The sequence below is a fragment of the Acidovorax sp. FG27 genome (assembly GCF_040365715.1).
In the GTDB taxonomy this organism is placed as follows: domain Bacteria; phylum Pseudomonadota; class Gammaproteobacteria; order Burkholderiales; family Burkholderiaceae_C; genus Paracidovorax.
The window spans coordinates 672,379-1,124,433 of sequence record NZ_BAABVY010000009.1 but is presented as its reverse complement, the minus strand read 5'-3'; the positions used below and the strand labels follow the sequence as shown (position 1 = coordinate 1,124,433).

Here is a 452,055-nt window from a genome sequence, read left to right as displayed (position 1 = left end):
CGCCGCACCACGACATCTACTCCATCGAGGATCTGGCCCAGCTGATCCACGACCTGAAGAACGTGGCGCCGCACGCCAGCATCAGCACCAAGCTGGTGTCCGAAGTGGGCGTAGGCACCATCGCTGCCGGCGTGACCAAGTGCAAGAGCGACCACCTGGTGATCGCCGGCCACGACGGCGGCACGGGCGCATCGCCCTGGTCGTCGATCAAGCATGCCGGCGGCCCGTGGGAGATCGGCCTGGCCGAAACCCAGCAGACCCTGGTGCTGAACCGCCTCCGGGGCCGCGTGCGCGTGCAGGCCGACGGCCAGATGAAGACCGGCCGCGACGTCGCCATCGGCGCGCTGCTGGGCGCCGATGAATTCGGCTTCGCCACCGCGCCGCTGGTGGTCGAGGGCTGCATCATGATGCGCAAGTGCCACCTGAACACCTGCCCGGTGGGCGTGGCCACGCAGGACCCGGAGCTGCGCAAGAAGTTCTCGGGCAAGCCCGAGCACGTGGTGAACTACTTCTTCTTCATCGCCGAAGAAGTCCGCCAGATCATGGCGCAGCTGGGCATCGCCAGGTTCGACGACCTGATCGGCCGGGCCGACCTGCTGGACGTGCGCGCCGGCATCGCCCACTGGAAGGCCCGCGGACTGGACTTCAGCCGCCTCTTCGCCCAGCCCAACGTGCCGGCCGACGTGCCGCGTTTCCACGTCGACGTGCAGGACCACAACATCGAACACACGCTGGACCGCAAGCTGATCGAGCGCAGTCGCCCCGCCATCGACAAGGGCGAGCGCGTGCAGTTCATCGAGGTGGCCCGCAACGTGAACCGCTCCGTGGGCGCCATGCTCTCGGGCGAAGTCACCCGCGCGCACCCTGAAGGTCTGCCCGACGACAGCATCCGCATCCAGCTCGAAGGCACGGGCGGGCAGTCGTTCGGCGCCTTCCTCACGCGCGGCATCACGCTGTACCTGATCGGCGATGCCAACGACTACACCGGCAAGGGCCTGTCGGGCGGCCGGGTGGTGGTGCGCCCCAGCATCGACTTCCGCGGCGACACGGTGCGCAACACCATCGTTGGCAACACGGTGATGTACGGCGCAACCTCGGGCGAATCGTTCTTCAGTGGCGTGGCCGGCGAACGCTTCGCGGTGCGCCTCTCGGGTGCGTCCACGGTGGTGGAGGGCACGGGCGACCATGGCTGCGAATACATGACGGGCGGCACCGTTGTGGTGCTGGGCAAGACGGGCCGCAACTTCGCGGCCGGCATGAGCGGCGGCGTGGCCTATGTCTATGACGAGGACGGCCTCTTCCACACCCGCTGCAACCTGTCGATGGTGACGCTGGAGCGTGTGCTCTCTGCCGACGAGCAGGCCGCCAGCGTGCCCGGCGCCATCTGGCACCGCGGCCAGTCCGACGAAGCCCAGCTCAAGAAGATGCTGGAAGACCACAACCGCTGGACCGGCAGCAAGCGCGCGCGCGAACTGCTGGACAACTGGGCGGCATCGCGGGCCAAGTTCGTCAAGGTCTTCCCGACCGAGTACAAGCGTGCCCTGTCCGAAATCAACGAACGCAAGGCGCTCGAGGAACCCGCGACCCCACCGGTCGCCAACCCTCCGAAGAAGGAAGCCACGGCCGCCGCCAAGTAAGGCGCAGGCCCAGCCACCCCACCGCATTCACCGACATCAGGACAGACATCATGGGAAAGACCACCGGCTTCATGGAGTACGAGCGCATCGAGGAGGGCTACCGCCCGCCGTCCGAGCGCCTGAAGCACTACAAGGAATTCGTCATCGGCCTCGATGACCAGCAAGCCAAGATCCAGGGCGCGCGCTGCATGGACTGCGGCACGCCGTTCTGCAACAACGGCTGCCCGGTCAACAACATCATTCCGGACTTCAACGACCTGGTCTATCAGCAGGACTGGAAGAGCGCCATCGCCGTGCTGCACAGCACGAACAACTTCCCCGAGTTCACCGGCCGCATCTGCCCCGCGCCCTGCGAGGCCGCCTGCGTGCTGAACGTGAATGACGACCCGGTGGGCATCAAGTCCATCGAGCACGCCATCATCGACCGCGCCTGGGCCGAGGGCTGGGTCAAACCGCTGGTGCCCAAGCACAAGACCGGCAAGAAGATCGCCGTGGTGGGCTCGGGCCCCGCCGGCATGGCGGCGGCGCAGCAGCTGGCGCGCGTGGGCCACGACGTGACCCTGTTCGAGAAGAACGACCGCATCGGCGGCCTGCTGCGCTACGGCATTCCCGACTTCAAGATGGAGAAGTCGCACATCGACCGCCGTGCAGAGCAGATGGTCGCCGAGGGCGTGACCATCCGTACTGGCGTGTTCATCGGCGCGGCCAAGGACGGCCTGGGCAAGGGTTCCAAGGTCACCAACTGGGCCAAGGAAACCATCAGCCCCGAGCAGTTGCAGAAGGACTTCGACGCCGTGCTGCTAACGGGCGGCGCCGAGCAATCGCGCGACCTGCCGGTGCCCGGCCGCGACCTGGACGGCGTGCACTTCGCCATGGAATTCCTGCCCCAGCAGAACAAGGTCAACGCCGGCGACAAGCTCAAGGGCCAGCTGCGCGCAGACGGCAAGCACGTCATCGTGATCGGCGGCGGCGACACCGGCAGCGACTGCGTGGGCACCAGCAACCGCCACGGCGCGGCGAGCGTCACGCAGTTCGAGCTGATGCCCCAGCCGCCCGAGGAAGAGAACCGCCCGCTGACCTGGCCCTACTGGCCGATCAAGCTGCGCACCAGCTCCAGCCACGAAGAAGGCTGCGAGCGCGAGTTCGCCATCTCCACCAAGGAACTGCTGGGCGAGAAGGGCAAGGTCACCGGCCTGAAGACCGTGCGCGTCGAATGGAAGGACGGCAAGATGGTCGAGGTCGCCGGCTCCGAGCAGGTGCTGAAGGCCGACCTGGTGCTGCTGGCCATGGGCTTCGTGAGCCCGGTCGCCGCCGTGCTGGACGCCTTCGGCGTGGACAAGGATGCGCGTGGCAATGCCAAGGCGACGACCGACTTCGACGGCGGTTACGCCACCAACGTGCCCAAGGTGTTCGCCGCCGGCGACATCCGCCGCGGCCAGTCGCTGGTGGTCTGGGCCATCCGCGAAGGCCGCCAGGCCGCACGGGCGGTGGACGAATTCCTGATGGGCTACTCCGACCTGCCGCGTTGAGCGAATCGGCCTGCGGGCCGCTCCAGGACAAACGGCGCCGCGAGGCGCCGTTTGTCATTGCAGGCCAGGCAGTGCATGCATCCATCGGGCTTTTGCTATTAAATATATAGCGTCATGCCCTGGTGGAACAAGCGCTACAGCCCTGTTTCATTCAAATTCCAGCGTCACTTCATGGTGATGGTGGTGTTCACCCCATCAGAGCGAGCGCCTTCCTCGTACCAGCGCGCCGTCACCGTCTTGGTCTGCGTCCAGAACTGCACCGCCTGCTTGCCGTTCGGCCCCAGGTCGCCCAGCTTGGAGGCGCGCGAGCCGGTGAAGCTGAAGTAGGCCACCGGCACCGGAATCGGCACGTTGATGCCGACCTGGCCCACGTTGATGTCGTGCTGGTACTTGCGCGCCGCCCAGCCGCTGCTGGTGAAGATGGAGGTGCCGTTGCCGTTCGGGTTGCGGTTGATGAAGGCGATGGCGTCCTCCAGCGTGTCGACGCACACCACGTTGAGCACCGGGCCAAAGATCTCCTGCTGGTAGATGTCCATGGCGTCGGTCACGTCGGCGAAGACTGTGGGGCCGACGAAGTTGCCCTTCTCGTGGCCGGGCACCACGCAGTCGCGGCCGTCCAGCAGCAGGCGGGCGCCCTGGGCCTGGCCGGCGGCGATCAGGTCCACCACCCGCTGCTTGGCGCGCGGGTTGACCAGCGGGCCCAGGTCGGCGCGGCGGTCGGTGCCGGGGCCGACCTTCATGGCGCGCGACTTGTCCACCAGCTCGGGCAGCCAGTCGCGGGCCGCGCCCACCAGCACGGCCACCGAATTGGCCATGCAGCGCTGGCCCGCCGCGCCGAACGCGGAACCCAGCAGGTTGTTGAGCGCATGCTCCTTGGGCGCGTCGGGCATGACCACGCAGTGGTTCTTGGCGCCCATCATCGACTGCACGCGCTTGCCCGCCTCGCTGGCGCGGCGGTAGATGTGCGTGCCGACATGGGTGGAGCCGATGAACGACAGCGCCTTGATGTCCGGGTGGTCGCACAGCATGTCGGCCACCTCGGGCCCGCCGTGCACCACGTTCAGCACGCCGGGCGGCACGCCCGCTTCGTGCGCCAGCTCCACCAGCCGCATGGTGGAGCTCGGGTCCTGCTCGGAGGGCTTGAGCACGAAGGTGTTGCCGCAGGCGATGGCCATCGGGAACATGAAGCAGGGCAGCATCACCGGGAAGTTGAAGGCGGTGATGCCCGCGCCCACGCCCAGCGGCTGCATCAGGTTGTACACGTCCACGCCGGTGGCGGCGTTCTCGGCGATCTCGCCCAGCTGCAGCGTGGTGATCGAGCAGGCGTGCTCCACCACCTCCAGCCCGCGGCCGACTTCGCCCTCGGCGTCGGGCAGCGTCTTGCCGTGCTCGCGGGTGATGAGCTGGGCCAGCTCGGCCGTGTGCTCGCGGATCAGATTCTGCAGCCGCAGCATGACGCGCATGCGTGCGCCCAGCGACGTGCTGCGCCAGGTCTGGAAGGCCTCCTGCGCGGTGGCGACGGCCAGGTCCACTTCCTCGCGGGTGGCGAAGGGCACGCGGGCCACCACCTCCTGCGTGGCGGGGTTGGTCACGTCGCGCCACTCGGTGCTCCGCGACGGGTAGGGCTTGCCGCCGATGAAGTGGTGGATGGTGGCGGGCTGGGATGCGGATGCGGTCATGGGCTGATGCTGTCTGGAGGGAAGAGGGGATGCGTCACTGCTTCACCAGCGGGCAGCTCGACTGCGCCAGCGGTTTGAAGGCGGTGGCGGCGGGGATGGTGCTCACCGTCTTGTAGTAGTCCCAGGCGCCCTTGGACTCGTTCGGCGCCTTGACCTGGAAGAGGTACATGTCATGGATCACGCGCCCATCGGGGCGGATGCTGGCGTTGCGCATCACCGGGTCGTCGATGGGCAGCTCCCGCATCTTGCGGGCCACGGCCTTCGACTCGTCCGTCTTGGCCGCCGCCACCGACTTCAGGTAGTGCAGCACGCTCGAATACACGCCAGCCTGCACCAGGGTCGGCTTGTAGCCCTTGTGCAGCTTCTCGAAGCGGGTGGCGAAGGCGCGGGTCTTGTCGTCCATGTCCCAGTAGAAGCCTTCGGAGAACATCAGGCCCTGCGCCTGGCGCAGCCCCAGCGAATGCACGTCGGTCAGGAACATCAGCAGCGACGCCACCTTCTGGTCCTTGGTGCCGATGCCGAACTCGCGCGCCGCCTTGATGGCGTTGACCGTGTCCTGCGCGCCGTTGGCCAGGCCGATCACCTGGGCCTTGGAGTTCTGCGCCTGCAGGATGAACGAGGAGAAATCGCTCGCGTTCAGCGGATGGCGCACGCTGCCGACCACCGTGCCGCCGTTGGCCTGCACCATGGCTCTCGCGTCCTTTTCCAGCGAATGGCCGAAGGCGTAGTCCACGGTGATGAAGTACCAGCTCTTGTCGCCGTTGCGCGTCAGGGCCGCAGCGGCGCCCGAGGCCGAGGAGTAGGTGTCGAACATCCAGTGAAAGCCGTTCTCCGCGCATTCCTCGTCGGTCAGGCGCGTGGTCGCCGGGCCGCTGTAGAGGGCGATGCCGCCCTTTTCGCGCACCAGCTTCTGTACCGCCAGGGCGGCGGCGGAATTGGTGATGTCGGCGATGGCGTCCACCCCGTCGCGGTCCAGCCACTCGCGCGTCTTGGTGGCGGCGATGTCGGCCTTGTTCTGGTGATCGGCGCTCACCACGTCGATCTTCATGCCCTGGCAGTCGGCTTTCAGGCAGTCCTCCACCGCCATGCGCGCCGCCACCACCGAGCCGGCGCCGCCCATGCCGGAATAGGGGCCGGCCATGTCGGTGAGCACGCCGATCCTCACCGTGTCGCCCGAAAACTGGGCGGATGCCTGGCTGGCCGCGCCGAGCGCGAGTACCGCGCAGGCCAGCGCGTGTCTGTTCAATCGCATGGTTTGTCTCCTTGGGTCTTTTTTTGTAGGGCGGGCCAGGCGCTCGCCGTGCCCAAAACCACTGTAAGCCAGCACTTCTGCAACCAGTTAGGGCGTTTGGGCATATCGTTCTTGCAAATTTGCAATCCCTCGCCCAATCACCCTCGCCATGGCCATCGCTCACACCAACTGGGACAACCTGCGCCTCTTCCTCATGGTGGTGCGGGCCGGTTCCGCCCAGGAAGCCGCCCGCCGCCTGGAGGTCGATCACTCCACCGTCACCCGCCGCCTGCACAAGCTCGAAAAGGAACTGGGCGCGCAGCTGTTCGAGCGCACGCCGGCCGGGCTGGTGCTGACCCAGACCGGGCACCGCCTGCTGGAACATGCGGAGCAGATGGAGAACGCCATGGTGCGGGTGAGCGAAGACATCGGCGGCGAGCGGCACGCGCTGACCGGCCAGGTGCGGCTGGGCGCCACCGAGGGTTTCGGCAGCTTCTTCCTGGCGCAGCACCTGGGCGAATTCACCGCCCGGCACCCGGGCATCGAGGTCGAGCTGCTCATCGTGCCGCGCTTCATCAACCTGTCGCAGCGCGAGGCCGACCTGGCCGTGAACATCGAGCGGCCGCAGGCCAGCGGCCAGGTCTGCAGCAAGCTGTGCGACTACCGGCTGCGCCTCTATGCCAGCCGGGACTACCTGGCCCGCCACCCGCCCATAGCCCGGCCGGCCGACCTGCAGGGCCACCGCTTCGTCGGCTATGTGGAGGAACTGGTGTTCAGCAACGCGCTGCGCTACTTCGCCGAGGCCGTGCCGCAGGCGCACACCGCGCTGCGCAGCACCAGCGTGGTGGCGCAGTACCAGTGGGCCTGCGCAGGGCAGGGGCTGGCGGTGCTGCCCTGCTTCATGGCCGCGCACCAGCCGCAACTGGTGCCGGTGCTGGCCGACGTGATCGACGTGCAGCGCACCTTCTGGGTGGCCGCGCCCGCGAACCGGCGTAACCTGGCCCGGGTGCGCGCGGTGTGGGACTTTCTGCGGGACACCGTGGAGCGGCATCGCCAGCTGTTGATGGGCGGCGGCGGGGCTTGATCCGGCGTGGCGACGCGCCCGCGCCTTCGGTGGGACAATCGCGGGTTCGGCCCGGGCATGCCCGGGCGTTTTCTTTTGTCCCCAAGGATTCGTCACGCCATGAAGAAATTCGCCACCGCCGCCCTGTTCACCCTGGGCGTCGCACTCGCCGGTTGCTCCAAGCAGGAGCCCGCCGCGCCGGCTGCTGCCGCCGTCCCCGCGCCGGCCGCCATCAGCAAGATCGTGGTGGGCCTGGACGACAACTTTCCGCCCATGGGCTTTCGCGACGACAAGAACCAGCTGGTCGGCTTCGACATCGACATGGCCCGCGAGGCCGCCAGGCGCATGGGCGCGGAGGTGGACTTCAAGCCCATCGACTGGAGCGCCAAGGAGGCCGAACTGTCGGGCCAGCGCGTGGATGCGCTGTGGAATGGTCTCACCATCACCGAAGAGCGCAAGCAGAACATCGCCTTCACCGCGCCCTACATGGAAAACCACCAGATCGTCGTGGTGCCCGCGCAGTCGGCCATCAAGACGAAGGCCGACCTCGCCGGCAAGACCGTCGGCGCGCAGGACGGCTCCAGCGCCGTGGATGCGGTGAAGAAGGACGACGCGGTGTTCAAGTCGTTCAAGGCATTCAAGACCTTCGGCGACAACGTGACCGCGCTGATGGATCTCTCCACCGGCCGGCTGGACGCCGTGGTGGTCGATGAAGTGGTGGGCCGCTACTACGTCGCCAAAAAGCCGCAGGACTATGCCGTGCTGGAAGACAACTTCGGCACCGAGGACTACGGCGTCGGCGTGCGCAAGGACGACACCGCCCTGCAGGGCCGCCTGGATGCGGCGCTGGGCGAGATGAAGCAGGACGGCACGGCCGCCAGGATCGCCGAGCAGTGGTTCGGCAAGAACATCATCAAATAACTTCGGCGCATCCCCTGGGCGGCTTCTCCGCTTCCCCCTTCTCTCGCCTCGCTGCGCGATGCGGGAAGGGGGACGCAGCCGGCGCGGCGGGGCGGCCCTTGCGCGGCTGCCGCTGGTATGGGGCCGCGCTAGCGCCTGGGGCTTGGGCCCTGCCAGTCGCTGCACTGCAGACAACAGACTTCGTAGCAGATAGATGGATTACGTTCTTTCCCTTCTGGGGCCGCTGGCGCAGGGCGCGTCGGTCACCCTGAAGCTCTTTGTCATCACGCTCGCGCTGGCGGTGCCGCTGGGGCTGGTGCTCGCGCTGGCGCGCACCTCGCGCTGGCGGCTGCTGTCGGGCGTGGTCAACGGCTACATCTGGCTCATGCGCGGCACGCCGCTCATGCTGCAGATGCTGTTCATCTACTTCGCGCTGCCGTTCGTGCCGGTCATCGGCGTGCGGCTGCCGGACTTTCCGGCGGCGGTGGTGGCGTTCGCGCTCAACTACGCGGCCTACTTCGCCGAGATCTTCCGCGCCGGCATCCAGTCGGTGGACCGGGGCCAGTACGAGGCCGCCCGCGTACTGGGCATGACCTACGGCCAGACCATGCGCCGCATCGTGCTGCCGCAGATGGTGCGCCGCGTGCTGCCGCCCATGAGCAACGAGACGATCACCCTGGTCAAGGACACCTCGCTCATCTACGTGCTGGCCCTGAACGACCTGCTGCGCGCCGCGCGCGGCTTCGTGCAGCGCGACTTCACGACCACGCCGTTCATCGTGGCGGCGGCTTTCTACCTTCTCATGACCCTGGTGCTGACCTGGGGCTTCCAGCGGCTGGAGCGGCGCTATGCCAAGCACGACGAGTAACGACCCCGCTGGCGCCGCGCCGATGATCGAGGCGCGGGACCTCCACAAGGCCTTCGGGCGCACCCAGGTGCTGCAGGGCGTGTCGCTGTCGCTGCGCCGGGGAGAAGTGGTGGCCGTGATCGGCCCCTCGGGTTCCGGCAAGAGCACCTTCCTGCGCTGCCTGAACCGGCTGGAGACCATCGACCGGGGCCACGTCGCCATCGGCGGCGAGGTGCTGGCCACGACCGATGCCGAAGGCCGCTGCAGCTACGTGCCCGAGGCCGAGCTGCGCCGCATCTGCCGCAAGACCGGCATGGTGTTCCAGCACTTCAACCTGTTCCCGCACCTGACCGTGCTGCAGAACGTGATCGAGGCGCCGATGGTGGTGCAGGGCGTGCCGCGCGACGCGGCCATCGCCCGGGCCGAGGCGCTGCTGGCCAAGGTCGGCCTGGCGGAAAAGCGCAACAACTACCCGGCGCGGCTGTCGGGCGGGCAGAAGCAGCGCGTCGCCATCGCCCGGGCGCTGGCCATGGAGCCGGAGATCATGCTGTTCGACGAGCCCACCTCGGCGCTGGACCCCGAACTCACTGGCGAGGTGCTGCGCACCATGCGCGCCCTGGCGCAGGAGCACATGACCATGCTGGTGGTGACGCACGAGATGGGCTTCGCGCGCGAGGTGGCGCACACGGCGGTGTTCATGGACCAGGGCCGCATCGTCGAGTCGGGCCCGGCCGCCGCGTTGTTTGCCCAACCTCGGCACGATCGCACCCGGGGCTTTCTGCGCAGCATGCTGTGATTTGCGGTTGCAACATCGATGCGGGGTGTTTTCGATTCGAATCGGCCTCCCGCGCAGGCACATCAAGCGCGTTAAGCTATGAAAAATATAGCAATTCCAAGGGGTGAAATCTGCAAACATGCATGCATGTATGTTTAAGGTACCATCGTCCCACAGCCGCTTTTCCCGTCTGCGGAGACAATTCGCCGCGTCCCCGTTCCATCACCGCCGACTTCACCCTCGCATGCCATCCCCCACCGCCCTGGTCGAACTGCGCAACGTCACGTTCTCGTACGGAGACCGCGTGATCCTGCGCGACGTGTCGCTGGCGGTGCCGCTTGGCAAGGTCACGGCGCTGATGGGCGCCTCCGGCGGCGGCAAGACGACGGTGCTGCGCCTGATCGGCGGCCAGCAGAAGGCACAGCAGGGCGAAGTGCTGGTGGACGGGCAGGACGTCGGCCGCATGGACTCGGGTGCGCTCTATGCCGCCCGCCGGCGCATGGGCATGCTGTTCCAGTTCGGCGCGCTGTTCACCGACATGAGCGTGTTCGAGAACGTGGCCTTTCCGTTGCGCGAGCACACCGACCTACCTGAGGAGCTGATCCGCGACATCGTGCTGATGAAGCTGCACGCGGTGGGCCTGCGCGGGGCGCGGGAGCTCATGCCCAGCCAGATCTCCGGCGGCATGGCCCGCCGCGTGGCGCTGGCGCGGGCCATCGCGCTCGACCCGCAGCTCATCATGTACGACGAGCCCTTCGCCGGACTCGACCCCATCTCCCTGGGTATCGCCGCGCAGCTGATCCGCCAACTGAACGACGCCATGGGCCTGACCACGCTGGTGGTTTCGCACGACGTGGAGGAAACCTTCCGCGTGGCCGACCACGTCATCGTGCTGGGGCCGGGCACCGTCGCGGCGCAGGGCACGCCGGACGAAGTGCGCGCCAGCACCGACCCGCTGGTGCGCCAGTTCGTCAACGCCCTGCCCACCGGCCCTGTGCCCTTTCATTACCCCGGCCCGACGCTGGCCGACGACTTCGGCCCGGTGGGCGGTGTGCAGGCCGGAGGTGCGCGATGAGCTGGTGGCGTCCGTCCGACGTAGGTTTCGCCGTACGCAGCAAGCTGGCCGATCTGGGGCTGGCGACGCGTCTCTTCGTGCGGCTCGTGGCGCTGGTCGGCCCCACGCTGCGGCGGCCCGCGCTGCTGCGCGACCAGATCCATTTCCTCGGCAACTATTCGCTCTCGATCATCGCCATGTCGGGCCTGTTCGTGGGCTTCGTGCTGGCGCTGCAGGGCCACAACGTGCTGCAGCGCTACGGCTCGGCCAATGCGCTGGGGCTGGTGGTCACGCTGAGCCTGGTGCGTGAACTCGGGCCCGTGGTCACCGCGCTGCTGTTCGCCGGCCGGGCGGGCACCTCGCTCACCGCCGAGATCGGCCTGATGCGCGCCGGCGAGCAGCTGTCGGCCATGGAGATGATGGCCGTGGACCCGGTGCGCCGCATCCTCGCGCCGCGCTTCTGGGGCGGCGTGATCGCCATGCCGCTGCTGGCGGCGGTGTTCAGCGCCGTCGGCGTCATCGGCGGCTGGATCGTGGGCGTGCTGATGATCGGCGTCGACACCGGCGCCTTCTGGGGCCAGATGCAAAGCGGCGTGGACGTGTTCAAGGACGTGGGCAACGGCGTCATCAAGAGCCTGGTGTTCGGCCTGGCCGTCACCTTCATCGCCGTGTTCCAGGGCTATGTCGCCAAGCCCACGCCCGAGGGCGTGTCGCGTGCCACCACCCGCACGGTGGTGGCGGCCTCGCTCGCGGTGCTGGGGCTGGACTTCATCCTCACCGCATTGATGTTCACCCTGTGAGCGGCGCGGCTGAATCTCGCGCACCGACTCACCCGATACACAAGGAAAAATTCACATGCAGCATTCCAAGAACGATCTCTGGGTGGGCCTGTTCGTACTGCTGGGCGGTGCCGCGCTGGTCTTCTTGGCCCTGCAGTCGGCCAACCTGCTGAGCCTGAACTTCCATACCGGCTACCCCATCGTCGCCAAGTTCGACAACATCGGCGGCTTGAAGCCCCAGGCGGCGGTGCGCAGCGCCGGCGTGGTGGTCGGCCGCGTGCAGTCCATCACCTTCGACGACCAGACCTTCCGCGCCAACGTGACGCTGGACCTGGACAAGCGCTACGCCTTCCCGAAGGACAGCTCGTTCAAGATCCTCACCAGCGGCCTGCTGGGAGACCAATACATCGGCGTGGAAGCCGGTGCCGACGAAAAGAACCTGGCCGCAGGCGACGTGGTGACCGCCACGCAGTCGGCCATCGTGCTGGAAAACCTGATCGGACAGTTCCTGTACGGCAAGGCCGAAGAGGGCGCCTCGGGCGCGGGAAACAAGAAATGACAATGACAAACCACATCCACCACCTGCCGGCAGCCGCCCGGCGCGGCGCAGGCTCCGCCTCGCTGGCCATCGGCGCATTGCTGCTGGCCGGCTGCGCCACCGGCCCCGACGCCAACCCGCGCGACCCGCTCGAGCCCTACAACCGCACGATGACGCGCTTCAACGACCAGGTCGACCGCGCCGTCTTCAAGCCCGTCGCCACCGCCTACCGCGACACCGTGCCCTCGCCCGTCCGCACCGGCGTCAGCAACTTCTTCTCGAACCTGAACGACGTCTGGTCTTTCGTGAACAACGTGCTGCAGCTGAAGGGCAGCGAGGCCATGGACAGCCTCGTGCGCTTCAACGTCAACACCGTGTTCGGCCTGGGCGGCGTGCTCGACATCGCCTCGGAAATGGGCATTCCCCGCCGCCGCACCGACTTCGGCCTGACCCTGGGCAGCTACGGCGTGCCGACCGGCCCCTACCTGGTGCTGCCGCTGCTGGGCCCCTCCACCGTGCGCGACACGGTGGCGCTGCCGGTCGATGCGCGTGGCAACCTGCTGCAGGTGGTCGATCCGGTGTCGGCCCGCAACCAGCTCTACGCCCTGCGCCTGGTGGACACCCGTGCCAACCTGCTGTCGGCAGGCAATGTGCTGGAGACCGCCGCGCTGGACCGTTACACCTTCACCCGCGACGTGTACCTGCGCGTGCGCGCCCAGGAGGTCGACCCCATCGGGTTCGGCAACAGCAGCGGCGGCAGCGGCGGCAACGCCACCGGCGCGGGCGGCGGCAACGCGACCAACAACAACGACGACGGCTACGACCCGGACGCCGGCAAACTGCCGCCCGAGCCGAACTGAGCGCCGTTCGCCCCGTATCGGGGGGGCGTGTCGGCTAAGGCGCCGACACCGGCGCGGGCCGAGTCCCGTGGGCGGCACGGCGCACTGCATGTCGCTGGCGCGGCTGTTGCATCGACTTGCAACCGGGTACTCGTCCGACGCATTGCGCGCGGGCTGAAATCCCACAATGCCGCTTGAACCCATGGCAGGCGCACTCGTTGGTGCCTGCCCGACGAAAGGAATGAAAAAGATGACGATTCTGCGACGCGATCTGGGCCGCTGGGCCCTGGCACTGGCCGCTGCCACCACACTGGCGGGCCCCATGGCGGCCTGGGCGGCCGATGAAGCCCCCGACGAGCTGGTACGGCGCCTGTCCTCCGACGTGCTCGAGAAAGTGCGCGCCGACAAGTCGCTGCAGCGTGGCGACATCAACCGCGTGGTGGCCCTGGTCGACCAGACCATCCTGCCGCACGTGAATTTCCGCCGCATGACGGCCGCCGCCGCCGGCCCCGCCTGGCGCCAGGCCACGCCGCAGCAGCAGGCGCGCCTGCAGGACGAATTCAAGACCCTGCTCATCCGCACCTATTCGGGCGCACTGAACCAGGTCAGCGACCAGACCATCACCGTCAAGCCCCTGCGCATGTCGCCGGAAGACAAGGACGTGCTGGTGCGCACCGAGATCAAGGGCCGGGGCGAGCCGGTGCAGCTGGACTACCGCCTCGAGAAGACCCCGGGCGAGGGCGCGGGCTGGAAGGTCTACAACCTCAACGTGATGGGCGTGTGGCTGGTCGATACCTACCGCAGCCAGTTTGCCCAGGAGATCAATGCCAAGGGCATTGACGGCCTGATCGAGTCGCTGGCCGCGCGCAACAAGACCAACGCCGGCAAGACCAGCTGATCGGTACCGAGGCTCGCATGCTGGTGCTTCCGCCCGAACTGACCCATGCGCAGGCCACCGCGAGCCTGCGCATGCTGCTGGAAGGCCTGAAGGCCTACCGCGACCCGGCGCTGGTGGTGGACGCCACGGCGCTAACCACCTTCGATTCGTCCGCGCTGGCCGTGCTGCTCGAGTGCCGCCGCAACGCGCTCTCCGAGGGCAAGACCTTCGCCGTCAAGTCGCTGCCCCCCGCGCTGGCCACCCTGGCCGGCCTCTACGGCGTGGACGAGCTCCTGCCCGCCGCCTGAACCCCGCCCGCCCACACCCGGGCGCCCCCGCTGCGCCGCGCCGCGTGCCGGGCGGCCCGGCGCCGATGGCCCCGGGCCCACCGCTTGCACACCGAGGCCGTAAAATCGCGGGCTCCCATGCCCATGCCCGCCGTCTCCTTCCAATCCGTCTCCAAGACCTTCCACACGGCCAAGGGCCCTTTCCAGGCGCTCGATGGCGTCAGCCTTGACATCGAGGAGGGCGAGTTCTTCGGCCTGCTGGGCCCCAACGGCGCCGGCAAGACCACACTCATCAGCATCCTTGCCGGGCTGGCGCGTGCCACCGGCGGCCGCGTGCTGGTGCAGGGCAGCGACGTGCAGTCCGACTACGCCGCCGCCCGCCGCAAGCTGGGCGTGGTGCCGCAGGAGCTGGTGTTCGACCCGTTCTTCAACGTGCGCGAGGCGCTGCGCATCCAGTCCGGCTACTTCGGGGTGAAGAACAACGACGCCTGGATCGACGAGCTGCTCGAAAACCTGGGCCTGGCCGACAAGGCCACGTCCAACATGCGCCAGCTCTCGGGCGGCATGAAGCGCCGCGTGCTGGTCGCGCAGGCGCTGGTGCACAAGCCGCCCATCATCGTGCTGGACGAGCCGACGGCCGGGGTCGACGTGGAATTGCGCCAGACGCTGTGGCAGTTCGTCGCCCGCCTCAACAAGCAGGGCCACACGGTGCTGCTCACCACCCACTACCTGGAAGAGGCCGAAGCGCTCTGCAACCGCATCGCCATGCTCAAGCGCGGCGCCAGCGGCGGGCAGGTGGTGGCGCTGGCCACCACGTCCGAGCTGCTGCAGGCCGCTTCGGGCAGCGTGCTGCAGTTCAAGACCGACGTGGCGCTGCCCCCGGCGCTGGCGGTGCTGGCGCGGGTCACCGGCCGCATCGTGCAGCTGCCGGCCCAGGACGCGGCCGAGATCGAAAGCCACCTGGCCGCGCTGCGCGTGGCGGGCGTGGACGTGCACGACCTGGAGATTCGCCGCCCCGACCTGGAGGACGTGTTCCTGCAGGTGATGTCCGGCACCTCGGCCTCCAACATTCCCCTGGGCGAGGTGGCGCTATGACCGGCTGGCAGACCCTGTTCTACAAGGAGATCCTGCGGTTCTGGAAGGTGAGCTTCCAGACCGTCGCCGCGCCGGTGCTCACCGCCGTGCTCTACCTGCTGATCTTCGGCCACGTGCTCGAAGACCACGTGAAGGTCTACGACCGCATCGGCTACACCGCGTTCCTGGTGCCGGGCCTGGTGATGATGAGCATCCTGCAGAACGCCTTCGCCAACAGCTCGTCCAGCCTGGTGCAGAGCAAGATCATGGGCAGCCTCGTCTTCGTACTGCTCACGCCGCTGTCGCACTGGGGCTGGTTCGTGGCGTACGTGGGCTCGTCCATCGTGCGCGGGCTGGCTGTGGGGCTGGGGGTGTTCGTGGTTACGCTGGCGTTTGCCCGGCCCGAATTCGCCGCGCCGCTCTGGATCGTGGTGTTCGCGCTGCTGGGCGCCGCGCTGCTGGCCACGCTGGGCCTGATCGCGGGCCTCTGGGCCGACAAGTTCGACCAGATGGCGGCCTTCCAGAATTTCGTCATCGTGCCCATGACCTTCCTCTCGGGCGTCTTCTACTCCATCCAGTCGCTGCCGCCCTTCTGGCAGACCGTGAGCCATCTGAACCCGTTCTTCTACATGATCGACGGCTTCCGCTACGGCTTTTTCGGGCAGAGCGATACGTCCCCGTGGCTGAGCCTGGCCATCGTCGGCTTCGCCTGGCTGGCCGTGAGCGCGCTGGCCGTGCACCTGCTGCGCACCGGCTACAAGATCAGAAACTGAAAAACCCCATGACCGCAGACGACCTCAAGCACCTCATCGCCTCCGGCCTCGCATGCGAGCACATCGCGCTCGAAGGCGACGGCCGCCACTGGTACGCCACCATCGTGTCGTCCGAGTTCGAGGGCAAGCGCGCCATCCAGCGCCACCAGCGCGTCTACGCCACCCTGGGCACCAAGATGCACACCGACGAGGTGCACGCCCTGTCGATGAAGACCTTCACCCCCGCCGAATGGGCGGCGCAGCCGTCGAACGGCTGAGTCGGTACTCGATTCGCTATAAAAATAATAGCTATAGGCGCTTATGGGTCAAGCGCCTGGGCTGATTTTGACTCCAAGAACATCGGGCGAAACGCCATGGACAAACTCCTGATTCGCGGCGGCCGGCCGCTGCACGGCGAAGTGCTCATCTCCGGCGCCAAGAACGCGGCGCTGCCCGAACTCTGCGCCGCGCTGCTGACGGCCGAGCTGGTCACGCTGCTGAACGTGCCGCGTCTGCAGGACGTGGCCACCATGCTCACGCTGATCCGCAACATGGGCGTGGCGATCGACCGGCCCGCCGTGGCCGATTGCGACGACCGGGTGGAGAACGGCGTTTCCACCGACGTGCACATCGACGCCAGCGGCTTGAACACGCCCGAGGCGCCGTACGAGCTGGTCAAGACCATGCGCGCATCGGTGCTGGCGCTGGGGCCGCTGCTGGCGCGCTTCGGCGAGGCCACGGTGTCGCTGCCGGGCGGCTGCGCCATCGGCTCGCGCCCGGTCGACCAGCACATCAAGGGCCTCTCGGCCATGGGCGCCGAGATCGTGGTCGAGCACGGCTACATGATCGCCAAGCTGGCCGCCGGCCGCACGCGCCTGAAGGGCGCGCACATCACCACCGACATGGTCACGGTGACGGGCACCGAGAACTTCCTCATGGCCGCCACGCTGGCCGAGGGCGAGACGGTGCTGGAGAACGCCGCGCAGGAGCCCGAGATCACCGACCTGGCAGAGATGCTGATCGCCATGGGCGCGCAGATCGAAGGCCACGGCACCAGCCGCATCCGCATCCAGGGCGTGGAGCGGCTGCACGGCTGCACCCACCGCGTGGTGGCCGACCGCATCGAGGCCGGCACCTTCCTCTGCGCCGTGGCCGCCACGGGCGGCGAGGCGCTGCTGCGCCATGGCCGCGCCGACCACCTGGACGCGGTGATCGACAAGCTGCGCGAAGCCGGCGTGCAGGTGCAGGCCGAAGAGGGCGGCATCCGCGTGCGCAGCGGCGGCGCCGGCGGGCTCAAGGCCCAGGGCTTCCGCACCACCGAGTACCCGGGCTTTCCCACCGACATGCAGGCGCAGTTCATGGCGCTGAACGTGGTGGCCCAGGGCACGGCCACGGTCACCGAGACCATCTTCGAAAACCGCTTCATGCACGTGGACGAGCTGCTGCGCCTGGGCGCGCGCATCCGCACCGACGGCAAGGTCGCCGTCATCGAGGGCGCGGCGCGCCTCTCGGGCGCCACGGTGATGGCCACCGACCTGCGGGCCTCTGCCAGCCTGGTCATCGCCGGCCTGGTGGCCGACGGCGAGACCGTGGTCGACCGCATCTACCACCTGGACCGCGGCTACGACTGCATGGAAGCCAAGCTGCGCGGCCTGGGCGCCGATATCGAAAGACTTCAATGAACAGCACCATCACCCTGGCCCTGTCCAAGGGCCGCATCTTCGAGGAAACCCTGCCGCTGCTGGCCGCCGCCGGCATCGAGGTGCTGGAAGACCCGGAAAAATCCCGCAAGCTGATCCTGCCGACCAACCAGCCGCACGTGCGGGTGGTGCTGGTGCGCGCCTCCGACGTGCCGACCTATGTGCAGTACGGCGGCGCCGACCTGGGCGTAACCGGCAAGGACACGCTGATCGAGCACGGCGGCCAGGGCCTCTTCCAGCCGCTGGACCTGCGCATCGCCCGCTGCCGCGTCAGCGTGGCCGTGCGCAGCGACTTCGATTACGCGCGCGCCGTCAAGCAGGGCTCGCGCCTGAAGGTCGCCACCAAGTACACCGCCATCGCGCGCGACTTCTTCGCCGCCAAGGGCGTGCACGTGGACATGATCAAGCTCTACGGCAGCATGGAGCTGGCTCCGCTCACGGGCCTGGCCGACGCCATCGTCGATCTGGTCTCCACCGGCAACACGCTCAAGGCAAACCACCTGGTGGAAGTGGAGCGCATCATGGACATCAGCTCGCACCTGGTGGTGAACCAGGCGGCCCTGAAGCTCAAGCAGGCGCCACTGCGCAGCATCATCGATGCGTTTGCCGGGGCCATAGCGCCCGAGTGAAGACAGGCCGGGCCACGTCGTGACCACCGTTCCGCAAACCGCCGATTTCGCTGACATCGCCCGCCTGGTCGCTGCATCCCGGCAGCAGGCTGTGCAGGCGGTCAACACCTTGCTGGTCGACTTGTACTGGCAGATCGGCGAGCGCATCAGCCGCAGGATCGCAGCGGCCGAGTGGGGCGACGGCGTGGTGGACGAACTCGCCCGATACCTGGCCCGCACGCAGCCGGGGCTGCGCGGATTCACCCGGGCCAACCTGTTCCGGATGCGACAGCTGTACGAAGCCTACTCAGGCAACGAATTAGTCGCACCACTGGTGAGACAAATTCCGTGGACTCATCACCTGATCATCCTCAGCCAGGGCAAGCGTCCTGAAGAGCGTGAGTTCTACGTTCGGTTGACGGCTCGTGAGAGGTGGAGCAAGAGGGAACTGGAGCGTCAGTTCAAGGCCGCCCTTTTCGAGCGCACGGTGCTTCATCCGCTGCAAGCCTCGCCTCTTGCGATGCAAGCCCACCCGGACGTCGCCAGCATCTTCAAGGACAGCTACGTCGTCGAATTCCTCGGGCTGCCTTCCGGCCATGCCGAGGCCGACCTTCACCAGAGCCTGCTCGCCAGGCTCAAGGACTTCCTGATCGAGCTGGGCCGGGATTTCTGCTTCGTCGGCAGCGAATACCCCTTGCAGGTCGGCGGGCGGGACTTCGCGCTCGACCTGCTGTTCTTTCATCGCGGCCTCAACAGCCTAGTGGCCATCGAACTGAAGGTGGGCCGTTTCGAGCCGGAATATCTGGGCAAGCTCAACTTCTACCTCGAAGCGCTGGACCGCGATGTCAAGAAGCCCCATGAGCGTCCTGCCATCGGCGTGCTGCTGTGTGCCAGCAAGGACGACGAGGTGGTCGAATACGCCTTGAGCCGCAGCACCTCGCCCTCGCTGATCGCGGAGTACCAGACACAATTGCCCGACAAGGCGCTGCTGCGCGCGAAGCTGCACGAGTTCTATCTGCAGAACACGCAGTCCGACACCGCCGCGGATTCGAGTAAATGACTATGAAATTAATAGCTAAACCCGCATACCTGTCCACGGTCGACGCCGATTTCGAGCAGAAATTTCAGCAGCGCCTGCACTGGTCTGCCGACACCGACGCCGCCATCGAACAGCGTGTGGCCGACATCCTGGCCGACGTGCAGCAGCGCGGCGATGCGGCCGTGCTGGAATACACCCACCGTTTCGACGGCCTGCAGGCGCAAAGCATGCAGGCGCTGGAATTGACGCAGGCCGAGCTGAAAGCGGCTTTCGACGCGCTCCCCGCCGTGCAGCGCGACGCCCTGGAGGCCGCCGCGGCGCGCGTGCGCCGCTACCACGAGGCGCAGAAGCGGGCCAGCGGCGAGAGCTGGAGCTACCGCGACGAAGACGGCACGCTGCTGGGCCAGAAGGTCACGCCGCTGGACCGCGTGGGCATCTACGTGCCCGGCGGCAAGGCGGCGTATCCGTCCAGCGTGCTGATGAACGCCATTCCCGCGCACGTGGCGGGCGTGGGCGAGATCATCATGGTCGTGCCCACGCCGCAGGGCGCGAAGAACCCGCTGGTGCTGGCCGCGGCCTACGTGGCCGGCGTCACCCGCGCCTTCACCATCGGCGGCGCGCAGGCGGTGGCGGCCCTGGCCCACGGCACCGCCACGGTGCCCAAGGTGGACAAGATCACCGGCCCCGGCAACGCCTATGTGGCCAGCGCCAAGAAGCGCGTCTTCGGCACGGTGGGCATCGACATGATCGCCGGCCCCAGCGAAATCCTGGTGCTGGCCGACGGCACCACGCCGCCCGACTGGGTGGCCATGGACCTCTTCAGCCAGGCCGAGCACGACGAACTGGCGCAATCCATCTTGTTGTGCCCCGATGCGGCCTACATCGATGCCGTGCAGGAAGCCATCGACCGCCTGCTGCCCGAGATGCCCCGCGCCGAGATCATCGCCAAGAGCCTCACCGGCCGCGGCGCGCTGATCCTGACCCAGGACATGGAAGAAGCCTGCGCCATCAGCAACCGCATCGCGCCCGAGCACCTGGAAGTCTCCAGCCGCGACGCGCACCGCTGGGAGCCGCTGCTGCGCCACGCGGGCGCGATCTTCCTGGGGGCCTACACCAGCGAAAGCCTGGGCGACTACTGCGCCGGGCCCAACCACGTGCTGCCCACCAGTGGCACGGCGCGGTTCTCGTCGCCGCTGGGCGTGTACGACTTCCAGAAACGCAGCAGCCTGATCGAGGTGAGCGAGCAGGGTGCGCAGGCGCTGGGCACCATCGCCGCCGAACTGGCCTACGGCGAAGGCCTGCAGGCCCATGCGCGCGCCGCCGAGCTGCGCCTGCAGCCCGTGCCGCCGGCACGGGCCACCCCCTCGCCCGCCAAGGAGTCCGCCGCATGAACCGCCCCATCACCGCTCCCCCGGCCCTGCGGGCGCTCGACCGCATCCGCCCCGACGTGCGCGCCATGCACGCCTACGTCGTGCAGCCCGCCACCGACGCGTTGAAGATGGACGCGATGGAAAACCCGTTCGGCCTGCCCGCGCACCTGCAGGCCGCGCTCGGCCAGCGCCTGGGCGCGCTGGAGCTGAACCGCTACCCCGGCGCGCGCCAGAACGACCTGAAGGCGGCGCTGGCCGCGTATGCCGGCGCGCCCGAAGGCAGCGCGGTGCTGCTGGGCAACGGCTCCGACGAGCTCATCACCCTGCTGGCACTGGCCTGCGCGCAGCCGCATGCCGGTGGCCGGGCGAAGCTGCTCGCGCCCATGCCGGGCTTCGTGATGTACCCGATGAGCGCCCAGTTGCAGGGGCTGGATTTCGTGGGGGTGCCGCTCACGCCCGACTTCGAGCTCGACGAGGCCGCCATGCTCGCCGCCATCGCCGAGCACCGCCCCGCCATCACCTACATCGCCTATCCCAACAACCCCACCGCCACGCTGTGGGACGAGGCCGTGGTGCAGCGCGTCGTGGACGCGGTGGGCGAGCAGGGCGGCATCGTGGTGATGGACGAGGCCTACCAGCCCTTCGCCAGCCGCAGCTGGATCACCCGCATGCGCGCCGAGCCCGAACGCAACGGCCACGTGCTGCTGATGCGCACGCTCAGCAAGTTCGGCCTGGCCGGCGTGCGCCTGGGCTACCTCATCGGCCCCGAGGCGCTGGTGAACGAGATCGACAAGGTGCGCCCGCCCTACAACGTGAGCGTGCTCAACTGCGAGGCCGCGCTGTTCGCACTGGAGCATGCCGAGGTCTTCGCCGCCCAGGCCGCCGAGCTGCGCGCCGCCCGCACCCAGCTGCTGGCCGACCTGCGCGCCATGCCGGGCGTCGAACGCGTGTGGGACAGCGAGGCCAACATGGTGCTGGTGCGCGTGCCCGACGCGGCCCGTGCCTTCGCCGGCATGAAGGAGCGCAAGGTCCTGGTCAAGAACGTTTCTACAATGCACCCACTGCTGGCCGGATGCCTGCGCCTGACGGTCGGCAGCGCCACCGACAACGCCCAGATGCTGGCCGCGCTCCAGGCCTCCCTATGACTTCCTCCGCACTCGTTCCTTCCTCGCCCTCGTCCGAGGCTTCGGCCGACCGCATCGCCGAAGTGAGCCGCACCACCGCCGAGACGCGCATCAGCGTGCGCATCAACCTCGACGGCACGGGCGCGGCGCGCCTCTCGTCCGGCATCGGCTTCTTCGACCACATGCTCGACCAGATCGCCCGCCACGGGCTGATCGACCTGCAGGTGGACTGCGAGGGCGACCTGCACATCGACGGCCACCACACGGTGGAAGACGTCGGCATCACCATCGGCCAGGCGTTCGCGCGGGCCGTGGGCGACAAGAAGGGCATCCGCCGCTACGGCCATGCCTACGTGCCGCTCGATGAAGCCCTGTCGCGCGTGGTGGTCGATTTCTCGGGCCGCCCCGGGCTGCACATGGACGTGAAGTTCACCGCCGGCAGCATCGGCCAGCTCGACACGCAGCTGGTGTACGAATTCTTCCAGGGCTTCGTGAACCATGCGGGGGTGACGCTGCACATCGACAACCTGAAGGGCTTCAACGCCCACCACCAGTGCGAAACCATCTTCAAGGCCTTCGCCCGCGCCCTGCGCGCCGCGCTGGAGCGCGATCCGCGCGCGGCCGGCGTCATTCCCTCGACCAAGGGTTCTCTGTAATTTTTTGGGCCCAATCGGCCTCTGGCGCTCGTCCCATCTGCGCAGACTGCTATGAATAGTGAAGCAAAGACCGTTGCCGTCGTGGACTACGGCATGGGCAATCTGCGGTCGGTGTCGCAGGCCGTGCAGGCCGCCGCCGCCGGCACCGGCTGGACGGTCGTCGTCACCGCCCGGCCCGACGAAGTGCGCGCTGCCCAGCGCGTGGTGCTGCCGGGGCAGGGCGCCATGCCCGACTGCATGCGCGAGCTGCGCGAGTCCGGCCTACAGGAAAGCGTGCTGGAAGCCGCTGCCAGCAAGCCGCTCTTCGGCGTCTGCGTGGGCATGCAGATGCTGCTGGACCACAGCGCCGAGGGCAACACGCCCGGCCTCGGGCTGATTCCGGGCCAGGTCGTGCGGTTCGAGCTGGCCGGGCGCACGCAGGGCGACGGCAGCCGCTACAAGGTGCCGCAGATGGGCTGGAACCGGGTGCGCAAGACGCCCGTGGGCCCGTCGGGCCAGGCCCACCCGGTCTGGGGCCAGATTCCGGACGAGAGCTGGTTCTACTTCGTGCACAGTTTCCACGCCGTGCCGCGTGATGCAGCACACTCTGCGGGCGAAACCGATTACGGTGGCTGGTTCGCGGCGGCCATCGCACGCGATAATATTTTCGCCACGCAGTTCCACCCGGAAAAGAGTGCGGAGCAGGGCCTGGCGCTCTACCGCAATTTCCTGCACTGGAACCCCTGAAATCCCTCAACCCGGCCCCGGCCGATCCAGCCCGTCGCGCTTTTCTTCCATCATGCTGCTCATCCCCGCCATCGACCTCAAGGACGGTCACTGCGTGCGCCTCAAGCAAGGTGACATGGACCAATCCACCACCTTCGGCGAAGACCCGGCCGCGATGGCCCGGCGCTGGGTGGATGCCGGCGCGCGCCGCCTGCACCTGGTCGACCTGAACGGCGCCTTCGCCGGCACGCCCAAGAACTACGCCGCCATCAAGTCCATCCTCAAGGAGGTGGGCGACGACATTCCGGTGCAGCTGGGCGGCGGCATCCGCGACATGGACACCATCGAGAAGTACATCGACGGCGGCCTGCGCTACGTCATCATCGGCACGGCCGCGGTCAAGAACCCCGGCTTCCTGAAGGACGCCTGCAGCGCCTTCGGCGGCCACATCATCGTGGGCCTGGACGCCAAGGACGGCAAGGTCGCCACCGACGGCTGGAGCAAGCTCACCGGCCACGAAGTGGTCGACCTGGCCAGGAAGTTCGAGGACTGGGGTGTCGAGTCCATCATCTACACCGACATCGGCCGCGACGGCATGCTCTCGGGCATCAACATCGACGCCACCGTCAAGCTGGCGCAGGCGCTGACCATCCCGGTCATCGCCTCCGGCGGCCTGGGCAGCATGGCCGACATCGACCAGCTCTGCGCGGTGGAGAGCGAGGGCGTGGAGGGCGTGATCTGCGGCCGCGCCATCTACTCGGGTGACCTGGACTTCGCCGCCGCGCAGGCGCGGGCGGACGAGCTGGCGGGTTGACGCCCGCAGGGCCCCGTCCCTGATGGCATTCCCGAACGCCCGCACCCGCGGGCGTTTTTTCATGGCTGCGTTGCCGGCCCCGCGGTGATCGCTCAGCAGGCGGGCAGCGGCCGCCCCCGGTTCACCGCATCCACGCTCTGCAGCAGCGCCGTCCAGTAGCGGGGCAGGCTCGCCCAGGGGTTGCCGGTGCGCAGCACCGGGTCGTATTCGCCGTCGGTGAAGAACACCGGCCCGACGTTAAAGCGTGCCGTGGCCGCCGCCGCCAGGGCCTCCTGCATCGCGGCGCAGGTGGCGATGTTGTGGCCCAACACCGACACCGACGTGTTCGGCCGGCCATAGAGCCAGGCCGTGGACGTGGTGGAGCGGGGGTCGTAGGTCAGCAGCCCGGCCCGCTGGCCTTCATAGGTGACCAGCACGTCGGCCACCGCCGCATAGGCGGCATCGGGCACGGCGCCGGGGTTGCCCACCACCCGCAACGCGCTGTCCTGCGCCTTGATGTGGCGGTAGAGGCCCTGGTAGTAGCCCAGCTGGCGCGGGTCGGACGACATTTCGTCCACGAAGATGCCGCTGACGATGCTGCGGCCATAGAGGCGCAGGTAGTTGTCCACGTCGGCCTGCACGGCCGAGAGGGCCCGCGTGCCGTAGTCGCTGTGCACGTAGCCGATCACCTGGCCGCCCGCCGCCACGAACTGGCTGGCGGCGCGCATGTAGGCGGGCTCCGCGCTGGTGAACACGCCGTTGGAGGGGTTCAGGATGGCCGTGACGGCCACGCCGGGCACCGCCTGCACGCCTGCGGCGAGCTGGTCCCACGGCGAGCCCGAGGGCGAGGGGTAGAAGTACGCCGGCACCAGCACTTCGAGCGGCCGGGGCGCGGGCCGCAGATACACCGTGCGGGTCGCGGTGGCCGATTGCCCGTCGGCCGCGGTGGCCGACACGGTGAGCTGCTGGCGGCCCGGCGCGGCCTGGGTCAGCGTGGCGGTGGCGATGCCGCCCTGGGCCGTGGCGGCGGCGGCGGCCAGCGTGCCGGACGTGGCGGAGAACCGCACCGCCGTGCCGTCGCCCGCCGGCGCACCGTCGATGGTGACCTGGGCGCGCAGGGTGAGCGGGCTGCCGGCCTCGAACACCTCCTCTGCCGCCGGCGCGGTGAGCGTGACGGACACGCTGCTCGGCGCCGGTGCGGGCGGCGCGTCGGTCGCGCTGCCGCCGCCGCCTCCGCCGCACGCTGCCAGCAGCGCCCCTAGTGACAGGCCGCCGAGGCGGGTGGGAAGGCGGAAGCGGCGCAGGGGCATGGCGGGCGGCGGATGGGTGGATGAAAGAACGAGGCGGGCATCGCCCGACCCCGGTCATTGCAGCATGAAGGTCTCGTACTCCAGCCGGCTCAGTTGGCGCGACAGCAGCACCAGCCCCGTGCACAGGGTGGCCAGCGTGGCGAGCGTGAAGCCATAGCCGTAGAGCGCGGCGCCCGCATACAGCGTGAACGCCGTCAGCAGCATGTTGAGCAGGACGAACTGCAGGCACAGCAGCAGCACGATGCGGCGCTGGTCGAGGTAGAAGAACACGTTCAGGATGGCCATCAGCCCCACCTGCAGGCCGGCGCCCACCACCTGCACGTGCAGCAGCGGCAGATAGAGGCGCGAGATGCCCAGCCAGGCCAGCAGCGCCGGGCCGGCCACGAAGGTGATGAGCACCGCCAGCGCCTGGATCTTGCCGATCTCCGCCAGGCCCTGCTTGATGGAATACACCATTTCGTCACGCATGGTTTCTATGTATTCGAGCGAGCCGCCGCTGCGCACCGCGTCGTAGAACTTGTCGTAGTACTCGACGAAGTCGGTCTCGATGCGCACCAGGAACACCGCCATGCCCGGGATGATCGACAGGTAGGCCAGGAACACGGGCAGGTCGTAGATCAGCGAGGCCCGCAGCGCGCCCACGATGGGCTGGGAGGTCGGCTGGAAGTACCAGAACATGAACTTGTCGGCCCACACCCCGAAGTTGTAGAGCAGGCCGATGGCCATCAGCGACGGGTAGAGCAGCTTGCGCTCGGCGAAGTCGAAGGCGATCAGCCGGCCCTTGGGGTTGAATTCGCGCACCACCAGGATCCACATGCCCGCCAGCAGCACGTAGTTGCCCAGCACGAAGCCGCCCAGCAGCCCTTCCAGGCCCCAGGGCCGCATGAGCAGGGCGCTCGCCACGATCAGCACGTAGGCCAGCGCGAACAGGCCGACGATGGCCTTGTAGCGCTTCATGCCCGACAGCAGGATGGTCAGCACCCACACGTCGCACATCAGCGTGAAGCCGGCCAGCATCAGCATGCGGTAGAGCAGCCCCAGGTTGGGCAGCAGCAGGAAGAGGGCGAGCGTGCCCAGCAGGCCGGCGGCGGCCGTCACCACCAGCAGCAGCCCGTGCAGGTTGGGCAGGATCAGGTCGCGGCGTTTCTCAAACAGCCGGTCGGACACGAACCGGGTGAAGGCCAGCTGCACCAGCCCGGTCAGGATGAGGCTGCCCGCCACCAGGTAGGTGACCGACGTCTGGAACTGCGTGACCAGGTACGCCGGCACCACCACGCTGGCGCTGAAGATACCGATCAGCAGGATGCCGACGATGGAGAACACCCAGGGGCCGGAGCCGATCACCCCCGCATACGCATAGGCCTGCACCAGGCTGACCAGCGTGTCCTTGCGCAGCATGCGCCGCAGCTCGAATCCGATGCCGGCCATCAGCGCGCTCCCTGCGTTCTGGCGAACGCGTTTTCATACACGGCGCGGTAGCGCTCGAACATCAGCGTATCGGTGTAGTAGCGCTCCACGCGGGCCACCGCGGCGCGGCTGGCGGCATGCCAGGCGCCGTCGTCGCGCAGCAGCGACAGCGCGGCGTCGGCCAGGCGCTGCGGGTCGGCGATCGGCACCACCTGGCCCGAGGCGCCCAGGGCGCGGTCTTCCTCGTCCAGGCCTTCCACCAGCTGCCGGCACGAACCCACGTCGGTGGACACGGTGGGCACGCCGGCGGCATAGCCCTCCAGCACCACCAGCGGCAGGGCCTCGCTGATGGACGACAGCACCACCAGGCCGATGCGCGGCATCAGGTCTTCGACCCGTTGAAAGCCGAGGAAGCGCACGTGCTGCTCCAGGCCCAGGCTGCGCACCAGGTTCTCGCATTCCTGCGCGTAGGCCGGGTCTTCCTCGGTGGGGCCGGCGATCCAGCCCTCGGCCGAGGGCAGCTGGTTCACCACCCGGCGCATGGCGCGGATGAAGGTCTTGATGTCCTTGATCGGCACGACGCGGCCGATCAGGCAGAGCACGTGTGGCACTTCGGCCGGGCGCTGCGCGCGCAGCGCCGCGAAGCGCGACAGCTGGATGCCGTTCGGGATGTTGAAGGTGCGCTCCGGCGCGGCGCCATCGGCGATCTGGCGCTGCCGGTTCGCTTCGTAGAGGGCGATGATCGGGTCGGCCGATGCATAGCAGAACCGGCCCAGCCACTCGAAGAAATGGATCCACATCTGCCGGAAGTACGAGAGCTCGGTCGGGTCGCGCTGGAAGAGGTTGCGGTTGTCGCGGATCCAGTCGCTCTTGAAGAGGTCGATCTTGCGTTCCTTGGTGTAGATGCCGTGCTCCGACAGCACCAGCGGCGTGCTGCGGAACTGCTCCACCATCGCCCCCAGGCAGCCTGCGTACCCGGTGGAGGCGCAGTGCACGATGCGCACCGGAATCAGCTGCTGGGCCACCCGCGCCAGCGTCCAGAGCGGCTGGTACATGATGCGCACGGTCCAGAAATAGTCCACGAACGAGGGGTCGGTGCAGTGGGTGCGGTAGCCCTCGCAGATCAGGTCCCAGGCGCGCTCGCCGTAGAGAAAGTCCTCGAGCTGGAAGCGCCCGCCCGGCTGCATCTCGCGCACCATGGCGCGAAACGCCTCCATGCCGGCCGCGCGGTCGCCGCTCTCCATCGCCCCCAGCAGCGACCGGACCATGGCGAAGGCCGCCTCGTCGCCCCGGCGCGCCAGGGGCTGGGTGTCGCTGCTGAGGTGGTCGTAGAGGAAATGCTCCTCGTAATGCACCACGTTGGGCGGCAGCTCGTATTTGAACTTCGTGTAGTCCTGCCGGCGGCTGCCGAGGAACACGATGGCGAAGCGGTACTCCGGATATGCCCGGATGATCTGGTGGATCCAGCTGGAGACACCGCCGCTGATGTAAGGGAAGGTGCCTTCCAGCAGCAGCGCGATGTCGGCCTCGGCGGCGCGCGGGTGGGTCATGGCGTGTTCCAGTAATCGACGACCGGCTTCAGGCGCGGCAGCGCCTTCCACTGGCTGAGTTCCTGCAGCAGGGCGCGCGTGCCCTGGTAGTCGCGCCGCTCGAAGCACAGCTCGGCCTGGTAGGGCAGCACCCGGGTGGCCGGCAGGCCCAGTTCGCGGGCGCGCAGGTAGGCGGCGCCCGCCGCCTCCAGCTGGCCGGTCTCGTGCAGCAGGCGGCCGCGGCGCAGGTTCAGCTGCGGGTGATCGGGCTCGCGCGCCAGCACCATGTCGCAAAAGCGCAGCGACTCGTGGATGGCGTGTTCGCGCAGGTCGCCCTGCACCAGCTCCTGGTAGACCAGCTCCCAGTACAGGTCCGAGAGGCGGTGCGCCGACTCGGTGGTGCGCGGCCCGGCGGAGCGGCCATCGGGGCCCTCGCCTTCTTCCTCGCGTGCCAGGCGCAGGGCCTCCAGTTCGGCATCGATGGTGCGGTTGATGCGCTTTTCCAGCGTGTCGAGCATGCCGTAGGCCAGCAGGCGCAGGTCCTCGCTGGGGTCGCTGAGCACCGAGCGCAGCAGCGGCGAGGCCACCCGCCCCGAGACGTACTGCAGCGCCACCATGGCCCGCAGGCGCGTTTGCATGGGCGCGTTGCTGTTGCCCAGGAACGAGCGCATGCCGGCCTGGCGGAAGCTGCCCTGCATGCGCTGGTGCAGGTCGAACTCGGGCAGCTGCAGCGATTCGAATGCGCCGTGCGCGACCGGCGAACGGTAGATGCGCAGCATCACCACCGCCAGCACGGCGCCCACGAACCCGGCGAGGGGCACGCCGTAGCTGAAGGCCGCCAGCAGGGCCAGCACCGGCAGCCGGGGCCGGGCCTGCTCGCCCGAGAGGAACGGCAGCAGGCAGAGCGACAGCATCAGGCAGGCGAGGGCGTGCAGCAGCAGGTAGCTCGCCAGCGCCACGTCGGAGCGGCCATGCAGCAGCAGCGGCCCGCTCCAGGCGCCCATCTCCAGCGCCAGCGCCGACAGCGCGAACTTCAGATTAAGCATGGGCCAGCGCGTGCAGCCGCTGCAGCACGTCCAGGGGCGTGCCGCTGGCCAGGGGCACGATGTGCGGGAACACGCCGGCCGCCTCCAGCGGCTGCCCGCTCTTTTGCTTCGACCAGGCCTCCAGGCGGCTGATGTAGCCCTCGGCCGTGGCGGCGTCGCCCAGCGGCATCAGCATGGCCAGCACCTGGCGCTCTGGGCCGCGGATCAGCCAGCTCTCGTCCAGCTCGCGCTTGAGGCGCTCGATCTGGGCCGGAATGCCACGCTCCACGGCGCGCGGCAGGCATTCCAGCGCCACGATCACGCTGGGCACCTGGGTGGTGTCGTGGATGTGCGCCAGGCGCTGGGCCTCGAAGGCGAAATCGGGCGGGCAATCGGGCAGTGCCTCGATGATGGGGCGCGACAGCGTCTGCGTCGCCAGCCCGTCGGTGTAGTAGCCCAGCAGCAGGTTGATGGTCTGCAGGTTCTCGTCCTGCAGCGAGAAGAACGGCATGTCGTCGATCACCAGCAGGCCGTACAGGTCGCCGCCCAGGTCGAGCAGCGGCGCCGCCGCCAGGTAGCGGCTCTGCTGGCCGTGCGCCACGGCCTGGCTCACGTGGCAGAGGCGCCGCGTCTCCAGCGCCTGGCGCACCAGCGGGTCGGTGGTGTCGAGCGGGGTCGGCGCGCCGATGCGGGCCACCGCGTCCGCATCCACGTCGTCGCCGCGCACCGGGTAGAGCACGGCCGATTCGATCTGGCAGTACTGGGCCAGCAGGCGCAGCAGCACCTGGGCGCCGTCCTCGGGCGTCTGGTCGGGCGAGCCGATGCTCTGCAGCGCGGCCAGGGCGTCGCGCATCGACATGGGCCGGCCGATCAGTTCCTGCTCCAGCCGGTCGTGCGACAGGCGCAGCAGGTAGTACTGACGCACCAGGTGCTCCAGGCGCTGGTCGAGGTAGAGCTGCACGTTCTCCGCGCGGCGCGTGCGGGCCTGCCACAGGCTGGAGAATTCGCCCACCAGCAGTACCAGGATCAGGCCGCCCAGGAAGTAGGCCTGCGGGAGCGCGTCGTAGTGGCCGACGTTGATCCCCAGCCAGACCACCAGCAGGATGCAGGCGCTGCCCAGGCCCGCCAGCGGGCCGTAGCGCAGCGCGACGATGACGACAGCCAGCCACGCCCACGGAAAGCCGCCATCGATCCAGAGCGGGTCTTGCGGGTTCCAGAGCAGCCCCAGCCCCACGGCGATCAAGGGCAGCAGGGCCATCTCCAGCAGCGTGACCCAGGGGCGGGCATCGGTCACGGCCAGCTTGCCCAGCAGGTTGGCGGGCAGGTGGCTCCGGGCCGTGCCCTTCTTCTTCAGCTCGGGCATGGCCGTGCTGCCGACGGAGCGGCGGCGGGCGTCAGGGGTCATCGTCTCGGGAGCCATGGCGAACGGGCGATCAGCGGGCGCCGGCGAGGCCGGAGTCGAGCAACTGGCGGATCAGCTTCTGCGCGACGGCCGAGAGCGCCTCGCGGCTCCAGCCGCTTTTGCCGCCAGCGCCGCTCCAGAGCGTGTTGCCGGTGGCGACGTCGACGATGCGCAGGGTGACGCCGGCGGCCGGCTCGCCGTCCACGCCGACCTTGTAGCGCCACTCGTCCACGGCGCCGGTCAGCGCGTACTGGGCCTGCTGGCCGCGGGCCCAGGCCAGCACCTCTTCCTGGCGCTTGGCGTCGCCCGAATCGAACAGCGCTTCCTGCTGCGTGCTGGCGGGGTAGCGCTGCACGCGGCCGACGCCGCGCGCATGCAGCAGCGCCTCGGCGATGGCCTCGGCCCGGTTGCCGGCCAGCGGTGTCTCGGTGTGGTTGGCGAAGGGCAGCACCACCCAGGTGGCGTTGGGCTGCAGCACGGGCGGCTGGCCCCGGTCGATGGTGGAGCAGGCCGACAGCAGCAAGAGCGTGCTGCCCGCGGCGAGGGTCTGCAGGCGCTGCAGCAGGGTGCGGTGTGAAAGCATGGTGGTCCTCTCGTGGTCGCGTTAGAAATGAAGTCGGTAGCTGAATTGCAGGTCGCGCGTCAGGCCCTGGTTCTGCACGCCGGACTTGGCCAGGCCCCAGCTGAGCCGGATGTGGTCCGCCCCCAGCAGCGAGCCAGCGAAGCCCGCCCGCAGTCCGTAGCCCGGGCCGAGCTGGCTGTGCCAGGTGCGGCTGACGCTGGCATAGGGCCGGATGGCGCGCGTGTATTCCTGTTCGTAGCGCATGTTGGTCGACAGCTGCACGCCGTAGAACTGGAAGTTGTCGGGCAGGAAGTAGTCGGGCCCGATGTCGGTGATGGAGGGCGGCAGGTAGCGCCGGAAGCCCTGGTCCCCGGGCCCGAGCGAGTCCAGGTCGCGGTGGCGGTAGTCATGGGTGGACCAGAACGCGCCGAACTGCAGCAGCGGCGCCTCCTGCCGGTAGGTGTGGGTGTAGTTGAGCGAGGTGTGCCGGCCGCTGCCCAGGTCGCCGCCGGACTGCAGCTGATAGCGCTCGGCCCATTGCGAGACGACGATTTCGTCCTGCCGCGTCGCCTGGTAGCGCAGGCTCAAGCCCACGCGGTCCTTCATGCCGGCGATGCGCAGCGCCAGGCTGTCCTGGCTGGGCAGGTCGCTGCCCACGTCGAAGCGCCACGACAGGCGGTTGTCGATGCGCTGCTCGTGCTCGATGGCCAGCGGCGTGTAGGCGCGGTCGCTTTCGCGGCGGCCGGCGCGGAACAGGGTTTCGCCGTCGCGGTGGCGCCAGCGCAGTTCCGCGTCGATGCCGCGTTCCTGCGGCGGCTGGAAGACCGCGTTGTCGCGCGACGCCCAGCGGCTGGTCTGCACCAGGTTGAGGTCGAGCGACAGGCGCGGGCTCAGGGCCAGGCGCAGCACCGCCTCCGTCTGCGTCTCGCGCATGCCTGCCAGGTCCTGGTAGGTGACGGTGGCGCCCGCGTGGTCGCTGAAGGCCAGCAGGCTCTCCGTCAGCTGCAGGTGCAGCGGCTGGTCGTCGTGCTGGTCGTTCTGGGTCTCGAAGGCCGCGGTCTGCGCTTCGCGCAGGTCGTTCACCGCCCGCGCGGCGTTCACCCGGTCGTAGCGGGGCAGCCGCTCGCCGAAGTCTTCCAGCAGCTGGCCCGAGGCGGTCTTGTCGTTCTCGGCCAGCGCCAGCGTGATCTCGGCCCACAGCGGGCGGTTGGCACGGGCGCCCTGGGCGCGGGCGTACTGCTGCCAGAGAAAGCCGCGCTCGGCGCCATATTCGGCGGCGTCCTGCAGCCAGCCGATGGCCGTTTCCGCCGCCGCGTTCGACAGGTTGCCGGCCGCGTCGCGGTCGAGCCGCAGCAGCTCGCGCAGCACGTCCACCGAGGCATCGCCCGGCCGCTGCGTGATCACCAGGCGCGTGCGGGCGACGCGCCGCGTGGCGTCCAGGCCCTCCTCGGTCAGCCAACGGCGGCGCGCCTGCGCGGCCGTCATCGGCGGAGTGCCGGGCGCCCCGGGCGCGCGGGCGGCCTGCCATTCCTGCGAGAGCAGATGGCGCCGCAGCCGCCACGACCGGTCGGTCTGCTGGTTCTGGTCCAGCGCGTCCGCATAGTTCATGAGCCAGAGGAAGTTGCGCTCGTGCTGTTTCAGCCGCGGGGTCAGGTAGCGGTCCAGGGCCGTCTGCGGCAGCGACAGGGCCTGGTAGGCGGAGGCCAGCGCGTCGTGCATGGCCTCGTCGCGCGCCCAATGGCGCTCCTGCCGAGCGAGCAACTCGCGCAGGGCCACGGCGTCGTTGCCGTCGATGAAGAGCCACAGGAGCGCCTGGCGCATGGCGTCCGAGTCGGGGCCGAGGCGCAGGCCGGCTTCAAAGTAACGGCGGGCCTGGTCGGGCCGCCCTTCGTGCTGGTGATAGACGCCCACCAGGCGCAGGAATTCGGGCGATTCCGACAGGCGCGCCAGCGACCGCTCGGCGGCGCCGGGCGCGGGGTCCGCCTGGGCCAGCAGCGACCGCACGGCCTCCCAGCGGTTGCCGTTGACGTAGAGCGTCAGCGCGTTGATGAAGTGGCGCGGCTCGTCGAAGCGCTGCCAGGCCTGCGTGGACACCCGGGCGGCTTCCAGCGGCTGGTCGGTCTGCAGCAGGCGGATCAGGGCGTCGTAGTCGGAGACGGCGGCATCTTCGCTCGCCGCCAGGGCACGGTAGGCGTCGATCGCCAGCGACTGCCGCTGGCGGGCTTCCGCCAACTGGCCCGTGAGGCGCCAGTAGTCGGTGGCTTCCTCGGGCCGGGGCGGCTGCCGCCGGGCGGCCCCCAGCCACTGCAGACCCTCTTCGCCGCGCCCGTGCGTCAGCGCCAGGATGGCGGCCTGCATGGCCCGGGCGGGCGTCACCTCGGCCGGGGTCGACAGCAGCTGGCGCCACGCGGCCAGCGCCACGTCGGGCCGACCGGCGCGATCGGCGAGCTGGGCCAGCAATTCCTGCAGGCGCGCCGTGCGGGCGTGCTGCTGCAGGTAGTCGATGGCCGGCTGCGGCTCGCCAATGCGCTCGTAGGCGGCGACCAGCTCGCGCACCAGGCGCTCGTCGCCCGGCTTGCGCTGCAGCTCGTAGCGCAGCGCCTGCACCAGCGCGCCGTCGTCGAACTGACCAGGGGCCAGGCGCAGCACGGACTGCCAGGCATCGTCGCGCTGCGTCTTGCGGGCCAGATAGAGCCAGTTCTCCAGGGCGACGGCGGGGCGCTGCGTCCAGTCCGAGACGCGGGCGAGCCGTTCGCGCCAGGCCAGGTCGTCCGGGCGCTGCTGCACTGCGGCGCGGGCGACGAGCCATGCGTCTTCCTGCTTGCGGTTCTCCAGGAACACCTCGTAGCCCAGCGTGTAGATCTTGTCGTCGAAGGGCAGCAGGTCGGGGCGGGCACCGTTTTTCGCCGAATCCGCTGGCGCAGGCCCGGCCACCGGCCGCAGGGTCCAGCCGCTGCCACCTTCACCCGGGGCGCCGAGCGTGATGACTGGCGGGCGCAGCAGGTGGGCGCCGTCGTCGTATCGAGATTCAGCATCCGGCGCCGGCGCCGCCATGCGATGGGCCACGGGGCGCAGCTGCGCCATGGCGGCGTCGGGCTGGGCCAGGGCGGCCAGTGCGGCCAGCGCCTGCCCGGGCCACTGCGGCAGCAGCGCCAGCCGCAGCAGCCGGCGCACGAAGCGGTCGGCCACGTCGGGCCGCCCAGCGGCGCGCGCCAGGTTGGTCAGCATGAACAGCGTTTCGCGGTCATCCGCCAGGTTGCCCAGCTCGCGTTCGGCCAGTTGCAACGCGGCCAGCGGCTGGTTGCCCGACTGCAGTGCGCGCACACCGGTCAGGAAATACGCCTTGGCCTGCTGCGGGTCGGGCGTGATGCGGCGCGCCAGCATGTACAGCGCGGCGCAGCCCACGTAGTCGGACTGGGCCAGCGCCTCCTTGGCGGCGCGCTCGTAGAGCAGCGCGGCCTTGCGCGGGTCGGGTTCGGCCTCGGCCAGCCGGCGGTTCAGCTCGATGCCGACGGCGGGTTCGTTGAACTGCGCGGCCAGCCGCGCCAGCTGGATCTGGCGGTCGGTGGGCCACTGCTCGCGGGCAAGCGACTCCAGCTGCCCGCGCAGTTGCCCCCGCATCGCCTCGCGGCGCACCGGGTCGCTTTCCGGCGTGCGTACCCACTCCGCGTACGACAGCTCCCAGAGCACCCAGAGCGCCTCGCGCCGCAGTTCTTCATTGCCCGACTCCAGCGCGGGCTGCAGGGTGGCGCGGGCGTCGAGCGCATCGCCCTGGGCGGCCTGGCGTTGCGCCAGCAGCAGCCGCAGGCGTGGGTTCTCGGGGTCGCTGCGCAACAGGTTGTGCAGGTAGCTGACCGACAGGGCCGTGTCCGTGGTGTCGGACAGCCGCCGCTCCAGGTCCTGGCGCGGATAGAGCAGCACCAGCGCGCCGCCGACCAGCAGCGCCAGCAGCGCGATCAGCCAGCCCGGCGCCAGGATGGGGCGCTCAGCGGACCGGGCAGAGGATCTGGATGTGCGCAGCAGCATCGGGCAGGCGATAGGTCGAAGAGGGTGGTGGAACGGAAGCGCTTGCCGCAGCAGCAGCCGCCGGCATGGCGCCGCCGGCGCCCTGGGCGGGTGCCAGCGCGCGGCCGTTGGCCCGCACCTGGCAGCCACCGGCACCCGCCAGCGCGAACTCCAGCGGCCCGAAGCCTTTCAGGTCGAAGGCGGTCTGGCCGCTGGCGTTCTGCGGCGTCCAGCCGTCGATGCGGGCGTTGGCGTCCCGCAGATAGGGCTGGCGCGCCGGCTCGGCGCTGGTGGCGCTGGTGGCGGCGCCGTCCGGCGGGGTGGTCTTCAGCCATGCGCGGCCGCTGGCCAGGTGCACGTAGGGCCCCTCCACGCCGGGGGCGTAGCCGGCCACGCCCTGGCTGGCCGCCACGGCCGGCGTGCCCAGGGCGGGCGGCAGGCGCAGGGTGCGCAGCTCGCCTTCGCCGCGCACGCGCCAGCCCTCGCCGTCGCGCGCGACGGCATAGGTGTGGAAGTCGCGCACCTTGCGGATGAAATCGGACGCGAACACCGGGTGCAGCGGCTGCGCCTGGGCCCATCGGTACACCTTGTGCAGCGCGTTCAGGCCTGCGCGCTTGCTGGTCGAATAGACGTGGTAGTAGATGTCCACGGGCTTGATGCGGCGCGGCTTGTCGGTCATCTCGAAGCTCTCGATCACCCGCTCGTAGCCGTAGTAGGGTCCCCGCCACAGGTTGGTGTAGATGTTCTCGTTGGTGATGGGCGCATACACCTGCAGGCGCCCTTGCTTCTGGATGCCGTGCGCGCCGATGGCGGTGAGCGAGGGGTTGGCGCGGGTGATGGAGGTGTCGCCGCCATTGAGGTTCAGCAGCCCGGCGTCTTCGGTGATCGCCAGGGCCTCGGCGCTGGGCGCGGTGTCGCCCGACCACAGCAGGATCTTCACCGGCTTGCCCGGTGGCGCCAGCCGGCGGTTGATGTATTCGGTCGAGCCCACGATCTCGCGCCGCAGGTCCATTGTGTAGCCGGGCAGGCTCAGGTTGATGGCGGCCTCGCCCTTGTCGTCGAACACTCCGTGCTTGACGTTGCGGTCCCACAGGAAGGGGTGCGAATAGGTGTGGCTGGCCACCTCCACGTGCGGCAGCCGGAACATGCGGCGCGCGATGTCTTCCAGCGCGGGGCTCAGGTCGGGGTGCAGGCCGTTCGGCGAGATCTCGGCCTCGATGACCGACATCGTCTGCGGCACGCGGTACTTCTCGAAGATCTCGGTGAGCAGCACGCTCGCCGCGAACGGGCTGCCGGGCAGCTCGGCGCGCGAGGGAAAGCCGTCGCCGTCGACGTGCGAGAAGAACAGCCGGCGGCCGCTTTCGGTGGTCACGTCGGGCACCGGCAGCGCCGGCAGCGAGAGCGCCTGCGTGAGGAACGCGAAGGGGTCGACCACCCAGCGGAAGTACTCGGTGCCGGGCACGTCCACCAGCGCGTAGGGGTCGAGGATGAACCCGCCCCAGGGCATCAGTGCGCCCGCCACGCCCGGCTTGCCGCGCTGGTCAGTCACTTCCAGCAGGGGCTGGGCCTTGCCGGCCACGGCAGGCGCCAGGTAGACCGGGCCGAAGGGCGCGACGGGCGGCGTGGGCGCCGTCTCGAAGCCCATCATCGGGTGCTGGCGCGTGATCCGCAGCGTGCCGCGCGCGGCCTCCGGCGACGACTCGATGCCCATCCGGCCCGCGAGCGCCTCGTCCGGCACCATGCCGAAGCTGCCCATGAAGGCGACCGGCATGCCTTCATCCATGCGCGCCTGCAGCCAGCGGCTGACCGAGGGCGCCGTGCCGTCGGGAATGAAGCCGCCGAACGAGACGGCGATGCCGGCGTACCGGTCGCGCAGCACGCCCTGAGGCAGCGGCTCGCGCACGTCGGCGTAATCCACCACGTAGCCCAGGTGGTTCAGCGGCATCTGCAGGAAGCGGTGCGCGATCGAATAGTTGATCGATGGCGATTCGGCGCCGTAGTAGAGGGCCAGCACACGGCGCGGCATCAGCTCCACGCCGCCGATGCCGACCGTCTGCAGGTCGCCGTCCGAAACCCATGGAACGAAGCCCAGCGCCTTGATCTTCTCGGCCGTCTCCCGGGTGGTGGCGCGGTCGTGCGGGGCCACGTAGTCGATCGCCAGCACGGGCAGGCCGTGGGTGTCCCGCACGGCACGCAGCTGGCCCAGCAGCCAGTCGCGGTCGGCAGGCTTGACGTCTTCATAACGCTTGTCCGCCGCGTTCCAGCCTTTGAACAACGACTCGGCGGCCACCATGAAGAGCTTGTCCTTCACCCGGGGAACGATGTCGAAACCCCGGTTCTGGATCAGCCGGATGCCGGGAAAGCGGCTGTGCAGCGTCTCGATCACGCGCACCAGGCCCTGCTGCTGCGCCGCTTCGTCGAAGCGCGCAGCCAGGCGGTAGGAATCGAGCGTGTCGAGAAAAAAGCCGCGGTACCCGCGGGCCCACAGCGGCGCGACGACCTGGTCGGCGAAGAACGCGGGCCACTCGGCCGGGGTCTGGTCGATCACCTCGGAATTCCACGCGCCGTTGCGGGCCAGCTTCCAGGCGGCCGGAATCCGGGCGTAGTAGGGCCGGCTGGCCTGCACCTCGGCCACCGACACGTAGGCGAAGAGTTCGCTGCCGGTGGCCTGCCGGAATTTCACCGGGTCGTGCCCGTGGCCCGGCTCCACCACGGTGATGTCGAACACCTTGAGGTCCGCCAGGGGCGCCTGGCTGCCGTAATGCACCGCCACCGCCGGGAGGGTAGGAGCCGCGCCAGCGGAGAAGGGAGCCAGCAGGAGCAGCAGCACGGCCACCACCCAGCGCGGCAGCCAGGCGGGTGCGGCAGTGCGCGGCGGGATGGCCCCGCGCACAATGCGCGGGCGGGAGCTGAAGTCTGGCGAAGAGATCGCGGCCATCAGGTGTTGCTGCAAGGCATCGGCCCCGTCCCTGAGTCCGAAGCGAATGAAAACAATGTTGTCTGGAACATCGGTCAAATTCACCGTGTTCACAAGCACGGAGGTTTACATTTTTGGGAGTTTCCACAGTGGGTTCCACCACTGCAGTCGCATGCTAGCCCTTTGAAAAGCTCCCTTCTTCAAGGCGTTTTTAAAGGTTTTTTGGTTAACAATTTGTAGGAGTATCCCATTGATTTTGGTAACCGGCGGGGCTGGCTTCATAGGCTCTCACACCTGCGTGGCGCTGGCGGCAGCCCAGCTGCCCTTCCTGATACTTGACAATTTCTCCAACAGCCGCCCTTCGGTGCTGGGCCGGCTGGAGCAGATCCTGGGCTGGCGCCCCGTCTGCGTGGAGGCCGACATTCGCGACGGCGAGGCGGTGGCGCAGGTGCTGCGGGACCACCGCGTCGACGCGGTGCTGCACTTCGCCGCGCTCAAGGCCGTGGGCGAGTCGGTGCGCGAGCCCCTGCGCTACTACGACAACAACGTCGCCGGCACGGTGACGCTGCTGCAGGCGATGCAGGCGGCCCAGGTGCGCACGCTGGTGTTCTCGTCGTCGGCCACGGTGTATGGCGAGCCGGCCTCGCTACCCATCCGCGAGGACTTCCCGCTGTCGGCCACCAACCCCTACGGCTCGACCAAGCTGATGATGGAGCAGGTGCTGGCCGACGTGGACCGGGCCGAGCCGGGCCTGTGGCGCATCGCCCGGCTGCGCTACTTCAACCCGGTGGGCGCGCACGAGAGCGGCCTGATCGGCGAGGACCCGCGCGACGTGCCCAACAACCTGCTGCCCTACGTGGCCCAGGTGGCCGCCGGGCTGCGGCCCGCGCTGAGCGTCTACGGCGACGACTACCCCACGCCGGATGGCACGGGGGTGCGCGACTACATCCACGTGACCGACCTGGCGGAAGGCCATGTCGCCGCGCTGCGCTACCTGCAGGACCACCCCGGGCTGCTCACGGTAAACCTCGGCACCGGGCGGCCCGTGTCGGTGCTGGAGATGGTGCGCGGGTTCGAGCGCGCCAGCGGCCGGCCGGTGCCCTACCAGGTGGTGGCGCGCCGGCCGGGCGACGTGGCGCAGTGCTGGGCCGACCCGGCCCTTGCCGAGCAGTTGCTCGGCTGGCGCGCCCGCCTCGGCCTCGACCGCATGTGCGAAGACGCCTGGCGCTGGCAGGACGGCACGGCCCGCACGCTGGCCCGCCCGTCGCCCGCTGCCTGACTGCGCCCCCGGGCCCTGGCTGGTGCCGCCGGACGCCGGGGCGCGCCGACCCGGCTTCTACAATCGGCGCCATGTCCGCCGCCTTGCCCACCGCCCCGCGATCGCCTGCGCCCGCCGTACGCGAGACCACCTTCCACGGCCTGCCGGCCCTGCAGCTCGGCCTGCCTTCGGGCGACGTCGCCGTGGTGGCGCTCCAGGGCGCGCAGGTGCTGTCCTGGGTGCCGGCGGGCGCAGAGGAGCGGCTCTATCTCAGCCCCCGTGCCGTGTTCGACGGGCACTCCGCCATCCGCGGCGGCACGCCCGTGTGTTTTCCCCAGTTCAACCAGCGCGGGCCGCTGGCCAAGCATGGCTTCGTGCGCAACCTGCCCTGGCAACGGGACGAGGCCGCGACTCCGCCGGAAGCCACGGCATCCGGCGTGTCGGCCGTCCTGGTGCTGCGCGATTCCGCCCAGACCCGCGAGTGGTGGCCGCACGGCTTCACGGCCCGCCTCGTCGTCACGCTGACCGAGGGTGGCCTGCGCACCGAGCTCACCGCGCAGAACACGGGTGATTCGGCATGGGACTTCACCATGGCGCTGCACTCCTACCTGCGCATCCCCGACATCGCCCAGGCCCGGCTCGAAGGGCTGGACGGCTGCGCCCGCTGGGATGCGGTGGCCGACGTGCGCGGCACCCAGCAGGGCGCGGTGACCTTCGAGGGCGAGTACGACAGCGTGTTCACCGCGCCGGGCCACGCGCTGCAGCTGCACGGCGGCGGCGCAGGCCCGCTGCGCATCGAACAATCCTCCAGCTGCGCCAACACGGTGGTGTGGAATCCGGGCGCCGCGCTCTGCGCCCGCCTGGCCGACATGCCCGCGGACGGCTTCCGGCACATGGTCTGCGTGGAGGCGGCGGCCATCGACCAGCCCGTGACCCTGGCGCCAGGTGCGCGGTGGACCGGCTGGCAGCAGCTGCGCCTGGCCTGACCGCCGCCCCCTTGCCACGCTTCTTTTTCCAGACCCATTCAGAATTCACCATGCTCGCCAAACGCATCATTCCCTGCCTCGACGTGACCGGAGGCCGCGTGGTCAAGGGCGTCAACTTCCTGGAGCTGCGCGACGCCGGCGACCCGGTGGAGATCGCCGCCCGCTACAACGCGCAGGGCGCCGACGAACTCACCTTCCTCGACATCACCGCCACCAGCGACGCGCGCGACCTGATCCTGCCGATCATCGAGGCCGTCGCCAGCCAGGTGTTCATACCGCTCACCGTGGGCGGCGGCGTGCGCACGGTGGAAGACGTGCGGCGCCTGCTCAACGCCGGGGCCGACAAGACCAGCTTCAATTCGGCGGCCCTGTCCAACCCCGACGTGATCAACGCCGCATCGGACAAGTACGGCGCGCAGTGCATCGTCGTGGCCATCGACGCCAAGCGCCGCCAGGGCGACGACCTGGCCGCGCGCGGCGAGGGCTGGGACGTCTACAGCCACGGCGGCCGCAAGAACACCGGCCTGGACGCCGTGCAGTGGGCCACCGAGATGGCGCGGCGCGGCGCGGGCGAGATCCTGCTGACCAGCATGGACCGCGACGGCACCAAGTCCGGGTTCGACCTGCAGCTGACCCGCGCCGTGAGCGACGCCGTCGGCGTGCCGGTGATCGCGTCGGGCGGCGTTGGCAACCTCGACCACCTGGCCGACGGCGTGCAGCAGGGCGGGGCGGACGCGGTGCTGGCCGCCAGCATCTTCCATTACGGCGAGTACACCGTGGGCGAGGCCAAGGCCCGCATGGCCGAGCGCGGCGTGCCGGTGCGGCTCTGATGGCGGGTGGCGACGGGTCGTTTCCATCGAAATCGACCGCCAGCGCCCTTGCATCAAGCGCATATAGCTATAAAAAATATAGCAATCCGATGAAAAATGCTGCACTGCAGCAATTTGTGTGGACAATGACACCATGAACTGGCTCGACGAAGTGAAATGGGACGCGCAAGGCCTGGTGCCCGTGATCGCGCAGGAGGCCGCCAGCGGCGACGTGCTGATGTTCGCCTGGATGAACCGCGAGGCCCTGGCGCGCACGGCCGAGCTGGGCCGGGCGGTGTATTTCAGCCGCTCGCGGGGCCGGCTCTGGCACAAGGGCGAGGAATCGGGCCACGTGCAGACCGTGCACGAGATCCGCCTGGACTGCGACAACGACGTGGTGCTGCTCAAGGTCACGCAGCTGGGGCACGAGCCCGGCATCGCCTGCCACACCGGCCGCCACAGCTGTTTCTTCAGCGTGCTGAAGGACGGCGCCTGGACGGCGGTCGATCCGGTTTTGAAAGATCCCGAATCCATCTACAAGTGAGCGCCATGCCTTCCACTCTCTCACCGGCCGCGCCCGCCGTGGCCTCGCACGACGCGCTGGCCCGCCTGGCCGCCGTCATCGAAAGCCGCAAGCCCGCGCACGGCGGCGAGCCCGACAAGAGCTATGTCGCGCGCCTGCTGCAGAAAGGGCCCGACGCCTTCCTCAAGAAGATCGGCGAGGAAGCCACCGAAGTGGTCATGGCCGCCAAGGACGCCGACCACGGCGGCGACGCCAGCAAGATCGTCTACGAGGTGGCCGACCTCTGGTTCCACACCATGGTGGCGCTGGCCCACTATGGCTTCACCCCGGCCGACGTGGTGGCCGAACTCGAGCGCCGCGAAGGTACCAGCGGCATCGAGGAGAAGGCCTTGCGCCGCGCCGAGCAACGTGCAACCGACGAACAAGGAGCTACATGAACGACGACATCATCGACGTGGAGCCGAACCGGCGCGCCGAATCGCTGAAGACCATCGGCTGGGTCAGCTACGTGCTGCACCTGATCGTGGCCGTGGCGGCGGTGCTGCCCAGCGCCCAGCCCAGCATCGTGCTGCTGCTGATCGCGCTGGTGATCGACCTGGTCAAGCGGGACGACGCGCAGGGCACCTGGCAGGCCAGCCATTTCTCCTGGCGCATCCGCAGCGTGATCTGGGCCGGGGTGCTCTACATCGTTACGGCGCCGCTCTGGATCCTGTTCATCATCCCTGGCTGGATCGCCTGGGCCGTCATCTCGATCTGGTTCCTCTACCGCATCGTGCGCGGCATGGTGGCCATGAGCCAGAACAGGGCCGTCGGTGTCTGATGCTTCCACGCCCACCGCGCCGCGCCGGCTGAACCTGGCGCTGCAGGGGGGCGGCTCGCACGGCGCGCTCACCTGGGGCGTGCTCGACGCGCTGCTGGAAGACGGCCGTTTCGCCATCGACGGCGTGAGCGGCACCAGCGCCGGGGCGATGAACGCCGTGGCCATGGCGCACGGTTTCGCCCGCGCCGCGCACGAACACGCGGGGCCGCCGGATGCGGCGGCCGTCCACCGGGCTGGCTGCGAGCTGGCCCGTGCCACGCTCGGGCGGCTGTGGGAAGGCGTCGGCATGCTGGGCAGCCTGACGTGGGGCACGCCTCTTTCGGGCGCCAACCCGCTGATGGGCATGGTCACGCAGTGGCTGTCGCCCTACCAGACCAATCCGCTGGGCATCAACCCGCTGCGGCGGCTGCTGGAACGCGAGGTCGACTTCGACCTGCTGAGCGCGCCGGGCGCGCCCAGGGTGTTCGTCTGCGCGACCAACGTGCGCACCGGCCGCGGCGAGATCTTCTCCGGCAAACGCCTGAGCGCCGACGCGGTGATGGCGTCGGCCTGCCTGCCGCTGCTCTTCAAGGCGGTGGAAATCGACGGCGAGCATTACTGGGACGGCGGCTTCTCGGGCAACCCGGCGCTGCACCCGCTCATCTACAAGACCGAATGCGCCGACCTGCTGCTGGTGCAGATCAACCCCATCGAACACCCGACGGTGCCCGACAACGCCGGCGACATCATGGAGCGCATGAACGAGGTCACCTTCAACGCCAGCCTGCTGTCGGAGATGCGCGCCATCGAATTCGTGCGCCGGCTGCTGGCCGAGGGCAAGCTCGACGAGCGCCGCTACCGCAGCGTGCGCATGCACCGCATCGACGGCGGCGCGCTGCTGGCCGGCTACGGCGCGTCGAGCAAGTCGCGGGCCGACCTGCCGTTCGTGCGCGAGCTGTTCGCCCTGGGCCGCAAGGAGGGTCAGCGCTGGCTGGCGGCGCATGGCGACGATGTCGGCGCCCGGCCCACGGTCAACATCGCGGACAATGCCTGAGAACACGACAGAGCCTTCGCCCATGCACGATCCCGACTGCCTTTTCTGCAAGATCATCGCCGGCCAGATTCCCTCCCGCAAGGTGTATGAAGACGATGAAATCTTTGCCTTCCACGACATCCATCCCTGGGCGCCGGTGCACTTTCTCATGGTGCCCAAGGAACACATCCATTCCATGGCCGGTGTGACGGACGCTCATGCCGGCGTGCTGGGCCGCATGATGGCGCTGGCGCCCCGGCTGGCGCTGGAGCAGGGCTGCAACCCGTACCCCGCCGGCGGCTTTCGCATCGTGGTCAACACGGGCGACGAGGGCGGCCAGGAGATCCACCACCTGCACGTGCACGTCATGGGCGGGCCCCGCCCCTGGCTCAAGGGCTGAAAGCCGCCGCGGCGGGGAACGCCGAGGGCAGCAGGGGTATCACACCGCGGTCAGGTCCCCCGTCTAGAATGTTTCGCAATTCGTTAGGAGATTTTCATGGGTTCGTTTTCCATCTGGCACTGGCTGATCGTTCTGCTCATCGTGGTCATGGTGTTCGGCACCAAAAAGCTCAAGAACATGGGCTCCGACCTGGGCGGCGCCGTGAAGGGCTTCAAGGACGGCATGAAGGACGGCTCGGCCGACCCCGCCACGCCACCCGGCGCCGTGCCGCCTCCCGGCCAGGTCGGCACCACCACCCACGCAGCCGCCACGCCCGCCGACAAGACCACGATCGACGTGGAAGCCAAGCACAAGGGCTGATGGCGCCCGGTCCTGCCGCCGCGACGCGCTCCGGCGGTGTTTTCGTTTCCCGCACCGCTGAATCGTTCGTCCCATGATTGATATTGGCCTGTCCAAGATGGCGCTGATCGGCGCCGTGGCGCTGATCGTCATCGGCCCCGAGAAGCTGCCCCGCGTGGCGCGCACCGTCGGCACGCTGCTGGGCAAGGCGCAGCGCTACGTGGCCGACGTGAAGTCCGAGGTCAACCGGTCGATGGAGCTGGACGAGCTGCGCAAGATGAAGGACACGGTGGAGAGCGCCGCGCGCGACGTGCACCAGTCCGTGCAGACCAGCGCCACCGACTTCCAGAAGGACTGGGACACCTCCATCGGCGGCGGCATCGACGATGCGTCCTCGCCCGGCGTGTCCTCGGGCTCGGCCTTCGACCACGGCACGGTGGTGCCCGCCTACAAAAACCCCGGCAAGAACTGGCGGCTCAAGCGCGGTGCCACGCCCCAGTGGTACAAGGCCCGCGCTGGCGTGCGCACGAAGGCCCAGTCCGGCGCCGCGCGTGTCGCCCGCTTCCGGCCGCAGAAATTCCACTGACGACCCCTGCTGCCCCGCCGCCGCGCGTGCCCATCGCCGCGCGCCGGCAACCGCCCGCACACTGCTTTCCCCACTATGTCCGACATTCCCCATAAAGAAGACGAGCTCGCGGGCACCGAGCAGCCGTTCGTGCAGCACCTGATGGAGCTGCGCGACCGGCTGGTCAAGGCGCTGATCGCTGTCGGCATCGCCGCGGCCGTGCTGTTCTTCTATCCCGGCCCCGGCCCGCTCTACGACCTGCTGGCTGCGCCGCTGGTGGCGCACCTGCCCGCGGGCGCCACGCTGATCGCCACCTCGGTGATCTCGCCCTTCATGGTGCCGCTCAAGATCCTGCTGATGTCGGCCTTTCTGCTGGCGCTGCCGGTGGTGCTGTGGCAGGCCTGGGCCTTCGTGGCGCCGGGCCTTTACTCGCACGAGAAGAAGCTGGTGCTGCCGCTGGTGGTGTCCAGCACGCTGCTCTTCTTCATCGGTGTGGCGTTCTGCTACTTCTTCGTGTTCGGCCAGGTGTTCGCGTTCATCCAGAGCTTCGCGCCCAAGAGCATCACCGCCGCGCCGGACATCGAGGCCTATCTCAGCTTCGTCATCACCATGTTCCTGGCCTTCGGCCTCGCGTTCGAGGTGCCGATCGTCGTGATCGTGCTGGCGCGCCTGAACATCGTGACGGTGGACAAGCTCAAGAGCTTCCGCGGCTACTTCATCGTGCTGGCCTTCATCATCGCCGCCGTGGTCACGCCGCCAGATGTGGTGTCGCAACTGGCGCTGGCCGTGCCCATGTGCCTGCTGTACGAACTCGGCATCTGGGCCGCGCAGATCTTCATCCGCCACACGGCCGCACCCGAAGACGCGCAGGAGCCCAGCGCCTGAGCGGAACCCGAGCGGCCCACATCGCCGCGGGATGAACACACGATTGCCCATAAAAATAGCTGCCAGCGCTTGATGTATAAGCGCTTGCAGCTATTTTTTTGATAGCGTCAGATTGGTGGGGCGGCAGCGCAGGCAGCGCAGGCACCGCCGGCGCCGCGCCCCGTGCCCAATCAGCGCCGCTGCTGCGGGCGGGGCCGGGTGCCGGGCACCACCTGCACCTCGATGCGCGCATCGCCGCGCTGCAGGGTGAAGGGCGCGGAGGTGCCGGGCCGCAGCGCGGCCACGGCCGTCAGCAGGGCAGACACGCTGTGGGTGGGCTTGCCGTCGACTTCCACGATCACATCGCCCGGGCGCACGCCGGCCTGCGCGGCGGGGCCGGCCTGCAGTACGCCGGTGATGATCACGCCCTCGGTGGCCTTCACGCCGAAGGTGGCGGCCAGTTCGGGCGACAGCTCGTTGGGCTCCACGCCGATCCAGCCGCGCGTGACCTGGCCGTCCTTCACGATGCCGTCCAGCACCAGCTTGGCGGTGGACACGGGAATCGCGAAGCCGATGCCCATGCTGCCGCCCGAGCGCGAGTAGATCGCGGTGTTGATGCCCATCAGGTTGCCGTGCACGTCCACCAGCGCGCCGCCCGAATTGCCCGGGTTGATGGCGGCGTCGGTCTGGATGAAGTTCTCGAAGATGTTGATGCCCAACTGGCTGCGGCCCAGGGCCGAGATGATGCCGCTGGTCACCGTCTGGCCCACGCCGAAGGGGTTGCCGATGGCCAGCACCTGGTCGCCCACCGCCAGCTGGTCGGACTGGCCCAGCACGATCACGGGCAGCTTGTCCAGGTCGATCTTCAGCACCGCTAGGTCGGTGTCGGGGTCGGTGCCGATCACGCGGGCGCGGGCGCGGCGGTTGTCGGTCAGCGTGACCTCGATCTCGTCGGCGCCTTCCACCACGTGGTTGTTGGTGAGGATGTAGCCGTCGGTGCTGATGATGACACCGCTGCCCAGCCCGGTCTGCGCCTGCTGGGCGGCCTGGTCGCCGAAGAAGAACTGGAACCAGGGGTCGTTGCTGCGCGGGTTGCGCACGGCCTTGCTGGTGTTGATGCTGACCACCGCCGGGGCGGCCTTGCGCGCCGCGCCGCTGAAGCTGCCCGGGGCGGGCGGCGCATCCGGCGTGGCGGGCGCCTCGATCAGCGAGATGCCCGCGCTGCTGCGCGTGGCGCCGCCGCGGATCCAGCTCGGTTGCAGGGTAGCGACGACGAAATAGGCGGCGACGAAGACCGTCACGGCCTGGGCAAACAGCAGCCAGATGCGCTTCATGGTGGAGCAGGTGTGCAAAAAGGGATTCGAAAAGACCAGGCCGGGGGCAGCCTGCTGGGGCCCGACCGGGCCAGCCGCCCAGCATTGTCGCCGCTCGGCGGCGGCCCTGGCGTCGGCGCCGACCTTCGGTGGCAGAGGGACGTGCGGGGCCGCCCGCGCGGCGCCATCGGGGAAACCCTTAAACTGTGGCGGTCTGTAACGGTTTCGTCGTTCCCCGCGCCCCCGCTACCCGCCTGGGCCGCCGCGCTCTCGTCTCCCCACCCGGATCGTCTGCCCGAACGTGGCTGCACCCTGCGCTATCCCCGCGCACGGATGCGGCCAGGCCGTTGCTTTGTGCTTTGGTATTTTTCCGTTCGCCTCGATCCTTGCTCGTGCTGCGCCGACCGCAGCGCCGTGCAGGCGCCGCGAACCTTTCCGGACCGTTTTCCAATGACCCTGACCCCTTCCGCGCCGGCCTCAGCCGACGCTGCCACCGACTCCCATCGCCCGTTGACGCGCAGCGACTACAAGACCCTGGGGCTGTCCGCCCTGGGCGGCACGCTGGAGTTCTACGACTTCGTCATCTACGTGTTCTTCGCCGCGGTGCTGAGCGGCCTCTTCTTCCCTGCCGACATGCCCGACTGGCTGCGCCAGCTGCAGACCTTCGGCATCTTCGCCGCCGGCTACCTGGCGCGCCCCGTGGGCGGCATCGTCATCGCCCACTTCGGCGACAAGCTGGGCCGCAAGCGCATGTTCACGCTGTCGATCTTCCTGATGGCCGTGCCCACGCTGGTCATCGGCCTCTTGCCCACCTACGCCAGCATCGGCGTGGCGGCACCGCTGCTGCTTTTGGCCATGCGCGTGCTGCAGGGCGCGGCCATCGGCGGTGAAATGCCGGGCGCCTGGGTGTTCGTGGCCGAGCACGTGCCGAAGAACCGCTACGGCCTGGGCGTGGGCACGCTCACGGCCGGCATCACGGGCGGCATTTTGCTGGGCTCGCTGGTGGCGATCGCCATCAACCGCAGCTATGCACCCGCCGAGGTGCGCGACTTCGCCTGGCGCATCCCGTTCATCCTGGGCGGCGTGTTCGGCCTGGTGTCGGTGTATCTGCGCCGCTTTCTGCACGAAACGCCGGTGTTTCAGGAGCTGGCCACCCGCCGCGCCGTGGCGCGCGAGCTGCCCGTGAAGACCGTGCTGCGCGACCACAAGGGCGCGATGGTGCTGGTGGCGCTGATGACCTGGGTGCTGTCCACGGCGGTGGTCGTGGTGGTGCTGATCACGCCCAACTACCTGCAGAAGGTGTTCCAGATCCCGGCCACGCTGGCGCTGGAGGCCAACGCCGTCGCCACGCTCACGCTGACCATTGGCTGCATCGTCGTGGGCTGGGCCACGGACCGCTTCGGCACACGCCCCGTCATGCTGATCGGCTGGGGCGGGCTCACGCTGTCGAGCTACTGGTTCTACACCCAGCTGCCGGGCACGCCCGCCTCGCTGGTCTTCAACTACGGGCTGATCGGCTTCTTCGTGGGCTCGATCTCGCTGCTGCCCATCGTCGGCGTGCGTGCCTTTCCGCCGGAAGTGCGCTTCACCGGGCTTTCGTTCTCCTACAACATGGCCTATGCCGTGTTCGGCGGCATCACGCCCATTTTGATCACGCTGTGGCAGCAGCACGACGTGCTGGCCAACGCCCACTACGTGGCGGCCATGGGCGTACTGGGCTTCGCGCTGGGCTTCGTGCCGCTCGCATCGCGCGGCTGGCAGCCGGCGGCCCAGCGCGGCTGACCCGGCTGCGCTCGCGGGGCTGAGACAATCGGCGGATGACGACGACCCCCACCTCGCGAGACCAATTGCTGGGCGCCTTCGACGCCCTGCTGCAGCCCGAACGCTTCAAGGACTACGGCCCCAACGGCCTGCAGGTCGAGGGGCGCCCGGAGGTGCGGCGCATCGTGAGCGGCGTCACCGCCAGCCGGGCGCTGATCGACGCGGCCATCGCCCAGCGGGCCGATGCGATCTTCGTGCACCACGGCCTGTTCTGGCGCGGCCAGGACGGGCGCGTGACCGGTTGGATGAAGCAGCGCCTGCAGCGCCTGCTGGCCCACGACATCAACCTCTTCGCCTACCACCTGCCGCTGGACGCGCACCCGGAACTGGGCAACAACGCCCAGCTGGGCCAGCGCCTGGGCTGGCAGGCCGACCGCCAGTTTGGAGAGCAAAACCTGGGCTGCGTGGCCAGCGCCGCTTACGGCGATGGCGCGGCGCTGGCGCGGCATGTGGAGGCCGTGCTGGGCCGCAGCGTCACGCTGGTGGCGCCCGCGCCGGCCGAGGTCCGGCCCATCCGCCGCGTTGCCTGGTGCACCGGCGGCGCGCAAGGCTACTTCGAGGCGGCCATGGCGGCCGGCGCCGATGCGTTCGTCACCGGCGAGATCTCTGAACCGCAGGCGCACCTGGCACGCGAGAGCGGCGTGTCCTTCCTGGCCGCCGGCCACCATGCCACCGAGCGCTACGGCGCGCCGGCCGTGGCCGAGCGGGTGGCCGGGCAACTGGGGCTGGAGCACGTGTTCATCGACATCGACAACCCGGCCTGAAAAGCTCGATTGCTATTAAATATGTAGCAATAGGCGCTTTATTCACGGGCGCTGGAGGCCGATTTGGCATGAAAAATCACCCTGCGGGAGCCGCATGACGCAACCTTTACCCATCGCCATCACCCAGGGCGACGCGGCCGGCATCGGCCCCGAGATCATCGCCAAGGCGTTCCGCGACGCGCCCGGGCTGCTGCGCGGCTGCTTCGTGGTGGGCAGCGTGGCGGCGCTGCGGCGCGGGGCGGCATGCATCGCCCAGCCCGGCGACACGGCCTTGCCGATGGCGCGCATCGCGTCGGTGCGCGAGGCGGCGGCTGTGCCACCGCGCTGCGTGCCGGTGCTGCCGCTGCCCGGCCTGCCGGCCGAGCCGCCCGCCTGGGGCCGCATCGACGCCGCCGCCGGCCGGGCCGCCGCCGACTGCGTGGTCTGGGCCGCGCGGGCCGCACTGCGGGGCGAGGTGGCGGCGCTCGTCACCGCGCCGCTGCACAAGGAGGCGCTGGCTGCGGGTGGCATCGCCTTCCCCGGCCACACCGAATTGCTGCAGGCCGAGGCGGCGCGCCATGCGGGCGTGGCACTGGCCGAGATGCCGGTGCGCATGATGCTGGCCAGCGACGAGCTGCGCACCGTGCTGGTCAGCATCCACGTGTCGCTGCGCGACGCGCTGGATGCGGTGACCGTGGCCAACGTGCTGGGGGCGCTGCGCATCACCCACGCGGCCCTGGCCCGCAGCCTGGGCCGGGCGCCGCGCATCGGCGTCGCGGGGCTGAATCCACATGCGGGGGAGGGCGGGCTCTTCGGGCGTGAAGAAATCGACGTCATCGTGCCGGCCATCCAGGCCGCGCGCGCGGAAGGCATCGACGCGCAGGGCCCCTTCGCGCCCGATACCGTCTTCATGCGCGCCCGCAGCACGCCGCAGCGGGCGGGCGAATTCGACGTGGTGCTGGCCATGTACCACGACCAGGGGCTGATCCCGGTGAAGTACCTGGGCGTGGACAAGGGCGTGAACGTCACGCTGGGCCTGCCCCTGGTGCGCACCAGCCCCGACCACGGCACCGCCTTCGACATCGCCGGGCAGGGCGTGGCCGATGCGTCCAGCCTGATCGAGGCCGTGCGCATGGCGCGGCAACTGTCGTCGCTGCCTGCCTGACCATGAAAAAAGGGCCTGCATGGCAGGCCCTTTGCGTATCAGGACAACAGGGAAGCCGCGGCTCAGCGCGGGCGGTTCAGGCTGTCGCGGATCTCGCGCAGCAGCACGATGTCTTCGGCCGGCGCGGCAGGCGCTGCGGGCTCCGGCGCGGGGGCCTGGCGCTTGAGGCGGTTGATCTGCTTGACCATCATGAAAATGATGAAGGCCAGGATCAGGAAGTTGACGCCCACGGTAATGAAGTTGCCATACGCCAGCACGGGCACGCCGGCCTTTTTCAAGGCGTCCAGCGTATTGGCCGTGCCCGGGGGAATGGTGCCCAGCACCAAGTACAGATTCGAGAAATCGAGCCGCCCGAATACCAGTCCGACGACCGGCATGATGAGGTCGCTGACCACCGAATCGACGATCTTGCCGAAGGCCCCGCCGATGATCACGCCCACGGCCAGATCTATCACATTGCCTTTGATGGCGAACTCTTTGAATTCTTGCGCAATGCCCATTTCCCCACTCCTTTGATATAGATGAAAACACTGAAGTAACGACCGCCATGGACGGGTGTCCCCCAATGGAATAACCATATTGGCTCCGCTACAATTTTCGATGATCCCACAAGCGAAGTAGATAGAGGACCCCATGAGTGAAACTCCGATCGACTCCAGCAAACGGACCTGGCTGATCGCGTCCGGATGCGCTGGCGCGGTGGGCGGCGTGGCGACTGCCGTGCCTTTCGTCAGCACCTTCCAGCCCTCCGAACGCGCCAAGGCCGCCGGGGCCGCGGTCGAGGTCGATATCTCCGCGCTGAAGCCGGGCGAGAAGATCACCGTGGAATGGCGCGGCAAGCCGGTGTGGATCGTCAAGCGCACGCCCGAGCAGCTCGCGGCGCTGCCGGGCCTCGATGCGCAACTGGCCGACCCCAAGTCCGAGCGCAAGCCCAGCGAACTCACCCCCGAATACGCCCGCAACGAAGCGCGCTCGATCAAGCCCGAGGTGCTGGTGGCCGTGGGCATCTGCTCGCACTTGGGCTGCTCGCCCTCCGACAAGTTCGCGCCCGGCGCCCAGCCTTCGCTGCCCGACGACTGGAAGGGCGGCTTCCTCTGCCCCTGCCACGGCTCCACGTTCGACATGGCCGGCCGCGTCTTCAAGAACAAGCCCGCGCCCGACAACCTCGAAGTGCCCCCCCACATGTACCTGTCGGAGACCAAGCTCCTGATCGGTGAAGACAAGAAGGCCTGAGGAACGACCCATGGCTTACCGCGAATTCAAGGACATCTCGCCCAACGCGTCGACCGGCGCCAAGGCCGCCAACTGGCTGGAAAACCGCTTCCCCACGGCGTTCGACGCCTACCGGGTGCACATGTCGGAGTACTACGCTCCGAAGAACTTCAACTTCTGGTACATCTTCGGCTCGCTGGCCCTTCTGGTGCTGGTGATCCAGATCGTCACCGGCATCTTCCTCGTGATGCACTACAAGCCCGACGCCGCCAAGGCGTTCGAGTCGGTGGAATACATCATGCGCGACGTGCCCTGGGGCTGGCTGATCCGCTACATGCACTCCACGGGCGCCTCGGCGTTCTTCGTGGTGGTCTACCTGCACATGTTCCGCGGGCTGCTCTACGGCTCCTACCGCAAGCCGCGCGAGCTGGTCTGGATCTTCGGCTGCGCGATCTTCCTCGCGCTCATGGCCGAGGCCTTCATGGGCTACCTGCTGCCCTGGGGCCAGATGTCGTACTGGGGCGCCCAGGTGATCGTAAACCTGTTCGCGGCCATCCCCTTCATCGGCCCCGACCTGGCGCTGCTGATCCGCGGCGACTACGTGGTGGGCGACGCCACGCTCAACCGCTTCTTCAGCTTCCACGTCATCGCCGTGCCGCTGGTGCTGCTGGGCCTGGTGGTGGCGCACCTGCTGGCGCTGCACGACGTGGGCTCCAACAACCCCGACGGCATCGAGATCAAGGGTCCCAATGCCCCGAAGGACGAGCACGGCCATCCGCTGGACGGCATCCCGTTCCACCCCTACTACACGGTGCACGACATCTTCGGCGTGTGCGTGTTCCTGTTCATCTTCTCGGCCGTGATCTTCTTCGCGCCGGAGTTCGGCGGCTACTTCCTCGAATACAACAATTTCATCCCGGCCGACCCGCTCAAGACCCCTGCGCACATCGCGCCGGTCTGGTACTTCACGCCGTTCTATTCCATGCTGCGCGCCATCACCAGCGAGATGATGTATGCGCTCATCGCCTGCGTGGTGCTGGCCGTGGGGCTGGCGGTGGTGAAGGGGCGACTGCCCACGTTCGTGAAGGCGGCGCTGGCCGTGGCGGCGGCGGTGGCCATCGCCCTCATGCTGTCCATCGACGCCAAGTTCTGGGGCGTGGTGGTGATGGGCGGCGCCGTCATCATCCTGTTCTTCCTGCCCTGGCTGGACATGAGCCCGGCCCGGTCGATCCGCTATCGCCCCGACTGGCACAAATACCTCTACGGCATCTTCGTGATCAACTTCGTGGTGCTCGCCTACCTGGGCGTGCAACCGCCCTCGGTGATCGGCGAGCGTGTCTCACAGCTCGGCACGCTGTTTTATTTCGGCTTTTTCCTGCTGATGCCCTGGTGGAGCCGCCTGGGTACCCCGAAGCCCGTGCCCGACCGCGTGACTTTCACGCCGCACTGAGCGCGCGCACCGAGCCGCAAGAAAGCTGAAGCATCGCCATGAAAAAAATCCTCCTCACGCTGATCGCCGCGCTTGGCATTGCGACGGGCGCCCACGCCGCCGAAGGCGGCATCGCCTGGGACAAGGCGCCCAACCGCACCAACGACACGGCCTCGCTGCAGAACGGCGCCAAGCTGTTCGTCAACTACTGCCTCAACTGCCACTCGGCCGCCTTCATGCGCTACAACCGCCTGCAGGACATTGGCCTCACCGAGCAGCAGATCAAGGACAACCTGCTCTTCACCACCGACCGGGTGGGCGAGACCATGAAGGCGTCGATCGACCCGCGCCAGGCCAAGGACTGGTTCGGCGGCAACCCGCCCGACCTTACCGTCATCGCCCGTTCGCGCGCCGGCCACGGCGGTACGGGCGCCGACTACCTCTACACCTTCCTGCGCACCTTCTACCGCGACGACACCAAGGCCACCGGCTGGAACAACCTCGCATTCCCGAGCGTCGGCATGCCCCACGTGCTGTGGCAACTGCAGGGCGACCGCCGCCCGGTGTTCGAGGAGCAGCAGAGTCACGGCCATGCCATCCAGGTCTTCAAGGGGTGGCAGCAGGTCACGGCTGGTACCATGTCGCCCCTGCAGTACGACCAGGCGGTGGGTGATCTCGTCAACTACCTGCAGTGGATGGGCGAGCCGGCGCAAAATACGCGGGTTCGCGTGGGCGTCTGGGTGCTGATCTTCCTGGGCGTCTTCACGGTCATTGCCTGGAGGCTCAACGCAGCCTTCTGGAAAGACGTCAAGTAACCGCTAGACTCTTTGCCGCACCCCTTGGGTGCGGTTCGAGCTTTTACAGAGTGGGCGCAGTCGCGCCCACTCTTTTGATTTTTAGGAGCCTCCCACCATGATGGTGCTTTATTCGGGTACGACCTGCCCCTTCTCCCATCGCTGCCGTTTCGTTCTGTTCGAGAAGGGAATGGACTTCGAGATCCGCGATGTGGACCTGTACAACAAGCCCGAAGACATCAACGTGATGAACCCCTACGGCCAGGTGCCCATCCTGGTCGAGCGCGATCTGATCCTGTATGAGTCGAACATCATCAACGAGTACATCGACGAGCGCTTTCCGCACCCGCAACTGATGCCTGGCGACCCGGTGGACCGCGCGCGCGTTCGCCTCTTCCTGCTCAACTTCGAGAAGGAACTGTTCGTCCACGTGAACATCCTGGAGTCTCGCGCCACCAAGGGCAACGAGAAGGCGCTCGAAAAGGCCCGCGCCCACATTCGCGACCGCCTGACCCAGCTGGCCCCCGTGTTCCTGAAGAACAAGTACATGCTGGGCGAGAACTTCTCCATGCTGGACGTGGCGATCGCCCCGCTGCTGTGGCGCCTGGACTACTACGGCATCGACCTGAGCAAGAACGCCGCGCCGCTGCTGAAGTACGCCGAGCGCATCTTCTCGCGCCCCGCCTACATCGAAGCGCTCACGCCTTCGGAAAAGGTCATGCGGAAGTAACGAAAGAAAGCCTCCGCCTTTGTTCCTTCTTTTCACTTTGCCATGATGAACGCCCAGGACTCCACTTCCACGCGTCCTTACCTGATCCGGGCGCTCTACGAGTGGTGCACCGATAACGGCCTTACGCCTTACGTGGCGGTGCGTGTGGACCAATCCGTCCAGGTGCCGCGCGAGTACGTGAAGGACGGCGAGATCGTCCTCAACATCAGCTACGACGCCACGAGCGCATTGCAACTGGGCAACGATTTCATCGAGTTCAAGGCGCGTTTCGGCGGCAAGCCCCGCGACATCATGGTGCCGGTGGGGCGGGTGATCGCGATCTATGCGCGGGAGAACGGGCAGGGCATGGCCTTCCCGCCCCCGGTCGATGCGCTGGTCGAAGGCGGCGCCGGATCGGTCATGTCGTCGCTGCCTGCCACCACGGCCCCCGAGGCGGCGGAGCCTGCCACGACAGAAGGGCCCACGGCCGACCGCGTCGTGCAGCTGGTGCAGCCCGAGTCGCCGGCCACCGACGAACAGGAGCCGCCGCGCCCGCAGCCGCCCGCCGGCGGCGGTGGGCGCCCCGCGCTCAAGCGCGTGAAGTAGGCGCGCTTCTTCCCAAGCACCGGCGTGCCGAAAGGTCCGCCGGTGTTTTGTTTTGCGCTGCCGCGTGCCGGCTAGAATGCAGCCTTCGCCGATTTAGCTCAGTTGGTAGAGCACCCGCCTTGTAAGCGGTAGGTCGTCAGTTCGATTCCGACAATCGGCACCATTTCTTATCGCATTTTTTCCATCGGCCGTCCGAACGCCCCAGCCGGGGTTCAGGTTTGGATTTTCAGGCGGATGGAGTTAACCTCCCACCCCCGGCTACGCAGATGCGCCTCGAAGGCAGGCAGCAACTGCCGGATCTTGGCCGCCGCTGCGTTGCTGCGCACCAGCAGGCACCACGACGTTCCGTCGATGGGACCGGCCTGGATGGTCGGGCGCAAGGTCGGCGGAATCAGTTTTTCGATGGCCCGCAGCCGTTCGCTGGAGTCCCGCGTCAGCGCCGTCAGCATCGACAGCGTGGGCGATTCCTGAGTGGCTTGTTGCAGCGTGACGGCGTGATGTCGGCGGGGCATGGGCTGGCATGGCGCCGGCTGGCGCGGAGATTCATAGTGCATGTGATTATTACGGACGCCCGTCTGGCGCGCAGCCGGGCGATTCACCTGTCGGGCACGCGGCTGCTGCTGCTCGCGCTGCTGATGTCGCTGGTGCTGATGGCCTGTACGGCGGCGATGTACCACTGGCTGTTCATGCAGGGCGCGCGAGCGGCCTGGCCTTCGGGCATGGCCGCCCACGCCGGTGCGACGCAGGGCGACGCCGACGAGCAGAACCGCCTGATGCGCGCCAACCTCGATGCCATGGCGCGCAAGGTCGGCGAGATGCAGGCGCGGGTGATGCAGCTGGAATCGCTGGGCGACCGGGTCATGGGGCTGGCCGGCATGCCGCCCGTCAGCGCGGCCAAGCCGCCAGGGCAGGGCGGCGCGCTGGTCTCCGGCCGCCCGCTCGACCTCGCCGACCTGCAGGCGACGCTGGACGATCTCGCACGGGTGACCGACCAGCGCGTGGATCTCATGACGGTGGTGGAGTCGCGCCTCTTCGACCAGCGCATCCGCAAGCACATGGTCCCGACGCAGCAGCCCGTGCTGGACCGCCTGGCCGGCTCTTCGTTCGGCTGGCGCATCGATCCGGTGACGGGGCAGTCGGCCCTGCACACCGGGCTGGACTTTCCCGCCGAGCCCGGCACGCCCATCCTGGCGGCCGCGGGCGGCGTGGTCGTGACCCAGGAATACCACCCCGCCTACGGCAACATGGTCGAGGTGGACCACGGCAACCAGCTGGTGACCCGCTACGCGCATGCCTCCAAGACCTGGGTCAAGCGGGGGGATCTGGTGCGCCGTGGCCAGAAGATCGCGGCCGTGGGCTCCACGGGGCGCTCCACCGGTCCCCACCTGCACTTCGAGGTGCTGGTGCAGGGCGTGCCGCAGGATCCGCAAAAATTCCTGCTCGCCGGCGCGGGTGGGGCCGGCGGTGCGGCGCAGCGCGTGGCCGCCGCGGGCGTCACCACCGAGGTGCAACGCATGGGCAGGTAAAATCGCCGCTCCGGACGCCTGTCCCCTGATTTGCAATCACTTGCAAAACGGGGCCGGCGGCCCCATCTGAACCTACTTCTTCTTAGGGATTCTGGTCGCCCTGCAGCCCCAGCGGCTCGCGGTGCGGTCTGTTCGCATGGCCACCAACTTCCTCACCAAATTATTCGGCAGCCGCAATGATCGACTGCTCAAGCAATACCGCAAGACGGTTGTCCGCATCAATGTGATGGAGCCGGAGTACGAGAAGCTGAGTGACGATGCCCTGCGCGCCAAGACGCAGGAATTCAAGGATCGCGTCGCCCGCGGCGAGTCGCTGGATGACCTGCTGCCCGAGGCCTTCGCGGTGGTCCGTGAAGGGTCCAAGCGCATCATGAAGATGCGCCACTTCGACGTGCAGATGCTGGGCGGCATGGCGCTGCACTTCGGCAAGATCTCCGAAATGCGCACGGGCGAGGGCAAGACGCTGACCGCCACGCTGCCGGTGTACCTGAACGCGCTGTCGGGCAAGGGTGTCCACGTGGTGACGGTGAACGACTACCTCGCCAACCGCGATGCGCAGTGGATGGGCCGCCTCTACAACTTCCTCGGCCTGACGGTGGGCATCAACCTGCCCAACATGCCGCGCGAGGAAAAGCAGGCCGCCTACGCGGCCGACATCACCTACGGCACGAACAACGAATACGGCTTCGACTACCTGCGCGACAACATGGTCTACGAGGCGCAGGACCGCGTGCAGAAGGTGCTGAATTACGCCATCGTCGACGAGGTGGACTCCATCCTGATCGACGAGGCGCGCACGCCGCTCATCATCAGCGGCCAGGCCGAAGACCACACTCAGATGTATCTGGCGATGAACGAGGTGGTGCCGCTGCTGGTGCGCCAGGAGGGCGAGGCCGATCCCCGCACGGGCGAGGGCGTGACCAAGCCCGGCGACTTCACGCTCGACGAGAAGACCCACCAGGTCTTCCTGACCGAGCAGGGCCATGAAACCGCCGAGCGCGTGCTGGCGAGCCGCGGGTTGATCGCCGAGGGCGCGTCGCTGTACGACCCGGCCAACATCTCGCTGATGCACCACCTGTACGCGGCGCTGCGGGCCAACCACCTCTATCACCGCGACCAGCACTACGTGGTGCAGAACGGCGAGATCGTCATCGTCGATGAATTCACCGGCCGCCTGATGTCCGGCCGCCGCTGGAGCGAAGGCCTGCATCAGGCCGTGGAGGCCAAGGAAGGTGTGAACATCCAGGCCGAGAACCAGACCCTCGCCTCGATCACCTTCCAGAACTACTTCCGCCTCTACACCAAGCTGGCCGGCATGACCGGCACGGCCGACACCGAGGCGTACGAGTTCCAGGAGATCTACGGCCTGGAAACGGTGGTCATTCCCCCCAACCGCCCCAGCAAGCGCGACGACCAGCTCGACCGGGTCTACAAGACCACGCGCGAGAAGTACGAAGCGGCGATCAAGGACATCCGCGAGTGCCACGAGCGCGGCCAGCCGGTCCTGGTGGGCACCACCTCGATCGAGAACTCCGAGATCATCGACCAGCTGCTGCAGAAAGAGGGCCTGCCGCACCAGGTGCTGAACGCCAAGCAGCATGCGCGTGAAGCCGACATCGTGGCCCAGGCCGGCCGCGCCGGCATGATCACCATCGCCACCAACATGGCCGGGCGGGGGACCGACATCGTGCTGGGCGGCAACATCGAGAAGGACGTGGCGGCCATCGAGAACGACGAGACGCTGGACGCCGCCACGAAGGAAGCGCGCCTGGCCGAGCTGCGAGCGCGCTGGGCTCGCGACCACGAGCACATCCGCGAACTGGGCGGCCTGCGCATCATCGCCACCGAGCGCCACGAATCGCGCCGCATCGACAACCAGCTGCGCGGCCGCTCGGGCCGCCAGGGCGATCCGGGCTCCTCGCGCTTCTACCTGAGCCTCGACGATTCGCTGATGCGCATCTTCGCCGGCGACCGCGTCAAGTCCATCATGGACCGCCTGAAGATGCCCGACGGCGAGGCCATCGAAGCCGGCATCGTCACGCGCAGCATCGAGTCGGCCCAGCGCAAGGTGGAGGCGCGCAACTTCGACGTGCGCAAGCAGCTGCTCGAATACGACGACGTCTCCAACGACCAGCGCAAGGTCATCTACCAGCAGCGCAACGAGATCCTCGACGCGGCCGACCTGTCGGAGCTGGTGTCCGTGATGCGCGACGACTGCCTGACCGACCTGGTGCGGCAGTACGTGCCCGCCGAGTCGGTGGAAGAGCAGTGGGACCTGGCCGGCCTGGAGCGCGTGCTGAACGACGACTGGCAGATCCAGCTGCCGCTGCAAAAGGAAGTGGAGGGCGCAGAGGCCATCACCGACGAGGAAGTGCTGGAGAAGGTGCTGACGGCGGCGCGCGAGGTCTTCGAGGCCAAGCTGGCGATGATCGGCGAAGCCAACTTCACGCAGTTCGAGCGCATGGTGCTGCTGCAGAGCTTCGACACCAACTGGCGTGACCACCTGAGCGCACTGGACTACCTGCGCCAGGGCATCCACCTGCGCGGCTATGCGCAAAAGCAGCCCAAGCAGGAATACAAGCGCGAGGCGTTCGAGCTCTTCCGCCAGCTCATCGACCAGGTCAAGAACGAGGTGTCGAAGGTGCTGATGACCGTGCAGGTGCAGTCGAGCGCCCAGCTCGACCAAGCCGCCGAGGCGCTGGAAAGCCGTGGCGAGAACATCGCCAACGTCACCTACACCGCGCCCACCGAGACCGGCGAGGTCGAAACCCGGGTGGACGGCCAGACCGTGCGCGCCGGTGGCGATGCGCAGGATGGCGGCCTGCGCGTGGGCCGCAACGACCCCTGCCCCTGCGGTAGCGGCAAGAAGTACAAGCAGTGCCACGGCAAGCTGGCCTGACGTGGCGGCGGTCCGCCGAGAGCGTGTGAGCGCGCTCTCGAAGCACCGGCCGCCATGCACGCGATGCAATGCAACACACGGGCCGCGGCCCGTGTTGTCGTTTGCAGTCATCGATTTTTCCGATAATCCCCCGCTCATTCGCAAGGAATCGCACCCATGCCCGTGAATCTCTCCGCCCCCGTGGCCTCTGATCTGCACCCCGTGCCGGGCGTTCGCATCGGCGTTGCCGAAGCGGGCGTGCGCAAAGCCAACCGCAAGGACCTGACCGTCTTCCTGCTGGACGAGGGCGCCTCGGTGGCCGGCGTATTCACCAGGAACCGGTTCTGCGCCGCGCCGGTGCAGGTCTGCCGTGAACACCTGCAAGGTGCCCAGGCCATCCGTGCGATGGTCATCAACACCGGCAACGCCAATGCCGGCACCGGTGCCGACGGCCTGCTGCGCGCCCGCGCCACCTGCGCGGCCCTGGCGGAGCACCTGCAGGTGGCACCCGAGCAGGTGCTGCCGTTCTCCACCGGCGTGATCATGGAGCCGCTGCCCAGCGACCGCATCGCCGCCGGGCTGCCCGCCGCGCTGGCGGATGCGCAGCCGGACCACTGGGCGCGGGCCGCCGAAGGCATCATGACCACCGACACGCTGCCCAAGGCGTTCAGCCGTCGGGTGCAGGTGGGCGGCAAGACCGTGACCATCACCGGCATCTCCAAGGGCGCCGGCATGATCCGCCCCAACATGGCGACCATGCTGGGCTTCCTGGCCACCGATGCCGCCATTGCCCCCGAGCTGCTGCAACCCCTGGTGCGCGAACTGGCCGACCGGTCGTTCAACCGGGTGACGATAGACGGCGACACCTCCACCAACGATTCCTTCGTGCTCATCGCCACGCACCAGGCCGGCAACGCGCCGGTCGCGGCGCTGGACGGCGCCGACGGGCAGGCCCTGCGCGAGGGCCTGCTCGCGGTGGCCCAGCAGCTGGCCCAGGCCATCGTGCGCGACGGCGAGGGGGCGACCAAGTTCATCACCGTGCGCGTCGAAGGGGGCCGCACCGGCGACGAATGCCGCCAGGTGGCCTATGCCATCGCGCATTCGCCGCTGGTCAAGACCGCCTTCTTCGCCAGCGACCCGAACCTGGGCCGCATCCTGGCGGCGGTCGGGTATGCGGGCATCGACGATCTGGACCAGACGCAGATCGACCTGTTCCTGGACGACGTGCACGTGGCCGTCAAGGGCGGCCGCAACCCCGCGTACCGCGAGGAAGACGGCCAGCGCGTGATGAAGCAAAGCGAGATCACGGTCCGCGTGGTGCTCGGCCGCGGCGATGCGGCGGACACCGTCTGGACCTGCGACCTGAGCCACGACTACGTGACCATCAACGCCGACTACCGCTCCTGAGCCCTGCCGGGCGGTGGCGCCCGGCCCCGGAACCGACCGATCCAGCCTCCCCATGAACGACGCCTTCGCCCACCTGCTGCTCCGCGCCGAGCAGCTCATCTCCCGCATCGAAGCGGTGCTGCCGCAACCGCTGTCCGCCCCCGACTGGTCTGCGGGAGCCGTGGCCTGGCGCTACCGCAAGCGCAGCAGCGGCCACGGCGTGCTGGAGCCGGTGCAGCACGTGGCCGGCATGGCCCTCGCCGATCTCAAGGAAATCGATGCGCAGAAGGACAAGATCCAGCGCAACACCCAGCAGTTCGTCGAGGGCAGGCCCGCCAACAACGTGCTGCTGACCGGCGCGCGCGGCACGGGCAAGTCGTCGCTCATCAAGGCGTGCCTGAGCACCTATGCGCCGCAGGGGCTGCGGCTCATCGAGGTGGACAAGGCCGACCTGACCGACCTGCCCGACATCGTGGAAGTCGTGTCCGGACGGCCCGAGAAATTCATCGTCTACTGCGACGACCTGAGCTTCGACGAAGGCGAGGCCGGCTACAAGGCGCTCAAGTCGATCCTCGACGGGTCGATCGCGGCCTCCACGCCGAACGTGCTGGTGTATGCCACCAGCAACCGCCGGCACCTGCTGCCGGAGTACATGAAGGACAACCTCAGCTACACCCACACCGCCGACGGCGAGGTGCATCCGGGCGAGGCGGTGGAGGAAAAGATCTCCCTGTCCGAACGCTTCGGCCTCTGGGTGAGCTTCTACCCGTTCAGCCAGCAGGAATACCTGGCCATCGTCGCGCAATGGCTGGGCGCGCTCGGCGTGGGCGCCGAAGACATCGAGCGGGCGCGGCCCGAGGCGCTGGTCTGGGCACTGGAGCGCGGCTCCCGCAGCGGCCGCGTGGCCTACCAGTTCGCCAAGGACTTCGCGGGAAGGCGCGCGGATGCCTGATTCCATGCACGACGCCGCACCCGCGCCGGCCCCGCGGGAAGCGCGCAAGCACACCGAGGTCGCGGTCGGCATCCTGGTGCGGGGCGACGGGGCGCTGCTGCTGTCCACCCGTCCGCCCGGCAAGGCGTATGAAGGCTACTGGGAATTTCCCGGCGGCAAGATCGAGACGGGCGAATCCGTCGAGCAGGCGCTGCGCCGGGAGCTGATCGAGGAGCTGGGCGTCACCATCGGCCCGGCGGCCGTGTGGAAGGTCACCGAGCACGACTACCCGCACGCGCTGGTGCGCCTGCACTGGTGCAAGGTGCACGAGTGGACGGGCGAATTCGAGATGCGCGAGGGCCAGACGATGGCCTGGCAGGGCTGGCCGCTCACCGTAAGGCCGGTGTTGCCGGGGGCCTATCCGGTGCTGGAATGGCTGGCGCAGGAGCGGGGCGAGACCTTCGACCCTGCCTCCATGGAATATCAAAAATGATAGCAACAAGCGCTTGATACACAAGCGCTGGAGCCCGATCAGGCTCTGAAAATCAGGGCAGCAGGCGAGGGTCGCCGAACTCCGCGTCCTCGGGCGGCGCCTCGGTCGGCATGCGGAATTCCTCGCTGGCCCAGGCGCCCAGGTCGATCTGCTTGCAGCGCTCGCCGCAGAACGGGCGAAACCGGTTGGCGGGGCTGTAGAGGCTGGGCCCACCGCATTGCGGGCATTTCACCCATCGCTGGGCACTGTCTGCCGTGGTCGCCGCGGCAGCGGCAGCGGCAGCGGCGTTTTTCTTTTTCTTCGTATCGGACATCGTTGCAAGGAGGGCGCGCCTTCAGGCGCACAGCGTGAGCTCGAAAGCCGCGTCTTCGGTGCTGGATTGCAGGCGGCCGGCCTCGTCCTGGCGCATCAGGCGCACGGAGACGATCAGCCGGTTGCCGCTGATCTCGGGAATGAGCTGCAGGCCGGGGTCGATGCGCAGGCGCAGCAGCTGGAACGTGCGGCCCTGCGGCAGGGTCTGCTGGAACTGGCCGTGGTCGGCCGCCACCTTCTGCGGCACGCCCGAGTCGCGCAGCATCTTGAGCAGCACGAACACCGACTCGGCCAGGGGGGCGAGGTGCGAGGCCCAGCTCTCCAGGTCGTGCTGCCGCTGCTGCGGCGCGTGGTGCTGCCAGGCGTAGTAGGCCGGCAGGTCGAAGCCGCAGGTGCCGCCCGGTATGCCGACGCGGCTGCGGATGCTCATCAGCCAGTCGTTCTCGGCCAGGGCGTGCCCCGCCTTGCCATGCTGGGCATTGAGCCCGGTGAAACACCGGTCGAGCTGGGCGATGACGCTGTCGAGCACGTCCTCGGAGATCGAAGGATTGCCGCGGTAGCTGTCGAGCTGCAGCTTGTGCTTTTCCAGGTCCTTGAGCACGTCCGACTTCAGGTCCGCGCGGGCGGCGACGTCCATGATCTCAAACATGGTCACCAGGGCGTAATGGTGGTCCAGGGGGTGCGCCCGCGGGATCAGCTCGCCCAGGCGGCGAAACAGCTGCTCCAGCCGGAGGTAGGTGCGCAGTCGTTCGTTAAAGGGGTATTCGTAGAGGATCACGCTGCTGGGTTCCTGGGGGGTGCTCGGGAGGCAGGAGGCTACCGCTCGTCCTGAAGCACCAGGTCGGGTGCCGGCACGGCCCGATGCATCATAGCCCGAACCGTGTGGCGATCCGCCCTGCGTGGGTCCGCAGTTCCGCCAGGGAGATGCCGTCGTTGAAGAGCACGATGTCGGCGGCCGACCGGCGCTGCGCGCGCGAGGCTTGCGCCGCGATGATGGCCTGGGCGGCCGCCGCGTCCAGCCCGCTGCGCGCCTGCACGCGGGCGATCTGCGTGGCCTCGCTGCAGTCGACCACCACCACCGCATCCAGCACGGGGGCCCAGCGCGGCGACTCGACCAGCAGCGGGATGTCGAGCACGATGAGGCGGTGGCCCGCCTGCGTGGCGGCGAGCGTCGCCTGCGCGATGCCGTCCGCCACCAGGGGGTGGACGATGCGCTCCAGCCGCGCCTTCGCTTGCGCGTCGCCGAAGGCCTTCTCGCGCATGCGCCCCCGGTCGAGCGCCCCGCTCGGGTCGATGAATTCGTCGCCGAAGGCCTGGCGGATGGCGGCAATGGCCGAGCCGCCCGCTGAGGTCACCGCGCGCGAGCAGGCATCCGCGTCCACCAGCGCCGCGCCGCAGTGCTGCAGCATCTGGCCCACCGTGCTCTTGCCGCTGCCGATGCCGCCCGTCAGCCCGAGGTGCAGCGGTGTGCGGCGCGGCGGGATGGCCGTCACAGGCCCAGGGACCCGAGGAGGGTCTGCATCACCCGCGCCGGGCCGGCGATCATCGCCGTCAGGCCCGCGCCAGCGAGAAACGGGCCGAACGGCACGTAGAGGCCCTCGCGCAGGCTGCTTGCGAACTTCATGCCGATGCCGACCAGCGCGCCGATGACGGATGCCATCAGGATCACCGGCACCAGCGCCTCCCAGCCGAACCAGGCGCCCAGCGCCGCGAACAGCTTGAAGTCGCCATAGCCCATGCCCTCCTTGCCGGTCGCGAGCTTGAAGGCCCAGTAAACGGACCACAGCGCCAGGTAGCCGGCGGCCGCCCCGATCACCGCAGACTGCACGGGCACCTCGGTCCAGCGCAGCACGGCGGCGAGCAGGCCCGCCCACAGCAGCGGCAGGGTGATGTCGTCGGGCAGCAGCGTGGTATCCCAGTCGATGAAGGCCAATGCCACCAGCGCCGCCGAGAAGCCGCACCAGGCGGCTGCCGTCGCCGTCAAGCCCCAGCGGTGGCCGCAGAAGAGGAAAAGCGCGCCCGTCAGCAGCTCGACCGCGGGGTAGCGCGGGCTGATGCGGGTGCCGCAGCCTTTGCAGCGCCCCTTCAGGAAGAGGTAGCTGAGGACGGGAATGTTTTCATGCCACCGGATCAGGTGCCCGCAAGAAGGGCAGCGCGACCGGGGGGTCGACAGGTTGAAGCGTTCGGCGGGCGCCTCGGGCGCAGGTGGAGGCGCCGCGCCGGCCGTTGCGCCGACGCCTTCGGCCGCCCGTGCATCTTGCGCATACTGCGCCACCTCGGCCGCCCACTGCCGCTCCATCATCTGCGGCAAGCGGTGGATCACCACGTTCAGGAAGCTGCCGACGAGCAGGCCCAGCACGCCGGCGAGGCCGGCCGCCACCCAGGCTTCTTCGAGCATCAGACGACCTGGCCCAGCTTGAAGATCGGCAGGTACATCGACACGACGATGCCGCCGATCAGCGTGCCGAGGAACACGATGATGATCGGCTCCATCAGGCTGGACAGGCCCGCCACCATCTCGTCGACCTCGGCTTCGTAGAAGTCGGCGGCCTTGCCCAGCATGTGGTCGATGGAGCCGGATTCCTCGCCGATGGCGCACATCTGCAGCACCATGGAGGGGAACACGTTCGCGTTGCCCATGGCGGCGGTCAGGCTGGTGCCGGTGGAGACTTCCTGCTGGATCCGCTCCGTGGCGTCGGCATAGACCGAGTTGCCGGACGCCCCGCCCACCGAGTCGAGCGCCTCCACCAGCGGCACGCCGGCCGCGAACATGGTGGAGAGCGTGCGGGTCCAGCGCGCCACGCAGGACTTGTCGATCAGCGCGCCGAACACCGGGATGCGCAGCAGCAGCCGGTCCATCACCTTCTGCATCTTCTCGTTGCGGCGCCAGGCCTGCATGAAGAAGAAGAAGCCGCCGCCGATCACCCCGAAGATCAGCCACCACCACTGGACGAAGATCTCGCTGATGCCCATCACGAACAGCGTGGGCGCCGGCAGGTCCGCCCCGAAGGAGCTGAACACGTCCTTGAAGGCCGGAATCACGAAGATCATGATGATGGTCACCACCACGAAGGCGACGATGATCACCGAGATGGGGTACATCAACGCGGAGCGGATCTTGGACTTGATCGCCTCGGTCTTCTCCATGTACATCGCCAGGCGGTCGAGCAGCGCTTCCAGGATACCGGCAGCTTCACCGGCCTCCACCAGGTTGCAGTAGAGGCTGTCGAAGTACTTGGGGTGCTTGCGGAACGCCATGTTCAGCGACGTGCCGGTTTCCACGTCGGTGCGGATGTCGTTGAGCAGCTTGGTCACGCTCGGGTTGGTGTTGCCGCGCCCCACGATGTCGAACGATTGCAGCAGCGGCACGCCCGCCTTCATCATCGTGGCCATCTGCCGGGTGAAGAGTGCGATGTCCTTGGGCTTGATCTTCTTGCCCGAGCTCATGCGCCGCTTCTTGATCTTCGTGGGCAGCACGCCCTGGCGCCGCAGGGTGGCCTGCACCTGGTTCTCGCCCGCGGCGCGGATCTCGCCGCGTACGATCTTGCCGGAGCGGTCCTTGCCCTCCCACTCGAAGACGAAGTCCTTGATATCCCTCGATGCGGCGGTCACCATGTTGCGCACTCTCGTTGTGGGTTATTCGTTGGTCACGGCCAGGACTTCCTCGAGTGAGGTCAGCCCCATGCGCACCTTGTACAGACCCGACGCGCGCAGCGAGCGCACGCCCTCGCGCTTGGCCTGCTCGGCGATCTCGAGCGCGCTGCCGTCGCGCAGGATGATGCGTTGCGTCTCTTCCGACACGGGCATGACCTGGTAGATGCCGAGCCGCCCCTTGTAGCCGTTGTTGCACGCCGGGCAGCCCACCGGCTTGTAGGTCACCCAGGAGCCGTCGATCTCGTCTTCGCTGAAGCCGGCGTCGAGCAGGGCCTCGTGGGGAATGTCGGCCGGGGCCTTGCATTGCGGGCACAGCCGGCGGGCCAGGCGCTGCGCCGTGATGAGAATCACGCTGCTTGCGATGTTGAACGGCGCGATGCCCATGTTGCGCATGCGGGTCAGCGTGGTGGGCGCATCGTTCGTGTGCAGGGTGGACAGCACCAGGTGCCCCGTCTGCGCCGCCTTGATGGCGATGTCGGCCGTTTCGAGGTCGCGGATTTCCCCCACCATGATGATGTCCGGATCCTGCCGCAGGAACGATTTCAGCGCCGTCGCGAAGGTCAGGCCCGCCTTCTCGTTCACGTTGACCTGGTTGACGCCCGGCAGGTTGATTTCCGACGGGTCTTCCGCCGTCGCGATGTTCACCCCCGGCTTGTTCAGCAGGTTCAGGCAGGTGTAGAGCGACACCGTCTTGCCGGAGCCCGTCGGACCGGTCACCAGGATCATCCCGTAGGGCCTGCCGATGGCCTGCAGCAGGCGCTCCTTTTCCTCGGGCTCGTAGCCCAGCGCGTCGATCCCCAGCTTGGCGCTGCTGGGGTCGAGGATACGGATCACGATCTTCTCGCCGAACAGCGTGGGCAGGGTGCTGACCCGGAAGTCGATGACGCGGTCGGGCGCCACCTTCAGCTTCATGCGGCCGTCTTGCGGCAACCGCTTCTCGGAGATGTCGAGGCGCGAGATCACCTTGATGCGCGAGGCCAGCTTTTCCTTGATGGCCACGGGCGGCGAGGAGATCTCCCGCAATTCACCGTCGATGCGGAAACGCACGCGGTACTGGTGCTCGTACGGCTCGAAGTGCAGGTCCGACGCGCGCATGTTGAACGCGTCGAGCAGCATCTTGTGAAGGAACTTGACGATGGGCGCGTCTTCGACTTCGTTGGCCCCGGCATCCGCGGGCTCGGCCGCTTCCTCGGTGGGCAGGTCGTCGAATTCGAACTCCCCGCTGGAGCCCATGCCTTCCATGGCTTCCGACGTGGACTTGGTGACGGCCTCGATCAGTCGGACCAGCTTGTCGTATTCCGCGATGATCCAGTCCACGCCCATCTGCGTGGTGAACTTGATCTTCTCGGCGGCCTCCTGGTCGGTCGGGTCCGCCGTGGCCACGATGAGGCGGTTGTTGCGCTTGCTAAGGACGATGACGCGATAGGCCTGGCAGATCTTCGCGTCCAGCAGATCGCGCGGCAGGCGCAGTGGGTCGATCGCGTCAATGTCGAGCAGGGGCGCGCCGAAGACGGAAGACACCGTGTGGGCCAGATCGAGGGGCGACACGGCGCCCGAGCCCGTCAGTTCGGCGATGAAGCTGGTGCGGCTGGCCTGGGACTTCTTGAAAAGATCTTCGGCGATCTTCTGGCTGAGCTGGCCAGCGGAGATGAGCGCGCGGCCCAACCCCGGCAAAGCCATGGTGGAAGCGTCCTTGTGTGCGGAATCGACAGCAGCCATGTAACCAGGGGATTCTTTGGTGATGGAAGGGAAACCATCCTATCACCGGCACCTCGGGCCGATGCCGACGGCTTGCGCGTGCGTCTGTGATGCAACGGCGGGTCGATGGTGCTGTTGACCGACTGGTCGGGGTGAGAGGATTCGAACCTCCGGCCTCTACGTCCCGAACGTAGCGCTCTACCAGGCTAAGCTACACCCCGACAGCGGGCTAGAGTGTAGATGATTAAACGCGCCGTTCGAGCAATTGGGAGGCCAGTTCCCGCAAGGCGGCGGTGTGGGCGTTGTCCGGAAGCTGCGCGGCCGCGTCCAGCGCGAGCCGCGCCTGCGCGGCGGCGGCTTCCCGGGTCGCGTCGAGGGCCCCGGTTTCTTTCACGATGGCGATCACCGACGCCAGCTCGTCGGTGGCACCCGCTTCGATGGCGTCGCGAATCAGCTGGCGCTGCGCGTCCGAGCCGCGCTGCATGGCGATGATGAGGGGCAGGGTGACCTTGCCTTCGCGCAGATCGTCGCCCAGGTTCTTGCCCATCTCGCTGGCGTCGCCGTCGTAGTCCAGCACGTCGTCGATCACCTGGAACGCCGTGCCGAGCGCCTGGCCGTAGTCCGCGCAGGCGTCCTCGACCGCGGCGGGACTGCCCGCCAGCACGGCCGCCAGCCGGGTGCTGGCTTCGAACAGCTTCGCCGTCTTCGAGCGGATCACCTGCAGATAGCCGGCCTCGCTGAGCGATGCGTCGTGCGTGTTCATCAGCTGCTGCACCTCGCCCTCTGCGATGACGTTGGTGGCCTCCGACAGGATCTGCATGATGCGCATGTCGTCGGCATCCACCATCATCTGGAAGGCGCGCGAATGCAGGAAGTCGCCGACCAGCACGCTCGCCGGGTTGCCGAAGCTCTCGTTGGCGGTGGGGCGCCCCCGGCGCAGCGTCGACTCGTCCACCACGTCGTCATGCAGCAGGGTGGCGGTGTGGATGAATTCAATCACCGCCGCGATGTTGAAGCGCTGCGCCCCCTGGTAGCCGAGCGCGCCGCAGGCCAGCAGCAGCAGTGCCGGCCGCAGGCGCTTGCCCCCGGCGGAGATGATGTATCTCGCCACCTGGCCGACCAGCGGGACCGAGGAGTCGAGCCGTTGAGCGATCACCTCGTCCACCTGCAGCATGTCTTGTGCGATCAGTGCAAGGGAGGATGCGGTACTGGAGGAGGTGGCAGCCAAAGCGAAGGAGGGGTTCGAGGGAAACCGCGATTATAGGAAGCGCCATCCCCTGTCCGGCCCAGTCATCGAGGCAGCGGCCGCATGGCGACTGCGGGGGCCGCCCGGGGGCTGTGTGCGAGCTCCACGGCTTGCGCAAAGGGCGCTGGCGTGGTAGAGTCGGCGGCTCTGCAGAAATTCGTTTGCAGGACTCACATCGAAGAGGTTTACATGTACGCGGTCATAAAAACCGGTGGCAAGCAATATCGCGTTGCTGCTGGCGAAAAAATTAAAGTAGAACAGATTGCTGCGGACGTAGGCCAGGAGATCGTGATCGACCAGGTTCTGGCTGTCGGCAACGGCGCTGAACTGAAGGTTGGCACGCCCCTGGTGTCCGGCGCAACGGTCACGGCAACGGTCGTGGCCCACGGCAAGCACGACAAGGTGCACATCTTCAAGATGCGCCGTCGCAAGCACTATCAGAAACGCCAAGGCCATCGCCAGCAGTTCACCGAACTGCAAATCGGCGCGATCGCCGGTTAACAGGAGTCGATCTCATGGCACAGAAAAAAGGCGGCGGCTCTACGCGAAACGGGCGCGATTCCAAGCCCAAGATGCTCGGTGTGAAGGCCTTCGGCGGTGAGCTGATCAGCGCTGGTTCCATCATCGTGCGCCAACGCGGTACGCGTTTCCACCCCGGCAACAACGTCGGCGTGGGCAAGGACCACACGCTGTTCGCCCTGGTGGACGGGCACGTGTCCTTCGGCACCAAGGGTGCCATGTCCAAGCAGACGGTCAACGTGACTGCAGCCTGAGGCCTTCCTCGGCACTCACCAAAGCCCCGCACGTCGGGGCTTTGTCATTTCCAGGGCGCCGTGCGCAGGCCGCCCTGGGTGCTCCGTGCGACGGAGCTCCTGAGCCGTCCGGGCAGCAGCCGGACCGGCCTTTTGTAAACTGGATACCATGAAGTTCGTCGACGAAGCCTTTATCGACATTGCCGCCGGAGATGGCGGCAATGGCTGTGTCTCGTTCCGCCACGAGAAGTACAAGGAGTTCGGGGGCCCGAACGGGGGCGACGGCGGCCGTGGTGGCCACGTCTTCGCGGTGGCCGATCCGAACCTGAACACGCTGGTGGACTTCCGCTACTCGCGCCGGCACGAAGCCAAGCGGGGCGAACACGGCATGGGTTCCGACATGTTCGGCGCAGCGGGCGACGACATCACGCTCAAGATGCCCGTGGGCACCATCATCTCCGACGCTGAAACCGGCGAGGTGCTGTACGAGCTGCTCAACCCCGGAGATGTCATCACCATCGCCAAGGGGGGCGACGGCGGGTTCGGCAACATGCGGTTCAAGAGCGCCATCAACCGTGCGCCCCGGCAGAAGACCCCCGGCTGGCCGGGCGAGCGCAAGAGCCTGAAGCTCGAATTGAAGGTACTGGCGGACGTGGGGCTGCTCGGCATGCCGAACGCGGGTAAGTCGACCTTCATCGCCGCGGTCTCCAACGCCCGCCCCAAGATCGCCGACTACCCTTTCACCACGCTGCACCCCAACCTCGGCGTGGTGCGCGTCGCTGCCGAGCAGAGTTTCGTCATCGCCGACATTCCGGGGCTGATCGAAGGCGCCTCCGAGGGAGCGGGGCTGGGTCACCAGTTCCTGCGCCACCTGCAGCGCACCCGACTGCTGCTGCACGTGGTCGACATGGCGCCGTTCGACGACGCGGTGGACCCTGTCGCCCAGGCCAAGGCCATCGTGGAAGAGCTGAGGAAGTACGACGCCGCGCTGCATTCCAAGCCGCGCTGGCTGGTGCTGAACAAGCTCGACATGGTGCCCGCGCAGGACCGCGCGGCGCTGGTGAAGGACTTCGTCAAGCGCTTCAAATGGAAGGGGCCGGTGTTCGAGATCTCCGCCCTGACCCGCGAAGGCTGCGAGAGCCTGATCCAGGCGATCTATCAGCACGTGCGCGCCGAGCAGCAGGCGCTGGCAGCTCCCGTCGAGGTCGACCCACGGTTCGCCGGCGACGCGCCCGCCTGAGCGGCTGGCAGTGCATTTGCTATCAAAAATATAGCTGCAAGCGCTTGATTGATCGGCGCTGCAGGCCAAAAAGACCTCAAAAAAATGGTATCCAGTCTATTGCGCGACGCGCGTCGCATCGTGGTCAAGGTCGGCTCGAGCCTGGTGACGAACGAGGGCCGCGGCCTCGACGAGCAGGCCATCGGCGAATGGAGCCGGCAGCTGGCGGCCCTGGTGCGCGGCGACGGGGGCCAGCGGCGCGAAGTCATCATGGTGTCCAGCGGCGCCATCGCGGAAGGCATGAAGCGATTGGGCTGGTCGTCGCGCCCGAGCGAGATCCATGAGCTGCAGGCGGCGGCGGCCGTCGGGCAGATGGGCCTGGCGCAGATGTACGAGACCAAGCTGCGCGAACAGGGCCTGGGCAGCGCGCAGGTGCTGCTGACCCACGCCGACCTGGCGCACCGGGAGCGCTACCTGAATGCCCGCTCCACGCTGCTGGCGCTGCTGCGCCTGGGTGTGCTGCCGGTCATCAACGAAAACGACACCGTGGTCACCGACGAGATCAAGTTCGGCGACAACGACACGCTGGGCGCGCTCGTCGCCAACCTGGTCGAGGCCGATGCGCTCGTCATCCTGACGGACCAGAAGGGGCTCTACACGGCCGATCCCCGGCGCGACCCGGCGGCGCAGTTCGTGCATGAAGCCAGGGCGGGGGACCCGGCGCTGGAGGCGATGGCCGGCGGCGCGGGCTCGAGCATCGGCCGGGGCGGTATGTTCACCAAGATCATCGCCGCCAAGCGCGCCGCAGGCTCCGGCGCCTCGACCGTGATCGCCTGGGGCCGCGAGCCTGACGTGCTGATGCGGCTGGTGCAGGGCGAATCCATCGGCACGCTGCTGGTGGCGCAGACGGCCAAGCAGCAGGCGCGCAAGCAATGGATGGCCGATCACCTGCAGCTGCGCGGCTCGGTCACCGTGGACGCCGGCGCGGCGGCCAAGGTGCGCGACGAAGGCAAGAGCCTGCTGCCCATCGGCATGGTGGCGGTGGAGGGTGATTTCTCGCGGGGCGACGTGATCGCCGTGCGCGATGCCGCAGGCACGGAACTCGCGCGCGGCCTGGCCAACTACGCCAGTGCCGAGGCGCGGCTGCTCTGCCGCAAGCCTTCGTCGGAATTCGAGCGCCTGCTGGGCTACATCGCCGAGCCGGAAATGGTGCACCGCGACAACCTCGTGCTGACGGGCGCCACGCGCCGCGCAGCGCCGTCGGTGGCGGCCAGCTCGGCGGGAGTTTGAGCGCGGCGCGGAGGCAGCCCGGCGCGCGGGCTTTCCTGTGCGCTGCGGGTGGCGTACTCCCGGCCGTGCGGCCGCCTGACCGAGGCTCAGGCGGTAGGTGCGCTCGGCTTGGTGGGCGGCAGTGGGGCCAGCGCGCTCGCGTCCTCGCACTGGGGGTTCGGATCGAAGCTGGCACCCGGCGGAAGCTCCACACCCGGGCTCAGCAGCAGCGAGCCCGCGCGATGGAACGGCGCCGCGCCGCCCGCATGCAGCTCGGCGCCCTCGCGCGAGCGCATGCCGCTGCGCAGGTAGCGGTTGCGCTGCTCGTGCCGGGGCAAAAAGCGGGCCAGCTCGGTCAGCGCCATCTCGTAGACGCCGCGTTTGAATTCGACCACCACGTCCAGCGGCACCCAGTAGTCGTTCCAACGCCAGGCGTCGAACTCCGGATGGTTGGTGGCCCGCAGGTTCAAGTCCCAGTCGTGGCCGACCAGCTGCAGCAGATACCAGATCTGCTTCTGGCCCTTGTAGTGGCCCCTGGCGTCGCGCCTTATATACCGGTCAGGCACCTCGTAGCGCAACCAGTCCCGGGTGCGGGCAACCACGCGAACGTGCATCGGCTGCAGTCCCACCTCTTCGTGCAGTTCCCGGAACATCGCCTGTTCGGGCGTTTCGCCGCGATCGATGCCGCCTTGCGGGAATTGCCAGCTGTGGGTGCGAATGCGTTTGCCCCAAAATACCTGGTTTTTCTGGTTGAGCAGGATGATGCCGACGTTGGGCCGAAAACCGTCCCGGTCAAGCATAATCTAACCCCAAATTTTTAAACTGTGACCATTATGCACGGCGCCCCGTGTGCGGCAAGCGTGCCGGTCGCAGTCGCCTGAAATCGAGCCGATGAAAGCCTCCCAATTCTTCATTTCCACCCTCAAAGAGGCTCCTGCGGACGCCGAAGTGGCCAGCCACAAGCTCATGATGCGGGCCGGCCTCATCAAGAAACTGGGCGCTGGCATCTACAACTACATGCCCATGGGCCTGCGGGTGGTGCGCAAGGTGGAAGCCATCGTGCGTGAGGAAATGAACCGGGCGGGCGCGATGGAATGCGCCATGCCGGTGGTGCAGCCGGCCGAGCTCTGGCAGGAAACGGGCCGGTTCACGTCGATGGGCCCCGAGATGATGCGCGTGAAGGACCGCCATGGCCGCGATTTCGTCATGCAGCCCACCAGTGAAGAAGTGGTGACGGACATCGCCCGCCAGGAATTGCGCAGCTACAAGCAACTGCCCAAGAACCTCTACCAGATCCAGACCAAGTTCCGTGACGAGCGCCGCCCGCGCTTCGGGCTCATGCGCGGCCGCGAATTCGTCATGAAGGACGCCTACAGCTTCGACCGCGACATGGCGGGCGCGCAGGCCAGCTACCAGGTCATGGCGCAGGCCTATCGCCGCATCTTCGACCGTTTTGGCCTGACCTACCGCGCGGTGGCGGCCGACAGCGGCGCCATCGGTGGCGACCTGAGCGAGGAATTCCAGGTGATCGCGGCGACGGGCGAAGACGCCATCGTCTACTGCCCCGCCAGCGACTACGCCGCCAACATGGAAAAGGCCGAGGCCCTGGCGCCCACCGGCCCGCGCCCCGCGCCCATGCAGCAACGCACGCTCACGCCCACCCCCGGCAAGAGCACCTGCGAGAGCGTGGCCGAGCTGCTGGGCCTGCCGCTGGCCTCCACGGTCAAGTCGCTGGTGCTGGCGACCGATGAAACCAATGCCGAGGGCGAGATCGTCCGCAGCCAGGTCTGGCTGCTGCTGCTGCGCGGCGACCATGACATGAACGAGATCAAGGTCTCCAAGGTGCCTGGTCTGGACGCAGGGTTCCGGTTCGCCACGCTGGGCGAGATCGAGGCGCACTTCGGCTGCAAGCCCGGCTACCTCGGGCCGCTGGACCTGAAGCAGCCCGTCAAGCTGGTGGTGGACCGCGAGGTCGCGCTCATGGCCGACTGGGTCTGCGGCGCCAATCAGCCCGACTTCCACATCACCGGCGTGAACTGGGGCCGCGACCTGCCCGAGCCCGACGTGGTGGCCGACCTGCGCAACGTGGTCGCTGGCGACCGCTCGCCGGACGGCAAGGGCGAACTCGCCATCGAGCGCGGCATCGAGGTGGGGCACATCTTCTACCTGGGCACCAAGTACAGCCGGGCGATGAACGCCACCTTCCTGGGTGAAGACGGCAAACCCGCCTTCTTCGAGATGGGCTGCTACGGCATCGGCATCACCCGCCTGCCGGCCGCCGCCATCGAGCAGAACCACGACGAGCGCGGCATCATCTGGCCGGACGCCCTCGCGCCCTTCACCGTGGTGGTCTGCCCCATCGGCATGGACCGCAGCGCCGAGGTCAAGGCCGCGGCGGAAAAGCTCTACGCCGATCTGCAGGCCGCAGGCATCGACACGCTGCTGGACGACCGGGGCGAGCGCCCCGGCGCCATGTTCGCCGACTGGGAGCTGATCGGCGTGCCGCACCGGGTCGTCATCTCCGACCGGGGCCTGAAGGAAGGCCAACTCGAGTACCAGCACCGCCGGGACACGGCCGCCACCAAGGTCGCGTTGGCCGACGTGCTGGCGCATGTCCGGAGTCGAATCACGTTATGAAAAGCATGCTGGGGTTGAGCGGCGCCGTGAACCGCACTGCCGCGCAGGCACCCGTGGGTGCCGTATCGCGCCGCGCCTGCCTGGTTTCGCTGTCGGCCGGGCCAGCCGCCTGGCTGGGGGCGCCCGAGGCCGCCCATGCGGGTGGCCAGCTCGAAGAACCCCTGATGGATTCCGTGCGCACGGCGCTCAGCTCCGCCGTCGCCAACCAGGCGCCGCCGGAGCCCCTGTTCGCCTCGACCGAGGCGCGGCTGGCCTACCTGCGCTGGCTGGGCACCATGAGCGAGCGCCTGCGCCGCCACAAGCCCGACTGGGAAGTGCGGCGCGACTTCTTGCAGACCGTCTGGTATGAGTCCCGCCGCGCCGGGCTGGACGTGTCGCTGGTGCTGGGTCTCATCCAGGTCGAAAGCGCCTTCCGCAAGTTCGCCGTCTCCAGCGTGGGCGCACGCGGCTACATGCAGGTCATGCCGTTCTGGACCCGCGTCATCGGCGACGGCGATGCGGGCAAGCTGTTCCAGATGCAGACCAACCTGCGCTTCGGCTGCGTCATCCTGCGCCACTACCTCGACCGCGAGCGGGGCGATCTGTACATGACCCTCGGCCGCTACAACGGCAGCCGCGGCAAGCCGGCCTACCCGAACGCCGTCTTCTCGGCCCAACGCAACTACTTCTTCCAGGAGCGCCCCCCAGCGGCCGACGCGGCCTGAGAACGTGTTGACGATCTCGCAGGGGATCGCGTTGGAGCGCAATCGGGATGAGTGGATGCTGCGGATGCGCTGCATGGGCTCGTGCCCATGCAAGCAGCCGGAGCCTCCAATCGCCCGATTTCGCTCCAACCCGAAGGGCAGCGGTGTGGGCGGGTGGTCTGCGGCGTTGCGGCGCTTGTGGATAGCCGTGCTATCCACTACGCACCGCGCCTTGCACCCCACCCGCCCACACCGCTGCGCGACCCCTGGGAGATAGTCAACACGTTCTGAGGGCAGGGCGCCCGGTCAGCCGGTCGCTGCCATCACGCGGTGGCCGGGCTCCCGGCGTCGTTCTTGCCCAGCCGCGACACCATCACCTGGTCGATGCGGTAGCTGTCCACGTCAAGCACCTCGAACTTGTAGCCGCCCCAGTTGACGCTGTCGGTGCGGCGCGGCACGCGGCGCAGCATCACCATCAGGAAGCCGGCCAGCGTTTCGTACTCGTCCGCATGCGGCAGGCTGTCCAGGCCCAGCGCCCGCAGCACGTCGGCCACCGGGGTCACGCCGTCGATCAGCCAGGAGTTCTCGTCCCGCCGCACGATCTGCTCCTCGTCGGTCGGGCTGATGAGGTCGCCCATCACCGTGCTCATCACGTCGTTCAGCGTGACCACGCCCACCACCATGCTGTACTCGTTGACGATGACCGCGAAGTCTTCGTGCACCTGGCGGAACTGCTCCAGCACCTCGCCCAGCGACAGGCGGTCGGGCACCACCAGCACCTTGCGCACCAGCCCTTCGTCGGCGAGCGAAATGGGCTGGTTGTTCAGCACCCGCTGGAAAAGGTCTTTCGCATCGACATAGCCCACGACGTGGTCGAGGTCGCCTTCGCAGACCGGGTAGGTGGAAAAGGGCTCCTCGGCGATGCGCGCACGGATCACCGTGTCCGGGTCGTCCCGCAGGAAGTAGGCGATGCGGTCGCGCTGCGACATGGCGCTGCCCACGGTGCGGGTGTCCAGCTCGATCACGTTCTCGATCACCTGCTGCTCGCGCGCCGCCAGCACGCCGGCACGCGCTCCGGCTTCCATCATGGCCAGGATGTCCTCGGAAGTGACCCGGTCGTCCCGCAGCGACGACAGCCCCAGCAGCCGAAAGAGCAGGTCGGCGCTGCGGCTGTAGAGCCACACCAGCGGCCGCAGCAGCGCCATCAGCACGGTCATCGGCCGGGCCACGCGCAGCGCCAGGTGTTCCGGATTGGCCATGCCCAGGCGCTTGGGGAACAGGTCGGCGAACAGGATGAACAGGGACGTGATGCTGATGAACGATGCCAGGAAGCCGAAGGTCTGCGCCTTCTGCGGCGCCATCCAGAGTTCCATCAGGCTGGTGAAGTGCGGGCTCAAGGCGCCTTCGCCCACGATGCCGCCCAGAATGGCGACGGCGTTCTGCCCCACCTGCACCACCGTGAAATAGTCGCCCGGCTGCTCCTGGATGCGCATCACCCGGTCCGCCCGGCTGTCGCCCTCGTCGGCCATCTGGCGCAGGCGCAGGCGGCGCGAGGCGGCCAGCGAGATCTCGGCGAGGGAAAAGAAGGCGCTGGCAACGATCAGGAGACCGATGACGAGAAGGCTTTGAGAGACGGTCATGGGGGACGGTGCGGGGACGGCGAGCGGCCCGGCAGGGGCCGCGCAGTGCGTCGAAGTGTAGCGGGGACGCGTCGCCCCCGGCCCCATACCCCTGGGCCTCCCTCCGGCCCCGAACGGGCCCGGGGAAAGGCCGGCAGGGCCGTGCGGTAGCTCGTCAGCCCCGCCGCGTGCCGGCTACTGCACGAAGCCGATGCGCCCCTTGCGCGCCGTGCCGGCCGGCAGGTCGGCCACCTCGACGGCGCCGCGCCGGGCCAGGCGGGCATTGCCGAAGGCGGTCATCCAGGCGCGCCGCACCTCGCGCGGGGGCATGTGCGCCAGCGCGTCCAGCACATCTGCCTCGGGTTCCGGCTCCAGCAGGCGGCCCCAGTCGTGCGAAGAGCGGATCTCCTGGTAGAGCTGCCGGGCGATGGCGCGGGCCTGCTCCGGCGTGGGCGCCGGCACCTCGAACACGTTCATCCTGTTCAGGATGGGGTCGGGAATGCCGCGCTCGTCGTTGGCGGTGGTGATCCAGATCACCTGGCTGGCGTCGATGGCGACCTCGGCGAACTCATCGGTGAAGTTCTGCGCCGTGTCGTGCTCCAGCAGGCTGTAGAGCGCGCCCAGCGGGTCGTACTGCGCGTCGCAGGCGGCCTTGTCGATCTCGTCGATGACGATCACCGGGTTGGCGTACTCGCCTTCCACCAGCGCATCGAACACCTTGCCGGGGCGCGCGCCTTTCCATTGCGACGACGAGCCCGAGAGCAGCCAGCCGGCCGTCATGGAGCTCATCGGCACCAGGCTCATGCCCGTGCCCAGCAGCTGCGCCAGCTGGCGGGCGAAATGCGTCTTGCCGATGCCGGGCACGCCCAGCAGCAGCATGGGCGTCACCTCCAGGCCGTCGCGGCTGTCCTGCGCCAGCGCGACGTGGCGCTTCACGTCGTCGAGCACCTCGGTGAAATTGGGCAACTGCTCGTAGAGCCCCGCCATGTCGGGCACGCCTGCGGGCTTGACCTGGAAGCGCTCGGGACCGCGCTCGAGCATGCGCTCGTACACCGAGCGCAGCGGATCGTGGTCGCGTTGCCCGCCGCCGGCGTCGTGCAGGCGGCGCAGCCGGCGTTCGACCTCGGACGGCTGGAACACATTGCGCATCTGGGCCACCGGCAGGCTCAAGGGCTGCGGCTGGGGGACGAGGTGGGTCGAAGGGTTCATGTCGCGCTCCCGGTTGAAGAGGTCACGCGTTCATTCAAGCACACAACATGCCCGGGCTCAACGCTGGATAAACCCGGTCAACGGCCCCTGTTCCCGATGCGCCCTCGGCCGAAAGTGCGTAAAAAAGCCGCCCGAAGGCGGCGGGGTGCAGGGCAGGGGCCGGGTCAGCGCGGTGCGTCCAGCACCTGCTTGAGTTCGCCCGACTCGTACATCTCCATCATGATGTCCGAGCCACCGATGAATTCGCCATTCACATACAGCTGCGGGATGGTCGGCCAGTTGCTGTATTCCTTGATGCCCTGGCGGATCTCGGGGTCGTCCAGCACGTTCACGGTGGCCACGTTCTTGGTGTCCACGCCGCAGGCCTTCAGGATCTGGATGGCGCGGCCGGAGAAACCGCACATGGGAAAGCTGGCGCTGCCCTTCATGAACAGCAGGATGTTGTTGGACTTGACGAGGGTGTCGATGCGTTGCTGGGCGTCACTCATGGGGAGATCTCCTGGAGGGAAGGGGCTGCTGCGGGCACGCGGCGGCGATGCGTGATTATTTCACCGTCTGCCAGGCTCTGCGCGCGGCGGGTCGGGGCCAGGGGCAAAGGCCCGGACGTCAGCCAGGCAACCGGCCCCCCGTGCAGCGGGCGACGCCGGCCAGGTCGGCGCGGCTTTGCACCCCGGTGAAGCCGGCGGCTGCCAGCAGCGCCTGCACGGTGCCCGCCTGGTCCCAGCCGTGCTCGAGCAGCAGCCAGCCGCCGGGGGCCAGCCGCGTGGGCGCCTGGGCGGCGATGGCGCGCAGGTCGTCCAGGCCGTCCGCGCCGCTCGCCAGGGCCTGCAGAGGTTCGTGCGTCAGCGCCGCCAGATGGGGGTCGTCTGCGGCGATGTAGGGCGGGTTGCTCACGATCAGGTCGAAGGGGCCCTCGATGCCCTCCAGCCAATGGCCCCGGCGCAGCCGCACGGCCAGCCGCAGCCGCTCGGCATTGGCGCCGGCCACCTCCAGCGCGTCGGCGCTGGCGTCCACCGCGGTCACTTCGGCAGTGGGGCGCTGGTGCTTGATGGCCAGCGCGATGGCGCCGCTGCCCGTGCCCAGGTCCGCCACGCGGGGCGCGGGCAGGGGGGCGATGGCTTGCAGCGCCCAGTCCACCAGCGTTTCGGTATCGGGGCGCGGGTCGAGCACGCGGGCATCCACGGCCAGAGGCAGGCCGTAGAACTCCTTGCAGCCCGTCAGGTACGCGACCGGCTCGCCCGCGTGCCGCCGCTCGCACAGGGCGGCATAGCGCGCGCCGGCCTCTGCGGGCATCGGGTCGGTGTCGTGAGCCAGCAGCCAGGCGCGGCCCTGGGGCGTGCGGTCCAGCACGTGCAGCAGCAGCAGTTGCGCGTCGATGCGGGGCAGGCCGCCCGCCTGGGCCTGGGACAAGGCCTGCGCGAGCGTGGTGGGAGCGCCGGTGTGGGCGGGTTGGTTTGCTATCAATTAAATAGCTGCATGCGCTTGTGAATCAAGCGCTGCAGCCCGATTTGATTCAAATTCTCAGTGAAACTCGCGCTCGCGCAGCCATTTGGTGGCGATCCACTTCTCGCCCGCCTCCACCGGCGCGCCGCCGTGCAGCGTGCGGGTGTCGGGCTGGGGCCGGGCGTAGCTGAAGAACACGGCGTTGCCCCGGCGTGGGGCGACTTCCAGGTGCACGTCGGGGAAGGTGGTGCCGCCGCCCCGCTCGGGGTCGTTCAGGTAGATGACCAGCGTGGCCAGGCGCTGGCCGCCGCGCCGCAGGATGGTCGGCGTGCCCGGCTCGGCCGGGTCGAAGTAGTCGTAGTGCGGCTTGTACTCGGCCCCGGGCCGGTAGTGCAGCACCTGCAGGCCCTCGCCGTTCTCCACCGGCCAGTTCAGCAGGCGGGCGATGCGCGCCTCCAGCCGGGTGACGACCTCGTTCTCGCCGCGCTGGAAGAACATGCCGTCGCTGGTGCGGTCGTCGTTCACTTCCTCGCCGCCGGTGCGCGTCGCCACCGTGAGCGACCGCGCCATGCGCGGCTCGGCTGCGGCGATGAGCGCCTCGCATTCCTCGGGCGAGAGCAGGTTGCCGAACAGCACGATGCGCGGCTCGGCCATGCGCATCAGCACGTCCACCTGCCGGTCGCCCACGTCGATGCGGGCGGGGGATTGGGCCAGGTCGGGCTCCGGCAGGCGCTGGCCGGCGGCGGCGCCCCGGGCGGCCGCATCGGCTGCGGGCGACGGAGCGGCGGCCGGACGCGGCGCCGGCACAGCCTGCTTGAGCGCATCGCCCAGCACCTGCCCCATGGCGTAGGCGGCCACCGATTCGTCCCAGCCGGCATCCAGCATCGACTGGAACACCACCGGGCCGCTGAAACCCGCCTGCGCCTGCTCGATGAGCCAGGCACGCAGCTCCGGCGTGACGGGTTGGTGGGTGGGAGGCTGGGCTTGGAGGCTCGAACGTTTCGGCATGGCGGTGGGACGTGCGTGCTGGGGGCGGGTGGAAGGAGGCGGGGCGTCTCGCTCAGTCGCCGGTCTTGCGGCGGAACACCAGGCGGTCGGCAGCGGAAGAGGCCGCGTGGAAAGCATAGCCTTCCGCGTCAAAACCCTCGAGCTGGCGCGGGGTTGCCACCCGGTGCTCGATGGCGTAGCGCGCCATCAGGCCGCGGGCGCGCTTGGCATGGAAGCTGATGATCTTGTAGCCGCCGCCCTTGAAGTCCTCGAACACGCACTCGATCACGCGCGCCTTGAGCGTCTTCAGGTCGACCGATTTGAAATATTCCTGCGACGCCAGGTTGACCACCACGGGCGTGGCGTCGGCCTGCAGGCGGGTGTTCAGGTGCTCGGCGATGCGCGAACCCCAGAACTGGTACAGGTTGGCGCCGCCCTCGGTGGGCAGGCGCGTGCCCATCTCCAGCCGATAGGGCTGCATGCGGTCCAGCGGCCGCAGCACGCCGTAGAGCCCGCTCAGGATGCCCAGGTGCTGCTGCGCCCAGGCCAGGTCGTCGGCGCTCAACGTGCGGGCCTGCAGGCCTTCGTACACGTCGCCGTTGAAGGCCAGCACCGCCTGGCGCGAGTTGGCGGCCGTGAACCGGGGTTTCCACGCGGCATACCGGCCCACGTTCAGCGCCGCCAGCGCGTCGCTGATGTGCATGAGCGAGGCGATCTGCTGCGGCGACTGGCGGCGCAGCACCTCGATGAGCCGCGCCGAGTCGGGCACGAAGGCAGGCAGGGTGTGCGGCAGGCCGGAGGGCAGCGGGGATTCGTAGTCCAGCGACTTGGCGGGAGACAGCAGGAACAGCATGGCGGTGGATCGAAAAAGGGTGGTGCGACGAGGCGGGCGAAGGGCGTGTGGCCGGGCTGAAATGGCTGCGGCCCATGACGGGCCGCAGGTGAAGGGGTCGGGCTTCACGGGCCCTTGCGCGGCGGGTGATGCGCTGCGGCGCCCGGGGCACCGCGCAGCGTATCACCCGGCGGCTGTCACGCCGTGGGCGGCTGTTGCTGCTCGAACGGCAGCTTCAGGTCGTTCAGGTCGCGGCGGGTTTCCACCAGCACCAGCGGGCCTTCGTCCACCACCACCACCGGCGGGCGCACGCGCGGCACATGCACCGGGCGGGGTTCGGCGGCCATGGCAGCCTGTGCCGCGGCGATCTTCTCGGCGTCGGAATTCACCCATTCCAGGCCGGAGCCTTGGGCGACCTCGATCAGCGCCTGCACGGGCAGGGCAAAGCCCTCCACGCGGGGCATGGCGGTGCCGGCCTGGACCGGGGCCGCCGGGACCGATGCAGCCACGGGCGCGGCCACGAGAGTGACCACTGGTGCTGCCACGGGGGCGGGCGCGGGTGCCACGGGCGCTGGTGCCACCGGGGCTGCAGCCGCGACCGCCGGTTCCGCCGGTGCGGCCTGCGTCACGGGCGCCGGCGCTGCGGGCACGCCCACCGGGGCGGCCGGTGCGGCAGGGGCCGTGGCGACGGGCGCTTCGGCAGCCGCTGCATTGAAGTAGCTGCGACGCGGCGCGTCCTGCGTGGCTTCCGCCGCAGGCGTCTGCGGCGCGAAGGCGGCGACGCCCTCTGCTGCGGCTACTGCTGCTCCTGCGGCTCCTGCTGCTGCCGGCATGCCCGCCTCGTCGCCCGGCTGGGCGTCGCGCGGTGCGCGGTCGGCGCGGTCGCGGCGGTCGCGGCCGTAGCGGTCGCGGGACCGGCGCTCGCGGCGCTGCTCCTCGCCACCGGCGGCCGGCACCGGCACGCCGTTGGCATCGACCGGCGTGGCCGGGCTGCTCAGGTCCAGGTCGGGCAGGGCCGCCATGGGCGAGGTTTCCACGAAGTCGGCCACGGGGGCGTCTTGGTCGGCGGTCTGCGGAGCACGCTCGCGGCCTTCGCCGCCGCGCTCGCCCCGGCCACCGCGTTCACGGCCTTCGCCGTTGCGCGGAGCGCGTTCGCCCCGGCCACCGCGTTCGCCGCGCTCGCCACGTTCACGGCCTTCGCCGTTGCGCGGAGCGCGCTCGCCGCGGGCCTCGCCCGCCGCCTCGTCCAGCGGAACGGCGTTCAGGGTGCCTTGCGGCAGGCCTTCTTCCGGCAGAACCGCCGGGTTGCTGCGGGGCTCGCCCCGGTCGCGGCCACCCCGGCCGTCGCGGCGGGCTTCGCCCTCGGGGCGCTCACCCCGGCTTTCACGTCCTTCACGGCTTTCGCGGCCACCCCGGCCTTCGCCGATCTCGCGTGGCGGGCGGCTTTCGCGGGCTTCACGGCCTTCGACCGAGCGTCCATCGCGGCCTTCACTGCGGTCGCCCCGTTCACCACGGCGGCCACCACGGCCTTCGCCCAGGCCGTTCGCGGCGCCCAGGCCGGCGGCGGCATCGCGCGGGCCGTTGCGCTCGCCACGGCGGCCACGGCCTTCGCCCCGGCCCTCGCCACGGCCTTCACCGCGGCCGTCGCGGCGGCCTTCGCCGCGCGGGCCGGCGCTGCCGGCGGCAGGCACGTGAGCGGGCGTCACCACGGGCGCCGCCACCGGTGCGGGCGGCGTCCCGAAGCCGAACAGACTCTTGAGCCAGGCGAAGAAGCCTTGCTCCTGCGCGACCGGCGCTGCGTGCACCGGCGCGGCGGCCGCAGCGGGGGCGGGCGTGGCGGCCGGGCGTGCGCCCTGGGCGGGATGGGGCTGCGCGGCGCCGGCGCGGGGCGGGCGTGCCGCGCCTTCGGGGCGGGGCTCCGCCACCGGGGCGGGCGCGTCGGGCAGCACGCCCTTGATGACCGGCGTCTGCTTGTTGGTGGGCTCCTGCGAGCGGCGGGTGACGGAGGTCGGGTTTTCCACCTCTTCGGCGAGCTTGTAGCTGGCCTCGATGTGGTCCAGGCGCGGGTCGTCGTGCTTCAGGCGCTCGAGCTTGTAGTTCGGCGTCTCCAGCGTCTTGTTGGGCACCATCAGCACGGCCACGCGCTGCTTGAGTTCGATCTTGGCGATCTCGGTGCGCTTTTCGTTCAGCAGGAACGAGGCCACGTCCACCGGCACCTGGCAGTGCACGGCGGCCGTGTTGTCCTTCATCGACTCTTCCTGAATGATCCGCAGGATCTGCAGGGCCGAGCTTTCCGTGTCGCGGATGTGGCCGGAGCCGCCACAGCGCGGGCAGGGGATCGAGGACCCTTCGGAGAGCGCCGGCTTCAGGCGCTGGCGGCTCATCTCCATCAGGCCGAACTTGCTGATCGTGCCGAACTGCACGCGGGCGCGGTCCTGGCGCAGCGCGTCGCGCAGGCGGTTCTCGACCTCGCGGCGGTTCTTCGACTCTTCCATGTCGATGAAGTCGATCACGATCAGGCCGCCCAGGTCGCGCAGGCGCATCTGGCGGGCCACTTCGTCGGCCGCTTCCAGGTTGGTGCGGGTGGCGGTTTCCTCGATGTCGCCGCCCTTGATGGCGCGGGCCGAGTTCACGTCCACCGACACCAGCGCTTCGGTGTGGTCGATCACGATGGCGCCGCCCGAAGGCAGGGTCACGGTGCGGGCATAGGCGGATTCGATCTGGTGCTCGATCTGGAAGCGGCTGAACAGGGCCGCGTCGTCGCGGTAGCGCTTCACGCGGGCGGCATGCTCGGGCATGACGTGCGCCATGAACTGGTGCGCCTGCTCGTAGATGTCGTCGGTGTCGATGAGGATGTCACCGATGTCGTTGTTGAAGTAGTCGCGGATGGCGCGGATGACGAGCGACGATTCCTGGTAGATCAGGAAGGCGCCCTTGCCGCCCTTGGCAGCGCCGTCGATGGCGGTCCAGAGCTTGAGCAGGTAGTTCAGGTCCCACTGCAGTTCGGGCGCCGAGCGGCCGATGCCGGCGGTGCGCGCGATGATCGACATGCCCTTGGGGTACTCGAGCTGGTCCATCGCCTCCTTGAGCTCGGCCCGGTCCTCGCCCTCGATGCGTCGCGAGACGCCACCACCACGGGGGTTGTTGGGCATCAGCACCACGTAGCGGCCGGCCAGCGACACGAAGGTGGTCAGGGCCGCGCCCTTGTTGCCGCGCTCTTCCTTCTCGACCTGCACCAGCAGTTCCTGGCCTTCGCGGATCACGTCGTTGATGCGCGCCTGGTTGGGCGAGACGCCCTCGGCGAAGTATTGGCGCGAGATTTCCTTGAATGGCAGGAAGCCGTGGCGGTCTTCGCCGTAGTCGACGAAGCAGGCCTCCAGGGACGGCTCCACGCGGGTGACGACCGCCTTGTAGATGTTGCCCTTGCGCTGTTCGCGCCCTTCGACCTCGATCTCGTAGTCCAGCAGCTTCTGGCCGTCGACGATGGCCAGGCGCCGTTCTTCGGGCTGCGTGGCGTTGATGAGCATCCGCTTCATGATGCGATTCCTTTTCGTTGTCGTTGCGGCGCGCCCGGCAGCAGTCGTCTGTGTGACTTCAACTGCGGGCCGCGCGGGCCGCGGATTTCCAAACCAATGACGGGCTCTGGAGGAGCCGTGACTGCCTGGACTGACGTATCGAAACGAAGAGAGGAATGGCCGGATGCCCCGCCACTGCCAAGCGGCTAGCTTCGCAGACGGGGTGGTGGCGCGTGGATGGGGGCGAGCCGGGCTGCGCAGGTGATCGCTATGAAAGGTATAGCGGACAGCGCTTGCCGGACGGGCGCTGCGGGCCTGTTGCGCGCCCACGCCAGAGGCTGGCGCCTCTGCCACAGGGTCACGATCCAGGCCAGCAATGCCCACATAGTTGTCGCTTCGATCCGCCGGCGTGCGGTGCCCGTGAGGGGCGGCCTGCCGGCTTGGGGATTCCGTATTCAGTGTTTCAATTTGTCAGCCTGCCGCGCGGCGTGTGGCTGCACAGGCATCCGGCCTGCAATCCGCGCACACGACGCCCGTGGGCAATCGACCTTCCTGCGCGGCTTGTCGGGCTGGGTGGACTAAACTCCAGACAAATCAACCACTTACACAACGTAGCGCAGGTGAAACACATTATAGGGGGCAAACCGGCCGCGGCCTTTGCGCCGGCCGCCCAGCCCGCCGCCGCCCGCACCGTCGAAGTCGACGCGGAATCCGCCGGCCAGCGGCTCGATAACTTCCTGATACGTCATTTGAAAGGCGTGCCCAAGACGCACGTCTACCGCATCATCCGTAGCGGCGAGGTGCGCATCAACAAGGGGCGCGCCAGCGCCGACACCCGGGTGGAAGCGGGCGACCAGGTGCGCCTGCCGCCGGTGCGCGTGTCCGACAAGGTGGCCGAGAAGGCCGAGCGCCCGGCGCCCGCGCGGGAATTTCCGGTGCTGCTCGAAGACGACTTCCTCGTCGCCATCGACAAGCCCGCCGGCACGGCCGTGCACGGCGGCAGCGGCGTGAGCTTCGGCGTGATCGAGCAGCTGCGCCAGGCGCGCCCGCAGGCGAAATTCCTGGAGCTGGTGCACCGGCTGGACCGAGAGACCTCCGGCATCCTGCTCGTGGCCAAGCGGCGCTCCGCGCTGGTGGCGCTGCAGGACCAGTTCCGCGAGCGCGAGACCGGCAAGACCTACCTGGCCCTGGTGGCCGGCACCTGGCCCGCCAACAGGAAGGTGATCGACACGCCGCTGCACAAGTACCTTCAGGCTGACGGCGAACGGCGCGTGCGCACCACCACGGCGGACGACCCGGACGGCATGCGGTCGATCACCCTGGTCAAGGTGCGATCGGTGCTGCCGCCGCGCCCCGGCCAGGGGCTGCCCGCCATGAGCCTGCTGGAAGTGACCATCAAGACCGGCCGCACCCACCAGATCCGCGTGCACCTGGCAAGCCAGGGCCACGGCATCGTGGGTGACGACAAGTACGGCGACTTCGACCTGAACCGCCGCCTGTACAAGCTCGGCATGAAGCGCATGTTCCTGCATGCATGGCGGCTACAGTTCAACCACCCGTCCACCGCCGAGCGCGTGGAACTGCACGCCGAGCTGCCCGCCGACTTGGCCGACTACGTTTCCGGAACCCCCTGATGCCCGCCTCCCGCCCCCGCCGCTTCGACCTGATCGCCTTCGATTGGGACGGCACCCTCTACGACTCCACCGCCATCATCGTGCGCTGCATCCAGGAAGCGGTGCGCGACGTGGGCGGCACCGTGCCCACCGACCAGCAGGCCGCCTGGGTGATCGGCATGAGCCTCATGCAGGCGCTGGCCCATGCCGCGCCCGACGTGCCACCCGACAAATACACCGAGCTCGGCAACCGCTACCGTTATCACTACTTCAAGCACCAGAACGACCTGAGCCTCTTCCCCGGCGTGCTGCCCCTGCTGGACGAGCTGCGCGCCCGCGGCCACCTGCTGGCCGTGGCCACCGGCAAGAACCGGCGCGGCCTGGACGAGGCACTGCACACCGTGCAGCTGCGCGGCGTGTTCGACGGCTCCCGCACGGCGGACGAGACCGCCGGCAAGCCGCACCCGCTGATGCTGCAGGAGCTGATGGCCGAGTTCGACGTGCCGCCCGAGCGCACACTGATGATCGGCGACACCACGCACGACCTGCAGATGGCGCTGTCGGCCGGCTGCGCCAGCGTGGGCGTGACCTACGGCGCGCATTCGGCGGACGGCTTCGCCGCGCTGCGGCCGTTGTTCGTCGCGAACTCCGTGCGCGAGCTGCACGACGGCCTGCTGCAGCACGGCTGAACGCCATGGCCGAAAGCCGCATCACCGGCCCGTCGCGCTCGCCCGATCCCGCTCACGAGCCGCCGGCTTCGCACGCCGTGCTCCTGTGCGTCTCGCAGGATCTGGCCGAGGGCGGCCGCGCCGTCGCATTCGACGTGCGGTTCCACGGCCAGGCCTGCCGCGCGTTCGCCGTGCGCTTCGGCGGCGGCGTGCACGCCTACCTGAACCGCTGCACCCATGTCCCGATGGAAATGGACTACCAGGAAGGCCGCTTCTTCGACGACACCGGCCAGTGGCTGTTGTGCGCAACCCACGGTGCGGCCTACCGGCCCGACACCGGCGCCTGCGCAGGTGGCCCGTGCCGGGGCGGACTGGTCAAAATCACACTGTCAGAGAGTGCCTCCCAGGTGCACTGGCATACTTCCCCTCACCTCCAACCCGCAGAGTCCTGATCCATGACCGATCCCACCCGCAACGACCCCTCGGGTTACGGGGACAATCCACCGCCAGCGCCCGACCTGTGGGCGCAGGCTGCTCCTGAAAAGGGAGCAAGAAAAGTGGCGGCGGAACGCCCCGGCTGGGAGCGTGACGTGCTGGAGAAACTGGTCTTCGCCACGCTGGCCGAGCAGCGCTCCGCACGCCGCTGGCGCATCTTCACGCGCCTGGCGTGGCTGGTGTTCGCCATCGCCATCGCCTGGCTGCTGCTGCAGCGCGACGCGGCCACGGTCAGCAAGTCCACGCCGCACACGGCCGTGGTCGACATCAAGGGCGAGATCGCCGCGGGCGCCGAAGCCAGCGCGGAGTTCGTCGTCGCCGCCATGCGCAGCGCGTTCGAGGACTCCGGCTCGCAGGCCGTGGTGCTGCTGATCAATTCGCCGGGCGGCAGCCCTGTGCAGGCCGGCATCATCAACGACGAGATCGTGCGGCTGAAGGCCAAGTACAACAAGCCGGTCTATGCCGTGGTGGAAGAAACCTGCGCCTCGGCCGCCTACTACATCGCCTCGGCGGCCGACGAGATCTTCGTCGACAAGGCCAGCATCGTCGGCAGCATCGGCGTGCTGATGGACGGCTTCGGCTTCACCGGCACCATGGAAAAGCTGGGCGTGGAGCGCCGCCTGATCACCGCCGGCGAGAACAAGGGCTTTCTCGACCCCTTCAGCCCGCAGACGGAAAAGCAGCGTGCCTTCGCGCAGCAGATGCTCGACCAGATCCATCAGCAATTCATCGCCGTGGTCAAGGCCGGCCGGGGCGACCGCCTGAAGATCAACGACGAAACCTTCAGCGGCCTCTTCTGGACGGGCCAGCAGGCGGTGGACATGGGCCTGGCCGACAAGCTGGGCAACCTGGACTACGTCGCCCGCGAGGTGGTCAAGGCCGAGGAGGTGATCGACTACACCCGCCGCGACAACGTGGCCGAGCGGCTGGTGAAGAAGTTCGGCGCCGCGGTGGGCGAGACCGCCGTGCATGCGCTGAAGACTGCGCCTGCGATCCGCTGAGAAAGAGCATCTGGGGCCCGGGCGCCGGAGCCCGATCCCTCCCGATGAGCGTGGGGCCTGCGAGGGCCCCACGCTTTTTTTATGGCATCACACGGCCGGATTCATCATCAAAACCGCCTCTGGCGCTGATGGATCAAGCGGTTATAGCTATTATTAACATAGCAAACGCCTTGGGAAGGGGCGGGTGTTCGCATCACCGCCCGATCAGGAACACCGCCGGCGTGCGGTTGTCCGGCGCTTCGTTCTGCTGGCGCCACTGCCGCACCAGCCGGCTGTCGGTGCGCGCCGTCTGCAGCGTCAGGCCGCTGGCGATGGCCAGCCGCGTGTTCGGCTGCAGCGTCTGCAGCAGCGCCTGCCACAGGGCGGCGTTGCGATACGGCGTTTCGATGAAGAGCTGGGTCTGGCCCTGCTTGAGCGCCAGCGATTCCAGCTCGCGGATGCGGTGGGCGCGCTCGCCCCCGTCCTGCGGCAGGTAGCCCGTGAACGCGAAGCCCTGGCCGTTGAGCCCGCTGGCGGCCAGCGCCAGCAGCAGCGACACCGGGCCCACCAGCGGCACCACGCGCAGGCCCAGGTCGTGCGCGGCCCGCACCACGGAGGCGCCCGGGTCCGCCACCGCGGGCATGCCGGCTTCGCTGACCAGGCCGATGTCGTGGCCGGCCAGCGCCTCGGCCAGCAGCGGGCGCGCGTCGAACGCGACATGGCCCGCACCGCCGTGGTCGCCCTTCTTGTGGACCGCGCGTGGCAGCTCGGTGATGTGCTGCGCCTGCAGCGGGGCGGCGAGCGGGTGCACCGCGTCCACGCGTTTCAGATACGCGCGTGTGCTCTTGGCGTTCTCGCAGATCCAGCGGGTGAGGCTTGCGGCGGCGCGCAGCGTGCCGTCCGGCAGCGCGGCGGCCAGGTCGGCCTGGGTGTCGCAGCCGAAATCGAGCGGCGCGGGCACCAGGTACAGCGTGCCGCGCGGGGCGGGGTGGGGCGCGGCGCTCATGGCAGCACCAACCCGGCGGCACGCAGCAGGCGGCAGGTGCGGATCAGCGGCAGGCCGATCAGCGCGGTGGGGTCGTCGCTGTGGATGGCGTCCAGCAGCGCGATGCCCAGGCCCTCGCTCTTCGCGCTGCCGGCGCAGTCGTAGGGCTGCTCGGCGCGCAGATAGCGTTCGATCTCGGCGTCGCCCAGGTCGCGGAACCGCACTTCGACGGCAGCCAGCTCGACCTGTTCGAACCCGGTGGCCTGGCAGACCACCGCCACGGCGGTCTGGAAGACGACGGTCTGGCCGCGCATCTGCCGCAACTGGGCCGTGGCGCGCTCGTGGCTGCCGGGCTTGCCCAGCGGCTGGCCGCCCAGGTCGGCCACCTGGTCGGAGCCGATCACGATGGCCTGCGGGTGCCGGGCGGCCACCGCGTGGGCCTTGGCAAGCGCCAGGCGCAGCGCCAGGTCGCGCGGCGCCTCGCCCGGCTGGGGGGTTTCGTCCACGTCGGGCGCAGCCACGTCGAAGGCAAGGGCGAGCCGGCCCAGCAACTCGCGGCGGTAGCGCGAGGTGGAGCCGAGGATGAGCGGACGGGGCGCTGCGGGAGCGGAAGCGGGGCTGGAAACAGGGCGGGAATCGGGCATGCGGCGATTCTCTTACACTGCATGCATGACCAAGGAATACTCTCCTGACCGGCTGGATGTGAAGGCCTTCGCCCAGGCGGGCGGCCATCTGTCGCGCCAGGATTCGCTATTGAAATACGAGCGCCTGGCCAGCGAGGCGCAAGGCCTGCACCCCGATCTGCTGGTGAGTTGGGAGGCCGACGGCGACGTGCGCTCCACCCACGGCATCGAAGGCCAGGTGTGGCTGCACCTGAAGGCCCATGCCACGGTGCCGATGACCTGCCAGCGCTGCCTGGCGCCCGTGGACATTCCGCTCGAGGTGGACCGCGAGTTCCGCTTCGTGGCCGACGAGGCCACCGCCGAGGCGCTGGACGACGAGAGCGAGGAAGACCTGCTGGCGATGAGCCGCGAGTTCGCCCTGCGCGAGCTGATCGAGGACGAGCTGCTGATGGCGCTGCCCGTGGTGCCCCGGCACGAGGTGTGCCCCACGCCCGTCACCATGGCCTCGAGCGACGAAGACTTCGAGGAAGCCAGCGCGCAGAAGCCCAATCCGTTCGCGGCCCTGGCGGCTCTGCGCAACACCAAGGACGGCGGCTGACCAAGCCCCCTGGCAGTGCAAATGTCGAATCAGCTATAATCGAGGGCTTCGCGCGAATCCCCTCGTGTCTTTTTATGGGCTGGGTCGCGTTTTTACCAACCCTTCATTCAAGACTCAGGAGCCCACCATGGCTGTTCAGCAAAACAAGAAATCTCCTTCCAAGCGCGGCATGCACCGCTCGCACAACGCGCTGACCACGCCAGGTACGGCTGTCGAAGCCACCACCGGCGAAACGCACCTGCGCCACCACATCAGCCCCAACGGTTTCTACCGTGGCCGCCAGGTGCTGAAGAACAAGTCCGAAGCCTGATCCGGCTCGAGCTTCCGATCCGGCCGCTGAGGCCCGTTGCTACATCATTCGTAGCGCGGGCCTTTCTTTTTTCCGTCGTTCATTCACTCCATCGGGCCGCGTCGCGGCCCAGACAAGTCGCCCATGATCACACTGGCTGTTGACTGCATGGGGGGCGATCACGGCCCCAGCGTCACCCTCGCGGCCTGCCGCCATTTCCTCGAACAACACGCCGACGCCCGCTTGCTGCTGGTGGGCACGGCAGACGGCGTCAAGGGCCTGGTGCACGATCGCGCCTCGGCCGTCCTGGCGACCGAGGTGGTGGCCATGGACGACCCGGTCGAGGTCGCATTGCGCCGCAAGAAGGATTCGTCCATGCGCGTGGCCATCCAGCAGGTCAAGGATGGCGCCGCGCAGGCGGCCGTATCAGCGGGCAATACCGGCGCGCTGATGGCCATCGCCCGCTATCTGCTCAAGACGCTGGACGGCATCGACCGGCCCGCCATCGCCACGCAGATGCCCAACGACAAGGGTGGTGCCACCACCGTGCTGGACCTGGGCGCCAACGTGGACTGCTCGGCCCAACACCTGCTGCAGTTCGCCGTCATGGGCTCCGCGCTGGTGTCGGCATTGCAAGAGGGTGGCGAGCCTTCGGTGGGCCTGCTCAACATTGGCGAAGAAGTCATCAAGGGCAGCGAAGTCATCAAGAAAGCTGGCGAACTGCTGCGAACAGCGGGCAAAACCGGCGATCTGAATTTCTATGGCAACGTCGAAGGAAACGACATCTTCAAGGGCGTGGTGGACATCGTCGTCTGTGACGGTTTCGTGGGCAATGTGGCGCTCAAGGCCAGCGAGGGCGTGGCGTCGATGATCGTCGGCGGGTTGAAGCAGGAATTCAAGCGCAACGCCTTGACCAAACTTGCCGCCATCGTTGCCTATCCGGTGCTATCTGCGCTCATGAAGCGCATGGATCACCGGCGTTACAACGGCGCGGCACTTTTGGGGCTGCGCGGGCTGGTGTTCAAGAGCCACGGATCGGCCGACGCCATGGCCTTCGAGCAGGCTTTGAACCGGGCGTATGATGCAGCCCGCAACAACCTGCTCGACCGCGTCCGGACGCGGGTGGCGCATGCAGCGCCACTTCTGGCCCCTGCCGACACGCTGCCAGCGCCCGGGACGGCCGCGGCCACACTTTGATGAGACGTTACTCCCGTATCACAGGCACCGGCAGCTGCCTGCCTCCACGCCGTCTGTCCAACGACGATCTGGTCGCGGAACTGGCCGGGCGGGGCATCGAAACCTCCAACGAATGGATCGTGGAACGCACCGGCATCCGGGCGCGCCACTTCGCCGCGCCTGATGTCTCCAGCAGCGACCTGGCGCTCGAGGCCTCGCGCCGCGCCATCGACGCGGCCGGCCTGCAGGCCAGCGACATCGACCTCATCATCGTCGCCACGTCCACGCCGGACATGGTGTTTCCTTCCACCGCGTGCATCCTGCAGAACAAGCTGGGCGCCAATGGCTGCGCGGCTTTCGACGTGCAGGCGGTATGCAGCGGCTTCGTCTACGCGCTGGCGGTGGCCGATTCCATGATCCAGTCCGGCGCCGCCAGCCGGGCGCTGGTGGTGGGCGCGGAAGTGTTCAGCCGCATCCTCGACTTCAACGACCGCACCACCTGCGTGCTGTTCGGCGACGGCGCGGGCGCGGTGGTGCTGCAGGCGTCCGAGCAGCCGGGCATCCTGTCCAGCGACCTGCACGCCGACGGCAGTCACGTGGGCATCCTGTGCGTGCCGGGCAATGTGGCGGGCGGCCAGGTCCTGGGCGATCCGCTGCTCAAGATGGACGGCCAGGCGGTCTTCAAGCTGGCCGTGGGCGTGCTCGAGAAAGCCGCGCGCGCCACGCTGGACAAGGCGGGCCTGACCGAGGCCGACATCGACTGGCTGATTCCGCACCAGGCCAACATCCGCATCATGCAGAGCACGGCCCGCAAGCTGAAGCTGTCCATGGACAAGGTGATCGTCACGGTGGACCAGCACGGCAACACGTCGGCGGCTTCCATTCCGCTGGCGCTGGACCACGGCGTGCGTTCGGGGCAGGTCCAGCCTGGCCAGACGGTGTTGCTCGAAGGGGTGGGCGGCGGCTTCACCTGGGGTGCTGTGCTATTGAAAATGTAGCATCAAGTGCTTGAATGACGGGCGCTTGAGCCACTTTCCCTATTGAACTCTAAGTGAACATGTCGAAGTCTTTTGCATTCGTGTTTCCTGGCCAGGGCTCGCAGTCCGTGGGCATGCTGGATGGCTGGGGCGACCACCCGGCCGTCCTCCAGACGCTCCAGGAGGCCTCCGACGCCCTGGGCGAAGATGTCGCCCGGCTGATCCATGAAGGCCCCAAGGAAGCCCTGGGCCTGACCACCAACACCCAGCCGGTGATGCTCGTCGCCGCCATCGCGGCCTGGCGAGCCTGGCGGGCCGAGGGCGGGCCTGAGCCCGTCGCCCTGGCCGGGCATTCACTGGGTGAATACTCCGCGCTGGTCGCCGCCGAGGTGCTGACCCTGGCACAGGCCGCACCCCTGGTGCGCCTGCGCGCCGCCGCCATGCAGGAGGCCGTGCCCGTGGGCGTGGGCGCGATGGCCGCCATCCTGGGCATGGATGCCACGCGCGTGATCGCCGGCTGCGCCGAGGCGGCGGGCACCTTCGATCCCGCGTCCGGCGAAGTGGTCGAGGCCGTCAATTTCAACGACCCCGCCCAGACCGTCATTGCCGGCACCAAGGCCGGTGTCGACAAGGCCTGCGAGCTGCTCAAGGCCGCGGGCGCCAAGCGTGCATTGCCGCTGCCGGTGTCGGCGCCTTTCCATTCCAGCCTGATGAAGCCGGCGGCCGACAAGCTGCGGGCCGCGCTGGCCGATCTGCCGCTGGCCGCGCCCCGCATTCCGGTCGTCAACAACATCGACGTCGCGGTGCAGGGCGATGCCGACGCCATCCGCGATGCGCTCTACCGCCAGGCCTTCGGCCCGGTGCGCTGGGTGGAGTGCGTGCAGGCGCTGAAGGCTCGCGGCGTCACCCACATCGTCGAGTGCGGCCCGGGCAAGGTGCTGGCCGGCCTGACCAAGCGCATCGACCCCGAACTGGTCGGCGTACCCCTCCATGACCCGGCCACGCTGGCCGAAACCCGAGATCTCCTGACATGAGCGATTCCCAAGCATCCACTCCCCACATCGCGCTGGTGACCGGCGCCACCCGCGGCATCGGCGCGGCCATCGCGGCCGAACTGGCCGGCCGGGGCCTGCGCGTGATCGGCACGGCCACCACCGACGACGGCGCGGCCCGCATCCAGGCCGCGTTGGGCCCGCAGGGCGGCAAGGGCGTGGCGTTGAACGTCACCGACGGCGCGGCCGTCGACGCGCTGATCGACGCCATCGTCAAGGAGTACGGCGGCCTGCACGTGCTGGTCAACAACGCCGGCATCACCCGCGACACCCTGGCCATGCGCATGAAGGACGACGACTGGGACGCGGTGGTGGACACCAACCTCAAGGCCGTCTTCCGCTGCAGCCGCGCCGCCATCCGCCCGATGATGAAGCAGCGCTTCGGCCGCATCATCAGCATCACCAGCGTGGTGGGCGCCTCCGGCAATCCGGGCCAGGCCAACTACGCCGCCTCCAAGGCCGGCGTGGCCGGCATGACACGCGCGCTGGCGCGTGAGCTGGGCAGCCGCGGCATCACGGTCAACTGCGTGGCGCCGGGTTTCATCGACACCGACATGACCGCCAAACTGCCGGAAGAGCAGCAAAAGGCGCTGCTGTCGCAGATCGCCCTGGGCCACCTGGGCCGCCCGGCGGACATCGCCCATGCGGTCGCTTACCTGGCTTCTGCAGGCGCCGGCTACGTGACGGGGCAGGAATTGCACGTCAATGGCGGCATGTACATGTAATTGACGATAGTTGGCGCCGTATTTCCGTGCGGCGGGCCGCCGAGGGGACCGATCCCCGAAGCGGCTAGAATCGCGGATTCATTCACAACCCCCTGAGGGAAACCATGAGCGATATCGAAGCACGTGTCAAAAAAATCATTGCCGAACAACTCGGCGTTGAAGAGTCCCAAGTCACCAACGAAAAGGCGTTCGTCGCCGACCTGGGTGCAGACTCGCTGGACACGGTGGAACTGGTGATGGCGCTGGAAGACGAGTTCGGCATCGAGATCCCTGACGAAGACGCAGAGAAGATCACGACGGTGCAGAACGCCATCGACTACGCCAACAACAACCAAAAAGCCTGATTTCCCGCGCGATGGCGCCCGGCGGGCGCTGCGAACCCAAGAAAGTATGAACGCATGAGCCGTCGTCGCGTTGTCGTGACCGGTCTGGGTTGCGTCAGCCCCGTGGGCAACACGGTGGCCGAAGCCTGGGCCAACATCCTCGCCGGACAGTCCGGCATCGACCTCATCACCAAGTTCGACGCGTCGAACTTCGCCTGCAAGATCGCGGGAGAGGTCAAGGGGTTCGACCTGAACTCCTACATCAGCGCCAAGGACGCGCGCACGATGGACAGCTTCATCCACTACGGCATCGCCGCAGCGCAGGAAGCCGTCCAGGATGCCGGTCTGCCCACGGGCGAAGCGCTGGACGAGGAACTGGCCACCCGCATCGGCTGCATCATCGGCTCCGGCATCGGCGGGCTGCCGCTGATCGAGAACACGCATGGCGAACTGGCGAGCCGCGGGCCGCGCCGGATCACGCCCTTCTTCGTGCCGGCATCCATCATCAACATGGTGGCGGGCCACGTGTCGATGCGGTTCGGCTTCAAGGGCCCCAATCTTTCCGTCGTGACGGCCTGCACCACGGGCCTGCACTGCATCGGCGAAGCCGCGCGCAAGATCGAGTACGGCGATGCCGACGTGATCGTCGCGGGCGGCAGCGAGGCGACCGTCTCGCCGCTGGGCGTGGGCGGTTTCGCCGCCATGCGCGCCCTGTCCACCCGCAACGACGACCCGAAGACCGCATCGCGCCCCTGGGACAAGGGCCGCGACGGCTTCGTGCTGGGCGAGGGCGCGGGCGTGCTGGTGCTCGAAGAGTACGAACATGCCAAGGCGCGCGGCGCCAAGATCTATGCCGAGGTGGCTGGCTACGGCATGAGCGCCGATGCGGGCCACATGACCGCGCCCAACATGGACGGCCCCCGCCGTGCCATGCAGGCCGCCCTGCGCAACGCCGGCGTCAACGCCGAGCAGGTCGATTACCTGAACGCGCACGGCACCTCGACTCCCCTGGGCGATTTGAACGAGACCAACGCCATCAAGGCGGCGCTCGGCGACCACGCCTACAAGACGGTGGTCAGCTCCACCAAGTCGATGACCGGCCACCTGCTGGGCGGCGCCGGCGGCATCGAGAGCGTGTTCTGCGTGCTCGCCTTGCGCGACCAGAAGGCTCCGCCCACGATCAACCTGCACGAGCAGGACCCCGAGTGTGACCTGGACTACTGCGCCAATGAAGCGCGCGACATGCGGCTGGACGTGGTCGTGAAGAACAACTTCGGCTTCGGCGGCACCAACGGCACGCTGGTGTTCAAGCGCGTCTGAACGCGATTGCGGCGCTGACCTTCCGGCCACCCGGGGGCTTCGGGAGGAGCGCCGTCCCGATGGCCTTCGCCGCCGTGTCCGCCTCGCACCCCCACCACCCGCCGGCCGTGCGTTGCCCGGTGGCGCGCAGCGGCCTGCTGGGCGCGGCGCTGGCGGCCGTGGTAGCCGCCGCCGCGATGGTGATCGTGGCATGGTGGTTCTCTGGCGCGCCGGCCGGCGCGCCGGCTCCCATCGTCATCGGTCTGGTCCTCTGGTCGTCGACGGCGGCTCTCGCCACCCTGGCCTGGCTGCGCAGCCCCCGGGGCGCCATCGAATGGGATGGCGCGCAGTGGTGGTGGAGCGCGGCAGGCGCGGCCTTGCCGGTGGCCTGCCAGGCGCCGCCCACCGTGCATCTCGACATCCAGGGCTTTCTGCTGGTTTCGGCGTGCCCAGCGGGGTGCCGCCTCTGGCTGGCCCTGGAACGGCGGCAAGCGCCGCAGCAGTGGCTGGCGTTCCGACGTGCGGTATATTCGCGCGCCCGTTCGGCGGGCGACGCTGCTGCGGCGTCTCCTTCCGCCCCAGACGGCGGCCGCAGCCCTTCCTCTCATCCATGACAGCCTCCTCGCCCCCGCCCAACGGCAACGACAGCGACCTCCAACTGGTGGAGCGCACCGTGGCCGGTGACCAACGCGCCTACGAGCTGCTGGTCATCAAGTACCAGCGCCGCATCGAGCGCCTCATCGGGCGCATGGTGCGCGACGTCGACCTGGTGCAGGACATCGCCCAGGAGACCTTCATCCGCGCCTACCGTGCGCTGCACCAGTTCCGGGGCGACGCACAGTTCTACACCTGGCTCTACCGCATCGCGGTCAACACGGCCAAGAAGGCGCTCATGGAAATCAAGCGCAATCCGCTCATCACGGAGAGCGCCCTGCGCGGCGGCGACGAAGATGATGAAACTTCCCGCGTCGGCAGCGAACTAACCAGCGAGGAAACGCCCGAGACCGTGCTGGCCGCCCGCGAAATCGCCGAGGCCGTGAACGCGGCCATGGAAGCGCTGCCCGAGGACCTCCGGCAGGCCGTGACGCTGCGCGAGATCGAGGGGCTGACCTACGACGAGATCGCGGTGGCGATGAACTGCCCTATCGGCACCGTCCGCTCCCGGATCTTTCGGGCGCGCGAGGCGATTTCGGCGCGGGTCAAGCCGCTGCTGGAAAACCAGTCCGGCAAGCGGTGGTAGGCGACACGGCCCGACGGGCCGCAGCGTATGGGCAGTGGTAGCAATGCAGGTGACACCATGAATGACGATGTGAAAATGCGAGAGCAGCTCTCCGCCCTGGCGGACGGGCAGTTGCAGGACGACGAATTCGCGCAGGCCATGGCCTTCGCCGCGACGGATGCCGGGCGCGCCCATTGGCATGCCTACCATGTGGTGGGTGACGTGCTGCGCTCGTCCGAGTTGGCCTCGCCCTACCGCAGCGCGCTGCTCGACCGGGTGCGTGCCGAAATCTCACGCGATCCCAGCCCCGCCACCCGCCCCGCCATGCTGGCCTCGGGCGAGCTCACCGAGGTGGCCGACGCCGAGGCGGCCGAAGCGAAGGTCGCCAATGCGGGGGTCTTCCAGTGGAAGATGGTCGCGGGCTTCGCGTCGCTCGCCGCCGTCGCCGCCATCGGCTGGAATACCTACGCGGGCCTGCAGGGCCCGGCTGCCGCCACCCAGCTGGCCGCCGCCCCCGGCGTGGCCGCGCCGGCGGATGCCAGCATCGCCGTGGCCGACAACCAGGGCAACAACGGCGGCAGCCTGAACGGCAAGCAGATCATGATCCGCGACCCCCGCCTGGATGAATTGCTGGCCGCCCACAAGCAGTTCGGCAGCACCACCGCGCTGCAGATGCCGGCGGGCTTCCTGCGCAACGCCAATTTCGAGGCTCCGGCCCGTTGAAACGGGCCGGCCGGCCTGCACTTGAAGGGGGGCCGCTGGCACGGGGTCGGTTCATCGGCCTGCGAGACGCCTGTTTCGCAGGCCGTTTTGTCGTCCCGCCTTTGCGCCGCGCTGGGCGGGGCGGCTGATGGAGCCACCTCCACGCAGGCGCTCGATCTCGCGCTGCGCGGAACCAAATGCCGCTGGCCGCTTCCGAGAAGCACGCTATCGTTTTCATACCCGCGCCGCACAGGACGCAACAGACCCAGATGGAGAAGCCGATGATGTTCCGGATCGATTGGAAAAACCTGCAAGCCTGCACGCTGGCCGGCGTGATCGCCCTCGCTGGCGGCCTGCTTGTGCTGCCGCCCCAGACCGCCTATGCGCAGGCCGTCGCCGCTGCCCGCGGCCTGCCGGACTTCACCGACCTGGTGGACCAGGTCGGCCCCTCGGTGGTGAACATCCGCACGCTGGAGAAGGCCTCCGACCGCCCGGCGCCGGGCACCATGGACGAGGAGATGCTCGAATTCTTCCGCCGCTTCGGCGTGCCCGTGCCCAACATGCCGCGCCAGCAGGCGCCGCAGCGCCCCCGCCAGCAGGAAGAGCAGCCACGCGGCGTGGGCTCGGGCTTCATTCTCACATCCGACGGCTACGTCATGACCAACCACCATGTGGTGGAGGGCGCCGACGAGGTCATCGTCACGCTGACGGACAAGCGCGAATTCAAGGCCAGGATCGTCGGCTCCGACAAGCGCACCGACGTGGCCGTGGTCAAGATCGAGGCCACCGGCCTGCCGGCCGTCAAGGTCGGTGACGTGAACCGGCTGCGCGTGGGCGAATGGGTCATGGCCATCGGCTCGCCGTTCGGCCTCGACAACAGCGTCACCGCCGGCATCGTCAGCGCCAAGCAGCGCGACACAGGCGACTACCTGCCGTTCATCCAGACCGACGTCGCCATCAATCCCGGCAACTCCGGCGGCCCGCTGATCAACATGCGCGGTGAAGTGGTGGGCATCAACAGCCAGATCTACTCGCGCTCCGGCGGCTTCATGGGCATTTCGTTCGCCATCCCGATGGACGAGGCGATCCGCGTGAGCGAGCAACTGCGCGCCACCGGCCGGGTCAGCCGTGGGCGCATCGGCGTCCAGATCGAACCCGTGGCCAAGGATGTGGCCGAATCCATTGGCCTGGGCAAGCCGCAGGGCGCGCTGGTTCGTGGGGTGGAGGCGGGCTCCCCAGCGGACACGGCGGGTGTCGAGGCCGGCGACGTGATCACGCGCTTCGACGGCAAGGCCGTGGAGAAGGTGGCCGATCTGCCGCGCCTGGTGGGCAACACCAAGCCCGGCACGAAGAGCACCATCACGGTCTTCCGCCGTGGCGCCACCCGCGACCTGGCCATCACCATCGCCGAGGTCGAGCCCGACGACAAGCCCGTCGCCAAGGCGGCCGAGCGCGACGCGGGCAAGGCCAAGCCGTCGCCCGCGGCCCAGCAGGTGGGCCTGTCGGTCGCAGAGCTGACCGACGCCCAGAAGAAAGAGCTGAAGATCAAGGGCGGCGTGCGCGTGGTGGCCGTGGCCGAAGCGGCGGCCCGCGCCGGCCTGCGCGAGAACGACGTGATCCTGGCCATTGCCAACACCGAGATCGGCAGCGTGAAGGAGTTCGACGCGGTGCTGGCCAAGGCCGACAAGACCAAGCCCGTCAACGTGCTGTTCCGCCGGGGCGAGTGGGCGCAATACGCCCTGATCCGCCCTGCCCGATAAAAGGGAGCACCGCCCAGTGCGGTGCGATGGCGACGCCACAAGTCCCCTGGACGGGCTCGGGTTAAAGGCCCCTGCCGATGAAAAGGCAGCCGTTACATTTTCGGTCGGGTGCGTTGGGGTGAGTTCCCGCTCACTTCGACGGGCCGGCCTATGTATCGTTTTCGGTAGAATGCAAGGGCTTCCTTCCTACCTGTGGTCATAAAATCGGCTGCGCCGCTCACGATGCGGGAAGCCGTTTGTTCATGCACAGGTGATCCACAGATCGCCCACACGTTGTTCAGTAAGTTGTTGTCCGATCTGTGAATAAGTTGTTGATAAATTTCTCGTTGCACGCTGGCAACGCGCTCCTGGTGGGACGGGGTGGGGTTTCCCTGAAGTCCTTTTTGCCTACAATGAAGATCCAACTATCGCAGTTGCCAATGATTGTTGGTTCAGGGCGCGTCGCCACTTGACGCGCCCTTTTTTCTTGTGCGCGCCGTTTCAATTCAATCACTTGACGCTTTCCGTTGATGAACCACATCAGAAATTTTTCCATCATTGCGCACATCGACCATGGCAAGTCGACGCTCGCTGACCGCCTGATCCAGCGCTGCGGCGGCCTGGAGGAGCGCCAGATGGAAGCCCAGGTGCTCGACTCGATGGACATCGAGAAGGAGCGTGGGATAACCATCAAGGCCCAGACGGCGGCACTGCAGTACAAGGCAAAGGACGGCCTGGTCTACAACCTCAACCTGATCGACACGCCGGGCCACGTGGACTTCTCGTACGAAGTCTCGCGTTCGCTCTCGGCCTGCGAAGGCGCGCTGCTGGTGGTCGATGCATCGCAGGGCGTGGAAGCGCAGACGGTGGCCAACTGCTACACCGCGCTGGACCTGGGCGTGGAAGTGGTGCCCGTGCTCAACAAGATGGATCTGCCCAACGCCGATCCCGACAACGCAAAGGCTGAAGTCGAAGACGTGATCGGTATCGATGCGACCGACGCCATTCCGTGCTCCGCCAAGACCGGCATGGGCATCGACGAGATTCTCGAGGCCATCGTGGCCAAGGTGCCGGCGCCCCGTGGCCAGGCCGATGGCCCGCTGCGCGCGATGATCATCGACAGCTGGTTCGACTCGTACGTGGGCGTGGTGATGCTGGTGCGCGTGGTCGACGGCCGCCTGCTCAAGGGCGAGCGCTTCAAGATGATGGCCAGCGGTGCGGTCTACAACGCCGACACCCTGGGCGTGTTCACGCCAGCCAACGAGCCGCGCAATTCGCTCGACGCGGGGCAGGTGGGTTACATCATTGCCGGCATCAAGGAACTGCAGGCCGCCAAGGTGGGCGACACCATCACGCTGGAAAAGAAGCTGCCCAACAACGCCGGCCCCGCGGCCGAGGCGTTGCCCGGCTTCAAGGAGATCCAGCCCCAGGTGTTCGCCGGCCTCTACCCGACCGAAGCGAGCGAGTACGACTCCCTGCGCGACGCGCTCGAGAAGCTCAAGCTCAACGACGCCTCGCTGCATTACGAGCCCGAAGTCAGCCAGGCGCTGGGCTTCGGCTTTCGCTGCGGCTTCCTGGGCCTGCTGCACATGGAAATCGTGCAGGAGCGCCTGGAGCGCGAGTTCGACCAGGACCTCATCACCACGGCGCCCAGCGTGGTCTACCAGGTGGTGCGCGCCGATGGCGAGGTCATCATGGTCGAGAACCCCTCCAAGATGCCCGACCAGGGTCGGCTGGAAGAGATCCGCGAGCCCATCGTGACGGTGCATCTCTACATGCCGCAGGATTACGTGGGCCCGGTCATGACGCTGGCCAACCAGAAGCGCGGCGTGCAGATGAACATGGCCTACCACGGCCGCCAGGTCATGCTGACCTATGAGATGCCGCTCGGCGAAATCGTGCTGGACTTCTTCGACAAGCTCAAGTCCGTGTCGCGCGGCTACGCGTCGATGGACTACGAGTTCAAGGAGTACCGCGCCTCCGACGTGGTGAAGGTGGACATCCTGCTCAACGGCGAGAAGGTCGATGCGCTGTCGATCATCGTCCACCGCTCCCAGTCGCAGTACCGCGGCCGCGCCGTGGTGGCCAAGATGCGCGAGATCATCAGCCGCCAGATGTACGACGTGGCGATCCAGGCCGCCATCGGCGCCAACATCATCGCGCGCGAAACCATCAAGGCGCTGCGCAAGAACGTGCTGGCCAAGTGCTACGGCGGCGACGTGAGCCGCAAGCGCAAGCTGCTGGAAAAGCAGAAGGCCGGCAAGAAGCGCATGAAGCAGATCGGCTCCGTCGAAGTGCCGCAAGAGGCGTTCCTGGCCATCCTGCAAGTGGAAGATTGAACCCGATGCAAATCCTCACATCCCTGGTGCTGGCGGCGTTCGTCGGCTACGTGGGCGCCTGGTACCTGGGCGCCATCGAAGGCAATTTCGCACTGCTGCTGTTCCTCGCCACCGTCGTCACCGGCGCCTACTGGCTGGCCGAGCGCTTCTATTTCCTGCCCCGCCGCCGCCGGGCGGCCCAGGCCATCGACGACGCGGCGGCGCAGCGACGCACCGAGCTCGACCGCATGGGCATCGCCAAGGTCGACGTGGATGTGGAGGAGGCCAAGGGCCGCATTCTCATGCAGCCCTGGTGGCTCGACTGGACGGCCGGCTTGTTCCCGGTGATCGCCATCGTCTTCCTGCTGCGCTCGTTCCTCTTCGAGCCGTTCAAGATCCCCTCGGGCTCGATGATCCCCACCCTGCGCGTGGGCGACCTGATCCTGGTGAATAAATTCACCTACGGCATCCGGCTGCCGGTCATCAACAAGAAGATCACCGAAGGCCAGGCGCCCCAGCGCGGCGACGTGATGGTGTTCCGCTACCCGCCCCAGCCCAGCATGGACTACATCAAGCGGGTGGTGGGCGTGCCCGGCGACGAGGTGGCCTATTTGAACAAGCGGCTCACGGTGAATGGCACGCCGGTGCCCACCACCGCGCTGCCCGACTTCTTCGACGAAGACGCCATGCGCTACTTCAAGCAGTTCGAGGAGCAGGTGGGCGACCGGCGCCACGGCGTGCTGAACAACCCCGACGTGCCGGCCTTCGTACAGGGCGCCAGCGACTTCAAGTTTCGCGGCAACTGCCGCTACAGCGTCGAAGGCGTGGTCTGCAAGGTGCCCGAGGGCCACTATTTCATGATGGGCGACAACCGCGATAATTCGCTCGATTCGCGCTACTGGGGATTCGTGCCCGACGCCAACATCGTCGGCAAGGCCTTCTTCGTCTGGATGAACTTCGGCGACCTGCGCCGCATCGGCCCCTTCCAGTGAGCCGGTGGCGCTGACGCCCGCGCTGCCGCGGGGTCGGCGGGCTTGCCGACGGCGCGGAGCAGGCATCGACGGCACTTCGCCCGGGGCAGGGTTTCCGGGCGCGGCTGCCGCCTCAACGGTTCGACACAAGAAAGAGGGAAATTCGCCATGGCCATCACTTCGCACAATCGTCACCACCCACGCCGCGCGCCGGCTGCCGCAGCCCGCTCGCGCCAGCGCGGCCTGTCGTTCATCGGGCTGATCCTGACCGGTGTATTCATCGTGGCGGCCTTCGCCATCGTGGGCCAGTCGGTGCCGGTGTTCCTCGAATACCAGGCGATCCGCAAGGCCGCCGACAAGGCCGCCCGCGAGGGCAGCACGGTGCCCGAGGTGCGCGCCTCGTTCGACCGCGCCGCCGCCATCGACGACATCAAGTCCGTCAAGGGGAGCGACCTGGACGTGACCAAGCGCAACGACCGCATCGTGGTGTCGTACAGCTATTCCCGCGAGATCCCGCTGGCCGGCCCCGCCTACCTGGTGTATCGCTTCCAGGACTCCACCAAGTAATCGACCGACCACTGCCCCCCGAGTGCTTTCACCCAGTCTTTCCATGCTGCAGGACCGCCTGCAGCACGCCTTCGCCGACGCCGCGCTGCTGCAGCGCGCCGTCACGCACCGCAGCTTTTCCGCCGACCACAACGAGCGCCTCGAATTCCTGGGTGACTCGGTGCTCAATCTGGCGGTGTCCAGCCTGCTCTACCGGCAGCTGGCCGACCAGCCGGAGGGCGACCTCTCGCGGGTGCGCGCCAACCTGGTCAAGCAGGACACCCTGCACGGCCTGGCCCTGCGGCTGAAGCTGCCCGAGGTGCTGCGCCTGGGCGAGGGCGAGGCCAAGTCGGGCGGCAAGCTGCGCCCGTCCATCCTGGCCGATGCGCTGGAGGCACTGATCGGCGCGGTCTACCTGGACGCAGGCTATGCCCGCGCCGAGGCCCTGGTGAACCGGCTCTTCGAGGCCGTGGACGTCAACCCGCAGATGCAGGCCGCCGCCAAGGACCCGAAGACCGCGTTGCAGGAGTGGCTGCAGGGCCGCAAAATGAAGCTGCCCCTCTACCGCGTGGTGGGTACCGTGGGGGCGGCGCACCGCCAGACCTTCGACGTCGAGTGCGAAATTCCCGACCTGGGCCTGACCGAGCGCGGCATCGGCGGCTCGCGCCGCGCCGGCGAACAGGCGGCCGCCGCCGCGCTGCTGGCCGCCCTACAGAAAGCAAAGAAAGCATGAATTCCGAAGACGCTACCAAAAACGTAGCTGGTGGCGCTCAAGAGACGGGCGCTGCCGGCCAGAATGACCTGGAAGCGATGCTCGCTGCGGCCAAGCCGGGTGCCGGCCCCGTCACGGCCGGTGCCGCACCGGCCGTGGACGCCGCCGGCCAGCGCTGCGGGCTGATCGCCATCGTCGGCAAGCCCAACGTGGGCAAGTCCACGCTGATGAACGCGCTGGTGGGGCAGAAGATCTCCATCACCTCCCGCAAGGCGCAGACCACGCGCCACCGCATCACCGGCATCCGCACGCGCGAGGCCACGCAGTTCGTCTTCGTCGATACGCCGGGCTTCCAGACCAAGCACAGCACGGCGCTCAACAAGTCGCTCAACAAGACCGTGATGGGCGCCATCGGCGACGTGGACCTGATCCTCTTCGTGGTCGAGGCCGGCAGCTTCACGCTGGCCGACGCCAAGGTGCTGTCGCTCTTCAAGCCCGGCATTCCCACGGTGCTCATCGCCAACAAGCTGGACGAGGTGCACCGCCGCGCCGAACTGGCGCCCTGGCTCAAGGGCATGCAGGAGCGCCACCCGTTTGCCGAATTCGTGCCCATGTCGGCCAAGAACAAGGGCGACATCGAGCGCCTCTTCGGCATCTGCGCCAAGTACCTGCCCGAGCAGCCCTGGTTCTACGGCGAGGACGAGCTGACCGACCGCAGCGAGCGTTTTCTCGCCAGCGAGACGGTGCGCGAGAAGCTCTTTCGCTTCACGGGCGACGAGCTGCCCTACACCTCCACCGTCGTCATCGACAAGATGGACGAGGAGCCCAGCAAGACCCACAAGCGCTTCATCCGCGTGGCCGCCACCATCGTGGTCGAGCGCGATGGCCACAAGGCCATGGTGATCGGCGAGAAGGGCGAGCGGCTCAAGCGCATCAGTACCGAGGCGCGCCAGGAAATGGAGCGCCTGATGGACGCCAAGGTGTTCCTGGAAGTGTGGGTGAAGGTGCGCTCCGGCTGGGCCGATGACGAGGCGCGGGTGCGGTCCTTTGGGTATGAATGACTCCCCCCTGAGTCGCCTTCGGCGCCTCCGCGCAGCCGCCGGAGTCGGCAGCTCTTCGGGCACGTCCAGGCCTGCGCAGGCAGGCCCGGAGCCGCGGCCCTCAGCCCCCAGGGGGACGACGCCAGCGGCCCGGCAAAGCCGGTTCCGCGGCGTCTGCTGGCGTGGCCTGCTCCGCGGCCTTTTGAGCGGTGGAGGTGCCCGGGCTGCTGGCGATGGCCAATGTCGTGGGGCGGCGTCGATGGCCGGGTTCGCGGTTTCGCTTTGAAGCCTCTGAATACCAGTCAAATTGGCCGTTCGCGCTTGATCTGTCTGCGCAAGCAGCTATTGATTGCATAGCAAACCATGCCCGCGCGACGCATCTCCGAAGAGCCGGCCTATGTGCTGCACCGCTACGACTGGAGCGAATCCAGCCTGATCCTGGACGTGTTCACCCGCCACCACGGTCGGGTGGCGCTGGTGGCCAAGGGGGCGAAGAAGCCGACGTCCAATTTCCGGCCCGTGCTGCTGCCGCTGCAGCCGCTGCGCGTGGGCTACACGGCCGGCGGTGGGGAAGGGCAGGGCGAGGTGCATGTGCTCAAGGGCGCCGAGTGGGTGGGCGGCCATGTCATGCCGACTGGCGATGCGCTGATGTCGGGGCTGTACCTCAACGAGCTGCTGATGCGCCTGCTGGCGCGGGAAGACCCCCACCCGCCGCTCTTCGACGCCTATGCCGGCGTGGTGCGCGTGCTGGGCAGCGGCGAGCACGGCGACGCGCTGGAGCCCGTGCTGCGCAGCTTCGAGCTGCTGCTGCTGCGCGAGATCGGCCTCTTGCCCGCGCTCGATGCCGAAACCATGACGCTGGCGCCGCTGCAGCCCGCTGCCCGCTACGCGCTGGTGCCCGAGGCCGGCCTGCGCGCCGCCCAGCCGGGCGACCGGGCCACGCTGCCCGGCGCGCAGTGGCTGGCGCTGCACGGCGCGCTGGAATCGGGCGGGCCCGGCAGCTACACCACCACGCTGCGCGCCATCGCTTCGTCCGCCGTCGCGCCCATGACCTTCGAGCTCAAGCCGCAGCTGCGCACCCTGCTGCAATACCATTGCGGCAGCCCGCTGCTGCGCACGCGCCAGCTCATGATCGATCTGCAACTGCTATGAACCCGACGACCCCATCCCCCTCCCACGCCGCGCGCACGGCGCTGTCGGTGAACGTCAACAAGGTGGCGCTGGTGCGCAACACGCGGCACCTGGGCATTCCCAGCGTCACCCGCGCCGCCCGGCTGTGCCTGGAGGCCGGCGCGCAGGGCATCACCGTGCATCCGCGGCCCGACGAGCGCCACATCCGCGCCGCCGACGTGCACGAGCTGGCCGAGCTGATGCGGCAGTGGCCGGGCCGCGAATTCAACATCGAGGGCAACCCGTCGCAGAACCTGATGGAGTTCATCCGCACGGTGCGCCCGCATCAGGCCACCTTCGTGCCCGACAGCGAAGACCAGTTCACCAGCGACCATGGCTGGAGCTTTCCGCAGGATGCCGAGCGGCTGGCCCCGCTGGTCGCCGAATGCCGCGCCCTGGGCGTGCGCGTGAGCCTCTTCATGGACCCGGTGCCCGAGCAGATGGCCGCCGCCCGCGCCGTGGGGGCCGACCGGGTGGAGCTCTACACCGAACCCTATGCCGCCGCCTGGGGCACGCCCGCGCTGGCCGCCCAGCTGGCGCGCTACACCGCAGCGGCCCAGGCCGCGCTGGCCGTGGGCCTGGGCGTGAACGCCGGCCACGACCTGAACCGCGAGAACCTGCCGGCCTTCGTGCAGGGCGTGCCGGGGCTGCTGGAAGTCTCCATCGGCCATGCGCTGATCGCCGACGCCCTGGAGCTGGGGTATGCCGCCACCGTGCAGGCCTACCAGCGCTGCATCGACGAAGGCATGGCGGCCCGCTGACCGCCGTCCATCGCCGGTGGAATTTGCTATTATTTTCATAGCTATCTGCGCATGCTTGTCAAGCGCTGCAGCCTGATAGGGTACTGAAAACACATGATCTACGGCATCGGCACCGACATCTGCGACGTGCGCCGCATCCGCGCCAGCCTGGACCGCCACGGCGACCGCTTCGCCGAGAAGGTGCTGTCCCAGGCCGAGCTGGCCGTCTGGCGCCGCCGCAGCGTACGCTGGCCCGAGCGCGGCCTGCGCTACCTGGCCACCCGCTTTTCCGCCAAGGAGGCCTTCAGCAAGGCCATCGGCTTAGGGATGCGCATGCCCATGACCTGGCGCCACTGCGAGATCGCCAACCTGCCCAGCGGCAAGCCGCAGATCGTGCTGCACGGCGCGCTGAAGGACTGGTTCGAGGCGCGCGGCCTGCGCTGCCACATCACGGTCACCGACGAGACCGACTACGCCGCCAGCTTCTGCGTGGTGGAAGCGGCGGGCGGTGCGCCCACTCCCTGAAATCCTGATCGAAATGGCCCCCGGCGCTCGTCCTTCAAGCGCATGGCGCTATGAATAGAGTAGCAATATGACCATCGAGCACGCTCCCCTCATCCTCGACGTGGCCGGCACCACCCTGAATGCCGACGACCGCCGCCGCCTGGCGCACCCGCTGGCGGGCGGCGTCATCCTCTTTGCGCGCAACTGGCAGAGCCGCGCGCAACTGCTGGAGCTCACCGCCGCCATCAAGGCCGTGCGCAGCGACCTGCTGGTCTGCGTGGACCACGAAGGCGGCCGCGTGCAGCGCTTTCGCACCGATGGCTTCACCCACCTGCCGCCCATGCGCGCCTTCGGCCGCATGTGGGACGACGACGGCCAGGGCGCCCGGGCCCGGCCCGGCGAGGGCGCCCTGCGCGCCACCAACGCGGCCACCGCCGCCGGCTACGTGCTGGGCAGCGAGCTGCGCGCCTGCGGTGTCGATTTCAGCTTCGCGCCCGTGCTGGACCTCGACCACGGCGAGAGCGGCGTCATCGGCGACCGCAGCTTCCACCGCGACCCGCGCGTCGTCACCCTGCTGGCCAAGAGCCTGATGCACGGCCTGCTGCAGGCCGGCATGGCGCACTGCGGCAAGCACTTCCCGGGGCATGGCTTCGTGAAGGCCGATTCGCACACCGACGTGCCGGTGGACCGCCGCAGCCTGAAGGCGCTGCTGGCCGACGACGCGGCGCCGTACCCCCGGCTTTCCAGCACGCTCACCGCCGTCATGCCGGCCCACGTGAGCTATCCCCGGGTGGACCCGCGCCCGGCGGGCTTCTCGCGCCGCTGGCTGCAAGACATCCTGCGCGCCCAGCTGCGCTTCGACGGCGCCATCTTCAGCGACGACCTGAGCATGGAGGGCGCCCGCCGCATCGAAGGCCAGCCGGTCGGCTACACCGAGGCCACGCTGGCCGCGCTGCAGGCCGGCTGCGACCTGGTGCTGCTGTGCAACCAGAGCCTGGACGGCAGCCGCATGCTCGACGAAGTGCTGGACGGCCTGCAAGCCGCCGCCATGGACGGTTTCTGGCAGCCGAGCCCCGACAGCGAGGCCCGCCGCCTGGCCCTGCTGCCCGAGACGCTGCCCCAGCCGTGGGACGAGCTCATGCTCCAGCCCGCCTACATGGCGGCGCTGGAATGCCTGCCCTGACCGGCAGGCCATCGCCGGGTCGCTCCGCCCGTGGCGTCGGACCATCGGGTCCCGCAGGGCGGGCACCATCGCCCGCATGGCCAATGGGCCCGCATCAACCCGCGCGCGTCGGGGCTCCGTCAGGCTCGGCAGGGCCCGTCCTGCTTTCGCCAGGCGGCAGCGTCGCGCCGGCGGGTGCCGTGGCGTCCGTGGGCGCGGCCGCGGCCGGATGGGCGGGCAGGTCGTGCGCCGGCGGCAGCCCGCCTTTCCAGCGCCGCACCACGCGCTGGAACATCAGGGCATTGGGGACCTGCAGCAGCGCCGGGTGCTGCGGGTCGCTGCCGTAGTCTTCCAGCGTGGTGTAGAGCAGGTTGATGTCCACCACCCGGCCCTTGGCGCCGGGCTTTTCGGCGGTGTCCAGCACCTCGATGGAGTCGCCCAGCCGGAACGGCCCCACGGTGAAGATCAGCAGCGCGCAGAACAGGTTGGACAGCACGCTCCACGCGGCGAAGAAGGCCACCGCACCCACCGCCGCGAAGCCGGTGAAGGCCGTCCACAGCACGGTGGCCGACACGCCCAGCCGTTCCAGCACCAGCAGGATGGCACTGCCCATGATGAGCCAGCGCAGCACGCCGTTGATCGGCACCATCATCTCCAGCGGCCAGTGGTAGTGCGCGCCGGCGCGCGAGACCAGCCGGCGCAGCGCGCGCTGCAGCAGCATGGCCACCAGCACGATGAGGACGATCTGCAGGCCGGGCAGGATGATGTCCAGCCAGTCCCGCACCCAGAACGGCAGCGAATCCTTCAGCTGCGCATGCAGGGCCGACCCGGTCAATGCCCGACTCCGCCCGGCCGCTGCTCGACGGTGTCCATCTGCATCTCGAAGCTGAAGAACCGGTTGCGGCCCTGTTCCTTGGCGGCGTAGAGCGCCTGGTCGGCGCGCATCACCATCGCCTCGGCGCTGGTGCCCGCGTCCGGCAGGCAGGTGGTGATGCCGCCGGAGATCGTGAGCACCGGGCCCACCGGCGAATCGGGGTGGGGCAGGGCGCGGGTCTCGAGAACCCGGCCCAGGGCCCGAGCGAATGTCATGGCGCCGGAGCGGGGTGTGTTGGGCAGGATCAGCGCGAACTCTTCGCCGCCATAGCGCGCCGCCACGTCGCGTGGCCGCACGCACACGTCGCGCAGCAGGCGGCCGACTTCCTTCAGGCAGTGGTCGCCCTGCACGTGGCCGGCCGCGTCGTTCAGGCGCTTGAAGTGGTCCAGGTCGCAGAGCATCAGCGTGAGCGGCGTGCCCTCGCGGCGCGCGGCGATGATCTCGTTGTGCAGCACCCGGTCGAAGCCCCGGCGGTTGACCAGGCCGGTGAGCGCGTCGATCTCCACGATGGCGTTGAGTTGCTGGTTGGCGACGTGCAGTTCGTTGGTCAGCGCCACCAGGCGGCGGCGCATGTCGAGCAGCCGGCGCATGGCCCGCAGCTTGGCCACCAGCACGATGGGCTTGACGGGCTTGACGATGTAGTCGTCGCCGCCGGCCTCGATGGCGCGCCACACGTCGACCTCGTTGTCCAGGCCCGACAGGAAGATGATCGGCGTCCACCCCCCGGGTTCGGCCTCGCGCATCTGCTGCGCGATCCAGTACCCGTCCTTGCCCGGCAGGCGGATGTCGAGCAGCACCAGGTCCGGCCGGTGCTGCACGAACTGCTGGAGCGCCAGCTCCGCCGAGTCGGCCTCGTGGATGATGTGCACGTTCGCATGCCGCAACTCGCCCACCAGGGCGGCGCGCACCGAGGGCTGGTCTTCCACCACCAGCACGGTGAACCCGTCGTCCACGGGGCCGTCCGGGGTCGCGGCAGGGGTGGCGGGCGTGGAGGCCATGGCGGTCAGTGCTCTCGGCGCAGCGCGGGGAAGAGGATCACGTCGCGGATGCTGGCGCTGTCGGTGAGCAGCATCATCAGCCGGTCAATGCCGATGCCGCAGCCGCCGGCGGGCGGCATGCCGTATTCCAGCGCCCGCACGAAGTCGTGGTCGAAGTACATCGCCTCGTCGTCGCCGGAATCCTTGGCCGACACCTGCGCGTTGAAGCGGGCGGCCTGGTCTTCGGCGTCGTTCAGCTCGGAGAATCCGTTGCCGAATTCGCGGCCGGTGATGTAGAGCTCGAAGCGCTCGGTCACCTCGGGGCGCAGGTCGTTGGCGCGTGCCAGCGGGCTGATCTCGGTCGGGTGTTCCATGATGAAGGTCGGCTCCCAGAGCTTGTCCTCGACCAGTTCCTCGAAATAGAGCACCTGCAGGCCGGCCAGCGTGCGGGTGGAGAGGCGGTTCTTCTCCTCGGACAGGCCCAGCTTCTTGAGCGCGCTGGTCAGCCAGGCCGCGTCGTCCACGTGGGCGCCCGCTTCGGTGTGCTGGAAGATGGCTTCGCGGATGGTCAGGCGCTGGAAGGGCCTGGACAGGTCGACCGCGCGGCCGCCATAGTTCAGCTCCAGCGTGCCCACGGCCTTCATGGCGGCGTCGCGCACCAGCTGCTCGGTGAAGTCCATCAGGTCGCGGTAGTTCCAGTAGGCCGCGTAGAACTCCATCATGGTGAACTCGGGGTTGTGGCGCACCGACACCCCCTCGTTGCGGAAGTTGCGGTTGATCTCGAACACCCGCTCGAAGCCGCCCACCAGCAGGCGCTTCAAGTAAAGCTCCGGTGCGATGCGCAGGTACATCTCCTGGTCGAGCGCGTTGTGGTGCGTGACGAAGGGCCGCGCGTTGGCACCGCCGGGAATGGGGTGCAGCATGGGCGTCTCGACCTCCAGGAAGCCGTGCTCGACCATGAATTCGCGGATGCCCGAGACGGCCTTGCTGCGTGCGATGAAGCGGCGGCGGGCCTGGTCGTCGGTCATCAGGTCCACGTAGCGCTGGCGCACCTTCTGCTCCAGGTCGGCCATGCCGTGGAACTTGTCGGGCATGGGGCGCAGGCTCTTGGTGAGCAGGCGCAGCGTGGTCACCTTGACCGACAGCTCGCCGGTCCTGGTCTTCATCAGCGTGCCCTCGGCGCCCAGGATGTCGCCCAGGTCCCAGTGCTTGAAGGCGGCGTAGAGCTCTTCGCCCAGCGCATCGCGCGTGACGTAGATCTGCAGCCGGCCGCCGGTCGTGCCGAGCGATCCGTCCTGCAGGCTGGCGAAGCTGGCCTTGCCCATCACGCGCTTGAGCATCATGCGGCCGGCCACGCTCACCGTGACGGGGTTCGCTTCCAGCGACTCGGCGGTGGCGCCGGCGTACTGCGCCTGCAGGTCGGCCGCGCGGTGGGCGGGCTGGAAGTCGTTCGGGAAGGCCACGCCCTTGCCCTGGGCCTGGGCGTCGCGCAGGGCCTTGAGTTTCTCGCGGCGCTCCGCGATGAGCTGGTTGTCGTCAGGGGCGGCGGTGGGCGTGGAGTGTTCGGACATGGGGCAACGAAGATGCGCCGCGCACCGGAGCGGCGCGGGGCGGGAGGCCAAAACCCATGATTCTAAGTTTCCCGCAGCGCGAAGCCCTGCGTAGCCTGCCGTTGCGCGGGGGCGGGCCGGGAGTTCAGGCGGCGTCAGGACGCGATGCCGGTGCGCTCCAGCACGTCGCCCACCAGTTCCAGGCGCAGCAGCGGGTTGTCCAGCGCCATCAGCTGCTGCTTGAGCTCGGGCGGCACGGGCAGCAGTTCGCACCAGCGGTTGGCCACCCAGCCGCAGTCGGCCAGTTGGCCCGGCAGGGGCGGCGGCATGGCGAAGTCGGGGTCGCGCAGGCGCAGTTGCGCCACGACCTGGGCCAGCGCGGCAGCGGTGCGTTCCAGGTCGGGCGGCACGGCGACGGGCTGATCGGGCGCGCACTGTTCCACGTCGGCCACCCACAGGCCGTGCGGCAATTGGCTGCGCTGCAGGATGCGAAAGCGCTCGGTGCCCAGGCATTGCAGGTGGATGAGGCCGGCCTGGGGCGCCTCCAGCTGCTCGATCACGGCCAGCGTGCCCATGTCGTGGAACCGCTCCTGCGGCGCGCCCGCCCGCCTGACCTCCTCACCGCTCCTTAGCGCCACCACGCCGAAGGGCGCGCCGGCCTGCTGGCACTTGCGCACCATGTCGAGGTAGCGCACTTCGAAGACTCTCAGCGACAGCGCGCCACCGGGAAACAGCACGGTGCCGAGAGGAAACAGCGGCAACGATGACAGCGCGAGGGGTTGGGGCATGGTGGCGGCTCGGTGGGGGCAGGCCGCTATCATCCTATGGCCGCCGCGGGCCGCCCGTCGGCCGTTTGCCCGAGTCGGGCACCCGAGCGCCGCTCGCCCTTTCGCCTTCGCCTTCGCCCTGGCCTTTCGGCCCACCGCCATGCTCTACCAGATCTTTTCCCTGTTACTCGACGTCGTGGGCGGGCTGCTCACCGGGGCCTGCCTGCTGCGCCTCTACATGCAACGCCAGCGCGTGCCCTTCACCAACCCGGTCGGCCGGCTGGTCTTCGCGCTCAGCGACTGGCTGGTGATTCCGCTGCGCCGGGTGATCCCGTCCGTCGGCGGCTGGGACGTGGCCTGCCTGGTGGGCGCCTTCCTGGTGCAATTGGTGCAGTACCTGCTGCTCTGGGCGGTGATCGGACTGGGCGTGGGGGCCGGCTGGGCCTGGGTGCCGTGGTTCGCGCTCTTCGGCATGGCGCGGGTGGCGGTGTCGGGCCTGATGGGCCTCTTGATCGTCTATGCCGTGTTGTCCTGGGTGCAGACGCAGTCGCCGCTCAGCGACGTCATTGCCCGCCTGTGCGAGCCGCTGCTGCGGCCCTTGCGCCGCGTGGTGCCGCTGCTGGGCGGGGTGGACCTGTCGCCGCTGGTGGCGCTGGTGCTGCTGCAGGTGGTGATGATCGTGCTGGGGCACCTGCAGATGGCGGTGCTGATCTGATCTGGTCCGGGCTGGTCGGTCCGCTGTCGTTTCCTATGAAAAAAGCTGCTGGCGCTTGTACATCAAGCGCCAGCAGCTATTATTTTCATAGCAACCGACGATTTGGCACGGCAGTGGCCTGCGCGGCCCGCCGTGGTGGGCTCAGGCCACCGCGTCGGCGGGCAGGCGCTGCAGCATGGCCAGGCTCCGGGCCAGGGTGTCGCGCAGTTCGCGGCGGTCGCAGATGAAGTCCACCGCGCCCTTGGTCTGCAGGAACTCGGCGCGCTGGAAGCCCTCGGGCAGCTTCACGCGCACGGTCGATTCGATCACGCGCGGGCCGGCGAAGCCGATCAGCGCCTTGGGCTCGGCCACCACGATGTCGCCCACGAAGGCGAAGCCGGCCGACACGCCGCCCATGGTCGGGTCCGTGAGCACGCTGATGTAGGGCAGGCCCTTCTTCGCCAGGCGCGTCAGCGCGGCGTTGGTCTTGGCCATCTGCATCAGCGAGAGCAGGCCTTCCTGCATGCGCGCGCCGCCGGTGGCCGTGAAGCAGATGAAGGGCACCTTCTGCTCGATGGCGGCCTCCACGCCGCGCACGAACCGCTCGCCCACCACGCTGCCCATGGAGCCGCCCATGAATTCGAACTCGAAGCAGGCGACCACCACGTTGACGCTCTTGATCGCGCCGCCCATGACGATGAGCGCATCGGTCTCGCCGGTGTTCTCCAGCGCTTCCTTCAGGCGTTCGGTGTACTTGCGGCTGTCCTTGAACTTCAGCGCATCGACCGGCAGCACTTCCTGCCCGATCTCATAGCGGCCTTCCGGGTCGAGAAACGCATTGAGCCGCGCCCGCGCGCCGATGCGGTGGTGGTGGCCGCAGTGCGGGCAGACGTTCTGGTTCTGCTCCAGGTCGGTCTTGTAGAGCACCGTCTCGCAGCTCGGGCACTTGGTCCACAGACCTTCGGGCACTTGGCGCCGCTCGGTCGGATCGGTCTGCTGGATTTTGGACGGCAGGAGTTTTTCGAGCCAGGACATGGGTTTTCCTCTTCAAATGACAGCCCCGCATGCCGCTCGAACGCGGCATGCGGGGCTGGGATTATGCGTCGAGCGCCTTGCGGATGCCGCGCAGGAAGTCCACCGTCACGGCGACCACCTTCTCGTGCGGCTGGTCTTCGATCAGCTGGATGATCCGGCTGCCGATGACCACCGCGTCGGCCACGCGGCCGATGGCCTGGGCCGTCGCCGCGTCGCGGATGCCGAAGCCCACGCCCACCGGAATGTCCTCGCCCAGCTGCTGGCGGATGCGCGGCAGCATGGCCTCGACGGCGCCGGTGTCGAGCGCGCCGGAGCCCGTCACGCCCTTGAGCGACACGTAGTACACGTAGCCGCTGGCCACGCGGGCCACCTGCTGCATGCGCTCGGAGGTAGAGGTGGGGGCCAGCAGGAAGATCAGGTCCATGCCCTGCGCGCGCAGGCTGGCGGCGAAGGCCTCGCATTCCTCGGGCGGGTAGTCGACGATGAGCACGCCATCGACCCCGGCCGCCGCCGCATCGCGCACGAAGGCGCCTGCGTCGTGCCGCTGGTCGTAGCGCTCCACCGGGTTGGCATAGCCCATCAGCACCACGGGGGTGGCCTGGTTGCGCTGGCGGAAGACGCGCACGTGCTCAAGTACCTGCGCCATGCCGATGCCCAGTGCCAGGGCCTTTTCGCCGGCCTTCTGGATGACCGGGCCGTCGGCCATGGGGTCGGAGAACGGCACGCCGAGTTCGATCACGTCGGCGCCGGCCTCGACCATGCCGTGCATCAGCGCAGGCGTGATGTCGGCGAACGGGAAGCCGGCGGTGATGTAGGGAATCAGCGCCTTGCGGCCTTGCGCGCGCAGGGCGGTGAAGGTGGCCGCGATGCGGTTGCGCGGCGCGGCGGCGGCATCTGCCAGGGCCACGGCGGCGGAGGGGGTGGACACGCCGTTCATGCTGCGGGCCCTCCCTTCACGGTCAGGCCGCGCATGGAGGGGCGGTCGTAGAAGTCGGCGCCGGACAGGTCGGCCACGGTGCCGATGTCCTTGTCGCCCCGCCCGGAGAGATTCACCAGGATGGACTGGTCGGCCCGCATGGTGGGCGCGAGCTGCATGGCGTAGGCCATGGCGTGGCTGGATTCCAGCGCGGGGATGATGCCCTCGGCGCGGCACAGGTGGTGAAACGCCGCCAGCGCCTGCTGGTCGGTGATGCCGACGTATTCGGCGCGGCCGATCTCCTGCAGCCAGGCGTGTTCGGGTCCCACTCCGGGGTAGTCCAGGCCCGCGCTGATGCTGTGCGTCTCGGTGATCTGGCCGTTCTCGTCCTGCAGGATGAAGGTGCGGTTGCCGTGCAGCACGCCGCTGCTGCCGCGCTGCAGCGAGGCGGAATGCTTGCCGCTGTCGAGCCCCTCGCCGGCCGCCTCCACGCCGATCAGGCGGGTGGCCTTGAACGGAATGTAGGGGTGGAAGATGCCCATGGCGTTGCTGCCGCCGCCCACGCAGGCGACCACGGCATCGGGCTGCTGGGCGGCGATGCGCTGCTCGGCCAGCAGCGGCGGCATCTGCTCGATGCACTCGGTGCCGATCACGCTCTGGAAGTCGCGCACCATCATCGGGTAGGGATGCGGGCCCGCCACCGTGCCGATGATGTAGAACGTGTTGTCCACGTTGGCCACCCAGTCGCGCATGGCTTCGTTGAGCGCGTCCTTCAGCGTGCGGCTGCCCGATTCGACCGGCACCACCGTGGCGCCCAGCAGCTTCATGCGGTAGACGTTGGGGCTTTGGCGTTTCACGTCTTCCGCGCCCATGTACACCACGCACTCCAGGCCGTAGCGCGCGCAGATGGTGGCCGTGGCCACGCCGTGCTGGCCGGCGCCGGTCTCGGCGATGATGCGCGGCTTGCCCATGCGCTTGGCGAGCATGGCCTGGCCGATCACGTTGTTGATCTTGTGCGCGCCGGTGTGGTTCAGGTCTTCGCGCTTGAGGAAGATCTGCGCGCCGCCCAGTTCGCGGCTGGTGCGCGCCGCGTGGTAGACGGGCGACGGCCGGCCGACGAAGTGCGCCAGCTCGTAGGCGAATTCGGCCAGGAACTCGGGGTCGTGCTGGTAGCGGGCGTAGGCCTCGCGCAGCTCGTTGATGGCGTGCGTCAGCGTCTCGCTGACGAAGCTGCCGCCGTAGGAGCCGAAATGGCCCGCGGCATCGGGAAAGGAATAGGTGTCGGACATCAGAGGATCAGTGGAGCAGGAGCCGCATCGGCCGCGCGCACGGCGGCGATGAAGCGATGGATCTTGTCGGCGTCCTTGACGCCCCGGATGGGCTGGCCATCGGGGCCGTCGGCTTCGACGCCGGAGGAAACGTCAACGGCCAGCGTCTTGCAGCGCGGCCGTACCTGCCAGATGCCATCGGTCACGTTTGCAGGCGTGAGTCCACCAGACAAAACGAGGTGAGAGTCGACGCTTGGAGGCAGGAGTGACCAATTGAAAGCCTTGCCGCCGCCGCCATAGCCGTCGACATGGGCGTCGAGCAGGATGGCCTGGGCGTGAGAGTGATCGAGCGCGTATTTTACGAGGTCGAACCGCGCCGCGCCGTTGCCCAGGGGAATGCGCGCCGCCCGCAGGTAAGGCCGCACCCCGCCGCCCGTGGCCGCCAGGCAGTCCGCAGGCGATTCATCACCATGGAATTGCAGCGTAGCGCCCGGAATCAGGGCGCTTGCAGCTATGATTTTGGGAGCAGACTCGTTCACGAACAGCAGCACCGGCGTGACGAAGGGCGGCAGCCGCCGCGCCAGTTGCGCGGCCCGCTCGGGCGTGACGGCCCGGGCGCTGGGCGCATAGAGCACGAAGCCCACCGCGTCGGCGCCGGCCGCCACGGCGGCGTCCACGTCCTGCTCGCGCGTCAGCCCGCAGATCTTGACCCGCGTGCGCGCCGGCGGCGCGGAGATGGAGGACGGTGGAGAGGGAGTGGCGAAGGGCGCGGAGCCGGGTGAGGTCATGGCAGCCAATCATACGCAGCCGCATGCGAGGGCAGGCCCCATGCGGCGTCGTACGACGGCCCGATGAAATACAGCCCGTCGGGCGAGAAGGTGGGGGCAGCCGCATCCCGCGAGAGGGCGTCGCGCACGCTGCGCATCCATTCGGGCGGCTGCTTGCCCTGGCCGATCGCGATCAGGCAGCCCATGATGTTGCGGATCATGTGGTGCAGGAAGGCGTTGCCCTCGAATTCGAAGCGCCAGTAGCAGGGGCTCCAGTCGTGCGGGCCGCAGGGCGCACGCGGCGGCTGCGTGCCGTCCCGGCGCGTGATGCGGATCTGGCGCAGCGTCTTCACCGGCGACTTGGCCTGGCAGGCCGAGGCGCGGAACGAGGTGAAGTCGTGCTCGCCCAGCAGGTGTTCGGCCGCGGCACGCATGGCGTTGCCGTCGAGCGGGTGGTACACCCAGCCCACGCGGCCGGCCTCGACGCTCGGGCGCACCGGCGACTGCAGCAGCACGTAGGCATAGCGCCGCGCAATGGCGCTGCCGCGGCTGTGGAAGCTGTCCGGCACCGCCTGCGCCCATTGCACGGCGATGTCCGGCGGCAGGAAGGTGTTGGTGCCGCGCACCCACGAGGCGGGCAGGCGGTCGAGCGGCGTGTCGAAGTGCACCACCTGCATCAGCCCGTGCACGCCGGTGTCGGTGCGGCCCGCGCACACGGTGGACACCCGCTCGGTGGCGAAGCGGCTCAGCGCCGCCTCCAGCTTGTCCTGGATGGTGTTGCCAGAAACCTGGCTCTGCCAGCCGTTGTAGCCCTGGCCGTTGTAGCCGACGCCCAGCGCCATTCTCATGGCGCTGTTCCGGCAAGCGGGGCGGGAGTGCCGCGCAGCGCCATCAGCCGAGTTCGGACAGCAGGCGCTGCGCCCGCGTCTTCAGCTCGCCCGACGATTCGGCGATCACTTCCTCGATCAGGGTGCGGGCGCCTTCGCTGTCGCCGATGGCGTTGAATTCCTCGGCCAGCGCCAGCTTGGTGGCCAGCGGATCGTCGGGCAGCGCGGAGCCGGTGAAACCCGCGTCTTCCAAGGCGGGGGCCGGCTGCACGCGGGCTGGCTCGGTCGGGGTGTCGAGGTCAAGCGACAGGTCGCCCAGGTCGAAGTCCCGCGGCCCGGGCGGCTGGCCCTGCGCATCCAGCGGAGCGATGCCGGAATCGAGCATCGACAGATCGCTGGCGGCGAAGTCGGGCGCGTCGATGCTGGGCGTCGCGAGCGCGGCGGGCTGGGTGGCCGCGTCGGCCCGGGGCCAGTCGGCATCGGGCAGGTCCAGGCCCGAGAAGTCCAGCTCCGGCGTGGGCGCCTCGACCGCCGGGGTGGCGGTTTCGCGGTCCAGTTCGGGCTCGATGCGGGGCGTGGATTCCGGTTCGGGCTCGGGCGGCGACAGACGGGGCTCGTCCTCCTGCGGCGGGACGATGGACGCACCGGCGGCCCCGCCCGCCGCTGCAGCCGCGGCCATGGCGAATGCGCTGGGCGCGGCGGCAGGCGCCGCGGGCGGTGCATCGGTCAATGCGTCGTCGGGCAGGTCGAGGTCCAGGTCCAGATCCAGATCGGGCGGCAGCGACGAGGTCTGGCCGGCACGGGAATCGCCGGCGTCGGGCAAGGTGCTGGGAAAGCCGGCTGCCGCGCCTGCCGCAAGGCCCGCCGCACCGATGCCCAGGGAGGGGCGGGCGCCCGGCTGGTAGAGGGCGTTGTCGGGGTCCAGGGTGCGGCCGGTGTCGGCCACGCGCTGCCATTCGGCGCCCTGGCCGTCGGTCAGGCGCAGCACGTCCTGGGCCGCCACCTCGAACGCCTTGCGGTCCTGGCGCTTGGCATAGATGTCGGCCAGCTTGGCGTGGATGGCGACGCGGTCGGGATGGTGGCGCGCGGCTTCCTTCAGGATTTCCTCGGCCTGCAGGTCGCGGCCGTAGGCCAGGTACACGTCGGCCTCGGCCACCGGATCGACGTCGCCGCCCGTGTCGAGCTGGCTGGGCGAATAGGCCATCGACGAGCCGGTGGTCATCATGCTGTGGGCGGTGTCCACGCGCTGGCCACCGCTGGAGCCGAAGAACGAATCGGGCTGCGCGCGGCTTTCCATGAAGGAGCTGTCCACGCCCGGCGTTGCGCGGCGGCGTTGCGCGGCGCGGTAGCCCGCGTAGCCCAGCAGCGCAAGGATGAGCGCCAGGGCCACGCCGGGCAGGAGCGGCTCTTCCAGCAGGGTGGAGACGAAGCCGGGTTCTTCGGCCGCGTCCGCTGGCGGCACGGCGGCAGGCGCGGGGGCGGGGCTGGCGGGGGCTGCAGCCGGGGTCGCCGGCGCGGGGCTCGCGGCGGAGGCAGCGGTAGCGGGCGACGCGGGGGTCGAGGCGGCGGGTGTCGCAGCCGCCGCTGCCGCAGCGGTTGGCGCGCTGGCGGTGGCCTGCGCGGCGGGGGTGGGCGCCGCGACCGGCACCGCCACGCCCGGGGCCGCGGGGCTGGCCGCTGCTGCGGGCGCGGGCGCTGCCGCGGAGCCCGCCGGAGCCGACGCCGCATTGAGCTTGTTCAGCTCGGAGATGTTTTTGTTCAGCTCGGCCATGCGCGCCGCCGAATCGCTGGCCTGCTTGTCCTTGGCCAGCTGCTCCTCGGCCTTGGCGGCCTGCACGCCGCCCTTGGAGAGCGTGAGCTTGTCCGGCGCGGCCGTGGCGGGCTTGCGGTCTTCGACCTGGCTCTGTACGGAGCCGCTGGCGGAGCGGCCGGCGGCGGCCACGGCGGCGGGCGGCGCGGCGGCGGCCAGCCGGCGGCGGAACTCGTTGAAGTCACGGCTTTGCGCCGCGATGATCTGGCGCGCCTCGGCCGGCGGCGTGGTCTGCGCCTCGACCTGATCGGGCAGCTGCAGCACGGCGCCCGAGCGCAGGCGGTTCACGTTGCCGTTGACGAAGGCATCGGGGTTGGCGCGCATCATGGCGACCAGCATCTGGTCGAGCGACACGCCCGCCGGCCGGTTGGCGCTGGCGATGCGGCCCGCCGTGTCGCCGGGGCGGACGGTGACGGAGTCGGCGCCGGCGCGCGCGGCGGCCGGAGCGGGTGCCGCGACCGGCGCGGGCCGGGGCGCGGGTGCCGGCCGGGTGGAGGTGACGGCGGGCGGGGGCACCGGCGATGTGTCGGCCGGCGCCGGCCTGGCTGCCGCAGGGGCGGGCGCGGGGGCCTGGGCCAGGGCGGCGGGAGCCGGAGGCGCCGTGACCTGGGGCGACGCGGTCACGGCGGGGGCCGGGCGGCGCGTGGCGGGCGGGTCGAACAGCATGGTGTAGCTGCGCACGATGTGCCCGGAATTCCACGACGCGTCGATCACCAGGTCGACGAACGGGTCGTTGATCGGCCTGTCGCTGTTCAGGCGCAGCACCATAGATCCGTCGGCGCGCCGCTGCAGCGCGACGCGCACGCCGTTGAGCGTGGGGGTGTATTCGAAGCCCTGGGCGCGAAAGACTTCGGGCGACGCCAGCGTGGCGCGCAGCGATTCGGCTTCGGCGGGGGTGATCTGCGGCAGGTCGATCTCGGCGCGCAGGGGCTCGCCCAGCGCGGACTGCACGGTGACCCGTCCCAGGGCCAGAGCGGAAGCATCGGTGGTGTACAGGCCGGCGGACAGAACGGCTGCGGCGGCCAGGGCGGAGAGTTTCCAACGATGCATGTGAGCCATCAGCGAAGAGGTAGAGGCCTGCCTTGCGGCGCGGCGGGCAGAACATTCAGCCGGCGTGGATAGAGGTTCCAAGCCGGCGCGCAAGAAAATGTAAAAAGCACCATAGCATCAATGCTTTAGGGTGACAAGCCAGCCTGCAGGCGGCGACTGCGGGGCCCTCGGAAGGCCCTGGGCGGAGGGGGTTGGGCGTGTTGGGGCGGTACAACGCGCCTCCCCTGGTGCCACCCATCAGCGGGGGGCGAGGCCTGATCGCTTCACCCCGCCAGCCCATGAAAAACGGACCCGAAGGTCCGTAGTCATCAAGCGTCCAGCAGGATGCGCAGCATGCGGCGCAGCGGCTCCGCGGCGCCCCAGAGGAGCTGGTCGCCGATGGTGAAGGCTCCGATGTATTCCGGGCCCATCGCCAGCTCGCGGATGCGGCCGACGGGAATCGTCATGGTGCCGGTCACGGCGACGGGCGTCAGATCCTTGATGGTGGCCTCGCGCGTGTTCGGCACGACCTTCACCCACTCGTTGTCGGCGGCGATCATGGCCTCGATGTCGGCCACCGGCACTGCCTTGTTCAGCTTGAAGGTCAGCGCCTGGCTGTGGCAGCGCATGGCGCCCACGCGCACGCAGAAGCCGTCGACCGGCACGGCCTGGGTGCCGAAGCCTTCGCCCTGGCCGAGGATCTTGTTCGTCTCGGCCATGCCCTTCCATTCTTCCTTGGACATGCCGTTGCCCAGGTCCTTGTCGATCCAGGGGATCAGGCTGCCGCCCAGGGGCACGCCGAAGTTGGCCGTCTCGGCTTCGGACAGGCTGCGCTGCTTCGCGATGACCTTGCGGTCGATCTCCAGGATGGCGCTCTTCGGGTCGTCCAGCAGCGAGCGCACCTCGGCGTTCAGCGTGCCGTATTGCGTGAGCAGCTCGCGCATGTGCTGGGCGCCGCCGCCGCTGGCGGCCTGGTAGGTCTGCGTGCTCATCCACTCGACCAGGCCCGCCTTGTACAGCGCGCCCACGCCCATCAGCATGCAGCTGACGGTGCAGTTGCCGCCGATCCAGTTCTTGCCGCCCTTGGCGAGCGCATCCTTGATGACGGAGAGGTTCACCGGGTCGAGCACGATGACGGCGTCGTCCTTCATGCGCAGGGTCGACGCGGCGTCGATCCAGTGGCCGTTCCAGCCGGCGGCGCGCAGCTTGGGGAAGACTTCGCTGGTGTAGTCGCCGCCCTGGGCGGTGAGGATGATGTCGCAGCGCTTGAGCGCGTCGATGTCGAACGCATCGCGCAGCGTGGTTTCGTTCTTCGCCTGCGCGGGGGCCTTGCCGCCCGCGTTGGACGTGGAGAAGAACATCGGCTCGATCAGCGCGAAGTCGCCTTCGGCCTGCATGCGATCCATGAGAACAGAGCCGACCATGCCACGCCAGCCGACCAGACCTACCAACTTGCTCATTTTCAACACCCCTACTCAGTTTAAGAAGAAACAATGCCCGACCGGGACTGTTCCTGCCCGGCTCGTCAGGGCCAGGAGGGGCGCACGACGGAACCGGAGCTGGATCAGCCCGTAATGGTCGTGGTTTTGGTGGTGATTGCGCGCACGGTCACGGCGGCCAGGGCGGCTGCGGTGGTGTTCAGGGCGAACGGGCGGGCGGCAAACATGGGGATGGATTGTAGTGCACGCGCTGCCCATGCAGGTTGCGCATGGGCCGATGCGTGTTGTTCCAGCGCGCCACCGCCCTGCACCGGGCCCCACAAAAAAGCGGCCGCAGGGCCGCTTCGCTCAATCCAGGGGCCGCTCGGGTCAGGCCAGCGCTTTCACCACGGCATCGCCCATCTGGGCCGTGCCCACCTTGGTCGTGCCTTCGCTCCAGATGTCGGGCGTGCGCAGGCCCTGCGCCAGCACTTTCTGCACGGCAGCCTCGATGCGTTGGGCGGCGGCTTCCTGGTTCAGGCTGAAGCGCAGCATCATCGCGGCGCTGAGGATGGTGGCGAGCGGGTTGGCGACGCCTTTGCCGGCGATGTCGGGCGCGCTGCCGTGGCTGGGCTCGTACAGGCCCTGGTTCTTCGCGTTCAGGCTGGCCGAGGGCAGCATGCCGATGGAGCCGGTGAGCATGGAGGCTTCGTCCGAGAGGATGTCGCCGAACATGTTGCCGGTCACCATCACGTCGAAGGCCTTGGGCTTCTTCACCAGTTGCATGGCGGCGTTGTCGACGTACATGTGCTCCAGCTCCACGTCGGGATATTCCTTATGCACGTCGGTGACCACGTCCTTCCAGAACTGGAAGGTCTCCAGCACGTTGGCCTTGTCGACGCTGGTGACCTTCTTGCTGCGCTTGCGGGCGGCCTGGAAGGCGACGTGGGCGATGCGCTCGATCTCCGGGCGGCTGTAGCGCATGGTGTCGAAGGCTTCCTCGGCGCCGGGGAAGTGCCCGTCGGTGGCCACGCGGCGGCCGCGCGGCTGGCCGAAGTAGATGTCGCCCGTCAGCTCGCGGATGATGAGGATGTCGAGGCCCGCGATCAGCTCGGGCTTGAGGCTGGATGCGCCCACCAGCTGCTCATAGCAGATGGCGGGGCGGAAGTTGGCGAAGAGGCCCAGGTGCTTGCGCAGGCCCAGGATGGCCTGCTCGGGGCGCAGCGGGCGGTCGAGCTTGTCGTACTTCCAGTCGCCCACCGCGCCGAACAGGATGGCGTCGGACTGCTGCGCCAGCTTCAGCGTCGATTCGGGCAGCGGGTGGCCGTGGGCTTCATAGGCGGCGCCGCCGACCAGGGCGGACTCCATCTCCAGGCCGAGGTCCATGGCCTCGAGCACCTTGACGGCCTCCGCGACGATCTCGGTGCCGATGCCGTCACCCGGCAGAACTGCGATTTTCATTGGTTTGCTTCTCTTTTGATAGCTGCCTGCGCCGATGGAATGAGCACTGCAGCCTGTTTTGATAGGTAATTAGGGCGCAGGCCGCTCAGCTGGCCATGGTGTGCGCCAGCCAGGGCTTGGTCGCCAGGCGCTCGGCTTCGAAGGCCTTGATCTTCTCGGACTGGCGCAAAGTGAGGCCGATGTCGTCGAAGCCGTTGAGCAGGCAGTACTTGCGGAAGGCGTTCACCTCGAACGGGATCTCCTCGCCGACCACCTCGTCGCGGTTATGGCGCACGATGACCTGGCGCTCCAGGTCGATGGTGAGCTCGTAGCCCGGAAAGGCATGCACTTCGTCGAACAGCTGGGCCACGGTGGCCTCGGGCAGCACGATGGGCAGCAGGCCGTTCTTGAAGCAGTTGTTGAAGAAGATGTCGGCGAAGCTGGGCGCGATCACGGCGCGGAAGCCGTACTGGTCCAGCGCCCAGGGCGCGTGCTCGCGGCTCGATCCGCAGCCGAAGTTCTTGCGCGCCAGCAGTACCGAGGCGCCGGCATAGCGCGGCTGGTTCAGCACGAAGTCGGGGTTGGGCTTTCGGCTCGCCGGGTCCTGGCCGGGCTCGCCGTGGTCCAGGTAGCGCCACTCGTCGAACAGGTTCACGCCGAAGCCGGTCTTCTTGATCGACTTGAGGAACTGCTTGGGGATGATGGCGTCGGTATCGACGTTCTCGCGGTCCATGGGGGCCACGAGGCCGGTGTGGATGGTGAATTGCTGCATGGTGGGAAACGGTCGGTTCGGTGCGGTTCGGTTTACTTGGCGGCGCGCTCGATGGCGCTGCCGGCGCGCTGCACGTCCTGGCCCATGCCCTTGACGGTGTTGCAGCCCGCCAGCAGCGCCGCGAGGGCCAGCGCGAGCAGGGCGGTGAAGGTCTTCTTCATGGCGGTGTCCTCCGGGGCCGTGCCGCTCAGGCGAACTGGCGGATGTCCACGAAGTGCCCGTGCACCGCGGCCGCGGCGGCCATGGCGGGGCTGACCAGGTGGGTGCGCCCGCCCGCGCCCTGGCGGCCTTCGAAGTTGCGGTTGCTGGTGCTGGCGCAGCGCTCGCCGGGCTCCAGCCGGTCGGCGTTCATCGCCAGGCACATGGAGCAGCCGGGTTCGCGCCACTCGAAGCCCGCGGCCTTGAAGACCTGGTCCAGCCCTTCGCGCTCGGCCTGTTCCTTCACCAGGCCCGAACCCGGCACCACCATGGCCACCTTGATGTTCTTGGCCACTTTCTGGCCCAGCTTCTTCACCACGGCGGCGGCTTCGCGCATGTCCTCGATGCGGCTGTTGGTGCAGCTGCCGATGAACACCTTGTCCACGAAGATGTCGGCCAGCGGCTTGCCGGGCTCCAGCGCCATGTAGGTCAGCGCGCGCTCGATGGCGCCGCGCTTGTTGGCGTCCCTTTCCTTGTCGGGGTCGGGCACGCGGGCGTCCACGCCCAGCACCATCTCGGGCGAGGTGCCCCAGGTGACCTGCGGAACGATGTCGGCGCCGTTCAGGGTGACCACGGTGTCGAACTGCGCGTCGGCATCGGAATGCAGCGTCTTCCAGTAGGCGACGGCCTGGTCCCACTCCAGCCCCTTGGGAGAAAGCGGCCGGCCCTTGACGTAGTCGATGGTCTTGTCGTCCACCGCCACCAGGCCTGCGCGGGCGCCGGCCTCGATGGCCATGTTGCAGACCGTCATGCGGCCTTCCATGCTCAGGGCGCGGATGGCGGGGCCGGCGAACTCGATGGTGTAGCCCGTGCCGCCGGCCGTGCCGATCTTGCCGATGATGGCCAGCACGATGTCCTTGGCCGTCACGCCGGGCGCCACCTGGCCGTCCACGCGGATCAGCATGTTCTTGGCCTTCTTGGCCAGCAGCGTCTGCGTGGCCATCACGTGCTCGACCTCGCTGGTGCCGATGCCGTGCGCCAGCGCCCCGAACGCGCCGTGCGTGCTGGTGTGGCTGTCGCCGCAGACCACGGTCATGCCGGGCAGGGTGGCGCCGTTCTCCGGGCCGATCACGTGGACGATGCCCTGGCGTTTGCTCATGAACGGGAAGAAGGCGGCGGCGCCCACTTCGGCGATGTTCTTGTCCAGCGTGGTGATCTGTTCCTTGCTGATCGGGTCCTCGATGCCGTCGTAGCCGCGCTCCCAGCCGGTGGTGGGCGTGTTGTGGTCGGCCGTCGCCACGATGGAGCTGACGCGCCAGACCTTGCGGCCGGCCTGGCGGATGCCTTCGAATGCCTGCGGGCTGGTCACCTCGTGCACCAGGTGGCGGTCGATGTAGAGGATGGCCGTGCCGTCCTCTTCGGTGTGGACGACGTGCTCGTCCCAGATCTTGTCGTACAGGGTGCGTCCCATGGCGGTCTCTTTTCTTGGCGTGGGGGAAGGGTGGGAAAGGGAAAACGGGGCGGGCTACCGCCCGATCGGTGCGGATTCTAGGAGCGCGTCGGCCGGCGGCGCCGCCAGGGTCGGCAGCGCAGTCAGGTGCTCGGCCAGCAGGCGCGCGGTGACGGGCAGCGTGTCGAAGTCACGCGCCACCAGCTGCAGCTGGCGCTCGGCCCAGGGCTCATCCAGCAGCACGGACTGCAGCCGGCCCACGCCGCGCATCAGCGCGAAGGCGCGGTCGGGCAGCAGGCCCACGCCCAGGCCGTTGTCGATCATGCGGCACATGGCGTCCAGCCCGGTGACCTGGATGCGCTGGCGCAGCGGCCGGGCGGTGTGCGCGGCGGCCTGGCGCATCGCCAGGCTGATGCTGCTGCCGGCGTGCAGGCCGACGATGTCCCAGTCCAGCACGTCCTGGAAGGCCACGGCCTCGCGCCCGGCCAGCGGATGGCCCTCGGGCACCACCACCACCAGCCGGTCGCGGCGGTAGGGCCGCATCTGCAGGGCGTCGGCCGTGCCGGCGGCGGCGCCGGTGTGGCACACGCCCAGGTCGGCCGCGCCCTCCCGCACGGCGTGCAGCACGGCGGGGCTCAGGTGCTCCTGCAGGTCGATCTTGATCTGGCCGTGCAGGCGCGAGAACGCGCCGAGGTCCTCGGGCAGGAACTGCACGATGGCCGAGATGTTGGAATGCATGCGCACATGGCCGCGCACGCCGCCGGCGTATTCGCTCAGCTCGCCCTGCATGCGCTCCAGCCCGAAGAGCACGGTGCGGGCATGGTGCAGCAGGCTCTCGCCGGCCGGCGTGAGCGTGACGCCCCGGCTGTGGCGGTAGAGCAGCGCGGTATCGACGGCGGTTTCGAGGTCTGAGAGGCGCTTGCTGACCGCCGACGCGGCGATGAATTCCCGCTCGGCCGCGCGCCCGATGCTGCCCAGCTCGCACACGGCCACGAAGAGCTGCAGCGAGGTCAGGTCGATACGGCGCGCAAAACTGCGCTCGGAGCTTTTCATCGGGGAATAGGTGTTGCTGCTTCTCTTTTCGAGAAGAGGTGGACATTTTCCTTCGCAGAATCGCATACCGTCATCGTGGTTGGAGATGTCGTCCATCGCGATGGGATGGCTATTGCCCGCCGATAGGCATGGTCGTACGGACCATCCGGCAGCACCTCGTCGCCCGCTGGCGCAGGACTGAAAAAGGCATCTTGCGCTTGTACAACCTACGCATGCAGCTATGAAAACAGTAGCATCGAGGTCATCTTCCCGGTGCAGCAGGGCAAAAAAAACGCTCCGGGCCCGAAGCGCGGAGCGTTTTGCGGAGCGCGGGAGCAGGTCCGCTCAGGTGAACAGGTTCTTCAGCCGGTCGGTCCAGCTCTCGCCGCTCGGCGAATGCTTGCCGCCGCCTTTCTTCAGCGACTCGTCCAGTTCCTTGAGCAGCTTGCGCTGGTGCTCGGTCAGCTTGACCGGCGTTTCCACCGCGATGTGGCAGTACAGGTCGCCTGGATAGCTGGAGCGCACGCCCTTGATGCCCTTGCCGCGCAGGCGGAACTGCTTGCCGGCCTGCGTGCCTTCGGGAATGTCGATGGCCGCCTTGCCCGCCAGCGTGGGCACTTCGATCTCGCCGCCCAGCGCGGCGGTGATGAAGCTCACCGGCACCTGGCAGTGCAGGTCGTCGCCGTCGCGCTCGAAGATGTCGTGCTTCTTGACCCGGATCTCGATGTACAGGTCGCCTGGCGGCCCGCCGTTGGCGCCCGGTTCGCCATTGCCCGTGCTGCGGATGCGCATGCCGTCGTCGATGCCGGCGGGAATCTTCACTTCCAGCGTCTTCTGCTTCTTGACCCGGCCCTGGCCGTGGCAGGTGCCGCAGGGCTCGGGAATGATCTTGCCCGTGCCGCGGCAGTGCGGGCAGGTCTGCTGCACGCTGAAGAAGCCCTGGCGCATCTGCACCGTGCCCGAACCCTGGCAGGTGCCGCAGGTCTTGGCGCTGGTGCCCGGCTTGGCGCCGCTGCCGTGGCAGGTCTCGCACGACTCCCACGAGGGAATGCGGATCTGCGCTTCCTTGCCCTTCGCGGCTTCTTCCAGCGTGACTTCCATCGCATAGCTCAGGTCGTTGCCGCGATAGACCTGCCGGCCACCCGCGCCCCGCGCGCCGCCGCGCTGCTGGCCGAACATGTCGCTAAAGATGTCGCCGAAGGCCTCGGCGAAGCCGCCGAAACCCTCCGCGCCGGCGCCCGGGCCGCGCATGTTCGGGTCCACGCCGGCATGGCCGTACTGGTCGTAGGCCGCGCGCTTTTGCGGGTCGGAGAGCATCTCGTAGGCTTCCTTGGCCTCCTTGAACTTCTCCTCGGCCGGCTTGGCGGCATCACCCTGGTTGCGGTCCGGGTGGTGCTTCATCGCCAGCTTGCGATAAGCCTTCTTGATCTCGTCGTCCGAGGCGTTCTTGGGAACGCCCAGCACTTCGTAATAGTCTCTCTTGGACATGTCTTTTCGAGCCTCGTTGGAACAGGAACGCCGCGCTGGCCCCTGGGGGAGGGCCTGGCGCGGCGGCTAGCGGATCACGCTCGCGCGGAGATCAGCCCTTCTTCACTTCCTTCACTTCGGCGTCCACCACGTTGTCGTCGTGGGGCGCGGAGCCCGCGGACGACGATGCACCGCCGGCCGACGGGCCGCCCGCGCCGGCTTCGGCGCCACCGGCCGCAGCAGCTTGCGCTGCCTGCGATTCGGCGTACATCTTCTCGCCCAGCTTCTGGCTGGCGGTCATCAGCGCGGTCGTCTTCTCGTCGATCGCAGCCTTGTCCTCGCCCTTCAGCACGTCTTCCAGCGCCTTCACGGCTGCCTGGATCTGTTCCTTCTCGCCGGCGTCCAGCTTGTCGCCGTGCTCGGCCAGGCTCTTGGTCACGCTGTGCACGGCGGCCTCGCCCTGGTTGCGGGCCTGCACCAGTTCCAGCTTCTTCTTGTCTTCCGAAGCGTTCAGCTCGGCGTCCTTCACCATCTTCTGGATCTCCTCCTCGGAGATGCCCGAGTTGGCCTTGATGGTGATCTTGTTTTCCTTGCCGGTCGCCTTGTCCTTGGCGCCCACGTGCAGGATGCCGTTGGCGTCGATGTCGAACGACACTTCGATCTGCGGCGTGCCGCGGGCTGCGGGTGGAATGCCCTCGAGGTTGAATTCGCCCAGCAGCTTGTTGGCGCTGGCGATCTCGCGCTCGCCCTGGAACACCTTGATCGTCACGGCCGGCTGGTTGTCGTCGGCGGTCGAGAAGGTCTGCGCGAACTTCGTCGGGATCGTGGTGTTCTTGGTGATCATCTTGGTCATCACGCCGCCCAGGGTCTCGATGCCCAGCGACAGCGGCGTCACGTCCAGCAGCAGCACGTCCTTGCGGTCGCCCGACAGCACCTGGCCCTGGATGGCGGCGCCCACGGCCACGGCTTCATCGGGATTCACGTCCTTGCGGGGTTCCTTGCCGAAGAATTCCTTGACCTTCTCCTGCACCTTGGGCATGCGCGACATGCCGCCCACCAGGATGACGTCGTTGATGTCGGACACGCTGATGCCGGCATCCTTGATGGCCGTGCGGCAAGGGGCGATGGTGCGCTCGATCAGCTCGTCCACCAGGCTTTCCAGCTTGGAGCGGGTCAGCTTGATGTTCAGGTGCTTCGGACCGGAGGCGTCGGCCGTGATGTAGGGCAGGTTGATGTCGGTCTGCGAGGAGTTCGACAGCTCGATCTTGGCCTTCTCGGCGGCTTCCTTCAGGCGCTGCAGGGCCAGCACGTCCTTGGACAGGTCCACGCCTTGTTCCTTTTTGAACTCGGCGATGATGTAGTCGATGATGCGCTGGTCGAAGTCTTCGCCGCCCAGGAAGGTGTCGCCGTTGGTGGACAGCACTTCGAACTGCTTCTCGCCATCGACGTCGGCGATCTCGATGATCGACACGTCGAACGTGCCGCCGCCCAGGTCATACACGGCGATCTTGCGATCGGCCTTGTCCTGCTTGTCCAGGCCGAAGGCCAGGGCCGCGGCGGTGGGCTCGTTGATGATGCGCTTGACGTCCAGGCCGGCGATGCGGCCGGCGTCCTTGGTGGCCTGGCGCTGCGCGTCGTTGAAATACGCTGGCACGGTGATCACGGCCTCGGTCACGGGCTCGCCCAGGTAGTCCTCGGCGGTCTTCTTCATCTTGCGCAGCACTTCGGCGCTGATCTGCGGCGGGGCCAGCTTCTGGCCGCGCACTTCGACCCAGGCGTCGCCGTTGTCGGCGCGGGCGATGGCGTAGGGCATCAGGTCGATGTCCTTCTGCACTTCCTTTTCCTCGAACTTGCGGCCGATCAGGCGCTTGGCGGCGTAGATCGTGTTCTTGGGGTTGGTGACTGCCTGGCGCTTGGCCGAGGCGCCGACGAGGATCTCGCCGTCTTCCTGGTAGGCGATGATGGACGGGGTGGTGCGGGCACCTTCGCTGTTCTCGATCACGCGGGTCGTGTTGCCCTCCATGATGGCAACGCAGCTATTGGTGGTGCCCAGGTCGATGCCGATGATTTTTCCCATGTTGTTCTCCGCTTGTCTGACAAAAAATGTGGATGACCGTAACTTGTGGATAACTCGTCCGGCTTCAAGCCGGCGCATCCGAAAAATTTGAAGGCCGTTCGGGCCGGGCGGCGCGTTACTTCGGCGCCGTCACTGTCACCAGCGCGGGCCGCAGCACGCGGTCGGCGATCACATAGCCCTTTTGCAGCACGGTGACGACGGTGTTGGCTTCCTGCTCGGCCGGCACCACGCTGATCGCCTGGTGCTGGTGCGGGTCGAACTTCTCGCCGGCGGCGGGGTTGATCGCCAGCACCTTGTTGCGCTCCAGCGCGGCGGTCAGCTGGCGCAGCGTGGCGTCGGAGCCTTCGCGCAGCTGCTCGGGCGTGGCGTCCTTGATCGCCAGCGCGGCGGCCAGGCTGTCGGCCACCGGCAGCAGGCTTTCGGCAAAACTTTCGATGCCGAACTTGCGGGCTTTCGACACTTCGTCCTCGGCCCGGCGGCGGGCGTTCTCGGCCTCGGCCTTGGCGCGCAGGAACTGGTCGGCCAGGTCGGCGCTCTTGGCCTTGAGTTCGGCCAGCTCGTTCTGCAGCCGGCTCAGCTCGTCGGACGTGTGGGCCGCCATCGCGGCTTCGACTTCTTCGGGGGCGGGCTGCTGGCCCGCAGGGGCGTTGGCTGGATTGTGGTCGGACATGTCGGTGTGTTGGAAAATGAACGGTACGCGCCGGAGGTCGGTGCGACCCGGCGGATTTCAAGCGAAAAGCCGCGAACACCCGTTCGCACGAGGCGCCCGGTGCCGTCGGCCTGGCCCGTCGCGGCCCTGCAACGGGGCTGTCAGTGTACAAGCCGGAATGTCACGCGCTATAATCGCCGGCTTTGCCTTGCCACACTGCTTCAAAAGACGCAGCAGGTGGTGTCATCCAGAAGGAGTTTGCATGCGTCATTACGAAATCATTTTGTTGATCCACCCGGATCAAAGCGAACAGGTTCCAGCCATGCTGGAGCGCTACAAGGGCATGATCACCGCCGGCGGCGGCAAGGTGCACCGCGTGGAAGACTGGGGCCGCCGCCAACTGGCGTACCTCATCAACAAGCTGGCCAAGGCCCACTACCTGTGCGTGAACATCGAAGCCGACCAGGCCGTGATGGCTGAACTGGAGCATGCCTTCAAGTTCAACGACGCCGTGCTGCGCCACCTGACGGTTCAGAAGAAGAAGGCCGACACCGGCCCATCTTCGATGATGAAGACCGTCGAGCGCGAAGAAGCCCGCAAGGCCAGCCAGGCCGAATTCGCCGCGACCGAGCGCGAACAGCGCTGATCGACGGCCTTTGAGCCGGGAGGAGTGGAAAACCAAGTGGCCCTGACGGCCTGTATCGGCGAGGCGAAGCCCTTGCGTTACACGCCCGCCGGACTGCCCGCGCTGGACTTGCGGCTCGAACACGAGTCGCAGCAGCAGGAAGCAGGTACCCGGCGTGAAGTCCGGGCGGCCGTGAAAGCAGTGGCCTTCGGCGCGCTCGCGGAGCGGCTGGCCAGGCAGGCACTGGGAAGCCGCTGGAAGTTCCAGGGTTTCCTGGCCTCGCCGCGCAACGGCAAGGGGCTGGTTTTCCACATCCAGGATATTCAACAAGATTAATTTTCAAGGGGTCCGAAAATGGCCACGTTCAAGAAGTTCAACAAAGACAAGCGCCCCAAGCGCAACACCCAGTCCCTGCTGTTCAAGCGCAAGCGCTTCTGCCGCTTCACGGTCGCTGGCGTGGAAGAGATCGACTACAAGGATGTCGACACCCTGCGTGACTTCATCGCCGAAAACGGCAAGATCATCCCCGCGCGCCTGACCGGCACGCGCGCCATCTACCAGCGTCAGCTGAACACCGCCATCAAGCGCGCCCGCTTCCTGGCCCTGGTGCCTTACAGCGACCAGCACAAGATCTAAGGAGCCCGACCATGCAAATCATCCTGCTCGACAAGGTCGTGAACCTCGGCAACCTGGGCGAAATCGTCAAGGTCAAGGACGGCTACGCCCGCAACTTCCTGATCCCTTCGGGCCGCGCCCGTCGTGCCACGGAAGCCAACAAGGCTGAGTTCGAAGCCAAGCGCGCCGAACTGGAAAAGGCTGCTGCCGCCAAGCTGGCAGAAGCCGAAGTCCAAGGCGAAAAGCTCGGCGGCACGACCGTCAAGCTGACGCAGAAGGCCGGCGTGGACGGCCGCCTGTTCGGCTCCGTCACCAACCACGACATCGCCGAAGAGCTGAACAAGCAAGGCTACCAGGTCGTGAAGTCGCAAGTGCGCCTGCCCAACGGCCCGATCAAGGTCGTTGGCGACAGCACCGTGAGCGTGGCCCTGCACACCGACGTGGTGGTGGAAGTCACCGTGTCGGTCTACGGCGAAACCGCTTAAGTCAGCGAGCCCGCCGGCCACAACAACGAAGCCGCCCTCCGGGCGGCTTTTGTGCTTTATGGCCCCCTGCGCCATGCACAGCGCATCCACTGCGCGTCCCCTGCCTGTCAACGGTTTGTCCACAGGTCTGTCCCCAGCCCCGGTCCCGTGGGGCCGGTTCTCTCGCCCCGCTGAAGGAGTCCGCCGATGTCCGCCGTCATGCCCCCTCTCGACGACGAATTCATGCCCTCGTCGCTGCCCCAGTCCTCCGCCGATCGCGAAGTGGCGCAGTTGCGCGTGCCGCCGCACTCGGTCGAGGCCGAATCCAGCGTGCTGGGCGGGCTACTGCTGGACAACATGGCCTGGGACCGGGTCGGCGACCTGCTGGTCGACAGCGACTTCTACCGGCACGAACACCAGCAGATCTATGCCGCCATCGGCAAGCTGGTCAACGCCAGCAAGCCGGCCGACGTGATCACGGTGTTCGAGGAACTGCAGAGCCTGGGCAAGGCCGAGGAGGTGGGCGGCCTGGCCTACCTCAACAACCTGGCGCAGTACGTGCCGAGCGCCAGCAACATCCGGCGCTATGCGGAGATCGTGCGCGAGCGCTCGGTGCTGCGCAAGCTGGTCACGGCCAGCGACGAGATCTCCACCAATGCCTTCAACCCGATGGGCAAGACGGTGGAGCGCATCCTGGACGAGGCCGAGCAGAAGATCTTCGCCATCGGCGAGGAAGGCTCGCGCATGAAGCAGGGCTTCCAGTCGCTCGACACGCTGGTGATCGACCTGCTGGACCGCGTGCAGGAGATGGCTGACAACCCCATGGACGTGACCGGCGTGCCCACGGGTTTCGCCGATCTGGACCGCATGACGTCCGGCCTGCAGGCGGGCGACATGGTGGTGCTGGCGGCACGGCCTTCCATGGGCAAGACCTCGTTCGCGGTGAACATCGCCGAGCACGTGGCGCTGAACGAAGGCCTGCCGGTCGCCATCTTCTCGATGGAAATGGGCGCCGCCCAGCTGGCGGTGCGTATCGTTGGCTCCATCGGCCGCGTCAACCAGGGCAACCTGCGCACTGGCAAGCTGAGCGACGAAGAGTGGCCGCGCCTGACCGAAGCCATCGAGCGCCTGCGCACCGTCTCGCTGCACATCGACGAAACGCCGGGCCTTACGCCCAGCGAACTGCGCGCCAACGCCCGTCGGCTGGCGCGCCAGTGCGGCAAGCTCGGGCTGATCGTGGTCGACTACCTGCAGCTGATGAGCGGCTCGGGCGCCAGCGGCGGCGACAACCGGGCCACCGAGCTGGGCGAGATCTCGCGGGGCCTGAAGATGCTGGCCAAGGAACTGCAGTGCCCGGTGATCGCGCTGTCGCAGCTCAACCGCTCGGTCGAGCAGCGCACCGACAAGCGGCCCATGATGTCCGACCTGCGCGAGTCGGGCGCCATCGAGCAGGACGCGGACATCATCATGTTCATCTACCGCGACGACTACTACAACAAGGACAGCAAGGAGCCGAACATCGCCGAGATCATCATCGGCAAGCAGCGCAACGGCCCGACCGGCACGGTCAAGGTGTTCTTCCAGAAGAACCAGACGCGCTTCGAGAACCTGGCCATGGGCTACGGCGGCGACGACTTCTGATACGGATTCGCCTTCAACCGTCTAACGCAAGTTGGTTCGCCTCGCCGTGCTACAGCACTGTCTTCGGCTTCCCGCCTAGTTATCCGATTGAAGGCAAACCCGTATGACGTTGTTCTCAATGAAAATAGCACCTGGCGATTGGTACACAAGCGCCAGGTGCTATTGTTTTGATAGCTGCCTCTTTTCGGGCCTGTCTGGTGTGACCGCTTGGCGTATTACTGATTGAACGCCCAGACCAGCAGCCCCAGCGTGGCCGCGCCCAGCGCGCCCACGGCCCACAGCAGGCGCTGCTGGCGCACCCGCAGGGCGTCCACCGCGCGCACCAGCACCGCGTTCTGCTCGGCCAGCGATTCGATCAGCGTCGCCGAGGCGCGCTGCTCGTCCTGCAACTGCAGCAGGGCTTCGCGCATGACCGCCAGCTGATCGCCGGTGCTCACGCCCAACGCCGCCGTGGCGCCGGCAGTGCCGGGGGTGGGCGAGGGGCCTGCGGGCGCGCGCTGGGCCGAGCCCATCAGGCGGCGCGCCGCCTGCAGGATCTGCGGCGTGGCCTCGATCACCTCGTTCCACGGCACCAGCTTCAGCGCCGTCATCCATCCCACCGCCATGCTCAGAGCACCTCGCTGGCAAAGTCGGCCAGGCGCGAGCGCTCGCCGCGTGCCAGCGTGATGTGCCCGCTGTGCGGCCAGCCCTTGAAGCGGTCCACCGCGTAGGTCAGGCCGGAGGAGCCTTCGGTCAGGTAGGGCGTGTCGATCTGCGCCAGGTTGCCCATGCAGATGATCTTGGTGCCCGGGCCGGCCCGCGTGATCAGCGTCTTCATCTGCTTGGGCGTCAGGTTCTGCGCCTCGTCGATGATGACGTACTTGTTCAGGAAGGTGCGGCCGCGCATGAAGTTCATGCTCTTGATCTTGATGCGGCTTCGGATCAGCTCGTTGGTGGCGGCGCGGCCCCACTCGCCGGCGTTGCCGCCATCGCCCTTGGCCAGGAACTCGAGGTTGTCGTCCAGCGCGCCCATCCAGGGGCCCATCTTCTCTTCCTCGGTGCCGGGCAGGAAGCCGATGTCCTCGCCCACGCTCACGGTGGCGCGGGTCATGATGATCTCGGTGTAGCGGCGGTCGTCCAGCACCTGGGTGAGCCCGGCGGCCAGCGCCATCAGCGTCTTGCCGGTGCCGGCCGTGCCGGCCAGCGTGACGAAGTCCACCTCCGGGTCCATCAGCAGGTTCATGGCGAAGTTCTGCTCGCGGTTGCGCGTGTTCACGCCCCAGACCGTGTTCTTGGCCGAGCCGTAGTCCTTGAGCGTCTGCAGCACGGCGGTCTTGTCGCGGATCTCGGTGACGCGCGCGAACAGGCTGGGCTCGCCCGGCGCCTCGAAGTACACGAACTGGTTGATCATCAGCTGCGGCACGACCGGGCCGCCCACGCGGTAGTAGGTGTGCGCGCCATGCTGCCAGCTCTCCACGTTCTTGCCGGTCCTGGTCCAGAAATCGGCGGGCAGGGCCATCACGCCGGAATAGAGCAGGTCGCCGTCCTCCAGCGTCTTGTCGTTCTGGTAGTCCTCGGCATTGAGGCCCAGCGCGCGCGCCTTCACGCGCATGTTGATGTCCTTGGACACCAGCACCACTTCGCGCGGCGCGTAGCGCTGGCTCAGCGCCTCGACCACGCCCAGGATCTGGTTGTCCGCCTTGCCCTGCGGCAGGCTGGTGGGCAGCTGGTAGTCGAGCGGCTCGGTCTGAAAGTGCAGGCAGCCGCCCGCGGCGCGCTGGCCGGTCGAATCGAGGTCGATGCCGCGGCCGATGTCCGCGCCCTTCACGCCCACCAAGGCGTCCAGCGTGCGGCTGGCCTGCCGGCCGTTGCGGGCGACCTCGGTCATGCCCTTCTTGTGGCCGTCGAGTTCCTCCAGCACGATCATTGGCAGGAAGATGTCGTGCTCCTCGAAGCGGAACAGGCAGGTCGGGTCGTGCAGCAGCACGTTGGTGTCCAGCACGAACATTTTCTTCGGGCCGGTGCTGCGCTGCTTGCGCGGGCGTTCGGCGGGCTTGGCGGCCACCGTCGCGGGGGCTGCGGCCGGCTGGGCCGCTGGCGCGGCGACCACGGCAGGCGCGGGCGCTGCGGCAGGGCTGCGCGGCTTGCGCGAGCGGCTGGGCTCCGTGGGGGCCGCAGCGGGTGCAGCCTGTGGGTAGGGCGCCGGCGCTGCCGAGCGGCGAGCCGTTGCGGCCGAAGACTCGGCGGTCACGCTGGCAGCCCGGCTGGCGCTGGTCGCCTTGCTGGTGCGGGCGGCGGTCTTGCGGCCCCGCGACGGGGCTGCGGCGTCGATGTCACGTTCCGGGGTCTCAGCATCCGCCGATGGGGAAGTCTGCAGGTACGCATCCGAGGAGAGCAGCGCGGCGCGCTTGGCGGGGGCGGGGGGCAGGGGCATGGGACAGGGGCCTCGTTGAGAAGGTAGGAAAAGCGCGCGTCAGAAAGCAAAAAGCCGCCTGGAGGCCAAGGCGGCTTGTGCGGGGGAGGGAGTCGTTGCGTCGCTCAGAAGCATCGACCCATTATGCCTACTCCCGGAGACGGTCCGCGGCAACTGGCCGCAGCCGGTCAGGCGGCTTTCTTCAGCGTCTTGATGGACTTCACGGCCTTGAGCACGTCGTCCACGTGGCCGGGCACCTTCAGGCCGCGCCACTCTTCCACCAGGATGCCATCGGGGCCGACGAGGAAGGTGCTGCGCTCGATGCCCTTGACCTTCTTGCCGTACATGATCTTGTTCTTGACCACGCCGAACATGTGGCACATCTTTTCTTCGGTGTCGGCGATGAGCTCGAAGGGCAGCTCGAGCTTTTCCTTGAAGTCGTCGTGCGACTTCATGTTGTCGCGTGACACGCCGAAGACGGCGGCGCCGGCCTTCACGAAATCCTTGTACTTGTCGCGGAACTGCATGGCCTCGGTGGTGCAGCCAGGCGTGTTGTCCTTCGGGTAGAAGTACAGCACCATGACCTGCCCCAGATGGGAGGTGTTGGAGACCTTGATCCCGCCGGTCGCGTTGGCTTCAAATTCAGGGAGGGGTTTGTTGACAACGATCGCCATGGCACTTAGTCTCTCTAGAAAGAAAGTCGCTGGAAAGCCGGGGGAGCGGGTGTGTTATTGCTCTTGTAAGTGCCCCCGACCGCAACCCGGTATTTTACCCTGAAACGCACTCTTTCGCGATTCGCAGTCTGTAACCGGCTGACACGATTCGCCCTGCGTCAGGCGCTGGCCGAGCCCGCCTGCGGCGCGGTTTCCAGCAGCAGCGCCGCCGCCACGTTGCGGCCTTCTCCCGCCAGGATGTTGTAGGTGCGGCAGGCCGCCTGCGTGTCCATCGTTTCAAGGCCCATGCGGCGCGCCATCAGCGGCTGCAGCCACGCGGGCGGCGGGAAACGGTTGCGCCCGCCGCTGCCGAAGATCACCAGCTCGCAATCGAGTTCGGCCAGTTGCGCGAAGTGGGCCGGCGTCAGGTCTTCGTAGCGCGCGCAGTTCCAGTCGATGCGCACCCCGCCCGAGGTCAGCACCACGCTGTGCGTGATGCGGTCGGCGTCCACGCCGATCCAGCCGGGGCCGTAGCCGCTGATGGTCTGGGAGCTGGATCGGTCGGGTTGGAACTTCATGGATGGGTGCGTCCGGTGTGGCACGGCCCCGCGGGAGGGCCCTGGATGGGAGGGGCGCCGGCCCCGGCTCCGCCTGGGAGAACTGTGGTCAAATTATAGGTTTCGCCGGGGGCGCGCCGTGCCCCGCAGGACCGATTCCCCTCTTCCGCCAGCCTGCGCGCTGGCGTTCGCGCCGCATGAAGACCGTCCACAAATCCGCCAAGCTCCAAAACGTTCTCTACGATGTCCGCGGCCCGATCGTGGATGCGGCCAAGCAGATGGAGGACGAGGGCCAGAAGATCATCAAGCTGAACATCGGCAACATGGCGCCGTTCGGCTTCGACGCGCCGGAAGAGATCCAGCAGGACATGATCCGCAACCTGCCCGACTCGGCCGGCTATTCGGACAGCAAGGGCATCTTCGCGGCGCGCAAGGCGGTGATGCACTACTCGCAGCAGCTGGGCATCGCCGGCGTCACGCTGGACGATATCTACCTGGGCAATGGCGCCAGCGAGCTGATCGTGATGGCCACCAACGCGCTGCTCGACGACGGCGACGAGCTGCTGGTGCCCATGCCCGACTACCCGCTCTGGACGGCCGCCGTGTCGCTCTCGGGCGGCAAGCCGGTGCACTACCTGTGCGACGAGGCGGACGGCTGGCTGCCCAGCCTGGAGGACATCCGCGCCAAGATCACGCCGCGCACCCGGGGTATCGTGGTCATCAACCCCAACAACCCCACCGGCGTGCTCTATTCCAGGGAGTTGCTGAAGGGCATCGTCGCCATCGCCCGCGAGCACGGCCTGGTGCTGCTGGTGGACGAGGTGTACGACAAGGTGCTGTACGAAGACGCCGTGTTCACGGCGATGGCCAGCCTCTCGACCGACGTGCTGACGCTGACTTTCAATTCGCTCTCCAAGGCCTATCGCTCGTGCGGCTACCGCGCCGGCTGGATGATCGTCTCAGGCCCCAAGCACGACGCCCGCGACTACATCGAGGGCCTGAACATGCTGGCCAACCTGAAGCTGGGCTCCAACGTGCCCGGCCAGTGGGCCATCCAGACCGCCCTGGGCGGCTACCAGAGCATCAACGACCTGGTCAGGGAAGGCGGCCGCCTGCGGCGCCAGCGGGACCTGGCCTATGAACTCATCTCGGCGATCCCGGGCGTGAGCTGCGTGAAACCCCAGGCGGCGCTCTACATGTTCCCGCGCCTGGACCCGGCGATGTACCCCATCGCGGACGACCGGCAATTCTTCATGGAGGTGCTGCGCGCCACGCGCGTGATGCTGGTGCAGGGCTCGGGCTTCAACTTCCCGGACAACCAGCACTTCCGCATCGTGTTCCTGCCGCACGAAGGCGACCTGCGGGTGGCCATCGGCCGCCTGGCGGATTTCCTCGCCCAGTACCGGCAGCGGCACGCCAGCGCCTGACGCTCCTTTTTTGATAGCTGCATGCGCCCATCCACCAAGCGCTGCAGCCCGATTTGACTGAAATTTTGACCATGAAACCCATCCAAGTAGGCCTGCTGGGCATCGGCACCGTCGGCAGCGGCGTGTTCAACGTGCTGCAACGCAACCAGGAAGAGATCCGCCGCCGTGCCGGACGCGGCATCGAAATCACCATGGTGGCCGACCTGGACGTGGAGCGCGCGCGCGCCGCGGCCGGTGCCGACGTGCAGGTGGTGAACGACGCCCGCGCCGTCATCGCCAACCCCGACATCGACATCGTGGTCGAGCTCATCGGCGGCTACGGCATCGCCCGTGCGCTAGTGCTCGAAGCCATCGCCGCCGGCAAGCACGTGGTCACCGCCAACAAGGCGCTCTTGGCCGTGCACGGCACCGAGATCTTCGCCGCCGCCTCCGCCAAGGGCGTGATGGTCGCCTTCGAGGCCGCCGTGGCCGGCGGCATCCCGATCATCAAGGCGCTGCGGGAAGGCCTGACGGCCAACCGCATCCAGTGGATCGCCGGCATCATCAACGGCACCACCAACTTCATCCTGTCCGAGATGCGCGACAAGGGCCTGGACTTCGACGTGGTGCTGAAGGAAGCCCAGGCGCTGGGCTATGCCGAGGCCGACCCGACCTTCGACATCGAGGGCGTGGACGCCGCTCACAAAGCCACCATCATGTCGGCCATCGCGTTCGGCATTCCGGTGCAGTTCGACAAGGCCTACGTGGAAGGCATCACGAAGCTGGCCGGCGCCGACATCAAGTACGCTGAGCAACTGGGCTACCGCATCAAGCTGCTAGGGATTGCGAAGCGCCGCACCGGCGCGGGCACCGACGGCGTGGAGCTGCGCGTGCACCCCACGCTGGTGCCCGCCAAGCGCCTGATCGCAAACGTCGAAGGCGCGATGAACGCCGTGGTGGTGCAGGGCGATGCCGTGGGCACCACCCTCTACTACGGCAAGGGCGCGGGCAGCGAGCCCACGGCCAGCGCCGTGATCGCCGACCTGGTGGACATCACCCGCCTGGCCTCGGCCGACCCCGAGCACCGCGTGCCGCACCTGGCCTTCCAGCCGCACACGCTGGACCAGGCCCAGGCCCAGCTGCCCGTGCTGCCTATGAGCGAAGTCGTCACCAGCTACTACCTGCGCCTGCGCGTCGCCGACCAGGCCGGCGTGCTGGCCAAGGTCACGGGCCTGCTGGCCGGCGCCGGCATCAGCATCGACGCCGTGCTGCAGCGCGAGGCCGACGAAGTGGGCGGCGCCGACTCCGCGCAGACCGACCTCATCATCCTCACGCACGAAACCCGCGAAGGCACCATGAACGATGCCATCGCCCAGATGCAGGCCCTGCCCACCGTGCTGGCGCCCATCACCCGCATCCGCAAGGAAGAGCTGAACTGATGCTGTACCTCTCCACGCGCGGCCACCCGGACCGCAAGCATTTCTGCGACATCCTGCTCGAAGGTCTGGCGCCCGACGGCGGCCTGTACCTGCCCGAGCACTATCCGCAGATCGATGACGCCGCGCTCACCCGCCTGCGCACGGCCTACCACGAGCAGGGCTACGCCGAGCTCGCCTTCCAGATCCTCTCGCTCTACATCGACGACATTCCCGCCGCCGACCTGAAGCGCCTGTGCGAGAAGACGTACACGGCCGAAGTTTTCGGCACCGGCGAGATCGTGCCGCTGCGCCACCTCGAAGACGGCCTCTGGCTCGAAGCCCTGTCCAACGGCCCTACGCTGGCCTTCAAGGACATGGCCATGCAGCTCTTGGGCCACCTGTTCGAATACGAACTGGGCCGGCGCGGCGAGCAGCTCAACATCCTGGGCGCCACCAGCGGCGACACCGGCAGCGCGGCCGAGTACGCCATGAAGGGCAAGGCCGGCGTGCGCGTCTTCATGACCAGCCCCAGCGGCCGCATGAGCCCCTTCCAGCAGGCGCAGATGTTCAGCCTGCAGGACGAGAACATCCACAACATCGCCATCGCCGGCGTGTTCGACGACTGCCAGGACATCGTCAAGGCCGTCAGCAACGACCTGGAATTCAAGCGCCGGTACAAGATCGGCACCGTGAACTCGATCAACTGGGCGCGGCTGCTGGCGCAGGTCGTCTATTACTTCGCCGGCTACGTGCAGGCGACTGAAACGAACGACCAGAAGGTCAGCTTCACCGTGCCGTCGGGCAACTTCGGCAACGTCTGCGCCGGCCACGTGGCCCGCATGATGGGCCTGCCCATCGACCGGCTGGTGGTGGCCACCAACGAGAACGACGTGCTCGACGAGTTCTTCCGCACCGGCGTCTACCGCGTGCGCGGCAGCGCCGACACGCATGAGACGTCGAGCCCGTCGATGGACATCAGCAAGGCCAGCAACTTCGAGCGCTTCGTGTTCGACCTGCTGGGCCGCGATGCAGCGCGCACCCAAGCGCTGTTCGGCGACGCGCTGGCAAAGGACGGCCGGTTCGACCTGAGCGGCGACCCGCGCTTCGCCGAAGCCGCCACGCGCTACGGTTTTGCCAGCGGCAAGAGCACCCATGCGGACCGCCTGGCCACCATCAAGGACAACTTCACCCGCCACGGCGTCACCATCGACACCCACACCGCCGACGGCGTGAAGGTGGCGCTGCAGCAGCGCGGCGACCCGGCCGTGCCGATGATCGTGCTGGAAACCGCGCTGCCCATCAAGTTCGCCGACACCATCGTGGAAGCGCTGGGCCATGCGCCCGAGCGGCCGGCGAAGTTCGAAGGCATCGAGTCGCTCCCTAAGCGCGTGCACGTGCTGCCGGCCGATGCGGAGGCCGTGAAGGCCTACATCCGCCGCACCGTGCCGGCCTCGGAAGTCCAAGCCCATTGAGCCTGCGGCGCCCGTTCCATGGGCGCCTGCAGCTATTAATTCAGTAGCATGAAGGAATCAGGATGAAGGTGGTCGGCTTTGCCGGGTTTTCGGGCTGCGGCAAGACCACGCTGGTCGAGCAACTGATTCCCGAGCTGCGCCTGCGCGGCATGCGCGTGTCGGTGGTCAAGCACGCGCACCACAATTTCGACATCGACCATGTCGGCAAGGACACCTGGCGCCACCGCGAGGCCGGTGCCTATGAAGTCGCCGTGGCGTCGGACCGCCGCCTGGCCGTGATGCGCGAGTTCGAGCAACCCGGCGCCATCAGCGTGCATGCGCTGCTGGCCGAGCTGGACCCCGGCGTGGACTGGGTGCTGGTGGAAGGCTTCAAGGAAAGCGATCTGCCCAAGGTCGAGGTCTGGCGCGCTCCGTCGCCCGAGTACCGCGAGCGGCCCGCGCGCTATGGCGAAGACCGCCACATCGTCGCCATCGCCACCGACGCCGCGCCCGCCGACCTGCCCGAGCCCACGCGGCTGCCCGTGTTCGACGTGCGCGAGCCGCAGGCGCTGGTGGACTGGCTGCTGGCGCAGGGCCCGCGCTTCGATTACGCCCCGCCCGGGCCTTCGGCGGCCTTCGCCCCCGCCCCCATCCACCCCGCAGGAGCCCTCTGATGCGCGCCCCCTTGAAGCCCCTGGACGACGCGCTGGCCGACCTGCTGGCGCAGGCCACGCCGCTGCTGGACGTGGAACGCGTGGACACCTTCGACGCCGACGGCCGCGTACTGCGCGAGGGCGCCGCGTCGCCGCTGCAGGTGCCGCCCACCGACAACAGCTCGATGGACGGCTACGCCGTGAGGGTGGCCGACCTCGCCGGCCAGGCCGGCGCCGAGCTGCCCGTCTCGCAGCGCATTCCCGCCGGCAGCGCCGCCCAGCCGCTCGCGGCCGGCACCGCGGCGCGCATCTTCACCGGCGCGCCGGTGCCCGCCGGGGCCGACGCCATCGTCATGCAGGAAGACTGCGAGGCGCTGGCGGGCGGCGAGCGCGTGCGCGTCAACGCCGTGCCGGCGGCGGGGCAGTGGATCCGCCGCGCCGGCGAAGACATCACGCTCGGCGCGCAGGTGCTCTGCGCCGGCACGCGCCTGGGCCCGGCCGTGCTGGGGCTGGCCGCCAGCATCGGCCTGGCGCAACTGGCAGTGTCGCGCCGCCCGCGCGTGGCTCTCTTTTCCACCGGCGACGAACTCGTCATGCCCGGCGAGGTGGCGCCCGAGCACATGCCGCCCGGCGCCATCTACAACAGCAACCGGTTCTTCCTGCGCGCCATGCTGCGCCGCCTGGGCTGCGAGGTGACCGACTTCGGCATCGTGCCCGACCGGCGCGACGCCACGCTGGACGCGCTGCGCAGCGCATCCGCCGAGCACGACCTGATCCTGACCAGCGGCGGCGTGTCGGTGGGCGAGGAAGACCACATCAAGCCCGCCGTGGAGGCGCTGGGCGAGCTGCGCCTCTGGCAGATCGCCATGAAGCCGGGCAAGCCGTTTGCCTATGGCCGCATCGGGTCGGCGCACTTCATGGGGCTGCCGGGCAACCCGGTGTCCAGCTTCGTGACCTTCTCGCTGCTGGTGCGGCCTTTCCTGCTGGCGCTGCAGGGCGTGGCCGACGTGGCCCCCAAGGCGCTGAACGCCACGGCCGGCTTCGACTGGCCCCGCGCCGACAAGCGCCGCGAGTTCCTGCGCGTGCGGCTGGCTGCCGATGGGACGCTCGAGCGCTTCGGCAACCAGAGCTCGGGCGTGCTGACCTCCGCCGCCTGGGGCGACGGCGTGGTGGACAACCCGGCGGGCCAGACCATCGCCCGCGGCGACCGCGTGCGCTTTCTTCCCTTCGCCGAGCTGCTGTCATGACCACCGTACCTTCCGCCCCGATCACAGCGCCGGCCGCGCAAGCCGTGGGCCCGCTGACCGTCGAAGTGCGGTACTTCGCCTCGATCCGCGAAGCCATCGGGCGCGGCAGCGAAACCGTGCAGACCCAGGCGGCCACCCTGGGCGCGCTGCGCGCCGAACTGATCGCCCGGGGCGAGCCCTGGGCCGGCAGCCTGGCTGCGGGCCGCGCCGTGCGCATGGCGCTGAACCAGACGCTCTGCGGCGAGGACGCCACCCTGCCGCCTGGTGCCGAGGTGGCGTTCTTCCCGCCCGTCACGGGCGGTTGAGGGCTGGCGCCAGCTCTGACTTGTGCGAACTGGTCAGCTCGCGCAGCCGCTGCGCCAGGGCTGGCGATGCCTGCGTCATAGGCGCCCGCAGGGTTGCTTCCATCCACCCCTGCTGGGCCAGCAGGGCCTTGAGCGGCGCCGGGTTGGGCTCGGCAAACAAGGCCGCCATCATCGGCGCCAGCGCCTGCCAGAGCCGCTGCGCGCGCATCAGGTCGCCCTGGCCGATCGCCAGCATGCATTCCACCAGCCGCTCGGGCTGCCAGTGCGCGCTGGCGGCAATGGCGCCCACGCCGCCCAGCGCCAGGGTCGAAAAGATGTTTCCGTCTTCGCCTGCCAGCACCTGCAGCGTGCCGTCGGCGATCAGCGCCTGGGTCTTGGCCGCATCACCGCCGCAATCCTTCACGGCCTGGATGCGCTGGTGCGCCGCCAGGGCGCGCAGCGTGGCCAGCTCCAGCGTGGCGCCGGTGCGGTAGGGAATGTCATAGACGATGACCGGGCAGGCGCTGGCATCGGCAATGGCCTCGAACCACAGGCGCAGCCCCGCCTGCGACGGGCGGATGTAGTGCGGCGCGGACACCAGCCAGCCGGCCAGCGGGCGGCTCGCCAGATGGCGCACGCGCTCCAGCGCGTGGCCCAGGTGGTGGCCGGACAGGCCCATCACCACCGGCAGGCCGGCAGCGGCCTCCATCACGGTGTCCAGCACCGCGTCCTGCTCGTGCAGGTCCAGCGCGGCGGCTTCGCCGGTGGAGCCGCAAGCGACGAAGCCGGCGATGCCGGTGCCCCGCAGGCGCTGCACCAGTGCGCGCAATGCGGCGTGGTCGACGACATCGCCCGTGAACGGTGTGGCGATGGGAACCCAGAGCCCCGCGAAATCGCGGCGGGGCGTGGGGGCAGGGGTGACATGGGCGGGGTGAGACAGCGATGGCATGAACGAGCTTCCTTGGCAGTGAACGACCGATGGGAGGCCGCCCGGTGCAAGCGCGCGGATGCCGTTCAGGCAGACCCACCGGGGTGGGACAGAGACTCGAGAAGGGAAGGGGGGGCTGCCAGGCGGTTCCGTCGCTCATCCGGACGGAACCGCAGCTCCGGTCAGATGAGCTGTGGTTTCTTGGCTTTGCCAGCGCAGCGCGACGCCGCCTGGAGGGCGGTGGCGTGGCGAACGATGTGTTGCGATGGCATGGGGCGCAGTATAGCCAGGGGACGGCGAAACAGGTTCAGGACTGATCGAGAGGCGCCGGCAGCTCGGGGCAGCGCCACTCCAGCAGCTCGGCCAGGCGCAGCGTGATCCAGCGGGCCTCGCCCGCGCTCACGCCGGAATCGGCACCCGAAAGGCCCGCGTGGATGCGCAGCAGGATGTCGGCCTCCGACGGCGCCTGCACGTGATAGAGCGTTTGCGCCTGCTCCACCAGGTGGCAGGCGAGGTCTTCGCACAGCTCGTAGCGGGCGCGCACCACGTCGCTGCGCTCGGTCAGCCGCTGGCGGGCGTCGCTGTAGACCGCCATGAAGGAGGGCGGCACGAGGATCTGGTTGTCGTCGGACATGCGGGGCGGCTCCGTTGCGATCAGTCGGGCGTGAAGCGCGACTCGAAGCGCTCCATGTCCTGCGCCGATTCGAAGGTGACGAGCTGGCCCATCTTCATGTCGGCCAGGCGGCAGGCGGCGAACAGGCTGTACTTGCCGCCGAGGTCGAAGCTGGGCAGGTCGATGATGGCGTAGGGGTGGGGCACGAAGACTTCATGTTCGAACACCACGCGGTGCTGGTTGCGCGGCGACGGGAAAAGCTTGTAGCGGTCGGTGGTGATGGTCTGGGTGGCCATGGGGGGCGTTAAAGTGCGGTGCGATGGGCGAGCGGGGCGGCGCAGGCCCCGAGCGCGAAAGCGGCGGGGGATGGGGCCAGATGATGGCACGTCCCGCGCTTTCAACGCCCGGCGCCGCGCCGCGCCGCTCCCGCAACCGATCACCCGCAGACAGAGCAACACACTGACCCGCATGGCCCGCAATCCCAACGAATGGACCCAGAAGATCATGGCGCTCGTCAAGGTCGGCAACGTGGCGGGCGCCACCGCGCAGATCCGCGTGGCGCCCACCGTGGCCGACCTGAAGCGCCTGCAGGCCGCGCTGGCCGCGCCCGGCGCGCCGGCCGCCGGCCGCACGCTGCAGACCGTGGTGGCCGAGCAGATGGTGCTGCTGTCGGCCCCGCGCCTGCACCGCTCGCCATGAAGGCCGCCGCCATGCCCCGCGTCTCCATCCAGACCGCCGACTTCGACGTGGCGGCCGAGCTGGCCGCCCTGCGCGCCGCCGACGCCCGTGTGGGCGCCGTGTGCAGCTTCGTCGGCGTGGTGCGCGACCGCAGCGACGGCCAGAGCGTGGCGTCGATGGAGCTGGAGCACTATCCCGGCATGACCGAAAAATCCATCGAGGCCATGATCGACGAGGCGCTGGCGCGCTTCGACATCTTCGGCGCGCGGGTGGTCCACCGCGTGGGGCTGCTCGCGCCGCTCGACCAGATCGTGCTGGTGGCCGTCAGCTCGGCCCACCGGGGCGCGAGTTTCCAGGCCTGCGAATTCCTGATGGACTACCTCAAGACCCAGGCCCCGTTCTGGAAGAAGGAAGCCACGCCCGAGGGCGCGCGCTGGGTGGACGCGCGCGTGTCGGACGACGCGGCGCTGGCGCGCTGGGGCATTCAGGCGAAGAACGCGGCAGATGCCTAGTTTGCTATTAATTCGATAGCTGCAGGCGCAGGTGTATCAAGCGCTGAAGCCTCAAAATCCTTGAAAAAGCCGATGCTTTCGCCTCACGCCGGCTGGAACCCGCTGGCACGGATGATCCGCTCCCACGCCGCCGTGTAGGTACGCACGCGCCCCGCGAACGGGCCCTGCGGTTCGAAGGCCACGTTCAGGCCCATGGCGGTGAGCTTCTCGCGCACGTCGGGCATCGCCAGCACCTGCTGCAGCGCATTGCCGAAGCGGTCGATGACCTGCTGCGGCGTGCCGGCCGGCGCGAAGAGGCCGTAATAGGGGTAGTCGTCCAGGTGCGCGAAGCCCAGTTCGCCGAAGGTGGGCACCTGCGGCAGCAGCGGCTGGCGCCTGGCGCCGATGACGGCCACGATGCGCAGCTTGCCGGCGCGGTGCAACTCGATCATGTCGGGCACCGAGGCGATGCCCGCCGCGATCTGGTTGCCCATCATGTCGGCCGTCATGGGCGCGCTGCCGCGGTAGGGCGCGGCCTGCAGGTCCAGCTGGTAGCGCTCGGACATCAGCCGCACCAGGAATTCGGGGATGGAGCCCGGCGCAGGCACGCCGATGGTGTCCTTGCCGCCCCGCTGGGTCTTCACCCAGCGCACGTATTCGTCGACGCTCTGCGCCGGCGTGCCGCCCGAGACGGCCAGCATGTTGGAAAACGTGGCCAGGCCCGCCACCGGCGTGAAGTCGGTGGCCGGCGCGAAGCCCGGGTTGCGGATGACCTGCGGCAGGATCGAGATGGTGTGGTCGTGCGAGAGCAGCAGCGTGTGCCCGTCGGGCGCGGAAGCTTTAAGCGCCTGGGCGGCGATCTGCCCGCCCGCGCCGGCGCGGTTTTCCACCACCACGGGCGCGTGCAGCAGGTCCTTGAGCTTCTCGGCCAGCAGCCGCGCGATGGCGTCGGTACCCGCGCCGGCCGGAAAACCCACCAGCAGCCGCACCGGCGCGCCCTGGGGCTGGGCGCCCGCCCAGCCGGCGGCCGTGGCGAGGGCCGCGGCCGTGAAACTGCGGCGGGAGAGGCAGGCAAGGGACGTGGCGGCGGGCGGCATGGGCGGGCTCCGGAAAGGGATGGGGAAGCCGGCATTGTCCGACAGGCGGGGCACGGGCCGCCATGCGGGGCCGGCTTGAATCCGCCGCGGCCGTCCGCATATCCGTGGCAATTCGGAGGTTTTTCCACCATGCGACAAGACAAACTCACCACCAAGTTCCAGGAGGCCCTGGGCGACGCGCAATCGCTGGCCCTGGGCAACGACAACGCCTACATCGAACCCCAGCACCTGCTGCTGGCCATGCTGCGCCAGGACGGCGGCCCGCGTGCCCTGCTGGAGCGCGCCGGCGCCAACGTGCGCGGCCTGGAATCGGCCGCCGAGGCCTCGCTCAAGCGCCTGCCGCAGGTGCAGGGCGGCGACGGCGTGCAGGTCGGCCCCGAGCTGGGCCGGCTGCTGCAGGCCACCGAGAAGGAAGCCATCAAGCGCGGCGACCAGTTCATCGCGGGCGAATTGTTCCTGCTGGCCGTGGCCGACGCCAAGGGCGACATCGGCACGCTGGCCCGCGAGAACGGCCTCGCCCGCAAGAGCCTGGAATCGGCCATCGAGGCCGTGCGCGGCGGCCAGAAGATGGATAGCGCCGAGGCCGAGGGCCAGCGCGAGGCGCTGAAGAAGTACTGCCTGGACCTGACCGAGCGCGCCCGTTCGGGCAAGCTCGACCCGGTGATCGGCCGCGACGACGAGATCCGCCGCGCCATCCAGGTGCTGCAGCGCCGCAGCAAGAACAACCCCGTGCTGATCGGCGAGCCCGGCGTGGGCAAGACCGCCATCGTCGAAGGCCTGGCGCAGCGCATCATCGCGGGCGAGGTGCCCGAGAGTCTGAAGGGCAAGCGCGTGCTGAGCCTGGACATGGCCGCGCTGCTGGCCGGCGCCAAGTTCCGCGGCGAATTCGAGGAACGCCTGAAGGCCGTGCTGAACGAGCTGGCCAAGGACGAGGGCCAGACCATCGTCTTCATCGACGAGCTGCACACCATGGTGGGTGCCGGCAAGGCCGAGGGCGCCATGGACGCGGGCAACATGCTCAAGCCCGCGCTGGCGCGCGGCGAACTGCACTGCGTGGGCGCGACCACGCTGGACGAATACCGCAAGTACATCGAGAAGGACGCGGCGCTGGAGCGGCGCTTCCAGAAGATCCTGGTGGGCGAGCCCACGGTGGAGGCGACCATCGCCATCCTGCGCGGCCTGCAGGAACGCTACGAGCTGCACCACGGCGTGGAGATCACCGACCCGGCCATCGTGGCGGCGGCCGAGCTGTCGAACCGCTACATCACCGACCGCTTCCTGCCCGACAAGGCCATCGACCTGATCGACGAGGCGGCGGCCAAGATCAAGATCGAGATCGACTCCAAGCCCGAAGCCATCGACAAGCTCGACCGCCGGCTGATCCAGCTGCAGATCGAGCGCGAAGCGGTGAAGAAGGAAAAGGACGAGGCTTCGCAAAAGCGCCTGGGCCTGCTGGAGGACGAGATCGGCAAGCTGCAGAAGGACATCGCCGACCTGGAGGACATCTGGACCTCGGAAAAAGCCCAGGCCCAGGGCAGCCAGCATGTGCGCGAGCAGGTCGAGAAGGTGAAGCTGCAGATCGAGGACCTCAAGCGCAAGGGCGACTTCAACAAGGTGGCCGAGCTGCAGTACGGCCAGTTGCCCGACTTGGAACGCCAGCTGAAGGAAGCCCAGGCCAAGGAAGAGGGCACCGACGGCGCGGCCACGCCCAACCGGCTGCTGCGCACGCAGGTGGGCGCCGAGGAGATCGCCGAGGTGGTCAGCCGCGCCACGGGCATTCCCGTCGCCAAGATGATGCAGGGCGAAAAGGACAAGCTGCTGTTGATGGGAGACAAGCTGCACGAGCGTGTGGTTGGCCAGGACGAGGCCATCGCCGCCGTGGCCAACGCCATCCGCCGCTCGCGCTCGGGCCTGTCGGACCCGAACCGGCCCACTGGCTCGTTCCTCTTCCTGGGCCCCACGGGCGTGGGCAAGACCGAGCTGTGCAAGGCGCTGGCCGGCTTCCTGTTCGACAGCGAAGAGCACCTGGTGCGCATCGACATGAGCGAATTCATGGAGAAGCACTCCGTGGCCCGGCTGATCGGCGCGCCGCCCGGCTACGTGGGGTACGAAGAAGGCGGCTACCTGACGGAAGCGGTGCGCCGCAAGCCCTACAGCGTGCTGCTGCTCGACGAGGTGGAAAAGGCCCACCCCGACGTCTTCAACGTGCTGCTGCAAGTGCTGGACGACGGCCGCCTGACCGACGGCCAGGGCCGCACGGTGGATTTCAAGAACACGGTGATCGTGATGACGAGCAATATCGGCTCGCATCTGATCCAGGCGATGGTCGGCCAGGACTCGCAGGACATCAAGGAAGCGGTCTGGGGGGAACTCAAGAACCATTTCCGACCCGAATTCCTGAACCGGATCGACGAGACGGTGGTGTTCCATGCTCTGGACGCGAAGAACATCGAGTCGATCGCCCGCATCCAGCTGCAGTTGCTGGAGGCGCGATTGGCGAAGATGGACCTCGCGCTGCAGGTGTCGCCCGCCGCCGTGGCCGAACTGGCCAAGGTCGGGTTCGATCCGGTGTTCGGTGCGCGGCCGCTCAAGCGGGCGATCCAGCAGCGCATCGAGAATCCGCTGTCCCGGCTGCTGCTGGAGGGGCGTTTCCCGCCCAAGAGCGTGATTCCGGTCGATGTGGACCCGGTCCAGGAGCCGGGTGTTTTCAAGTTCGGTGCCGCACAGCCTGTGGAGGCGTGAGACGCTGAACCCCATGGGTGCGAGGTCCTCACGGTGCCTCGCACCCGCCAGAAAGGGGCATGTTTTGAACGATTTCGTGGCCGGCTTGATCCGGTGGACGCTGCGCTTGTTCGTGGTGGTGGTGGGGCTCGTGTTCTTCGTCTGCCTGCTGGCCATGGTGGCCGTGCTGGCGCTGGCATGGGCCTTTCGGTCGCTCTGGGCGCGGTTGACCGGGCGGCCCGTCACGCCCTGGGTGATGCGCATGGACCCGCGCGAAGGCTGGAGCACGGTCTATCGCAGCACCGCCCGCTGGACGGCGGCGCGGGGCGCGGCCGACGAGCCGGGGGCACGGGCGCGCGAGCTGCCGGGCGCGCGCGAGGTGGTGGACGTGGAGCCGCGCGAAGTGCGCTGATCCGGGCAGGGCCTGTCTGAAGCAGCGGTCTCTTACAGCCCGTTGCAGCCGCCGCCCGGCGGGTGCCAGGCCCGCTGCCTATGATGCGGAGCTATGACGCCTGCCGATATCCGCCACCAGTTCGAAGTCCAGCGCCAGGCCAGCCGTGCCCAGCCCGACGTGCCGCTGATGGTGCGCCGCGAGCGCCTGCTGCGCCTGCGCAAGCTGCTGGACGAACATGGGCCGGTACTGGCCGCGGCCGTGCAGGCCGACTTCGGCATGCGCTCACCCCGGCTGACCGAGGTGGCGGACCTGTTCATCCTGCGCGCGCAGCTCAGGCACACGCTGCGCCACCTGGCCCGCTGGACGAAGCCGAAGCGGGTGCGCACGCCGCTCATGCTGCAGCCCGCGCAGGCCTGGATCGAGCGGCAGCCGCTGGGCGTGGTGGGCGTGATCGCGCCATGGAACTACCCGGTGCAGCTGGCCCTGGCGCCCGCCATGGCCGCGCTGGCGGCAGGCAACCGCGTCATGCTCAAGCCCAGCGAGCTCGCCCCGCACACTGCGGCGCAACTGGCGGCGCTGGTCGCCCAGTTCTTCTCGCCCGACGAATTCTGCGTGGTGCAGGGCGACGCGGCGGTGGCGGCGCTGGTGGCATCGCTGCCCTTCGATCACCTCGTCTTCACCGGCTCCACCGCCATCGGCCGCAAGGTCGCGCAGGCCGCTGCGGTCAACCTGACGCCCACCACGCTGGAGCTGGGCGGCAAGTCGCCCTGCATCATCGACGCCGATTGCGACCTGGCCGACGCGGCGCTGAAGATCGCGCATGGCAAGCTGCTCAATGCCGGGCAGACCTGCATCGCGCCCGACTACGTGCTGCTGCCGCGCGGCAGCGAAGCGGCCTTCGCCGAGGCCTACCGCGCCGCGGTGGCCAAGCTGTTCCCGTACTTCGAGGGCAACCCCGACTACGCCGCCGTCATCAACGCGCGGCATCTGGCGCGGCTGCGCACCATGCTGCAGCAGGCGCAGACGCAGGGCGCCGACATCCACGTGCTGGAGCCGGTGGCGGGCTCGCCGCCGCCGCCGCCGCAGAGCATCGGCGACGGGGTGGGGCGGCAGATGCCCCCGGTGCTGGTGTTCGGCGCCACGCAGGCCATGCAGCTGATGCAGGAGGAGATCTTCGGCCCGGTGCTGCCGGTGCTGGGCTACGAGCGGCTGGACGACGTGATCACGCACATCAACGCCGGCCCCAGGCCTCTGGCGCTCTACTGGTTCGGACGCGGCGAGGCGCACCGCGACGCCGTGCTGCGCCGCACCGTGAGCGGCGGCGTGACGGTGAACGACACGCTGCTGCACGTGGCACACGACAACCTGCCCTTCGGCGGGGTGGGCGACAGCGGCTGGGGCGCCTATCACGGCGAGCCCGGCTTCCTGCGGTTCTGCCACCAGAAGTCGGTGCTGGTGCAGTCGCGCTGGTCGCTCGGCAGCGCGCTCTATCCTCCCTATGGCGCGCGGTTCGACCAAGTGATGGGGCTGCTCAGGCGCTGGGGCTGAGCGGCCACGCAGCGGCTTGCGAGGGGCGTTCCGACAGGGCTGCACAGGCCGCGCGGGGGCTCCGGCATACCGCAGCGGTTGAGGTGAAAAACCATTTGCGGCGACAATGCCGCTCTTTTCGTTTTTTCCCATCTGTTTCCGTTCCCCCATGTCCAGTATTCAGGTTCGTCCCGCTACCCTCCGCGACGCGAAAGCCATTGCCCAGATCCACACGCAATCCGCCACCGAGGCCTACCGAGGCCTGCTGCCAGACGACCAGTTGCGATCCATGTCTTCGGTCGAGAAACGCCAGGCCTACTGGCGCGAAGCCATCGAGTATTGCGAGCCCCAGGTGCAAGTGGCCGTCGACGGCGACAAGATCGTCGGCTTCGTCGGCTTCGACCGTTCCCGCGATGAGAAGTCCCGTCCCACCACCGGTGAGATCTGGGCCATTTATGCATCTCCCACGCACTGGAGCCAGGGCGTCGGCGTGGCCCTGTGGGACGCCGCGCGCGACGGCCTGCAGGAAGAAGGCTGCACCAACGTGACGGCCTGGGTGCCGCTGCGCAACGAGCGCGCCCTGCGCTTTCATGAACTCGCCGGCTTCAAGCGCGAGATGTCCACCGCCAAGACGGCCGTGGTGGGCGGCGTGAAGATCGAGGAAGTGCGCCTGAAGCGCCCGCTGAACTGATCGCGGCGCCACACGGTTCGCTCGAGGCCCGGCAGACCCGCCCCGGTGTGCCGGGCCTTTTTTCTCCCTCCCTCCCTCCACAGGCTTGGCGCATGACCCCGTCCACGATCCACTGGCAAGACGCCGCAGGCCAGGCGCAGAGCGCGCTCTGGCAGCCTGAAAGCGGCGTGCCCGCGCCCCGGCGCGTGCTGCTGGCAGACGACACGCTGGCGGCCGACAAGGCGTACCGCCTGGCCTGCGAAGGCACCGGCCTGCTCTGGGCCGGCGACTTCCACAACGCCCGGCAATTGCTGCAGGCGCTGGGCCGCCGGGCCGATGCGCCACGGGGCGGCGGCGCCAGGGCGCGTGGCCGGGGGCGGGCCGCGGTGGAGCAGGCCCCGGTCGAGCCCGCGCAGGCATTCCACCTGCATCGCCAGGCGCAGGCGCAACGGGCGCGCACGCTCTCGCAGATCCTCGTCCCGGTCGATGCCGACTACGGCATTTCTCTGCGCCGTGCGCCCGATCTGCGGGCCGCCTTCACCGAAGCCTGGGGTGCGCCCAGCGGCCAGGCGCGCGTGGTGTCGCTGCGCGAGGTGCTGGGGCTGGTCGGCGCGCACGAATGGCGCAAGAAGGGCGTGCCCATCGCGGCGCTGGGCCCCGAGGCGCGCATCCACCCGCACTACGGCGTGTTCTCGCCGGTGCGGGGCGAATACGTGGACCTGGTGGCGACCACGCCGCTGCCGGCCGGCGCGAAGGCGCTGGCCTTCGACATCGGCACTGGCACCGCCGTGCTGGCCATCGTGCTGGCGCGCCGTGGCGTGGCCCGCGTGGTGGCGACCGACCAGGACCCGCGTGCGCTGGCCTGCGCGGCCGACAACCTGCAGCGCATGGGCTTGGGGCGCAACGTGGAACTGCTGCCCGCCGACCTGTTCCCCGAAGGACGGGCGCCGCTGGTGGTCTGCAACCCGCCCTGGGTGCCGGCACGCGCCAGCGCGCCCATCGAACGGGCGGTGTACGACGAGGACAGCCGCATGCTGCGCGGCTTTCTGGCCGGCCTGGCAGGCCACCTGGCGCCGGGTGGCGAAGGCTGGCTCATCCTGTCGGACCTGGCCGAGCACCTGGGGCTGCGGCCCCGCGCCCAGCTGCTGGAGTGGATCGCGCAGGGCGGCCTGCGCGTGGTGCAGCGGCACGACGTGAAGCCGCGCCACGGCAAGGCGGCGGATGCGGCCGACCCGCTGCACGCGGCCCGCGCGGCCGAGGTGACGTCGCTCTGGCGCCTGGCTGCGGCCTGACAGGAGGTGGGGGGGTGGACCGTGGCCGATGCGCGGGCCGGGCTTCAGGCCGGCAGCAACTGCTCCATGCGCTCGCGCACCGACGCGGCGCGCTGCGCCCCGGCCATCACGGTGATCTCGTCCAGCAGCGCCTCGCCCACATCCAGCATGCTGTCGCGGTCGCGCGCGCTGCGCAGTGCGTCGCGGAAGCGCTGGGCCAGTTCGGCATGGCGGCGCGAGAACATGCGCTCGCAGATGTCGAACAGGTACATGCGCGTGCCGGCGAGCGACCGCAGCGCCTGCGAGGGTGCCGGCGCGCTGCCCGGGGCTTCGGCGCCGGCGGGCTCGGCCAGATAGCCCTGGCGCAGCAGTTCGGCGACGATATCGGCCCCCACGCCGTTGTACATGGCCTGCAGTTCCGCCAGCGGGCGGGCGTCGGCCAGCAGCAGCAGCGAGCGCTCGCGCAGGCTCAGCGTGCGGACGCCGGGCGAGAGTTCGTGGCGGGCTTTGTCGGTTTTCAGGAGCAGCGGCATGGGGCGGGGGTGGCACGGAGCGCACTGCCGGCCATTGCACACCGCCGCAATGACACGGCCATGACGGGCGCCGTGGCGGGCGCTGTGGCCTCCGAAACGTGTTTTGCTATGAAAAACATAGCTGCAGGCGCTTGATGAATGGGCGCGGGAAGGCTTTTTGATGCTTGATTTCCGTCGAAAACGCGTTGCCGCCACCCTGGCCTGCGCCGGGCAGGCCACGCCATGACCACGCTGCTGCTGGCGCCCATGGAGGGCCTGCTCGACTTCGTGCTGCGCGACGTGCTGACGCGGGTGGGCGGCGTCGACCGGTGCGTGTCCGAGTTCATCCGCGTGACGGGCACCCTGCTGCCCGACAAGGTGTTCCTGCGCTACATCCCCGAGCTGGCGAACGGCGGGCGCACGCTGGCGGGCGTGCCCGTGCGCGCGCAGCTGCTGGGCTCCGACCCGGTGAGCCTGGCCGAGAACGCCGCCCGCCTGGCCGAGCTGGGGCCGGAGGGGATCGACCTGAACTTCGGCTGCCCGGCCAAGGTGGTCAACCGCCACGGCGGCGGCGCCGCGCTGCTGCGCGAGCCCGAGCGCATCGCCGGCCTGGTGGCTGCCGTGCGCCGCGCCGTGCCGGCCCACCTGCCGGTGTCCGCCAAGATGCGCCTGGGCTATGACGACGCCAGCCGCGCCCTCGAGTGCGCCCAGGCGATGGAGGCGGGCGGCGCCTGCGAGCTGGTCGTGCATGCGCGCACCAAGGCCGACGGCTACCGGCCGCCAGCGTATTGGGAACGGATTCCGGCGATCCGGGCGGCCGTGCGCATTCCGGTCGTGGCCAACGGCGAGATCTGGACGGTGCAGGATGCGCTGCGCTGCCGCGAGGTGTCGGGCGCCGGCGCGCTGATGCTCGGGCGGGGCATCGTCGCCGACCCGGGTTTGGGGCTTGCCATCCGCGCGGCCGATGCGGGGGCCGCCGAGCCGTTCGCGCTGCCCTGGTCGGCCCTGCTGCCGCAGATCGCCCTCTTCTGGCAGCTGGTGTGCGATGGCCTGGAGCCCCGGCAGTGGGCGGGGCGGCTCAAGCAGTGGCTGAACCTGCTGCGCCGCCGCTATCCGGAGGCCGAGGCGGCCTTCCAGCACGTTCGCACGATGACCGACCAGCGCGAGATCAGCCTCTGGGTGGCGGCGCAGCAGCCGCGCTGACGACGGGCTGCAGGGCCGTCTGCCGATCTCTGTCCGTTTGGCTGCTGGTCGATCAATCAGAGCAGGTGGTCGGGCGCGAGGGGGCCCAGCAGGCGCAGCAGCATGCGCAGGCCCAGGCTGCTGCCCGGGTCGTGGGTGGCATCCTGCAGGCCGCTGCCTTCCGGGGCGCGCCATATCAGCCGTCCGGCTGGATCGCGGTCCAGCCGCCAGGCGTTGCGCCGCATGGCCGTCTCGATCTGGGCGGCCGCTTCACGCGAGAGTTCGGGGCTGCGGATGAGCAGCGCGATCTCGGTGTTCTGCAACTGCGAGCGCATGTCGAGGTTCATGGAGCCGATCACCAGCAGGCGCCCGTCGATCACCATCACCTTGGAATGCAGCATGGCGCGGGACTCGCCCGTACTGCTGCCGCCGGAGCTGCCGAAGGCCGAACCCAGGCCCGAGGGCTCGCTGCGCATCTCGTAGAGCTCGATGCCCATGTCCAGCAGTTCCTCGCGGTGGCGGGCATAGCCCACATGGGCGATGGGAGCGTCGTTGGAGGCCAGCGAGTTGGTGAGGATGCGCACCCGCACCCCGCGCGAGCGCGCCCGGGCAAAGGCGGCCTTCATGTCGTCGCCCGGCACGAAGTAGGGCGAGATGACGAGCAGCTCGGACCGGGTGGCGCCCATCAGCTGGAGCAGCCCGTCCACCACCGTGTCGCCCGAGGGGACGGTGGGCACGGCGCCCGGAGTGCCGGGGGTGGCGCCGCCCGCGGAGTCGGACGGGCGGCCCTGCGCGGTGTCGGCCGGTGGCGTGGACGCGGGGCGCGATGAGGCCAGCGGCGCGGGGGCTGCGCAAGGCCCGGTTGGGCGGGCTCCGCTCGGTGCAGCGGGCTCCGCGACCGTCGCTGCGACGGCCGGTGCGGCAGGTGCGGCTGGTCCATTCGGGGCGCTGGCCACCGCCGCGCCGGCACCGGCAGCCGCGTCGTCCAGCGGGATCTTGGTCGGCTTGTCCACCATCAGCGCGGCAGGCGCCCAGACGAAGTCGGCCCGGGCCAGGTCCATCGGCTGCTCGCGCGCGATGCGCTCGCGCTGCTCGGGCGTCGGCCCGCCCGACGCAGGACGCGGCTCGCCATCGGGCGGACGGGGGCGGCTTCCCGTGGGCGGGTCGGAAGGCGCGTTCCCTTGCGGGTTGGCCGGCCCGCTGGCCGTCGCCGCCGGCCGGGCTTCAGCCGTGCCGGACGCACCGCTGGCCTCGATGCGCGGCGCGTTGCCGCCATCGTCCTCCAGCACCTGCGCGCGGATGCGGGCCAGTTCTTCCCGCGTGATGAGCGACTGCACCGGATAGGCGCGTTCGTTGTTCCAGTAGCTGTCGAAGCTGCGCGACATCTCCCGCACGATGGGGCCGGCCGCCAGCACGTCCATGTCCACGAAGTTGCCCGCCTCGGAGTTGCCGAAATACGCATCGCCCAGGTTGCGCCCGCCGGTCACGCCCATGGCGTTGTCCGCCAGGAACAGCTTGTTGTGCATGCGCTGCTGCACGCGCGCGAAGTCGGTGAGCGACCCCCACATCCGCCCCAGCGCCGACGCCCGGGAGCCGGCGACCGGGTTGAACATGCGCATCTCGATATTGGGCTCGAATGCCATGCGCATCACCAGCGCGTTGCGGCCGGTGCTGTGGAAGTCGTCGAGCAGGATGCGCACCCGCACGCCCCTGCGGGCGGCACCCACCACGGCGCGCAGCAACCGCTCGCTGCTGGCATCGACGTGGATGGCGTAGTACTGCAGGTCGAGCGTCTTGTGGGCCTGCTGCACGAGGGCGAGGCGGCTGGTGAAGGCTTCTTCGGGGGTGTTGAGGAGGAGGAAGGCGGAGGCCGTCGGGGCCTTGGAGGCGGCCGGCCCGCTTGCCGACAGCAGCGTGCCCAGGGCCGTGGCCTCGGGGGTCTGCAGAGCCGTGGATACCGGCCGAGCCACATCCTTGGGCAAGCTGCCACAGCCAGTCGAAAGGATGGCGGCGACCACTACAGCGGCCACGCCGGAGCAAAGGCGCCGCAAACACGAAGCACAGGTAGGCATAGGAAGCCGCATCGATGAGCCAGAGAGTCTGCCGGTATACCTGGGTTCGACCGGGCTCGATGTCGGACAGGGCGCGCTCGTCAGGGTGAGCGGGCGCCCTGGACGATCAGCTCCACACACCAGTCAGTCAGCCGAGGCAGGCACGCCCGGCGATGCGCGCCACGATTCTCAGGTCGGCTCCCACCGGTTCGATGGTCTTGAACTCCAGGGTGAGGGCCTCGCTCAGGGCCTGCAGGGGGCCCCATCTGGCCAGGCCCCGCGCTCCGTCGCCCATCAGCTTGGGCGCGATGTAGAGCAGCAGCTCGTCCACCAAGCCTTCCCTGATCAAGGACCCATTGAGCTTGTGTCCTGCTTCTACGTGGAGTTCGTTGATTCCGCGTTGGCCAAGGTCCCGGAGCATGGCGGCGAGATCCACCTTTCCGTTGCTATCGGGAAGGGCGATGACCTGCGCTCCTCGCGCTTGCAGAAGCGCAGCCCGTTCGTTCTCGGCCTGCGCCGTGTAGATCAGGATGGATCGGTCTGTCACCTGCCAGAGCTTGGCTTCCGGCGGCGTCTGCAGCCGACTGTCCACGATCACCAGATGGGGCTGCCGCGGTGTCGCAACGTCTCGCACGTTCAGCAGAGGGTCGTCCTCCAGCACCGTGCCGATGCCGGTCAGCACCCCGCAGGCGCGTGCTCTCCAGGCCTGTCCGTCGACGCGGGCCGCAGGCGAGGTGATCCACTGGCTTTCGCCATTGGCGAGGGCCGTGGCGCCATCCAGGGACATGGCCGCTTTCATGCGAACCCAAGGAATACCCCGGGCCATGCGGCTGAAGAATCCGATGTTCAGCTCACGCGATTCCGTGGAGCCGGGCCCGACGAGCACGTCCACTCCCGCGGCCGCAAGGCGGGCAAACCCCTGGCCGCCTACCAGCGGATTGGGGTCGGTCAGGGAGGCCACGACCTTGCCGATCCCAGCCTCTATGAGCGCATCGCAGCAAGGCCCCGTGCGGCCCTGGTGCGAGCAGGGCTCCAGCGTGACGTATGCCGTTGCTCCCCGCACATCTCGACCCGCACCAAGTGCATCGCGCAAGGCCATGACTTCGGCATGCGGCCCGCCGGCACGTTGTGTGGAACCCTGGCCTAGGATCGTGCCGTCCCTGGAGACGAGGATGCAGCCGACGCGTGGATTGGGGTTGGAAACGAACAGCGCCCGCGATGCGAGGCCCAACGCATCCTTCATGAAGGCGTCGTCTCGGGCAGACGGACCGCCCATCACTTGGTCCAGCATTCACTCGCCAACGCACTGGTGGTGGACCCTGCAGCGCCTCTGATGCCAGCCTCTGTCAACGTGAAGTCTCCGCACCGGTCGCCCGTCTGCGGCCCGGCAGGAGCCGCCGTGAGCGTGTAGGTTCGCCCGTTGTCTGCAGCGACGCCGCCCGTGGGGGACGTGAGCGTGATCGTGTATCTGGCCGAGGGTGTGCTCTGCAGCGATGCCGGGAACACATTGGCGCTGGTCAAGGGATAGGTGCCTTGCGCCGTGGCAACCCGCTCGAGCCATTGGGCTCCCTGCAGCAGCGTCGCCCTGGCTTCGGCGCGATGTCCTCTACGTATGTATTCCTGATAGCTCGGGAAAGCGACGGCCGAAAGAATGGCCACGATCGCAACCACGATCATGACTTCGATCAGCGTAAAACCCGCGCCGGATGAATTGCGTCTTTTCATGCCTTGTCGTCCCGTCCGTTACTGCATCTGGCGCCAGCTGGGGCGCAAAGCCTGCTCCGGCAGTCGTGCCAGCGGATCGTCCCCGCTCTTGATGATCTGCTTGCCGATGGTGATGCCCTTGGCGCCTTTGGACGTGCTCATTCTCGAGACTCCCCGGTCCTGGTTGTCCGCGCTGTTGTAGATGCCGTCACCGTTCAAATCCATCACCTGTACGTTCGGCTTGCGCCCATCCATGATGTTCAGGAGCGTTCTGAACTGCTTTTCTTCCTGAGGAGAAGGCGAGCAAGTCTCTTCCTCGGAATTGCCGCCAGATGCAGGCACCTGTGTCAGCACTTCGAGCACGTTGCTGCTGTCGAAGAACTGCATGGTCTTCAACAGTCGCTCGCCAGTTTCAGGAAGATTGAAATACCAGCCTTTCTTGGCATTGGCGCCGGTGTAGGCCACCGTGTTCGAACTCATCTTCCAGAACACGCGCCCTGAACTGTTGCCGTCTCCGGTGATGGCGGTGCCGACCAGTGTCTGCGCTACGAGATTGGCGGTACCTGTGCCGACCGGACTGACGGTGATGGAGGTATCCAACGCCAGACGGGAGCTCACGAGCTTGTAGCGGGTGCCGTCGAGGATCGAATAGATGGTTTGCTTGGAGATATCCGTTCTATCGCCTTCCGTCAGGTTCTGACCCGTTCCGAAGGCCACCATCACGCCCCCCACGCCTCGATCGTTGGCCTTGACGGTGGGAGCTGCGGTGATGGGTTGGGCGCTGGAGACGCCCCCACTCTGGTAGGCAGCGGTATAGAACGGGGAGCCGGAGAACGCAACGCCCCAGTTGTCTGCGTTATCGGACAGCAGGTCGAACTTCCACATATTGCCTTTGAGATCGCCCGCGTAGACGACGTCGGGACTGCCGTCGCCATTGATGTCGACCACACGAGGAGCGGACAGCCCATTGCCCACGGCGTTGGTACCGGTCGACGCCGCGATGATCTTCTTGAGTGATCGATCGGGGCCGCTCAGGTACTGGATCAAAAGCACGGGACGCTCGTTGGTGCTGTTGTAGCCATTTCCCATGATGACCGCCCACCTTCCATTGTTCAGCTTGGCGATCTGGGTGACCTTGGCAGGATTGGCTTCGTCGACCACGGGGGTCGCGAAGATGTGGCCGAGGTCTGCCTCGTCAGAGCTGGCAGCAACGGCATCGGTTTTGCTCAGGGTCTTGTCCATCACCACCACGTTTGCACGGTCGGTCGCATTGGTGGTGAAGTTGGATGCGATGGAATCGTCGGTGGTGCCTGGTTTGGTCACATCCATCACGAAATAGCCCTTGCCGCCTGCCCCCAGGCTTCCGACCAGCAGCGTATGCCAATCGGGCGTGGTGTTGCCGACATCCACGTCACCGGTGAACGGAGATCCGTCTACGTAGTAGTGGTGGGCGTAATTGGGGTTGGTGAGCAGGGGCAGCGTCTTTATCACGCCCTTGGGGATGTAAGCGATCTTCTCAGTGCCATCGATGGCGGAGAACCCATGCAGCATTCCGTCGTTGCCCCCCACATAGACCATGGGAATGCGTGTTTTTTGGGCCGCAAGGAACGAGGTGTATCCCGGAAGGTTGAAGTTGCTGACCGCTCCCTTCACGTACCAGATGGCCGAATTGACGATGTCCCCTTGCCGCGATGCTCGCTCTCTGAATGGCCTTGCGGCCGTGTTGCCTTCCTTGGTTCGGTCACCGCGCAAGAAGTTGACGCGGTCTTCTCCTCGATTGTCGGACGAATCGAAAATCGCTTTTTGTGCCGCGCTCAGCTTGCCGACCCCGATATCCCACTCGAAGGGCACAACCGCACCCGTGGAGTCGTTCGTCGTGAGGATGACTCGAGCGCTGAGACTGGTCAGTTCGTCGAGTTTGTCTGCGGTCGTTTTCCGGTCTTTCGGTGGGTTTTGCCCACTGATGATGCCCCATGCAGGGTTGGCCGACTTGGCTCCTGTTGTCTTAGCCACGAGGTTGGAATAGACGTAGCCGTTCCATTTCTCAGCCTCGTAGCCGGAAACATATTCGGCAAGATCCGCACGGATATTGGTCGTGCCGGATCCGGCATATCCTGTAATGGGCTTGCTGTTGTCATTGACGATGCCTCCGACGATTTCATTGAAGGCATTTTTAAGATCCTCCGAGGTTCTGGCTGGATAAAATTTGCCCCGGCTGTTGATCGCCATGTGCCAGAGCTCTTCCTGTCGACCGGTTTCATTGGTGTTCAGCGGGTCTCTCCAGACCTTGTTGCCGACGATCGCTGCGGCAAAATCTCCCCCGTACATCCCTTCGGAAATGTTGAAGATCGGATTGGTGCCGTTGGATGGCCAATTGGCGGCGGAGTTGTAGCCGATCGTGTAAGTGACCATGTTCTGCCAGTTGGCAGGATTGTTTTTGGGGTTCCAGTATTCGCTGATGGTCACCGACCGCCCGCCATTGGTGAATACCTCGTCTCCCGCCTTTCTCACCAGCGGTGTCAGTCCATTCGAGATGCCGGGCTGCAGATCGGTTGCCCAATAATGAAAGGCCATGTCCGACAGTGTGGGCAGAGGATCGTTCCTGTTGCTGGGGCCCCACTTCGTTGCAAAACCCCATGGATCACTGTAAATCTTGGTCTGATCCGACGATGCGTCGTAGCTGGTACTATCAGGAAAAGTCCAATTTTGGCCGTCTGCATTGCCTATATTATTGGACTGTGTGTTGTTCCATCCACCGTCCGTCATCAAAATATGGTAGGACCGGCGGCATGTCTGAGGGGAATTATCGACAGTGCCAGGCTCCGCGTTCCAGGGGCTTGAAGCGCCAGTCGTTCGAAGATATTCCCCTGCATTGCGCATCATGGCATGCGATGGGGTTCCATTGCCGGCAACGAGTGTGTCGATCCAGCGAAAGAACTGTCCGCGCTGACTCGGTTCAGTCACCGAGGTGCCGCCCTTGAGTTCGCGCATGGTGTTCCACGACACGCCTCCACTGGCGCAATTATTGTGGCTGCTCGGAATGGTATTGCAGTTCCACATGGACTGATAGGCCAGCCGGATGCTGCCGTCTGGGAGATTGGCGGGGGCGAAGGTATCCTTCAACGCTGCCTTGAGCGCGTTGATGCCGCTGGTACCCATACTGCCGGAGTTGTCCACCGAGACAATCACGTTCGGAGGAGGCTGACGTGAAGCAGAGCCTGCCGGGTACTGGGCCAAATCCAAAGGTGCAGCAGCGACAGGTAATGCAGCTCCCATTCCTGTCACCAGGCTGCCGATCACGGTGCGTACCAGTAATTTATTTTGCATGCTGATCTCTCAATTCTTGGTCTTCTGACGGGCGTATGTCGTCTGAATCACTGCCTGGGTGCTGGGTTTCAAACCGCGTGCGATGGCCGTTATCCGGTAAACTACGTAAGGTTTCAGATTTAGAGCAAGCATCTTTGAGCCGTTGGTGACCAGGCCTGAATTGCCCGCATTCGGATCGTAAGGCATCACTTCGACCCAGTACCATGCGCCAGTGCCGGCGGCGGTTCGGTTCAATATCGCGTTACTGGATTGGCTGCTGGTGCTTCCGACCAAAGCACCTGTATATTGGCCGTATCGTGCGCCCACGTTGTTCCCGATCATCGCCTGCAGTGTGGTGGGATCGTTCCAGAAATCCTGTGGCCCCGTTCGCTTGGCGCAAATGCCGTTCAGGCAGCCTGTGGGCTGGGCTGTCAATATGGCAATCAGATCGCCCACTTCGCGGTCTTCATCCACAAACCATACTGTGTTGACGGCGTCGGGGACGCGGCAAACGCGTGGCTGGCCTGATACGGGGATGCAGGCGCTGCCATCCGCCTTGGTGCCTTGAATGTCCATCTCCGCGTCCTGGATCATTGCCTGGGCAGCTTCGAAGGCGCGTTGGTAATCCGCGTCATTGCCCACGATCAGTTCGTTGAAGAGCGCGGATCGAGAGGCCCACAGAGCCACCAGCATCGACAACATGATCAGCACGATGACGATGATCAGCGAAACGCCTTTCTGGGCCCTGCTGTGATTTTTTGGGGACATGGCTTTCAACCTGCCGTACCTTGGCTGCGTATCTGGTATGTGTTGCGAAACACCATATGCAGCCTTTTGTTGAAACTGACTGCGTTGTTGCTGCAGTCCTGGTAGGTCGAGGCGGCAGGAATATCCACGGTCTCGTCACCAAAAAGGTCGAGACACACTTCCACCGCAAAAACCCTCGCCCAGTTCGTACCTACCCCGGCCGCATTGACGCGCTGAATGGTGGGATTGCCTACGTCCGCATTGGCCTGAAGAAAATACCAGACTTGGAAGTCCTGAACGTTCCTGATGACCGGCTGAGCGGCACCGGTGCCTGCGCAGAACAATGTGCCGCTTCGCATGGCAAATTGGCTTTGCACGACGGTTGCGGTACCTTGTTCCCCTAAGCAGTTTCTGAACAGAGAGGCTTGGGTGGACGAAGGGAAAGTGGCTTCCTGATAATTTTGGTAGGCAACGGAGAACTTGAATTGCGTGGCGGTGGGGCTATCGAGGCCCGTGACGGTACTGTTCGCCTTGTCGAAGCTGGTTTCGAACGCCACCACCTCCTGGGGTGAGATCGTGGTAGGTGCTGCTTGAGTCGCCGCGAGATTGAGCCGTATCGAACCTGCCTGGCGGAGTTGCTGTCCTATCAGGCGAAATGCATAGGCGGCCTGCTGCTGCATCTGGGTGGCGTCGGAAATGGTCCCCGAAGCGCCTCGTGACACGACGAGCGCGCCCATGGCCACTGCGACGGTCAGAAGGCCGATGGTGATGCCCACCATCAGCTCGATCAGCGTGATACCGCGCTGGGCGCTGCTTCTGAGCGACTGCGAATACAAAAAGCGACCGGGTTTCATTGCGGACAGAAAAAGTTGGGGTCGGCGGAACCCGACAACAGGTACGGAAGGCATCGATTGGCCAGCGGGATGTACTGCAAATGGCAGATTCGGTTAGCGGGGCATGACACATTGCTCGCGCCCGTCACGGTAAAAGGCTGCTTGTATGCCGCCGTGTCGGCGGCAGAATCGGTCGCACGTACTTTCTCGTTCTCTCTCCAACTGACCATGACGCCCAGCTGCCTGCGATTGCCGGTATCGGTCTCATCTGCAGCGAAGAAAACCGCGGCGTCCCCCAATGGCAGGGTGGATTGCACCAGGCGCTTCCACGCTCCACGGTCATAGGCCGCAAGATTCGCTGCGGTGCAGCCGGTGGCGCAACTGGTGCTGGCAGGCGTGTCACCAAAAGCGGTGATGTAGTTGGCGTTGACGGAGGCGGTGCTGGCACTGGGATTCAACCTGACACGCTCGCTGAGATTGTCGATCAGTCTGATGGCCTGGGCCCGACTGTTACTGGTTTGCGTCTCTACCAAAGTGCGCATCTGAATGCCGACAATGCCGAGGATGCCAAGTGCCATGACCACAATCGCGATCAGCGATTCAATGAGCGTCATGCCAGCTTGGCCTCGAGCCGTCCTAATTAACATGTGACATCCCCTTCCAGCCTGTTGATTCGACCCCCCGAAGAAATGCAGAGTGTCGTCACATAGGGAGATGCGACTCCTGCTGGAGATGGGGCGATAGTGAAACCAATTGCGTTCAGGCCTCCCGCTTTACCCCAGCGATCGACCATGTAATACGCTGTGTCAGCCTTGTTAACGAAGAACAACGACTTGAGTGGAGGGGATTTCTGAAGAATCACATCTGTTGCTGCATTGAACGTATTGTTGCCATTAACATCTAAATATACGAACCAGCCACAGCCCCAATCTGCGACGTCGGTGGATGTTGGGCAGTCCTGTGCGGTCAATGGGTTTTTCTGAACCACAATATTGCCTCCACGCTTGATCGCTTCCGTACGGGCAAGATACATGGTCGACGTGAAATTGTCGGCAGCGTCCCGGATTCGCCATTTCTCGATAATGGGTCGAAAACTCGGGGCGGCCAAGGCGGTGAGGATGGCGATGATGGCGATGACCACCATCAACTCGATGGCTGTGAAGCCCCGAGCGGTTCTGGGTCGACAGATGGTGTTTGATCGAGACATGGGTCGAAAGCTGGTTTGCGAAATGCTATCGCGGGCGGTGTTAGGGGGCCAGTTGCGGTGGACCAGCGGCCACACTCGTCAGATGAGTGGGCGGGCGGCTGCCTCGGCTGGTGCATTTCGGTGAGAATCGCCGCCATGGGCCGGCTCCCCAGCCCCCGGTCCTGCCTTCTGCGCTTCTCGAGTTCACCCATGCAAATTTATCGATCTTCCTTGCTGCGCTTCACGTCTCAAGGCCTGGCCGAATTCGATCCTGACGGCCTGCTTGCACTTCAGCTGGACCCGCATGGCCGATGGCGCGTGGAAGCCGCTGGCTCATGGCAGTCGCTGGCACCGCGCTTCGCAGGCGTGCCGGTGACGCACTGGCCGGACCGCATCATCGCCCCCGGCTTCATCGACATGCACATCCACTTCCCCCAGACGGATGTGATCGGCTCGCCAGCGGAAGGCCTGCTCCCCTGGCTGGAGAACTACACCTTCCCCCACGAGTCCCGCTTTGCCGACCCGGCCTATGCCGCCGAGGTGGCGACAGTGTTCCTGGACGAGTTGCAGCGCCACGGCGTCACCACGGCGCTGACGTTCGCCACCTCGCATCCGGCATCGGTAGATGCGCTCATGGGCGAGGCGCTCCAGCGCGGCCAGCGGCTGATCGCGGGCAAGGTGTTGCAGGACCGCCATTCGCCCGATGGCGTGCGCGACGAAACGGAGCAGTCGCTCATCGACACGGAAGCGCTCATCCAGCGCTGGCATGGGCGCGGCCGGCTGGGTTACGCGATCACACCGCGTTTCGCGCCCAGCTGCAGTGAGGCGCAGTTGCGCGGTGCGGGCGAGCTGGCTGCTCGGTATCCCGATGTGTGGATCCAGTCGCACGTGGCGGAAAACCTCGATGAAGTGCAGTGGGCACGCGAGCTGTTCCCTGCGGCGCGCAGCTATCTCTCCATCTATGACGACTTCGGCTTGATGCGTAAGCGGGCCGTCTATGCCCATTGCATCCACTTCGACGACGCGGACCGTGCGCTGATGCGTGACACCGGGACGGCCGCGGCGGTGAGTCCCACCAGCAATCTCTTTCTTGGCAGCGGCTTCTTCGATTACGAGGGCGCGCGGCGCATCGGTTTCCACCACGGGCTGGCGAGCGACGTGGGCGGCGGCACCAGCTTCAGTCCGTTCCACACCATGCTCGCGGCTTATTACGTCGGTCGCGAGGGGCAGACCAAGCCCGGGCTCAGTCTCAGTCCGCAGGAATTGTGGTGGCGGCACACGGGTGGCGCGGCCGAAGCCCTGGGGCTTGGCGGGGTCGTGGGCACGCTGCAATCGGGGACTGAGGCCGATTTCGTAGTGCTCGACCCCAAGGCGACGCCACTCCTGGCGCGCAAGACATCGCAGGCGAGCAGTCTCGACGAACTGCTGTTCGCGCTGATCGTGCTGGGGGACGACCGCGTCATCGAGCGCACGGTGACGGCAGGAAGCGGCGCATAGGGCTGATCCACGCCCGCGCCATACAGGCGGCGCGCTCCGCCTTGCAGTGAGCCCCGGTCTGCTCCCGATACTTTCAGCTCAACCCGAACAGAGGCTCCCTAGAATGCGGGACAGGAGTGACGCAATGAGCATCAAGAGCGACAAGTGGATCCGCCGGATGGCGGAACAAAACGGAATGATCGAGCCGTTCGAGCCCGGCCAGATCCGGGAACAAGATGGGCGCAAGATCATCAGCTACGGCACCAGCAGCTATGGCTACGATATTCGGTGCGCGCCGGAATTCAAGGTTTTCACGAACATCCACAGCACGGTGGTGGACCCGAAGAATTTCGACGAGAAGAGCTTCGTCGATTTCCACGGCGACAGCTGCATCATCCCGCCCAACAGTTTTGCGCTGGCACGCACCGTCGAGTACTTCCGCATCCCGCGCAACGTGCTCACGATTTGCTTGGGCAAGAGCACGTATGCCCGCTGCGGCATCATCGTCAACGTGACGCCCTTCGAGCCAGAGTGGGAAGGGTATGTGACGCTGGAGTTCAGCAACACCACGCCACTACCCGCTCGTATTTATGCCGGCGAGGGTTGTGCCCAGGTCCTGTTTTTCGAAAGCGACGAGGTCTGCGAGGTGAGCTACAAGGACCGGGGCGGAAAATACCAGGGCCAGGTCGGCGTCACCCTGCCCAAGGCATGACCGCTGCCGAACGACAGCGTCACGCTTGAGGCCAAGTCCTACGGCACACGCCTCGATTTTCGCAGGGCCCGGCTCGGATGGTAGTCATAGCATTTTGATACATCGATGCCATTGCAGTCTCGCTCGTCAATACAGTGATGGCCGAGGTGGCTTCGATACCCGTTGAATCGACTGCTCCAGAGGACGCCATCATGCTTGCTTTTCATCCGTCCAACTCAATCACTGCCCGCCGCGATGCCGACGCCGACGCCATGGCGGCGGCCCAGGCCAACACTGGGCTCAATGGCGCACGTTGCGGAATGGCTTACTGGCCGGCGCGTTCCATGGATGCATTTTTGCTCCGCATGGCGGCGCATGGACGCTGTGTGAGCGCGGCCATGATGCTGGGTGACCGCCGATATGCGGTGGAGCAGCTGGAGCACGCTTGGAGCCTTCCGGAAGATGTGACGCTGCAGGCACTGGCGGACGAGTTGGCGCCCTATTTCGCGGGGCGCTCGCCATTCGCCCGGGCGACTCGCAATTGAACCGCCAACGGTAGTTTTGACTTGCGACTTGGTCTTTCCTGTCATGCCGTTCGATGAGCGCCCATCGTAGGGCCATACGATGGCCGGAATTACCACATTTCGCGTCGCAAGGTTCGATATTCGTTGGATGCCCGTCCTGTCACAGGACGGGCATTTTTGTTTTCAAGGGCCTTGCACCGCACGAATCGAAATGCAGCGCGGTGATGTCGGCTTCCGAGTCAGTCCTACAAGCTGCTCAGTCGACTGCTTCAACCGTCGCTCCGGGGCGGCTTCTAGCATCCATGCACCACTTTTATTTCTAGAGAGCAACAGCGATGCCCACCATTCACCTGCATCCCAGCCAACGTCCTCACGACGAACCCGTCTCGTCCATGAAGTCCTGGGTCATTGGAATAGGCGCGGTGGTCATCGCCATCCAGCTGGCGGCAGTGGGCATGGTCGTCAGCGGGCAGGTAGAGCAGGCCTCGGCACGGCAGGCCGCGCAGCCGGTGCAGGTCAGTTCGACTGCCGACCTGCACCCCACCAACCTGGCGCGATGAGTCGGCGGCCGGTGCGCGTTTACGCTGTGGCACCACTGTCTCGCGGCCGGCAACTTCAATGCCATCGGTTCATCAACTCTTGCCGGCGGCGTGCATGACACGGTGAGTTCGGTGGCGGTGCGATTTAACATCCGCGGCCTGTACATGGTGCGCCGCAGGCGCGAGGGAGAGTGGGCATGAAATGGGAAGGCAACCGCGAGTCCGACAACGTCGAGGATCGCCGTGGCGCGGGCGGAGGCGGTGGGTTCCCCGTCTTCGGCGGGCGCGGCATCGGCATCGGCACCATCGTCATCGCCTTGGTGGGTGGGTGGATCTTCGGCATCAATCCGCTCACCCTGCTGGGCATGCTGAGCGGTGGCGGGGCACCGGCGCAAGTCCAGCAGGCGCCGGCCCAGCGCCCTCCCGCCGACGACAGCATGGCACGGTTCGTCTCCACGGTGCTGGCCGATACGGAAGACGTCTGGGGCGAGCTCTTTGCCAAGGGGGGGAGCCAGTACGCGCAGCCTCGGCTCGTGTTGTTCGACGGCCGCACGCCCACCGCCTGCGGCACAGGTCAGGCCGCGATGGGCCCCTTTTACTGCCCGGCCGATCAAAAGGTCTATATCGATTTGAGTTTCTACCGGACCCTCAAGACCCAGCTCGGTGCGCCCGGTGATTTCGCGCAGGCCTATGTCGTAGCACACGAGGTCGGGCACCATGTCCAGAACCTGCTGGGCATCAGCGCCAAGGTGGACCAGATGCGTGGACGCGTCAGCCAGACCGAATACAACCAGCTGTCGGTACGGCTGGAGCTGCAGGCCGACTGCTTCGCCGGCGTCTGGGCCCACCATGCTCAGAACGCGCGGCACATCCTGGAGCAGGGCGACGTGGAGGAAGCCATGAATGCGGCCGCGAAGATCGGCGACGATGCGCTGCAGCGCGCCAGCGGCGGTGCGGTGGTGCCCGACAGCTTCACCCACGGCTCCAGCGCGCAGCGGCAGCGGTGGTTCCAGAATGGCCTGCAAAACGGCAGCGTCAAGGGCTGCGATACCTTCTCGGCCCGGTCTCTGTGAGCAAGCCTTTTTCGCCGCAGATTCTTCGGAATCAGCGTCCAAATGGCCTCTGGCGCCCGTCCCTGTTGGGTATGTTGCTACTAAAAGCGTAGCATTTTTGCAACGCAGGCTTGGCGCCCACGCTTGCCGTGAGGGCGCTTCACATCGAAAAAATGGCCTTGTCGCGCCCTGGTGCGACAATAGAAGGCTCAAATGACAAGTTCCTTTTCCAATCTATCGCTGGCCGAGCCGCTGGCGCGTGCCGTGGCCGACATGGGCTACGAGTCCATGACGCCGATCCAGGCGCAGGCCATTCCCGTCGTGCTCACCGGCAAGGACGTGATGGGCGCCGCCCAGACGGGCACCGGCAAGACGGCCGCCTTCTCCCTGCCGCTGCTGCAGCGGCTGATGAAGCACGAAAACAGCTCCACCTCTCCCGCGCGGCACCCCGTGCGCGCCCTGGTGCTTCTGCCCACCCGCGAGCTGGCCGATCAGGTCGCTCAGCAGATCGCCCTCTACGCCAAGCACACCAAGCTGCGCAGCACCGTGGTGTTCGGCGGCATGGACATGAAGCCGCAGACCCTCGAGCTGAAAAAAGGCGTCGAGGTGCTGGTGGCCACGCCAGGCCGGCTGCTCGATCACATCGAGGCCAAGAACGCCGTGCTGAACCAGGTCGAGTACGTGGTGCTCGACGAGGCCGACCGCATGCTCGACATCGGCTTCCTGCCCGATCTGCAGCGCATCCTGTCGTACCTGCCCAAGCAACGCACCACGCTGCTGTTCTCGGCCACTTTCTCGCCCGAGATCAAGCGCCTGGCCAGCAGCTACCTGCAGGACCCTATCACCATCGAGGTCGCCCGGCCGAACGAAACCGCTTCGACGGTGGAGCAGCGCTTCTATTCCGCCTCCGACGACGACAAGCGGCGTGCCATCCACAAGGTGCTGAAGGACCGGGGCGTTCGCCAGGCCTTCATCTTCGTGAACAGCAAGCTCGGCTGCGCCCGCCTGGCGCGGTCGCTGGAGCGCGAGGGTTTGAAGACCGCCGCGCTGCATGGCGACAAGAGCCAGGACGAGCGCCTGAAGGCGCTGGAAGCCTTCAAGAAGGGCGAGGTCGATCTGCTGGTCTGCACCGACGTCGCTGCCCGCGGCCTCGACATCAAGGACGTGCCGGCGGTCTTCAACTTCGACGTTCCGTTCAACGCGGAGGACTACGTGCACCGCATCGGCCGCACCGGCCGCGCCGGTGCTTCGGGGCTCGCGGTGACGCTGGTGTCCAGCAGCGATGCGCGCCTGGTGGGCGACATCGAGAAACTGATCAAGAAGAAGATCGACCTGGAGCCGATCGAATTCGAGGCGGAGCGCCCCTCCGGCCGGTTCAACGATGGCCGCCGCGCCTGGCGCGAGGAGGAGCAGGCCGCCGCCAGCGGTGGCCGCGAGCGCCGCGAGTCGCGTACCTATCGCCAGTCCGCTGCGCCGCGCGACCCGTTCTTCGACAAGCCCTACCAGCCGACCAACGCGGGCGAAGGCGCGCCGGGCTGGGAGGCCGCCGCCAAGGCACAGCCCGCACGCAGCGGGATTTCCGCGAACATCAAGCCCCGCCGCAAGGTGGCTGCGCTGTTCAAGGCGCCGGTGCCGGGCGCGGTCGAGCCAGTGGCTCCAGCGCTGCAGACCGAAGCCTCCGAGCCCTCGTCCTGAACGGCTGAGGCCGGCGCCCCGCTTGCCGGCCCGCCTGCTGCCGGCCAGTCCGCCGATTCGCGCCGCGCTGAGGCTCGGGCTCGACGGCTGCTTTCCCCGCTTCGGCAAGCGCAGGGGCGCTCGTTCTTCATGGGGCCGGCGTCAGGCTCAACCCGGTGTCTGCGCTGCCTCGCAGTCCACATGCAGGTGCTCCCGCTCGGCCAGCGTCGCGCCAAACCTGACGGCGCTGAGGCACCCACCCCAGACGCAGCCGGTGTCCAGCCCCAGCAGCCGGGGGCGGTTCAGCCATCCCAGGGTGGACCAGTGTCCGAATGCGATCAACGTGCCCTCGGTACGCCTTCCGGACGCCTCGAACCAGGGCACCAGGCCCTCTGGCGGCTCCGCAGCCGATTCGGTGCTGTCGAAATCCATGGTTCCATCCGGGGTGCAGAACCGCAGTCGCGTGAGGGCATTCACGATGACGCGCAGGCGGTCGGGGCCCTGCAGGTCGTCACTCCACCGGGCGGGCGTGTTGCCGTACATGCTCCGCAGAAAGTCCGGCCACTGCGGACTGCACAGCACCGACTGCACCTCACCTGCATAGGCGAGCGCGTCCTGCGCCGTCCACTGCGGCAGCACGCCGGCATGCACCATCAGCAGCGATTCACCCGCCAGCGTGCAGGTGCGCGCCAGCGGTTGCCGGCGCAGCCAGTCGAGCAGGCCGTCCCGGTCGGGCGCCTGCAGGACATCCGCCAGCGTATCCCTGCGCGACGGTGCGCGTACCCCGTGCGCGGCCGCCAGCAGGTGCAGGTCGTGGTTGCCGAGCAGGGCGCGTGCGCTGTCGCCCCATTGCATGCAGCGACGCAGCACCGCGGCCGACGCTGGTCCCCGGTTCACCAGGTCGCCCAGCAGATAAAGCGTGTCCCGGCTGGGCGAAAAGCCCATTCGGTCCACCAGTCTTTGCAGTGCGCCATCGCAGCCCTGCACGTCGCCAATACAGTAAATCGCCATCGGATATCCACTTGCTCATCGAAGTGGGGCATTTTGCGCGAGGGGCGTCGCTGCGTGGTGGGCGGGGATGCATTTCGGGAATCGGACGCAGGCGAGTGCTTGCCGTGCGGCCGTTTCGCGGTCCATGCGTCAGTGGCGCTCGCCCTGGCGGCCATCGATCACCGGGATGCTGAAACGCAAATACCGGGAACGGGAAGGCAGGCGAGGGAAACCGATGGCCGGTGCATTCGTGGGTTTATCCCGCAGGCCGTGTGAGACGCGGCGCGTTTCTTTCTCCAACGTCTGCCCTGCAGTGGCGCGACCCGGCAGCGTTTCTCCACTTTTTATCGCGGATTTTCCACGGCGTCCTGGCCAACGAGGTATTGAGAGACGAAAACATTCCTATAATGCGGCCTTCATTCATTTGTGTCGCACATCACACCATGACCACCAGCTATAAAGATCTGCTCAAGCAACGCGAAGCCCTGGAGCAACAAATCAGCGAGGCCCGCCGCCGTGAATTGTCCGACGCGGTCGCCCAGGTGCGCAGCTTGATCGCTGAATATGGCTTGACGGCGCAAGACGTGTTTCCTTCGGGCCGCTCATCCACCCGTGCATCCACCAGCGGCACGAAGGTCGCTCCCAAATACCGCAATCCCGCCACGGGCCAGACCTGGACCGGCCGGGGCAAGGCTCCGAAGTGGATCCAGAACGAAAGCCGCGAGAAATTCGCCATCTGATGAAAATGGCATGAATGGAAGGTCGGGTGATTCCTATGGCCCTCCCGCCTTCGATCGTGCCATGCACGCTTGCGTGCTGAAAAAAGGAGAACCCGCCTACCCGGCGGGTTTTTTTTGGCCTCGTCGACGGTACCCCCGCCCGCGAATGCAGGGCGCGGCGCGCACTGACAGCAGGCAGCGTGTATTCGTTTCACAATGGGACGCGGTGTTTCGTCGCTGCGGCGCCGCTGTAAGGTCTGGACGCGCGGGAGCGCAGGCATGAGCGGGCCGACTGCTGTGACGGTTCGACCCCTGCGGTCCGCCGTTCCATGCGCAACAGCAGGCTCCAGCAGCACAGGGGAGCCGGCCGGCCGTTCGAAATGGCGTTCAAAACTGCGAAAGCCGGTTTCGAAAGCACCCGCGACACCGCGAATTTCATTTGTCCACAGGAGCCTCCATGCCCACGAGTCCTTCATTCACGCACCCGTTTTCTTCGACGTTGCAATCATTTACCACGGCAGGGGGCAGACAGGGCCAGTTCTATTCGCTGCCGGCCCTGGCGGAGCAGTTCCCATCGGTGGCTCGGCTGCCCGTGTCGCTTCGCATCGTGCTGGAATCGGTATTGCGCAACTGCGATGGCCGCAAGGTGACGGCCGAGCATGTGCATCAGCTGGCGCACTGGCAGCCGAATGCGGCACGTACCGAAGAGATTCCCTTCGTCGTTTCTCGGGTGGTACTGCAGGATTTCACCGGCGTTCCCTTGCTGGCCGATTTGGCCGCGATGCGCAGCGCGGCCCAGCGGCTTGGAAAGAACCCCAAGAAGATCGAGCCGCTCGTTCCGGTGGATCTGGTGGTGGACCATTCGGTCATGGTCGACTATTACGGCACCAAGAAGGCGCTCGATCTGAATATGAAGCTCGAGTTCCAGCGCAACCGTGAACGTTACGAATTCATGAAATGGGGCATGCAGGCTTTCGCGACCTTCGGCGTGGTGCCGCCCGGATTCGGCATCGTCCATCAGGTCAACCTCGAATATCTGGCCCGGGGGGTGCATAAAACCCGGGACGGCATCCATTACCCTGACACGCTGGTCGGCACCGACAGCCATACCACCATGATCAACGGTATCGGCGTGGTGGCGTGGGGCGTGGGCGGTATCGAGGCCGAGGCGGCCATGCTGGGCCAGCCGGTCTATTTCCTGACCCCGGACGTCGTCGGTTTCGAATTGACAGGGCGGCTGCGCGAAGGCGTCACTGCCACCGACCTGGTGCTGACGGTGACCGAGATCCTGCGCCGCCACAAGGTGGTCGGCAAGTTCGTCGAATTCTTCGGCGAGGGCACGCGCACGCTGTCGCTGCCCGACCGGGCGACCATCGGCAACATGGCGCCGGAGTATGGCGCAACCATGGGTTTCTTCCCGGTCGACGAAAAGACCATCGACTATTTCAAGGGCACCGGGCGCACCCGCGCCGAGATCGAAGCCTTCGAGGGCTATTTCAGGGCGCAAGGCCTCTTCGGCGTGCCCCAGGCCGGCGACATCGACTACTCGCAGGTGGTCCGCCTGGACCTCGGCGACGTCACGCCAAGCCTGGCCGGCCCCAAGCGCCCGCAGGACCGGATCGAGCTGGGGCAGGTCGCCAGCCAGTTCGCCGCGCTCTTCTCGCAGCCCGCCGCCGAGAACGGATTCAACCGCCCGGCCGAGCTGTTGCACACCCGGCACCACATCCACCGCCGGGGCGAAGAAGCCCGGCCGCGCCCGCCGCAGGAAAAGCCGGCGCCAGAGGGCGGACCGCGCTTCCTGGTGGAGATGGAGCAGAACAAGCCCAAGCTCGCGGTCCAGCGGTCGCAGGCTGACGCGAAGCTGCCGGTGAAGGGGGCGGACACGACCATCGGCAATGGCGACGTGCTGATCGCCGCCATCACCAGTTGCACCAATACGTCCAACCCCAGCGTGCTGCTGGCCGCGGGCCTGCTGGCCAAGAAGGCCGTCGAGGCGGGCCTGAAGGTGCAGCCGCACATCAAGACGTCGCTCGCGCCCGGTTCGCGCATTGTCACCGAGTACCTGACCGAGACCGGGCTGATGCCTTACCTGGAAAAGCTCGGATTCGCCCTGGCAGGCTACGGCTGCACCACCTGCATCGGCAATGCCGGCGACCTGGCGCCGGAACTGAACGAGGCCATCACCGGCAACGACCTGGTGTGCGCGGCCGTGCTGTCGGGCAATCGCAACTTCGAGGCGCGCATCCATCCCAACATCAAGGCCAACTTCCTGGCCAGCCCGCCGCTGGTGGTGGCCTATGCCATCGCGGGCACGGTGCTGCGCGACCTGATGACCGAGCCGGTCGGGCGGGGCCGGGGCGGGCGCGAGGTGTACCTGGGCGACATCTGGCCGTCCAGCGACGAAGTGCAGGAACTGATGAAATACGCCATGAACGGCAAGGCGTTCAAGGCGAACTATGCCAAGGTCAAGACCGAGCCCGGCGCCCTCTGGAACAACATCCTGGGCGTCACGGGCGACACTTATGTCTGGCCCGCCAGCACCTATATCGCCGAGCCGCCGTTCTTTGCTCAGTTTGCTATCGATCCGATAGCAGAAGGCCCTGATGGATCAAGCGCGGGAGGCCAAAAGGTTGGTGAAACCGTGCAGGGCGCGCGCATCATGGCGCTGTTCGGCGACTCGATCACCACCGACCACATCTCCCCGGCCGGGTCCATCAAGGAAACGTCTCCGGCCGGCCAGTGGCTGCTGCAGCACGGCGTGCTGAAGGCCGACTTCAACAGCTACGGTGCGCGGCGCGGCAACCACGACGTGATGATGCGCGGCACCTTCGCCAACGTGCGCATCAAGAACCTGATGATTCCGCCTCTGCCGGACGGATCGCGCGAGGAGGGCGGCGTTACCCTGTTCCAGAACGAGGGGCCGCTGCAGGGCAGCAAGATGTTCATCTTCGATGCCGCCATGCAGTACATCGCGCATGAAACGCCCACGGTGATCTTCGCCGGCGAGGAATACGGCACCGGCTCCAGCCGCGACTGGGCGGCCAAGGGCACGCAGCTGCTGGGGATCAAGGCGGTCGTCGCACGCAGCTTCGAGCGCATCCACCGGTCGAACCTGGTGGGCATGGGCGTGCTGCCGCTGCAGTTCCGTGGCGACGACTCCTGGCAGTCGCTCGGCCTGCGGGGCGACGAAGTGATCGATGTGCTGCCCGATGCGGCGCTGACGCCACAAAGCGATGCCCGGTTGGTCATCCACCGCGCCGACGGGTCCCGCCGGGAAGTGGTGGTCACCCTGCGCATCGACACGCCCATCGAGGTCGATTACTACCGCGCCGGCGGCATCCTGCCCTACGTGCTGCGCCAGCTGTTGAGCTGACGCGGTTGCGTCGCCGCGGGGCGCCGATCATCCGGCCCCGCGGCCGATAGCCGGAGGCTTACGGTCGGGGCCGGCCACACGTTTTTGTCGATAGACGGTCGTGCATGAGCGTCTATACACTTGTGTCGACATGTATTCGCCGGCCCGCATCGTCCCCGCATGAGTGAACCGCCCCACCGGCCACCCGCTCCGTTGCCGCCGCGGCTGTCCGTCTCGCATTGGCTCCGGGCACCGGCGGTGACCGTGGTGGTCATCGTCTGCGCGCTGGCCTTCCTGCTGGCGAACATGCTCCGGCTCCCGTTGTGGGGCGCCGGCGGCCTGGCGGGCCTGGAGCTCTTTTTCGACCTGGTCGTGGTGCTGCTGGGGTTCATGTCGGTGGCCCTGTCGCTGCACACGCTCGAGCTGGAGCCGGACCGGCGGGTCCATCTGCTGGCCGCAGGGATCGCCGTGGCGGCAGTCGCCAATTTTCTCCATGCGATGCTGCTGCAGGCGTTCGCCGCCTCGCCAGCGCCGGCTGGCCAGCAGGACATGTCGGCCTTCTACGAGCTGTGCGCCCGGCTGGTGGAAGGCCTGGCGTGGTCGATGTATGCCTTCGGCCTGCGCATGCGCGGGCGGGGCACGCTCTGGGCGGCAGGGGCGTGCGTGCTGGCCCTGGTCCTGGCGTGGCTGGGGGCAGGGGCGCTGCCCGCCCGCCTCGCATTGGCTTCTGGCCCGAGCCACGGCCTGGGCCTGCAGTGGCTGAGCACGGCGTGCCTGGTGGTGGCGGCGCTCATGCTCTGGCGCGGGCGCCAGCTGCCCGGCGCGGGCCGCGACCGGGAGCTGGCCTGGTCGGCCGCCGTGCTGGGGCTGGCCCAGCTCGTGGCCCTGCTGCCTTCCAGCAACTGGCCGCAGGCGGCGGAGCTGGTGTCCCATGGCCTGCGCGTGCTGGCCTATGCGCTGCTGTTCCAGGCCATGTACACCTCGGGCATTCGCCAGCCCTTCCTGCGTGCCCGCGAGATCGAGGCCCAGCTGCGCGACAGCGAGATGCGGCTGCACCTGCTGGGCCGCAATCTGCCCGACAGCGTGACCTACCAGTTGCTGCGCGACCACGACGGCCAGCGCCGCTTCGTCTACATGGGCGAGGCGGTGGAGCGCCTGGTGGGCGTGCGCGCCGAGGATGCGCTGCGCGACCCGGCCCTGCTCTACGACCGCATCCGGGCGAGCGACCGCGTGCTGAACGACCGGGTGGAGGAGCAATCCTTCCAGTCGATGCGGGTGAGCGACAACGTGGTGCGGGTGGTGCGCACGGACGGGCAGGTGCGCTGGATCCGCATGAGTTCGTCGCCGCGCGCGCTGCCCGACGGCCGGGTCATCTGGGACGGCGTGGCGACGGACGTGACCGAGCAGCGGGAACACGAACGGCTCGCCCGCCGTCGCGGTGCGCAGCTCGACGGGCTCTTGCGCAACCTGCCCGGCGGGGTGGCCCGCATCGGCGCCGACCTGCGGCTGCTCTACGTGAACCCCTTGCAGGCGCAGTGGCTCGGCACCGACGTCGGCGCGCTCGAAGGGCAACTGCTGGGCGACGTGCTGCCCCCGGTGGTGCTGGCCCAGGCCATGCCGCACCTGCAGCGCGCGCTGGCGGGGCACACGGCGGTGTTCGAAAACCGCATCGACTATGCCGACGGGCCGCAGTTCCGCCACACCACTTTCGCGCCGGAATTCGGCCTCGACGGCGGCGTGGTGGCGGTGGTCAGTTTTGCCTACGACCTCACCGCCCAGCGCCGCCTGGCCTCCGAGCTGGAGCAGCAGAGGGGCCGCCTGGCCGTGCTGGTCAACTCGATCCCCGACATGGTGTCGCTCAAGGATGCAGGCGGCCGCTACCTGCTGACCAATCCGGCCTTCGAGCGCTGGGTCGGCCGGCCCGAGCGCGAGATCGTCGGCCAGACCGACGACGCCCTATGGCCGCCCGCCGAGGCGCTCCGCATGCGCGAGCTGGACGCGCGGGCCATGGCGGCGTGGCACCCGCTCGTGGTCGAGGAAGAGCTCACGCTGGCCGAAGGCGGCACCTGCTGCTTCGAAACCATCAAGACTCCCATCCGCGACGCACAGGGCCGCGTCACCGGCCTGCTGGGCGTGTGCCGCGACATCACCGACCGCAAGCGCGCCGAGCAGGAGATCGAGCGGCTGGCCTTCTACGACGCGCTCACCAGCCTGCCCAACCGCCGCCTGCTGCTCGACCGGCTGCAGCGGGCCACGGCCGCGTCCCAGCGCCATGGCCGGCCCGGCGCGCTGCTGTTCATCGACCTCGACAATTTCAAGGACCTCAACGACACCCTGGGCCACGACATGGGCGACCGCCTGCTCGCGCAGGTCGCGCAGCGGCTGGTGCGCTGCGTGGGCGCGACCGACACGGTGGCCCGCTTCGGCGGCGACGAGTTCGTCGTCATGCTGGAGGATCTCGACGCCTCGACCACCGAAGCCGCGGCGCAGGCCGAGCAACTGGCCGACCGGCTGCTGGCCTGCCTGAACGAGCCGTTCGCGCTGGGGGCCCAGCAGCACTTCAGCACGCCCAGCATCGGCATCACCTTGTTCGGCGACCAGCCCTGCAGCGTGGACGAACTGCTCAAGCGTGCCGATCTGGCCATGTACCAGGCCAAGGCCGCCGGGCGCAACACGCAGCGGTTCTTCGACCCGAACATGCAGGCCCACGCCAATGCCCGCTCGCACCTGGAGGCCGACCTGCGCCAGGGCCTGGCGCGGGGCGAGCTGTGCGTGCACTACCAGCCCATCGTGGACGGCCGCACGCGCATCTGCGGCGCCGAGGCGCTGGTGCGCTGGCCCCACCCCGAACGCGGGATGATCAGCCCGGTCGATTTCATTCCGCTGGCCGAGCAGACCGGGCTGATCCTGCCGCTGGGCCGGTTCGTGCTCAAGTCCGCGTGCGAGCAGCTGGTGCGCTGGTCGCGCCATGCCGATACGCGCCATCTCACCGTCTCGGTCAACGTCAGCGCGCGGCAGTTCCGCCAGCCCGGCTTCGTGGGCGAGGTGCTGGACGTGCTGCGCGATACCGGCGCCGAGCCGCGCCGCCTCAAGCTCGAGTTGACCGAGAGCATGCTGCTGGGCGACATCGAGGACACCATCGGCCGCATGAGCCAGCTCCAGAGCGAGGGCGTCGGCTTTTCGCTGGACGACTTCGGCACCGGCTATTCGTCGCTCAGCTACCTCAAGCGCCTGCCGCTCGACCAGGTCAAGATCGACCAGGGCTTCGTGCGCGACGTGCTGACCGATCCCAACGACGCCGCCATCGTGCGCACCATCCTGGCCCTGGCCGACAGCCTGGACCTGAACGTGGTGGCCGAGGGGGTGGAGACCACAGGGCAGCTGTCGTTCCTGAAACTGCACGGCTGCAACGGCTTCCAGGGCTATCTCTTCGGCCGCCCCGGGCCCGCCGACGCGCTGGAGGCGGCCATGTCGGCGTCCCATTGAACGGCCCCACGCCAGCGGTTTGACGCAGCGCGGGTGCGCGCTCGACGGGCGCCCGCACAATCGCGGCATGCAGCAGAACAAACAGGTGGTGTTGATCGCCGGCGGCGGGATCGGCGGTCTGGCGGCGGCCATCGCGGCTTCACGCGCCGGCTGTGCCGTGCGGCTCTTCGAGCGGGCGCCCGCCTTCGCCGAGGTCGGCGCCGGGCTGCAACTGGGTCCGAACGGCGTGCGGCGGCTGCGCGACTGGGGCCTGGAGCGCGCGCTGCAGGCCGTCGCGGCCTTCCCCGAACGCCTGCAGGTGCGCAGCGCGGTGACCGGCGCCGAACTGGCCGCCATGCCGCTCGGCGCCGACATCGCCCGGCGCTACGGTGCCGCCTACGCCACCCTGCACCGGGCCGACCTGCACGGGCTGCTGCTCGGGGCGGCGCAGTCGCAGGGTGATCTGCAAACGCATCTGGCCGATGCCGTGGCCCGGCACCGGCAGAGCGACGGGCAGGTCACCGTCACGCTCACGAGCGGCGCCACCGCGGCGGGCGACGTGCTGATCGGCGCCGACGGCCTGCGCAGCGTGACGCGGGCGCAGTTGCTGGGCGAGCAGGCCGCCCGCGCCTCGGGGCATCTCGCCTATCGTGCCATGGTCCGGCAGGCCGACCTGCCCGCTGCGCTGCGCACGGCGCAGGTCACCGCGTGGCTGGGGCCGCGGCTGCACGTGGTGCAGTACCCCGTGCGCCGGGGCGAGTGGATGAACATAGTGGCGATCCGCCATGGCACCCCGCCCGCCGACCTGGACGGGTGGGACCATGCCGCCAACGCCGCCGACCTGGAATCCGCCCTGTCGGGCACCTGCGCGCCCTTGCAGGACACGGTGCGCGCCGTGCCACGGGCCGGCTCAGGCTGGCGCCTCTGGCCGCTGTCCGACCGCCCGCCGGTGCGCGGCCCGCTCGATCTGGCCCGAGGCCGGGTGGCCCTGCTGGGCGACGCGGCGCACCCCATGCGGCCCTATCTCGCCCAGGGCGCGGGCATGGCCATCGAGGACGCGGCGGCCCTGCAAGCCGCTCTGGAGGCGGCGGGCACGCCCATGGCGGACCGGCTGCGCCACTACGCCAGCCAACGCTGGCAGCGGGTGGCCCGGGTGCAGGCGCGCGCGCAGCGCAACGGCCGCATCTTCCATGCCGTGGGGCCGGTGCGTTGGGGGCGCGACTTGGCGCTGCGCTGGGGTGGCGCGCGGCTGCTGGATCTGCCCTGGCTATATGGCGGATGAGCCCGCACGCTGAAGCAGCCGGTTCGAAGGCGGGTGTTTTAAGTTGGCCCCCACCGACAACCCACGCGCGGTGCCGGGGCTGCAAGCCTGGAGCCTCGCCATGCTGGCGGGCCTGATGCTGGTACTGGCCACGGTACTGCGCCGCAAGGTGGGCTGATCGGGGCCGTCGAGCGGCTGGGCGCGGTAAAGGCACCGCTGCGCCGCGCTCCCGGTGGCCGCACATGGCGGCCCACTGCACCGGGTTTGCGATGAAGGTCCTGGCTGGCGCCCTTGCAAGGGCGCCAGGCTCACATGGCCTTGAACAGGTGGGCGTACAGCCGGCTCACCGCCAGCCGCTCGGGGCGGGCGTGCAACTGCAGGTGCAGCCGCCCGGATTCATCGCGCAGCGCGGCGGCCACCGCGTCGGCCCGCACCACGGTTCCCCGGTGGACTTGCCAGAACTGTTGCGCATCCAGCTGCGCGGCCAGCTCCTTCAGGGGGGTGCGCACCAGGTATTCACGCGAAGCCGTGAGCACGCGCACGTACTTGTCGGCCGCCTCGAAGTAAATCACATCGCGCACCGGCACCAGATGGATCTGGGTGCCCACACCGGCCTGCAGCATCTGCAGCGGCTCGCCCACGCGGTGGGGCGCGGCGGCCGCCCCGGCTGACGCCAGAGGCAGGGCGGTGAGCGCCCGCAACTGCGCCAGTACCGCCTCCAGCGCGCCCGATTCGGCGCGGGTGTCCGGTCCGGCGCTGCGGCCGGGCTCGGCGCCCGGCGCCATGGCCGCGGCAGCCGGTGGCAGGGCACCCCGCAGCCGTTGCACCGTGCGCAGCAGGCGCTGAGGTTGTATGGGCTTCAGCACGTAGTCGATAGCCTGCGCTTCGAAAGCCTGCACCGCGTACTGGTCGTAGGCGGTCACGAAGACCAGGGCGGGAAAGGGCGCACCTTCGGGCCATGCGTCGGCCAAGGCATGGGCCGCGTCCAGCCCGTCCTGGCCCGGCATGCGGATGTCGAAGAACAGCACGTCGGGTCGCCGCGCCAGCGCCTCGCGCACGGCGGAATGGCCGTCGCCGACGCTCGCCACCACCTGCAGCTCGGGCCAGGCGCTCGCCAGTTCCTGGCGCAGCGCCTCGGCCAGCAGGGGTTCGTCCTCTGCGATCAGCGCACGGGGTGGTCGAGCTGGCATGGCGGCAGGTCCTGTGATGGCGGTGGGGTCTGTGGTTTCAAGGGAAATACGACGGTAGCGCTTGTCCCGCCTGCACTGGGTGCTATCAATTGGATAGTGGCGTGCGTTCCGTAGAGCGTCGCCAGGCGCTCGCGCACCTGCACCAGGCCGAACGCGCCGCCCTCGGCGGTCGGCGTGCCCGCGGCTGGCGCCGTCCAGCCCGGCGGCAGGCCGGCGCCATCGTCCTGCACGGTCAGCTCCAGCCGCTGCGGCAGATCGGCGGTGGCGTCGATCAGCCGGGCGCGCACGGTGATGCGGCCACCCGCCAGCACCGGCTCCAGCCCGTGGCGGATGGCGTTTTCCACCAGCGGCTGCAGCAGCAGCGGCGGCACCGGCACGGCCTGCAGCGCGGCGGGCAGATCGAGTGTGAAAGCCAGGCGAGGGCCCATGCGCACGGCCATCAGCTCCAGGTAGTCGCCCAGCCGGGCGAACTCATCGGCCAGCGGATGCAGGGTGACGCGGGAGGCGCCGAGCGTGGCCCGCAGGTAGTCGATGAGGTGGTCCAGCATCGCCTGGGCGCGCCGGGGGTCGCTGGCCACCAGCACCCGCAGATTGGCCAGCGTGTTGAACAGCATGTGCGGCTCCAGTTGCGACTGCAGCAGCGCCAGCCGGGCTTCGGCGGCGTCGCGCTGCGCCTGGGCCACGCTGGCGATGAGGAACCGCGCCTTGCCCTGGCTGTAGAAGAAGAAGGACAGGGCCACGCTGGCGAGGAGGGTGATGACCAGCGGAGAGCTCAGCATCAGCGGGGAGGCGAAGTGGGTCAGATGCAGCGGGCGGCCGCTGTACCAGCTGCCCACCGCCATGCCGACGCAGTACCCGAACACGGAGCCGGCGCCCACCAGCAGCCAGCCTTGCAGCCCGCGCCCGCCGCCGGGCCAGGGAATGGCGCGGCGGCGCGAGAACCACAGCCGCGAGAGGTCGATGCTGAGCCAGCTGCACAGGCCGATGGACAGCGAATAGACCAGGTTCTCATCCAGCCGCGCGTGGCCTACCAAGGTCAGGCCCGTGGCGATGAGCACGGAGCAGGCCACCACGAGCGCGCCATGGCGCAGGAGTTCGGATCGGGTTTGCGGCTGCATGGGGTGCTTGGGGTCGAAGGGGGAATGGGTGGGTAGCGGCGACGGAGGGTGGCGAGCCCGCGGCCCTGATTGTGCGGGGCCGGCGAAGTGAGCGAATCGGCAGGTCTACAGGACCGGTCTAAAGGTCGGCGGGCGGGCCGCGTCATCGTTGCACGATCGAACGCATGTCTCGCCACGCAGCCGCGCCGGGCCGTCCGGTGGCACCCAGCGCCAGGCTCCAGAGCCGGATCGCCCGTGCCAGGAAGCAACCGGTGCCCACGCCATAGGCGGCGGCCACGGCCAGCACGAAGCCGGCGCCGTGCCGGGCGCCCAGCGCCGTTTCCAGCCCCACGGCATATTTCAGGCCGAACAGCGCCAGGATCAGCAGCAGTGGCGCGGTGCTGCCCGGCAGATGGAAGCGCCGCGCCGCGCGTTCATACCGCGTGCCGGCCGGTGCATCGGGGCGAAGCCACCGCAGCAGGCCGCTGGTGGCGGCGGCCAGGGCCAGCCACATTGCCAGCGGCAACCAGATCATGCCGCCAGCGCGCCCGACCGACACCACCCCCCAGGCGCCAAGCCCGGCCATGGCCAGCGGCAGCGCCACCGAACGCACCAGGCCCACGCTGCGCGGCCGCAGTTGTGACAGTCCCCAGGCCACCAGTGCGGCCAGCAGCAGCCACACCCACCCGGGCGTGGCACGGAGGGCGGCCGCCAACGCCTGGGGGCGGTGCATGACGAGATCGAGCAGCATGGCGATGAATCCTTTGCAAGCCCCTGAACGGTGGGGCGCCAGCGCACTGTCCGCCGCGGCCGGCGCGCTCGCCATCGCCGTGAGACGAATCCGCCGGGCGGCGGCGCGAACCGCGGCGCAGCGGTGCCAGCGGTGGCAGCGGTGCAAGTGGTGCCAGTGGCGCGTGGGGCGATGAATGCGGCTCGCACACGGCGCCGTCACGCCCTGCGCACATAATTCCGGGCTTTGGAACTGATGCAGAGATCTCCGTGGACATTGTTTTGCTGCTGAAGGCCGCCGTCATGGGCGTGGTCGAAGGCTTGACCGAGTTTCTTCCCGTGTCCTCGACGGGCCACCTCATCCTCGCCGGCGCGCTGCTCGGCTTCGACGACGACAAGGCCAAGGTCTTCGACATCGCCATCCAGACGGGCGCGATCTTCGCGGTGATCCTCGTCTACTGGCAGAAGATCCGCGCCACGCTGGTCGCGCTGCCCACGCAGCGGCAGGCGCAGCGCTTCGCGCTCAACGTGCTGATTGGCTTCCTGCCGGCGGTGGTGCTGGCGCTGCTGGTGGGCAAGGCCATCAAGGCCCATCTGTTCACGCCCACGGTGGTGGCCAGCACGTTCATCATCGGCGGCTTCATCATCCTCTGGGCCGAAAAGCGCCCGCGCACCGCCATCCGCGTGGAGTCGGTGGACGACATGACCCCGCTCGACGCGCTCAAGGTGGGCCTGGTGCAGTGCCTCGCCATGGTGCCCGGCACCAGCCGCAGCGGCGCCACCATCATCGGCGGCATGCTGCTGGGCCTCTCGCGCAAGGCCGCGACCGACTTTTCGTTCTTCCTGGCCATCCCCACGCTGATCGGCGCGGGGGTCTACAGCCTCGTCAAGGAACGCCATCTGCTTGCCTGGTCCGATGCGCCCATGTTCCTCACCGGCCTGGTATTCGCCTTTGTCAGCGCGCTGGTCTGCGTGCGCTGGCTGCTGCGCTACATCAGCACGCACAGCTTCGTGCCGTTCGCCTACTACCGCATCGTGTTCGGCGTGATCGTGCTGTGGACGGCCTGGAGCGGGGCGGTGGCCTGGGTGGACTGACCTCCCGGGCAAGGGGGGGCGCGGGCAGCCGCCGTCAGGGCCTTGCGCTCGCCGCACGTCCTGCGGCGTCAGCTCGACGACAGCGCCAGGTCGCCCGTGTTGCGGCGCACGCAAAACCGGCCGCTCTGCTTGCCGTGGTACATCGCGGCGTCGGCCAGCTTGATGAGCGTGGCCGCGTCGTGCGCGTCGGTCGGCGCCAGCGCATAGCCGATGGTCAGGCCCACCCGGATCTCGTGCGTGCCCACGGCAAAAGGCTGGCGGAAGGCGCCCAGCAGCTTGTGGCCCAGCTCGTGCGCCTGCTCGGGGTCGGGCAGTTCCCCAGCCATCACCACGAACTCGTCGCCACCGATGCGTGCCACGGTGTCAGCATGGCGCAGGTGCTCGCGCAGCCGCGCCGTCACCGCGACCAGCAACTGGTCGCCCACGTCGTGGCCATACTGGTCGTTCACCGGCTTGAAGCCGTCCAGATCGAGCACGTACACCGCCAGCAGCCCGCCCGCGCGCGACTTGGGCAGCGCGGCATGCAGGGCGATGTCGAGGCCGCGCCGGTTGGGCAGATCGGTCAGCGGGTCGCTGTGCGCGAGCGAGCGCATGGCGTCGCGTTCGTGCTGGGCGCGCGCGGCTTCGTGCCGAAGCTCCGCCGTGCGCAACCCCAGCATGCGCATGAAAAGCAGCATGTCGACGGCCGAGCTGAGCTGAAAGAGGTGCATCGTCCAGCCATTGGCCGGTAGCCGGCCTTGCACCAGCAGGCCCAGGGCGATGGCGCCGAGCAGGTAGATGCCCCAGGCGGTGAGCAGCGTGCCGCCCAGCGGGTCGCGCCGGGCCACCAGCCGCAGCGCGGCCGGCACGCTGATGATGGAGGGCAGCGGACCAAGCACGCTCAGCACCATCATCGCCCCGCGCGTGGTGAGGATGTCCAGCAGAAAGGCCACCCCGCAGGCGGCCGTGGCGCAGGCCCCCGCCCGCATGATGCGCAGGATGCGCGAACCCGGCTGCAGCTGCTGGAGCACATGGCCCATGAAGAGAAACGACGCGGTGGCGGCCGCACTGCTGAGCAGCACGCCGATGTGCTGCTCCATCCACAGATGGCCGGGCCACAGAAACTGTCCGCCCACGCCGAAGAACTGCAGCGAGAAGCCGGCACTGCCCGTCACCAGCACCGCGTAGTAGCCGAACAGGCGCTGGCGCAGCGTGATCCACTGCGCGAGGCTGTAGACGATCAGGCAGGCCGCCAGTCCGGCGAACAGGCCTTGCAGCATCTGCTCGCGCAGGGCCAGCGGATGGAGCAGGTGCTTCTCGCCGATGGTGATGGGCGCGATCATGCCGCCGCCGGTGCGCAGGCGGATGAAGAGTTCGTGGTCTGCCCCGGGGGCGACATCCAGGTCCAGCGCCGGCGTGCGCCAGTGCAGTGTCCGCCCCGCCAGCGGCTGCAGGTTGCCCAGCGCGGCATGCTGGCGCACGCTGCCGTCGCGCACCAGATAGACGTCGATCTCGTGCAGCAGGGGATAGTCGATGTTGACCGTCCGTGACACCGGGCTGCCTGCAGGCCCCGCCGGCACGCGCAGGACCAGGCGCAGCCAGACCGCATCGGTGCGCACCCCGAGCGAGCCGGCGGGCCTGGTGACGGCGCCGAAGGCCCCGAGCTCGCGCATCACGTCATTCACGGTCAGTTCCCGCGTCGGGTCGGACCGCATCGAGAGATAGGGCCAGGCGCTGGTCGGCGCGGCACCGGGCGGCAGCTCCAGCACCGGCTGGGCCAGCGCGCCGGGGCCGCAGAACAATGCCCACAGGAGCGCCAGCATCCACCCGATCCGCCCCGCCCGTGACGCGCCGGCCGCCCATGGCGCCGATCCGGCTTGAAGGCTGGGCCGGGCACCGGCGGTGGGTGCGGCGGGGAAGACGCTACGAAGCGGCGACGGCATGGCAGGGTGGGGCGAGGCGAAGCGGGGCGGGGCGGAACCGATCGGCTGGATGGTCGGTCTGTCGGTCAGCGAGGCATGCCGGAGGCAGCGGCCGGCGCGCCGCCGGTTCCGTGCGTGCCCGCCGACAACCAGGATCCGGTGGTCGTCAATCGGTCCTCGAGGCGATTGAGCCACCGGGGGGCTCGCGGGTCATCGCTCCAGCCCGCCACGCACCGTCCCAGCTGGTGCAGCACCTGGGCGGGCAGCTTGAGCGGACGGGTCTGGTCCATCAGCATCTTGACCAGCAGGTGGTAGCCCAGCACCCGCGTGAAGCTGCGCGACAGGGAGAACTGCGGCCAGACCCAGCGCGCCACGGTGTCCACCAGGCGGCACGCGCCGAGCAGCGCCCAGAACAGCAGCCACGAAGGCCAGGGCGCACGCTGCCGGTTCAGCGCCAGCTCGGCGGACGTGGCCCGGCCGCACAGGTAGCGCGTCATCAGGCGAGGGAATGGGCGCGCGATGCGCCACGGAATGGCCTGCTCCATGGTCGTCATCAAGGCGGCGGCCAGGGCGGGCCGGGCGTCCGGCTGCGTCACCTGGGCGCGTCCGCGGGCCTGCAGGCGCTCCAGCAGGTCGGCGGCCTCGTCCATGGTGTGGGCCATCAGCGAATTGTCGATGCCCAGCACGTGGCCGACCACGTTCCAGGCGTGCAGGTAGGCCTCTTCGTCGGCCGCCGTGAAGGCCAGCCCCAGGCGGCGCAGGCTGCGCAGAAAGACGTAGCCGAAGGTGAGCAGCGTGTACGCCAGTTCGGCCTGGTTGCAGGGCAGGCCGTCGCGCCCCACGTGCCAGCCGTGGGTGTAGAGCGTCTGGTAGAGGCTTGCATCGGCAGGCCGCTCGAGCGGCGGCACCTCGCCCACGGGCCGCCCCGGCACGGGCGCGCCGCGCAGGATCAGGTGGCGGATGGTGGCGTGGATCAGCCGCACCTTCAGCACCTGGGCCACGCCGGCGCCGTCCGCCCGCGTCAGGCCGCCGTGCATCATCACCGGGAAGATCATGGCCGCGGTGGAGCGGATGCGGTGCTCGGTGTGCTGCTCGAGCTCGCCCGCCACGTGCAGCACGCTGGCCAGATCGGGAATCACGTAACACTCCGGCAGGCTGGAGCAAAACAGCAGCACGCACGACAGCGCGCCGTGGTCCATGAAGAGCGCCTCGGCCCGCTCCACCCGTTCCGCGTCGGCCCAGGACGGAAGCGCGTGGCCCGCCTGGAGGTACGACTGCAGCGCCTGGGCGATGTCCGGCGGCGTACCCGCGGGCGCCTGCCAGCCGGCGAGCGAGGCGTTGTCGGTCCAGGTGGCGAAGAGCTGGTTGACGCAGGCGATGCGCTCCCAGGGCGCGCCCGACGGGTCGCTGCCTGCCGACTGCGGCGCCAGGATGCGGGCGATGGTGTCGTCCGCGAGCGGATCGGCCTGCCAGGGCTGGGCGTCCAGCAGCGCATCGGTGATGCGGGCAGCGGCGGCCTGCCGCGTCATGCGGCGCCTCCGCCCAGGGCACGGGCCGCGCACGGAGCGGAGCGCTGGCCCGGGGCGATGCGCCCCGTGGGCAGGAGGCACGCCCGGACAGGCAGCACGAAGGCGAGGGCGGGCATCGCGAAGGCGGTCATCGGCGTATCACACTGTAACGATGATGCAGTGTAGAGGATGCGCCGGCCAGGCAGAGGCGACTGCGGCCTGCAAGCCGCTCACCATCGGCGTGTGTCCCGCCGCGCCGGCGGCTTCAGCGTCAGCTTCGCGCGGCGCCGTCCCGCGACACCGCCGCCAGGTTCAGCAGCGCGGCCTCGATGGCGGCAGCCGTGACGATGGGCTGCTCCATGGGAAAGAGGTGGCTGCCATCCACCAGCGCGATGCGGCCCTGGGTGATGCGGCGGGTCATCGCCATGCCGACCTGGCGCATCTCCTGCGATGCCAGCCCGCCGATGAAGGCGGCCGGGCAGCGCAGCGGGTGGCTGCGCAGCAGGCGGTCCAGGTCGTGCGGGATGGTGTTGTAGATCGCGGTCTCCACCGCCCGGTCGAACGCCAGCAGGCGCTGGCCGTCCTCGTCGCGCAGCGCGTGAGTGACGTAGTCGCGCAGCACCTGTTCGTCCCACTGGGCGAAGGCCTTCTTGCGGCGGAAATGCTCGAACGCCTCGTCGCTGCTGGCCCAGCTGTTGCGCCGCGCCCGGCTGATCTTGCCCGGCGACACCGAACCCACGAGCTGCGTGCGCTTGGCGACCTGGAGCGCGCTGGCGCGCCAGCCGCTCAGCAGCGGGGAATCGAGCAGCACCACCGCCCGCGCCAGGTGCGGGTGGCGCGCCGCCGCCATCACGCTGAGAAAGCCGCCCAGCGAATGCCCGACCAGGAAGGCGGGCTCGCCCGTGCGCTGCTGCTCGCCCTCGGCAAAGTCGGCCAGCTGCTGCACCAGGCGCGGCCAGTTGTTGGTGACGGGGTAGCGCTCGTCGTGGCCGAACTGCTCCACGGCGCTGACCTCGAACCCGCGCCGGCGCAGCTCGGCGAAGAGCACGCGGTAGGTGCTGGCCGGGAAGCTGTTGGCGTGCGAGAAGACGATGCGGGGCATGTGGCGTGCGGGGCTGTGCGGCGCGGTGCGCGGCACCGGCTGGGCCGGGTCAGAAGGTGTGAATGAATCCGGCGCGCCCGAGCGGGCTGCACAAACGCGTACCGTCAAGGCGCAAAGCGCAGCCATGGCTTGGGCTATGGCGAGCATTTGCAACGCCGAGGGGGCGTGTTTTTGCGGTGCGAGCGGGCATGGCGGGTTCTTTCATACCTTCTCAGATCAGCTTGTCGCGCGGATTGGTGATCTTGCGGATCGGCCGGCTGCGCGTGGGGTCCACGCAGATCGGCACCTCGGTGGCGCCGCCGGCCCATTCCGGGTCCTCGATGCTGTCGAACACCTCGCGCAGCTTCTGCCCCCAGCTGTTGTGCAGCATGCGGAAATAGGGGTTGTTCTCGTCAATACAAACGATCTTGTCCGTGGCAAAGCGGCCTTCTTCATACACCACCAGGTCCAGCGGCAGCCCGACCGAGAGGTTGGACTTGAGCGTGCTGTCCATCGACACCAGCGCGCACTTGGCGGCTTCGTCCAACGGGGTCTCGGGCGTCAGCACGCGGTCGAGTACCGGCTTGCCGTATTTGGATTCACCGACCTGGAAATACGGCGTTTCGGAGGTCGCCTCGATGAAGTTGCCCGCCGAGTAGACCTGGAAGAGGCGCATGCCCTCGCCCTGGATCTGCCCGCCCAGCACCAGCGAGACGTTGAAGTCCACCCCCGCGCGCTTGAGCGCCAGGCCGTCGCGGTCGTGCACCCGGCGCACGGCCGCGCCGAGCACGCGGGCCACGTCGAACATGCTGGTGGCGTTCCAGAGGGTGATCGGCTCGCCGTCCTCCTCGGGGCTGGCGATCTGTTCGACCTGCAGGATCTCGCGCACCGATTGCGAGATACTGAGGTTGCCCGCCGACAGCAGCACCATGAAGCGGTCGCCGGTCTTCTCGTAGATCATCATCTTGCGGAAGGAGCTGATCTGGTCCAGGCCAGCATTGGTGCGGGAGTCGGAGAGGAACACCAGTCCGGCGTTGAGTTTGATGGCGACGCAGTACGTCATGGATGGGTGCGGTCCGAGCAAAAGACGCAAGTGTAGGGCGTGTGATCCGGCCGCAGGGGGGCCGGTCTCGCGGCGGCGCTGGCATTTGGAACATGTTGACGGTCTCGGCGCTGGTGATCGCCGCCGCCTCGCGGTGCATGGCGCGGCGGCGAATGCGCACGGAATCGGTGCATTTTGTGTACAAAAACGTGGCGCTATTGCATGCAAAACATGGCACGCCGTTTGCGTAGGTGTCGCCCATGCAAGCGAAATCACTCCATCCGGTTCCTGCCGCCATCGAAGTCGTTGCGCTCACCAAGCGGTATGCGCGGGGCAAGCCCGCGGTGGACAGCATCGACCTGCGCATCGAAAGCGGCAGCTACTGCTGCCTGCTGGGCCCCTCCGGCTGCGGCAAGAGCACCACGCTGCGCATGATCGCCGGGCATGAAACGGTGAGCAGCGGGGACGTGCTGCTGGACAACCGCAACATCACCGAGTTGCCCGCGGCGGCGCGCGGCACGGCCATGATGTTCCAGAGCTTCGCGCTGTTCCCGCACCTCTCCGCGCTCGACAACGTGGCCTTCAGCCTGAAGATGAAGGGCGTGCCCCAGGCCGAGCGCCGCGCCCGGGCCGCCGCGCTGCTCGAGCGCGTGGCCATGGGCCACCTGATGGAGCGCAAGCCGGCCGAGCTGTCTGGCGGGCAGCAGCAGCGGGTGGCGCTGGCCCGCGCGCTCATCACGCAGCCGCGCGTGCTGCTGCTGGACGAACCCCTCTCCGCGCTCGACCCGTTCCTGCGCATCCAGATGCGCGCCGAGCTGCGGCGCTGGCAGAAGGAGCTGGGCCTGACGTTCATCCACGTCACGCATTCCCAGGAGGAAGCCATGGCGCTGGCGGACACGATGGTGGTGATGAACCACGGCGTGATCGAGCAGGTGGGCTCGCCGTACGAGGTCTACAACCGGCCCGCCAACGAATTCGTGGCCCGCTTCATGGGCGGGCACAACGTGATCGACACGCCGCAGGGCAAGGTGGGCGTGCGCAACGACCAGCTGGGCGTGCTGCCCGAGGGCGCAGTGCCGCCCGAAGGCTCCATGCACATGTCCGCCGTGGTGACCGACGTCGAGTACCAGGGGCCGTACGTGCTGCTGGGCCTGCAGCGCGCCGGGGCCTCCCTCTCCGCCCACGCCACGGCGGAGTATTCCGTGATGGTGCCCGAATCGGTGCATCTGCAGCAGCCCTGCGAGGTGGGCCAGCCGGTGCTGCTGCACTGGCCCCCGGCCCGGGCGCATCCGCTGCAGGCCGCGGCCTGACCGCCTGCGCCACCATTGCCTCGGCTTCCCGGCCGTCCTGTTTCTCCCCGGCTTCGCAAGAAGTTTTCTCTCCTCCCGTTCGCTTTCTTCCAAGGAGTTTTCACCATGTCCGATGTGATCGCAGATTCCGCCGCCCTCCACGTTTGCGGCATGCAGCGCCGCTCCCTGCTCAAGGGCACGGCGGGCATCCTGGCCGCCGGCGTCTTTCCGGCCGTCCACGCGCAGGAAAAGATCGTGCTGCGCTACCTGGGCACGGCCGTGAACCAGGACAAGGCGATCGCCGAGAAGTTCAAGGCCGATACCGGCATCGAGATCCAGTACGTGGCGGTCACCACCGACGACGTGACCAAGCGCGCCGTCACCGCGCCCAACAGCTTCGATCTGATCGACACCGAGTACTTCTCGCTCAAGAAGATCGTGCCCACGGGCAACCTCAAGGGCATCGACAGCAAGCGCATCAAGAACGCCGACAAGATCACGCCCCTCTTCACCAAGGGCGAAGTGGGCGGCAAGGCCGTGGGCGACCAGGGCACGGCGCCCAAGAAGGTGATCTACCTCGAGGGCGAGAAGAGCAAGGTCTTCGCCAAGAGCCCGACGCAGTTCATGAGCCTGATTCCCACCGTCTACAACGCGGACACGCTCGGCATCCGGCCCGACCTCATCAAGCGCCCGATCGATTCGTGGGCCGAGCTGCTGAATCCCGAATTCAAGGGCAAGGCGGCGATCCTGAACATTCCTTCCATCGGCATCATGGACGCGGCGATGGTGGTCGAGGCCATGGGCCTCTACAAGTACCCCGACAAGGGCAACATGACCAAGAAGGAAATCGACCTCACCATCAAGACGCTGATCGAGGCCAAGCGCGCCGGCCAGTTCCGCGCGCTGTGGAAGGACTTCAACGAGTCGGTCAACCTGATGGCCTCCGGCGAGGTGGTCATCCAGTCGATGTGGAGCCCCGCCGTCACCGCCGTGCGCACCAAGGGCGTGGCCTGCAACTTCCAGCCGCTCAAGGAAGGCTACCGCGCCTGGGCCGCGGGCTTCGGGCTGCCCGCCACGCTCTCGGGCCGCAAGCTGGACGGGGCCTACGAATTCATCAACTGGTTCCTCGACGGCTGGGCCGGTGCCTACCTCAACCGCCAGGGCTACTACAGCGCCGTGCTGGAGACCGCCAAGGCCAAGATGGAGCCCTACGAATGGGCGTACTGGATGGAAGGCAAGCCCGCCACCCAGGACATCAAGAGCCCGGGCGGCGAGGTGCTGGCCAAGGCCGGCGCGGTGCGCGACGGCGGCAGCTACGAAGCGCGCATGGGCGGCATCGCCTGCTGGAACGCGGTGATGGACGAGAGCAACTACATGGTCCAGAAATGGAATGAGTTCGTGGCGGCCTGACCGATGCCGCCGGGCGGCGTTCGCCGCTGCCCGGCGGCATGCCGCCCGCATCTCCTGCCGCGTTCCCCTTGCACGCCTTCTTCACGCCATGAGCTCACCTTCGACCGCCCCACCCGCCGCTGCCGCAGTCCCCGGTCGCCGCATCGCCGCCTGGTGGCAGGCCGCGCCGTTCACCGCGGTCTTCGTGCTGTTCTTCCTGATTCCCCTGGCGCTGATCGCCATGGTCAGCTTCTGGGACTTCAACGAATACGAGCTGCTGCCCGGCTTCACGTTCAAGAACTACGTGGCGATCTTCGATGGCTGCGCCAACCTGGCCGATGCGTGCACCACGCTGCGCACCTACTACTCCACCCTCAAGTTCAGCCTGCTGGTGTGGCTCATCACGCTGGTGCTGGGCTTCGCGGTGGCGTATTTCCTCGCCTTCCACGTGCGCTCGGCCGGCATGCAGACGCTGCTCTTCGTACTGTGCACCGTGCCGTTCTGGACGTCCAACGTCATCCGCATGATTTCGTGGGTGCCGCTGCTGGGCCGCAACGGGCTGGTGAACCAGACCCTCATGGAGCTGCACCTGGTCGAGCAGCCCATCGAATGGCTGCTGTTTTCCGACTTCTCCGTGGTGCTGGCCTTCGTGCATCTCTACACCATGTTCATGATCGTGCCCATCTTCAACAGCATGATGCGCATCGACCGCAGCCTGCTGGAGGCGGCGAGCGACTCCGGCGCCTCCGGCTGGCAGACGCTGTGGAACGTGATCGTGCCGCTGTCGCGTACCGGCATCCTCATCGGTTCGATCTTCGTCATCACCATCGTGATGGGCGACTTCGTCACCATCGGCGTCATGGGCGGGCAGCAGATCGCCTCGGTGGGCAAGATCATCCAGGTCCAGACCTCGTACCTGCAGTTCCCGCTGGCGGCGGCCAATGCGGTGATCCTGCTGGCCATCGTGCTCATGATCATCTGGGGCCTGACCCGGCTGGTCGACATCCGCAAGGAGCTCTGAGATGCGCACCCGCGAACCCCGCCCTCTCGGCTTCTGGCTGCTGGCCATCGTCTTCGCCCTGTTCGTGTTCTTCATGTACGGGCCCATGCTCGTCATCTTCGTGCTGAGCTTCCAGGGGCCCGAGGGCGGGCTCACCTTTCCCATGCGCGGCGTGTCGCTGCACTGGTTCCGCAAGCTGGCCGAAGGATTGGGCGTGGTCGACATCGGCGCCGCACTGCTGCGCTCGCTGGGCCTGGGGCTGGCGGTAATGGCGTGCACCGTGGTGCTGTCGGTGCTGGCCGGGCTGGCGTTCCGCAAGAAGCTGCGCGGCGGGAACCTGCTCTTCTTCGTGGTGGTGGCCAGCCTCATCATGCCGTCGATCATCGTGTCGCTGGGCATCGGGCTGGAGTTCCGTCTGCTGGACTCCGCCATCAAGGCCCTGCTGGGTGCCGTGGGCATGGAAAGCGCGCTGGAGGGCTACGGCACCTCGCTGGGTCTCTTCACCTCGGCCCTGGGCGCGCATCTGACCTGGACGCTGCCGTTCGGCCTGCTCATCATGTTCGCGGTGTTCAACCGCTTCAACCCCGCCTACGAAGAGGCCGCCCGCGACCTGGGCGCCACGCCGTGGCAGGGCTTCGTACACGTGGTGCTGCCGCTCATCGCGCCCTCGGTGGTGGGCATCGGCATGTTCGGCTTCACGCTCAGCTGGGACGAGATCGCCCGCACCTCGCAGGCCATCGGCGACGTCAACACGCTGCCGCTGGAACTGCAGGGCCTGACCAGCACGGTGACCACGCCGGCGATCTACGCCCTGGGCACGGTGACCACGCTGGTGTCGTTCGTGGTGATGGCTTGCGCGCTGGCCTGGGTGCGGGTGCTGGGCCGCAGGCGCGAGGGCCGGGCCGCATGACGGCCGAAGGCGCAACCCCCCGGGCGGCGAAGCCCCCGCAGCGGCGCACGCGGGCCCAGGCCACCGCGGCCGGCAGCGCCCGCCCCGCCAACGTGCCGAGCGAGGGCGACATGTACGACCGCCTCGTCTCCGCCATCCTCGACCACCGGCTGCCGCCGGGCACCAAGCTGGTGGAAGACAAGCTGGCCACCGCGTTCGGCGTGTCGCGTACCCGGGTGCGGCCGGTGCTGGTGCGCCTGGCCAGCGAACGGGTGGTCACGCTCACGCCGCACCGGGGCGCCGTCATCGCCGAGCCCACCCTGCAGGAGGCCCGCGAGGTGTTCGAGGCCCGCCGCCTGATCGAGCCCCGCGTGGTGGCGCTCTTCATCGGCGCGGCCAGCGAGGCCGACATCGCCCGGCTGCGCCGCTGCATCGAAGACGAAGAGGCGGCGCGGGAGGCCGGGGACATGCGCCGGGCCATCCGGCTCTCGGGCGACTTCCACCTGCACATCGCCCAGGCGGCGCGGCACGAGACGCTCGCCCGCATCCTGCGCGAGCTGGTGTCGCGTACCTCGCTCGTGCTCATGACCTACAGCCCCAGCCATGCCCGCGCGCGCAGCGACGCCACGGCCTGCGGCTGCCGCGAGCACCGGGCCCTGCTCGACGCCATCTACCTGCGCGACGCGCCCGAGGCCGCCCGCCGCATGCTCGACCACCTGCAGCGGCTCGAGGCGCTGATAGAGGTGGCCCCGCCGCCGCCCGATGCGCCGGACCTGGCCAGCCTGCTCGGGCCGGCTGCCTGACCCGCATCCGCCCCATGAAGCCCACCGCCATGCGCCAGCTGCTCGTCATCAACCCCAACACCTCCGCCAGCGTCAGCGCGCTGCTGCAGCACCACGTGCAGGCGGCGGCCGGCGCGCAGGTGGCGGTGCGCACCGTCACCGCCCGTTTCGGCGCGCCCTACATCGCCTGCGAGGCGAGCTACGCGGTGGCCTCGCACGCCGCGCTCGACGCCTGGGCCGCCACGCGGGCGCCAGCCGGCGCGCCGGCGCCTGATGCCGTGTTGATCGGCTGCTTCGGCGACCCGGGCCTGATGGCGCTGCGCGAAAGTTGCCCGGTGCCGGTCACCGGGCTGGCCGAGGCCTCGTTCATCGAGGCCGCCCGCCACGGCCGGTTCGCCATCGTCACCGGCGGCGAACGGTGGGGGCCCATGCTGCAGCGCCTGGCCCAGGCGTTGGGGCACGCTCCGGCGCTGGCGGGCATCCGCACCGTCGCGCCGACCGGGGCCGAGCTGGCGGCGGACCCTGCGGCCGCGCGGGCCCTGCTGGGCGAGGCCTGCCGCGCCGCGGCGGACGAGCTGGGCGCGCAGGCCGTCGTGCTGGGCGGTGCAGGCCTGGCCGGCATGGCCGCGGCCGTGCAGGGCGAGGTCGGCGTGCCGGTGATCGACAGCGTGATCGCGGGTACCCGGTGGGCGCTGCGCTGCGGCGCAGAGCCCGCCGCAGGCCCGAGCCCCATCGGCGCGGTGGCGTGGCAGGGCGTGTCGCCGGAGCTGGCGGCGCTGGGCCGCCGTGAACCCGGTGTGCTATCTATTTGATAGCTGCTCGCGCAGGTGCGACGGGCGCCGGCGGGTCAAAAGGCTTGAAAACCCGAGGAGTTGCGACGCTCACGCCATGCCCTGCGCCAGCCGCTTGAGCTGGTAGAGCGCATCCAGCGCCTCGCGCGGGCTCAACGCGTCGGGGTGGATGGCGTCCAGCGCGGCCTCCACGGCGCTCAGGCCCGCGGCCGGGTCGTCGGGCGGCAGCGCGAACAGGTCCACCTGCGCCTGGCCCTCGCCGGCCCGCTCTTCCAGCGCGGCCAGCGTGTGCCGCGCATGGTTGAGCACCGGCGCGGGCACGCCCGCCAGCTTGGCGACGTGGATGCCGTAGCTGCGGCTGGCCGGGCCGGGCTGGATCTCGTGCAGGAAGGCGATCGATGCGCCCGTCTCCGTCGCGCCCACGTGCACGTTGATGGCGTGCTGGTGGCGCGCCGACAGCTCGGTCAGCTCGAAGTAGTGGGTGGCGAAGAGCGTGAAGGCCTTCGTGCGGTCGTGCAGGTGGGTGGCGATGCCGCTGGCCAGCGCCAGCCCGTCGAAAGTGCTGGTGCCGCGGCCGATCTCGTCCATCAGCACCAGGCTGTGCGGCGTGGCGGCGTGCAGGATCTGCGCGGCCTCGGTCATCTCCAGCATGAAGGTCGATTGCGCGTTCGCCAGGTCGTCGGCCGCGCCGATGCGGGTGTGGATGGCGTCTATGGGCCCCAGCCGGCAAGCCGTGGCCGGCACGTGGCTGCCCATGCTGGCCAGCAGCACGATCAGCGCCACCTGCCGCATGTAGGTCGACTTGCCGCCCATGTTCGGGCCGGTGATGACCTGCATGCGCGTGTTGGCATTGAGCCGCGTGTGGTTGGGAATGAAGGCGCCCGAGGACGTCTCGGCCAGGCGCGCCTCCACCACCGGGTGGCGGCCGGCCTCGATGTCGATGCAGGGCTCGTTCACGAACTGCGGGGCGCACCAGTTCAGCGTGAGCGAGCGCTCGGCCAGCGTGCACAGCACGTCCAGCGTGGCCAGCGCCTGGGCCAGGCGGGCGAGGGCGGGCACGTGCGGCTGCAGCTGGTCGAGCACCTGTTCGTAGAGCCACTTCTCGCGCGCCAGGCCGCGCTCCTGCGCCGACAGTGCCTTGTCCTCGAAGGCCTTCAGCTCCGGCGTGATGAAGCGCTCGGCGTTCTTCAGCGTCTGGCGGCGGCGGTAGTCGTCCGGCACGCGGGCCACGTGGCTGCTGGTGACCTCGATGTAGAAGCCGTGCACCTTGTTGAACTGCACCCGCAGGTTGGCGATGCCGGTGCGGGCGCGCTCGCGGGTCTCCAGGTCCAGCAGGAAGTCGTCGCAGTGGGTCTGGATGCCGCGCAGCTCGTCCAGCTCGGCGTCGAACCCGGCCGCGATCACGCCGCCGTCACGCACCAGCGCCGCCGGCTCTTCGTGGATCGCGGTGCGCAGCAGCGTGCTGCAGTCGACCGGCGGCTGCAACTGCTCGAAAATCTGGGCCAAAAACGGCTCCGGCGCTTGATGTGATTGCGCGAGCAGCTCTGCTTTTTGTAGCGTCTTGCACAGGCCGACCAGCTCGCGGGGCCGCACCTGCCGCAGCGCGATGCGGGCGGTGATGCGCTCCACGTCGCTCACGCCGCGCAACTCGGCGCGCAGCACGCTCCAGGGGCCGGCGCCCGAGCCGTTGCCGCGCAGCGCCGCCGTGGCCGCCAGGCGCTGGCGGGCGTCGGTGCGGTCGCGGCGCGGCTCCAGCAGCCAGCTTTTCAGCAGGCGGCTGCCCATGCCGGTCATGCAGGTGTCCAGCAGCGAAAAGAGCGTGGGCGCGTCTTCGCCGCGCAGCGTGCGCACCAGCTCCAGGTTGCGGCGCGTGGCCAGGGGCAGGGCGATGAGCTCGTCATTGCGCTGCACCCGCACGCTCTGCACGTGCGTGAGCGCGCGGCCCTGGGTGTGCTCGGCGTACGACAGCAGCGCGGCCGCCGCCGCATGCGCATGGCCCAGCGCCTCGGCGTTCCAGGCAGCCAGGCTGGAGGCCTGCAGGTGCTCCAGCAGCTTGCGCTCGCCGAGAGCGCCGTCGAACTGCCAGTCCGGCCGCAGGCTCAAGGGGCAGGCCAGGGCGCCGCTCTGGCGCAGCGCCTGCAGCTGCTGCTCGAAGCGCTCGCTCACCCCGGCGCTGTAGATCAACTCGCTGGGCGCCACGCGGGCCAGCCAGGCGCCGACCTCGTCGTGGCTGCATTCGGCCAGGTGCACCACGCCCTGCGTCACCGACAGCCAGGCCAGGCCGCAGCGCGCCCGCGCCCCCTGGTGCACGGCCAACAGCATCGACTCGGCCTTGTCGGACAGCAGTTCGCTGTCCGTCAGCGTGCCGGGCGTGACGACCCGCACCACCTTGCGCTCGACCGGGCCCTTGGCGGCGCCCACTTCGCCCACCTGCTCGCAAATGGCGACCGACTCGCCCATCTTGATGAGCCGGCCCAGGTAGGTCTCCAGCGCATGGAAGGGCACGCCGGCCATCACCACCGGCTGCCCGGCCGACTGGCCGCGCTGGGTGAGCGTGATGTCGAGCAACCGCGCGGCCTTTTCGGCGTCTTCGTAGAACAGCTCGTAGAAGTCGCCCATGCGGTAGAGCAGCAGCGTGTCGGGGTGCTGCGCCTTCAGGCCCAGGTACTGGGCCATCATGGGGGTGTGGGCGGGAGAGGCGGGCATTTCCATGGGGTCAGATCACTTGCGGTGGCCAGGTCCGTCCGGCGGGGGCGGGCGCTGGCGCGCGGCGCACGGTGCGCCTGAAGGGTCGACATTGTGCATGGGCGGCCCCGGCCCTCTATCGTCGGCATGCTCCTACCCGCCGCACCGCGCCGCTGCCCGCAGCTTTGGCCAGAACCCGCTGGCGGAGTCGGCCGCCGGCGGGGCTGCAGCGCAGCGGGCCGTGAGCCCGGCTTCCGATGCTGGATCTGAACGGAGGTTTCATCCATGGACCCACATGACCACGAAGACCCGCGCCGCCACTGGCCGGAGCGGGATCAGGACGCAGGCCGTTCCGGCCGCCAGGCCGAGCAGTGGAGCCGCCCGGGCGGCGACGGCCACCGCAGCACGCCGCAGGGCGGCCAGGAGCATGGCTTCCGGCGCTCGTCACGCCAGCACGACTACACGGCCGAGCACCACCAGGGCGGCGGCGACTACGGCAGCGGCGCCGACAACGAGCCGACGCTGTACGGCTCCGGTGCCTCTCGCGCCGGCTACGGCGGCTATGGGGGCGGGGGCTCGCGTGGCTACGGCGGCACGGGCGGGCAGGCAGCCAATGGTGGCTACAGCGGCCCGGGCGGCGGCGCGCGCGGGCTGGGCCCGCCGAGCGGCAGCGGCTACGGCGGCTATGAAGGCCGGCACCGCATGCAGGAGGGCCAGTGGCAGGGCCGGTCGGAGCCCGAGTGGGACGGCCGGTGGGGCAACGCGGAGCGATCGCAGCAGGGCGACGACTATCTGCGCGAGGCGGCCGAATCGGGTTACGGCCGCGGCGGTGGTCAGCCGCGAAACGGTCACGCCGGCGATGAGCGCGGCGCCAGCGGGCGCAATGCGCGCTCGGGCGGCCACCCCGACCCGGACTATCAGCGGTGGCGCGAGGAACAATTGCGCCGGCTGGACAGCGATTACGAAAGCTGGCGCAGCGAGCGTTACCAGAAGTTCTCGGAAGACTTCGACGCCTGGCGCAGCCAGCGGGCCCAGGCCGGCGCAAGCCCCGCGCCCGCCCCCTCGGCCACGCCGCAGGCCGGCGCGGACGGGAAGGAGCCGCCGGACAAGCCCTGACGGGCGGGGAATGACACCTCCGGAGGCCGGCCCCACAAGGCCCGGCTCCCTGGTGGGCCGGGCGGCTCAGGCCGCTGGGATCGGCCGCTTGTTCAGATAGGCCGGCAACACGCGGGCCACCTTCTGCAGTAGCGCGTACTCCTCGTCCGGCAGGGGGTGGCGTTCGGTGTCGAAATGGCAGAGCGTGCCGTAGAGCTCGCCGTGGTTGTCCAGCAGCGGCAGGCCATGGTAAGAGCCCATGACCCCCTGGTACTTGTGGCCGTCCAGCCGGCGGTCGCCGGCGGTGTCGTCGCAGGTGAAGCCGCCGTCGCGCATGACGAACTGGCAGAAGCTGTCGTGCAGCGGCACCGTCTCCAGGAAGTCGGGCGTGACCACCCCTTCCTTGTCGAACAGGTGCACGTTGCGCAGTACCGCTCCGTCCAGCCGGTAGACGGCCGTGTAGCGGTGGGGAACCCGGGCGTTCAGGAAGGCCAGCCCGGCCGGGCCGGTGGCTTCCAGCAGCGCCTTGTAGGCGTCGAGAGCCTCACGCATCGGATCGGAAAGCGCGCGCATGGGTGGTTTGGTTTTTGTCAGCAGAAGTTGCAGAGTGTAGCGACCCGCTCGGGGGCCGCGCTGCCGCCGTCGCCGCCGGCCCGCGCGCGGGCCGTGCTCAGGCCGCGGTCACGCGGTTCTTGCCGGCGCGCTTGGCCAGGTACATGCCCTGGTCGGCGCGGCGCAGGGCCTCTTCGCTGGTCTCTTCCCGCCCCAACTGCGCCACACCGGCACTGAAGGTGATAAGCACTTTCTCCTGCCCGCGCAGGAAAAAGCGGGTGGTGAGTTCGCGCTGCAGCCGGGTCATGGCCTCCACGCCCTGGGGCAGGGCGGTGTCGGGCAGCACCAGCACGAATTCCTCGCCGCCGTAGCGCGCCAGCATGTCCTGCGGGCGCATCACCTCGCGGGCCACCTGGGCCAGGTGGACCAATGCCTGGTCGCCGCTGGCATGACCCAGCCGGTCGTTGATGGCCTTGAAGTTGTCCAGGTCCAGCAGCGCCACGCACAGCGGAGCCTCGTTGCGCCGGGCGCGGGCGACCTCGCGTTCCATGACCTCGTCGAGCCCCTTGCGGTTGAGCGAGCCGGTGAGCGGGTCGTGGCGTGCCTGCGTGCTGGCTTCGTCCAGCGCCTTCTGCAGCGCGGTGATCTGCGTGTGCCGCAGCTCGGAGCGTTCACGCAGCTGGTGCAGCTCGTCGCGAGCGACTCGGCTGTTCAGCGCCATGGCCCGGGTGGCGGACATGACCTGCTCCAGCACCGGGGTGATCTCCTGCAGGTGCGTGGCCTGCCCGATGCGCTCGGCGCACTGCTCCAGCGTGTCGTGGTACGAGCTGCTCGACTGGTCCATCTGCGCCAGCCGCTCGACGAAAGCGGCCAGCAGTTCCTTCATCTGGTCCTGCGCCTGCAAAAGGCGGGTCTTGGCCTCGGTCTGCTTGAAGATCACGTCCTTGAGCCGGCGCTGCACGTCGTCGAGCCGGCGCAGGCTCAGGGGCGGCGTGGATGCCGCCATGAGCGCCTCGACCTGGCCGTGCAGCCAGCGGTCGTCCATGCTGAGCGCGGCGATGTTCTCGAACACCATCTGCAGCAGTGCCAGCAGGCTGGAGCGGATCGCCGCCTGGTCTTCGGCGGCGAACGACAGGCGGTAGCTGAAATTGTTCAGCATGAGCTGCAGGGTGGAGGAGGGCGGCGCCGGCTGCTTCAGGAACTGCACCAGTTGCGCAGCCAGTTCATGCACCCGGCTGTCGTCCTCGCCCAGGGCGGGCATCAGGGTGTCGATCAGCCGCACCAGCTGCTCGGCCAGTTCGGTGGGCAGCGCGCCGGACGGGGCCTGGCCGGCCGGGCCGTCGGCCTCCCGCACGGCCACGGGTGCGGGCGCGGCGCCCAGGCCCAGGTTGGCGTAGCCCACCAGCACGCCCTGCAGCGCGCCCCAGTCGTTGGCCGCGACGGCGTTCTCGAACAGGCCCAGCAGGCGCTTCTGCGCGGGGGTCTGCCCAGGCAGCACCCGCCCGATCTGGCGCAGGGGACCTTCGGGAAACGCCGGCGCGCTGCGGGTGCCGGCGATCTCGTCGTAGAGCGCCTGGTAGTTGTCAGGGGTGGGGGCCAGCCTGCGGGATGCAAGCAGCTTCAGCGTCTCGCGGGCGATTTCGGAAGGGTTACGGTCTGCCATGCGAGGCGCCACCATCGGGTCAAGAAGGCTGCGAGTTTGACAGACGCCAGAGGCATTGAACAGGCAGTGCGGCCCCGCCGGAGCCACCCGGGCCGGCATTCGGCCGAAAGCGGTATCCGGGTCAGTTCACCATCACCAGCTTGCCCATCACGCCGCGCGACCCCATGTGGGCGTAGGCGGCCTTCAGTTGCGACATGGGCATGGTGCGGTCGATGACCGGCTTGACCTTGCCCTGGGCATACCACTGCGCCAGCTCGGCCATCATGGCCGCGTTCTGACGGGGCTCGCGCTTGGCGAAGTCGCCCCAGAAAACGCCCACCAGCGAGGCGCCCTTGAGCAGCGGCAGGTTCAGCGGCAGCGCGGGAATGGGGCCCGCCGCGAAGCCGACCACCAGGTAGCGTCCGCGCCAGGCGATGGAGCGGAAGGCCGGCTCGGTGTATTCGCCGCCCACCGGGTCGTAGATCACGTCGGGGCCACGGCCCTCCGTGAGCGCCTTGATGGCCTCGCGCAGGTTTTCCTGGCCGTAGTTGATGACCGCGTCGGCACCGACCGAGAGGCAGAGCGCGCATTTTTCTTCGGTGGAGGCGGCGGCGATCACCCGGGCGCCCTGCGCCTTGGCGATCTGGATGGCTGCGGTGCCCACACCCCCGGCGGCGCCCAGCACCAGCACGGTTTCGCCCGCCTTCAGCTGGGCCCGGTCGATCAGCGCATGGTGCGACGTGGCGTAGATCATGATGAACGCGGCCGCATCGACGTGCGAGAAGCCCTCCGGCAGCGGCATGCAGAGCGCGGCCGGCGCGATCACATGCGTGGCGAAACCGCCCGTGCCGCTCAGGCAGGCCACGTTCTGGCCAGGGCGCAGGTGGGTGACGCCTTCGCCCACCGCCTGCACCACGCCGGCGTATTCCGAGCCGGGCACGAAGGGCAGGGGCGGCTTCATCTGGTATTTGTTCTGGACGATGAGCAGATCGGGAAAGTTCAGGCTCGCAGCCTTGATCTCGATCAGCACTTCGCCGGCTTTCGGCGCCGGGGTGGGCTGCTCGGTCCAGGTGAGCGCGTCTACGCCGGTGGGGTCGGTGCAAAGCCAAGCGTGCATGGAGGTCTCCGTTCTTCGGTGCGCCGCATCATAGGTGCGGGGTGGGGTGGCCGTTGTCCCTGGAGCGACGGCGCAGGGGGCCACTCCGAGCGGCGCGGCCGGCGTAGGGCGACGCCTACAATCCGCCGAACGCAGCCAGACCGACCATGAAGATCCTCATTTCCAACGACGATGGTTTCCAGGCGCCCGGCATCGTGGCGCTGCATGAAGCGCTCCAATCCATCGCGGACGTGGAAGTGGTGGCGCCGGAGCACAACAACAGCGCCAAGTCCAACGCGCTGACCCTGCACTCGCCGCTCTACGTCCAGCGCGCGGCCAACGGTTTCCGGTACGTGAACGGTACGCCGGCCGATTGCGTGCACATCGCGCTTACCGGCCTGCTCGGTTACCGGCCCGACCTGGTGGTCTCGGGCATCAACAACGGCGCGAACATGGGCGACGACACCATCTATTCGGGCACGGTGGGCGCGGCCATGGAGGGCTACCTCTTCGGCATCCCGGCCATCGCTTTCTCGCAGGTGGACAAGGGCTGGGGCGAGATCGAGGCGGCGGCCAGCAAGGCGCGCGAGATCGTGCAGCAGATGCAGCAGCAGCGCCTGGTGGGCGAGGCGCCCTGGCTGCTCAACATCAACATTCCGAACCTGCCGCTCGAGGTGCTCCGGCCGATCAAGCTCTGCCGACTGGGGCGGCGGCATGCGGCCGAGCGGGTGATCGAGCAGCAAAGCCCGCGCGGCGAGACGATGTACTGGATCGGCAGCGCGGGCGCCGCCAAGGACGACGCCGAAGGCACGGACTTCCATGCCACCGCGCAGGGGCACGTCGCCATGACGCCGCTCAAGGTCGACCTGACCGACCACGAAGGCCTGGGCTACTGGGCGCAGACCGCGGCGCGCCTGGTGCCCGAGGGCGAGGGCGGCCCGCAGGTCGCGGAGCGCGTGGTCCCATGACGCAGCAGCGCAGGCCCGGCTTTCCGGCGCGGCTCCAGGCGCAGCCCGCCGCCGTCCCGGCCCGGCCGGCGGGCGCCGGCCTTCGCCCGCCCGCCCAGGCGCCCTTGGCGCCGCAAGGGCTGGGGCTGGATTCCGCGGCGGTGCGCGCACGCATGGTGCAGCGGCTGGCGGCCTCGGGCATCCAGTCGCTCGCCGTGCTGGCTGCCATGGGCGCGGTGGAGCGGCACCGTTTCGTGGACAGCGCGCTCGTCAACCAGGCGTATGAAGACACCAGTCTGCCGATCGGGCTGGGGCAGACCATCTCCAAGCCGAGCGTCGTCGCGCGCATGGTGGAGCTGTTGCTCGGCGCGGAGGCGCTGCGCAGCGGCAGCGGGCCGGGCCGGGTGCTGGAAATCGGCACCGGCTGCGGCTACCAGGCCGCCGTGCTCGCCCGGCTGGCGCGCGAGGTGTATACCGTGGAGCGGCTGCGTGCGTTGCACGAGAAGGCGCGCGACAACCTGCGCCCGCTGCGGCTGGCCAACGTGCATCTGCTGCTGGGCGACGGCATGCTGGGCTATGCCAAGGGCGCGCCGTATGCCGCCATCGTCTCGGCGGCGGGTGGCGAGCTGCTGCCGCAGCACTGGTGCGACCAGCTGGCGGTGGGCGGACGGCTGGTGGCGCCGACCGTCGGCAACAACGGCCAGCAGGTGCTGCTCGTGGTCGACAAGACAGCACACGGGCTTCAGCAGAGCGTTTTGGAGGCCGTTCATTTTGTCCCCCTAAAATCGGGGATTGCCTGAAGGGATTGCTTATGTTGGTATCGCGTGGTCTTGTTGCTTGGGGTTCTATCGCGCTCGCTGGCTTGGTGCTGGCCGGTTGCGGCACCCGCGTCAACAGGGCTCCGGTCGAAGATCGCGGCACGGCCGCCGGGGCGATCTCGTCGTCCCCGGTCCCAGCAGTGGCTGCGGCCAAGCCGCTGCCCGGCGCCGAGAACGCCGGCAAGGCGGGCTACTACACCGTGAAGCCGGGCGACACGCTCATCCGCATCGGGCTGGAGCATGGCCAGACGTGGAAGGACATCGCCCGCTGGAACGGGCTGGACAACGCCAATCTGATCGAGGTGGGCCAGGTGCTGCGCGTCGCGCCGCCGGGCGCTCCGGCGTCGGCCAGCAGCGCCGTGGCTGCCGACACCGGCGTGGTGACGCGCCCGGTGACGGCGTCGGCCCTGCCTCCCGCGCCGGCCGCCAGCGCGGCCAAGCCGGGGGCATCGGCCACCTCGCCCGCCGCCGCGGCTCCGGCTGCGACGCCGCCTGCTGCCGCCGGCAACGAAGACGACATGCCCTTCATCTGGCCTTCTTCCGGCCCGCTGCTGGCGGGCTTCGACGAGGCGCGCAACAAGGGTTATGACATCGGCGGCAAGGCCGGCGACCCGGTGCTGGCGGCGGCCGACGGCCGGGTGGTGTATGCCGGCGCGGGCTTGCGCGGCTACGGCAACCTGGTCATTCTCAAGCACAACAACACCTACCTGACCGCCTACGCCCACAACCAGACGTTGCTGGTCAAGGAAGACCAGAACGTGAAGCGCGGCCAGAAGATCGCCGAGATGGGCAGCACCGACACCGATCGGGTCAAACTGCACTTCGAGATCCGCCGGCAGGGCAAGCCGGTCGATCCGGTGCGTTACCTGCCTTCCCGTTGAGCGGCGACGGCGCGCCTGCGGACGCGGGCTGGCAGCCCGACGACGGGGACGGCGCGGGGCCTCTGGCAGGGGGTGCGGCGGCTGCGTCGGCTGCCCCGGGAGACGCGGAGGACGCGGAAGGCGAGCTGAGGCAACTGGTCGTCGGCGCCGGGCACCACGGCGCCCGGCTGGACAAGGCGCTGGCCGATCTGGTGCCGGAGCTGTCCCGCAGCTATCTGCAGCAGCTGCTGGCGCAAGGGCTGGTGCGATGGGGCGACGCCACCGCGTCCAAGCCGTCGGCCAAGGTGAAGGCCGGCGACCGCATCACCGTGGAGATCCGCCCAACCGAGCAGAGCCAGGCCTTCAGGCCGGAAGCCATGCCGCTTGACGTGGTGTACGAAGACGATCAGCTGCTCGTCATCAACAAGCCCGCCGGCCTGGTGGTGCACCCGGCGCCCGGCAACTGGAGCGGCACGCTCCTCAACGGCCTGCTGGCGCGCGATACCCGCGCCAGCCTTGTGCCTCGGGCGGGCATCGTGCACCGGCTCGACAAGGACACCAGCGGCCTGATGGTGGTGGCGCGCGAGCGGGCCACCATGGACGCCCTGGTGCGCATGATCGCCGCCCGCGAGGTGTCGCGGCAGTACCTTGCCATCGCCATGGGCCGCTGGCGGCACGCCGACCACCGCCGCGTGGATGCGCCGATCGGCCGCGACCCGCGCAATCGCTTGAGGATGGCGGTGGTGGACCTGGGCCTGAACGCCGGCAAACCGGCCCGCACCGACATCGACGTGCTGGCCGCGGGGCCGGAAGCCAGCCTGGTGCGGTGCACGCTGCACACCGGCCGCACCCACCAGATCCGCGTGCACATGGCCTCGCTTCAGCACCCCTTGGTGGCCGACGCTCTCTACGGCGGCGTTCCGGCCGCCGGGCTGTCGCGCCAAGCCCTCCATGCGTTCCGCCTGGCCTTCGCCCACCCGGTCACGGGTGTGCCCATGGAGTGGAAGGCGCCCTTGCCGGCGGACATGCAGGCGGCCGTCGAGTTCTGGGGCCTGCGCTACAATCCGGCTTAAGTCCGCACACGCTTGTGCCGACACCCTCTCGCGCAGCATGGCGTCTTGCCCATCGCTGTACACGCGCCTTCTCTTTCTTGCTCCCTGTCGTGCTGCCGCTTGCTGTGACGCCGCGGGCTCGCTCGCATCTTCCTCGGGACTGCTGAACATCATGAATACGGTGGAAGCCAAAAGGGTTCTGGAAACCGCGCTGATCTGTGCCCCGCAGCCGGTGACGGTGCGGGAGTTGCGCGGACTGTTCGACGATGCCCTGGGGGCCGACACGCTCAAGCACATCCTGCTCGAGCTGCAGCAGGACTGGGCGCAGAGCGGTGTGGAGCTGGTTCAGGTAGCCTCGGGCTGGCGGTTCCAGAGCCGTCCGGAAATGCGCGAGTACCTCGACCGCCTGCACCCCGAGAAGCCGCCGCGCTACACGCGCGCCGCGCTGGAGACGCTGGCCATCATCGCGTACCGCCAGCCGGTGACGCGGGGTGACATCGAAGACGTGCGCGGCGTCACGGTCAACAGTTTGATCATCAAGCAGCTGGAGGACCGGGGCTGGGTGGAGGTCATCGGACACCGCGAAACGGTGGGCCGGCCTGCGCTGTTCGCCACCACCCGGCAGTTCCTGGACGATCTGGGGCTGCAGTCGCTCGATCAACTGCCGGTGCTGGACGACCCGGTCGTGCAAGCCAGCATGTTCGACACGTTGGGCCTGGCGGAGGGCGAAGGCGCCGAGGCCGCAGAGTCCGCCACGAACGGCGAGCCCGAGGCCGACGCCCAGGCGGAGGCGGAGGTGGAAGCCGGCGCCGTGCCGAACGATGCGGATGCATCGACAACAATTCCGTTGGATGGGGCCCCAGGGTCGCAGACGACTGCTACAGGAAACAAAGATGAATGACTCCCACCAGGACGAGCCGGCAGCCGGCGCCGAGGCCGCCCCGGACGAGGGCGCTGCGCAGCGCAAGCCGCGCAGCGATGCCGCCCGCGGCAGTCGCACTGCCCCAGGCAGCCGTGCGCCCGGCGGCGCGGGGAGCGCTGCCCAGCGCCCGGCCAAGGCGCCCGGCCGGGCGGCCGTCCCGGCGCAGGCCGATGGCTACGGCTTTGCCGACGTGGTGTCCGGCAAGCTGGACGAGGACGAGGCCGCGCAGGAGGTGACGCCTGCCAAACGGGTGCTGCAGCCCCAGGTGGAAACCCCCAAGCTGCACAAGGTGCTGGCGCAGGCGGGGCTCGGCTCCCGGCTGGAGATGGAGCAGCTCATCCTGGAAGGTCGCATCTCGGTCAACAACGAGCCGGCCCACGTGGGGCAGCGCATCCAGCATGGCGACCAGATCCGGGTCAACGGCAAGCCGATCCGCTACCGCATCGATCCGCCGCCGGCGCGGGTGATCGCCTATCACAAGCCCGCTGGCGAGGTCGTCACCCATGACGACCCGCAGAACCGTCCCACGGTGTTCCGCAAGCTGCCGCGACTGATGCAGGGCAAGTGGCAATCCGTCGGCCGGCTGGACCTGAACACCGAGGGCCTGCTGCTGTTCACCAGCTCGGGCGAACTCGCCAACCAGCTGATGCATCCGCGCTTCGGGCTGGAGCGCGAATATGCCGTGCGCGTGCTCGGCGCCTTGAGCAACGAGGAAAAGCAGCGGCTGCTGGACGGCGTGCAGCTGGAAGACGGCTTCGCGGCTTTCGGCTCGATCGAGGACGGCGGTGGCGAAGGCTCCAACTGCTGGTATCGCGTGACCATCTCCGAGGGCCGCAACCGGGAGGTCCGCCGCATGATGGAAGCGGTGGGGCACGCGGTCAGCCGGCTCATCCGGATCCGCTACGGCGCGATGATGCTGCCACGCGGCTTGAAGCGAGGCGCCTGGCTGGAGCTCGACGAGCGCGACATCCGCGCATTGGCCAACGCGGCCGGCCCCGGCCGCGCCCGGGCGGTGGAGGGCGCTGCCGAAGGGGCGGCCCCTGCCGAACGCGCCAAGCCCCGTGGCCCCCGAGCCCCGCAGGCACGAGGCGCCGGGCCGGGTGGCAAGGCCGGCGGGGCACCCGGCGGCCGCGCACCTCGGTCGCGCCGCGACGAGGGTGCCGCCCCGGGCGGGCGCTCGGCGGGCAAGCCGGCGCAGCCCGATCCGATGAAAACCTCGGTGGGCTACATCGGCAGCGACAGCCTGCTGCGCCAGCGCCAGGAACAGAAGCGCGGGAATGGCGGCCCCGGACCCCGCCGCAGGGGCCGCTAGGGTTACCAGCGCCGCGATAGAATGGAAAGCTTTGTCCCCAGGGCAAAAGTCAACGCAACCTTACTCATCAGGATAGAACAATGGCAATCGAACGCACCCTCTCCATCATCAAGCCCGACGCAGTCGCCAAGAACGTCATCGGCCAAATCTATGCGCGCTTCGAAGCCGCCGGCCTGAAGGTCGTCGCTGCTCGCATGGCCCATCTGTCGCGCCGTGAAGCCGAGCAGTTCTACGCCGTGCACAAGGAGCGTCCCTTCTTCAAGGATCTGGTCGACTTCATGATCTCCGGCCCGGTGATGATCCAGGCGCTGGAAGGCGAGAACGCCATCCTGAAGAACCGTGAACTGATGGGCGCCACCGACCCCAAGAAGGCCGAGGCTGGCACGATCCGCGCCGATTTCGCCGACAGCATCGACGCCAACGCCGTGCACGGTTCCGACGCCCCTGAAACGGCCCAAGTCGAAATCGCTTTCTTCTTCCCCGGCCTGAACATCTACTCGCGTTGATGCGGTACGGTCGCACGCGCCTGCGCTCTCTCCGGCTCCGCTGCCGGGTCGCCACGCCGTGTGCAACCGCTGCAGGTCTCGCAACGCCTGAATGACGCCATGACCACCAACCTGCTCGATTTCGATCTGGACGGGCTGGCCGCTTTTTGCGAGCGGCTGGGTGAGAAGCGCTTTCGGGCGACCCAACTCTTTCGCTGGATCCATCAACGTGGCGCGCATGAATTCGACGCCATGAGCGATCTGGCCAAGTCGCTGCGCGAAAAGCTCAAGGGCGTCGCGGTAGTGACCGGTTTGCGTGTCATCAGCGAACATGTATCGGCGGACGGAACGGTCAAGTGGCTGTTCGACGTCGGCGACGGCAATGCGGTCGAGACGGTCTTCATTCCTGAGGACGACCGGGGCACGCTGTGCGTGTCGTCCCAGGCAGGGTGTGCCGTGGGGTGCCGCTTCTGTTCCACCGGGCACCAGGGTTTCAGCCGCAATCTCACGACGGGCGAAATCGTGGCCCAGCTCTGGTTCGCCGAGCATGCGCTGCGAACCCGGCTGGGCACCTCGGAACGCGTCATCTCCAACGTGGTGATGATGGGCATGGGTGAGCCGCTGCAGAACTATGCGGCGCTGGTGCCGGCCTTGCGGGTGATGCTCGACGACCATGGCTATGGCCTCTCGCGGCGCCGGGTCACCGTTTCCACCTCGGGCGTCGTGCCGATGATGGACCGGCTCGCCCAGGATTGCCCGGTCGCACTGGCCGTGTCGCTGCATGCGCCCAATGATGCGCTGCGCGACAATCTGGTGCCCCTGAATCGCAAGTACCCGATCGCCGAGTTGCTGGAGACCTGCAATCGGTACCTCGAACACGCACCGCGCGATTTCATCACCTTTGAATACTGCATGCTGGACGGCGTCAACGACCAGCCTGAACACGCGCAGCAGTTGATAGACCTCGTGCGCAAGCACGCCAGCCGCGGCGTGTGGTGCAAGTTCAACCTGATTCCCTTCAATCCCTTTCCGGCCTCCGGCCTGCACCGCTCTTCCCCTCATCAAGTGTCGGTTTTTGCCAAGTTGCTGAGCGAGGCGGGTATCGTCACGACCGTGCGCAAGACGCGCGGCGACGATATCGATGCGGCTTGCGGCCAGCTGGCTGGAGATGTGAAAGATCGCACGCGCGCGTCAGAGCGCATGGCCAAGCAGCGTGTGATCGCGCTCAAGCCAGTGACCTGAACGGCGGGCATGCATCACATCAAGGGGGCACACATGGCGAATCCTGGAACCCATTGGCAGCAGCGATGGGTGCTCACCCTGGCTGTGGCCTGCGCTTCCGTGGGGATGGGCGGCGGATGCACCACCACCACGACCCCCGCCGCCAATGCGTCCTACGCCGCGGAGCCGGTGGTCACGCCTTCCGACGAATCGGAAGTGCGGCGGCGCGCACGTATCCGCCTGGAGCTCGCCGCCAACTACTTCCAGATGGGGCAGACCACCGTAGCGCTGGACGAGGTTAAGCAGTCGATCGCCCATGACCCGACGTTTGCCGATGCCCATCACCTGATGGCGCTGATCTACATGCGGCTCGGGAACCAGGTCCAGGCGGAAGAGAGCCTGCGCCGCGCCCAGGCGCTGCGTCCGGGCGATCCGGACATCATGCACAACTTCGGCTGGCTGCAGTGTCAGCGTCAGCGTTATGCGGAGAGCATGCAGTGGTTCGACCGCGCGCTGGCGACGCCCACATACGCCTCGCGCAGCAAGACCTTGATGTCGCAAGGCGTGTGTCTGGAGCGCTCTGGCGATCTGGCCGCCGCGGAGCAGGTGTTGGCGCGCGCGTATGAACTGGATGCCGGCAACCCGGTCATCGGTTACGGCCTGGCTTCGCTGAAATTTCGAAGAGGTGATGTGAAGCAGGCACAGTTCTACGTGCGGCGGGTGAACAATGGCGAATTTGCGAGCGCCGAGTCGCTGTGGCTGGGGATCAAGGTCGAGCGTGCCTTGAAGGACACCATTGCCATGCGGCAGCTGGGCGAGCAACTGCGCAAGCGGTTCCCCGATTCCCGGGAACTGCTGGCTTATGAACGAGGCGCGTTCGATGAGTGAGATGCTTGAGACGGAAATGATGGACGCGGGATCGCCCGCGGCGGTGACGGCCGGCAGTCTGCTGCGTGACGCGAGGCAGGCGGCCGGAGTGCATATCGCTGCCTTGGCCGTGGCGCTGAAGGTGTCGGCGCCCAAGCTGGAGGCACTGGAGGCCGATCGCCACGAGGTCTTTCCGGACGTGGTGTTCGTGCGCGCGCTGGCCTCCAGCGTGTGCCGCACGCTGAACATCGACCCCGCGCCGGTACTCGCACTGCTGCCGCAGGGTGCCGCCCCGCGGCTCACTGCGGATCGGGGCATCAACGCTTCCTACAAGGACAGCACCACTCGCGCATCGAGCGGCGCAGGAGCGGCGGTCCCCCGTTCGGTCGTCGCGGTGGTGCTCGTGTTGCTGCTGGGCGCGCTGGCGATGGTGTTCGTTCCCAAGGCGCTGGACAACAGCTCCGCGACGACTGAAGCGGTGAGTTCGTCATCGGCCCCGGGCTCCGTGGCCGAACCGGTGTCCCACGGCGCGTCCACGGCCGCGCCGCTCCCCTCGCCGGAGGCGGATCGCAGTGCGCCGGCCGCAGTGCCTGCCCCTGCGCCAGCAGCGGCCGTGGCTGCTGCGTCCCCCGCGGCGCCGGCGAGCCAGGCGGCGCCGAATACCGCTGCAGTCGCTTCCGAGGTGCTGGTCATCGCGGCGAAGGCCACATCCTGGGTGCAGGTGCGCAGCCTGGGTGGCGGCGGCACGACCCAAAAGACCCTGAATGCCGGTGACCGCCTGGTGGCGCCCGGCAGCCCGCCGTGGGCTGTCGTCATCGGCAAGGCAGACGCCACCACCGTGCTGGTGCGCGGCCAGCCGCTGGACATCGCCAGTTCCACGCGCGAGAACGTGGCCCGTTTTGAGGTGAAGTAATTGAGCTACGAAACATCGACCGGCCCTGTTCCGATGGCGGCGCCCCTGGTACGCACTTCGCGGCAGGCGCGTGTGGTGTGGGGTTCCCGCGTGGTCACCGTGGGGGGAGGCGCGCCGGTCCGCATCCAGTCCATGACCAACACCGATACGGTGGACGCCATCGGCACCGCTATCCAGGTGAAGGAACTCGCGCAGGCGGGGTCCGAGTTCGTGCGTATCACGGTCAACACGCCGGAGGCCGCCGCCGCGGTGCCCTACATCCGCGAGCAACTGGATCGCATGGGCGAAACGGTCCCTCTGGTGGGTGACTTCCATTACAACGGCCATCGCCTGCTGACCGAGTATCCGGATTGCGCCCAGGCGCTGTCGAAGTACCGGATCAACCCCGGCAACGTCGGCAAGGGCGACAAGCGGGACCGACAGTTCGGCCAGATGATCGATGCAGCCATGCGCTGGAACAAGGCCATTCGCATCGGCGTGAACTGGGGCAGCCTGGACCAGGAGCTGCTGGCGCAACTCATGGACGTCAACAGCCAGCGGGCGCAGCCCTGGGATCCCCGGCAGGTCATGTACGAGGCGCTCATCACCTCGGCCATCGAATCGGCCCGCCGTGCCGAGGCCATGGGCCTGGATGGCAACCAGATCATCCTGTCGTGCAAGGTGAGTGGCGTGCAGGATCTGATTTCGGTCTACCGAGAACTGGCCCGCCGCTGCGACTACGCGCTCCACCTGGGGCTGACCGAAGCGGGCATGGGCACCAAGGGCACGGTCGCTTCCACGGCGGCGCTGGCCGTGCTGCTGCAAGAAGGCATCGGCGACACGATCCGCGTATCGCTGACTCCGCAGCCCGGTGAGGCGCGAACGCAGGAAGTGGTCGTCGCGGCCGAGATCCTGCAGGCGCTCGGCATGCGTTCCTTCGTGCCCAGCGTCACCGCTTGCCCTGGCTGCGGCCGAACGACCAGCACCACGTTCCAGGAGCTCGCAAAGCAGATCGACGACCACCTGCGGTCGCAAATGCCCGTGTGGCGCGTGCGTTACCCCGGGGTGGAAAAGATAAAGGTCGCCGTCATGGGCTGTATCGTGAACGGCCCCGGGGAGAGCAAGCACGCCGACATCGGCATCAGCCTGCCCGGCACCGGCGAGGCGCCCGCCGCTCCGGTCTTCATCGATGGCGAGAAGGTGCTCACGCTGCGCGGCGACAACATCGCTGCAGAGTTCCATGACATCGTCGATCAGTACATCGCCCGCCGCTTCGGACAGAGCCAGCCAGCAGCGACGGCCGATTGAACTGCGGATTCCCGCGAGTCCGCCAAGCGGGGCCGGAGCCCCCACACATTCCAAGAACACCGTGAACCAGAATTTGAATACACCGCAACGGGCGCAGAAGCTGACGGCCGTGAAGGGCATGAACGACATCCGGCCTCCCGAGTCCGCGCGCTGGGAATGGCTGGAGGCCAAGGTACGCGCCCTCATGGACCGCTACGCCTACCGGAACCTGCGCACGCCCATCGTGGAGCCGACTGCGCTGTTCGTGCGCGGACTGGGGGAGGTCACCGACATCGTCGAGAAGGAAATGTATTCCTTTGAAGACCGGCTCAACGGAGAGCAGCTCACGCTGCGCCCCGAGTCGACGGCAGGCGTGGTGCGCGCCGTGGTCGAGCACGCCATGCTGTATGACGGTGGCAAGCGCCTCTACTACATGGGGCCCATGTTCCGTCACGAGCGGCCGCAGCGCGGGCGCTATCGACAGTTCCACCAGATCGGTGCCGAGGCGCTTGGATTCGCGGGCGCCGAGGCCGACGCGGAATTGATCCTGCTGGCCGATGCGCTGTGGAAGGAGCTCGGGCTGACGGACGTGCGGCTCGAACTCAACAGCCTGGGGCAGCCGCAGGAGCGAAAGGCCCACCGCGCCGCGCTGATCAGCTACCTCGAGGCGCATGTCGACCAACTCGACGAAGAAGCGCGCAGGCGGCTGCACAGCAATCCGCTGAGAATCCTGGACACGAAGAACCCTGCCTTGCAGACCCTCGTGGAGGGGGCGCCCAAGCTGCTGGACTACCTGGGCGAAGACTCTCTGCGCCATTTCGAGACGGTCAAGGCCATCCTCGATGCCAACGGCGTCGCCTGGCGCATCAATCCCCGTCTGGTGCGGGGCATGGATTACTACAACCTCACCGTGTTCGAGTTCGTGACCGACCGATTGGGCTCGCAAGGCACGATCTGCGGCGGCGGACGCTATGACTACCTGATCGAGCAGGTGGGCGGCAAAGCTGCCCCGGCGGTCGGCTGGGCCCTGGGTGTCGAGCGCGTGCTGGAGCTGGTGAAGGAGGCGGGGAAGGACATCCCCGATCTGGCGGCAGACGCCTATGCCGTCGTCACCGACACGGCCTTCCTGCCCCGTGTGATGGGGGCGCTGCAAAAGCTGCGGGCGGCGGGCGTGAGCGTGCAGATGCACGCCTCCGCGGGCGACTCCATGGGCAGCATGAAGTCCCAGTTCAAAAAGGCGGATGCGAGCGGAGCCCGCTATGCCTTGGTGTTCGGCGCCGACGAAATGGCGCGGGACGCAGTGCTGGTGAAATCCCTGCGTGACGGCTCCGGGCACCAGGTGGAGCGCTCTCTGGCGGACCTGTCCGAGTGGGCCGCCACCCTACAATCTTCCCGCTGACATACACGGACCATCATGGCAAACCATTTCGATCTCGAAGAGCAAGAGCAGCTCGACCAACTGAAGCATTTCTGGAACACCTGGGGCACGCTCATCAGCGGTGTGCTCATCGTCGTGTTCGGTGGTCTGGCCGCCTGGAATGGCTACCAGTACTGGCAAAACCGCCAGGCGGCGCAGGCCTCCGCGCTGTCCGATGCGATGGAGGCGGCTGTGAGCGCCTCGGACACAGACCGCATCGAGCAGGTCTTGAACGACATCAAGTCACGCTACTCGGGCACCGTGCAGGCCAGCCAGGCAGGCCTGCTCGCTGCGAAGGCGTTGGCGGACGCGGGCAAGCCGGAAGCGGCGGTCGCGGCGCTGAGCTGGATGCCCCAGGGCGCGGTCGATGACGGATACAAGGCGTTGGCCCGGCTCCGCCTGGCGACCCTCTTCATCGAGGAAAAGGCCTACGACAAGGCGCTTGCACAACTGTCTGGCTCCGTGCCGGTCGGCTTCGAAGCTGCATTTGCAGACCGGCGAGGCGATGTCCTGGCACTGCAGGACAAGAAGAAGGAAGCCATTGCGGAGTATCTGAGCGCTTACAAGGCTTTCGAGGAGCGCGTGGAATACCGCCGGTTGGTGGAGGCCAAGCTGAACGCGCTCGGCGCCCAGGTGCCCTCGCAGGTGGTGGCTTCCGCGGCTCCAGCGGGAGGTGCCCAATGATGTCTGCCCTGATCGGCCGGTCGCGGCCCGCCGCCTGCGGATGGATTCTTGCGAGCTCGGCCATGCTGCTCACGGGCTGCTCCCTCTGGGGCGGTCCTTCTAAACCGAAGCCGGCAGAATTGGGGCCAAATGTTCCAGTGCTGCCGGTGCGCCAGGCCTGGACGGCCAGGATCGGCCCCACCACCGGGTTGCCGCTGGAAGTGCTGGTGCAGGGCAACACGGTCACGCTGGCCTCTGCAGATGGCTCCATTGCCGCGATCGATGCCCGAACCGGCGGTGACGTCTGGCGGGCTTCGCTGGGCCAGCCGCTGTCGGCCGGCGTAGGTGGCGATGGCAAGTGGACTGCCGTCGTCACGCAGAAAAACGATGTGGTCGTGCTCGCGGGCGACCGGGAGCTCTGGCGCCAGCCGCTGCAGGCGCAGTCGTACACACCACCGCTGGTCGCTGGCAACCGCGTCTTCGTACTTTCCGCCGACCGATCCGTGTCCGCGTTCGACGCGGCCACCGGACAGAAGCTATGGAACCAGCAGCGCCCTGGCGAGCCACTCACGCTGCGCCAACGTGGCGTGCTGATGGCGGTGGGCGATACGCTGGTGGCCGGACTGTCTGGCCGACTGGTGGGTTTCAACCCGGATTCCGGCGTGGTGCGCTGGGAGGCGCCGTTGGCCAGTCCACGTGGCACCAACGACGTGGAGCGCCTGGTCGAGATCGTGGGGCCCGTCAGTCGCCGCGGTGCCGAAGTGTGCGCCCGCGCTTTCCAGGCGACGGTCGGGTGCGTGGACGCAGCCCGTGGCACCGTCGAGTGGACGCAGCCTGCCAATGGCGCAACGGGCGTCCAGGGCGACGACAGCTTCGTCTTCGGTACTGAAAGCAATGGCACCGTTTCAGCCTGGAAGCGCCAGGACGGCGCCAAGGCGTGGTCTTCGGACCGCCTTCTGTACCGCCAGCTGACCGCGCCGCTGGCGCTGGGCCGCTCGGTCATCGTGGCCGACGAATCCGGTCTGGTTCACCTGCTTTCCCGCGAAGACGGCAGCCCGTTGAATCGTCTTTCCACCGACACGTCGGGCATTTCGGTCGCCCCGGTGGCTTCTGCCGACACCCTGGTGGTCGTTACCCGCAATGGCGGCATCTACGGCTTCCGTCCGGATTGACAGGGCCTGCAGTCCATGAAACCAGTCATCGCCCTCGTCGGGCGGCCCAATGTGGGCAAATCGACGCTGTTCAATCGGTTGACCAAGTCGCGGGACGCCATCGTGGCGGACTTCGCGGGCCTGACCCGCGACCGTCACTACGGCAACGGCAAGCAGGGCAAGCACGAGTACATCGTGATCGACACCGGCGGCTTCGAGCCCGATGCCTCCACCGGCATCTACCGCGAGATGGCCAAGCAAACGCAGCAAGCGGTTGCGGAAGCCGACGTGGTGGTCTTCGTGGTGGATGCGCGAGCCGGCGTTTCTGCGCAAGACCACGATATCGCGAAGTACCTCCGGCGCCTGGGCAAGCCGTGCGTGCTGGTCGGCAACAAGGCGGAAGGCATGCTGGAGGGCGTGCAACTGGCCGAGTTCTATGAGCTGGGGTTGGGCGAGGTCCACCCGGTATCGGCCGCTCACGGTCAGGGGATTCGTACGCTGGTGGATACCGCGCTGGCGACGTTGCACTGGCCCGAGGCCGACGACGAGGCCGCGGACGAGGATTCCACCACGGTGCGTCTGGCAGTGGCAGGCCGTCCGAACGTGGGCAAGTCGACCCTGATCAACACGTGGCTTGGAGAAGAGCGCCTGGTCGCTTTCGACATGCCCGGCACCACGCGGGACGCCATCTCGGTACCGTTCGAGCGCCAGGGCCAGAAGTTCGAGCTGATCGATACGGCCGGTCTGCGCCGCAAGGGCCGGGTGTTCGAAGCGATCGAGAAGTTCTCGGTCGTCAAGACCCTGCAGGCGATCGAGTCCGCGAACGTGGTGCTGTTGCTGCTGGATGCGACCCAGGGCGTGACCGACCAGGATGCCCACATCGCCGGCTACATCCTGGAAAGTGGCCGCGCCGTGGTGCTGGCCGTCAACAAGTGGGATGCCGTGGACGAGTACGAGCGGCAGATGCTGGAGCGCTCCATCGAGACGCGGCTGTCGTTTCTCAAGTTCGCCGCCATGCATTTCATCTCGGCGAAGAAGCGCCAGGGCCTGGGGCCGGTGTGGGCGTCGATCGTCCAGGCGCACAAGGCTGCCACCTGCAAGATGTCCACGCCAGTGTTGACGCGGTTGCTGCTGGAGGCCGTGCAGTTCCAGAGCCCCAAGCGCTCGGGAATGTTCCGGCCCAAATTGCGTTACGCCCACCAGGGGGGCATGAATCCGCCAGTCATCGTCATTCACGGAAACTCCCTCGAGCACGTGACCGACGCGTACAAGCGCTTCCTCGAAGGCCGGTTCCGCAAGGAGTTCAATCTGGTGGGCACACCCTTGCGCATCGAGATGAAGACCTCGCACAACCCCTTCGCCGACGAAGGCGCCGGGACGGATCGGCGCTAAGGCCTTTCGATCCGTGCGGCCTCGGCCGTGTGGTAAGGTGTGCCTTTACAACAACATTCCTTGAACACGGAGAATATCGTGAGCAATAAAGGCCAACTTCTTCAAGACCCGTTTCTGAACGCGCTGCGCCGCGAGCATGTTCCGGTGTCTATCTACCTGGTCAACGGCATCAAGCTGCAGGGGCAGATCGAGTCCTTCGATCAATACGTGGTGCTGCTGCGTAACACCGTGACCCAGATGGTCTACAAGCACGCCATTTCCACCATCGTTCCTGGCCGTGCCGTCAATTTCACGACGGCCGAGTCCAGCGACTCTGCCGAGACCGGCCCGTCGGCCTGATCCTCCGGTCTTTCTTCTGTCCGCCGGTTGGTGGACCCGTCACTGCCTAACGCCTTGAGTTCTTCAGACAAACCTGCTGCCCCGGTGACGCCCGTGGTGTTGGTCGGGGTGGATTTCGGTCTGCCCCATTTCGATGGCGAGCTGGAGGAGCTGGGGCTGCTGGCCGAAACGGCGGGCCTCTCGCCGGTCGCGCGTCTCGTGTGCAAGCGCAAGGCGCCCGATGCGGCACTGTTCGTCGGTTCCGGCAAGGCGGAGGAAATCCGTGTGCTGGCGCAGATGCATAGCGCGGTCGAGGTGCTGTTCGATCAGGCCTTGAGCCCGGCCCAGCAGCGCAACCTGGAGCGGGTGCTCAATCTTCCGGTCAGCGACCGCACCTTCCTCATCCTCGAGATTTTCGCGCAACGGGCTCGCAGCCATGAAGGCAAGCTGCAGGTCGAGCTGGCCAAGCTCCAGTACCTGAGTACCCGGCTGGTCCGGCGCTGGTCGCACTTGGAGCGGCAGCGAGGTGGCATCGGTGCCCGCGGCGGTCCCGGTGAAACCCAGATCGAGCTGGACCGCCGGATGATCGGCGACGCGATCAAGCGCACGAGAGAGCGGTTGGTCAAGGTGAAGCGCCAGCGCTCCACGCAGAGAAGGCAGCGCGATCGCCGGGACACGTTCAATGTCTCATTGGTGGGATACACCAACGCTGGCAAATCCACGCTGTTCAATGCGCTCGTCAAGGCGCGCGCCTATGCGGCAGACCAGCTTTTCGCCACGCTGGACACCACGACCAGGCAGCTGTACCTGGCCGACGCGGGTCGCTCGATATCGCTGTCCGACACGGTGGGCTTCATCCGCGACCTGCCCCACGGTCTGGTGGATGCGTTCCAGGCGACGCTGCAGGAGGCCATCGATGCCGATCTGCTGTTGCACGTCGTCGATGCATCGAATCCTTCTTTTCCCGAGCAGATATCCCAAGTCCAGCGGGTGCTCGCGGAAATCGGTGCGCAGCATATTCCCCAACTGCTGATCTTCAACAAGCTGGATGCCATGGCGCCCGAGGCCCGGCCCACCTGCGCGCAGGACGTGCTCGAGATGGACGGGGAGTTCGTTCCCCGCATCTTCCTCAGTGCCCAGTCGGGTGAAGGTTTGCAGCTGCTGCGCCAGCAACTCGCCGCCGAGGTGTTGAAGGTCCACGACGAGATGACCCCTGACCTTGCTGCTGAATTGAAGAGGGAAGAGGGCTGAGATTAGGCACAATGCCCGCTTGCTCCATGTCTTAAGAAAACGAGAGATTTCCCGCATGAACCTGCATAGCCGCGCCTTGCGCTGGGCCATCTTGCCCCAGCGAATTAGGGGAATGTTGAATTTGAATGACCCGCGGTGGGGCCGAGGCGACGACAAGCAGGAGGGTGCGGATCGGCCCGATGCCGACCCGCCGACGCCGCTGCGTCCGCAAGGGCAGCGGGGACGCGAACAGAACAATGCCGGCCAGCCGCCGGATCTCGACGAGCTGTGGCGCGATCTGAATCGCAAGCTCGGTGGGCTGTTCGGGGGCAAGAACGGTGGCGGTCGGGGCCCCGCCGGAGGTGGGGGTGGCGGCTTCCAGCCGGACATGAAAAACGCAGGGCTGGGTGTCGGTCTGATTGCCGGCGTGGCTCTGCTGATCTGGTTGGGTACCGGGTTCTTCATCGTGCAGGAAGGCCAGCAGGCCGTCATCACGCAGTTTGGCAAGTACAAGAGCACCGTCAATGCCGGTTTCAACTGGCGGCTGCCCTATCCGATCCAGCGCCATGAATTGGTATTCGTGACCCAGATCCGCTCGGCGGATGTCGGGCGCGATACGGTCATCAAGAGCACGGGGCTGCGCGAGTCCGCAATGCTGACCGAAGACGAGAACATCGTCGAGATCAAGTTCGCAGTCCAGTACCGCTTGAGCGATGCGCGGGCCTGGCTGTTTGAGAGTCGCAACCCTGCCGATGCGGTGGTGCAGGCCGCGGAAACCGCGGTCCGCGAAGTCGTCGGCAAGATGCGCATGGACACTGCCCTCGCCGAGGAACGCGACCAGATCGCGCCTCGGGTTAGGGCATTGATGCAGGTCATCCTCGATCGCTACAAGGTGGGCGTGGAAGTCGTCGGGATCAACCTCCAGCAGGGTGGCGTGCGTCCTCCGGAGCAGGTCCAGGCGGCTTTCGATGATGTGCTGAAGGCCGGCCAGGAGCGTGAGCGTGCCAAGAACGAAGCGCAGGCCTATGCCAACGACGTGATTCCTCGCGCCGTGGGCTCCGCGTCTCGCTTGACCGAGGAAGCTGGAGCGTACAAGGCCCGCATCGTCGCGCAGGCGCAAGGCGATGCCCAACGGTTCAGCTCCGTGCTCGCGGAGTATCAGAAGGCGCCCCAGGTCACGCGGGATCGCATGTACCTGGAGTCCATGCAGCAGATCTATACCAACGTCACCAAGGTTCTTGTGGATTCTCGGCAGGGTTCGAATCTGCTGTACCTGCCGCTCGACCGGATCATGCAGAGCGTGGCGCAGACGGGGCCTGCCAGCGCGGCCGCGTCGCTGGAAACGCCCCCCGCGACCACATCCGGAATGACCCCGGCGAGTCCGCCGTCCACTTTTCAAAATGATGCGCGTGCGCGTGACACCAGTCGTACGCGTGACCGCGATTCGCGCTAGGAGAGAGTTGTGAACCGAGTCGGATTTATCGCCTCCACGTTGCTGGTGGTGCTTGCCTTGCTGAGTTCCATGCTCTTCGTGGTGGACCAGCGCCAGTTTGGCGTGGTTTATGCGCTGGGTCAGATCAAGGAAGTGATCACCGAGCCTGGTCTCAATTTCAAGTTGCCGCCGCCTTTTCAGAACGTGCGCTACATCGACAAGCGTCTGCTGACGCTGGACAGCTCCGATACGGAGTCGATGCTGACTGCTGAAAAGCAGCGCGTGGTCATCGATTGGTACGTCCGGTGGCGCATCTCCGATCCTTCGGAGTACATCCGCAACGTAGGCCTGGATGAGAACGCGGGTGCCATCCAGCTCAACCGGGTGGTGCGCAACGCATTCCAGGAAGAGGTGAACCGTCGCACCGTCAAGGAACTGCTGTCAGCTCGGCGTGAGGAGCTGATGGCAGAGGTCAAACGGGAGGTGCTGGAAGCCGTGCGCGGCGCCAAGCCCTGGGGGGTGGACGTGGTCGACGTGCGTATCACGCGTGTCGACTATGTCGAGGCGATCACCGAATCGGTGTACCGGCGCATGGAGGCCGAGCGCAAGCGCGTCGCCAACGAGTTGCGCTCCACCGGCGCCGCGGAGGGTGAGAAGATTCGAGCGGACGCCGACAGGCAACGTGAGATCACCATCGCCAATGCCTACCGCGACGCTCAGAAGATCAAGGGTGAGGGCGATGCCGAGGCGGCCCGCATTTATGCCGACGCTTTCGGCCGCGATCCCCAGTTCGCGCAGTTCTATCGCAGCCTGGAAGCCTACAAGTCCAGCTTCAACAAGAAGAGCGACGTGATAGTCGTCGATCCGTCGTCGTCGGAGTTCTTCAAGGCTTACCGCGGCGCTCCCCCCGCCGCATCCCGTCCCTGATAGCGGTCTTGCCGAACGCGCGGTGTATCAGGCCTGAGATGAGCCTGGTGCACCGGCGATGTTCCGCCAATTTATTCCTGTCCGCTATGGCGAGCGCGGCGCCGGGTGCAACGCGCCCCTCTGGACAATAAGGCCTGGCGCTTGCGCATTGTTGCGGATTGCCCAGGGCCACGGATCCACGTGATTTCCACCGTTGCCCGGTAGAATCACGTTTTTAACAGCCTTCCCTTTTCTCATGTCCGCTTGGGTCCTGCCGGATCACATTGCTGATGTGCTGCCCTCCGAGGCGCGGCATATCGAAGAATTGCGCCGAGGGTTGCTCGACAAGGCACGTAGCTACGGCTATGAGCTGGTCATGCCGCCTCTGCTGGAGCATCTCGAATCCCTGCTCACCGGTGCGGGGCAGGCACTGGAACTTCAAACGTTCAAGTTGGTGGATCAACTGTCCGGGCGCTCGCTGGGGTTGCGTGCCGACACCACCCAGCAGGCGGCGCGCATCGATGCACATCTGTTGAATCGCCGTGGAGTCAGCCGCCTTTGCTACTGTGGCCCTGTCCTCCACACGAGGCCCGACAAGCCGCATGCGACCCGCGAACCACTGCAGTTTGGCGCTGAAATCTACGGCCATGCCGGCATCGAGGCAGAGGTCGAAAGCGCGCTTCTCGCGTTGGAGTGCCTCGCCGTGGCGCAGGTGAACGATGTGAGTGTGGATCTGGCCGATGTGCGGATTCTTCGCTGTCTGTTGGCGGGGGCCGGTCTGGACCAGGATCACGTGCAATCCATTCAGCATGCCCTGGCCACCAAGGATGAGAGTGCTCTGCGCGAGTCTACGAACGGATTGCCACGGCCGACTGCAGAGCATCTCCTGACGCTGCTGCAGTTGTATGGAGATCTCGGCGTGCTGCACGAGGCCGATAAGACTTTGGGTGCGGTGCCTGGCGTCTCCGAGGTGCTGAACGACCTTCGGGCACTGGCATCGAGGCTCCAGCATCCGCGGGTCACCATCGACCTGGCGGACCTGCGCGGATACGCCTACTACAGCGGAGTGCGATTCGCTATGTACGCGCCTGGCGCCAGCGATGCGCTCGTGCGGGGCGGTCGGTACGACGAAGTGGGTGCGGTGTTCGGCCGGAACCGGCCGGCAGCGGGTTTCAGCCTCGACATCAAGCAGCTGGTAAGTGTGATCTCGCCACGCCCTCTCAAGGCGGCCATTCGCGCGCCTTGGGGGCGGGGCGTTGGCACTGACGAGGTCATTGCCGAATTGCGGCGGCAGGGTGAAACAGTGGTCTGTGTACTGCCGGGCCACGAGAGCGAAGTCGACGAGTTCCAGTGCGATAGGGAACTCCATCAAGTGGATGGACGTTGGACCGTCCGGTCTGTCCAGTTGTCTGAAAATTGAATTGGGTAAGAAATGAAAGCAAGCAAAGGTCGTAACGTCGTCGTGGTGGGCACCCAGTGGGGCGACGAAGGCAAGGGCAAACTGGTCGATTGGCTCACGGAAAGTGCGAAAGGTGTCGTCAGGTTCCAGGGTGGCCACAACGCTGGCCATACCCTCGTCATCAACGGCGTCAAGACCGCCTTGCACCTGATTCCCAGCGGCATCATGCGCGCTGGCGTGAAGTGCTATATCGGCAACGGTGTTGTACTGTCCGCCGCGAAGTTGTTCGAAGAAATCGAGGGCCTGGAGCGGGCCGGTGTGGAAGTGCGTTCACGCTTGCGCGTGAGCGAAGCGTGCCCCTTGATCCTGCCTTTCCACGCTGCCCTGGATGTGGCGCGGGAAGCCGCCCGTGAACATGGTGGCACCGAAAAGATCGGAACGACGGGGCGTGGTATCGGGCCAGCCTACGAGGACAAGGTCGCGCGCCGAGCCCTGCGGGTGCAGGATCTGAAGTATCCCGAGCGATTCGCGTCGAAGCTGCGCGAGCTGCTGGAGTTGCACAACCACGTGCTGCGATCTTTCCTCCACTCCGGCGATTTTGTTTTCCCGGCCGCTCTGCAGCCTTATCTTCAGGATGGACAGGTCGTATTCGAGGCTGTCTACGAAGAAGCGATGCGCCATGCCCAGCTGCTTTTGCCCATGATGGCCGACGTGTCGCGTGAACTGAACGAGGCCCACGCGGCAGGCGACAACCTGTTGTTCGAAGGTGCCCAGGGCACGTTGCTGGACGTGGATCATGGCACCTACCCATACGTCACCTCCAGCAATTGCGTCGCCGGCAACGCGGCAGCAGGTGCAGGAGTGGGCCCGGGCATGCTTCACTACGTGCTGGGCATCACCAAGGCGTACTGCACACGCGTCGGGGGCGGTCCTTTCCCGACCGAGCTGGATTGGGAAGCACCCGGCACTCCGGGTTACCACATGAGCACGGTCGGTGCGGAAAAGGGTGTCACGACGGGCCGGAGCCGCCGTTGCGGCTGGTTCGACGCTGCACTTTTGAAGCGAAGCGCTCAGGTGAATGGCTTGAGCGGCTTGTGCATCACCAAGCTCGACGTGCTGGACGGGCTGAAGGAACTGCAGCTCTGCGTTGGCTACCAACTCGACGGTGAGCGCATCGACTTGCTGCCGATGGGCGCGGACGAGATCGCACGCTGCACCCCGGTTTACGAAACGATGGACGGTTGGACTGAGTCCACCGTGGGCGTGACCAGCTATGAGAAGCTGCCCGAAGCAGCGCGCAAATATCTGGAGCGCATCCAGCAAACGACGGGTGTGCCCATCGCCATGATCTCCACCAGCCCCGACAGAGATCACACCATCCTCCTGGACAACCCCTACGCAGCGCACTGATGTCTCCCGACTTCGGTGTCGTGCGCTTGGCTTAATTACTTGGGACCTACTATGTTGACGGAAGACGGCAAGCACCTGTACGTGAGCTATGACGAGTACCACAGCCTCATAGAGAAGCTGGCGCTGAAGGTGCATCAGTCCGGCTGGGAATTCGACACGATCCTGTGTCTCGCAAGAGGTGGTCTGCGCCCTGGAGACATCCTGAGCCGCATCTTCGACAAGCCGCTCGCCATCATGTCCACGAGTTCGTATCGTGCCGAAGCGGGCACCGTGCAAGGCCATCTCGATCTGGCCCGCTTCATCACGACGCCCAAGGGCGAGATTGCCGGACGCGTATTGTTGGTGGACGACCTGGCGGACTCAGGCCATACCTTGAATGCTGTGATCTCCATGCTCAAGACCAACTACGCGCCGATCACGGAACTGCGCAGCGCGGTGATCTGGACGAAGGGATTGTCAACGTTCACGCCCGACTATTCCGTCGAGTTCCTGCCCAGCAATCCCTGGATCCACCAGCCATTTGAAGGGTACGACAGCCTCAGCCCTGCCAAGTTGCTGGAAAAGTGGCGAGTCTGACCTACAAGAAGTTTGGATGTTTGCGCGCTGCCCTGAATTCTGATGTACACTTGTTCTCTCGGCGCTGCAGAGGTTCTTTGGAAGTTCGGTGGTGCTGGCGGAAAAGATTTCGGTTTTGAGTTGCGACGGGTTGAAAAACCGGTGTAGAATTCAAGGCTTCGCTGATGAGGCGGGTTGCTGGAGACGGCGGACTGCTCGGAAGGCGAAAAGAAAAAAGTTTGACGGTTCTTTAAAAACTGTGCTAGAATTTGAGGCTCTGCTGATTGCAGCGGAGTTGGAGAGAAAAGAAAGCGATTTCTGATCTTTCGGTTCATTAAAAATATACAGCCGATAAGCGTGGGCGTTTGATGGCGAGTGCCAAGTTCTTTGGAACTAGTGCTTAGCACTACAAACGCTCATGAGATAAGAAGTGAAGTTCACTTCAATTCTTTTTTATGAGTTGCTCGCAAGAGCGAAAAAATCAAGATCGAACTGTAGAGTTTGATCCTGGCTCAGATTGAACGCTGGCGGCATGCCTTACACATGCAAGTCGAACGGTAACAGGTCTTCGGATGCTGACGAGTGGCGAACGGGTGAGTAATACATCGGAACGTGCCCGAGAGTGGGGGATAACGGAGCGAAAGCTTTGCTAATACCGCATACGATCTACGGATGAAAGCAGGGGACCGCAAGGCCTTGCGCTCATGGAGCGGCCGATGGCAGATTAGGTAGTTGGTGGGATAAAAGCTTACCAAGCCGACGATCTGTAGCTGGTCTGAGAGGACGACCAGCCACACTGGGACTGAGACACGGCCCAGACTCCTACGGGAGGCAGCAGTGGGGAATTTTGGACAATGGGCGCAAGCCTGATCCAGCCATGCCGCGTGCAGGATGAAGGCCTTCGGGTTGTAAACTGCTTTTGTACGGAACGAAAAGCCTCGGGCTAATATCCTGGGGTCATGACGGTACCGTAAGAATAAGCACCGGCTAACTACGTGCCAGCAGCCGCGGTAATACGTAGGGTGCAAGCGTTAATCGGAATTACTGGGCGTAAAGCGTGCGCAGGCGGTAATGTAAGACAGATGTGAAATCCCCGGGCTCAACCTGGGAACTGCATTTGTGACTGCATTGCTGGAGTACGGCAGAGGGGGATGGAATTCCGCGTGTAGCAGTGAAATGCGTAGATATGCGGAGGAACACCGATGGCGAAGGCAATCCCCTGGGCCTGTACTGACGCTCATGCACGAAAGCGTGGGGAGCAAACAGGATTAGATACCCTGGTAGTCCACGCCCTAAACGATGTCAACTGGTTGTTGGGTCTTCACTGACTCAGTAACGAAGCTAACGCGTGAAGTTGACCGCCTGGGGAGTACGGCCGCAAGGTTGAAACTCAAAGGAATTGACGGGGACCCGCACAAGCGGTGGATGATGTGGTTTAATTCGATGCAACGCGAAAAACCTTACCCACCTTTGACATGTACGGAATCCTTTAGAGATAGAGGAGTGCTCGAAAGAGAGCCGTAACACAGGTGCTGCATGGCTGTCGTCAGCTCGTGTCGTGAGATGTTGGGTTAAGTCCCGCAACGAGCGCAACCCTTGCCATTAGTTGCTACATTCAGTTGGGCACTCTAATGGGACTGCCGGTGACAAACCGGAGGAAGGTGGGGATGACGTCAAGTCCTCATGGCCCTTATAGGTGGGGCTACACACGTCATACAATGGACGGTACAAAGGGTCGCCAACCCGCGAGGGGGAGCCAATCCCATAAAGCCGTTCGTAGTCCGGATCGCAGTCTGCAACTCGACTGCGTGAAGTCGGAATCGCTAGTAATCGTGGATCAGAATGTCACGGTGAATACGTTCCCGGGTCTTGTACACACCGCCCGTCACACCATGGGAGCGGGTTCTGCCAGAAGTAGGTAGCCTAACCGTAAGGAGGGCGCTTACCACGGCAGGGTTCGTGACTGGGGTGAAGTCGTAACAAGGTAGCCGTATCGGAAGGTGCGGCTGGATCACCTCCTTTCTGGAAAACTGCATTCAATATTGAACGCCCACACTTATCGGTTGTTGGAAGAAGAAGCTGCTGGCTGGCGAGAGCGATCTTGCTGGCGAGTGGAATGGGTCTGTAGCTCAGCTGGTTAGAGCACTGTGTTGATAACGCAGGGGTCGTTGGTTCGAGCCCAACTAGACCCACCATACTTCCTGACGACGGATGCACGAGGATCACTGGGGGATTAGCTCAGCTGGGAGAGCACCTGCTTTGCAAGCAGGGGGTCGTCGGTTCGATCCCGTCATCCTCCACCAACCACTTATCGAGAAAATCAACACCAAAGCGGCTTCGCGAGAGGCCACTTTGTTGTTGACCGAGATTGCTCGGATCAATCGGCTGTTCTTTAAAAATTCATAGAGTCGAATCAGCGTTGTCAGAGGAAACTGCACAAACGTATAAGGTTTAGTGCAGACCGTGCCTCTGATGACAATTTTTTGATTGCGTCAAAACGAATATTCAATGAGCGAAAGCTAGTTGAAATTCAGTAATGACGAATGTTTCTTGATAGTGATATCGAGGAATTATTCACATTACGGCATAACGCGCGAGGTGAAAGACCTCGCAAGTCCAGACAACAGCGGAGACATCTCGCAAGAGAGGTCAAAGTTATAGGGTCAAGTGACTAAGAGCATGTGGTGGATGCCTTGGCGATGATAGGCGACGAAAGACGTGAAAGCCTGCGATAAGCTTCGGGGAGCTGGCAAATAAGCATTGATCCGGAGATTTCTGAATGGGGAAACCCACCTCGCAAGAGGTATCGCATGATGAATACATAGTCATGCGAGGCGAACCGGGTGAACTGAAACATCTCAGTAGCTCGAGGAAAAGACATCAACCGAGATTCCGAAAGTAGTGGCGAGCGAAATCGGAGGAGCCTTCTAGTGATAGCACGACTGTTAGCAAAACGGGATGGAAAGCCCGGCCATAGCAGGTGATAGCCCTGTATGCGAAAGCGGACGTGTGGTACTAAGTTAGAGAAAAGTAGGGCGGGGCACGAGAAACCCTGTCTGAATATGGGGGGACCATCCTCCAAGGCTAAATACTCATCATCGACCGATAGTGAACCAGTACCGTGAGGGAAAGGCGAAAAGAACCCCGGGAGGGGAGTGAAATAGATCCTGAAACCGCATGCTTACAAAAAGTAGGAGCCCGCAAGGGTGACTGCGTACCTTTTGTATAATGGGTCAGCGACTTACATTCAGTGGCAAGGTTAACCGAATAGGGAAGCCGTAGAGAAATCGAGTCCGAATAGGGCGTCCAGTCGCTGGGTGTAGACCCGAAACCAAGTGATCTATCCATGGCCAGGATGAAGGTGCCGTAACAGGTACTGGAGGTCCGAACCGACTAGTGTTGCAAAACTAGCGGATGAGCTGTGGATAGGGGTGAAAGGCTAAACAAACTTGGAAATAGCTGGTTCTCTCCGAAAACTATTTAGGTAGTGCCTCAAGTATTACCTTCGGGGGTAGAGCACTGTTTTGGCTAGGGGGTCATGGCGACTTACCAAACCAAGGCAAACTCCGAATACCGAAGAGTACAGCTTGGGAGACAGAGCACCGGGTGCTAACGTCCGGACTCAAGAGGGAAACAACCCAGACCGCCAGCTAAGGTCCCTAAAATTGGCTAAGTGGGAAACGAAGTGGGAAGGCTAAAACAGTCAGGATGTTGGCTTAGAAGCAGCCATCATTTAAAGAAAGCGTAATAGCTCACTGATCGAGTCGTCCTGCGCGGAAGATGTAACGGGGCTAAGCCAGTTACCGAAGCTGCGGATGTGCAATTTATTGCACGTGGTAGGAGAGCGTTCTGTAAGCCTGTGAAGGTGTCTGGTAACGGATGCTGGAGGTATCAGAAGTGCGAATGCTGACATGAGTAGCGTTAAAGGGGGTGAAAAGCCCCCTCGCCGTAAGCGCAAGGTTTTCTACGCAACGTTCATCGGCGTAGAGTGAGTCGGCCCCTAAGGCGAGGCAGAGATGCGTAGCTGATGGGAAACAGGTCAATATTCCTGTACCGATCAATAGTGCGATGTGGGGACGGAGAAGGTTAGCTCAGCCAACTGTTGGATATGTTGGTTCAAGCCTGTAGTCGTGCCTGGTAGGCAAATCCGCCGGGCTTAGATGAGGGGTGATAACGAGTCTGCTTGCAGACGAAGTGAGTGATACCCTGCTTCCAGGAAAAGCCACTAAGCTTCAGCTATTGACGACCGTACCGCAAACCGACACTGGTGCGCGAGATGAGTATTCTAAGGCGCTTGAGAGAACTCAGGAGAAGGAACTCGGCAAATTGATACCGTAACTTCGGGAGAAGGTATGCCCCTAGTCAGTGAAGTTGTACAAACGGAGCTAAACGGGGTTGCAAAAAATCGGTGGCTGCGACTGTTTAATAAAAACACAGCACTCTGCAAACACGAAAGTGGACGTATAGGGTGTGACGCCTGCCCGGTGCTGGAAGATTAAATGATGGGGTGCAAGCTCTTGATTGAAGTCCCAGTAAACGGCGGCCGTAACTATAACGGTCCTAAGGTAGCGAAATTCCTTGTCGGGTAAGTTCCGACCTGCACGAATGGCGTAACGATGGCCACACTGTCTCCTCCTGAGACTCAGCGAAGTTGAAATGTTTGTGATGATGCAATCTCCCCGCGGAAAGACGGAAAGACCCCATGAACCTTTACTGTAGCTTTGTATTGGACTTTGAACAGATCTGTGTAGGATAGGTGGGAGGCTTTGAAGTGAGGACGCTAGTTCTCATGGAGCCAACGTTGAAATACCACCCTGGTGTGTTTGAGGTTCTAACCTAGGTCCCTTATCGGGATCGGGGACAGTGCATGGTAGGCAGTTTGACTGGGGCGGTCTCCTCCCAAAGCGTAACGGAGGAGTTCGAAGGTACGCTAGTTACGGTCGGACATCGTGACGATAGTGCAATGGCATAAGCGTGCTTAACTGCGAGACTGACAAGTCGAGCAGATGCGAAAGCAGGACATAGTGATCCGGTGGTTCTGTATGGAAGGGCCATCGCTCAACGGATAAAAGGTACTCTGGGGATAACAGGCTGATACCGCCCAAGAGTTCATATCGACGGCGGTGTTTGGCACCTCGATGTCGGCTCATCTCATCCTGGGGCTGTAGCCGGTCCCAAGGGTATGGCTGTTCGCCATTTAAAGAGGTACGTGAGCTGGGTTTAAAACGTCGTGAGACAGTTTGGTCCCTATCTTCCGTGGGCGCTGCAGATTTGAGGAAGCCTGCTCCTAGTACGAGAGGACCGGAGTGGACACACCTCTGGTGTATCGGTTGTCACGCCAGTGGCATTGCCGAGTAGCTAAGTGTGGAAGAGATAACCGCTGAAAGCATCTAAGCGGGAAACTCGTTTCAAGATGAGATCTGCCGGGGCCTTGAGCCCCCTGAAGAGTCGTTCAAGACCAGGACGTTGATAGGCTGGGTGTGGAAGCGCAGTAATGCGTTAAGCTAACCAGTACTAATTGCTCGTGCGGCTTGACCCTATAACTTTGACTCAACACCATCCGCGTGTTGCAGACAAAGAGTTATGCCAAGTGACGCAGTCAAAAACACAAAAAGCTGATGACCACTCTATGAATTCGCCGCCCTGTCTCCAAACACGAGACTCGGCAGCAACCCTTTATGCCTGATGACCATAGCAAGTTGGCACCACTCCTTCCCATCCCGAACAGGACAGTGAAACGACTTCGCGCCGATGATAGTGCGGGTTCCCGTGTGAAAGTAGGTCATCGTCAGGCTCTTACAGCCCAATCCGCCCCGTGCACCGCAAGTGCTCGGGGCGGTTTGCTTTGGGAGGACGGAAAAAACACCCAAGGCTCTTTGAGCAATCAATCGAAGGCGACGCTTCCATGCAATTGCAGGACATTTTGTATTCCCAGGGTTTTGGCACTCGCCGGGTGTGTGCGGGTCTGGTCCAGCAAGGGTATGTGGAAGTGCGGCCTGATGGTGCGGCGTCCTTCAGCCTGGAGAAGGATGCTGCTGCGTTATGTGATGAAGAGGGTTTGACACTCAGAGTGCAGGGTGTCGAGTGGCCATACCAAGCCAAAGCCTATGTGGTGTTGCACAAGCCCGCTGGCACCGAGTGCTCGCAAAAGCCTTCCACCTATCCCAGCATCTACACCCTGCTGCCGGCACCCCTTCGCCAGCGTCCCAGCAAGACTGCGGTAGTGGGGGTGCAGGCAGTGGGCCGCCTCGATCAGGATACGACGGGCCTGCTGCTGCTGAGCGATGATGGGCAGTTCATCCACCGGATGAGCTCGCCGAAAAAGCATGTTCCCAAGGTGTACGAGGTGACGACCAAACACCCACTGGACGCCCAGCAAATCGACCGGCTTTTGGCGGGGGTGGTGCTCGATGACGATCCCAAGCCCGTGAAAGCCGCAGAATGTGACCAAAAGGGCGACAGGCTCTTGGCGCTGACTTTGACGGAGGGCAAGTACCACCAGGTCAAACGCATGCTCGCAGCGGTGGGCAATCGCGTGGAAAGCCTGCACCGTTCGCGCATCGGTGGATTGGCGCTGCCCCCTGATCTCCTGCCGGGCCAGTGGCGCTGGCTCGGGGCGGACGAGCTGGCCTTGCTCCGCTAGGGCGGGCAGCAACGAACCACCGTTTCGAGCCCCCAGGAACTTCGGCACAGATTTCGAACCTGTCGTGGGGACACTTGGTTTTCGCTTCTAATGCGTGCTTTTCCACCGAGGTGCGAGAACCTGGTGGGGTGAACAAATCCGTTCTGGAAAGTCTTACGTGAAATCTCTGCTGTGTGGGCGCTGGTGGGTGGCGCTGATGTTGGGGTGTGTGTTGTCCGGTGCCCATGCGGCCGATCCTGCGCCCCCCGTCTTCGTGCTGAATTCGCTGGAAGCAGATATCAGCGTCATCGACCCGACGACATGGACAGAAACCTCGCGCATCCCGACTGGCAAGGAGCCGCACCACATGTACCTGACCCCCGACGAGAAATCGCTCGTGGTGGCCAACGCGTTGGGCGATTCGCTGACCTTCATCGACCCGAAGACTGCCCAGGTGCAACGTACGGTGCGGGGAATCGTCGACCCCTACCATCTGCGCTTCTCGCCCGACATGAAATGGCTGGTGACGGCGGCCAACCGGCTCAACCACGTGGACTTCTATCGCTGGGATGGCAAGGACTTGACGCTTGCCAAACGGGTGTCCACCGCCAAGACCCCGAGCCACCTCTGGATCGACAGTCAGAGCCGCACCGTGTATTCGACCATGCAGGACAGCGATGAGCTGGTCGCCATCGACATGGCGACACAGCAGATCAAATGGCGGATCAAGACGGGCCCGATGCCTGCGGACGTGTACGGTAGCCCGGATGACAAGCACATCTTCATCGGCCTTACCGGCGGAGACAGCGTGGAGGTGTTTGATGTGTCCGGCCCCGAACCCCGTGCCATCCAGCGCATCAAGACCGGCGCGGGCGCTCACGCATTCCGTGCGGCGGGTGACCGCCGCCACCTCTTCGTCAGCAACCGCGTCGCCAACACCATCAGCAAGATCGACATGTTGAACCGCCAGGTCGTGGATGTGTATCCGGCGCCCGGCGGGCCTGACTGCATGGACGTATCGCCCGACGGCCGCTGGATCTATGTGAGCGCGCGCTGGGCTCGCAAGATGCTGGTCATCGACACGCAGGAGCGCAAGGTCGTGCGATCGGTGAACGTGGGCAAGTCGCCCCATGGCGTGTGGACCCTGCGCCATGCAGGGCGCTGATCGGCCGCGACGATGCGATCGTTGCCCCGCCTGCGTTGGCCCAGCAGCTGGTTTGCTCCTGTATTAATAGCGCTGAGCGCTTTATCCACTAGCGCCAACGCCGAAAAGTCTTGTGAAAAACCACTGTATCTGACGCTGGACACGGGCCACATGGGCGTGGCGGATCTGGTGGCGGACGTCCTGAAGCGGCAGCATGTCGTGGTCACGTTCTTCGCCGCCAATGAAAGAACCCAGGTCGGAGACGGCAGCCTCGGAAGTCATTGGGCTCCGTGGTGGAAGGCGCGCGCCGCGGAAGGCCACGAATTTGCCTCGCACACATTCGACCATGCCTATTGGCGCGGCGATGCGGGCAAGCCCTCGGCACCGGCTTTCCGCATTCGTCCCTCCGCCGGTCCCCGCGAAGGGCAGGAATTCGTGATGACCGCGCCGGAATACTGCGAAGAGATCGGCCGCGCGGCGCGGCGCCTGCAGCAGATCACCGGCAAGGCGCCCCTGCCGTTTTTCCGTGCGCCGGGCGGCAAGACTTCACCGCAGTTGCTGGCATCCGCGCGCAGCTGTGGCTATGCCCATGTCGGGTGGTCGCCTTCCGGATTTCTCGGCGATGAGCTTTCGAGCGACAAGGTCAGCAATGCCGCGCTTTTGCAGCAGGCGTTGCGCAACGTGCGCTCCGGCGACATCCTGCTGGCCCACCTGGGCATCTGGTCGCGCAAGGACCCCTGGGCGCCGGCCGTGCTGGAGCCGCTGATCGTCGGGTTGAAGGATCGGGGTTTTTGCTTCAAGACCTTGCGTGACCACCCCGACTACCGCGACTGGATCCAGCGCAGGCCCTGAGCGGCCGCGCACCATTCACGGGTGATGAACGCATCTTCGTTGGACGACTGACCATGGACTTTCTGGGCAATGGCTTCGACATGGCGCAGCAGTGGCTGTTCGAGACCGTCGTGCAGCCGCTGATGTTCGCCTTCGGCCTGGCCAATCTGCTGGAGGACGGCTACGACGCCACCGGCTGGCTTCTCGTCGGGTTGCTGCAGTTGCTGGTCATGCTGGCGGTGATCGCGCCGCTGCAACGCTGGAGGCCCGCCGAACCCGTCACGGACCGGGCCGCCATCCGGGTGGATGTGATCTACACGCTCATCCATCGGCTCGGGCTGTTCCGCCTCGCACTGTTCTTCGCGTTCACACCCCTGTGGGACGCCTTGTGGAGCGGGTTGCGCATGCACGGCGTCAGCACGTTCCACCTCGACAACCTCTGGCCGGGCGTGACCGATCTCCCGCTGGTCAGCCTGCTCATCTACCTGGTGGTGTTCGACGCGCTCGAATATTGGATCCACCGGGGCCAGCACCACTTCGAATGGTGGTGGAAACTGCATTCGCTGCACCACTCGCAACGGCAGATGACGATGTGGAGCGACAACCGCAACCACCTGCTCGACGATGTGATCCACGACGTCGTCATCGTCACCGTGGCTCAGCTGATCGGCGTGGCGCCGGGCCAGTTCGTCGCCATCGTGGCGATCACGCAGTTGAGCGAGAACTTCCACCATGCGAACGTGCGCGTGTGGTTCGGCCGCGTGGGCGAGCGGCTGTGGGTGAGCCCGCGTTTCCATCGGCTGCACCACGCGATCGGCATAGGGCACGAGTCGCACCCCGCAGAGGCACCCGGGGAGCGAGACGCTGCCCGGTCGCTTGCCGGCCCCGGCGGGCCGCAAGCCCCCAAGCCCGTGCTGGGTGGGCACAATTTCGGCGTGCTCCTGCCCTGGTGGGACATGCTCTTTCGCACCGCCAACTTCGAGCTCAGATACGACCCCACCGGTGTGCGCGACCAGGTGGAGCCCGGGCCAACCGGCCAGGTGCGCGACTACGGGCGCGGATTCTGGTCGCAGCAGTGGCGCGGATTGCTGCGTCTGTGCGGGCGAGCCTGAAAGGGGCCATCCGCGCTGGCGCTATGCTTGGACCATGAGATTTTTGTTCGACTCCTTCTGGCGCGCAGCCGTGTACTGCCTGCGTCCGCGGGTCATGGCGCTGTCGCTGCTGCCGTTGCTCCTGATCGGACTGATCGCCTGGGCTGCGGGCTACCTGTGGTGGACCCCAGCCGTCGCCAGCGTCCAGCAATCGCTGCAAAGTTCCGACTGGCTGGGATTGCTGTGGGGCTGGCTGCGCCAATTCGGCGTGAGCGATGCGGCCGGAGCGCTGGCGCCCTTGCTGGTCGTCGTGGCCGCGACGCCGGTCATCGTGCTGCTCGCCGTGCTGGCGGTGGCCGTGCTCATGACGCCCGCCCTGGTCCGGCTGGTCGCCGAGCGCCGGTTCCCCTCGCTCGAGCGCAAGCGGGGTGGGTCCTTCATCGCAAGCCTGGCCTGGTCGCTGGGCTCCACGCTGGCCGCGCTGCTGGCCTTGTTGATCTCGGTGCCGCTGTGGCTGGTGCCGCCACTGGTGCTGGTATTGCCGCCCCTGATCTGGGGTTGGCTCACCTACCGCGTGATGACGTTCGACGCCTTGGCCGAACACGCCAGCAAGGAAGAGCGGCTCACGCTGGTGAGCCGTCATCGGCTGCAGCTGTTGGGCATGGGCGTGCTGTGCGGCTACCTCGGCGCGGCACCTGGCATCGTCTGGGCGTCGGGCGTGGTGTTCGCGGCAGCCTTCATCGTGCTCGTGCCGGTCGCCATCTGGATCTACACGCTGGTGTTCGCCTTCTCGTCCCTCTGGTTCACCCACTACGCGCTCGCCGCGCTAGAGCAATTGCGCCGTGAACGCGGAGAATTCGCCGCGGGCGCAGCGGATGTTCCGCCGGTCGTTCCGTCACCGTCTTCTGCAGTCCGCATCACAGCCGATGCGCCGGCGCCGCAGGCCCCAGCTTCCTCCTCTGACGCACCATGATTCCTTCCTTCGGCCTCATCATCGTGGGCGACGAAATCCTGTCGGGCAAGCGCGCCGACAAGCACCTTCCCAAGGTCATCGAGCTGCTCGGCGCGCGTGGCCTGGCGCTGTCGTATGCCGACTATGTGGGTGACGATCCAGCGCGCATCACCGCGACACTGCAGCGCGCCTTCGCGTCTTCAGACATCGTGTTCTCTTGCGGCGGCATCGGCGCCACGCCCGATGACCACACCCGCCAATGCGCCGCCCGCGCACTGGGTCAGCCGCTGCTGCTCCACCCGCAGGCCGAGCAGCTCATCCGCGAGCGCATGCAGGACGTCGCGCGGGAGCAGGGCGTTCCCTACGAACCTGACCGCGCCGACAACGTCCACCGCCTGAACATGGGCGTGTTCCCCGCAGGCGCTGCCATCATCCCCAACCCCTACAACAAGATCCCGGGCTTTTCATGCCGCGGGGAGGGCGGGGCGCAAGTGCATTTCGTGCCGGGCTTTCCGGTCATGGCGTGGCCCATGGTCGAATGGGTGCTGGAGCATCACTGCAGCCAGTGGTTCAACCAGCAACCGCAGACCGAACATTCCGTGGTCGTCTATGGTTCGATGGAGGCCAGCCTGACTCCGCTAATGGAGCGCATCGAGCAGGCTCACGCACCGATCCGCGTCTTCAGCCTTCCGAGCGTGGACCATCCCGTACATGGCCGGCACATCGAATTGGGTGTGAAAGGGCCGGCGCCGCTGGTGCCCTCAGCCTGGGCTATGCTGGTGAATGAGCTGCACCTTGTTGGTGCAGTACTTGGCCCTGAGTTGGTGCGAAACACCTGATATGTGAACGAAGTGTGAATGACGCACCATTTCGGATTCGCATGTGCGAAGTCGGCAGCGACAGCCGCCGTGCTCCGCCTTAGTGCATGGCGGCGTGCTCTTGGCACGCAACCTGCTTTTAACCCGTCGTTTTTAACAAGCGCTTAAATCCTGGAGATCCTGATGGCCAAGACCGTTGCAGACGTGATGAAGCTGGTGAAGGAAAACGAAGTCAAGTTCGTCGACTTCCGCTTCACCGACACCCGTGGCAAGGAACAGCACGTGACCGTGCCTGTCTCCCACTTCGACGAAGACAAGTTCACGTCGGGCCACGCCTTCGACGGCTCGTCCGTGGCGGGCTGGAAGGGTATCGAAGCGTCGGACATGCAACTCATGCCCGACCCGAACACGGCCAACATCGACCCGTTCTTCGAAGAGACGACCCTGTTCCTGCAGTGCGACGTGATCGAGCCGGGCGACGGCAAGGCCTACGACCGCGATCCTCGCTCCATCGCCAAGCGCGCTGAAGCCTATCTGAAGGCCTCCGGCCTGGGCGACACGGCCTTCTTCGGTCCGGAACCCGAATTCTTCATCTTCGACGGCGTGCGCTGGTCCAACGAACCCGGCAAGGTCATGTTCGAGATCGAAGAGTACGAAGCCCCCTGGAACACCGGCGCCAAGCTCGAAGGCGGCAACCGCGGTCACCGTCCCACGGTCAAGGGCGGCTACTTCCCCGTGCCCCCGGTCGACAGCACGCAAGACATGCGCGCAGAGATGTCCCTGATCCTCGAATCCCTGGGCATCCCGGTCGAAGTGTTCCACCACGAAGTGGCGGGCGCTGGCCAGAACGAGATCGGCACCAAGTTCAGCACGCTGGTCGAGCGCGCCGACTGGACGCAGGTCCTGAAGTACGTGGTCTGGAACGTGGCCAATGCCTACGGCAAGACCGCCACCTTCATGCCCAAGCCCTACGCTGGCGACAACGGCTCCGGCATGCATGTGCATCAGTCCATCTGGAAGGACGGCAAGAACCTGTTCGCCGGCGACGGCTATGCAGGCCTCTCCGATTTCGCCCTGTACTACATTGGCGGCATCATCAAGCACGCCCGTGCCCTGAACGCCATCACGAACCCCGGCACGAACAGCTACAAGCGTCTGGTGCCCGGCTTCGAAGCTCCCGTGAAGCTGGCCTACTCGGCCCGCAACCGCTCGGCATCCATCCGCATCCCCTACGTCGCCAACCCCAAGGGCCGCCGCATCGAGGCGCGCTTCCCCGACCCATCGGCCAACCCCTACCTGTGCTTCTCCGCACTGATGATGGCCGGCCTGGACGGCGTGGAAAACAAGATCCATCCGGGCGAAGCCGCCACGAAGGACCTCTACCACCTGCCACCCGAGGAAGACAAGCTGGTGCCGACCGTGTGCCACAGCCTCGACCAGGCGCTGGAGTACCTGGACAAGGACCGCGGCTTCCTGACCAAGGGCGGCGTGTTCTCCGATTCCATGCTGGACGCCTACATCGACCTGAAGATGAGCGAAGTCACGCGCTTCCGCATGGCTCCCCACCCGGTCGAATACGACATGTACTACTCGCTGTAATCCAGCGATGCCGAAGCGGCGCCGCTCAGCCGGCGTGCGCTCGGACCACCACAAGGCGGCGCAAGCCGCCTTTTTCATTGGTGGCAGAGGAACTTGGCCGTGCCGCAAGGGCCTGAAGGGTCAACCCGCCGCGAACCGATCGCGTTGGGCGGGAAGAATTGGCGCTGCCGGGCGATTGGGGGATACTCCCCGCAGCCCGGCATGCGCCTTTTGCATGCCATGTGAGGAACCCATGAAAAAGACATTGATCGCGCTGTGGACGCTGTGCGCCTGCCTGCCGGCGGCCTGGTCGCAAGACCGCATCTACCGCTGCGGCAACGAGTACACCAACAACGCGACGCAAGCCAAGGAGCGAGGCTGCAAGGTGGTGGAAGGCGGCAACGTCACGGTGCTGCAGAGCCAGCGGCCTGCCGCCGCTCCCTCGTCCGGTGGTAGTGGTGGTGGCGGAAGCAGCGCATCGTCCGGCGGTTCCGCGTCCGCGCCGGCCAACACGCCGCGGGTCGGAGCCTCCGACCAGCGGGCGCGCGACTCCGACGCCCGCGCCATCCTCGAATCCGAGCTGCGCAAGGCCGAAGCCCGCCAGGCCGAACTGGCCCGCGAATACAACAACGGCATGCCGGAAAAGTCCGCGCTGGAACTGCGCAATACCCAGGCCTACCAGGACCGGCTGGCCGCGCTCAAGGCGAGCCTGGCCCGTGCCGATAGCGACGTAGCCGGCATCAAGCGCGAACTCGCCCGGCTGCCCCCCGCCAACTGAGCGGCGCGGTTCACGCCACCTGGCGTGTGCCTGCCAGCGCGGCGCCCTATCGGCCCGCGCACCTTCAGCCTTAAGGCCTGTCGGCGGCCCCAGTGCCGGCCTGCGGGCCGCATGCCATCCAGAAAGGGAATCGTCTGCCGAAAACCGACACCTCGCGCTACCTTGCGCTCGACCTCGTCTCCACCCTGGTCGCCGTGCTGCGCGCCGACGATGGCGCGGTGCTGTTTGCCAACGCCGCGCTGGAAACCTGCCTGGGCCTGTCGCGCCGCACGCTCGACGGGGCTGATTTCAGCGTGTTCTTCACCGACCCGGCCCTGCTGCAAACCGCATTGGCTGGTGCTCGCGAGCGCGACTTCTCCGCACTGCGGTTCGAAGCCGGGCTGCGCCGTCCGCCGCAGGAATCGCTGCCCGTGCACGTCAGCGTGGCCATCGCCGAGCACAGCGGCGAAGTACTGATCGAGCTCTGGCCGCTGGAAGCCCAGGCGCGCCAGGACCGGGAAGAGCGCCTGCGCGAGCAGGCCTTGGCCAACAAGGAACTGATCCGCAACCTGGCGCATGAGATCAAGAATCCGCTGGGCGGCATCCGCGGCGCGGCGCAGCTGCTGGAGATGGACCTGCAAAGCCGCGAGCTGATCGAATACACGCAGGTCATCATCCATGAAGCCGACCGCCTGCAAAGCCTGGTGGACCGGCTGCTGGCGCCGCACCGGCACCCGCACCTGGTGGGCGACGTCAACATCCACGAGGTGTGCGAGCGCGTTCGCTCACTGGTGCTGGTGGAGTTTCCGCACGGTCTGCGGGTGCGCCGCGACTACGACACCTCCATCCCCGAGTTCCGCGGCGACCGGGCGCAGCTCATCCAGGCGCTGGTGAACATCGTGCAGAACGCCGCCCAGGCGCTGACCGAGCGCATCGCCCAGGGCGATGCGGAAATCGTGCTGAGCACCCGGGTCGCGCGGCAGGTTACGTTCGGCCGCCAGCGCTACCGGTTGGCACTGGAATTGCATGTCATCGACAACGGACCAGGCGTGCCCGAGGCCATCAAGGAGCGGATTTTCTATCCCTTGGTGACGGGTCGGGACGGAGGATCGGGACTCGGGTTGACGCTGGCGCAAACCTTCGTGCAGCAGCATCACGGGCTCGTCGAATGCGACAGCGTGCCGGGGCGCACGGACTTCCGCATCCTCATTCCCCTGCCTTGAGGTCCCGAGAGACAGACATACAGACAGCCACCAACGGGAACAAGGTAGAACCAACACATGAAGCCGATCTGGATAGTAGATGACGACCCCTCGATCCGCTTCGTCCTGGAGAAAGCACTGGCGCGCGAGAACCTGCCCACGCGCAGTTTCACCCACCCCCGCGAGGTGCTCGACGCGCTCGCCGACATCGCCGCCGGCGACCCCGCCCGTCAGGGGCCGCAGGCGCTGGTGAGCGACATCCGCATGCCCGGCGGCTCGGGCCTGCAACTGCTCGAGCAGGTGCGCCAGCAGCAGCCGGGGCTGCCCGTCATCATCATGACGGCCTATTCCGACTTGGACAGCGCCGTCTCGGCCTTCCAGCGCGGCGCCTTCGAATACCTGCCCAAGCCCTTCGATCTGCCTAAGGCGGTGGAGCTCATCCGCCGCGCGGTCGAGGAGAGCCAGCGCGAGGAAGTCACCGAGGAGCGCCAGACCGCCACGCCCGAGATGCTGGGCCAGGCGCCCGCAATGCAGGACGTGTTCCGCGCCATCGGCCGCCTGAGCCAGAGCCAGGTCACGGTGCTGATCACCGGCGAGTCCGGCTCCGGCAAGGAGCTGGTCGCGCGGGCGCTGCACAAGCACTCGCCCGTGGCGGGCGGCCCATTCGTCGCCATCAACACCGCCGCCATTCCCAAGGACCTGCTCGAGTCCGAATTGTTCGGCCACGAGCGGGGCGCCTTCACCGGCGCGCAGACGCAGCGGCGCGGCCGCTTCGAGCAGGCCGAAGGCGGCACGCTGTTCCTGGACGAAATCGGCGACATGCCGTTCGATTTGCAGACGCGGCTGCTGCGGGTGCTGTCCGACGGGCAGTTCTACCGGGTGGGCGGCCATGCCGCCGTCAAGTCCCATGTGCGCGTGATCGCCGCCACCCACCAGGACCTGGAGCGCCGGGTCAAGGAAGGCGGCTTTCGCGAAGACCTGTTCCACCGCCTGAACGTCATTCGCCTGCGGCTGCCTGCCCTGCGCGAGCGCCATGAAGACGTGCCCATGCTCACGCGCCACTTTTTGCAGCAGAGCGCGCGGCAGTTGGGCGTGGAGCCCAAGCGCATTGCCGAAGCCGCGCTGCAGCGCCTTGAACACTTCTCCTTCCCGGGCAACGTGCGGCAGCTCGAGAACATCTGCCACTGGCTCACGGTGATGGCGCCGGCGCAGGTGATTTCGCTGCAGGACCTCCCGCCCGAAGTGCTCGACGCTCCGCGTTCGGCCACCGAAACCGCCGTGGCCGCGGCGCCGGCCGCGTCGTGGACGACGGGGCTGACGGCCGAGTCGGGGCAGGGTGCCGACGCGGCCCGCCACGCAGAGTCCCCCACGCCGCCCACGGTGCCAGCCAACCTCCCTGCAGCCACGGGCCTGGCCGGCAGTGCCTACGCACCGATCGCCCAGGACCACGCCACCGCGCCTGCCGGGGCCGCGCCCGCGCTTCAGGCCGGCTGGGAACAGGCCCTGGAAGCCGAAGCGCAGAAGCTCCTGTCCGGCGGGCAGGCCGAGGTGTGGGACGTGCTCAGCCGCCGGTTCGAATCCCGGCTGATCCGCACGGCGCTGCACGCCACCCATGGCCGGCGCATGGAGGCGGCCCAACGGCTGGGCATCGGGCGCAACACCATCACGCGCAAGATCCAGGAACTGGGGCTGGACGCGCCGGACGAAGCCTAGCAAGACGCCCTTCGGGCGATCCGCGTCGCGGCCAGCACGGGGTCATGGCAGGACCCCGTCTAGCAGCGATTTCTGGCGCGCGTCGCTCACGGCGTGGTCGATTGGTGACCTGGCCTTTGTGCCAATTTGCCTCCCAGCGCTTATTCCATAAGCACTTTTTGCTATCAATGGTATAGCAATCGAGACGAACAGGTTCCTGGCGACCGTCCCGCCACCGTTCTCGCGGCAGTCGGCCGCGGGGCGGGCGGATGGGCCCACCGCCGGCGTCACAGGTCCCTGCCTTGCGTGGAGGCCACCACCTGCAGGCTCCCGCAGGCACGCCGCGAGGTAACTGGCACGCCGCATGGGGGCTCTGTGGGTGCGTCTGCCGCCGTTGCTTACACTGCGGCCATGCCTTCGCCCCTTTCGCGCATGCCCAACCACCCGACGCTCCCCGCGCCGGACCGGGCGGTGCTGTGCGCCATCGCCGCAGCGAAAGGCACGGGTCCGCACGCCAAGCCGCGTCGTGGGCAGCGCACGCCTGCACTTTCCTGAGCCCGGCGGTTCGCTCCTTCTCTCTCCCTTTCCTTTCAGCGCAACACTTCACCGCCGGGCCGCCATTGCGCGCCACTGGCGGTGGGCTCCCGGGCGAGCCGCCGCCGCACCCGTTGGAGTGTGCTTCATGTCAAACCCCACAGCAGCCCCTGCAATTCCTGGTGAGCGCGTGCTCACCGACCTCGACTTCGCGCGCCTGTCCAAGCTGACCGATCCGCAGGGCGAATCTCCCCTGGCGGACGTGCTTGCCGCCGCCGACGTCACCGGCTCCCGCGCCATCCAGCCCGACGTGGTCACCATGAATTCCCAGGTGGAAGTGGCCGACCCGCACACCGGACGCTGCCAGGTGCTCACGCTCTGCTACCCGCGCGACGCGGCGCCGACCGCCGGGCGCATCTCCGTGCTGTCGCCAGTGGGCACCGCGCTGCTCGGGCTCAGGGCCGGGGACAAGGCGGCGTGGCAGGCGCCGGATGGCCAAGCCTGCCAGGCCGACGTGGCCCGCATCGCCTATCAGCCCGAGGCTGCGGGCGACTACCTGAGCTAGCGCGGCGCGTACAGCTGGCGGTGATCGCGAGAGGGATGGCCACAGCAAGGTCCGGCCACAGCCTGACGCCTTCCCGGTCCACGACGGCTGCCCCGCGCACTGTCCTACACCCATGCCGCCCCTGAGCCGACCCTGTGCGCCACGGCCGGACTTTCAGAATGCCTTCACTGTTCAACCAACTGGAGATTTCTCATCATGGCTGATTTCAAAGACGCGAATCGCGACCCGCTGACCAACGAGCCCGGCGCTCATCCGATCGGCACGGGCGTGGGAGCCACCGGCGGTGCGGTCGCGGGCGCGGCTGCGGGCGCTCTGGGCGGGCCGATCGGCGCGGCCGTGGGCGGTGTGGTCGGCGCGGTGGCCGGTGGCCTGGCGGGCAAGGCTGCGGCCGAGTCGGTCAACCCGACGGCGGAAGATGCCTACTGGCGCGGCAGCTACGACCGCGAGCCCTACTACGAAGGCGGGCGCACCTATGAGGAATACCGCCCCGCGTACGAACTGGGCTGGTCTGCCCGTGACCGCTACCAGGGCCAGGACTTCGACGCCGTCGAACCCCATCTGGCCCGCGACTGGGGCCATGCCCGCACCGAGAATTCGCTGGACTGGGACGCCGCCCGCCCTGCCACCCGCGCCGCCTGGGACCGCGTGGAGCGTGGTGATTCCGGACGCAGCGCGGCCGCCGCATACGGCGCTGGCACGGCAGGCGCTGCGGGCCTGGCCGGTGCCGGCGCGATGACCGGCACCTCCGCCGACTTCGCCTCGGAAGATGGCGCCTTCGACAACGACGACGTGGTGGATGTGCTGGACGACCTGCTCGAATCGTGCCGCGACGGCGAATACGGCTTTCGCGCCTCGGCCGAACGCGCCGAATCGCCTGAGCTCAAGACCATCCTGCTGCGCCATGCAGGCGAATGCGCCGCCGCTGCGGCCGAACTGGAGCGCGAAGTGCGCAACCACGGCGGCGAGCCCTCTTCGGGCGGCACCATGTCCGGCGCGCTGCACCGCGGCTGGGTCTCGGTGAAGGCCGCGCTGTCGACCAACGACGACAAGGCCGTGCTGGAAGAGTGCGAGCGTGGCGAAGACGCTGCCGTGGCCCGCTACCGCAAGGCCCTGCAGGAGCCGCTGCCCGCCGCCGTGCGCGCCCTGGTGGAGCGCCAGGCCCAGGGCGCCCAGCGCAACCATGACGAAGTGAAGGCTCTGCGCGACCGCTTTCAAGCCGCCGACCGCTGACCTCGGGTTGCGCGCCGGCCCCGGCCGGTGCGCAACGAACAAGGCCGCGCTGCTTTCGGGCAGCGCGGCCTTTTTCCTGCCCGCTCGGGGGCGTTCAGCCCAGCTGCACCACCACCGGTGCGTGATCGCTGGGCTGGGGGTTCTTGCGTGGGGCGCGGTCGATGTGGCAGGCCTGCACCCGGTCCTTGAGCGCGGCGCTCACCAGGATGTGGTCGATGCGCAGGCCCCGGTTTTTCTGAAAGCCCAGCATGCGGTAGTCCCACCATGAAAAGCTCTTCTCGGGCTGATCGAACAGGCGGTAGGCATCGGTCAGGCCGAGCTGCAGCAGCGCCTGGAAATGCGCGCGTTCTTCCACCGTGTGGTGAATGGTGTCCTTCAATCCCACCGGGTCGAATGAATCGCGGTCTTCCGGCGCGACGTTGAAGTCGCCCACCAGCACCAGCCGCGGATGCGCGTGCAGCTCGGTTTCCAGCCAGCGGCGCAGGGCCTCCAGCCACAGCAACTTGTAGGCGAACTTCTCGGAGCCCGGCGCTTGGCCATTGACGAAGTAGCAGTTGACGAGGCGCAGCGGGCCATCGGCCGTATCCAGCGTCGCCGCGATCACGCGGGCCTGCACATCGTCGTGGCCCGGAATGTTGCGCACCACGTCCCGCAGCGGCGAGCGGCTGAGGACGGCGACGCCGTTGTACGTCTTCTGGCCGAAGCTCGCGGCGTGGTAGCCGGCTGCCTTCAGTGCATCGAGGGGAAACTTCTCGTCCACCAGCTTGAGCTCCTGCAGGCCGATGGCGTCGACGGGATTCTGCGCGAGCCAGTCCAGCACCTGGGGCAGGCGGACGGAGAGGGAGTTGACGTTCCAGGTGGCGATCTGCATGGGCTGTCCAGGAAATAGGTGAAAAGTGAGCGCTTTAACGGCGCCGATAGCTCACGAACGAGTAAGGGAGTCCGCCCTGGGCCGACTGCTGCACGGGCGTGCGGGCCGTCTCCTGCCATTCGGGCCCCAGCTGCGGGGCGAAGGCGTCGCCCTCGAAAGTGTGGTGGATCTCGGTCACCTCCACGGCCTCGGCCAGCGGCAGGGCCTGGGCGTAGATCTGCGCGCCGCCGATCACCCAGGCCGTGTCCCCCTGCGCGTGGGCGAGGGCCAGGGCTTCGGGCAGGTCGGCCGCGCGCTGCGCGCCCTCGGCCCGCCAGTCGGCCTGGCGGGTGACGACGATGTTGGCCCGCCCGGGCAGAGGCCGGAAGCGCGGGGGCAGCGAATCCCAGGTCTTGCGACCCATCACGACGGGCGAGCCGAGCGTCAGCTGCTTGAAATGCGCCAGGTCTTCCGGCAGATGCCAGGGCATGGTGCCGCCCTGGCCGATGACGCCGTTGGCGGCGCGGGCGAAGATGAGTCGCAGTGTCATGGTGTGTCCAGGCGGTCGGGTGGCGCGGCCTTTACAGGTGCAGGTAGGCGAGGGCGCCCACCGCCAGGCCCAGGCCTGCCACGCCGTACATGCCCCACTGCAGCCACTTGCGCCGTGTCAGCAGGGCGATGGCCGCCAGGGCGATGGCCACCTGCAGCACCGTGGTGGCCTGCGCCCAGCGGTGGTGCTGGTGCATCTGCGCCTCGCTCTGCTCGTCCAGCGCCTGCGACTGAGCCTCCAGCGCCTCGGCCTTCTGCTTGATGTCGTTCTTCTCCAGCTCGTAGCGTTCGAGCTTGGCCTGCAATTCGGGCTTGCGGCCGTCGGCCGCCAGGTCGCGGGCCAGCTCGGTCACCGACTGCCTGGTGCTCTTGGACTGGTAGTACGCCCATTGGTTGGCCGCCTCGGTCTTCTTGATGGCGGCGTCGTTCTTGATGAGGCCCGCATTGGCCTGCGTGGCCCCACCCATGTACGAGAAGATGGCACCCACCGTGGCGATGATGGCGGTGGCCATGGCGATCTGGTTGGTCATGCCGCCGCCGTGGCCGGCGTCGGAGTGCGGGTGTTGGGCGGCATGCTCGACGGCGTGGTCGTGCGGCCCATGGACGTGAAAGCCGTGGGAGGACATGGTGGAGGGCGGGTCAAAAGCGAAAGAGAAACCGGGTGTGCGTCAGACCGCGACCGGCGCCTTGATGGCCGGGTGGTGGGCGTAGTCGCGCACCTCGAAGTCTTCGTACCGGTAGTCGAACAGGGTACCTGGCCGGCGCAGGATGTGCAGCGTGGGGTAGGGGTGCGGCGCGCGCGACAGCTGCAGTTCCACCTGCTCGAAGTGGTTGCTGTAGATGTGGCAGTCGCCGCCCGTCCAGATGAAGTCGCCCACGTCCAGGTTGCACTGCTGCGCCACCATGTGCGTGAGCAGCGCGTAGCTGGCGATGTTGAAGGGCACGCCCAGGAAGATGTCCGCGCTGCGCTGGTAGAGCTGGCAGCTCAGCCTGCCGCGCTCGCCCGCGGCCTGCGGCGGCGCCACGTAGAACTGGAAGAAGGCATGGCAGGGCATCAGCGCCATCTTGTCCAGGTCCGCCACGTTCCAGGCGCTGACGATGATGCGGCGCGAATCGGGGTTGGTCTTGAGGGTTTCGACGACCTGGCTGATCTGGTCGATGTGGCCGCCGCCCGGCGTCGGCCAGCTGCGCCACTGCACGCCATACACGGGGCCCAGGTCGCCGTCTTCACGCGCCCATTCGTCCCAGATGGTGACGCCGCGCTCCTTCAGCCAGCGGTTGCTGCTGGAGCCGGTGAGAAACCACAGCAGCTCGACGATGATGGACTTCAGGTGCACCTTCTTCGTGGTGACCAGCGGGAAGCCTTCATTCAGGTCGAAGCGCATCTGGTGCCCGAACACGCTGCGCGTGCCGGTGCCCGTGCGGTCGCCCTTGGCCACGCCGTGGGTGTAGACGTGGCGCATGAAATCTTCGTACTGGGAGCGCACGGGGCGGGCGGTGTCGGTCATGGACAGGGGGCGCGCTCGGCGCTTTATCACAACGATGGAGGCGTGGATTCTAGGCGGCGGGCGGCGGGGCTGCTTTCGGCCGCAGCAATCTCCTGGCGCTAGGCGCTAAGCTCACGGGATGACCCCGTACCTTGCCGCCATCGCCAAGCCGTCCTGGGCTTGGGTTCCACTCACCGCCGCGCTGGCGCTGGCCGGCTGTGCCAGCCGCGTTCCGTTGACGCCAGCCTCGCCCGCGCCTGCCGCGAGCCCCACGACCCCGTCCACGCCGCCGCAGGCCAAGCCCGCCCACCCCTGGGCGGGCGTGCAGGAACTGGTGGGCCGCTACCCGTCCAGCGGTGAAGACTTCCTGCGCACCGGCCCCATCGCACTTCGGCTGCAGGGGCTGCTGGGGCCCGTCAACTACCCGGTGTTCCTGCAGAACATGGGCACCAGCGGCCCGCTGCGGCAAGAGGGGCCCTTGATCTACATCACCGGCAACCGCCCGCACCAGGGCGGGCAGGAGTCGGCCGCGATGGTGCTGGACCCCACGCGGGACGTGATGCGCGCCTGGCTGCAGACCGGCGACGAGGAATGGGACGTGCAGGACGCCGGACCGGCCGTGCCGCTGCCGGCCGAGGTGCGGCAGTTCATCCAGAACGCGCGCGGCGTCTGACCTGCAGCCCGCCGGCCGTCAGGCCGCCTGCGGTGCGACGGGCAGCAGGCAGTGCGGGTTCATCAAGCCCTGCGGGTCCAGCGCGCCCTTGATGGCACGCATCATCGTGAGCGCCACGGGCGACTGGTACTGCTCGAGCTTGTCCACCTTCAGCGCGCCCACCCCATGCTCGGCCGAGAACGAGCCGCCGAACTTCGCCACCGCTTCATAGACCAGGTCGTTCACCCGCGCTTCCTGCTCGCGCAGGAAGGCCTTGGCATCACCCTCGGCCGGGGCCTGCACGTTGTAGTGCAGGTTGCCGTCGCCCAGGTGGCCGAAGTTGACCAGCCGCACACCCGGGATCTCGCGCTGCAGCAGGGCGTCGGCGTATTCGACGAAGGCCGGAATGCGCGGGATCTGCACGGAGATGTCGTGCTTGATGTTCAGCCCCTCCTCGGCCTGGGCGAGCGGAATGCTCTCGCGGATGTGCCAGAGCTGGTGCGCCTGGGCGATGTTCTCGGCCACCACCGCATCGGTCACGCAGCCGGCGTCGAAGGCGGTTTCCAGCAGCGCCTCGAAGCGCGCGCGGGCGTGCTCCTCCGACTCGCTGTCGCTGTTTTCCAGCAGCACGCCGTAGGGCACGTCGGCCTGGTCGATGAAGGGCACGCGCAATTGCGGCATGTGCCGGTTCACCAGGCTGAGCGCGAAGCGGCCCATCACCTCGAAGCCCGTCAGGCCCGCGCCCAGCTGCTTGTGCGCAAGGGCCAGCAACTGCACGGCGTGCTCCATCGACGGCACGGCCGCCCAGGCCGTCAGGCTGGCGGCGGGTTGGGGATAGAGCTTCATCGTCGCGGCGGTGATGATGCCCAGCGTGCCCTCGCTGCCGATGAAGAGGTCGCGCAGGTCGTAGCCGGTGTTGTCCTTGCGCAGGCCCTTCAGGCCTTCCCAGACCTCGCCCTGCGGGGTGACCACTTCCAGCCCCAGGCACAGGTCGCGCGCATTGCCGTAGCGCACCACCTGCGTGCCGCCGGCATTGGTGGCCAGGTTGCCGCCGATGGTGCAGCTGCCTTCGGCCGCCAGGCTCAAGGGGAAGAGCAGGCCGGCTTTCTCCGCAGCGTCCTGCACGTTCTGCAGGATGGCGCCGGCCTCCACGGTGAGCGTGAGGTTGTCGGCATCCACCGCGCGGATGGCGTTCATGCGCGACAGGCTCAGCAGCACCTGTGTGCCGGTCGCATCGGGAATGGAGCCCACCGCCAGGCCGGTGTTGCCGCCCTGCGGCACGATGGCCGTGCCGGCGGCGGCGCAGGCGCGCACCACGGCGGCCACCTCCTGCGTGCTGCCGGGGCGCACCACGGCCAGCGCCTTGCCGCGGGCGCGGCGGCGCCAGTCCTGCTCCCAGGCCGTGAGGTCGCCCTCGGTCAGCACATGGGCGGCGCCGACGGTCTGGCGCAGGGTGTCGATGAGTGTGGACATGAAAAGCTCTCTCGGAATGCAGGGTGGGACGGGCCGTGGGGCGGGTCGTTGTCGGGGGCTCAGGGAGCCGGCGCGCTGGCGGCATTGGTCGCAGAGGTGCGCACATGTTTCTGGCGCAGCCGCACGTGCAGCGCGCAGGCCACGAACAGCGCCAGGCAGAGGGCGATCTCGACCAGGGCCAGCCAGCGGCCGGCGCCGGTGTCGCTCCAGGCGCGCACCACGCCCTCGGTGAAGTAGAGCCACACCACCAGGCTGACCCAGCGGTAGGTGTACATGCGCCGCTTGAGCAGCCCCGCCAGGGGGAAGGCCAGCGGCAGCGCCTTCAGCGCCAGCCAGGAGCCGCCCGGCCGCAGCGGCGCAAGCCACAGCTCCCACGCCAGGCAGAGCACGATCAGGCCCAGCAGGCTGCCGACGGCGAGCCAGCGGGTGGCGACGACGTCCTGGGCGGGGTGGAGTGGCGAGGCGGGCATGCGGACAAGGAGCGAAGGAGGAGCGGAGCGCTGCCGGGCCGTCCAGCCCGGCGCGGCGAATGGAATCGGGGATCATATCGGCCATGCGTATTTCCCTGCAGGCCGCGCTGCTGCGCTTTGACGCGTGGCTGACCGAGCTGTCCCACTTCCCGTGGCGCCCCACGGCGCACACGCTGCGCGAGCGTTTCCGCGAAGACCGCCTGGGCCTCACGGCCAGCAGCCTCACCTTCACCACGCTGCTCGGGCTGGTGCCGTTCTTCACCGTGGCGCTGGCCGTGTTCACGGCCTTCCCCATCTTCAGCCAGATGCAGTTCGTGCTGCAGCGCTGGCTGATCGACAGCCTGGTGCCGGACACCATCGCCCGCTCGGTGCTGGGCTATCTCACCCAGTTCGCGGCCCAGGCCAGCGGGCTGGGCGTGGCGGGTTTTTCGATCCTGCTGGCCACGTCGCTGGCGCTGATCCTCACCATCGACCGCACGCTCAACAACATCTGGCGCGTGCCGCGCCTGCGGCCGCTGGGCCAGCGCGTGCTCATCTACTGGGCCGTCATCACGCTCGGGCCGCTGGTGCTGGCGGCCAGCCTGGCGCTCACCACGTCGATGGCGTCGGCCGCCTCGCGCGGCATCGGCGACAGCCTGCCCGGCAGCGCGCGCCTTCTGCTCGACGCCATCGAATTCTTCGTGCTGGCCGTCGGCATGGCGGCGCTCTATCGCTACGTGCCCAACACGCACGTGAAGTGGCGCCACGCCTGGGCCGGCGGGCTGTTCGTCTCTGTCGGCATCGAGCTGGCCAAGAAGGTGCTGAGCCTCTACATCGCCTCGGTGCCGACGTATTCCGTGCTCTACGGCACCTTCGCCACGCTGCCCATCCTGCTGCTCTGGGTGTACGTGGCCTGGGTCATCGTGCTGCTGGGCGCCGTGGTGGCGGCCTACCTGCCCAGCCTGCTGGCGGGCGTGGCGCGCACGGCGGGCGGCCAGGGCTGGACCTTCCAGCTGGCGGTGGAAGCGCTGCAGCAGCTGCAGGCTGCCCGTCACACGCCCGCCCGGGGCCTGACCGCGTCGCAGCTGGCACAGGCGCTGCGGGTGGACGTGCTGCAGCTCGAGCCCGTGCTGCAGGCGCTCACCGCGCTGGACTGGGCGGTGCAGGTGAACGAAACCGCCAGCGGCGCGCCGGAAAGCCGCGAGGCCCGCCACCTGCTGGTGGCCGACGTGACCACCACGCCGCTGGAGCCGCTGGTCGAGCGCCTGCTGATCGAGCGCTCGGCCAGCCTGGAGCGCTTCTGGGGCAATGCCGGCCTGGCGGTGGTCAAGCTGGCGGACGTGCTGCCCCGGCCCGAGCGCCCGCCCACCTCGCCATGAATCGGTTTGCTACTATTTTCATAGCTGCTTGCGCTTGATTATCAAGCGCTGGAGGCTGATTTGGTCATGAAACCAGCCGCCTCCGGCGCGCCAGGGCCCAGCGCATCGGCCGCCGCCGTGCCGCTGCGCACCGCGCCCTCCAGCGTGGCGGGGTAGGGCCCGTCGACATAGTCCCCGCAGGCCAGCAGGCCGGACGCGATCCGCATCGGCGGGCGCCGCAGCCCCGGGGTGCAGGCGAAGGTGGCGCGCTTCTCGACCACGGTGCGCAGCACGCGCAGGCCGTCCAGGCGCAGCTCGCTCGCGGCCTGCGCCAGCACCTGCCGCTCCAGCGCCTCGCGCTCGCCCTCGAAGGCGCTGACCACGAAGGCCAGCACGCCCGCTGGCCCGCCCAGCAGGGCGCGGTCGAACACGAACTGCGCCGGCCGCTGGGCCGTGGCGCGCAGCGCCAGCATGGGTTCGGGCAGCAGGGCGGTGGTGGTGGCCGTGGGGTGCTGCGCGTAGACCGTGGCGATGGCCGTGTGGCGCAGCGCGTCGGCCTGGTCCGCCCAGTCCGTCCCTGCCGCAGCCATCTCCGCCGCCATCCCCGCCGTCTCCCCCCGCACCAGGCGTGCGGCCTCGGGCGCGGGTGTGGCCAGCACCACGGCGTCGAACGGCATGCTGCCCGCCGCCGTCCCGACGTGCCAGACACCCGCGCCGGCAGGCCGCAGCGCGGTCACGCGCAGCCCGGCATGCACGGTGTGGCCGTGCGCGCGCAGCCACCGGGCGGCGGGCTCGGGGAAAAGTGCGCCCAGGTCCAGCCGGGGCAGCAACAGGTGCGAGCCGCCGCGCCCGCTGAACAGGCTGTCCCGCAGCACGCGCAGAAAGACGGTGCCGCTGGATCGATCGGCCGGCGTGTTCAGCGCCGATACGCAGAGCGGGTCGATGAATTCGTGCTGTAGCCGCACGGGCAGGTGGGCGCAGAGCTGCGCCACCGTCGCTTGCGGCGCGCAGGTGAAGCCGCCCAGCCGCCACGCCGCCGCCGTGCGCAGCAGGGCCCAGCGCTCGCCCCAGCTCCAGCCGCGTGCCCGGCCGATGCCCACGAGCGCGTCCCAGGGCGGAGGCAGGTCGGGCAGGCGCAGGCCGGTGCCGTCGGCATAGGGCAGCGCCAGCGGCATGCGCAGCAGCGCGGGCGATTCGGCCACGCCCACCGAGCGCATCAGCGCCAGGCATTCGGTGTAGGCGCCGATGAGGATGTGCTGGCCGTTGTCCAGCGTGACCGGGTCGCCGCCCGGGCCTTGCGCGGCCACGGCGCGGGCGCGGCCGCCCAGCGTGCGGGCCGCCTCGAACACGGTGACGCCGTGGCCCGCCCGGGTGGCCTGCAGCGCGGCAGCCAGCCCCGCCCAGCCGGCGCCGACGATGGCGACGCGCATGGGCTACATGCGCCCCAGCGCCTGCATCTTCCAGGCGAGCCAGAACTTGCGCAGCGGCGTGAGCGCGATGCGCTGGTGCAGCACCTGGAAGTTCTCGGCCTCGATCTCGCGCAGCAGCGTGCGGTAGATGCTGGCCATCATCAGGCCGGGCTTCTGGGTGCGGCGGTCGGCCGCCGGCAGCAGGGCCAGCGCCTCGTCGTACAGGCGGTGGGCCCGCTCGGCCTGAAAGCGCATCAGCGCGGTGAACCGGTCGGAATACTGGCGCTTCAGGATCTCGTGCGCCTTGACATCGAACTGCTGCAGCTCGGACACGGGCAGGTAGATGCGGCCCATCATGGCGTCTTCGCCCACGTCGCGGATGATGTTGGTGAGCTGGAAGGCCAGGCCCAGGCGGTGGGCGTATTCGGTGGTGGCCGGGTCGGTCTGGCCGAAGATGCGCGCCGCCACTTCGCCCACCACGCCCGCCACCAGGTGGCAGTAGCGCGAGAGGCCCGCGAAGTCGAGATAGCGGGTCTGCTCCAGGTCCATCTGGCAGCCCTCGATCACGGCCTGCAGGTGGCGCTCCTCGATGCCGTAGGCGGCGGTGTGCGGCATCAGCGCCTGCATCACGGGGTGCGTGGGCTGGCCGGCGAAGGCCTTGGCCACTTCCGCCTGCCACCAGGCGAGCTTGGTGCGCGCCACGCCGGCGTCCGAGACTTCATCGACCACGTCGTCCACTTCGCGGCAGAACGCATAGAAGGCGGTGATGGCTGCGCGGCGCGAGGCGGGCAGGAACAGGAAGGCGTAATAGAAGCTGCTGCCAGAGCCGGCGGCTTTTTGCTGGACGTACTGTTCCGGGGTCATAAGCGCGGGATTGTCCCATGGGGCAGGGCGCCGCCGTGCGTGGCGTGCCGGCATCGTCACGCGGCCGACACCGGCCCGTCACGCCACCGCCACGCGGCGGGCACAGCATGGCGGCCATGCAACGCGACGACGCATTCCTGAACGCCTGGCGCAACGCCACCGCCCCCCTGCAAGACGAGGCCGCCGCGGGGCTGGCGCCGGAGCGGCCGGTGCGGCGCTTTCGCACGCTGTGGATCTCCGACCTGCACCTGGGCACGCCCGGCTGCCAGGCCGAGGCGCTGCTGGATTTCTTACGCCACACCGAGTGCGAGACGCTCTACCTGGTGGGCGACATCGTCGACGGCTGGCAGCTGCGCCGGACCTGGTACTGGCCGCAGGCGCACAACGACGTGGTGCAGAAGCTGCTGCGCAAGGCGCGCAAGGGCACGCGGGTGATCTTCATTCCCGGCAACCACGACGAATTCGCGCGCCGCTACCTGCACCTGAACTTCGGCGGCATCACCGTGGCGGAAGACTGGGTGCACGAAACCGCCGACGGCCGCAAGCTCTGGGTGATCCACGGCGATCTGTTCGACGGCGTGATCCAGTGCGCCAAGTGGCTGGCCCACGTGGGCGACTCGCTCTACGAATTCACGCTGCGGCTCAATCGCCACCTGAATACGCTGCGCGCCCGAATGGGGCTGCCGTACTGGTCGCTGTCGCAGTACCTCAAGCGCCGCGTCAAGCGCGCCGTGAGCTATGTGGACGACTTCGAGAACGCCGTCGCCCGCGAGGCGAAGAAGCGCGGCCTGCAGGGCGTGGTCTGCGGGCACATCCACCATGCCGAGCTGCGCGACATCGGCGGCACGCTCTACGCCAACGACGGCGACTGGGTGGAGAGCCTGACCGCCCTGGCCGAGCAGGCCGACGGCACGCTGGAGATCCTGCAGTGGTCCGACTTCCTGCCGGCGGCGCGCCATAAGGCCGCCCGCAAGTCGGCCCGCAAGCAGCTGCAGCATGCCTGAGCGCATGGTGCCCGCCCCGTTCGCCGCCAGCGCGGCGGCGCGGCCCGCCGTGGTCGAGCTGGTGTACTTCAACGCGGGCGGCGGCCACCGCGCCTCGGCCCTGGCGCTGGAGGCCGCCATCGCCCACGCCGGCCTGCCGTGGACGGTGCGGCTCACCCACCTCTTTGAAGTGCTCGACCCCACGGCGCGCTTTCGGCAATGGACCGGCATGGAGCCCGAAGACATCTACAACCGCCGCCTGGCCCGGGGCTGGACGCTGGGGCTCGCGCAGGAGCTGCGCCTGCTGCAGGGCATGATCCGCTGGAGCCACCGCACGCTGGTGCGGCGCCTGGCGGCCCACTGGCAGCAGGCCGCGCCCGACCTGGTGGTGTCGCTGGTGCCCAACTTCAACCGGGCGCTGGGCGATTCGGTGGCCGCGGCCCTGGCCGGCGTGCCGTTCGTCACGGTGATGACCGACCTGGCCGACTGCCCGCCGCATTTCTGGATCGAGCCCGAGGTGGCCGGCCAGCACATCGTGTGCGGATCGCCCCGCGCCGTTGCCCAGGCCCGCGCCGCCGGCTGCGGGCCAGGGCGCATCCACGCCACCTCCGGCATGGTGCTCAGCCCGGCCTTCCACGACCTGCCCGCGCTGGATCGGGCGGCCGAACGCGCCGCGCTGGGCTTTGCGGGCGACCGGCCGGTGGGCCTGGTGCTGTTCGGCGGCGAGGGCTCGCGCGCCATGCTGGGCATTGCCCGGCAGCTGGCCGATACGCCGCTCATCCTGGCCTGCGGCCGCAACGCCGCGCTGGCCGGCGCCCTGCGCGCACTGCCGGCCCGGGCGCCCCGGCTGGTGCTGGACTACACCCGCGAGCTGCCCCGCTACATGCGCCTGGCCGACTTCTTCATCGGCAAGCCGGGCAGCGGCAGCCTGAGCGAAGCGGTGCAGATGGGGCTGCCGCCCATCGTGACCCGCAACCGCTGGACCATGCCGCAGGAACGCTACGGCGCCGAATGGGTGCAAGCCGGCGGGCTGGGGCTGGTACTGCCCCGCTTCGCCGAGCTGCCCCGTGGCGTGCAGGCCCTGCAGGCCGACCTGCCGCGCTTTCGGGCCGCGGTGCGGCGCCAGCACAACCGCGCGGCCTTCGAGGTGCCGCAGGTGCTGGCCGGCATCCTGGCGCAGGCGCGGGCGGAGGGCGCGCCGGCCAGCTGGCTGCGGGCGGCCTGATCGCGCATCACATCCGCAGGGCGCGCCAGGCCATGCGCGGCCCGTCGGTGGCGCGCAGCACCGGGCGGGTCACCAGGCTGCCGCCGTGCAGCGCCTCCACCTTGTCGAGAATGCGCAGGCCGCCCTGCACCACGAAGCGCAGCTCCCAGCCCATGCGGCCGGGCAGGCGGTGCACCAGCGGCGCGCCGGCGAGCATGGTGCGGCGCGCCCAGGCGGCGCAGTCCATCACCAGCGCGTCGGTCGCGGCGCTGCGCCGGCCCCGGGCCAGCTCGGCGCGGTCCACGCCGTGGGCGGCGCAGTCCGCGTCGGTCAGGTAGTGGCGGCCACGCGGCAGGTCCACGCTCAGGTCCTGCCAGAAGTTGATGAGCTGCAGGGCCGAGCAGATGGCGTCGCTCTCGGCCAGCGCCGCATCGCCCCCCACGCCGTAGAGGTGCAGCAGCAGCCGCCCGACCGGGTTGGCCGAGCGGCGGCAGTAGTCCAGCAGGTCGGCCCGGGTGGCGTAGGTGGCGCCGTCCCGCGTCATGGCGATGTCCTGCAGGAAGGCGTCCAGCAGATCGTCCAGCAGGGGCACGGGCAGGGCGTAGCTCTGCAGCACGGCCTGCAGCGGGCCGAAGATGGCCGCCCAGCGCGGCCCGGGCGCGGCGCCGCCGGCCACGGCCCGCAGTTCGGCGCGGTAGGCGCAGAGGTCGGCCAGGCGCTCGTCGGCGCTGGCGTCGCCCTCGTCGGCCAAGTCGTCCGCCGCCCGGGCGAAGGCGTAGATGGCAGCGATCGGCTGGCGCAGCCGGGGCGGGCAGAGCAGCGAGGCCACCGGGAAGTTTTCGTAATGCGTGACGGGCGGCGCCGGCGGCGCGGCTTGCACGGCCGCAGATGACGGCGCGGGCGACGGCACGGGCGACGGCTCGGGGCGGTGGGGATCGGAAGGCTTCACGGCCCGCATTCTCGCCTTGACAGGATGGCGGTGGCCGCCATAGATTACTAACCAGTCAGTCAGTAAGCACTGTTGCGAAAGTTTTCGATGACTCCTTCCTCCGCGCCGTCGCTCTTCCTTGCACCCGGCCCGCAGTCGCTCTCGTCCGCGCCCCCCGTCCGGCCCGCTCGCATGCGGGCCTTTTCGTGGGGGGCGCGGGGCCTTGCGGCGGCGCTGGCCGGGGCCCTGCTGGCCGGCTGCTCCAAGCCCGAGCCGGCGCCCGAGCCGGTGCGTTCGGTGAAGCTGGTCACGGTGGGCGCGTCGGCGCTGCACGCGCAGCTGGAATATGCCGGCGAGGTGCGGGCGCGTGTCGAATCGCGCCTGGGCTTTCGGGTGGCCGGCAAGATCGCCGAGCGGCAGGCGGAGCTGGGCCAGCGCGTGCGCGCCGGCCAGATGCTGGCGCAGCTGGACCCGCGCGACTACCAGCTGGCCACCGAGGCCGCCCGTGCCCAGGTGGCGGCCGCCCGCACGCAGCGTGACCTGGCCGCGGCGGACCTGCAGCGCTACGCCGCGCTGAAGGCGCAGAACTTCATCAGCGGGGCCGAGCTGGAGCGGCGCGAGGCGTCGGCGAAGTCGGCCCAGGCCACGCTGGACCAGGCCCAGGCGCAGCTGGCCTCGCAGGGCAACCAGGCCGCCTACACCCGGCTGCTGGCCGACGCGGCCGGCGTGGTGACCGGCGTGGACGCCGAGCCCGGACAGGTGGTGGCCGCCGGCACGCCGGTGGTGCGCATCGCGCAGGACGGGCCGCGCGACGTGGTGTTCGCCGTGCCCGAGGACAAGGTGGCCGCCCTGCGCGTGGGCCAGCCGGTGCAGGTGCGCGTGTGGGCGGGCGGCGAGGCGCTGGCCGGCCGCGTGCGCGAGGTGGCGGCCAGCGCCGACGCGGTGACGCGCACCTTCCAGGTCAAGGTGGCGATCGACGGGGCGGATGTGCCGCCGCTGGGCTCGACGGCCTACGTCACGCCCCAGGCGCTGAGCCGCGAGGGCACGCAGGCGCTGAAGCTGCCCACCACCGCGCTGCGGCAGGAGGGCCAGCAGACGGCGGTATGGCTGTTCGACCCCGCCACCAGCACCGTGCGCTCGCAGCCGGTGCAGGTGGCCACGGCCGATGGCAACGACGTGGTGATCGCCGCCGGCCTGGCGCCCGGGCAGCAGGTGGTGGCGACGGGCGTGCACGTGCTGGCACCCGGCCAGAAAGTGACGGTTTATCAGTCAAAACAGGCTCCAGCGCCCGTATTACCAGCGCAGGATGCTATTAATAATGTAGCAAACGGCGGTGCCGCGGATACGCCGCCCGCCCCCGCCACGGCAACGGCCAGCCGCTAGGAGCGCCCCATGCCACCGAGCCACTCCCCGACGCCGCCGCCCGGCGACACGCCCGCGCAGGTCCCGGCACGCCGCGAACGCTTCAACCTGTCGCGCTGGGCGCTGGAGCATCCGGCGCTCACCCGCTACCTGATGGTCGCGCTGCTGCTGCTGGGCGTGGGCAGCTACTTTCAGCTGGGCCAGGACGAGGATCCGCCCTTCACCTTCCGCGCGACGGTGGTGCGCACCTACTGGCCCGGCGCCACGGCGCAGCAGATGGCCGAGCAGGTCACCGACAAGCTAGAGCGCACGCTGCAGGAGGCGCCCTATGCCGACAAGATCCGCAGCTACTCCAAGCCCGGCGAGTCGCTGATCATCTTCAACCTGAAGGACTCCTCGCCGCCCGGCGAGGTGGCGGGCGTCTGGTACACGGTGCGCAAGAAGATCGGCGACATGCGCTACACGCTGCCGCAGGGCGTGCAGGGGCCGTTCTTCAACGACGAGTTCGGCGACGTGTACGGCGTGATCTATGCGTTGGAGGCCGACGGCTTCAGCTATGCGGAGCTGCGCAACTTCGCCGACGACGTGCGCCAGCAGCTGCTGCGGGTGCGCGACGTGGCCAAGGTCGAGCAGTTCGGCGTGCAGGACGAGAAGCTCTACATCGAGATCTCGCAACGCCGCCTGTCGCAGCTGGGGCTGGACATGAACCAGGTGCTGGCCCAGCTGGGCCAGCAGAACGCGGTGGAAAGCGCCGGCATCATCCAGACGCCGGCCGACCAAGTGCAACTGCGCGTGGGCGGGCAGTTCGCCACGCCCGAGGCATTGCGCGCCATGCCGATCCGCGGCGCCTCGGGCGCCCAACTGCGGCTGAGCGACATCGCCGAGGTGCGGCGCGGCTATGTGGACCCGGCTGCCGTGAAGGTGCGCCACCAGGGGCGCGAGGTGATCGCGCTGGGCGTCTCCATGGCCAAGGGCGGCGACATCATCCGCCTGGGCAAGGCCCTGCACACGGCCACTGCCGACATCGAGAAGCGCCTGCCCGCCGGCGTGCGCCTGGTGAACGTGCAGGACCAGCCCCGGTCGGTGTCCAGCTCGGTCAATGAGTTCGTCAAGGTGCTGATCGAGGCCGTGGTGATCGTGCTGGCGGTGAGCTTCATCAGCCTGGGGCTGCACAAGCGCCCGGGCCAGCACCCGCTCTGGCGCCGCTACACGCTGGACGTGCGGCCGGGGCTGGTGGTGGGCATCACCATTCCGCTGGTGCTGGCCGTCACCTTCCTGGCCATGTGGTACTGGGGCATCGGGCTGCACAAGATATCGCTGGGCTCGCTCATCATCGCCCTGGGCCTGCTGGTGGACGACGCCATCATCGCGGTGGAGATGATGGTGCTGAAGATGGAGGAGGGCTACGACAAGCTGCGCGCCGCCACCTTCGCCTACGAGATCACGGCCATCCCCATGCTGACCGGCACGCTCATCACGGCGGCGGGTTTCCTGCCCATCGGCATCGCCAAGTCGGTGACGGGCGAATACACCTTCGCCATCTTCGCGGTGACGGTGATCGCGCTGGTGCTGTCCTGGCTGGCATCGGTGTACTTCGTGCCGTACCTGGGCATGCTGCTGCTCAAGCACCCGGCGCACGTCCAGGTGCGGGGCGAGGGCGGCGACCATCCGGACGGGGCAGGTAGCGCCGCCGCGGGGCACCATGAAGTGTTCGACAGCCCGTTCTACAACCGCTTCCGCCGCCTGGTGGGCTGGTGCGTGGACCACCGCTGGATCACCATCGGCATCATGCTGCTGACCTTCGCGCTCGGTATCGTCGGCATGGGCCGGGTGCAGCAGCAGTTCTTCCCGGATTCGAGCCGGCCCGAGGTGCTGGTGGACCTGTGGTTCCCCGAGGGCACTTCGTTCCAGGCGAACGAGGAGACCACCCGCCGCGTGGAGCGGCGGCTGATGGACGAGCCGGGTGTCTCCACGGTCAGCACCTGGATCGGCTCGGGCGTGCCGCGCTTCTACCTGCCGATGGACCAGATCTTCCCGCAGACCAATGCCTCGCAGCTCATCGTGGTGCCGCGCGACCTGGCCACGCGCGAGCAGCTGCGCCAGTCGCTGCCGCAGCTGCTGGCGGCCGAATTCCCGGAAGTGCGCGCCCGCGCCAAGCTGCTGCCCAACGGCCCGCCGGTGGCCTATCCGGTGCAGTTCCGCGTCATCGGCACCGACCCGGCCGTGCTGCGCCAGCATGCCGACGAAGTGCGGGCGGTGCTGCGGGAGAGCCCGCAGATGCGCGGCGTGAACGACAACTGGAACGAGTCGGTGAAAGTGATGCGGCTGGAGGTGGACCAGGCCAAGGCGCGCGCGCTGGGTGTGAGCAGCCAGTCCATCGCCCAGGCCGCCCGCGTGGCCTTCACCGGCAGCACGGTGGGGCAGTTCCGCGAGGGCGACCGGCTGATCGACATCGTGCTGCGCCAGCCCGAGAACGAGCGCCGCGCCATCACCGACGTCGCCAACGCCTATTTGCCTACCGCGTCGGGCCGGTCGGTGCCGCTCACGCAGGTGGCGCGTCCCGTCTTCACCTGGGAGCCCGGCGTGATGTGGCGCGAGAACCGCGACTACGCCATCACCGTGCAGGGCGACGTGGTGGAAGGCCTGCAGGGCGCCACCGTCACCGCCGCGCTGCTGCCCGCGCTGCGCAAGCTGGAAGCCGGCTGGCACGCCGCCGGCCAGACGGCCTATCGCATCGAGGTGGCGGGCGCGGTGGAGGAAAGCTCCAAGGGCTCGGCCTCCATCGTGGCAGGGCTGCCGGCCATGCTGTTCATCGTCTTCACGCTGCTGATGCTGCAGCTGCACAGCTTCAGCCGCGCCATGCTGGTGTTCCTCACCGGGCCGCTCGGCATCGCCGGAGTGGCGGGCGCGCTGCTGCTGCTGGGGCGGCCGTTCGGCTTCGTCGCGCTGCTGGGCGTGATCGCGCTGATGGGCATGATCCAGCGCAACTCGGTCATCCTGATCGACCAGATCGAGAGCGACCGCGCGCGCGGCGTGCCGGCGTGGAACGCCATCGTCGAGTCGGCCGTGCGCCGGCTGCGGCCCATCGTGCTGACGGCGGCGGCGGCGGTGCTGGCGATGATTCCGCTCTCGCGCAGCGTGTTCTGGGGACCGATGGCCGTCGCGATCATGGGCGGGCTTGTCGTGGCGACCGTGCTGACGCTCCTGGCGCTGCCCGCGATGTATGCCGCCTGGTTCCGCGTGCGGCGGCCCGATTCGGCGCCCGCCCGAGCGGTTTGACGGACGCTCCCGCCGATCCGGCTAAAATCGAAGGTTGACCAATTTCATACAGATGGCTGGCAATGCCCGCCGCCTGTTTGTCTGAAGAATCGCGCGGGTGGCGAAATTGGTAGACGCACCAGGTTTAGGTCCTGACGCCAGCAATGGTGTGGGGGTTCGAGTCCCCCCCCGCGCACCACGTGAAGCAGGTTGCTCCAGCAGCAGGCGGCAGCGTTAATCCATTCAAATAGAGGAAGAGCCATGGCAGTTACTGTTGAAACCCTAGAGAAGCTCGAGCGCAAGATCACGCTGAGCCTGCCCCTCACCACGATCCAGACCGAGGTGGACGCACGCCTGAAGCGCCTGGCCCGCACCGTGAAGATGGACGGTTTCCGTCCCGGCAAGGTGCCCATGAACGTGGTCGCCCAGCGCTACGGCTACTCGGTGCAGTACGAAGTGCTGAACGACAAGGTCGGCGAGGCCTTCGCCCAGGCGGCCAACGAAGCCAACCTGCGCGTGGCCGGCCAGCCCCGCATCACCGAGAAGGACGGCGCGCCGGAAGGCCAGGTCACGTTCGACGCCGTGTTCGAAGTGTTCCCCGAAGTCAAGATCGGTGACCTGTCGGAAGCGGAAGTCGAGAAGCTGTCCGCCGAAGTGACCGACAGCGCCATCGACAAGACCGTGGACATCCTGCGCAAGCAGCGCCGCACCTTTGCCCAGCGCGCGATGGGCTCGGCCGTGGAAGACGGCGACCGCGTGACGGTGGACTTCGAAGGCAAGATCGACGGCGAGACCTTCCAGGGCGGCAAGGCCGAAGACTTCCAGTTCCTGGTCGGCGAAGGCCAGATGCTCAAGGAATTCGAAGACGCCGTGCGCGGCATGAAGTCGGGCGAGTCCAAGACGTTCCCGCTGGCCTTCCCGGCCGACTACCACGGCAAGGACGTGGCCGGCAAGACCGCCGACTTCCTGGTCACGGTGAAGAACATCGAAGCCGCCCACCTGCCCGAAGTGAACGAGCAGCTGGCCAAGTCGCTGGGCATCGCCGACGGCTCCGTCGAAGGCCTGCGCGCCGACATCAAGAAGAACCTGGAGCGTGAAGTCAAGTTCCGCCTGCTGGCCCGCAACAAGCAGGCCGTGATGGACGCGCTGGTGTCCAAGGCCGAGCTGGATCTGCCCAATGCCAGCGTGCAGTCCGAGATCGCCCGCCTGCTGGAAGGCGCCCGCGCCGACCTGAAGCAACGCGGCATCAAGGACGCCGATAAAGCCGAGATCCCTGAAGACGTGTTCCGCCCGCAGGCCGAGCGCCGCGTGCGCCTGGGCTTGGTCGTGGCAGAGCTGGTGCGCGCCAACGAGCTGCATGCCAAGCCCGAGCAACTGAAGGCCCACATCGACGAGCTGGCCGCCAGCTACGAGAAGCCCGAAGACGTGGTGCGCTGGTACTTCGGCGACCGCCAGCGTCTGGCCGAGGTCGAGGCCGTGGTGATCGAGAACAACGTCACCGACTTCGTCATGGGCAAGGCCAAGGTCACCGACAAGGCCGTTTCGTTCGACGAACTGATGGGCCAGGGCTGAGCGTGATCTGCTGCCCGGGGTCGATGGGCCGCGGGGGCAGGTTTCTGGAGGGGCTTGTGCTTTGCGGCGCAAGCCCCAAATCATTTCTGGATACAGTAACCGTCTGACTGGAAGAGAAAAGGGTTGAGAAACATGAGCGCACTGGAAACACAGGCCCTGGGCATGGTCCCCATGGTCATCGAGCAGTCGGGCCGTGGCGAGCGGTCCTACGACATCTATTCGCGGCTACTCAAGGAGCGGATCATCTTCCTGGTGGGCGAGGTGAACGACCAGACCGCCAACCTGGTGGTCGCGCAGCTGCTGTTCCTGGAAAGCGAGAACCCCGACAAGGACATCTCGTTCTACATCAATTCGCCCGGCGGCAGCGTGACGGCCGGCATGGCCATCTACGACACCATGCAGTTCATCAAGCCCGACGTGTCCACCATGTGCGTGGGCTTCGCGGCCAGCATGGGCGCGTTCCTGCTGGCGGCCGGGGCCAAGGGCAAGCGTTTCTCGCTGCCCAACTCCAAGATCATGATCCACCAGGTGCTGGGTGGCGCGCGCGGCCAGGCGACGGACATCGAGATCCACGCCCGGGACATCCTGCGCACGAAGGACCAGATGAACCGCATCCTGGCCGACCGCACGGGCCAGCCGCTGGAGAAAGTGAAGTCGGATACCGAGCGCGACTACTTCCTCACGGCGGACGAAGCCAAGGAATACGGTCTGGTGGACCAGGTCATCGCCCAGCGCCCCTGAGCGCCCGCGCCTCTCGACGGCGGCGTTTTCCCTGAGGGAAGGCGCCGCTTTTTATTTCGTTATCATCTTGACACTTACCCTGTCATAAGGCACTGCCCCCATGGCCGAGAAAAAAGGCTCCTCCAGCGAAAAAACCCTCTACTGCTCTTTTTGCGGCAAAAGCCAGCATGAAGTGAAGAAGCTGATCGCCGGACCGTCCGTCTTTATCTGCGACGAGTGCATTGACCTGTGCAACGAAATCATCCGCGACGAGCTGCCCGCGGGCGATGGCGCGCGCGAAACCCGGGGCGATCTGCCCACGCCGGCGGAGATCAAGGCCAACCTCGACAACTACGTGATCGGCCAGGACGTGGCCAAGCGGACGCTGGCGGTGGCCGTGTACAACCACTACAAGCGCCTGCGCCACAAGGACAAGGCTGGCAAGGACGACGTGGAACTGGCCAAGAGCAACATCCTGCTCATCGGCCCCACCGGTTCGGGCAAGACGCTGCTGGCGCAGACCCTGGCGCGCATGCTGGATGTTCCCTTCGTCATGGCCGACGCCACCACGCTGACCGAAGCCGGCTACGTGGGTGAAGACGTCGAGAACATCGTGCAGAAGCTGCTGCAAAGCTGCAACTACGAAGTCGAGCGCGCCCAGCGCGGCATCGTCTACATCGACGAGATCGACAAGATCTCGCGCAAGTCCGACAACCCGAGCATCACGCGCGATGTGTCGGGCGAGGGCGTGCAGCAGGCCTTGCTCAAGCTGATCGAAGGCACGATGGCCAGCGTGCCGCCGCAGGGCGGGCGCAAGCATCCCAACCAGGACTTTCTGCAGATCGACACGACCAACATCCTGTTCATCTGCGGCGGCGCCTTCGCGGGCCTGGAAAAGGTCATCGAGAACCGCACCGAAGCCTCGGGCATCGGTTTCGGCGCGTCGGTCAAGAGCAAGAAGCAGCGCTCGCTGACCGAAGTGTTCACGGAAATCGAGCCGGAAGACCTGATCAAGTTCGGCCTGATTCCCGAACTGGTCGGCCGCATGCCGGTGGTGACTGCCCTGGCCGAGCTGAGCGAGGACGCGCTGGTCGAGATCCTGACCGAGCCGAAGAACGCGCTGGTCAAGCAGTACAGCCGCCTGCTGGCGATGGAGGGCGTGGATCTCGAGATCCGCCCGGCCGCGCTCAACGCCATCGCCCGCAAGGCGCTGGCCCGCAAGACGGGCGCTCGCGGCCTGCGTTCCATCCTGGAGCAGTCGCTCATCGGCACGATGTTCGATCTGCCCAATGCCACCAACGTGGAAAAGGTGGTGGTCGATGAATCCACTATCGAAGAGAACAAGCCGCCCCTGCTGGTGTATCGCGAAGCCGCGAAAAAGGCCTGACGCGGCCCATGGCCCGGCTTTGCGACGCTCGACCCGGTGCGTCGCGGCGCTCCCTTCCGGCGCTGCCGTGCCAGCGCCCGAGGGTTGAAATTTCCTGTCTGCGGACCATATTCCACACAGATTCATGAGGATTCCCATGTCCGGACACACCCCCCTGCCTTCGTCTCCCATCGACCTGCCGCTGTTGCCCTTGCGCGACGTGGTGGTGTTCCCGCACATGGTGATCCCGCTGTTCGTCGGGCGACCCAAGAGCATCAAGGCGCTGGAAATGGCCATGGACGGCGACCGCCGGATCATGCTGGTGGCGCAGAAGGCCGCCGCCAAGGACGAGCCGCTCGTCTCCGACATGTTCGACGTCGGCTGCGTTTCCACCATCCTGCAGATGCTCAAGCTGCCCGACGGCACGGTGAAGGTGCTGGTGGAAGGCCAGCAGCGCGCCGTCGTGGCGTCCATCGAAGATGCCGAGACCCATTTCACCGCGACGGTCAAGCCGGTCGAGGCGAGCGACGACAGCCACAAGCCCAGCGAGATCGAGGCGCTGCGCCGCGCCGTGATGCAGCAGTTCGACCAGTACGTCAAACTCAACAAGAAGATCCCTCCGGAGATCCTCACGTCGATCTCCAGCATTGACGATCCGGGCCGCCTGGCCGACACCATCGCCGCGCACCTGCCGCTCAAGCTTGAGAACAAGCAGGTCGTGCTGGACCTGGCCGACGTCAAGCTCCGCCTGGAAAACCTGTTCGAGCAACTCGACCGTGAAGTCGACATCCTCAATGTCGACAAGAAGATCCGTGGCCGCGTGAAGCGGCAGATGGAAAAGAACCAGCGCGACTTCTATCTGAACGAGCAGGTCAAGGCTATCCAGAAGGAGCTGGGCGAGGGCGAGGAAGGCGCCGACATCGAGGAGATCGAGAAGAAGATCAAGGCGGCCAAGATGCCGGCCGAGGCGCGCAAGAAGGCCGACAGCGAGCTCAAGAAGCTCAAGCTGATGTCGCCCATGTCGGCGGAAGCCACCGTGGTGCGCAACTACATCGAGGTGCTGACCGGTCTGCCTTGGGGCAAGAAGACCAAGATCAAGCACGACCTGATGAACGCCGAAGAGGTGCTCAACGAGGACCACTACGGCCTGGACAAGGTCAAGGACCGCATCCTGGAATACCTCGCGGTGCAGCAGCGCGTGGACAAGGTGAAGGCTCCCATCCTCTGCCTCGTCGGCCCGCCGGGCGTGGGCAAGACATCCCTGGGGCAGTCCATCGCCAAGGCCACGGGCCGCAAGTACGTGCGCATGGCGCTGGGCGGCATGCGCGACGAAGCCGAGATCCGTGGCCACCGCCGCACCTACATCGGCGCCATGCCGGGCAAGGTGCTGCAGAGCCTGAACAAGGTCGGCACGCGCAATCCGCTGTTCCTGCTGGATGAGATCGACAAGCTGGGCACCGACTTCCGCGGCGACCCGTCGAGCGCGCTGCTGGAGGTGCTGGACCCGGAGCAGAACCACAAGTTCGGCGACCACTATGTCGAGGTCGACTTCGACCTCTCCGACGTGATGTTCGTGGCGACCTCGAACTCGATGAACATTCCGCCAGCGCTGCTGGACCGGATGGAGGTCATCCGCCTGTCGGGCTACACCGAGGACGAGAAGACGAACATAGCCATCAAGTACCTGTTGCCCAAGCAGTTCACGAACAACGGCGTGAAGGAAGAGGAACTGCGCGTGACGGAAGATGCCGTGCGCGACGTTGTTCGCTACTACACGCGGGAAGCCGGCGTGCGGTCGCTGGAGCGCGAGCTTTCCAAGATCTGCCGCAAGGTGATCAAGGGCCTGCAGCTGAAGAAGCTCGAACCGCAAGTGGTGGTGACGGCCGACAACCTGCCGGACTACCTGGGTGTGCGCAAGTACACCTATGGCCGCGCCGAAGAGCAGAACCAGGTGGGCCAGGTGGTGGGTCTGGCGTGGACGGAGGTGGGCGGCGACCTGCTGACCATCGAGGCCGCCACGATGCCGGGCAAGGGCGTTATCACGCGTACCGGTTCGCTGGGCGACGTGATGAAGGAGTCGGTCGAGGCGGCCCGCACGGTGGTGCGCAGCCGCGCGCGGGCCCTGGGCATCCGCGACGACGCCTTCGAAAAGCGCGACGTGCACATCCACGTACCCGACGGCGCGACGCCCAAGGACGGACCGAGCGCCGGCGCGGCCATGGCCACGGCCTTCGTGTCTGCGCTCACCGGCATCCCCGTGCGCGGCGATGTCGCCATGACCGGCGAGATCACCTTGCGCGGCGAAGTCACCGCCATCGGCGGCCTGAAGGAAAAGCTGCTGGCCGCGCTGCGCGGCGGCATCAAGACGGTGCTGATCCCGCAGGAGAACGTCAAGGACCTGCAGGAGATTCCGGACAACGTGAAAAGCGAACTCGAGATCGTGCCCGTGCGCTGGATCGATCAGGTGCTGGCCGTGGCGCTGGAGCGCAAGCCGATCGCGCTCACGGACGAGGAGGTGGCTGCTGCTGCGGCCGCAGCGGCTGCGGTCACTGCCGCTGCGGGCGAGAAGGCGCAGCCGGCGACCGGGTCGGTGAAGCACTGATCGATCCACCGAAATTTTTGTGGCGAGGCCTAAAAACTGCGCTACAATTCATCCATCGACGCAAACGTTGTAGAATGTTAGGCTTCGGTAAATGCGGGAATAGCTCAGTTGGTAGAGCGCAACCTTGCCAAGGTTGAGGTCGAGAGTTCGAGACTCTTTTCCCGCTCCAATTTCCAGAAAAGGGGAAGCAGTCGCTTCCCCTTTTTGCCAAAGGAAGTCGGTTTCTGGCGCGGTAGCAAAGCGGTTATGCCCCGGATTGCAAATCCGGTTAGTCCGGTTCGACTCCGGACCGCGCCTCCAGACACATCGTGGGCATCGGCCGTGACCGTCGTCTAGTCGGTCGAAGCAGTGAGCTGGCGATGGTGGGGCGGTGGCGAGGGGGTCGCATGGCTCTTCGGTAGCGCTGAGATCGGCAGTCAGGTAGTTTTTGGTTGATAGCAGCGCCGAATGCTGGATCAGTCGAAAAATGGTGTTATAATTTTTTTCTCGCTGTGATGTTGGCAACGACGTGACAGCGAAATGCGGGAATAGCTCAGTTGGTAGAGCGCAACCTTGCCAAGGTTGAGGTCGAGAGTTCGAGACTCTTTTCCCGCTCCAGTATTTCAAGGGAAGCTTCGGCTTCCCTTTTTTATTGGTCGCCCGCGCCGGGCAGATGGTGGACGCCTTGGCCCCAGCCGTCGCCATGCGGCGCAGTGGCTTCACGCAGGCTGATAGCGTTCCCGGCGGGCCATCCGCCGGACAGCCGCCCCGATGGTGAAATTGGTAGACACTGCGGACTTAAAATCCGCCGCTTCCTGAGAAGGGGCGTGCCGGTTCGACCCCGGCTCGGGGCACCAACTCCTGGTGTGTGGTCGCGCAGTCCACGCATCAAGCTGAGTCGTGCAGCAATCCAGCGGGGCTCAGGAAAACCACGGCGCCTGCTGCCACAAGCTTGTGCACGGGCGGCACCCCCGCTTCCCCGACTGAATCTTCGATGGGCGCACCGCCGGCTAGAACAGGAGGCGATGTGGATGAGCGCGCCTCTTTCTCAGCCCCTGCGTCGCAGCCGGGCCGCCGCGCACAAGGCCAGCAACGACGCCATGAGCGCCACTGCCCACTGGGAAAGGGTGGGAACGGGAGACGCGGGCAGTGCCTCGATTCGCAGTGCCGGGCCCCCGTTGGCAGCCGCGGCGGCTGTGCACACTTCCGCGCCCGGCGTGGCGCCGGTCTGGGCGCGGGGCGTCACGCAAAAGAACAGGAACTGGCCGACGTCGGCCGCTGAAGGCGTGTACGTGCGCGCGGCTCCCACGGCAAGGCCTCCCGCCGCCGTGCTGGCCGAGGCGCTGCGCACCCACCGGAAGGTGGACGTCGATTGCGCGTCCGACTCCCCATCGCTGTACGCATAAGTGCCGGTCAACATGGTTGCCTGCCTGGGGGTGCCGGTGATGGTGACGGCGGAGGCGACGGGCGCCGCATTGTTGCTGATGCCCACCGTCACGGTGGCGGTATCGCACTGCGTCTCGTTCGGTGCCGGCAGGCACAGCCGGTATTGGAAGCTGTCCGTGCCGACGACCCCCGCATTCGGGCTGTAGGTGTAGCCGCCGGTCGCGGGGTCCATCGTCACCGTGCCACGTGCGGGCGAGGCCGACACTCCGAACGTTGCGCCGGCAGGGAACTGGTCATTGGCGGCGACGGCGCTGCTCACGGGGGTGTCGGGGCGGGTGCTGACTGCGTCGTCCACCGCGTCGATGCCCACGGTGATGCGCACCAACGCCGTAGCGCATTCCCCCGCGTTCGGCGCCGGCTTGCAGACCTGGTAGCCGTAGGAATCCACGCCCGCGAATCCGGTGGCCGGCGTATAGACGTAAGTGCCATCGCTGTTCTGCACCACGGTGCCCGGCGAGGGCTCGGAAGTCTTGGACCAGCGGGATCCCGCGGGCGCCGTGTCGTTGGTGGCGGCGTTGCCGGAGACCGGCGTGTTGATGGACGTGGCGCTGGAATCGTTGTTCGCGCCCACGGCTCCCGGCGGCAGCGCGATCTGCTGGGTACCGTAGTCCACCCAGGCTCGATCGATGGACACCACGTCGGCCACGGCCACGTTGTCCAGCTCGAAGTTCTGGCCACTGACTTCAATGCGGCCAAACCGTACGCTGGTGCCTTGCAGCAGCAGGTTGATGTAACCGTAGGGTTCGGCCGGATTGGACCGCGCGCCGCCGGTGTCTTGATTGGCGTTCGGGTTTCCGAAGTAACTGGCCTTGGGGTACCGGCGCCCGTCGATCGCCGTGATGGAGCCGTTGCCGCTCAGCACCGCGACCAGCGAGGCGGTGGTGAATTCCGCCAGCAGGTGGTTGCTCGTGTCATAGAACTTGATGACGTTGGACGCATCCCCGGCCGACCACCAGAAACCCACATAGCGCCGGTCGCCGGTGAGCGTGATGGACACCGTCTGGGGCGCCGGGCGCGAGAAAATTGCCAACGCCCCCCGCTCCACCAAACGTTCCGGCCGGTCTGATTTGAGCGCCGGTGCCTGCGTTGGACGTCGCCGTGTAGCTCCCGACCGCCCATGTGCCGGAGGACGGGATGTTCCCTGCGGCGGAATCGAAGGGCTCGTTGACGAGGCCGACGACTCCTGGAACTCCGCTGGCACTCTGCACCGTGGGTGTGGACAGATACATGCCGAGCGTCTGAGCGCTGACCAGGGGGCCGAAGGTGGCGGCGGCCACCGTCAGGGCCGTGGCAGCCCATTGGCGAAAGACAATACGGGAAGGACGCGAAGTCACGGTTTTCCTGGGGGCAGGGGAAGTGAACGAATGAAGGGGGTACGACGGAAGGCCTCGTCGACCCATGCACCCCCGAATAGCTTGTGGATATGAATTGTAAACAATTGATAAACACTGCCTCGGCCCGCCAACCAGTTTTTAGCCCGCCCTTTCGTCGCCTGCCCAATCGTTCCCCGATCCGGATGAAAGCAGCGCTATGCGAAAATGGAGTCGGCGACCGGTGCGCACTCCAGTGCCTTCGTCCGCCAGATGCCCCCGAATTCCCCAAAAATGGAGCCCGGAACCGGCCCGCATGCGGCTGCGGTCGGTTCCCCCGGCTTGGGGCACCCTTACGATTCGATCATGTCAAGTTACAACGCTCCCTTTGAAATCCATGTGCACGGCCAGGTCCAGCTGAGGGCCGACACCGTGTTCGAGCAGTTGCAGGAAGCGCTCAAGCCCCTCTGGAAGTACGCCGGCGCGCGCTCGCTGGCCGATGGCGCGGCCAGCGCCTACGAAGAAGAGCCCGGCATCCAGTTCGACGCCAAGGAGCACACGCTGCAGATCTGCTGGACGGTGCGTGGGGACGAGGATTTCCGCCAGTCGCTCGACGAGATGTGCATGAGCCTGAACGAGTTGGCGGAGCAGGGTGCGGCGATCGAGGTCACGTTCTACGACACCGACTTCGACGAAGAGGAAGAAGACGAGGACTCGGAGGCACGCGACGATTTCGTGATGCTGTTCGTCGGCCCGACGCCCGCCGCCATCATGCAGGTTCAGCGCGACCTGCTGGTGCAGGACGTCATCAATCTCATGGAGCGTCATTTCGACGGCTCCGAACTCGGCGGCGTGGTGGCCGAGGTGGACAAGCTCTTTTCCCAGCGCTTCGACGCGCTCGTGAACTCGCTGGAGATCGGCAAGCCGCCCCGCGGCAGCGGCGGCTCGGGCGGCAGCGGCCACGGCGGCGGTGGCCGCCGGCCGCGGCACCTGCACTGAGACGGTAGCGCGGCCGGTCACCGTGCCGCATGCCGATCCAATCCCTCGTTTCGCGAATTTGCTACGGTATTTGTAGCAAAGGACCAAGGCAGTTATTGCGCTACAGCCACTTCTGGGTGTGAATTGTCGGCCATGGCCGGCACCGAGACCGCCGCGCAGCACGATGCTGGCAGGTCCAGCCATCGCCGTGCGGCCGCCTGCAGCTGCGCCACATCGCCCGTGGACAGCAACTGGACCGGCCCGCCGGGCTCCGCTGGCGCGCCGTTTTCCAGCAGCGCGCCGGTTTCCAGCAGCCGCCGCGTCTGCCGTGCCACGGGCACGCCGGTTTCCACCAGTCGCACCTGCGGGCCCACCAGCGGCCGCAACGCCGGCTCGGCGAAGAGGTAGTGGGTGCAGCCCAGCACCAGTGTGTCGATCTGTCCGGCCTGGGTGCCAAAAACGCCCATGGCGCCGATGTAGCGCGCGCAGAGTGCTTCAGTTTCCATAGCAGCCTGCTGCGCTGACGGGCCTTGGTTCGTGCTGCGTTCGATGGCATGCGCGAGGCCATCGCACGGCTGCACCACGAATTCGGCCTGTCCCTTGAGCGATGCCAGCAACCTTTCGAACTTGCGGCTGGTCAGCGTGCCCCGCGTGCCGATGACGCCGATGCGGCCCGTGCGGGTCAGCGCCACGGCGGGTTTGACGGCGGGCTCCAGCCCGATCAGTGGCAGGGTGGGGTAGCGGCTGCGCGCCTCGTGGATCGCCGCCGCGGTGGCGGTGTTGCAGGCCACGACCAGCGCCTTGATGCCATGCGCCGCCTGCAGGTAGTCGGTGATCGCGTGGGTGCGCGCCGCCACGTAGGCATCGCCGCGCTCGCCGTAGGGCGCGTGGCCGCTGTCGGCCAGATAGACGAAGCGCTCGTGCGGCAGTTCGGCACGCAGGGCACGCAGCACGCTCAGGCCGCCGATGCCGCTGTCGAAAACACCGATGGGGCGCCGCGGGGTTGAGGTCATGGCAGAAGCGGCTGAACCGCGAAAGAAGGCGAGGGACGAAGCGAAAAGGGCTTGCCGCGTGCGGGCGCGCGGCAAGCCCGGATGGTAGTGCAGCGCCGCCGCCGGTGTGCCCGGGCGGCGCCGCGGCGCGTCAGGCGGCGACGAGGTCGATGGACTTGAACTCGCCCGTGGCGATGCGCTGGCTCCACTCGGCCGGGCCGGTGATGTGCTTGCTGGTGCCGCCGGCGTCCACGGCCACGGTGACGGGCATGTCCACCACGTCGAACTCGTAGATCGCTTCCATGCCGAGGTCTTCGAAGCCCACCACCCTGGCCGTCTTGATGGCCTTGCTGACCAGGTAGGCGGCGCCGCCCACGGCCATCAGGTAGGCCGACTGGTGCTTCTTGATCGCCTCGATGGCGACCGGGCCGCGCTCGGACTTGCCGATCATGGCGATGAGGCCGGTTTCGGCCAGCATCATCTCGGTGAACTTGTCCATGCGGGTGGCCGTGGTCGGGCCGGCGGGGCCCACCGCTTCGTCGCGCACCGGGTCCACCGGGCCCACGTAGTAGATGACGCGGTTGGCGAAGTCCACCGGCAGCTTCTCGCCCTGGGCCAGCATGTCCTGGATGCGCTTGTGCGCGGCGTCGCGGCCGGTGAGCATCTTGCCGTTGAGCAGCAGGGTGTCGCCGGGCTTCCAGCTGGCGACCTCTTCGCGCGTGAGCGTGTCGAGGTTCACGCGGCGGCTCTTGTTGTAGTCGGGTGCCCAGTCGATCTTGGGCCACAGGTCGAGCGATGGGGCCTCCAGATACACGGGGCCGGAGCCGTCCAGCACGAAGTGCGCATGGCGCGTGGCGGCGCAGTTGGGGATCATGGCCACGGGCTTGGAGGCCGCGTGCGTGGGGTACATCTTGATCTTGATGTCCAGCACGGTGGTCAGGCCCCCCAGGCCCTGCGCGCCGATGCCCAGGGCGTTGACCTTGTCGAACAGCTCCAGGCGCAGTTCCTCGACCTGGGTCAGCTTCTCGCCGCGCGCGGCCTTGGCCTGCAGCTCGTACATGTCGAGGTCGTCCATCAGGCTTTCCTTGGCCAGGAGCACCGCCTTTTCCGCCGTGCCGCCGATGCCGATGCCCAGCATGCCCGGCGGGCACCAGCCGGCGCCCATGGTGGGCACGGTCTTCAGCACCCAGTCCACCAGGTTGTCGCTGGGGTTGAGCATGACCATCTTCGACTTGTTCTCGCTGCCGCCGCCCTTGGCCGCGACGGTGATGTCCACGGTGTTGCCCGGCACGATCTGCGCGAAGATCACGGCAGGCGTGTTGTCCTTGGTGTTCTTGCGCAGGAACTGCGGGTCGGCCACGACGCTCGCGCGCAGCGTGTTGTCCGGGTGGTTGTAGCCGCGCCGCACGCCCTCGTTGACTGCGTCTTCCAGCCCCTGGCCGGCCGGGAAGCCTTCCCAGCGCACGTCCATGCCGACCTTCAGGAACACGTTGACGATGCCGGTGTCCTGGCAGATGGGCCGCTGGCCCGTGGCGCTCATCTTGCTGTTGGTCAGGATCTGCGCCATCGCGTCCTTGGCCGCCGGGCTCTGCTCGCGCTCGTAGGCGCGGGCCAGGTGGGCGATGAAGTCGCCAGGGTGGTAGTAGCTGATGTACTGCAGGGACGCAGCAACGGACTCCACGAGGTCGTGGTACCGGATGGTCGTGGTCATGGTGGGGATGGTTGTGGGGGAAAGAACGAACCCCGCAATTATCGCCCGCCGCCGCCCGCCGCCGCCGGGCGCCGCTCCCGGCCGGGCTCAGGCCCGGGCGGTGCCGCCCGCCGCCAGCGCCGGCATGGCGTCGAACACCGAGGGCGAGAAGTCCAGCGTGCCCTCCGGCTTGTCGCCCAGCGCCCAGGCCTGCAGCCGGTCCGCGGGCATGGGCCGCGCGAAGAAGAAGCCCTGCAGCTCGTCGCAGCGCATGCCCAGCAGGATGTCGCGCTGGCCGCCGGTCTCGACGCCCTCGGCCACCACCCGCAGGCCCAGCGCATGGGCCAGCCGCACCACCGCGTCGACCACCGCACGGGCATCTTCCTGGTGCTCCAGATCCTGCACGAAGCTGCTGTCGATCTTCAGCTGCTGCGCGGGCAGCCGGCGCAGGTAGCTCAGGCTGGAATGGCCGGTGCCGAAGTCGTCGATGGAGAGAAACACCCCCACCCGCGCCAGCTCGCGCAAGGTGCGCTGCGTGGTGCGCGTGTCTTCCATCGCCACCGTCTCGGTGATCTCGCACAGCAGCTGGCCCGCATCCACGCCATGCGCCTGCAGCGACCGGGCGATGCGCTGCGCCAGCCCGGCCTCGCGCAACTGGTGCACCGACACGTTGATCGCCACGCGGATGCGCAGCCCGTTGCGCGCCCATTCGGCGATCTGGCGGCAGGCTTCCTCGATGACCCAGCCGCCGAGCGTGTTGATCAGCCCGAACCGCTCGGCCAGGGCGATGAACACCACCGGGCTGATGGGGCCCCGGGTCGGGTGGTTCCAGCGCAGCAGGGCCTCGACGCCGCAGATGATGCCGCGCTCGCCGTCGATCTTGGGCTGGTAGTGCAGCTCCAGCTCGCCCCGCTGCAGCGCCTGGCGCAGGTCCTTCTGCAGCTCCAGCTGCTCGGTGGCGTCGGAGTTCATGTGGTCCTCGAACAGCGCGAAGCCGTTGCCGCCGGCGCGCTTGGCGGCATACATGGCGGCGTCGGCGTTGGCCACCAGCTTCTCGCGCTCGCCCTGGTCGGGGTACACCACCACCCCGATCGAGCACGAGATCTGCACCTGCCGGCCCGCCAGGTCGAAGGGCTGCGAGAGCGTGTCGAGCAGCCGCTGCACCACGCACAGGCAGTCCTCGGTGCGTCCCACGTCCTCCAGCAGCACGAGGAACTCGTCGCCCCCCATCCGCGCCACCGTGTCGCTCTCGCGCGCCTCGTCGCGCAGGCGCCGGGCGGCGCTTTGCAGGATGGCGTCGCCCGCCGTGTGGCCCAGAGAATCGTTGATCGGCTTGAAGCCGTCCAGATCGACGAACAGCACCCCCAGGCGTTGCTGCGCGCCGCCCGCGTTGGCCCGCTCCAGCCGCAGCAGGGCGTGGTGCAGGCGGTCTTCCAGCAACAGCCGGTTGGGCAGGCCCGTCAGGGCATCGGCGAAGGCCTGCTTGTGCAGCGCCGCGTTGGCGGACTGCAGCTTGGCGTTGCTGTCCTTGAGCGAGCGGGTCAGCAGGCGCGCCTTGTGCTGCAGCAGTGCGTCCAGCACCGACGCCACCAGCGTGCTGACCAGCAGCATCGCGGTGGCCAGCAGGATGACGGCGGTGAGGCCGAAGCCGCTCAGTCCGTCGACGCTCAGGCACACCGCGCCTTCGCGGAACCGCGCCGCCGCCATGCCCAGGTAGGGCACGCCATTCATCGCCAGCCCCACCACGGCCGATGCCGCCACCTGGTAGAGCAGCCTGCGCGGCCCGCGCTGGGCCAGCAGCAGGCGGAACGCGCCCAGCGCGCAGAGCGCCGCCAGCACCGCCACCCCGAAGGACGCCGCCACCAGCCCGCGGTTCCAGACGATGGGGATGGACATGTCCAGCGCCTGCATGCCCAGGTAGTGCATGGCCCCGACGCCGCCGCCCAGGGCCAGCACCGCCACCGCCGCGTGGATTGCCCGGGCGCCCCGCAGGCCGGACAGGCACAGCACCACGCTGGAGACACCGACCGCCGCCAGCCAGGACATCAGCGTCATGTATTCGGCAAAGCCCAGAGTCACCGGCAGCCGCAGCGACTGTAGGCCGAGGAAATGCATCGCCCAAAGGCCGGTGCCCATCACCACCGAGCCGACGGACCACCAGACGAAGGCGATGCGCCAGGACGCCAGGCGAATGCGCCGCGCCACGTCCAGCGCGGCGTAGGCCGCCAGCCAGGCGATGCCGAACGAGGCCGCCACGACCTGCGGGTCGTGGGTGGACGACATGAAACCGGGAGCTGCGAGCATGGAGAGATGGGCGTTGGACGGCGCTGGAAACGAGGACGCCGGGCAGGAGCGGGATGCGCGTGCGGACGGGGCCGTGCGCGCTACATGGATTTGCTTTTACAACAAGTAACGTATTGGCGGTGTAGGAGCGTGCGGTATTCCACCGGCGGGCGTATCGACGCTGCAATGAGAATGGTTTTCGTTTGTCGCTATTCTTGTAGTGTCGTCGCGGCTGCAACGTCCTGAATGAACTCGACGCGTCGCTCTGCAGCGCGGTGCGGTTCGCGCCAGGTGGCCCGCCCGGAAGGCGCCGCCGACCGTGGCCTGCAGGCTTCGCGCAGCCACCCCGTTCACCCCCCAACGTCTTCACTCCAGGAGCTGATCGCACATGAACCACCGTATCGAACGTGACACCTTCGGGCCCATCGAAGTCCCCGCCCAGCAGCTGTGGGGCGCGCAGACCCAGCGCTCGCTGCAGAACTTCGACATCTCGGGCGAGCAGCAGCCGCGCGAGATCATCAAGGCGCTGGCCCAGGTCAAGCGCGCCTCCGCCAAGGTCAACCAGGCGCTGGGTCTGCAGGACGCGAGGAAGACCGACGCCATCGTGGCCGCGGCCGACGAGGTGATCGCCGGCCGGCACCCGGGCGAATTTCCGCTGGTGGTGTGGCAGACCGGCTCCGGCACGCAGACCAACATGAACGTGAACGAGGTGCTGGCCAACCGCGCCAGCGAGATCCTGGGTGGCGAGCGCGGCGAGGGCCGCCTGATCCACCCCAACGACGACGTGAACCGCAGCCAGTCCAGCAACGACGTCTTTCCGACGGCCATGCACGTGGCGGCGGTGGAGGCGCTCACCCACCGGCTGCTGCCCGCCATCGCCCGGCTGCGCGCGACGCTGGAGGCCAAGGCCCAGGCGTTCGACGACATCGTCAAGATCGGCCGCACCCATCTGCAGGACGCCACGCCGCTGACTCTGGGCCAGGAAATCTCAGGCTGGGTGGCGCAGCTCGCGCACGGCGAGCGGCACGTGCGCGACGCCCTGCCGCACCTGTACGAACTGGCGCTGGGCGGCACCGCCGTCGGCACCGGCCTGAATGCGCCCAAGGGCTATGCCGAAGGCGTGGCCCGGGAGCTGGCCGAGCTGACCGGCCTGCCCTTCGTCACCGCGCCCAACAAGTTCGAGGCGCTGGCCTCGGTCGATGCGCTGGTGCATGCGCACGGCGCGCTCAAGACGCTGGCGGCCAGCATGATGAAGATCGCCAATGACGTGCGCTGGCTGGCCAGCGGCCCGCGCAGCGGCATCGGCGAGCTGTCGATCCCAGAGAACGAGCCAGGCTCCTCGATCATGCCGGGCAAGGTGAACCCCACCCAGAGCGAGGCCGTCACCATGCTTGCGGCGCAGGTCTTCGGCAACGACGTGGCCATCAACTTCGGCGGCGCCTCGGGCAACTTCGAGCTGAACGTGTTCCGGCCCATGGTGGCGCACAACTTCCTGCAGAGCGTGCGCCTGCTGGCCGACGGCATGGTGAGCTTCAACGACCACTGCGCGGTGGGCATCGAGCCCAACCGCGAGCGCATTGCCGACCTGGTGGGCCGTTCGCTCATGCTGGTCACCGCGCTCAACACCCACATCGGCTACGACAAGGCCGCCTTTATCGCCAAGAAGGCGCACAAGGAAGGCACGTCGCTGCGCGAGGCGGCCATCGCCTCGGGCCATGTGACGGCCGAGCAGTTCGACCAGTGGGTGGTGCCCGGCGCGATGGTGGGGCGCTGAGCCCTCGGCGCCCGGCGCCGAGGGGTTCAGGCGGCCGCGGCGGCGGTTGCCTGGCGGTGGCGCTGGGCGCCACGGACCGTCGGCGATGCAGCCGGCCGGCGGGGCGCCGCTTTGGGGGCGGCCTGGGCCCGGGCCTTCTGCGCACTCGGCATGGGCCGCCGAAGGAAGGCCAGCAGCCGGCGCTCGGGCGCGGTCAGCCCGCGCGGTGCCGGGCCTTCCCCGCCGATGCGGTCCCACACCTTCTGCATGCCCGGCCCCGCGTCCGACGCGAGGCGGGTGCCCAGCTCCAGCACGGCGGGGTGGACGTAGGACTTCTTGCAGACGGCCGGCGTGTTGCCCAGCTGCCGCGCCACCTCCACCAGGATGGCCTTGGCGCTGTACGAGGCCGCGCCCCCCTCGCCGGTGCAGGCCAGCCGCGTCAGCTCCAGCGCCTGGGCCGTGCCGTGCCAGGTGCGGAAGTCCTTGGCCGTGAAATGCAGGTCGCCGCCATCGGCGCCCCGGCTGGCCGAGCGGCGGGCGCCCTCGGTGATCTCGCGCAGGTAGTCGTTCACGTCGCTCGAGCCGATGGCGTGGCGCTGGCCGTCCGCGTCTTCGTACTGGAACAGCTCCTGCCCGGGCAGCTGCTGGCAGCGGCGCACCACGCGGGCCACGCGGGGGTCGTCCAGCCGCGCTTCCTGCTCCACGCCGCTCTTGCCGCGAAAGCGCAGCGTCAGCGTGCTGCCACGCACGCCGGCATGGCGGTTGCGCAGCGTGGTCAGGCCATAGGACTTGTTGGTGGCGGCGTATTCCTCGTTGCCCACGCGCAGGAAGGTGGTGTCCAGCAGCCGCACGATGGTGGCCAGCACCACGGTGCGCGACAGCGCGGGCTCGCCCCGGCGGGGTTTCAGGTCGCGGGCCACGCGGGCGCGGATGCGCGGCAGCGCCTGCCCGAAGGCGCGCATGCGCTCGAACTTGTCTTCGTCCCGCACACGCCGCCATTCGGGGTGGTAGCGGTACTGGCGCCGGCCCCGGGCGTCCAGGCCGGTCGCCTGCAGGTGGCCGTTGGGCTTAGGGCAGATCCACACGTCGGTGTAGGCCGGCGGAATCGCCAGCTTGCGGATGCGGGCGATCTCGTCCTCGTCCTTCACCCAGGAGCCGTCGGGCTTGCGAAAGGCGAACGACTCGCCCTTCAGGACGCGGGTCAGGCCTGGCATGTCCACGCTCACGTAGATCAGGCCGCCGGCCAGGCGGGTACCCGGACGGGGCGGGGCGGCCTTGGCGGCATCGGGGGGTGCGGCGCTGTCGCGGGACTGGGTGGGCATACGGTGCTTGGGGCAGCAAGGGGAGGTGGCCCATCACACCGCAAGCCCGCGCCGGCCCGTGTAGGCGCGGGTCCGCAGCGCGGGTGGGAACCTGGCTGCCCGCCCAGGCCCCACGGCGCCGGCATGGCGAAATTGCATGCCCCAATCGGGCCGAACCGTTTGATTTATAAGCGCAATGCGCTATGAAAGATATAGCAAATGGCGCTGCCCTGGTCTTGCCATCAGAACCGCGCCGTCAACCCCACGAAGTAGGTGCGCCCGCCGTTGTCGTAGTTGCTGCCCAGCTCCCGCGTCTGTTTGTCGGTCAGGTTGACGACGCCGGCGCGCAGCGTGAGCGACTCGTTCACCGCGTACCCCGCCGACAGGTCGACCGTGGTGTAGGCCTTGGCGAAGTTGGCGGCGGTGCCGTTGGTCAGCAGTTCCTTGCCGGTGTGGCGGGCGCTCACGACCGCGTTCCAGGCCGCGTTGATGCGCCACTGCAGGGCCGAATACACCGTCAGGCGCGGCACCGCGAGCAGCGATGCGCCGGTGGTGAGGTTCTTCGACTCGAACATGCGCGTGACGTTGGTGTTCCAGTCCAGACCGGGCGCCAGCGGCACATTGGCGGTGGCCTCCACCCCGCGCGTGCGGGCGCGCTGGGCATTTTCCATGCGGGTCCACCAGAAGCCGTTGTAGAAGCCCAGCGGCTGGTAGTCGATCTTGTTCTTGAAGTCGGTGTGGAAGTAGGTGGCGCCCAGCGACCAGCCGGCGCGGTCCCAGCTGGTACCCAACTCGAAGTTGGTGCTGGTCTCGGGTTCGAGATTCGGGTTGCCCGCCATGTAGCAGCCCCGGGTGCCGTCCGCATTCACGCTGGCGCTGGTCCAGCCCCGGCCGGCCAGGCTGCGGCAGCCGTTGCCGCCCGACTGGGTGGCGGCATTGGGCGAGTTCTCCTTCAGCCCCGGGGCGCGAAAGCCCCGCGAGACGCCGCCGCGCACCGTCCATTCCGCCTCGGGGTGGTAGACCAGGTAGGCGCGGGGGCTCCAGTTGGTGCCGTACCGGTCGTGGTGGTCCATGCGCAGGCCCAGCGTGAGCGCCAGGTTCTCACGCAGGAAGATGCTGTCCTCGGCAAACAGCGCCCAGGTCGTCGCCGACAGGGCCGAGCCGCCCAGCCGGTTGCCCGCATAGTCGATGGGCGCCACGCCGATGGTGTCGTGGTTGTCCAGCTCCTCGCGCTTCCACTGAAAGCCTGCGGTCAGCGCCTGGTCCAGGCCCAGGAGCGGCACCGGCACGTCGAAGCGGCCGTCCAGCACGGTCTCGCGCGAGTGGTTGCCGATGGTGTTGCCCTTGTCCTCGTACTCGTTGCGCACCAGGTTGAGCTTGCTGCGCGCCGCGCCCCAGCGGCCTTCATGGCCGATGCCGAGCTTGGTGTGCTGCAACCTGGCCAGTCCCCAGGGGCTGACGACCGGGTTGCCAGCGGCATTGGCGGTGTCCGAGCCCAGTGCGCGCTGCGTGCCCTGCGCCGCCTCGAACGACAGCAGCTGGTCGGGCGTCAGCTGCCAGTTCAGCAGGCCGTTCAGGTTCTGGTTGCGCGCCCCGGCGGTGGAAAGATAGGTGCCGGGAAAGCCGCCGTTCGATTCGTCCGAGGCGCGCTCGGTGAAGTTGCCGCCCAGCCGCAGGCCGAACCGCTCGGCCAGCGGGCCGCTGAGGTTGAAGCCCCACTGCCGCGTGTCGCCCCGCTCCGAATCGGCGGGTTTGCTGAAGTTGAGCGTGGTGGAGCCCGTCCAGTGCGTGCCGATCTTGCGGGTGATGATGTTGATGACGCCGCCCATGGCGTCGGAGCCGTAGAGCGACGACATCGGGCCGCGCACCACCTCGATGCGCTCGATCATCTCGGGCGAGATCCAGTCCAGGTCCTGCTGGCCCAGGTCGTCGCGGTAGTTCACGCCGGCCGAATTGCCCTGGCGCTGGCCGTCCACCAGGATCAGCGTGTACTTCTCCGGCAGGCCGCGCAGCCGGATCTTGGACTGCGCGCCCGTGCCCGAGAGGCCCCCGGTCACGCCCGGCACGGTGGCCAGCAGCTGGCCGATGCTGGTGACCGGCTTGCGCTCGATGTCCTCCCGCGTGATGACGCTGATGCTGGCCGGCGCCTCCTTGATGTCCACCGCCGCGCCCGAGGCGGTGACCACCACGGTCGACAGCGCCGGGTTCGCCGGCGTGGAACCGCCGCCGGCAGCGGCCTGGGGCGGGGCGGATTCGGCGGTGGGCTGGGCGTGTGCGGGGGCGGCGAGGGCGGCGCAGGCGAAAGCGGCCGCCGCCGCCAGGGGGCGCAGCGAGAAGGTATGGGTCATCGACAACGGTCCTGAAGTCAAGCAAAAGGACGAGAATGATAACAACTCGCATTTGCATCTTTGTCGTACCTTCATGCGGCCTGCACCTGGGCTGGACCGAAGCCGCCCGCTTACCGCTTACCGCTCACCGCACCCCCGGCGGAGGCCGATGGCGGCTTCCTCGCGGCGCGCGCCTACGACGGCTGCGCGGGCGGGGGCGCAGCGTCCACCGCCTCGTCCGGCGGCGGCTCGAACGCGAAGCCCACGCCATAGACCGAGCGGATCCAGTCGTGGTCGCGCCCGTCCGCCGCCTTGAGCTTCTTGCGCAGGTTCTTGACGTGGCTGTCCACCGCCCGCTCGTTCACATCCAGCGTGTCGTCGTAGGCCATGTCGAGCAGTTGCGCGCGCGAGAAGATGCGCCCGCTGTGCCGCACCAGCGCCTGCAGCAGGCGAAATTCGCGCAGCGTGAGCGGCACCGCCTCGCCGCGCATCTGCGCCTGCCACTGCACTTCGTCGAGCGTCAGCGTGCTCTGGCGGGCCACGTCGGGCACGGCCTGGGTGGTGCGCCGCAGCACGGTCTTGATGCGCGCCACCACCTCGCGGGGCGAAAAAGGCTTGCAGATGTAGTCGTCCGCGCCCAGCTCCAGGCCGATCAGGCGGTCCACCTCCTCGACCCGGGCGGTCAGCAAAATGATCGGCGCCTGGGTCACGCGGCGCGCCTCGCGCAGCACGGTCAGGCCGTCGGCGCCGGGCAGCATCACGTCCAGCACGGTCAGGTCGGGCAGGCGGGCGGCGCCGGGCTGCGTCAGCCGGGCCACGGCGGCGGTGCCGTCGGCCAGGTGTTCGGCTTCATAGCCGGCGTGGCGCAGGTAGTCCATCAGCACGTCGGCGATGTCCTGGTCGTCTTCGACCACCAGGATGCGGGCGGGTGGTTGGGCAGGGGTCATGCGGTTCTTTCCAGCAAGGGCAGGGTGAGGTGGATGCGCAGGCCGCCCAGCGGCGAGGCCTCGGCGCCGATGTGGCCGCCGTGCGCCTGCACGATGGCGCGGCAGATGGCCAGGCCCAGGCCCGAGCCGCCGCGGTCGCCGTGGGCGCGGGTGCGCGAGGCCTCGGCGCGGTAGAGCCGCTCGAAGATGCGCGGCAGCTCCGGCGCCGGCACGCCGGGCGCGGTGTCGTCGAAGCGCAGCGACAGCACGGGCCGCGCGCCGTCGCCGCGTTCCACCGCGGCGGTCACTTCCAGGCGGCCGCCCCGGTCGGTGTAGCGCAGGCTGTTTTCCAGCAGGTTGAGGAACACGCGGTGCAGCTGCTGGGCGTCGCCGCGCACCAGGGGCTGCTGGTGGCCGCTGCCGGCCAGCCCGCCGGCTTGCAGGCCCACGCCGGCCTGCTCGAAGCGCGGCTGCATGGAGGCGACGGCCTCGGCCAGCAGGGGCAGCGGGTGCACCGGGTCGGTGGCGCCGGGCTGGCCGCTGCCGTCGGCATCGAGGCTGGCGCGCAGGTCGCCCACCAGGTGCGTGAGGCGCATCACCTGCCGGTGCAGGCGCAGGGCGGTGTTGTCGTCGAACTGGCGCACGCCGTCCTGCACGGCCTCGATCTCGGCGCGCATGGCGGCCAGCGGCGTGCGCAGCTCGTGCGCCACGTCGCCGATCCATTGCCGGCGCGAGGCCTCCATGCTGGCGAGCTGCTCGGCCATGTGGTTGAAGGTGTCCACCAGCCGCGCCAGCTCATGGCCGCCCTGCGCGGCCACGCGCGTGTCGAGCCGCCCGGCCGCGATGCTGCGCGCACCCGCCACCAGGGCGCCCACCGGCGCCAGCCAGCGCCGGCCCAGCCACCACGACAGCACCAGGGCGAAGGCCAGGCCCGCCGCGCCGGTCCACACCACGAAGACCAGCTGCTGGCCGAGGAAGGCCTGGTCGGCTTCGCGCTCGAGCACCAGCGGCGGCGACAGCACCAGCTGGCCGATGGGCCGGCCCTCGGCATTGCGCAGCACGGTGCGGGCGTGGCCGGGCTGGGGCGGGGTGCCGGCGATGAGCTGGCGGTCGTTGTCGATCAGGCCCAGCCGCTGGGAGAGCCCGTCGGAAAAGGGTGCCATCCGCGTGCCGCCTGCCCCGCCGCCCTGACTGGGCGGCAGGACTTCAGGCCGGCTCGCGCCGCCGCCGTCGCCCAGCGCCCAGGGCGGCGGCACCGCGCCGTAGGGCGGCGGCCGCAGGCCCGTGCCGCCCGATGAGGGCCGAGGGTCGACCACCCAGTCGTCCAGCAGCGGCCGGCTGGCCGTGAGGGGGATGGTGGCGGGCGACGAGCTGGGGCCGAAAACGGCGGTGCCGGGCATCTCGGGGCGGCGCAGGTCCAGCCACAGGTCGGGCTGGGTGCGCAGCGTCTGCCAGCCGCCGTGCTGGGCGTGCAGGTGCTGAAGGCGCACGGCGAACCAGTCCATGCGGGCCAGCTCGATCTCGGCGACGTAGGGGCCCATGCCGCGCTGCAGCCCCAGGCGCGAGAGGCCCACGAACATCAGCAGCATCAGCGCCATCAGCGCGGAGAGCGCCAGGAAGGCCTTGCGCTGCAGGGTGAGGTGTCTCATGGCAGGGGAGTGAGGGCGGCGCGGAACATCGCCATAGCTTGCCACGGCGCGCCGGCGCTGGCGGCACCGGCTGCACCGGCTGCACCGGCTGCACCGACGGTTGGGCGGCGCATGCCGCTCACGGCGCGGCGGGACGCGGGCCGGGGCCGCCGTGCCCGCCGGGCGGCGGGCCGCCGGCGGGTCGTGCGGCGAGCGCGCCGCTGGGGGTGGGCAGGCAGGTGGCAGCCACGGTCCTGCCGTCCGGCAGCGCCAGCGTGACGGCGGCGCCCTCGGCCTGGCCCTCGCAGGCGGCGAAGGCCTCGTGCGGCGGGCCGCGCCGGCCCTCCAGCGGCTGCTGCGCCATCGCCGTGGAGGCCGCCATGGCGATGAGCGACAGGCCCAGCCACAGCGCGGCCAGGGTGATGTGGAAGGTGGACAGCAGCGGCGCCGGGCGCTCCAGCAGGGCGGTGGCCGCGTGGTCGGTGGTGCGGCGCGCGGCCGGGGTGCCGCGGCCGGCGGGAGCGGTGCGATGCATGGCGTGTCCTCCTCGTTCGTTGCTGTGGTGCAGAGCTTTCCTGGCGAATGTGCCGGGCAATCCAGGAGAAAAATTGGAGCGGAAGGTTCCGCGCCCCGCCGGGGCACGGGCGCTGGATCACCCGGGTGCGAATGCTATTTTTTCGATAGCTGAACGCGCCGGTGGATCAAGCGCGGGAGGCCGATTTGGCTTGCAAAATCGGACCGCAGGCGCCCACCCCGTCGGGCGCCGTGCGCGCTACTTCGCCGCCGCCAGCGCCTGCTCGATCCACCCGTCGAAGGTGCGCTGGTGCGCGCGGATCCAGCCGTCGGCATGGCGCTGCACGTCGGCGGGCTGGTTCTGTCCGTCCCGCATGGCCAGGTTCTGCGCGTTGATGTCCGCCACCGGCAGGCGCATCAGCTCGAAGAGCCGCGCCGCTGCCGGGTTGGCCTCGATGAACCGGCGGTTCGCCACGATGCGCTGGTGGTTCGCGATGAAGCCGTAGTTCTTGCCGTTGGGCAGCTGCGTATCGATGCTCGACTGGTCGCCCGGCAGCGCGGAATGCGGCACCTGCAGCCACACCACGTCTTCGCCCGGGCGCAGCACGCTGCTGACCCAGTACGGCGTCCAGGTGTAGTAGAGGATGGGCTGCCCCTGCTTGAAGCGCTCGATGGTCTCGGCCATCAGCGCGGCATAGCTGCCCTGCACATGGGTGACGGTGCCGCGCAGGCCGAAGGCGGTCAGCTGGTGCTCGATCACGCCCTCGCAGCCCCAGCCGGGCGTGCAGCCGGTCATGTCGGCCCGGCCGTCGCCGTTGGTGTCGAACAGGGCGGCGATCTTCGGGTCCTTCAGCTGGTCGAGGCGGGTGATGCCGTGCGCCTCGGCCGTCTTGCGGTCGATGAGGTAGCCCTGCACCGCATTGCTGGAATAAAAGCCCTTGCGCCACAGCTTGGCGTCGCCGCCGGCGTTTCGGTAGAAGTCGGCCTGCAGCGGATCCCAGTGGTTGGCCATGAAGGTGGCGTCGCCGTTGGCAATCGCCACATGGGCGGTGGCGTACTCGATCTCGCGGATCGGCTGCACGGTGTAGCCCAGGCGCTCCAGGCCGCGGTTGACCAGCAGCGTCTGGAAGGTCTCTTCCGCCAGCGAGCTTTGCAGCGGCTGCACGGTGATGCCCGTGCCGGGCAGGTCTTGCAGCGCTTGCGCGTGGGCTGCGGTGGGCGCGGCCACGTTCAGGGCCAGGCCCAGGGTGAGGGCGGCGGCGGCCAGCAGTCGGCGCCGCGCCGGGCGGTGGGATGGAAGTGGGTGCGAATGCATCGATGGGTGTTCCTTTCTCGAATCGGGTCGGGGCGTGGGGCCGCGCTCAGCGTGCGGCGCCGGCCAGCAGGGCGGCGGCGGGGGCGGCGGGCGCATCGACCGGCAGCGGGGCCGGGGTGGCGCCAGCGGCAGCGGCGCGGCGCGCCGGCAGCAGCCGGGCCACCAGGCCGGCGGGGCCGGTCTGCCACCAGTGGCGCGCGCCCCGGCGCGGCCGGCCCAGCGACTGCGTGATGCGGTCCAGCGTGATGGCCAGCAGCACGATGCCCAGGCCGCCCACGGTGGCGAGACCCATGTCCAGCCGGCCGATGCCGCGCAGCACCATCTGGCCCAGGCCGCCCACGGCGATCATCGAGGCGATGACGACCATCGACAGCGACAGCATCAGCGCCTGGTTGACGCCCGCCATGATGGACGGCATGGCCAGCGGCAGCTGCACCTTCACAAGCATCTGCAGGGGCGAGGCGCCGTAGGCACGCGAGGCCTCGATCAGGTCGGGCCGCACCTGGCGCAGGCCCAGGTTGGTCAGCCGAACCAGCGGCGGCAGGGCGAAAACGATGGTGACCACCACGCCCGGCACGTTGCCGATGCCGAACAGCATCACCACCGGCACCAGGTAGACGAAGGCCGGCGTGGTCTGCATGGCGTCCAGCAACGGGCGCATGACGCGCTGGGCGCGGTCGCTGCTGGCCAGCAGGATGCCCAGCGGCAGGCCGACAGCCAAGCAGAAGGCCAGCGAGGTCAGCACCAGCGACAGCGTGACCATGGCCTCGGGCCAGATGCCCAGCAGCGCCACCACCATCAGCGACAGCACCGTGCCGACGGCCAGCGCCCGTCCGGCGAACTGCCAGGCCAGCAGGCCGACGAGCGCGATCATCGCCAGCGTGGGCAGGCTGGTCAGCAGCCCTTCCACCCAGCGCAGCGTGCCGTCGATGGGCGCGCGCACGGTCTGGAACAGCGGGCGCAGGTGCTCCACCGCCCAGCCCAGGCCCTGGTTGATCCAGGCCTCGACGGGCAGGGAGCCGTCCCAGAGCCGGCCGAGGTGCAGGCCGCCGTCGCCCGCTGCCGCGCCGCCCAGGGCGTCGGCGGGCGCCTGCAGCCAGTCGCGCGGCGCATCGGCGGCCGATGCGGTGGCGGCCCAGGGGTCCACGAACGTGCTGGCCTCAGGCGGCAGGGCAGGGCCCGGGGCTGCCTGCGGTGCGGCGATCAGGGTGGCGTCTTCGTGATTCATGCGGGGCTCCTTTCTGGTTGTGCGGTGGGCATGGCGGCTGCTGCGGTGGCGAGGTCCTGCGGCGGCGGGCTGGGCGGCACGGGCGGCGTGTCGCGGTCCAGAAAGCGCAGCAGGGTGGTCTTGCTCACCGCGCCGCGAAAGCGCCCGTCGGCATCGACCACCGGCAGCGCGCAGGGCGCCTGGGCCACCTGGCCGAACAGCTCGGCCACGGGCGCGTCCGAAGGAATGGTCGTGACTTCCGGGATGAAGGCGTGTTGCAGCCCCAGCGGTCCGGAATGCCCGTGCAGCGCCGCGCGCAGCGAATCGGCCGAGACCGTGCCCAGGTAGCGCTTGGCGGGGCTGACCACGTAGGCGAAGTTGTCGTCGTGTCCCTCGATCAGCTGCAGCGCGGGGCGGCAGCCCCGGTCGGTGTGCTCGCGCACCACGGTCAGCCGCTTGCGGGCGATGTCGCCGGCCTTGAACACGGCGGCCGCGTCCACGCCGCGCACGAAGTTGCGCACGTAGTCGTCGGCCGGGTTGCGCAGGATGTCGTCGGGCGTGCCCACCTGCACCACTTGGCCGTCCTTCATGATGGCGATGCGGTCGCCGATGCGCATGGCCTCGTCCAGATCGTGCGAGATGAAGACGATGGTGCGGCGCCGGACCTGCTGCAGCCGCAGCAGCTCGCTCTGCATCTCGGTGCGGATGATCGGGTCCAGCGCGGAGAACGCCTCGTCCATCAGCAGGATGGAAGGGTCCGACGCCAGCGCCCGCGCCAGCCCCACGCGCTGCTGCATGCCGCCCGACAGCTCGTCGGGGTAGCTCTCGGCCCAGGCGGCCAGGCCCACCTGCTCCAGCGCCAGCGCGGCCTGGCGGCGGCGGTCATCGCGGTCCACGCCGGCCAGCTCCAGGCCGAAGGCGGTGTTGTCCAGCACCGTCATGTGCGGCATCAGCGCGAAGGACTGGAACACCATGCTGATGTCCTTGCGGCGCAGGGCGCGCAGCTCGCGGTCGCTCAGCGCGTTGATGTCCTGGCCATCGACCACGATGCGGCCCGCCGTGGGCTCGATCAGCCGGTTGAGCATGCGCACCAGGGTCGATTTGCCCGAGCCCGACAGGCCCATCACCACGAAGATCTCGCCCGCCTCGATGGTGAAGGTGGCGTCGAACACGCCGATGGAGTGGCCCGTGCGGGCCAGGATGTCCTGCTTGCTGACGCCTTGCCCCACGAGCCGCAGGGCGTCTTCGGGCGAGTCGCCGAACACCTTGAACACGCGGTCGATGATGATTTGCTTGGCCAAAGGGGCGGTCCTTTCTGTTTCGTCAATCGGTGGTGGGACGGACTGCCCGGCGCCGGCCGCGGCCCCCGCCGGATCGGCGAGCGCCTGCGGAATGCAGCGGCCGACGTGCCTTGCGGCAACGCCTGCGGCCCGGGCGAAACGCCACGGGCGGCACCGTGGGACGGCGCGAACGCCGCACGGCAGTCATGGAGGTCGGCCACGACGAAGGTGGCCGTCGGCCCGAATGGCACGCGAGGTGGTGCGCAAGGGCCTGTGCCCGGCGCCCGCAGCCGCCGTCCGGCGGGATCGGCGAAGGCGGGTGCCTGGGGCGGGGAGGCGGCGGTGGCCGGCTCCCTTGCCAGGCGGCAGGGCGGGTGCACGTGCCGGCACGTGCGCCGCTGCCGGGGCAGCCTGGACTGGCATTCGCACCCGACAGCGTGCGGGGGCGAATTACCTGCGTGGCAGGTTGTAAAACACCGCCGAAGTATAGGAATTGCGTGTGTTTGTGTCAAAACACAGGTTTTTCAGGCCTGTGCTACTCCCGTGCGCGGGTGGCTGCGTCCGCCGCCCGCACGTGAGGGCTTTAGCTATGCTATTGATAGCTATAGGTCCATATGGGACGGGCGCCAGGGGGTGAAAAGGCCATGATTTCCACCCGCTGGCCGCGCCCCGAGCTCAATGCCGCTCGTGCGACACGTTCAGCAGCTTGTCGGTGTACGCGATGGCGATGGCCGACAGCAGGAACACCACGTGGATGATGGTCTGCCACATCAGCACCTTCACGTCGTAGTTGGCGGCGTTGATGAAGGTCTTGAGCAGGTGGATGGAGCTGATGCCGATGATCGACAGGCCCAGCTTCACCTTCAGCACCGACGCATTCACGTGGCCCAGCCATTCGGGCTGGTCGGGGTGCTTGTCCAGCCCCAGGCGGCTCACGAAGGTCTCGTAGCCGCCCACGATCACCATGATCAGCAGGTTGGAGATCATCACCACGTCGATCAGCGCCAGCACCACCAGCATGATGACCGTCTCGTTCAGCGCGGTGATTTCGTAGCCGGGCTTGTAGCCGATGCTGTTGACCAGCGCCTGCAGCGCCTGCTGGTTGCCGAAGACGGCTTCGATCAAATGCCACAGCTCGACGAGGAAATGCCACACGTAGACGCCCTGGGCGGCGATGAGGCCCAGGTACAGGGGCAGCTGCAGCCAGCGGCTGGCGAAGATCATCGCCGGCAGGGGGCGCAGCGGCGCGACCGCGCGATCGGGGTCGGAATGACGGGGAGAAGCCATGGCGGATGGGGGCAGAAATAATGGGTGGAAGGTCGGGCCGGACGGCATTCTAGGGGGTGGCCATGACCCCTTGGCGGCGTGTGCCGGGCGGGCGCACGACGGGGTTGCGCGGCAGCGGCGCAGCGCCCGCCGGCGGGTGTTTTGTCGGTAAGCTCTCCCCGTCAGTAGCCTGTAAGTGCCGCCCTCGACAGTACGGGCCAGAATTTTCTCGATCCCGCCGACATACCGACTCCAGGAGACAACGACATGACAGCCCCCGCCGCGACGCCTTCTTCGTCCACCATCGAATCCGTGCTGGTGGAAAACCGCGTGTTCCCGCCCCCCGCAGCGCTGGCTGGCGCGGCCCGCGTGTCGGGCATGGCCGGCTACGAGGCCCTGTGCGCCGAGGCCGAGCGCGACTTCGAAGGGTTCTGGGGCCGCCTGGCCCGGGACAACGTGCAGTGGACCAAGCCCTTCACCCGCACGCTGGACGAGTCCAGGGCGCCGTTCTTCGAATGGTTCGCCGACGGCGAGCTGAACGCCAGCGCCAACTGCCTGGACCGCCACATCGGCACGCCGGTCGAGCACAAGACCGCCATCGTCTTCGAGGCCGACGACGGCGCCGTGACGAAGGTCACGTACAAGGAACTGCTGGAGCGCGTGGGCCGCTTCGCCAACGCGCTCAAGGCCGAGGGCGTGAAGAAGGGCGACCGCGTGCTTATCTACATGCCCATGACGATCGAGGGCGTGGTGGCGATGCAGGCCTGCGCGCGCATCGGCGCCACGCACAGCGTGGTGTTCGGCGGCTTCTCGGCCAAGGCGCTGCAGGAGCGCATCATCGACGCGGGCGCGGTGGCCGTCGTCACCGCCAACTACCAGATGCGCGGCGGCAAGGAGCTGCCCCTGAAGGCCATCGTCGACGAAGGCATCGCCATGGGCGGCTGCGACACCATCCGCAGCATCCTCGTCTTCCAGCGCACGGCCACCGCCTGCCACATGGTGGCGGGCCGCGACAAGACCTTCGATGAAGCGCTGGCCGGCCAGAGCGCCGACTGCGCCCCGGTGCCCGTGGGCGCGGAGCATCCGCTCTTCATCCTCTACACCAGCGGCTCCACCGGCAAGCCCAAGGGCGTGCAGCACGCCACCGGCGGCTACCTGCTGTGGGCCAAGCTCACCATGGACTGGACCTTCGACCTGAAGCCCGAAGACGTGTTCTGGTGCACGGCCGACATCGGCTGGATCACCGGCCACACCTACGTGGCCTACGGGCCCCTCGCGGCGGGCGCCACGCAGGTCGTCTTCGAGGGCGTGCCCACGTATCCCAACGCCGGCCGCTTCTGGCAGATGATCGAGCGCCACAAGGTGTCGATCTTCTACACCGCGCCCACCGCCATCCGCTCGCTCATCAAGGCGGCCGAGGCCGACAAGGCGGTGCACCCGTCCAGCTCCGACCTGTCGAGCCTGCGCATCCTGGGCAGCGTGGGCGAGCCCATCAACCCGGAAGCCTGGATGTGGTACCACAAGAACGTGGGCGGCGAGCGTTGCCCCATCGTGGACACCTTCTGGCAGACCGAGACCGGCGGCCACGTCATCACCCCGCTGCCGGGCGCCACGCCGCTGGTGCCGGGCTCCTGCACGCTGCCGCTGCCGGGCATCACCGCCGCCATCGTGGATGAGATGGGCAACGACATTCCCAACGGCACGGGCGGCATCCTGGTCATCAAGCGCCCCTGGCCCAGCATGATCCGCACCATCTGGAACGACCCGGAGCGCTTCAAGAAGAGCTACTTCCCCGAGGAGCTCAAGGGCTACTACCTGGCGGGCGACGGCGCGGTGCGGTCCGCTGGCGGACCCTCCGGCTCCGGGGCCGACCGGGGCTACTTCCGCATCACCGGGCGCATCGACGACGTGCTGAACGTCTCGGGCCACCGCATGGGCACGATGGAGATCGAGTCGGCCCTCGTCTCCAAGACCGACCTGGTGGCCGAGGCCGCCGTGGTCGGCCGCCCCGACGACCTGACGGGCGAGGCCATCTGCGCCTTCGTGGTGCTCAAGCGCTCGCGCCCCACGGGCGACGAGGCCAGGGCCATCGCCAAGGAACTGCGCGACTGGGTCGCCAAGGAAATCGGCCCCATCGCGAAGCCGAAGGACATCCGCTTCGGCGACAACCTGCCCAAGACCCGCAGCGGCAAGATCATGCGCCGCCTGCTGCGCTCCATCGCCAAGGGCGAGGCCATCACGCAGGACACGAGCACGCTGGAGAACCCCGCGATCCTGGATCAGCTCGCGCAGGCCAACTGAACTAGGCGGCCCCGCCGCCTGCCCTCAGGCCCCGAGCCGCCCCAGGGCGGCTTTCTTCATGGGGCGCACCCCCTGTAGGACGGCGCCGGAACCATTCCCGCCGCGGCGCCTCGAGCCCGCAGCCTGGGTTACAACCTGCGCACCGCACGCCGCGGGCCCTGCCTTCGGGCCCGCCGGCGCCTCACTCAGCCTGTGCAATGGGAGAACCACAATCATGAATTTCCGCAGCATCATCCTCGTCCTCATCGTGGTCGCCATCGGCGCGCTGGCCGCGCTGAACTGGACGACGCTTTCGACGCCCACGCAGATCTGGCTCGGCGTCACCTCCATCCAGGCGCCACTCGGCCTGGTGATGCTGGCGCTGACCATTTTGCTGGCCGTGTTCTTCCTTGCCTACGTGCTGTGGCTGCAGGGCGCCGTGCTGCTGGAAACGCGCCGCCACACCAAGGAAATGGCCACCCAGCGCGACCTGGCCGACAAGGCCGAGGCCTCGCGTTTCACCGAATTGCGCACCTACCTGGACGGCCACTACCGCACCAGCCAGGACGCCCTGCTGGCGCGCATCGACGCGCTGGAATCGCGCCTGGCCGCCCGCGTGCAGGAATCCGACAATGCCACCGCGGCCTACGTGGGGCAGTTGGAAGACCAGTTGCGCCACCGCGGCGTCACCGGCACGCCCATGGCACAGGCCGTGACGCCCGGTGTGGCTCCGGTACACGCCACGCCGCCGGTCTACCCCACCGACCCGACGCTGCGCGCCGATCCGGAACTGCGCATCTGACCGCCTCGGCCCGGTAGCGGGCCGGTGCCTCATAGCAAAAAGCCGCCGGGCGCGATCAGCACCCGGCGGCTTTTGTTTGGATGGGGTTCGGCCGAGGCGGTCGGCTGCGAATCACTTGAGCGACAAAATCCAGTTGGCCAGCTTCTTCGCGTCGGCCTCGTTGACCTGGGCGTTCGCCGGCATGGGCACCGGCCCCCAGACGCCCGAGCCGCCCTTGATGATCTTCACGGCCAGCTTGTCGGCCGCGCCGGCCTGGCCGGCGTACTTGGCGGCCACGTCCTTGTACGAAGGGCCGACCAGCTTCTTGTCCACCGCGTGGCAGGCCATGCAGTTCTTGGAGGTGGCCAGGGCCTGGTCGGCCATGGCGGGTGCCGCGGCCGACAAGGCCAGGGCCAAAAGGATCGTGGTGCGCTTCATCGGGGTGTCCTGCGGGTTGAGACGTCGTTTATATTGGATTCAATGAAATTGTAGTGATCGCGGTTGACGGGCAGGTGCCCGCTTCGCCGGCGGCACCACGGGGGATTCGCCATGTATGCCTTGGGCTTGGGTCTGTTGCTGGTTGTGCTGAAGTGGCTGGAGATCGGCCCCGTCGCCGCCTGGTCGTGGTGGTGGGTGCTGGTGCCCTTCGGCGTGGCGGTGGTGTGGTGGACCTGGTCCGACGCGTCGGGCCGTTCCGCGCGCAAGGCCATGGAGAAGATGGAAGACCGCAAGCGCGACCGGCTCGAGCGGCAGAAGGAAGCATTGGGCGTTCGCCCGCGCAACCGGCGCTGACGGAGCGCCGCGCCCGCGCCCCACCGCGCACGCCGGCGCCTTTCCTGGTTGCTATTGATTTAATAGCTTCATGCGCTTGAATGGCGGGCGCCGAGGGTGGTTTTTATGCGTGTCGCCAGAGGGGTGCCCGCTGCGCCATCCCCAGCGCGCAGGGAGATATCGCCGCAGCCCGGGGCGCGCCCGAGGGTGTCGTAGATAATTCGCTACGGTTTCCATTTGCCCAGGGCGCGGCTCAAGAGGTTGTTCGCACGGGCGCACGGCGGCCGCCATTCACGGCCCCTTCGTTTTCCACCCCGCGTTTTTTCTCCCCGAGCCCCACCATGCCCGCATACCGTTCCAAGACCTCCACCGCCGGCCGCAACATGGCCGGTGCCCGCTCGCTGTGGCGCGCCACCGGCATGAAGGACGACGACTTCAGCAAGCCGATCATCGCCGTGGTCAATTCGTTCACCCAGTTCGTGCCCGGCCACGTGCACCTGAAGGACCTGGGCCAGCTCGTGGCCCGCGAGATCGAGGCGGCCGGCGGCGTCGCCAAGGAATTCAACACCATCGCCGTCGACGACGGCATCGCCATGGGCCACGACGGCATGCTGTACTCGCTGCCCAGCCGCGACATCATCGCGGATTCGGTCGAGTACATGGTGAACGCGCACTGCGCCGATGCGATGGTCTGCATCTCCAACTGCGACAAGATCACGCCCGGCATGCTGATGGCCGCCATGCGCCTGAACATTCCGGTGATCTTCGTCTCCGGCGGCCCGATGGAAGCCGGCAAGACGCGCCTGGCCAATCCCGTCACCAAGACCATCGAATTCAAGAAGCTGGACCTGGTCGACGCCATGGTGATCGCCGCCGACGACCGCTATTCCGACGCCGACGTGGCCGAGGTGGAGCGCTCCGCCTGCCCGACCTGCGGCTCCTGCTCGGGCATGTTCACCGCCAATTCGATGAACTGCCTGACCGAGGCGCTGGGCCTGTCGCTGCCGGGCAACGGCACGGTGGTGGCCACGCATGCCGACCGCGAGCAGCTCTTCAAGCGCGCCGGCCGCCGCATCGTCGAGCTGGCCAAGGAATACTACGAGCAGGAGAACGAGCGCATCCTGCCGCGCGCGGTGGGCTTCAAGGCGTTCGAGAACGCCATGACGCTGGACATCGCCATGGGCGGCTCCACCAACACCATCCTGCACCTGCTGGCCATCGCCCGCGAAGCCGAGATCGACTTCACCATGGCCGACATCGACCGCCTCTCGCGCGTCGTGCCGCAGCTGTGCAAGGTCGCGCCCAACACCAACAAGTACCACATCGAGGACGTGCACCGCGCCGGCGGCATCATGGCCATCCTGGGCGAACTCGAGCGTGCCGGCAAGCTGCACACCGACGTGCCCACGGTGCACGCCCCCACGCTGGGCGATGCGCTGAACCAGTGGGACATCACCCGCACGCAGGACGAGGCCGTGCGCCACTTCTACATGGCGGGCCCCGCCGGCATTCCGACGCAGGTGGCGTTCAGCCAGAACACCCGCTGGCCCAGCCTGGACCTGGACCGGGCCGAGGGCTGCATCCGCTCCTACGACCACGCCTTCAGCAAGGAGGGCGGCCTGGCCGTGCTGACCGGCAACATCGCGGTGGATGGCTGCGTGGTCAAGTCGGCGGGCGTGGACGAATCCATCCACGTGTTCGAAGGCTCGGCGCACGTTACCGAGTCGCAGGACGAGGCGGTGGAGAACATCCTGGCCGACAAGGTGAAGGCCGGCGACATCGTCGTCGTGCGCTACGAAGGCCCCAAGGGCGGCCCCGGCATGCAGGAAATGCTCTACCCGACCAGCTACATCAAGTCCAAGGGCCTGGGCAAGGCCTGCGCGCTGCTGACCGACGGGCGCTTCTCGGGCGGCACCTCGGGCCTGTCGATCGGCCACTGCTCGCCCGAAGCGGCAGCCGGCGGCGCCATCGGCCTGGTGCGCAATGGCGACCGCATCCGCATCGACATTCCCAACCGCACCATCAACGTGCTGGTGAGCGACGAAGAACTGGCCCGCCGCCGCGCCGAGCAGGACGCCCTTGGCTGGAAGCCCGCCCAGCCCCGCCCGCGCAAGGTGTCCGCCGCGCTCAAGGCCTATGCCAAGCTGGTGATGTCGGCCGACAAGGGCGCCGTGCGCGATCTCTCGCTGCTCGACTGAAGCACCTGCCCCGCCGCCGGCGCCTGTACCGGCGGCAGGCGTGGGCGCCCAAAAGAAAAGCCGCACCTGTCGCCAGGTGCGGCTTTCTTCTTTTTCGGCTTTTTCATCAAGGCGCGTCGTTCGCGTGCCTTCTATCGTGGAGCCACTCTTTTCATATCGCTATGTTTTTGATAGCTGTCCGCGCCTTGGAATCAAGCGCGCGGTCGGCATTTCATACGGAATCGCCGCCCATCTGCGACTGCAGGTAGTTGGGCAGGCCGATGCGCTCGATCAGGCCCAGCTGCTTTTCCAGCCAGTAGGCGTGATCTTCCTCGGTGTCTTTCAGCTGCACCAGCAGCAGGTCGCGGCTCACGTAGTCGCCCACGCTCTCGCACAAGGCCATGCCGTTTTGTAGCGCGGCACGCACTTCGTATTCGGTGTCCAGGTCCTTGCGCAGCATCTCGGGCACGGTGACGCCGGGCGTGAATTCCTTGGGCCGCATGTCGGGCCGGCCACCCAGGAAGATGATGCGGCGCAGCAGCGCGTCGGCATGCTGCGTCTCTTCTTCCATTTCGTGGTTCAGCCGCGTGTAGAGCCTGGCCAGGCCCATGTCTTCGTAAAGACGCGAATGCGCGAAGTACTGGTCGCGCGCGGCGAGCTCGCCGCGCAGCAGATCCTTGAAGTATTCGACGACTTGGGGGTTCCCTTGCATGGTGTTTTTTTCTAGGTTGTTGAGCAGGGAGTATCGTGGTTCGGCCTGCCTTTGTCGCGCAAACCCCCGGCCTGCCGCTCTGCATGCCTACGCGGATCAGAAGCGTTCGCGTTGGAGGGCGCCTTGCGTGCGACAGAATCGGCCCCTCCTTCATCGCTCCGCCCCGTGCGGCGGCACCACCTTCCATGCGCTTCGATGGCACCCTGCAATCCTGGAACGACGAACGCGGCTACGGTTTTATCGGGCCGGCGGCCGGCGGCCGGCGGCGAGCCGGTCTTCGTGCACATCAAGGACTTTCGCCATCCGGGGGATCGGCCCCGACCGGGCCAGCGCGTGAGCTTCGAGGTGGCGCCGGGCCGGGAAGGCAGGAAGCGCGCGGTGCGTGTCGAGCCGGCGGCGAAGGCATCGCGCCAGAAGGCCGGCCAGCCCACCCGGGCCACCCGGCACGCGCCCAGGCAACCACCCGCGTGGAGCACCGTCAGCCGGCTTGCGCTGCCGGCCTTCGTCTTCATGCTGATCGCGGGCTATGCGCTTGGCCATCCGCCCCGCTGGTTGCTGGCGCTGTATCCGCTGGCCAGCCTCGTGACCTTCATCGTCTACGCGGTGGACAAGTCGGCCGCCCAGGCGGGGGCGTGGCGGGTGTCCGAGCGCACGCTGCACCTGCTGGCGCTGGTCGGCGGCTGGCCGGGCGCCCTGGTGGCCCACCAGGTCTTGTGGCACAAATCGGCCAAGGCCGCGTTCCTGGCCGTGTTCTGGGTGACGGTGGTGGTCAACGCCGTGGGCTTCGCGTGGCTGGCCAGCCCCTATGGGCAAGCCATGGGCCTGCAGTGGGGCAAAGTGCTCGGACGCTGATGCCAGCGGCTCCCGGCAGGGGCATGGTCGCCGGGCACAATACCGGCCACCATGCTCATGTATCCGCACATCGACCCCGTGGCCCTGCAACTGGGGCCGCTCGCCATTCACTGGTACGGCCTGACCTATCTGGCCGCCTTCGGCCTCTTCATGTTCCTGGGCATGCGCCGCCTTCGGCACCCGCCCTATGCCTCCATGACCGGCGACCGGGCCTGGACGCGCAAGGACGTGGAGGACATCCTCTTTCTGGGCGTCATGGGCGTGGTGGTGGGCGGCCGGCTGGGCTACTGCCTGTTCTACAAGCCCGGCTACTACCTCTCGCACCCGCTCGAGATCTTCTACATCTGGCAGGGCGGCATGAGCTTCCATGGTGGCATGCTGGGCGTGATCGTCGCGATGGCCTGGTATGCCCGTTCGCGCCGGCGCCCCTGGCTGCAGGTCACCGACTTCATCGCGCCCTGCGTGCCCACCGGCCTGGCGGCAGGCCGCGTGGGCAACTTCATCAACGGCGAGCTGTGGGGGCGCTTCGCCGACCCCGCGCTGCCCTGGGGCATGGTGTTTCCGCAAAGCGGCTCGATGCTGCCCCGCCATCCCTCGCAGATCTACCAGTTCCTGATGGAGGGGCTGCTGCTTTTCGTGCTGCTCTGGCTGTACGCGCGGCGCGGCCGCAAGCTGGGGGAAGTGTCGGCCGCCTTCCTGGTGGGCTATGGCGTCTTCCGCTTCATCGCCGAATACTTCCGCGAGCCCGACGCATTCCTCGGCATCCTGTCGCTGGGCATGAGCATGGGCCAGTGGCTCTGCGTGCCGATGATCGTCGCCGGCGTGGCGATGTGGGCCTGGGCGCAGCGCCAGGGTCCGGCCGTGCCACGCACTGCCTGAGCCGGCGCTGGGCCGCGCGTCCAGCGGCTCAGGCCCTGCGCCGCTGGCCGTTGCGCACCCACGGCACGGCACGGCTCGGCGCAGGCCAGCGCCAGCCGGGGCAGGGCGGCCACGTCGACGGCTGTCCAGCCCGCGCTGGCCAGCAAGGCGGCCGAACCGAAAGACAGGGCCACGGCCGTGGCGCCGTTGCGCAGCTCCATCGGTGCCTGCGCCGCGCTGCGTTCGTGCGACATGTGGTGGACGGCCAGCGGGGTGGCCGGCGACGACCGTCAGCGCGCTCAATTCGCCGTTGGCAGATGCCGTGATCTGCCACGGGCCTGCCACGTCGATGCTCATGAGTCCGGCATGGATCATCAGGCAGGCGAACGTGAGTGATGGAAACCAGCGCTCCGGAAGCGGCGGCTGCGGCGCATCTCGTTGCAATGACGACTGATCCACCTTGCCAGCCACGCGGGCCTGGGGAGGCTACCCATGCACTCCCGTAAATCACGGATCGCATGCGGGTAACCCAGCAGGCCATGCGTGCCGCACACGCTTGACCGCTCTTCATAATTATGAAAAATTACTCGAAATGACGGGCCGCTGCACCCGCAGCTTCCGGCAAGCCGATTGCCTTGACGCGATGTCTGGTCCGTAGGAGCGGCCGGCTACGCCTAACGCCGCCGCCAGTCCAAGAAATTCCTGCCCATGACTCCTGCACTCGCCGTCGTCCGGTCCCAGGCCCCCTCGCTGCATGAGGAGGCGGCGGAGCGGCTGCGCGAGCAGATCTTCGCGGGCGCGCTGCCGCCGGGCAGCTTTCTCGACGAGGTGGCGCTGTGCGAGCGGCTGGCCATCTCTCGCACGCCGCTGCGCGAGGCGCTCAAGGTGCTGGTGGCCGAAGGCCTGCTGCGCCACGAGCCCCGGCGCGGCTGCTTCGTGGCCGAGGTGACCGAGCGCGACCTGGACGAAATCTTCCCTGTCATCGCCCTGCTGGAGGGCCGGGCCGCGCACGAGGCCACCGACCGCGCCGGCAGCGCCGACATCGCCGCGCTGCAGGTGCTGCACCAGCGCCTGTGCGAGCACGCCGAGGCCGGCCGCATCAACGACTACTACGACGCCAACTACGCCATCCACGAAGCCTTCATCACGCTGGCCGACAACCGCTGGCTGGCGCAGGTGATCGGCGATCTGCGGCGCATCCTGCGGCTGGCGCGGCATCAGACGCTGCACGTGCCCGGCCGGCTGCAGCAGAGCCTGTCGGAGCACCTGGCCGTGTTCGCCGCCCTCCAGTGCCGCGACGCCGCCGCGGCGGAGCAGGCGATGCGTGACCACGTCCTGGCGCAACGCGATGCGTTGCGCGACATCGCCCGCAACCACCACTCCCGGATCGCACCATGAACGCCGCTTCCACCTGGATCTCTCGCACCGTCCCGCGCCTGCGCCCCGCCGACCCGAAGACCGAGGCCACCGACGCCGGCGGCGGCAGCGGCCCGCGCGCCAAGCCGCCCGCGCCCCGGTCCACCCACGAGCGCCTGGCGGCCACCCTGCGCCGGGCGGGCGAGGGCCTGTCGCCCCGCGCCCTGCGCCGGCTGCTGGCCGATCTGCAGGGCGTGGCCGCCACCCAGGTGAGCGAAGTGGAAGGCGGGCGCCGCGCCGAGGCCGTGGCCGCGTGGTACGCCCAGGCCAAGCCCGAGGAGCGCCGCGACATGTGGCTCCTGATGTGCGAGCAGTTCTCGGCCGACGCCGAGCAGGTCAAGACCGCCCGCCAGCGCCACGAGGCCGCCGCCGGCACCGAGGACGAGGCCCATGCCGAGATGCACCTGCGCCGCGCCCTGGTGTCGCCCCGCACCCGGCTGCTGCAGCGCTTCGCCGTGTTCCCGCAGGGCATGCGCTTCCTGCTCGACCTGCGGGCGGAGTGGCTGCCGCTCTTGAAGAGCGACAAACGCCTGCTGCCGCTTGACGCGGAGCTGGAGCACCTGTTCTCCACCTGGTTCGACGTCGCCTTCCTGGAGCTGCGCGCGCTGTCGTGGGACTCGCCCGCGTCGCTGCTGGAAAAGCTCATCAAGTACGAGGCGGTGCACGACATCCGCAGCTGGGCGGACCTGAAGAACCGGCTGGACAGCGACCGCCGCTGCTATGGCTTCTTCCACCCCCGCCTGCCCAACGAGCCGCTGATCTTCGTGGAGGTCGCGCTGCTCGGCGACATCTCCAGCAGCATCACGCCGCTGCTGGACGAATCGGCCGAGCCGGTGGACATTGCCCGCGCCAGCACGGCCATCTTCTATTCCATCAGCAACACGCAGACCGGCCTGCGCGGCGTGAGCTTCGGCGATTCGCTCATCAAGCACGTGGTGGAGACGCTCACCGTCGAATTCCCGCGCCTGCGCACCTTCGCCACGCTCTCTCCCATTCCCGGCTTCCGGGCCTGGTTCGGCAAGCACTGCGCCGCCGCGCTGGACGCGCTGGACGACAAGCGCCGCGCCGAGCTCGGCCGCGCCGTCGGCTTCGAGCCGCCGCAGGCGGCCCATGTGCTGGCGGCGGCCGACAAGGCGCTGGAGCTGCCGGCCAAGTCGCCCGTGCGCCAGCTGCTGCTGCAATGCGCCGCCCGATACCTGGGCCGCGAAATGGAGGGCGGCAAGCCGGTGGATGCGGTGGCGCGCTTCCACCTGGGCAATGGCGCCCGGGTCGAGCGCCTGAATTGGGCCGGCGACCCCTCTCCCAAAGGCCAGAAGCAGTCGTACGGGCTGATGGTCAACTACCTCTACGATCTGAAACGGATCGACAAACACCGCAGCCTGCTGGCGCAGGGCCGCGTTCCGATGTCCAGCGACATCGACAGCCTGAGCCGTGGCTGACCCGCTGCGCGACGCCGCCTCCACCAGGGGCGGTGCGCGCCGCACCAGCCACGGCCGGGCCATGACGACAAGCGCCTTCCTTGCCCAAAAAAGCGTGAACGCCCACAAAGACGACAGGAGACAAAAGGAATGAATCCCATCCAACCATCGGGCCGCGAAGGCTCCATCACGGCCCGCTCATCGAGCCAGCCGCACGGCGGGGCGATGTCCCGCCGGGCAGTGCTGCGCGCCGCGGGCGCCGCCGGGCTGGCCGGGGCCTCGGCCGGCGCCAGCTGGGCGCAGGGCGCCGCCGGCTGGCCGACCAAGCCGGTCACGCTGGTCGTGCCCTTCCCGGCGGGCGGCGGCACCGACGCGTTCGCCCGACCGCTGTCGGCCCAGTTCGCCAAGGCGCTGGGCAAGCCGCTCATCATCGACAACCGGGGCGGCGCCGGCGGCACGGTGGGCGCGAGCTTCGCCGCCAAGGCCGTGCCCGACGGCTACACGCTTTTCATGGGCGGCACGCACCACGTCATCGCGCCCTCGATGTACCCCAAGCTCGACTACGACATCGAAAAGGACTTCGTGCCCCTGGCGCTGCTGGCCAACGTGCCCCAGGTGCTGGTGGTGAACCCACGGGTGGTGAAGGCCACCACCATGGCGCAGCTGCTCGACCAGATCAAGGCCAACCCCGGCCGCATGAACTATGCCTCGGCCGGGTCGGGCTCGTCCCACCATCTGGCGGGCGAACTGTTCAAGATCCAGACCGGCACCTTCATCACGCACATCCCCTACCGTGGCGCGGGCCCGGCGCTGCAGGATCTGATCTCCGGCAACGTGGACATGCTGTTCGACGGCCTGGGCTCATCGGCCGCGCACATCAAGGGCGGCCGCATCCGCGCGCTGATGGTGTCGGGCGACCGGCGCAACCCCGCCTTTCCCGACGTGCCCTGCGCGGCCGAAGTCGGCCTGCCCGACTACACCGTCACCACCTGGTACGGCCTCTGGGCGCCCAAGGGCACGCCCGCCGACGTGCAGGCGCGCATCGTGGAGGAGGTGCGCAAGCTGGGCACGGCCGAGGAGCTCAAGACCATCTGGGCCGGCAACGGCGCCGAGTTCGGCGGCATGACGCAGCCGCAGTTCGGCGCCTTCGTGAACGCAGAGGTCAAGCGCTGGGCGCAGGTGGTGAAGACCTCTGGCGCCAAGCTGGAGTGATCCGGCGCATCAGTCGACTGGCATGGTCAGCACGATGTCCGCCAATGCGCGCCCGCCTGCGGTGATGTGCTGGCGCATGGCTTCTGCGGCGGCTTCGGCGTCGCCCGCGCAGATGGCGCCCACCACGGCCGCGTGCTCTGCTTGCGAGCGAACGAGACGCCCGGGCTTTTCGAACATGGGACCCCGGTAGGGCGCGATGCGCTGGCGCACGAGTCGCGTCTGCTCCACGATGAAGGCGTTGCCGCTGGCTTCATAGATCAGCTCATGCAGTTGCGTATTGGCAGCCATGTAGCCGTTGGCATCGCCGGTTTCCGCGCAGGTTTGGGTGCGGGCGAGCGCTTGCTGCAGTGCGGCGCGCAGCGCGGTATTGATGCGGCCGGCGGCCAGCCTGGCCAGCACGCCCTCCAGCTCGGCCAGCCCCTCCATCATGGCCACGATCTCGCGCGTGCCCAGTTGCCGCACGTAAATGCCAGCGCGGGGACGAATCTCCACCAGTCCCTTGGCGACCAGCACCAGCAAGGCCTCTCGCACCGGCGTGCGGGACGCGCCGAAGCGCGCCGCCAGCGCGCCTTCGTTGATCGCCATGCCCGGGGTGAGCCGCTCCGTGCGCAGGTCCTCTTCCAGTGCGGCCCGCACCTGGTCCGTCAGGCTGGCAGGCATGGCTCTCAGGGTTTTTTCGGATGACTCGGACTGCCGGCTCATTCTTAATAGATATATCTAATAAATTGGTTGATACACATGGTGCCGGAGCTGAGCTTTCAAGACCACATTGCCACGATCATGCTGCGCCGCCCCGGGGTAGCGAATCGTCTGGCCCCTGAGGACCTCTCCGTGCTCATCCAGCATCTGGGGCAGGTGAATGCCCGGGATGATATCCGTGTGCTGCTGCTCCGCGCAGAGGGTAAATATTTCTGCAGTGGTTTTGATATATCAGAAGTGGGTAACAGCCAGAACCAGGGCAGCAGCTTTGGCGAGATGGTGGACGCATTCGAGCAATGCCGCGCCGTCACGGTGGCCGTGGTTCATGGCGGCGTGTATGGCGGCGCGACCGACATGGCGCTGGCCTGCGACTTCCGCGTCGGGGGCCCGGCTGCAGAGATGTTCATGCCCGCCGCGCGGCTCGGCCTGCACTTCTACCAGGGCGGGCTCGAACGCTACGTGAGCCGGCTGGGCCTGGACGTGGCCAAGCGGCTGTTCCTGACCTGCGAGAAGCTGGACAGCTCGGAGATGAAGGCCTGCGGCTTTCTCACCCAGCTGGTGCCCGAAGGCGAGCTGGAGGCCGCCGTGCAGGGGCTGGCCGGCACGCTGGCCACCATGGCCCCGCTGCCGCTTTTCGGCATGAAGAAGCACCTCAACCGCATCGCACGCCAGCAGCACGTCGGCGCCGAGATCGACGCCGACGTGCAGCGCACCATCCGCTCCGACGACCTGCGCGAAGGCGGTGCGGCGTGGCGCGAGAAGCGGGCGCCGAAATTCACGGGCCGCTGAGAGCCCGCCCGCGCATCTTGCGCACCCATGCATCCAGGAGACACACACCATGATGCCGAGAAGAACCATCCTCACCCTGTTGCTCGCCACCGCGGGCACGGCTGCCTGGGCCCAGGCCTATCCGGCGCGGCCGATCACCCTCGCCGTGGGCTTTCCGCCGGGTGGCGGTGCCGATGCGGTTGCACGCATCGTGTCCGAAAAGCTGGGACGGGTCTTGAATCAGGCGGTGCTGGTCGACAACCGCCCCGGCGCCGGCACCACCCTCGCATCGGAATTCGTGGCACGCGCGCCGGCCGATGGCTACACGCTGTTGCTGGGCGCGGCCAACCTGTACGGCTCCGACCAGATCCTCTACAAGAGCGCGAAGTACGACGGCGCCAGGCACTTCACGCCGATCTCGCGGTGGTCGTCCGCGCCCCTGTTGCTGGCGGTGCGCAAGGACCTTCCCGTGCAGAACGTGAAGGATCTCGTGGCGCTGGCCCGCAGCGCGCCGGACAAGCTCACCTATTCCTCCTCCGGCGCCGGCGTGATCACGCATCTGGCGGGGCTGTCCTTCTCCCAGGCGGCTGGCGTGAAGATGCTGCACGTGCCTTTCAAGGGCGGCGCGCCGTCGGTGCAGGCCGTCGCTGCGGGCGACGTGGACCTGACCTTCGCCACGCCGCCCTCGGTGCTGCCCATGGTGCAGGCGGGCAAGATGCGCCTGCTGGCCGTGACCACCCAGAAGCGCTCGCCCCTCTTTCCGCAGGTGCCGGGCCTGGAGGAGTCGGGTGTGCAGGGCATGGACTTCACGTTCTCCTTTGGCCTGTTCGGCCCGGCGGGCCTGTCGCCCGAGGTGGTGAAAAAGCTCTTCGATGCGAGCGTGCAGGTGCTGGGCGACCCGGACGTGAAGGCGCAACTGGAGAAGCAGGGCAACATCGCCGCGCCCTCGGAGTCGCCCGAGGAATACCGTAGCTGGATCCTGCGCGAGGGCGCGGAATCGAAAGCCCTCACCGAGCGCTCCGGCGCGAGCCTGCAATGAGCGCGGCGGTGCAAGCGGACGCGGCAGCAGAGTCGCTGCCGCTGGCGGGCCTGACGGTGGTGGACCTGACACGCGTGCTGGCTGGGCCGGTGTGCACGCAGATGCTGGCCGATCTCGGCGCGCGGGTGATCAAGGTCGAGCAGCCCGGCCGTGGCGACGATGCGCGCGCGGTGGGTCCATTCATCGACGGCGTGTCGGCGTACTTCCTGTCGGTCAATCGCAACAAGGAGTCCATCGCGCTCGACCTGAAGGATGAAGGAGACCGGGCGATTTTCGAGCGCCTGCTGGAGCGCGCCGACGTGCTGATCGAGAACTACCGCCCCGGCACCATGGAGAAGCTGGGCTATGGCTGGGACCTATTGCATGCGCGCTTTCCACAGCTGGTATTCACCAGTGTGTCGGGCTTCGGCCAGACCGGCCCGTACAGCGGCTTCCCTGCCTATGACATGGTGGTGCAGGCCATGAGCGGCATGATGAGCGTGACCGGGCCGGAGGGCGGCGGGCCGTGCCGCGTGGGCGTTTCGATCGGGGACCTGGGTGCAGGGCTGTACGCGGTCATCGGTACGCAGTCCGCGCTCATGCAGCGCGCCCGCACAGGGCGCGGCAGCCGCGTGGATGTGTCGATGCTCGACTGCCAGGTGGCGCTGCTGGAGAACGCCGTAGCGCGCTACGGCGCCGAGGGCCGGGTGCCGGGGGCACTCGGCTCGCGCCACCCTGCCATGGCACCGTTCGATGTGTTCCGTGCGCAGGATGGTTGGTTCGTGATCGCGGTGGGCAGCGATGCCGCATTCGGAACGCTGTGCACGCTGTTGGACATACGCGCGCTGGCGAGCGACGAACGCTTTGCCACCGGCAGGGCGCGGGTCACGCACCATGCGCCGCTCAAGGCACTGCTGGAAGAACGGCTGGCGTCCCACCCGCGCGCGCACTGGCTGCAGCTGCTGGGGGACCACGGCATCCCCTGCGGCGAATACCAGACCGTGGCCGAGGTGGTGCAGCACCCGCAGGTCGCTGCGCGCGGCATGCTCACGCAAGTGCGCACTCCCGCAGGAACGTCCTTGCAGGTGGCGGGCAACCCGCTCCGGACAGGGGCAACCCACCTGGTGCGCCGCGACCCGCCTGCACTGGATGCCGACCGCGAAAGCATCCTGCGGGACATCGCCGCGCCGTGACTATCATTCCTGAGCATTACCGAGAGAGCCCATGAAACAGAACCTGTTCGCCGCCCTGCGCGCGGCCTTCCCCCACGACCTGGACGCCGTCGCCGTCGAGGCCACGGCGCCGGACGGCACCCCGCTGCACTACACCTGGCGCGACCTGGACGAGGCCAGCGCCCGCATCGCCAACCTGCTCGCGTCGCTGAACCTGCCGGACGGCAGCCGCGTGGCGATGCAGGTCGAGAAGTCGGTCGAGGCCATGCTGCTCTACCTGGCCACGCTGCGCGCGGGCTACGTCTTCCTGCCGCTCAACACCGCCTACCAGAGCGCCGAGATCGAGTACTTCGTCGGCAACGCCGAGCCGGCCGTGGTGGTCTGCACGCCGGGCAACTTCGGCTGGGTGTCGAAGATCGCCTTCACGGCCGGCACGCAGCATGTCTTCACCCTGGGCGATGACCGCACCGGCAGCCTGCTGGACCGCGCCGCGCACCACGCCGGCCAGCACACGCCCGTGGCCCGCACGGCGGACGACCTGGCGGCCATCCTGTACACCAGCGGCACCACCGGCCGCAGCAAGGGCGCCATGCTGACGCACGGCAACCTGCTGTCGAACGCGCAGGTGCTCAAGGACTACTGGGGCTGGCAGGCCACCGGAGGGCCCGACGGCCGGGGCGACGTGCTCATCCACGCGCTGCCCATCTTCCACGTGCATGGGCTCTTCGTGGCCATCCACGGCGCGCTCATCAACGGCAGCAAGATGATCTGGCTGTCCAAGTTCGACCCCAAGGCCGTGCTCGCCGCCATGCCGCGGGCCACCGTCTTCATGGGCGTGCCCACGCTCTACGTGCGCCTGCTGGCCGAGCCCGGCCTGACCCGGGACACGGTGCGCACCATGCGCCTCTTCGTCGCCGGCTCCGCGCCGCTGCTCATCGAAACCTTCAAGGAATGGCAGCAGCGCACGGGCCACACCATCCTGGAGCGCTACGGCATGAGCGAGACCATCATGCTGACTAGCAACCCCTATGCGGCCGACGCACGCCACGGCGGGCAGGACGAGCGCCGTGGCGGCACGGTGGGCTTTCCGTTGCCCGGCGTGGGCCTGCGCGTGGTGGACGACGCCGGCCAGCCCCTGCCCACGGGCGAGATCGGCAACATCCAGGTGCAGGGCCCGAACGTGTTCCAGGGCTACTGGCGCATGCCCGAGAAAACCAGGGAAGAGTTCAGCGAGGGCGCGGACGGCAGCCGCTGGTTCAAGACCGGCGACGTCGGCCGCATCGACGAGCGCGGCTACGTGCATATCGTGGGCCGCAGCAAGGACCTCATCATCAGCGGCGGCTACAACGTGTACCCGGCCGAGATCGAAGGCTACGTGAACGAGCTGCCCGGCGTGGCCGAAAGCGCTCTGGTCGGCGTGCCGCACCCGGACTTCGGCGAGGTGGGCGTGATCGTGGTCATCGCCAAACCCGGGGCGCAACTGGATGGCGACGCGATCCTGGCCGCGTTGAAGTCGAAGCTGGCGAACTTCAAGATCCCGAAGCGCTGCTTCATCGTGCCCGAGCTGCCGCGCAACACCATGGGCAAGGTGCAGAAGAACCTGCTGCGGGACCAGCACAAGGGGCTGTTCGCCTGACGGGCTCACGGACGGGGGCGCGGCGTCACGCCGCCTTCGCCAAGTCCTCGCAAAAAATGCAGGCAGGCGCCTGCGTACCTGCCGCGCCCTGGGCCGGGCCATGGCTGCAGCAATGCTCCAGCCACGACCCCACCAGCTTGTAGACCGACAGGTTGGTGCGGGCGGTGGGGGCGCAGAGGTAGTAGCCCAGCGGGCTTTCGAATCGCTCGCCCAGCGGCTCCACGAGGGTGCCGGCCTGCAGTTCGTCCTCGACCAGGCAGGTTGGCACGATGCCCACGCCGAAGCCCGACACCGCGGCGCGGATGATGAGCGAATACAGGTTGAAGCCCGGCCCGAAGCGGCTGCCGCTGGTGTCGCAGCCATTGGCCACCATCCAGTCGTGCCAGGCGAGCGGCACCTCGATGTGCTGCAGCAGCGTGGCGTGCTGCAGGTCGGCGGGGGTGCGCAAGGGCAGGGCGGCTTGCAGCTGCGGGCTGCAGACGATGCTGGTTTCCTTGCCGATCAGGTAGCGCGCATTGGCGCTGGGCCAGTTGCCGTAGCCGTACTGGATGGCCGCGTCGAATTCATACGGCACCGCGAAGTCGTGCGCGTGCTGGTAGCGCACGAAGTTGAGCGACACCTGCGGCAGCGTGCGCTTGAAGTGCCCCAGGCGCGGGAACAGCCACTGCGCCGCGAAGGTCGGCGGCACCGACAGGTTCAGCGCGCCGCCGTGGCCGCCGTACGACATGAGCTGCGTGGTGGCCGACTCCAGCGCGGCCATGGCCGGCCGCGTGGCGTTGAGATACGTGGCGCCGGCATCGGTCAGCTCCAGCCCGCTCGCCTTGCGGATGAACAGCTTCTGGCCCAGGTAATCCTCCAGCGACGCGATGTGGCGGCTGATGGCGCTTTGCGTCACGCACAGCTCGCGCGCCGCCATCGTGAACGCCTGGTGCTTGGCGGCGGAGTGGAAGGCATTCAGCTCGGAGATGGTGGGGCAGAGGCGTCGCATGACAGGGTATGAGTAGGGCTCATGGGTGGGTGAGATTTTAGGCGTTGTCGTCGGGCGTGATTGGCCTGATAAATGCGTCCTGTGACAGCGTGGCGACGCGGTACCCCCTGGTGGGTGGTTGCTTCGGCACCATGAGCGTGCAGCCCCCGCTGCGTGCACTGTCATGAGTATTTTTCAAGCCATCCCGTTTTCTCTTGCTGCCCCCATGACCCCTTTGCTGATCGACAACTGCCGCGTGCTGGATGTGCATGCGCTCACCTTGCGCACCGGACTCTCCGTGCTGGTGCAGGACGGGCGCATCGCCGCCGTGGGCGAGAACCTCGCCGCGGGCGAGGGCGCCACGCGCATCGACGCGCGCGGCATGACGCTCATGCCCGGCATGATCGACTGCCACGTCCACGTGGTGGCGTCTTCGTTCAACCTGGGCACGGTGGCCAAGATGCCCAACGTGTTCACCATGCTGCGCTCGCTGCCCATCATGCAGGGCATGCTGGGCCGCGGCTTCACCTCGGTGCGCGACGCGGGCGGGGCGGACTGGTCGCTGGCCGAAGCGGTGCGCACGGGGCTGGTGCAGGGCCCGCGCATCTTCCCCTCGGGCAAAGCGCTGTCGCAGACCGGCGGGCACGCGGACTTCCGCCAGCGCAACGACGACCTGGACGTGTGTTCGTGCGCGTACAAGCTGGGCAACATCGGCCGGGTGGTCGACGGCGTCGATGCCTGCCGCCTGGCGGTGCGCGAAGAGATGCTCAAGGGCGCCACGCAGATCAAGGTGATGGCCTCGGGCGGCGTGGCCTCGCCCAACGATCCGATCCAGAACCTGGGCTATTCCGAGGCCGAACTGCGCGCCATCGTCGAAGAAGCCGACAACGCCAGCACCTACGTGATGGCGCATGCCTACACGCCGCGCGCCATCGCCCGCGCCGTGCGCTGCGGCGTGCGCACCATCGAGCACGGCAACCTGGTGGATGCGCCCACGGCCGAGCTGATGGCAGAGCAGGGCGCTTTCATGGTGCCGACGCTCGTCACGTACGAAGGCCTGGCCACCGAGGGCGAGCGCTACGGCCTGCCGGCGGTGTCCATCGCCAAGATCGAGACGGTGCGCGGCCAGGGCAAGAAGGCCATCGAGATCCTGGCCAGGGCCGGCGTGAAGATGGGCCTGGGCAGCGACCTGCTGGCCGAGACGCACTATTTGCAGTCGGACGAGCTGCGCCTGCGCGCCGAGATCCTGGGCAACGGCCCGGTGCTGCAGCAGGCCACGCTGATCGGCGCGGAGATCCTGAACCAGCAGGGCCAGCTCGGCGAGGTCACGCCGGGCGCTATCGCCGACTTGCTGCTGGTCGATGGCGACCCGCTGGCCGACATCGGCTGCCTGCTGGGCCAGGGCGAGCGCATCCGCGCCATCCTCAAGGACGGCGCCTTCGTCAAGAACACCCTCTGAGTTCCTTCCATTCCCGTCCCCTCGATTTCCTGCCTACCGGAGACCACCATGCAACGTAGAAACCTCTTGAAGCTCGGCGGCGCCGCAGCCGCCCTGCAATGCCTTCCTTCCATCGGCTTCAGCCAGCAGGGCGACGTGTTCCGCATCGGCTCGCTCACGCCCATCACTGGCGCGGGCAGCCCCTACGGCCCGGGCATGCAGCAGGCCATCCGCCTGGCGGTGGACGAGGTCAACGCCGCCGGCGGCGCGGGCGGCCGCAAGCTCGAACTCTTCACCGAGGATTCGCAGACCAAGCCGGACGCCGCCGTGCTGGCCGCCAAGAAGCTCATCGAGGTCAACAAGGTGCAGGCCGTGCTCGGCACCTGGGCCTCCGGCGTGTCGCTGGCGGTGATGCCGCTGACCGATGCCGCCGGCATCATCGAGATGAACGTCTCGGGCGCGCCGGCAATCTCCACGCTCGACACCAAGGACCTGGTCTGGCGCTTCCAGGCCACCAACGACCGCTTCGGCGCGGCGTTCGCCGAGATCTGCGCCAAGCGCGGCTTCAAGCGGCCCGCCACCATGGCGTTCAACAACGCCTCGGGCCTGGGCAACGTGGAAGGCTTCACCCGCGTGTGGGAAAAGCGCGGCGGCAAGGTGGCGGCGCACGTCACTTATGAACCCAGCCGCCCGAGCTACCGCAGCGAACTGCAGAAGATCCTCGCGGCCAAGCCCGACGTGATCGTGATGGGCTCGTACCTGCCCGACACCACCATCATCCTGCGCGAGTGGTTCCAGTCCGGCGCCAACAACCAATGGATCATCCCGGGCTGGGCGGCCAACCCCGACCTGGTGAAGGCCCTGGGCGCCGAGGTCTGCGAAGGCATCATCTCGGTGGACACGGTGTCCAACGAAAAGAGCACGGCGTACGCGCAGTTCGACGCCGCCTTCACCAAGGCCACGGGCAAATCCGCCGCCACCAACATCTACGCCGCCATGGCCTACGACATGGTGGTTTCGCTGGCCCTGGCCATGGAGGCCGCCGGCCCCAAGGCCACGGTGGAGCAGGTCAACGCGCGGATCCGCGACGTCGCCAACGCACCCGGCACCGCCGTGTATTCCTTCGCCGAAGGCAAGGCGCAGCTGGCCAAGAAGGCCAAGGTGAACTACGAAGGCGCCTCCAGCAAGCTCGACTTCGACAAGTTCGGCGACGCGACGCCGGACTTCGGCGTGTACGTGATCGAGAAGGGCCAGATGGTGCGCCGCGACGTGGTGTCCATCGCGGTGTGATGGCGCGGCGCGGTGGGGCGGCCCGGGCAGGGTGCCGCGCCGCCGCATTTCTTTCTTCTTCCTGAACGGCAATGGCGGGCGCCTTCGGCACCCGCCAGGGGCGACGCACGAGATGACGCAATGACCTGGATCGATTTCGCAAACCTTTTGATCAACGGACTGATCGAAGGCCTGGTGGTGGCCTTGCCCGCCCTGGCCATGACCCTGGTGATGGGCGTCAACCGCTTTCCCAACGCCGCCACGGGCGACCTGATGACCACCGGCGCCTATGCCGCCGTGGCCGTGCAGCTGCTGGGCGGCGTGCCGCTGTGGCTGGCGGGCATCGCCAGCGTGGCGGTGACGGCGCTGGTGTCCGCAGGCTCCTACCAGCTGATCTTCCGCAAGCTGGCGGGGCGGCCGATGGTGGCCTCGATGCTCGCGGCCATCGGCCTCGGCTTTCTGCTGCGCAGCCTGATTTCGTTCTTCGCCGGGCACGACCAGCGCACGTTCGAGATGCCGCTGGTGCGCGCCTGGAACTTCGGCGGCATCCGCCTGCTGCCGACCGATGTGCTGATCGCGGCCATCGCCGCCGCCTGCCTGGCGGTGGTGTTCGTGCTCATCTACCGCACCAGCTTCGGCCGCCAGCTGCGCGCCGTGGCCGACAGCGCCGACCTGGCGCGGGCCAGCGGCATCCGGGCCGGCGGGCTGATGCTCTGCCTCTGGCTGCTGGTGGGCGCGCTCTCGTCCATCGGCGGCGTGCTGCTGGGCATGAAGGCCATCGTCACGCCCGAGATGGGCTGGGAAAGCCTCATTCCCGCGTTCGCCGCCATGGTGCTGGGCGGCATCGGCAGCCCGGTGGGCGCCGTGCTGGGCGCGCTGGTGATCTGCGTGGTGCAGGAGCTGTCGGTGCCGCTGCTGGGGCCGTCGTACAAGCTGGTGCTGTCGTTCGTGGTGCTGGCGCTGGTGCTGCTGCTGCGCCCCGCCGGCATCATGGGCCGCGTGCAGCTGGTGCGTTGAAACAGAAGAAGAAGGACTCCCACCATGATTGCCTATCTCTGTGCCATCGGCATCGTCGCGCTCATCTACTGCCTGCTGGCGCTGGGCCTGAACCTGCAGTTCGGGCTGACCCGGCTGGTCAACTTCGGCGTGGTGGCGTTCTTCGCCGTCGGCGCCTACACCTCGGGCCTGCTGTCGCTCAAGGGGCTGCCGCTGCCGCTGTGCTTCGCCTTGGCCGGCATCCTGGCCGGCCTGCTGGCACTGCCCATCGGCCTCCTGTCGCTGCGGCTTCGCGACGACTACCTCGCCATCGTCACGCTCGGCTTTTCCGAGGCCGTGCGCATCACCATCCAGCAGGAAAGCTGGCTCACCAACGGCGTGCAGGGCCTGCCGGGCCTCCCCAAGCTGTTCGCCGGCTGGGGCGGCGGCGTGTCCGACGTGGCCATCTTCACGCTGCTGGCGGTGATCGTGGCGCTGGTCTGCTGGGGCACGGTGCGGCTCACGCGCAGCCCGTTCGGCCGGTTGCTGAAAGCCATCGGCGACGACGAGGCCGCGCTGTCGGCCCTGGGCAAGGACCCGGCGCGCTTCAAGGTGCAGGTGTTCATGCTGGGCGCGGCGCTGGCCGGCCTGGCGGGCGCTTTCTACGCGCACTTCATCACCTTCATCACGCCCGAGCAGTTCATCCCGCTCATCACCTTCTACGTGTGGATGGGGCTGGTCATGGGCGGCTCGGGCACGGTGCGCGGCGCCATGTTCGGCTCGCTGCTGCTGATGGTGTTCCTGGAAGGGTCGCGTTTCGCCAAGGACTGGGTGCCGGGCGTGTCGGAAGTCGGCATGGCCAGCCTGCGCCTGGCCGCCGTGGGCCTGGCGCTGATCCTGGTCACGCTCTATCGGCCCAACGGCCTGTTCGGAGGCTCGTCGAAATGAGCATGCTGCAAGTGGACAACGTAAGCCGGCTGTTCGGCGGCTTCAAGGCGGTGGACGGCGTGTCGCTGCGACTGGCCGAGCGCGAGGTGCTGGGCATCGCCGGCACCAACGGCGCGGGCAAGAGCACGCTGTTTGCCGCCATCGCGGGCCAGCAACCGGCCGATGCCGGGCGCATCGCCTTCGCCGGGCAGGACATCACCCGCATGCCGCCTTACCGCCGGGCCCACCTGGGGCTGGTGCGCACCTTCCAGATCCCGCGCGAATTCAAGAGCCTGACGGTGCACGAGAACCTGATGGCCGCCGCCGCCAATCCGCAGGGCGAACGGCTCATCAACGCCTTCTTCCAGACGCGCAGCCTGCGCGAACATGAAGCGCAGCTGGCGGCCAAGGCCGACGGCATCCTCGCATTCCTGAACCTGGCGCGCGTGCGCGACGTGCCGGCCGGGGGCCTGTCGGGCGGGCAGAAGAAGCTGGTGGAGCTGGGCCGCGTGCTCATGCTGGATCCGCGCTGCATCCTGCTGGACGAGCCCTTCGCGGGCGTGAACCCGGTGCTGATCGACGAGATCTGCGACCGCGTGCGCGAGCTGCAGGGCCGGGGCATCGCCTTCATCGTCATCGAGCACCACCTGCAGGCGCTCAAGGCGCTGTCGCACCGCATGATCGTGATGGACCGGGGCCGCATCCTGGCCGAGGGCGACCCGCACACCGTGCTGGACGACCCGCGCGTGCAGGAAGCCTATATGGGAGGGGTGGTATGAACGACGCAGCCATGAGCGGCGAACAACTGCTGCGGATCGGGCAACTGCGCGGCGGCTATTCCGAGGTAGACATCATCCACGGCATCGACCTGGCCGTCGCGCCGGGGCAGATCGTGACCATCGCCGGCACCAACGGCGCGGGCAAGTCCACGCTGGTGAAGGCACTGCTGGGCCTGCTGCCGCGGGTGGCGGGCGGCATCCAGCTGGGTGGGCGGGACATCACGCGCCTGTCGGCCGAGGACCGCTTCGACGCCGGCCTGGCCTACGTGCCGCAAGTGGCCAACGTGTTCCCCTCGCTCACCGTGCGCGAGAACCTGCAGGTGGTGCGCGGCGTCAAGCACTTGAAGCAGCGCATGGACCAGGTGCTGGCCGACTTCCCCGCGCTGGTTGAGCGCTTGCCGCAGCCCGCCAGCAATCTTTCGGGCGGCGAGCGCCAGCAGCTGGCCTTCGCCCGGGCACTCATGCCCTCGCCGCGCATCATGGTGCTGGACGAGCCCACGGCCGCGCTGGCGCCCTCGCTGGTCGGCAAGGTGTTCGACATGGTGCAGAAGCTGCCCGCCGCCGGCGTGGCCGTGCTCATGGTGGAGCAGCGCGCGCGGCAGGCGCTCGCCATCAGCCAGCAGGGCTACATCCTGGACCAGGGCCGCTGCGTGCTGCATGGCCCCGCGCAGGAGCTGCTGGAAGACCAGCGCATGGCGCAGCTGTACCTGGGCAGCCACTGAAGCGCTTCAGGGCAGCGTCCGCCGTTTGCTATTGTTTCGATAGCTGTATGCCCAGTATTCGTAAGCGCTGGCGGCCACTTTGATCTGAAATTCACGGTTCGACTGGCGGCGGATCGGACTGGCCGGCCTTGATGCAGGTCAACCTGCGCCCGGCGCTTCGCGCCTAGCCTCGGGCGCATGCCCCAACATCCCTTCGACCCGTTCGCTGGCCCCGGCGAACCCGGCGGCGCGGGCGCGCCACCGCAGTCCGCGCAGTCCGGCGGCGCCGCGCTGCTGGACGACCCGCTGGAATGGCCCGCCTTCGGCCGGCCGCTGGCCGACGCGGCGGCGCGGTGGCCAGCGCCAGCCGGTGCGCCGGGCGCGGTGGCGGCGCAGGCCGGTGCGCATGCCGCGCCAGCGCTCTGGGAGTCGCACGTGGTGCTGCAGGGCATGCACTGCGCGGCCTGCGCGCTCACCATCGAAGATGCGCTGCGCCGCGTGCCCGGCGTGGTCGCCGCCGACGTGAGCGCCGCCGCGCAGCGCGCCCGCGTGGTGTGGAGCCCCGCGCAGGTGCTGCCTTCGGGCTGGATCGCCGCCGTGCAGGGGGCCGGCTACGGGGCCCTGCCCGCGCTCGACGCCTTCACGCGCGAGCACCGCCAGCGCGAGCAGCGCCGGGCCCTCTGGCGCTGGCTGGTGGCGGGCTTTTGCATGATGCAGGTGATGATGTACGCCTGGCCCGCCTACCAGGCCATGCCGGGCGACCTGAGCCCGGAGATGGAGCGCCTGCTGCGCTGGGCGTCCTGGGTCATCAGCCTGCCGGTGATGCTGTTCGCCTGCGGGCCGTTCTTCTCCAGCGCCTGGCGCGACGTGCGCCAGCGCCGCATCGGCATGGACCTGCCGGTGGCGCTGGGCATGGCCATCACCTTCGCCGTCAGCACGGCGGGCACGTTCGATCCGGCCGGCCTGTTCGGGCGGGAGGTGTACTTCGACTCGCTGACCATGTTCGTCTTCTTCCTGCTGACCGGCCGGTGGCTGGAGCTGCGCCTGCGCGGCCGCACCGCCGGCGCGCTGGAGGCGGTGATGAACCGGTTGCCCGCCAGTGTGGAGCGCCTGGGCGCGGACGGCCGCTTCACCCGCGTCGCCACCCGCCGGCTGGCCGTGGGCGACACGGTGCGCGTGCTGCCGGGCGAAGCCTTTCCGGGCGATGGCCGCATCACCCGAGGCGGCACGCAGGCCGACGAGGCGCTGCTGACGGGCGAATCCACGCCCGTCGCACGGCCGCTGGGCAGCACCGTGGCGGCGGGCAGCTACAACCTGCAGGCGGCGGTGGAGGTGCGCATCGATGGCCTGGGCGGCGACACGCGCTTCGGACAGATCGTGGCGCTGATGGAAAGCGCGTCGCTGCAAAAGCCCCGCCTGGCGCAACTGGCCGACCGCATCGCCCGGCCGTTCCTGGTGGCGGTGCTGCTGGCGGCGGGCCTGGCCGCCGCCTGGTGGTGGCCCGCCGGCCCGGGCCACGCGCTGATGGTGGCCGTGGCGGTGCTGATCGTCACCTGCCCCTGCGCGCTGTCGCTCGCCACGCCCGTGGCCCTGCTCACGGCCTCGGGCACGCTGGCGCGCCACGGCGTGCTCGTGCGCCGGCTACAGGCGCTGGAGGCCCTTGCGGGCGTGGACACCGTCGCCTTCGACAAGACGGGCACGCTCACCCAGGGCGGCCTGGGCCTGGGCGGCGTCGAGCCCGCGCCGGACAGCGGCTTGACGGCGGCGCAGGCGCTGTCGCTGGCGGCCGGGCTGGCCCGGCACTCGCTGCACCCGGCATCGCGGGCCATCGCGCAGGCGGCGGGCTCGCCGGGCGACCTGCCGTGGTCGCACGTGCAGGAGCTAGCCGGCAGCGGCCTGCAGGCCCGCGAGGCCGATGGCGCGCTGCTGAGGCTCGGCTCCGCCCGCCACGCCGGCGTGCCCCAGGAGGAGGGCGCGGGTTCCGTCACGGTGCTCTCGCGCCAACGTGTGCTGGCGGACGGCACCCTGGCGCCGCCGCAGTGCCTGGCGCGCTTCACCCTGGCCGAAGCCCTGCGCCCGGAGGCCACCGACGTGGTGGCCCGCCTGCGCCGGGCGGGCGTGCGCGTGCTGCTGCTGTCGGGCGACCGCGATGCGGCCGTGCAGCGGGTGGCGGCCGCAGCGGCCATCGACGAGGCCTGGGGCGATTGCACCCCGGCCGACAAGCTGCGGCGCCTGCAGGCCTTGCAGGCCCAGGGCCACTTGGTGGCGATGGTGGGCGACGGCCTGAACGACGGGCCGGTGCTGGCCGGCGCGCAGGTGTCGTTCGCCTTCGGGCGTGCCGTGCCGCTGGCCCGCGCGCGGGCTGACTTCGTGGTGCCCGGCGAGCACCTGGGCCAGGTCGCGCAGACGCTGCTGCTGGCGCGCCGCACCACCGCCGTGGTGCGCCAGAACCTGGCCTGGGCCGCGGGCTACAACGCGTTCTGCGTGCCCCTGGCCGTGGCCGGCTGGATGCCGGCGTGGCTGGCCGGGCTGGGCATGGCGGCCAGCTCGTTGCTGGTGGTGCTGAACGCGGCCCGGCTGGTGCGCTGGAGCGGCGATGCGCCGCTGTCCGCCGTCGGTCCGCGAGGCGCCGTGCCGCAGCGTTCGACGGCGCTGCCCACCTGCGAAGGGGCCTGACATGGACATCCTGTACCTGCTGATTCCCCTTTCGGTGGTGCTGGTGCTGGCGGTGCTCGCCGGCCTGTGGTGGGCGGTGGACCGGGGCCAGTTCGAGAACGTCGACCAGGAGGCCGAACGCATTCTCCAGGACGGTTGACGTGCGTCAACGCGCGCAAGGGGTGACTGAATGAAACTGGCCCTGCAAAACAAGAGGTGCCCGATGGATTCTTCTCAAACCCTTGCCGCGCACTACGACGACTCCGTCGTGCGGCAGTTCTCGATCATGGCGGTGGTGTGGGGCGTGGTCGGCATGCTGGTGGGCTGCTTCATCGCGGCCCAGCTCGCCTGGCCCGAACTCAACTTCGGCATCCCGTGGCTGAGCTACGGGCGCCTGCGCCCGCTGCACACCAACGCGGTGATCTTCGCCTTCGGCGGTTGCGGCCTCTTCGCCACCAGCTACTACGTGGTGCAGCGCACCTGCCAGACGCGACTCTTCGCGGCGGGCCTCGCGAAGTTCACTTTCTGGGGCTGGCAGCTGGTCATCGTGGCCGCCGCCATCAGCCTACCGCTGGGCTACACCTCCGGCAAGGAATACGCCGAACTCGAATGGCCCATCGACATCCTGATCGCGCTGGTCTGGGTGTCCTACGCGGTGGTGTTCTTCGGCACCGTGGGCATGCGCCGCGTGCGCCACATTTACGTGGCCAACTGGTTCTTCGGCGCCTTCATCATCGCCGTGGCGCTCTTGCACATCGTCAACAGCGCGGCCATTCCGGCCGGCTGGATGAAGAGCTATTCGGCCTATGCCGGCGTGCAGGACGCGATGGTGCAGTGGTGGTACGGCCACAACGCGGTGGGCTTCTACCTCACCACCGGCTTCCTGGGGATGATGTACTACTTCGTGCCCAAGCAGGCTGGCCGGCCGGTGTACAGCTACCGCCTGTCCATCGTGCACTTCTGGGCGCTGATCTTCACCTACATGTGGGCCGGCCCGCACCACCTGCACTACACCGCGCTGCCGGACTGGACGCAGTCGGTGGGCATGGTGTTCTCGCTGATCCTGCTGGCGCCCAGCTGGGGCGGGATGATCAACGGGATCATGACCCTCTCGGGCGCCTGGCACAAGCTGCGCACCGACCCCATCCTGCGCTTCCTGATCGTGTCGCTGTCGTTCTACGGCATGGCCACGTTCGAGGGGCCGATGATGTCCATCAAGACCGTCAACGCGCTGAGCCACTACACCGACTGGACCATCGGCCACGTGCATGCCGGCGCCCTGGGCTGGGTGGGGCTGATCACCATGGGCTCGCTCTACTACCTGGTGCCGCGCCTCTTCGGACGCGAAAAGATGCATTCGGTGCCCGCCATCGAGCTGCACTTCTGGATGGCCACCGTGGGCATCGTGCTCTACATCGCCGCCATGTGGATCGCAGGCGTCATGCAGGGCCTGATGTGGCGCGCCATCAACCCCGACGGCACGCTCACCTACACCTTCGTCGAGAGCGTCAAGGCGACCTATCCGTTCTACGTCATCCGCTTCCTGGGCGGGCTGCTGTACCTGGGCGGCATGGTGGTCATGGCCTGGAACGTGTGGCTCACGGCGATCTCCGGCCGCTCCGTGCGGGTGGCGATTCCCGCCGTCCGGCCCGCGCACGCCTGAGTTTCGAGGAGCCATCGAATGTCTGATACCCACACGAACGCACCGGCCGGTTTCACCCACGAGAAGGTCGAGACCAACAACTTCCTCATGATCGTGCTGATCCTGCTGGTGGTGGCCGTGGGCGGCCTGGTCGAGATCGTGCCGCTTTTCTTCCAGAAGTCCACCACCGAGGCGGTGGACGGCGTGAGGCCCTACACGGCCACGCAGTTGATCGGCCGCGACGTCTATCTGCGGGAGGGTTGCTACAACTGCCACTCGCAGATGATCCGCCCCTTCCGCGCCGAGACGCTGCGCTACGGCCACTACTCGGTGGCGGGCGAATTCGTCTACGACCACCCCTTCCAGTGGGGCAGCAAGCGCACCGGCCCCGACCTGCACCGTGTCGGCGGCAAGTACAGCGACGAGTGGCACCGCATCCACCTGAACAACCCGCGCGACGTGGTGCCCGAGTCGAACATGCCGGCCTATCCGTGGCTGGAGAAGACGGCCGTCGACACCTCCGTCGTCGCGCCCCGCATGAAGGCGCTGCGCACGGCGGGCGTGCCCTACACCGATGAAGAGATCGATGCCGGCGCCGATGAGCTCAAGGGCAAGAGCGAGCTCGACGCCCTGGTCGCCTACCTGCAGGTGATGGGCCGGGCGCTGAAGTAGGCGGCGCGCCGCGTACACGAGAACGAACGGAGGACTGCTATGGACATCACCACCATGCGCATCGTCGCCACGCTGGCCTCGATGGCCTGCTTCATCGGCATCTGGGTGTGGGCCTTCCTGCGCCGCAACCGGGCCCGCTTCGACGAGGCCGCGCAACTGCCTTTCGTGCAGGACTGACCGCCCCACGGGCCGAACGCACAAAGAAATGAGAAACCCCGATGAGTGACTTCACCCACCACTTCTGGTCCCTCTACGTTGCAGGGATCACGCTGGCCGGCATCCTGGCCTGCGGCCTCCTGCTGTGGATCACCTCGCGCAAGAAGGTCCAGGCCACGGCCGACAACACTACGGGCCACGTCTGGGACGAAGACCTGACGGAGATGAACAACCCCATGCCGCGCTGGTGGATGTGGTTGTTCGTGCTCACCATGGTGTTCGGCTTCGGCTACCTGGCCGCGTATCCGGGCCTGGGCAACTTCGCCGGCAAGCTCGGCTGGAGCACCCGCGCCGAGTACGAGGCCGAGGTGGCCCAGGCCAACGCCGAGCTGCAGCCGCTCTATGCGCGCTTCGACGCGATGAAGCCCGAAGCCATGGCTGGCGACGCCCAGGCCATGGCCATCGGCGAGCGCCTGTTCTTGAACAACTGCGCGCAGTGCCACGGCTCCGACGCGCGGGGCAGCAAGAGCTTTCCCAACCTGGCCGACGGCGACTGGCTGCACGGCGGCTCGCCCGACCAGATTCGCCAGACCATCCATGACGGCCGCATCGGCGTGATGCCGCCCATGGCCGCCGCCGTGGGCTCGCCCGAGGACGTGCGCAACCTGTCGCACTACGTGCTGAGCCTCTCGGGCAGCCCGCACGACTCGCTGCGCGCATCGCTCGGCAAGTCGAAATTCACGGCCTGCGCGGCCTGCCACGGCATGGACGGCAAGGGCAACCAGGCCCTGGGCGCGCCCAACCTGACCGACGACGTCTGGCTGCACGGCTGGGGCGAGGCAGCCATCACCGCCATGATCAACAACGGCAAGACCAACCAGATGCCCGCGCAGGCCGGCAAGCTGACCGACAGCCAGATCGGCGTGCTCACGGCCTACGTCTGGAGCCTGTCGAACGAGGCGGGGGCGGCGCGCTGACGCCGCCCGGGCTCCCCATGCGACCCGCCGAAGGCATGCCACGCAAGGTCATCCCGATCGCCCCCGCCGCGGCAGACAATCCGCAGGCCGAGGTGGTCTCGCTCTACGAGGCGCAAAGGAAGATCTACCCGCGTGCCATCAGCGGCGTGTTCGCGCGCTGGCGCTGGCTGATGGTGGTGGTCACGCAGCTGGTGTTCTACGGCCTGCCGTGGCTGCAGTGGGGCGAGCGGCAGATGGTGCTGTTCGACCTGGGTGCGCGCCGCTTCTACCTCTTCGGGCTGGTGCTCTACCCGCAGGACTTCATCTACCTGACGGGCCTGCTCATCATCTCGGCGCTGTCCCTCTTCCTCTTCACGGCCGTGGCGGGGCGCCTCTGGTGCGGCTTCGCCTGCCCGCAGACCGTCTACACCGAGATGTTCATGTGGATCGAGCACCGGGTGGAGGGCGACCGCAGCGCCCGGCTGCGCCTGGACAAGGGGCGCTGGACCTTCGAGAAGGTCTGGAAGAAAGGCCTCAAGCAGCTGCTCTGGGTCGGCATCTCGGGCTGGACGGGCTTCACCTTCGTCGGCTATTTCGTGCCCATCCGCACGCTGGGCGTGGAGCTGATGGCGCTGCAGGGCTCCTGGCAGCTCTTCTGGGTGGCGTTCTACGGCCTGGCCACCTACGGCAATGCGGGCTTCCTGCGCGAGCAGGTGTGCAAGTACATGTGCCCCTATGCGCGCTTCCAGAGCGCCATGTTCGACAACGACACGCTGATCGTCACCTACGACGAGGCGCGTGGCGAGCGGCGCGGCCCGCGCAGCAAGGCCGTGGACCCGCGTGCCCAGGGACTGGGCGACTGCATCGACTGCACCCTGTGCGTGCAGGTCTGCCCGGTGGGCATCGACATCCGCGACGGCCTGCAATACGAATGCATCGGCTGCGGCCTGTGCGTGGACGCCTGCAACACGGTGATGGACAAGATGCACTACCCGCGCGGGCTGATCCGCTATGGCACGCACCACGGCGTGGCCCGCCGCTGGAGCCAGCGGCAGATGCTGCGGCGCGTGCTGCGCCCGCGTGTGCTCATCTACGGCGCGGTGCTGGCGTCGCTGTGCATCGGCATGGCGGCCAGCCTGGTGGCCCGCACCCCGTTGAAGGTGGACGTGGTGCGCGACCGTGCCGCGCTCTCCCGCATCGTTGGCGGCGGCCGGCTGGAAAACGTCTATCGCCTGCAGATCATGAACGCCACCGAGCGCCTGCAGCGCTACCGCATCGGCGCGCACGGGCTGGCCGGGCTGGAGGTGGCATCCGAGCCCGTGGTGGAGATCGGCCCGGCCGAGTCCCGTTGGGTGGCCGTGCGCCTGCAGGTGCCCTATGGCGGGGTGCCCCCCGGCTCGCACCCGGTGTTCTTCGACGTCCGGGTGGAGGGCTCGGCCACGCAGGTGGTGGAGAAGTCGGTGTTCCTGGTGCCCCGGTGAAACAGGCCCCGCCCTACGTTGCTGGTTCCCATCGTGATCGACGCGGCGCAGGCCGCAAGGAGTGACCCATGACCATCGTCTTTTCTGCCGCCGAGCAAGCCCAGGCCCCGGCCCCGGCCGCACCGCAGCCCTGGTGGCGCCATGGCTATGTCTGGCTGGTGATCGCCGGCCCCGCCATCGTGGTGGTGGCGGGCTTCGTCACCCTCTGGCTCGCGCTGCGCCAGCCCGACCCGGTGCTGGCCGAAGACTATTACCAGCGGGGTCTGGACATCAACAAGACCCTGCGCCAGCAGGGCACCGCCATGGCGCCCGCCGTGAAGGGCCGCAATCATGCCGCCACGCCGGCCAAGGATCTGCCGTGACGGCCCGGCGGCGCCAGCGTTCCAGGGCTGCCCGCTCCGCGCAGGGCCCCGCCACGGCGGGCGCGGGGGCGAACTGGCCGCGCCGGCTGATGTGGATCGCCTGGCCCGCCTTCCTGATGGCGGGCGTGCTGGAGATGATCGTCTTCGCGCTCGTCGATCCTGCCGCGCTGCACTGGTCGGACCAGCCGGTGGCCCTCTCGCGCGAGGGCGTCTACACGATCGCGTTCTTTGTCTTTTGGGCGGTCATCGTGGCGGCAGGGGCGCTGACGACGCTGCTGTCGCTGTCGCCGTTCGAGATGAACCGGTGCCCGGTGCCACGGGGCGAGCGGCCATCCGACTGCGCCAGACACCGATAAGGCTGGCGGGCGCCGGGCCGCGCCACCGCCGCCCGCTCAGTGGCAGGCCTGGCTGTTGACGATGCGCTTGAGCGCGTCGGTGTCGAGGATGCGCACATGGCGCTGCTTGACCTCGACGATGCCTTCCTCGACGAACTTCGAGAACGTGCGGCTCACGGTTTCGAGCTTCAGGCCCAGGTAGCTGCCGATCTCCTCACGCGTCATGCGCAGCACCAGCTCGGACTGCGAGAAGCCCCGGGCATGCAGGCGCTGCACCAGGTTGAGCAGGAACGCGGCCAGGCGCTCCTCGGCGCGCATGCTGCCCAGCAGCAGCATCACGCCGTGTTCGCGCACGATCTCGCGGCTCATGATCTTGTGCACGTGGTTCTGCAGCGCGGTCACTTCGCGCGAGAGTTCCTCGATGCGGTCGAACGGCATCACGCAGACCTCCGCATCCTCCAGCGCCACCGCATCGCAGCTGTGGCGGTCGTGCACGATGCCGTCCAGGCCGATGATCTCGCCGGCCATCTGAAAGCCGGTCACCTGGTCGCGCCCGTCCTCGGTGGCCACGCAGGTCTTGAAGAAACCGGTGCGGATGGCGAAGAGCGAGGTGAAGGGCTCGCCGTTGCGAAACAGCGTGCCGCCGCGCTTGACCTTGCGGCGCACGGCCACGATCTCGTCGATGCGTTCCAGCTGCTGCTCGTTCAGGCCCATGGGCATGCAGAGTTCGCGCAGGTTGCAGTTCGAGCAGGCGACCTTGATGGATTGCAGATTCATGTGCAGAGGAGTCCTTCCTGGGCGGGCGCCCGCAGCCAGAGGTGCGGGCAGGCCCATCGTTTGATGCAGGAGCCCCGGGCCCGCTGCGTTGGAGGCCATTGTGTCAGCGCGCCTGGCGGCAACACTTGATCGAGATCAAGGACGTCCGGTGGGGGCTGCGGCACATTCGGCCGCAAGACCCGAGGAAATTCTTGCCATGACTGCTGTGACCCCCGAGCTGCTGCGCCGCTTCGACGTGCCAGGACCGCGCTACACCTCCTACCCCACGGCGGATCGGTTCGTCGAGGCGTTCGGCCAGGAAGAGTACGTGATCGCGTTGCAGGAGCGCAAGGTCGGCTCGGCCGCCAAGGCGCTGCCCTTGTCGCTGTATGTGCACATTCCGTTCTGCGAGGCGCTTTGCTACTACTGCGCCTGCAACAAGATCATCACCCGCCACCCGGAGCGCGCCGACGTCTATCTGCGCTACCTCGCCCGCGAGATCGATCTGCACACGGCGCACTGCGGCGTGGGCCAGCCGGTGAGCCAGGTGCACCTGGGCGGCGGCACGCCCACGTTCCTCGGCGACGATGGCCTGCGCGCGCTGGTGGCCATGCTGCGGCGCGGCTTCACCTGGGTGCCCGGCGGCGAATACTCCATCGAGGTGGACCCGCGCACCGTGACCGAGGACCGCCTGGCGCTGCTGGCCGAGCTGGGCTTCAACCGGCTGAGCTTCGGCGTGCAGGACTTCGACCCGCAGGTGCAGAAGGCCGTGCACCGCGTGCAGCCGGCCGAACAGGTGTTCGCGCTGGTGGAGGCCGCCCGGCGGCTGGGCTTCGATTCGGTGAACGTTGACCTGATCTACGGCCTGCCGCGCCAGACGCCCGAGTCGTTCGACCGCACGCTCGCGCAGGTGGCCGAGCTGCGGCCCGACCGCATCGCGCTCTACGCCTATGCCCATCTGCCCGAGCGCTTCAAGCCGCAGCGCCGCATCGTCCCGGCCGAGCTGCCGCTCGCGTCGGCCAAGGTGGCCATGCTGTCGCGGTCGCTGCAGGCGTTCGAACAGGCCGGCTACATGTACGTGGGCATGGACCATTTCGCGCTGCCCACCGACGCGCTGGCCGTGGCCAAGCGCCAGGGCCGGCTGCACCGCAACTTCCAGGGCTACAGCACGCAGCCGGACTGCGACCTGATCGGCCTGGGGGTATCGGCCATCGGCCGGGTGGGGGCGACCTACAGCCAGAACGCCAAGACGCTGGACGAGTACTACGACTTCATCGACCAGGGCCGCCTGCCGGTGGTGCGCGGGCTGGCGCTGACCCGTGACGACCTGGTGCGGCGGGCGGTCATCATGGCGCTGATGTGCCAGGGCGAGGTGCTGTTCGAGTCCATCGAGCAGGCCTGGCTGATCGACTTCCGGCACTACTTCGCCGCCGAGATCGAACAGTTGGAAGGTTTGTCCGAGCAGGGCCTGGTGGCGGTGGGCGGCGACGGCATCGCCGTGACGCCGACGGGCTGGTTCTTCGTGCGCGGCGTGGCCATGGTGTTCGACCGGCACCTGCAGGTGGACCGCAACCGGGCGCGCTTTTCGCGCATCATCTGACATGCTTTCCGCCGCCGCTGCCTGGACGGCGCTGGCCATGGGCCTTCTCGGCGGGCCGCATTGCCTGGCCATGTGCGCCGCGCCCTGCGGCGCCATCACGCACGGTGCCGCCGCGGAGCACGCGCCCGCAGGGTGCCAGCCGCTGCGCCGGCTGGCACCACCGGCAGCAGGTCGCGTCTTCGGCCTCGGGGCCCGTTCCACGCTGGCGTTCCACGCGGGGCGCCTGGCCGGCTATGCCCTCGCGGGCGGCATGGCGGCCGCCGCCATGGACCGGCTGGCCTGGCTCACCCAGCAGAGCGCCGCGCTGCGCCCGGCCTGGACGCTGCTGCACGTCGCCGTGCTGGCCTGGTCCGTGCTGATGATGGCGCAGGCCCGGCAGCCCCGCTGGATCGAGCGCCTGGGCCGCGGCGCCTGGCAGCGCGCACGCCCCTGGCTGGCCCGGCCGGGCGGCACGCTGCTGGCGGGGGCGGCCTGGGCGCTGATGCCCTGCGGCCTGCTCTATTCGGCCCTGCTGGTGGCGGCCCTGAGCGGGAGCGTGGGGCAGGGCGCGGCCAGCATGGCGCTCTTCGGCGCGGGCGGCGCGGCGTGGCTGGTGGCGGGGCCATGGGCATGGCGCAGGCTGCGTGGCCGGCTCGACCAGCAGCGGGCAGGATGGGGCACGAGAGCGGCCGGCCTGCTGCTCTTCGGCTTTGCCGCCTGGGCGATCTGGATGGACATCGGCGGCCATGGCCAGTCCCTCTGGTGCGCATGATTCCGCTCGGCGAAAAGTCGCTCGCGGTGTCGTCCGCGGGACTTTGACGAAAGCCTTGCCCTTTGTTACGAGTCGCCGGAACTGGTGATAATGATTCACAAAGACTCTGATGGATCGAACGCCACCCCTGTTCGATTCCCTGCTTCGTGAACCACCCCGTTTTCATCGATATCGACCAGTTGCGAATCGGCATGTACATCCAGCTCGACGTAGGCTGGATGCATCACCCGTTTCCCACCAGCAGCTTCAAGGTGGCCCATTCCGGGCAGATCGAGCTCCTGCGCTCGCTGGGGTTGAAGCAGGTGCGTTACCTGCCGGCCAGAAGCGATGTGGAAGCGGGCGCCGAGCCCGCAGCGCCGCAGCCGGCTTCGGACGGGCCGGACGCGGGCGCGGATGCAGCAGCGGCCGGCGAGGGCGAGAGCGCCACGGCCGCGCCCGCGGGCGGCCTCTCCGGCATTCGCGCCCGGCGCCTCGCATTGCTCTCTGCGCTGACGGCGCAGCGCCTGGCGCTCGACCGATGCGACCAGCGCTTCCACGAAGCCACGCGTGAATACCAGCGGCTGGCCGCCAAGGCGCCCGCCGACCCCCGCGCCGCGCGCGAGCAGGCCGACGCCCTGGTGGCCGGTTGCGTCGCCGAGGTGCTCGAACACGGCGATTCCGCCATTCGGCTGCTGTCGCAGGGCGTGGGCGTACAGCCCGCCCTGCATCCCGTCAATGTGATGGTGCTATCGCTGCTGCTGGGCCGCGCGCTCGGCACGCAGGGCGAGGGCCTGCAAGGCATCGGCACCGCGGCGCTGCTGCACGACCTGGGCAAGCACGCCCTGGCGCCCCATGTCGCCGAACCGGCCGCCCCGCTCTTGCCGGCCGACCGCAAGCGATACGAAGGCCACGTGGCCGAGTCCGTCGCGCTGGCCCGCCGCATGGGCCTGCCGGGCGCCGCGCTGGTGGCCATCGCCCAGCACCACGAGATGGCGGATGGCAGCGGCTTCCCGCTCGGCCTGCATGGGGAAGACCTGAGCCGGGCCGGCCAGATCGTCGCCCTGGTGAACCACTACGACCGCATGTGCAACCCGCTGCACGGCGCGGCTGCCCTCACGCCGCACGAGGCGCTGTCGGTCATCTTTGCGCAGCACAAGGCGCGGTTCGACGCCGTGGTGCTGGGCGCCTTCATCCGCATGATGGGCGTCTATCCGCCCGGCTCGGTGGTGCAGCTGGTCAACGACCGCTATGCGCTGGTCATCTCCGTCAACTCCGCCCGGCCCCTGCGGCCGCGGGTGCTTGTGCACGACTCGCGCGTGCCGCGCGACGAGGCGCTGATCCTCGACCTGGAGCGGGTGCCGGAGCTCGGCATTCGCCGCAGCCTGCGGTCCGCGCAGCTGCCGCGCGACGCGCTCGACTACCTGTCGCCGCGCCAGCGCATCTGCTACTTCTTCGAGCGCGCGGTGGACCCGGGCCCTGACGGGACCGCGCCATGACGGCCCTGCCGCGCGACATCGCCGGCTGGAGCGCCGTGCTGGACGGTCTGGCCGAAGCCGTGTGGCTGGTCGAGCCCGCCACCCAGCGCGTGCTGCATGCCAACCGCGCAGCGGCCGTCCTGACCGGCCGGCCCGTGGACGGCATGGTGGGCCAGCCCGTGCAGCAGATCGCCGAGACGCCCGAGGACCTGTTCTTCTGGGCCCAGCCGACCGACGGCCTGGTGCAGGGCCTCGATTCCCGCAGCAGCGTGTCGGCGCGGGGCCGGGGGTGGATTCCGGTCGACCGCCGGGTGGCGGCCGTGACCTTGCCGGAGGGCAAGGTCCTGCTGATGCTGACCATGGTGGACCGCGCCCGCGTGAGCGCTGCCGAGCACGAGCTGGAGACGCTGCTGGCCGAACTGCGCGCCACGCTCGACTCCGCCGCCGACGGCATGATGGTGTGCGATCTGCAAGGCCGCGTGCGGGCCTTCAACCAGCGGCTGGCGCTGCTTTGGAACCTGCCGCGCGAGCTGCTCGTGCAGCGCGACGACGCCGCCGTCCATGCCCATCTCGAGGGCCAGGTCGCCGACGCGCCGGCCTACCGGAGCCGGCTGGCCGCCATCGCCAGCGAGCCGCTCGAGGAAACCATCGACGTCATCGGCCTGCGCAACGGCGCGCTCATGGAACGCCGCTCGGTGCCGCAACTGGTGCAGGGCCGGCCGATCGGGCGGGTGTTCTCGTTTCGCGACATCACCCGGCAGGCCGAGGCGCAGGCGGGGCTGCGCCTCGCGGCGCGCGTGTTCGAGTCCAGCCCGGATGCGATCTTCATCGCCGACCACCGCGACGTGCTGGTGAGCATGAATCCCGGCTGCGAGCGCCTGGTCGGGGTGGGGCCGCATTCCCGGCTTGGCGAGCCCGCGACGGCGCTCTTCAGCGCGGATGCGGGCAGCGCGGCGCTGATGGCCGAGGTGCGCGCCGCCTGGGATCGGGACGGGTTCTGGGAGGGCGACCTGACCGTGCCCAGCCCATCCGGCGAGCCCTGCGCGGTGCACCTGTCGTGGGTGGCTCTGCGCGACGAGGCGGGGCTGCTGCTGCAGAGCATCGGCTTCATGCGCGACCTGACGTCCGAGCGCGCGGCGCAGCGGCGTATCGAACAGCTGGCCTTCAGCGACGTGCTGACCGGCCTGCCCAACCGCCTTCTGCTGTCGCGCCGGGTGGAAGCGGCCATCGCCGCGACGCCCCGCGAGTCCGAGACCGGCTTCGCGATCCTGTTCCTGGACCTCGACCGCTTCAAGATCGTCAACGACTCGCTGGGCCATCCGTTCGGCGACCGGGTGTTGAAGCTGGTGGCCGAGCGCCTGCAGTCGTGCCTGCGGCATACCGACATGCTCTGCCGCCTGGGCGGCGACGAATTCGTGATCTACCTGCACGGCGGCGATGCCGGCGTGGCCGAGTGCGTGGCGCGCCGCATCCTCGACGACATGCTGCGGCCCTTCGTGCTCGATGCGATGGGCTTTTCCATCCAGTGCAGCATCGGGGTGGCCCTCTATCCGCAGGACGGCCGCACGCTCGACGAGCTCGTCAAGCAGGCGGATACGGCCATGTACCGCGTGAAGGAGCGTGGTCGGGGCAACTACGGCTTCTACCAGCCGCAGATGAACGCCAATCTGCTGGCCCGCATGAAGATGGAGCACGGCATGCGCCAGGCGCTGGGCCTGGGGCAGATGGCGGTGCATTACCAGCCGCAGGTGTCCATGGCCTCCGGCCGCATCGTGGGGGCCGAGGCGCTGGCGCGCTGGAGCAGCCCGGAATTCGGCGCGGTGTCGCCCGGCGTGTTCATTCCGCTGGCAGAAGAGTCCGGTTTCATCGTCACCCTGGGCGCGTGGGTGATGGAGCAGGCGATCGAGGAAGCCGCGGGCTGGCTGCGCTCGGGCACGCCGCTGGTGGTGGCGGTGAACGTGTCCGCGCTGGAATTCCGCCAACCGGACTTCGTGGACCGCCTGGTCGCACTGCTGGAGCGCCACCGCCTGCCCGCCACCTTGCTGGAGCTGGAGCTGACCGAGACCATCCTGCTGCAGGACGCGCAGGAGACGGAGCAGCGCCTGCTCACGCTGGCGGGCCTGGGCATAGGCCTCGCCATCGACGATTTCGGCACCGGCTATTCGAGCCTGGCCTACCTGAAGAAGCTGGCCATCCACAAGCTCAAGATCGACCAGTCTTTCGTGCGCGGTCTGCCGGACGACGAGGGCGACCGCGCCATCGTGAGCGCGATCACCAGCATGGGCCGGGCGCTGCACATCGAGGTGATCGCCGAGGGGGTGGAAACGGCGGCCCAGCGGGCGGCGCTGGAGCAGATGGGCTGCCAGCACTTCCAGGGCTTCCTGTGCGCCCCGGGGCTGCCGGCACCGCAGCTGCGCGCCCTCATCGCCAGCCACCAGCACGCGGCCTGGTCGCCGGCACCGGCGAACCGGGCGTCGCCCTGACGGAGCGCTGGGGGAGAGGGTAAGAGGGAGAGAGGGGTCTGCACGAGACCCTGGCCGGCGTCAGGCGGGTGTCGTGCAAAGAAACAAGGTGTCTGCGAATGCCACCGAGCCGTCATCCTGAACCGGGGGTTCAGGGGGGCGAGGGCAGCCAGGCGTTGGGTTCATCTGACGCGAGATGATCACGCTCACCGGGCGATGTACCAAGCCCGTGCTCAAAGAGCATTGGTTCAAGGAAATATAAAGCCCGGCAGCACCGCAGACGAGGTCATTGTAGGCTCGGCGCAAAGGCCGCGACGGCAAAACCCGCGCGGCCGGTGTTGGCGATTGCGCAGCGCTTGCCGGATGCGGCCATCAGGAGCATAAGCGCCCCCGCCCTCAGATCGTAAACACGTTCTCAGACGCGGGCGCCGCCGTCCAGCGCGTGGTCCAGCCGCTGCAGCAGGGCGTCGATGCGCTGCTGCGTGTCGGCCTGCGCCTCGGTGGCCGCGTGCCGGGCGGGGCCGTCGTCCAGCGGCAATGCGCCCTGGTCGAACAGGCCGGGGGCCGGCGCCGCCGGGCCCGGCAGGGGCGCCGCAGCCTCCACTTGCACAGAGTCCGCCGGAGGGACGGGTTGTTCGGCGGCGCTCCCAGCGGCCTCCTGGCGCGCCGCCTCGCGGTCCGACACCTCGAACGCCAGGTTCAACGCCGCCAGCACGGCGATGCGCTCGCGGGCCCGCACCTTGCCGGCATCGCGGATGCGCGTCATGGCGCTGTCCACGCGCTCCACGGCGTCCAGCAGGCGCTGCTCATGCCCTTGCGGGCAGGTCAGCAGATAGCTTTGCTGCAGGATGCGGACCTCGATCTGCTTCATGGTGCGTCTTCTTTCGTGTCGGGCGTGGCCGGCAGGCGGTCGAGCAGGGCATCGACGCGCGCCCGCGCCGCGTTCAGGCGGGACTTGAGCGAATCGCGTTCCTGGGTCAGGTCCATCACCTGCTGGGCCAGCAATGCGTTGGTGCGCTGGAGTTCGGCATGCCTGGTCAGCAGCCGCTCGACCCGCTCGGCGATGTCATCGATGGAGGAGGTGTTTGCCATAGAGCGTGCGATTGTAGGGTTGCGCCGGCCTGGGGCCCTCGCGGCAACGATGAACAAACCAGTCACCCGCGTGCGGGGGTTGGCGGGGGCGATGCCGGCGTCGCCTAAAATCATGGGGTTGGTGCTCGCTGCATGGTTCGCATGCCGCAGTTCAACGGGAAGCAGGGAGGCGCCCCCACCGGGAGCGCGCCGAGCCTGCGCTGCCCCCGCAACGGTCAGCGACCGAACCACGCCAGGGTGTCCGAACGGATGCCCGCGGTGGTTCCCTCTCTCCATCCACATGCCACTGGGCGCGTTGAACAAGCGCCTGGGAAGGCGATGGGAGGGCGCGTCGCCAGCCCGGATACCGGCCAACACGGTGGCCGCCCACGCCTTCGATGGCGCGGGCGGCCGTGATGCCCAAGGACCGGCGGGGAGGCCGGTCAGGGTGAATCTTCCTGTGCACACCTCGTCATGACAACCCGCTTCCGTTTCCTGCGCCTCGCCGCGCTGCCCCTCGCCGTGGGCGCCGCCTGGCCCGCCGCCTCGCAAACCCTGCTGGCGCAAGCCGCCACCGCGCCCCAGCTGCGCGACACCGTGGTGACCGCCACCCGCGTGGAACGCCCGCTCGCCGACCTGGTGGCGGACGTCTCCATCGTCGACCGCGACACCATCGAGCGCAGCGGCGCCGTGGGCGTGATGGACGTTCTGGCCCGCCTGCCGGGCGTGGAGATTTCGCGCAACGGCGGGCAGGGCAGCAGCGGCAGCGTGTTCCTGCGCGGCGCCGAATCGCGCTTCACCGCCGTCTACATCGACGGCGTGCGGGTCGATTCGCAGACCACCGGTGGCGCGATGTGGGAGCAGATTCCGCTGGCGCAGATCGACCGCATCGAAGTGCTGCGCGGCCCGGCGGCGGCCGTCTACGGCTCCGACGCCATCGGCGGCGTGATCCAGCTCTTCACGAAGAAGGGCGAGGGCAAGCCCGCGCCGTATGCGCAAGTGGGCCTGGGCAGCCACGGCACGCGCACCGCGCAGGCGGGCGTGAGCGGCGGCGCCGGCATGGTGGACTATTCGCTGGGCATCTCGCACGAGCGAAGCGACGGTTTCAACGCCCGCCCCATCCCCACCGCCAATCCGGACGACGACGGCTACCGCCGCACCACGGGCAACGCCCGGGTGGGCCTGCAGATCGACGCACGCCACCGCATCGAGGGCACGCTGCTGGCCAGCAACCTCGAGTCGCAGTACGACAGCAGCCGCACGGCGGACGACCGCAACCACCACCAGCTGCGCACGGGCGGGCTGTCGTGGGCGGCGCGCTGGACCGACACCTACACCACGCGCCTGCAGGCCACCACCTCGCGCAGCGAATACCGCACCACGCCCAGCTTCTACGAGACCGAAACCACGCTGCGCAACTACCTCTTGCAGAACGAATGGCGCCTGGGCGCGCACCTCTTCACGGCCGCCCTGGAGCGCCGCGAGGACGAGCTGCGCAACCCGGCCGCGTTCGCCGGGGCGACCGAGCTGCACGGCGAGCGCTCGCAGAACGCGCTGGCGCTGGGCTACGGCGTCGCGGTGGGCGCGCATTCGCTGCAGGCCAACCTGCGCCGCGACGACGACAGCGAGTTCGGCGGCAAGAGCACCGGCAGCCTGGCCTACGGCCTGGCCCTGGCGCCGCAGTGGCGCGCCACCGTCTCGGCGGGCACCTCGTTCCGCGCGCCCACGCTGTACCAGCGCTTCAGCGAATACGGCGTCTCCACGCTGCAGCCCGAGTCGGGCCGCAACATCGAGGCCGGCCTGCGCTGGACCGAAGGCGACAGCAGCGTGGGCGTGGTGGCGTATCGCAACCGCGTGCGCAACCTCATCAACTTCGGCGCGCCCGGCAATTGCGCCAGCACCTTAGGCTGCTACGAAAGCATCGGCCGGGCCGAATACAGCGGCGTCACGCTGTCGGGCTCGCACCGCATGGCGGGCGTGAACCTGCGCGGCTCCATCGACTGGCAGGACCCGCGCGACCTGGACACCGGCCGCCAGCTGGCCCGCCGCGCCAAGCGCCATGCCTCGCTGGGCGCCGACACCGAGCTGGCCGGCTGGACCTGGGGCGCCGAGGTGCAGGCCTCGGGCCGCCGCTTCAACGAAGCCGCCAACACCAACGTGCTGGGCGGCTACGGGCTGGTCAACCTCTACGCCAGCACCCGCGTGGCGCGCGACTTCACCGTCCTCGCCCGCGTGGACAACCTGGGCGACAAGCGCTACGAGACGGCGCGCACCTATGGCACCGAAGGGCGCACGCTCTACGTGGGGCTGAAGTGGATGCCGCAGTGATGATGGCCGCAGCCGGCCGAGCGGCCTGACGCCCATGCAGGCGAACGACGCGCCCTCGACGCGCCGGGGCGATGCGGGGCGTGCGGCGGACGGCAGCGTCCGCTGCCCGGCCCTCGTCATCGCCGCCCCGGCCTCGGGCCAGGGCAAGACCACCGTCACCGCCGCGCTGGCGCGGCTGCATGCCCGCCAGGGGCGGCGCGTGCGCGTCTTCAAGTGCGGGCCCGACTTCCTCGACCCGCACTGGCACCAGCTGGCCAGCGGCGCGCCCGTGCACCAGCTCGACCTGTGGATGACCGGCGCCGCCGACTGCGCGCGCCGGCTGCACGCGGCCGCGCAGGACGCCGACCTGCTGCTCATCGAAGGCGTGATGGGCTTGTTCGACGGCGAACGCTCGGTGGCGGACCTGGCCATGCACTTCGGCATTCCGGTGCTGGCCGTGGTCGATGCCTCGGCCATGGGCGGCACGCTGGGCGCCATCGTGCACGGCCTGCGCCACTACCGCGACGGCCTGCCGTGGGCGGGCGTGTTGGCCAACCGCGTGGCCACCGAGCGCCATGCCGGCCTGCTGCGCGCGGGCCTGAACGATGCGGCCGACTGGCTGGGCGCGCTGCCCCGCGTGGCCCCGGCGGCGGGCGAAGGCGGGCCGCGCCTGCTGCCCGAGCGCCACCTGGGCCTGGTCGCCGCGCACGAGCTGCCCGACGCCCTGCAGCGCCTGGACGCCGCCGCCGATGCGCTGGCCGCCACGCCGCTGGGCCGGATGGACGCGGATGCGCTGCGGCGGCGCTGGTGCGCCGAATTCGCCGCCCCGCCCGAGGACGCCCCGCCCACGCCCGCGCTGCTCGCCGGCCGCACCGTTGCCGTCGGCGGCGATGCCGCCTTCTGCTTCGTCTACGACGCCAATCTGCAGACGCTGGAGCGCCTGGGCGCGCGCGTGGTGCGCTTCTCGCCGCTGCAGGACCCGGCCTTGCCGCCCTGCGACGCCGTCTGGCTGCCCGGCGGTTACCCCGAGCTGCACGCCGAGGCGCTGGCCGCCAACACCGGCATGCAGCAGAGCCTGCGCGACCATGTCGCCGCCGGCCGGGCCGTGTGGGCAGAATGCGGCGGCATGATGGCGCTCTTCGAATCGATCACCCTGCAGGACGGCCGCCGCCTGCCGCTCTGGGGCCTGCTGCCGGGCCATGTGACCGTGCAGCGCCGCCTGGCCGCGCTCGGGCCGCAGCAGCTCGAGGTGGCGGACGGCCAGGTGCTGCGCGGCCACACCTTCCACTATTCCACCTGCGACAGCTCCGCCGCCGTGCGCGCCCGCACCACCCGGCCCCATGCACCCGAGGGCGGCGCGCCGGGCGAGGCGCTCTACCGCCACGGCAGCGTGCAGGCCAGCTATTTCCACGCCTGGTTTGCCTCGAACCCGCGTGCCACGGCAGCGCTCTTCAGCGCTGCATGACCGCCATGTCCGCTGCCGCATCGCCTCTTTCTCCGCCGCCGCCATCGTTCCGGTCCGAATTCATCCTCGGCGGGCAAAAGAGCGGCAAGTCGCGACGGGCCGAGCTGATCGCACGCGACTGGTTGGCGGCATCGCCCGACCACCACCGCGCGCTGCTGATCGCCACCGGCCAGCCCTGGGACGACGAGATGCGCGAGCGCATCGCCCGCCACCAGCGCGATCGGGCCGAGCGCGTGCCCGGCCTGGCCACGCTGGAAGAGCTGCGTGACCTGGCCGGCGCGCTGGCGCGGCATTCCGATGCGCGGACGTTGATCGTCGTGGATTGCCTGACGCTGTGGCTGACGAACTGGCTGATGCCGGTGGACGTTGCTGCGGGCGCGGAATCCGAACCGAATCGGGCTCTGGCGCTTGATTATCAAGCGCAGGTTGCTATGTTTTTGGTAGCGATTTTGAACGCGCCGGGGCCGGTGGTGCTGGTGGGCAATGAGATCGGGTTGGGGGTGATTCCGATGGGGCGGGAGGTGAGGGCGTTCGTGGATGAGTTGGGGAGGGTGAATCAGAGGGTGGGGGAGGTGTGTGAGAGGGTGACGTTGGTGGTGGCGGGGTTGGCGCTTCGGCTGAAGGGGTGATGGTGGGGTCTGCTTTGGTTGCTGCCGTCTTTTGCGCAGTGCTGAGGGTTCGCCTCTGGCCGTTCGGGCTGAGCTTGTCGAAGCCTGGGTGCGCTGTGGGGGCGGTGCTGGAACGTGCTGAGCGGTTGCTTCCCGGAGCCGGGAATTCGCCCCGGCGGGCGAGTAACTTTCTTTCGTTTCGCCGAAAGAAAGTCACCAAAGAAAGGGCGACCCTGCTGTGCGTGTCCCTTCGCTTCGCTACGGGCAACCTGCGATGCTCGGTCGGCGGGTGCTGCCGCAGAACTCACTGCGCGCTGGCGCGCTCCGTTCAGACAGCTGCGGCAAGTCAGAGCACGAAGTGCGTGTGTCCTTCGGCACACGCACGCACCCGCCGCCCTGCGCTTCTCGGCACGCACAGAAGGGAATGGGGAGCCACTCGGGCCATCGCTGCGCTCGGCCTGGCCTTCGCGGCGCGCAGCGCCTGCGCGTTGGGGGCCGAGCGCAGCGACGGCCCGGATCGGGCTGTCCCACCCCTGCTGGCTGCGCCTGCGGCGGGGCGCTTGCGGGGTGCGCATGCGCGTCGGAGCGCGCATGCCTCGTGCTCTGACTCGCCGCAGCTGTTTGAACGGAGCGCGCCAGCGCGAAGTGAGTTCTGCGGCGGCACCCCGCAAGTGCTCCGACGCAGGTTGCCCCGTAGCGCCAGCGAAGGGGTCGCAGACTGGGGGTCGCCCTTTCTTTGCTTACTTTCTTTCGGCGAAACGAAAGAAAGTGAGTGCGCCGCCGGGCGCACATCCCGGCCCCGGAAAGCAACCCCACAGCAGCGACCGATGCAGGTCCCCGAGCCCAAACAACCACACCACCACCCATGAACGCCATCCACCGTTTCCTCTGCGCAGCGCTGGCGCTGGCTGCATCCCTCACTGCCCACGCAGCCGACATCACCGACGCCCGAGGCCGCACCCAATCCTTCCCCAAGCCCCCCGACCGCATCGTCAGCCTCCTCCCCTCCCTGACGGAAACCGTCTGCGCCCTCGACCAGTGCCACCGCCTGGTCGGCGTGGACCGCTATTCCAACTGGCCCGCATCCGTGCAACGCCTGCCGCAGGTGGGCGGCGGCATCGACCCGAACATCGAGGCCATCGTCGCCCTGAAGCCCGACGTGGTGCTGCTGGCCGCCAGCTCGCGCGCCAGCGACCGGCTGGAGGCGCTGGGCATCAAGGTCGTGGCGCTGGAGCCCAAGACGCATGCCGACGTGCGCCGCGTGCTGGCCACCATGGGCCAGTTGCTGGGCGTGCCGGCGGCGCAGGGGGCTGACCGCGTGTGGCGCGTGATCGATGCCGGCGTGCAGGCGGCCACGCAGTCGCTGCCGGCGCGGGCGCAGAACGTGCGCATCTATTTCGAGGTCAGCCGGGGGCCGTATGCGGCGGGCGAGAGTTCGTTCATCGGCGAGACGCTGGCGCGGCTGGGCGTGCGCAACGTGGTGCCGGCGGCCCTGGGGCCGTTCCCCCGGCTGAACCCGGAATTCGTCGTGCGGGCGCGTCCGCAGATCATCATGATCGGCAACCGCAGCATGCAGCAGGCGGTGCTCTACCCGGGCTGGGACAGTCTGCCCGCCGTGCGGGAGGACCGTATCTGCGCCTTCGGCCCGGGCGAGGCCGACGTCGTGGTGCGGCCCGGCCCGCGCATGGCCGAGGCGGCCCGCATCATGGCGCGCTGCATCGCCGACAAGGCGCCGTGATGCCGCTGCCAGCGCCTTCGGCCGCGCCGGCCAGTGCTTGCGCCACGCACCGTGCCGGCTGGCTGGCCGGTGGACTGCTCGCCGCCAGCGCGCTCCTGATGCTGCTGGGCGCCAGCGTGGGCAGCACCGGGTTCGACAGCGTGCTGCGCATGGCGCACGACCCCGTCGCGCTGCAGATCGTCTGGGACATCCGCCTGCCGCGCACAGCCGGCGCCTGGCTGGCGGGCGCGCTGCTAGGGCTGGCGGGCGCTGTCGCGCAGGGACTTTTTCGCAACCCGTTGGCCGATCCGTACCTGTTGGGCAGCGCCTCGGGCGCCGCGCTGGGCGGGGCGCTGGCCATGGCGTTCTTCGGCGTGTCGCCCACGGCCGCGCAGTGGCTGGCGCGGGTCGGCGTGACCGGCATGGCCTTTCTGGGCGCGACGGGCGCCGTGCTGCTCACCCTGGCCCTTGCGCGCGGCGTGCAGCACACGCTCAGGCTGCTGCTGGCCGGGGTGATCGTGGGCGTGGTGCTGGGCGCCGCGCGCGACCTGGTGGAGCTGGCCTCGCCCGACATCCTGCAGGCGATGCAGGCCTTCACCCTGGGCAGCACCAGCTTCGTCGGCTGGGTGGCCTGCGTGCTGATGGCCGCCGCCTGGGCGCTGTCCGCCGGGGCCGCCTGGACACTGGCGCGGGCGCTGGACGGGCTGACGCTGGGCGAGGCGACCGCCGCCAGCCTGGGCCTGCCGCTCGGCCCCATGCGCGCAGGGCTGGTGGCGGCCATGGCGCTGGCCACCGGCACGGCGGTGGCGCAGACCGGCCTGATCGCCTTCGTGGGCCTGGCCGCGCCGCACCTGGTGCGCTCCATCGCCCGCGTGACGCACCAGCGCCACGTGCTGCTGTCCAGCCTGATGGGTGCCACGCTGCTGCTGGCGGCCGACATCCTGGCGCGCTGGGTGCTGGCCCCGCAGGAGCTGCCCGTGGGCGTGCTGACCGCCGCGCTCGGCGGCAGCTACCTGCTGTGGCTGATGCACCGCCGCTCGGTGCAGGGCGGTGCGCTATGAAAAAAATAGCTATCAGCGCCCATAGGATCAGCGCCCGCATCGGAAATGCCTCGATATTGCAAGGCATCGACCTGCAGTTGCCCGCCGGCTGCTGGACCAGCGTGGTCGGCCCCAACGGCGCGGGCAAGTCCACGCTGCTCAAGGTGCTGGCCGGCGTGCTGCGCGCCGGGCGCGCCGGGTGCGTCGAGGGCGAGGTGCGGCTGAACGGCACCCCGCTGCGCGACCTGCGCGGCCGCGAGCGGGCCCGCCAGATGGCCTGGCTGGGCCAGAACGAAGACACCTCGGCCGACGAGCTGACCGCCTACGACGCCGCCATGCTCGGCCGCCTGCCGCACCAGCCCTGGCTGGCCCCGCCCGGCGCGGCCGACCACGCTGCCGTGGAGCAGGCGCTGCGCACCACGCAGGCCTGGGAATGGCGCCACCGGCCGCTCTCGCAGCTCTCAGGCGGCGAGCGCCAGCGTGTGCTGCTGGCCCGCGCCCTCGCCGTGCAGGCGCCAGTGCTGCTGATGGACGAGCCGCTCGCCAACCTCGACCCGCCGCACCAGGCCGACTGGCTGCACACCGTGCGCGCTTTGGTCGCCGCCGGCGGCACGGTGGTCAGCGTGCTGCACGAGGTGACCCTGGCGCTGCAGGCCGACGCGATGGTCGTCGTCGCCGGCGGGCGCGTGCTGCACCACGGCGGCTGCGGCGACGCCGCCACGCACGCGGCGCTGGAGGCCGTGTTCGACCACCGCATCCGCGTGCGGCAGCTGGACGGGCAATGGATAGCGCTGCCGCGCATCGAGGCAGCCGCCGCGGCCACCAACGCACCGGCGCCGCAGCAGGGCGACTGACACGTCTGCCGCGCCGCCAGGTTGCAGGCAGCCACCCCAACGACAAGGAAAGACCAGCCCATGGACATCGAAACCCCGCCCGCCGAAAAGCGCTCCGACAAGCCCGAGGGCGAGCGCCGCGGCCTCGTGCTGGTCCACACCGGCAACGGCAAGGGCAAGAGCACGGCGGCCTTCGGCCTCGCGCTGCGCGCGCACGGGCGCGGCAAGGCCGTGAAGATCTTCCAGTTCATGAAAGTGCCCACCGCCCGCTTCGGCGAGCACCGCATGTTCGAGCAGATCGGCATCCCCATCGAAGGCCTGGGCGACGGCTTCACCTGGAGGAGCCGCGACCTGGACCATTCCGCCGACCTGGCCCGCGCCGGCTGGGAGCGCGCGAAGGCCGCCATCCTGGGCGGCGAGTTCTTCCTGGTGGTGTTGGACGAGGTGACCTACCCGCTCATCTACGGCTGGCTGCCGCTGCAGGAGGTGCTGGACACGCTCGCCGCCCGGCCGCGCGACGTGCACGTGGTGCTGACCGGCCGCCGCTGCCCGCAGGAGGTGATCGACGTGGCCGACACCGTGACCGAGATGGCGCTGGTCAAGCACGCCTTCCAGGCCGGCGTGCCGGCGCAGCGGGGCATCGAGGACTAGCGGTGGCCGCCGACCCGCAACGCCCCGCGTATGGCGACGGCGACCGCGCCGCCATCTACCGCGCCATCCGCGAGCGCCGCGACATGCGCCACTTCGCCGGTGGCCGGGTCGCGCCCGAGGTGCTGTCCCGCCTGCTGCGGGCCGCGCACCACGCGCCCAGCGTCGGCTTCATGCAGCCCTGGCGCTTCATCCGCGTGAGCGACGACGCGGCGCTGCGCGAGCGCCTGCAGGCCTGCGTGGAGGCCGAGCGCCAGCGCACCGCGCAGGCGCTGGGCGAGCGGCAATCCGCCTTTTTGCAACTCAAGGTGGAGGGCCTGCGCGATGCGGCCGAGCTGCTGGTGGTGGCGCTGGCCGACGGGCGCGATGCGCATGTCTTCGGCCGCCGCACGCTGCCGCAGATGGACCTGGCCTCCGTCGCCTGCGCCATCCAGAACCTGTGGCTGGCCGCCCGGGCGGAAGGGCTGGGCATGGGCTGGGTGTCGATGTTCGAGCCCGCTGCCGTCGGCACCCTGCTGGGCCTGCCGGCCGGAGCCGAGCCGGTGGCCCTGCTGTCGCTCGGGCCGGTGCACGATTTCTACGAAGAGCCGATGCTGCAGCGCGAACGCTGGGCGCGGCGCGCGCCGCTCGCTTCGGTGGTGTTCGAAGGCGCCTGGGGCCGGCCGGCCGAATGGCTGGCGGGCGAGGGCGAGGGAGAAGTAGAGCGAGGGGGCGAGACCACCGATGCCTGACCCGTCGCACGCCCCCTGGGTGCTGGCCGCCGCCGTGCCGCTGGCCCTGCTGATCGACCGCCTCTGCGGCGAGCCGCCCGCCGCCCTGCATCCGGTGGTATGGATGGGCCGCGCCCTGCAGTGGGGTGGCGACCGGGTGGCCCCGTCCGAGCCCACCGGGCGCGACTTCAAGGCTTTCTGGCTGGCAGCGCTGATCTGGTGTGGGCTGGCTGCTCTGGTTTCGATAGCGGCGGCGGGGGCGCAGTGGTGGCTGCTGCACCATGCGCCCGCCTGGGCCGCCGCGGGGCTGATCGCGCTGCTGCTGAAACCCTTGCTCGCCTGGCGCATGCTGCGCGGCGAGGTGCTGGCCGTGGAGGCGGCGCTGGCCGAATCGCTGGACGCGGGCCGCGCCCGGCTCGCGCGCCTGGTCAGCCGTGACGTGAGCGGGCTGGACGCGGTGCAGGTGCGCGAATCCGCCATCGAGTCGCTGGCCGAGAACCTGAACGACTCGGTCGTCGCGCCGCTCTTCTGGTTCGCGCTGCTGGGCCTGCCGGGCGCGGCGCTCTACCGCTTCGCCAACACGGCCGACGCCATGTGGGGCTACCCCGGCATGCGCGGCGGCCGGTGGTGGCAGTGGGCCGGCAAATGGGCGGCGCGGGCGGATGACGTGCTGTCGTGGTTGCCCGCGCGGCTGACCGCGCTGCTGCTGTGGTGCCTGGCGTCGCGCCGTGGCGCACGGCCCGCCTGGCAGCGGCTGCGCGCCGAGGCCCGCCGCACGCCGTCGCCCAACAGCGGCTGGCCCATGGCCGCCATGGCGCTCGCGCTGGGCGTGCGGCTGGCCAAGCCCCAGGTCTACACGCTCAACGCCGAAGGGCGCGCCGCCGGGCCCACCGACACCTACCAGGCCGCGCATTGGGCATCGAAAGTGGTCGCCGCGCTCATCCTGCTTACGCCTGTAGCTATTCTTATGATAGCAATCCTGCCATGGCGCTGACCCGCACGCCCGAACATGGCGGGCCCGACGCGCTGGGCGTGCCGCTGCACGACTTCTCCACCAACGCCAACGCCTGCGGACCATGCCCGCAGGCCGTCGCCGCCCTGCAGCGGGCCGACGCCGCACGCTACCCCGACCCGGCCTACACCGCGCTGCGCCAGGCGCTGGGCGCGTTCCATGGCGTAGCGGCGAGCCGCATCGTCGTCGCCGCCAGCGCCAGCGAATTCATCCACCGCGTCACTGCGCTGGCCGCACGGCGCGGCGCCCGGGCCGTGCGCCTGCCCGCGCACGGCTACGGCGACTACGCCCGCGCCGCCGCGGCCTGGGGCCTGGCCACGGTGGCGGATGGGCCGGGCGCGCCCATGCCGGCCGGGCCCACCCCCGCGCTGCACTGGGCCTGCGAGCCCTCCAGCCCCCTGGGTCAGGAAGATGCGGCGCTGGCCCCTGGCTGCGCTGTGCCCCAGGGTGTGCTGCAAGTAGTCGATCGCGCCTACGCGCCGCTGCGCCTGCACGGCACGCCGCGCCCGCTGCCGCTGACGGCCTGGCAGCTCTGGACGCCCAACAAGGCCCTGGGCCTTACCGGCGTGCGCGCCGCCTACGCCATCGCGCCGCCGGCCTGCGAAGAGGCCGTGGCCGCGCTCCACGCCCTGGCGCCTTCCTGGCCGCTGGGCGGCCACGGTGTCGCGCTGCTGCAGGCGTGGACGGAGCCCGCGACGCAGCAGTGGCTGTCCGCCAGCCTGGGCACCCTCCGCGACTGGAAGGCCGCGCAGATCGACCTCTGCACCGCGCTGGGCTGGCCCGTGCAGCCCGGCAGCCTGGCCAACTACTTCACGGCGCGGCTGCCGCAGGCGCTGGCGGCCGACATGCCCGCCACGCTGGCGGCGCTGCGTGCGCAGGGCATCAAGCTGCGCGACTGTGCTTCGTTCGGGCTGCCGGGCCAGGTGCGGCTGGGGGTGCTGGGGCCGGATGCGCAGGCGGCATTGGGCGGCGCCGTCCTCGCTGCCGACTTACCTGCGGCCGGCGACGTGGGTTCCCGGGCTCTCGACGGCGGATGACCGAGGGCAGCTAACCGCCTCGCCGGCGCTTGGACGTCCATCCACAAGCGTGTGGCGTGGCGGCTGACATAGCAACGCGCACCTGACGCCCGGGGCATGGCCTTTGGGCGCAGGAGGATTTCGGGCTGTCGCACGGCCTGCCACGGCCGGCACCCGTTCAGTTCCAACATCCGACCCAGGAGCCGCAATGCCCGCCACCGATTCCCACGCAGATTCCTCCACCACCACCCCGTCGCCCGCCACGCTGCCGGCGCAGCGCTTCGCCGGCAAGGTCGTCATCGTCACCGGCGCCGGTTCGGGCATCGGTGCCGCCACGGCCCGCCGCTTCTCGCAGGAAGGGGCCATGGTGGCCATCGCCGACCTGAGCGACGACAAGCTGGCCGCCACGCGCGGCGATCTGCCCGCCGACCGGACGCTGGCCCAGGTCACCGACGTGTCGAAGTGGGAAGACGTGCAGGCGCTGGTGGAGGCCACGGCCCAGCGCTTCGGCCGGCTCGACGTCATGGTCAACAACGCCGGCATCGCCGTGCAGGGCAAGGCGACCGAAGCCAGCATCGAGGACTGGCACCGCGTGCTGGCCACCAACGTGTCGGGGGTGTTCCATGGCGCACGCGCCGCGCTGCCGCACCTCATCCGCGCCAAGGGCTGCATGGTCAACACCTCGTCGGTGTCCGGCCTGGGCGGCGACTGGGACATGAGCTTCTACAACACCTCCAAGGGCGCGGTGTCCAACCTCACCCGCGCCCTGGCCATGGACCACGGCAAGGACGGCGTGCGCGTGAACGCGGTGGCGCCCAGCCTCACGTTCACCGGCATGACGGAAGACATCAAGAGCAACCCCGAGCTGCTGGCCAAGTTCGCCGAGCGCATTCCGCTGGGCCGGGGCGCCGAGCCCGAAGAGATCGCCTCGGTGATCGCCTTTCTGGCCAGCGAGGATGCGCGCTTCGTCACCGGCGTGATCCTGCCGGTGGACGGCGGCGTGTCGGCATCGAACGGACAGCCGCCGCAGGCTTGACCCAGGAGCTCCGCAGGCCCGCCGGCGCGGGGGACAATGGCGGGCTTCACCAGGCCCGTCATGACGCTTCCACACCTGTCCCCATCGCCAGCGCCGACACCGCCCGCCACGCCCTGTTCGGGAGGGCGGGCTGACATGGCGGCGCGTTGCGTCATGGTGCTCGGCACCTCCAGCGGTGCCGGCAAGAGCTGGCTGACCACGGCGCTGTGCCGCTGGTACAGCGACCAGGGCCTGAAGGTGGCGCCCTTCAAGGCGCAGAACATGAGCAACAACGCCCGCGTGGTGCCGGTGGCGGGCGCAGGCGGGGCGGGCGGCAGCGGTTTCGCGGCGTGGGGCGAGATCGGCAGCGCGCAGTATTTCCAGGCGCTGGCCGCGCGCGCCGCGCCCGAGGTGCGCATGAACCCGCTGCTGCTCAAACCCGAGGCCGACACCCGCAGCCAGGTGGTGTTGATGGGGCAGGTGAGCGCCGAGCTGTCGGCCCTGCCATGGCGCGGCCGCAGCGCCCGCGTGTGGCCGCAGATCGCCGCTGCGCTGGACGCATTGCGCGCCGAAAACGACGTGGTGGTGATCGAGGGCGCGGGCTCGCCGGCCGAGATCAACCTGCATGCCAGCGACGTGGTCAACATGCGCGTCGCCCGCCATGCCCAGGCCCGCTGCCTGCTGGTGGCCGACATCGACCGGGGCGGCGCGTTTGCGCACCTCTACGGCACCTGGGCGCTGCTGTCGCATGAAGAACAGGCGCTGATCCACGGCTTCGTGCTGAACAAGTTCCGCGGCGACCCGGCCCTGCTGGCGCCGGCGCCCGAGATGCTGCGGGAGCGCACTGGCGTGCCCGTCGTGGCGACCGTGCCCATGCAGTGGGGCCACGGCCTGCCGGAAGAGGACGGCGTGTTCGACGACGCCGCGCAGGGCCGCGCCGGCGCGGGCGGCGCGCTGCACACCACGGTGGCCGTGGTGGCCTATCCGCGCATCAGCAACCTGGACGAGTTCCAGCCGCTCAAGAGCGTGCCCGGCGTGCGCCTGCTGTGGGCGCGCGCGCCCGCCGACGTGGCCGGCGCCGACTGGATCGTGCTGCCCGGCTCCAAGTCCACGGCGGCCGACCTGGCCTGGCTGCGCGCCCAGGGGCTGGACGCCGCCATCGCCGCGCACGCCGCGCGCGGCGGCCGCGTGCTGGGCGTGTGCGGTGGCCTGCAGATGCTGGGCGAGGCGCTGATCGACACGCACGGCGTGGACGGCAACGCGCCGGGCCTGGGCCTGCTGCCGCTGGTCACCGCCTTCGCGGCGGAGAAGACCGTGCGCCACACCCGCAACACCTTCGGCGCGCTGCACGGCGGCTGGCAGGCGTTGTCGGGCACGGTGGTGGCGGGCTATGAAATCCACCACGGCCAGACCGCGCAGCACCCGGCGATGGCGGCGGCGGGCGACCTGGCGCACGAAGTCGTCCCGGGCCTGGCCTGGCAGAACGCCCGGGGCAACGTGCTGGGCCTGTATCTGCACGGCCTGTTCGAAGACGGCAACGCGCTGCACGCCCTGTTCGGCGCCGCCGCGCCCACGCTGGAGACGGTGTTCGACCGGCTGAGCGCCGGGGTGGACAGCTGGTTCGCCCCCGGCGTGCTGGCGTCGCTCGTTTCCATGCCAAATCATGCTCCAGCGCTTGATCGATAAGCGCGAGCAGCTATCTTTTCAGGAGTGAATGGCCATGCAGCCATCGTTGAACCCTTCCGTGGCCGATGACGTTCCCGCTCTCGCCGACATCGACGACCCCGCGCTCACGGCGCGGCTGCGGCACCTGATCGACCACAAGACCAAGCCGCTGGGTGCGCTCGGCCGGCTGGAGACGCTGGCGCTGCGCATCGGCTGCGTGCTGGGCTCCGAGGCGCCGGCGCTCGATGAGCCGCAGATGCTGGTCTGCGCGGCCGACCACGGCCTGGCCGCGCGCGGCGTGTCCGCCTATCCGAGCGACGTGACCTGGCAGATGGTAGAGAACTTCCTGGCAGGCGGCGCGGCCGTGAGCGTGCTGGCGCGCCAGCACGGCCTCGCGCTGACGGTGGTGGATTGCGGCGTGGCCCGCGAAATCGCGCCGCGTGCATCCGCCCCCGGCCAGCCGCGCCTGCTCACGCACCGCGTGGCGCCCGGCACGGCGGATGCCTCCATCGGCCCGGCGATGAGCCCGGCGCAGTGCGCGGCGGCCATCGCCAACGGCCGCGCCGTGGTGCGGGCCCTGCCGGGCAACGCGCTGCTGCTGGGCGAGATGGGCATCGCCAACACGTCGGCCGCGTCGCTGCTGCTGGCGCGCCTCTGCCGTGTGCCGCTCTCGGAATGCACCGGCGCCGGCACCGGCCTGGACGACGCCGGCATCGCCCGCAAGCGCGCCGTATTGCAACAGGCGCTCGCGGCCAATGCGGCGGCCACCACGCCGCTGGCCGCCCTGGCCGCGCTCGGCGGGCTGGAGATCGCGACGCTGGTCGGCGCGGTGCTGGAGGCGGCCCACCAGCGGCGGGTGATCGTGGTCGATGGCTTCATCACCAGCGCCGCCGTGCTGGTCGCCAGCCGCCTGGCGCCGCCGGTGCTGCAGCGCTGCGTGTTCGCCCACCGTTCGGGCGAGCGCGGCCATGCGCTGATGCTGGAGCGGCTGGGCGCCGAGCCGCTGCTGGACCTGGGCCTGCGCCTGGGCGAAGGCTCGGGCGCGGCGCTGGCCTGGCCGCTGCTGGTGTCGGCCTGCGCCGTGCTGCGCGAGATGGCGAGCTTCGAGTCGGCCAGCGTGGCCGGGCCGCTGGCCTGAGCGGGGGTTCCCCAGGTCAGCCGACCAACGACAAGCCCCGCGCTGCGGGCAGGGCGGGGCTTTGAGGGGGCGGGCGAAAGCGTGGGCCGGTCAGAGCGCCTGCATTTCCTTGTTCAGCGTGCTGCCGGCCGGGGCGGGCGCCGCAGCCGGGGCCGGGGCCGCCGACACGGGCCGGGTGGCGACGTCGGCCGGCACTTCCAGGTAGGGCAGGTTCAGCGCCGAGCTGGTCATGCGGCGGATCTCGTTGGTGAGCGCGGGCGTGTCGTTGATCTTGCGGCCATAGGACGGCACGATCTCCCGCAGGCGCGGCTTCCAGCCCGCTTCGGTCATCTGCTGCGGGAACACGCGGGTCATCAGGTTGATCATGATGTGCGGCGCCGTGGAGGCACCGGGCGAGGCGCCCAGCAGCGCGGCGATGGTGCCGTCCTTGTCCGCCACGATCTCGGTGCCGAACTGCAGCACGGCGCCTTCCTTCGGGTCGCGCTTGATGACCTGCACGCGCTGGCCGGCCACGGCCAGGCGCCAGTCTTCGCGCTTGGCGTTGGGAAAGTATTCCTGCAGCGCGCGCTGGCGGTCGTCGTCGGTCAGCGCGGCCTGCTGCACCAGGTACTTCACCAGGTCCAGGTTGTGGATGCCCACCCGCAGCATGCCGCCGATGTTGTCGTGGTTGATGGACGAGAACAGGTCGAACCACGAGCCCTCCTTGAGGAACTTGGTGGACTGCAGTGCGAAGGGGCCGAAGAGCACCACGTCCTTGCCGTCCAGCTTGCGCGCGTCGATGTGCGGCACCGACATCGGGGGCGAGCCTTCCGCTGCCTTGCCGTAGGCCTTGACGTCGTGGCGGGCGGTGATGGCGGGGTTCTCGATGGCGAGGAATTCGCCGCCCACGGGAAAGCCCGCGTAGTCGCGCGACTCGGGGATCCCCGAGGCCTGCAGCATCTTCAGTGCCGCGCCGCCCGCCCCCACGAAGACGAACTTCGCCTTCACGGTCCGCTCCCTGGCGCCGGCGGCCAGGTCGGCCACGGTCACGTTCCAGGTCTTGTCGGCGTTCTGGCGCAGCGCGCGCACTTCATGCTGCAGTTTCAGCGTGAAGTTGGGGCTCTTTTGCAGGCCCTGCATCAGCTGGTTCGTCACCACGCCGTAGTTCACGTCGGTGCCCAGCGGCATGTAGGTGGCGGCCACCTTCTGCGCGGGGTCGCGCCCCTCGATCAGCAACGGGGCCCAGGCCTTGATCTGGGCCTGGTCCTGCGAGAACTGCATGCCGTAGAAGAGCGGGTTCTTCGTCAGCGCGGCATGGCGTTTTTGAAGGTACTCGATGTTCGCGTCGCCCCACACGAAGCTCATGTGCGGCGTGGGGTTCACGAAGGTCTGCGGCTGCTGCATGTGGCCGCGGCCGATCTGGTGCGCCCAGAACTGGCGCGACACTTCGAACTGCTCGGCGATGCCCACGGCGCGCTTGGTCTCGATGGTGCCGTCCGGCAGCTCGGGGGTGTAGTTCAGCTCGGCGAAGCCGGAATGGCCGGTGCCGGCGTTGTTCCAGCCGTTGGAGCTTTCCAGCGCCACGCCATCCAGGCGCTCGAACACTTCGATCTTCCAGTCGGGCTGCAGCTCCTGCAGGTAGGTGGCCAGGGTCGTGCTCATCACGCCCGCGCCCACCATCACCACGTCCACCGGCTGCTCGTTCTCCGCAGCGGGCACCGAACGGGGCACCAGCGGCCACGTCAGGAACAGTGCCGCCGCCACCACCAGCGCCAGCAGGGCCACCGCCAGCGTCTTGATCGATCTCTTCATGTCATCCCTCGGCTGAATCCATAAAAAAAGCCTGCAAGCGCATTGCAGGCCTCGTCTCGGCCTGCATCGCATGAAGGCCTCGTTCATCCGGGATTGTCGCTTTAGGGGAAAAATTTGACTTTAGTCAATTGGTGTTAGTAGGTAGGCGCCGGCGCCGGGCGACCGCCGGGCCACGAACGAACGAACAGCGGCCCGGAAACGAAAAAACCGCCCGAAGGCGGTTTTCACGATTCGCTGACAGCGCACCCGTTACAAACGGCGGATGGCGGTGAGGCCATCCGGGCTGTTTGCCTGAAAGGTCAGGCGGCCAGGGCCAAGGCTTTCACCTTGGAGGACAGGCGGCTCTTGTCGCGAGCGGCCTTGTTCTTGTGGAAGATGCCCTTGTCGGCGACGGTGTCGACGACGGCCTGCATCTTCGCAAACAGTTCGGTGGCCTTCGTCTTGTCGCCGGCCAGCACGGCCTTCTCGACGTTCTTGACGGCGGTGCGGTACTTGGAACGCAGCGAGGTGTTGGCGGCGTTCAGCTTCACGTCCTGGCGGACGCGCTTGCGGCCGGAGGCGAGACGGGGGTTCTTTTTCTTGGGCTTGGCGGATGCCATGGGGTATTCCTTGAGTTGTCTGAGGATGATGTCGGCGAAGCCCGCGATTATAGCCCACCACCGAATGGGGACCGGCCGGGGCGCCAGGGCCGGCGCCTCCGGGCAAGGGCATACACTCGCGGCCGTGTCCCTGCTCAAAGCCGCCTCCACCGTTTCCCTGCTGACCCTGGCCTCCCGCGTGACGGGCCTGGCGCGCGACCTGCTGATGGCCTCGATGTTCGGCGCCAACGCGCTGACCGATGCCTTCAACGTCGCCTTCCGCATTCCCAACCTGTTTCGCCGCCTGTTCGCCGAGGGCGCCTTCAGCCAGGCCTTCGTGCCCGTGCTGGCCGGCCACAAGGCGCAGCACGGCGAGGAAGCGACGCGGGGGTTGATCGCCCATGTGGCCACGGTGCTGTTCTGGGCGCTGCTCGTGACCTGCGTCCTGGGCGTGGTCGGTGCGCCGTTCCTGGTGTGGGCGCTGGCCAGCGGGCTGCGGCAGACGGGCGTCGGCTACGACGCCGCCGTGCTGATGACGCGCTGGATGTTCCCCTACATCGGCTTCATGTCGCTGGTGGCGCTGTCGGCCGGCGTGCTCAACACCTGGAAGCGCTTCGCCGTGCCGGCCTTCACGCCGGTGCTGCTCAACGTCTGCATGATCGTGGCGGCCTGGCTGGGCGCGCCGCAGCTGGCCGCGCGCGGCATCGAGCCGATCTACGCCATGGCCGGCGGCGTGATGGTGGGCGGCGTGCTGCAGCTGGCGCTGCAGCTGCCGGCGCTGCACCGGCTGCGCCTGCTGCCGCGCATCGGCATGACCTGGGGCCGCGTGCGCCAGGCGCTGGCCGACCCGGCAGTGCGGCAGATCCTGCGGCTGATGGCGCCGGCCCTGCTGGGCGTGGGCGTGGCGCAGATCTCGCTCATGATCAACACGCAGATCGCGTCGTACCTGACGCCGGGCAGCGTGACCTGGCTCTTCTATGCCGACCGGCTGATGGAATTCCCGACCGCGCTGCTGGGCGTGGCCCTGGGCGTGGTGCTAACGCCGCAGCTCGCGGCGGCCAAGGCGGCGGGCGATGCCGAGCGCTACTCGGCCATGCTCGACTGGGGCCTGCGCATCGTCGTGCTGCTGGCCGTGCCCAGCGCCGTGGCGCTGCTGACCTTCGCGGAGCCGCTGGTGGCCACGCTGTTCCACCACGGCGCGCTGCAGGACCGCGACGTGGGGCAGATCGCCCTGGCATTGGCCGGCTACGGCGCCGGCCTGGTCGGGCTGGTGGCGATCAAGGTGCTGGCGCCGGGCTACTACGCCAGCCAGGACATCCGCACACCCGTGCGCATCGCCATCGCCGTGCTGGTCTTCACGCAGTTGCTCAACGTGGCGCTGGTGCCTTGGATCGCGCATGCCGGGCTCGCGCTTTCCATCGGCCTGGGCGCGGTGCTGAACGCGCTGTGGCTGCTGGTGGGCCTGCTGCGCCGGGGCAGCTTCAAGCCGCAACCGGGCTGGACGCAGTTCGCGCTGCAGGTGGTGGCGGCCAGCGCGCTCCTGGCCATCTTCCTGGTGTGGGGGGCGCAGCATTTCGACTGGCTGGCGATGCGCGCCGACGCGCTGCGGCGCGCGGGGCTGCTGGCGCTGTTGCTGCTGGGCGCGGCAGCCATCTATTTCGGCGCGCTCGCGGCGTCCGGGCTGCGGCTGCGCCGATTGCTGCGCCGGTAACGGCCCGGTGCGGTGCATAAAAGCCCCTGCGCTTGACGCCCCCGGCGCGCTGACCGTACAACCGGCGCCATGGCCCTGCAATTTTCCGTCCCGACGCCGCTCGAGTACTTCGCCGCCCTGGTGAGCGAAAGCGAAGACTTGCCGCTGCTCGAGGCGGCCGCCTCCATCGCCCACGACGAATATCCCGACCTGGACGTGCAGCAGCTGCTGGGCGATGTCGACCAGCTGCAGGCGCGGCTGCAGCGCCGGCTGCCGGCCGATGCCTCCGAGCTGCAGCGGCTGCGCACGCTCAACCAGTTCTTCTTCGGCGACCTGGGCTTCGGCGGCAACCTGAACGACTACTACGACCCCGACAACAGCTATCTCAACGCCGTGCTGCGCACGCGGCGCGGCATTCCGATCTCGCTCGCCATCCTGTGGCTGGAGCTGGCCCAGGGCCTGGGCCTGGAGGCCCATGGCGTCTCGTTCCCCGGACATTTCATGGTCAAGGTGCTGCTGCCCAAGGGCCAGGTGGTGATGGACCCCATGACCGGCCGGTCGCTGTCGCGCGAAGACCTGAGCGAGCGGCTCGACCCCTACCAGCGGCGGCAGGGGCTGGCGGGCGACGACGACGTGCCCATGGGCCTGTACCTGCAGGCCGCGCCGGCGCGGGACATTCTGGCGCGCATGCTGCGCAACCTCAAGGAAATCCACCGCTCGCAGCAGGACTGGCCCCGGCTCATCGCCGTGCAGGACCGGCTGCTGGTGCTGCAGCCCCAGGCCTGGGCCGAGTGGCGCGACCGGGGCCTGGCCCATGCCGAGCACGGCAATGCGCGCCAGGCGGTGACCGACCTGGAGACCTACCTCGCCCAGGCGGACGAGGGGCTGGACGTGGCCGCCATCACCGAGCGGGTGGGGTCGCTGCGCCGCACGCTCGGCGGCCAGCGCTGATCCGCGCGCCCGCGCTGCTCAATCCCCGCTGCCGCGCCGCAGCGCCAGCCACGCCGCCACGGCGGTGAAGGCCGCCAGCACCGCCACGATCACCCAGAAGCCGTGCGGCGCGTCGGCCAGCGGCACGCCGCCCACGTTCATGCCGAAGAGGCCGGTGAGGATGTTGATGGGCAGCGCCAGCACGGTCACCACCGTCAGCACGAACAGGCTGCGGCTGTTGGCCTCCTGCACGTTGGCGGCCACCTCTTCCTGCAGCAGCTTGATGCGCTCCTGCAGGCCCTGCATGTCGCGCAGCACCACCGAGAATTCCTCCGATGCATCGCGCAGCTCCTGCGCATCGCCCTCGGCCATCCAGCCGGGCGGGCGCTGCAGCAGCCGAAAGAGCGCGGCGGGCTCGGGCGCCAGCAGCCGCTGCAGGCGCACCAGCAGGCGCCGCAGCTGCCCCAGGCGTGCGCGCTTGTGGTCCAGCCGGCCGGCGAGCAGTTCGTCCTCGATGCGGTCCAGGCGCTGGGTGACGCCGCGCACGATGCCCACCAGCCCGTCGGCCTGCGTGCGCATCAACTGCTCCAGCAGGGCCACGCTGGAGCGCGGGCATTCGCCCTCGCGCACGGCGGTGCGCAGCGCATCGACCGAGCGCAGCGGCTGCGTGCGGGCGGTGATGACCAGGCGCGGCGTGACGCCGATCCACAGCGTGGCGAAGTCCATCGGCTCGAAAGCGAAGTCGAAGTGCACGTCGTTCAGCACGGCGATCAGCGTGTCGTCGTCGCGCTCGATGCGGGTGGAGTGGGAGCCGTCGCCCAGCGCCTCGAAGAAGGCCGCGGGCAGGTCGGCGTGACGCTGCACCCAGCGCACTGCCTGCGCGTGGCTCAGGTTGAAGTGCAGCCAGAGGAAGGCGGGCGCCGGCTCGCTCGCGGGCGCTTCGGCGGCCAGCCAGGCGGCGGCGCCGGCCGTGTCGATGGCCTGGGGCGCGCAGCCTTCGCGTAGCACGTAGCCGCAGATCAGGCCAGCCGCGTCGCCGCCGTAGTGGGACGCGAGGGCTTCCGGGGCGAACATGCGGCGGCTTGTAGGAAAAGGGTCGGCGGGGGCGTGCGATCAGGGCGCGATATTGCCCTGATCGCGTGACAGGCATGTGACGGCCGTGCAACATGTCATGAGACTGTCACCGCCCGGCGCGACCATGGCGCCTTCTTTCATCGGGCCGCTTTCTCTCATGTTCACCAACACTTCTCTCGACACGCAGGATCTCATGCAGCGCATCGCCAGCGAATTGATGGACGGCTACGACGAAGAGCTGGAGCTGGAGATCGAGGACCGCGAACTCGACGGCTCCGGCCAGGCCCTGCCGCTCGACAAGGCGGCGCGGCAGGCGTATTTCCGCGAGCTCTTCCGCCTGCAGGGCGAGTTGGTCAAGCTGCAGGACTGGGTGCAGCACACCCGCCAGAAGGTGGTCATTCTTTTCGAGGGGCGCGACGCGGCCGGCAAGGGCGGCGTCATCAAGCGCATCACCCAGCGCCTGAACCCCCGCGTGGCCCGCGTGGCGGCGCTGCCCGCGCCCAACGACCGCGAACGCACGCAGTGGTACTTCCAGCGCTACGTGGCGCACCTGCCAGCGGCCGGCGAGATCGTGCTGTTCGACCGCAGCTGGTACAACCGCGCCGGTGTCGAGCACGTGATGGGCTTTTGCACCGACGAGGAGTATGAAGAGTTCTTCCGCTCGGTGCCCGAGTTCGAGAAGATGCTGGTGCGCTCGGGCATCACGCTCATCAAATACTGGTTCTCCATCACCGACGAGGAGCAGCACCTGCGGTTCCTCAGCCGCATCCACGACCCGCTCAAGCAGTGGAAGCTCAGCCCCATGGACCTGGAAAGCCGCAAGCGCTGGGAGGCCTACACCAAGGCCAAGGAAACCATGCTGGAGCGCACCCACATCCCCGAAGCGCCCTGGTGGGTGGTGCAGGCGGTGGACAAGAAGAAGGCGCGCCTGAATTGCATCGCCCATCTGCTGGATCAGCTGCCCTACACCGAGGTGCCGCATCCCGAAGTGGTGCTGCCCGAGCGCGTGCGCAACCCCGAGTACTTCCGCCAGCCGGTGCCGGCTGACATGTACGTGCCCGAGCGGTACTGAACCTCTACCTGCCGATGGCCGAGGGCGTGCCGGGGCGGCCAAACTGCCGCCAGGCCCGCCGCAGCTGCAGGTCGGAATGGAAGCCCGCCAGCGCCGCCGCCTGCGTGACGTTGCTGCCCGAGCGCAGGGCGGCCTCCGCCACCGCCAGGCGGATGCGGCGCAGGTATTCCAGCGGCGCGATGCCGGCATGCAGGGTGAAGAGCCGCGCCAGGTGGCGCGGCGAGGTGTGGGCCACCTCGGCCATGGCGGGCACCGTCCAGTCGGCCTGCGGCTGCTGGCCGATTGCGTCCTGCACCCGGTGCAGCGCGGCGTGCAGGTGATTGCGGTGGTGCAGGAAGGGCGACAGCTCCGGGTCGTGCGCGCCGCGCCGCATCCCCACCACCATGGTCTGCGCCACCTGCGCGGCGATCGCCGGGCCGCAGGTGGCGGCGATGCGGTCCAGCATCAGGTCGATGCCCGTGGTCACGCCCGCGCTGCTGTGCACCGGTCCGTCGGCCACGAACACCCGGTTGGCCACCACGTCGCAACGCGGCTCGGCCGCCTGCAGCTCGTCCAGATGCTGGTGGTGCGTGGTCGCCTGGCGGCCCGCCAGCAGGCCGGCGTGCGCGGCCAGCACCGCCCCGGCGCAGATGGTGACCAGTTCCAGCCGGCCCGCTGCCAGCCGCTGGCCGCGCAGCCAGTGCAGCAGGTCGCGGGCGCCCGCGCTGCCCACGTCGATGGTCTTGCCGGGTTGGCCCAGCAGCACGACCCACGCGGGCTCGCCGGCATTCCAGCGCTCGGGCAGGGGCGCGATCTGCGCCAGCTGCACGCCCACCGAGCCGCGCGTGGTGGGCGCCGGGCCGGCGAACTCGATGCGAAAGCGCTCGGCCTGCCCGGCTGCCACCAGGCACTGGTTGGCGATGCGCAAGGCCTCCGCCGGGCCGGCCCAGTCGAGCACCAGGCTGTCCTCCAGCAACACGAAGACGACGCGGATCAGGCCGCCGGCGGAGGCTGCTGCGGTGGTTCGGACCATGCGTAATCCATCTGCCGCGCCGTGCGCAGCGCCAGTGCGCGGCTGGCCAGGCGCTCGACCAGGTGCAGGCTGAGGTCGATGCCGGCGCTGATGCCCGCCGAGGTGTAGAGCCGGCCGCCCGGCTGCGCCACCCAGCGCACGCCCTCGCGCACCTGCAGCCCCGGGTGCTGGGCGCGCAGGTCGGCGATGTCTTCCCAGTGCGTGGTGGCCCCGCCTTGCCGCAGCACGCCGGCGTCGGCCAGCAGGAAGGCGCCGGTGCAGACGGCCGCCGTGATGCGCGCCCGGGCCGCCGCCCGGGCGATCCAGGCCAGCGTGTCGGAGCAGCGCCGCGCGGCATCCACCACGCCGCCGGGCACGACCAGTACGTCGGGCGGGGCGGCGTCCGCGAAGTCCGCGTCGGGCAGCACCTGCAGGCCGGCGCGGGCGCGCACGGCCTGGCGGGTGCGGGCCACGCAATACACCTCGAACGGCGCCGCCGCGCCGGGCGCCAGCCGCTCGGCCATGCGCACGGCGGTGGTGAAGACCTCGTAGGGGCCGGCCAGGTCCAGCGCCTCGACCTCGTCGAAGGCGAGCAGGGCGACGCGCAGCGGCGGGGCGCCTGCGGGCGTCATGCGGCGGCTCCGGCGCGGGCGAGCGCTTCGTCCACCGTGCAAAGGGTGGCGAAACGGCCGGCCAGCACGGTGGCCGTGCGTGCCTTGATGTCGGCGGCGGCCAGCGGCGTGCCGTCCGGCTGCTGCATGTCGTAGGTCAGGGTGGCGTCGGTCACGTAGTCCACCTCCCAGCCCAGGTCCGACGCATGGCGGGTGGTGGTCTCGCAGCACTGCTCGGTGCGGATGCCGCTCACGATCAGCCGCCCGATGCCGTTGCGGGTGAGCCAGACGTCCAGCCCGGTGCCGACCAGCGCGCTGTGGCGGTGTTTCAGGAACCGGGCGGCTTCGTCGAACGGCGCCAGGCCTTCCAGCGGCCGCACGTGGCCGGATTCGACGGCGAACGGGTTGGAAGGCTCGGCCGGCCCATCGGCATGGAGCACCCGCACGACGCGCACGCCGCGTTCCGCGCAGCCGGCGATGAGCGCGTTTTGCGCGGCCAGGTAGGGCGGCATGTCGCGCTCGGTGGAATAGGGGCGGTGGCGGAACGATTCCTGCGCGTCGATCACAATCAGACAGGTTTTCACGAGAGGGCTCCAGCAGGGTGGGTGTCGAAGCCCAGATTTTTCCGGCGCTGGACGCCGGCGTCCCGCCGCAAGCCGACGGGAATCGATCATTTTCGGACGGATTGTCGTGGGAAGGTGCGCCAGCCGCGGCGGCGAAGATCGGCGCGCACGGGCGGGCTGCGCCAGCGCCCGTGGCGGACCCGGCCGGCCGGACCTGCTTCACACCAGCCGGGCGGCTTCCAGCTCTTTCTTCAGGTAGGCGTAGAAGAGCGGCGCCGCGACCAGGCCGGCGGGGCCGAACACCGCCTCGGCCACGAACATCACCGACAGCAGTTCCCACACGCCCATGTGGGTGCGCAGGCCCACCACCTTGGCGTTGATGACGTATTCGGCCTTGTGGATGAGTATGAGGAAGGCCAGGCACGCGGCGGCGGCCACGGGCGATACCGACAGTCCGACGATGGTGATGACCACGTTGCACAGCAGGTTGCCCACGATGGGCACCAGCCCGGCGACGAAGGTCAGCGTGATGAGGGCCGGCGTGTAGGGCAGGCGCAGGTCCCAGAGCGGCAGCACCAGCACCAGGAAGAGGGCGGTCAGCAGTGTGTTGAACGCGGCGATCCAGAACTGCGCGGCGACGATCTGGCGGAAGGCCTCGCCCAGCAGCGTCACGCGCTGCGACAGGTGGCGCACCAGCGGGCCGCGCAGGCCATGCGGCACGCGCACGGCGGCCAGCGCGCCGATCAGCAGGCCCACGTAGGCGTAGAGCAGGGCGCCCAGCCAGGCGCGGCCGGCCACGGCCAGGGCGCCGGCCTGCGCGCCCAGGTAGCTGGCGATGATGCGCTGGATCTCCTGCGCGCCCTCGGGCAGCTGCGCGGCGATGTCGGCGGGCAGCTTCAGGCGCAGCTCCAGCACCGTGCGGGCCATGAAGTCCAGCAGGTCGCGGTACTGCTGGGGCGCGTCCACCACGTAGGTGCGCGAGTGCGACAGGGCCAGCATCACCGCCAGCACCGGCCCCACCATCACCACCGCCGCGGCGATCACCTCGGCTGGCCGGCGTGCGAGGCGCGTGGCGCCCAGCCGCCCCGCCAGCCAGCGGGTGAGCAGAAAGCCCAGGCACACGCACAGCAGCCCCGGCAGCAGGCCGCGCCACATCACCAGCAGCAGCGTGGCCGCCACCAGCAGGTAGCTGGCGGCGGCCACGCTGCGTGCGACCGGGGGCGCCCCGGGCGCGGCCAGGGCGACGTCGGTGCGGGCGGGCACGACGGGTTCTTTCACACCTTTCTCAGGCCACCACGACGGGCGCGCCGTCCGCGCGTTCGGCGATCCTGCCGATGGCGTACACCGTCTCGCCGGCGGCGCGCAGCGTGGCGGCCGCGGCCTCGGCCGCTTCCGCCGCCACCACCACCACCATGCCGATGCCGTTGTTGAAGGTGCGGTTCATCTCGATGTCGTCGATGCCGGCGGTCTTCTGCAGCCAGGCGAAGAGTTCGGTCTGCGGCCAGCTGCCGGCCTGCAGGTGCGCGGCCAGGCCGTCAGGCAGCACACGCGGGATGTTCTCCAGCAGCCCGCCGCCGGTGATGTGGGCCAGCGCCTTGATGCCGCCGGCCGCCGGCGTGTGCGGGTGCTGGGCCAGGGCGGCCAGCACGTTCTTCACGTAGAGGCGGGTGGGCTCCATGATGGCCTGCTTGAAGGGCTTGCCGTCCAGCGTGGCCGGGGCCGAGTCGCCCGCGCGGTCGATGCACTTGCGCACCAGGCTGAAGCCGTTGGAGTGCACGCCGGCGGAAGCCAGGCCCAGCACGACGTCGCCCGCGGCCACTTCCCTGCCGGTCAGGATCTTCGACTTCTCGACCGCGCCGACGGCGAAGCCCGCCAGGTCGTATTCGCCGGCCGGGTACATGCCGGGCATTTCGGCGGTTTCGCCACCGATCAGCGCGCAGCCCGACAGCTCGCAGCCCCGGGCGATGCCGCCCACCACCGCGGCGGCCGTGTCCACGTCGAGCTTGCCGCAGGCGAAATAGTCGAGGAAGAAGAGCGGCTCGGCGCCCTGCACCAGCACGTCGTTCACGCTCATGGCCACCAGGTCGATGCCGACGGTGTCATGCATGTTCCATTCGAAGGCCAGCTTGAGCTTGGTGCCCACGCCGTCGGTGCCGCTGACCAGCACCGGTTCCTGGTAGCGCTTGGGCACCTCGAACAGCGCGCCGAAGCCGCCGATCCCCGCCAGCACGCCCTCGCGCATCGTCTTCTTGGCCAGCGGCTTGATGCGCTCGACCAGCGCGTCGCCCGCGTCGATGTCGACGCCGGCGTCTTTGTAGGAAATGGGGGTGTTGGAGGCGGAAGAGCTCATGGAATGGAAGGGGCTGGTGGCCCGCGCGGCGGGCCGGAACCGGTGGATTTTAAGCGGCTGGCCGCAGCGGCCCGGCCAATGACCACGCATGGGCCGGGCCGTCCGCGCAGCCGCCGCATGCGGGCGAAAGCGCCCGTGGGCCTGGGCGGCAGCTAAAATCCCTCGCCGCACGCCCGTTTCGAGCCCCGGGGCGGTGCGCGCACTTGCCGGAGGCGAGACGCTCCTGGCGCCTCGCCTCTCGCGGGCTTTCACCCGTCCCGTCCCGGTGCTGGCCCGTCCCGTCCGTTCCGCCGCTTCCGTCCAAGCCCCCGCCGTCCACATGCCTGCCCACCGCCTCCCGCCGCCCCATGCCGCCGCGCCGATCGCATCGCTCGGTCGCGATCGCGTGCGGCGTGCAGTTGCGGGGGCGACCGGGGCGGCCGCCCTGCGGAGTGCCCGCGCATGAAGCAGCTGGCGCTGGACATCGGCCTGGCCCCCGGCCCCACGCTCGACAGTTTCCACGCGGGCGAAAACACCGCAGCGCTGCAGCACCTGCGCCTGGCCGTGGGCGACGGCGCGCCGGCGGCGCCGCGCTCGCCGGTGCCCACCTACCTCTGGGGCGAGCACGGCAGCGGCAAGAGCCACCTGCTGAAGGCCGTGAGCGAGGCCCTGCGCGAGCAGGGCGGCAGCATCGGCTGGCTCGATGCCTCGGTGCGGTTCCCGACCGCCTTCGACGACCGCTGGACCGCCGTGGTGCTCGACGAGGTGCATCTCTACAACACCGCGCAGCAGGCCGCCGCCTTCAACTGGTTCGTCAATGCCATCAGCCCGGCCGTGGGCGCGCCGCGCTGGGTGCTGGCCGCCGGCGACCTGCCCCCGGCCGACCTGCCGCTGCGCGACGACCTGCGCAGCCGCCTGGGCTGGGGCGACGTGTTCCAGCTGCACCTGCTGGACGACGCCGAGCGCCGCGCCGTGCTGCGCGAGGAAGCCGGCGCGCGCGGCATCGCCCTGTCCGAAGAGGTGGTGGGCTTCATGCTGGCCCGCTTCTCGCGCGACCTGGGCAGCCTGATGGAGTTGCTGGGCAAGCTCGACAGCTTCGCCCTGCAGACCCGCCGCGCCGTGACCATTCCGCTGCTCAAGACCATGCTGGAGACCGAGTGAGGGGCGCACCCGCCCCTGCACCCGCGCCCGGCCTCTCACCTGCTACATGACCGATTCGCCCTCCCGCCGTCCGCGCCTCGCCCTGTTCGACCTCGACCACACGCTGCTGCCGCTCGATTCCGATTACGAGTGGGGCGAATTCACCATCCGCCTGGGCTGGTGCGACCGCACCGAGTTCGGCCGCCGCAACGACGCCTTCTACGCCGACTACCAGGCCGGCACGCTGGACGTGCTGGACTACGTGCGGTTCGCCACCGAGGCGGTGCGCCTGCGGGGCCCCGAAGCCAGCCGCGCGGCGCATGACCGGTTCATGCAGGAGGTCATCGCCCCCGCCATCCGGCCCGAGGCGCTGGCGCTCTTGCGCAGCCACCGCGATGCCGGCGACGAGGTGGTCATCATCACCGCCACCAACGAATTCGTGACCGGCCCCATCGCCCAGGCGCTGGGCGTGCAGCACCTGCTGGCCGTCGAGCTGCAGCGCGACGCCAGCGGCTGGATCACCGGCGAGGTGCAAGGCACTCCCTCCATGCGCGAAGGCAAGGTGCGGCGCATGGACGACTGGCTCCAGGCCCGTGGCTGGGGCTGGAGCGATGTGGAAACCACCTTCTACAGCGACTCGCTCAACGACGTTCCCCTGCTGGAAAGAGTCGATCATCCGGTGGCCACCAACCCCGACCCGCGCCTGCGCGCGCTCGCCCAGCAACGTGGCTGGCGCATCCTGGACCTGTTCCCTTCCAACCCATGATCAAGAAGTTCATCGACAAGCTGCTGGGCAAGGACTCCAGCTCCGCCCACGGCGGCAAGCACCGCTTCGGCAAGCGCGAGGAGGTGCCCGCATCCGTGCACGGCATCGACCCCGAACTGGTGGACCGCCGCGCGGCGGACGTGGTCCGCACCTTGAAGGAGGCCGGCTTCGAGGCCTACATCGTCGGCGGCGCCGTGCGCGACCTGCTGCTGGGCCTCAAACCCAAGGACTTCGACGTGGCCACCAATGCCACGCCCGAGCAGGTCAAGGGCCTCTTTCGCCGCGCCTTCATCATCGGCAAGCGCTTTCGCATCGTGCACGTGGTGCACGGCCGGGGGCGCGAGCACGAAGTGATCGAGGTGTCCACCTTCCGCGCCTACCTGGACAACACCGCCATCGAACAGCAGGTCAGCGGCAACGAGAAGACCTCGCGCGCGGCTCTCGCCGGCATGACGCATGCGGTGGACGCCAGCGGCCGCGTGCTGCGCGACAACGTCTGGGGCCCGCAGGACGAGGACGCCACGCGCCGCGACTTCACCGTCAACGCGATGTACTACGACCCGGAAACGCAGGTCGTCGTGGACTACCACAAGGGCATCCAGGACGCGAAGAAGAAGCTGCTGCGCATGATCGGCGACCCGGCCACCCGCTACCGCGAAGACCCGGTGCGCATCATCCGCGCCGTGCGCTTCTCGGCCAAGCTCGCGGGCCTGGGCTTTACCATCGAGCCCAAGACGGCAGGCCCGCTGATCGCCTCGCAGGCCCTGCTGGCCGACGTGCCGCAAAGCCGCATGTTCGACGAGATGCTCAAGCTGCTGCAGACCGGCCATGCCCTCGCCACCATCGCTCAGCTCAAAAAACTGGGCATGGCGACCGGCATCTACCCGCTGCTGGACGTGGTGGTGGAACGCGCCGACACGCCCTTCGTGCAGGCGGCGCTGACCGACACCGACCGCCGCGTGGGCGAAGGCAAGCCGGTGGCCCCGAGCTTCCTCCTGGCATGCGTGCTGTGGCAGGACGTGAAGACCGGCTGGGACCGGCGCCTGGCGCAGCGCGAGCACCCGTTTCCCGCGCTGCAGGGCGCCATCGACGACGTGTTCGACCAGCGCATCGGCGACGTGTCGGGCCGCGGCAAGCTGGCTGCCGACATGCGCGAGATCTGGGTGATGCAGCCGCGCTTCGACAAGCGCGCCGGCACCACGCCGTTCAGCATGGTCACGCACCTGCGCTTCCGCGCGGGCTTCGACTTCCTGCGCCTGCGCGCCGACGTGGGCGAGGTCGAGGAGTCGCTGGCCGAGTGGTGGCAGGAGTTCCAGCAGGCCGACGAGGCGCGTCGCCAGGACATGCTGGACCAGGCCCGCGAGGAGCAGCGCGCCCGCCAGAAGAAGGCCCAGCCGGTGGTGCGCCGCGTGCCCAAGCCGGCAGCGCCTGCCGCGCCGGGCAGCGTGTCCACCGCCAGCCAGCGGGACGAGGGCGTGCTGCCGAGCGACGGCCAGGCCGCAGGCCAGGACGAGCGCGACGCGCAGGACTTCGGCCGGTCTTCGGATGGCGAGTCCGGCAGCGCCCCCAAGAAGCGCCGCCGCCGTCGCCGCAAGCCCGGCAGTGGCGCCGGCGAGGGCGCGGCGCCGGACGCCGGTTCCGGCCCCGCGCACGATTGAGCGGGCGCGGCGTCGGATGACTGCCAGCTCCGCTTCGCCCCACACGCCCGCCATGCCGTCCCCGCCGCTCGCGGCATCCACGCATGCGGCAGGTGTCGCCATCCGGCCGGCCTGGATCGGCCTGGGCGCCAACCTCGGCGATGCGCCGGCCGCGCTGCGGGGCGCGCTGGAGGCCATCGCCCGCTGGCCGGGCAGCCGCGTCGTGCGCGTGTCGTCGCTCTACCGCAGCGCGCCGGTGGACGCGGGCGGCCCTGATTACTTCAACGCCGTGGCCGAGGTGGCAACGCCGTTCGCCCCGCCCGACCTGCTGCAGGCACTGCAGGCCATCGAGCAGGCTGCCGGCCGCAAGCGCCCCTATCGCAATGCGCCCCGCACCCTCGATCTGGACGTGCTGCTCTATGGCGAGGGCGGCGGCGAACGCATCGACACCCCCGCGTTGACCGTGCCCCATCCACGCATGCACGAACGGGCGTTCGTGCTCCATCCCCTGGCCGAGATCGCGCCCTGGCGGGTCGACGTGGCCCAGCTGGCGGCCGTGCAGGGGCAGCGGATCGAGCGGCTGGACGGGCGGTTCTGGGGCTGAAAGGAACGGCCCGAATCTGATCCTGCGACTCAGGCCGGCCAGCCCGATCGGCGCCGGCGCCTCTGCGCCCGCTCAATCCACCTTCGCGCCCGACGCCTTCACCACCTGCTGGTACTTCGCCCGCTCCGATGCCATGAACGCATCGAACTGCTCCGGCGTGGTGGGCACCGGCTCGGCCAGCAGGGCGGCGAAGCGGGTCTTGGTCTCGGGTGCCTTCAGCGCGTCGGTGAACGCCTTGTTCAGCTTGGCGACCACGGCCTTGGGCGTGCCGTGCGGGGCCACCAGGCCCCACCAGGTGTCGATGGAAAAGCCCTTGTACAGGCTCGAGAGCGCGGGCACGCCGGGCAGCATGGGGCTGGGTTCCAGCGAGGTGACGGCCAGCGCCTTGAGCTTGCCGGCGCGGATGTTCGGCGCGGCGGCGGCCAGGTTGTCGATGTTGAAATCGACCTCGCCCGCCAGCAGTGCCAGCTGCGCGGGGCTGGCGCCCCGGTAGGGAATGTGCAGCGCATAGATGCCGGCGCGCTGCTTGAACAGCTCGCCCGCCAGGTGGCCGGCGCTGCCGTTGCCGCCGCTGCCGTAGTTGAGCTTGGCGGGGTTCGCCTTGGCGTAGGCGACCAGGTCTGCCAGCGAGTGGATGTTCAACTGCTCGGCGCGCGCGGCGTTCACCACCACCACGTTGGGCACGCGCACCATCTGCGTGATGCCGACGAAATCCTTGGCGGCGTCGTAGGGCATGCGGGTGTAGAGCCAGGGGTTGACGGCATGCGTGGCGGTGGCCGAAATACCGATGGTCAGCCCGTCCGGCGCGGCCTTGGCCACCACGTCGGCGCCGATGTTGCCGCCCGCGCCGGGCTTGTTGTCGATCACCACCACGCCCAGAGCGTCGCGCACCCGTTCGGCCAACGCGCGTGCGGTGGCGTCGATCGGGCCACCGGGCGCGTAGGGCACGACGAGGCGAATGGGCGCGTCCTGCGCGAAGGCGAGCGGAGCGGCGAGGGAGCCAGCCAGAGCGGTGGCGCCAAGGAGGAGGGTTCTGCGGTTCATGAGCGGGGCCCTGGTACGTTGGAGAGGCATGGAAAAACGGAAGATGCGCGGCCGCCGGAGGCCGCCACGCGGGGTGCGCTGTCTGGCAGGGGCGGGGCCGCCGCTGCCGCGACGAGCGACCGCAAGCGAAAGGGATTGTCCGCTGCCTGATGCCCGTGCGGGGAGCCGGGCAGGCCTTGGCTTTTGGCTGCGGCCTCCGGTCCCGCTCCACGGAACGCGCCGGCCCGGGCGATCAGCCGGCGTGCTTGTCGGCTTCCGAGGTGAAGGCATCGGCGAAGAAGTCGTCCGGCGGCAGGCCGCGCGCGGCGGTGTAGGCGGCGCGGGCCGACTCGACCACGACGGGCGCGCCGCAGGCATACACCTGGTGGCCCGACAGGTCGGCGAAGTCGTCCAGCACGGCCTGGTGCACGAAGCCGGTGCGGCCGGTCCAGGCGTCTTCCGGCAGCGCATGCGACACCACCGGCACGTAGCGCAGCTGCGGCATGTCGGCCAGGCGCTCGCGCAGCCAGGCGTCCAGGTACAGGTCGCCCGGGCGGCGGCCGCCCCAGTAGAGCGTGGTGGGCCGCTCGATGCCCTTGAACCGCATGTGCTCGATCAGCGCCTTGACGGGCGCGAAGCCGGTGCCCGAGGCCAGCAGCACGATGGGCTTGTCCGAGTCCTCGCGCAGGAAGAAGCTGCCGAACGGGCCTTCGATCCGCAGGATCTCCTTTTCCTTCATGCCGGTGAAGACGTGGTCGGTGAAGCGCCCGCCTGGCATGTGGCGGATGTGCAGCTCCACGCCCGGCGCCTCGGCCTGGCTGTGCGGTGCGGTCGCCATCGAATAGGCGCGCCGGGCGCCGTCCCTCAGGATGAATTCGATGTACTGGCCGGCGTGGTAGCGGAAGGTGTCCGCCGCCGGCAGCTGCAGCCGCACGATCATCACGTCGTGAGAGGCGCGGGTGAGCGACGACACGCGCACCGGCAGCTTCTTGATCGGGAAAGCGCTCTCGTCGGTGACGTGGCGCGACTCCAGCACCACGTCGGTCAGCGGCTGCGCGCAGCAGGTCAGCACGAAGCCGGCGTCGGCCTCGGCGGGCGAGAGCGCCTTGGCCTGGTGGTCGCCGTGCACCACCGAGCCGCTGAGCTTCTTGCATTTGCACGAGCCGCAGGCGCCGTCCTTGCAGCCGTAGGGCAGGCCGACGCCGCTGCGGATGGCCGCCGCCAGGATGGATTCGCCCGCCTGGGCCGTGAAGGTGCGCCCGCTGGGCTGCACGCTGATCTGGACTGCCGCCGCTGCGGTCTCTGCGCTCGTCATGGTGTGGGTATCCTCGGGTTCTCTGCGGCGCGGTGCCGGTCGCATCGCGTTCTTCTCAGCTCGACGGACTTTCGATTTTGCCTTCAAACCAGAACCCCCTCGGCGCCCTGCCGGTGCGCTTTCGGCGCCAGCGCGTGCTCATCATCGGCTGCGGCGACGTGGGGCTGCGCGCGGCGCGTGCGCTGGGCGCGCAGGCGGGGGGGCCCCGGCCTCGCGTGCTGGCGCTCACCTCCAGCCCCGGGCGGGCGCCCGCGCTGCGGGCGGCGGGCATCGTGCCGCTGGTCGGCAACCTCGACCACTTCGCCACGCTGCGGCGGCTGTCGGGCCTGGCCACGCGGGTGCTGCACCTGGCCCCGCCGCCGGGTGAGCGCGACTGCGGCCCCGAATGGTGGCGCGACAACCGCACCGTGGCGCTGGCGCGCGCGCTGCGCCTGCGCACGCTGCCGGCGGCCCTGGTGTACGGCTCCACCAGCGGGGTGTATGGCGACTGCGGCGGCGCGCTGGTGACCGAGGCCCGCCCGGTGGCGCCCGCCACGCCCCGCGCCCAGCGCCGCGTGAACGCGGAGCGCGCCGTGCGCCACCTGGGCCGCGCCGGCGTGCGTGCCAGCATCCTGCGCATTCCGGGCATCTACGCGCCCGACCGCGAGGGCGGCACGCCCGAGGCCCGGCTGCGGCGCGGCACGCCGGTGCTGGCGCCCGAGGACGACGTGTTCACCAACCATATCCATGCCGACGACCTGGCGCGGGCCTGCGTCGCGGCCCTGTGGCGCGGCCGGGCCCAGCGCTGCTACCACGCCAGCGACGACAGTCACATGAAGATGGGCGACTACTTCGACCTGGCGGCCGACCTGTACGGCCTGCCGCGCCCGCCGCGCGTGGCGCGCAGCGCCGCCCAGCAGTCGCTGCCGGTGTCGCTGCTGAGCTTCATGGGCGAATCGCGGCGCCTGAACGCCACCCGCATGGCGCGGGAGCTGCGGGTGCCGCTGCACTATCCGACCGTGGCCCAGGGCCTGCGCGGGCAGCGAGCCTGAGTGGGCACAGGGGCCGGCAGCGCACGCACGCGCCGGCACCCGGCCTTGCCTACCGGGGGTAGATGTTGCCCTGCCGGTCGTAGCAGCGGAACACGTTGCACTGCGTGATCTCGGCCGGCCGCACGGGCACCGGGCGGGGGGGCACCACGACCACCGGCGGCCCGTAGTAGGGGGGCGCATAGCCTGGCGCCGTGGGGTAGGGCGTGGCGTAGGCCGGCCGCCCGGCACGCGCCCGTTCGGCCTCCAGGTACTGCGCCGGGCCCAGGCAAGCCTGGTCGGCCTGGCGCTGCGCCGCGTCGAGCCGCGTGGCCTCGTCCACCATGCCCCGGCCCAGGGTGGCGGTCACTTCCTGCAGCTGGCGGCGGGCGCTGCGGCAGGCGGCCGACTGGGACGGGTCGGGAGCGGCGTCGTGGCGGGGCTGGGCGCGGCGTTCGCGGGCGTCCCGGGCGTCCCGGGCGTCCTGGAGCCGCTGCTGTTCGGCTTCGGCCTGCAGGCGCTCCTGCCGGCGCTCCAGCGCCTGGGCCGCCTGTTCGCGCTCCTGCCGGATTTCCTCGTCCGTCTTGCGCGGCTCCACCTCGCGGGTGGCTGCGCCGCTGCCGCAACGGCCGTCGGTGTAGGTCACCTTGCCCGTGGCCGGGTCGGTGCAGCGCAGCACCTGGGCCTGGGCGGCCCCGTGCAGCGCCAGCCCAGCCGCCAGCACGGTGGCCATGGCCGTGACTTTGGCCAGGCGCGGGCGCCGGGCGATGGGGCGGCGGGGGATGGACGGCATGGTCGGCTCGTGGGACGCGTGGGACGCGTGGGGATGGGCGGGAGGGCGGCGGGGAGTGGACGGGCGGGGCGGGTGGGCCGTCAGCGCCAGTCGGGCTTGGGCGTTCCGCCGCCGCGGCGGCGGTTGTTTTCCATGTCTTCCCACGCGCGGCGGTTGCGCTCGGCCTCTTCGCGGCGGTTGCGTTCGACGTCGGGGTTGGGGTGGGGCGGCAGCCGGTTGGCGTTGCGCTGCACGTCGTCGGCGCGGCGGCGTTCGAATTCGCGCCGCTCCGCCTCGCGCCGTGCGTCGTCGTTGCGGCGGCGGTCGTCGGCACGGCGGTCGGCCTCGCGGCGGTCCGCGTCGCGGCGCATGGCGTCGCGGCGCTCGTCGTCGCGCCGGCGGGCCTCCCACGCCTGGCGGTCGCGGCGCTCGCGCCAGTCGTCGTAGCCGGGCCGCTGGGTGTAGATCGGCACCGGCACGACCGTGGGGTTGGAGTAGATGTAGCGCGGCGATTCGTACACCGTCACCGACGAACTGGTGGAAGGGTAGCCGCCATACGGATAGCTGCCGCCGGAGTAGCCCGCGCTCGGGTAGCTGCCCGCGGGCGGGTAGTAGCCGCCCTGGTCGTAGTAGGGGTCGCCGGGCATGGCCGCGCAGCCCACGAAGAGGCTGGCCAGGGCCGGGGCGGCGGCCAGTCGGAGCAGGGAGGGAAGATGGCGCATGGCTGTCTCTTTCTGGTGGGCGCGCGCAGTGCGCTGGGAAGGACGGCGGCCGCGGCCGCCAGGGCGCGCCTGCTGATGGAGCCCGTCTGACGCGCTGCCAGCCATTTTGGTTGACTCCGGCGGGCGGGCTTTGTCGGGCTTTGCCGGGTCTTCATGGTCGTGTCCGGATGTGGACACGCCGGGCCTGAGGCCCTCGGGACGAGGCACGGCTGCGCCGGGCGACGCGCGCCGTCTCGCGGCACCGAAGGCAGCTGGCAGGAATGGAGAGCGCCGGGCCCTGCGGCGCTCATCGGAAAATGCTATCTTTATAATAGCTAAAGGCCCATGTGTATCAACCGCTGGAGGCCGATTGGGCTTTGAAAGCAGTGCCCGCACCGGCCCGGCGCGTGCGGCCGTGGCGCGGGGTGGCGGGCTCGTCGACGCCGTCTCAGGCCGCCAGCACGCGGCGCATGGTCTCGGCCAGATCCTCGGCGACGAACTTGGCCACGTAGCCGTCGGCCCCCACGCTGCGCACGTGGTCTTCATTGGCCGATCCCGACAGGGAGGAGTGGATCACCACCGGGATGTGCTTGAGCTTGGGATCCTGCTTGATGTTGCGCGTCAGGGTGAAGCCGTCCATCTCGGGCATCTCCAGGTCGGTCAGCACCAGCGACACGCGGTCGGCCACGGTCTTGCCTTCGGCCTCCGCGCTGCGGGCGATGGCGTTGAGCCGGTCCCACGCCTCCTTGCCGGACTTGGTCATCTCGTAGGGCGCGTGCAGCGCCTGCAGCTCCTGCTCGATGAGCGAGCGCGCCACGAAGGAGTCGTCGGCCGCCAGGATGATGGTGCCGGGCTTGAGCTTCAGCTTGGGGCCGATCTTGGAGGCGTCGACCTGGTGCGTGTCGGAGGGCGACACCATCTGCAGGATGGCCTCCACGTCCAGCACCTGCGCCAGGCGCGAGCCGTCGGTGTTGCCGTCCAGCCGGGCGATGCTGGTGACCAGCTTGCCGCCCGTGCCGCTGCTTTCGGCCGACAGCACCTGCTTCCAGTCCAGCCGCACGATGTCTTCCACCGATTCGACCGCGAACGCCTGCGTGGTGCGGGCGTATTCGGTGACCAGCATGATGTTCAGGCCGGTCTGCGGCTTGCAGCCGACGATGGAGGGCAGGTCCAGCACCGGGATGATCTGGCCGCGCAGGTTGACCACGCCCAGCGAATGCGGCGTCGACCCCGCGATGGGCGTGATGTTGGGCATGGCCACGATCTCGCGGATCTTGAACACGTTGATCCCGAACAGCTCGGACTTGCCCAGCGCCTCGTCCTGCCCCAGGCGGAACAGCAGCAGCTCGAACTTGTTGGTTCCGGTAAGGTTGGTCCGCTCGTCGATTTCCTGCTGCACGGCCTTCATGGCATTTCCTTGGTAATTGTGTACCTTTGTAAATTCTAGGGGCGAAGCGCGGGCAGCGGTGCCGCGATCTGGCGGATTTCCGCAGCTTGCCGGTTTCACCCGGGGGTAGGTCGTGCGGCTGTGGCGGTCGGGCGACAGCGCGGGGCGCCGTCAGCGGCCGATGGCGACCGGCGCCGCCGGCCGGGGGCGGCCTACACGACCCCCGCCGCCCGCCATTCGCCCAGGCGCTCGCAGCCGATGCCCCAGTCGGCCAGCACTTCCTCGGTGTGCTGCCCCAGGGCCGGCGGCGCGCGGCGCAGCACGGGCGGGGTGGCCGACAGGCGCAAGGGGCTGGCCACGGTGGCGATGCGGTCGATGCCGTCGCCCGCCGCCGGTCGGGGGGCGGGGCCGTCACCGGGGCCTTCGCTCCAGCGGGGCAGCTCCACCCGCAACCCGCGGGCGCGCACCTGCGGGTCGTCGAATGCCTGGGCCACGTCGTTGATGGGGCCGCAGGGCACGGCCTTGTCCTCCAGCAGCGCCACCCAGTCGGCGGTGCTGCGCGTGCGGGTGACGGCTTCCATCAGCGGAATGAGGGTGGCGCGGTACTGCACGCGCAAGGTGTTGGTGGCAAAGCGCGCGTCTTGTGCCCACTGCGGCTGGCCGGCGGCGGCGCAGAAGCGGGCGAACTGCCCGTCGTTGCCGATGGCCAGCAGCATGTTGCCGTCGGCCGTGGGGAAGTCCTGGTAGGGCACCAGGCTGGGGTGGCTGTTGCCCATGCGGCCGGGCGCCTGGCCCGTGGCCAGGAAGCCGGCCGCCTGGTTGGCCAGCACGGCCATGCCCACGTCCAGCAGTGCCATGTCGATGTGCTGGCCTTCGCCGGTGCCGTTCGTGGCGTTGTCGCGCACGTGCAGGGCGGCCAGGATGGCGTTGCTGGCGTAGAGGCCGGTGAACAGGTCGATGACGGCCACGCCCACGCGCAGCGGGCCGCCGCCGGGGGCGTCGTCGGCGCGGCCGGTGATGCTCATGAGGCCGGTCATGGCCTGCACCATCAGGTCGTAGCCGGCGCGCTCCGCGTAGGGGCCGGTCTGCCCGAAGCCGGTGACCGAGCAGTAGATGAGGCGCGGGTTCAGCGCCCGCAGGCTGGCATGGTCGAGGCCGTACTGCCGCAGGCCGCCAACCTTGAAGTTCTCCACCACCACGTCGGCCTGCAGCGCCATCTGGCGGATGAGCTGCTGGCCTTCGGCCGTGGCGATGTCGATGGTGATGGAGCGCTTGTTGCGGTTGCAGGCCGTGAAGTAGGCGGCCTGGTCGGTGTCGTTGCCGTCCGCATCGCGCAGGAAGGGCGGGCCCCAGTGCCGCGTGTCGTCGCCGACGCCGGGGCGCTCCACCTTCACCACGTCCGCGCCCAGGTCCGCCAGCACCTGGGTGCACCAGGGCCCGGCCAGCACGCGCGAGAGATCGAGCACGCGGATGCCGGCCAGTGCGCCTGCAGGGGTGGAAGCGGGGGATGTCATGCGGTGTACAGCGGCTGGTTGAGGATGAAAACGGCCTGCAGCGCTTGTGAATAAAGCGCGTGAAGCTATCAACTTAGTAGCAAATCGGCATCAGAACGCCGCCAGCCCGGTTTGTGCCCGGCCCAGGATCAGCGCGTGCACGTCGTGCGTGCCTTCATAGGTGTTCACCACTTCCAGGTTGACCAGGTGGCGCGCCACGCCGAACTCGTCGCTGATGCCGTTGCCGCCCATCATGTCGCGGGCCAGGCGGGCGATGTCCAGCGCCTTGCCGCAGTTGTTGCGCTTGATGATGGAGGTGCCTTCGACCGACGCGATGCCCTCGTCCTTCATGCGGCCGAAGCGCAGCGCCGCCTGCAGGCCCAGGGCGATCTCGGTCTGCATGTCGGCCAGCTTCTTCTGGATGAGCTGCGTGGCGGCCAGCGGGCGGCCGAACTGCTTGCGGTCCAGCGTGTACTGGCGGGCGGTGTGCCAGCAGAATTCGGCCGCGCCCATCGCGCCCCAGGCGATGCCGTAGCGGGCGCTGTTCAGGCAGGTGAAGGGGCCCTTCAGGCCCTGCACTTCGGGGAAAGCGTTCTCTTCGGGCACGAAGACGTCGTCCATCACGATCTCGCCGGTGATGCTGGCGCGCAGGCCCACCTTGCCGTGGATGGCCGGGGCCGAGAGGCCCTTCATGCCCTTTTCCAGCACGAAGCCGCGGATGGGGCCGACGGCGCCGCCTTCGGAAACTTCCTTGGCCCAGACCACGAAGACGTCGGCCACCGGGCTGTTGGTGATCCACATCTTGGTGCCCTTGAGCTTGTAGCCGCCAGCGGTCTTGTAGGCGCGGGTGGCCATGCTGCCGGGGTCGGAGCCGTGGTCGGGCTCGGTCAGGCCGAAGCAGCCGATCCATTCGCCGCTGGCGAGTCGGGGCAGGTACTTCTGCTTTTGCGCTTCGGTGCCGAATTCGAAGATCGGCACCATCACCAGCGAGCTTTGCACGCTGGCCATCGAGCGGTAGCCCGAATCGACCCGCTCCACCTCGCGGGCGATGAGGCCATAGGCCACGTAGCCCAGACCCGGGCCGCCGTACTGTTCGGGAATGGTCGGGCCCAGCAGGCCGACTTCGCCCATCTCGCGGAAGATGCTGGTGTCCATCTTCTCGTGGCGGAACGCGTCCAGCACGCGGGGCGCGAGCTTGTCCTGGCAGTAGGCCGCCGCGGCGTCACGGATGGCGCGCTCGTCGTCGCTGAGCTGCTGGTCGATGAGGAAAGGGTCGTCCCATTGAAAGCGGGCGTGGGCCATGGTGTGTCTCCGGAGTCGAGGTTGGAAAATGAGGCTCCAGACATGCCGTGATGGCATGGTGGGAGCGGTTGGAGGCCATCGTAGGCAATGCCACCCTCGATGGCAAACGACTTGTTTTCATCAAGAAATGCGTGAATGGAATGTCTGGGGAATCTCTGGGGGCTGTCTGGGTTTAAGCTTGCAGGCATGCACCGGCATCTTCCATCCACCCAGGCACTGGCTTGTTTCGAGGCCGCGGCGCGCCATGAAAGCTACACCCGGGCCGCGCAGGAGCTGTCGCTCACGCAGAGCGCGGTGTCCCGGCAGATCCTTGCGCTGGAGGAATGGCTGGGCGTGCCGCTCTTTCGGCGCACCCGCCACGGCGTGGTGCTGACGCCCGCCGGCTCGCGCTATGGGCGGCAGGTGGCGCGCTGGCTGCAGGGGCTGGAGCGCGACACGCTCGACGTGATGTCCCACCAGGGCCGGGGCGGGGCGCTGTCGCTGGCGGCGGTGCCGACCTTCGCCACACGCTGGCTGATCCCGCGGCTGCCCCGGCTGGCCGCCCTGCATCCGGAGATCGTCGTCCACATCGACACCCGCACGCGCCCGTTCCTCTTTGCCGACACCACCTTCGACGCGGCGCTCTATGCCGGCACGCCCGAGCAGATCGCCCAGTGGCCCGGAGTGCAGGTGCAACTGCTGATGCGCGAAGACGTGGTGCCGGTCTGCAGCCCGCGCCTGCTCGCCTCCGCCGCCGCCCGGGGGCCGGGCCGGGCGCACCAGCCCGTGGCGGCCGAGGCGCTGGCGCAGCTGCCGCTCCTGCAGCAGAGCACGCGGCCGCTGGGCTGGCAGCAATGGTTCGCCGCGCAGGGGGTGGACGCGCCACGCGCGCTGGACGGGCCGCGCTACGAGCTGTTCTCGATGCTGGCCGTGGCCGCCACCCATGGCCTGGGCGTGGCGCTCATGCCGCCGATGCTGATCGAGGCCGAGATCGCCCGGGGTGAGCTGGTGGTCGCCTGCGCCAGGCCGCTGCGGGGCGAGCGCGCCTACTACCTGGTCAGCCCGGCCCAGGCCCAGTCGCCCGTGCTCGCGGCGTTTTCCGCCTGGTTGCAGGACAACGCCGCGACTTGAACGCCCTGGTGCCGAAAGCGCGCCTTGGCCGGTTGCAACCCCTGGCGGGCGGCACTACCCTGTGGACGTAGAGCCACATTTCTAAGTTCAAAGTCCCAAGGAGCCGTGTCCATGTCCGCCATCCCGTCCACCTACCATGCCCCCACGTTCGAGCCCACCCTGGACGAGATCGAGACCCTGAAGCAACTGGAGCTGGGGCGCGGCATCAGCATTCCGGAAGCGCTCAAGCACCATCTGTCGGGCCGCCTGCTGGATTGGAAGCTGATCGCCCGCACGCCGGGCGGCGACCTGCAGATCACCGATGCCGGCCGCGACATCATCAAGCGGCAGAACAACTGAGCGCCGCCGATGCCGCGGCGGCCCACCGCCGCCAACGCCCGCATGCGTGCCGTCCCTCGTCTCAAGACATCGGACGGCTTTTTTTCGCCTGCGGCTTCCGTGTGGGGCAAGTGGGGGCTGCAGCGGAAGGCGCAGGCCGGCAGGCGCCGTCGTCCTACAACCTGGCTCCATCGCGGCAGCTAAATTTCCCTGGCGGTCGGAAAGCCTTGGTGCGCCGGCCGACCTCGTCGCCGCGCTGCAGCAAGGCCTGCTGCCCTCCACCGGATCGCCGGTCGATCCGGAGGCAGCTCAGGCCCTGCAGCCCGACGACCGTATCGTCCACCAGCGTCGTCTTGCCGGTCACGACCCATTCTTTCGTTCACCCCTATTGAAGGAGCGACCCAATGAAGAAAGTCCTGACCGTGGTGGCTGGATTCATGCTGTTCTCCAGCGTCAGCATCGCCTACTTGGCCGCTTCGGTCATGTACGGCGTATGAGGCGGGGAACGGATCCATCCGGCTGCAACCCGCGCGACGCCACGCTGCTTCCTCTTTCCATGACTTCAGCATTCCCTCAGCCGACACCACGGGCCGCCGCCGCCGGCGGCATTCCGGGCCAGCCTGTGGAGCCCGACGTACCCGGGCCCGCGCCGGAGCCGGCCGATACCCCTCCCTACGTCCGCTTCGCGATGGTTCGGTAGGCGCAGGCCCCGCTGCGCCGGGAATCGGGCAGCGAAAGCACGCGGTACGACGCAGGCCCTGGGGCCCGGCACCTCAGCCGCGCACGCCGCGGCGGCCGCCCGTGTGGCCTTCCAGCGCGATCCGCACACGCCGCGCCAGGTCGCCCATGCCGTAGGGCTTCTTCAGCACGTCGAACTCCGCGCCTTCCGACACGTCGCTGATGTTGCCGTCGCCGGCATAACCGGTGGTCAGCAGGATGGCGATGCGCGGGTTGCGCCGCCGTATCTCGCGCGCCAGCATGAACCCGTTCATGCCCCCGGGCATCAGCACGTCGGAAAACACGAGGTCGGGCACCAGCGGGTCGTCCTTGGCGTCGAGCCGCGCAAGGGCCTGCGCAGCATCGGTGGCGATCTCGACCTGGTAGCCCAGGCTTTCCAGCATCGCGCCCGCCAGGTCCGCCACTTCCTGGCGGTCGTCCACCACCAGCACGCTTTCGGTGCCGCCCCGCTCGGCAGGCTTGTCTTCCGGCGCGGGCATCTGCAGGCTCATCGGCTTGCCGGTGGCCGGGAAGTAGAGGCGTACCGTCGTGCCCACCCCCACTTCGGAATAGATGCTGACCGTGCCGCCCGACTGCTTGGCAAAGCCATACACCATGGACAGGCCCAGGCCCGTGCCCTTGCCCTCGGGCTTGGTGGTGAAGAAAGGGTTGACCACCTGCTTGATCAGCTCGGGTGGAATGCCTTCGCCCGTGTCCGTGATGGAGATCGCCACGTACCGCCCGGGCTGCAGGCCGCCGAAGGCCACCACGTCCGCGCCGGTCACCTCCACGTTGCCGGTCTGTATCGTCACCTCGCCGCCGTCTGGCATGGCGTCGCGCGCATTGGTCACGATGTTGATGATGGCCGATTCCAGCTGGGTCGGGTCCACCTGGCAATTGCCCAGGTCATCGGCCAGCTCCATCTTCAGCACGATGCGATCGCTGAGCGTCTCCTCCATCATGGCGCGGATGTTCTCGGCCGTGGCATTCAGATTGATGGGCCGGCCCTCCAGCCGCTGCTTGCGCGCGAATGCAAGCAGCTGCTGCGTCAGCGTGGCGGCGCGCTTCACGGCCTCGGTCGCGCTGCCCACACTGCTCAGCACGGCCTCGGCGTCCTTGCCGGACTGGATGCGGCGCTTGGCGATCTCCAGGTGCCCGGAGATGACCTGCAGCAGGTTGTTGAAATCGTGCGAGATCCCGCCCGTCAGCTGGCCCAGCGCTTCCATCTTCTGGGCCTGCGCCAACGCCAGCTCCGCATCGCGGCGCCGGCTCACGTCGAGCTGCGAGGCGAAGAAATACACCAGCTGCTGGTTCTTGTTGTAGACCGGCGAGACGAACAGGGCATTCCAGAACGAGGAGCCGTCCTTGCGGTAGTTCAGGATCTCGGTCGTGAATTCACGGCGGTTGGCGATGGCCTCGGACAGCGCGCTCACGGTGGATCGGTCGGTGCCGGGCCCCTGCAGGAAGCGGCAGTTGGTGCCCAGGATCTCCTCGCGCGTGTAACCCGTCATCGACAGGAACGCCCGGTTCACGAACACGATCGGGTTGTCGTGCTGGCGCGGATCGGTCACCAGCATCGGCATGCGGGTGGTTTCGATGGCGGTGAAGAAGATGTCGTCTTCGTGGTCCCGCAAGGTGCGGACATCGGACCCCGCCATGGACACCTCGGGCGCCCGCGAGCCGTGGATGGGTGGCTTTTCGTCGTGCGAATTCATGCCGCATTAGATCAGTGCCCGCCATGGTTCGCGTAGGCGCTGGCGCTGTTTAGTCTGTCGGCGCTAGCCGTGCGAACGAGACGAACCAGCGCGGCGACAAAGAGCAAGGGAAGGGGGCGACGACGATGCCAGGGCATGCCTGAACGGTCGCAATGCGTTGGTGAACCACCGGCTGCAAGCCATGGTGCCCGGGGCCGGAATCGAACCGGCACGCCTTGCGGCGGGGGATTTTGAGTCCCCTGCGTCTACCAATTCCACCACCCGGGCGACGCAAAAATCAAAGAGACGAATTATGGCACAGTAGCATCATATGAAGACCTATCCCACCATCGAGGACGCCATCGGCCGCACGCCGCTGGTGGCGTTGCAGCGCATCGGCGCGGCGGACAACCAGGCGCGGGGCAACGTCGTGCTGGGCAAGCTGGAAGGCAACAATCCGGCGGGTTCGGTGAAGGACCGGCCGGCGTTGTCGATGATCCGCCGGGCCGAGGAGCGGGGCGAGATCCAGCCCGGCGACACCTTGATCGAGGCGACCTCGGGCAACACCGGCATCGCGCTGGCGATGGCCGCGGCGGTGCGCGGCTACCGCATGGTGCTGGTGATGCCGGAGGACCTGTCCATCGAGCGGGCGCAGACCATGAAGGCGTTCGGCGCCGAACTGATCCTTACCCCCAAGAGCGGCGGCATGGAATACGCGCGCGACCTGGCGGACACCATGGTGGCGCAAGGCAAGGGCCGGGTGCTCGACCAGTTCGCCAATTCCGACAACCCGCGCATCCATTACGAAACCACCGGCCCCGAGCTGTGGGAGCAGACCGAAGGCCGCATCACCCACTTCGTCAGCGCCATGGGCACCACCGGCACCATCACCGGCGTGTCGCGGTTCCTGAAGGAAAAGAACCCGGCGATCCAGATCATCGGCGCGCAACCCAAGGAGGGCTCGCGCATTCCGGGCATCCGCAAGTGGCCCGAGGAATACCTGCCCAAGATCTACGACCCCCGGGCGGTGGATGAAACCATCAGCGTCGGGCAGGACGACGCCGAAGACATGTGCCGCCGCCTGGCGCGCGAGGAGGGCATCTTCGGCGGCATCTCCGCCGCCGGTGCCTGCTGGGCGGCGCAGGAGATCGCCCGCCGCGAGCAGGGCGCGACCATCGTCTTCGTCGTGTGCGACCGGGGCGACCGGTACCTGTCCACCGGCGTCTTTCCGGCGTGAGCGGCCGGGCCGTCCGGGTGGGGTCGACGCCCGGGTTGGATGGCCAAATCGCCCTCCCGCGCTTACCAAAAGGGCGCCTCATGCTACTGATTCAGTAGCGTTCGGCATCTCGGCACGAGGTTCTCTCCATGGTGTACGAAACACGGTTCTGCACGCACTGCGCCACGGCGCTCGCGCCCATCACGCTGGAGGAAGACAGCGGCCCGACGGAGCGGCTTCGCTGCCCGGCCTGCGGATGGACGCACTGGAACAACCCCACGCCGGTGCTGGCCGCCATCGTGGAGTACGAGGGCCGGGTGCTGCTGGCGCGCAACGCGGCCTGGTCGGGCAGGGCGTTCGGGCTGATCACCGGCTTCATGGAGGCCGGGGAAAGCCCGCAGGAAGGCATCGCGCGCGAGATCAAGGAAGAAACCCAGCTCGACGTGGACACCGCGGCCGGCGGGTTGCAGCTGGTGGGCGCCTACCCGTTCGTGCGCATGAACCAGGTCATCATCGCCTACCACGCGGTGGCGCGCGGAAGCATCCGCCTGTCGCCGGAGCTGGTGGAGTACCGGCTGATCGATCCGGCATCCGTCATCTGCTGGCCCGCGGGGACGGGGTACGCCCTGGCCGACTGGCTGCGCCGGCGCGGCATCGAGCCGCGCTTCGCGGATTTCCAGGCACCGCGCAGCGCGGAAGATCCGGCCTGACGAGCGGGGCGGTCATTCGGGCGCGCCCTAAAATCACGCATTACGTCCAGGAAACACGATGCACATCCACCAGGAAATCGACACCCGCGGGCTCAATTGCCCGCTGCCCATCTTGAAGGCCAAGAAGGCCCTGGCCAGCATGGGCAGCGGCCAGTTGCTCAAGGTGCTGGCGACCGACGGCGGCTCGCTGCGTGACTTCCAGGCATTCGCCAAGCAGACCGGCAACGAGCTGGTCGAGCAGCAGACGGTGGGGGACGAATTCATCCACGTGCTGCGCCGGCGTTGAGCGCCGCCGAAAAAAAGGCCCGCTGCATGCGGGCCTTGTCGTTTCCGGTCGGTGAGTGACTCAGAGATCCAGGCTCTTGAGGTACTTGCGGAAGTCGGCGCCCAGCTGGGGATGTTCCAGCGCCAGCTCGACGTTGGCCTCCAGGAAGCCTTCCTTGCTGCCGCAGTCGTAGCGCTTGCCGTCGTAGCGGTAGGCGAACACCTTCTCGCGGCGCATCAGCGCGGCGATGCCGTCGGTCAGCTGGATCTCGCCGCCCACGCCACGCGGCAGGGCCGCGATCTCGCGGAACACGCCCGGCGTGAGGATATAGCGGCCGGCCACGCCCAGGCGAGAAGGCGCGTCTTCCGGCGCGGGCTTCTCGACCATGTGCGACAGCTCCAGCAGGCGGTCGTTGACCGGCTTGCCGGCCACGATGCCGTAGCGCCGCGTGTGTTCGTCAGGCACTTCCTGCACCGCCAGGATGGTGGCCTGCCATTCGGCGAACTGCTCCACCATCTGCTTGAGCACCGGCGGCTTGCCGACCATCAGGTCGTCGGCCAGCAGCACGGCGAAGGGGTCGTTGCCGACCACGCTGTGCGCGCAGTACACGGCGTGGCCCAGGCCCAGGGCCTTGGGCTGGCGGATGTAGATGCACTCCATGTCGTCCGGCACGATGGAGCGGGCCAGCGACAGCAGCTCGTCCTTGCCCTTGGATTCCAGCTCCGATTCCAGCTCGTAGGCGGTGTCGAAGTGGTCCGGAATGGCGCGCTTGTTGCGGCCGTTGATGAAGATCATCTGCCGGATGCCGGCGGCATAGGCTTCCTCGACGGCGTACTGGATCAGCGGCTTGTCCACGACGGGCAGCATCTCCTTGGGCTGCGCCTTGGTGGCTGGCAGGAAGCGGGTGCCCAGGCCTGCGACGGGGAAGACGGCCTTGCGGATCGTTGCGGTGGAATCGTTCATGCAGTGCGTTCTCGGTGATGAAATTCGGGGGGGCATCATACGGGTGAGGGGCGTCACGTTATGTAGTCGATTGCGCCAAAGCGCAGGAGCGGCTCTCGGCTTCCGGCGCGTATGCGGCCCCATATCTGTTCTGCAGGACGCGCCGCCCAGCCGGCGGGCGGCGCGTCACCCAAGCTGCGGCCCGTCAGCCCAGCCGTGCTAGCTGGTCCTGCAAGCGCGAGAGCGTCGCGCCGAAGTCGGCCACGCGCTCTTTCTCCTGGTCGATGACGGCGGGCGGCGCCTTGGCGACGAAGGCCTCGTTGGACAGCTTGGCGCCGGCCTTGGCGATCTCGCCCTCGATGCGGGCCACTTCCTTCGAAAGGCGCGCCTTCTCGGCCGCCACGTCGATCTCCATGTGCAGGCACATGCGCGCCTCGCCCACCACGGCCACGGGCGCGGCCTGGGCGGCGGCGGCCCAGGCAGCCTCGTCGTCGAACACCTTGACCTCGCTCAACTTGGCCAGCGCCTGCAGCACCGGCGCCGCGCCGCGCATGAAGTCGGCGTCGCCCACCACGTAAAGGGGCAGGCGGGTGGCCGGCGATACGTTCATCTCGCCGCGCAGCGTGCGGCAGGCGTCCACCAGCGACTTGAGCTTGGCCACGTGGGCGATGGCTGCTGCGTCGATCTTCTCGGGCTGCGCCTGGGGATACGCGGCGATGCTGACCGACGGGCCGGCGCGGCCAGCGACGGGCGCCACCTGCTGCCAGAGGCCTTCGGTGATGAACGGAATGATGGGGTGCGCCAGGCGCAGGATGGTCTCCAGCGTACGGATCAGCGTACGGCGCGTGGCGCGCTGCTGCGCCGCAGTGCCGGTCTGGATCTGCACCTTGGCGATCTCCAGGTACCAGTCGCAGAACTCGTTCCAGACGAAGTCGTAGACCGTGTTGGCCACGTTGTCCAGGCGGAACTCGGCAAAGCCCTTGGCGACCTCGCCCTCCACCTGCTGCAGCAGCGACACGATCCAGCGGTCGGCCTGGCTGAACTCCAGGTAGTCGCCATCGCAGGCCGTGGGCGCGTGGTCTTCCAGGCCGCAGTCGCGGCCCTCGCAGTTCATCAGCACGAAGCGGCTGGCATTCCAGAGCTTGTTGCAGAAGTTGCGGTAGCCCTCGCAGCGCTTGCTGTCGAAGTTGATACTGCGGCCCAGGCTGGCCAGCGCCGCGAAGGTGAAGCGCAGCGCGTCGGCGCCGTAGGCCGGAATGCCTTCGGGGAATTCCTTTTGCGTGTTCTTGCGCACGGTGGGCGCGGTCTCGGGGCGGCGCAGGCCGGTGGAGCGCTTGTCCAGCAGCGGTTCGAGCGCGATGCCGTCGATCAGGTCGACCGGGTCGAGCACGTTGCCTTCCGACTTGCTCATCTTCTTGCCCTGCGCGTCGCGCACCAGGCCGTGGATGTACACGTGTTTGAACGGCACGCGGCCGGTGAAGTGCGTGCTCATCATGATCATCCGGGCGACCCAGAAGAAGATGATGTCGTAGCCCGTGACCAGCACGGAGGAGGGCAGGTACAGGTCGTAGTCCTTGGTGGGCGATGCGTCCTCCAGCGCCTCGGGCCAGCCGAGCGACGAGAAGGGAACGAGCGCGGACGAGTACCAGGTGTCGAGCACGTCGGCGTCGCGCGTGAGCTTGGCGCCCGCGCCGGCCTGCGCCTGGGCGTCGGCCTCGTTGCGCGCCACGTAGACGTTGCCCGCTTCATCGTACCAGGCCGGGATCTGATGGCCCCACCAAAGTTGGCGGCTGATGCACCAGTCCTGGATGTTGTTCATCCACTGGTTGTAGGTGTTGACCCAGTTCTCGGGCACGAACTGCACTTCGCCCGAGGCCACGGCGTCGATGGCCTTCTGGGCGATCGACTTGCCCGTCGGGTCCTGCTCGCTCACCTTGCTCATGGCGACGAACCACTGGTCCGTGAGCATGGGCTCGACCACCTGGCCCGTGCGGGTGCAGATGGGCACCATCAGCTTGTGCTTCTTGGTTTCGACCAGGGCGCCCGCCGCTTCCAGGTCGGCCACGATGGCCTTGCGGGCCACGAAGCGGTCCATGCCGCGGTACTTCTCGGGCGCGTTGTCGTTGACGGTGGCCTGCAGCGTCAGCACCACGATCATCGGCAGGTTGTGTCGCTGGCCCACCTGGTAGTCGTTGGGGTCGTGCGCGGGCGTGACCTTGACCACGCCGGTGCCGAAGGCCTTGTCCACGTAGTCATCGGCGATGACCGGGATCTCGCGGCCCACCAGCGGCAGCGTCACCGTCCTGCCGATCAGGTGCGTGTAGCGCTCGTCCTCGGGGTGCACCATCAGCGCCACGTCGCCCAGCATCGTTTCGGGGCGCGTGGTGGCCACGGTCAGCGTGCCGCTGCCGTCGGTGAGCGGGTAGGCGATGTGCCAGAGCGAGCCGTCCTTCTCCTCGCTTTCCACTTCCAGGTCCGACACGGCGGACTGCAGCTTCGGGTCCCAGTTGACCAGGCGCTTGCCGCGGTAGATCAGGCCCTGCTGGTAGAGCTTCACGAAGGTGTCGGTCACCACCTTGGAGAGCTTGTCGTCCATGGTGAAGTATTCGCGGCTCCAGTCCACGCTGTCGCCCATGCGGCGCATCTGCGTGGTGATGGTGTTGCCGCTCTTTTCCTTCCATTCCCAGACCTTCTTCACGAAATTCTCGCGGCCCAGGTCGTGGCGGCTCACGCCCTGGTCCTGCAGCTGGCGCTCCACCACGATCTGCGTTGCGATGCCGGCATGGTCGGTGCCCGGCACCCAGAGGGTGTTGTGGCCCAGCATGCGGTGGTAGCGCGTCAGGCTGTCCATGATCGTCTGGTTGAACGCATGGCCCATGTGCAGCGTGCCCGTCACGTTGGGGGGCGGCAGCTGGATGGAGAAGGCCGGCGCGTTCGCGTCCGGCTGCTGCGTGCCGCGATGGCCCGCGACGCCGTAGCCCCGGCGCTCCCACTCGGGGCCCCAATGGGCTTCCAGGGCGGCGGGCTCGAACGATTTGGACAGGCTCTCAAGGCCGGGCTGCGAAGGGGTGTCACTCATGGCGGGCAAATGGAAAAACGGCATCTTGCGCACAAGATGCCGCCTGGTGGGCTGTGGACGATGGCGCCGATTTTACCGGCCCGCCCCGCACCGGCCCGCCAAGGCCCGGGGGCGTGCGGATCGCGGGGAAAAATGGGAGTGAAAACAGCCGCCAGCGCCCATCGATACTGGGCCAGCAGCTATCTATTCGATAGCATCAAGGGTTGGCGGCGCCAACTTCGGGCCGGTCGTTGGCCTGTGGCTTCAGCGGCTCGGCGGCCTGGCCAGCGGCGCGCTGGCGGCGCCACTCCTCCTTGCGCTGCGTCCATTCGCGCAGGCGCTGGTGGGCGACCTGGCTGTCCTTGGCCATGTGCTCTTCGTCGGCCAGCTGCGCGGCCAGCTCCAGGCGGATGCCGTTGGGGTCGAAGAAATAGATGCTCTTGAAGATGTGGTGGTCGGTCACGCCCAGCACCTCGACGCCGTGGGCCTCCAGCCGGGCCTTGGTATTGGCCAGCTCCTCGACCGTATTCACGCGGAAGGCGATGTGGTTCACCCAGGCCGGTGTGTTCGGCGACGGCTCCGACTTCACGTCGTCGCCCAGGTCGAAGAAGGCGATGAACGAGCCGTCCCGCAGCCGGAAGAAGAAATGGGTGTACGGGCAGTACTCGCCCGTGCTGGGCACGTGGTCGCTCTGGATGATGTGGTAGAGCGGCAGGCCCAGGATGTCTTCGTAGAAGTGGCGTGTTTCCTCCGCGTCGCGCGCCCGGTAGGCGTAGTGGTGCAGCTGCTGCACGGCGGCGGGCGGCGGAAGGTCGGCCAGTGCGGGGGAGGCAGGTTGGGGCAGGGCGCTCATGCAGGTCTCCTGGAATGGTTTGACCCGATTCTACTATTCGTAATCGATTTACTTAATAGAAACGGTTTCGACGCGGCAGGGCGCTATAGTCGCCCTTCGTTTCATCCCACCTCGCTCGGAGGTACCCCGCCCATGCGCTTCTAAGCCCCCCGTCCTTTCGCACCGCTGGCCTGCTTGCAGCCGCCCGCGGCCGACTCGATTTCCGGGAGCTTCGCATGGCGACGACATTCACGCCGGGCCCACGCCCGCAACCCGGCCGCTCACGGCGCGCCGATTCCTCTCCTTTTACCGCGTCCGACGCTGGCCCCACGGCGCTGCACCTGCGCGGCATCGACTGGCAGGCTGGCCAGGGATGCCCCCTTTGGCAGCAGCCACTGCAGCTGGATGTGACTTCGGGCATCACCGGCCTGGTGGGCGACAACGGCGTCGGCAAAAGCGTGCTGCTGCGGCTGGCGGAAGGTGGCCTGTGCCCGACGGCCGGCTCCGTCGAGCGCCTGGGCCGCTGGCATGCCGTGGCGCAGCAGGCCGCCGCGCCCGCTGCCGAAGCCACGGCGTCCGACGTGGGCGGGGTGGGCGTTGCCTGGCAGGCGCTGGACCGCCTGCGGCGCGGCGTGGGCGATGCGGGCGACCTGGCGCTGGCCGACGGCCACTGGGATCTGCCCCGGCGATGGCAGCGCGCCATGGCGCAGGCGGGCCTGGCCCACCTGCGTGCCGACCGCCCGGCCGCGCAGCTCAGCGTGGGGCAGCGCTGCCGCGTGGCGCTGGCGGGGGCCTTCCTCCTGTCGGGCGCGGACGGCCTGCTGCTCGACGAACCCACCAACCATCTGGACCGCGAAGGCCGGCGCTGGCTGCTGGCCACGCTGGCGCGGTGGCCGGGCCCCGTGCTGGTGGCGACGCACGACCGCGAACTGCTGGAGCAGGTGGATCGGATCGCCGAGCTGACGCTGCGGGGCCTGCACCTGGTGGGTGGCGGCTGGCCGCTGTTCCAGGCCCGGCGCGCCGCCGAGGCGGCCGCGGCCGAAGCGGCGCTGCGGCACGCCCGCGCCGAACGCGAGGCAGGCCGGCGCGACGCGCAGCAAGCCCACGACGCCCAACTGCAGCGCGCCGCCCGGGGCCGCGCCGCCGGCCGCGACACCAACCAGTCGCCCATCGTGCTGGACCGCAAGAAGGGCCAGGCCCAGGCCTTCGCGGGACGCGAGCGGCAGCGGCAGGAACACCTGATGGAGCGCCTGGATGCCGCCGTGCGCGGCGCCGCCGCCCGCCTGCCCGACACGCCGCGGCTCGCCCTGGCACTGCCGGCCAGCGCCGTGCCGGCGGGCAAGCCGGTGCTGGAACTGGCGCAGGCCGTGCCGCCCCATGCGCCCGCCGGTCAGCCCTCGCTCACCGGCATATGGCAGGGGCCGGTGCGCATCGCCATCACCGGGCCGAACGGCTGCGGCAAGAGCACGCTGCTGCGCCTGGCCGCCGGTGCGCTGCGGCCCGCCTCGGGCCTGTGGCGCACCGGGGTGCGCACCGCCTGGCTCGGCCAGTCCGACGGGGAGGAGCGGCCTGGGGCCTTGAGCGTGCTGGAGCGGCTGGCCCGGCTCCACTCCCCATTGCCACTGGCGGAGCTGCGCACCCGCCTGGCGCAACTGGGCCTGGACGCCGCCTGCCTGCAGCGCCCCGGGCACCAGTTGAGCGGCGGCCAGCGTGTCAGGGCCACGCTGGCCTGCGCGCTCTGGGGCGCCCAGCCGGCGCAGATGCTGCTGCTGGACGAGCCCACCAACCACCTGGACACCCATGCCACCGAACTGCTGGAGCAGGCGCTGCAGCATTACCCCGGCGCGCTGATGGTGGTGTCGCACGACACACACTTTCTGGCGGCGCTGCGGCCGCAGGTGGCGTGGACATGGGCGGGCGGGCGCTGGGATCTGGATGCGCCGCTGGAAGTGCCATAGCGCTGCCTTCGGTTTCCCGCCTCGTCATCCGCTCGAAGGCAGGTCGGTATCCGTGCATCAGTGCAGCAAGGCCGCGTTCTTCCACGCCGCGGCGGCGGCCTCGTCGTCGCCGCGCTGCTCGGCCAGCTCGGCCAGGTGGGCCCAGGCGCGGCAGCGCAGGCTGTCGTCGTTCAACTGCTGCACGGCCTGGGTGAAGCGCTGCTGCGCCTTGCCCCAGAGCTGCCGGCGCAGGCACGCCATCGCCGACAGGTAGTGCAGGCGGGCGTCACGTGGGTTGTTCTGCTCGGCGGCTTCGATGCGCGCCAGCCAGGCGGGGTCGAGCGCGTCCAGGCTGCCTTCCAGCACGCGCACCAGCTTCAGCGCCACGGCGTCGGGCAGGCCGGCGGCTGGGTCGGTCCAGCGTTCCCAGGCGGGCAGCAGCCATTGGCGCACTTGCGCGGCCTCGCCGCCCAGGTGGCCCAGCCGCTGCGCGGCATGCACCGCCAGCTCGGGCATGGCGCGCTCCGCGGGCTCCAGTTCCAGCCACAGGCGCTGCAGCTGGGCGGTGTCGTGCGCGCCGTCGATCAGCTCCATCGCCAGGCCGCGCACCATGCTCTGCGCGGCTGCCGGCGAGAAGGCACGGTGCTTGCCCAGGAGGCGCGCCGTCTCCAGCGCCTCCTGCGTCTGGTGCGACAGGCGGGTGGCCTTCAGGCGCGCGCGCAGCGCCAGCGTGCGGCGGGCGGCGCCCTGGGGCAGGGCGGAAAGCCAGTCCAGCGCGGCGGGCGCGTCGCGTTCGTCCAGCGACCAGCGCGCCGCACGCAGCTGCGCGCCCTCGCGCAGTTCCAGCTCGCCGAGGGGTGCGCGGTCGGGGATGTTGCGCAGGGCGTGGTCGAGGTGGGCGGCCCGCGTGGGCCGGTCCTGCAGTGCGTGCGAGGCTTCGGCCGCCACCAGGTGGGCCAGCGTGCGCAGCTGCCGGCCGTGGGGCGGGGCATCGCCCGCGGCGGCCAGGGCGCTTTCCTGGCCCAGTGCCGCCAGCGCCGCCTTGCGCGACCGCAGAAAGCGGCCGGCCAGCAGCTGCGACAGCGCATCCAGCAGGGCGCCGTGCATGGCGCGTTCCTTTTGCTGCACGCGCCAGCGGCGGGCCTGGCGGGGCAGCTCCAGCAGGGCGGCCAGGCCTCGCAGCGCCGCGTAGAGCACGGCGAAGCCGCCCAGCAGCAGCACCAGCACCAGGTTCAGCGACAGGTCGATGCGGTAGGGCGGCCAGAACAGGGTGACCGAGCCCTGGTTGTTGCCCGCGAACAGCGCCACCGCCACGGCGACGCCGAACAATCCAAGAAGCCAGAGAGTTGCGCGCATGGATGGATCCAACGGCCCGCCGGTTCAGCGGCCGGCGGCCGCGGTGGCCAGCGCGGCGAGTGTGTCGTCCAGCGCGGGCAGCTCGGCCGTCTTCATGTGGGCCTGCGCCTGCTGCAGCGTGGTGGCGGCGGCCTGGGTGCGGCGCGAGGCCGGGTCGAAATACTTGTTGAGCGCGGCGCTGGCCGCCGCCAGGTCGGAGCGGGCGGAATCGATCTGCCGCGTCAGCACGCCCAGGCGGGCGTTCAGCAGCTTGAGCTTGAGGTTCTCGCGCAGGAAGAACGCCTGCTCGGGCGCCAGCAGCACGGCCTCGGGCCGGTCGATGCGGCTGATGCGCAGCAGCCCGCGTGCCTCGTCGCGCACCACTTCCCAGGCGGTGACCAGCACCGCCTGCCAGCGCGGCATGCCGGCGGTGGAGATGGGGGCGCTCTCGCCCGCCGCCTGGGCGGCGGCCATGCGGCGCGTGGCGCCGGCCTGGGCCACGGCGTTGAGCAGCGGCAGCTCGTCCACCTGGCGCACCAGGTCGTCGATGCGGCCGAGCAGCCCGGCGGTGTCCGTGACGGCGGCGCGGCCGATGCGGTCCTGGTCGCGCTCGATGGCGCGCAGCACCGGCGCCAGACGGGGCTGCGCGGCCCGGTCGATGCGCTGGTGGGCGCTGCGCAGGGCGGCCACCAGCGGCTCCAGGCTGCCGGTCAGCTGCGTCTGCTGCTGCGCCATGCGCAGGGTGGATTCGACGTCCACCACCAGGTTCTCGTCGCGCGAGCGCGACAGGCTGCGCATCAATTCCTCCAGCTGGCCGCGCTGCAGCGCGACCTCGCTCACCCGGGTCTCGGCCACCGCCAGCCGGGCGGCGGTCTCGCGCGACACGTCCTGCGCCTGGCGGGCCATGGTGCGTGCCTCGATGGCCAGCGCGCCGGAGTCGGCCGACTGCCGGGCGAGCTGCTCCTGAATACCCGAAAGCCGCTGCCACAGCAGCACGCTGACGATCAACGCAGCCAGCGCGACCCCGCCCAGCACGGCCAGCGCCAGGCGGGCGCCGCCCGTCAGGGGCGCGGCGGGGTGGGCTGCCAGGTGCTGCGGCGGCGGGGGCGGCAGGCCGGGAGTGGGCTCGAAACTCATCGCCGGGATTCTATCGACGCGACCACGTCAGGCAGCGCCGGGCGGCATTCGTTCACGCTGCCGAAACCCAGCGCCCGCGCCGCCTGGGCGATGCGCGGGTGGGTGCAGAGCGCCTGCGCCGCCTGCCAGTCCTGGCCGGGCAGTGCCTGGCCCAGGTGGGCGACGGCCTCGGAGCTGCTGAGCAGCCACACCGAGCCATCGGCGGCGGCCTCGCGCGCCAGCGCCTGCCGGGCGGGCGTGAGTCGCGGCGCGCCGCGTTCGTACACGGCCACGAAGTCGACCCGCCCGCCAGCCGCCTCGATCTGCCGCGCCAGCCAGTCGCGGCCCCGGCCGCCCGTGTCGCCGGGCTCGACGGCCGCGCCGGAGGTGGTGCCGCGGACCACCAGCACCCGGTCGCCGGGCCGCACCTGCGGGGCCACCTGCCGCCAGAGCGACTCGGAATCGAACTGCGCCGCATCGGCTGCCGGGCTGTCGATGGCCGCCGCCGGCACGCCTGCGTCCAGCAGCGCCTGGCGGGTGCCGGGGCCAGGCGCCCATGCTCTTGTTTTGATAGCTGTAAGCGCAGATATATCAAGCGCTGGAGCCTGATTGGGCTCAAAAAAATAGTGCACCGCGTTGCCGCTGACGAACATCAGCGCCCGCCAGGTGCCCAGCCTCGCGCGCGCCTGGGCCAGGGCCTGCCGCAGGGCTGGCTGGGTGGCCGGGCCGATGGCGATGAGCGGCAGCGCCAAGGCCGGCACGCCGCGTGCCTGCAGGTCGGCGACCCACTGGGCCGCGTCGCGCTCGGGGCGGGTGACGATGGCGCGGAGCGCGCCGCGCCGCGGGCCGGTGGCCATGGGGCGCCGCGCGCTCAGCCCGCGCCGCCGGCGCGCAACTGGGCCGACACGTCGGCGCCCAGCGCTTCGGCGTCATCGGCCAGGGCCACGGCGGCCTCGGCGGCCGCATGCACCAGCGGGCGGCGGCCTTCCGGGTCGCCCCAGGCGGCCTCCAGCCGCAGGGTGCCGCCGTCCGTCCAGCGCGCGTGCGCGGCCAGGGGCATGGAGCAGCTGCCTCCCATCGCCCGGCTGACGGCGCGCTCGGCCGTCACGGCCAGCCCCGTGGGCAGGTGCATCAGCGGCATCAGCGCGGCGATCAGGTCGGCCCGCTGGCCCAGCACCTCGATGCCGAGCGCGCCCTGGCCGGCGGCGGGCAGCATCTCGCCGGGCTCGAAGGCGGCGCGGATGCGGTCGGCCAGGCCCAGGCGCTTCAGGCCGGCCGCGGCCAGCACGATGGCGTCGTACTGGCCTTCGTCCAGCTTGCGCAGCCGCGTGTCCAGGTTGCCGCGCAGCGGCTGGATCTTCAGGTCGGGCCGCAGGGCCTGCAGCAGCACCTGGCGGCGCAGGCTGGAGGTGCCCACCACCGCGCCCTGCGGCAGCTCGGCCAGGCTGGCGTAGCGGGGCGACACGAAGGCGTCGCGCGGGTCCTCGCGCTCCATCACGCAGGCCAGCACGAAGCCTTCGGGCAGCTCCATCGGCACGTCCTTCAGCGAATGCACGGCGATGTGGGCGCGGCCTTCTTCCAGCGCCACTTCCAGCTCCTTCACGAAGAGGCCCTTGCCGCCCACCTTGCTGAGCGAGCGGTCCAGGATCTGGTCGCCCTGCGTGGTCATGCCCAGCAGGTTCACCGTGTGGCCGCGCGCGCCGAGCAGTCCGCGCACGTGTTCGGCCTGCCACAGCGCCAGCCGGCTTTCGCGCGTGGCGATGGTGATGTGCAGGGCAGTGGAGGTTTCTGGAGTCATGTCGAAGCTGGAAAGGCCGCGGCCGGGGGGCGCGGATGGCCGCTGAAAAGCGCGGCGTGGCAGGCGGCGCGGGGTGCCCGGCAGCCCCGTGCGGGCGTGCCTGGAGAGGGGTGCGGGGAATGCTAGCATGGTGCGCTGCAGCAGCCCGCTTGACGCAGATCAACCGGGCGTCAGAACCACAACGACAACGCGCCCCAGCGCCTGGAGGACTCCTGCATGAACGCGACTTCCCGCAAGACCGAGGCCACCTCCGGCGCGCCGGCCTCCGCGCCTCGCAAGGTGGACAAGGACCTGCCGCTGATCCAGGACATCCGCCTGCTCGGGCGCATCCTGGGCGACGTGATCCGCGAGCAGGAGGGCGTGGCCGCCTACGACCTGGTCGAGCAGGTGCGCAAGCTGTCGGTGGCATTCCGCCGCGATGCCGACCAGGAGGCCGACAAGGCGCTCAAGAAGCTGCTCAAGGGGCTGACCGGCGACCAGACGGTGAGTGTGATCCGGGCGTTCACCTATTTCAGCCACCTGGCCAACCTGGCCGAGGACCGGCACCACATCCGCCGCCGCACGGTGCACGAACGCGCCGGCAGCGCGCAGGAAGGCAGCATCGAGGTGGCGCTGGCGCGGCTGCGCTGGGCCGGCATCGCCCCGCGCACCGTCGCGCAGACGCTGGCCAGGAGCTACGTGGCGCCGGTGCTCACCGCCCACCCCACCGAAGTGCAGCGCAAGAGCATCCTCGACGCCGAGCGTGACATCGCCGCGCTGCTGACCGAGCGCGACGACATCGCCGCGCGCGCCCAGCTCTACAACAGCGCGCGCGACGCGCTCACCCCGCGCGAGCTGGCCGCCAACGAGGCCGGCCTGCGCGCCCGCGTGGCGCAGCTCTGGCAGACGCGGCTGCTGCGCTATTCCAAGCTCACCGTGGCCGACGAGATCGAGAACGCGCTCTCCTACTACGAATCGACCTTCCTTGCCGAGATCCCGAAGATCTACGCCGAGCTGGAGCGCGAGCTGGGCCAGCAACCGGTGGCGAGCTTCCTGCGCATGGGCCAGTGGATCGGCGGCGACCGCGACGGCAACCCGAACGTGAGCGCGGCCACGCTGTCGCTCGCGCTCAGCCGGCAGGCCGAGGTGGCCCTGCGCCACTACCTGACCCAGGTGCATTACCTGGGCGGCGAGCTCTCGCTGTCGGCCCGGCTGGTGCGCGTGTCGCCCGAGATGCAGCAGCTCGCCGAGCGCTCGCCCGACACCAGCGAACACCGGCAGGACGAGCCCTACCGGCGCGCCCTCACCGGCATCTATGCGCGCCTGGCTGCCACGCTCAAGAACCTGACCGGCGGCGACGCGGCGCGCCATGCCGTGATGCCGCAGAACGCCTACCCTTCGGCCGCCGAGTTTTTGGCCGACCTGCGGGTGATCGAGGCGTCGCTGCGCTCGCACCGCGGCAGCGCCATGGCCGCCGAGCGCCTGCACCCGCTGGTGCGTGCGGTGGAGGTGTTCGGCTTTCACCTGGCCACGGTGGACCTGCGACAGAGTTCGGACCAGCACGAGCGCGTCATCGCCGAGCTGCTGGCCACGGCCCGAGTCGAGCCCGACTACGCCGCGCTGCCCGAAGACCAGCGCCGCGCCCTGCTGCTGCGCCTGCTGTGCGACGCACGGCCGCTGCGCGTGGTGGGCGCAGCCTATTCCGAGCACACCACCGGCGAGATCGCGATCTTCGAGACCGCCCGCCAGATGCGCGAGCGCTTCGGCCCCGAGGCGATCCGCCACTACATCATCAGCCACACCGAAACGGTGAGCGACCTGCTGGAGGTGCTGCTGCTGCAAAAGGAAGTGGGCCTGATGCACGGCACGCTGGATGCCGACGCCGCCCCGGGTTCCGCCGCAGCGGCCCGTGCCGACCTGATCGTGGTGCCGCTCTTCGAGACCATCGAGGACCTGCGCAATGCCGCGCCCATCATGCGCGAGCTCTACGCGCTGCCGGGGTTCGCCGACCTGGTGCGCGCCAGCGGCGCCGAGCAGGACATCATGCTCGGCTACAGCGACAGCAACAAGGACGGCGGCATCTTCACCAGCAACTGGGAGCTCTACCGCGCCGAGATCGCGCTGGTGGCGCTGTTCGACGAGATGAACGCCGCCGCCCAGCCGGCCGCGCCCATCCAGCTGCGCATGTTCCACGGCCGGGGCGGCACGGTGGGGCGCGGCGGCGGCCCCAGCTACCAGGCCATCCTGGCGCAGCCGCCCGGCACGGTGCGCGGGCAGATCCGCCTGACCGAGCAGGGCGAGGTGATCGCATCGAAGTACGCCAACCCCGAGATCGGCCGGCGCAACCTCGAAACCCTGGTCGCCGCCACGCTGGAGGCCACGCTGCTGCAGCCCACCAAGCCCGCCACCAAGGCCTTCCTGGAGGCGGCCGCGCAGCTGTCGCAGGCCAGCATGCGCGCCTACCGGGCGCTGGTCTACGACACGCCCGGCTTCACCGACTACTTCTTCAATTCCACGCCGATCCGCGAGATCGCGGAGCTGAACATCGGCTCGCGCCCCGCGTCGCGCAAGCCCAGCCAGAAGATCGAAGACCTGCGCGCCATTCCCTGGGGCTTCAGCTGGGGCCAGTGCCGGCTCACGCTGCCGGGCTGGTACGGCTTCGGCTCGGCGGTCGATGCGTTCGTCAAGGCGCCGGGCGAAGACCCCAAGGCGCGCCTGGCCCTGCTGCAGAAGATGTACCGCCAGTGGCCGTTCTTCCGCACGCTGCTGTCCAACATGGACATGGTGATGGCCAAGAGCGACCTGGCGCTGGCCTCGCGCTACAGCGAGCTGGTGACCGATGCGCGCCTGCGCCGCAAGGTGTTCGGCGCCATCGAGGCCGAGTGGCAGCGCACCGGCGACGCGCTGGTGCGCATCACGGGCGAGCGCCAGCGGCTGGCCGGCAACACGGCCCTGGCGCGGTCCATCCGCCACCGGTTCCCGTACATCGATCCGCTGCACCACCTGCAGGTCGAGCTGGTGCGGCGCTGGCGCGGCGGGCAGGGCGACGACCGGGTGCAGACCGGCATCCACATCTCCATCAACGGCATCGCGGCGGGTCTGCGGAACACGGGTTGAAGCGCCGGACACCCGGCTTGGAACTTGCGAGTCCGCCGGGGTCTTCGTGAAAGTGGGAAATCGTGCAAAGTGCCATGACAGTGGGGTTGCGTCGCCTGTGGGCGCAGGATGCGTTCGTCTACAGCTTGCGGGTGTTCGTGGCGCTCAGCGGCGCGATGGCGCTGTGCTGGTGGCTGGACGAGGTGCCGCTGGTGATTCCGGCGTTCCTCGGCATCATCGCCAGCGCGCTGGCCGAGACCGACGACAGCTGGCGCGGCCGGCTGCGGGCGCTGGGGGTCACGCTGGTCTGCTTTGCCGCGGCGGCGTTCTCGGTCAAGGCGCTGCTGCCGTGGCCGGCGGCCTTCGTGGCGGGGCTGGCGCTCTCCACCTTCGGCTTCACCCTGCTGGGCGCGCTGGGCGAGCGCTACCGCGCCATCGCCTCGGCCACGGTGATCCTCGCGCTCTACACCGCCATCAGCGCGGCGCCCGGCCCGCAGGCCGAGGCCGCCGCGTTCTGGCACGTGCCGGTGCTGCTGCTGGCGGGTGCGGCATGGTATGGGGTGCTGTCGCTCGCGTGGTGCGTGCTGTTTCCGCACCAGCCGGTGCGGCAGAACCTGGCGCGGCTCTACCGTGAACTCGGCGCCTACCTGCGCCTGAAGGCCAGCGTGTTCGAGCCGGTGCGCGCGGTGGACATGGAACGCCGCCGCCTGGCGCTGGCGCAGACCAACGGCCGCGTGGTGGCCGCGCTCAACACGGCCAAGGAGAGCCTGTTCGCCCGCCTCGGCCGGCAGCCGCCCGCCGGCCGCCTGCTGCGCCACCTGAACCTGTATTTCGTCGCGCAGGACATCCACGAGCGGGCCAGCTCGTCGCACTACCACTACAACGAATGGGCCGACGTGCTGTTCCACAGCGACGTGCTCTACCGCTGCCAGCGCGTGCTGAAGCTGCAGGGCGTGGACTGCACGCAGCTGGCGGGCGCGCTGCAGCTGCACCAGCCCTTCTTGCGGGACGGCGAGGCCGAGCGGGCGCTGGCCGACCTGCACGACTCCATCGCCTACCTGGAACGGCAGCGGCAGCCCGCCTGGCAGCGCCCGCTGCGGTCCTTGCGCGCGCTGGCCCGCAACCTGGCCACGCTGGACGCGCAGCTCACCGCCGCGGCCCGGCCCGAGGGCGGCGAGCGGCCGGGCGACAGCAGCCTGCTGGACCGCACCCCGCGCTCGCTGGCCGATGCCTGGAGCCGGGTGAAGGCGCAGCTGCACGCGGGATCGCCGCTGCTGCGGCACGCGGTGCGGCTGTCGCTGGCGCTGGCCGCCGGCTGCGCGGCGATGCAATTCACCGACCCCACCCACGGCTACTGGATTCCGCTCGCCACGCTGTTCGTCTGCCAGCCCACCTACGGCGCCACGCTGTCGAAGGTGACGCAGCGGGTGGCGGGCACGGCGGTGGGGCTGGTGGCGGGGTGGGCGCTGCTGCGGCTCTTTCCCAGCCTGCCGCTGCAGGCGCTGTTCGCGGTGGCCTCGGGCGTGCTGTTCTTCGTCACCCGCACACGCCACTACCTGACGGCGACCGCCGCCATCACGCTGCTGGTGCTGATGTGCTTCAACCAGAGCACCGGCAACGGCTATGCGCTGATCTGGCCGCGCCTCTTGGATACGCTCGTGGGCAGCGCCATCGCGGCGGTGGCCATGTTCCTGGTGCTGCCCGACTGGCAGGGCCGGCGCCTGGCCGCCGTGGTGGCCCAGGCGGTGCGCGCCAACGGCCTCTACCTGCGCGAGATCATGTCGCAGTACGCCACCGGCAAGGTGGACGACCTGGACTACCGCCTGGCCCGCCGCACCGCGCACAACGCCGATGCGGCGCTCTCGACCGCGCTCTCGCACATGCTGCAGGAGCCGCGCGCCGTGCGCCGCCAGGCCGGGGTGGGCATGCAGGTGCTGGTGCGGTCGCACACGCTGCTCAACTTCCTGTCGGCACTGGGCGCGCACCGCGGCCAGCTGGCGGTGGAGGACACCGACCCGCTGGTCGCCCGCGCCGCCGAGCATGCGGCGCGGCGCATCGACGAGATCGCGCAGGCGCTGTCGCAGCGCCAGCCGCCCGCGCCCGACGACGGCGCGGCGACCGCGCTGGCCGACGCGCTGGAACGCCAGGCCGACGGCGCGCAGGAGCCGCTGCGGCTGGTGCTGAACCAGCTGGCGCTGGTGTGCCGCCAGATCGCGCCGCTGGCTCAAGGGGCCGCCCAGCTGGTGGCGGGGCCGGCATCGCTGCACCCCCGGGGCGCGCCGTCAGTCGCCCAGTAGTTCGCCCACCGGTCGCAGGTCGTCCACCCGGTCGCACACGGCCTTGACGATCATCATCACCGGAATGCCCAGCAGCAGGCCCCACAGGCCCCACAGCCAGCCCCAGGCCAGCACGCTGACGAACACCGCCACCGGGCTCATGGCGCTGGTGCGGCTGGTGAGCCACGGCGTGACCAGGTTGCCGATGATGGTGTGGATGATGAGCGAGGCGCCGCCGATGGCGATGGCCATGTCCAGCGTGCCGAACTGCAGGAAGGCGACGAGGCCGGAGGCGCCCGTCACCACCACCGAGCCGATGTAGGGCGCCAGGTTCAGCGCCGCCGCCACCACGCCCCAGACCGCCGCGTTCTGCAGGCCGAGCGCCGCATAGACCGCCCACGTCGCCAGGCCCACCAGCACGCTGGTGAAGACCTGCACCAGCAGGTAGCGCTGGATCTGCCCGGTGATGTCTTCCAGCACCGCCGCCGTGATCTTGCGCCGCTCCAGGCTGCTGCCGGCGATGCGCATCAGCTTGCGCTTGAAGAGATTGCCCGACGCCAGCGAGAAGAAGGTAAGGAAGATCACCACCGTCATCTGGCCCACGGCGGAGGCCAGGCCCATGGTGCCGCTCCAGACGTAGTCGCGGATGTTGAACGGCGGCCGCTCGATCACCACGCGCTGCACGCCGCGCTGGGTCTGCGGCGGCGTGCTGGCCGCTGCCTGTTCGATCTGGCTGGCGGCGCGCTGCACCGTGTCCAGCGGGCTCGGGCCGCTCACGCGGGTGCGCACCGCGTCGCGCACCTTGCGGGCGGCGACCGGCAGCGATTCGACCAGCTGCGTCGCGCCGTCGCTCAGCTTCCAGGCCGTCGTGCCCAGGCCGCCCACGATGCTCAGCAGCAGAATGCCCGCCCCCGCCCAGCGCGGCACGTGCCAGCGGTACAGCCACTGCACGGCGGGCTGCAGCGACGTGGTCAGCAGCACGCTCAGCATCAGCGGGATGAACACGGCGCTCGCCCAGTGCAGCACGGCGATGCTGGCGAAGAGCGCCAGCAGCGCCAGCGACAGGCTGCGGATGTCCACCGGCATGTTCAGCACCACACGCTGCGCCTCGGCCTGCACGGCGGCGGCCGCCTGGGGCGTGAGGGTGGGGTCGGCCGGCGGAGTCACGATCTTGGCGAAGGGCTCCTCCGCCGGCGGACCGATGGGCACTTCCGCCGGCGCGCGGGCCGCGCCCGGGTCGGCCGTATCGGCCCCATCGGCGGGCGCCGTGCGCCGCGGCGCCGGGGCGGCCGGTGGCTCTTCGGCCACGATGCCGGCGGCGTCGGCCGGCTCCGCCGCGGGGGTGGACGGCTCGGTGGGGTGGCGTCCAGGGACGGCAGCGGAAGGGGGCGTTTCAGGCATGCCCGAGATTGTGCGTCGGCGCATGCCGCGGCGTGCGTAGGCGGCCACCGCAGGGCCGCAGGGCGCCATGGGCCGCCCCGGGCAGCCGCGCCGGTTCTTCGTGCGGCCAGTTTCTGCAATGAAAATGGCCGGTGGCGCTTGCGAATCAAGCGCCTGTAGCTATGAGTATGATAGCAATCGATGCCGTGGCCCCGCCAGGGCGCGCGCCGCCCCTGTCCCCCCACCGCCGCGCCAGCCGCCTCAGCGACCGAGCTGCATGGCAAAACCCGGCCTGTTCGGCCGATTCGACTCCCTGGGGCTGCCCTAGCATGTCGTCCATGCTCTCTCGACCCCGTGCGCGCGCCCTTGCCCGCCCCCATTTCCCGGTTGCCGCAGTGGCCACCGCCTTGCTGGCGACCGTGGGCCTGTCCGGCTGCGCCGCGCCGCCGCAAGACCTGCCGGTGCCGGCGGCACATGCCCCGTCCACCCAGAAGACCGTGGCGGCCGCGCAGCACTGGGACATGCTGGCCGCCGACGTCGCCGCGCAGGTGGCGGACCGGCTGCGCGAATGGCCAGCCGGCGAACACCCGATCGACGTGGTGCTGGTGGAAGGCGACTCCGGCTTCGGCCGCGGCTTCACGCAACTGGTGGTGACGCGGCTGGTCGAGCGCGGCGTCGCCGTCACGACCGACAAGGCGCCGCTGCAGCTGCGCGTCTTCACGCAACTGGTGCAGCACCACGCCGGCGCGGCGCCCGTCTCGCAAGGCCCCTGGGTGGCCGACGGGGTGCGGCCCGACCGGGTGCCGGCGGCGTGGCCGACGCCCGACGTTGCCGGCGGCGCGCTGCGCACCGAGGTGCTGGTGACGACGTCGCTCGAGCGCGAGCAGCGCATCCTGGTGCGCACCTCGGGCGTGGTGTCCATCGCGCAGGACGACGCGGCGCTCTATCAATCCCGTGCGCCGCTGCCGACCCCCGCGCCGGCGCCCGCCCTGCGCACCTGGAGGGTCGTGCCATGAACGCGACCCCTGCGGTGCTGAACGTACCTGCGGTGCAGGCGCCCCGGCGCCGGCTGCTGCGCGCCGCCGCGCTGGGCATGGCGGCCTGGGCGACGCTGGGCGGCACCGGCTGCGCACGCTACTACTACGGCAGCGCCGCGCCCTCCGACCCGTTCGATCTGGTCGAGGCCAACTACCGCGCCGCCGACGTGCTGCTGCAGACCGCGCCGCTCGACCCGGCGCTGCCGGTGCTGGTGGCCACCGTCGTGCAACTGGACCGGCTGCACGAATCCTCGCGCCTGGGCCGCGTCATCACGGAACACGTGGCGGGCCGTCTGGCCCAGCGCGGCGTGCGCGTGACCGAGCTGAAACTGCGGGAAACGCTGGCGATGCGGCCGAGCCAAGGCGAACTGCTGCTGTCGCGGGAGGCCCGCGAGGTCACGCAGGCACAGTCCGCCCAGGCCGTGGTGGTGGGCACCTATGCGGTGTCCAGCGGGGCGGTCTTCGTCAGCCTGAAGCTGGTCAACCCCATCGGCAACACGGTGCTGGCCGCTTGCGACTACGCCTTGCCGATGGACGCGACCGTGCGCGGGCTGGCGATGGCGCTGTGACAGCGCAGTGATGTCTGGTCAAGGGCCCGCGGCTGCGCTCCAGCGCGACGGCCCGCGCAGTCGCGCGGCCGCGTCATGGAGTGGCGAACGCGCGCCACGACGGGTGCACGTTGATGGCCTGCGCGGACGCTGCAGGGCCGCTTCCGGTGCCCGCATCCAACGGCGGCCCAACCTTCGGCCGCACGGAGTGCAAATTGCTATCGTTATCGTAGCAATATGCGCTGGATCCACAAGCGCAAAAGGGGCCAGAGGCCCCTTGCCTGTCTTCTGCCGACAGCGATTCAGTGCAGCATCAATGCGCCAGCGCTCTTGCTCTTGCCGGCGCGGGCAGGCGGGTTGCACAGGCCGCACACATAGCCCCGGTTTTCATACAGCTCGGTCACGAACTGGCCGCTGCACTGCGAGCACTGCGTGCGCGTCAGCATGCCGGCATCGACGAACTTGACCAGGCGCCAGGCGCGGGTGAAGGACAGCAGCGGCTCGATGCCGGCGGTTTCCACCTGTTCGTTGTAGAGGCGGTAGGCCTTGGTGAGCAGTTCCACCGCGTCCAGGTCCACGCCTTTGGAGAGGTATTCGTAGATGTTCAGGAAGAGCGAGGAGTGGATGTTTTCCTGCCAGGTGAGGAACCAGTCGGTGGAGAAGGGCAGTTGTCCCTTCGACGGCGACTTGCCGGCGATTTCCTTGTAGAGGCGGATCAGCCGCTCGTAGGACAGCGTGGTTTCCGATTCCAGCACCTGCATGCGGGCGCCCATCTGGATCAGCAGCGCGGCGCGCTCGATCTGCTTGGATTCGTTCAGGACGCTCTTGACGGGTGCGGACATGACGGGCTTTCGGGATGCGGTGGGTGGGGGCGAAGCAGAAGGGCGAGAGGCGTGCTCTACAGCACTTCCGACACGCGGCTGGCCATCAGGATGTTGGCGTGCAGCGCGTTGGTCGCTTCGTTGCCCACCTTGCGCGGCGTGTTGTGGTTGGTCAGCAGGCTCCAGACCAGGCTGTCGTCCATGCGGAAGCTGCACAGCAGGGTGTTGCGGGACGCCAGCTTGAGCACCTGCGCCGAGGACAGCGAGGCCAGCAGGTCGGCCGAGTCCTCGTTCATGCCCAGGCGGAACACCGCCTCCGCCTTGTCCTGGCGGATCAGCGTCTGGGCCAGCATCAGGTAAGTGAGGTTGGCTTCGCGGATTTCTGCGAGAAGTTGTTCGGAGGTCATGTTCAATCCTTTTTCCAGTACCCGGTGGGCGTTGCATGCGGTCTGCATGTGTTGCCCGATCCGTTGAAATGGATTGTGAATTCGGCCCAAACAAAAATTAAGTCGGGGCCTCGCTGCGCGTGGTGTCTGGTCGGCGCGCCGGCTTTGTAGGAAGTTGCCTGACAAGCCTGTCCGGCCTCGTGCCGGTGGCCTGCCGCCGCCGGCGCGCCTGTCCCTCGGTGGGCGTGGTCGGCGGCCCGCTGGCGCCTTGCTGCCGTGCGCCGGAGCGGGTGCCTCGGGCAGGGATTGGGCCGCCCGACTGTTACATATCGGCGCCGGCCCGAAAGGCCGGCCAACGGTGGGTTTCCGACGGCTTATCCGTCCATTTGGAATGATTCAAAAATGCTAGCGGTTGCCGACCGCACGACCGCTGCACGCAGGCGAAAAAAAACGGGCCGAAGCCCGTTGCTGGATGGCGAATGGGGCGGCGGCGTGACCGGCCCCGGGGCCGCTCAGTCCTCGTCGCCCATTTGCGACTGCAGGTAGTTCTGCACGCCGACCTTGCCGATCAGGTCGATCTGCGTTTCCAGGAAGTCGATGTGCTCCTCGGTGTCGTCCAGGATGCCCTGCAGCAGATCGCGCGAGACATAGTCGCGCACCGTCTCGCAGTGGGCGATGCCGGCCTTGATGGTGGCCTGCGCACCCAGCTCGGAGCGCAGGTCGCATTCCAGGATCTCGGGCACGTCCTCTCCGACCTGCAGCTTGGCCAGGTCCTGCAGGTTGGGCAGGCCGTCCAGCATGAAGATGCGGTCCATCAGCTTGTCGGCATGTTTCATCTCGCCGATCGACTCGTCGTATTCCTTCTTCGCCAGGCGGTCGAACCCCCAGTGCTTGAGCATGCGGTAGTGCAGGAAGTACTGGTTGATCGCGGTGAGTTCGTTCTTCAGCTGCGCCTGCAGGTGCGCAATGACTTGGTCGTCGCCTTTCATGGGGCTCTCCTCTTGCTTCTATCTAGGTGTATGAACGGCGCCATTGTCGTGACCCCGGCCTAGCGGCACAAGGCATGACCCCGCCCGGGCGGTCTGCGTGCGTGTGATGTTGAGTCGCTTTCTCGTTGCGCGTCATCGCCTGGATCGAACCACCATCAATTTTGATAGTCATAGACAATCAAAAGGATGAAGCCAATTAATTGGATCGATTGGTGGTTTGCCTCTAGACTTCAGCCTTGTTCTTACCAACCGCTTCACTCTTAAAGGAAAAAGCAATGTCCCTGATCAATACGCAAGTGCAGCCCTTCAAGACCACCGCCTTCGTGAACCGCGACGGCAAGGGCGACTTCGTCGAACTGACCGAAGCCGATCTGAAGGGCAAGTGGTCGGTGCTGATCTTCATGCCTGCCGCCTTCACCTTCAACTGCCCCACCGAGATCGAAGACGCGGCCGACAACTACGCCGAATTCCAGAAAGCCGGTGCCGAGGTGTACATCGTCACGACCGACACGCACTTCTCGCACAAGGTCTGGCACGAAACCTCCGACGCCGTCGGCAAGGCGAAGTTCCCCCTGGTGGGCGACCCCACGCACCAGCTGACCAATGCCTTCGGCGTGCACATCCCCGAAGAAGGCCTGGCACTGCGCGGCACCTTCGTGGTCAACCCCGATGGCGTGATCAAGACGATGGAAATCCACTCCAACGAAATCGCCCGCGACGTGTCGGAAACCCTGCGCAAGCTGAAGGCCGCCCAGTTCACCGCCGCCAACCCTGGCCAGGTCTGCCCCGCCAAGTGGAAGGAAGGCGCCAAGACGCTGACGCCTTCGCTGGACCTGGTCGGCAAGATCTAAGCGCCCGCCAGCGCGATCCGGGAGCGCCTTGCGCGCTTCCCAGGCCGGACTTCTGCAAGGGCGCCCCTGTGCGCTCTGCCGTCCGGCTTTTTTTCGCCCATTTTTCAGCGCTTTCTGCCGTTTTCGCGGACAGCGCACCCGTGCCCACCCTTCGACATTCACCAGGACACCGCCATGCTCGACGACACCCTCAAATCCCAACTTTCCGCCTACCTGGAGCGCGTGACGCAGTCGTTCGAGATCGTGGCGTCGCTGGACGGCAGCGAAACCTCGGCCCAGACCCGCGAGCTGCTGGAAACCATCCAGTCCCTGCGCAGCGACAAGATCAGCCTGCGCACCGACGGCAACGACGCCCGCAAGCCGTCCTTCACGCTGCAGCGCGCCGGCACGCAGACGAGCCTGCGCTTCGCCGGCCTGCCGTTGGGCCACGAGTTCACCTCGCTCGTGCTGGCGCTGCTGTGGACCGGCGGCCACCCCCCGAAGGTCGAGCAGGACGTGATCGAGCAGGTGCAGGCGCTGGAAGGCGACTTCGACTTCGAGGTCTACATGAGCCTGACCTGCCACAACTGCCCGGACGTGGTGCAGGCGATGTCGCTCATGGCCATCCTCAACCCGCGCATCAAGACCACCATCATCGAAGGCGGCGCCTTCCAGCAGGAAGTGACCGACCGCGAGATCATGGCCGTGCCCATGGTGTTCATGAACGGCCAGGTGTTCGGCTCGGGCCGCATGAGCATCGAGGAGATCGTCGCCAAGCTCGACACCGGCGCCGCGAAGCGCGAGGCCGCCAAGCTGTCGGCCAAGGCGCCTTACGACGTGCTGATCGTCGGCGGCGGCCCCGCCGGCGCGGCGGCCGCGGTGTATGCCGCCCGCAAGGGCATCCGTACCGGCATCGCGGCCGAGCGCTTCGGCGGCCAGGTCAACGACACGCTGGACATCGAGAACTACATCTCGGTCAGCAAGACCGACGGCCCCAAGTTCGCCGCCGCGCTGGAGCAGCACGTGCGCGACTACGAGGTCGACCTGATGAACCTGCAGCGCGCCCGCTCGCTCACGCCCGCCGCCACCGAAGGCGGCCTGATCGAGATCGAGCTGGAGAACGGCGGCAAGCTGCAGTCGCGCTCGGTCATCGTGTCCACCGGCGCCCGGTGGCGCAACATGAACGTGCCGGGCGAAGAGCAGTACCGCACCAAGGGCGTGACCTACTGCCCGCACTGCGACGGCCCGCTCTTCAAGGGCAAGGCCGTGGCGGTGATCGGCGGCGGCAACTCGGGCGTGGAAGCGGCCATCGACCTGGCCGGCGTGGTGCGCCACGTGACGGTGCTGGAATTCGCCGGCGAGCTGAAGGCCGACGCCGTGCTGCAGCGCAAGCTGCGCAGCCTGCCGAACGTGGACGTGATCCTGAACGCGCAGACCACCGAGGTGAATGGCGACGGCAACCGCGTCACCGGCATCACCTACAAGGACCGCACCACCGAAGACGTCAGGCAACTGGCGCTGGAAGGCATCTTCGTGCAGATCGGCCTCTTGCCCAACACCGACTGGCTCAAGGGCACGGTCGAGCTGTCGCGCTTCGGCGAGATCGTGGTCGATGCGCATGGCCGCACCAACGTGCCGGGCGTGTTCGCCGCCGGCGACTGCACCACGGTGCCGTACAAGCAGATCATCATCGCGGCCGGCGACGGCGCGAAGGCGGCGCTGGGCGCGTTCGACCACCTGATCCGCACCTCGGCACCGGCTTGAAGTCAAAAGTGGATCCAGCGCTTGTGCCATAGGCGCGACCCGCTATGAAAAAAGGAGCGATCGAAAGATGGCTCCTTTTTTGTGGTCGCGCTATGGGCGCTTTTAGTCGGGCGCCGGAGCCGGCCCGCCGGCCCAGCCGCCGCCCACCGCCTTGTAGAGCGTGATGCGGTTGGCCTGCTCGGCCAGCTGCAGCGAAATCTGCGTCTGCTGCGCGGCGTAGAGCGTGCGCTGCGCGTCCAGCACCGCCAGGTAGCTGTCTGCACCCAGGCGGAAGCGGCCCACCGACAGGTCGAGCGCCCGCTGCGTCGCGTCGACCAGCGAGGCCTGCGCGGCGATGCGCTCCTGCAGCGTGGCGCGGTCGGCCAGCGCGTCGGCCACTTCGCGGAAGGCCGTCTGGATGGACTTGTCGTACTGCGCGATGGCGGTGTCACGCACCACCTGCGCCACCTGCAGGTTGGCCTGGTTCAGGCCGGCGGTGAAGATCGGCAGGCGGATCTGCGGCGCGAAGCTCCAGGTGCGGTTGCCCCCGTCGAACAGGCCCGACAACGCATTGCTGGCGGTGCCGACCGAGCCGGTGAGCGTGATCGACGGGAAGAACGCCGCCCGCGCCGCACCGATGCTGGCGTAGCTGCCGCGCAGCGCATATTCGGCGGCCTGCACGTCGGGGCGGCGCAGCAGCACGGTGGCGGGCAGGTCGGCGGGCACCGCCAACAGGGCTGTGGCCGGTGGGGGCGGCGGGGCCAGCGGCGCGCTGCTGGTGGTGCGCAGCGTGTCGCCGGGCGATCCGGTGGCCGTCGCTGCGGGCGCGGGCTCGGTGCCTTCGGCCGCCGCCACGCTGTCCGGCAGCAGCGCTTGCGGCACGGGCGCGCCCGCCAGCAGGGCCAGCACGTTGCGGTCGCGCGCCACCTGGGCGGCGTAGGTCGCCACGTCCACACGGGCCGAATCGACGGTGGTCTGGGTCTGCGCCAGCGTCAGGCCCGAGACGCCGCCCAGCGCGTGCGCCTGGCGGGTCACGTCCAGCGACTGCTGGCGTGTGCGCAGCGTCTCCCGGGCCAGGCGCAGACGCCGGGCGTCGGCGTCCAGCGTGAGCCAGGCATTGGCCACGTCGGCGATCAGGCTCAGTTCCACGCTGCGGCGGCTCTCGGCGGTGCGCAAAAATTCCTGCAGCGCCGCATCGTTCAGGTTGCGCACCCGGCCGAAGAAGTCGATTTCGTAGCTGGCAAAGCCCAGTTGCGCGCTGTACTGCTCGTTCGTGTTGGAGCGGCCGGCGGTGGTCAGGTCGTCCGCCGTGCGGCTGCGGCTGCCGCCCGCCGTGGCGTTGACCTGCGGCAGCAGGCCCGCCTGCTGGATGCCGTACTGCGCCCGCGCCCGTTCGATGGCCAGCAACGCCACCCGCAGGTCGCGGTTGTTGGCGAGCGACAGCGCGATCACGTCGGCCAGGCGCGGCTCCTGCACGAAGGCGCGCCAGTCCATCGGGCCGGCATCCTGCCCCAGCGGCACGGCGCCGGGGTCGTTGACGGCCGCCGTGCCCACGGCCGGCCGGGGCGCATCGGCCAGGGTCGGGGGCACCGGCAGGGCCGGTGTCTGGTAGGAGGGCGCCAGGTTCACGCAGCCGGCCAGCAGCACGGCGATGGCTGCCGAGACGGCGCCGGCACCGCGGGTGGGGAAGGACAACAGGGCGGCGGTCATGCGGCGGCTCCCGGTGCGGGCGCGTCCACGGCCGGGCCGGACGCCGGCGGTGGTGGCGGTGCCTTGCGCTGGGTGAAGAAGCTGCGGATCAGCACGAAGAACACCGGCACGAAGAAGATGCCCAGCACCGTGGCCGAGATCATGCCGCCCAGCACGGCGGTGCCGATGGCCTGGCGGCCGCCGGCGCCCGCGCCGGTGCCGATCGCCAGAGGCAGCACGCCGAAGCCGAAGGCGAGCGACGTCATCAGGATGGGCCGCAGCCGCAGGCGCACGGCCTCCAGCGTGGCGTCGATGATGCTCTTGCCGGCCGCCTGCAGCTGCGTGGCGAACTCCACGATCAGGATGGCGTTCTTCGACGCCAGCCCCACCGTGGTGAGCAGCCCGACCTGGAAATAGACGTCGTTGGACAAACCCCGGATGCCGATACCCAGCAGCGCGCCGACGATGCCCAGCGGCACCACCAGGATCACCGAGAACGGCACCGACCAGCTCTCATAAAGGGCGGCCAGGCAGAGGAACACGAACAGGATGGACACGGCATAGAGCAGCGGCGCCTGCGAACCCGAGAGCCGCTCCTGGTAGGAGGCGCCCGTCCACTCGTAGCCGATGCCGGCGGGCAGCTCCTTCATCACCTGGTCCACCGCGTCCATCGCGGCGCCGGAGCTCACGCCCGTGGCCGCGTCGCCCACGAACTCGTAGCTGGGGCTGCCGTTGTAGCGCTGCAGCTGCGGCGAGCCGTAGGTCCAGTACGTGCTGGAGAAGGCCGAGAACGGCACCATCTGGCCCTGGTTGTTGCGCACCGTCCAGGGCGCGATGTCCTGCGGCAGCATGCGGTAGGGCGCGTCGCCCTGCATGTAGACGCGTTTGACGCGGCCCTTGTTCAGGAAGTCGTTCACGTAGGTGCCGCCGATGGCGCTCGACAGCGTGCTGTTGATGTCGCCGGTGGCCAGGCCCAGCGCGCCCGCCTTGGCGTCGTCGATGGTCACGCCCAGCTGCGAGGTGTCGTCCGGGTTGTTGCTGCGCACGTTCGACAGCTCGGGCCGCTGCCCGGCCAGCTGCAGCACCTTGTCGCGCGCGGCCACCAGCGCCTCGTGGCCCACGCTGTTGATGTCCTTCAGCTGGAAGTTGAAGCCCGCATTGGCCCCCAGGCCGCGCACGGCCGGCGGCAATATGACGAAGATGCGCGCATCGCGGATCGCCCGCAGGTCGGCCGTCGCCTTGCGGGCGATGGCGTCGGCGCTCTGCGACGCGAGCGGGCGCTCGCTCCAGTCCTTCAGCCGCACGAAGCCGCGCGCCGAGCTCTGGTCGCCGTTGGAGCCGGTGATGGAGTTGAAGCTCACCACGTCCGGCTGCGCGGCGAAGTACTTCTGCACCTCTCCCATCACCGCCTGCAGCCGGGTGTTCGACGAGCCGGCCGGCAGCGTGATCTGCACCTGCACGGCGCCCTGGTCTTCATTGGGCAGGAAGGCGGTGGGCAGGCGCATGAACAGCACGGCCATGCCGCCCACGATGAGCGCATAGACGATCATCATGCGGCCGCCGCGCCGCACGATGCGGCCCACGCCGCGCTGGTAGCCGTCGGCCGTGCGGTCGAAGCGGCCGTTGAAGCCGTTGAAGAACCGGTCCACCCAGCCCAGCGGCCCGCGCCGGGGCGCGGCGCCGTGCGGGCTGTGCGAACCCTTTTCGATGGGTTTGAGCAGCGTGGCGCAGAGCGCCGGCGTGAGCGTGAGCGCCACCAGCACCGAGAACACCATCGCCGACACGATGGTGATGGAGAACTGCCGGTAGATCACGCCCGTGGAGCCGCCGAAGAACGCCATCGGAATGAACACGGCCGACAGCGTGAGCGCGATGCCCACCAGCGCGGGCGTGATCTCGGCCATCGACTTGCGCGTGGCTTCCTTGGGCGGCAGGCCTTCCTCGCTCATCACCCGCTCGACGTTCTCCACCACCACGATGGCGTCGTCCACCAGCAGGCCGATGGCCAGCACCATGGCGAACATGGTCAGCGTATTGATCGAATAGCCGGCCGCGGCCAGCACGCCGAAGGTGCCCAGCAGCACCACCGGCACGGCGATGGCCGGGATCAGCGTGGCGCGGAAGTTCTGCAAGAAGAGGTACATCACCAGCACCACGAGGATCATGGCCTCGACCAGCGCCTTGACCACCTCCTCGATCGAGGCCTTCACGAACGGCGTGGTGTCGTAGCTGGTGAAGGGCTTGAGCTGGTACGGAAAGAACGGCTGCAGCTCGGCAATCTTGGCGTTCACCGCCTCGGCCACGGCCATGGCGTTGGCGCCGTCGGCCAGCACCACGCCCATGCCCGCGCCGGGTTGGCCGTTGAGGCGCGAGGTGATGGTGAGGTTTTCCGCGCCCAGCTCGATGCGGGCCACGTCCTTCAGGCGCACCACCGCGCCGTCGGTCGCCACCTTGAGCACGATGTCCTCGAACTGCTCGCGCGTCTGCAGCTTGCTGCGCGCGGTGATGGTGGCGTTGAGCTGCTGCTGGCCCACCGCAGGCAGGGCGCCCAGCTGGCCGGCCGACACCTGCGCGTTTTGCGCGTTGATGGCGTTGCCCACGTCGGAGGGCATGAGCGCGAATTTCTCCAGCTTGGCCGGGTCCATCCACACCCGCATGGCGTAGGGCGTGCCCAGCGTGGCCACGTCGCCCACCCCGTCGATGCGGCTCACCACGTCCACCAGGCTGCTGGAGATGTAGTCGCCGATGTCCACCTGCGTGACCGACGGGTCGGGCGAGGTGAAGGTGACGATCATCAGGTAGTCGTTGCCGCCCTTGGTGACGGTGACGCCCCGGCTCTGCACGGCCGGCGGCAGGCGCGACATGGCCTGCTGCAGCTTGTTCTGCACCTGCACCTGGGCCACGTCGATGTTGGTGCCGGCGTTGAAGGTGAGCGTGGTGCGCGAGCCGCCCGACGCATCGCTGGTCGAGCCCATGTAGATCAGGTTGTCCAGCCCCTTGAGCTGCTGCTCGATCACCTGCGTGACCGATTCCTCCACCGTCTTGGCGGATGCGCCCGTGTAGGTGGCGCTGATCGAGACGCGCGGCGGCGCGATGTCGGGGTACTGCTCCAGCGGCAGCTGGCGGATGGACATGGCCCCCGCCAGCATGATGACGATGGCGATCACCCACGCGAAGATGGGCCGGTTGATGAAGAACTGTGCCATGGGCGCGTCCTGCGGTCAGCGCGCCGCGGCCGAACTGGCGGGCGCGGCCGCGGCGGCCGGTGCGGACGAGGCGGGGGCCGCGGGCGCGGCGCCCTGGCCCTGCGGCCGGGCGGGCGGCTGGCCCTGCGCCTGCGCCTGGACTTCCACCGGCTGCACGGTGTCGCCCGCCTTCACCCGCTGCAGGCCGTCGACCACCACGCGCTCGCCCGCCTGGATGCCACCCGTGGCCAGCCAGCGGTTGCCCACCGCGTCGCCCACCTGGATGCGGCGGCGCTCGACCTTGTTCTCGGCCCCCACCAGCAGCACGCTGGCATTGCCCGCCGCGTCGCGCGTCACGCCCTGCTGGGGCACCAGCAGCGCCTGCTCGTTCACGCCGGCCTGCAGCACGGCGCGCACGTACATGCCGGGCATCAGCAGCCCGTCCGGGTTGGGAATGACGGCGCGCAGCGTGATGGCGCCGGTGGTCGGGTTCACGTTCACGCCGCTGAACTGCAGCCGGCCCGGGTGCGGGTAGGGGCTGCCGTCTTCCAGCAGCACGGTGATGCGCGCGTCGCCCCCGTCCATCTTCTGGAACCGGCCCTGCGCCATCTCGCGCTTCAGGCGCAGCACCTCGGTGGTGGACTGGGTCACGTCCACATAGAGCGGGTCGATCTGCGAGATGGTGGTGAGCGCGGCGGTCTGGTTGGCCGTGACCAGCGCGCCCGGCGTGACGGTGGAGGTGGTCGTGCGCCCGCTGATGGGCGCCTTGATGCGCGTGTAGCCCACGTTGATCCGGGCGTTCTCCACGGCGGCGGTGGCCACGGCCAGGTCGGACTGGGCCTGCGCCAGCAGCGCCTGGCTGTCGTCGTACACCTGGCGGCTGATGGCGTCGATCTTCACCAGCTCGGCATTGCGGCGGGCGTTGTTCTGCGCCGTGGTGACGGCCGAGCGGGCCTTGGCCTGCGCAGCCTGGGCGCTGCCCAGCGCCACCTCGAAGGGCGAGGCGTCCAGCTGGTAGAGCACCTGGCCGGCCTTGACCTGGGCGCCTTCGGTAAAGAGGCGCTTTTGCACGATGCCGCCCACCTGCGGCCGGATCTCGGCGCTGAGGAAGGCCGTGGTGCGGCCCGGCAGCTCGGTGGTGACGGTCTGGCGTTCGGGCTTCAGGGTGACCACGCCCACCTGCACCGGCACGCGCGGGGCGGGCTTTTGCGCCGCCTTGTCGGAGCATGCCGCCAGGCCCAGCAGGGCGCCCGCCGCCAGCAGCGTGGCGGTGGCCCGCCGCCAGCGCGGCGGCGCCAAAAGCGTGGCGGCAGGGTGGGGAGCGAGCAAGGCGGATGGCGCTGGGCGCGTGTCGGAGCGAAGGCGGGAAGGCAGAGTCATCGGGCGGGCACGGTCCGGGACGGGGAGGGTGGGCGCATTTTGCCGGCCAATGTGGGAGAAAGGTTGAAGCGCCCACGCCGCGCTGGGACAGTCCGCCGCCCGAAGCGGGTGGGTGATGTAATCAGGCCGGGCGCAGCCTGGCCGGGGGCGCCCGGCCGGCTGCACCGGCGCTGGCGCTGCGGCCGTTCGGCCCGCGCTTCGCATGCCCTCGCCCCCGCCCTTGCACTATTGCCCAACCACCCGCCCCTGCCCGTGACCTTCTCCTGGCGTCGCTTCCAGCCCGGCATCACCGCCCGGCTGTTCCTGGCCGTGCTGTCCACGGCGGTTTTCGTGGTGATCGCCATGGGCGCGGCCGCGCAGTGGAGCTTCAGCCGGGGCTTCCTGGGCTACCTGAACCAGTCGGCCGGCGAGCGGCTGGAGGCCGCCCGCCCGCGCATCGTGCAGGCCTACGTGGCCGAGGGCGGCAGCTGGGACTTCCTGCACGGCGAGCGCTCGCGCTGGTTCAAGCTGCTGCGCCCCGTGGCCGACCCCGACGCGCCCCCGGCCGCGGGCCCCGCCACGCCGCCCCTTTCGGACCTCACGGGCGCCGCGCTGCGCACCACCTTGCTCGACGCCGACATGCGGTTCGTCGTGGGCTATGCCGACTTCCACCCCGATGCGCCGCGCTGGCCGCTCGCCGTGCAGGGCCGCACGGTGGGCTGGGTGACCACCGCGCCCTTCGAGAGCGTGAGCGCCGCCGGCGACGTGCGCTTCGCCGCCAGCCAGTACCGCGCCAGCTGGACCATGGGCGCCGTCTCGGTGGTGCTGGCCGCGCTGATCGCCCTCTGGGCGGCGCGCACGCTGCTGCGCCCGCTGCGCGCCGTGGCCGCCGCCACCCACCGCCTGGCGGCGGGCGACTACGCCACCCGCGTGCCGGTGCAGTCGCGAGACGAGGTCGGCCAGCTGGCGTCGGACTTCAACCGGCTGGCGCTGACGCTGGAGCGCAACGAGCAGATGCGGCGCGACTTCATGGCCGACATCTCGCACGAGCTGCGCACCCCGCTGGGCGTGCTGCACGGCGAGCTGGAGGCGATGGAGGACGGCGTGCGCCCGCTCACCCGCGCATCGGTGCAGTCGCTGCAGGCCGAGGTGGCCACGCTGAACAAGCTGGTCAGCGACCTCTACGACCTGTCGCTGGCCGAGGCCGGCGCCATGACGTACCGGCACACGCCGCTGGACCTGGCCGAGCTGCTGCAGGCCAGCGCCACCGCCTACCGGGCGCGGCTGGCCGGCGCGGGCGTGGCGCTGGAGATGCGGCTGGCCGCCGAGGCGCTGGTGGTGGCAGGCGACGCCCGCCGCCTGCACCAGCTGTTCGGCAACCTGCTGGAGAACGCGGCGCGCTACACCGACGCGGGCGGCACGCTGCGCATCGAGGCCGCATGCGAGGCGGGCGGCTGGGTCCGCGTCGCCTTCAGCGACTCGGCGCCGGGCGTGGCGGCGCAGCACCTGCCGCGGCTCTTCGACCGCTTCTACCGCGTCGAGGCATCCCGCAGCCGGGCCAGCGGCGGCGCCGGCCTGGGCCTGGCCATCTGCCGGCGCATCGCCGAGGCGCACCACGGCCGCATCGAGGCGGGCGAGTCGCCGCTGGGCGGCCTGTGCGTCACGCTGCGGCTGCCGGCGGAGGCCGGCGCGCCAGGCGGCCCGGGCCAGGCAGAGGACTCCGCATGACGCCCGTGACCACCACCCCCGCCGCACCGGCGCACATCCTCATCGTGGAGGACGAGCCCAAGATGGCCGCGCTGGTCATGGACTACCTGCGCGCCGCCGGCCACCGCGCCGAGTGGCGGCACGACGGCCGCGACGCCGTGCCCTACGTGCGCGAACACCAGCCCGACCTGGTGCTGCTGGACCTGATGCTGCCCGGCCGCGACGGCCTGGAGGTGTGCCGCGAGCTGCGCACCTTCAGCGACGTACCGGTCGTCATGCTCACGGCCCGCGTGGAAGAGGCCGACCGGCTGGCCGGCCTGGAATGCGGGGCCGACGACTACATCTGCAAGACCCCATTCAGCCCCCGCGAGATCGTCGCCCGCATCAAGGCCATCCTGCGGCGCAGCCGGATCGCCGTGCCTGTTGCCGCACCCCTCGCCGCGCCCGTCGCCGGGGCGGGCACCGCATCGGCCGCCCCGCCCGGGCCGGTGCTGCGGGTGGACGTGGAGAGCTACCGCGCCTACTTCCAGGGCGCACTGCTCGATTTGACGCCGGTCGAATTCCGGCTGCTGCGCACGCTCGCCTCGGCGCCCGGCCACGTGTTCTCGCGCGACGTGCTGCTGACCCGGCTGCACCACGACCACCGCGCCGTGACCGACCGGGCGGTGGACAGCCACGTCAAGAACCTGCGCCGCAAGCTCGCGCAGATCGACCCTGTCTGCGACCCCATCCGCGCCGTGTACGGGGTCGGATTCCGGCTCGATCTCTGACACCGCCCGCCGCCGGGGCGTGCGAGAGTGGCCGCATGAACTTCCAGCACGTCCTCGACGAGATCAACACCGAACTGCGGCCCGAACTGGGCCAGGCCGGCAAGGTGGCCGACTACATCCCCGCCCTCGGCCGGGTGCCGGCCGAGCGCCTGGGCATCGCCCTGCGCACCTGCGACGGGCGTGAAGCGGCCAGCGGGGACAGCACCGAGATGTTCTCCATCCAGAGCCTGTCCAAGGTCTTTTCGCTCACGCTGGCCATGAAGGCGCTGGGCGAGGAGTTGTGGAAGCGCGTCGGCCGCGAGCCCTCGGGCACGGCATTCAATTCGCTGATCCAGCTCGAGCTGGAGGAAGGCATGCCGCGCAATCCGTTCATCAACGCCGGCGCCATCGCCGTGGCCGACCGGCTGGTGAGCCTGGGCGACGCGCCGGGGATGATCCTCGAATTCCTGCAGAGCCTGTGCGGCGAACCCGTCGCCATCGACCCCGAGGTGGCCGATTCGGAGGCCGAGAACGGCCACCGCAACCTGGCGCTGGCGCATTTCATGAAAAGCTTCGGCAAGATCGACAACCCGGTGGCGCAGGTGCTCGACGCCTACTTCCACCAGTGCGCCATCCGCATGAACTGCGTGCAGCTCGCCCGCGCCGCCGCGTACCTGTGCTGCAACGGCCTGCACCCGCTGCATGGCGAGCCGGTGGTCGCCGACCGGCAGGCGCGCCGCATCAACGCGCTCATGCTGACCTGCGGCACCTACGACGCGGCGGGCGAGTTCGCCTTCCGCGTGGGGCTGCCCTGCAAGAGCGGCGTGGGCGGCGGCGTGGTCGCCATCCTGCCGGACGAGCTCACCCTGTGCGTGTGGTCGCCCGCGCTGGACGAGAGCGGCAATTCGGAGCTGGGCATGCGGGCGCTGGAGCTGTTCGTGGCCAAGACCGGGTTGTCGGTGTTCTGACGGCGCCGGCTGGCGGCCACGCACGCCGCAGCCCGCCCGGTTCACAGCCCCAAAATGGGCATGAAAACCGCCTCCAGCGCTTACGGAATAAGCGCATTAAGCTATATATATGATAGCAAATTGGCTGCGCCGGTTGAAATGTCAACAAATCTGTGTGACCGGGGCCCCATACCCCCAGCCTGCGTCGCGCCCCACCGCGCCACTTCAGAACGTGTTGACGATCTCCCAGGGGTCGCGCAGCGGTGTGGGCGGGTGGGCTGCAAGGCGCGGTGCGCAGTGGATAGCACGGCTATCCACAAGCGCCGCAACGCCGCAGACCGCCGCCCACACCGCTGCCCTTCGGGTTGGAGCGAAATCGGGCGATTGGAGGCTCCGGCTGCTTGCATGGGCATGAGCCCATGCGGCGCATCCGCAGCATCCACTCATCCCGATTGCGCTCCAACGCGATCCCCTGCGAGATCGTAAGCACGTTCTAACATGCCCTGCCACGCCCATCCGGGCCGGGCCCCTGTTTCTTGATTGAAGGACGACCGATGAACAGCTCCACCACCTCCCTGGCAGATCAACTCTTCGCGCAACTGCAAGGCGCGCCCCTGCAGCAGATCGCCCGGCAACTGGGCACCGACACCGCGCAGACGCAAAGCGCCGTGGGCGCGGCGCTGCCCCTGCTGCTGGGCGCGCTCGGCCGCAACGCCGAGCAGCCCGGCGGCGCCCAGGCCATCTTCGGCGCATTGCAGCGCGACCATGCGCCGGCCGCCGCGGGCGGCCTGGACCTGGGCGGGCTGCTGGGTTCGATGCTGGGTGGTGGCGGCGGCAGCGGCGGTGCGGGGGCCCAGGCCTCGGCCGGCGCCGACATCCTGGGCCACATCTTCGGCGGGCAGCAACGCCAGGCCGAAGCGGGTCTGGGCCAGGCCACCGGCCTGGGCGCGAACGCCGGCCAGCTGCTGCAACTGCTGGCGCCCATCGTCATGTCGTTCCTGGCGCAGCGCGTGGCGTCGGGCGGAATGGATGCCGGGGCCCTGGGCGACACGCTGGGCCGCGAACGTGTGCAGGCCCAGCAGCAGGGCGGGCTGGGCGGCGGCCTGCTGGGCAGCCTGCTCGACCAGAACGGCGACGGCAAGCTCGACCTGGGCGACCTGCTCAAGGTGGGGGGCAGCCTGCTCGGCGGGCGCCGCTGAAGCCCCGCCACGCCGCGCCAGGGTTGCCAGCGCGCCCCGGTTGGGCAGACACTGGGGGCGCCATCGTTGCTGTTTTCGTCCACCACCCGAAGGAGGCGCCCCATGACGACCGTCGCAGACATTCTCGGCTCCAAGAGCACCACCCAGGTTCATACCGTGGCGCCCACCGATTCGGTGCTGCACGCCCTGCAGCTGATGGCGCGGCAGGGCATCGGGGCGCTGCTGGTGATGGAGGGCGGCCGCATCGCCGGCATCTTCACCGAGCGCGACTACGCCCGCAAGGTCGCGCTGCAGGGCCGCACCTCGGGCGACACCAGCGTGCGCGACGTGATGACCAGCGCCGTGCGCTTCGTGCGGCCATCGCAGAGCACCGAGCACTGCATGGCCGTGATGACCGAAAACCGGCTGCGCCACCTGCCCGTGGTCGATGAAGCGGGCGAACTCGCGGGCATCGTCTCCATCGGCGACCTGGTCAAGCAGATCATGTCCGAGCAGCAATTCATCATCGAGCAGATGGAGCAGTACATCACCGGGCGGGCGTGAGCCGGGGGGCGCGGGCCATTGGATCTCTGCCACCTGCAGGCATTCACAGCGTGGTGACCGGCCGGGGGGCGCTGGCGGGCGCCCGGCGCCGAGAAGCCTCTCCATCTCGCCAGTCCGGGGCCTGCTTCTTAGACCTGGCGGGATTGACGGATTGGATTCTTCGATAAGCCCGGCAGCCTGTGCACATGGGCTCACAGGGCACCCACGACCTGCACGTCACCACGCGGATGGCGTGCCCGCCCTGGGCCAATTCCGCCAGACGGTCAACGTCACCATCCCCACCTGCCACGCACCTGCCTGAACGGCAGCTGGCAGGAAAGCAGCGCCATGGCCCACCGCGGCGGCGAGTACACCGCATCCCCGGCCAGTTCGCCCCGGCTGCGGGGCGGGGAATGTTCGCCTCCGGCACCTCGCCGACCTCACGCACTGATTGTGAGTAGCACTCCCTTCGTCAGGAGCGCTTCCAGATCATGGCGCCCGCCAGATGTCACAAGTTGTAATCGGCATGTCACGCGCCGAATCGACACTTCCGGCATCTGTTGACCTTCCGTGAGTGACCCTATGACCGTTCGTTCCCGCATTGCCCTGCTCATCGCGCTGGCGCTGGCTGCGCTGTGTGCCATTGGCGGATTCGCGCTTTATCAGTCTGCCCAAGGTGCCCTGCAGGTCAAGCGGGTGACCGAGGGCGTGGTGCCCAGCGCGATCTATTCGGTCGAGCTGATGGGCCAGCTCAAGGATGTGCAGATCGCCGCGCTGAACATGGTCGGTGCGCCCGACCGCGCCACGGCCGAGGCCATGCACCAGCAGGTGGCCGAGCGCAAGACGGCGTTGCGCAATGCGCTCGATGCTCAGCGCCGCAGCGCCGACAGCGACGCCCAGCGCGGCCTCATCAAGGAGGCCGAGATGAGCCTCGACAACTACTTCGCCGCCATCGACGACACGGCCCGGTTCAAGCTGGCCGGCCAGCAGGAAGCCGCCGAGGCCTACATGGCTGCCACCGTGGACCAGTACCTGCGCGAGCAGGGCCAGGTGATCGAGGCGGTGCAGGTGGAGCGCCGCCGCAGCAAGGACGAAGCCATCGGCGCCTTGAACGCACAGATGGAGCGCACCACCGGCATGCTGCTGCTGGTGGCGGGCGTGAGCGTCATCGGACTGGGCGCGGCGGGTTGGATGCTCTACCGCCAGATCGTGCGCCCGATCGGCGAGATGCAGCAGAAGATGACCGAGATCGCCAGCAGCCAGGACTTTTCCCACCGCGTGCCGGTGGCGCGCATGGACGAGATCGGCCGCTCGCTCACCGCCTTCAATGCGATGGTCGCACGCATCGAGGAGAGCTCCGAGCTGGTGCGCCAGAAGACGGCCGACATCCAGGCGATGCTGCAGACGCTCCCGCAGGGCATCCTGACGCTGGAGGCAGGCCGGCGCATCCACCCCGAGTATTCGGCGCACCTGTCCACCCTGCTGGAGCGGCAGGACCTGGCCGGCCGCACGCTGGACGAGGTGCTGATCGACCGCTGCGAGGGCAGCGCCGATGCGCGCGCCCAGGCCGAGGCCGCCATCGACGCCTGCCTCGGCGAGGACGAGATGAACTTCGCCTTCAACGCGCACCTGCTGCCGCGGGAGCTGTGCCTGGTGTGCGACGGCGGGCGGCGCAAGACGATCGAGCTGGACTGGTCGCCCATCACCGCCGCCAGCGGCACGGTGGAGCGCCTGCTGGTCAGCCTGCGCGACGTGACCGAACTGCGCGAGCTGGCGCGCGACGCCCAGGCCCGCCGGCAGGAGCTGGCCATGGTGGGCGAACTGCTGGCCGTGCCGCCCGAGAAGTTCCGGGCGTTCGCGCAGTCCGCCTCCGCTCTGCTGCGCGAAGGCCGCGCCCTGGTGGCGGCGCTGCCGCAGGACCGTGCCGGCGCCGTGGCCGCCCTGTTCCGGGGCATGCACACCATCAAAGGCAATGCCCGTACCTACGGCCTGCCGGGCGTGGCCGACGCAGCGCACGCGGCCGAGCAGCGCTACGCCGCCCTGCGGGACGACCTTTGCGGCTGGGACGAGGCCGCGCTGGCGGCCGACATCGGCGCCGTCGAGCAGGCGCTGCAGGGCTACGTGCGGTTGAACGACGAGACCCTGGGACGGGGCGCGGCGGCGGGCGGCGGCAGCGACGACGCGGTGCGCATGACCCGGGAGCGGGTGGAGGGCCTGTGCGACACCCTCGGGGCCGTGCTGCGGCAGGGCGACTGGCCGCAGGAACACCGCCTGCGCCTGGAACAGGTCGCCCACGCGCTGGCGCATCCGGGTGCGGCCCGCATCGACGAGATCTTCGGCGCCGTGTCCGCGGCGCTGCCCGAACTGGCCCGCGACCTGGGCAAGGACGCGCCCCATGCGGAATGCACCGGCGCACGCGTGCTGGTGCGCGCCGAGGCGGGCGAGGTGCTGCGCGATGCCTTCGTGCACCTGCTGCGCAACGCCATGGACCACGGCATCGAGCCGCCGCCCGAGCGTGCCGCCAAGGGCAAGGCCGCGCGCGGCCGCATCACCGCGCAGACCTGCGTGGAGGGCGGCGAGGTGGTCGTGCGGCTGCAGGACGACGGGCGGGGACTCGATCTGGCGCGCATCCACGACAAGGCGCTCGCCCAGGGGCTGCTCGGGCCGGACGACGCCCCCAGTGCCGACGCCCTGGCACAGATGATCTTCGCGCCGGGCTTTTCGACCGCTGCCGAGGTGACCACCGTGTCGGGCCGCGGGGTCGGCATGGACGCGGTCAAGGCCTTCATCGAAGCGTTGCACGGGCAGGTCACGGTGGTGGTCGAGCCGGACGCCCCGGTGTACGCCACGCCGTTCGCGACCGTCATCCGCCTGCCGCTGCACTGGACGGTCAGTGTCCAGGGCCACCGGGGCGCCCTGGGGGAGGCCGCGTGATGGACGGCGGATGGACCGGGATGTACTTCGCCCTGGGGGCCGGCTTCGTTCTGGGCGCCGCCATGGCGACCCTGCTGGCGTGGCGCATCGCACGCACGCGTGCGCGGCGGGCCGCGGCGGTGCATGCCGAGGAAGCGGGCCGCCTGGCCTCGGCGCTCGAATCGGCGCTGCGCGAGAGCGCTTGCGCGCAGGCCGACCTGGACCGGGCGCAGGCCGGCTGGAACGAAGAGCGCGAACACTGGCAGGGCGCCGCCGCGGCGTGGGATGCGCACCAGCAGAGCAGCGCGCTGCAGGCGCAGGAGGCGCTGCGCGCACAGGCGGCGCCCGCGTTGCAGCACATCCACACCCAGGGTCGGTCGTTGCAGGAACTGCAGGGCATCGGCAAGACCTTCGAGCGCTGGCACGCCGACATGAGCGCGCTGGTGCAGCACAACCGAACCATGCACGACAAGAACGACGAGTTCGCCCGCATCGTGCGGCAGATGGTGATCGTGGCGTTGAATGCCTCCATCGAGGCGGCCCGCGCCGGCGCGCAGGGGCGCGGCTTCAACGTGGTGGCGGGCGAGATGCGCGAACTCTCGGCGCGCGCCGAGGCGCTGTCGCGCGAGTACCGGGACAGCCTCTATGCCAACGACCTGATCGCCACCACCACCTTCCAGGACATGCAGGCCGGGGGCAAGATGGTCGTCAACGCCGCCATGGGACTGCAGATGACCAACGGGCGCATCCAGGCCGCGCTGGAGGCGGCGGCATGACGGCCCCGGCGGGCAACAACTCCGGCTTCGCCATGCCGCGCCTGCTCAGCCAGCGCGCCTGCGACAGCCTGGACGGCATGATGGTGTCGGGCCTGCGGCAAAGCCTGGCCGGCGGCGACGTCGGCGCGGCCATCGACGTGGTCGATACCGTGCCGCCGGGCGTCGCCACGCACATGGCGGTGCTGTCGATCGCATCGTTTCCGTTCCGGCTGAACACGGCGCTGCACTTCGCCTGCACCGACGCCCTGCTGGCCTGGGCCACAGAGCGCAGCGGCATCGGCGAGGAGGGCGGGCCGATCAACGAGCAGCAGTTCATCGACGTGATCTGCGAGATCGGCAACCTGTGCTGCGGCTCCATCAACCGCGACCTGGGCGAGTTCCAGTCCTTCCTGGGGCTGTCGACGCCGCAGATCCTCGATGCGCGCTGCCTGCCGCACTTCGTGCGAGACGGAGCCGAGCACCTGCGCCACTTCCGCGTTCAGGTACGGCCGGGCCTCGCGCTCCATGCCTCGCTGTGCGCGCGGGCCTATCTGCCGCTGGACTTCCACTGGAGCGGCTCGCCCGTGCAAGCGGCGGTGGAGTCGGGCGAGATGGAGATGTTCTAGCCGGCGGGCCGGCGGCGCCTGACCGCGTGCCGGAAGGCGGTCGGGGGCGCGTAGGGCCAAGGGGAGGGGGAACGCGGCTGGCTGTGTGCCCGGCGTGCTCCCGGCCTCGCCTGCGCCTTTCGTCTTCTCTCTCTTTCACACGCACCCCTTTTTTCTCCCTCCGATGCCGAACGGACAACCACCCATGGAAACCACCGCACCCGTGATCGAACCGGCCCCATCCGATGTCTCCGCGCCGCCCGAGCCTGCCGCACTGGTCAGCAAGGTATTGGTCATCGAGACCGACGGCGATGCGCTCGCCCGCATCCGCGCCTTCTGCGACGCCCACGGCCTGCAGGGCCACAAGGTCCATCCCCTCAACGTGCCCGCGGTGCTGCGCTCGCGCATCGACCTGGGGGCCGTCTTCGTGGGCGCGCAGCTGCAGGGCGCCTTGAGCGACGGCCTGGCGCTCGCCCGTGACATCGCCTGGCTGCGCCCCGAGCTGCCGATCTTCGTGCGCACGGACGGCGTGCCCGAGGCCCAGGCGGGCACCGACGCCCACGCCATGCCGCGCGACGCCTCGGTGGTGGGCTACACACTGGATGGGATCGACGCCCTGAAGACCGAGGTGGACCGCAAGATCTTCGACCGCGTTTATCCGATGTCGTTGGTCCGCACGCTCGGCGAGATGACGCAGGCCGCGCTGGCCAGCCAGTTCAGGGGCATGCAGGTGCGGCTGGACCCGCCCTACGTGGTGCGCGACCGGCTGATCCACGGCGAGCTGTTCACGCTCATTCCCATGGAAACGCCGTGGTGCCGCGGCTTCATGACGCTGCAGACGGATGTCGCCTCGCTGCGCCGCGTGGTGGACGCCGGCCGCACCGCGTTCTCGTCAGAGGAGGGCGAGGACTTCCGCAACCTCAACGCCATCCTGGGCGAGCTGACCAACCTGATCTGGGGCGCGTTCCGCAACCGCTTCGGCACCGAAGGCGCGAGCAGCTCCTTCGGCGTGCAGGTGCCCATCATCGTCAACCACCTGCACCGCTACATCAGCTTCGGCACCGAGAGCCCGCAACTGTGCTTCAAGTGCCACGTCTGGGCGCCAGACGATCCCGAGGCGACCGCCATCACCATCTATCAGCGGTTCGCCTTCAGCCTGAGCTGGGCGCCGGAGCTGTACCGCGAGAGCGAGGCACTGCTGAGCGGATTCGTCGAATCGGGCGAGCTGGAACTGTTCTGAGCGGGCTGCCGCTTTTTTCTTTCTTTCTTTGTTTGTTTTTGTTTTTGTTTTTGTCTTTTAGAGGAGTCTTTTCATGGCCAACGTTCTTGTCGTCGACGATTCGAGCACAGTGCGCAACGAGGTGGGCAACTTTCTGGGCAGCAACGGCTTCCAGGTGGCACTGGCCGTCGATGGCCACGATGGCCTGGCCAAGCTCAGGCAGGACGGCGGCATCAAGCTCGTGGTGTGCGATGTGAACATGCCCAACATGGATGGGCTGACCATGGTGGAGCGGGTGCGCAGCGAGCTGGGGAACCACAAGGTCCACGTCGTGATGCTGACGACGGAGAGTTCGCCGGCGATGAAGGAGCGGGGGAAGGCGGCGGGGGTGAAGGGGTGGATTGTGAAGCCGTTCAATGGGGCTGCGGTGCTGGGGTCGTTTCAGAAGTTGGCGGTTTGACTGAGTGTTCGGGCTGGGTTCGTCGACGCTCGGGCGCGGTGCGGCGGGGCGGTGCTGGGCGCTTGCTGTGGGGTTGCTTTCCGGGGCCGGGATGTGCGCCCGGCGGCGCACTCACTTTCTTTCGTTTCGCCGAAAGAAAGTAAGCAAAGAAAGGGCGACCCCCAGTCTGCGACCCCTTCGCTGGCGCTACGGGGCGGACCTGCGGCGGGGCGCTTGCGGGGTGCCGCCGCAGAACTCACTTCGCGCTGGCGCGCTCCGTTCAAACAGCCGCGGCGAGTCAGAGCTTGAAGCATGCGTGTCCTTCGGCACGCATGCGCACCCCGCAAGCGCCCCGCCGCAGGCGCAGCCAGCAGGGGTGGGACAGCCCGATCCGGGCCATCGCTGCGCTCGGCCTGGAGCGCAGCGCGCAGCGCGCGCGTTGGGGGCCGAGCGCAGCGATGGCCCGAGTGGCTCCCCACTCCCTTCTGTGCGTGCCGAGAAGCGCAGGGCGGCGGGTGCGTGCGTGTGCCGAAGGACACACGCACTTCGTGCACTGACTTGCCGCAGCTGTCTGAACGGAGCGCACGCAGTGCGCGCAGTGAGTTCTGCGGCAGCACCCGCCGACCGAGCATCGCGGTTGCCCGTAGCGAAGCGAAGGGACACGCACAGCAGGGTCGCCCTTTCTTTGGTAACTTTCTTTCGGCGAGACGAAAGAAAGTTACTCGCCCGCCGGGGCGAAATCCCGGCTCCGGGAATCAACCACCCCACACGTACCAGCACCGCCCTCGGCAGCGCGCCCCGGCCCCGGGAATCAACCGCTCAGCAAGCGCCAGCACCGCCCCTGACAAGGCCTCGACAAGCCCGGCAGCTCAAGCCGCCTTCTCGACGTGCCCCTGCCGCGTGTACAAAAAGTCGATCACCGCCTTGCGGCATTGCAGGTACACCGCATCCTCGGCCAGTTCGACCCGGCTGCGGGGGCGGGGAATGTTCACCTCCAGCACCTCGCCGATGGTCGCCGCCGGCCCGTTGGTCATCATCACGATCTTGTCGGACAGCAGCACGGCTTCGTCCACGTCGTGGGTCACCATCACCACCGTGCTCTGCGTGCGGGCCACGATCTCCAGCAGCTCGTCCTGCAGCTTGGCGCGGGTCAGCGCGTCCAGCGCGCCGAAGGGCTCGTCCATGAGCAGCACCTGCGGCTCCATCGACAGCGCCCGGGCGATGCCCACGCGCTGCTTCATGCCGCCGGAGATCTCGCCCGGGCGCTTTTGCGCGGCATGCGTCAGGCCCACCAGCGCCAGCGCGGCGTCGGTGCGCTCGCGCAGGCGGGTCTTGGGCTCGGTGCGGCCGAAGACGCGTTCCACCGCCAGGTAGACGTTGTCGAAACACGTGAGCCACGGCAGCAGCGAGTGGTTCTGGAAGACGACGGCGCGCTCCGGGCCCGGGCCCTTGATCTCCTTGTTGGCGCAGAGCAGGGCGCCCGATGTGGGCGTGGTCAGGCCCGCGATGAGGTTCAGCAGCGTGCTCTTGCCGCAGCCCGAGTGGCCGATCAGCGCGACGAATTCGCCCTTGGCGATCGTCAGGTCGATGCCGCGCAGCGCGGGGAACAAGCCCTTGGCGGTCTTGAAGGTCTGATCGACGCCCTGGACTTCGATGAACTTGGTGGAGAGAGAGGTATGCATGAAAAGCTCCTGGTTCTAGCGAGGACCACCATGGGACCGGCTTTGCCGGGCCACTGGTGGTGCCCCCTTGGAGGGGGTGACGCGCCGCAGGCGCGGCTCAGGGGTGGTCAGCTCTTGACCTCTTCGAACGTGAAGGCGGTTGCCAGCTTGACGAGTGCGTATTCGAGCAGCAGCCCGACGATGCCGATCACGAAGATCGCGATCAGGATGTTCTTGACGTTCAGGTTGTTCCACTCGTCCCACACCCAGAAGCCGATGCCGACGCCGCCGGTCAGCATTTCGGCGGCCACGATCACCAGCCAGGCCGTGCCCACGGCCAGGCGCACGCCGGTCAGCATGTAGGGCAGCACGGAGGGAAAGAGGATCGTGGTGGCGATCTTCCATTCGGAGAGGTTCAGCACGCGGGCCACGTTCATGTAGTCCTGCGGCACGCGCTGCACGCCGACGGCGGTGTTGATGATCATCGGCCAGATGGAGCAGATGAAGATGGTCCAGATGGCGGCCGGGTTGGCGCCCTTGAAGACCAGCAGCCCGATGGGCAGCCAGGCCAGCGGCGACACGGGCCGCAGCAGGCTGATGAGCGGGTTGAACATGCGCGAGAGGAAGGTGAAGCGCCCGATGATGAAGCCGGCCGGAATGCCGACCACCGCCGCCAGGCCGAAGCCGATGGCCACCCGCTCCAGCGACGCGAGCACGTTCCAGCCCACGCCCTGGTCGTTGGGCCCGTTGCGGTAGAACGGGTCGCTGAAGATGCTGACCGCCTGCTGCCAGGTGTCTGCCGGGCCGGGAATGCTCTGGCCGGTGGTGGCCGAGACGACCGCCCAGAGGCCGATCAGCAGGCCCAGCCCGCAGGCGGGCGGCAGCACCGCCATCCAGAAGCTGCGCGACAGCGCGGCCCAGTCGCGCCGGGGCGCGGCGGCCCCGGTTTTCGAGCCGTTCTGGCTTGTAGCGCTGGCGGATGCTGCGCCATCAGCTACTGTTTTGATAGCGTTGGATGGCGCTGCGTGGCCGGCGGGCGGCGACGAGGAATCCAGCGGGGAGTGAAAGACGGCACTGACCATGGTGTGTGCTCCAGCGTGCGGTGGGTGGGGTTCGCGAAAGGGAACGGATGCGAGGCGGCCGCGCCGTCAGGCGTGGATCTTGAAACCGTCGGCGTACTTCTTGGGGTCCTTGCCGTCCCACACCACGCCATCCACCAGCTTGGCGGTGCGCATGTCGCTGGCGGGCACCGGCACCTTGGCGGCGGTGGCGGCCTGCTTGTAGACGTCGATGCGGTTGATGGACTTGGCCACGCCCAGGTAGTCGGGGTGGTCCTTCAGCAGGCCCCAGCGCTTGTGCTGGGTGAGGAACCACATGCCGTCCGACAGGTACGGGAAGTTGGCCATGCCGCCGTTGTAGAACTTCATGTGGTCGGGGTCGTCCCAGGTCTTGCCCAGGCCGTCCTGGTAGCGGCCCAGGATGCGCTGGTTGATCGCGTCCACGCCGGTGTTCACATAGGCCTTGCCGGCGATGGTTTCGGCCATCTTGGTCTTGTTGGCCAGGCCGTCGTCGATCCAGCGACCGGCCTCCAGGATGGCGGCGGTGACGGCGCGGGCGGTGTTGGGGTACTTCTGCACGAACTCCGACGTGGTGCCCAGCACCTTCTCGGGGTGGTCCTTCCAGATCGCCTGGGTGGTGGTGGCGGTGATGCCGATGCCGTCCATGATGGCGCGGTGGTTCCAGGGCTCGCCCACGCAGAAGCCGTCCATGTTGCCCACGCGCATGTTGGCGACCATCTGCGGCGGCGGCACGGTGATGACCTTGGCGTCCTTCATCGGGTCGATGCCGTTGGCGGCCAGCCAGTAGTAGAGCCACATGGCGTGGGTGCCGGTCGGGAAGGTCTGGGCGAAGGTGTATTCGCGCTTCTCGGCGGCCATCAGCTTGGCCAGGGTGGGGCCATTCACGGCGCCCTTGTCCGCGAGCTTCTTGCTCAGCGTGATGGCCTGGCCGTTCTGGTTCAGGTTCATCAGCACGGCCATGTCCTTCTTGGGGCCGCCCAGGCCCAGGTGCACGCCGTAGACCAGGCCGTAGAGCACGTGGGCGAAGTCCAACTCGCCATTGACCAGCTTGTCGCGCACGCCGGCCCAGCTGGCTTCCTTGCTGGGGATGATCTTCACGCCGTATTTCTGGTCGATGCCCAGCACCGAGGCCATCACCACGCTGGCGCAGTCGGTCAGCGGAATGAAGCCGATCTTCACTTCCTTCTTCTCGGGTGCGTCGGAGCCCTGGGCATGCACCAGCGCGCGCAGTGCGGGGCTGATGCCGACGGCGCCCACGGTGGCGGCTTGCAGTACGGTGCGGCGTTGCAGGCTGGGTTTCAACAGATCGGTCATGGGATCACGTCCTCGAAGCGGGTGGCAGAAACGACAAAGGCGTCCGCACCGCGCGGCAGCGTTCGTCGTGCGAGAGCGCTGCTGCGGGTGCGGACGCCTTTGTCCGGTGTGCGATGCGCCCCGCCCTGAGGGTCGGGTGGCATCGGCGATGACCTGCGTTGGTCTGCCAGCCATTACGCAAGCGGTGTGCCAGCCCGTGGGAATCGCGTGGATGCTATTGAGTTGATAGCGCCATGCGCTGTCGCAGTGGGCGCTGGAGGCTGTTTTTGATCGCAAGGCCTGGCATGCGGGCCCTGCCGGCCGAGGCCCGGCCTGCACCCGCCGCGGGAGCCGGCCTGCACTTCTCGCCGGCATGGCTGCACTGTGCTTGTGCGGCGCACCATCCGCTGGCATGCCGCACGCTGGTGCGGCGCCCGGCGTGGGGCTTCAACCCATCAGGTCGGCCACGTCCAGCATGCGCTGGGCCACGTCCACCAGCTTCAGGCCCTTGTCCATGGCGGTCTTGCGCAGCTTGTCGTAGGCGGCTTTTTCCGTGAGGCCCTGGCGCTGCATCAGCAGGCCCTTGGCGCGGTCGATGGTCTTGCGGTCCTTGAGTTCGGAGCGCGCATCGGCCAGTTGCGAGCGCAGGTTCTGTTCGTGCTGGAAGCGCGCCATCGCCACGTCGAGGATCGGGCGGATGCGCTGCGGCGCCAGCCCGGCGACGATGTAGGCGGACACGCCCAGCGCCACCGCGTCCTTCACGTGCGTCGTGTCTTCGTCGTTGGTGAACATGACGATGGGACGGCGCTCGTCGCGGGTGGCCATCACCACGTGTTCGAGCGCGTCGCGCGCCTCGCTCTCGGCGTCCACGATGATGAGGTCGGGCTGCAGCTGCGTGATGCGCTCGCGCAGGAACACGTCTGCGGGCAGCGTGGCGATGAGGTTGAAGCGCGCTTCGAGCAGACCCATGCGCAGCGTGCGCGAGCGCTCGGCCTGCTGCACCGCATGCTCGTCGTCGGCGTCGGTCATGGCGAGGTCGGGGGCCACGACCACGATTCTCAGTGGCTCGCTCATGCCCCGAGCTTAAGCAAAAAATGCACCTGATGGGCTGCTCGCGGAGCATTCCGGGGCCGAGCCGCGCGCCGGCATTTTTGCACCGGCAGGGTGCGCCGCCTGGCCGGGGCCCGTTCTTGCATGGCATCTGTCGTGGCCTGGCAACCCGGGTGGAAGTGGCCCGGCTGCGGGCGCGCATCGGGCGGCCCCACGGCCGGCAGGCCAGGCCCCGGCACATAGGCCGACCCCGTCCAGGGGCTGGCCCCCATAGCTTTTATCTTTGGGGTCGGCTATACACGGCACGCATTCGCACAGAGAGGGATCAGCAATGACGAGGTTCAAGAACCGGCCTAGCAGCCTTACCGCCGCCGCCGCAGACGAGGGCGTGCGCGGCATCGCCCGCCGGCAGTGGGTGGCCCGCGTGGCGGCAGCGGCCGCCCTGGTGGGCACGGCGTGGGGGGTGGCCGGCTGCAGCAAGGTGCCCGACACCATCCGCATCGGCGTGGCGCAGCCCCTGTCGGGCAACCTGGCCGCGCTGGGGCAGGATCTGCTCAACGGCGTGACCATGGCGGTGGACGAGTTGAACCGCGCCGGCTTCATGGTGGACGGCAAGCGCGTCACGCTGGAGGTGGTCGCCCAGGACGACCGCGCCGACCCCGCCGCCGGCAAGGCCGCCGCCCAGCAACTGGTGAAGGACGGCGTGGTGGCGGTCATCGGCCACCTCAACTCGGGCGTCAGCATCGAGGCCGCGCCCATCTATGGCGAAAAGGGCATTCCCCAGCTGGCCATCTCCACCAACCCCCGGTTCACGCAACTGAGCCTGCCGACCACCTTCCGGCTGGTGGCCAACGACACGTTGCAGGCCAAGGCCATGGGTTCGTTCGCGGCGACGCAGCTGTCGCACCCCAGCTACGCCGTGCTGGACGACGGCACGCCCTACGGCAAGGGGCTGGCCGACGGCGCCGCGCAGCAGCTGGCGGCCGAGAAGAAGCAGGTCACGGTGCGCCAGTCGTTCGACGACCGCACGACGGATTTCGCCGCCACGGCGGCGAAGCTGCAGGCCGCGAACGTGGGCGTCATCGTCACCACCCTGAACGACTTCCAGGTGCTGGCCCTGCTGGAGGCCCTGAAGAAGATCGGCCACACCCGCGTGTCGGTGCTGGGCGGCGACACCATCAAGACCACCGACATGGCGAAGGCGGACGGCCTGGTGGACGGCCTCTACGCCACCTCGCCGGTGCTGGAGGCGCGCGAATTCATCACCGGGCGGCAGTTCCTCGAGAAGTACACCACCCAGTTCAAGAAACCGCCCGCCTATGGCGGCCACTACACCTACGACGCGATGTACGTGCTGTCGGCCGCCATCAAGCAGGCGGGGTCGGCCGACCCCCAGGCCATCGGCAAGGCGCTGCACGCCATCAACGGCTACGCGCCGGTCACCGGCACCATGACCTGGGATGCGGCCGGCGAGCTGCGCTACGGCGCGGTCGGCGTCTACAGCCTGCGCGGCGGCCGCTGGGAAATGCGCATGCGCTCGGACCGCTGGTAGGCCGGCGATGGCCCTGCGCGCCGCCAGCGGCAGGGCGCCGGCCTCAGAACGTGTTGACGATCTCCCAGGGGTCGCGCAGCGGGGTGGGCGGGTGGGCTGCAAGGCGCGGTGCGCAGTGGATAGCTTGGGCTATCCACAAGCGCCGCAACGCCGCAGAGCGCCCGCCCACACCGCTGCCCTTCGGGTTGGAGCGAAATCGGGCGATTGGACGCCCCGGCTGCTTGCACGGGCATGAGCCCGTGCGGCGCATCCGCAGCATCCACTCATCCCGATTGCGCTCCAACGCGATCCCCTGCGAGATCGTCAACACGTTCTAAACTCCGGGCATGAGTCTGCTGATCCTCGGAATCGAATCCTCGTGCGACGAGACCGGCGTGGCGCTGGTGCGCTCGCCGAGCGGCCCCGGCGTGCCCACGTTGCTGGCCCATGCGCTGCACAGCCAGATCGCCATGCACCAGGCCTATGGCGGCGTGGTGCCGGAGCTGGCCAGCCGCGACCACATCCGCCGCGTGCTGCCCCTGACCGAAGCCGTGCTCGCCGAGGCGGGCCACCTCCTGGCCGACGTGGACGTGGTGGCCTACACCCGCGGGCCGGGGCTGGCCGGCGCGCTGCTGGTGGGCGCGGGCGTGGCGTGCGCCCTGGGCGCGTCCCTCGGGCGACCGGTGCTGGGCGTGCACCACCTGGAAGGCCATCTGCTGTCGCCCTTCCTCAGCGTGGACCCGCCGGAATTTCCGTTCGTGGCGCTGCTGGTGTCGGGCGGCCACACGCAGTTGATGCGGGTGGACGGCGTGGGCCGATACACCTTGCTGGGCGAGACCATCGACGACGCGGCGGGCGAGGCCTTCGACAAGTCGGCCAAGTTGCTGGGCCTGGGCTACCCGGGCGGGCCGGCGCTGTCGCGGCTGGCGCAGGAGGGCGACGCCACCGCCTTCAAGCTGCCGCGCCCGCTGCTGCACAGCGGCAACCTGGACTTTTCCTTCGCCGGCCTGAAGACCGCCGTGCTGACGCAGGCGAAGAAACTGGGCGACGACCTGGATGCGCGCCGCGCCGACCTGGCGGCCAGCACCGAGGCCGCCATCGTCGACGTGCTGGTCAGGAAGACGCTGACGGCATTGAAGGAAAGCGGTCTGCAGCGCGTGGTGGTGGCCGGCGGCGTGGGCGCCAACCGCCTCCTGCGCGAGCAGCTGAACGCCGCCTGTGCCCGCCTGAAGGTGCGCGTGCACTACCCCGAGCTGCACCTGTGCACCGACAACGGCGCCATGATCGCCATGGCCGCGGCCATGCGCATCGCGGCCGGCCGCCAGTCGCCCGAAGCCCGCTACGCCTTCGACGTGAAGCCGCGCTGGCCGCTGGATGCGCTGGATGCACCGCCGGCGGCCGAGGCCGCCCACCCGGCCTGACCGCGAGACATGCCGCGTCGAAGCACGCCGACAGGCCTGGTTCAAGGCCGAATCGGCCTGCAGCGCTTGTGAATCCAGCGCATGATGCTACGTTTTTAATAGCAAAGGGCGCGGCGGCGCCACACAGCGTGCCGGCTCAATACATCAGCCGCTCGGGCCGCACTTCCTGCAGGATGGTCGTCGCGATCTCTTCGATGCTCTTGGTGGTGGTGGACAGCCAGCGGATGCCCGAGCGCCGCATCATCGCCTCCGCCTCCGAGACCTCGTAGCGGCAGTTGGCCAGGTCGGCGTATTTGGACCCGGGCCGCCGCTCGTTGCGGATCTGCGAGAGCCGCTCCGGCAGGATGGTGAGCCCGAAGATCTTCTTGCGGTGCGGCTCCAGCGCCGGCGGCAGTTGCCGGCGGTCGAAGTCTTCCGGGATCAGCGGGTAGTTGGCCACTTTCAGGCCGCACTGCATGGCCAGGTACAGGCTCGTCGGCGTCTTGCCGCTGCGGGACACGCCCACCAGGATCACGTCGGCCCCGGCCAGGTCGCGGTGGCTCTGGCCGTCGTCGTGGTCCAGGCTGAAATTGATGGCGTCGATGCGCTGGGTGTATTCCTTGCTCAGGCTCACGTCCGAAAACCGCCCCACGCGGTGGTGCGACTTGATGCCCAGCTCGCTCTCCAGCGGGCGGATGAAGGTGCCGAACATGTCCAGCAGCATGCCCTTGCAGCCGCTCTCGATGATGCGCAGCACGCTCATGTTGACCAGCGTGGTGAAGACGACCGGCTTCTTGCCCTCCAGCTCGGCCGTGTGGTTGATCTGGCGCACCACCTGGTGGGCCTTGTCCTCGGTGTCGATGAACGGCAGCCGCACATGGCGCGGCTTCATGTCGAACTGCGCGAGGATGGCGTTGCCGAAGGTTTCGGCGGTGATGCCGGTGCCGTCGGAGATGAAGAAAACGGTGCGCGTGTGCATGGGCAAAGGTGGCGGGAGGGGATGAAGGGCAGCGGCGGTGGCCGACAGGCGCATGCGCCCCGGCCAGCCTACAATCGCGCCCATTATTCCCAATTCCCCCACCATGCAACGCGGCTGCCCACTACCAGAACAGCAAAGCCAGCTGCCTTGCATGGGCGCGCGCCCCCCTTGTTCGCTCCCCCAGGGCGCAGGCGCAGACCCGGTTTCAACTTCTGGAGCTTTCCCATGTCTGCACTCTTCGACGCGACCGCCCTGGTCGTTCCGTTTGAAAACCTGAGAATGAGCGACGTCGAGTCGGTGGGGGGCAAGAATGCCTCCCTCGGCGAGATGATTTCCCAGCTGCCCCAGGGCGTGCGCGTGCCCACCGGCTTCGCCACCACGGCGCACGCCTTCCGCGAATTCCTCAAGCACGAGGGCCTGGCCGACCGCATCAGCCAGCGCCTGGCCACGCTCGACACCGAAGACGTGCGCGCCCTGGCCGCCGCCGGCGCCGAGATCCGCGGCTGGCTCGAGGCCCAGCCCTTCCCGGCCGACCTGGAAAAGGCCGTGCGCGACGAATTCGCCAAGCTTTCCGCCGGCAACGGCGACGCCAGCTTCGCCGTGCGCTCGTCCGCCACGGCCGAAGACCTGCCCGACGCATCCTTCGCGGGCCAGCAGGAAACCTTCCTGAACGTGGTCGGCATCGAGGACGTGCTGCACAAGATGAAGGAGGTGTTCGCCTCCCTCTACAACGACCGCGCCATCAGCTACCGCGTGCACAAGGGCTTCGCGCACGACGTGGTGGCCCTGTCGGCCGGCGTGCAGCGCATGGTGCGCTCCGACCTCGGCGCGGCGGGCGTGATGTTCACGCTCGACACCGAAAGCGGCTTCGAAGACGTGGTGTTCATCACCAGCAGCTACGGCCTGGGCGAGACGGTGGTGCAGGGCGCCGTGAACCCCGACGAGTTCTACGTGCACAAGCCCATGCTGGCGGCCGGCAAGAAGTCGGTCATCCGCCGCAACCTGGGCTCCAAGCTCATCCAGATGGTGTTCGCCTCGGCCGACGAGAAAAAGGCCTCCGGCAAGCTGGTCAAGACCACCGACGTGCCCACCGAGCTGCGCAACCGCTATTCGCTGACCGACGCCGAGGTGCAGCAACTGGCCGAATACGCCATGGTCATCGAGAAGCACTACGGCCGCCCGATGGACATCGAGTGGGGCAAGGACGGCACCGACGGCCTGCTCTACATCCTGCAGGCCCGCCCCGAAACGGTGAAGAGCCAGTCCAAGGGCCAGGCCGAGCAGCGCTTCAAGCTCAAGGGCACCGGCACCGTGCTGGCCGAGGGCCGCGCCATCGGCCAGAAGATCGGCACCGGCCCCGTGCGCCTGGTGAGCGACATCGCCGAGATGGACAAGGTGCAGCCCGGCGACGTGCTGGTCACCGACATGACCGACCCGAACTGGGAACCCGTGATGAAGCGCGCCAGCGCCATCGTCACCAACCGGGGCGGGCGCACCTGCCACGCGGCCATCATCGCCCGCGAGCTGGGCATTCCGGCCGTGGTGGGCTGCGGCGACGCCACCAGCCTGCTCAAGGACGGCACCCTGGTCACGGTGAGCTGCGCCGAGGGCGACACCGGCAAGATCTACGACGGCCTGCTGGAAACCGAGGTGACCGAGGTGCAGCGCGGCGAGATGCCGTCCATCAAGACCAAGATCATGATGAACGTGGGCAACCCGCAGCTCGCCTTCGACTTCTGCCAGCTGCCCAACGAAGGCGTGGGCCTGGCCCGGCTGGAGTTCATCATCAACAACAACATCGGCGTGCACCCGAAGGCCATCCTGGACTATCCGCAGATCGACGCCGACCTGAAGAAGGCCGTCGAATCCGTGGCCCGGGGCCATGCGTCGCCCCGCGCGTTCTACGTGGACAAGGTGGCCGAAGGCATCGCCACCATCGCGGCCGCCTTCTGGCCCAAGCCGGTCATCGTGCGCCTGTCGGACTTCAAGTCCAACGAATACCGCAAGCTCATCGGCGGCAGCCGCTACGAGCCGGAGGAAGAAAACCCGATGCTGGGCTTCCGCGGCGCGGCCCGCTACATCAGCGAAGACTTCGGCGAAGCCTTCGCCATGGAGTGCGAGGCGCTGCGCCGCGTGCGCGGCGACATGGGCCTGACCAACGTGCAGGTGATGGTGCCCTTCGTGCGCACCCTGAAGCAGGCCGACCGCGTGACCCGGCTGCTGGCCGACCATGGCCTGAAGCGCGGCGAGTCCGACCTCAAGGTCATCATGATGTGCGAGGTGCCCAGCAACGCCGTGCTGGCCGACGAGTTCCTGCAGTATTTCGACGGCTTCTCCATCGGCTCCAACGACCTGACCCAGCTGACCCTGGGGCTGGACCGCGATTCCGGCCTGGAGCTGCTGGCGCAGGACTTCGACGAACGCGACCCGGCCGTGCAGGCGCTGCTCAAGCGCGCCATCGCCGCCTGCCTGGCGCAGGGCAAGTACGTCGGCATCTGCGGCCAGGGCCCCAGCGACCATCCCGACTTCGCCCAATGGCTGGCCGCGGAAGGCATCTCCTCGATCTCGCTGAACCCCGACAGCGTGATCTCCACCTGGCAGCAACTGGCCCGCTGACGCGCCCGGCCGCCGCCATGCAGCCGCCGGCGACCGACGACGTGCCCGCCACCGGCACGCCGTTCGCGCCGGACTTGCACGACGCGCGGCACATGTGGCTGAAGGCCGGGCTGCTGCTGGTGTGGGCGGTGGCGTCCTTCGGCGCCTGCTATTTCGCCCGCGACCTGCAGCAGATGGTGGCCGGCTGGCCGCTGGGGTACTGGATCGCGGCGCAGGGCGCGATCCTCGTCTTCATCGCCGTGACGGTGGTCTATTGCGTGGCGATGGACCGGTTCGAGCGCAAGGATGCGGCGGCCGATCCCGCTCGCCCATCGCGCCATGGCTGAGCGGGGCGACGCCACCGACGCGGCCCCGTCGCCGCTGCACCGCATCCTGGTGATCTACGTGGCGGGCGTGCTGCTCTTCGTCGCCCTGATGGCCTGGGCCGAGCAGCAGGGGCTGTCGCGCCAGTGGATCGGCCCGCTGTTCCTCTTTCTCACTGTGATGGCCTATGCGGCCATCGGGGTGTACGGCCGCACCACCGACCCCGACGAGTATTACGTGGCCGGCCGCAGGGTGCCCGCCGTCTACAACGGCATGGCCGCCGCCGCCGACTGGATGAGCGCGGCCTCCTTCATCAGCCTGGCGGGCGCGCTCTACCTGCAGGGTTTCGCCGGCCTGCCGCACCAAGCGGGCGGGCTGGCCTACCTGCTGGGGTGGACGGGCGGCTTCTGCCTGGTCGCCATGCTGATCGCGCCGCACCTGCGCGCCATGCGGCTCTACACGGTGCCCGACTTCTTTCAGGTGCGCTACGGCGGGCGCTGGCCGCGCATCATCGCGGCGCTGGCGGCAGCGGCCTGCTCCTTCACCTACGTGGTGGCGCAGATCTACGGCGTGGGCCTGATCGCCTCGCGCCTGACCGGCGTGCAGTTCGAGATCGGCATCATGCTGGGCCTGGGCGGCGTGCTGCTGTGTTCGTTCCTGGGCGGCATGCGCGCCATCACCTGGACGCAGGTCGCGCAGTACGTGGTGATGCTGCTGGCCTTTCTCATTCCCGTCTCGTGGCTGGCCTACAAGCAGCTGGGCAGCCCGGTGGCGCCGCTGGTCTATGGCGCGCAGATCGGCAAGATCGCCGATCTGGAGGCGCGGCTGCTGGCCTCGCCCGCCGAGCACGACGTGGTGCGCGCCTACCAGCGTCGCGCAGAGGAGTTCGAGGCGCGCCTGGCCGACGTGCCCGCCGCCATGGAGCGTGAACGCGCGGCGCTCGGCGAGCGCATCCGCCAGCTGCGGGCGCAGAACGCCGACGTGGGCCTGATCGTCGCGGCCAGCCGCGAGCTGGCCGCGCTGCCCCGCGACGAGGCCACCGCCCGCGAGCGCTGGACGCGCGAGATGCGCGAGAACCAGGAGCGCGCCCGGCCCCTGGGCGGCCTGCCGCGCCACAGCCAGGCCTATGGCGGCGACCCCGACGGCACGCCGGAGCAGCAGGCGGAGTACGAGAACATGCGGCGCAACTTCCTCGCGCTGATGTTCTGCCTGATGGTCGGCACCGCGGGCCTGCCGCACCTGCTGACGCGCTACTACACCACGCCCAGCGTGTCGGCGGCCCGGGCGTCGGTGGCCTGGTCGATCTTCTTCATCGCGCTGCTCTACCTCAGCGCCCCGGCCCTCGCCGTGCTGGTCAAGTTCGAGGTGATGAACAACCTGGTGGGCAGCCGTTTCGACGCGCTGCCGCACTGGATGGCGCAGTGGGCGCGGGTGGATCCGGCCCTGCTGTCGGTGGAAGACGTGAACGGCGACGGCCTGCTGCAGTTCGGCGAGATCCGCCTGGGCACCGACCTCATCATGCTGGCCACGCCTGAGATCGCGGGGCTGCCGTATGCCGTGTCGGGCCTGGTGGCGGCCGGCGGCCTGGCCGCAGCGCTGTCCACCGCCGACGGCCTGCTGCTGACCATCAGCAACGCGCTGGTGCGGGATCTCCGCCACCTGGACGCGGCGCCGGGTACGCACCGGGCGTCGCCCGAGCAGCGCGTGATCCTGACCAAGTTCACGCTGCTGATCGTCGCGCTGGCGGCGGCCTTCGTGGCGGCGCTCAAGCCGTCCGACATCCTGCCCATGGTGACCGCATCCTTCTCGCTCGCGGCCTCGGCCTTCGTGCCCGCCATGGTGCTCGGCATCTTCTGGCGCGGCACCACGCGGCAGGGCGCCGTGGCGGGCATGCTGGCCGGGCTGGGCATCACGGTGTATTACCTGCTCTCGCACGTGGCCAGCGTGCGGGCCTGGCTGCCCTCGGCGCTGGGAGCCGAGGGCCTCTGGTTCGGCATCCAGCCGATCTCCGCCGGCGTGTTCGGCGTGCCGCTGGGGCTGGCGGTCGCGTGGGGCGTGAGCCTTTGCACTCGCCGCAGCCTGGCGTGACGTCGGCGGTGGTGGCCTGGGTCGCCCCGATTCACAACTGGCTACAACTATGGCACGCTCGCAGCCCTACAGCGGGCGCTTGCCGAAGCTGAGCCATCGAATTGCACAAGGGACGCCATGATTCTCGTGAAGACGCCGCTGGGCCAGCAGGCGCTGAAGGATCGCCATGGAGACCTGACACCGCGCCAGCGGTCGGCGTTCATCCTGTTCGATGGGAAGCGCGCCCTGGAACAGGTGCTCGCCGCCACGGCCGCGATGGGCATCACGGTGGCTGACGTCAAGACCATGGTGGACCGCGGCCTGCTGCAACTGCAGGAGGGCGCCACGGGTTCGCCGGCATCGCTGGATGCGACCGCCGCGCCGGGTGGCATGGCCACAGGGGCTTCGCCCGCGATAGAGGTGGGCGACGGTCAGCCGGCATTGGTTGCGGATGCTGCCGCCCCTGCCGGCGCCCGCGCGCCCATGGACCGCTATCAGGCCGCCTATCCCATCGCGACCGCGCTCACGGCCGAGTTGGGCCTGCGCGGCTTCCGGCTCAATCTGGCGGTGGAAGGGGTGCGCGGTTTCGACGAGCTGGCGGCGCTGGCGCCCCGCATCCGCGACGCGGTGGGCGATGCCAAGTTCGCGCGGCTGCAGCAGGCGCTGTACGACTGACGCCAGCGGGCAGGTCCGCCTTTCCTTCTGCCACCACCATCCCCGCATTCAACCGCCCATAAAAAAGCGGCCTCGAAAGGCCGCTTTCCGGAGTGCCGGCCCGCAGGCCTGGTGCTGGGGCGCCGCTCAGCGGCCGACGGCCAGCAGTTCGACGTCGAACTTCAGCGTGGCGTTCGGGGGGATCACGCCGCCCGCGCCACGGGCACCGTAGCCCAGGGCGGCGGGAATGATCAGCGTGCGCTGACCGCCCACCTTCATGCCCTGCACACCCTCGTCCCAGCCCTTGATGACCATGCCGGCGCCCAGGCCGAACTGGAACGGGTCGTTGCGGTCGCGGCTGGAGTCGAACTTGGCGCCTTGCTCGCCGTTGTTGTAGAGCCAGCCGGTGTAGTGCACGCTCACGGGTTGGCCGCGCGTGGCTTCCGCGCCTTCGCCGACGACGGTGTCTTCGTATTGCAGGCCGGAGGCGGTGGTGGTCAGTGCCATGGTGATCCTTGGTTTGCTATTAAAAATGTAGCTTCATGCGCTGGATGGATGAGCGCTGTAGCACGATTGGGCCCGTATGCACCGCGCCGGCGCAGGGGCCGGCCTCGCGGCCCCGTTGGGGCGCATGCGGCGTAGGCGATGGGCGGCTCGGTCAGCTCTTGACGCGGGCGGCCGCCCAGCGGGTGGCGAAGGCCTGCACGTCCGACAGGCGCTTGAGCAGGTCCACGCCGGAGGGGGTGACCGTGTAGCCGTCGCTGCCGTGGTCCAGCAGGCCGCATTCGCGCAGCTCCTTGATGCGCGTGTTCAGCGTGTTGGGCGTGATGCCGCCCACGCTGTCCTGCAGCAGGCGGAAGGTCTGCGGATGGCCGTCACGCAGCGCCCACAGCACGCGCAAGGCATAGCGGCATTCCAGCTTCTCGAACAACTGGTTGATGGCGGCGTTTTCTTTGGAGCTCATGGACGCTTCTCCTGCTCTGACATGTCGGGGAATGCGGGCCAGCGTGCCGTGAAGGCAGGGACCGCAAGAACGCTATCAATATAGCGGCGAATCGATTTTGCTACAAGTTTAATAGCTCGGGAACGAACCGCGCTCTGCGCTGGACGGTAAAAACGTGGAACTTTGTCGGCCGCCTCGTCGCAGAGGCCGCGGGCGGTGCTTCGTGCAAGGCTTTGCTGGACTGTTGCAGCCGTGCCACGCGCCCGGCGCTGCTGCCCGAATTGCGCCATCGCCAGTCCCGAGGAACTGTTCGAGGGGGAAGGAGCGTGTCCCGTAAAGGGCTGCCAGGTCTGGCCGGTGCGTCCCAGGAACCGCCTCATCGCAGTGAGGTCGTGTGGGCCAGGGGGCAGGGCGGCGCAGCCATGCGATGATCGATGGGCTGCTACGTTATTGATAGCTTCAGGTGCAGACGAATCGGGCGCTGCAAGAGTGTTTGGGCCTTGGCGAGATGTCGCCGACCGCAGCGGCGGCCAGGCTTTGGGGAGGTTGCTTCGGGACCGCCATGCGATGGTAAATGAAAGTCATTACCATTTAGCGCACTAGAATCCCGGTTTTGCCAGCGGCTTCGGGGCCGCTGCCCGGCCTGTCCTGATCGTTGTCGTCGTCGTCCGCGCCCGTATGTCCTCTTCCTCCGATTCCCGCCGCCGCTCCTGGTGGCTTAAGACCTTGCATGAGTGGCATTGGGTCAGCTCCGCGCTCTGCCTCATCGGCATGCTGCTGTTCGCGGTGACGGGATTCACGCTCAACCATGCCGGCCAGATCGAAGCCAAGCCCCGCGTCACGCGGCTGCAGGCCGAAGTGCCGGCGGCGTTGCTGCGGGGCGTGAGCCCGCCGCAGGGCGAGGGCCGCGCGCCGCTGCCGCCCGCGCTGCGGCAGTGGGCGCAGGCTGCGTTCGGCGTGGACGCCGCCGACCGCGAGGCCGAATGGTCGGCCGACGAGGTGTACCTGTCGCTGCCGCGCCCCGGTGGCGACGCCTGGCTGCGCGTGGGCCTGTTGGACGGCGCGGCCGAGTACGAGCTCACCGACCGGGGCTGGATCTCCTACCTCAACGACCTGCACAAGGGCCGCAACACCGGTGCCGCGTGGAGCTGGTTCATCGACATCTTCGCCGCCGCCTGCCTGGTGTTCTGCATCACCGGCCTCTTCATCCTGAAGATGCACGCGGGCAACCGGCCCTTCACCTGGCCCATGGTGGGCATGGGGCTGGTCGTGCCGCTGCTGCTGGCGCTCCTATTTATCCACTGAACCGAAGGAAGACCACCAATGATGCATGCATCGACGACGCGCAGGCCGAAGGCGCTGCGCTACTCCGTGGCGCTGGGCGCGTGCCTGGGCGCGGCGCCGGCCTTTGCCGCCGGGCTGGGCGTGGGCGTGGAGATTCCGCGCCTGGACGTGGCCGAGTACCACCGGCCTTACGTGGCGGTGTGGCTGGAACGCGCGGACACCACGGTGGCCAGCACGCTCTCCGTCTGGTACGACGTCAAGCTGAAGAACGCCGAGGGCACGAAGTGGCTCAAGGACATGCGCCAGTGGTGGCGCCGCACCGGGCGCGACCTGGCCCTGCCGATCGACGGCGTGACGGGCGCCACGCGGCCGGTTGGAAAGCACCAGCTACAGTTCACCGAAGGCACCCAGCCGTTCGCCAGGCTGCCCGCCGGCAACTACAAGCTGGTGGTGGAGGCCGCGCGCGAGGTCGGCGGCCGCGAGCTGGTGACCATTCCCTTCGCATGGCCCGCCGCCAAGGGCGAACAGCTGCGCGCCAAGGGCAGCAGCGAGCTGGGCGAGGTCACGCTCGACCTCAAGCCCTGACGCACCGCCGCTTTCCCTTTCGCATTCCCCGCATTCCTTTCGGAGCCTATCCATGCGTTTCAAGACCCGTATCGCCACCTGCCTCGCCGTCCTCTGCGGAGCCTTCGGCTCGGCCCAGGCCCACAACGTGTGGCTGCTGCCGTCGTCCACCGTGCTGTCCAAGGCCGAATGGATCACGGTCGATGCCGCCGTGTCGAACGACCTTTTCTACTTCAACCACGTGCCGCTGGGGCTGGACAACCTCGTCGTCACCGCGCCCGATGGCGCCGCCCTGGCGCCCGAGAACGCCCACAAGGGCAAGCTGCGCAGCGTGTTCGACCTGAACCTGTCGCAGACCGGCACCTACCGCCTGGCGGTGGTGAACGACGGCCTCTTCGCCACCTACAAGGACAAGGCCGGCGCCAACAAGCGCTGGCGCGGCCCGGCCGGGAAGTTCGCCGCCGAGGTGCCCGCCGATGCGCAGGACCTCAAGGTCACGCAGTCGGTCGGGCGCATCGAGACCTTCGTCACCGTGGGCAAGCCCAGCGCCGTCCGGCCCACGGGCAAGGGGCTGGAGCTGGTCGCGGTCACGCACCCGAACGACCTGGTCAAGGGCGAGCAGGCCACCTTCGCCTTCCATGTGGACGGCCAGCCCGCTCCGGGGCTGGAAGTGGTGCTGGTGCCCGGCGCCACCCGTTACCGCGACAGTAAGGATGAGATCAAGGCCACCACGGACGCCGAGGGCCGGTTCAGCGTGACCTGGCCCACCGCCGGCATGTACTGGGTGGATGCCGATGCGAGCGACGCCAAGACCTCGCTGCCGCAGGCCAAGGAGCGCCGCCTGTCGTACGTGGGCACGCTGGAGGTGCTGCCCTGAGCGGCGCCCGCGTCGATTTCCGGCCCGGCGTGCCGTCGGGCGCGCCGGCGGCGGTGCGCGTGCACTATGCGGGCGCGCTGGCTGCGCCATGCGGTTCGCATGTGCCCCTGCAGGCGGCGTCGCGGGCGACGGCCGTTTCCTTCGTGCAGGCCGCCGCTGCGGCGAGCCTGCGCTCGGCCGACCCCGCCACGCTGCAGACCCTGTCGGGCCAGACCATGGGCACGACGTGGAGCGTGCGGCTGGTCAATGCCGCGTTTGCGCCGCTCGCGCCGGTGCGCTCCGCCATCGAGGCGGCGCTCGCCACCGTCGTCGCGCAGATGAGCCATTGGGAGCCCGGGTCCGACCTCTCCCGCTTCAACCGCGCCGCGCCCGGCACCCGGCATCGCCTGGCGCCGGAGTTCTTCACCGTGCTGCAAGCGGCCTGTGCCTGGGCGCAGGCCAGCGGCGGCGCGCTGGACCCCACCATCGGCCCGCTGGTCGATGCCTGGGGCTTCGGCGCGCATGGCACGCCGCATGTGCCGGACGCAGCGCAGCGCAGGGCCGCTGCCGCGCTGGTGGGCTTTGGGCGGCTGGAGCTGGACGCCGCCACCCGGAGCGCGCTGCAGCCCGGGGGCGTAGGCCTGAACCTGAGCGGCATCGCCAAGGGCTTTGCCGTCGACCACGTGCACCGCTGCCTGCAGGCGCTGGGCTTTGCCGACGTGCTGGTAGAAGTGGGCGGCGAGCTGCGCGCCAGCGGCGCGCGCCCTGGCGGCGCCCCCTGGCGGGTGGCCGTGGCCGACCCGGCCGACGGCCCGCCGCGTGCGCTGGCCCTGGCGGACAGCGCCATCGCCACCTCGGGCGACCGCTGGCACGCCTTCGAGCATGCCGACCGGCGCTACGCCCATACGCTGGATCCGCGCACCGGCGAGCCGGTGCGCCATGGGCTGGCCAGCGTCACGGTGCTGCACGCCGACTGCATGCAGGCCGACGCGCTGGCCACGGTCATCACCGTTCTCGGGCCGCACGAGGGCATGGCCTTCGCAGAGCGCCACGGGCTGGCGGCGCTCGTGTGCGAACGCACGGCGCGGGGCCCGGTGTGGGCCGCCACGGCCGCCTTCAGGGCGCAGGTGCCGTGGGCATGACGGTGGTGGGCGGGGTGGCGATTCCGGCGGTGCGCCTCTGGGCCGCGTTGCTGACCGTGCTGCTCTACGGGCTGATGTGCGGGGCCATCGCGCTGCGCGAGCGTCGCCGCGCGGCGCGCGAACGGCGCGAGGCCGCTGCGCTGGCCACGGCGCCTCCGGGCGCGGCGCCGCCCCTGTTGCTGGCCTATGCCAGCCAGACCGGGCAGGCCGAAGCGATCGCCCGGGAAACCGCCCGCCTGCTGCATGCCGCGGGCGAGGCGGTGGAGCTGTGCGCGCTGCAAGCGCTGGAGGACGCCCGGCTCGCGGCCGCCCGGCGTGCGCTCTTCGTCGTCAGCACCTATGGCGAGGGCGACGCGCCCGACAACGCGGGAGGCTTCCTGGACCGGCTGGTGGAAGGCGCTGGCGTGCCGCCGCCGCCGCTCGGTCACCTGCGGTACGGCCTGCTGGCGCTGGGCGACCGGCAATACACGCACTTCTGCGGCTTCGGCCGCCAACTGGACGGGTGGCTGCAGGCGCGGGGCGCGGTGCCGCTCTTCGAGCGCATCGAGATGGACAACGGCGACGCCGCTGCCCTCGCGGCCTGGCAGCGCCGGCTGGCCGAACTGGCGGCGGTGGACGAACCGCTGGCAGCGGGCTGGCGGGCACCGGAGTTCTCGCCATGGACGCTGGTGGCGCGCCAGCACCTGAATCCGGGCAGCCAGGGCGCGCCTGTCTTCCACCTGGAATTCGCGCCGCCCGCGCCTGACGCGGCCGTGTGGGAATCGGGCGATCTTGCGCAGGTGCGCGTGCCCGCCGATGCGGACCGGCCCCGCGACTATTCCATCGCCTCGGTGGCTGGCGACGGGCGCGTGCACCTCACGATGCGCCAGAGCGTGCGCGAAGACGGCACGCCCGGCGTCGCCTCGGGCTGGCTCTGCGCCGGCCTGCCCGTGGGGGGCACGGTAGAGATGCGGCTGCGGCCGCACGGCAACTTCCGCCTGGGGGAGAACGCCGCCCGCCCGCTCATCCTCGTCGGCAACGGAACCGGCATCGCCGGGCTGCGCAGCCACTTGCGCGCCCGCGCCGCGGCCGGGCAGGCCGCGCCCCACTGGCTGGTGTTCGGCGAACGCCAGCGCAGCCGCGACTACCTCTACCGCGCCGAGATCGAAGCCTGGCGGGCCGACGGCACGCTCCGCCGGCTGGACCTGGCCTTCTCGCGCGACGGCAGCGAGCGCGCCTACGTGCAGGACCTGCTGGCGCTGGCGGCGGCCGACCTGCGCACCTGGGTGGAGCAGGGCGCGGCCATCTACGTCTGCGGCAGCCGCCAGGGCATGGCGCAAGGCGTGCACGCCGCCTTGCGGGCGGCGCTGGGCAATGCGTGCCTGGACCTGCTGGCGCAGACCGGGCGCTATCGCCGCGACGTGTATTGAGAGCGAGCGGCTGCCCCGGCCGCTGCGAGCGGGCAGGCCGGTGGTCAACCAAGGAGCGCCGTGCGAAGCGCGGTTCGGTGCGGCGGAGCGCGCTGCGGCAAAGTCCCCAGGCGATTCGCGGCTTGAATAATGAGAATGGTTCTCAGGCGCATTAGAATCATCCGGTTACCGCCGCACCGACGCATAAGAAAACACAGCAACGCATCGCGCAGGCCTTCGCCCGTTCCTTGTCGTCTGGAGTTTTCTGCATGTCGTTCGCTTCATTGCGCAGCCTTCCGGTGCTGCGCGAATCCGGGCTGCTCGCCCGTCTTTCCACCTTGCCGCGTTGCCGCCAGGCCCTGCCGTTGACCGTGCTGGCCTGGGCCGCATCCGCCGCGACGGCCGCCATGGCGCAGTCGCCATCGCCTGCCTCATCTGCTTCCTCCACCAGCACCGGCGCTGCGGCCGAGCTGCGCGAAGTGGTGGTGTCCGCGTCCGGTTTCGAGCAGGACATCAAGGAAGCGCCCGCTTCCATCACCGTCATCCCGCGCGAGGAGCTGGCGCGGGGCCGCTTCGGCAGCCTGGCCGACGCGCTGGAGAGCGTGGAGGGCATCGACGTGGGCGCGGCGGCCGGCAAGACGGGCGGCCTCAACGTCAGCATGCGCGGCATGCCGAGCGACTACACCCTGATCCTCATCGACGGTCGCCGCCAGAATTCGGCCGGCAACGTCACGCCCAACGGCTTCGGCGAAACGCAGACCAGCTTCATGCCGCCGCTGGGCGCCATCGAGCGCATCGAGGTCATCCGGGGGCCGATGTCCACGCTGTATGGCTCCGACGCCATGGGCGGGGTCATCAACATCATCACGCGCAAGGTGGGCCGGACCTGGTCCGGCAGCGTGAGCGTGGACTACACGCTGCAGCAGGAGTCGGACTTCGGCGATGTGAAGTCCGGCAGGTTCTACTTGAGCGGCCCCATCCGGCAGGACGTGCTGGGCCTCTCGGTTCGCGGCAGCGCGCTGCGGCGGGGCGCGGCCGACGTGCGCTACGCGGGCGCGGGCGGTGAAGAGGTGGCGCCCATCATGGGCGCCAACCCGGTCAAGGCCGACATCGACAACCTGGGCCTGCGGCTGGCGCTGACCCCCAACCGTTATCACGACGTCACGCTGGACGTGGACACCGCGCGCCAGACTTACGACAACTCCACCGGCCAGCTCGGCACGCTGGGCACGGGCGGCTACGCGCCCGAGCAGAAGTACCAGCGCGACCAGTTCACCCTGGCGCACACCGGCCGCTATGCATTCGGCACCTGGGACACGAGCTACATGGTCAACCGCACCGAAACCATCGGGCGCACCATTCCGCCGGGCACGCCCGGCGCCGTGCCCGGCAGCGCCCGGACGCTGGAAGTGGAGAGTCGGGTGCTCGACACCAAGGTGGTGCTGCCCTGGTCCAGCCACCTCACCACCGTCGGCGGCCAGTGGTGGGATGCGGAGATGACCGACGGCGTGGCGCCCGGCGCCTTCGCCTTCACGCAGAAGGCGCTGTTCGCCGAGGACGAGTGGAGCCTGACCGAAACCTTCAAGCTCACGCTGGGTGCCCGCTACGACCGGCACAGCCTCTTCGGCGGCCAGCTCAGCCCGCGCATCTACGGCGTGTGGAACGCCACGCCGCAGTGGACGTTCAAGGGCGGCGTCAGCGACGGCTACAAGACGCCCCGCGTGGAACAGCTCGCGCCCGGCATCAACGGCTTCGGCCAGCAGGGCCGGCTGCCGCTGGTCGGCACGCCGTCGCTCAAGCCCGAGACCAGCCGCACGACGGAGCTGGGCGCGTACTTCGACAGCCCCTCGGGGCTGGCCGCCAGCGCCACGGTGTTCCACAACGCCTTCAAGGACAAGATCACCAGCGGCCCCGGGCTGCTCAACTGCAGCTACCGGCCCGCGCCCAACCGGGCAGGCTGCGTGAGCTTCGGCAACTGGCCCAACGTGGATGCCTTCGGCCAGCAGGTGAACGTGGACGAAGCCGTCACGCGCGGCGTGGAGCTGTCGGCCCGCGTGCCGCTGGCACCCGCCTGGTCGGCCACCGCCAACTACACCTTCACCGAGAGCGAGCAAAAGAGCGGCCCTTTTGCCGGCAGCCCGCTGACCGACACGCCCCGGCATGCCCTCAACGCCCGCCTGAGCTGGGACCCATCGCCGCAGTGGAACGCCTGGCTGCGCGCCGAATACCGCAGCGACCGCTACCGCGACCCGGGCACCACCGCCGCCACGCGGGCCGCCCAGGCCGCACTGGGCGACTACCGGGCCTACACCCAGGTCCACGTGGGCGGCAGCTACCGGGTGAACAAGCAGTTCAGCATCAACGCGGCCATCTACAACCTGTTCAACAAGGACTTCATCGACTACCAGCCCTACCGGGTGGCGGGCCAGACGCCGCCGGTCGCGTATGCCAATCGCTACGTCAACAGCCAGGAAGGGCGGCGGCTCTGGATCTCGGCGAACTACGAGTTCTGACGGGCAAGGGGGCACAGCGCCGTGCGTCGGGGTGGGTTTGCTATCATATTTATAGCTTTTGGCGCTTGATATACAAGCGCTGGGCGCTGTTTCGATGCTGAAATTCGCGCTCCACGGCCTCTTGCGGGTCCGGGCGCACACAGCTTCGAGGGCAAGGCGGACCTCATCCCGAAGATGCGGGCGCTGGCGCAATGAAGGGGGCCGTGCGTGGGCCGGCCCTGGGAGGCTCAAAGCCCACCGCCCGGGTCCCGCCAGGCGATGGACCCGCTGCTGACGGGCGGCTACAGCAAACCGCGCCTGCGGCCGATCCGGAAGCCCAGCCCCAGCAGGCCGAGCGAAGTCGCCAGCATGGCCCAGTCGCCCATTCCGGGCACGGCCCTGGCGGATTCCACCGGGGGTGGGACATAGCTGCAATCCAGGTCCGCCGTGGCGGGCGTATCCATCTGGCCCACGGCGGTGTTGAACTGGCCGGGAGCGGTGATGGTGTTGGTGACCCTCGGCGTGGCCTGGCAGGCACTGATGCCCGAGGCCGTGCCGGGCCACTGCACGCCGACCGTGACGGTGCAGCCGTCGTTGGGCAAGGTGGCGTTGGCCAGGCTGATGGTGTTGCCGCCGGCCGCAGCCGTGAGCGTGCCGCCGACGCAAGTCGTGCTGGCATTGGTGACGGTGAGCGGTGCCGGCAGCACGTCGGTCAGGTTGAGCCCCGGCACGGAGCCGGCCGTGCCACCGCTGGCGTCACCAAAGCCCGGGCCCCTGACGGTAAGCGTCAAAGTGCTGTTGCCGCCCGGCACGACGGCGGCGGGTGCGAAGGCCTTGCTGATGCTGGGTGCGTTCGCCAACATCACCGAGCCCGAGATGAAGTCCCTGTTGGTGCTGTAGTTGATCGTGTAGAAGTACACCTTGCGCACCGTGGGTGGAAGGTCGATATAGAGACCGTTGCTCTGCATTCCTCCACCGTTGGGCGTGGTAATCAAAAGCCAACCGCCGCCGCCATCCGAAGCAACGGCCGTCTGCGTGTAGGGCGACGGGGGCGCGGAAGCCGGAAAATTGGTGCGCGGGAACTGTGTTTGGTTATTGACAAGGTCGCATGTCTCGAGGGCCTGAGTGGCCGGATTCATGCAGGTGGCGTAGATATATTGGTAGGACGAAGTGCGCTGGTCCTGCACCATCAATCGATAGGGAAGAGCGTTGGATGCAGGAGTAATTTCGAACTGCGTTCCCACTCCCGCCATATTGTCATTGGCGACCCCGTAAGTCAGCGTGGAATCGAAAAACAGGTTGAGATTATTGCGCAGGGGGCTGACCATCATCGATCCATCGCCACTGGAGACGGTGGCTGATGAGGGCGGGCTGGTTACGGCAGGCACCGCCTGGCCTGCGAACGTCAGGCGCCGAGGGTTTTCAATTGCCTGTGCGGAAGGGATCGCGCAGCCGATGACGGCTAGGGTAATGAGTGCCGCATACAGCCCGGAATAAAAAAATGACATGGTATGTGTAATTGATAGAGCGGCAGGGAATGAAAAACAAATATGCCACCAGTTACTATTTGTAATAGTAAATCGTTTTTACCAAATGCAGTTGCCGGGAGAGTCGGGACAGAGTCTGCTGTTTTATGGATAGCGTGCGCGGTCCAATCACAGATGGCGAGAATGAGACTCGCCAAAGTTGGTCAGGCACTGACGGCAGCGGGCAGTCGCTTCGATTCACTCTGCGGAGTACCCGCAGCGCGCCGTCTTCACGCTGGAATGTCAGTCTCCCCGCCGCATCACGGACTGCGGCTGATTCGTGGGGCCCTGACTCACCCGTTCGCAGAGCCCGCCTGAACCCGGTTTCACCGGGATCGCACCCGGCTCAGGGCGCGGCCAGTGCTTGGCTAGGTGGCGCCGCCGGTGACCCATTCGCCAGTTCCCGGGTGTCGGGCCGGCCGACGCCAGCGAGACGGGTCGTGGGCAAAAAATTTTCGCAAGCCAAATTCCCAAGTTGGCAAAACCGCCGACTGACCGACTCTGCTGACCCTCATGCACGGTGACCGTGCAGAGGTTTGCTATGCGGCCCTGGCGCGTGCGTGATTGAGGGCGGTGCGCAGCGCCAGCAGGTAGCTGTCCACCCCGAACCCTGCGATCTGCCCCTGCACGATCTCGGCGAACACCGAGTGGTGCCGGAACGGCTCGCGCGCATGGATGTTGGACATGTGCAGCTCGACGATGGGGCAGGTGAGGATGGCCAGCGCATCGCGGATGGCGTAGCTGTAGTGCGTCCAGGCGCCAGCGTTGAGCATCACGCCGTCCACGCCGTCGAAATAGGCCTGGTGGATGCGCTCGACCATCGCGCCTTCGTAGTTGGTCTGAAAGGATTCGACCGCCACGCCCAGCTCGCCCGCCAGCGCCTGCAGCTCGCCGTCGATCTGCGCCAGCGTGGTCGTGCCGTACTGTTTCGGGTCGCGCTTGCCGAACATGTTGTGGTTGATGCCGTGCAGCATGAGAAATTTCATGGGGCTCGTCTCCAGGGGTAGGGCGCCGTTCAGCACAGCGGAACGGTGAGGCGGGCGATCGCGGCAGCCGTTTCGGGCCGCACGCCGCGCCACCAGTCGAAAGCCTCGGCGGCCTGCTCCACCAGCATGCCCACGCCGTCCGCCAGCTGCCGCACGCCGGCCTGTTGCGCCAGGCGCAGGAAGGGCGTCAGGCCTTTGCCGTAGGCCAGCTCGTAGGCAAGGCCATCGGCGGTGAACACGGTGGCGGGCACCGGCGGCAGCTCGCCGCGCAGGCTGGCCGAGGTCGCGTTGAAAACGATGTCGAAACCCTGGCCTTCCAGGTCTTGGTACCCGCAGCCACGCAGGGCGCCGTGGTCCCGCAGTTCGGTCGCCAGAGCCTGAGCCTTGTCGACCGTGCGGTTGGCGATGACCAGTTCCGCCGGGCCTTGCTCCAGGAAGGGCAGCAGCGCGCCGCGCGTGGCGCCGCCCGCGCCCAGGATGAGCACGCGCTTGCCGCGCAGGGCGCAGCCCAGGTTGCTCACCACGTCGCGGGTCAGGCCCACGCCGTCAAAGTTCTCGGCCAGCACGCGCTCGCCCTCGAACTTGAACGCATTGACCGCGCCGGCCAGGCTGGCGCGCTGCGAACGCTCGGTGGCGAAGGCGAAGGCTTCGAGCTTGAAGGGCGCGGTCACGTTCATGCCTCGGCCGCCCGCGGCGCGGAAGGACGCCGCGTCTTCGGCGAACTGGCCCGGGCGCCCTTCGATGGCGGTGTAGACGAGGTCCTGCCCCGTGGCCTCGGCGAACATGCCGTGGATCAGCGGCGACTTGGTGTGGCCGATGGGGTTGCCGATGACGGCGTATTGGTCACTCATCGTTTCATCTCCTTGGTGTAGAGCACGCCGTCGGCCTGCATGGCCGCGATCTCGTCGGCGCTGTAGCCCAGCGCGGCGGCGATCTCGGCGTTGTGCTGGCCCAGGTCGGGCGCGACCTGGCGGATGGTGGTGTCGCAGTCCGAGAACCTGAAGGGCAGGTTGGGCAGGCGGATCTTGCCGAGCACCGGATGCTCCTGCTCCACCACCATGCCGCGGGCCTGGATCTGCGGATCGGCCAGCACCTCGTCGATGCGCTGCACCTTGGCGCAGGGCACGTCGATGCCGTCGAGCAGCGCCAGCACCTCGGCCACGCGGCGCGAGGCCACCCAGGGCTTGACGACGGACAGGATCTCCAGACGGTTGGCGTTACGGCCGGTGGAGAAGTGGAAGCGGGTGTCCGCACCGAAGCCGGCGGGGCCGCCATTCGCTTCGACCAGCGCCGCGAAGCGTTTCCAGGCGTCGTCCACCTGCGCGGCGATCACCAGGTCGCCATCGGCCGCGCGGAAAACGCCATAGAGCGTGGAGGTCGGCATGTCGTGCCCCGTCTGCTCCGGCAGCACCTGGCCGCCCGACAGGGTGTAGCACTGCACCGCGTATTCGTGCATGGAGACCAGCGTGTCATAAAGCGCCATGTCGATGTGCCGGCCCCGGCCGCTCTTCACGCGGCCCAGCAGCGCGGCGTTGATGGCCGCCACGGCATGGATGCCGGTGTACATGTCGCCCAGCGAGATGCGCAGCAGCGGCGGTGCCTCGCCCGGCGTGCCCACCATCTGCATGATGCCGCTCTTGGCCTCGGCGATCAGGCCGAAGCCGGCGCGGTGCGCATCAGGCCCGGTATGGCCGTAGGCGGAGATGGAGCAGTACACCAGCCCCGGGTTGCGCTGGCTCAGCTCGGCATAGCCCAGGCCCAGCTTGTCGAGTGCGCCGGGGCGGTAGTTCTCGATGAACACGTCGGCGCTGTCCACGAGCTTGTGCATCAGCGCCTTGCCGCGCGGGTCCTTGGTGTTGACCGACAGGCCCTGCTTGCCCATGTTGAGCTGGAGGAAGTAGCCGGAGTACGCATCGTCCTCGCCCACGAAGAAGGCATGGTGCCGGCCGGCGTCGCCGCTGCCGGGGCGCTCGACCTTGATGACCTCGGCGCCCAGCCCCGCCAGGCAGCGGCCCACGTACGGGCCGGCCAGGAAGTGCGAATAGTCGATGACGCGGATGCCGGCCAGGGGCAACGGCTGCGTGTTGTTCTGTGCAGCGCTCATGCGGGCCTCCGGGGGATCATCAGGCGGTGCTCGCCCTTCTGCACGACTTCGCCGTGCTGGTTGACCAGCTCCGAGGGCAGGATGACGATGCCCCAGCCCGGCCGGCCCTTGGACGCTCGCAGGCCGGTGACGGTGAAGCGCACGTGCAGCCGGTCATTGATCTTGATGGGCAGGAGGAAGTCCCAGGTCCAGCCCAGCGACATGCCGGGCAGGAAGCGGTATTCGCTGCGGGTCTTCAGGCCGTCGGCGATCGAGAGGCCGAACAGGCCGTGCGCCACCCGCGTGCCGAAGGGCGTGGTCTTGGCATAGTCCTCGTCGATGTGCACCGGCGTGTAGTCGCCGGTCAGCTCGGCATAGGCGTTGATGCGGGCCTCGGTCACCTCGTACTCGGGGCTGGTGCAGGTGTCGCCATCGCGGGCGTCGTCCCAGTATTTCTCGGGCGTCGAGAAGTGCTGCGGGGGCGGGGTCAGTTTCATGGATCGTGTCTCCGTATGTCGTTCTCAGCCGCGTGGGCGCACGGCCAGGGCCTGGGCCACGCTGCCGGGCGCGGCCTGGATCAGCTCGACGGCCAGGCCGTCGGGCAGCTGCAGCCAGTTGCGGCCCTGCGGCAGCGCCTTCACGCCCCAGGGCGCGGCGGCTGTCAGGGCGGCTTCCAGGTCGTCCACCATCACGCCCAGGTGGGCCAGCCAGCCGGCGTCGTTGCTGGGCGGGGCCTCGAAATCGGGTGTGGCCATCAGCTGCATGCCGCCGAGCGTCCAGTACTGGCGCGGGTCGTCGGTGGGGCCGTCGATCTCGCGCACGTCCATGCCCAGCACTTGGTAGAAGAAGCGGATGTGCCAGTGGATGTCGCGCACGCGGATGGCGACGTGCTCGACGTAGGCCCGGGTGGGTGGGGTGAAGGGGGTGGTCATGTTCTCTTCGTCTCCTTGTCGTTGTGTGCGCCGCTCTCAGCGCGCCTGGCGCGCCCGTTCGATGCCCTTGATGCAGGCCACCAGCGTGGCATTGACCGGCGTGGGCACACCGCAGCGCTGGCCCCAGCGGACCACGGCGCCGTTGATGAAGTCGATCTCGGTGACGGAGCCTTTCTCCAGGCTCTGCAGCATCGAGGTCTTGAAGTCCTGGGGCAGGCCTGCGGCGGCCTTGGTCCAGGCGTCCCGGGGGTCGGTGTACGACAGCGCCACGCCGCTGGCGCGGGCCACGTCCATGGCCTCCTGCACGGCCGCCACGGCCGTCGCCTCGATCTCGGGGATGGCGTAGAGCGGGCCGTAGGTCAGGCCGGTGATGCCGCTGACTGCGCCCGTGGCCACGTTGATGAGCAGCTTGTCCCAGATGGTGCCCATGATGTTCGTGCTGACCGTGGTGCACAGGCCGGCGGCCTCGAACACCGAGGCGATGCGCCGCACGCGGGCGCTGTCGCTGCCGTCCAGCTCGCCGATCAGCGTCTCCTTGCCCTCGGTGCCGCTGATGATGTGGCCGGGCGCCAGCATCACGCCGCCCACGTAGGTCTTGCCGGCGATCACGCGCTCGCGGCCCACGGCCTCGGCCAGGACGTCCTCGTGGCCCAGGCCGTTCTGCAGCGACAGCACGAC

General features: G+C 68.7%; 402 protein-coding genes, 10 tRNA genes, 3 rRNA genes, 1 pseudogene and 1 riboswitch (2 of these 417 cut by a window edge). Of the genes and pseudogenes, 261 read left to right on the top strand and 155 right to left on the bottom strand.

Annotated features, from left to right (window positions below; genetic code table 11):
- Positions 1-1,637, top strand: partial view of a glutamate synthase-related protein gene (locus ABWV53_RS12110; protein WP_353366156.1) — the end only. Its footprint begins 3,100 nt before the window's first position; the window shows 1,637 of its 4,737 coding nt (coding positions 3,101-4,737); its start codon lies beyond the left edge, outside the window; it ends in the stop codon at positions 1,635-1,637.
- Positions 1,638-1,687: 50 nt separating this feature from the next.
- Positions 1,688-3,166: a glutamate synthase subunit beta gene (locus ABWV53_RS12105; RefSeq protein ID WP_353366154.1), complete on the top strand. Its 1,479-nt coding sequence runs from the start codon at positions 1,688-1,690 to the stop codon at positions 3,164-3,166.
- A gap of 164 nt (positions 3,167-3,330) precedes the next feature.
- Here the strand turns inward: ABWV53_RS12105 and ABWV53_RS12100 are convergent, their stop codons facing one another.
- On the bottom strand, positions 3,331-4,845 hold the full coding sequence (locus ABWV53_RS12100; protein WP_353366152.1) for a CoA-acylating methylmalonate-semialdehyde dehydrogenase: 1,515 nt from the start codon (positions 4,843-4,845) through the stop codon (positions 3,331-3,333).
- Between the two features lie 34 nt (positions 4,846-4,879).
- On the bottom strand, positions 4,880-6,097 hold the full coding sequence (locus tag ABWV53_RS12095) for an ABC transporter substrate-binding protein (RefSeq protein ID WP_353366150.1): 1,218 nt from the start codon (positions 6,095-6,097) through the stop codon (positions 4,880-4,882).
- A 148-nt stretch (positions 6,098-6,245) separates the two neighbouring features.
- Here ABWV53_RS12095 and ABWV53_RS12090 point away from each other — a divergent pair, with 148 nt between their 5' ends.
- The 21 genes from ABWV53_RS12090 (at position 6,246) to hisA (ending at position 23,877) form a co-directional block, all read left to right on the top strand.
- Positions 6,246-7,160 carry a LysR family transcriptional regulator gene (locus ABWV53_RS12090; protein WP_353366148.1) on the top strand — a complete coding sequence of 305 codons (915 nt, stop codon included), beginning with the start codon at positions 6,246-6,248 and terminating at the stop codon, positions 7,158-7,160.
- A gap of 99 nt (positions 7,161-7,259) precedes the next feature.
- A complete protein-coding gene (locus tag ABWV53_RS12085; RefSeq protein ID WP_353366146.1) occupies positions 7,260-8,060 on the top strand; it encodes an amino acid ABC transporter substrate-binding protein in 801 nt (266 codons plus the stop codon).
- A gap of 193 nt (positions 8,061-8,253) precedes the next feature.
- Positions 8,254-8,907 carry an amino acid ABC transporter permease gene (locus tag ABWV53_RS12080; protein ID WP_353366144.1) on the top strand — a complete coding sequence of 218 codons (654 nt, stop codon included), beginning with the start codon at positions 8,254-8,256 and terminating at the stop codon, positions 8,905-8,907.
- Positions 8,888-9,682 (top strand): amino acid ABC transporter ATP-binding protein, encoded by a 795-nt coding sequence (locus ABWV53_RS12075; protein WP_353366142.1) that lies wholly within the window; start codon positions 8,888-8,890, stop codon positions 9,680-9,682. Before ABWV53_RS12080 ends, ABWV53_RS12075 begins: the two co-directional genes overlap by 20 nt.
- Before the next feature lie 223 nt (positions 9,683-9,905).
- Positions 9,906-10,736 (top strand): ABC transporter ATP-binding protein, encoded by an 831-nt coding sequence (locus tag ABWV53_RS12070; protein WP_353366140.1) that lies wholly within the window; start codon positions 9,906-9,908, stop codon positions 10,734-10,736.
- A complete protein-coding gene (gene mlaE / locus ABWV53_RS12065; protein WP_353366138.1) occupies positions 10,733-11,515 on the top strand; it encodes a lipid asymmetry maintenance ABC transporter permease subunit MlaE in 783 nt (260 codons plus the stop codon). The genes ABWV53_RS12070 and mlaE overlap by 4 nt, the downstream gene beginning before the upstream one ends.
- 55 nt (positions 11,516-11,570) lie before the next feature.
- Entirely contained in the window at positions 11,571-12,053 is a 483-nt protein-coding gene (gene mlaD / locus ABWV53_RS12060; RefSeq protein ID WP_353366136.1) for an outer membrane lipid asymmetry maintenance protein MlaD, read from the top strand.
- Positions 12,054-12,055: 2 nt separating this feature from the next.
- Entirely contained in the window at positions 12,056-12,892 is an 837-nt protein-coding gene (locus ABWV53_RS12055; protein WP_353366134.1) for an MlaA family lipoprotein, read from the top strand.
- A gap of 229 nt (positions 12,893-13,121) precedes the next feature.
- Entirely contained in the window at positions 13,122-13,769 is a 648-nt protein-coding gene (locus tag ABWV53_RS12050; protein WP_353366132.1) for an MlaC/ttg2D family ABC transporter substrate-binding protein, read from the top strand.
- A gap of 17 nt (positions 13,770-13,786) precedes the next feature.
- Entirely contained in the window at positions 13,787-14,056 is a 270-nt protein-coding gene (locus ABWV53_RS12045; RefSeq protein WP_056668683.1) for an STAS domain-containing protein, read from the top strand.
- 123 nt (positions 14,057-14,179) lie between these two features.
- Positions 14,180-15,130 (top strand): ABC transporter ATP-binding protein, encoded by a 951-nt coding sequence (locus ABWV53_RS12040; RefSeq protein ID WP_353366130.1) that lies wholly within the window; start codon positions 14,180-14,182, stop codon positions 15,128-15,130.
- Positions 15,127-15,882 carry an ABC transporter permease gene (locus ABWV53_RS12035; protein WP_353366128.1) on the top strand — a complete coding sequence of 252 codons (756 nt, stop codon included), beginning with the start codon at positions 15,127-15,129 and terminating at the stop codon, positions 15,880-15,882. The genes ABWV53_RS12040 and ABWV53_RS12035 overlap by 4 nt, the downstream gene beginning before the upstream one ends.
- A gap of 8 nt (positions 15,883-15,890) precedes the next feature.
- The gene (locus ABWV53_RS12030) at positions 15,891-16,139 is read left to right on the top strand and encodes a BolA family protein (RefSeq protein ID WP_353366126.1); all 249 of its coding nucleotides are present in this window, start codon (positions 15,891-15,893) and stop codon (positions 16,137-16,139) included.
- 96 nt (positions 16,140-16,235) lie between these two features.
- Positions 16,236-17,543 carry a UDP-N-acetylglucosamine 1-carboxyvinyltransferase gene (murA, locus tag ABWV53_RS12025; RefSeq protein ID WP_353366124.1) on the top strand — a complete coding sequence of 436 codons (1,308 nt, stop codon included), beginning with the start codon at positions 16,236-16,238 and terminating at the stop codon, positions 17,541-17,543.
- On the top strand, positions 17,540-18,190 hold the full coding sequence (hisG, locus tag ABWV53_RS12020) for an ATP phosphoribosyltransferase (RefSeq protein WP_353366122.1): 651 nt from the start codon (positions 17,540-17,542) through the stop codon (positions 18,188-18,190). Before murA ends, hisG begins: the two co-directional genes overlap by 4 nt.
- Before the next feature lie 19 nt (positions 18,191-18,209).
- Positions 18,210-19,229: a PDDEXK nuclease domain-containing protein gene (locus ABWV53_RS12015; protein WP_353366120.1), complete on the top strand. Its 1,020-nt coding sequence runs from the start codon at positions 18,210-18,212 to the stop codon at positions 19,227-19,229.
- A gap of 2 nt (positions 19,230-19,231) precedes the next feature.
- Positions 19,232-20,599, top strand: a complete 1,368-nt coding sequence (gene hisD, locus ABWV53_RS12010; RefSeq protein ID WP_353366710.1) for a histidinol dehydrogenase — start codon at positions 19,232-19,234, stop codon at positions 20,597-20,599.
- A gap of 8 nt (positions 20,600-20,607) precedes the next feature.
- Positions 20,608-21,723, top strand: coding sequence for a histidinol-phosphate transaminase (hisC, locus tag ABWV53_RS12005; RefSeq protein ID WP_353366709.1), 1,116 nt, complete (start codon positions 20,608-20,610; stop codon positions 21,721-21,723).
- Positions 21,720-22,358: an imidazoleglycerol-phosphate dehydratase HisB gene (gene hisB / locus ABWV53_RS12000; RefSeq protein ID WP_353366118.1), complete on the top strand. Its 639-nt coding sequence runs from the start codon at positions 21,720-21,722 to the stop codon at positions 22,356-22,358. The genes hisC and hisB overlap by 4 nt, the downstream gene beginning before the upstream one ends.
- Before the next feature lie 51 nt (positions 22,359-22,409).
- Positions 22,410-23,084: an imidazole glycerol phosphate synthase subunit HisH gene (hisH, locus tag ABWV53_RS11995; protein WP_353366116.1), complete on the top strand. Its 675-nt coding sequence runs from the start codon at positions 22,410-22,412 to the stop codon at positions 23,082-23,084.
- Between the two features lie 52 nt (positions 23,085-23,136).
- A complete protein-coding gene (gene hisA / locus ABWV53_RS11990) occupies positions 23,137-23,877 on the top strand; it encodes a 1-(5-phosphoribosyl)-5-[(5-phosphoribosylamino)methylideneamino]imidazole-4-carboxamide isomerase (protein ID WP_353366114.1) in 741 nt (246 codons plus the stop codon).
- 92 nt (positions 23,878-23,969) lie between these two features.
- On the opposite strand, the gene ABWV53_RS11985 is transcribed toward hisA, so the two are convergent.
- The 8 genes from ABWV53_RS11985 to ABWV53_RS11950 are packed head-to-tail and all read right to left on the bottom strand — an operon-like array spanning position 23,970 to position 38,034.
- Positions 23,970-25,166 (bottom strand): spherulation-specific family 4 protein, encoded by a 1,197-nt coding sequence (locus ABWV53_RS11985; RefSeq protein WP_353366112.1) that lies wholly within the window; start codon positions 25,164-25,166, stop codon positions 23,970-23,972.
- A gap of 54 nt (positions 25,167-25,220) precedes the next feature.
- A complete protein-coding gene (gene pelG, locus ABWV53_RS11980) occupies positions 25,221-26,594 on the bottom strand; it encodes an exopolysaccharide Pel transporter PelG (protein WP_353366110.1) in 1,374 nt (457 codons plus the stop codon).
- A complete protein-coding gene (gene pelF / locus ABWV53_RS11975; protein WP_353366108.1) occupies positions 26,594-28,123 on the bottom strand; it encodes a GT4 family glycosyltransferase PelF in 1,530 nt (509 codons plus the stop codon). The genes pelG and pelF overlap by 1 nt, the downstream gene beginning before the upstream one ends.
- Positions 28,120-29,148 (bottom strand): tetratricopeptide repeat protein, encoded by a 1,029-nt coding sequence (locus ABWV53_RS11970; RefSeq protein ID WP_353366106.1) that lies wholly within the window; start codon positions 29,146-29,148, stop codon positions 28,120-28,122. Before ABWV53_RS11970 ends, pelF begins: the two co-directional genes overlap by 4 nt.
- Positions 29,141-30,532 carry a PelD GGDEF domain-containing protein gene (locus ABWV53_RS11965; RefSeq protein ID WP_353366104.1) on the bottom strand — a complete coding sequence of 464 codons (1,392 nt, stop codon included), beginning with the start codon at positions 30,530-30,532 and terminating at the stop codon, positions 29,141-29,143. Before ABWV53_RS11965 ends, ABWV53_RS11970 begins: the two co-directional genes overlap by 8 nt.
- A gap of 28 nt (positions 30,533-30,560) precedes the next feature.
- Complete coding sequence (locus ABWV53_RS11960; RefSeq protein ID WP_353366102.1) at positions 30,561-31,112, bottom strand: penicillin-binding protein activator LpoB; 552 nt, start codon at positions 31,110-31,112, stop codon at positions 30,561-30,563.
- A gap of 21 nt (positions 31,113-31,133) precedes the next feature.
- On the bottom strand, positions 31,134-35,117 hold the full coding sequence (locus ABWV53_RS11955) for a tetratricopeptide repeat protein (protein WP_353366100.1): 3,984 nt from the start codon (positions 35,115-35,117) through the stop codon (positions 31,134-31,136).
- Positions 35,077-38,034: a bifunctional glycoside hydrolase/polysaccharide deacetylase family protein gene (locus ABWV53_RS11950; RefSeq protein ID WP_353366098.1), complete on the bottom strand. Its 2,958-nt coding sequence runs from the start codon at positions 38,032-38,034 to the stop codon at positions 35,077-35,079. The genes ABWV53_RS11955 and ABWV53_RS11950 overlap by 41 nt, the downstream gene beginning before the upstream one ends.
- Before the next feature lie 229 nt (positions 38,035-38,263).
- On the opposite strand from ABWV53_RS11950, the gene galE reads away from it, so the two are divergent.
- The 11 genes from galE (at position 38,264) to tatC (ending at position 45,610) form a co-directional block, all read left to right on the top strand.
- Complete coding sequence (gene galE / locus ABWV53_RS11945) at positions 38,264-39,292, top strand: UDP-glucose 4-epimerase GalE (protein ID WP_353366096.1); 1,029 nt, start codon at positions 38,264-38,266, stop codon at positions 39,290-39,292.
- A 71-nt stretch (positions 39,293-39,363) separates the two neighbouring features.
- A complete protein-coding gene (locus tag ABWV53_RS11940) occupies positions 39,364-40,257 on the top strand; it encodes a D-hexose-6-phosphate mutarotase (protein WP_353366094.1) in 894 nt (297 codons plus the stop codon).
- A gap of 50 nt (positions 40,258-40,307) precedes the next feature.
- Positions 40,308-41,087, top strand: a complete 780-nt coding sequence (hisF, locus tag ABWV53_RS11935; protein ID WP_353366092.1) for an imidazole glycerol phosphate synthase subunit HisF — start codon at positions 40,308-40,310, stop codon at positions 41,085-41,087.
- A gap of 133 nt (positions 41,088-41,220) precedes the next feature.
- Positions 41,221-41,610 (top strand): phosphoribosyl-AMP cyclohydrolase, encoded by a 390-nt coding sequence (gene hisI, locus ABWV53_RS11930; protein ID WP_353366090.1) that lies wholly within the window; start codon positions 41,221-41,223, stop codon positions 41,608-41,610.
- 5 nt (positions 41,611-41,615) lie between these two features.
- Entirely contained in the window at positions 41,616-42,026 is a 411-nt protein-coding gene (locus ABWV53_RS11925) for a phosphoribosyl-ATP diphosphatase (RefSeq protein WP_353366088.1), read from the top strand.
- The gene (locus ABWV53_RS11920) at positions 42,023-42,409 is read left to right on the top strand and encodes a DUF4870 family protein (RefSeq protein ID WP_353366086.1); all 387 of its coding nucleotides are present in this window, start codon (positions 42,023-42,025) and stop codon (positions 42,407-42,409) included. Before ABWV53_RS11925 ends, ABWV53_RS11920 begins: the two co-directional genes overlap by 4 nt.
- Positions 42,402-43,442, top strand: coding sequence for a patatin-like phospholipase family protein (locus ABWV53_RS11915; protein WP_353366083.1), 1,041 nt, complete (start codon positions 42,402-42,404; stop codon positions 43,440-43,442). The genes ABWV53_RS11920 and ABWV53_RS11915 overlap by 8 nt, the downstream gene beginning before the upstream one ends.
- Before the next feature lie 22 nt (positions 43,443-43,464).
- Positions 43,465-43,821 carry a histidine triad nucleotide-binding protein gene (locus ABWV53_RS11910; protein WP_353366081.1) on the top strand — a complete coding sequence of 119 codons (357 nt, stop codon included), beginning with the start codon at positions 43,465-43,467 and terminating at the stop codon, positions 43,819-43,821.
- A 96-nt stretch (positions 43,822-43,917) separates the two neighbouring features.
- The gene (gene tatA, locus ABWV53_RS11905; RefSeq protein WP_353366079.1) at positions 43,918-44,181 is read left to right on the top strand and encodes a Sec-independent protein translocase subunit TatA; all 264 of its coding nucleotides are present in this window, start codon (positions 43,918-43,920) and stop codon (positions 44,179-44,181) included.
- Positions 44,182-44,254: 73 nt separating this feature from the next.
- Positions 44,255-44,746, top strand: coding sequence for a Sec-independent protein translocase protein TatB (gene tatB / locus ABWV53_RS11900; protein WP_353366077.1), 492 nt, complete (start codon positions 44,255-44,257; stop codon positions 44,744-44,746).
- A gap of 75 nt (positions 44,747-44,821) precedes the next feature.
- Positions 44,822-45,610: a twin-arginine translocase subunit TatC gene (gene tatC / locus ABWV53_RS11895; protein WP_353366075.1), complete on the top strand. Its 789-nt coding sequence runs from the start codon at positions 44,822-44,824 to the stop codon at positions 45,608-45,610.
- 170 nt (positions 45,611-45,780) lie between these two features.
- Here tatC and ABWV53_RS11890 read toward each other — a convergent pair whose 3' ends face one another.
- Complete coding sequence (locus tag ABWV53_RS11890) at positions 45,781-46,923, bottom strand: trypsin-like peptidase domain-containing protein (RefSeq protein ID WP_353366073.1); 1,143 nt, start codon at positions 46,921-46,923, stop codon at positions 45,781-45,783.
- Between the two features lie 429 nt (positions 46,924-47,352).
- On the opposite strand from ABWV53_RS11890, the gene ABWV53_RS11885 reads away from it, so the two are divergent.
- The 3 genes from ABWV53_RS11885 to pdxA all read left to right on the top strand — a co-directional run bounded on the left by ABWV53_RS11885 (position 47,353) and on the right by pdxA (position 50,631).
- Positions 47,353-48,684: an MFS transporter gene (locus tag ABWV53_RS11885; protein ID WP_353366071.1), complete on the top strand. Its 1,332-nt coding sequence runs from the start codon at positions 47,353-47,355 to the stop codon at positions 48,682-48,684.
- Positions 48,685-48,719: 35 nt separating this feature from the next.
- Complete coding sequence (locus tag ABWV53_RS11880) at positions 48,720-49,487, top strand: Nif3-like dinuclear metal center hexameric protein (protein WP_353366069.1); 768 nt, start codon at positions 48,720-48,722, stop codon at positions 49,485-49,487.
- 94 nt (positions 49,488-49,581) lie between these two features.
- Entirely contained in the window at positions 49,582-50,631 is a 1,050-nt protein-coding gene (gene pdxA / locus ABWV53_RS11875) for a 4-hydroxythreonine-4-phosphate dehydrogenase PdxA (RefSeq protein ID WP_353366067.1), read from the top strand.
- A 62-nt stretch (positions 50,632-50,693) separates the two neighbouring features.
- On the opposite strand, the gene mscL is transcribed toward pdxA, so the two are convergent.
- Positions 50,694-51,131 (bottom strand): large conductance mechanosensitive channel protein MscL, encoded by a 438-nt coding sequence (gene mscL / locus ABWV53_RS11870; RefSeq protein WP_353366065.1) that lies wholly within the window; start codon positions 51,129-51,131, stop codon positions 50,694-50,696.
- A gap of 133 nt (positions 51,132-51,264) precedes the next feature.
- Between mscL and petA the strand changes: the two genes are divergently transcribed.
- The 6 genes from petA (at position 51,265) to ABWV53_RS11840 (ending at position 55,544) form a co-directional block, all read left to right on the top strand.
- Complete coding sequence (petA, locus tag ABWV53_RS11865) at positions 51,265-51,864, top strand: ubiquinol-cytochrome c reductase iron-sulfur subunit (protein WP_353366063.1); 600 nt, start codon at positions 51,265-51,267, stop codon at positions 51,862-51,864.
- Between the two features lie 10 nt (positions 51,865-51,874).
- Entirely contained in the window at positions 51,875-53,293 is a 1,419-nt protein-coding gene (locus ABWV53_RS11860; protein WP_353366061.1) for a cytochrome b, read from the top strand.
- A 38-nt stretch (positions 53,294-53,331) separates the two neighbouring features.
- Positions 53,332-54,087 carry a cytochrome c1 gene (locus ABWV53_RS11855; protein WP_353366059.1) on the top strand — a complete coding sequence of 252 codons (756 nt, stop codon included), beginning with the start codon at positions 53,332-53,334 and terminating at the stop codon, positions 54,085-54,087.
- A 97-nt stretch (positions 54,088-54,184) separates the two neighbouring features.
- Complete coding sequence (locus ABWV53_RS11850; RefSeq protein ID WP_056668591.1) at positions 54,185-54,796, top strand: glutathione S-transferase N-terminal domain-containing protein; 612 nt, start codon at positions 54,185-54,187, stop codon at positions 54,794-54,796.
- A gap of 45 nt (positions 54,797-54,841) precedes the next feature.
- On the top strand, positions 54,842-55,381 hold the full coding sequence (locus ABWV53_RS11845) for a ClpXP protease specificity-enhancing factor (protein WP_353366708.1): 540 nt from the start codon (positions 54,842-54,844) through the stop codon (positions 55,379-55,381).
- 87 nt (positions 55,382-55,468) lie between these two features.
- A tRNA-Thr gene (locus ABWV53_RS11840) sits at positions 55,469-55,544 on the top strand.
- A gap of 49 nt (positions 55,545-55,593) precedes the next feature.
- Here the strand turns inward: ABWV53_RS11840 and ABWV53_RS11835 are convergent.
- Positions 55,594-55,893 carry a hypothetical protein gene (locus ABWV53_RS11835; protein WP_353366056.1) on the bottom strand — a complete coding sequence of 100 codons (300 nt, stop codon included), beginning with the start codon at positions 55,891-55,893 and terminating at the stop codon, positions 55,594-55,596.
- Positions 55,894-55,929: 36 nt separating this feature from the next.
- Here ABWV53_RS11835 and ABWV53_RS11830 point away from each other — a divergent pair, with 36 nt between their 5' ends.
- The 5 genes from ABWV53_RS11830 (at position 55,930) to ABWV53_RS11810 (ending at position 62,595) form a co-directional block, all read left to right on the top strand.
- A complete protein-coding gene (locus ABWV53_RS11830) occupies positions 55,930-56,907 on the top strand; it encodes a M23 family metallopeptidase (protein WP_353366054.1) in 978 nt (325 codons plus the stop codon).
- A gap of 136 nt (positions 56,908-57,043) precedes the next feature.
- The gene (secA, locus tag ABWV53_RS11825; protein WP_353366052.1) at positions 57,044-59,806 is read left to right on the top strand and encodes a preprotein translocase subunit SecA; all 2,763 of its coding nucleotides are present in this window, start codon (positions 57,044-57,046) and stop codon (positions 59,804-59,806) included.
- A 156-nt stretch (positions 59,807-59,962) separates the two neighbouring features.
- A complete protein-coding gene (argJ, locus tag ABWV53_RS11820; RefSeq protein ID WP_353366050.1) occupies positions 59,963-61,192 on the top strand; it encodes a bifunctional glutamate N-acetyltransferase/amino-acid acetyltransferase ArgJ in 1,230 nt (409 codons plus the stop codon).
- 52 nt (positions 61,193-61,244) lie between these two features.
- Positions 61,245-62,123 carry an ATP-binding protein gene (locus ABWV53_RS11815; protein WP_353366048.1) on the top strand — a complete coding sequence of 293 codons (879 nt, stop codon included), beginning with the start codon at positions 61,245-61,247 and terminating at the stop codon, positions 62,121-62,123.
- The gene (locus ABWV53_RS11810; RefSeq protein WP_353366046.1) at positions 62,116-62,595 is read left to right on the top strand and encodes an NUDIX domain-containing protein; all 480 of its coding nucleotides are present in this window, start codon (positions 62,116-62,118) and stop codon (positions 62,593-62,595) included. Before ABWV53_RS11815 ends, ABWV53_RS11810 begins: the two co-directional genes overlap by 8 nt.
- Positions 62,596-62,647: 52 nt before the next feature.
- Here ABWV53_RS11810 and ABWV53_RS11805 read toward each other — a convergent pair whose 3' ends face one another.
- The 8 genes from ABWV53_RS11805 to ABWV53_RS11770 all read right to left on the bottom strand — a co-directional run bounded on the left by ABWV53_RS11805 (position 62,648) and on the right by ABWV53_RS11770 (position 69,487).
- Complete coding sequence (locus tag ABWV53_RS11805; protein WP_353366044.1) at positions 62,648-62,908, bottom strand: DNA gyrase inhibitor YacG; 261 nt, start codon at positions 62,906-62,908, stop codon at positions 62,648-62,650.
- Positions 62,909-62,929: 21 nt separating this feature from the next.
- A complete protein-coding gene (zapD, locus tag ABWV53_RS11800) occupies positions 62,930-63,685 on the bottom strand; it encodes a cell division protein ZapD (protein WP_353366042.1) in 756 nt (251 codons plus the stop codon).
- An 88-nt stretch (positions 63,686-63,773) separates the two neighbouring features.
- A complete protein-coding gene (gene coaE, locus ABWV53_RS11795; protein WP_353366040.1) occupies positions 63,774-64,400 on the bottom strand; it encodes a dephospho-CoA kinase in 627 nt (208 codons plus the stop codon).
- Positions 64,397-65,305: a prepilin peptidase gene (locus ABWV53_RS11790; RefSeq protein WP_353366038.1), complete on the bottom strand. Its 909-nt coding sequence runs from the start codon at positions 65,303-65,305 to the stop codon at positions 64,397-64,399. Before ABWV53_RS11790 ends, coaE begins: the two co-directional genes overlap by 4 nt.
- On the bottom strand, positions 65,305-66,522 hold the full coding sequence (locus ABWV53_RS11785) for a type II secretion system F family protein (protein WP_353366036.1): 1,218 nt from the start codon (positions 66,520-66,522) through the stop codon (positions 65,305-65,307). Before ABWV53_RS11785 ends, ABWV53_RS11790 begins: the two co-directional genes overlap by 1 nt.
- Before the next feature lie 21 nt (positions 66,523-66,543).
- Positions 66,544-68,280 (bottom strand): type IV-A pilus assembly ATPase PilB, encoded by a 1,737-nt coding sequence (gene pilB, locus ABWV53_RS11780; RefSeq protein WP_353366034.1) that lies wholly within the window; start codon positions 68,278-68,280, stop codon positions 66,544-66,546.
- 123 nt (positions 68,281-68,403) lie between these two features.
- Positions 68,404-68,480: transfer RNA gene (locus ABWV53_RS11775), tRNA-Pro, on the bottom strand.
- Positions 68,481-68,503: 23 nt separating this feature from the next.
- A complete protein-coding gene (locus ABWV53_RS11770; protein ID WP_353366032.1) occupies positions 68,504-69,487 on the bottom strand; it encodes a polyprenyl synthetase family protein in 984 nt (327 codons plus the stop codon).
- 207 nt (positions 69,488-69,694) lie between these two features.
- Here ABWV53_RS11770 and rplU point away from each other — a divergent pair, with 207 nt between their 5' ends.
- The 4 genes from rplU to proB all read left to right on the top strand — a co-directional run bounded on the left by rplU (position 69,695) and on the right by proB (position 72,766).
- Positions 69,695-70,006 (top strand): 50S ribosomal protein L21, encoded by a 312-nt coding sequence (rplU, locus tag ABWV53_RS11765; protein WP_092939230.1) that lies wholly within the window; start codon positions 69,695-69,697, stop codon positions 70,004-70,006.
- A 14-nt stretch (positions 70,007-70,020) separates the two neighbouring features.
- Positions 70,021-70,278: a 50S ribosomal protein L27 gene (rpmA, locus tag ABWV53_RS11760; protein WP_056668556.1), complete on the top strand. Its 258-nt coding sequence runs from the start codon at positions 70,021-70,023 to the stop codon at positions 70,276-70,278.
- A gap of 148 nt (positions 70,279-70,426) precedes the next feature.
- The gene (gene cgtA / locus ABWV53_RS11755; RefSeq protein ID WP_353366029.1) at positions 70,427-71,497 is read left to right on the top strand and encodes an Obg family GTPase CgtA; all 1,071 of its coding nucleotides are present in this window, start codon (positions 70,427-70,429) and stop codon (positions 71,495-71,497) included.
- A gap of 84 nt (positions 71,498-71,581) precedes the next feature.
- On the top strand, positions 71,582-72,766 hold the full coding sequence (proB, locus tag ABWV53_RS11750; RefSeq protein ID WP_353366027.1) for a glutamate 5-kinase: 1,185 nt from the start codon (positions 71,582-71,584) through the stop codon (positions 72,764-72,766).
- 86 nt (positions 72,767-72,852) lie between these two features.
- Here proB and ABWV53_RS11745 read toward each other — a convergent pair whose 3' ends face one another.
- Complete coding sequence (locus tag ABWV53_RS11745) at positions 72,853-73,545, bottom strand: RNA pyrophosphohydrolase (protein ID WP_353366025.1); 693 nt, start codon at positions 73,543-73,545, stop codon at positions 72,853-72,855.
- Positions 73,546-73,636: 91 nt separating this feature from the next.
- On the opposite strand from ABWV53_RS11745, the gene ABWV53_RS11740 reads away from it, so the two are divergent.
- Together ABWV53_RS11740 and ABWV53_RS11735 are read left to right on the top strand one after the other, a co-directional pair.
- A complete protein-coding gene (locus tag ABWV53_RS11740; protein ID WP_353366023.1) occupies positions 73,637-75,382 on the top strand; it encodes a proline--tRNA ligase in 1,746 nt (581 codons plus the stop codon).
- A 5-nt stretch (positions 75,383-75,387) separates the two neighbouring features.
- Positions 75,388-76,086, top strand: a complete 699-nt coding sequence (locus ABWV53_RS11735; protein WP_353366707.1) for a lytic transglycosylase domain-containing protein — start codon at positions 75,388-75,390, stop codon at positions 76,084-76,086.
- A 302-nt stretch (positions 76,087-76,388) separates the two neighbouring features.
- Here the strand turns inward: ABWV53_RS11735 and paeA are convergent, their stop codons facing one another.
- From paeA to ABWV53_RS11695, 8 genes are all read right to left on the bottom strand, one after another.
- Positions 76,389-77,705, bottom strand: a complete 1,317-nt coding sequence (gene paeA, locus ABWV53_RS11730; protein WP_353366021.1) for a polyamine export protein PaeA — start codon at positions 77,703-77,705, stop codon at positions 76,389-76,391.
- 174 nt (positions 77,706-77,879) lie between these two features.
- Positions 77,880-78,893 carry an AAA family ATPase gene (locus tag ABWV53_RS11725; protein ID WP_353366019.1) on the bottom strand — a complete coding sequence of 338 codons (1,014 nt, stop codon included), beginning with the start codon at positions 78,891-78,893 and terminating at the stop codon, positions 77,880-77,882.
- A 164-nt stretch (positions 78,894-79,057) separates the two neighbouring features.
- Complete coding sequence (grxD, locus tag ABWV53_RS11720) at positions 79,058-79,381, bottom strand: Grx4 family monothiol glutaredoxin (RefSeq protein ID WP_056668536.1); 324 nt, start codon at positions 79,379-79,381, stop codon at positions 79,058-79,060.
- 118 nt (positions 79,382-79,499) lie between these two features.
- Positions 79,500-80,354 carry a peptide chain release factor N(5)-glutamine methyltransferase gene (gene prmC, locus ABWV53_RS11715; RefSeq protein WP_353366706.1) on the bottom strand — a complete coding sequence of 285 codons (855 nt, stop codon included), beginning with the start codon at positions 80,352-80,354 and terminating at the stop codon, positions 79,500-79,502.
- Between the two features lie 60 nt (positions 80,355-80,414).
- Positions 80,415-81,344: a 2OG-Fe(II) oxygenase gene (locus ABWV53_RS11710; RefSeq protein WP_353366016.1), complete on the bottom strand. Its 930-nt coding sequence runs from the start codon at positions 81,342-81,344 to the stop codon at positions 80,415-80,417.
- Positions 81,345-81,396: 52 nt separating this feature from the next.
- Positions 81,397-82,176, bottom strand: coding sequence for a peroxide stress protein YaaA (gene yaaA / locus ABWV53_RS11705; protein WP_353366014.1), 780 nt, complete (start codon positions 82,174-82,176; stop codon positions 81,397-81,399).
- A gap of 176 nt (positions 82,177-82,352) precedes the next feature.
- A complete protein-coding gene (locus ABWV53_RS11700) occupies positions 82,353-85,691 on the bottom strand; it encodes an Rne/Rng family ribonuclease (RefSeq protein ID WP_353366012.1) in 3,339 nt (1,112 codons plus the stop codon).
- A gap of 581 nt (positions 85,692-86,272) precedes the next feature.
- On the bottom strand, positions 86,273-86,419 hold the full coding sequence (locus ABWV53_RS11695) for a hypothetical protein (RefSeq protein WP_353366010.1): 147 nt from the start codon (positions 86,417-86,419) through the stop codon (positions 86,273-86,275).
- A 9-nt stretch (positions 86,420-86,428) separates the two neighbouring features.
- Here ABWV53_RS11695 and ABWV53_RS11690 point away from each other — a divergent pair, with 9 nt between their 5' ends.
- Genes ABWV53_RS11690 through ABWV53_RS11675 form a run of 4 tightly spaced genes read left to right on the top strand, consistent with a single transcriptional unit; the run spans position 86,429 to position 89,447 of the window.
- Entirely contained in the window at positions 86,429-87,304 is an 876-nt protein-coding gene (locus ABWV53_RS11690; RefSeq protein ID WP_353366008.1) for an RluA family pseudouridine synthase, read from the top strand.
- A complete protein-coding gene (locus tag ABWV53_RS11685; protein WP_353366006.1) occupies positions 87,304-87,972 on the top strand; it encodes an HAD family hydrolase in 669 nt (222 codons plus the stop codon). The genes ABWV53_RS11690 and ABWV53_RS11685 overlap by 1 nt, the downstream gene beginning before the upstream one ends.
- Before the next feature lie 5 nt (positions 87,973-87,977).
- A complete protein-coding gene (locus ABWV53_RS11680) occupies positions 87,978-88,403 on the top strand; it encodes a Rieske (2Fe-2S) protein (protein ID WP_353366004.1) in 426 nt (141 codons plus the stop codon).
- Between the two features lie 3 nt (positions 88,404-88,406).
- Positions 88,407-89,447, top strand: a complete 1,041-nt coding sequence (locus tag ABWV53_RS11675) for a S49 family peptidase (protein WP_353366002.1) — start codon at positions 88,407-88,409, stop codon at positions 89,445-89,447.
- 193 nt (positions 89,448-89,640) lie between these two features.
- Here ABWV53_RS11675 and ABWV53_RS11670 read toward each other — a convergent pair whose 3' ends face one another.
- On the bottom strand, positions 89,641-90,432 hold the full coding sequence (locus tag ABWV53_RS11670; protein WP_353366000.1) for an SAM-dependent methyltransferase: 792 nt from the start codon (positions 90,430-90,432) through the stop codon (positions 89,641-89,643).
- Complete coding sequence (locus ABWV53_RS11665) at positions 90,429-91,055, bottom strand: Maf family nucleotide pyrophosphatase (protein WP_353365998.1); 627 nt, start codon at positions 91,053-91,055, stop codon at positions 90,429-90,431. Before ABWV53_RS11665 ends, ABWV53_RS11670 begins: the two co-directional genes overlap by 4 nt.
- 25 nt (positions 91,056-91,080) lie before the next feature.
- Between ABWV53_RS11665 and ABWV53_RS11660 the strand changes: the two genes are divergently transcribed.
- The 21 genes from ABWV53_RS11660 (at position 91,081) to nagZ (ending at position 110,317) form a co-directional block, all read left to right on the top strand.
- Positions 91,081-91,632, top strand: a complete 552-nt coding sequence (locus ABWV53_RS11660; RefSeq protein WP_353365996.1) for a YceD family protein — start codon at positions 91,081-91,083, stop codon at positions 91,630-91,632.
- A 127-nt stretch (positions 91,633-91,759) separates the two neighbouring features.
- Positions 91,760-91,942 carry a 50S ribosomal protein L32 gene (gene rpmF, locus ABWV53_RS11655; protein WP_353365994.1) on the top strand — a complete coding sequence of 61 codons (183 nt, stop codon included), beginning with the start codon at positions 91,760-91,762 and terminating at the stop codon, positions 91,940-91,942.
- Positions 91,943-92,065: 123 nt separating this feature from the next.
- On the top strand, positions 92,066-93,118 hold the full coding sequence (gene plsX, locus ABWV53_RS11650) for a phosphate acyltransferase PlsX (RefSeq protein WP_353365992.1): 1,053 nt from the start codon (positions 92,066-92,068) through the stop codon (positions 93,116-93,118).
- Positions 93,118-94,095: a beta-ketoacyl-ACP synthase III gene (locus tag ABWV53_RS11645; protein ID WP_353365990.1), complete on the top strand. Its 978-nt coding sequence runs from the start codon at positions 93,118-93,120 to the stop codon at positions 94,093-94,095. Before plsX ends, ABWV53_RS11645 begins: the two co-directional genes overlap by 1 nt.
- Positions 94,096-94,154: 59 nt before the next feature.
- Positions 94,155-95,108 (top strand): ACP S-malonyltransferase, encoded by a 954-nt coding sequence (fabD, locus tag ABWV53_RS11640; protein WP_353365988.1) that lies wholly within the window; start codon positions 94,155-94,157, stop codon positions 95,106-95,108.
- A complete protein-coding gene (gene fabG, locus ABWV53_RS11635) occupies positions 95,105-95,851 on the top strand; it encodes a 3-oxoacyl-ACP reductase FabG (protein WP_353365986.1) in 747 nt (248 codons plus the stop codon). The genes fabD and fabG overlap by 4 nt, the downstream gene beginning before the upstream one ends.
- A 104-nt stretch (positions 95,852-95,955) precedes the next feature.
- Positions 95,956-96,195, top strand: a complete 240-nt coding sequence (acpP, locus tag ABWV53_RS11630; RefSeq protein ID WP_056668487.1) for an acyl carrier protein — start codon at positions 95,956-95,958, stop codon at positions 96,193-96,195.
- Positions 96,196-96,249: 54 nt separating this feature from the next.
- On the top strand, positions 96,250-97,494 hold the full coding sequence (gene fabF, locus ABWV53_RS11625) for a beta-ketoacyl-ACP synthase II (RefSeq protein WP_353365983.1): 1,245 nt from the start codon (positions 96,250-96,252) through the stop codon (positions 97,492-97,494).
- 59 nt (positions 97,495-97,553) lie between these two features.
- Entirely contained in the window at positions 97,554-98,087 is a 534-nt protein-coding gene (locus ABWV53_RS11620) for a hypothetical protein (protein WP_353365981.1), read from the top strand.
- The gene (rpoE, locus tag ABWV53_RS11615) at positions 98,084-98,713 is read left to right on the top strand and encodes an RNA polymerase sigma factor RpoE (RefSeq protein WP_353365979.1); all 630 of its coding nucleotides are present in this window, start codon (positions 98,084-98,086) and stop codon (positions 98,711-98,713) included. Before ABWV53_RS11620 ends, rpoE begins: the two co-directional genes overlap by 4 nt.
- Positions 98,714-98,770: 57 nt before the next feature.
- On the top strand, positions 98,771-99,415 hold the full coding sequence (locus ABWV53_RS11610; RefSeq protein ID WP_353365977.1) for a sigma-E factor negative regulatory protein: 645 nt from the start codon (positions 98,771-98,773) through the stop codon (positions 99,413-99,415).
- 260 nt (positions 99,416-99,675) lie between these two features.
- A complete protein-coding gene (locus tag ABWV53_RS11605) occupies positions 99,676-101,154 on the top strand; it encodes a Do family serine endopeptidase (protein WP_353365975.1) in 1,479 nt (492 codons plus the stop codon).
- A 509-nt stretch (positions 101,155-101,663) separates the two neighbouring features.
- Positions 101,664-103,472 (top strand): translation elongation factor 4, encoded by a 1,809-nt coding sequence (gene lepA / locus ABWV53_RS11600; RefSeq protein ID WP_353365973.1) that lies wholly within the window; start codon positions 101,664-101,666, stop codon positions 103,470-103,472.
- Positions 103,473-103,477: 5 nt separating this feature from the next.
- Complete coding sequence (lepB, locus tag ABWV53_RS11595; RefSeq protein ID WP_502903874.1) at positions 103,478-104,443, top strand: signal peptidase I; 966 nt, start codon at positions 103,478-103,480, stop codon at positions 104,441-104,443.
- Positions 104,444-104,590: 147 nt separating this feature from the next.
- On the top strand, positions 104,591-104,989 hold the full coding sequence (locus tag ABWV53_RS11590) for a DUF4845 domain-containing protein (RefSeq protein ID WP_353365969.1): 399 nt from the start codon (positions 104,591-104,593) through the stop codon (positions 104,987-104,989).
- Between the two features lie 43 nt (positions 104,990-105,032).
- Positions 105,033-105,701 (top strand): ribonuclease III, encoded by a 669-nt coding sequence (gene rnc, locus ABWV53_RS11585; protein WP_353365967.1) that lies wholly within the window; start codon positions 105,033-105,035, stop codon positions 105,699-105,701.
- Positions 105,698-106,741: a GTPase Era gene (gene era / locus ABWV53_RS11580; protein ID WP_353365965.1), complete on the top strand. Its 1,044-nt coding sequence runs from the start codon at positions 105,698-105,700 to the stop codon at positions 106,739-106,741. Before rnc ends, era begins: the two co-directional genes overlap by 4 nt.
- A 342-nt stretch (positions 106,742-107,083) precedes the next feature.
- Positions 107,084-107,872, top strand: a complete 789-nt coding sequence (recO, locus tag ABWV53_RS11575) for a DNA repair protein RecO (protein WP_353365963.1) — start codon at positions 107,084-107,086, stop codon at positions 107,870-107,872.
- Positions 107,869-108,651, top strand: a complete 783-nt coding sequence (locus tag ABWV53_RS11570; RefSeq protein ID WP_353365961.1) for a pyridoxine 5'-phosphate synthase — start codon at positions 107,869-107,871, stop codon at positions 108,649-108,651. Before recO ends, ABWV53_RS11570 begins: the two co-directional genes overlap by 4 nt.
- Positions 108,652-108,744: 93 nt before the next feature.
- On the top strand, positions 108,745-109,155 hold the full coding sequence (acpS, locus tag ABWV53_RS11565) for a holo-ACP synthase (RefSeq protein WP_353365959.1): 411 nt from the start codon (positions 108,745-108,747) through the stop codon (positions 109,153-109,155).
- Positions 109,156-109,222: 67 nt separating this feature from the next.
- Positions 109,223-110,317, top strand: coding sequence for a beta-N-acetylhexosaminidase (gene nagZ / locus ABWV53_RS11560; protein ID WP_353365957.1), 1,095 nt, complete (start codon positions 109,223-109,225; stop codon positions 110,315-110,317).
- Between the two features lie 94 nt (positions 110,318-110,411).
- Here the strand turns inward: nagZ and ABWV53_RS11555 are convergent, their stop codons facing one another.
- The 4 genes from ABWV53_RS11555 to ABWV53_RS11540 form a co-directional block, all read right to left on the bottom strand.
- A complete protein-coding gene (locus tag ABWV53_RS11555; RefSeq protein ID WP_353365955.1) occupies positions 110,412-111,131 on the bottom strand; it encodes a mechanosensitive ion channel domain-containing protein in 720 nt (239 codons plus the stop codon).
- Positions 111,128-112,168 carry a GGDEF domain-containing response regulator gene (locus ABWV53_RS11550; RefSeq protein WP_353365953.1) on the bottom strand — a complete coding sequence of 347 codons (1,041 nt, stop codon included), beginning with the start codon at positions 112,166-112,168 and terminating at the stop codon, positions 111,128-111,130. The genes ABWV53_RS11555 and ABWV53_RS11550 overlap by 4 nt, the downstream gene beginning before the upstream one ends.
- Positions 112,169-112,173: 5 nt before the next feature.
- On the bottom strand, positions 112,174-113,718 hold the full coding sequence (gene lysS / locus ABWV53_RS11545; RefSeq protein WP_353365951.1) for a lysine--tRNA ligase: 1,545 nt from the start codon (positions 113,716-113,718) through the stop codon (positions 112,174-112,176).
- 134 nt (positions 113,719-113,852) lie between these two features.
- Positions 113,853-114,485, bottom strand: a complete 633-nt coding sequence (locus tag ABWV53_RS11540) for an LON peptidase substrate-binding domain-containing protein (protein ID WP_353365949.1) — start codon at positions 114,483-114,485, stop codon at positions 113,853-113,855.
- 139 nt (positions 114,486-114,624) lie between these two features.
- Between ABWV53_RS11540 and ABWV53_RS11535 the strand changes: the two genes are divergently transcribed.
- Entirely contained in the window at positions 114,625-115,179 is a 555-nt protein-coding gene (locus ABWV53_RS11535; protein ID WP_353365947.1) for a YggT family protein, read from the top strand.
- Between the two features lie 141 nt (positions 115,180-115,320).
- Here the strand turns inward: ABWV53_RS11535 and accD are convergent, their stop codons facing one another.
- From accD to grpE, 15 genes are all read right to left on the bottom strand, one after another.
- Positions 115,321-116,193, bottom strand: coding sequence for an acetyl-CoA carboxylase, carboxyltransferase subunit beta (accD, locus tag ABWV53_RS11530; RefSeq protein WP_056668431.1), 873 nt, complete (start codon positions 116,191-116,193; stop codon positions 115,321-115,323).
- A gap of 61 nt (positions 116,194-116,254) precedes the next feature.
- The gene (trpA, locus tag ABWV53_RS11525) at positions 116,255-117,094 is read right to left on the bottom strand and encodes a tryptophan synthase subunit alpha (RefSeq protein WP_353366705.1); all 840 of its coding nucleotides are present in this window, start codon (positions 117,092-117,094) and stop codon (positions 116,255-116,257) included.
- 32 nt (positions 117,095-117,126) lie between these two features.
- A complete protein-coding gene (gene trpB, locus ABWV53_RS11520) occupies positions 117,127-118,398 on the bottom strand; it encodes a tryptophan synthase subunit beta (protein ID WP_353365944.1) in 1,272 nt (423 codons plus the stop codon).
- Positions 118,398-119,165 carry a phosphoribosylanthranilate isomerase gene (locus ABWV53_RS11515; protein ID WP_353365942.1) on the bottom strand — a complete coding sequence of 256 codons (768 nt, stop codon included), beginning with the start codon at positions 119,163-119,165 and terminating at the stop codon, positions 118,398-118,400. Before ABWV53_RS11515 ends, trpB begins: the two co-directional genes overlap by 1 nt.
- Positions 119,162-119,992 carry a tRNA pseudouridine(38-40) synthase TruA gene (gene truA / locus ABWV53_RS11510; RefSeq protein ID WP_353365940.1) on the bottom strand — a complete coding sequence of 277 codons (831 nt, stop codon included), beginning with the start codon at positions 119,990-119,992 and terminating at the stop codon, positions 119,162-119,164. Before truA ends, ABWV53_RS11515 begins: the two co-directional genes overlap by 4 nt.
- Positions 119,993-120,035: 43 nt before the next feature.
- Positions 120,036-122,831, bottom strand: coding sequence for a motility hub landmark protein FimV (locus ABWV53_RS11505; protein ID WP_353365938.1), 2,796 nt, complete (start codon positions 122,829-122,831; stop codon positions 120,036-120,038).
- Between the two features lie 308 nt (positions 122,832-123,139).
- Positions 123,140-124,270 carry an aspartate-semialdehyde dehydrogenase gene (gene asd / locus ABWV53_RS11500; RefSeq protein WP_353365936.1) on the bottom strand — a complete coding sequence of 377 codons (1,131 nt, stop codon included), beginning with the start codon at positions 124,268-124,270 and terminating at the stop codon, positions 123,140-123,142.
- 348 nt (positions 124,271-124,618) lie between these two features.
- Entirely contained in the window at positions 124,619-125,689 is a 1,071-nt protein-coding gene (gene leuB / locus ABWV53_RS11495; RefSeq protein ID WP_353365934.1) for a 3-isopropylmalate dehydrogenase, read from the bottom strand.
- Between the two features lie 85 nt (positions 125,690-125,774).
- Complete coding sequence (gene leuD / locus ABWV53_RS11490) at positions 125,775-126,440, bottom strand: 3-isopropylmalate dehydratase small subunit (RefSeq protein WP_353365932.1); 666 nt, start codon at positions 126,438-126,440, stop codon at positions 125,775-125,777.
- Positions 126,441-126,472: 32 nt separating this feature from the next.
- Positions 126,473-126,601 (bottom strand): entericidin A/B family lipoprotein, encoded by a 129-nt coding sequence (locus ABWV53_RS11485; RefSeq protein WP_353365930.1) that lies wholly within the window; start codon positions 126,599-126,601, stop codon positions 126,473-126,475.
- 26 nt (positions 126,602-126,627) lie between these two features.
- The gene (leuC, locus tag ABWV53_RS11480) at positions 126,628-128,049 is read right to left on the bottom strand and encodes a 3-isopropylmalate dehydratase large subunit (RefSeq protein WP_353365928.1); all 1,422 of its coding nucleotides are present in this window, start codon (positions 128,047-128,049) and stop codon (positions 126,628-126,630) included.
- 54 nt (positions 128,050-128,103) lie between these two features.
- On the bottom strand, positions 128,104-129,081 hold the full coding sequence (locus ABWV53_RS11475; RefSeq protein ID WP_353365926.1) for a LysR family transcriptional regulator: 978 nt from the start codon (positions 129,079-129,081) through the stop codon (positions 128,104-128,106).
- Between the two features lie 324 nt (positions 129,082-129,405).
- The gene (gene dnaJ / locus ABWV53_RS11470) at positions 129,406-130,548 is read right to left on the bottom strand and encodes a molecular chaperone DnaJ (RefSeq protein WP_353365924.1); all 1,143 of its coding nucleotides are present in this window, start codon (positions 130,546-130,548) and stop codon (positions 129,406-129,408) included.
- 91 nt (positions 130,549-130,639) lie between these two features.
- Entirely contained in the window at positions 130,640-132,604 is a 1,965-nt protein-coding gene (gene dnaK / locus ABWV53_RS11465; RefSeq protein WP_353365922.1) for a molecular chaperone DnaK, read from the bottom strand.
- 115 nt (positions 132,605-132,719) lie between these two features.
- Positions 132,720-133,274, bottom strand: coding sequence for a nucleotide exchange factor GrpE (gene grpE, locus ABWV53_RS11460; RefSeq protein ID WP_056668400.1), 555 nt, complete (start codon positions 133,272-133,274; stop codon positions 132,720-132,722).
- Positions 133,275-133,515: 241 nt separating this feature from the next.
- Here grpE and rpsF point away from each other — a divergent pair, with 241 nt between their 5' ends.
- The 5 genes from rpsF (at position 133,516) to dnaB (ending at position 136,598) form a co-directional block, all read left to right on the top strand.
- The gene (rpsF, locus tag ABWV53_RS11455; RefSeq protein WP_056668397.1) at positions 133,516-133,899 is read left to right on the top strand and encodes a 30S ribosomal protein S6; all 384 of its coding nucleotides are present in this window, start codon (positions 133,516-133,518) and stop codon (positions 133,897-133,899) included.
- A gap of 24 nt (positions 133,900-133,923) precedes the next feature.
- Positions 133,924-134,214 (top strand): primosomal replication protein N, encoded by a 291-nt coding sequence (gene priB, locus ABWV53_RS11450; protein ID WP_353365920.1) that lies wholly within the window; start codon positions 133,924-133,926, stop codon positions 134,212-134,214.
- An 18-nt stretch (positions 134,215-134,232) separates the two neighbouring features.
- Entirely contained in the window at positions 134,233-134,514 is a 282-nt protein-coding gene (rpsR, locus tag ABWV53_RS11445) for a 30S ribosomal protein S18 (protein WP_011794373.1), read from the top strand.
- Between the two features lie 11 nt (positions 134,515-134,525).
- Positions 134,526-134,978: a 50S ribosomal protein L9 gene (rplI, locus tag ABWV53_RS11440; protein ID WP_353365917.1), complete on the top strand. Its 453-nt coding sequence runs from the start codon at positions 134,526-134,528 to the stop codon at positions 134,976-134,978.
- 186 nt (positions 134,979-135,164) lie between these two features.
- Positions 135,165-136,598, top strand: coding sequence for a replicative DNA helicase (gene dnaB, locus ABWV53_RS11435; RefSeq protein WP_353365915.1), 1,434 nt, complete (start codon positions 135,165-135,167; stop codon positions 136,596-136,598).
- Between the two features lie 215 nt (positions 136,599-136,813).
- On the opposite strand, the gene ABWV53_RS11430 is transcribed toward dnaB, so the two are convergent.
- From ABWV53_RS11430 to ABWV53_RS11415, 4 genes are all read right to left on the bottom strand, one after another.
- On the bottom strand, positions 136,814-137,203 hold the full coding sequence (locus tag ABWV53_RS11430; protein WP_353365913.1) for a hypothetical protein: 390 nt from the start codon (positions 137,201-137,203) through the stop codon (positions 136,814-136,816).
- A gap of 2 nt (positions 137,204-137,205) precedes the next feature.
- Positions 137,206-139,011, bottom strand: coding sequence for a PhoH family protein (locus ABWV53_RS11425; protein ID WP_353365911.1), 1,806 nt, complete (start codon positions 139,009-139,011; stop codon positions 137,206-137,208).
- 167 nt (positions 139,012-139,178) lie between these two features.
- Positions 139,179-139,664, bottom strand: coding sequence for a peroxiredoxin (locus ABWV53_RS11420; protein ID WP_056668379.1), 486 nt, complete (start codon positions 139,662-139,664; stop codon positions 139,179-139,181).
- A 158-nt stretch (positions 139,665-139,822) separates the two neighbouring features.
- A complete protein-coding gene (locus ABWV53_RS11415) occupies positions 139,823-140,221 on the bottom strand; it encodes an Mth938-like domain-containing protein (RefSeq protein ID WP_353365908.1) in 399 nt (132 codons plus the stop codon).
- Between the two features lie 176 nt (positions 140,222-140,397).
- Between ABWV53_RS11415 and ABWV53_RS11410 the strand changes: the two genes are divergently transcribed.
- The 6 genes from ABWV53_RS11410 (at position 140,398) to moaD (ending at position 146,680) form a co-directional block, all read left to right on the top strand.
- Positions 140,398-141,627: a pyridoxal phosphate-dependent aminotransferase gene (locus tag ABWV53_RS11410; protein ID WP_353365906.1), complete on the top strand. Its 1,230-nt coding sequence runs from the start codon at positions 140,398-140,400 to the stop codon at positions 141,625-141,627.
- A 71-nt stretch (positions 141,628-141,698) separates the two neighbouring features.
- Positions 141,699-143,045: a homoserine dehydrogenase gene (locus ABWV53_RS11405; RefSeq protein WP_353365904.1), complete on the top strand. Its 1,347-nt coding sequence runs from the start codon at positions 141,699-141,701 to the stop codon at positions 143,043-143,045.
- Positions 143,045-144,496, top strand: a complete 1,452-nt coding sequence (gene thrC / locus ABWV53_RS11400; RefSeq protein ID WP_353365902.1) for a threonine synthase — start codon at positions 143,045-143,047, stop codon at positions 144,494-144,496. The genes ABWV53_RS11405 and thrC overlap by 1 nt, the downstream gene beginning before the upstream one ends.
- Before the next feature lie 62 nt (positions 144,497-144,558).
- Positions 144,559-145,149: a molybdopterin-guanine dinucleotide biosynthesis protein B gene (gene mobB / locus ABWV53_RS11395; RefSeq protein WP_353365900.1), complete on the top strand. Its 591-nt coding sequence runs from the start codon at positions 144,559-144,561 to the stop codon at positions 145,147-145,149.
- On the top strand, positions 145,149-146,375 hold the full coding sequence (locus ABWV53_RS11390; protein WP_353365898.1) for a molybdopterin molybdotransferase MoeA: 1,227 nt from the start codon (positions 145,149-145,151) through the stop codon (positions 146,373-146,375). The genes mobB and ABWV53_RS11390 overlap by 1 nt, the downstream gene beginning before the upstream one ends.
- On the top strand, positions 146,372-146,680 hold the full coding sequence (moaD, locus tag ABWV53_RS11385) for a molybdopterin converting factor subunit 1 (RefSeq protein ID WP_353365896.1): 309 nt from the start codon (positions 146,372-146,374) through the stop codon (positions 146,678-146,680). Before ABWV53_RS11390 ends, moaD begins: the two co-directional genes overlap by 4 nt.
- Here the strand turns inward: moaD and dapA are convergent.
- The 3 genes from dapA to ABWV53_RS11370 form a co-directional block, all read right to left on the bottom strand.
- Positions 146,667-147,608 carry a 4-hydroxy-tetrahydrodipicolinate synthase gene (gene dapA / locus ABWV53_RS11380; protein ID WP_353365894.1) on the bottom strand — a complete coding sequence of 314 codons (942 nt, stop codon included), beginning with the start codon at positions 147,606-147,608 and terminating at the stop codon, positions 146,667-146,669. The two genes, moaD and dapA, sit on opposite strands and share 14 nt — an antisense overlap.
- A gap of 286 nt (positions 147,609-147,894) precedes the next feature.
- The gene (locus ABWV53_RS11375) at positions 147,895-148,221 is read right to left on the bottom strand and encodes a hypothetical protein (protein ID WP_353365892.1); all 327 of its coding nucleotides are present in this window, start codon (positions 148,219-148,221) and stop codon (positions 147,895-147,897) included.
- A 20-nt stretch (positions 148,222-148,241) separates the two neighbouring features.
- Positions 148,242-148,496: a hypothetical protein gene (locus ABWV53_RS11370; protein WP_353365890.1), complete on the bottom strand. Its 255-nt coding sequence runs from the start codon at positions 148,494-148,496 to the stop codon at positions 148,242-148,244.
- A gap of 172 nt (positions 148,497-148,668) precedes the next feature.
- Between ABWV53_RS11370 and ABWV53_RS11365 the strand changes: the two genes are divergently transcribed.
- Both ABWV53_RS11365 and ABWV53_RS11360 read left to right on the top strand, forming a co-directional pair.
- Positions 148,669-148,899 (top strand): hypothetical protein, encoded by a 231-nt coding sequence (locus ABWV53_RS11365; RefSeq protein ID WP_353365888.1) that lies wholly within the window; start codon positions 148,669-148,671, stop codon positions 148,897-148,899.
- Between the two features lie 11 nt (positions 148,900-148,910).
- On the top strand, positions 148,911-149,390 hold the full coding sequence (locus ABWV53_RS11360; RefSeq protein ID WP_353365886.1) for a molybdenum cofactor biosynthesis protein MoaE: 480 nt from the start codon (positions 148,911-148,913) through the stop codon (positions 149,388-149,390).
- An 83-nt stretch (positions 149,391-149,473) separates the two neighbouring features.
- On the opposite strand, the gene ABWV53_RS11355 is transcribed toward ABWV53_RS11360, so the two are convergent.
- Positions 149,474-150,466: a Bug family tripartite tricarboxylate transporter substrate binding protein gene (locus tag ABWV53_RS11355; protein WP_353365884.1), complete on the bottom strand. Its 993-nt coding sequence runs from the start codon at positions 150,464-150,466 to the stop codon at positions 149,474-149,476.
- A gap of 129 nt (positions 150,467-150,595) precedes the next feature.
- Between ABWV53_RS11355 and clpB the strand changes: the two genes are divergently transcribed.
- The 5 genes from clpB to ABWV53_RS11330 all read left to right on the top strand — a co-directional run bounded on the left by clpB (position 150,596) and on the right by ABWV53_RS11330 (position 157,070).
- Complete coding sequence (gene clpB / locus ABWV53_RS11350) at positions 150,596-153,208, top strand: ATP-dependent chaperone ClpB (protein ID WP_353365882.1); 2,613 nt, start codon at positions 150,596-150,598, stop codon at positions 153,206-153,208.
- Between the two features lie 64 nt (positions 153,209-153,272).
- Entirely contained in the window at positions 153,273-153,599 is a 327-nt protein-coding gene (locus ABWV53_RS11345; protein ID WP_353365880.1) for a hypothetical protein, read from the top strand.
- Between the two features lie 93 nt (positions 153,600-153,692).
- On the top strand, positions 153,693-155,129 hold the full coding sequence (locus tag ABWV53_RS11340) for an aldehyde dehydrogenase family protein (protein ID WP_353365878.1): 1,437 nt from the start codon (positions 153,693-153,695) through the stop codon (positions 155,127-155,129).
- Positions 155,130-155,277: 148 nt separating this feature from the next.
- Positions 155,278-155,799, top strand: coding sequence for a GNAT family N-acetyltransferase (locus tag ABWV53_RS11335; RefSeq protein WP_056668812.1), 522 nt, complete (start codon positions 155,278-155,280; stop codon positions 155,797-155,799).
- Between the two features lie 92 nt (positions 155,800-155,891).
- A complete protein-coding gene (locus ABWV53_RS11330) occupies positions 155,892-157,070 on the top strand; it encodes a 50S ribosomal protein L11 methyltransferase (RefSeq protein ID WP_353365876.1) in 1,179 nt (392 codons plus the stop codon).
- Between the two features lie 44 nt (positions 157,071-157,114).
- Here ABWV53_RS11330 and ABWV53_RS11325 read toward each other — a convergent pair whose 3' ends face one another.
- A complete protein-coding gene (locus tag ABWV53_RS11325) occupies positions 157,115-157,582 on the bottom strand; it encodes a hypothetical protein (RefSeq protein ID WP_353365874.1) in 468 nt (155 codons plus the stop codon).
- Positions 157,583-157,804: 222 nt separating this feature from the next.
- On the opposite strand from ABWV53_RS11325, the gene ABWV53_RS11320 reads away from it, so the two are divergent.
- Positions 157,805-158,764 carry a tRNA dihydrouridine synthase gene (locus ABWV53_RS11320; RefSeq protein ID WP_353365872.1) on the top strand — a complete coding sequence of 320 codons (960 nt, stop codon included), beginning with the start codon at positions 157,805-157,807 and terminating at the stop codon, positions 158,762-158,764.
- A gap of 56 nt (positions 158,765-158,820) precedes the next feature.
- Here the strand turns inward: ABWV53_RS11320 and ABWV53_RS11315 are convergent, their stop codons facing one another.
- From ABWV53_RS11315 to ABWV53_RS11280, 8 genes are all read right to left on the bottom strand, one after another.
- Positions 158,821-160,815 carry a phospholipase D family protein gene (locus ABWV53_RS11315; RefSeq protein ID WP_502903873.1) on the bottom strand — a complete coding sequence of 665 codons (1,995 nt, stop codon included), beginning with the start codon at positions 160,813-160,815 and terminating at the stop codon, positions 158,821-158,823.
- Positions 160,816-160,942: 127 nt separating this feature from the next.
- The gene (gene ribD, locus ABWV53_RS11310; protein ID WP_353365868.1) at positions 160,943-162,085 is read right to left on the bottom strand and encodes a bifunctional diaminohydroxyphosphoribosylaminopyrimidine deaminase/5-amino-6-(5-phosphoribosylamino)uracil reductase RibD; all 1,143 of its coding nucleotides are present in this window, start codon (positions 162,083-162,085) and stop codon (positions 160,943-160,945) included.
- Positions 162,070-162,519, bottom strand: coding sequence for a type IV pilin protein (locus tag ABWV53_RS11305; RefSeq protein WP_353365866.1), 450 nt, complete (start codon positions 162,517-162,519; stop codon positions 162,070-162,072). The genes ribD and ABWV53_RS11305 overlap by 16 nt, the downstream gene beginning before the upstream one ends.
- A gap of 18 nt (positions 162,520-162,537) precedes the next feature.
- On the bottom strand, positions 162,538-165,825 hold the full coding sequence (locus tag ABWV53_RS11300; protein ID WP_353365864.1) for a pilus assembly protein: 3,288 nt from the start codon (positions 165,823-165,825) through the stop codon (positions 162,538-162,540).
- Between the two features lie 9 nt (positions 165,826-165,834).
- A complete protein-coding gene (locus ABWV53_RS11295; protein ID WP_353365862.1) occupies positions 165,835-166,572 on the bottom strand; it encodes a pilus assembly PilX family protein in 738 nt (245 codons plus the stop codon).
- A 5-nt stretch (positions 166,573-166,577) separates the two neighbouring features.
- Complete coding sequence (locus tag ABWV53_RS11290; protein WP_353365859.1) at positions 166,578-167,405, bottom strand: prepilin-type N-terminal cleavage/methylation domain-containing protein; 828 nt, start codon at positions 167,403-167,405, stop codon at positions 166,578-166,580.
- Positions 167,402-167,998: a type IV pilus modification protein PilV gene (gene pilV / locus ABWV53_RS11285; RefSeq protein WP_502903872.1), complete on the bottom strand. Its 597-nt coding sequence runs from the start codon at positions 167,996-167,998 to the stop codon at positions 167,402-167,404. The genes ABWV53_RS11290 and pilV overlap by 4 nt, the downstream gene beginning before the upstream one ends.
- Before the next feature lie 26 nt (positions 167,999-168,024).
- Entirely contained in the window at positions 168,025-168,591 is a 567-nt protein-coding gene (locus tag ABWV53_RS11280) for a GspH/FimT family pseudopilin (protein WP_353365855.1), read from the bottom strand.
- Between the two features lie 189 nt (positions 168,592-168,780).
- Here ABWV53_RS11280 and guaD point away from each other — a divergent pair, with 189 nt between their 5' ends.
- From guaD to ABWV53_RS11250, 6 genes are all read left to right on the top strand, one after another.
- A complete protein-coding gene (gene guaD / locus ABWV53_RS11275; protein WP_353365853.1) occupies positions 168,781-170,067 on the top strand; it encodes a guanine deaminase in 1,287 nt (428 codons plus the stop codon).
- 124 nt (positions 170,068-170,191) lie between these two features.
- Positions 170,192-170,758 (top strand): dCTP deaminase, encoded by a 567-nt coding sequence (gene dcd / locus ABWV53_RS11270; protein WP_353365851.1) that lies wholly within the window; start codon positions 170,192-170,194, stop codon positions 170,756-170,758.
- 191 nt (positions 170,759-170,949) lie between these two features.
- Positions 170,950-171,282: a hypothetical protein gene (locus ABWV53_RS11265; protein ID WP_353365849.1), complete on the top strand. Its 333-nt coding sequence runs from the start codon at positions 170,950-170,952 to the stop codon at positions 171,280-171,282.
- Between the two features lie 314 nt (positions 171,283-171,596).
- Positions 171,597-171,821 (top strand): hypothetical protein, encoded by a 225-nt coding sequence (locus ABWV53_RS11260; RefSeq protein ID WP_353365847.1) that lies wholly within the window; start codon positions 171,597-171,599, stop codon positions 171,819-171,821.
- Positions 171,822-171,997: 176 nt separating this feature from the next.
- Entirely contained in the window at positions 171,998-172,873 is an 876-nt protein-coding gene (gene ypfJ, locus ABWV53_RS11255) for a KPN_02809 family neutral zinc metallopeptidase (RefSeq protein WP_353365845.1), read from the top strand.
- Positions 172,874-173,065: 192 nt separating this feature from the next.
- A complete protein-coding gene (locus ABWV53_RS11250; RefSeq protein ID WP_353365843.1) occupies positions 173,066-174,547 on the top strand; it encodes a DEAD/DEAH box helicase in 1,482 nt (493 codons plus the stop codon).
- A gap of 147 nt (positions 174,548-174,694) precedes the next feature.
- Here ABWV53_RS11250 and ABWV53_RS11245 read toward each other — a convergent pair whose 3' ends face one another.
- A complete protein-coding gene (locus ABWV53_RS11245; protein ID WP_353365841.1) occupies positions 174,695-175,537 on the bottom strand; it encodes a symmetrical bis(5'-nucleosyl)-tetraphosphatase in 843 nt (280 codons plus the stop codon).
- Positions 175,538-175,959: 422 nt separating this feature from the next.
- On the opposite strand from ABWV53_RS11245, the gene ABWV53_RS11240 reads away from it, so the two are divergent.
- From ABWV53_RS11240 to ABWV53_RS11220, 5 genes are all read left to right on the top strand, one after another.
- Positions 175,960-176,256: an H-NS histone family protein gene (locus tag ABWV53_RS11240; protein WP_353365839.1), complete on the top strand. Its 297-nt coding sequence runs from the start codon at positions 175,960-175,962 to the stop codon at positions 176,254-176,256.
- Positions 176,257-176,692: 436 nt separating this feature from the next.
- On the top strand, positions 176,693-179,608 hold the full coding sequence (locus ABWV53_RS11235; RefSeq protein WP_353365837.1) for an aconitate hydratase: 2,916 nt from the start codon (positions 176,693-176,695) through the stop codon (positions 179,606-179,608).
- Between the two features lie 159 nt (positions 179,609-179,767).
- The gene (locus tag ABWV53_RS11230; protein WP_353365835.1) at positions 179,768-183,073 is read left to right on the top strand and encodes an EAL domain-containing protein; all 3,306 of its coding nucleotides are present in this window, start codon (positions 179,768-179,770) and stop codon (positions 183,071-183,073) included.
- A 67-nt stretch (positions 183,074-183,140) separates the two neighbouring features.
- A complete protein-coding gene (locus tag ABWV53_RS11225; protein WP_353365833.1) occupies positions 183,141-184,334 on the top strand; it encodes an FAD-dependent monooxygenase in 1,194 nt (397 codons plus the stop codon).
- A 43-nt stretch (positions 184,335-184,377) separates the two neighbouring features.
- Positions 184,378-184,491, top strand: coding sequence for an IPTL-CTERM sorting domain-containing protein (locus tag ABWV53_RS11220; protein WP_353365830.1), 114 nt, complete (start codon positions 184,378-184,380; stop codon positions 184,489-184,491).
- Between the two features lie 130 nt (positions 184,492-184,621).
- On the opposite strand, the gene ABWV53_RS11215 is transcribed toward ABWV53_RS11220, so the two are convergent.
- The 3 genes from ABWV53_RS11215 to ABWV53_RS11205 form a co-directional block, all read right to left on the bottom strand.
- Positions 184,622-185,503, bottom strand: coding sequence for a LytR/AlgR family response regulator transcription factor (locus tag ABWV53_RS11215; protein ID WP_353365828.1), 882 nt, complete (start codon positions 185,501-185,503; stop codon positions 184,622-184,624).
- A complete protein-coding gene (locus ABWV53_RS11210) occupies positions 185,476-186,621 on the bottom strand; it encodes a sensor histidine kinase (protein WP_353365826.1) in 1,146 nt (381 codons plus the stop codon). The genes ABWV53_RS11215 and ABWV53_RS11210 overlap by 28 nt, the downstream gene beginning before the upstream one ends.
- Before the next feature lie 142 nt (positions 186,622-186,763).
- Positions 186,764-187,351 carry a DUF6622 family protein gene (locus ABWV53_RS11205; RefSeq protein WP_353365824.1) on the bottom strand — a complete coding sequence of 196 codons (588 nt, stop codon included), beginning with the start codon at positions 187,349-187,351 and terminating at the stop codon, positions 186,764-186,766.
- 248 nt (positions 187,352-187,599) lie between these two features.
- Between ABWV53_RS11205 and ABWV53_RS11200 the strand changes: the two genes are divergently transcribed.
- A complete protein-coding gene (locus tag ABWV53_RS11200) occupies positions 187,600-188,424 on the top strand; it encodes an undecaprenyl-diphosphate phosphatase (RefSeq protein WP_353365822.1) in 825 nt (274 codons plus the stop codon).
- A gap of 68 nt (positions 188,425-188,492) precedes the next feature.
- On the opposite strand, the gene ABWV53_RS11195 is transcribed toward ABWV53_RS11200, so the two are convergent.
- The 4 genes from ABWV53_RS11195 to ABWV53_RS11180 form a co-directional block, all read right to left on the bottom strand.
- Positions 188,493-190,226, bottom strand: a complete 1,734-nt coding sequence (locus ABWV53_RS11195) for a diguanylate cyclase domain-containing protein (RefSeq protein WP_353365820.1) — start codon at positions 190,224-190,226, stop codon at positions 188,493-188,495.
- Positions 190,227-190,411: 185 nt separating this feature from the next.
- Positions 190,412-191,854: an oxygenase MpaB family protein gene (locus ABWV53_RS11190; protein ID WP_353365818.1), complete on the bottom strand. Its 1,443-nt coding sequence runs from the start codon at positions 191,852-191,854 to the stop codon at positions 190,412-190,414.
- A gap of 250 nt (positions 191,855-192,104) precedes the next feature.
- Positions 192,105-192,935: an alpha/beta fold hydrolase gene (locus tag ABWV53_RS11185; RefSeq protein ID WP_353365816.1), complete on the bottom strand. Its 831-nt coding sequence runs from the start codon at positions 192,933-192,935 to the stop codon at positions 192,105-192,107.
- A gap of 211 nt (positions 192,936-193,146) precedes the next feature.
- The gene (locus ABWV53_RS11180; RefSeq protein ID WP_353365814.1) at positions 193,147-193,977 is read right to left on the bottom strand and encodes a proteasome-type protease; all 831 of its coding nucleotides are present in this window, start codon (positions 193,975-193,977) and stop codon (positions 193,147-193,149) included.
- A 239-nt stretch (positions 193,978-194,216) separates the two neighbouring features.
- On the opposite strand from ABWV53_RS11180, the gene ABWV53_RS11175 reads away from it, so the two are divergent.
- From ABWV53_RS11175 to ABWV53_RS11150, 6 genes are all read left to right on the top strand, one after another.
- Positions 194,217-195,266 (top strand): ABC transporter ATP-binding protein, encoded by a 1,050-nt coding sequence (locus tag ABWV53_RS11175; RefSeq protein WP_353365812.1) that lies wholly within the window; start codon positions 194,217-194,219, stop codon positions 195,264-195,266.
- A 105-nt stretch (positions 195,267-195,371) separates the two neighbouring features.
- The gene (locus ABWV53_RS11170; RefSeq protein WP_353365810.1) at positions 195,372-196,655 is read left to right on the top strand and encodes an ABC transporter substrate-binding protein; all 1,284 of its coding nucleotides are present in this window, start codon (positions 195,372-195,374) and stop codon (positions 196,653-196,655) included.
- Between the two features lie 88 nt (positions 196,656-196,743).
- Positions 196,744-197,655, top strand: coding sequence for an ABC transporter permease (locus tag ABWV53_RS11165; protein ID WP_353365808.1), 912 nt, complete (start codon positions 196,744-196,746; stop codon positions 197,653-197,655).
- A gap of 1 nt (position 197,656) precedes the next feature.
- Entirely contained in the window at positions 197,657-198,544 is an 888-nt protein-coding gene (locus ABWV53_RS11160) for an ABC transporter permease (RefSeq protein ID WP_353365806.1), read from the top strand.
- Positions 198,541-199,326, top strand: a complete 786-nt coding sequence (locus ABWV53_RS11155) for a GntR family transcriptional regulator (RefSeq protein WP_502903871.1) — start codon at positions 198,541-198,543, stop codon at positions 199,324-199,326. Before ABWV53_RS11160 ends, ABWV53_RS11155 begins: the two co-directional genes overlap by 4 nt.
- A gap of 29 nt (positions 199,327-199,355) precedes the next feature.
- Positions 199,356-200,117 (top strand): aspartate/glutamate racemase family protein, encoded by a 762-nt coding sequence (locus tag ABWV53_RS11150; RefSeq protein ID WP_353366703.1) that lies wholly within the window; start codon positions 199,356-199,358, stop codon positions 200,115-200,117.
- A 69-nt stretch (positions 200,118-200,186) separates the two neighbouring features.
- Here the strand turns inward: ABWV53_RS11150 and mutS are convergent, their stop codons facing one another.
- Positions 200,187-202,808 carry a DNA mismatch repair protein MutS gene (gene mutS / locus ABWV53_RS11145; RefSeq protein ID WP_353365804.1) on the bottom strand — a complete coding sequence of 874 codons (2,622 nt, stop codon included), beginning with the start codon at positions 202,806-202,808 and terminating at the stop codon, positions 200,187-200,189.
- A 258-nt stretch (positions 202,809-203,066) separates the two neighbouring features.
- Between mutS and ABWV53_RS11140 the strand changes: the two genes are divergently transcribed.
- Positions 203,067-203,897, top strand: coding sequence for a hypothetical protein (locus ABWV53_RS11140; protein ID WP_353365802.1), 831 nt, complete (start codon positions 203,067-203,069; stop codon positions 203,895-203,897).
- A 66-nt stretch (positions 203,898-203,963) separates the two neighbouring features.
- Here the strand turns inward: ABWV53_RS11140 and ABWV53_RS11135 are convergent, their stop codons facing one another.
- The 3 genes from ABWV53_RS11135 to ABWV53_RS11125 all read right to left on the bottom strand — a co-directional run bounded on the left by ABWV53_RS11135 (position 203,964) and on the right by ABWV53_RS11125 (position 207,187).
- Complete coding sequence (locus ABWV53_RS11135) at positions 203,964-204,428, bottom strand: GAF domain-containing protein (RefSeq protein WP_353365800.1); 465 nt, start codon at positions 204,426-204,428, stop codon at positions 203,964-203,966.
- Between the two features lie 118 nt (positions 204,429-204,546).
- Positions 204,547-206,091 carry a GGDEF domain-containing protein gene (locus ABWV53_RS11130; protein ID WP_353365798.1) on the bottom strand — a complete coding sequence of 515 codons (1,545 nt, stop codon included), beginning with the start codon at positions 206,089-206,091 and terminating at the stop codon, positions 204,547-204,549.
- A gap of 121 nt (positions 206,092-206,212) precedes the next feature.
- On the bottom strand, positions 206,213-207,187 hold the full coding sequence (locus ABWV53_RS11125; RefSeq protein ID WP_353365796.1) for an NADPH:quinone oxidoreductase family protein: 975 nt from the start codon (positions 207,185-207,187) through the stop codon (positions 206,213-206,215).
- A 146-nt stretch (positions 207,188-207,333) separates the two neighbouring features.
- On the opposite strand from ABWV53_RS11125, the gene surE reads away from it, so the two are divergent.
- The 39 genes from surE (at position 207,334) to ABWV53_RS10930 (ending at position 248,718) form a co-directional block, all read left to right on the top strand.
- Complete coding sequence (gene surE / locus ABWV53_RS11120; protein ID WP_353365794.1) at positions 207,334-208,134, top strand: 5'/3'-nucleotidase SurE; 801 nt, start codon at positions 207,334-207,336, stop codon at positions 208,132-208,134.
- Entirely contained in the window at positions 208,131-208,913 is a 783-nt protein-coding gene (locus tag ABWV53_RS11115) for a protein-L-isoaspartate(D-aspartate) O-methyltransferase (RefSeq protein WP_353365792.1), read from the top strand. The genes surE and ABWV53_RS11115 overlap by 4 nt, the downstream gene beginning before the upstream one ends.
- 11 nt (positions 208,914-208,924) lie before the next feature.
- Positions 208,925-209,812: a peptidoglycan DD-metalloendopeptidase family protein gene (locus ABWV53_RS11110; protein ID WP_353365790.1), complete on the top strand. Its 888-nt coding sequence runs from the start codon at positions 208,925-208,927 to the stop codon at positions 209,810-209,812.
- Between the two features lie 62 nt (positions 209,813-209,874).
- On the top strand, positions 209,875-210,864 hold the full coding sequence (locus ABWV53_RS11105) for an RluA family pseudouridine synthase (protein WP_353366702.1): 990 nt from the start codon (positions 209,875-209,877) through the stop codon (positions 210,862-210,864).
- Positions 210,865-211,015: 151 nt separating this feature from the next.
- Positions 211,016-211,744: an SMC-Scp complex subunit ScpB gene (gene scpB / locus ABWV53_RS11100; RefSeq protein ID WP_353365788.1), complete on the top strand. Its 729-nt coding sequence runs from the start codon at positions 211,016-211,018 to the stop codon at positions 211,742-211,744.
- The gene (locus tag ABWV53_RS11095; protein ID WP_353365786.1) at positions 211,737-213,077 is read left to right on the top strand and encodes a pseudouridine synthase; all 1,341 of its coding nucleotides are present in this window, start codon (positions 211,737-211,739) and stop codon (positions 213,075-213,077) included. The genes scpB and ABWV53_RS11095 overlap by 8 nt, the downstream gene beginning before the upstream one ends.
- A gap of 80 nt (positions 213,078-213,157) precedes the next feature.
- Positions 213,158-213,583: a nucleoside-diphosphate kinase gene (ndk, locus tag ABWV53_RS11090; protein WP_056668244.1), complete on the top strand. Its 426-nt coding sequence runs from the start codon at positions 213,158-213,160 to the stop codon at positions 213,581-213,583.
- A gap of 99 nt (positions 213,584-213,682) precedes the next feature.
- On the top strand, positions 213,683-214,804 hold the full coding sequence (rlmN, locus tag ABWV53_RS11085; protein WP_353365783.1) for a dual-specificity RNA methyltransferase RlmN: 1,122 nt from the start codon (positions 213,683-213,685) through the stop codon (positions 214,802-214,804).
- A 9-nt stretch (positions 214,805-214,813) separates the two neighbouring features.
- A complete protein-coding gene (gene pilW, locus ABWV53_RS11080) occupies positions 214,814-215,671 on the top strand; it encodes a type IV pilus biogenesis/stability protein PilW (protein ID WP_353365781.1) in 858 nt (285 codons plus the stop codon).
- Complete coding sequence (locus tag ABWV53_RS11075) at positions 215,664-216,563, top strand: helix-turn-helix domain-containing protein (RefSeq protein ID WP_353365779.1); 900 nt, start codon at positions 215,664-215,666, stop codon at positions 216,561-216,563. Before pilW ends, ABWV53_RS11075 begins: the two co-directional genes overlap by 8 nt.
- Before the next feature lie 33 nt (positions 216,564-216,596).
- Positions 216,597-217,850 carry a flavodoxin-dependent (E)-4-hydroxy-3-methylbut-2-enyl-diphosphate synthase gene (gene ispG / locus ABWV53_RS11070; protein WP_353366701.1) on the top strand — a complete coding sequence of 418 codons (1,254 nt, stop codon included), beginning with the start codon at positions 216,597-216,599 and terminating at the stop codon, positions 217,848-217,850.
- A gap of 118 nt (positions 217,851-217,968) precedes the next feature.
- Positions 217,969-219,228: a histidine--tRNA ligase gene (hisS, locus tag ABWV53_RS11065; RefSeq protein ID WP_353366700.1), complete on the top strand. Its 1,260-nt coding sequence runs from the start codon at positions 217,969-217,971 to the stop codon at positions 219,226-219,228.
- A gap of 15 nt (positions 219,229-219,243) precedes the next feature.
- Positions 219,244-219,930, top strand: a complete 687-nt coding sequence (locus tag ABWV53_RS11060; protein ID WP_353365777.1) for a YfgM family protein — start codon at positions 219,244-219,246, stop codon at positions 219,928-219,930.
- Positions 219,931-219,992: 62 nt separating this feature from the next.
- Positions 219,993-221,081 (top strand): outer membrane protein assembly factor BamB, encoded by a 1,089-nt coding sequence (gene bamB / locus ABWV53_RS11055; RefSeq protein ID WP_502903891.1) that lies wholly within the window; start codon positions 219,993-219,995, stop codon positions 221,079-221,081.
- Between the two features lie 15 nt (positions 221,082-221,096).
- On the top strand, positions 221,097-222,452 hold the full coding sequence (gene der, locus ABWV53_RS11050; RefSeq protein WP_353365775.1) for a ribosome biogenesis GTPase Der: 1,356 nt from the start codon (positions 221,097-221,099) through the stop codon (positions 222,450-222,452).
- A 78-nt stretch (positions 222,453-222,530) separates the two neighbouring features.
- Positions 222,531-222,791 (top strand): RNA chaperone Hfq, encoded by a 261-nt coding sequence (gene hfq / locus ABWV53_RS11045; protein ID WP_353365773.1) that lies wholly within the window; start codon positions 222,531-222,533, stop codon positions 222,789-222,791.
- 93 nt (positions 222,792-222,884) lie between these two features.
- Positions 222,885-224,021: a GTPase HflX gene (hflX, locus tag ABWV53_RS11040; RefSeq protein ID WP_502903890.1), complete on the top strand. Its 1,137-nt coding sequence runs from the start codon at positions 222,885-222,887 to the stop codon at positions 224,019-224,021.
- Between the two features lie 55 nt (positions 224,022-224,076).
- Positions 224,077-225,453 (top strand): FtsH protease activity modulator HflK, encoded by a 1,377-nt coding sequence (hflK, locus tag ABWV53_RS11035; protein WP_353365769.1) that lies wholly within the window; start codon positions 224,077-224,079, stop codon positions 225,451-225,453.
- A gap of 9 nt (positions 225,454-225,462) precedes the next feature.
- A complete protein-coding gene (hflC, locus tag ABWV53_RS11030) occupies positions 225,463-226,359 on the top strand; it encodes a protease modulator HflC (protein WP_353365767.1) in 897 nt (298 codons plus the stop codon).
- Between the two features lie 235 nt (positions 226,360-226,594).
- Positions 226,595-227,758 (top strand): ATP phosphoribosyltransferase regulatory subunit, encoded by a 1,164-nt coding sequence (locus ABWV53_RS11025; RefSeq protein WP_353365765.1) that lies wholly within the window; start codon positions 226,595-226,597, stop codon positions 227,756-227,758.
- A gap of 12 nt (positions 227,759-227,770) precedes the next feature.
- The gene (locus tag ABWV53_RS11020) at positions 227,771-229,147 is read left to right on the top strand and encodes an adenylosuccinate synthase (RefSeq protein WP_353365763.1); all 1,377 of its coding nucleotides are present in this window, start codon (positions 227,771-227,773) and stop codon (positions 229,145-229,147) included.
- A gap of 51 nt (positions 229,148-229,198) precedes the next feature.
- Positions 229,199-229,723: a phosphoribosyltransferase gene (locus ABWV53_RS11015; RefSeq protein WP_056668212.1), complete on the top strand. Its 525-nt coding sequence runs from the start codon at positions 229,199-229,201 to the stop codon at positions 229,721-229,723.
- 468 nt (positions 229,724-230,191) lie between these two features.
- A 16S ribosomal RNA gene (locus ABWV53_RS11010) occupies positions 230,192-231,724 on the top strand.
- 96 nt (positions 231,725-231,820) lie between these two features.
- A tRNA-Ile gene (locus ABWV53_RS11005) sits at positions 231,821-231,897 on the top strand.
- A gap of 32 nt (positions 231,898-231,929) precedes the next feature.
- Positions 231,930-232,005 (top strand) — tRNA-Ala (locus tag ABWV53_RS11000).
- A gap of 358 nt (positions 232,006-232,363) precedes the next feature.
- Positions 232,364-235,241 (top strand): 23S ribosomal RNA (locus ABWV53_RS10995).
- Between the two features lie 142 nt (positions 235,242-235,383).
- Positions 235,384-235,496, top strand: a 5S ribosomal RNA gene (gene rrf / locus ABWV53_RS10990).
- Together the 16S, 23S and 5S rRNA genes with 2 tRNA genes alongside form the textbook arrangement of a ribosomal RNA operon.
- Before the next feature lie 111 nt (positions 235,497-235,607).
- Complete coding sequence (locus ABWV53_RS10985) at positions 235,608-236,345, top strand: 16S rRNA pseudouridine(516) synthase (protein ID WP_353365760.1); 738 nt, start codon at positions 235,608-235,610, stop codon at positions 236,343-236,345.
- A gap of 196 nt (positions 236,346-236,541) precedes the next feature.
- Positions 236,542-237,489 carry a YVTN family beta-propeller repeat protein gene (locus ABWV53_RS10980; protein WP_353366698.1) on the top strand — a complete coding sequence of 316 codons (948 nt, stop codon included), beginning with the start codon at positions 236,542-236,544 and terminating at the stop codon, positions 237,487-237,489.
- 12 nt (positions 237,490-237,501) lie between these two features.
- Positions 237,502-238,320: a polysaccharide deacetylase family protein gene (locus ABWV53_RS10975; RefSeq protein ID WP_353365758.1), complete on the top strand. Its 819-nt coding sequence runs from the start codon at positions 237,502-237,504 to the stop codon at positions 238,318-238,320.
- A gap of 53 nt (positions 238,321-238,373) precedes the next feature.
- Positions 238,374-239,411 (top strand): sterol desaturase family protein, encoded by a 1,038-nt coding sequence (locus ABWV53_RS10970; RefSeq protein WP_353365756.1) that lies wholly within the window; start codon positions 238,374-238,376, stop codon positions 239,409-239,411.
- Between the two features lie 34 nt (positions 239,412-239,445).
- The gene (locus ABWV53_RS10965; protein ID WP_353365754.1) at positions 239,446-240,363 is read left to right on the top strand and encodes an EI24 domain-containing protein; all 918 of its coding nucleotides are present in this window, start codon (positions 239,446-239,448) and stop codon (positions 240,361-240,363) included.
- On the top strand, positions 240,360-241,181 hold the full coding sequence (locus tag ABWV53_RS10960) for a competence/damage-inducible protein A (RefSeq protein ID WP_353365752.1): 822 nt from the start codon (positions 240,360-240,362) through the stop codon (positions 241,179-241,181). The genes ABWV53_RS10965 and ABWV53_RS10960 overlap by 4 nt, the downstream gene beginning before the upstream one ends.
- 162 nt (positions 241,182-241,343) lie before the next feature.
- Positions 241,344-242,759: a type I glutamate--ammonia ligase gene (glnA, locus tag ABWV53_RS10955; RefSeq protein WP_353365750.1), complete on the top strand. Its 1,416-nt coding sequence runs from the start codon at positions 241,344-241,346 to the stop codon at positions 242,757-242,759.
- 232 nt (positions 242,760-242,991) lie between these two features.
- Positions 242,992-243,516 (top strand): hypothetical protein, encoded by a 525-nt coding sequence (locus tag ABWV53_RS10950; protein ID WP_353365748.1) that lies wholly within the window; start codon positions 242,992-242,994, stop codon positions 243,514-243,516.
- Positions 243,517-243,710: 194 nt separating this feature from the next.
- Positions 243,711-244,718, top strand: a complete 1,008-nt coding sequence (glnL, locus tag ABWV53_RS10945) for a nitrogen regulation protein NR(II) (protein WP_502903870.1) — start codon at positions 243,711-243,713, stop codon at positions 244,716-244,718.
- Positions 244,719-244,775: 57 nt separating this feature from the next.
- Positions 244,776-246,410 (top strand): nitrogen regulation protein NR(I), encoded by a 1,635-nt coding sequence (gene ntrC / locus ABWV53_RS10940; protein ID WP_353365746.1) that lies wholly within the window; start codon positions 244,776-244,778, stop codon positions 246,408-246,410.
- A 661-nt stretch (positions 246,411-247,071) separates the two neighbouring features.
- The gene (locus ABWV53_RS10935; protein WP_353365744.1) at positions 247,072-247,488 is read left to right on the top strand and encodes a GreA/GreB family elongation factor; all 417 of its coding nucleotides are present in this window, start codon (positions 247,072-247,074) and stop codon (positions 247,486-247,488) included.
- A 195-nt stretch (positions 247,489-247,683) separates the two neighbouring features.
- Positions 247,684-248,718, top strand: coding sequence for a ferritin-like domain-containing protein (locus tag ABWV53_RS10930; RefSeq protein WP_353365742.1), 1,035 nt, complete (start codon positions 247,684-247,686; stop codon positions 248,716-248,718).
- A gap of 94 nt (positions 248,719-248,812) precedes the next feature.
- On the opposite strand, the gene xth is transcribed toward ABWV53_RS10930, so the two are convergent.
- From xth to ABWV53_RS10910, 4 genes are read right to left on the bottom strand one after another with little or no spacing between them, the layout of a single operon-like run.
- A complete protein-coding gene (gene xth / locus ABWV53_RS10925; protein WP_353365740.1) occupies positions 248,813-249,589 on the bottom strand; it encodes an exodeoxyribonuclease III in 777 nt (258 codons plus the stop codon).
- 34 nt (positions 249,590-249,623) lie between these two features.
- Positions 249,624-250,118, bottom strand: a complete 495-nt coding sequence (locus tag ABWV53_RS10920) for a dihydrofolate reductase (protein ID WP_353365738.1) — start codon at positions 250,116-250,118, stop codon at positions 249,624-249,626.
- Between the two features lie 31 nt (positions 250,119-250,149).
- Positions 250,150-250,743, bottom strand: coding sequence for a DUF4337 domain-containing protein (locus ABWV53_RS10915; protein WP_353365736.1), 594 nt, complete (start codon positions 250,741-250,743; stop codon positions 250,150-250,152).
- Between the two features lie 42 nt (positions 250,744-250,785).
- On the bottom strand, positions 250,786-251,625 hold the full coding sequence (locus ABWV53_RS10910; RefSeq protein WP_353365734.1) for a thymidylate synthase: 840 nt from the start codon (positions 251,623-251,625) through the stop codon (positions 250,786-250,788).
- 118 nt (positions 251,626-251,743) lie between these two features.
- On the opposite strand from ABWV53_RS10910, the gene ABWV53_RS10905 reads away from it, so the two are divergent.
- Complete coding sequence (locus ABWV53_RS10905) at positions 251,744-252,277, top strand: Ivy family c-type lysozyme inhibitor (protein WP_353365732.1); 534 nt, start codon at positions 251,744-251,746, stop codon at positions 252,275-252,277.
- Between the two features lie 18 nt (positions 252,278-252,295).
- Here ABWV53_RS10905 and ABWV53_RS10900 read toward each other — a convergent pair whose 3' ends face one another.
- Both ABWV53_RS10900 and ABWV53_RS10895 read right to left on the bottom strand, forming a co-directional pair.
- Positions 252,296-253,729 carry an FAD-binding oxidoreductase gene (locus ABWV53_RS10900; protein ID WP_353365730.1) on the bottom strand — a complete coding sequence of 478 codons (1,434 nt, stop codon included), beginning with the start codon at positions 253,727-253,729 and terminating at the stop codon, positions 252,296-252,298.
- A 59-nt stretch (positions 253,730-253,788) separates the two neighbouring features.
- A complete protein-coding gene (locus ABWV53_RS10895) occupies positions 253,789-254,199 on the bottom strand; it encodes a DUF2069 domain-containing protein (protein WP_353365728.1) in 411 nt (136 codons plus the stop codon).
- Between the two features lie 83 nt (positions 254,200-254,282).
- Between ABWV53_RS10895 and ABWV53_RS10890 the strand changes: the two genes are divergently transcribed.
- Positions 254,283-255,557 carry a YihY family inner membrane protein gene (locus tag ABWV53_RS10890; RefSeq protein ID WP_353365726.1) on the top strand — a complete coding sequence of 425 codons (1,275 nt, stop codon included), beginning with the start codon at positions 254,283-254,285 and terminating at the stop codon, positions 255,555-255,557.
- A 41-nt stretch (positions 255,558-255,598) separates the two neighbouring features.
- On the opposite strand, the gene hpnE is transcribed toward ABWV53_RS10890, so the two are convergent.
- Positions 255,599-256,966 carry a hydroxysqualene dehydroxylase HpnE gene (gene hpnE, locus ABWV53_RS10885; RefSeq protein ID WP_353365724.1) on the bottom strand — a complete coding sequence of 456 codons (1,368 nt, stop codon included), beginning with the start codon at positions 256,964-256,966 and terminating at the stop codon, positions 255,599-255,601.
- A 3-nt stretch (positions 256,967-256,969) separates the two neighbouring features.
- A complete protein-coding gene (gene hpnD / locus ABWV53_RS10880) occupies positions 256,970-257,809 on the bottom strand; it encodes a presqualene diphosphate synthase HpnD (protein WP_353365722.1) in 840 nt (279 codons plus the stop codon).
- A gap of 116 nt (positions 257,810-257,925) precedes the next feature.
- Between hpnD and ABWV53_RS10875 the strand changes: the two genes are divergently transcribed.
- Positions 257,926-258,813 carry a UDP-2,3-diacylglucosamine diphosphatase gene (locus ABWV53_RS10875; RefSeq protein WP_353365720.1) on the top strand — a complete coding sequence of 296 codons (888 nt, stop codon included), beginning with the start codon at positions 257,926-257,928 and terminating at the stop codon, positions 258,811-258,813.
- Positions 258,806-260,017 carry a glycosyltransferase family protein gene (locus ABWV53_RS10870; RefSeq protein ID WP_353365718.1) on the top strand — a complete coding sequence of 404 codons (1,212 nt, stop codon included), beginning with the start codon at positions 258,806-258,808 and terminating at the stop codon, positions 260,015-260,017. Before ABWV53_RS10875 ends, ABWV53_RS10870 begins: the two co-directional genes overlap by 8 nt.
- A gap of 7 nt (positions 260,018-260,024) precedes the next feature.
- Here ABWV53_RS10870 and hpnC read toward each other — a convergent pair whose 3' ends face one another.
- Positions 260,025-260,954: a squalene synthase HpnC gene (gene hpnC / locus ABWV53_RS10865; RefSeq protein ID WP_502903869.1), complete on the bottom strand. Its 930-nt coding sequence runs from the start codon at positions 260,952-260,954 to the stop codon at positions 260,025-260,027.
- A gap of 78 nt (positions 260,955-261,032) precedes the next feature.
- Here hpnC and ABWV53_RS10860 point away from each other — a divergent pair, with 78 nt between their 5' ends.
- The 11 genes from ABWV53_RS10860 (at position 261,033) to ABWV53_RS10810 (ending at position 272,640) form a co-directional block, all read left to right on the top strand.
- Complete coding sequence (locus tag ABWV53_RS10860; RefSeq protein WP_502903868.1) at positions 261,033-262,307, top strand: efflux RND transporter periplasmic adaptor subunit; 1,275 nt, start codon at positions 261,033-261,035, stop codon at positions 262,305-262,307.
- 9 nt (positions 262,308-262,316) lie between these two features.
- On the top strand, positions 262,317-265,565 hold the full coding sequence (locus ABWV53_RS10855) for an efflux RND transporter permease subunit (RefSeq protein ID WP_353365716.1): 3,249 nt from the start codon (positions 262,317-262,319) through the stop codon (positions 265,563-265,565).
- A 91-nt stretch (positions 265,566-265,656) separates the two neighbouring features.
- Positions 265,657-265,743 (top strand) — tRNA-Leu (locus ABWV53_RS10850).
- Positions 265,744-265,805: 62 nt separating this feature from the next.
- Positions 265,806-267,116, top strand: coding sequence for a trigger factor (tig, locus tag ABWV53_RS10845; RefSeq protein ID WP_353365714.1), 1,311 nt, complete (start codon positions 265,806-265,808; stop codon positions 267,114-267,116).
- Positions 267,117-267,248: 132 nt separating this feature from the next.
- On the top strand, positions 267,249-267,857 hold the full coding sequence (clpP, locus tag ABWV53_RS10840) for an ATP-dependent Clp endopeptidase proteolytic subunit ClpP (protein WP_353365712.1): 609 nt from the start codon (positions 267,249-267,251) through the stop codon (positions 267,855-267,857).
- A 100-nt stretch (positions 267,858-267,957) separates the two neighbouring features.
- Positions 267,958-269,223, top strand: a complete 1,266-nt coding sequence (clpX, locus tag ABWV53_RS10835; protein ID WP_353365710.1) for an ATP-dependent Clp protease ATP-binding subunit ClpX — start codon at positions 267,958-267,960, stop codon at positions 269,221-269,223.
- Between the two features lie 136 nt (positions 269,224-269,359).
- Complete coding sequence (gene lon, locus ABWV53_RS10830) at positions 269,360-271,804, top strand: endopeptidase La (protein ID WP_353365708.1); 2,445 nt, start codon at positions 269,360-269,362, stop codon at positions 271,802-271,804.
- Between the two features lie 93 nt (positions 271,805-271,897).
- Positions 271,898-271,973: transfer RNA gene (locus ABWV53_RS10825), tRNA-Gly, on the top strand.
- Between the two features lie 57 nt (positions 271,974-272,030).
- Positions 272,031-272,104 (top strand) — tRNA-Cys (locus ABWV53_RS10820).
- A 221-nt stretch (positions 272,105-272,325) separates the two neighbouring features.
- A tRNA-Gly gene (locus ABWV53_RS10815) sits at positions 272,326-272,401 on the top strand.
- Positions 272,402-272,548: 147 nt separating this feature from the next.
- Positions 272,549-272,640 (top strand) — tRNA-Leu (locus ABWV53_RS10810).
- A 191-nt stretch (positions 272,641-272,831) separates the two neighbouring features.
- Here ABWV53_RS10810 and ABWV53_RS10805 read toward each other — a convergent pair.
- Positions 272,832-274,226: an IPTL-CTERM sorting domain-containing protein gene (locus tag ABWV53_RS10805; protein ID WP_353365706.1), complete on the bottom strand. Its 1,395-nt coding sequence runs from the start codon at positions 274,224-274,226 to the stop codon at positions 272,832-272,834.
- 679 nt (positions 274,227-274,905) lie between these two features.
- Here ABWV53_RS10805 and ABWV53_RS10800 point away from each other — a divergent pair.
- Complete coding sequence (locus ABWV53_RS10800) at positions 274,906-275,538, top strand: DUF6806 family protein (RefSeq protein ID WP_353365704.1); 633 nt, start codon at positions 274,906-274,908, stop codon at positions 275,536-275,538.
- 92 nt (positions 275,539-275,630) lie between these two features.
- Here ABWV53_RS10800 and murI read toward each other — a convergent pair whose 3' ends face one another.
- The 3 genes from murI to ABWV53_RS10785 all read right to left on the bottom strand — a co-directional run bounded on the left by murI (position 275,631) and on the right by ABWV53_RS10785 (position 280,503).
- Entirely contained in the window at positions 275,631-276,530 is a 900-nt protein-coding gene (gene murI, locus ABWV53_RS10795; RefSeq protein WP_353365702.1) for a glutamate racemase, read from the bottom strand.
- A gap of 130 nt (positions 276,531-276,660) precedes the next feature.
- Positions 276,661-278,220: a fumarate hydratase gene (locus tag ABWV53_RS10790; protein WP_353365700.1), complete on the bottom strand. Its 1,560-nt coding sequence runs from the start codon at positions 278,218-278,220 to the stop codon at positions 276,661-276,663.
- Positions 278,221-278,307: 87 nt separating this feature from the next.
- Entirely contained in the window at positions 278,308-280,503 is a 2,196-nt protein-coding gene (locus ABWV53_RS10785) for a putative bifunctional diguanylate cyclase/phosphodiesterase (RefSeq protein WP_353365698.1), read from the bottom strand.
- A gap of 367 nt (positions 280,504-280,870) precedes the next feature.
- Here ABWV53_RS10785 and fumC point away from each other — a divergent pair, with 367 nt between their 5' ends.
- Complete coding sequence (gene fumC / locus ABWV53_RS10780; protein ID WP_353365696.1) at positions 280,871-282,256, top strand: class II fumarate hydratase; 1,386 nt, start codon at positions 280,871-280,873, stop codon at positions 282,254-282,256.
- A 26-nt stretch (positions 282,257-282,282) separates the two neighbouring features.
- On the opposite strand, the gene ABWV53_RS10775 is transcribed toward fumC, so the two are convergent.
- The 9 genes from ABWV53_RS10775 to ABWV53_RS10735 form a co-directional block, all read right to left on the bottom strand.
- A complete protein-coding gene (locus ABWV53_RS10775; RefSeq protein ID WP_353365694.1) occupies positions 282,283-283,557 on the bottom strand; it encodes a DNA topoisomerase IB in 1,275 nt (424 codons plus the stop codon).
- A 221-nt stretch (positions 283,558-283,778) separates the two neighbouring features.
- Entirely contained in the window at positions 283,779-285,884 is a 2,106-nt protein-coding gene (locus tag ABWV53_RS10770; RefSeq protein WP_353365692.1) for a TonB-dependent receptor domain-containing protein, read from the bottom strand.
- A 173-nt stretch (positions 285,885-286,057) separates the two neighbouring features.
- Positions 286,058-286,810 (bottom strand): response regulator, encoded by a 753-nt coding sequence (locus ABWV53_RS10765; RefSeq protein ID WP_353365690.1) that lies wholly within the window; start codon positions 286,808-286,810, stop codon positions 286,058-286,060.
- Positions 286,807-288,438: an ATP-binding protein gene (locus ABWV53_RS10760; RefSeq protein WP_353365688.1), complete on the bottom strand. Its 1,632-nt coding sequence runs from the start codon at positions 288,436-288,438 to the stop codon at positions 286,807-286,809. The genes ABWV53_RS10765 and ABWV53_RS10760 overlap by 4 nt, the downstream gene beginning before the upstream one ends.
- Before the next feature lie 118 nt (positions 288,439-288,556).
- A complete protein-coding gene (locus ABWV53_RS10755) occupies positions 288,557-288,952 on the bottom strand; it encodes a hypothetical protein (RefSeq protein WP_353365686.1) in 396 nt (131 codons plus the stop codon).
- A gap of 237 nt (positions 288,953-289,189) precedes the next feature.
- On the bottom strand, positions 289,190-290,245 hold the full coding sequence (gene proX / locus ABWV53_RS10750) for a glycine betaine/L-proline ABC transporter substrate-binding protein ProX (protein WP_353365684.1): 1,056 nt from the start codon (positions 290,243-290,245) through the stop codon (positions 289,190-289,192).
- Positions 290,246-290,291: 46 nt separating this feature from the next.
- On the bottom strand, positions 290,292-291,473 hold the full coding sequence (gene proW, locus ABWV53_RS10745) for a glycine betaine/L-proline ABC transporter permease ProW (RefSeq protein WP_353365682.1): 1,182 nt from the start codon (positions 291,471-291,473) through the stop codon (positions 290,292-290,294).
- The gene (gene proV, locus ABWV53_RS10740) at positions 291,470-292,753 is read right to left on the bottom strand and encodes a glycine betaine/L-proline ABC transporter ATP-binding protein ProV (RefSeq protein ID WP_353365680.1); all 1,284 of its coding nucleotides are present in this window, start codon (positions 292,751-292,753) and stop codon (positions 291,470-291,472) included. The genes proW and proV overlap by 4 nt, the downstream gene beginning before the upstream one ends.
- A gap of 654 nt (positions 292,754-293,407) precedes the next feature.
- Positions 293,408-294,019 (bottom strand): TIGR00645 family protein, encoded by a 612-nt coding sequence (locus tag ABWV53_RS10735; protein WP_353365678.1) that lies wholly within the window; start codon positions 294,017-294,019, stop codon positions 293,408-293,410.
- 246 nt (positions 294,020-294,265) lie between these two features.
- Between ABWV53_RS10735 and acs the strand changes: the two genes are divergently transcribed.
- Both acs and ABWV53_RS10725 read left to right on the top strand, forming a co-directional pair.
- Positions 294,266-296,299 carry an acetate--CoA ligase gene (gene acs, locus ABWV53_RS10730; protein ID WP_353365676.1) on the top strand — a complete coding sequence of 678 codons (2,034 nt, stop codon included), beginning with the start codon at positions 294,266-294,268 and terminating at the stop codon, positions 296,297-296,299.
- 214 nt (positions 296,300-296,513) lie between these two features.
- A pseudogene (locus tag ABWV53_RS10725) lies at positions 296,514-296,960 on the top strand (LapA family protein); the annotation flags it as partial.
- A 231-nt stretch (positions 296,961-297,191) separates the two neighbouring features.
- On the opposite strand, the gene ABWV53_RS10720 reads toward ABWV53_RS10725, so the two are convergent.
- Complete coding sequence (locus ABWV53_RS10720) at positions 297,192-297,497, bottom strand: c-type cytochrome (RefSeq protein ID WP_353365674.1); 306 nt, start codon at positions 297,495-297,497, stop codon at positions 297,192-297,194.
- A 111-nt stretch (positions 297,498-297,608) separates the two neighbouring features.
- Between ABWV53_RS10720 and ABWV53_RS10715 the strand changes: the two genes are divergently transcribed.
- Positions 297,609-297,851, top strand: a complete 243-nt coding sequence (locus tag ABWV53_RS10715) for a TIGR04438 family Trp-rich protein (protein WP_353365672.1) — start codon at positions 297,609-297,611, stop codon at positions 297,849-297,851.
- A 320-nt stretch (positions 297,852-298,171) separates the two neighbouring features.
- Positions 298,172-300,028, top strand: coding sequence for a dihydroxy-acid dehydratase (ilvD, locus tag ABWV53_RS10710; protein ID WP_353365670.1), 1,857 nt, complete (start codon positions 298,172-298,174; stop codon positions 300,026-300,028).
- Positions 300,029-300,239: 211 nt separating this feature from the next.
- Here the strand turns inward: ilvD and bfr (ABWV53_RS10705) are convergent, their stop codons facing one another.
- Complete coding sequence (gene bfr / locus ABWV53_RS10705) at positions 300,240-300,719, bottom strand: bacterioferritin (RefSeq protein ID WP_353365668.1); 480 nt, start codon at positions 300,717-300,719, stop codon at positions 300,240-300,242.
- A gap of 195 nt (positions 300,720-300,914) precedes the next feature.
- Here bfr (ABWV53_RS10705) and ABWV53_RS10700 point away from each other — a divergent pair, with 195 nt between their 5' ends.
- The 5 genes from ABWV53_RS10700 (at position 300,915) to ABWV53_RS10680 (ending at position 306,475) form a co-directional block, all read left to right on the top strand.
- Positions 300,915-301,571 (top strand): DUF1294 domain-containing protein, encoded by a 657-nt coding sequence (locus tag ABWV53_RS10700; protein ID WP_353365666.1) that lies wholly within the window; start codon positions 300,915-300,917, stop codon positions 301,569-301,571.
- Positions 301,572-301,622: 51 nt separating this feature from the next.
- Entirely contained in the window at positions 301,623-302,450 is an 828-nt protein-coding gene (lgt, locus tag ABWV53_RS10695) for a prolipoprotein diacylglyceryl transferase (RefSeq protein WP_353365664.1), read from the top strand.
- A 687-nt stretch (positions 302,451-303,137) separates the two neighbouring features.
- A complete protein-coding gene (locus ABWV53_RS10690; protein WP_353365662.1) occupies positions 303,138-303,827 on the top strand; it encodes a GntR family transcriptional regulator in 690 nt (229 codons plus the stop codon).
- Positions 303,824-305,284 carry a malonyl-CoA decarboxylase gene (locus ABWV53_RS10685; protein WP_353365661.1) on the top strand — a complete coding sequence of 487 codons (1,461 nt, stop codon included), beginning with the start codon at positions 303,824-303,826 and terminating at the stop codon, positions 305,282-305,284. Before ABWV53_RS10690 ends, ABWV53_RS10685 begins: the two co-directional genes overlap by 4 nt.
- Positions 305,285-305,488: 204 nt before the next feature.
- A complete protein-coding gene (locus tag ABWV53_RS10680; RefSeq protein ID WP_353366694.1) occupies positions 305,489-306,475 on the top strand; it encodes a Bug family tripartite tricarboxylate transporter substrate binding protein in 987 nt (328 codons plus the stop codon).
- Between the two features lie 9 nt (positions 306,476-306,484).
- Here the strand turns inward: ABWV53_RS10680 and ABWV53_RS10675 are convergent, their stop codons facing one another.
- Positions 306,485-307,135 carry a GntR family transcriptional regulator gene (locus ABWV53_RS10675; protein ID WP_353365659.1) on the bottom strand — a complete coding sequence of 217 codons (651 nt, stop codon included), beginning with the start codon at positions 307,133-307,135 and terminating at the stop codon, positions 306,485-306,487.
- A gap of 78 nt (positions 307,136-307,213) precedes the next feature.
- Between ABWV53_RS10675 and ABWV53_RS10670 the strand changes: the two genes are divergently transcribed.
- The 4 genes from ABWV53_RS10670 to ABWV53_RS10655 are packed head-to-tail and all read left to right on the top strand — an operon-like array spanning position 307,214 to position 311,768.
- Positions 307,214-307,963 (top strand): enoyl-CoA hydratase/isomerase family protein, encoded by a 750-nt coding sequence (locus ABWV53_RS10670; RefSeq protein WP_353365657.1) that lies wholly within the window; start codon positions 307,214-307,216, stop codon positions 307,961-307,963.
- 52 nt (positions 307,964-308,015) lie between these two features.
- Positions 308,016-308,981, top strand: a complete 966-nt coding sequence (locus ABWV53_RS10665; protein WP_353366693.1) for a Bug family tripartite tricarboxylate transporter substrate binding protein — start codon at positions 308,016-308,018, stop codon at positions 308,979-308,981.
- Complete coding sequence (locus ABWV53_RS10660; RefSeq protein ID WP_353365655.1) at positions 308,978-310,153, top strand: CaiB/BaiF CoA transferase family protein; 1,176 nt, start codon at positions 308,978-308,980, stop codon at positions 310,151-310,153. Before ABWV53_RS10665 ends, ABWV53_RS10660 begins: the two co-directional genes overlap by 4 nt.
- Positions 310,154-310,184: 31 nt before the next feature.
- Complete coding sequence (locus ABWV53_RS10655) at positions 310,185-311,768, top strand: malonate--CoA ligase (protein WP_353365653.1); 1,584 nt, start codon at positions 310,185-310,187, stop codon at positions 311,766-311,768.
- Positions 311,769-311,793: 25 nt separating this feature from the next.
- Here the strand turns inward: ABWV53_RS10655 and ABWV53_RS10650 are convergent, their stop codons facing one another.
- Positions 311,794-312,756: a LysR substrate-binding domain-containing protein gene (locus tag ABWV53_RS10650; protein WP_353365651.1), complete on the bottom strand. Its 963-nt coding sequence runs from the start codon at positions 312,754-312,756 to the stop codon at positions 311,794-311,796.
- 205 nt (positions 312,757-312,961) lie between these two features.
- On the opposite strand from ABWV53_RS10650, the gene ABWV53_RS10645 reads away from it, so the two are divergent.
- The 15 genes from ABWV53_RS10645 (at position 312,962) to ABWV53_RS10575 (ending at position 327,104) form a co-directional block, all read left to right on the top strand.
- Entirely contained in the window at positions 312,962-314,194 is a 1,233-nt protein-coding gene (locus ABWV53_RS10645) for a metal-dependent hydrolase family protein (protein WP_353365649.1), read from the top strand.
- A 48-nt stretch (positions 314,195-314,242) separates the two neighbouring features.
- Positions 314,243-315,463, top strand: a complete 1,221-nt coding sequence (locus ABWV53_RS10640; RefSeq protein ID WP_353365647.1) for an ABC transporter substrate-binding protein — start codon at positions 314,243-314,245, stop codon at positions 315,461-315,463.
- A 120-nt stretch (positions 315,464-315,583) separates the two neighbouring features.
- The gene (locus ABWV53_RS10635) at positions 315,584-316,459 is read left to right on the top strand and encodes a branched-chain amino acid ABC transporter permease (protein ID WP_353365645.1); all 876 of its coding nucleotides are present in this window, start codon (positions 315,584-315,586) and stop codon (positions 316,457-316,459) included.
- 24 nt (positions 316,460-316,483) lie between these two features.
- Positions 316,484-317,365 (top strand): branched-chain amino acid ABC transporter permease, encoded by an 882-nt coding sequence (locus ABWV53_RS10630; protein WP_353365643.1) that lies wholly within the window; start codon positions 316,484-316,486, stop codon positions 317,363-317,365.
- Positions 317,362-318,123, top strand: coding sequence for an ABC transporter ATP-binding protein (locus tag ABWV53_RS10625; protein WP_353365641.1), 762 nt, complete (start codon positions 317,362-317,364; stop codon positions 318,121-318,123). Before ABWV53_RS10630 ends, ABWV53_RS10625 begins: the two co-directional genes overlap by 4 nt.
- The gene (locus tag ABWV53_RS10620; RefSeq protein WP_353365639.1) at positions 318,120-318,845 is read left to right on the top strand and encodes an ABC transporter ATP-binding protein; all 726 of its coding nucleotides are present in this window, start codon (positions 318,120-318,122) and stop codon (positions 318,843-318,845) included. Before ABWV53_RS10625 ends, ABWV53_RS10620 begins: the two co-directional genes overlap by 4 nt.
- Before the next feature lie 177 nt (positions 318,846-319,022).
- Positions 319,023-321,500, top strand: a complete 2,478-nt coding sequence (locus ABWV53_RS10615; protein ID WP_353365637.1) for a heavy metal translocating P-type ATPase — start codon at positions 319,023-319,025, stop codon at positions 321,498-321,500.
- 1 nt (position 321,501) lies between these two features.
- Positions 321,502-321,639 carry a cbb3-type cytochrome oxidase assembly protein CcoS gene (gene ccoS / locus ABWV53_RS10610; RefSeq protein WP_353365635.1) on the top strand — a complete coding sequence of 46 codons (138 nt, stop codon included), beginning with the start codon at positions 321,502-321,504 and terminating at the stop codon, positions 321,637-321,639.
- A gap of 63 nt (positions 321,640-321,702) precedes the next feature.
- On the top strand, positions 321,703-323,142 hold the full coding sequence (ccoN, locus tag ABWV53_RS10605; protein WP_353365633.1) for a cytochrome-c oxidase, cbb3-type subunit I: 1,440 nt from the start codon (positions 321,703-321,705) through the stop codon (positions 323,140-323,142).
- 18 nt (positions 323,143-323,160) lie between these two features.
- Positions 323,161-323,793 (top strand): cytochrome-c oxidase, cbb3-type subunit II, encoded by a 633-nt coding sequence (ccoO, locus tag ABWV53_RS10600; RefSeq protein WP_353365631.1) that lies wholly within the window; start codon positions 323,161-323,163, stop codon positions 323,791-323,793.
- A 39-nt stretch (positions 323,794-323,832) separates the two neighbouring features.
- Positions 323,833-323,970 carry a cbb3-type cytochrome oxidase subunit 3 gene (locus ABWV53_RS10595; RefSeq protein ID WP_353365629.1) on the top strand — a complete coding sequence of 46 codons (138 nt, stop codon included), beginning with the start codon at positions 323,833-323,835 and terminating at the stop codon, positions 323,968-323,970.
- Between the two features lie 41 nt (positions 323,971-324,011).
- On the top strand, positions 324,012-324,926 hold the full coding sequence (ccoP, locus tag ABWV53_RS10590; RefSeq protein WP_353365627.1) for a cytochrome-c oxidase, cbb3-type subunit III: 915 nt from the start codon (positions 324,012-324,014) through the stop codon (positions 324,924-324,926).
- A gap of 17 nt (positions 324,927-324,943) precedes the next feature.
- On the top strand, positions 324,944-326,386 hold the full coding sequence (ccoG, locus tag ABWV53_RS10585; protein ID WP_353365625.1) for a cytochrome c oxidase accessory protein CcoG: 1,443 nt from the start codon (positions 324,944-324,946) through the stop codon (positions 326,384-326,386).
- A 68-nt stretch (positions 326,387-326,454) separates the two neighbouring features.
- Positions 326,455-326,748, top strand: a complete 294-nt coding sequence (locus tag ABWV53_RS10580; protein ID WP_353365623.1) for a FixH family protein — start codon at positions 326,455-326,457, stop codon at positions 326,746-326,748.
- A gap of 89 nt (positions 326,749-326,837) precedes the next feature.
- Complete coding sequence (locus ABWV53_RS10575; protein WP_353365621.1) at positions 326,838-327,104, top strand: hypothetical protein; 267 nt, start codon at positions 326,838-326,840, stop codon at positions 327,102-327,104.
- Between the two features lie 36 nt (positions 327,105-327,140).
- Here the strand turns inward: ABWV53_RS10575 and fnr are convergent, their stop codons facing one another.
- The gene (gene fnr, locus ABWV53_RS10570; RefSeq protein ID WP_353365619.1) at positions 327,141-327,860 is read right to left on the bottom strand and encodes a fumarate/nitrate reduction transcriptional regulator Fnr; all 720 of its coding nucleotides are present in this window, start codon (positions 327,858-327,860) and stop codon (positions 327,141-327,143) included.
- Positions 327,861-328,056: 196 nt separating this feature from the next.
- Between fnr and hemN the strand changes: the two genes are divergently transcribed.
- From hemN to ABWV53_RS10550, 4 genes are all read left to right on the top strand, one after another.
- Positions 328,057-329,439 carry an oxygen-independent coproporphyrinogen III oxidase gene (gene hemN / locus ABWV53_RS10565; protein ID WP_353365617.1) on the top strand — a complete coding sequence of 461 codons (1,383 nt, stop codon included), beginning with the start codon at positions 328,057-328,059 and terminating at the stop codon, positions 329,437-329,439.
- A gap of 1 nt (position 329,440) precedes the next feature.
- Positions 329,441-330,190: a sulfite exporter TauE/SafE family protein gene (locus tag ABWV53_RS10560; protein ID WP_353365615.1), complete on the top strand. Its 750-nt coding sequence runs from the start codon at positions 329,441-329,443 to the stop codon at positions 330,188-330,190.
- A gap of 146 nt (positions 330,191-330,336) precedes the next feature.
- Positions 330,337-331,665, top strand: a complete 1,329-nt coding sequence (locus ABWV53_RS10555) for a cyclic di-GMP phosphodiesterase (protein WP_353365613.1) — start codon at positions 330,337-330,339, stop codon at positions 331,663-331,665.
- The gene (locus ABWV53_RS10550; RefSeq protein ID WP_353365611.1) at positions 331,662-334,127 is read left to right on the top strand and encodes a sensor domain-containing protein; all 2,466 of its coding nucleotides are present in this window, start codon (positions 331,662-331,664) and stop codon (positions 334,125-334,127) included. Before ABWV53_RS10555 ends, ABWV53_RS10550 begins: the two co-directional genes overlap by 4 nt.
- 394 nt (positions 334,128-334,521) lie before the next feature.
- On the opposite strand, the gene ABWV53_RS10545 is transcribed toward ABWV53_RS10550, so the two are convergent.
- The gene (locus ABWV53_RS10545) at positions 334,522-334,977 is read right to left on the bottom strand and encodes a cell division protein ZapA (protein WP_353365609.1); all 456 of its coding nucleotides are present in this window, start codon (positions 334,975-334,977) and stop codon (positions 334,522-334,524) included.
- Positions 334,974-335,198, bottom strand: coding sequence for a DUF904 domain-containing protein (locus ABWV53_RS10540; protein WP_353365607.1), 225 nt, complete (start codon positions 335,196-335,198; stop codon positions 334,974-334,976). Before ABWV53_RS10540 ends, ABWV53_RS10545 begins: the two co-directional genes overlap by 4 nt.
- 102 nt (positions 335,199-335,300) lie before the next feature.
- Positions 335,301-335,567, top strand: a riboswitch (cobalamin riboswitch).
- Between the two features lie 84 nt (positions 335,568-335,651).
- Between ABWV53_RS10540 and ABWV53_RS10535 the strand changes: the two genes are divergently transcribed.
- From ABWV53_RS10535 to cobT, 13 genes are all read left to right on the top strand, one after another.
- Complete coding sequence (locus tag ABWV53_RS10535; protein WP_353365605.1) at positions 335,652-337,505, top strand: TonB-dependent receptor domain-containing protein; 1,854 nt, start codon at positions 335,652-335,654, stop codon at positions 337,503-337,505.
- A 34-nt stretch (positions 337,506-337,539) separates the two neighbouring features.
- The gene (locus ABWV53_RS10530; protein ID WP_353365603.1) at positions 337,540-338,949 is read left to right on the top strand and encodes a cobyrinic acid a,c-diamide synthase CobB; all 1,410 of its coding nucleotides are present in this window, start codon (positions 337,540-337,542) and stop codon (positions 338,947-338,949) included.
- 5 nt (positions 338,950-338,954) lie between these two features.
- Positions 338,955-339,578: a bifunctional adenosylcobinamide kinase/adenosylcobinamide-phosphate guanylyltransferase gene (locus tag ABWV53_RS10525; RefSeq protein WP_353365601.1), complete on the top strand. Its 624-nt coding sequence runs from the start codon at positions 338,955-338,957 to the stop codon at positions 339,576-339,578.
- Between the two features lie 844 nt (positions 339,579-340,422).
- Complete coding sequence (locus ABWV53_RS10520) at positions 340,423-341,295, top strand: ABC transporter substrate-binding protein (protein WP_353365599.1); 873 nt, start codon at positions 340,423-340,425, stop codon at positions 341,293-341,295.
- Positions 341,295-342,335 (top strand): FecCD family ABC transporter permease, encoded by a 1,041-nt coding sequence (locus ABWV53_RS10515; RefSeq protein ID WP_353366692.1) that lies wholly within the window; start codon positions 341,295-341,297, stop codon positions 342,333-342,335. Before ABWV53_RS10520 ends, ABWV53_RS10515 begins: the two co-directional genes overlap by 1 nt.
- Entirely contained in the window at positions 342,332-343,168 is an 837-nt protein-coding gene (locus ABWV53_RS10510) for an ABC transporter ATP-binding protein (RefSeq protein WP_353365597.1), read from the top strand. Before ABWV53_RS10515 ends, ABWV53_RS10510 begins: the two co-directional genes overlap by 4 nt.
- 60 nt (positions 343,169-343,228) lie before the next feature.
- A complete protein-coding gene (gene cobO / locus ABWV53_RS10505) occupies positions 343,229-343,798 on the top strand; it encodes a cob(I)yrinic acid a,c-diamide adenosyltransferase (protein ID WP_353365595.1) in 570 nt (189 codons plus the stop codon).
- 2 nt (positions 343,799-343,800) lie between these two features.
- Complete coding sequence (gene bluB, locus ABWV53_RS10500; protein ID WP_353365593.1) at positions 343,801-344,526, top strand: 5,6-dimethylbenzimidazole synthase; 726 nt, start codon at positions 343,801-343,803, stop codon at positions 344,524-344,526.
- Complete coding sequence (gene cbiB / locus ABWV53_RS10495) at positions 344,519-345,499, top strand: adenosylcobinamide-phosphate synthase CbiB (protein WP_353365591.1); 981 nt, start codon at positions 344,519-344,521, stop codon at positions 345,497-345,499. The genes bluB and cbiB overlap by 8 nt, the downstream gene beginning before the upstream one ends.
- The gene (locus ABWV53_RS10490; RefSeq protein WP_353365589.1) at positions 345,490-346,554 is read left to right on the top strand and encodes an aminotransferase class I/II-fold pyridoxal phosphate-dependent enzyme; all 1,065 of its coding nucleotides are present in this window, start codon (positions 345,490-345,492) and stop codon (positions 346,552-346,554) included. The genes cbiB and ABWV53_RS10490 overlap by 10 nt, the downstream gene beginning before the upstream one ends.
- A gap of 187 nt (positions 346,555-346,741) precedes the next feature.
- Positions 346,742-347,569 carry a meso-2,3-butanediol dehydrogenase gene (gene budC / locus ABWV53_RS10485; RefSeq protein ID WP_353365587.1) on the top strand — a complete coding sequence of 276 codons (828 nt, stop codon included), beginning with the start codon at positions 346,742-346,744 and terminating at the stop codon, positions 347,567-347,569.
- Positions 347,570-347,704: 135 nt separating this feature from the next.
- On the top strand, positions 347,705-349,234 hold the full coding sequence (locus ABWV53_RS10480; RefSeq protein ID WP_353365585.1) for a cobyric acid synthase: 1,530 nt from the start codon (positions 347,705-347,707) through the stop codon (positions 349,232-349,234).
- A 34-nt stretch (positions 349,235-349,268) separates the two neighbouring features.
- Complete coding sequence (gene cobT / locus ABWV53_RS10475; protein ID WP_353365583.1) at positions 349,269-350,351, top strand: nicotinate-nucleotide--dimethylbenzimidazole phosphoribosyltransferase; 1,083 nt, start codon at positions 349,269-349,271, stop codon at positions 350,349-350,351.
- 90 nt (positions 350,352-350,441) lie between these two features.
- Here cobT and mqo read toward each other — a convergent pair whose 3' ends face one another.
- Positions 350,442-352,142 carry a malate dehydrogenase (quinone) gene (mqo, locus tag ABWV53_RS10470; protein ID WP_353365581.1) on the bottom strand — a complete coding sequence of 567 codons (1,701 nt, stop codon included), beginning with the start codon at positions 352,140-352,142 and terminating at the stop codon, positions 350,442-350,444.
- 299 nt (positions 352,143-352,441) lie between these two features.
- Positions 352,442-352,741: a 30S ribosomal protein S20 gene (rpsT, locus tag ABWV53_RS10465; protein ID WP_056667890.1), complete on the bottom strand. Its 300-nt coding sequence runs from the start codon at positions 352,739-352,741 to the stop codon at positions 352,442-352,444.
- A gap of 124 nt (positions 352,742-352,865) precedes the next feature.
- On the opposite strand from rpsT, the gene murJ reads away from it, so the two are divergent.
- On the top strand, positions 352,866-354,431 hold the full coding sequence (gene murJ, locus ABWV53_RS10460; RefSeq protein WP_353365578.1) for a murein biosynthesis integral membrane protein MurJ: 1,566 nt from the start codon (positions 352,866-352,868) through the stop codon (positions 354,429-354,431).
- A 69-nt stretch (positions 354,432-354,500) separates the two neighbouring features.
- Positions 354,501-355,361 carry a SirB1 family protein gene (locus tag ABWV53_RS10455; RefSeq protein WP_353365576.1) on the top strand — a complete coding sequence of 287 codons (861 nt, stop codon included), beginning with the start codon at positions 354,501-354,503 and terminating at the stop codon, positions 355,359-355,361.
- A gap of 18 nt (positions 355,362-355,379) precedes the next feature.
- Here the strand turns inward: ABWV53_RS10455 and ABWV53_RS10450 are convergent, their stop codons facing one another.
- Positions 355,380-356,414 carry a transporter gene (locus ABWV53_RS10450; protein ID WP_353365574.1) on the bottom strand — a complete coding sequence of 345 codons (1,035 nt, stop codon included), beginning with the start codon at positions 356,412-356,414 and terminating at the stop codon, positions 355,380-355,382.
- Positions 356,415-356,571: 157 nt separating this feature from the next.
- Here ABWV53_RS10450 and ppk2 point away from each other — a divergent pair, with 157 nt between their 5' ends.
- Positions 356,572-357,486, top strand: coding sequence for a polyphosphate kinase 2 (gene ppk2 / locus ABWV53_RS10445; protein WP_353365572.1), 915 nt, complete (start codon positions 356,572-356,574; stop codon positions 357,484-357,486).
- Between the two features lie 4 nt (positions 357,487-357,490).
- Here ppk2 and ABWV53_RS10440 read toward each other — a convergent pair whose 3' ends face one another.
- The 5 genes from ABWV53_RS10440 to purM all read right to left on the bottom strand — a co-directional run bounded on the left by ABWV53_RS10440 (position 357,491) and on the right by purM (position 362,001).
- Complete coding sequence (locus ABWV53_RS10440) at positions 357,491-358,498, bottom strand: GlxA family transcriptional regulator (RefSeq protein ID WP_353365570.1); 1,008 nt, start codon at positions 358,496-358,498, stop codon at positions 357,491-357,493.
- Positions 358,459-359,109 (bottom strand): DJ-1/PfpI family protein, encoded by a 651-nt coding sequence (locus ABWV53_RS10435; protein ID WP_353365568.1) that lies wholly within the window; start codon positions 359,107-359,109, stop codon positions 358,459-358,461. Before ABWV53_RS10435 ends, ABWV53_RS10440 begins: the two co-directional genes overlap by 40 nt.
- Positions 359,106-359,672, bottom strand: a complete 567-nt coding sequence (locus ABWV53_RS10430; RefSeq protein WP_353365566.1) for a cysteine hydrolase family protein — start codon at positions 359,670-359,672, stop codon at positions 359,106-359,108. The genes ABWV53_RS10435 and ABWV53_RS10430 overlap by 4 nt, the downstream gene beginning before the upstream one ends.
- A gap of 198 nt (positions 359,673-359,870) precedes the next feature.
- The gene (locus ABWV53_RS10425; protein ID WP_502903866.1) at positions 359,871-360,929 is read right to left on the bottom strand and encodes an AI-2E family transporter; all 1,059 of its coding nucleotides are present in this window, start codon (positions 360,927-360,929) and stop codon (positions 359,871-359,873) included.
- A gap of 7 nt (positions 360,930-360,936) precedes the next feature.
- On the bottom strand, positions 360,937-362,001 hold the full coding sequence (gene purM / locus ABWV53_RS10420) for a phosphoribosylformylglycinamidine cyclo-ligase (RefSeq protein WP_353365564.1): 1,065 nt from the start codon (positions 361,999-362,001) through the stop codon (positions 360,937-360,939).
- A 441-nt stretch (positions 362,002-362,442) separates the two neighbouring features.
- Between purM and hda the strand changes: the two genes are divergently transcribed.
- Genes hda through folK form a run of 4 tightly spaced genes read left to right on the top strand, consistent with a single transcriptional unit; the run spans position 362,443 to position 366,127 of the window.
- Positions 362,443-363,141, top strand: coding sequence for a DnaA regulatory inactivator Hda (gene hda, locus ABWV53_RS10415; protein WP_353365562.1), 699 nt, complete (start codon positions 362,443-362,445; stop codon positions 363,139-363,141).
- 46 nt (positions 363,142-363,187) lie between these two features.
- On the top strand, positions 363,188-363,886 hold the full coding sequence (locus tag ABWV53_RS10410; protein ID WP_353365560.1) for a histidinol-phosphatase: 699 nt from the start codon (positions 363,188-363,190) through the stop codon (positions 363,884-363,886).
- Positions 363,883-365,544 (top strand): polynucleotide adenylyltransferase PcnB, encoded by a 1,662-nt coding sequence (gene pcnB / locus ABWV53_RS10405; RefSeq protein ID WP_353365558.1) that lies wholly within the window; start codon positions 363,883-363,885, stop codon positions 365,542-365,544. Before ABWV53_RS10410 ends, pcnB begins: the two co-directional genes overlap by 4 nt.
- A gap of 52 nt (positions 365,545-365,596) precedes the next feature.
- Complete coding sequence (folK, locus tag ABWV53_RS10400) at positions 365,597-366,127, top strand: 2-amino-4-hydroxy-6-hydroxymethyldihydropteridine diphosphokinase (protein WP_353365556.1); 531 nt, start codon at positions 365,597-365,599, stop codon at positions 366,125-366,127.
- Positions 366,128-366,199: 72 nt separating this feature from the next.
- Here the strand turns inward: folK and ABWV53_RS10395 are convergent, their stop codons facing one another.
- Positions 366,200-367,171: a Bug family tripartite tricarboxylate transporter substrate binding protein gene (locus tag ABWV53_RS10395; protein WP_353365554.1), complete on the bottom strand. Its 972-nt coding sequence runs from the start codon at positions 367,169-367,171 to the stop codon at positions 366,200-366,202.
- A gap of 232 nt (positions 367,172-367,403) precedes the next feature.
- A complete protein-coding gene (locus ABWV53_RS10390) occupies positions 367,404-368,465 on the bottom strand; it encodes a CDP-6-deoxy-delta-3,4-glucoseen reductase (protein WP_353365552.1) in 1,062 nt (353 codons plus the stop codon).
- 77 nt (positions 368,466-368,542) lie between these two features.
- Here ABWV53_RS10390 and ABWV53_RS10385 point away from each other — a divergent pair, with 77 nt between their 5' ends.
- Positions 368,543-369,496: an NAD-dependent epimerase/dehydratase family protein gene (locus ABWV53_RS10385; protein ID WP_353365550.1), complete on the top strand. Its 954-nt coding sequence runs from the start codon at positions 368,543-368,545 to the stop codon at positions 369,494-369,496.
- Between the two features lie 49 nt (positions 369,497-369,545).
- Here ABWV53_RS10385 and ABWV53_RS10380 read toward each other — a convergent pair whose 3' ends face one another.
- From ABWV53_RS10380 to ABWV53_RS10360, 5 genes are all read right to left on the bottom strand, one after another.
- Positions 369,546-370,265, bottom strand: a complete 720-nt coding sequence (locus tag ABWV53_RS10380; protein ID WP_353365548.1) for a DUF4124 domain-containing protein — start codon at positions 370,263-370,265, stop codon at positions 369,546-369,548.
- A gap of 80 nt (positions 370,266-370,345) precedes the next feature.
- On the bottom strand, positions 370,346-370,966 hold the full coding sequence (locus tag ABWV53_RS10375) for a hypothetical protein (RefSeq protein ID WP_353365546.1): 621 nt from the start codon (positions 370,964-370,966) through the stop codon (positions 370,346-370,348).
- Between the two features lie 427 nt (positions 370,967-371,393).
- A complete protein-coding gene (locus ABWV53_RS10370; RefSeq protein WP_353365544.1) occupies positions 371,394-372,353 on the bottom strand; it encodes a chemotaxis protein in 960 nt (319 codons plus the stop codon).
- A 191-nt stretch (positions 372,354-372,544) separates the two neighbouring features.
- Complete coding sequence (locus ABWV53_RS10365) at positions 372,545-373,846, bottom strand: CaiB/BaiF CoA transferase family protein (RefSeq protein ID WP_353365542.1); 1,302 nt, start codon at positions 373,844-373,846, stop codon at positions 372,545-372,547.
- Between the two features lie 90 nt (positions 373,847-373,936).
- A complete protein-coding gene (locus tag ABWV53_RS10360; RefSeq protein ID WP_353365540.1) occupies positions 373,937-375,127 on the bottom strand; it encodes an acyl-CoA dehydrogenase in 1,191 nt (396 codons plus the stop codon).
- A gap of 186 nt (positions 375,128-375,313) precedes the next feature.
- Between ABWV53_RS10360 and ABWV53_RS10355 the strand changes: the two genes are divergently transcribed.
- Together ABWV53_RS10355 and ABWV53_RS10350 are read left to right on the top strand one after the other, a co-directional pair.
- Positions 375,314-376,237 (top strand): LysR substrate-binding domain-containing protein, encoded by a 924-nt coding sequence (locus ABWV53_RS10355; RefSeq protein WP_353365538.1) that lies wholly within the window; start codon positions 375,314-375,316, stop codon positions 376,235-376,237.
- Positions 376,238-376,348: 111 nt separating this feature from the next.
- Positions 376,349-376,576, top strand: a complete 228-nt coding sequence (locus ABWV53_RS10350) for a hypothetical protein (RefSeq protein ID WP_353365536.1) — start codon at positions 376,349-376,351, stop codon at positions 376,574-376,576.
- Between the two features lie 154 nt (positions 376,577-376,730).
- Here the strand turns inward: ABWV53_RS10350 and ABWV53_RS10345 are convergent, their stop codons facing one another.
- From ABWV53_RS10345 to ABWV53_RS10335, 3 genes are all read right to left on the bottom strand, one after another.
- Entirely contained in the window at positions 376,731-376,919 is a 189-nt protein-coding gene (locus ABWV53_RS10345) for a hypothetical protein (RefSeq protein WP_353365534.1), read from the bottom strand.
- Between the two features lie 409 nt (positions 376,920-377,328).
- Positions 377,329-378,987 (bottom strand): histidine kinase famiy protein, encoded by a 1,659-nt coding sequence (locus ABWV53_RS10340; RefSeq protein WP_353365532.1) that lies wholly within the window; start codon positions 378,985-378,987, stop codon positions 377,329-377,331.
- A gap of 182 nt (positions 378,988-379,169) precedes the next feature.
- Positions 379,170-379,254: transfer RNA gene (locus tag ABWV53_RS10335), tRNA-Leu, on the bottom strand.
- Between the two features lie 43 nt (positions 379,255-379,297).
- On the opposite strand from ABWV53_RS10335, the gene cysM reads away from it, so the two are divergent.
- The 3 genes from cysM (at position 379,298) to ABWV53_RS10320 (ending at position 381,178) form a co-directional block, all read left to right on the top strand.
- Entirely contained in the window at positions 379,298-380,203 is a 906-nt protein-coding gene (gene cysM, locus ABWV53_RS10330; RefSeq protein ID WP_353365530.1) for a cysteine synthase CysM, read from the top strand.
- 128 nt (positions 380,204-380,331) lie between these two features.
- A complete protein-coding gene (locus tag ABWV53_RS10325; RefSeq protein WP_353365528.1) occupies positions 380,332-380,892 on the top strand; it encodes an NUDIX domain-containing protein in 561 nt (186 codons plus the stop codon).
- Positions 380,893-380,950: 58 nt separating this feature from the next.
- Complete coding sequence (locus ABWV53_RS10320; protein WP_353365526.1) at positions 380,951-381,178, top strand: sulfurtransferase TusA family protein; 228 nt, start codon at positions 380,951-380,953, stop codon at positions 381,176-381,178.
- A 60-nt stretch (positions 381,179-381,238) separates the two neighbouring features.
- Here ABWV53_RS10320 and galU read toward each other — a convergent pair whose 3' ends face one another.
- The 3 genes from galU to ABWV53_RS10305 form a co-directional block, all read right to left on the bottom strand.
- On the bottom strand, positions 381,239-382,120 hold the full coding sequence (gene galU / locus ABWV53_RS10315; protein WP_353365524.1) for a UTP--glucose-1-phosphate uridylyltransferase GalU: 882 nt from the start codon (positions 382,118-382,120) through the stop codon (positions 381,239-381,241).
- 184 nt (positions 382,121-382,304) lie between these two features.
- The gene (locus ABWV53_RS10310; protein WP_502903865.1) at positions 382,305-385,178 is read right to left on the bottom strand and encodes a valine--tRNA ligase; all 2,874 of its coding nucleotides are present in this window, start codon (positions 385,176-385,178) and stop codon (positions 382,305-382,307) included.
- Between the two features lie 196 nt (positions 385,179-385,374).
- A complete protein-coding gene (locus tag ABWV53_RS10305; protein WP_353365520.1) occupies positions 385,375-386,010 on the bottom strand; it encodes a VOC family protein in 636 nt (211 codons plus the stop codon).
- A gap of 386 nt (positions 386,011-386,396) precedes the next feature.
- Here ABWV53_RS10305 and ABWV53_RS10300 point away from each other — a divergent pair, with 386 nt between their 5' ends.
- A complete protein-coding gene (locus tag ABWV53_RS10300; RefSeq protein WP_353365518.1) occupies positions 386,397-387,947 on the top strand; it encodes an ATP-binding cassette domain-containing protein in 1,551 nt (516 codons plus the stop codon).
- A 57-nt stretch (positions 387,948-388,004) separates the two neighbouring features.
- On the opposite strand, the gene ABWV53_RS10295 is transcribed toward ABWV53_RS10300, so the two are convergent.
- The 4 genes from ABWV53_RS10295 to hemC are packed head-to-tail and all read right to left on the bottom strand — an operon-like array spanning position 388,005 to position 392,175.
- A complete protein-coding gene (locus tag ABWV53_RS10295) occupies positions 388,005-389,282 on the bottom strand; it encodes a heme biosynthesis protein HemY (RefSeq protein ID WP_353365516.1) in 1,278 nt (425 codons plus the stop codon).
- 24 nt (positions 389,283-389,306) lie between these two features.
- Complete coding sequence (locus tag ABWV53_RS10290; protein WP_353365514.1) at positions 389,307-390,398, bottom strand: uroporphyrinogen-III C-methyltransferase; 1,092 nt, start codon at positions 390,396-390,398, stop codon at positions 389,307-389,309.
- Positions 390,395-391,234, bottom strand: a complete 840-nt coding sequence (locus ABWV53_RS10285) for a uroporphyrinogen-III synthase (protein ID WP_353365512.1) — start codon at positions 391,232-391,234, stop codon at positions 390,395-390,397. Before ABWV53_RS10285 ends, ABWV53_RS10290 begins: the two co-directional genes overlap by 4 nt.
- Before the next feature lie 14 nt (positions 391,235-391,248).
- Entirely contained in the window at positions 391,249-392,175 is a 927-nt protein-coding gene (gene hemC, locus ABWV53_RS10280; protein ID WP_353365510.1) for a hydroxymethylbilane synthase, read from the bottom strand.
- Positions 392,176-392,391: 216 nt separating this feature from the next.
- Between hemC and ppc the strand changes: the two genes are divergently transcribed.
- Positions 392,392-395,271: a phosphoenolpyruvate carboxylase gene (ppc, locus tag ABWV53_RS10275; protein ID WP_353365508.1), complete on the top strand. Its 2,880-nt coding sequence runs from the start codon at positions 392,392-392,394 to the stop codon at positions 395,269-395,271.
- A gap of 74 nt (positions 395,272-395,345) precedes the next feature.
- A complete protein-coding gene (gene yccS / locus ABWV53_RS10270) occupies positions 395,346-397,547 on the top strand; it encodes a YccS family putative transporter (protein ID WP_353365506.1) in 2,202 nt (733 codons plus the stop codon).
- On the opposite strand, the gene ABWV53_RS10265 is transcribed toward yccS, so the two are convergent.
- Complete coding sequence (locus ABWV53_RS10265; RefSeq protein ID WP_353365504.1) at positions 397,533-398,927, bottom strand: AI-2E family transporter; 1,395 nt, start codon at positions 398,925-398,927, stop codon at positions 397,533-397,535. The genes yccS and ABWV53_RS10265 overlap by 15 nt on opposite strands.
- 374 nt (positions 398,928-399,301) lie before the next feature.
- On the opposite strand from ABWV53_RS10265, the gene ABWV53_RS10260 reads away from it, so the two are divergent.
- Together ABWV53_RS10260 and ABWV53_RS10255 are read left to right on the top strand one after the other, a co-directional pair.
- A complete protein-coding gene (locus ABWV53_RS10260) occupies positions 399,302-399,922 on the top strand; it encodes a hypothetical protein (RefSeq protein ID WP_353365502.1) in 621 nt (206 codons plus the stop codon).
- Positions 399,919-400,512, top strand: a complete 594-nt coding sequence (locus ABWV53_RS10255; protein WP_353365500.1) for a FlgO family outer membrane protein — start codon at positions 399,919-399,921, stop codon at positions 400,510-400,512. The genes ABWV53_RS10260 and ABWV53_RS10255 overlap by 4 nt, the downstream gene beginning before the upstream one ends.
- Before the next feature lie 281 nt (positions 400,513-400,793).
- Here the strand turns inward: ABWV53_RS10255 and flhC are convergent, their stop codons facing one another.
- The 3 genes from flhC to bfr (ABWV53_RS10240) all read right to left on the bottom strand — a co-directional run bounded on the left by flhC (position 400,794) and on the right by bfr (ABWV53_RS10240) (position 402,687).
- Positions 400,794-401,333 (bottom strand): flagellar transcriptional regulator FlhC, encoded by a 540-nt coding sequence (flhC, locus tag ABWV53_RS10250; protein ID WP_353365498.1) that lies wholly within the window; start codon positions 401,331-401,333, stop codon positions 400,794-400,796.
- A gap of 56 nt (positions 401,334-401,389) precedes the next feature.
- Positions 401,390-401,719: a flagellar transcriptional regulator FlhD gene (gene flhD / locus ABWV53_RS10245; RefSeq protein WP_353365496.1), complete on the bottom strand. Its 330-nt coding sequence runs from the start codon at positions 401,717-401,719 to the stop codon at positions 401,390-401,392.
- 491 nt (positions 401,720-402,210) lie between these two features.
- On the bottom strand, positions 402,211-402,687 hold the full coding sequence (gene bfr / locus ABWV53_RS10240) for a bacterioferritin (RefSeq protein ID WP_353365494.1): 477 nt from the start codon (positions 402,685-402,687) through the stop codon (positions 402,211-402,213).
- Positions 402,688-402,962: 275 nt separating this feature from the next.
- Between bfr (ABWV53_RS10240) and ahpC the strand changes: the two genes are divergently transcribed.
- Together ahpC and ahpF are read left to right on the top strand one after the other, a co-directional pair.
- Entirely contained in the window at positions 402,963-403,538 is a 576-nt protein-coding gene (ahpC, locus tag ABWV53_RS10235) for an alkyl hydroperoxide reductase subunit C (RefSeq protein ID WP_353365492.1), read from the top strand.
- A 174-nt stretch (positions 403,539-403,712) separates the two neighbouring features.
- Positions 403,713-405,281 carry an alkyl hydroperoxide reductase subunit F gene (ahpF, locus tag ABWV53_RS10230; protein WP_353365490.1) on the top strand — a complete coding sequence of 523 codons (1,569 nt, stop codon included), beginning with the start codon at positions 403,713-403,715 and terminating at the stop codon, positions 405,279-405,281.
- Positions 405,282-405,383: 102 nt separating this feature from the next.
- On the opposite strand, the gene ABWV53_RS10225 is transcribed toward ahpF, so the two are convergent.
- Genes ABWV53_RS10225 through ABWV53_RS10215 form a run of 3 tightly spaced genes read right to left on the bottom strand, consistent with a single transcriptional unit; the run spans position 405,384 to position 411,514 of the window.
- Entirely contained in the window at positions 405,384-406,970 is a 1,587-nt protein-coding gene (locus ABWV53_RS10225; RefSeq protein ID WP_353365488.1) for a TolC family protein, read from the bottom strand.
- Positions 406,967-410,155, bottom strand: coding sequence for an efflux RND transporter permease subunit (locus ABWV53_RS10220; RefSeq protein WP_353365486.1), 3,189 nt, complete (start codon positions 410,153-410,155; stop codon positions 406,967-406,969). The genes ABWV53_RS10225 and ABWV53_RS10220 overlap by 4 nt, the downstream gene beginning before the upstream one ends.
- Before the next feature lie 15 nt (positions 410,156-410,170).
- Positions 410,171-411,514, bottom strand: coding sequence for an efflux RND transporter periplasmic adaptor subunit (locus ABWV53_RS10215; RefSeq protein ID WP_502903864.1), 1,344 nt, complete (start codon positions 411,512-411,514; stop codon positions 410,171-410,173).
- A gap of 252 nt (positions 411,515-411,766) precedes the next feature.
- On the opposite strand from ABWV53_RS10215, the gene baeS reads away from it, so the two are divergent.
- The 10 genes from baeS (at position 411,767) to ABWV53_RS10165 (ending at position 422,569) form a co-directional block, all read left to right on the top strand.
- Positions 411,767-413,221 (top strand): sensor histidine kinase efflux regulator BaeS, encoded by a 1,455-nt coding sequence (baeS, locus tag ABWV53_RS10210; RefSeq protein ID WP_353365484.1) that lies wholly within the window; start codon positions 411,767-411,769, stop codon positions 413,219-413,221.
- A complete protein-coding gene (locus tag ABWV53_RS10205; RefSeq protein ID WP_353365482.1) occupies positions 413,218-413,970 on the top strand; it encodes a response regulator in 753 nt (250 codons plus the stop codon). Before baeS ends, ABWV53_RS10205 begins: the two co-directional genes overlap by 4 nt.
- Before the next feature lie 35 nt (positions 413,971-414,005).
- Positions 414,006-414,917, top strand: a complete 912-nt coding sequence (locus ABWV53_RS10200; protein ID WP_353365480.1) for a glutaminase — start codon at positions 414,006-414,008, stop codon at positions 414,915-414,917.
- A gap of 533 nt (positions 414,918-415,450) precedes the next feature.
- The gene (locus tag ABWV53_RS10195; protein WP_353365478.1) at positions 415,451-416,095 is read left to right on the top strand and encodes a DUF937 domain-containing protein; all 645 of its coding nucleotides are present in this window, start codon (positions 415,451-415,453) and stop codon (positions 416,093-416,095) included.
- 102 nt (positions 416,096-416,197) lie between these two features.
- On the top strand, positions 416,198-416,638 hold the full coding sequence (locus ABWV53_RS10190; protein WP_353365476.1) for a CBS domain-containing protein: 441 nt from the start codon (positions 416,198-416,200) through the stop codon (positions 416,636-416,638).
- Positions 416,639-417,199: 561 nt separating this feature from the next.
- A complete protein-coding gene (locus tag ABWV53_RS10185; RefSeq protein ID WP_353365474.1) occupies positions 417,200-419,551 on the top strand; it encodes an ATP-binding protein in 2,352 nt (783 codons plus the stop codon).
- The gene (locus ABWV53_RS10180) at positions 419,551-420,306 is read left to right on the top strand and encodes a methyl-accepting chemotaxis protein (RefSeq protein WP_353365472.1); all 756 of its coding nucleotides are present in this window, start codon (positions 419,551-419,553) and stop codon (positions 420,304-420,306) included. The genes ABWV53_RS10185 and ABWV53_RS10180 overlap by 1 nt, the downstream gene beginning before the upstream one ends.
- The gene (locus tag ABWV53_RS10175; RefSeq protein ID WP_353365470.1) at positions 420,303-420,911 is read left to right on the top strand and encodes a hypothetical protein; all 609 of its coding nucleotides are present in this window, start codon (positions 420,303-420,305) and stop codon (positions 420,909-420,911) included. Before ABWV53_RS10180 ends, ABWV53_RS10175 begins: the two co-directional genes overlap by 4 nt.
- Before the next feature lie 184 nt (positions 420,912-421,095).
- The gene (locus ABWV53_RS10170) at positions 421,096-422,130 is read left to right on the top strand and encodes a chemotaxis protein CheX (RefSeq protein WP_353365468.1); all 1,035 of its coding nucleotides are present in this window, start codon (positions 421,096-421,098) and stop codon (positions 422,128-422,130) included.
- A gap of 73 nt (positions 422,131-422,203) precedes the next feature.
- Complete coding sequence (locus tag ABWV53_RS10165; RefSeq protein ID WP_353365466.1) at positions 422,204-422,569, top strand: response regulator; 366 nt, start codon at positions 422,204-422,206, stop codon at positions 422,567-422,569.
- 848 nt (positions 422,570-423,417) lie between these two features.
- Here ABWV53_RS10165 and ABWV53_RS10160 read toward each other — a convergent pair.
- The 4 genes from ABWV53_RS10160 to ABWV53_RS10145 form a co-directional block, all read right to left on the bottom strand.
- A complete protein-coding gene (locus tag ABWV53_RS10160; protein ID WP_353365464.1) occupies positions 423,418-424,230 on the bottom strand; it encodes an ABC transporter ATP-binding protein in 813 nt (270 codons plus the stop codon).
- A gap of 107 nt (positions 424,231-424,337) precedes the next feature.
- Complete coding sequence (ntrB, locus tag ABWV53_RS10155) at positions 424,338-425,291, bottom strand: nitrate ABC transporter permease (RefSeq protein ID WP_353365462.1); 954 nt, start codon at positions 425,289-425,291, stop codon at positions 424,338-424,340.
- A gap of 66 nt (positions 425,292-425,357) precedes the next feature.
- On the bottom strand, positions 425,358-426,602 hold the full coding sequence (locus tag ABWV53_RS10150) for a CmpA/NrtA family ABC transporter substrate-binding protein (RefSeq protein ID WP_353365460.1): 1,245 nt from the start codon (positions 426,600-426,602) through the stop codon (positions 425,358-425,360).
- 426 nt (positions 426,603-427,028) lie between these two features.
- Positions 427,029-427,655: an ANTAR domain-containing response regulator gene (locus ABWV53_RS10145; protein ID WP_353365458.1), complete on the bottom strand. Its 627-nt coding sequence runs from the start codon at positions 427,653-427,655 to the stop codon at positions 427,029-427,031.
- A gap of 307 nt (positions 427,656-427,962) precedes the next feature.
- Between ABWV53_RS10145 and ABWV53_RS10140 the strand changes: the two genes are divergently transcribed.
- Together ABWV53_RS10140 and tsaD are read left to right on the top strand one after the other, a co-directional pair.
- Complete coding sequence (locus tag ABWV53_RS10140) at positions 427,963-429,183, top strand: branched-chain amino acid ABC transporter substrate-binding protein (protein ID WP_353365456.1); 1,221 nt, start codon at positions 427,963-427,965, stop codon at positions 429,181-429,183.
- A 326-nt stretch (positions 429,184-429,509) separates the two neighbouring features.
- Entirely contained in the window at positions 429,510-430,583 is a 1,074-nt protein-coding gene (gene tsaD, locus ABWV53_RS10135; RefSeq protein WP_353365454.1) for a tRNA (adenosine(37)-N6)-threonylcarbamoyltransferase complex transferase subunit TsaD, read from the top strand.
- A 136-nt stretch (positions 430,584-430,719) separates the two neighbouring features.
- Here the strand turns inward: tsaD and ppsR are convergent, their stop codons facing one another.
- The gene (gene ppsR, locus ABWV53_RS10130) at positions 430,720-431,541 is read right to left on the bottom strand and encodes a posphoenolpyruvate synthetase regulatory kinase/phosphorylase PpsR (RefSeq protein WP_056667716.1); all 822 of its coding nucleotides are present in this window, start codon (positions 431,539-431,541) and stop codon (positions 430,720-430,722) included.
- Between the two features lie 225 nt (positions 431,542-431,766).
- Here ppsR and ppsA point away from each other — a divergent pair, with 225 nt between their 5' ends.
- The 4 genes from ppsA to ABWV53_RS10110 all read left to right on the top strand — a co-directional run bounded on the left by ppsA (position 431,767) and on the right by ABWV53_RS10110 (position 437,202).
- Complete coding sequence (gene ppsA / locus ABWV53_RS10125) at positions 431,767-434,157, top strand: phosphoenolpyruvate synthase (protein ID WP_353365451.1); 2,391 nt, start codon at positions 431,767-431,769, stop codon at positions 434,155-434,157.
- A gap of 17 nt (positions 434,158-434,174) precedes the next feature.
- Positions 434,175-434,483, top strand: coding sequence for a DUF4212 domain-containing protein (locus ABWV53_RS10120; RefSeq protein ID WP_353365449.1), 309 nt, complete (start codon positions 434,175-434,177; stop codon positions 434,481-434,483).
- The gene (locus ABWV53_RS10115) at positions 434,476-436,548 is read left to right on the top strand and encodes a VC_2705 family sodium/solute symporter (RefSeq protein ID WP_353365447.1); all 2,073 of its coding nucleotides are present in this window, start codon (positions 434,476-434,478) and stop codon (positions 436,546-436,548) included. The genes ABWV53_RS10120 and ABWV53_RS10115 overlap by 8 nt, the downstream gene beginning before the upstream one ends.
- Positions 436,549-436,665: 117 nt before the next feature.
- Positions 436,666-437,202, top strand: a complete 537-nt coding sequence (locus ABWV53_RS10110) for a hypothetical protein (protein WP_353365445.1) — start codon at positions 436,666-436,668, stop codon at positions 437,200-437,202.
- Positions 437,203-437,328: 126 nt separating this feature from the next.
- Here ABWV53_RS10110 and ABWV53_RS10105 read toward each other — a convergent pair whose 3' ends face one another.
- Positions 437,329-437,688, bottom strand: coding sequence for an FKBP-type peptidyl-prolyl cis-trans isomerase (locus tag ABWV53_RS10105; RefSeq protein WP_353365443.1), 360 nt, complete (start codon positions 437,686-437,688; stop codon positions 437,329-437,331).
- Between the two features lie 151 nt (positions 437,689-437,839).
- A complete protein-coding gene (locus ABWV53_RS10100) occupies positions 437,840-438,145 on the bottom strand; it encodes a winged helix-turn-helix transcriptional regulator (protein WP_056667698.1) in 306 nt (101 codons plus the stop codon).
- 657 nt (positions 438,146-438,802) lie between these two features.
- Between ABWV53_RS10100 and ABWV53_RS10095 the strand changes: the two genes are divergently transcribed.
- The 6 genes from ABWV53_RS10095 to ABWV53_RS10070 all read left to right on the top strand — a co-directional run bounded on the left by ABWV53_RS10095 (position 438,803) and on the right by ABWV53_RS10070 (position 445,871).
- Entirely contained in the window at positions 438,803-439,429 is a 627-nt protein-coding gene (locus ABWV53_RS10095) for a PepSY-associated TM helix domain-containing protein (RefSeq protein WP_353365441.1), read from the top strand.
- A gap of 18 nt (positions 439,430-439,447) precedes the next feature.
- Positions 439,448-439,993, top strand: coding sequence for a DUF2271 domain-containing protein (locus tag ABWV53_RS10090; protein WP_502903862.1), 546 nt, complete (start codon positions 439,448-439,450; stop codon positions 439,991-439,993).
- 52 nt (positions 439,994-440,045) lie between these two features.
- The gene (locus ABWV53_RS10085; RefSeq protein WP_353365439.1) at positions 440,046-440,849 is read left to right on the top strand and encodes a DUF4198 domain-containing protein; all 804 of its coding nucleotides are present in this window, start codon (positions 440,046-440,048) and stop codon (positions 440,847-440,849) included.
- A gap of 53 nt (positions 440,850-440,902) precedes the next feature.
- Positions 440,903-441,970, top strand: coding sequence for an FAD:protein FMN transferase (locus ABWV53_RS10080; RefSeq protein ID WP_502903889.1), 1,068 nt, complete (start codon positions 440,903-440,905; stop codon positions 441,968-441,970).
- Complete coding sequence (locus ABWV53_RS10075) at positions 441,967-443,379, top strand: sulfite reductase subunit alpha (RefSeq protein ID WP_353365437.1); 1,413 nt, start codon at positions 441,967-441,969, stop codon at positions 443,377-443,379. Before ABWV53_RS10080 ends, ABWV53_RS10075 begins: the two co-directional genes overlap by 4 nt.
- Positions 443,380-443,765: 386 nt before the next feature.
- Complete coding sequence (locus ABWV53_RS10070; protein ID WP_353366687.1) at positions 443,766-445,871, top strand: TonB-dependent receptor domain-containing protein; 2,106 nt, start codon at positions 443,766-443,768, stop codon at positions 445,869-445,871.
- Between the two features lie 281 nt (positions 445,872-446,152).
- Here ABWV53_RS10070 and ABWV53_RS10065 read toward each other — a convergent pair whose 3' ends face one another.
- The 7 genes from ABWV53_RS10065 to ABWV53_RS10035 form a co-directional block, all read right to left on the bottom strand.
- On the bottom strand, positions 446,153-447,358 hold the full coding sequence (locus ABWV53_RS10065; protein WP_353365435.1) for a DUF7933 domain-containing protein: 1,206 nt from the start codon (positions 447,356-447,358) through the stop codon (positions 446,153-446,155).
- A gap of 557 nt (positions 447,359-447,915) precedes the next feature.
- Positions 447,916-448,362 (bottom strand): type II 3-dehydroquinate dehydratase, encoded by a 447-nt coding sequence (gene aroQ, locus ABWV53_RS10060; protein ID WP_353365433.1) that lies wholly within the window; start codon positions 448,360-448,362, stop codon positions 447,916-447,918.
- Positions 448,363-448,391: 29 nt separating this feature from the next.
- A complete protein-coding gene (aroE, locus tag ABWV53_RS10055) occupies positions 448,392-449,213 on the bottom strand; it encodes a shikimate dehydrogenase (protein ID WP_353365431.1) in 822 nt (273 codons plus the stop codon).
- Complete coding sequence (locus tag ABWV53_RS10050) at positions 449,210-450,466, bottom strand: CaiB/BaiF CoA transferase family protein (RefSeq protein ID WP_353365429.1); 1,257 nt, start codon at positions 450,464-450,466, stop codon at positions 449,210-449,212. The genes aroE and ABWV53_RS10050 overlap by 4 nt, the downstream gene beginning before the upstream one ends.
- Positions 450,463-450,942, bottom strand: a complete 480-nt coding sequence (locus tag ABWV53_RS10045) for a MaoC family dehydratase (protein WP_353365427.1) — start codon at positions 450,940-450,942, stop codon at positions 450,463-450,465. The genes ABWV53_RS10050 and ABWV53_RS10045 overlap by 4 nt, the downstream gene beginning before the upstream one ends.
- A gap of 24 nt (positions 450,943-450,966) precedes the next feature.
- Positions 450,967-451,377 carry a VOC family protein gene (locus ABWV53_RS10040; protein ID WP_353365425.1) on the bottom strand — a complete coding sequence of 137 codons (411 nt, stop codon included), beginning with the start codon at positions 451,375-451,377 and terminating at the stop codon, positions 450,967-450,969.
- 36 nt (positions 451,378-451,413) lie between these two features.
- A protein-coding gene (locus ABWV53_RS10035) for a ketopantoate reductase family protein (RefSeq protein WP_353365423.1) crosses the window boundary here: on the bottom strand, positions 451,414-452,055 show its 3' portion. It continues 288 nt past the right edge of the window; only the last 642 of its 930 coding nucleotides appear in the window; its start codon lies off the right edge, out of view; the stop codon is at positions 451,414-451,416.

What these genes read in the sequence shown, in the direction of transcription:
- ypfJ (WP_353365845.1), top strand. Translation starts at nt 171,998, where the DNA reads ATGAAATGGGAAGGCAACCGCGAGTCCGACAACGTCGAGGATCGCCGT.
- ABWV53_RS11960 (WP_353366102.1), bottom strand. Translation starts at nt 31,112, where the DNA reads ATGCTTTCACACCGCACCCTGCTGCAGCGCCTGCAGACCCTCGCCGCG.
- rpoE (WP_353365979.1), top strand. Translation starts at nt 98,084, where the DNA reads ATGACAGCCTCCTCGCCCCCGCCCAACGGCAACGACAGCGACCTCCAA.
- rlmN (WP_353365783.1), top strand. Translation starts at nt 213,683, where the DNA reads ATGACCACCAACCTGCTCGATTTCGATCTGGACGGGCTGGCCGCTTTT.
- acpP (WP_056668487.1), top strand. Translation starts at nt 95,956, where the DNA reads ATGAGCGATATCGAAGCACGTGTCAAAAAAATCATTGCCGAACAACTC.
- dapA (WP_353365894.1), bottom strand. Translation starts at nt 147,608, where the DNA reads ATGCCATCGCTGTCTCACCCCGCCCATGTCACCCCTGCCCCCACGCCC.
- pelF (WP_353366108.1), bottom strand. Translation starts at nt 28,123, where the DNA reads ATGACCCACCCGCGCGCCGCCGAGGCCGACATCGCGCTGCTGCTGGAA.
- galU (WP_353365524.1), bottom strand. Translation starts at nt 382,120, where the DNA reads ATGAACGATTCCACCGCAACGATCCGCAAGGCCGTCTTCCCCGTCGCA.
- ABWV53_RS10760 (WP_353365688.1), bottom strand. Translation starts at nt 288,438, where the DNA reads ATGAGACACCTCACCCTGCAGCGCAAGGCCTTCCTGGCGCTCTCCGCG.
- ABWV53_RS10140 (WP_353365456.1), top strand. Translation starts at nt 427,963, where the DNA reads ATGACGAGGTTCAAGAACCGGCCTAGCAGCCTTACCGCCGCCGCCGCA.
- ABWV53_RS10875 (WP_353365720.1), top strand. Translation starts at nt 257,926, where the DNA reads ATGCAACGCGACGACGCATTCCTGAACGCCTGGCGCAACGCCACCGCC.
- ABWV53_RS10620 (WP_353365639.1), top strand. Translation starts at nt 318,120, where the DNA reads ATGAACGACGCAGCCATGAGCGGCGAACAACTGCTGCGGATCGGGCAA.
- ABWV53_RS10160 (WP_353365464.1), bottom strand. Translation starts at nt 424,230, where the DNA reads ATGCATACCTCTCTCTCCACCAAGTTCATCGAAGTCCAGGGCGTCGAT.
- ABWV53_RS11850 (WP_056668591.1), top strand. Translation starts at nt 54,185, where the DNA reads ATGATGGTGCTTTATTCGGGTACGACCTGCCCCTTCTCCCATCGCTGC.
- ABWV53_RS10045 (WP_353365427.1), bottom strand. Translation starts at nt 450,942, where the DNA reads ATGAAACTGACCCCGCCCCCGCAGCACTTCTCGACGCCCGAGAAATAC.
- ABWV53_RS10370 (WP_353365544.1), bottom strand. Translation starts at nt 372,353, where the DNA reads ATGAAGGCCGTGCAGCAGGAAATCGACGAGCGGACCAACCTTACCGGA.
- ABWV53_RS10350 (WP_353365536.1), top strand. Translation starts at nt 376,349, where the DNA reads ATGTCCGCCATCCCGTCCACCTACCATGCCCCCACGTTCGAGCCCACC.
- ABWV53_RS11790 (WP_353366038.1), bottom strand. Translation starts at nt 65,305, where the DNA reads ATGCTCGAAGAAGCCTGGGTGGCGGCCGGCCTCGCCGGCGTGCTGGGC.
- ABWV53_RS11025 (WP_353365765.1), top strand. Translation starts at nt 226,595, where the DNA reads ATGTCCGCTTGGGTCCTGCCGGATCACATTGCTGATGTGCTGCCCTCC.
- rnc (WP_353365967.1), top strand. Translation starts at nt 105,033, where the DNA reads ATGCTGCAGGACCGCCTGCAGCACGCCTTCGCCGACGCCGCGCTGCTG.
- ABWV53_RS10290 (WP_353365514.1), bottom strand. Translation starts at nt 390,398, where the DNA reads ATGAGTTTCGAGCCCACTCCCGGCCTGCCGCCCCCGCCGCCGCAGCAC.
- ABWV53_RS10890 (WP_353365726.1), top strand. Translation starts at nt 254,283, where the DNA reads ATGCGTATTTCCCTGCAGGCCGCGCTGCTGCGCTTTGACGCGTGGCTG.
- leuD (WP_353365932.1), bottom strand. Translation starts at nt 126,440, where the DNA reads ATGCAGCAATTCACCATCCACACCGGCCTCGTGGCCCCCATGGACCGC.
- ABWV53_RS10540 (WP_353365607.1), bottom strand. Translation starts at nt 335,198, where the DNA reads ATGGCAAACACCTCCTCCATCGATGACATCGCCGAGCGGGTCGAGCGG.
- ABWV53_RS10670 (WP_353365657.1), top strand. Translation starts at nt 307,214, where the DNA reads ATGGTGCCGGAGCTGAGCTTTCAAGACCACATTGCCACGATCATGCTG.
- tatB (WP_353366077.1), top strand. Translation starts at nt 44,255, where the DNA reads ATGATTGATATTGGCCTGTCCAAGATGGCGCTGATCGGCGCCGTGGCG.
- ABWV53_RS10975 (WP_353365758.1), top strand. Translation starts at nt 237,502, where the DNA reads ATGCGATCGTTGCCCCGCCTGCGTTGGCCCAGCAGCTGGTTTGCTCCT.
- ABWV53_RS11605 (WP_353365975.1), top strand. Translation starts at nt 99,676, where the DNA reads ATGATGTTCCGGATCGATTGGAAAAACCTGCAAGCCTGCACGCTGGCC.
- fabG (WP_353365986.1), top strand. Translation starts at nt 95,105, where the DNA reads ATGAGCGATTCCCAAGCATCCACTCCCCACATCGCGCTGGTGACCGGC.
- ABWV53_RS11405 (WP_353365904.1), top strand. Translation starts at nt 141,699, where the DNA reads ATGAAACCCATCCAAGTAGGCCTGCTGGGCATCGGCACCGTCGGCAGC.
- ABWV53_RS11910 (WP_353366081.1), top strand. Translation starts at nt 43,465, where the DNA reads ATGCACGATCCCGACTGCCTTTTCTGCAAGATCATCGCCGGCCAGATT.
- fnr (WP_353365619.1), bottom strand. Translation starts at nt 327,860, where the DNA reads ATGAATCTGCAATCCATCAAGGTCGCCTGCTCGAACTGCAACCTGCGC.
- bfr (WP_353365668.1), bottom strand. Translation starts at nt 300,719, where the DNA reads ATGCAAGGGAACCCCCAAGTCGTCGAATACTTCAAGGATCTGCTGCGC.
- lysS (WP_353365951.1), bottom strand. Translation starts at nt 113,718, where the DNA reads ATGTCCGAACACTCCACGCCCACCGCCGCCCCTGACGACAACCAGCTC.
- surE (WP_353365794.1), top strand. Translation starts at nt 207,334, where the DNA reads ATGAAGATCCTCATTTCCAACGACGATGGTTTCCAGGCGCCCGGCATC.
- tig (WP_353365714.1), top strand. Translation starts at nt 265,806, where the DNA reads ATGGCAGTTACTGTTGAAACCCTAGAGAAGCTCGAGCGCAAGATCACG.
- ABWV53_RS11315 (WP_502903873.1), bottom strand. Translation starts at nt 160,815, where the DNA reads ATGCCTACCTGTGCTTCGTGTTTGCGGCGCCTTTGCTCCGGCGTGGCC.
- cbiB (WP_353365591.1), top strand. Translation starts at nt 344,519, where the DNA reads ATGCCTGACCCGTCGCACGCCCCCTGGGTGCTGGCCGCCGCCGTGCCG.
- mlaD (WP_353366136.1), top strand. Translation starts at nt 11,571, where the DNA reads ATGCAGCATTCCAAGAACGATCTCTGGGTGGGCCTGTTCGTACTGCTG.
- ABWV53_RS11185 (WP_353365816.1), bottom strand. Translation starts at nt 192,935, where the DNA reads ATGCCCCGCATCGTCTTCTCGCACGCCAACAGCTTCCCGGCCAGCACC.
- clpX (WP_353365710.1), top strand. Translation starts at nt 267,958, where the DNA reads ATGGCCGAGAAAAAAGGCTCCTCCAGCGAAAAAACCCTCTACTGCTCT.
- ABWV53_RS12095 (WP_353366150.1), bottom strand. Translation starts at nt 6,097, where the DNA reads ATGCGATTGAACAGACACGCGCTGGCCTGCGCGGTACTCGCGCTCGGC.
- ABWV53_RS10085 (WP_353365439.1), top strand. Translation starts at nt 440,046, where the DNA reads ATGCGTTTCAAGACCCGTATCGCCACCTGCCTCGCCGTCCTCTGCGGA.
- fabF (WP_353365983.1), top strand. Translation starts at nt 96,250, where the DNA reads ATGAGCCGTCGTCGCGTTGTCGTGACCGGTCTGGGTTGCGTCAGCCCC.
- ABWV53_RS10295 (WP_353365516.1), bottom strand. Translation starts at nt 389,282, where the DNA reads ATGCGCGCAACTCTCTGGCTTCTTGGATTGTTCGGCGTCGCCGTGGCG.
- ABWV53_RS11590 (WP_353365969.1), top strand. Translation starts at nt 104,591, where the DNA reads ATGGCCATCACTTCGCACAATCGTCACCACCCACGCCGCGCGCCGGCT.
- ABWV53_RS10165 (WP_353365466.1), top strand. Translation starts at nt 422,204, where the DNA reads ATGGCCAACGTTCTTGTCGTCGACGATTCGAGCACAGTGCGCAACGAG.
- pilB (WP_353366034.1), bottom strand. Translation starts at nt 68,280, where the DNA reads ATGGCTGCTGTCGATTCCGCACACAAGGACGCTTCCACCATGGCTTTG.
- ABWV53_RS11190 (WP_353365818.1), bottom strand. Translation starts at nt 191,854, where the DNA reads ATGACGCGGCAGGCCGCCGCTGCCCGCATCACCGATGCGCTGCTGGAC.
- glnA (WP_353365750.1), top strand. Translation starts at nt 241,344, where the DNA reads ATGGCCAAGACCGTTGCAGACGTGATGAAGCTGGTGAAGGAAAACGAA.
- ABWV53_RS11815 (WP_353366048.1), top strand. Translation starts at nt 61,245, where the DNA reads ATGAACGACGCCTTCGCCCACCTGCTGCTCCGCGCCGAGCAGCTCATC.
- ABWV53_RS10040 (WP_353365425.1), bottom strand. Translation starts at nt 451,377, where the DNA reads ATGACCACCCCCTTCACCCCACCCACCCGGGCCTACGTCGAGCACGTC.
- rpmA (WP_056668556.1), top strand. Translation starts at nt 70,021, where the DNA reads ATGGCACAGAAAAAAGGCGGCGGCTCTACGCGAAACGGGCGCGATTCC.
- ABWV53_RS11370 (WP_353365890.1), bottom strand. Translation starts at nt 148,496, where the DNA reads ATGGCCACCCAGACCATCACCACCGACCGCTACAAGCTTTTCCCGTCG.
- ABWV53_RS10525 (WP_353365601.1), top strand. Translation starts at nt 338,955, where the DNA reads ATGTCCGCTGCCGCATCGCCTCTTTCTCCGCCGCCGCCATCGTTCCGG.
- ABWV53_RS10545 (WP_353365609.1), bottom strand. Translation starts at nt 334,977, where the DNA reads ATGAAGCAGATCGAGGTCCGCATCCTGCAGCAAAGCTATCTGCTGACC.
- hflK (WP_353365769.1), top strand. Translation starts at nt 224,077, where the DNA reads ATGAACCTGCATAGCCGCGCCTTGCGCTGGGCCATCTTGCCCCAGCGA.
- dnaB (WP_353365915.1), top strand. Translation starts at nt 135,165, where the DNA reads ATGTCCGCCGTCATGCCCCCTCTCGACGACGAATTCATGCCCTCGTCG.
- ABWV53_RS10355 (WP_353365538.1), top strand. Translation starts at nt 375,314, where the DNA reads ATGCACCGGCATCTTCCATCCACCCAGGCACTGGCTTGTTTCGAGGCC.
- ABWV53_RS10435 (WP_353365568.1), bottom strand. Translation starts at nt 359,109, where the DNA reads ATGACGCCCGCAGGCGCCCCGCCGCTGCGCGTCGCCCTGCTCGCCTTC.
- ABWV53_RS10650 (WP_353365651.1), bottom strand. Translation starts at nt 312,756, where the DNA reads ATGCGACGCCTCTGCCCCACCATCTCCGAGCTGAATGCCTTCCACTCC.
- ABWV53_RS10150 (WP_353365460.1), bottom strand. Translation starts at nt 426,602, where the DNA reads ATGACCGATCTGTTGAAACCCAGCCTGCAACGCCGCACCGTACTGCAA.
- ABWV53_RS11925 (WP_353366088.1), top strand. Translation starts at nt 41,616, where the DNA reads ATGCCTTCCACTCTCTCACCGGCCGCGCCCGCCGTGGCCTCGCACGAC.
- ABWV53_RS10985 (WP_353365760.1), top strand. Translation starts at nt 235,608, where the DNA reads ATGCAATTGCAGGACATTTTGTATTCCCAGGGTTTTGGCACTCGCCGG.
- ABWV53_RS12030 (WP_353366126.1), top strand. Translation starts at nt 15,891, where the DNA reads ATGACCGCAGACGACCTCAAGCACCTCATCGCCTCCGGCCTCGCATGC.
- truA (WP_353365940.1), bottom strand. Translation starts at nt 119,992, where the DNA reads ATGAGAATGGCGCTGGGCGTCGGCTACAACGGCCAGGGCTACAACGGC.
- ABWV53_RS11955 (WP_353366100.1), bottom strand. Translation starts at nt 35,117, where the DNA reads ATGCTGCTGCGCACATCCAGATCCTCTGCCCGGTCCGCTGAGCGCCCC.
- hisH (WP_353366116.1), top strand. Translation starts at nt 22,410, where the DNA reads ATGAATAGTGAAGCAAAGACCGTTGCCGTCGTGGACTACGGCATGGGC.
- folK (WP_353365556.1), top strand. Translation starts at nt 365,597, where the DNA reads ATGCCGTCCCCGCCGCTCGCGGCATCCACGCATGCGGCAGGTGTCGCC.
- argJ (WP_353366050.1), top strand. Translation starts at nt 59,963, where the DNA reads ATGCCCGTGAATCTCTCCGCCCCCGTGGCCTCTGATCTGCACCCCGTG.
- ABWV53_RS11685 (WP_353366006.1), top strand. Translation starts at nt 87,304, where the DNA reads ATGCCCGCCTCCCGCCCCCGCCGCTTCGACCTGATCGCCTTCGATTGG.
- ABWV53_RS11260 (WP_353365847.1), top strand. Translation starts at nt 171,597, where the DNA reads ATGCCCACCATTCACCTGCATCCCAGCCAACGTCCTCACGACGAACCC.
- ABWV53_RS10630 (WP_353365643.1), top strand. Translation starts at nt 316,484, where the DNA reads ATGATTGCCTATCTCTGTGCCATCGGCATCGTCGCGCTCATCTACTGC.
- yaaA (WP_353366014.1), bottom strand. Translation starts at nt 82,176, where the DNA reads ATGCTGTTCCTGCTGTCTCCCGCCAAGTCGCTGGACTACGAATCCCCG.
- ABWV53_RS10360 (WP_353365540.1), bottom strand. Translation starts at nt 375,127, where the DNA reads ATGGCCCACGCCCGCTTTCAATGGGACGACCCTTTCCTCATCGACCAG.
- ABWV53_RS10225 (WP_353365488.1), bottom strand. Translation starts at nt 406,970, where the DNA reads ATGACCGCCGCCCTGTTGTCCTTCCCCACCCGCGGTGCCGGCGCCGTC.
- ABWV53_RS11245 (WP_353365841.1), bottom strand. Translation starts at nt 175,537, where the DNA reads ATGGCGATTTACTGTATTGGCGACGTGCAGGGCTGCGATGGCGCACTG.
- ABWV53_RS10305 (WP_353365520.1), bottom strand. Translation starts at nt 386,010, where the DNA reads ATGAGCGCCCTGCCCCAACCTGCCTCCCCCGCACTGGCCGACCTTCCG.
- ccoO (WP_353365631.1), top strand. Translation starts at nt 323,161, where the DNA reads ATGTCTGATACCCACACGAACGCACCGGCCGGTTTCACCCACGAGAAG.
- ABWV53_RS11835 (WP_353366056.1), bottom strand. Translation starts at nt 55,893, where the DNA reads ATGCCCCGCCGACATCACGCCGTCACGCTGCAACAAGCCACTCAGGAA.
- ABWV53_RS11880 (WP_353366069.1), top strand. Translation starts at nt 48,720, where the DNA reads ATGACGACGACCCCCACCTCGCGAGACCAATTGCTGGGCGCCTTCGAC.
- proX (WP_353365684.1), bottom strand. Translation starts at nt 290,245, where the DNA reads ATGCATTCGCACCCACTTCCATCCCACCGCCCGGCGCGGCGCCGACTG.
- pdxA (WP_353366067.1), top strand. Translation starts at nt 49,582, where the DNA reads ATGACGCAACCTTTACCCATCGCCATCACCCAGGGCGACGCGGCCGGC.
- ABWV53_RS10455 (WP_353365576.1), top strand. Translation starts at nt 354,501, where the DNA reads ATGGCCCTGCAATTTTCCGTCCCGACGCCGCTCGAGTACTTCGCCGCC.
- ABWV53_RS10595 (WP_353365629.1), top strand. Translation starts at nt 323,833, where the DNA reads ATGGACATCACCACCATGCGCATCGTCGCCACGCTGGCCTCGATGGCC.
- ABWV53_RS11155 (WP_502903871.1), top strand. Translation starts at nt 198,541, where the DNA reads ATGACGGCCGAAGGCGCAACCCCCCGGGCGGCGAAGCCCCCGCAGCGG.
- ABWV53_RS11860 (WP_353366061.1), top strand. Translation starts at nt 51,875, where the DNA reads ATGGCTTACCGCGAATTCAAGGACATCTCGCCCAACGCGTCGACCGGC.
- ABWV53_RS11810 (WP_353366046.1), top strand. Translation starts at nt 62,116, where the DNA reads ATGCCTGATTCCATGCACGACGCCGCACCCGCGCCGGCCCCGCGGGAA.
- ABWV53_RS10625 (WP_353365641.1), top strand. Translation starts at nt 317,362, where the DNA reads ATGAGCATGCTGCAAGTGGACAACGTAAGCCGGCTGTTCGGCGGCTTC.
- ispG (WP_353366701.1), top strand. Translation starts at nt 216,597, where the DNA reads ATGGCGGCGCCCCTGGTACGCACTTCGCGGCAGGCGCGTGTGGTGTGG.
- ABWV53_RS10685 (WP_353365661.1), top strand. Translation starts at nt 303,824, where the DNA reads ATGAACGCCGCTTCCACCTGGATCTCTCGCACCGTCCCGCGCCTGCGC.
- ABWV53_RS11330 (WP_353365876.1), top strand. Translation starts at nt 155,892, where the DNA reads ATGACCCCGTCCACGATCCACTGGCAAGACGCCGCAGGCCAGGCGCAG.
- ABWV53_RS11940 (WP_353366094.1), top strand. Translation starts at nt 39,364, where the DNA reads ATGTCCGCCGCCTTGCCCACCGCCCCGCGATCGCCTGCGCCCGCCGTA.
- ABWV53_RS11295 (WP_353365862.1), bottom strand. Translation starts at nt 166,572, where the DNA reads ATGTCCCCAAAAAATCACAGCAGGGCCCAGAAAGGCGTTTCGCTGATC.
- hemN (WP_353365617.1), top strand. Translation starts at nt 328,057, where the DNA reads ATGACTGCTGTGACCCCCGAGCTGCTGCGCCGCTTCGACGTGCCAGGA.
- clpB (WP_353365882.1), top strand. Translation starts at nt 150,596, where the DNA reads ATGCGACAAGACAAACTCACCACCAAGTTCCAGGAGGCCCTGGGCGAC.
- ABWV53_RS10310 (WP_502903865.1), bottom strand. Translation starts at nt 385,178, where the DNA reads ATGAGTGACACCCCTTCGCAGCCCGGCCTTGAGAGCCTGTCCAAATCG.
- ABWV53_RS10190 (WP_353365476.1), top strand. Translation starts at nt 416,198, where the DNA reads ATGACGACCGTCGCAGACATTCTCGGCTCCAAGAGCACCACCCAGGTT.
- ABWV53_RS11885 (WP_353366071.1), top strand. Translation starts at nt 47,353, where the DNA reads ATGACCCTGACCCCTTCCGCGCCGGCCTCAGCCGACGCTGCCACCGAC.
- ABWV53_RS11425 (WP_353365911.1), bottom strand. Translation starts at nt 139,011, where the DNA reads ATGCCCCTGCCCCCCGCCCCCGCCAAGCGCGCCGCGCTGCTCTCCTCG.
- ABWV53_RS10960 (WP_353365752.1), top strand. Translation starts at nt 240,360, where the DNA reads ATGATTCCTTCCTTCGGCCTCATCATCGTGGGCGACGAAATCCTGTCG.
- ABWV53_RS11695 (WP_353366010.1), bottom strand. Translation starts at nt 86,419, where the DNA reads ATGACGTATCAGGAAGTTATCGAGCCGCTGGCCGGCGGATTCCGCGTC.
- ABWV53_RS11950 (WP_353366098.1), bottom strand. Translation starts at nt 38,034, where the DNA reads ATGGCCGCGATCTCTTCGCCAGACTTCAGCTCCCGCCCGCGCATTGTG.
- ABWV53_RS10535 (WP_353365605.1), top strand. Translation starts at nt 335,652, where the DNA reads ATGACAACCCGCTTCCGTTTCCTGCGCCTCGCCGCGCTGCCCCTCGCC.
- ABWV53_RS10185 (WP_353365474.1), top strand. Translation starts at nt 417,200, where the DNA reads ATGACCGTTCGTTCCCGCATTGCCCTGCTCATCGCGCTGGCGCTGGCT.
- hda (WP_353365562.1), top strand. Translation starts at nt 362,443, where the DNA reads ATGAAGCAGCTGGCGCTGGACATCGGCCTGGCCCCCGGCCCCACGCTC.
- pilV (WP_502903872.1), bottom strand. Translation starts at nt 167,998, where the DNA reads ATGACGCTCATTGAATCGCTGATCGCGATTGTGGTCATGGCACTTGGC.
- paeA (WP_353366021.1), bottom strand. Translation starts at nt 77,705, where the DNA reads ATGACCGTCTCTCAAAGCCTTCTCGTCATCGGTCTCCTGATCGTTGCC.
- hemC (WP_353365510.1), bottom strand. Translation starts at nt 392,175, where the DNA reads ATGACTCCAGAAACCTCCACTGCCCTGCACATCACCATCGCCACGCGC.
- ABWV53_RS10515 (WP_353366692.1), top strand. Translation starts at nt 341,295, where the DNA reads ATGCCGCTGCCAGCGCCTTCGGCCGCGCCGGCCAGTGCTTGCGCCACG.
- ABWV53_RS10490 (WP_353365589.1), top strand. Translation starts at nt 345,490, where the DNA reads ATGGCGCTGACCCGCACGCCCGAACATGGCGGGCCCGACGCGCTGGGC.
- ABWV53_RS11175 (WP_353365812.1), top strand. Translation starts at nt 194,217, where the DNA reads ATGCAAGCGAAATCACTCCATCCGGTTCCTGCCGCCATCGAAGTCGTT.
- ABWV53_RS10965 (WP_353365754.1), top strand. Translation starts at nt 239,446, where the DNA reads ATGAGATTTTTGTTCGACTCCTTCTGGCGCGCAGCCGTGTACTGCCTG.
- ABWV53_RS10920 (WP_353365738.1), bottom strand. Translation starts at nt 250,118, where the DNA reads ATGACACTGCGACTCATCTTCGCCCGCGCCGCCAACGGCGTCATCGGC.
- tatC (WP_353366075.1), top strand. Translation starts at nt 44,822, where the DNA reads ATGTCCGACATTCCCCATAAAGAAGACGAGCTCGCGGGCACCGAGCAG.
- ABWV53_RS10480 (WP_353365585.1), top strand. Translation starts at nt 347,705, where the DNA reads ATGGCGGCGCGTTGCGTCATGGTGCTCGGCACCTCCAGCGGTGCCGGC.
- ABWV53_RS10090 (WP_502903862.1), top strand. Translation starts at nt 439,448, where the DNA reads ATGATGCATGCATCGACGACGCGCAGGCCGAAGGCGCTGCGCTACTCC.
- lgt (WP_353365664.1), top strand. Translation starts at nt 301,623, where the DNA reads ATGCTCATGTATCCGCACATCGACCCCGTGGCCCTGCAACTGGGGCCG.
- pelG (WP_353366110.1), bottom strand. Translation starts at nt 26,594, where the DNA reads ATGGCCGGCATCGGATTCGAGCTGCGGCGCATGCTGCGCAAGGACACG.
- ABWV53_RS11970 (WP_353366106.1), bottom strand. Translation starts at nt 29,148, where the DNA reads ATGCTTAATCTGAAGTTCGCGCTGTCGGCGCTGGCGCTGGAGATGGGC.
- ABWV53_RS10375 (WP_353365546.1), bottom strand. Translation starts at nt 370,966, where the DNA reads ATGCGCCATCTTCCCTCCCTGCTCCGACTGGCCGCCGCCCCGGCCCTG.
- bfr (WP_353365494.1), bottom strand. Translation starts at nt 402,687, where the DNA reads ATGAAAGGCGACGACCAAGTCATTGCGCACCTGCAGGCGCAGCTGAAG.
- ABWV53_RS10120 (WP_353365449.1), top strand. Translation starts at nt 434,175, where the DNA reads ATGCAGCCGCCGGCGACCGACGACGTGCCCGCCACCGGCACGCCGTTC.
- rplU (WP_092939230.1), top strand. Translation starts at nt 69,695, where the DNA reads ATGTACGCGGTCATAAAAACCGGTGGCAAGCAATATCGCGTTGCTGCT.
- ABWV53_RS10690 (WP_353365662.1), top strand. Translation starts at nt 303,138, where the DNA reads ATGACTCCTGCACTCGCCGTCGTCCGGTCCCAGGCCCCCTCGCTGCAT.
- purM (WP_353365564.1), bottom strand. Translation starts at nt 362,001, where the DNA reads ATGAGCTCTTCCGCCTCCAACACCCCCATTTCCTACAAAGACGCCGGC.
- ABWV53_RS10770 (WP_353365692.1), bottom strand. Translation starts at nt 285,884, where the DNA reads ATGACCCATACCTTCTCGCTGCGCCCCCTGGCGGCGGCGGCCGCTTTC.
- ABWV53_RS11240 (WP_353365839.1), top strand. Translation starts at nt 175,960, where the DNA reads ATGACCACCAGCTATAAAGATCTGCTCAAGCAACGCGAAGCCCTGGAG.
- ABWV53_RS11735 (WP_353366707.1), top strand. Translation starts at nt 75,388, where the DNA reads ATGCTGGGGTTGAGCGGCGCCGTGAACCGCACTGCCGCGCAGGCACCC.
- ABWV53_RS12035 (WP_353366128.1), top strand. Translation starts at nt 15,127, where the DNA reads ATGACCGGCTGGCAGACCCTGTTCTACAAGGAGATCCTGCGGTTCTGG.
- ABWV53_RS11205 (WP_353365824.1), bottom strand. Translation starts at nt 187,351, where the DNA reads ATGCTGCTCGATCTCGTCATGCACCGCCCCCAGGCGTTGGCGGCCGCC.
- ABWV53_RS11415 (WP_353365908.1), bottom strand. Translation starts at nt 140,221, where the DNA reads ATGAAGTTCCAACCCGACCGATCCAGCTCCCAGACCATCAGCGGCTAC.
- ABWV53_RS11140 (WP_353365802.1), top strand. Translation starts at nt 203,067, where the DNA reads ATGGACCCACATGACCACGAAGACCCGCGCCGCCACTGGCCGGAGCGG.
- ahpF (WP_353365490.1), top strand. Translation starts at nt 403,713, where the DNA reads ATGCTCGACGACACCCTCAAATCCCAACTTTCCGCCTACCTGGAGCGC.
- ABWV53_RS11965 (WP_353366104.1), bottom strand. Translation starts at nt 30,532, where the DNA reads ATGACCCCTGACGCCCGCCGCCGCTCCGTCGGCAGCACGGCCATGCCC.
- ABWV53_RS10855 (WP_353365716.1), top strand. Translation starts at nt 262,317, where the DNA reads ATGCCACCGAGCCACTCCCCGACGCCGCCGCCCGGCGACACGCCCGCG.
- ABWV53_RS11170 (WP_353365810.1), top strand. Translation starts at nt 195,372, where the DNA reads ATGTCCGATGTGATCGCAGATTCCGCCGCCCTCCACGTTTGCGGCATG.
- lon (WP_353365708.1), top strand. Translation starts at nt 269,360, where the DNA reads ATGTCCGGACACACCCCCCTGCCTTCGTCTCCCATCGACCTGCCGCTG.
- ABWV53_RS10050 (WP_353365429.1), bottom strand. Translation starts at nt 450,466, where the DNA reads ATGAGCGCTGCACAGAACAACACGCAGCCGTTGCCCCTGGCCGGCATC.
- der (WP_353365775.1), top strand. Translation starts at nt 221,097, where the DNA reads ATGAAACCAGTCATCGCCCTCGTCGGGCGGCCCAATGTGGGCAAATCG.
- ABWV53_RS12100 (WP_353366152.1), bottom strand. Translation starts at nt 4,845, where the DNA reads ATGACCGCATCCGCATCCCAGCCCGCCACCATCCACCACTTCATCGGC.
- ABWV53_RS11485 (WP_353365930.1), bottom strand. Translation starts at nt 126,601, where the DNA reads ATGAAGAAGACCTTCACCGCCCTGCTCGCGCTGGCCCTCGCGGCGCTG.
- ABWV53_RS11060 (WP_353365777.1), top strand. Translation starts at nt 219,244, where the DNA reads ATGGCAAACCATTTCGATCTCGAAGAGCAAGAGCAGCTCGACCAACTG.
- ppsA (WP_353365451.1), top strand. Translation starts at nt 431,767, where the DNA reads ATGTCTGCACTCTTCGACGCGACCGCCCTGGTCGTTCCGTTTGAAAAC.
- secA (WP_353366052.1), top strand. Translation starts at nt 57,044, where the DNA reads ATGGCCACCAACTTCCTCACCAAATTATTCGGCAGCCGCAATGATCGA.
- ABWV53_RS10700 (WP_353365666.1), top strand. Translation starts at nt 300,915, where the DNA reads ATGGCACCCTGCAATCCTGGAACGACGAACGCGGCTACGGTTTTATCG.
- ABWV53_RS10265 (WP_353365504.1), bottom strand. Translation starts at nt 398,927, where the DNA reads ATGCCTGAAACGCCCCCTTCCGCTGCCGTCCCTGGACGCCACCCCACC.
- ABWV53_RS10195 (WP_353365478.1), top strand. Translation starts at nt 415,451, where the DNA reads ATGAACAGCTCCACCACCTCCCTGGCAGATCAACTCTTCGCGCAACTG.
- fumC (WP_353365696.1), top strand. Translation starts at nt 280,871, where the DNA reads ATGAACCACCGTATCGAACGTGACACCTTCGGGCCCATCGAAGTCCCC.
- leuC (WP_353365928.1), bottom strand. Translation starts at nt 128,049, where the DNA reads ATGGGACGCACCCTGTACGACAAGATCTGGGACGAGCACGTCGTCCAC.
- dnaJ (WP_353365924.1), bottom strand. Translation starts at nt 130,548, where the DNA reads ATGTCCAAGAGAGACTATTACGAAGTGCTGGGCGTTCCCAAGAACGCC.
- ABWV53_RS11015 (WP_056668212.1), top strand. Translation starts at nt 229,199, where the DNA reads ATGTTGACGGAAGACGGCAAGCACCTGTACGTGAGCTATGACGAGTAC.
- ABWV53_RS11505 (WP_353365938.1), bottom strand. Translation starts at nt 122,831, where the DNA reads ATGCATCGTTGGAAACTCTCCGCCCTGGCCGCCGCAGCCGTTCTGTCC.
- grpE (WP_056668400.1), bottom strand. Translation starts at nt 133,274, where the DNA reads ATGTCCGACCACAATCCAGCCAACGCCCCTGCGGGCCAGCAGCCCGCC.
- ABWV53_RS10665 (WP_353366693.1), top strand. Translation starts at nt 308,016, where the DNA reads ATGCCGAGAAGAACCATCCTCACCCTGTTGCTCGCCACCGCGGGCACG.
- cobO (WP_353365595.1), top strand. Translation starts at nt 343,229, where the DNA reads ATGGACATCGAAACCCCGCCCGCCGAAAAGCGCTCCGACAAGCCCGAG.
- ABWV53_RS11515 (WP_353365942.1), bottom strand. Translation starts at nt 119,165, where the DNA reads ATGACCTCACCCGGCTCCGCGCCCTTCGCCACTCCCTCTCCACCGTCC.
- mutS (WP_353365804.1), bottom strand. Translation starts at nt 202,808, where the DNA reads ATGGAAATGCCCGCCTCTCCCGCCCACACCCCCATGATGGCCCAGTAC.
- hisG (WP_353366122.1), top strand. Translation starts at nt 17,540, where the DNA reads ATGAACAGCACCATCACCCTGGCCCTGTCCAAGGGCCGCATCTTCGAG.
- accD (WP_056668431.1), bottom strand. Translation starts at nt 116,193, where the DNA reads ATGTCCTGGCTCGAAAAACTCCTGCCGTCCAAAATCCAGCAGACCGAT.
- ABWV53_RS11235 (WP_353365837.1), top strand. Translation starts at nt 176,693, where the DNA reads ATGCCCACGAGTCCTTCATTCACGCACCCGTTTTCTTCGACGTTGCAA.
- ABWV53_RS11165 (WP_353365808.1), top strand. Translation starts at nt 196,744, where the DNA reads ATGAGCTCACCTTCGACCGCCCCACCCGCCGCTGCCGCAGTCCCCGGT.
- ABWV53_RS10785 (WP_353365698.1), bottom strand. Translation starts at nt 280,503, where the DNA reads ATGCTCGCAGCTCCCGGTTTCATGTCGTCCACCCACGACCCGCAGGTC.
- bamB (WP_502903891.1), top strand. Translation starts at nt 219,993, where the DNA reads ATGCTGCTCACGGGCTGCTCCCTCTGGGGCGGTCCTTCTAAACCGAAG.
- ABWV53_RS11375 (WP_353365892.1), bottom strand. Translation starts at nt 148,221, where the DNA reads ATGTCCGACGACAACCAGATCCTCGTGCCGCCCTCCTTCATGGCGGTC.
- ABWV53_RS10930 (WP_353365742.1), top strand. Translation starts at nt 247,684, where the DNA reads ATGGCTGATTTCAAAGACGCGAATCGCGACCCGCTGACCAACGAGCCC.
- pcnB (WP_353365558.1), top strand. Translation starts at nt 363,883, where the DNA reads ATGATCAAGAAGTTCATCGACAAGCTGCTGGGCAAGGACTCCAGCTCC.
- ABWV53_RS10575 (WP_353365621.1), top strand. Translation starts at nt 326,838, where the DNA reads ATGTGGATCGCCTGGCCCGCCTTCCTGATGGCGGGCGTGCTGGAGATG.
- trpB (WP_353365944.1), bottom strand. Translation starts at nt 118,398, where the DNA reads ATGTCCGACACCTATTCCTTTCCCGATGCCGCGGGCCATTTCGGCTCC.
- ABWV53_RS11430 (WP_353365913.1), bottom strand. Translation starts at nt 137,203, where the DNA reads ATGGCGGTGGGATGGATGACGGCGCTGAAGCTGGTGCCGTGGAACGAG.
- ABWV53_RS10170 (WP_353365468.1), top strand. Translation starts at nt 421,096, where the DNA reads ATGGAAACCACCGCACCCGTGATCGAACCGGCCCCATCCGATGTCTCC.
- ABWV53_RS11675 (WP_353366002.1), top strand. Translation starts at nt 88,407, where the DNA reads ATGACCGATCCCACCCGCAACGACCCCTCGGGTTACGGGGACAATCCA.
- ABWV53_RS11180 (WP_353365814.1), bottom strand. Translation starts at nt 193,977, where the DNA reads ATGACGTACTGCGTCGCCATCAAACTCAACGCCGGACTGGTGTTCCTC.
- rpsR (WP_011794373.1), top strand. Translation starts at nt 134,233, where the DNA reads ATGGCCACGTTCAAGAAGTTCAACAAAGACAAGCGCCCCAAGCGCAAC.
- ABWV53_RS10115 (WP_353365447.1), top strand. Translation starts at nt 434,476, where the DNA reads ATGGCTGAGCGGGGCGACGCCACCGACGCGGCCCCGTCGCCGCTGCAC.
- ABWV53_RS12090 (WP_353366148.1), top strand. Translation starts at nt 6,246, where the DNA reads ATGGCCATCGCTCACACCAACTGGGACAACCTGCGCCTCTTCCTCATG.
- moaD (WP_353365896.1), top strand. Translation starts at nt 146,372, where the DNA reads ATGACCACCGTACCTTCCGCCCCGATCACAGCGCCGGCCGCGCAAGCC.
- ABWV53_RS10645 (WP_353365649.1), top strand. Translation starts at nt 312,962, where the DNA reads ATGACCCCTTTGCTGATCGACAACTGCCGCGTGCTGGATGTGCATGCG.
- ABWV53_RS10720 (WP_353365674.1), bottom strand. Translation starts at nt 297,497, where the DNA reads ATGAAGCGCACCACGATCCTTTTGGCCCTGGCCTTGTCGGCCGCGGCA.
- guaD (WP_353365853.1), top strand. Translation starts at nt 168,781, where the DNA reads ATGCAAATTTATCGATCTTCCTTGCTGCGCTTCACGTCTCAAGGCCTG.
- hpnC (WP_502903869.1), bottom strand. Translation starts at nt 260,954, where the DNA reads ATGCGGGCCGTGAAGCCTTCCGATCCCCACCGCCCCGAGCCGTCGCCC.
- ABWV53_RS10915 (WP_353365736.1), bottom strand. Translation starts at nt 250,743, where the DNA reads ATGTCCTCCCACGGCTTTCACGTCCATGGGCCGCACGACCACGCCGTC.
- ABWV53_RS11230 (WP_353365835.1), top strand. Translation starts at nt 179,768, where the DNA reads ATGAGTGAACCGCCCCACCGGCCACCCGCTCCGTTGCCGCCGCGGCTG.
- yccS (WP_353365506.1), top strand. Translation starts at nt 395,346, where the DNA reads ATGACAGTGGGGTTGCGTCGCCTGTGGGCGCAGGATGCGTTCGTCTAC.
- ABWV53_RS12080 (WP_353366144.1), top strand. Translation starts at nt 8,254, where the DNA reads ATGGATTACGTTCTTTCCCTTCTGGGGCCGCTGGCGCAGGGCGCGTCG.
- ABWV53_RS10715 (WP_353365672.1), top strand. Translation starts at nt 297,609, where the DNA reads ATGTATGCCTTGGGCTTGGGTCTGTTGCTGGTTGTGCTGAAGTGGCTG.
- ABWV53_RS11805 (WP_353366044.1), bottom strand. Translation starts at nt 62,908, where the DNA reads ATGTCCGATACGAAGAAAAAGAAAAACGCCGCTGCCGCTGCCGCTGCC.
- ABWV53_RS10180 (WP_353365472.1), top strand. Translation starts at nt 419,551, where the DNA reads ATGGACGGCGGATGGACCGGGATGTACTTCGCCCTGGGGGCCGGCTTC.
- petA (WP_353366063.1), top strand. Translation starts at nt 51,265, where the DNA reads ATGAGTGAAACTCCGATCGACTCCAGCAAACGGACCTGGCTGATCGCG.
- ribD (WP_353365868.1), bottom strand. Translation starts at nt 162,085, where the DNA reads ATGCTGGACCAAGTGATGGGCGGTCCGTCTGCCCGAGACGACGCCTTC.
- ABWV53_RS11110 (WP_353365790.1), top strand. Translation starts at nt 208,925, where the DNA reads ATGTTGGTATCGCGTGGTCTTGTTGCTTGGGGTTCTATCGCGCTCGCT.
- ABWV53_RS10640 (WP_353365647.1), top strand. Translation starts at nt 314,243, where the DNA reads ATGCAACGTAGAAACCTCTTGAAGCTCGGCGGCGCCGCAGCCGCCCTG.
- ABWV53_RS10660 (WP_353365655.1), top strand. Translation starts at nt 308,978, where the DNA reads ATGAGCGCGGCGGTGCAAGCGGACGCGGCAGCAGAGTCGCTGCCGCTG.
- ABWV53_RS10075 (WP_353365437.1), top strand. Translation starts at nt 441,967, where the DNA reads ATGACGGTGGTGGGCGGGGTGGCGATTCCGGCGGTGCGCCTCTGGGCC.
- ahpC (WP_353365492.1), top strand. Translation starts at nt 402,963, where the DNA reads ATGTCCCTGATCAATACGCAAGTGCAGCCCTTCAAGACCACCGCCTTC.
- ABWV53_RS11130 (WP_353365798.1), bottom strand. Translation starts at nt 206,091, where the DNA reads ATGGCAGACCGTAACCCTTCCGAAATCGCCCGCGAGACGCTGAAGCTG.
- ABWV53_RS10510 (WP_353365597.1), top strand. Translation starts at nt 342,332, where the DNA reads ATGAAAAAAATAGCTATCAGCGCCCATAGGATCAGCGCCCGCATCGGA.
- ABWV53_RS10530 (WP_353365603.1), top strand. Translation starts at nt 337,540, where the DNA reads ATGCAGGCGAACGACGCGCCCTCGACGCGCCGGGGCGATGCGGGGCGT.
- murA (WP_353366124.1), top strand. Translation starts at nt 16,236, where the DNA reads ATGGACAAACTCCTGATTCGCGGCGGCCGGCCGCTGCACGGCGAAGTG.
- ABWV53_RS10800 (WP_353365704.1), top strand. Translation starts at nt 274,906, where the DNA reads ATGTCAAGTTACAACGCTCCCTTTGAAATCCATGTGCACGGCCAGGTC.
- era (WP_353365965.1), top strand. Translation starts at nt 105,698, where the DNA reads ATGAATTCCGAAGACGCTACCAAAAACGTAGCTGGTGGCGCTCAAGAG.
- ABWV53_RS11320 (WP_353365872.1), top strand. Translation starts at nt 157,805, where the DNA reads ATGACCACGCTGCTGCTGGCGCCCATGGAGGGCCTGCTCGACTTCGTG.
- ABWV53_RS10285 (WP_353365512.1), bottom strand. Translation starts at nt 391,234, where the DNA reads ATGGCCACCGGCCCGCGGCGCGGCGCGCTCCGCGCCATCGTCACCCGC.
- clpP (WP_353365712.1), top strand. Translation starts at nt 267,249, where the DNA reads ATGAGCGCACTGGAAACACAGGCCCTGGGCATGGTCCCCATGGTCATC.
- scpB (WP_353365788.1), top strand. Translation starts at nt 211,016, where the DNA reads ATGAATACGGTGGAAGCCAAAAGGGTTCTGGAAACCGCGCTGATCTGT.
- ABWV53_RS11250 (WP_353365843.1), top strand. Translation starts at nt 173,066, where the DNA reads ATGACAAGTTCCTTTTCCAATCTATCGCTGGCCGAGCCGCTGGCGCGT.
- hisS (WP_353366700.1), top strand. Translation starts at nt 217,969, where the DNA reads ATGAACGACATCCGGCCTCCCGAGTCCGCGCGCTGGGAATGGCTGGAG.
- ABWV53_RS11740 (WP_353366023.1), top strand. Translation starts at nt 73,637, where the DNA reads ATGAAAGCCTCCCAATTCTTCATTTCCACCCTCAAAGAGGCTCCTGCG.
- ABWV53_RS11410 (WP_353365906.1), top strand. Translation starts at nt 140,398, where the DNA reads ATGAAGACCGTCCACAAATCCGCCAAGCTCCAAAACGTTCTCTACGAT.
- ABWV53_RS11160 (WP_353365806.1), top strand. Translation starts at nt 197,657, where the DNA reads ATGCGCACCCGCGAACCCCGCCCTCTCGGCTTCTGGCTGCTGGCCATC.
- ABWV53_RS10755 (WP_353365686.1), bottom strand. Translation starts at nt 288,952, where the DNA reads ATGCATCGCACCGCTCCCGCCGGCCGCGGCACCCCGGCCGCGCGCCGC.
- xth (WP_353365740.1), bottom strand. Translation starts at nt 249,589, where the DNA reads ATGCAGATCGCCACCTGGAACGTCAACTCCCTCTCCGTCCGCCTGCCC.
- hpnD (WP_353365722.1), bottom strand. Translation starts at nt 257,809, where the DNA reads ATGACCCCGGAACAGTACGTCCAGCAAAAAGCCGCCGGCTCTGGCAGC.
- aroQ (WP_353365433.1), bottom strand. Translation starts at nt 448,362, where the DNA reads ATGAAATTTCTCATGCTGCACGGCATCAACCACAACATGTTCGGCAAG.
- dcd (WP_353365851.1), top strand. Translation starts at nt 170,192, where the DNA reads ATGAGCATCAAGAGCGACAAGTGGATCCGCCGGATGGCGGAACAAAAC.
- ABWV53_RS10100 (WP_056667698.1), bottom strand. Translation starts at nt 438,145, where the DNA reads ATGAGCTCCAAAGAAAACGCCGCCATCAACCAGTTGTTCGAGAAGCTG.
- hisI (WP_353366090.1), top strand. Translation starts at nt 41,221, where the DNA reads ATGAACTGGCTCGACGAAGTGAAATGGGACGCGCAAGGCCTGGTGCCC.
- ndk (WP_056668244.1), top strand. Translation starts at nt 213,158, where the DNA reads ATGGCAATCGAACGCACCCTCTCCATCATCAAGCCCGACGCAGTCGCC.
- ABWV53_RS12105 (WP_353366154.1), top strand. Translation starts at nt 1,688, where the DNA reads ATGGGAAAGACCACCGGCTTCATGGAGTACGAGCGCATCGAGGAGGGC.
- ABWV53_RS11845 (WP_353366708.1), top strand. Translation starts at nt 54,842, where the DNA reads ATGAACGCCCAGGACTCCACTTCCACGCGTCCTTACCTGATCCGGGCG.
- nagZ (WP_353365957.1), top strand. Translation starts at nt 109,223, where the DNA reads ATGACCATCGAGCACGCTCCCCTCATCCTCGACGTGGCCGGCACCACC.
- ABWV53_RS11700 (WP_353366012.1), bottom strand. Translation starts at nt 85,691, where the DNA reads ATGAAGCGGATGCTCATCAACGCCACGCAGCCCGAAGAACGGCGCCTG.
- ABWV53_RS10870 (WP_353365718.1), top strand. Translation starts at nt 258,806, where the DNA reads ATGCCTGAGCGCATGGTGCCCGCCCCGTTCGCCGCCAGCGCGGCGGCG.
- ABWV53_RS12040 (WP_353366130.1), top strand. Translation starts at nt 14,180, where the DNA reads ATGCCCGCCGTCTCCTTCCAATCCGTCTCCAAGACCTTCCACACGGCC.
- ntrC (WP_353365746.1), top strand. Translation starts at nt 244,776, where the DNA reads ATGAAGCCGATCTGGATAGTAGATGACGACCCCTCGATCCGCTTCGTC.
- mlaE (WP_353366138.1), top strand. Translation starts at nt 10,733, where the DNA reads ATGAGCTGGTGGCGTCCGTCCGACGTAGGTTTCGCCGTACGCAGCAAG.
- rplI (WP_353365917.1), top strand. Translation starts at nt 134,526, where the DNA reads ATGCAAATCATCCTGCTCGACAAGGTCGTGAACCTCGGCAACCTGGGC.
- ABWV53_RS10200 (WP_353365480.1), top strand. Translation starts at nt 414,006, where the DNA reads ATGAACTTCCAGCACGTCCTCGACGAGATCAACACCGAACTGCGGCCC.
- ABWV53_RS10735 (WP_353365678.1), bottom strand. Translation starts at nt 294,019, where the DNA reads ATGGCTTCTCCCCGTCATTCCGACCCCGATCGCGCGGTCGCGCCGCTG.
- hisF (WP_353366092.1), top strand. Translation starts at nt 40,308, where the DNA reads ATGCTCGCCAAACGCATCATTCCCTGCCTCGACGTGACCGGAGGCCGC.
- ABWV53_RS11335 (WP_056668812.1), top strand. Translation starts at nt 155,278, where the DNA reads ATGTCCAGTATTCAGGTTCGTCCCGCTACCCTCCGCGACGCGAAAGCC.
- ABWV53_RS11680 (WP_353366004.1), top strand. Translation starts at nt 87,978, where the DNA reads ATGGCCGAAAGCCGCATCACCGGCCCGTCGCGCTCGCCCGATCCCGCT.
- ABWV53_RS10950 (WP_353365748.1), top strand. Translation starts at nt 242,992, where the DNA reads ATGAAAAAGACATTGATCGCGCTGTGGACGCTGTGCGCCTGCCTGCCG.
- ABWV53_RS10395 (WP_353365554.1), bottom strand. Translation starts at nt 367,171, where the DNA reads ATGAACCGCAGAACCCTCCTCCTTGGCGCCACCGCTCTGGCTGGCTCC.
- ABWV53_RS10105 (WP_353365443.1), bottom strand. Translation starts at nt 437,688, where the DNA reads ATGGCACTGACCACCACCGCCTCCGGCCTGCAATACGAAGACACCGTC.
- ABWV53_RS12055 (WP_353366134.1), top strand. Translation starts at nt 12,056, where the DNA reads ATGACAAACCACATCCACCACCTGCCGGCAGCCGCCCGGCGCGGCGCA.
- recO (WP_353365963.1), top strand. Translation starts at nt 107,084, where the DNA reads ATGCCCGCGCGACGCATCTCCGAAGAGCCGGCCTATGTGCTGCACCGC.
- ccoS (WP_353365635.1), top strand. Translation starts at nt 321,502, where the DNA reads ATGGACATCCTGTACCTGCTGATTCCCCTTTCGGTGGTGCTGGTGCTG.
- rpsF (WP_056668397.1), top strand. Translation starts at nt 133,516, where the DNA reads ATGCGTCATTACGAAATCATTTTGTTGATCCACCCGGATCAAAGCGAA.
- ABWV53_RS11785 (WP_353366036.1), bottom strand. Translation starts at nt 66,522, where the DNA reads ATGGTGACCGCCGCATCGAGGGATATCAAGGACTTCGTCTTCGAGTGG.
- acpS (WP_353365959.1), top strand. Translation starts at nt 108,745, where the DNA reads ATGATCTACGGCATCGGCACCGACATCTGCGACGTGCGCCGCATCCGC.
- ABWV53_RS10980 (WP_353366698.1), top strand. Translation starts at nt 236,542, where the DNA reads ATGTTGGGGTGTGTGTTGTCCGGTGCCCATGCGGCCGATCCTGCGCCC.
- plsX (WP_353365992.1), top strand. Translation starts at nt 92,066, where the DNA reads ATGATCACACTGGCTGTTGACTGCATGGGGGGCGATCACGGCCCCAGC.
- ABWV53_RS11390 (WP_353365898.1), top strand. Translation starts at nt 145,149, where the DNA reads ATGCGCGCCCCCTTGAAGCCCCTGGACGACGCGCTGGCCGACCTGCTG.
- ABWV53_RS11645 (WP_353365990.1), top strand. Translation starts at nt 93,118, where the DNA reads ATGAGACGTTACTCCCGTATCACAGGCACCGGCAGCTGCCTGCCTCCA.
- ABWV53_RS10520 (WP_353365599.1), top strand. Translation starts at nt 340,423, where the DNA reads ATGAACGCCATCCACCGTTTCCTCTGCGCAGCGCTGGCGCTGGCTGCA.
- proB (WP_353366027.1), top strand. Translation starts at nt 71,582, where the DNA reads ATGGTATCCAGTCTATTGCGCGACGCGCGTCGCATCGTGGTCAAGGTC.
- mobB (WP_353365900.1), top strand. Translation starts at nt 144,559, where the DNA reads ATGAAGGTGGTCGGCTTTGCCGGGTTTTCGGGCTGCGGCAAGACCACG.
- ABWV53_RS10440 (WP_353365570.1), bottom strand. Translation starts at nt 358,498, where the DNA reads ATGGTCCGAACCACCGCAGCAGCCTCCGCCGGCGGCCTGATCCGCGTC.
- ABWV53_RS10410 (WP_353365560.1), top strand. Translation starts at nt 363,188, where the DNA reads ATGACCGATTCGCCCTCCCGCCGTCCGCGCCTCGCCCTGTTCGACCTC.
- ABWV53_RS11745 (WP_353366025.1), bottom strand. Translation starts at nt 73,545, where the DNA reads ATGCTTGACCGGGACGGTTTTCGGCCCAACGTCGGCATCATCCTGCTC.
- cgtA (WP_353366029.1), top strand. Translation starts at nt 70,427, where the DNA reads ATGAAGTTCGTCGACGAAGCCTTTATCGACATTGCCGCCGGAGATGGC.
- ABWV53_RS11890 (WP_353366073.1), bottom strand. Translation starts at nt 46,923, where the DNA reads ATGAAGCGCATCTGGCTGCTGTTTGCCCAGGCCGTGACGGTCTTCGTC.
- ABWV53_RS10675 (WP_353365659.1), bottom strand. Translation starts at nt 307,135, where the DNA reads ATGCCTGCCAGCCTGACGGACCAGGTGCGGGCCGCACTGGAAGAGGAC.
- ABWV53_RS11670 (WP_353366000.1), bottom strand. Translation starts at nt 90,432, where the DNA reads ATGAGCGCCGCGCCCCACCCCGCCCCGCGCGGCACGCTGTACCTGGTG.
- ABWV53_RS11610 (WP_353365977.1), top strand. Translation starts at nt 98,771, where the DNA reads ATGAATGACGATGTGAAAATGCGAGAGCAGCTCTCCGCCCTGGCGGAC.
- ABWV53_RS11660 (WP_353365996.1), top strand. Translation starts at nt 91,081, where the DNA reads ATGACCAAGGAATACTCTCCTGACCGGCTGGATGTGAAGGCCTTCGCC.
- ABWV53_RS10145 (WP_353365458.1), bottom strand. Translation starts at nt 427,655, where the DNA reads ATGAGCGAGCCACTGAGAATCGTGGTCGTGGCCCCCGACCTCGCCATG.
- ABWV53_RS11340 (WP_353365878.1), top strand. Translation starts at nt 153,693, where the DNA reads ATGACGCCTGCCGATATCCGCCACCAGTTCGAAGTCCAGCGCCAGGCC.
- ABWV53_RS11420 (WP_056668379.1), bottom strand. Translation starts at nt 139,664, where the DNA reads ATGGCGATCGTTGTCAACAAACCCCTCCCTGAATTTGAAGCCAACGCG.
- flhC (WP_353365498.1), bottom strand. Translation starts at nt 401,333, where the DNA reads ATGTCCGCACCCGTCAAGAGCGTCCTGAACGAATCCAAGCAGATCGAG.
- ntrB (WP_353365462.1), bottom strand. Translation starts at nt 425,291, where the DNA reads ATGGTCAGTGCCGTCTTTCACTCCCCGCTGGATTCCTCGTCGCCGCCC.
- ABWV53_RS11475 (WP_353365926.1), bottom strand. Translation starts at nt 129,081, where the DNA reads ATGAAAAGCTCCGAGCGCAGTTTTGCGCGCCGTATCGACCTGACCTCG.
- proW (WP_353365682.1), bottom strand. Translation starts at nt 291,473, where the DNA reads ATGAATCACGAAGACGCCACCCTGATCGCCGCACCGCAGGCAGCCCCG.
- cobT (WP_353365583.1), top strand. Translation starts at nt 349,269, where the DNA reads ATGCAGCCATCGTTGAACCCTTCCGTGGCCGATGACGTTCCCGCTCTC.
- lepB (WP_502903874.1), top strand. Translation starts at nt 103,478, where the DNA reads ATGCAAATCCTCACATCCCTGGTGCTGGCGGCGTTCGTCGGCTACGTG.
- flhD (WP_353365496.1), bottom strand. Translation starts at nt 401,719, where the DNA reads ATGACCTCCGAACAACTTCTCGCAGAAATCCGCGAAGCCAACCTCACT.
- ABWV53_RS11265 (WP_353365849.1), top strand. Translation starts at nt 170,950, where the DNA reads ATGCTTGCTTTTCATCCGTCCAACTCAATCACTGCCCGCCGCGATGCC.
- ABWV53_RS11920 (WP_353366086.1), top strand. Translation starts at nt 42,023, where the DNA reads ATGAACGACGACATCATCGACGTGGAGCCGAACCGGCGCGCCGAATCG.
- ABWV53_RS11305 (WP_353365866.1), bottom strand. Translation starts at nt 162,519, where the DNA reads ATGAAAAGACGCAATTCATCCGGCGCGGGTTTTACGCTGATCGAAGTC.
- ABWV53_RS10220 (WP_353365486.1), bottom strand. Translation starts at nt 410,155, where the DNA reads ATGGCACAGTTCTTCATCAACCGGCCCATCTTCGCGTGGGTGATCGCC.
- ABWV53_RS11725 (WP_353366019.1), bottom strand. Translation starts at nt 78,893, where the DNA reads ATGAACCCTTCGACCCACCTCGTCCCCCAGCCGCAGCCCTTGAGCCTG.
- ABWV53_RS11855 (WP_353366059.1), top strand. Translation starts at nt 53,332, where the DNA reads ATGAAAAAAATCCTCCTCACGCTGATCGCCGCGCTTGGCATTGCGACG.
- ABWV53_RS10110 (WP_353365445.1), top strand. Translation starts at nt 436,666, where the DNA reads ATGATTCTCGTGAAGACGCCGCTGGGCCAGCAGGCGCTGAAGGATCGC.
- hisA (WP_353366114.1), top strand. Translation starts at nt 23,137, where the DNA reads ATGCTGCTCATCCCCGCCATCGACCTCAAGGACGGTCACTGCGTGCGC.
- ABWV53_RS10325 (WP_353365528.1), top strand. Translation starts at nt 380,332, where the DNA reads ATGGTGTACGAAACACGGTTCTGCACGCACTGCGCCACGGCGCTCGCG.
- ABWV53_RS10615 (WP_353365637.1), top strand. Translation starts at nt 319,023, where the DNA reads ATGCCCCAACATCCCTTCGACCCGTTCGCTGGCCCCGGCGAACCCGGC.
- thrC (WP_353365902.1), top strand. Translation starts at nt 143,045, where the DNA reads ATGCTGTACCTCTCCACGCGCGGCCACCCGGACCGCAAGCATTTCTGC.
- ppk2 (WP_353365572.1), top strand. Translation starts at nt 356,572, where the DNA reads ATGTTCACCAACACTTCTCTCGACACGCAGGATCTCATGCAGCGCATC.
- grxD (WP_056668536.1), bottom strand. Translation starts at nt 79,381, where the DNA reads ATGAGTGACGCCCAGCAACGCATCGACACCCTCGTCAAGTCCAACAAC.
- ABWV53_RS11710 (WP_353366016.1), bottom strand. Translation starts at nt 81,344, where the DNA reads ATGCCGAAACGTTCGAGCCTCCAAGCCCAGCCTCCCACCCACCAACCC.
- ABWV53_RS10910 (WP_353365734.1), bottom strand. Translation starts at nt 251,625, where the DNA reads ATGACCGACACCGCCCGCCCCGTGCGCTCCCAGTACGAAGATTTCATG.
- ABWV53_RS10900 (WP_353365730.1), bottom strand. Translation starts at nt 253,729, where the DNA reads ATGTCCACACTCATCGACACCCTGCGCCAGACCGTCGGCGCCGCCCAT.
- ABWV53_RS11365 (WP_353365888.1), top strand. Translation starts at nt 148,669, where the DNA reads ATGGCCCGCAATCCCAACGAATGGACCCAGAAGATCATGGCGCTCGTC.
- hisB (WP_353366118.1), top strand. Translation starts at nt 21,720, where the DNA reads ATGACTTCCTCCGCACTCGTTCCTTCCTCGCCCTCGTCCGAGGCTTCG.
- rpsT (WP_056667890.1), bottom strand. Translation starts at nt 352,741, where the DNA reads ATGGCATCCGCCAAGCCCAAGAAAAAGAACCCCCGTCTCGCCTCCGGC.
- ABWV53_RS11290 (WP_353365859.1), bottom strand. Translation starts at nt 167,405, where the DNA reads ATGAAACCCGGTCGCTTTTTGTATTCGCAGTCGCTCAGAAGCAGCGCC.
- ABWV53_RS10175 (WP_353365470.1), top strand. Translation starts at nt 420,303, where the DNA reads ATGACGGCCCCGGCGGGCAACAACTCCGGCTTCGCCATGCCGCGCCTG.
- dnaK (WP_353365922.1), bottom strand. Translation starts at nt 132,604, where the DNA reads ATGGGAAAAATCATCGGCATCGACCTGGGCACCACCAATAGCTGCGTT.
- pilW (WP_353365781.1), top strand. Translation starts at nt 214,814, where the DNA reads ATGCATCACATCAAGGGGGCACACATGGCGAATCCTGGAACCCATTGG.
- ABWV53_RS11325 (WP_353365874.1), bottom strand. Translation starts at nt 157,582, where the DNA reads ATGCCGCTGCTCCTGAAAACCGACAAAGCCCGCCACGAACTCTCGCCC.
- ABWV53_RS11360 (WP_353365886.1), top strand. Translation starts at nt 148,911, where the DNA reads ATGCCCCGCGTCTCCATCCAGACCGCCGACTTCGACGTGGCGGCCGAG.
- ABWV53_RS10560 (WP_353365615.1), top strand. Translation starts at nt 329,441, where the DNA reads ATGCTTTCCGCCGCCGCTGCCTGGACGGCGCTGGCCATGGGCCTTCTC.
- ABWV53_RS11280 (WP_353365855.1), bottom strand. Translation starts at nt 168,591, where the DNA reads ATGTCTCGATCAAACACCATCTGTCGACCCAGAACCGCTCGGGGCTTC.
- ppc (WP_353365508.1), top strand. Translation starts at nt 392,392, where the DNA reads ATGAACGCGACTTCCCGCAAGACCGAGGCCACCTCCGGCGCGCCGGCC.
- ccoP (WP_353365627.1), top strand. Translation starts at nt 324,012, where the DNA reads ATGAGTGACTTCACCCACCACTTCTGGTCCCTCTACGTTGCAGGGATC.
- ppsR (WP_056667716.1), bottom strand. Translation starts at nt 431,541, where the DNA reads ATGCACACGCGCACCGTTTTCTTCATCTCCGACGGCACCGGCATCACC.
- ABWV53_RS12085 (WP_353366146.1), top strand. Translation starts at nt 7,260, where the DNA reads ATGAAGAAATTCGCCACCGCCGCCCTGTTCACCCTGGGCGTCGCACTC.
- ABWV53_RS11535 (WP_353365947.1), top strand. Translation starts at nt 114,625, where the DNA reads ATGCTCTACCAGATCTTTTCCCTGTTACTCGACGTCGTGGGCGGGCTG.
- ABWV53_RS10970 (WP_353365756.1), top strand. Translation starts at nt 238,374, where the DNA reads ATGGACTTTCTGGGCAATGGCTTCGACATGGCGCAGCAGTGGCTGTTC.
- rpmF (WP_353365994.1), top strand. Translation starts at nt 91,760, where the DNA reads ATGGCTGTTCAGCAAAACAAGAAATCTCCTTCCAAGCGCGGCATGCAC.
- ABWV53_RS11115 (WP_353365792.1), top strand. Translation starts at nt 208,131, where the DNA reads ATGACGCAGCAGCGCAGGCCCGGCTTTCCGGCGCGGCTCCAGGCGCAG.
- ABWV53_RS10580 (WP_353365623.1), top strand. Translation starts at nt 326,455, where the DNA reads ATGACCATCGTCTTTTCTGCCGCCGAGCAAGCCCAGGCCCCGGCCCCG.
- ABWV53_RS10905 (WP_353365732.1), top strand. Translation starts at nt 251,744, where the DNA reads ATGACCCCGTACCTTGCCGCCATCGCCAAGCCGTCCTGGGCTTGGGTT.
- ABWV53_RS11125 (WP_353365796.1), bottom strand. Translation starts at nt 207,187, where the DNA reads ATGCACGCTTGGCTTTGCACCGACCCCACCGGCGTAGACGCGCTCACC.
- ABWV53_RS10860 (WP_502903868.1), top strand. Translation starts at nt 261,033, where the DNA reads ATGACTCCTTCCTCCGCGCCGTCGCTCTTCCTTGCACCCGGCCCGCAG.
- ABWV53_RS10255 (WP_353365500.1), top strand. Translation starts at nt 399,919, where the DNA reads ATGAACGCGACCCCTGCGGTGCTGAACGTACCTGCGGTGCAGGCGCCC.
- cysM (WP_353365530.1), top strand. Translation starts at nt 379,298, where the DNA reads ATGAAGACCTATCCCACCATCGAGGACGCCATCGGCCGCACGCCGCTG.
- ABWV53_RS10070 (WP_353366687.1), top strand. Translation starts at nt 443,766, where the DNA reads ATGGCGCAGTCGCCATCGCCTGCCTCATCTGCTTCCTCCACCAGCACC.
- hpnE (WP_353365724.1), bottom strand. Translation starts at nt 256,966, where the DNA reads ATGCGCGTCGCCATCGTCGGCGCCGGCTGGGCGGGGCTGGCTGCCGCG.
- ilvD (WP_353365670.1), top strand. Translation starts at nt 298,172, where the DNA reads ATGCCCGCATACCGTTCCAAGACCTCCACCGCCGGCCGCAACATGGCC.
- ABWV53_RS11020 (WP_353365763.1), top strand. Translation starts at nt 227,771, where the DNA reads ATGAAAGCAAGCAAAGGTCGTAACGTCGTCGTGGTGGGCACCCAGTGG.
- asd (WP_353365936.1), bottom strand. Translation starts at nt 124,270, where the DNA reads ATGAGCAAGTTGGTAGGTCTGGTCGGCTGGCGTGGCATGGTCGGCTCT.
- ABWV53_RS12070 (WP_353366140.1), top strand. Translation starts at nt 9,906, where the DNA reads ATGCCATCCCCCACCGCCCTGGTCGAACTGCGCAACGTCACGTTCTCG.
- ABWV53_RS10790 (WP_353365700.1), bottom strand. Translation starts at nt 278,220, where the DNA reads ATGACCACGACCATCCGGTACCACGACCTCGTGGAGTCCGTTGCTGCG.
- ABWV53_RS11095 (WP_353365786.1), top strand. Translation starts at nt 211,737, where the DNA reads ATGAATGACTCCCACCAGGACGAGCCGGCAGCCGGCGCCGAGGCCGCC.
- ABWV53_RS10775 (WP_353365694.1), bottom strand. Translation starts at nt 283,557, where the DNA reads ATGCCCACCCAGTCCCGCGACAGCGCCGCACCCCCCGATGCCGCCAAG.
- ABWV53_RS11355 (WP_353365884.1), bottom strand. Translation starts at nt 150,466, where the DNA reads ATGCCGCCCGCCGCCACGTCCCTTGCCTGCCTCTCCCGCCGCAGTTTC.
- ABWV53_RS10550 (WP_353365611.1), top strand. Translation starts at nt 331,662, where the DNA reads ATGACGGCCCTGCCGCGCGACATCGCCGGCTGGAGCGCCGTGCTGGAC.
- ccoN (WP_353365633.1), top strand. Translation starts at nt 321,703, where the DNA reads ATGGATTCTTCTCAAACCCTTGCCGCGCACTACGACGACTCCGTCGTG.
- ABWV53_RS10895 (WP_353365728.1), bottom strand. Translation starts at nt 254,199, where the DNA reads ATGCCCGCCTCGCCACTCCACCCCGCCCAGGACGTCGTCGCCACCCGC.
- ABWV53_RS11215 (WP_353365828.1), bottom strand. Translation starts at nt 185,503, where the DNA reads ATGCCAGCTCGACCACCCCGTGCGCTGATCGCAGAGGACGAACCCCTG.
- fabD (WP_353365988.1), top strand. Translation starts at nt 94,155, where the DNA reads ATGTCGAAGTCTTTTGCATTCGTGTTTCCTGGCCAGGGCTCGCAGTCC.
- acs (WP_353365676.1), top strand. Translation starts at nt 294,266, where the DNA reads ATGACAGCCCCCGCCGCGACGCCTTCTTCGTCCACCATCGAATCCGTG.
- ABWV53_RS11300 (WP_353365864.1), bottom strand. Translation starts at nt 165,825, where the DNA reads ATGCAAAATAAATTACTGGTACGCACCGTGATCGGCAGCCTGGTGACA.
- leuB (WP_353365934.1), bottom strand. Translation starts at nt 125,689, where the DNA reads ATGAAAATCGCAGTTCTGCCGGGTGACGGCATCGGCACCGAGATCGTC.
- ABWV53_RS11210 (WP_353365826.1), bottom strand. Translation starts at nt 186,621, where the DNA reads ATGCAGCCGCAAACCCGATCCGAACTCCTGCGCCATGGCGCGCTCGTG.
- ABWV53_RS10765 (WP_353365690.1), bottom strand. Translation starts at nt 286,810, where the DNA reads ATGACCCCTGCCCAACCACCCGCCCGCATCCTGGTGGTCGAAGACGAC.
- ABWV53_RS11570 (WP_353365961.1), top strand. Translation starts at nt 107,869, where the DNA reads ATGAACCCGACGACCCCATCCCCCTCCCACGCCGCGCGCACGGCGCTG.
- ABWV53_RS10390 (WP_353365552.1), bottom strand. Translation starts at nt 368,465, where the DNA reads ATGACGAGCGCAGAGACCGCAGCGGCGGCAGTCCAGATCAGCGTGCAG.
- ABWV53_RS10380 (WP_353365548.1), bottom strand. Translation starts at nt 370,265, where the DNA reads ATGCCGTCCATCCCCCGCCGCCCCATCGCCCGGCGCCCGCGCCTGGCC.
- ABWV53_RS11540 (WP_353365949.1), bottom strand. Translation starts at nt 114,485, where the DNA reads ATGCCCCAACCCCTCGCGCTGTCATCGTTGCCGCTGTTTCCTCTCGGC.
- ABWV53_RS11225 (WP_353365833.1), top strand. Translation starts at nt 183,141, where the DNA reads ATGCAGCAGAACAAACAGGTGGTGTTGATCGCCGGCGGCGGGATCGGC.
- ABWV53_RS10340 (WP_353365532.1), bottom strand. Translation starts at nt 378,987, where the DNA reads ATGAATTCGCACGACGAAAAGCCACCCATCCACGGCTCGCGGGCGCCC.
- tsaD (WP_353365454.1), top strand. Translation starts at nt 429,510, where the DNA reads ATGAGTCTGCTGATCCTCGGAATCGAATCCTCGTGCGACGAGACCGGC.
- ABWV53_RS11620 (WP_353365981.1), top strand. Translation starts at nt 97,554, where the DNA reads ATGGCCTTCGCCGCCGTGTCCGCCTCGCACCCCCACCACCCGCCGGCC.
- tatA (WP_353366079.1), top strand. Translation starts at nt 43,918, where the DNA reads ATGGGTTCGTTTTCCATCTGGCACTGGCTGATCGTTCTGCTCATCGTG.
- ABWV53_RS11985 (WP_353366112.1), bottom strand. Translation starts at nt 25,166, where the DNA reads ATGCCCCTGCGCCGCTTCCGCCTTCCCACCCGCCTCGGCGGCCTGTCA.
- murI (WP_353365702.1), bottom strand. Translation starts at nt 276,530, where the DNA reads ATGACCTCAACCCCGCGGCGCCCCATCGGTGTTTTCGACAGCGGCATC.
- ABWV53_RS10095 (WP_353365441.1), top strand. Translation starts at nt 438,803, where the DNA reads ATGTCCTCTTCCTCCGATTCCCGCCGCCGCTCCTGGTGGCTTAAGACC.
- ABWV53_RS11195 (WP_353365820.1), bottom strand. Translation starts at nt 190,226, where the DNA reads ATGCTGGCGCTCCTGTGGGCATTGTTCTGCGGCCCCGGCGCGCTGGCC.
- ABWV53_RS12075 (WP_353366142.1), top strand. Translation starts at nt 8,888, where the DNA reads ATGCCAAGCACGACGAGTAACGACCCCGCTGGCGCCGCGCCGATGATC.
- ABWV53_RS11150 (WP_353366703.1), top strand. Translation starts at nt 199,356, where the DNA reads ATGCGCCAGCTGCTCGTCATCAACCCCAACACCTCCGCCAGCGTCAGC.
- ABWV53_RS10215 (WP_502903864.1), bottom strand. Translation starts at nt 411,514, where the DNA reads ATGACTCTGCCTTCCCGCCTTCGCTCCGACACGCGCCCAGCGCCATCC.
- ABWV53_RS12045 (WP_056668683.1), top strand. Translation starts at nt 13,787, where the DNA reads ATGCTGGTGCTTCCGCCCGAACTGACCCATGCGCAGGCCACCGCGAGC.
- ccoG (WP_353365625.1), top strand. Translation starts at nt 324,944, where the DNA reads ATGCGACCCGCCGAAGGCATGCCACGCAAGGTCATCCCGATCGCCCCC.
- ABWV53_RS11665 (WP_353365998.1), bottom strand. Translation starts at nt 91,055, where the DNA reads ATGCCCGATTCCCGCCCTGTTTCCAGCCCCGCTTCCGCTCCCGCAGCG.
- ABWV53_RS10205 (WP_353365482.1), top strand. Translation starts at nt 413,218, where the DNA reads ATGACGCCCGTGACCACCACCCCCGCCGCACCGGCGCACATCCTCATC.
- ABWV53_RS10365 (WP_353365542.1), bottom strand. Translation starts at nt 373,846, where the DNA reads ATGACATCCCCCGCTTCCACCCCTGCAGGCGCACTGGCCGGCATCCGC.
- lepA (WP_353365973.1), top strand. Translation starts at nt 101,664, where the DNA reads ATGAACCACATCAGAAATTTTTCCATCATTGCGCACATCGACCATGGC.
- ABWV53_RS12050 (WP_353366132.1), top strand. Translation starts at nt 13,122, where the DNA reads ATGACGATTCTGCGACGCGATCTGGGCCGCTGGGCCCTGGCACTGGCC.
- ABWV53_RS10655 (WP_353365653.1), top strand. Translation starts at nt 310,185, where the DNA reads ATGAAACAGAACCTGTTCGCCGCCCTGCGCGCGGCCTTCCCCCACGAC.
- mscL (WP_353366065.1), bottom strand. Translation starts at nt 51,131, where the DNA reads ATGGGCATTGCGCAAGAATTCAAAGAGTTCGCCATCAAAGGCAATGTG.
- ABWV53_RS10320 (WP_353365526.1), top strand. Translation starts at nt 380,951, where the DNA reads ATGCACATCCACCAGGAAATCGACACCCGCGGGCTCAATTGCCCGCTG.
- budC (WP_353365587.1), top strand. Translation starts at nt 346,742, where the DNA reads ATGCCCGCCACCGATTCCCACGCAGATTCCTCCACCACCACCCCGTCG.
- ABWV53_RS10935 (WP_353365744.1), top strand. Translation starts at nt 247,072, where the DNA reads ATGTCAAACCCCACAGCAGCCCCTGCAATTCCTGGTGAGCGCGTGCTC.
- ABWV53_RS11550 (WP_353365953.1), bottom strand. Translation starts at nt 112,168, where the DNA reads ATGGCCTCCACGCCCGCCACCCCTGCCGCGACCCCGGACGGCCCCGTG.
- ABWV53_RS10450 (WP_353365574.1), bottom strand. Translation starts at nt 356,414, where the DNA reads ATGTTCGCCCCGGAAGCCCTCGCGTCCCACTACGGCGGCGACGCGGCT.
- hisD (WP_353366710.1), top strand. Translation starts at nt 19,232, where the DNA reads ATGAAATTAATAGCTAAACCCGCATACCTGTCCACGGTCGACGCCGAT.
- ABWV53_RS10680 (WP_353366694.1), top strand. Translation starts at nt 305,489, where the DNA reads ATGTCCCGCCGGGCAGTGCTGCGCGCCGCGGGCGCCGCCGGGCTGGCC.
- ABWV53_RS11075 (WP_353365779.1), top strand. Translation starts at nt 215,664, where the DNA reads ATGAGTGAGATGCTTGAGACGGAAATGATGGACGCGGGATCGCCCGCG.
- ABWV53_RS10635 (WP_353365645.1), top strand. Translation starts at nt 315,584, where the DNA reads ATGACCTGGATCGATTTCGCAAACCTTTTGATCAACGGACTGATCGAA.
- aroE (WP_353365431.1), bottom strand. Translation starts at nt 449,213, where the DNA reads ATGAGTGACCAATACGCCGTCATCGGCAACCCCATCGGCCACACCAAG.
- mqo (WP_353365581.1), bottom strand. Translation starts at nt 352,142, where the DNA reads ATGAAGAGATCGATCAAGACGCTGGCGGTGGCCCTGCTGGCGCTGGTG.
- ABWV53_RS10065 (WP_353365435.1), bottom strand. Translation starts at nt 447,358, where the DNA reads ATGTCATTTTTTTATTCCGGGCTGTATGCGGCACTCATTACCCTAGCC.
- ABWV53_RS11135 (WP_353365800.1), bottom strand. Translation starts at nt 204,428, where the DNA reads ATGCGTGAGGCTCTCGACGCCTACAAGGCGCTGCTGGAAGCCACCGGC.